Genomic DNA, 451,710 nt, shown 5'->3' on the forward strand with positions numbered 1-451,710 from the left:
GGAGTGTCCGTAAGGCAACCAAGGCTTGAAGGGACCATCTTTCAGAGCCGTGTAGGTCTTCCAAGCCGCGCCAAGGGCCGTTTCGAGAGCCGCGGACTTCTCTTTTTCGCGCACCTGGCTCTGCTCGGTGAGGCCATCGCGCTGCGCGCGCCAACTCTCAAGCTCTTGCTCGAGGCTTTCGGCGGCTTCCAATGCTGACGACTCAGGATCGCCAATGGTGAAGATGCCTGGAACATCACTGCGGTTGCGGAAATGGGTCTCAATAAAGCGCTCGTTGTAGACCAAATACTCATATCTAGCGTCGGCAGGGTAAGTGGTCACCGAACAGCCGGAGATGGGCTCCTGGCCTGACGAACAACTTTGGACAACCTGCCCAATGGCCGACTTGCCGGCACCATTGAGGCCATAGAAGAATGCAACGCGCTTGTCCGGTGCGAAATCGATCGCTGTGACGACACTTGGATCAAAGCTTCTAAAATTCTGGATGGCGATCTTTCTGATCATTGCTCTCTCTCAAAGAGGTCGGCCGTTCCCTAGGCCTAGACTGCGACCACCGACGGCCACAGCATACGCATCATACCGCCGCCGGACCTTGCGATTGAGTGGCTCGCTGACAGATCCAGATTGCAGGCAATCAATATTTGTTAATGAACCATTCATGCGGGCGTGGGCCGATACATAGCGCGGTGGTCGTTGCTCTGCGGGCCAGGTTAGACGCCTGATTGTGCCAATGTCGCATATGGGTATTGGGGCAATGCAAGAGCGCACTGATGGAATTTTCGATTCTCGAAATTCCGTGCGCTGCCTGCCGGCAGTGCGGAGGCCGCTGGCCTCCTCGTGTCTCGCTCCGCGAGTCACAATGCGACGCGAAACCCTGTGATTTCGCGCACGAAATCGCCGGTGCCGTGAAGGCCTAGACGAATAACGCAAATGGCCTTTTGTTGGCTTCTCCAAAAATGAATAGGAGAAGTCGTGGCAATTTATCACTCACATATGAAGTCGTTCGGAAGAGGCAAGGGCGACAGCTCGGTGGCCGCCGCAGCTTATCGGGCAGGCTTTGACCTGGTCGATGAAGCAACGGGCCTGTCGCACTCTTATTCGCGCCGGCACGGCGTTGATCACGCCCAGATGCTCGCCCCGCACGGCTCGCCGGCCTGGTGCCTGGACACGCAAAAGTTCTGGAACGCCAATGAGGCCGCTGAGACCCGCAAGAACGCCTTGGTGGCTCGTGAGGTTGAAGTCGCCCTGCCACAGAGCCTAGATCAAGCGCAACGCAAGGCATTGGCTCTGGACCTGGGGCAGCTCTTGGTCGATCGCTATAAGGTCGCCGTCTTGGTGGCGATTCACACGCCTAGTCGAAATGGGGACCAGCGCAATCATCACGTGCATCTCTTGATGTCTGCACGGCAAATCGGACCCCAAGGTTTTGGCCGACGAGCGGGAGCCGTTTTCGATGGGCGCCAAGGGGAGGGCAGCAAGGCCGTTAAGGAGCTGCGCCTGGCGATTGCAGCCACCATCAACAGGTATCTCGACATCGCTGGTATTCAAAAACGGGTTGATCCCCGAAAGTTGAAGACCCAGGCGCGAGAAGCGGCACTAAAGGGCAACTTTGAACTTGCGAGGGAGTTGACGCGCACGCCAGGCAGGCACAATGGGAAGGTCAAGACAGCCCTAGAGCGAAAGAGCCGCCTGACTTGGTCTGTCCAGGGCCTTGGCGGCAAAGATGCGGCGATGAAGCTTGTTGCCACCATCTCGGCACACCAAGCAGCACTGATAAACGATCCGGACGTGCCGGAGGGTCATAGCCACGCCGCTGCCTTGCGCGATCAAGCAAAAGCGGCCGGGCTCAGGCCGCAGCAGGCCGGGGAGGGACATCCACGTGATGTCGTTAAGCGGGTGAAGGAGCATCTTTTGGATCGCCGACCCGTCGCCGCGCGGAGCTTCGATCAATACAGCCGGCAAACCCTACATCTCAGTCGAGTGCAGCGGATCACGAGAGCATCAGGACGCGATGCCGAGGTCCTGAATGCAGAAGCCAAGCTCATTGAAGATTGGCTTGAAGCACAGCGAGAAGTTGCGCAGGACTCATTGGAGCTCCTTCGTAGCGTCCCCGGAATCCAAATTGAGCCGGAGTTCCAGCTCGCTCATGCCAGCATCTTGTGTCGGCGTGTCGATGACTACGCAGGCAAAGCGTTCACTTTTGAAGATACGGAAGTGCTTGCCCGTTCCTTGGCCAAGTATGCGCACATGATGGCGCGGCCGCATCGGGCGCGAATGGCGCTCTTGGATGCTCAAGCGAAGCTATCGGAGCATCTCGATGAGCCTAAGACGCAAGCAGCGACGCGTGCTCGTCAGCGGGTCTACCGCGCGAAGACGCATGTTTCGCCCCGAATTGCTGCCATCCAGCAGTGGCGTATTGACCAAGCCAGGAAACGCATGACTGAGGCAAAGGATGTGTTGGACAAGCACTTCATGGATCCGAGCGCGGCAACCGTCTCAAGTAGTTCACACCCGGATATCGATCCACCACCAGCCCGCGCCGACGAAGCCGGGAACTGGGAGCATAAGATGCGAGGACGGCGGCCAACGTTCTAATCGGCTTGGAAAAACACAGGCAAAAAAGATCCCCGTCGCCGGGGATCTTTGCGTCTGACTTTTATCCCGGATAAGCGGGGAACTTCTCGTCAGGGTGCTTGGACTTCCACTCTTTATAGGCGGCCGTGCCTTCCCAGGCAGCAAATGACCTCGGCGTGCGACCTCGGCCTGACCAAGTCTCTTGGGTGTGAGGCAGCCAATACTTGGCTGCGACGGCCTTCTTGGGGCCAGCACTCTTTGTTGGCTGACCGGTGCTCGCCGCGAGTGAGGACGAAATCTCAGCCCTTTGCTTGGCGTTGAAGTTCTTGGCGTATTGACTGATGAGGCTCACGATCTCCGCGTGAGCATCAGAGGTCTGCTCTTGGCGCAGCTGAGCCTCCTGTGCATCAAGTGCTTGGAGCTCGTCTTGAAGCTTCTGCTTCGCGGAAAGAATGGAATCGAGCGTCGGTTTGGTCATGCGTTGTGAGCCTTTTGAAAGGTTGCGATTGATTTGGGGACCTTAGAGGGTATCTGAGAGAGCCGATATCACGCTGAGCCTTGAGGGCGCTAAAAGCATAGCGCTCTGGCTTCACCTGCAAAGCGAGCTATAGAAGCCTTGCAAAGGCGTGTATCAGGTTCTTCAGTATCGGGGCGATTATTGCATGGCAAAGCACTAGCGCGCGGAAGCCCAGTGCCCATGCTTTGCCAGACCTGCGGGGAGCTCGGTCGCTCCGGCCGCCTCGCTTTTTTGGGGGCGGTATGTAGGATCATCGCCTCATTGGATTGGGTCTCCCGCCAATACTCAGCCTGGACGCTCAGACAGGGTGCATCTTTCAGAAGCTCAACGATTGGATGAGCTGCCGGCGATCACTATCATTGTTGGCAGGCAATCCGATGCTGTTTTCATTTGCAACGGCTTCAAGAAGCCTGTCGACTTCACAAGATAGGGTTAGCAAAGCGCTGAACTTGGCTGGGCTATCAAAGATGAGTCGCGTCCCATCCGGCACAAGCAGGAGCTTCGCGTAATCGGGATGGTGATACAGATAGTCGAGGTGGCGTTGAGTCTCTGCCAAGATGGCAAGCTCATACCAATACCCATTCCGTAGAGCGGTCATGTCAGCATGGAACATGATGCCGGCAAGATCGAAGCTCGGGAGCGCAATGTCTCGATCCGCGTCCGCTTTGATGTTCTTGATGAGTCGGATCGCTTTCTTTAGCGAGCCCATAGCCACAAGGTCACGATCCGAAACTTCCTTGATGTGCTTGAACGGATAGTTTGTCATCGTGGCATTGGCCTTCCTGTCCAAGATGATGACCCCCCGATCATGCAACGCCCCACTGCGCTGGTAATCAGCTGAGTCATACCAATGGGAAGGCACAACATCGACTGATCGGGCAAGGGAGCCGCCTGAGATCTTGATCGCTTTGCTTCCTTGTGTATCTACCGTTGCAGCCCGAAACGCGTTTTTAAGCGCCGGCTCTTCTTCCGCGCGTAGATCTTTGAGCTGCTGCAAAGAGGTCAAGGTTGTGGGGTAGTAAGCGCCCGAGGACGCACGCAGGCCGCACGGGTCGTAGCTTAGGAACTGGGCAGTGATCAGCGTTAGGAGATCCACATCGCTAACGCCGCGAATGTGTACGTTGAGTGGCACGGATCCTTGCAGGTGGAATTCGAGATTGAAGCCTGCGATACGTTTTTCTAGCTGGTTTGCCACGCGCATGGCTGTCTCAGTGCTTATGCGGGTGTAGTCCGCATCCACTTCCTGCATGGCGCCCAGCGCGTAGCGCGTATTGGGCTTGTCGGCTGCTTTGGTTTCCCAGCTTTCTTGTTTGGCGATCTTGCCGAAATAGTCAGCAAGCGCAGCACTGTCTTGCGCCAGAAGATCCAAGCGGTCGTCGCCACGGCGTCGTGATTTCAGTGCCGAAAGCCGATCGTTAACAGTCCGTGCCATTATTGCCTCCTGAGGGTGAGTGTGCCCGACGAGTGACGACCGTCACCGTTGAAATAGTCCCCCGTGCCTGTCTTCAAGTCTTTGGCAAAGATCAATTTTGCAAAGCCACGATGGGCGCTGAGCTCCGTCTGGCCAGGCTTCGGTTCATTCCGGTAGCTGTAAAGGAGCACGAATCCTTCGATGGCGTCAGACACCAGTCCAGCAACATCACTGTTGGACTTGGACAAGCCGGCATCGAGGTGGATGCGCACCTTGTCCCAATCTTGGGTGATCGTCATCGTTCCCTGCCAATCAACGGCGAGCGAGTCAGGACGTGGAAAAGGATGGCCCTCGCAGATCCAAGTGCCCGAAAGATCGGCAACCTTCAACCAACCGGCAACAATTGGCATACGCCAGATCCAGCGGCGGAAGATCAAGTAGAGGACGGCGTAGACGGTGCCCGCACCAATCAGAGAGAGGATAACGGGCGGCAGATTTGTGCTGAGCCCAAACTCCTTTGCAAGGTCGACTGCTTGAAGGAGCGCCCAGACCAAGAGCCCTGAAACGACCGAAGCCGTCCGTGCAAGATATTTCCCAATGTCCGCCCGATTGACCCCGCCCCGCACCACATACTCATGATCCATTTGAGTCCCCTGACTGTGCATAACTTCACCATATCGGGTAATTGTCGCAAGAGGTGCGACCGAGCGCGTTCTAAGCGAGGCCGATAGGCCGGGCAAGGGGAATGCGCTTTGACTGAGTGGAAGGCTCCGGATGAAGCCACGGACATCCAGCATGCTCCGCACCAAGAGCTAGGAACGGGGGACTGGCGGGCACTCTCGCGAAGGACCGACTTGGTCAGGGTAGCGCTGTCGAACGTAGAGCCCGGCGCCTGATGTAGCGGTGGTGTAGCGCCAGCCTTAAATGAGGCGTCGTTTTCTGCGCAATCTAGAGAAAAAACAAGGCTTTGCTGAGCCTACGTGCTTAATGCTTCATGAGCGGGGTGTGTTCGGCGGACTTGTCTTTGGACATGGGACTCGTGGATCAGGGGCGTCCGCTCGCGCCGGAGGGCAGCGGGGCGGAGCCGGTACAGGGTTGTCCATGGTAACTGGTCGCGGCAGGGGGGACGCTTTTGCCGGGGGCGTGGCACGTGTCGCAGGTGAACAGCTGCGGTGGCGCTTGCGACTTTCAATGGTTGTGCGGGAGGCTCGGGCGATGAGCAATTGCGAGTGAAAAGGTCGTTGCCGGCGCCAGCCTGCTGGTGCTGGGTGAATCCGCGTTATGGGTCACAGCTTTCGGAGGGATGTCCGGCGGAGGGTGGATCGCCGCAATCGGGCGGTCAAACGGAGTCATGCATGTTCCTTCGGGTGTTGCTTGCGATATTTCTGGCCTGCACCGCGGGTCTTTCCCTGGCGGCAGAGGCGGCGCCTTCGAATGACCTGCACCACCTTGCGTTGCGGGTGCTGCACGACGGGGTCCCCGCGTTCTCGCCCCGGCTGAGCGTGCGGCAGGGGCGCACGGCGACCGTCGCGCTGGAGGGCAGGCATGGGCAACGCTACAGCCTGGTGGTCGACATTGCCGAAGCGGAGGCCATCGTCGGCGAAGCGGGTGCAGACCTGCAGTGGAGCCTGTGGCAGGACGGGACGCTGCTGCAGGAGGGCGCATTGACGATCTCTCCGGCGATGGTGCAGGCGGCGGCACTGGAGGGGCGGCCGCTGGGTGTCCGCAAGCGTGGGCTGGGCGGGGGACAGGTCCACGTCCAGGTGCTGGACTATTCGGCGGAGGCGTCGCCCTCGGAAGGAGATGGCAGGGCGACTGCCTGTGCCATCGCCTCGCCAACGGCAACCGCTCGCGATAAGGGATGTTGTGCAGCGAAGTGCCAGGATGGCAGCGGACAGTCGCTCAAGTGCTGTGGTGCAAGCTCCTGCTGTGCATGTGGTACCTGTTGCCACGTTCCTTGATGGTCGTCGGCAGCAGGCGTGGCAGCCTCAGGCCTGTACCAGGGTGATGTCCGGGTGGCTGGCGAAGATCTCCATCACGATGTCGAAGTAGGTCTGCCCCTCGCCACGTTGCAGGGCGTCCAGCTGGCGGCCGATGGTTTCGGCATTGAACGTACCCGGCTGCCGCAGCTTGTCTTCCAGCCACGCGCGCGTGGCCTCCAATCCCAGTGCCTCTCGGCTGCGGTCGATGTCGCGCCAGACCAGCGTGGCGGTTTCGTGCCCGGCCAGCGCGCCATAACCGCCGTACAGCAGATCGTCCAGCCCATCGAGACTGGGCCCGAGCTGCCAGGCTTCGCCGGCCATGAATACCCGGTTGATCTCCGCATAGAGGCTGGGGATATCAACAATGGCGGTGCCATTGATCTGCAGGAATACGGTCATGCGCCGACTGTAGCGTGGGCCGGCGAAAGGCGTTGTGCTGAACGCCGTTGCTTTGCGACGTGGCGCGCGCCCACGCATACTCTGGATCTCTGCCTGCGGTGTTCTGTCCCGTAGTCCTGGGCATTTGAAAATTTCCCTATAGAAATCCTTCGGGCGGCCGATAGCCTATGCGCCACTTCGCGTCGGGCGCGGTGGCATGCCGTTGCATACCCCCGGCGAACCTCGATTCAAGCCATCGGGTTGGCCCTTCTCCTTTCCGGGAGCAGGACCGCTGACGCGTGGCATCAACACGTGGAATTGATTGTGCAAGCAAGGAAGATGTCTGTGCGCGGTGCGCGCCGCAGTGGTGGAGGGTTGGTGCTTCTGGGCATGGCCTTCAGTGTTGCTGCCCAGCAGGTGGGTGACCCGGGCGCGCAGGAGCTGCTGCGCCAGCAGGAACGAGAACGCGTGCTGCGCGAGCAGCAGGAAAGCCGGCCCGATGTACGCCTGGAGAGCAGCCAGGGTGAACAGGGGGAGCGCCTGCCGACGCAGGAGCAGCCCTGCGTGCGCATTGATCGCATCGTGCTGGACGGCGAGGGTGCCAAGGACTTCCAGTGGGCATTGGCCGCAGCCGATCCACGCGAAGATCCCGCCAGCGGCCGCTGCCTGGGCACTGAAGGCATCAACGTGGTGATGAAGCGCGTGCAGAACGCGATCATCGCGCGTGGCTATGTCACCACCCGCGTGCTGTCGGCACCGCAGGATCTGAATACCGGCACGCTGACACTGTCGGTGGTGCCCGGGCGATTCCGCGAGGCGGTGTTCACCGAGGCGGATGGGCGGCATCCGGCCATCGCCAATGCGCTGCCGATCCGCAGTGGCGGCCTGTTGAACCTGCGCGACATCGAGCAGGGGCTGGAGAACCTGCAGCGCGTGCCCACCGTCACTGCTGACATCAAGATCGCACCTGCAGACGGCGAAGGCGCCGCGCCCGGGCAGAGCGACCTGAACATCGACTGGAAACAGCGTTCGCCGGTGCGTGCCAGCCTGACCCTGGACGATGCAGGCAGCCAGGGCACCGGCAAGCTGCAGGCCAACGCCACGCTGTCGTTGGACAACCCGCTGGGCCTGAACGAGCTGTTCTACGTCAGCGCGGGGCGCGGCGTGTTCAATGGCAAAGGCAAGGACACCAACAGCTGGACCGCGCACTACGACGTGCCCTACGGCTACTGGCTGTTCGGCGCCACGGCCAGTGCCTACGAATACAGCCAGACCGTGGTGGGCGCGTACGAAAGCTATGACTACAGCGGCCGCAGCGGCAACGCCGAGGCACGCGTGGATCGCCTGCTGCTGCGCAATGCCAAGACCAAGCTGGGCATCTACGGCCGCGGCTGGCAGCGCACGTCGAAGAACTACATCGACGATACCGAGATCGAGGTGCAGCGTCGCCGTACCTCGGGCTGGGAGCTCGGCCTGACCCACAAGCAGTTCATCGGTGCGGCCACGCTTGATGCCACGCTGGCATACCGGCGCGGCACCGGCGCCTTCCATGCACTGCGCTCCCCGGAAGAGATGGCCCAGGCGTGGGATCCAAGCCTGCCGTTGGAAGGCACCTCGCGGATGAAGCTGATCACCGCTGACGCGCAGTTCAGCGTGCCGTTCCAGCTGGGCAAGCAGCGCCTGCGCTACACCGCTGCCTGGCGCGCGCAGTGGAACCGCACACCATTGTCGCCCCAGGATCGCTTTGCGATCGGCGGCCGCTACACGGTGCGTGGCTTCGATGGCGAAAGCTCGCTCAGCGGCGAGCGTGGCTGGTCGCTGCGCAACGATCTGTCGCTGGGTATCGGCGGCGGCCAGGAGTTCTACGTCGCCGCCGACTACGGCCGCATCGGCGGGCCATCGGCGCAATGGCAATCCGGCCGGGATCTGGCCGGCATGGCATTGGGCCTGCGCGGCGGCTGGCAGCAGCTTTCCTGGGACGGTTTCGTGGGCTCGGCCCTGCACAAGCCCTCCAACTTCCCGACTGACTACACCACCTTCGGCTTCAGCCTGGCGTGGCGCTACTGATCTGGCACAAGGATTCGTGAAATGAACAGCATCTATCGCCTGGTTTTCAACCGCGCGCTGCGCGTGTGGCAGGTCGCTTCGGAACTGGTGAAAGGCGGTGGCGGCCTGGTCGGCCAGCTCGCCGGCCGGCAGACGGCAGCCGTGTCGCCGCTCGGCTTCGCGCTGATGTGCGCGTTGGGATGGGTCAGCCTGGCGCCCGTGGTTGCAGCGCAATCGGTCGGCCACATCGTGTCCGATCCCAACGCGCCCGGCCGTGAGCGGCCCACCGTGGTCACCGCGCCGAACGGTGTGCCGATGGTCAACATCACCACGCCATCGGCCGGTGGTGTTTCGCGCAACCGTTACTCGCAGTTCGATGTCGGCCGCGAGGGCGTGATCCTCAACAACGCGCGTGGCCAGGTGCAGACGCAGCTGGGTGGCTGGGTGCAGGGCAATCCGTGGCTCGCCACCGGCAGCGCCCGGGTCATCCTCAACGAGGTCAACGGCCCGGCCAGCCGGCTCAATGGATACGTGGAAGTGGCCGGACAGCGCGCCGAGGTGATCATCGCCAATCCTGCCGGCATCCAGGTCAACGGTGGCGGTTTCCTCAATGCCAGCCGCGTCACGCTCACCACCGGCACGCCGGTGTTCAGCGGCAGCGGTTCGCTGGAAGGTTATCGGGTCAGTGGTGGGGCAATCGAGGTCAACGGCGATGGCCTCGATGCCAGCCGCGCCGACTACACCGACCTGATCACCCGATCGCTGAAGGTCAACGCCGGCATCTGGGCCAATCAGCTGCAGGCGACCCTCGGCAACAACGTGGTCAGTGCCGACCACAGCCAGGTCAACGCTGCGGCGGCCAGCGGTGAAGCGCCGACCTTCGCGCTGGACGTGGGCGCGCTGGGCGGCATGTTCGCCAACAAGATCTGGCTGGTCGGCAATGAACACGGCGTGGGCGTGCGCAATGCCGGCAGCATCGGTGCCCAGGCCGGCGAACTCGTGGTCACGGTGGATGGCCGGCTGGAGAACACCGGCGCGCTGCAGTCACTGCAGAACGTGCGCGTGCAGGCGAGCGGCGATCTGGCCAATGCCGGCACCATCGCTGCCACGCATGAAGCTGCGATCACCTCCGGTGGCACGCTGGACAACAGCGGCGGCAAGCTCAATGCACAGCGCCTGCAGCTGCAGGCACAGGCCCTGCGCAACCGTGGCGGTGCCATCGAGCAGACCGGCGTGCAGGCGTTGAGCCTCACCGCAGGCAGCGTGAGCAATCGCAGCGAAGGCCTGATCGGTGCGCTGGATGCGGTGGCGTCGGGCGGCTCCGGCGGTACCCCCAGTGGCACCTCGCCGGGAAGCGGCGGAACGCCAGGTACCGGTGCGCCCGGAACCGGCACGCCCGGTACGGGTACACCGGGTACACCGGGTACCGGCACTGGCGGCGGTACGCCGGTGACGCCGGCTGTTCCGTTGGCCGCCGGTGTGCTGGACATCGCTGGCACGCTCGACAACGACGGCGGCAGCATCAGCAACGGCGGTCGTATATCGCTGGTTGCGGGCAATGGCCTGGACAACAGCGGAGGCCGCCTTGGTGTGGCCTCGCTGCGCGCCACGGGCGATCTGAACAACGATGGCGGCACACTGCAGGTGCACGGTGACGCTGCGCTGCAGCTGGGCACGCTGTCCAACCAGAAGGGCGCGCTGAGTGTGGCCGGTGCGCTGCAGCTGCAGACACAGTCGCTGGACAACCGGGCAGGCGAGCTGCGCCATGCCGGCAGTGCCGAGTCGGCCTGGACAGTGCAAGGCGCGTTCAACAACGAGGGCGGCCTGCTGGCGACCAATGCCGAGCGCCTGACGCTGGGGGCAGCTCGGGTCTTCAACGCCGGTGGCCGCATCGAGCATGCCGGTAACGGCGGCCTGTTGCTGACCACGGGCGACTGGACCGGTGCCGGCGGTCGCCTGAGCACGCTCGGTCGCCTGGACTGGACGGTGGGCAATGCGGACGTGCGCAATGGCACGCTCACTGCAGCGCAGTTCCAGATCGCCGCCGGCACGCTGGACAACCGCGGTGGCAACCTGCTGTCGCTGGGCAACCAGGACAGCATGCTGCGCGCCGGTACGCTGGACAACAGTGCCGGTGGTACCGTGGCCGGCAATGGCGAGCTGACCGTCTCGGCGGGGACGCTGGACAACAGCAAGGGCCTGCTGCAGCAGGCCGGCAACGGCGCGTTGCGTGTACATGCCGATACGCTGCGTGGCAGCGAAGGCCGCCTGCTCAGCAACGGCGACCTGTCGCTGACCGGTGGCCAGCTGGATGTGAGTGGCGGCACCACCTCGGCGCAGAGCGTGCAGATCCAGGCCGACGGCCTGCGCAACGCCGGTGGCCAGATCGTGTCGCTCGGCAATTCCGAGTTGGCGCTGGATGTACGTGGCACCTTCGACAACCAAGGCGGGCAGGTGCTTGGCAACGCGGGCCTGCGCATCGATGCGGGCCGCATCGACAACCAGAAGGGCACGCTGCAGTCGGCCGGTAGCCAGGGCGCGACACTGACCGTGCGCGACGAACTGGACAACGGCGCCGGTGCGATCTCTGGCAATGGCCAGTTGCAGCTGCACGTCGGCAGCCTGCTCAACCAGGGCGGCAAGGTGCTTGCGGCGGGGAACGGCCTGTTGCAGGTGCAGGCCCGCGAAGTGCTGGACAACAGCAACGGCGGCCGCCTGGCCGGCACGGGCGACGTGCTGCTGCAGGCGGCGCGGCTGGACAACCGCAGCGGTGCAATCGAGCACGCCGGCAGCGGCACGCTGCAGATCCGTGCCGATGCGCTGCAGGGCGCGGGGGGCCGGATTCTCAGCCAGTCGGCGCTGACGCTTGGGGGGGGCGAGCTGGTACTGGGTGCCGGCAGCACCACCCAGGCCGAGCGCATCGCGATCAATGCCGAACGCCTGGACAACGCCGGCGGCAACCTCAGCGCCACCGGCAGCGATGCACTGCAGTTGCGCGTGGCACAGACCGTGGACAACAGCGGCGGCACGATCGCAGGCAACGGCGCCCTGGATGTGCGGGCCGGTGAACTGCTCAACCGCAAGGGCACGCTCAGTGCTGCCGGTGCAGCCGACAGCACGTTGCAGGTCAACGGTACGCTGGACAACCATGAAGGCACCATCGCCAGCAATGCCAACCGGCTGACCCTCACTGCCGCACAGCTGGACAATACCGCCGGTGCCATCCGCCAGGCCGGCAACCAGGGCCTGGATATCACCACGGCCCGCCTGGATGGCAGCAAGGGCACGCTGGTCTCTGCGGCTACGCTGACCCTGCGCGCGGATGAGGTAGACCATCGCGACGCAACGCTGGGGGCTGACCGCTTCGACCTCGAGGCCGGAACGCTGGACAACACCGGCGGCCGCATCATCGCAAGTGGCGAGGGTGCCAGCCGCATCCATGCCACCACGCTGGGCAATGCCGGCGGTACGCTGGCCAGCAATGGTGACCTGACGCTGCAGGCGCAGACGCTGGACAACAGCGCAGGCAAGATCCAGCACGCCGGCAGCGGCCAGTTGCAGGTGCTCGCACAGACCCTGCTGGGTGCGGGTGGCAGCGTGCTCAGCAATGGCACGTTGGTGCTGGAGGGCAAGACCCTCGATCTGTCGAAGGCGACCACCTCGGCGCGCCGCATCGACCTCACTGCCGATAGCCTGACCACGGCCGGCGGTGCGCTCACTGCAACCGGCGAAGAGGCACTGCGCCTGCGTGTGCAGGGGATGCTGGACAATCGCGGCGGGTCGCTGGCCAGTAATGGTGTGCTCGACGTTGCCGCGCAGCAGCTGATCAATGCGCAGGGCACCCTGCAGGGCGCCGGCAGCGGCCGTTCCACCCTGGCCATCGGCCAGGCACTGGACAACCAGAGCGGGCGCATCCTGCTGGGTGGCGCGGGCACGATCAATGCCGCCAGCCTCGACAACCTCGGCGGTACTGTCCATGCCGGCGGCAGCGAACTGGTGCTGGGCATCGACGGTCGTCTCGACAACGGCAGCCAGGGCCTGCTGTCCAGCACTGGTTCGATGACGCTGGACGCTGCCAGCCTCGACAACCGGCACGGCACGGTGGTGGCAGGCAAGGACCTGCTGCTGACCACGGTTGCAGGCGTGGACAACAGCGATGGCGCGATGCAGGCCGGCGAGCTGCTGCAGCTGCAGGCCACTGGCCTCGACAACCAGCGCGGCACGCTGCTGGGGGGGCGGCTGACCGTCGATACCCGCGGCCAACGGCTGGACAACAGCGCAGGTACGCTGGGTACGCAGAAGGGTGCGCTGACCGTGCACAGTGGCGCGCTGCTCAACCAGGGCGGCCGGGTGCAGTCGGCCGCCGATCTCCGCATCGATACCGCAGGGCAGACCATCGACAACCGGGACACCGCCAGCAGTGGTGGCCTGTTGGCGGCGGGCACACTGCAGCTGGACGCTGGTGCGCTGGACAACCGAGGTGGCACGCTGAACGCACAGGGCGATGCGCGGCTGGTGCTGGCCAGTGCCGACAACAGCGCCGGCGGTACGCTTGCCAGCGCGGCGGGCCTGTCGCTGCAGGCGACGACGCTGGCCAACGGCGCCGGGCGCGTGCAGGCCGGGCGCAATCTCGACCTGACCCTGAGCGGGCACCTGGACAACACTGCCGGCGCGATCGCCGCCGGCCAGTTGCTGACCCTCACCGCAGCCAGCGTCGACAACCGCAACACCCGCGGCGGAGATGGCACCCGCGGCCTGCAGGCAGGCCAGCTGCAGTTCGGAACGCAGTGGCTGGACAACAGCCAGGGACAGATCGTCACCGATGGCGGCGCGCGGTTGCAGGTCAACGGCCAGCTGCAGAACAACGGGGGTGTCATCACCACCGGCGGCAACCTCGACAGCAGTGCCGACAGTGTTGCCAACAGTGGCGGCCTGCTGCGGGCCGATGGCAGCCAGACCCTGGTGGCACGCGCGCTCAGCGAGGACGGCCAGGTACACGCCCAGCGCGACTTGAGCCTGACCCTGCAGCAGGGCCTGAGCAACCGAGGTGAATGGGTGGCCAACGGCACGCTGGCCCTGCATCTGTCCGGCGACCTGGACAACCAGGGCGTACTGCGTGGCGGCAACCTCGATCTCAACGCGCAGAACATCACCAACGCGGCCAACGGCGAGATCTCCAGCGAAGGCATAACCCATCTCAATGCACGCGGCCAGCTGACCAATCGCGGCCTGATCGACGGCAAGGTGACCCACCTCGAAGCCGACGTGCTGGACAACCTTGGCACCGGCCGCATCTATGGCGACCACGTGGCGATCTCGGCCGGCGTGCTGAAGAACCATGCCGAGGATGCCAACGGTGCCACCCGCGTCGGCACCGTGGCCGCGCGCGAGCGCCTGGACCTGGGCGTGCGCGAACTGCAGAACACCGGCAAGGGCCTGATCTACAGCGGCGGCGACGCGGCCATCGGTGGATCGCTGGGGGCTGATCGCATTGCTGCGGGCACGGCCGGCAGGATCGACAACATCGGTTCGATCATTGATGTGAGCGGCAACCTGGCGATCGATGCGGGCGTGATCAACAACATCCGTGAGAACGTGGTCATCACCCAGACCACCACGGTGAACGCGCCGGTGCGCATGGATCGTCCTGCATGGTGGCGCAACGGCAAGAACGGCACCGAGAACATCCGCAGTACCAGCCACTACATCGCCCAGGAGGTCTATTACCTCAACCCGGCCGATATCCTGGAAGATACGCCGCACATCACCCCCGACGGCTTCACCGTACACCGGGCGGTGGTGCGCCTTACCGCGCAGACCAGCGCGTACTTCTTTGGACGTGGCGGCCTGTATGCCGCGCTGGGTGAGCGTTCGCGCCTCAACCTGCAGGATGGCACCGTGGTGCTGTACTACGTAGGGCGTCAGGACAACCAGGCCAACCCGGACCAGGCCGGCAGTGGCGCCGACGATCCCTTTGCCGAGCTGACCCATCTGCACCCGGATTCGCCGGCATTCCGCTATGTCGATGACAAGCTGACCTATTCACCGGCCTATGGCACCTGCACCACCAACTGCGTGCAGCTGTGGACCTACAAGGACTATGCCCCGGATCAGCACCTGACCAATCCGCGCGGTTCCGGCGGCAACAACGTCAGCAGCAACGAGCAGTACCGCATCGCCACGCAGACGGTGACCGAGGATATTCTGGGGCCAGGCGTAGGCGCCGATGCGGTCATCCGCTCCGGTGGTGCAATGCGATTGCGTACCGATGATCTGCGCAATCACTACGGCAGCATCGCCGCCGGCGGCAATCTCGACATCGTTGGCCTGGGTGGCACCGCCAAGGTGGAGAACCTGGCTGCGACGCTGTATCGCACCCATGCTTTCAACAACGTGGGGCATACCTTCTCCGGCGACCTCGTCACCTGGAGCAACCCGGCGATCTCCGAAGTGACCGGGAAGATCGGCGGCAGCATCACCAGCGGCGGCACCCTGACCATCGACGTTGGCGATCTCAGCAACCTCAACCAGGGGCGCAACGCACCCAACGTGCAGGATGGCGCGGCAATGGCCAACCTCAACGCGCAGGGGCCGAAGACGCTGCCGGACGGCCCTGGCCATAACGGTGCGCAGGGACCGGGCCACAGCGGAGGGACGGGGGCGGAACGCGCGCTGGCGCAGGCGGCCGATGCCGCCGGCACGCAGCAGGGCGGCACGGTCGGGGGCATCGCCGGCAATGGCGCCGCATCCGGTTCGCGCGTGGTCGCCGCCGCCGGCGGCTCGCCGGACCGCATCGCGATGGGCGCGCCGGACACCCGCGCACCCACGGCCAGCCTGTTCAACGTCAACCGCAACGGTGGCAACTATCTGGTTGAAACCGATCCGCGCTTCACCGACCACAAGACGTGGCTGAGCTCGGACCACCTGCTGGGGCAGATGGGCTACTCGCCCGATACCGTGCAGAAGCGGCTGGGTGACGGCTACTACGAACAGAAGCTGGTGCGCGAGCAGATCGGCGAGCTGACCGGCCGCCGCTTCCTGGACGGCTACGCCAGCGATGAGGCGCAGTACCGCGCGCTGCTGGAAGCCGGCGCTACCGTGGCCAGCGAATGGGGCCTGCGCCCGGGCGTGGCGCTAACCGAGGCGCAGATGGCGCAGCTGACCAGTGACATTGTCTGGCTCGTCGAGCAGACCGTGACCTTGGCCGACGGCAGTACCACCACCGCACTGGTGCCGCAGGTCTACCTGCGCCTGCGTCCGGGTGACCTGGATGGGCAGGGCGCACTGCTGGCCGGTGCCAATGTCGATATCAAACTGGCCAATGGCCTGGTCAACACCGGTGACATCGCTGGCCGCAAGCTGGTGACCATCGATGCCGGCAACATCGAACACCTGGGCGGCAGCATCTCCGGCCAATACGTCGGGTTGGCGTCGGACAAGGACATCCGCATTGCCGGTGCATCCGTGACGGCGACCGATGCGCTGTCGGTGCAGGCGGCGGGCAATATCACGGTGGCCTCCACGGTGGAAACACAGCGGGGCGATGGTACCTACCAATACGAGACCAACCGCATCGATCGCGTTGCCGGCCTGTATGTGACCAACCCCAGCGGCGACGGCATGTTGTCGGTGGTGGCCGGCGGTGACATCAGCCTGCAGGCCGCGCAGATCCGCAATGCCGGCACCGATGGTCTTACCCAGTTGGCGGCAGGGGGGAATCTGGATGTCGGCGCCATTGCGCTGGACGAGCGCCGCGATGCCACCTTCGATGACCGCAACCACCAGCGCAGCAACAAGACAACGCACGCTGCCACGTCGGTACAGGGTGGTGGCGATGTAGTGCTGGCTGCTGGCAAGGACATCAACCTGGCCGCCGCGCAGATCAAGGCCGGTGGTGGACTGGCGCTGCAGGCCGGTGGTGACATCAACAGCCAGGCATTGGTGGACAGTGCGAGCCGCGACTTCGCCAATGCGGGCAAGCGCAGCTCGCTGCAGGTCAGTCAGAGTGATGAAACTGTGCGGGGCAGCACGCTGCAGGCAGGGGACAATCTGCTGCTGAGCGCTGGCCGCGACGTGAACCTGACCGCCGCACTGGTCGACAGCAGCGATGGCGCAGTCAGCGTAGTGGCTGGCCGCGACGTGAATCTGCTCTCGGCCAACGAGACGCACGACTACAGCCTGGACAGCTACGAGAAGAAAAAGAAGACGCTCTCCAGCACCACCACCACGCGCAGCGTCGACAACAGCGACAGCTATGCCATCGGCACGGCGATCCAGGGCGAGAGCATCAACATCACTGCCGGTCGCGATCTGACCGCGGTCGGTGCGGTGGTCGATGCCACTGGCAACGTGATTCTGGGAGCGGGCAACAATGTACTGATCACCGCCGTAGAGGACCATCACAGCAGTGAGTCCAGCGAGAGCAAAAAGAAATCCGGCATTACCGGAGGCTTTGGCAACGGCGTGGCGTCGGTGGGCTACAGCAGCGCGAAGAACAGCAGCACCAGCGCCGAGCAGTCCACCACCCAGGTCGGCTCGGCCATCGCCTCACGCGAAGGTAATGTGCTGATCAATGCCGGCAACCAGCTGACCATTGCCGCTTCGGACGTCGCCGCTGGCGAGAACCTGACGCTGGTGGGCAAGGACATCGCGCTGCTGGCGCGGCAGGACACCACGGACAGCCAATCCAGCCAGGCGAGCAAGTCCAGCGGCTTCTCGGTGGGCGTGACCTACGACCCGACCAAGGCCTACCGCAGCGCCCGCGACTCGACCACCGACGGCATGGCCGACAGTGGCTCGGCGATGGGGCGGATCACCCGCACCGCTGAAGGTGCGGCCTCCGGCCTGCGTGCAGCCACCACGTCGACCGTGGTGACCGCCGGCAGCCAGCGGTCCAACAGCGAGCAGAGCCATTCGACCAGTGACGCGCGTGTCAGCCAGCTGGCTGCCGGTGGCGATCTTACGCTGATTGCCAACGGAGGCTCGATCCTCAGCCAGGGCACGCAGATGTCGGCCGAGGGCAATGCCGTGCTGCTGGCCACCAAGGACATCGTGTTCGACGTTGCCCACAACACCGAGCGCAGCGACAGCAGCAGCCGGGGCAAGGGCTGGGGCCTGGCCAACGACACCAGTGGCCTGCCGTTTGGCACCAACAACTCGCAGAGCGACGGCAGCGGTAGCAGCGACACCATCACCGGCACTCAGTTGTCGGTGGGAGGTGGCGTGCGCATGGCCACCACCGAAGGCAACATCAGCCTGACCGCGGCCAACATCGCCGCCGAGAAGGACGTGAACATCCGTGCGGCCGGTGATCTGCTGGTGCGTAGCGGGCAGGACACGGTCAGCAACGCCAATACGTCGGACAGCAAGGCGATCGGCTCGGTGCAGATTTCCGATACCGAAAAGTTCTCCGGCTGGCACCGCGAGCAGCACCAGGACGACAGCGCGCAGGTGTCACAGGTGGCCAGCAGCATCGGCAGCCTGGGCGGCAACGTGAACCTGACGGCTGGCGGCAAGTACACGCAGACGGCCAGCAACGTGGTGGCCGCCAAGGACGTGAACATCACTGCCGCCGAGATCGAGCTGCTGACCGCCGATGAAAGCGGTCATTACTCGCAGAGCGACAAGGACCTGAAGATCGGCGTGTTCGCACGGGTGAAGTCGCCGCTGATCGACCTGATCAACAACGTGGACGCGGCCCGTCAGTCCGATGACCGCCTGCAGAAGATGCAGGGCATGGCCGCCGGCGCCAACGCGTATCAAGCGGCCAGTGCGATCAGGGGGCTCGCCAGCGATGGCGTGACGGGCAGCGGCGAGCTGTTCCGTGCCGAGGCCGGCATCGGCTTCAAGACGGCCAACAGCAGTGCCGATGGCAGCAGCACGGTCTCGCGCGGCTCGACCATCCAGGGCGGCGGCAACGTCAACCTGACCAGCACCACGGGCGACATCCACGTGGTGCAGGGCAACCTGAGCGCGGGCAACACGCTCAGCCTGGATTCGGCCGGCGACATCCTGCTGGAAGCGGGCAAGGCACACGTGGCAGACCGCAGCAAGAGCAGCAATGCCGGCGCCGAAGTGGGCGTTGGCGTTGTCGTGGGCGCGCAGACGGGCGTGTATGTGTATGCCGAAGCCAGCGTGGGCAGCAGCAAGTCGAACTCGGACAGCAACACCTGGCAGAACACCACGCTGACCGGCCAAAACATCTCGCTGAAGGCCGAGGGTGACACCACGTTGCGTGGCGCGACCGCCACGGCCGACCGCATCGACGTCAAGACCGGCGGCACGCTGACGATCGAATCGCTGCAGGACATTGCCGAGAGCATGTCCAGGAACAGCCAGGTGGGTGGGCGCGTGCAGGTGGCCTTCGGTAATGCGTGGAATGCCGATGGCTACGCCAGCGCAGGCAAGGCAGAGGGCAGCTACCAGGGCGTGGGCCAGCAGAGTGGCTTGTTTGCCGGCAACGGTGGCTATCGCGTGGATGCTGGACACGTGAATCTGATTGGCGGCGCGATTTCCAGCACCAACGCGGCCAACAGTGAACTGACCGCACAGACGCTGACCTTCAGCGATCTGCAGAACCAGATGGACTACTCGGCCAGCTCCGGCAGCATCAGCGGTGGTGCGGGCGGGCAGATGAAGGGTTGGGACCCGAAGGCGGGCACTACCGCCCCCCGCGGTGGCCCAGGCATGTCGATGACGGAGAACGGCAGCGACAGCAGTTCAACGCTTGCGACGCTGACCGAAGGCAACATCACCATCGGTGGCAAGCAGACCACGGCGGCGGAGCTGGGTATCAATACCGATGCCAGTGCAGCGCATCGTGCGCTGGAGGCGATGCCTGATGCCACCAAGCTGCTGGCGGACCAGCAGGCGATGGCGGGAGCGATAGGGACGGTGGTTTCCACGAGCCAGCAGATCGCCAACGACATTGGCAGTGCTGGAGCGAACAAGATCACTGACAAGTATCGGGAAGGGCTGAGCGTCGAAGAACGCCGGGTATTTGATGACCTTACTTCGGACGAGCAGTTCAATCGTCTGGTGGCGTTCGATCCCACCTATCCCGAAGCGTTGGTGACCCAGCAGAAGTGGGCCCCCGATGGCGTCTATGGCCGCGCGCTGGGTGCGGTCACCACCGCGTTGGTCGGTGGCGTGGCCGGGCAGGGCTTGGGCCAGCTGGGCTCCAATGCGTTGGCGCCGTATGCGGCGGAACTGATCGGCAAGACGTTCGACCCGAACAAGCAGAGCGCGGTCCCCAGTGAGGCCATGCAGATGCTGTCGCACGCACTGCTGGGAGCGTTGTTGGCGGAGGCCAATGGTGGCTCGGCGGGGAGTGGGGCGCTGGCGGCGGGTGGGGGTGAGCTGGCAGCGAAGTTCCTTGGCGACTATTACGCCAAACAGAATGGCGGGCAGTTGACTCCCGAGCAGGAGCAGCAGGTCAAGGCGCTGGGTCAGGCCGTGGGCGCACTTGCAGGGGGCATCGGTGGTGACGGCGTGATGGGGGCGGCGTTGGGGGCGACGATCGCGAAGAACGCCGTCGAGAACAATTACCTCAACCACGCCGAGCGCATGCAGTACCTCAACGCGATGCTTAGCTGTGCCAAGGAGGGCAAGAGCTGCGCGGAAGAGAAGCAGCTTGCCGCGCTGTCAGATGCGCGCAACAGCGCGCTGATCGCCGCATGCAAGGGGGCGTCGGACTCGCCCGCCTGCAAGGCCGAGCAGACCAAGCTGGGTGACGCGTACTGGTCGCTGTCGATGAACGAGTCCACATACATCAAGTGGATCAAGGACAACGGCGCAGAACTGGCTGCAGCCGCAATGAAGAATGGTAATAGCGGACAAATTGCCGGTGATTTGCTTACGCACACTTCTGGATTGGACGCGCGCTACAAGCTCACCTGCGCAGAAGCGGGGCGGTGCGATCCTTTCACCACCGGATTTCTCTTCCTCAACGGAAGAGGACAAGAGTCTATTGACAATGCTCTGCTGAATCTGGTGTTCAACCAAGGCGGACAGATTGCGGGCGCGGGCACCAATGTGGGCGGCTTGGTGATGGATGTTGCCAACATGAACATCTACAACAAGGTCATCAACGAAGTCAAAGGGTCAATCGCTGACTACCAGAGGGCTCAGGAAATTGGCGGTTGGGGCGTATTGAAGGAGAAGGGGGCAGGCGTCTGGTCCGGAGTTTCTGGCTACTTTGGCGACGGTTGGGACGCGGCAACCTACCAGCTTGGCTTCAATCAGAAGTGGAACCTGGCGGACGTCGCCGGCAATGGCTTCATCAAGGGCGACATGGGGCTTGATGCAGCTCTGGCGCTGGTCAGCATGGGCGATATCGCGGCGTTGAGGGCTGCTGCCAAAGCACAGAAGCTTGTGGCTGTCGAGAACAGAATTGCGAGTTCGGGGGGGGCAACTGCTAGGCCAGTGGAGGGAGCGGGAGGCAAGGCTGGTGTCGTGGATAGTCGAACCGGCGAGACTGTCGGCAAGCTGGAGCCAGGTAATCCTGAAAGCTCAAGCACCCCGCGCTTTGGCGATAGAACGTTGATTGATCAAGGGCAGCTGCCGACTTGCGGTCCGACATCGTGCGCCATGGTGCTCGATACAGCCGGGAAGACGGTGGATGTAGGAGCGATCATTTCGCAATCTAACGTCACCCAGCGGGGAACCACTATGCCAGTGCTTGCCCAGGTTCTAAGAAACAATGGACTTGGCGCGACAAGAGCAATGCGGGTTACCATCGAAGAGCTTGCAGAGGCGACTGCAAATGGCAATCCAGCAATCGTCCGGATGAGTTTGGATCGTGGCGGGCATGCAGTCGTCGTAGATGGTGTCACGATGCGGAATGGACAGTATGTAGTTGCAATTCGTGATCCCGCTATGGGTAGGCAGTACTTTACTCCGATTGATGAGTTCAAGAGAAAATTCTCTGGTGAAGCTATTTTCACTAAAAAGTAGGTGATTTCATGAGCAAGGTTATTGATTTGTTTTCCTGTGACGACAATTCGGATTTTTTCAATAAGAATGCAGTTGTCAGTGGTTACTTGGTTATTCGAGGTCGGGAGTGCTTTCTTGTAGGTGAGTCGCGGTATCCATTTCCTGATTCCCGTGTTGAAATCTATTGCCCGGGCCTGGAGGCTTCGCTTGACAGCGTTGTAGGGGGGTGGGTTGGTGGGGTGGCTTCGTATTTTGATGAAGTTACTATTCATGGAGTTGTGGGGCCGGGCACGACGTGCAGGGATGTGGCGTCCATTTCAAAGATATCTAAGATCGCTCTCATTCGTGACGAGTGTGAATACGAGATCATCCCTGACGTAGGTGTGTAACAGCCAGGAGGGTGGCCGCGTGCAGGTGGCGTTCGGCAACGCCTGAAATGCTGACGGCTATGCCAGCGCGGGCAAGGCCGAGGGCAGCTACCGGCGGCACGCTGACGATCGAATCGCTGCAGGACATTGCCGAGAGCATGTCCAGGAACAGCCAGGTGGGTGGGCGCGTGCAGGTGGCCTTCGGTAATGCGTGGAATGCCGATGGCTATGCCAGCGCAGGCAAGGCCGAGGGCAGCTACCAGGGCGTGGGCCAGCAGAGTGGCTTGTTTGCCGGCAACGGTGGCTATCACGTGGATGCTGGACACGTGAACCTGATTGGCGGCGCGATTTCCAGTACCAACGCGGCCAACAGTGAACTGACCGCACAGACGCTGACCTTCAGCGACCTGCAGAACCAGATGGACTACTCGGCCAGCTCCGGCAGCATCAGCGGTGGCGCAGGCGGGCAGATGAAGGGTTGGGACCCGAAGGCAGGCACTACCGTCCCCCGCGGTGGCCCAGGCATGTCGATGACGGAGAACGGCAGCGACAGCAGTTCAACGCTTGCGACGCTGACCGAAGGCAACATCACCATCGGTGGCAAGCAGACCACGGCGGCGGAGCTGGGTATCAATACCGATGCCAGTGCAGCGCATCGTGCGCTGGAGGCGATGCCGGATGCCAGCAAGTTACTCGCCGATCAGCAGGCGATGGCGGCTGCTGCGGGGACGGTGCTTTCAACCAGCAGACAGATTTCTGGGGACCTTGCCTCCCGCGCTCAGGCCGATGCTGCGAACGCCTATGACGGCTTTGTGGAATCACTTGAGGGACAGGATCTCGCCGACTTCCAAGCACTTGATGCGAAGGGAGAGCAGAATTACGTTCTCAGCCATAGTGCAGACTACCGCAACTTCTATAGATCCCAGCTCCAGTGGGGGATCGGCGGGGACTACAGCCGGGCCTTGGGCGCCGTCACTACGGCTCTTATAGGCGGCGCGTCCGGCCAAGGCGCCAGCCAAATCGTAGGCAATGCACTTGCCCCATACGCTGCGCAGTTGATCGGAGAAAAATTCGACGCCAGCCACGGTAGCGATCCCAATGCCGTAGCCCAGGCACTGTCACATGCGTTGCTTGGTGCAGTTCTGGCAGAGCTCAACGGCGGCTCGGCGTCAGTGGGGGCGGTGGCCGGAGCCGGTGGAGAGATCGCTGCAGGTGTGCTGATGCAGGCGTTCCCTTACGCGGACAAGGAAACGATTTCGGCGCTATCTCAGGCGGTTGGAGCGCTGGCGGGTGGCGCGGCGGGGGGCGATCTTGCACAGATCGCTCTCAACATGGGGATCAGCAAAAATGCCGTGGAAAATAATCGACTTCTAAACGTAATAGAGCTGGCCCGCATCAAGGAGTTGAGCAACGGCGACGTCGTTCGTGAAGCTGAGCTCACAGCAGCAGCGTGTGCTCTCGTCAAATGTTCAGCTGGGTTCGCGGAAGGCAGTGTTGAGAGGGCCGAGTGGGCAGCCATCGAAGCGTTGGGTTCGACCCCGGAGGCGCTGGACGATCGCCAGTGGCTGAAGGTGCAGGTACAGCCAGGCTGTCTGTATACGGCGGGCAATGGAGTAGCAACCCAGGAACAATTGTTCGACTATGCCTTTACGGATTACTTGTTCGACTGGGGCTCGAGAAATCAGGCTGGAGTACGTGCGTTCGGTGGCCTGCAGGCGGTTGGCGGAGCGGCGCAAGCGGCTGGTGGCATTGCGGTATCACCATCGTGCGCCTCGATAATTGGTTGTGTGGGCGCCGGTTTTCTGATTGCAAGCGGCTATGACAATGCGGTAGCCGGGACCAATACGTTGTTTACCGGCAAGCCCACCGCGACTTGGGGCGGTCAGGCATTCCAAGCGGCTGGAATTTCGCCAGATGTGGCAGAGCTGCTGTATGCCTTATCTCAAGTTGGCGCTGCGTCGGCAGTCTCGATCCCGAAGGCTGGACCGCGTCCCAGTACTCCTGCACCGACTGAATCTCACGCTGTTGAACCCCCTGGCAGGCAAGTTCCGGTTCCTAGAATTGATGTTACTAACGAGTTCTTGGTCAATAAATCCGGTAGGGGAACTACGCTCAGGTATGGTGACCCTGATGGTGTTGCGGGCCTGATCGTTAATGTGGATCGCTCGGGTGTACTCGGTTTCGACATCCGTTCTGCGGTCGATCATCCTTTGTATCAAGCTTCAGGGACTGATATGTTTGCTAGCGCCATGCGTCGTCTGGCTAAAGAGGGGGTGGAGGTAAACAAGGTCCGAGGCGCATGGGTGGGCGGTACTGATAGTGTTAATGCTGATGAATATTTGAGGAATGTTGCAAATGGCATGTCGAAGGAGGGTGCGACTATGAATGCGTGGACAGGCCGAATTGCGCAGAAGTATGGTTATAAAAATGTTGAAAAAATTGAAGAGGTAGGATCGGTTGCTTATGTCGCATTTGGAAAATAAACTATTTACTGGCATCCTCTCTGGTGATGCGCCGAGTCGCGTACTAAACGCCGTCCTTGTTCGTCGCCCTGATCTGGATAAGTATGATTTGGCCAATTTATTATTGGTTGAGTATGATTTGTTGGATGGCAAGATTCTCCCGTTAGTTTGGAATTGGAGGAGTGTCAGGTCAGTTAGAGGGATTGGCGACGAGGAATTTGATCGTGCTGTCATTGAGCATATGAGAATTGCCGGTTACGATATCTAATTTGTAGCGGTGATTTTGGCGAGGTGGCTATCTGGGTTGAGTTGATGTAGTTCTGCGCAATGAGGTGGGTGCTGAGGCGGATATTGGGTTTATTGCCAGTCGCACTAAAGAAGTGCAGCAAAATTATTTAGTTACAAGGCTGGAGATCTGAATGCGGGATATCCTGTGAGAGGCAGGTGGTGATGGCCCGATTGCCAGATGATTTGCGGAGTAGTTTGGTGCTGCTGCTTGCTGCGGTAGCTCCTGATGACGGTGGCAGGGGTGTTATTGAGGCGCTGCTGCAATGGATGGCAAAGTGCGGAAACGAGGTCCGCAGAGAGCCGTTCCTGAGTTATGGGTTTAATTCGATCGCGGATATGACGGGGCGTGCAAGCGAATATCCTCTTGCAGACATCAGTGAGGCGGATGTTGATCGTATATCTTCGCGAGCGTCCCGTCTGGCAAATGCGAGTGATGAAGTGATTGCTCAATTTGTTCGCGACTTGATGGAGGAGTTGATTGCAGTTGAGTTTGATCGGGTCTGCTGCCGCTGTGGCGAGACATATATGCGAGCGTACATTGGAGTGTCCAGGTCTTTGCCTGCATTCCAATGTGACACTTGCGGATATGGCGAATTCTTGGATGGATCGTCGCTGAGTGGAGAGAGTTTGAAGTTTATCAGCTTGAAAGAAATGGACGCCTATGGGCTTCATTCTTGAGCGGCGGGCTGGCCCCTTCTGCGCGCCTGGATTGAGGATTGGGAGCCGCCGGGAAAAATGAGGCTGACTCGGAGTGGCTCCTCTAAGCTGTTGAAGGCGGAGGGTGACACACCCTGCGTGGCGCGGCCGCGGCGGCTGACCGCATCAACGTCAAGACGGGCGACACGCTGACCATCGAATCGCTGCAGGACATAGCCGAGAGCATGTCCAAGAACAGCCAAGTGGGCGGCAGCGTGCAGGTGGCCTTCGGCAATGCCTGGAATGCCGACGGTTACGTCAGTGCCGGCAATGCCGAGGGCAGCTACCAGAGCGTGGTGGCGGCGCAGCCACTGCATATCCAGTTTACGGGGTTAAATAGTATGGCGATGAGCGCAATTTTGTTTCCGTACTGGGATGGTGAGGAATATGTCATCTCAAATGATGAAAAGATTGGCGATGCAGAGCCGGTTACATATGGGCAAGGGTGCGGTGTCGGAGAGATCGCAGCTTGGTTGGATGGAGATTTTGGGTTTCTTGGGGTGGGTAGTGAACAACGCGTGCGGAAGGTATTCGAATCCACAGCCCCCAATGCCGAAGAGGGTGGTTGCGTTCACTATGGAGAAGGGCATGCCGTACTACGCTTCGGAGACCTATTCTTGGTCATCTCTCGGTGGAGCAGGGGCAACTCAGCGCTTTTGACCAAGGCTCAGATTCTATCCGTTCTGGATCTCTATTATTCTTTCCGAAGCGTTAATTTGCGAAGGAAAGAACGCCCGCCCGTTCCATTTGAGTTTGAGTATGACGCGGAGGGTGAAGAGGCTGTTCGTCGGTTTGAAATCGCCGGAGGGGATGTCTCAATGCTTGATAATGATTTCTGAACTCAGCAGCGAGGGCGAAGGCGGGTATGGAGAGTGATATGGAAGTCGGCCTTGTACATGGCAGTGCCTTCGAAGTCGAGGTTCTTGTTGGTCGCAACAGGCCTCATGCGGAGTTGACCGAGGGGCCTGTCTGGAGCAGGGTAGAGTCCGGAGTCAAGTCCGTGTTTGCCAGAGGTGGTTGTGTGAGATTGCGCCTCTTGGTGCCTCCTGGTGGCTACATTCGGAAGATAAGCATGGACGCAAATCCTGGTTGCTACCGGCTGTTTGTATTCACCTCTTCAGAGGATAGGAAGTTCGAAATTCTGGAATGGTGGGAATCAGGAAATGGGGGGGCAAAGGGGGCTTGTAAAGTTTGATGACGATCTGTGGGACGCTCGAAAGGTGAGTCGTGATGTCGATGTTGCGTTAAGTTTGTTTCGAGAGTTTTATACTCAAGGGGATCTCTTCGGCGGGTTTGCTGGCTTCAGGTCATCTTGGGACCCGCAGCGATAGGTTGGGCTAGGATTGGGTGTGCTCCAAGGGAACATTTTAGTTTCTGCAGGACGTCGCCGAGAGCATGTCCAGGAACTGCCAGTGGGGTGGGCGTGTGCAGCTGGCCTTCGTGCAACGCCGATGGCTGCACCAGCGGCAGCACCGGGAAATGGGGCGATAGGATGGATTCTTAGCCGGCAAACGCTGTGGCCCTGTTGACGCAAGGGGTGTGAAGCTGAAACCGTGCATTGCGCGCCGGAAGCTTTGCCAGATGCAAGCAAGGTGCTGGACCGGCAAATGATTGCCGCTGAAGATGTGGTGATTTCTATCAATAGTCAGTGCTCCGGGATTTTTCGCCCGCGCTCAAACGCGTGCATCGAAGGGCTATGACGGCCTTGGACGAGAGGATTAGGCGCAATTGGCTGGAAAGATTGATTTCTACATGGAAGTTGAGGTGGTGGACGCCCGCTTGACCTTCTTTGGAAAGCGTCGCGTTGTGCTTGGTATCAGTAGGGAGGCCGGGATCATCAAAGGCTATGCTGTATGGATTCTGGCTTCTTTCAGATGCTCCTTTCAGATTGGTTTGGACCTCGCCTGAAGGGGATATTTGGACCTGACTCGTGCAATTGTTATGTTGGATGGGGCATCTTGATGAATCTTCTGGAGTTAAGGGTTTCCATTCTTGGTGAGTTGCGGTGAGTGATCAATTATTCGGGTCGTGGGCGGATCGGGATGATCCTGATTGGGTCGTATTTGCATATTTTGATTGGATCTATGGGGCTGGTCTGTTTGTGCAGATGCTGGAGTGTCTGACGAAACGTTGGGGCTTTGGGACCGACGATGTTGACTGCAGTTTTCCTGATTTGAACGGATTTGACGCGGACGATCACTACTGTGGCGTGCAATTTGCATATGGAATTCTGTGCGACCCCAACGTGGTGATTGTCAGTGATGAAGATTTCTCCATCTATTTGTCTATGGCATGCTCCAGGTATGTGAAAGAGAATCCTGAATCTGCTGATCAGGTGCGTTCAATGATGCTTCTCAAAGAGCATGTGTGAATTGTTTGCTAATGGATTATTCAAGTGTCCAGTAACGCGCTAAACCATCGCGGCATTGCTCGCCGCGCCTTCCGCAGCAGCTTCACCCTGGGGGCAACTATCGCCACAGCGAGTCTGGCACTCACTTCACATCCCGCGCTGGCTGCCGAATCCGGCTCCGAGGGCGTCGCCTGGGGCGCAACCCAGGCCCAGCTGAAAGAAGCACTGGGCGAGCGATTGGGTACGCGAGCCTGCCCTGAGGAACAGCAAGAAGAGCCGGAATTGAAACGATACGCCAGAGCCTGCGGCTCTTACATCGAGGATTACACCATCGACGGCATCTCCTTCGTGGCGTTCTTCGGTCTTCGCGGAATCGAGGGGCCGCTGAGCGCTGTCTATCTCGATCGCGCCGCGACGGTAACCAACGAGCAGATCAAGGCAGGTAAAGGTGCGGAATTCAGGTGCAACCGGGTGAAGAAGGTGCTGGCAGAACGGTATGGCCGGCCTGAAAGGGTAAGCGAGACGTCTGCGCGTCCGCGCGATAAACCTGCGGTGCTGCTGACCGAATGGGTGCGTGGTGATACGACGATAACCCTCACTGAGACGATTGTCTCCGAGGCCCGCGGTCAGCAGTACTACCTCAGTGTCGTCTACGCGCCGAAAACCGAAGTGCCGGAAGGTCGCTGACCTTCCTCAGCCTTTCGAACGATTATCAATGGTGTCTTGTTTTTGGATGAAGAATCAGTGCGAATGAAGATCGAGCCCACTTTCGGTAGTGCAGAGGGTGGCGCGGAGCGAGACGCAGACTCGGCCGCTGACGAGTCAAGTGAAAAGAGTGCGCTGGCGATTGTGGTTGGGGACCGGTTCTCCACCTATTGCCATTTCTGGAGGCTGGACGACGCAGCCGGCAGGGCGCCGAGACGGTGGCATTGGCCGGCGTTCCTGTTTTCATCATTGTGGTTCTTCTTCCGACGCATGCCTGTATGGGGCACGATCTGGTTCATCGTTCCGCCTTTGGCGATGACCACGTTCACTCAGATGGGTCTGCCATGGTTCGCGGTAGTCGTCTTCGTGGTCTGCCGCGTGCTTGCCGGAATTCTGGCGAATTCCCTGTACCTGTCTCATTGCCGGAGGATTGCCCGCAAGGTGCTTGCCGGGCATGGAGGCGCGCATCGGCGGCGTGCCGAACTGCAGAAGGCCGGTGGTGTCAGCTACACCGCTCTGGTGATCGCCTTGGCGGTAACGGCCTCACAGAACACCCTGATCAATCTGGCAGTTCGTTCGATGCCGAAGGCAGCGCCCAGGCAGTCTTCACTGCACCTGCCGGCGAACCGGCCGGACCCGGATCTCGAATATGCGGAGAGGGAGGTGTACCAGGAGGAGCTGGGTGCGATCGCGATGACGGCGTGGCCGGCGGGTGTCCCAACGGACAACAATGTCTGCATTGTCGAGCTACGTCTGACGCCACCGGGTACCGTGCTGGATGCCAATGTTCTGGAGCCTTGCACGCTGGACGAAGCACAGTGTGAGATGATGTTGGGCAAAATCAGGCGCACGGACTTTACGATCGAGGGGAAGATGCGGTTCTTCACCCGGCGTACCGTCATCGGCTTGCGTGGCTGATTCCCCGCCACGGGCCTGAGTTCCTCACGGTGAGATTCTGCTTGAACGCATTTATGTTAATGCGGCGTTGTTTCAATAAATGTGCTTAAAGTTTCCCCGGGTCGTGCCGCCACCGATATAGGGCCACGATCAAGGGAATTGAGATGCTCGCCTTACGCAACCTCCGTGTGGGATCCCGGCTTTCCGCCGGCTTCGGTCTGCTATTGCTGTTCATCCTGGCCATTGTCGGCCTGGTGTTGTACGGAAACCATCTGAAGTCCGCCCAGTTCGAGAAAGTGGTGGGCGTGAACATGGTCAAGATGCGGTTGTTGAACGACATGCTCGATACCAACAATGCGGTGCTGATGCATCGTCGCCTGATGGTGATCAAGCGCGGCGAGGAGTTCGACAAGGATTACCAGCGGGCGCAGGAACTGAGCCGCACCTACGACGGTATCTGGGACAAGTACGTCAAGATTCCCCGCGATGCCACCGGAGATACGCTGGTGGCGCAGATCGCGGCGGCACGCAAGGCCACCGACATCTCCACTCAACAATTGCACGAGCGGATGAAGGCCGGCGACTACGACGGTGCAGCCACCGAGCTGCTGGCCGAGCACGGTCTGGCCACGGCCTGGAATGGAGCGATTTCCAGCCTGCTGCGGCACCAGGAAACCCTGACCGAACGCAGCCGTGAGGAATACCGCGCCACGGAAGCGTGGACGGGAACCCTGTCCATCGCTTTTGGTGTGCTCAGCCTGATTCTCGGCGCACTGGCCGCGTGGGCGATCACCCGCAGCCTGACCCGCCCCTTGGCGGGCGCGGTGAAGCTGGCCGATGGCATCGCCAACGGCCGCCTGGACAACGTCATCGATGCTTCGGGCAATGACGAGGTGACCCAGTTGCTGAAGTCCATGCAACGCATGCAGGGGCAGCTGCAGGCGGTGATGGCCGCGCAGGGCGAGATGGCGCGGCAGCACGATGATGGCAGCCTGGGTTATCGCATGGACGAGAGCGCCTTCCCCGGCGACTACGGGCGCATGGTGCATGACACCAACGCGCTGGTGGGCTCGCACGTGCAGGTGCAGAACCGCTTGATCGAGGTGATGAAGCACTACGCACGCGGCGACCTGTCGGTGGACATGGATCGCCTGCCGGGCGAGAAGGCGGCGATCACCCAGGCCATGGACGAGACCAAATCGAGTCTGTCGGCCATCAACGGCGAGATCCGCAGGCTGGCCACGGCCGCGGCCGCGGGCGACTTCAGCCTGCGTGGCGACGAAACACGCTTCGAGCATGATTTCGGCGACATGGTGACCGGGCTGAACCGGTTGATGCAGACCACGGACGAGAACCTGGTGCAGGTGTCGAGCCTGCTACAGGCGATCTCGCGCGGCGATCTGACCGTACGCATGCAGGGCGACTTCCACGGCGTGTTCGCCCGCATGCGCGACGACTGCAACGCGACCGTCGAGCAGCTGACCCAGATCGTCGGCCGCATCCAGGCCAGTGCATCCAGCATCAACCTGGCAGCGGGGGAAATCGCCTCGGGCAATACCGATCTGTCGCGGCGTACCGAGCAGCAGGCGGCCAACCTGGAAGAAACGGCAGCGTCGATGGAGGAGCTGACCTCCACGGTGAAGCAGAACGCCGAACATGCGCGCCAGGCCAACCAGCTGGCGATCGGTGCACATGGGGTGGCCTCACAGGGCGGCGAGGTGGTCGGCCAGGTGGTGACCACCATGAGCGCCATCGAAGCGTCGTCGAAGAAGATCGCCGAGATCATCAGCGTGATCGATGGCATCGCTTTCCAGACCAACATCCTGGCGCTCAACGCCGCCGTGGAAGCGGCACGTGCGGGTGAGCAGGGCAGGGGCTTTGCGGTGGTGGCCAGCGAGGTGCGCACATTGGCACAGCGCTCGGCGGGTGCGGCCAAGGAGATCAAGGGCCTGATCGAGGAGTCGGTGGGCAAGGTGTCCGACGGCTCGGCGCTGGTGCGTCAGGCCGGCACGACGATGGGCGAGATTGTCGCCTCGGTGCAGCGGGTGACCGACATCATGGCGGAGATCTCTGCAGCCTCGCAGGAGCAGAGCTCGGGCATCGAGCAGGTCAACCAGACCGTGATGCAGATGGACGAGACCACCCAGCAGAACGCCGCGCTGGTGGAAGAGGCCAGCGCTGCTGCGCGGTCGATGGAAGAACAGGCAAACCTGCTGGCCGAAGCGGTGTCGGTGTTCCGCACCGGCGCTTCGGTGGCGGCGGCAGCGGTCCGTCCGATGTTGGCAGCGGTCGCTGCAAGCGTGCCGCCGGTGCGTCGCGTGACCGGGGTGCCGCTGCGGAATGCCCCGTCGCTCGCTGCCAACACGGGTGGGTGGGAAGAGTTCTAAGCCGGGTGGGAGACGGCGCCCATCGCGATGCTGGTCGCGATGGGCGCATTTTTGTTTCCTGAACCGATGATGGCCGTTGAGCGCCTGGAGACGTGGATTTCACCTTCAGTTGCCACGTGCAGGCAGACACTTGCGCCATACCGGAGCACAGGAGATGGCCATGAAGACCTCGACCCGATTGATGGTGCTGGGCACCCTGCTGGCGGCCTCGTCCGTTGCTGGCGCACAGAATTACGGCCCGCGTGATGAAGGGCGCAAGTTCAACGATGGCAGCCGCGTGGTCTGCAAGAACGTGGAAGTGCAGCGCAATACCCGCGATCCCAACCGCATCACCGGTACCGCTACGGGCGCCGTGGTCGGTGGCCTGCTGGGCAACCAGGTAGGCGGCGGCAATGGCAAGAAGCTGGCGACTGTCGCCGGTGCCGTGGCAGGCGGTGCAGCTGGGCGGCAGATCCAGGGCAACCATCAGCAGAAGACCGGTGACCGTGTGGTCGAGCGCCGTTGTGAGCGCGTCTATCGCTGATCCCTCCATGCGATAACCCCTTCCACACTGCTGTACCGCGAACGCCGGCCCTGTGCCGGCGTTCTTCGTTTCCGGACCCGTTCCGTGGGGCAGGGCGCATGCCTATACTGCGCCGACCTCCAGGGATGAATCGCCAGTGAACAAGTCGAGCGCTGTAGACCGTCGGGAACCGTCCGATGTTGCTGATGCAATGCCTCGCACGACAGCCAGCTACTCCCGCGTGCGTGACCGCACCGACGAGCTGGAGCTGTTCATTTCCGGCCTGCTCGCCTTCGCACTGCTCGCCGTGCCGGGCTACCTGTTCGATGCGTGGGCGCGCAGCAGCCTGCATACCGAAGGTGTCTATTTCCAGGCGCTGTGGTTCGCCTTCAGCATCGGCGTCGGCATGTGCTACGTGCTGGCGGTGGCCTTGATCATCCACTTGGCCGTGCGCGGCTACTGGATCGGCCTGATCGGCCTGAAATCGCACTTCCCCAACGGTATCGACTGGGATCGGTTGACGATGCTGGGGCCGTTCTCACGCGCGTTCCTGCAGCAGCGCGACGGCGGCCTCGACGGCACCATTGAACGCGCGGACCGGCTTGCCACCATGCTGTTCTCGACCACGCTGTTGTGCGTGCAGACCCTGGCTGGCACGCTGGTGGTAGCCATTGTCTCGCTTGGCGTGGCGATGGCCATCGGCGCCGCCTTCGGCGATGTCGATCGCATCACGCTGGGAATCGTTGCGGTGTTGATGCTCTGTCTGCTCGGTCTGGCGATGGTGCCGATGCTGCTGGAAAAGTCGATCGCGCGGCGTCGCGCGCGGGGCCTGGACACGGCACGGCAGGAGAAGCGACTGCAGTCGGTGCTGGCTGGCCTGCAGCGGGTACCCATGCTGCGCCTGCTGCAGACCATGCAGTGGACCCTGCAGAGCAACCTGCGCGGCCGCTCGTTCACGGTGATCTATATTTCGGCGGTGATGCTGGCGATGGTGCTCGCCGCCCTGCAGGTCTATGGCTCGATGACGTTCTCGCTGTTCAACCGCTACAGCGTGCTGACCGAGGAGGCAGTGAACCACGGCATGCTGGGCGCGCACTACGAATCGCTGCGCTCGGCGCACGACCAGTTGCTGCCTTATCCGATGATTCCGGCCGATACCATCAGTGCATCGCGGTTGCGCCTGTTCATTCCCCATCGCCCGCAGCGTGACAACCCGGTGGCGCGACAGCGCTGCGCCGGTGGTGCACGCAACGAAGCGCAGGGCGCACTGGCCGCGACAGCAGCGGTGAACTGCATGGCCACGCTGTGGACGGTGCAGCTCGACGGCGGCAAGGTCGACCTGCACGATTTCGTGCCGATGGAACGCCGCGACCTGGACATGCGCGGGCTGGTGGGCTATCTCCCGATGGCGGACCTGAAGCCGGGCCGGCATGACCTGCGACTGGTCTGGAACGTGGACGGCGGCGAACGCGGCCCCAGCCGTCGTCGCGAATACAGCATCCCGTTCTGGTACGCGCCAGACCCGTAAAAGGGGACGGAGGGCATTAAGTCGATTTCTCCCTCTCCGTGCCAGCTACGACTTAATCCCCTTCGTCCCGTTTGGGCTGTGCAGACGCCAGAGGGCGAGGCCGCCGTACAGCGCCAGCAGCACGGCCAGGGTGATCAGTTCGTGGCTGACCTCGGCCAGGCTGGCGTCCATCTGGTTAAGGCGCACCATCAGGTTGATGCCGGAGGTGGTCGGCAGCAGTTGCGCCAGCCACACCAGCGGGCGCGGGGTCATCACCGCCGGCCACGACAGGCTGGCCAGGAAGAACAGCGGGATCGAGGTAGCGATGATGTACTGGAAGGCGCGTTCGCGCGTGCGGAAGAAGCTGCCGACGAACAGGCCGAACGCCACCGTGACAGCGATGAACAGGGTGCCGCCGAGCAGCTGGCCGAGCGGGTTGCCGCCACGCGGATAGTCCTGCACCCAGGCGGTGAAGCCGGCGTACCAGAACAGCCCGAACAGCCCGATCAGGCCGAAACCGAGGGCCATGCCGGTCAGGGTAGGCAGGTCGAACTGCAGGCGCCGGCCCAGCACCAGCCGGCGGCCACCGAGCAGCACGCCGATGCCCATCAGCAGCGTCTGGTGCACGATCAGTTCGGCCACGCCGGGGACGATCGCGCTGCCATAGCCTTCCTGCGTGTTGAACAAGGGTCGTTGCACGAGGGTGACCGGTGGTGCCTGTGGCGCGCCCATGAACGCGGCCTGGGTGACAGCCGCTTCACGGCCGAACGCTCCCAGCGCATCGGCCACGCTGCCCAGTACCCAGCTGGCTCGGCCAAGATAGGCGCCGTTGCCGAGCAGCACCAGTTTGGCCGGATGCCCGCGCAGGATGTCGCGTTCCAGGTTGGCCGGGATCAGCACGATACCTTCGGCATGGCCGGCCTCCAGCTGTGCGCGCGCTTCCTGCAGGTCGGCCGGTTGCCCGACCACATGGGCCACGCGCAGCGAATCGAGCTTGCGCAGCAGCTCGCGGCTGGTCGCGCTGTGGTCTTCATCGACCACCAGCACGGGCAGGTTGCCGGCCACCTGATGGCGATAGGCGGCGGGGTAGAAGAACGAGTACAGAATCACCGCGCCGACCATCACCACGATCGCGTAGCGATCGCAGAGCACGGCCAACAGGGTCTGTCGCAGGCTGTGCCAGATCCGGCTCATGCGCCTGCCCCGGCCGGTTGCGCGGCCTGCGGCGTGCGCGCGAACGCCAGCAGGCGCCAGCCGCCGATGCCGCCAGCAACCGCGATCATCAGCAGCAGCGTGGCCAGCGGCCATAGCGATACCGCCAACGGCGAGCCGATGAACTGCTGCTGGGTCTGCAGCTTGATGTAGGCGCTGAGCGGCAGCAGCAGGTGCCAGACGCGGGTGAACAACGGTGCGTCGATCACCGGGAACGTGGCGCTGGAGAACGCCAGCGCGGTGCCGATGCTCAAGCCCACCGCGGACAGGGCGGTGCCCATGTCGCGGGTAACGCCAACGAAGAACAGGGCATAGGCCGCGGTGGCCAGGTAGAACAGCGGCTGTGCGAGCAGCAGCAGAAGCACGCTGCCAGCGATGCCGTCGCCACGCAGCCAGGCCAGGTAGGCCGCGCCCAGCGCGCCGTACAACGAGAACAGCAGCACGTAGGGCAGCACCTTGCCGGCAATGGCCGACCATGGTGCATGGCCCAGCCAGGCGGGCAGGGTACCGTCGCGGATCTCACGGCCGAGGCTGCCGGCCACGGCCAGCGCCAGTACCAGCGACAGTACCGCCGGGAAGATCAGTGGCAGCAGGAACAGCTCGTAGCTGCGCGCCGGATTGAACAGGATGTCCGACTGCACCGCGATGGGGGCGGCACGCAGCTTGCCCGGCCCGACCTGCAGGCCGATGCGTTCGCGCAGCAACCGCGCGTTCCACGCAGAGACCGCGTCGCCGATATCCCGCGCGGCGGACTGGCCGGTGGTCATGTAGGTGGCGTTGTAATAGGAAAACACCGTGCCCTGCCGGCCGCGAAGCGCCTGGCGGGTCACATCGCGCGGCACCAGCACCACCGCGAACACCTCCAGCCGACGCAGCTGCGCGCGCGCCTCATCCATATCGACCGGTTGGCTTGCGATGCGCACGCCGGGGCTGGCGTCGAGCATGCGCAGCAGCAGGCGGCTGTCGCTGCTGTGGTCAAGGTCGACCACGGCAATCGGCACATCGCGCATCACCGATGCGGAGAACATCCAGGCCATCACCACCAGCATCAACAGTGGCAGCACGGTGACCAGCGCCAGGTCCGCACGGCTGCTGCGCAACCGGCGCAGTTCGCGCTGCCATGAGCTGCCGAAGCTGCTGCGGCTGGTGTTCAGTGCTGCGGCCATGCGAACAGCACGCTCATGCCGGGGCGGAAGCCCTCGATGCGGCGTACCGGGCGCACCCGCACTTCGAAGCTGCGCACGTCATAGCCCGATGACTGGCGGGTCGTGCGCCAGGTGGCGTAGTCGCCTGCGGGATTGATGAAGTAGACCTCGAACTCACCGTCCTTGCCGAGTGCCGGCACGCTGCCCTGCAGCTTGCTGCCGACCTTCAGGCCCTGCATCTGCGATTCGCGCAGGTTCATCGACACCCACATGCGGTCGATGTCGACCAGGGTGAACACCGGGTAGCCGGCTGGTACCAGTTCGCCCGGGTCGGCCATGCGCTTGTTGATCTCGCCGGCCACCGGCGCGCGGCCTTCCACTTCAACGCGCGCGGCGTTGACCTCCGCCACCGCGCCCTGGGCCTGCTGCACCTGGCCCTGCGCGGCACGCTTGTCCTGTTCGCGCGCGCCGATCAACGCCATGTCGTACTGGGCGCGTGCGGCGCGGGCCAGTTCGCGCGAGCTGGTGGCCTGGGCCGCCGCTTCATCGCGCTTCTGCCGGGTCATCACCCCTTCGTTGAACAGGTTCTGCACGCGCCGGTAGGTGGCATCGGCAAGGGTCGCACCGGCCTCGGCGCGCTTCCAGTTGGCTTCGGCTGCGCGGATGTCTTCGCTGCGTGCGCCTTCGGCAGCCTTGTCGGCCACCGCCTGCGCCGCAGCCAGTGCGCCATGTGCCTGCTGTTCCTTGGCTGCTACTTCGGGGCTGTCGAGCAGGAACAGCACCTGCCCGGCCTGCACGCGATCGCCCTCGCGGACCTTCAGTTCGGCCACGCGCGCGGTGATCTTGGCCGACACGTTGAGGGTGTCGGCGTCGGCCATGCCCTGGATCTGGTCGGCGGGGCTGCGCCAGGCCAGCCACAGGCCCAGCACCACCGCCACCAGCAGCACCACCAGCAGAATCGGCCCCAGCCGGCGCTTGCCCGGGGGCGTCGTTGCTTCGTCGTGCAACACATCACTCATGATCAATTACCTCGTCTGCACGCCGCCGATGGTCTTCGAAGCGGTCCATCTGTCCACTCACCTCAAGCAACTGCGCCAAGGCGATATCGTATTGGTAGGCGGCCTGCGCACGTTCGACGCGGGCACCGCCAAGACCGAGCCGTGCGTCGATCACGTCCAGCGAGGTGGCCTGGCCTTCGCGGAAGGCCAGCTCCTGCAGGCGCAGGTTCTCGTCGGCCTGGGCGATGCTGCTGTCCAGCAGCACGAACTGCTGGCGTGCGGTTTCCAGCTCGTTCCAGGCCTTGCGCACACCCAGCGCGACCTGGTTCTCGGCCTCGCGCAGGCCGGCCTCGGCCTGTTCCTGCTGCGCGCGTGCCGCACTGATCTGTGCCGGCCGTGAGTTCGGCGACAGGAACGTGTACTTCAGGCCGATGCCGAACGCCCAGTCCGGATCGGTCAGCATTTCGTCGCGGCGCCGGAAGTCGTACTGGCCGAACAGGAATACCGTTGGCTTCAGCTTGGCCTGCTGCACGCGCACGCCCTGTTCGGCCTGCGCCACGATCGCCCGCAGGCGGGCGATCTGCGGCTGCCGTGCCTGCGCGGTGCGCTCGAAGCTGGCGACCGGTTCCAGCGGCGCGCGCTGCACGAACAGCGGCGACAGCGGCTGCACATCGCCGCCACTGCGCAACAGCGTGGCCAGCGCAGCCTTCAGCGTGGCCAGATCATTGAGCGTCTTCTGATACTCGCGCTCGGCCTTGTCGCGGGCGACGGTGGCCTGCAGGCGCTGCGCACGCGTGGCGAAGCCTTCGCGTTCCAGCTTCTCCGCATCGGACAGGTGGCGGTTCAAACCATCGCGCACGTCGCGGCGCACGACCACTGCCTGTTCGGCCAAGCGCTGACCGAAGTAGGCCTGGGCCAGTTGCACGGTCAGCGACTGCCGCTGCGCTTCGCGCTCGGCGCTGGCCTGTTCGCTGGCCGCGCCGGCAGCACGCTGCGCGGCCGGGATCAGGCCGCCGGTGTACAGCGGCAGCACCGCAGTGACCACCGGCCGTGTGCGCCAGTCGCGCTCGGTGAACGACAGCGGTGAGTCGATGCCAAAGGCTTCGGCCACCGGCGCCAGCGAGCCCAGCGGCAGGGTCAGTGTCTTCTGGAACTGCAGCCGCCGCACTTCGCCGGTGATCTCCGGCAGGCGCAGCAGGCGGGTGGCCTCGTGCAGGTCTTCCTTGTTGCGCACGCCGGCATCAGCAGCGGCCAGCGCGTCGGAGACCTGCTCCAGACGCTGCCGCGCCTGTTCCCATTCCAGTGCAGGAGGCGCGCTGGTCTGTGCCGCTGCAGCCAGCGGCAGGCTGGCCAGCAAGGCCAGGCCGGCAGCGCCGAGCGCGCGATGCATCCTTGTCCGTGGGCAGCTCAGGCGCATGCCGTTCCTGTAGTGAAGAAGTGGGCAAACGGTAGTGGTCCGCGCGTGAAGCCGGGGTCTGCGGTGGTCTGGATCATGCTCTTTTCAACGTAGGGTATTGCCCGCGGCGGTACGCAGCGCGTGGGTGATGTGTTGCAACGTGCTCGAACGCACGGCGGCATGCTGCCAGAACAAGGGTACGTCGAGCCAGCGACGCGGTTCCAGCACCACTATCTGTCCGGCCTCTGCCGCTGGCGTGACCAGGGCCTCCGGTGCCAGGCACCAGCCCAGCCCACGCGCGGCAGCATCGACGAAGCCGGTGGAGGAGGGCAGGTAGTGTACGGGCGGTTGCATTCGCGCGCGGGTGAGCCTGCGCAGGAAACGCCATTGCAGTTCATCCTTGCGGTTGAATACGATCATCGGCGCCGAGGCCAATGCTTCGGCCTGCATGCCCGCGCTGAAGTGGCGGCGCGCAAATGCCGGTGAGGCGATGGCGCGGTAGCGCATCGCGCCCAGCGGATGCACGTTGCAACCCTTCAGCGGCCTGCGTTCGGCGGTGACCGCGCCAAGCACGCTGCCAGTGCGCAGCAGTTCCAGGGTGTGGTCCTGGTCGTCCATGCGCAGGTCGAACAGGTAGCCGTGGCGCTGGTGCAGCTCGGCGATGGCGGCGACGAACCAGGTGTCCAGCGAATCGTCGTTGACCGCCAGCGGAATCGGCGTACGGGTGGCATCGCTGCCGCGTTCCGGCAGCAGTTCGGCAAGCGCTTCGGCCTGCAGTGCCTGCATCGGCCGCACCCGCCGCAGCAGCACTTCGCCGGCAGCGGTAGGCCGGCACGGGGACTGGCGCACCACCAGCACTTGGCCCAGCCGGTCCTCAAGCGCCTTGATCCGTTGCGACAACGCCGACGGGCTGATCGACAGGCGGCGTGCGGCGGCCTCGAAGCTGCCTTCTTCGAGCACGGCGGTGAAGGCGCTCAACTGCGGATGTACCAGGTCCACGCGGTGCCTCTTCAGTTTTTCTGCACAGGATAAAGAAAAACCAGCTGGCCTTAACGAGCCCGTTGGTCGCATCCTGCGCCTCTTTTTAAGGTGGAGAGCGTCGGATGTGGATTGCTGCGGCCCTGGCCGGTCTGTTTGCAGGTGCTGGCCTGATCATCGCCATCGGCGCGCAGAACGCCTTCGTGCTGCGCCAGGGGCTGCAGCGCCGCTACGTGGGCATGGTGGTACTGGCCTGCATGGGCGCGGACATCGCGCTGATCCTGGCCGGCGTTGGCGGCATGGGGGCGCTGGTGCTGCAGTGGCCGTTGCTGTTGCAGGTGCTGCGCTTCGGCGGGGCCGCCTTCCTGCTGTGCTATGGACTGCAGGCTGGGCTGCGCGCGTGGCGCGGTGGCAGCGCGCTGGCCGCGGCCGATGCCAGTGGTGGCAGCCGGCGGCAGGTGCTGCTGGCCTGCCTGGCGTTCACCCTGCTCAACCCGCACGTGTACCTGGATACGATGGTGCTGCTGGGCAGCCTGTCCACGCGCTATCCGGGTGACCTGCGTTGGGTGTTCGCAGCGGGCGCCTGCGTGGCCAGCGTGCTCTGGTTCTGCGGGCTGGGGTTCGGCGCACGGTTGCTGCAGCCGGTGTTCCGCAACGCGGCAGCATGGCGGTTGCTGGATGCAGGCGTGGCGGCCTTCATGCTGTGCCTTGCGCTGCTGTTGCTGCTGCGCCCGCTCTAGGCCGCATCCACCACGCACAACGGGGTTTCACCAGGGCGCAGGGTCAGCACGCGCACGCCGCTGCCGGTCACGGCCACGGTGTGCTCGAACTGCGCCGACAGCTTGCCGTCACGGGTATACACCGGCCATTCGTCGGGCTGCTGGCGGATGGCAGGCTTGCCCTGATTGAGCATCGGCTCGATGGTGAACACCATGCCTTCCTGCAGCTCCATGCCGGTGCCGGCATGGCCGTAATGCAGGATCTGCGGTTCCTCGTGCATCTCCTGGCCGATACCGTGGCCGCAGTACTCCTTGACCACGCTGTAGCCGTGGCTGCGGGCGTGGCGGGCAATGGCGTGGCCGATATCGCCCAGGCGCGCGCCGGGCCGCACGGCGGCGATGCCTTTCCACATGGCCTGGTAGGTCACCTGCACCAGCTTGCGCGCGGCGTAGTCGGCATCACCCACAACATACGTGGTGCTGGAATCGGCAATGTAGCCGTTCTTCTCCAGCGTGATGTCGAGGTTGACGATCTGGCCACTACGCAGCACGTCATCGGCCGACGGCATGCCGTGGCAGATGACGTTGTCGATCGAGGCATTGAGCACGTACGGGAACCCGTACTGCCCCTTGCTGGCGGGCCGTGCCTGCAGCTCGTCGACGATCATCCGCTCGACGATGTCGTTGATCTCCAGCGTGCTGCGGCCCTGCAGGGGCAGGGCGTCGAGCATGGCGAAGACCTGCGCCAGCAGTCGTCCGGACTCGGCCAGGCGGTCGATCTCGTCGGGGCGCTTGATCATGGCCATCGGCTCAGGCCCGCCCGGGGGCAAGCAGCTGCGGCTGCACACCGGCGGCGCGCAGTTCACTGGCGACGACGTCCTGGAAGCTCAGGGTCGGGTTCATCTCGCACAGCATGCCGACCCGGATCCAGAACGTGGCCTGGGCGTTGATCGAGCGGTTGGAGACGGTGCAGGCACGGCGCAGCTGGTCGTGCAGGGTGTCATCGATGTTGACGATGCCCATGGGCGTTCTCGATTGGGAATATATGAAGCGTATACGAAGCGTATATTCCCGTTCAAGCGCGTGGCATTCAGCCAGCGTCGGTGGCGAAGCGCAGGCGGTTGCCGTCCGGGTCGACGATCAGCATCTCGCGGCTTCCCCAGTCGGTATCGTGTGGCGGCTGCTCGATGGGTACTCCCGCAGCGCTGAACGCGCGGTGCAGGCCATCGACGTCGGTGACGATGAAATACACCGCACCGCCCACCTCGCAGTCGCCGGTGTGTTCGGTCAGGAAGATCGTCTGGCCTTCGCGGGTGAGCTGGGCGAACAGCGGGAAGCCGGGTTCGAAGCGGTGCTCCCAGTCGACGATGAAGCCCAGGCCCTGCACGTAGAAGGGCAGGCTGGTATCGGCATGGCGCATGCGCAGCTGCGGGATGACGGTCTGGGGCATGGCGGCGGCTCCGGGGGCAGACGTCCAGTGTAGTGCCGGCCGCTGGCCGGCGTCCTCGTGAGCCCGGGAACAATGAGGTTGCCGGCCAACGGCCGGCACTACCCCCGCTCAGCAGGCCATCGGAACGGCGGCCATCGCCGCCAACAGTTCGCGGTTCACCTGCTGGTGCTGCTGCTGCCATGCCGGAAGATCATCGGCGCTGACGTCGGGTTGCCCATCCAGCGATGACAACCAACGCTTGAAACGGCTCTGGTAGTTGGCAAGTGACACCTCGCCGGTGATGTCGCTGCCCACCAGTCCACCGGTGCGCAGGGCCTCGATCACCATCAGTGCGTGTTCAAGCTGGAAGCGGCCCTGGTCCCAGTTGCTGCGCGCAACATCTTCAGCGAACACGTCCTTGTCGATCGACAGGTAGGTCGGTTGAGGGGCCTGCGCCTGTTCGGCGGCGAACGCGGCGACCAGGGCCTCGGGATGGTCGAAGCGGCGGAAGGCAGCTGCCATGCCCACGCGGCTGGCCCAGCCCACATCCACATCCATGCACCAGTAGGTCAGCCGCCGCCCCAGCAGCGGCCGCCAGTGGTTTTCCCACGCATGGCCCAGGCCGATATCGGCGGAGGTGATGCCCAGCACATGCACATGCGATACCTGCGGCAATGCGGCGGCAGCATTGACCCAGGAACCGCAGTGCATGCCGAAGGGAAAGCGCATGTTGTCCGGATGGTTGTCCAGCACCACCAGCTGGAACGGGGCACGCGTGTGCAGGTGCTGCAGCAGCGGCAGGCTGAGATGGTGGAAGTCGCCGCTGCCGAGCATGACCGTGCCGAGCTGTGCCGGCAGCGGTCGAAGAACTTCACCGGCAAAGCGTGACAGCGTGGCGTTGCGGCAGGCAAAGCGCAGCGGGTCATGCCAGTGCTGCAGCGCAAGCGTGCGTGCCTGTGGCAATGGCAGTACGCCACCATCGAGGTCGAGGATCAGCGGCGGACGCAGTTGCATCGGTCAGCCTCCTCCATCCGGCTCAGCCTGCAGGTGCGGGGCCAGCCTGCGCAGGACGGCGCGCAGCAGCGGCGAACGCGCATGCACCGCGTGTACGGAGGAGGTGAAGCGGGCACCCAGTTCGGCCTTGATGCGTGAATCGGTCCAGCCGGCAACGTAGTGGCTGAGGCCGTGCTGCAACGCGTATTCCAGGTTGTGCATCCAGCTGACCGAGTACAGGTTGTGGTCGCGCGACTGCGGATAGGACAGGCCGATGTACTTGTCCACCAGCTTGCCGGCATGCACGTAGCACAGGTTCCAGCCGATCAGCTCGCCGTTGTGGCGGTAAAGGAACAAGCGCCCCTGTCCCTGCGTGTCTGCCAGCAGGTGCTGGAAGAAGGGTAGCTCGAGCCGGTCGAAATGCACGGCGCTCTGTGCATACACCTGCAGGTACAGCGCATGCAGTTCGGCCTGCAGCCGCGGTTCGGCAAGGGCAGGGTCACCGGTGGCGATGCAGTCGATCTGCAGGTTGCTGCGTGAGCGCAGCTTGCGCCGGATGTTCTTGCGACGCGCTGCGGACAGGCGAGCCAGATAGGCGTCGATGCAATCGAAATCGATCGCCACCCATGCCAGCGGCATGCCTTCCAGCGGGATGAAACCGCGTGCTTCCAGCGCCTGCAGGAAGGCGTGGCTGTGTGCGTTGGCGGCATCGTCCAGCAAGGGCGAATTGATCGCCAGATCCTTGACCACCAGCAGCCGGCTGTCACCGACGCCATGGCGCAGCACGTCGTCGGCCAGTGCAGCCGCCGACACATGCGCCGGCAGCGGTGTGTACTCGGTGCTGGTGGCACCGATGAACCGCGTCTGCCAGGTCAGCCACGGCCGCCACAGGCGCGACAGCGGCAGCCCCAGCAGGCGCGAGCGCAGTGCATCGTCCAGGGTTGTGGTCAGATCCAATGGCGCACGGAAACTGGGCAGGCCGCTGGGCAGGCGGCTGGCATCGAACCCCAGGGGAGGGTGGGCCAGGAAGCCCTCCAGCAGCGCGGCCGGTTCCAGCGCGGTGCTGGATACACGCGGGATCATGTCCATGCGGGGCACGGGAACCGGCAGCGCATTCCCGCTCAGCCCTTGGCCTTGGTCAGCAGCTGGTCCAGCAGGGTGATCGCCAGGTCGATCTCTTCGTAGCTGATGTTCAACGAGGGCGCGAAGGTGATCACGTTCTTGTACCAGCCACCCACATCGAGCACGAGGCCCATGCGCTTGCCGTCGTGCAGCAGGTCGCCGGCCAGGCCGATGTCGACCATGCGATCCAGCAGTTCACGGTTCGGGGTGAAGCCATCGGCGGCGCAGATTTCCGCACGCAGTGCCAGGCCGAGGCCATCGACATCGCCGATTTCCGGATGGCGCTTCTGCAGGCCGCGCAGGCCGTCGAGGAAGTAGGCCCCCTTCTCCGGCACGGTGCGCTCGTAGTCCATCTCCTTGCCCAGCTTCAGCACTTCCAGGCCCAGGCGCGTGCCCAGCGGATTGGAGTTGAAGGTGGAGTGGGTGGAGCCCGGCGGGAACACGGTCGGGTTGATCAGCTCTTCGCGCGCCCACAGGCCCGACAACGGGTTGAGGCCATTGGTCAGCGCCTTGCCGAACACCAGCACGTCCGGGGTGACATCGAAGTGTTCGATGGCCCACAGCTTGCCGGTGCGCCAGAAGCCCATCTGGATCTCGTCGACGACCATCAGGATGCCGTACTTGTCCAGCACGCGCTTGAGGCCCTTGAAGAAGTTGCGCGGCGGAATGACGTAGCCGCCGGTGCCCTGGATCGGCTCGACGTAGAACGCGGCGTACTCGGCCTGGCCGACCTTGGGGTCCCACACGCCGTTGTACTCGCTTTCGAACAGGCGCTCGAACTGGTGCACGCAGTGGTCGGAGTACTCGTCCGGGGTCATGCCCTTCGGGCGACGGAACGGATACGGGAACGGGATGAACATCGCGCGTTCGCCGAAATGGCCGTAGCGGCGGCGGTAGCGGTAGCTGGAGGTGATCGACGAGGCGCCGAGGGTGCGGCCGTGGTAGCCGCCTTCGAAGGCGAACATCAGGCTCTTGCCGTTGCGCGCGTTGCGGACGATCTTCAGCGAATCCTCCACCGCCTGCGCACCACCGACGTTGAAGTGCACGCGGCCATCGAGGCCGAACTTCTCGTGCATGTCCACCGCGATGGTCTTGGCCAGCTGCACGCGCGTGGGGTGCAGATACTGGCTGGCGACCTGCGGCAGGGTGTCGATCTGGTCCTTCAGCGCATTGTTCAGGCGCTGGTTGGCGTAACCGAAGTTGCAGGCCGAGTACCACATCTGCAGATCGAGATAGGGGGTTCCGGCGGCATCGAACATGTAGCTGCCTTCGCAGCGCTGGAAGATCTTCGGCGGATCAACGTAGTGCACGGTGTCGCCGAAGGAGCTGTAGCGGGCTTCGTCTGCCAGCAGCTGTGCATCGGTGATGGCGGCATCGGCGTTCTTGTCAAAAATATTCATCGGTTCGGTTCCGGAGAGGGCATTCAAAGGAAGCAACGGGCGGAGCGATCAGGCGGTGGCGAGCAGCCGCGGAAGCGAGGGCTGAAGCAGGCTGCCGTCGAGCAGGCGCGGCAGCAGCGCAGTAGCGTCGTGGAAGGTGTCGATGGCGGCGTGGGGAATGCCGGCGTCGGTGCAATGGGCAATCAGGCGGCGCTTGGCGAACACGAAATCGGCGTGTTCGGACACGCAGAAATCCGAGGCGCCGTCACCGATCATCAGCACGCGGGGAGCTTCGTCAGCACGCGCTTGCGCCGCGCAGGTGCACTTGCAGGTGCCGCTGCGGCAGCCTTCGGCCTGGTACGGAGATTCAAGCTGCCAATGGCCGTCAGACCAGCGCAGGTGGTTGGCCACCACAGGCAGCGGCGGCAGGCCGTGGTTGGCGAGGATGCGATGGATTGCATAGTCCAGGCCGTCGCTGACGATGCGCAGTGGCAGGCCCAACGCCTGCGCGCGTTTGACGAAAGCGGCGAAGCCCGGATCGATCCGTACCTGGTCCAGGTGTGCATCGAGGGTGGCCGGATCAAGCTTCAGCAGGCGGACCTGGCCCTGCATGCATTCACGCGAACCGATCTCGCCCGAGCGCCACTGGTCTTCCAGCTGCTGCCAACCGGGCTGGCCGAAGTTTTCCAGCAGTGAATCGATGACGTCCTCGAGGCTGATGGTGCCATCGAAGTCACACAGGATGCTCCATTGCATGGGCAGCTCCGTCGATGAAGAGAGGCCTTGGCACGATGCCGGCGACGGGGCCAATGTAGGCAGGCCGTCTTTCTCGTTCCTTTCCACCTGAAAGCCCGAACGGAGGCACTCGGGAAGCGTTCAGCCAGTGAGCGCGAAGCAGGCTTTGCTCGCCTTCAGCCTCTACTGGCCAGCCAGTACCTTCACGATCTCGCAGCTGTCTTCGTGGGTCAGCCAGGGGCTGTTGCCCACGGTCAGGGAGCGGGCGGCGAAGTCGCGGGCATTGGGTACGTCCGCGTCTGCGACGACGCCTCGCAGATAGGCATAGTCCGGCAGGGCGTGGATGAACATGCGGCTGACACCCAGGCCGCGCTGCCACAGCGATGAAAGCGCTTTGTCACGCGCACGTTCGCTGGGCAGCAGCAGCATCAGCATCGGCCAGGTGCCAAGAGTGCCAGGCATCCCGTCCACCACTTCAACGGCAGGCAGCGATTCCAGCTGCACGCGCAACTGCAGCGCGCGCAGGCGGGCGGCCTGCAGGAAGGCGGGCAGGCGCTGTGCAGCGTGTGCCCCGACGTTCTGCCGCCAGCGGCTGACGCGATGCTGCGGAATAGCCAACGGAAACACATCACCCACCGCAGCTTCCAGATCGCCACGGCGCAGGGCACGCCGCAGCGGATTTCCATACACCAGCGACAGCAGGGAAGGGCGGTAGCAGGCCGCCAGGCCCAGCAGCTGCAGGCTGCGGGTCAGCTCCCAGCGGGGGTTGAAGGGCGTGTGTCCTGCGGCCTGCTCGATCAATGCCGCACGCAGTTCTTCATCACGTGTCAGCAGCAGGCCGCCCTCATGCAGGCTCAGGCCTTTGCCGGCGGCCAGGCTGAAGAAGCCGATGTCGCCGCGCAGGCCGACGCTGTTGCCGGCCACGCGTGCACCCAGTGCCTGTGCAGCGTCCTCGATCACCCACGCACCGACGCGGTGCGCAATGGCACATGCGCGATCAACATCAGCGATGCGCCCGCCCAGATGCGTGGGAATGATCGCCAGCGTGCGTGCATCGGCTGCGGCGTGCAGCGCGATCGGGTCGAAATCGAAATGGTCGCGGCGGGTATCGCACAGGTGTATGCGCAGGCCGAGGCTGTGCACGGCAATCGGTACCAGCGGACAGGTATAGGCCGGCAGGATCACCGTATCGCGCTGCGGCGCGCGCCTGCGCAGGGTGCGCAGGGCGATCAGCAGGGCATGGGTACCCGAGCAGGTCAGCTGCAGCGGCGGCGTGCCCAGCTGCACGGCCAGAATCGTGCACAGGTCGCCGCCGCCGGGAAGGAAATCGCTGGCCTGCAGGGGCAGCCCAGCGGTGGGAGGCAACTCGCGCGACAGCAGGCTCACGGGGCTGCTTCGGTAACAGCATGCGGATCATCCGCCTCGGCGCGGCCCAGGCAGATGATGCCGGCCACGATCAGCACCGCACCGATCAGGTGATGCAGCGTCAACGGTTCGTGCAGCAGCCACGCCGACAGCAGCAGCACGCTGATCACTTCCAGGTGCGAGGCCGCGAACGCAGGGCCGATCGGCGCGTGCCGCAGCAGGCTCATCCAAGTGAAGAACGCGCCGACGTAACCGAGCATCGCGCCGTATACCCAAGGCTGTGACAGCACGCGCAGCAGCCATGCGCTGTTGGCCTCGACCGGCAGCGCGGCGTCGCCGGCATACTTGAAGCACAGCTGGGCCAGGGTGTCGAAGGCCATCAGCAGCGGGAAGCCGACCAGGTACAGCCGCCTCATGTTCCGGCTCCGACCACGGCAACGCCGGCGCTGACCAGCAGCATGCCGGTCACCCGCAACGGCGTCAGCCGCTCGCGGAACAGGATGCGGCCGGCCACCATCAGCGCGACGATGTTGATCGAGCCGAGCAGCACGCCCTGCGACAACGGCACCAGCGACAGGAAGGCGATCCAGGCGACGAATTCAAGCACGTAGCAGGCGATGCCCAGCCACAGCCAGGGACGGCCGAACATGTGTTTCCAGCGCTGCAGGCCTTCGCCATCCTGCGGGTCGCTGGCGGCAGCCTTGAAGGCCAACTGGCCGCCGGTATCGAGCACCACGTTGACCAGCCACAGCAGCGTCGCAAGCGATCCCATCTCAGGCGACCGCCTGCAGCACGCCCGCACGTTCGCCGATGTCGCTGAAGAAGCGCGCGCTGCGGCGGATCACCTCGCGCCGTTCGCGATCGATGGTGATCATGTGGTAGCTGTCTTCCAGTACAACCAGTTCGGTCGGTCCGCTGACGCGCGAGATCACCAGTTCGGCATTGCCCATGCTGGCCACGTCGTCCTCGCGGGCATGCATCACCAGGCATGGTGCCGTGACCTGATGCAGGTGACGGCGCGTCCAGGCGCTCAGTGCACGCATTTCGGCCAAGGCATGCCACGGGTTGCCTGGCAGGCCGGCAGCGGCACTGTCACCAGAGAGCATGGCGGCGCTGACCTGCGCACGCAGGCGCTCGTCGCGCAGGCCGTACGGCGGCTCTTCCATGAACATGCGGTCGCGGCCGATGCCCAGGCGCTTGAACCACGGCAGCAGGAACGAGAAGCGTGCGACCGCCGGAATGTTCCAGCCGTCGTAGCGGAAGGTGGCGCCGTACACCCCCACGCCGGAGACCCAGTCCGGACGCCGCGCGGCCAGCGCCAGCGCCAGTACCGCCCCCATCGACAGGCCGCCGACGAACAGCTGGTCGACCTTGCCACGCAGGTCCGCCGCCGCGTCTTCCACGCCCTGGTACCACTGTTCCCAGCGGGTCTGCAGCAGGTCTTCGACGCTGCCGCAGTGACCCGGCAGCTGCACGCCATGCACGCTGAAGCCCGCGTTGTTCAGCCCTTTGCCCAGCATGCGCATTTCGGCGGGCGTGCCGGTCAGGCCATGGATCAGCAGGACACCCTGCGGGCCACCGGGAAGAAAGAACTCATGGGATGCAGGCACCAGTCGGCTCCAGCGCGGCAGTCGGGAAGGTCAGCATCGCAAGCGCGATTTTCGGCAACCTTTCAACGGTTCGTCTGGATCAAGGGCCCTTCAGCAACGGTATGGTGATGGACACCTTCAGGCCACCGCCGGGACGGTTGAGGTAGCCCAGGCGTCCGCCCAGGTGCTCGACGGCCTCATGGGCGATGGCCAGGCCCAGGCCGGTGCCGCTGGCTGCAGTGCCGGGCGCACGGAAGAAGCGCTCCCCCAGCCGCGACATCACGTCCTCGGGCACGCCCGGGCCATTGTCTTCGACGTACAGCTCGACATCGTTGTCGTCCAGGGCCTGCACGCCGACGGTGACGGTCGCATCCGCGCCGGCGTAGCGCAGGGCGTTGTCGATAAGATTGTCCAGCGCCTCGTGCAGCAGTGCGCCGTTGCCCAGTATCCGCACCGGCTGCTGCGGACCCAGGTAGCCCAGGTCGATGCCATCGCGGATCGCTTCGGGCACGCGCATGCCCACCCATTGCGGCACCAGCTCGGACACATCCAGCGCCTCCACCGTCTCCGGCACGGTCTGTGCCCGGCTCAACGCCAGCAGCTGGGTGCTGACGCGAGCGGTGCGCTGGTTGAGCCGGCGGATGTTCTGCAGCGCTTCGCGCACGGTCTCTGGATCGCCGTGCGCCAGTGCCTGGTCCACGTGCAGTGCCATGCCCGCCAACGGCGAGCGCAACTGGTGGGCGGCGTCGGCAATGAAGCGGTTCTGCAGCGTGATCATTTCCGCCTGCCGCGCGAACAGGCCATCGATGGTGCTGATCAGGGGCTGGATTTCCTCGGGCACGTCCGCGTCGGAAATCGGTGCCAGCTCGCCGCGGCGCTGGGCCAGGCGCGAGGTCAGCGGGGTCAGGATACGCAGGCCGTGGGTGACGCCGAACCAGACCAGCGCGGCCATTCCCAGCGCCAGCATGGCCATCAGCGGAATGACGATCATCAGGATTTCGCGCGCACGCTGGCGACGGTCGGCCATGCTTTCGGCCACGGTCACTGCCAGCTGGTCCTGCGGATCGTTCATCGCCTGGGTGCAGACCGTCGACATGCGCACCTGCTGGCCGTTCAACTCACCTTCGTACAGCGCCGGGTGCGTGCCGCTGCAGTCCTGCGAGGGCGCATAGGCGCTGAAATCTGCGTTGCCGGCGATGGTGCCCAAGCGGCTGCTGTCGACGTTGAAGTAGCGATGACCGTCGGGGTCGTACTCGATCAGAAAACGTGCCTGCGGAGACAGGTCGCTGCTGACCGGCATCGTGCTGAGCATCTGTGCGAACGACACGGTGTCATCGGTCAGGTTGCGGTCGTGGATGCGGTTGGAGTAGTCCAGCGCCACGTAGTAGGCCAGCAGCGTGTTGAAGGTCAGCAGGCCCAGCATCGGCAACGCCAGGAAGGCGAGCAGGCGCCGGCGCAGGCTGGGCGGTCCGCTGATCACGCGCTGGCGTCTTCCAGCATGTAGCCCAGCCCGCGCACCGTGCGGATGCCCATGCCACCCGGCTGCAGCTTGCGGCGCAGACGGTGCAGGGCGATGTCCAGGCCGTTGTCGGTCAGGTCCTGGCCCCAGTCGCACAAGGCCTCCACCAGCTGCGCGCGCGAGACGATGCGCTCGGCACGCACCGCCAGGGCGGACAGCAGGCCGAATTCGCGCGCGGTCAGTTCCAGCGTCTGCTCGTCTATCCACACACGGTGACCGGTCAGGTCCAGGCGCAGGCGGCCGATGCGCAGGTCGGGGTTGCCGTTGCTGGTGACCCGGCGCAGCTGTGCGCGCACGCGTGCTTCGAATTCGTCCAGCGCGAAGGGCTTGACCAGGTAGTCGTCGGCTCCCAGGTCGAGCACGCGCACGCGCTCGGCCAGGCCATCGCGTGCGGTGACCACCAGCACGGCCAGGCCATCGCCGCGCTGGCGCAACCGCTGCAGCACATCGCGGCCGTCCAGCTGGGGCAGGCCCAGGTCCAGCACCAGCAGCGCGTACTGGGTGGAGTTCAGGGCTGCATCGGCATGCGCGCCGTTGTCCACGTGGTCGACCACGTGGCCCTGCCGGCGCATCGAGGCGCACAGGCCAGAGGCGATGTCCGGGTCGTCTTCTGCGATGAGTACGCGCATGCGCGGGGCTCCTGGGGGCGGATGGGCCGCCCGCTGGACAGGGCGGGCCTCTCGGCTGCCGAGGGTAGCGGCAAACGGGGTGGAGGTGGCAGGCGTGAGGGGGCCAGGCGCACCCGGCGCTGGCCCTTCGTTCAGTCCTGCAGGCCAGGCTGGCCCTTGGCCAGCGGCACCCGCGATCCGTCCAGCAGGCCGCGGCTGAGCTTGCCGTCCTCGATGAACAGCAGTTCGCCGTTCTCGCCATTCTTGATGCTGCTGTCGATGGCAATCACGCGGCCGTCGTGGAAGCTGCTGACGTGTGGCATCGAGGTGTGGCCGACCACGATGCGCTTGAGCTGGAGACGGTCGAGCACCGCCTGTACGCCCTGGCTGTCCAGGCGCCCGTCGAAGTAGCCGCGGTACCAGATCGGGCTGGTCTTGCCGTCGTACAACGGTGCGGTGGCGGGGTCTGCCTTCACCTCGGCCTTGGGAATGCCCAGCGAGGCCTGGTAGGCGGCATTGGTGTGGGCCGGGTCCAATGCCATCTGCACCGCTTCGGGCGAGATGCCGCCATGCAGGAACAGGGTATCGCCGATCTGCAGCAGCACCGGCCGCGTGCGCAGCCACTGGCCGATCACCGAGTCGGCACCATACAGCTGCGGATAGCTGCGACCGAGCAGCTGCGCGCTGCGCAGGTATTTCGGATTGACGTAACGCAGGTCGTCGTACAGCACCATGGTCTCGTGGTTGCCGAGCACGAAATGCACCGCGCCACCGGCGGCCGCCGCCTGCTGCTGCAGGCCATACAGCAGCCAGAACGCTTCGGTCACCTGCGGGCCGCGATCGAACACGTCGCCGGCGATCACCAGCGTATCCGTGCCCAGTGCCCAGCGGTCCTGCGTGTCGATCACCCGGTTGGCGCGCAGCAGGCGGACCAGCAGCGCGTACTGGCCGTGGATGTCGGACACGGCGACGATGCGCGGCACGGCCGGCAGTACCGATGCCGACGGCGCGTTCGGCGGAAGCACATGCACCGCATGCGGGTAGCCGCAGCGCGCGGCAACCTCAGTGTCATCGGTGCCGGCCTGCACGCTGTGGGTTTCCACCTGGTCCTGGCAGATCCACTGCGCTTTCAGCTGCGCGCCCTCACGGAACAGATAAGGGCCGTCGCTGTCCACGTGCTCTGCAGGTGCTGCCACGTCGCGGGCAGAGGCCGGTGGTGCGGCCAGCAGCAGGACCAGTGGCAGCAGGATCGACAGGGTTCGGGCGTGGTTCGGCATCGGCGGCATCCAGCGGCAGGAGACGAGCGATGCTAACCGCCCACGGACGCCACCGGTGTGCGCGAACGGGCGGATCAGGCCCGGCCGCCTTCCCCCTTGAGCTTGCGCACGCGGGTATCGGCGGCGCGCACGGGCTGGCCGTCACGGCCATGGGGTTGCATGTAGGGCAGTGGCCGGCGGCTGCTGGATTCGATCAGTTGCGAGTGCGCTTCGCCAGCAGCGAAGCAATGCCGTTCTCCCCATTGGCGCAGGGCCACCAGCAGCGGAAACAGGTCCTGGCCGGCCGCGGTCAGCACATAGTCGTGGTAGGCGCTGCCATCGGCGGCGGGCTGCTGCACCAGCAGCCCCGCCTCGACCAGGCGCCGCAGGCGGTCGCTGAGGATGTTGCGCGCCGCGCCCAGGCTGCGCTGGAAATCGCCAAAGCGACTGACGCCATCGAAGGCATCGCGGATGACCAGCAATGCCCAGCGGTCGCCGAGCAGATCGGCGCTGCGGGCCACGGGGCAGGGGCTGTTGGCGTACATGGCGGACTCCCTCGATTGTGGTTGCAGTTTAAAACCAGTGGCGCTACCGTGCACCTGGTTTCAAAATGCAACCACACTGATGATGCCTTCGCTGTCCCGCCCCGTGCTGGGCCTACTCGCCATTGCTGCCGGTGCCAGCGTGGCCAATGTCTATTTCGCGCAGCCGCTGCTGGAGCGCCTGGCCCACGATTTCGCCCTGGATGCCGCCGTGGCCGGTGCAGTGCTGGCTGCCACCCAGGCCGGCAGCGTGCTGGCCCTGCTCGGGCTGCTGCCGTTGGCCGACCGTGGCGACCGCCGTCGACTGCTGCGGGTGCAACTGCTGGCGCTGGTGGTGGCGCTGCTATGGCTGGCCGCCGCCCGCAGTACCGCGTGGTTGCTGTCGGGCATGCTGCTGGCGGGTCTGCTGGGTACCGCGCTCACCCAGGGACTGATCGCCTACGCCGCCAACCTCGCTGCACCGGGGCAACGCGGGCGGGTGGTCGGCATGGTCCAGGGCGGCGTGTTCATCGGCCTGCTGTCGGCACGCGTGGTCTCAGGTGCGGTAGCCGCCGTAGCGGGATGGCGCGCGGTGTACCTGCTGTCGGCATTGCTGATAGCGGCGCTGGCACTGCTGCTGTGGCGGCGCCTGCCGCACGTGCCGGTGCCCGCAATGCCGCCGTCGTGGCGCAACCTGCTGCGTTCGATGGCCGATATGCTGCGGCAGGATCGCGCGCTGCGCGAACGGGGGCCGCTGGCATTGTTCCTGTTTGCCGGTCTCAACGTGTTCTGGGCCGCGGTGCCACTGCCGTTGTCGGCGCCGCCGTTGAACTGGTCGACCGCCGCCATCGGCGCGCTGGGCCTGGCCGGCATCATCGGCGCACTACTGGCAGCGCGGGTCGGGCATTGGATGGATCGTGGCCTTGCCCACCGGGTGAGCCTGGGGGCACTGCTGCTGATGCTGGTCGCCTGGGTGCCGTTGCTGGGCCTGCCGTACTCGCTGGCCCTGTTGCTGCTGGGCGTAGTGGTGCTGGATCTGGGCGGGCAGGCGTTGCATGTGTCCAACCAGGCCCTGCTGCTGCGTGCACCGGCCGAACAGCATGGACGCCTGGTGGCGCTGTACATGCTGTTCTATGCCGTGGGCAGCGGTGTGGGGGCTGCGGCAGGCACCTGGACGCAGGCGCGCCATGGGTGGCCGGCGGTGTGCGCGCTGGGCGCGGGCATCGCGCTGCTCGCACTGACGTGGTGGGCGACGTGGCGCATACCGCGCAAGGACGCTGCGTAGCGTCGAGACCGTCCGACGCCACGTCACGCGCGCTGCAGGCTCAACGTTGCAGCGCGCGTCGTCCCGGAGCTTCCGGCAGTGCGTCGTCGGCCACCACCACCCGGTTGCGGCCCTGTCGCTTGGCGGCATACATCGCCGCGTCGGCGCGCGCCATCAGCCGCTCGTAATCGGGATGCCCATCGTGTCCGGCCACGCCGATGCTCGCGGTCAGCGCCAGCGTCTGTCCGTTGGGCAGGGGTATCGGCGACTGTGCGATCTGTCGGCGCAGGCTTTCGGCGATCACCTCCGCCTGTGACTCGCTTGCCGCCACCAGCACCACCACGAACTCCTCGCCGCCGTAGCGGAACAGGTAGTCGCTGCCTCGGGTCTGCTGGCCGAGCAGGGCTGCGACGTGCTGCAGCGCGCGGTCGCCGGCGTCATGACCGTGGCCATCGTTGATCGCCTTGAAATGGTCCAGGTCCAGCAGCAACAACGAGAACGGCGTGTGGTTGCGCGTGGACAACTCGATCTCACGGCGCAGCACGGTCGGCAGGAAGCGCCGGTTGAGCAGGTTGGTCAACGCATCGCTGCCCGCATCCAGTTCACCGATGCGTTCGAACAGCAGGGTCATCAGGTTGCGGATGGTGGCCAGGTCTTCGCGGATCATCGGCAGGGCGGTCAGCCGCCGTGCCGGATCTTCATCGGTGGCGCGCTGCAGGCGGCTGTCGATGCGTGCCATCAGCTGGCCCACCTGCTGCGTCTCGCTGCTTTCGCCGAAGCTGGGAATGCCCTTGTGGGTGAACCAGAGGCCGAATTCCGAGCTCGCCAGACTGGCGTTGTCGGCACCGGTCGCATGGCCGGCGAGGGTGTACAGCAGGCTGTTTTCCCAATCCAGCAGCAGGGCGCGCTGGCGCTCGCGCTCGGTGCTGACGTTCTGCACCAGCGAGAACAGCCGGTACGCCGCATCGGTGCGCGAAGAGCGCTCACGGGCGTGCGTATAGGCCAGCGTCATGCCTTCCATGGCGATGTCCATGATCGCGCTGAGGCAATCGATGGCGGCGAAGGCGGTGTCGTTGTCAGCGGCATCGGCGCGCAGGCGGATGAACAGCTCGTGCTTGAGTACGCGCGCACCGCGGGCCACCAGGTCCACCGGAATACCGACCCGTGCGTGCACATCGCCGATCACGCGTTGTGCGGCGACGGTAGCGGCAATGCCATCCGCATCGGTGGTCAGCAGCTGGGCCAGCCAACGCTGCATCGCCGGTTGCAGGCGCTGCTTGACCTGTTCGTGGGACAGGAAGCGGCGCGCACGCGTGTCCTGCAGCAGCACTTCGTAGAAGCGCTGCGCCAGCGTCGGCGGTGCATCGGCGGCCACGGCATGCAGCAGCGCGGCGGCGGCGGGGCCGGCCAGCAGCAGACACTGCTGCCAGGCCTGAGCCAGCGGTTGGCTGGCTTCGTCCAGTTGGGGTGTATCCACGTCGATCTCTAACGGCGCACAACAGACCACGGTATCGGCCGCAGCTGTCGACGGTTGATGGCAGGGAAGCCGGCCAGTTTAAGCGCCATGCAGGCCGAAAAACGCGGATGAAGCACATGCCGGCCGATGCCGCAATGCGTTGACGCATTTGAGAATCACTCGCATTTATGAAAAAATGACGGCAGGAACCGACCTGCAGGCATCCCGCAGTGATCGTTCCGCCTCCCCCGTCGCCGCCTCGTGCCCTATGCCAGAGGCTTCCGTTGCCCTGCCAGAAGGTTCAGAACATGCCTGCAAACACTCTTTCACCGCGCCCGCTGGCGCTCGCCGTCGCTGCACTGCTGGCCACCGCTGCCGTCACCGCCCATGCGGAAACCGATGCCACCGATATCGACACCGTGCATGTCACTGCCTCGCAGATCGCGCGGCAGGCGCTGGGCACCTCCACCATCACCGCCGAGGACATCGCCAAGCGGCCGCCGGTCAACGACATCGCCGAACTGCTGCGGACGATGCCCGGCGTCAATCTGACCGGCAACAGTGCATCGGGCCAGTACGGCAACAACCGGCAGATCGATCTGCGCGGCATGGGGCCGGAAAACACCCTGATCCTGATCGACGGCAAGCGCGTGGGTGCGCGCGACGCGGTGCGCATGGGCCGCAGTGGCGAGCGCAACACGCGCGGCGATACCAACTGGGTGCCGGCGGAAATGATCGAACGCATCGAAGTGCTGCGTGGCCCGGCAGCGGCGCGCTATGGCTCGGGTGCCTCCGGTGGCGTGGTCAACATCATCACCAAGCGCCCGACCGGCGACCTGACCGGTGCGGTCGACCTGTACGGACTGGTGCCCGAACACAGTGCCGAGGGCGGCAGCGAGCGCCTCGGCCTGCAGCTGAGCGGGCCGATGACCGACACGCTGTCGTTCCGGTTGTACGGCAACCTCAACAAGACCGATGCCGATTCGCTGGATCTCAACCGCGACTTCGCCACCGGTGCCAATGCGGTACCGCCGGCGGGCCGCGAAGGCGTCAAGAACCGCGACGTCAACGCGCTGCTGCGTTGGGACGTGACCGCCAACCAGGTGGTCGAGTTCGAGGCCGGTACCAGCCGCCAGGGCAACATCTATGCCGGCGATCGTGCGGTCAGTACCACTGGTACCTCCACCGGTGTCGACCTGGCCGCGCTGGCCGAGCAGCAGGCCGAGACCAACCGCATGTATCGCACCACCGGCGCGATCACCCATCGCGGACGCTGGGGCGATGTCAGCTCGCGGCTGACGGCAGCGGTGGAAGGGGTCAACAATTCGCGCATCAACGAAGGCCTGGCCGGCGGCCCGGAAGGCAGCTTCAATGGCGCCGACTGGTCGACCTCGCGCCTGCGCAACTACCAGCTGGACGGCGAGGTCAGCTTCCCGACCACTCTCGGCGGTGCCGAGAACGTGTGGACGCTGGGCTTCGAGTACCTCGACAGCCGACTGACCGATCCCTATTCGATGAGCCAGTCCAGCAGCAGCGGTGGCGGCATTCCGGGTCTTTCGGCCGATCGTGCACGCGGCAAGTCCGATGCACAGACCACCGCCGTCTACGTGGAAGACAACATCTACCTCGGTGAGCGCTGGATCGTGACCCCGGGCCTGCGTTTCGACCATCACAGCCAGTTCGGCAACAACACCAGTCCGAGCCTCAACGCGCAGTTCCGGCTCAACAGTGACTGGGTGGTCAAGGGCGGCATCGCACGCGCGTTCAAGGCGCCGAACCTGTACCAGTCCAACCCGGACTATCTGTATTACACCCGTGGCAACGGCTGCCCGAACGCGTTGCCGAGCCTGGGCGCCGGCTGCTACATGCAGGGCAATGCGGATCTCAAGGCAGAGACCAGCCTGAACAAGGAACTGGGCGTGGAGTGGGCACCGCAGAGCGGCTGGCAGGCCTCGTTGACCTATTTCCACAATGACTACAAGGACAAGATCCAGGCCGGTTACACCCAGATCGGCCTGACGGCCGACCGCAAGGGCCGCATCTTCCGCTGGGAGAACGCACCCAAGGCCATCGTGCAGGGGCTCGAGGGCAACCTGGTGATCCCGCTGCTGGGCGAGCAGGGCGACCGCCTGAAGTGGAGCAACAACTTCACCTACATGGTGGAGAACGAAAACAAGAGCACCGGCCAGCCGCTGTCGGTGATTCCCAAGTACACCGTCAACACCATGCTGGACTGGCAGGCCACCGAGCAGCTGTCGCTGCTGCTGACCGGCACCTTCTACGGCAAGCAGGAACCGGCCACGGCCAACATCAACAACGATCCGCGCTGCACCGCCAACTGCGATGCGTCCACCGTGCTGCAGACCCGCGGCGCGTACAACGTCTGGGGCGTGAGCGCGCGCTACAAGGTGACCGACACGGTCAGCGTGGGCTTCGGCGTCAACAACCTGGCCGACAAGCGCCTGTTCCGCGAGGCCAACAGCAGTGACGCCGGTGCGGCGACCTACAACGAACCCGGCCGCGCGTACTGGGCCAGTCTGCGTTTCGGCTTCTGATCATCAGGCGGTGGTGCCGGCCGTCGGCCGGCACCCTCCCGCTTCGCGCCAGCCGTGCATGCCTGCAATGTTATAAACACCGTGATAGTTTCCCGACACCCGCCGGCGTAGCCTGACTCCCATCGCTAAGGAGCTGTTGCCATGGGTCACGACCACGATCACCTGCCATCCGAGATCCGCCACGAGAAACCCTTGTGGTGGGCGCTCGGCCTGACCTCCACCTTCCTTGTCGTGGAGGTGGTCGGTGCGTTCTGGACCAACAGTCTGGCACTGCTGTCCGATGCCGCGCACATGGCTACCGACACCCTGGCGCTGATGATCGCGCTGGTGGCCGTGCGGCTGAGCCGGCGCCCGCCGGACGCGCGCCGCACCTACGGTTATGCACGTCTTGAAGCACTGGGCGCGATGATCAACGGCGCAATGCTGTTCGTGGTTGCCGGCTACATCCTGTGGGAAGCCATCGGTCGCTTCCGCCAACCGCAGGAGATCGCCTCCACCGGCATGCTGGTGATTGCAGCGGTCGGCCTGGTGATCAACATGATCTCCATGCGCCTGCTGCAGGCCGGCAGCGGCGAGAGCCTCAACGTGAAGGGCGCCTACCTGGAAGTGTGGGCCGACATGCTCGGCTCGGTGGCGGTGATCGCCGGCGCGCTGTTGATCCAATGGACCGGCTGGAAGCCGATCGACCCGATCCTGGCCGTTCTGATCGGTTTGTGGGTGCTGCCGCGCACGTATGTGCTGATGCGCGAGGCCATCAACGTGCTGCTGGAAGGCGTGCCCAAGGGCATGGACGTGGCCAGGGTCCGCGACCGCCTGTCCGACCACGACGCAGTGCTGGACGTGCATGACCTGCACGTATGGGCGCTGGCGTCCAGCACGCCGGCACTGACCGCGCACATCGTGATGCGCGAAGGCGACGACGCCGACCGCCTGCGGCGCGAACTCGGTGATCGCCTGCACGATGATTTCGGTATCGAACACGTGACCCTGCAGATCGAAGCCGACCACTGCGGCGAAGCCTGTGGCCAGCCGTCGGCGACGAAGGACGACGATCACGCCGGGCACGATCATGCAGCTGCCGATGCGCAGGGCCATCGCGGTCACGTGCATCGCTGAAGCGGGTGTGGCGGCCGGTGCCCGGCGCTACCTCTGTTCGTCGCGCCGCGAGGCCAGCCGATCCGCCAGCCGGGTCGGCTCGGGCAGGCGATAGCCGCGCAGCGTGCGCTGCACCCAGGCCAGCGCGGTATCGGCACTGACCCGATGCCCGCCGGCGACGAACAGCGGCTTGCAGCGCAGCTTGCTGCGCAACACCCAGCCGAGCTGCTCGCCGCCGTCCAGCAACGGCGTGTGCGCGCCGGCCTCAGGGTCGGGCTCCATGAAGCGGCCCACCAGCTTCGATTTGGCCACGCCGATGCTCGGTAGGTCGGTCACCACGCCCAGGTGTGCGGCAATGCCCAGCCGGCGCGGATGGCTGATGCCATGGCCATCGACGAACACCAGGTCCGGTGCGCGCGGCAGCAACGCCAACGCAGCCAGCAGCGCCGGCAGTTCGCGGAAGCTGAGCAGGCCCGGGATATAGGGCATCACGGTGGGGATGCGGGCGATTTCCTGCGCCACCGGCTGCAGGGTGTCCGCGTCGAGCAACACGGCCGCAGCGCGGGTGATCGCGCCGTCTTCCTCGAAGCCGACATCCAGCCCGGCCAGCCAGCGCACGGTAGCGGGCAGCCGGTCCTGCCGCTGCACGCGGGTCGCCAGCTGCTTCTGCTGTTCGCGGGCGGCGCTGACGTTGCCTTCCCAGCGCCCGGGGTCGATCAGTGTATTCATCGGCCACAGGATGACATCCACACCGCCACGGCGCGGTGAGCGGGCGCCGGGGCTACAATGGCCGCCTGCCTTTCCTCGCGTTGGAGACCCTGCAGTGACCCGTAAACTCGTACTGTTGCGCCATGGCCAGAGCCAGTGGAACCTGGACAACCGCTTCACCGGCTGGGTCGATGTCGACCTGACCGAGCAGGGGCGCCGGGAAGCGGCTGCCGCCGGCCGCCTGATGCGCGAGGAAGGCCTGCAGTTCGACGTCGCCCACACCTCCGTGCTCAAGCGCGCCATCCACACCCTGCAGGGTGCGTTGGCCGAGCTGGAGCAGGACTGGCTGCCGGTGAACAAGTCCTGGCGCCTCAACGAGCGCCACTACGGTGGCCTGCAGGGCCTGGACAAGGCCGAGACCGCCGCCAAGCATGGCGAGGACCAGGTCAAGGTGTGGCGCCGTTCGTACGACATCCCGCCGCCGGCGATGGACCTGGAAGATCCGGGCCACCCGATCCACGACCGCCGCTATGCCGGGCTGGATCGCAACGCGCTGCCGGGCACCGAATCGCTGGCCACGACGCTCGACCGCGTGCTGCCGTACTGGCACGACGCCATCGCGCCGCAGTTGAAGGATGGCAAGACCGTGCTGGTCACCGCCCACGGCAACTCGCTGCGCGCGCTGTACAAGTACCTCAACAACGTCTCGCGCGAGGAAATCCTCGAGCTGAACATCCCGACCGGCATTCCGCTGCTGTTCGAGTTGAACGACGACCTCACCGTGAAGTCGTTCCGTTACCTGGGTGATCCGGAAGCGGCGCGCAAGGCCGCCGAAGCCGTGGCCAACCAGGGCAAGGCGCGGTAGATACCCACCGTTGGTGGGTATTCCCCTGCTGGGTGTGTGCGGACCAACGGTCCGCACCTACCCGGTTGCGACCACGGGCGTTCCCCTGTGACCTTTGGCCGGTCCCCACCATCGCCGCAGCGGCTACGCTGGACGATTCGCCGTTGGAGACACGCCATGAATGTCCGCAATCTGGTCCCGCTGGGCCTGACCATCGCCATCGCCGCTTCGCTCGCCGCCTGTGGCAAGAACGAGACCGCGCCCGCTGCCGACGCCGCCAAGCCGGCGTTCGACCAGTCGCAGATCAAGACCGCGCTGATCAGCCTCAACAGCGCCGATCTGGATCCGTCCATCGCCGCGTGTACCGACCTCAACGGCTTCGTCAACAGCAAGTGGCTGAAGGCCAACCCGGTGCCGGGCGACCAGACCACCTGGGGCAGCTTCGAAATCCTGCGCGAGCGCTCGCTGGAAGTGCAGCACGCGCTGGTGCAGCAGGCCGCCGCCAGCCAGGCCAAGGCCGGCTCGGTGGAAGCCAAGATCGGTGACATCTGGAAGACCGGCAACGACGAAGCGAAGATCGAGGCCGCCGGCCTGGCGCCACTGCAGCCGACGCTGGACAAGATCGGCGCGCTGAACGACACCACCGCGATCACCCAGTACCTGCGCGACAGCCAGGCGCAGGGCCAGGGCGTGCTGTTCTCGCTGTTCGCCAATGCCGATTACAAGGATTCGGCCAACGTCATCGCTTACGTCGGCCAGGGCGGCCTGGGCCTGCCGGAGAAGGGCTACTACTTCGACGACGCGCAGGCCAAGATCCGCGACGCCTACGTGGCCTACATCGCGCAGGTGCTGACGCTGTCCGGCGTGGACGCGGCGCAGGCTGCCGAACAGGCCAAGGCGGTGATGGCGTTCGAGACCCGCCTGGCCAAGGCCTCGATGTCGCGCATCGAAATGCGTGACCCGGCCAAGCGCTACAACCCGCTCAGCGCCGCCGACGCGGACAAGCTGACCCCGAACTTCAGCTGGACCGCGCTGTTTGACACCCTGAAGGTGCCGGCCGCGCAGAAGTTCTCGCTGGCCCAGCCGGGCTTCTTCAGCGAAATGGACAAGATGCTGGCCGACGTGCCGGCCGCCACCTGGCAGTCCTACCTGCGCTTCCACACCATCGACGACGCCTCGCCGTACCTGAGCAGCCAGTTCGAGAAGGCCAACTTCGAGTTCTACGGCAAGACCCTGCGCGGCCAGCAGGAAATGCAGCCGCGCTGGAAGCGCGTGCTGGAGTCGGTGAACGGCGGCATGGGCGAAGCCCTCGGCCAGCTGTACGTGGACGCGGTGTTCCCGGCCGAATCGAAGGAGGCCATGCAGCACCTGGTGCAGAACCTGTCGGTGGCGCTGAAGGCGCGCCTGGAGCAGCTGCCGTGGATGGGCGAGGAAACCAGGAAGAAGGCACTGGAAAAGTGGGCCAGCTTCACCCCGAAGATCGGTTACCCGGACAAGTGGCGTGAGTGGACGGGCCTGCAGACCAACGGTGACAGCTACCTGGGCAACATGCAGGCAGCGCGTGCGTTCAACTACCGCTACATGCTGGACAAGGTCGGCAAGCCGGTGGACAAGACCGAGTGGGGCATGACCCCGCAGACCGTCAATGCCTATTACAACGCCACCAAGAACGAGATCGTGTTCCCGGCGGCGATCCTGCAGGCACCCTTCTTCGATGCCAAGGCCGATCCGGCGCTGAACTACGGTGGCATCGGTGCGGTCATCGGCCACGAGATGATGCACGGCTACGACGACTCGGGCAGCCAGTTCGCCGCCAACGGCAACTTCGACAACTGGTGGACCGACAGCGACCGCAAGGCCTTCACCGAACGCACCGACCAGCTGGTCGCACAGTTCGACGGCTATGAATCGGTGCCGGGCGTGTTCGTGAAGGGCAAGCTGACCCTGGGCGAGAACATCGGTGATCTGGGTGGCCTGACCGTGGCCTACGATGCCCTGCAGATGGCGCTGAAGGAGAACCCGAAGGCGAACGTCGAGGTGGACGGTCACAGCCAGGACCAGCGCTTCTTCATGAACTGGGCCACCGTGTGGCGTCGCAACTTCACCGACGGTGAGCTGCGCGTGCGCCTGAACACCGATCCGCATGCACCGGCGAACTTCCGTGCCAACGGCGCGCCGTCGAACATGCCGTCCTATGCCGCCGCGTTCCAGTGCAAGGCCGGCGATGCGATGGTGCGTGCGGACGACAAGCGCGTGGTGATCTGGTAAGCGGTCGCCGGTAACGCGTGAAGCAGAAGGCCCGGCGAATGCCGGGCCTTCTCGTTGCAGTCGGCTAGAACAGGCGGCAGATCAGCCCGGGCATTTCAGGTACTGAGACAATGTGGCCTGCCATGCGCTGGCCGGGTCGAAGCCTGGCACCAGGCCACCGCCCTTGCCGGTGAAATTGGACATGCCATGGGCCAGCATGTAGGTCGGGGTGTACGAGGGCGGCCCCATGCGCTTGCTGAAGGTGCAGATGCCAGCGACGTAGGCTGGCGCCTTGTCGGGGCTCAGCTGCGCCTTCAATGCGCTGTCGAAGCGACCGAGATTCTCCTCGCCCATGGCCGAACCGGCCATCGCCTTGAGCGCGTTGTAGGCACCGTGTCCCGTCTCGTCTGCGACGCGCTGGCGATCGAAATGGGCGAACACGCCGGCGATGTTGTAGAGATCGATGGCGTCCTGCATGCGTCCATCCTGCACGCAGCGGGGCAGGGCATTCATCAGGGTGGCAGGTGAGGTGCCAGCGGTGACCTGGTTGCGCGACAGGCATGCGGCGGCTGGCGCGGTGCCATCCTGCTGGGCCTGCGCGAATGGCGCCAGGGCCAACAGCAACAGGCCCAGCGGTGCGGCGATACGGGTGTTTCCTTTCATGGGTGATGCTCCTCGTAAGCAGGGCCGTCTGCGGCCGACCCTCAGCTTGCGGGGATCGCCGCGGCTGCGCAAGCGAGGTGCCGTCCAGCCGGTGAAGGCTCAGGCCAGCGCCGGCTCGTTCCTGAGCATGCCGTGGAAACGCTGCAGCACGTAGGGATCGATCAGGCCACCGGCCTGCTCATCGAGGATCCGCAGCACCGTCTCGTGCTCCATCGCCGCGCGGTAAGGGCGCACGCTGGTCATTGCATCGTAGGCATCGGCAATGGTGACGATGCGGGCGCCGAGCGGAATGGCCTCGCCGTGCAGGCCGTCGGGATAGCCGCTGCCATCGAACGCTTCATGATGGGCACGGATCAGTCGCGCGACCGGCGCGGCATCACTGCGGCCGGTGGCCAGGAAAATGTGCTCGCCGCGCACCGGGTGCTCGCGCATGATCGCGCGCTCTTCGTCGCTGTGCCGGCGCGGGCTCAGCAGTACCTCGTCGGGGATGCCGATCTTGCCGATGTCGTGGAAGCGTGCGGCCAGGCCGACCTGCGCACAGGCGTCCTCATCCAGGTCGCAGTGCAGGGCAAGGTGCTGCGCAAGAAGGCCCACGCGGTCACAGTGGTGGCGGGTATAGGCATCACGCATCTGCAGCGACATCGACAGGGCGTCGATCAGGCAGGCCTGCGCGTGCAGGAGGTCGGGAGGTCTGGGCTGGGGCATCGGAACTGGCGGCGCGGCGAAGCTGCGCAGAAAACGGAAAGGCCCGCGAGAGCGGGCCGGGGCGGCGCATAGGGTACCCGCATCGGTGTCACGCGGGGGGCATCGACGGTCCCGCGTGGGGCTGTGCGTTCAGTCGCATGCAGCATTTGGCCCCGGCGGCATCGCAACCGGGGCTGCGCGGATCAGCCGGTGGTCTGCAGGTGGATGCGATGGGCTTTGGCGAAGGCATCCTGCGCGTCGCTCAGGGTCTGCATGTCTCCGTCCATTCTGGTCACGGCCTCGTCCAGCGTCTGCAGCAGCGGGGTGACCTGTTCTTCGCTGTAGCCATCGGGCAGGGCGGCCAGCTGTTCCATCACGGCGAACATGTGTTCGGTGCTCTTCAGGGAATCGAGCAGGTTCTGGTGCAGTGCGTCGGCGTCCTTGCCATGGGTGAACTGCTGGACGAAGACCAGCCGGTCGGCGATTTCCTTGTGCGCGTTCTTCAGGCCGAAGCGATGCTGCTGCATGCTCTTGCCGTCCTGCAGCGACGCATGGAAGGACTCGCCGTTCGGGCCGTTGGTCCATTGCTCGACCATGCTGACCGTGCCGTTCCAGCTGGCGACATTCTCATGCAGGTAATCGCGGTTGCTCATGCCGCTGTGGCAGGCCGCAAGCAGGCCCAGGCTGGTGGCGAGCAGAAGGGGGGCGAAACGATTCACGGCAACACTCCTTGTCGCGGGCGCAGGAAACGGAAAGGGTGCCGGTCTGCCGCCCGCGGCGGACCGGCACCCTGCAGATCGATCAGCGCAGGGCCAGGGTCAACAGCAGTGCCCGCGCGGCATTGAAGCGGTCTTCGGGCAGCGGCAGCGGATGCTTGACGCGCAGCTTGTCCGGACCGTCCATGGCATAGAGGTTCGGTTGTTTCTGGATCAGCTGGATCACCGCCATCGGATCGATGTTCGGCTTGGATTCGAACACGATGCGGCCACCGTTCTCGCCCAGGTCCAGCTTGCGGATGCCCAGCGAGCTGGCCTGCAGCTTCAGCTCGGCAATGGCGAACAGGTTCTTGGCCGCATCCGGCAGCAGGCCGAAGCGGTCGATCATCTCCACCTGCAGTTCGCGCAGCGCATCGCTGTCGCGCGCGCTGGAAATGCGCTTGTACAGCGTCAGGCGGGTGTGCACGTCCGGCAGGTAGTCGTCCGGAATCAGCGCCGGCACGTGCAGCTCGACCTCGGCGCCCCGCGCTTCTTCGCCGGCATCGATGTCGGGCAGATGGCCCTGCTTGATGCTGCGCACTGCGCGTTCCAGCAGTTCGGTGTACAGGCTGAAGCCGACTTCGGCCATCTGCCCGCTCTGGTCCTCGCCCAGCAGTTCGCCGGCGCCGCGGATTTCCAGATCGTGGGTGGCCAGGGTGAAGCCGGCACCCAGTTCGTCCATCGAGGCGATCGCTTCCAGGCGCTTTTCCGCATCCGGCGTGATCGAGCGACGGTCGGGCACGACCAGGTAGGCATAGGCGCGGTGGTGCGATCGACCGACGCGGCCACGCAGCTGGTGCAGCTGGGCCAGGCCGAAGCGGTCGGCACGGTTGATGATGATGGTGTTGGCGTTGGGGATGTCGATGCCCGATTCGATGATCGTGGTCGACAGCAGCACGTTGAAGCGCTGCTTCTGGAAGTCCAGCATCACCTTTTCCAGCTCGCGCTCGGGCATCTGCCCATGGGCGATGCCGATGCGCGCTTCGGGCACCAGCTCGGACAGCTCGCGCTGCATGCGGCCGATGCTCTCCACGTCGTTGTGCAGGAAATACAGCTGGCCACCGCGTGCCAGCTCGCGCTGGAAGGCCTCGCGCAGCAGCGCGTTGTCCCACTGGGTGATGAAGGTCTGCACCGCCAGCCGGTTCGGCGGCGGGGTGGCGATGATCGACAGGTCGCGCAGGCCGGCCATGGCCATGTTCAGCGTACGCGGAATCGGCGTAGCGGTCAGGGTCAGCAGGTGCACGTTGGCGCGCAGTGCCTTCAGCGCCTCCTTCTGGCGCACGCCGAAGCGCTGCTCCTCGTCGACGACGACCATGCCCAGGTCCTTGAACTTCACGTCCGGCTGCAGCAGGCGATGGGTACCGACGATGACGTCGATGGTGCCGGCGGCGACCTTTTCCAGCTCGGCCTTGATCTCCTTGGTGCTCTTGAAGCGCGACAGCACCTCGACCTTCATCGGATAGTCGGCGAAGCGGTCGCGGAAATTGCGGTAATGCTGTTCGGCCAGCAGCGTGGTCGGCACCAGCACCGCCACCTGCTTGCCAGCGCTGGCGGCAGCGAACGCGGCACGCACGGCAACTTCGGTCTTGCCGAAGCCCACGTCGCCACAGACCACGCGGTCCATCGGCTGGCTGCTGGCCAGGTCACGCAGGGTGGCGTCGATGGCGGCCAGCTGGTCCGGTGTTTCCTCGAACGGGAAACCGGCGGCGAACGGCTCGTACATCGCGCGGTCCACCTGCAGTGCCAGTCCGGCACGCGCCTGGCGGCGGGCCTGGATCTCCAGCAGTTCGGCGGCCACATCGCGCACCTTCTCGGCGGCCTTGCGCTTGGCCTTGCTCCACTGCTCGCCTCCCAGCGAATGCAGTGGCGCGGTTTCGGCGGACGCGCCGGAATAGCGGCTGATCAGGTGCAGCTGTGCGACCGGCACGTACAGGCGGTCGCCCTTGGCGTACTCGATTTCGAGGAACTCGCCGGGCATGCCGCCGACGTCCATCGCGATCAGTCCGCGGTAGCGGCCGACGCCATGGTCCTCGTGCACGATCGGCGCGCCTTCGGTCAGCTCGCCCAGATCGCGGATGATTGCTTCCGGCTCTCGTCCGGCGCGGCGCGTGCGACGGGTGCTGCCGGCGCGCTCGGGGAACAGCTGGCGTTCGGTCAGCACCGCGATGTGCGGCACATCCAGGGCGAAGCCGTCTTCCAGCGGCGCCACGGCAATGGCGAAGCGTTCGTCGCTGGCCAGGAAGGACAGCAGATCGGCCACCACCGGTGGCTTCAGCTCGGCGGCCTGCAGCACTTCCAGCAGGGCCTCGCGACGGCCCGGCGAATCGGCGGCGATCAGCACCCGGCCAGGGTAATGGCCAAGGAAGGATTTCAGCGCGTCACCGGCCGGTGCTTCACGCGCGGCCACCGGCAGCGGCGGCAACGACTGGTCGCCCAGCGCATGCGCCTCGGCGATGCGGGCGTGATCGGCAGCCCATACTTCGATGCGCGGTGCGTCGTTCAAACGCTCGCGCAGCAGGTCCGGCGACAGGTACAGCGCCGACGGTGGCAGCAGCGGCCGTTCAACGTCATGGCGGCGTTGCTCGTAGCGCTCGCCGGTCTGCGTCCAGAACGTCTCTGCCGCTTCAGCGGCGCCCACGCAGACGACCGGCAGGCTGCCGGCAGGCAGGTAGTCGAACAGGGTGGCGGTGCGCTCGAAGAACAGCGGCAGGTAGTACTCGATGCCGGCCGGGGCCAGGCCCGATTTCAGGTCCTGGTACAGCGAGCTGCGTCGGGTATCGACGTCGAAGCGCTCGCGCAGGGTCGCCAGCACCCGGGCGATGCTGGCGTCGTCCATCGGTACTTCGCGGCCGGGCAGCATGTGCACCGCCTCGACCTTGTCCAGCGAGCGCTGGCTTTCCGGATCGAACGCACGGATCGAATCGATGTCCTCGTCCAGCAGTTCCACCCGCAGCGGCTCATCGGCGCCCATCGGGTAGACGTCAAGCAGGCCGCCACGCACGGCGAAATCACCCGGGTCCATCACCTGCGGCACGTTGCGGTAGCCGGCGCTTTCCAGGCGACGCTTCTCCGCTTCCAGGTCCAGGCGCTGGCCGACTTCAAGATTGAAGCTGCCGCCGATGACATAGCTGCGGGGAGCCAGCTGCTGCAGCAGGGTCTGCACCGGCACCACCACCAGGCCGCGCTTCAGCGTGGGCAGGCGGTGCAGGGCCGACAGGCGCTGCGAAATGATGTCCGGGTGCGGGCTGAAGCGATCGTAGGGCAGCGTCTCCCAGTCCGGGAACGCCACCACCGGCAGGCTCGGGTCGCCTCCCAGCAGGGTATGCAGATCCGCTTCGATCTGGTTGGCACCGTGGTTGTCACGGGCGACCACCAGCAGCGGTGCGTCATGCGTGCGCGCTGCCTGGGCCAGATACCAGGCCAGGGCAGTGGGCGAGGCGGGGGCGCGCCACCAGGCGCGAAGCTGGCCGGCACGTGGCAGCGGCGGGGCGGGGTATTGAGTACGCGACATGAACCGCGGATTTTAGCAGAAGCCCCTGCCAGGCCCATGATCGTTACGTGACCGGGGTAGCGCCGGGCCATGCCCGGCGAGCGCAGCGGTCGGATCAACATCGCCGGGCAGGGCCCGGCGCTGCCGTCAGTTGTCCAGTTCCAGCACCATCCGCACCAGGCCTTCGGCCCCGTTCGGATGGGGGACCGGCTTGAAGCCCAGCGAGGCGGCCAGCTGCTTCATCGGCTCGTTCTCGGCGGCGACATCGCCATACAGGCGGTCCAGGTACTTGCCGCGGCCCCATTTCACCAGCTTGCGCATCAGCTGGCGGCCCAGGCCCTGGCCGATCAGGAAGCGGCTGATCAGGATCGCGTACTCGGCTTCCCGGGTACCGGGGATGATCGAGGCACGGGCCACCGCGCCGACCACGGCCTCACCGGCCGGCAGCGACTCGGCGGCGACCAGGGTGATCTCGGTCTTCGGGTTGGGATGGGTCAGGCGCTGGGTGGTTTCCGGTGACAGCTCGGTCACCGATTGCAGGAAACGGTCGCGGATTTCTTCCGGCCCGAACAGGCTGAAGGCGGCCTGCAGCGGCGCGCCATCTTCGGGGCGGATGGGGCGGATCAGCAGCTCGTGGCCGCTGGGAGCCTTGAAGATCTCATGCCAGGGCGGCATGCGGTTGCGAGTGGCCATACCGGGTGATTCCTTGGTGGTCCATCGATTGTGTCATCACCGGGGCTGCATTCCGTGAACGAAAGGCTCACGGTCGTACAGCCTCGTGAAGGCCCCTATTCGGCCGTCTTCAGCCAGTCCAGGCGGGTGCTGGCACCGGGCTCGCCCAGATGCTGGCGCAGGGCCGGCAGGGCCGGGCCGACCACGCGGTCGAACTGCCAGGGGGCATTGAGCACCAGCATGCCGCTGCCGTTGAGGCGCAGCGGGGAGTCGTCCGGGCGGACCAGGAACTCGATGGTCATCGCCGACTTCACCGGCAGTGCGGTGGCCTTGCGCAGGAAATGCAGGATGGTGCGGCGCTGCTTGATCGGGAACCAGACCGCACAGGTGGCCTGCGGCCAGCGCGCCAAGGTCTCGGCCAGCGCGGCAAGGATCGCCTGGTACTCGGCGTCCTGGGCTTCGTAGGGCGGGTCGATCAGGACCAGACCGCGGCCGATCTTGGCACCGTTGGACTTGGGCGGCAGCAGCGAGCGCAGCAGCGCATAGCCGTCACCGGGGTGCACGCCGACGCGGCTGTCATGGGCGAACAGGGTCTTCAGCGAAGCGGCCTCATCCTCCTGCAGCTCGCACACCGCCATGCGGTCCTGCGGGCGCATGGCCTGCGCGCTGAGCAGCGGCGAGCCGGGGTAGGCGATCATCGCGCCGACCGGATTGTCGGCCTGCACCGCCTTGAGGTAGCGCTCGACCACCTCGGGCAGCTTGGGCTGGGCCATCAGCCGCATGACCCCGGATTCGACTTCCAGGGTCTTGCGGCTTTCTTCGCTGGCCAGCAGGTAACGGCCGGCACCGCCGTGGGTGTCGAGCACGAAGAACGGGCTGTCCTTGCGCTTGAAGCTGTCGATCAGGGCCAGCTGCACGATGTGCTTGAGGACATCGGCGTGGTTGCCGGCGTGGAAGGCGTGGCGATAGTTCATGGGCGGCAGTGTACGGGGCAAGGGCCGCAGCGGCTATGCTGCGCGCCATGACAGCCCCTGTTACCCATGTCCTGGTGGTCGAAGACGAAGCGGCCATCGCCGAAACCGTGCTCTATGCGCTGCGCAGCGAAGGCTACGCTGCCAGCCATTGCCTGCTGGGCGGGCAGGCGCTGCAGCAGCTGCAGGCCGGCGATATCGACCTGGTGGTGCTGGATGTCGGCCTGCCGGACCTCAGTGGTTTCGAGGTCTGCCGCCGGCTGCGGGCCCTGACGGGGCCGGTGGCGCAGGTGCCGGTGATCTTCCTGACCGCCCGCAACGACGAACTCGACCGCGTACTGGGCCTGGAGCTGGGGGCGGACGACTACATGGCCAAGCCGTTCTCGCCGCGCGAGCTGGTGGCGCGGGTGCGTGCCCGGCTGCGGCGTGCCACGCCCGCTGCGGTGGCGCCGTCCGTCGAGAGCGGCTGGCAGGAACACGGTGCCTTCGCCATCGATCGCGATGGCCGCCGCATCCGCTTCCAGGGCCATGCGCTGGACCTGACCCGCTACGAATATGCGTTGCTGGAGGCGCTGCTGCAGCGCCCCGGCGCGATCCTCAGCCGTGCCCAGTTGATGGACCGTGGCTGGGACAGCGCCGCCGACAGCGCCGACCGCACCGTCGACACCCACGTCAAGACGCTGCGCGCCAAGCTGCGTGCGGCCGGCGCCAGCGGTGAGCCGATCCGCACCCATCGCGGCCTCGGCTACGCCCTGGAGGTCTGACGCGTGCGTCTGGTCCTGAAACTGTTCCTGGGCTTCTTCCTGATCGTTGGCATCGCCGCGTTCTTCGTGATGCGCGTGTTCGTCAACGAAGTGAAGCCGGGCGTGCGCCAGGCGATGGAATCGACCCTGGTGGATGCGGCCAACGTGCTGGCGGAAATGGCCGCCGCCGACGTCAAGGCCGGCACCATCCGCAACGGCACCTTCACCCGCAACCTGGCCAAGGCCCGGCAGCGCGACCTGAAGGCGATGGTCTGGCGCTTCCCCAAGCGTGCGCTGGACTACCGGGTGACGATCACCGACGCCAAGGGCATCGTGATCTACGATTCGCTGGGCCGCGACGTGGGCCGCGACAATTCGCGCTGGAACGATGTCTACCGCACCCTGCGCGGCGAATACGGTGCGCGCTCCAGCCCGGAAACGCCGGGCGATGACAGCAACACGGTGATGCACGTAGCCGCGCCGGTGTACGACCCGGCTGATGGCAGCACGCTGATCGGCGTGCTCAGCCTGGCCCAGCCCAACCGCAGCATCGATCCGTTCATCGCCGCCAGCCAGCGCGCCATCATCGAGCGCGGTGCGTGGCTGATCGGTCTGTCGGCGCTGGTGGGCGTGCTGGTGACGATGTGGCTGACCAACGGCCTGGGCCAGCTCAGCCGCTATGCGCGCGCGGTCAGCGCCGGTGAACCGGTGCCGCCGCCGAAGCGGCGCAGCGACGAGATCGGCGATCTTGGCCAGGCGCTGGAGACCATGCGGCGAAAGCTGGAAGGCAAGGCGTACGTCGAGCAGTACGTGCAATCGCTGACCCACGAGATGAAAAGCCCGTTGGCGGCGATCCGCGGTGCCGCCGAACTGCTGCAGGAGCCGATGGCCGACGCCGACCGTGCGCATTTCGCACGCAGCATCGTCGACCAGCAGGAACGGCTCACAGAAACCATCGACAAGCTGCTGGCGCTGGCCGAGGTCGAGCAGCACGGCTGGTTGCAGACCCGTGATCCGATCGCCTTGCCGGTGCTGCTGCAGGAAGCCGCGGCGGCGGCGCAGGTGCGCGCGCAGGCCGCAGGTGTCCAGCTGCATATCGAGCAGGTCCCCGACCTGCGCGTGCAGGGCGATGGCTATCTGCTGCGGCAAGCGCTGCACAACCTGATCGACAACGCCATTGCGTTCTCGCCGCCCGGGGCACAGGTGCAACTGGATGCCCAACTGGACGGGCAGGGCGTACGCCTGCAGGTTGCCGACCGTGGCGCGGGCATTCCCGACTACGCACGCGAGCGCGTGTTCGAGCGCTTCTATTCGCTGGCCCGACCCGGCACCGGCCGCCGCAGTTCCGGCCTCGGCCTGCCCTTCGTGCAGGAAGTGGTGCGCCTGCATGACGGCCGCGCCAGCCTGCAGCCGCGCGAAGGCGGCGGCACCGTGGCCAGCCTGTGGCTGCCGCTGGCGATACCGGGCCAACGTCTGCGGCGCTGACTTCACACCCGCTTCAAATTCGCCACAAACCCTGCTCACCGCAGCCGTCCATCCTGCAGTCCTCTCCAACGAGGACGGACGATGAAATCCCTGAAGATGCTGCTGCGGTTCGCCATTGTCGGCGGCCTGATCCTGCTGCTGCTGATCCCGCTGTTCCTGATCCGCAGCGTCATCACCGAGCGCAGCGCCTATCGCGAAGAGGCCTACTCGCGGGTGGCCGAAAGCCGTGCCGGTACCCAGCGCGTGGTCGGGCCGGTGCGCGTGGTGCCGTGGTCCAAGCGCGAGCAGGTGGAAGTGGTCGATGCGCAGGGCAACAAGAAGACCGAGCTGCAGACCACCCAGGGTTACTGGTTGCAGCCGCCGGCCACCCTGCAGATCAGTGGCGAGCTGCTGCCCAGCCAGCGCTCGGTCGGCTTGTTCAAGGTGCCGGTGTACAGCTGGAATGGCCAGCTCAAGGCGACCTTCAGCGAGGACGACTACCCGGAGCACGATGGCATGACCTATGGCGAGGCCTACATCGCGCTGGGCGTGTCCGATGCACGTGGCCTGGTTGGTACGCCGAACCTGCGGGTTGATGGACAGCAGGTCAAGCTGCTGCCGGGCGTGGCCGGCGCATCCGCACTGGGACGTGGGCTGCATGCACCGATCACGGGCATCGCCCGCACCGGAGGCACCCTGGCGGCCAGCAGCGTGGAACTGGAACTGCAGCTCGATGGCAGCCGCTCGCTGTCGGTGGTGCCGGTGGGCGATGACAACCAGATCGCGCTGCGGTCAAGCTGGCCGCACCCGTCGTTTGCCGGTGCGTTCCTGCCGAACGAGCGGCGTGTGGATGCACAGGGCTTCGATGCACGCTGGGCAGTGTCCTCGCTGGCATCGGACGCACAGCAGCGACTGCGCGAGGGCGATGACCTGGATGCGCAGGCGGTGCAGGTTTCGCTGGTCGACCCGGTCGATACCTATACCCAGGCCGACCGCGCGTCCAAGTACGGCGTGCTGTTCGTGGTGCTGACGTTCGTTGGTTTCATCCTGTTCGAACTGATCAAGTCGCTGCGCATCCATCCGCTGCAGTACCTGATGGTCGGCCTGGCGCTGGCGATCTTCTTCCTGCTGCTGATCAGCCTGTCCGAGCACATCGCCTTCTGGCAGGCCTACCTGGTTTCCGCGCTGGCCTGCATCAGCCTGCAGGCGGTGTACCTGGCCAATGTGCTGGGTCACTGGAAGCGGGGCCTGGGCTTCGCCGCGATGCTGACGGTGCTGTACGGCGCGCTGTATGGGCTGCTGGTCTCGGAAAACAATGCACTGCTGATGGGCTCGCTGCTGCTGTTCGTGATCCTCGCGCTGGCGATGTGGGTGACCCGTCGGGTTGACTGGTACGCCCTGGCCGAGCAGAAGTAAGGAGCACGCCATGGGCTGGCGCCAAGGATTGCAGCAACGGGCACGACAGGGCATTCCCGCGCTGTTGGAGGTGGATGCACTGCTGCAGGCCCATGGGGTACTGGCGGCCTTGCCGGGGGCACGGATCGCGCCCGGCCTGGTCCGCTTCCAGCTGGCCGCCATTACCTGCGAAGGATTGCAGCGGCGCGGGCTGGACTGGTTGCGGGAGGCGCGGCACGGACGCGGCGCGCTCGCCGGCAAGGTGCCCCGTTACCGGCCATGGAAGGCCGGGGCCGCGGCATTGTCGGAGATCGGCATCGACGGGTTGCCGGCAGACTGGCCGGAACATGCGGCGGTGTTTGGTTGCAGCAGCATCGACCAGCGGCACTGGCTGCTGCTGTTGCCCGAACGCGCGCAGCTGTGGCTGGGGTGGAAGGGGTGACAGCGGAAGGCCCATCCACGCGTGGCGTGGTTCTAAGGGGCCTCTGGTGGGTGCGGACCTTGGTCCGCACCGCTCTTCGGTGGGAAGGCGCCATCCACGCATGGCGTGGATCTAGCAGATGCCCATGACCGATGGGACGGGGGCCGGGCGCCCCGGCTGGCTAGACTCGAGCGGATGATGATCAAGCCGAAGGGCAGGGGTGCGGCGTGTTGACGTGGAGCGGGCTGAAGTGGGGCGTGCTGGCAGTAGCGCTGGCGATGGGTGGCAATGCGGTGGCGCAGCAGCGCGAGCCGGTGGACCTGGACATGGTCGGCAAGATCCGCCAGCAGGCGTTCCACAAGTCGCAGGTGATGGATACCTTCAGCTACCTCACAGAACGCATCGGGCCGCGCCTGACCAATTCGCCGGCGATGGGGCGTGCCAACGCCTGGACCCGCGGCAAGTTCAGCGAATGGAAGCTGGACAATGTCCATGACGAAGCCTTCGACGAATTCGGCCGTGGCTGGGAATTCACCTCGGCCAGCGTGGAGATGCTGGGCGATCGCGTGCAGCCACTGCATGCGCTGCCCAAGGCGTGGACGCCGGGCACCAATGGCCCGGTCGAGGGCGACCTGGTGCAGGTGGACATCAAGAAGCCCGAGGACATCGAGAAATATCGCGGCAAGCTGCGTGGAAAGATCCTGCTGCTGGGCGAGGCACGCGAATACAAGCGCGGCACCGACGCCGATTCGCACCGGCACGACGCCACCTCGCTGGAAGGCCTGCAGGAATTCACCCTGCCCAAGGACAAGGACGTGGCCGCCGACCGCGCCAAGCGGGTGAAGGAATACCAGGAGAAGCAGGCGCTGGCGGCGAAGGTCAACGCATTCTTCGTTGAAGAAGGCGCGCTGGCCTCGATCAGCATCAGCAGCTGGGACAACGGCATCATCCGCGTGGCCGGTGGCGGCTCGCGCAAGGCCGGTGAAGCGGTCGGCATTCCCGAACTGGCGATGATCGCCGAGCACTTCAATCCGCTGGTACGCGCGCTGGAAGCCAAGCAGAGCGTGCGCCTGCGCGTGGATGTGGCTGCACGCTTCACCGACGAGGCCGACCAGCCCGGCTACAACACCCTGGCCGAGATCCGTGGCAGCAGCAGGCCGGACGAGGTGGTGATGATCGGCGCGCACCTGGATTCCTGGCACAGCGGCACCGGCGCGGCCGACAACGCCGCCGGCGTGGCGGTGATGATGGAGGCCATGCGCATCCTCAAGGCCAGCGGCGCCAAGCCCAAGCGCACCATCCGGGTTGCGCTGTGGAGTGGCGAGGAACAGGGACTGATCGGTTCGCAGGCGTACGTGGCCAAGCACTTCGGTCGATTCCCCGAGCCCACCGACCCGGCGCAGAAGGCGCTGCCGGCCTCGCTGCGTGAACCGACCGGTGCCCTGCAGAAGACCCGCGACTACGGCAAGTTCCAGGTCTACTTCAACATGGACAACGGCTCGGGCCGCTTCCGTGGCATCTACGCACAGGAAAACCTGGCGGCGATGCCGATCTTCGAAGCCTGGCTCGCCCCGTTCCATGACGTGGGTGCAACCACCGTGGCCACCCGCAACACCGGCAGCACCGACCACATCAGCTTCGACCGCATCGGCCTGCCGGGCTTCCAGTTCATCCAGGACAAGCTGGACTATTTCAGCAACGTCCACCACAGCCACCTGGACACCTGGGACCACGCCGAACCGGAAGACCTGAAGCAGGCCGCGGCCATCGTTGCCTCCTTCGCCTACCACGCTGCCATGCGCGAGCAGCCGTTCCCGCGCAAGCCCGAGCCCTGAAAAAGGCACGGAGGGGATCAAGTCGTGTTTCCCCTCCATTGCCCGAGCGTCTCCGCAGATGCGGCAATAGCGACTTGATCCCCTCCGTCCCCTTTTTCCGCAGGGGGCGGAGGGCTGGTAAAATCGGGGGATACCCGTTCCTCGAGCCCTCCATGACCTGCCGCACCCGCTTCGCCCCCAGTCCCACCGGCTACCTGCATATCGGTGGCGCCCGCACCGCGCTGTACTGCTGGCTGGAGGCCCGCCATCGTGGCGGCGAGTTCGTGCTGCGCATCGAGGACACCGACCGTGAACGCAGCACCCAGGGCGCGATCGATGCGATCCTGGAGGCGATGGAGTGGCTGGGCCTGGACTACGACGAAGGCCCGTTCTACCAGACAGAGCGCGTCGCCCGGTACAAGGAAGTGGCCGAGCAGCTGATCGCCGACGGCAAGGCGTACTACGCCTACGAAACCCGCGAAGAGCTGGACGCCATGCGCGAGGCCGCGATGGCCAGGCAGGAAAAGCCGCGCTACAACGGCGCTGCCCGCGAGCAGGGCCTGCCGTACAGGGACGACCCGAACCGCGTCATCCGCTTCAAGAACCCGCTTGAAGGCACGGTGGTGTTCGATGATCTGATCAAGGGCCGCATCGAGATCGCCAACAGCGAGCTGGATGACATGGTCATCTTCCGTCCGGACGGCTACCCCACCTACAACTTCGCGGTGGTGGTGGACGACTGGGACATGAAGATCTCCGAAGTCATCCGTGGCGACGACCACATCAACAACACCCCGCGCCAGATCAACCTGTACGAAGGCATCGGCGCACCGGTGCCGAAGTTCGGCCACATGCCGATGATCCTGGACGAGCAGGGCGCCAAGCTGTCCAAGCGCACCGGCGCGGCCGACGTGATGCAGTACAAGGACGCCGGCTACCTGCCTGATGCACTGCTGAGCTATCTGGCTCGTCTGGGCTGGTCGCACGGTGACCAGGAACTGTTCAGCCGCCAGGAACTGATCGACCTGTTCGATGTGAAGGACTGCAATTCCAAGGCCTCGCGCCTGGACATGGCCAAGCTGGGCTGGGTCAACCAGCACTTCCTGAAGACCGAGGAGCCGGCCGCGATCGTGCCGCACCTGGTCTACCAGCTGCAGAAGCTGGGCCTGGATGTGGCCGCTGGCCCGGCGCCGGTGGACGTGGTGATCGCCCTCCGCGAGCGCGTGCAGACCCTGAAGGAAATGGCCGAGAAGGCCGTGGTCTGGTACCAGCCGCTGAACGAATACGATGAAGCGGCCGTGGCCAAGCACTTCAAGGCCGGTGCGGAACTGCCGCTGGGCAAGGCCCGCGAGCTGCTGGCGGCCCTGCCGGAGTGGACCGCCGAGGCCGTTGGCGTGGCCCTGCACGATGCAGCCGCCGCGCTGGAAATGGGCATGGGCAAGGTCGCCCAGCCGCTGCGCGTGGCCATCACCGGCACCCAGGTCAGCCCTGACATTTCCCATACCGTGTACCTGGCCGGCCGCGAGCAGGCCTTGAAACGCATCGATGTGGCCATCACCAAGGTAGCAACGGCCTGAGCCCTGCGGCCCACGCCCGAACTGGAGAACGCGCATGTCCGCCAAAACCGCCTGTACGGCCCCGCACCACCATGTCCACGACGCTTCGGATTTCGTGGCGGTGGTCGAGCGTGTCTCGCGCGAGCGCGGGCTGCGCCTTACCCCCATCCGCGCCAACGTGCTCAAGCTGATCGCCGAGGCCGGCAAGCCGGTCAAGGCCTACGAGCTGCTGGAGTGGGTGCGCAACGGCAAGGGTGTGGGCGCTGACGCCCCGCCCACCGTGTACCGCGCGCTCGACTTCCTCATGGCCAATGGCTTCGTGCACAAGCTGGAATCGGTCAATGCCTTCGTGGCCTGCCACCACCCCAGCAGTGCGGCCCATTCGGTGCCGTTCCTGATCTGCAACAGCTGCCACAGCGCGGTGGAACTGGAAGACCGCGAGATCGTGACCCAGCTCGAAAAGCGGGCCAAGGAGCTCGGCTTCCAACCGCAGGCACAGACATTGGAAGTACACGGACTCTGCGCCCGCTGCGCAGGCTGATGCGAGGGTAGTGCCGGCCACTGGCCGGCTTCCTCGGGATTGGGGTCAGATCCCTTTGCCAGTGGCAAAGGGATCTGACCCCATTTCATAACAATGCAGCCGAGCATGGAGCATGGCTCGACTCCACCGGGCCGGCGCCCTAGTCCATCGGCTTGGTCGCGGTATCCACCCGCACGATCACCGACATGCCCGGCCGCAACCGCGCCGCCAGTTCCTGGTCCCCGTTGATCGAGATACGCACCGGCAGCCGCTGCACCACCTTGGTGAAATTGCCGCTGGCATTGTCCGGGCGCAGCACGCTGAACTCCGATCCGGTGGCCGGCGCGATCTGCTCCACCCGTCCGCGCAGCACCTGGCCCTGGAACGCATCCACCGAGAACGAGGCGGGCTGCCCGATCTTCATCTGCCAGGTCTGGCCTTCCTTGTAGTTGGCCACCACCCACAATGCGTCGGGCACCAGGAACAGCAGCTGCGAACCGGCCGCCACGTACTGCCCCACGCGCACGCTGGCCTCGCTGATCTGCCCATCGCGCGGCGCATGGATCACCGTATTGGCCAGGTCGATGCGGGCCAGCTCAAGCTGTGCCTGCGCGCTTTCCACCTGCGCTTCCAGGCTCTTGCGCGAGACCTGGGTCGAGACCAGGGTTTCTTCGGCGATGCGGATCTGCGCCTGCGACTGCTGCACGCTGGCCTGCGCCGAGGCCTGGCTGGTGCGGAACTTGTCGCGGTCGTTGATGGACACCAGCTGCTGCGCCGCCAGTTCCTCGTAGCGCTTGGCCTCGTTGCGGGAGCGCTGCAGCTCGGCCTGGCCGGCCGACAGCGTGGCCCGCGCCGCAGCAATCTGCGCGCGGTTCTGCGCCTGCGACTGGTCCGAATTGGCCAGGGCCGCGCGCGCGCTGTCCAACGTGGCCTGCGCCTGCGCCACCCGCTGCGCGTAGATGCGGTCGTCGATGCGCAGCAGCGGCTCGCCCTGCTTCACGTGCTGGAAGTCCTTCACCAGCACGTCGGTCACATAGCCGTTCACCTGCGGCGCCATCACCGTGATCTGACCGCGCACGTAGGCGTTGTCGGTCACCATCACGGTGCTGGTGAACGGCCACAGGTGCCAGGCGCGCAGGATCAGCGCGATGCCCAGCAGGGCCACCACCACCATCACCACCACGCTGCGCGAACTCGGCTTGAGGTACTTCGGCGCGGCGGCGGGCGCGGCAGGCGTCGCCGCCGGTGCCGCATCGGTGGGCGGCGGCGGGGTGACGTTCTCGGCAGCGTCGGTGTCGTCTGGACGGGGCGGGACGGGAGGCATGACGGTGGACTCAGCGCGGTGCCGCGGTCGCAGCCGCAGCGGGGGAGGAAGGATGGCGCTTGCGCCATTGTTTGCGTACGGCGGTACGCAGCGACAGCAGCAGCAACCAGCACAGGAAACCGATTGCCAGCCAACCGCTCAGGGTGAACACATCGTTGAAGCCTCGCACGTTGGCTTCGCGGCGGGTGGTCTGCGCCAGCTGCGCGCTGCCCTGGGCACTGCGCAGCACCGGGTCGGTGATCTGCGCTGCGTACAGCTGCTGCTGGATGCGCAGGCGCTGTGCCACCACCGGGTCGGCTGGATCGAGCTGGCTGGTCAGCGCGCTGGAATACAGCTGCTCGCGATGCAGCTGGAACGTTCCCAGTACGGCCGAGCCGGCCAGTCCGCCCAGCGTCTGCGTGATCGACAATGTCACCAGGAAGGTGATCATGTGGTCCACGCCTTGTTTCAACGCGGCGGAAATGCCGAGCATGATCAACGGGCCCATGAACATGCCGGCGCCCACCGACGCCAGGAACTGGCTGATGTAGAAGTCGTGCGGGCGATCCAGGCTGGTGCGGTGCTGGTCGAAGAACGCGGCGGCACCCAGCAGCAGGATCGCCATCAGCAGCTGCGCAATCAGGCGCTTCGGGCCGAAGGTCAGTGACGCACCGGCGATGCCGGTGACCACGCCGGCCAGGATCACCACGAACAGCGGCCGCATCTGGTCCGGTCCCATGCCCAGCGTGCGCATCAGGTTGACCACGCCGTAGGACTGTTCAGTGGTCAGGAAGCGGATCAGGAAGGCGCCGACGATGAAGTGCATCACCGGCAGGGTCGACAGCCAACGGATCTGCAGCAGCGGGTTGCGCCGGTAGTGTTCGATGATCAGTGCGGTGGTGGTCAGCACGATGGAGGCGATCAGCGCCCAGCCCAGCCACGGCGTGTTCAACCACCAGCGCGTGTAGCCCTGGGCCAGCACCACCACCAGCAGGGCGACGGCAGGCGCGAGCAGGGCAAAGGTGAGGAAATCCAGCGGTTCGAAGGCCTTGACCTGGATGCCCGGCGGCAGCTTCAGCACGACCACGGCGGCAAACGCGCACAGCGCCAGCCCTGCTTCGAACGAATACAGCTGGTGCCATTGGCCGGTATCGACCAGGCCGGGCGAGACGATCCAGGCAATCGGCACCGCCAGCTGCGACAGGCCGACGCCGATCACCAGCAGGTTGCCGGTGAATCGCCGTGGCAGCGCCTGCAGCATGTACAGCGTCCCCAGCGTCGAGCAGGCCGCGCCGGCGAAACCGCTGGCGGCGCGGGTCAGCATGGTGGTCTCGAAACTGCCGACGAACAGGTGCAGCACCGCCAGCGCCGCGTACAGCCCCAGGCCGATCTCGGCAAACAGGCGGATGCCGTATTGCTGGCGGAACTTGAAGGCCAGCAGGTTGGCGGTCACGTTGACCATGGCGTAGGCAGCCACCAGCCAGCTGCCCTGGGTGGGGGTGAGCGCAAGCTGCCCCTGCAGGAAGGGCAGGTTGGCCGTTACCAGCGCGTTGCCAAGGCCGCCGGTGATGGCCACCAGCAGCGACACCAGTGCATAGGCTGCACGCCGATAAGGCGGGTGCCAGGGCATCGATGCCGAACCGGGCATGGTCGGCTTCTCGTGCTCCTCCCAATCCGGAACCGGCTTGAGGTACGGCTGCACCATCAGCGTTCCCCGCTGGCTGCTCCCTGGAGTCCCCCGCGCAGCAGCTGCAGGGCACGCCCGGCCAGCTGGGCGCGCTCATCGCGGGTCTTGCCGCGCAGGGCCGCCCCCAGCATGCCCGAGATCAGTGAAATATCCGTCTTCTCCAGGTCGGGCCGGCACAGGCCAGCGGCCTTGGCGCGGGCGATGGGGGCTTCCAGCAGGTCGCGCACGGTCTCGCGTGCGGTGCGCATGGCTGGCACGTCCGAATCGACCGCGCGCCAGTAATCGGCCAGTGCCGGCGAATCAACGATGCGCTGGGCCATGCCTTCGAACACCTCGAACAGGGCGTCGTCGCGGTCGCCAAGCTGCTCGACCTGGCGGCGGATGCGGTCGACCGTGCGCTGCAGCAGCGCCTGGATCAGCGCGGTGCGGTCAGGGAAATTCCGATACAGGGTGGCGCGGCCGACTTCGGCACGCTCGACCACCAGGTCCAGCGGCGCGGTGACGCCGTGTTGGCCGAACACATGGTCGGCAGCATCGAGGATGAGGGCTCGGCGGGCAGCGGCATCGGCACGTTGGGTGGTCATGGCTTCATTTTCGGACACAAATGTCCGGATGGCGAGAGACAGATGGCGACGGGATTGTCCGCTTGTTGTCGTACGCACATCTTTGTGACGGATGCGTGATGGTCCCTGCCGGAACGAAGACCGAAGTTCGAATGCTCCCTCAGGATGCAGTAGATCCACGCCATGCGTGGATGAAAAGCTGGCGCAGAAGGGATCTGGCTAGTGGCTGACTGATCCGCTTATCGAGTTTTCTTCCTGCTCTTGATGAAAGCGATGAACTCCTTCTTATGGCCCTCGAAGACACGACGACCGTATTTCCTGTACTGCGGCTCGAACAGTGTGTAGGCCGCATCCAGATTGCCGGACTCGAACTGGATGGTGGCTGCGAGTTCGTCCATGTATTCCTCCGATGCCTCGCCTTGCCCGTAAATGGCTCTGGCTACTTTCAGCCATTCCTCGGCCTTCTCAAACTGGGCGGTATCGCGATAGAACACCGCTATTCCGCGAGAGGCGCTCTGGCTGTAGTCATACGAAGATTTCGGCATCGGGATCATCTCCCAGCTTTCCAGAAAGTGATGCTCCGCCTCCGCAATATCACCCGTCAACCACGCGGTCCTTCCGCGCTGGGCTGCGGCGAGGAAACGCGCCTCCAGATCGGCGTCAAGGCTCAAGCCCACGTTGAAATCCTCCTTCAGTTCGTTTGCTAAATCGAATTCTGAAAGAGTTTAGCCAAGGGGCAGGAAGTGATGCCGTGGCGACATGTCGATTTCACAAATGCAGGTCACATACGACAAAAGAGGGGGCCATCCGGCCCCCTCCAGCTTCATTGCGATGATGTGTATCAATCAGAAGAACGCGCGGATCCCGAAGGCGACACCACGACCCGGCAGCGGCGAGTAATCCTTCAGCAGCGAGGTATGCGGACGCACTTCGCGGTTGGTCAGGTTGCTGCCATCCAGGAACAACTCGTAGCTGTTGCTGTCGCTGCGGTCCCAGCGGTAGGCCAGGTGCGCATCGACCAGGGTGTAGCCGTTGCTCGGCTCCTCGTTCTGCGCAACGTCCTTCTGCCGGCTGTAACGCACCGCGCCCACCGAGGCACGCCAGCCATCCTTCGCCCAGCGCAGGTCGGCGCCGACACGGGCCGGGGCGATGCGCGGCAGGTAACCGGTGTTGGCCAGTTCCACGCTGTAGTTGTGGTTGTGGTCACCGTGCGGCACGGCGATGTCCAGGGTGCGGCTGCCGTTGCCGTCCAGCTTGGCCTGCACGTAGTCGCCGAACACGCGCAGGTCCCAATCACCGGCGCCGCCTTCGAACAGGTGCACCAGCGCTTCGGCTTCGGCGCCCTTGAACACCGCGTCCTGCTGGGTCCAGGTGCGCACCGGCAGGCTCTCGGTGATGCCGGTGTCGGCCAGGTAGATGAAGTCCTTGAACCTGGTCTGGTAGATCGCGGCAGAGAAGTCCAGGCGCTCGCTGTGGGTGTGGATGCCCAGTTCAATGCGTTGGCCGCGCTCGGTCTTCAGGTTGGCATCACCGATTTCCAGCGAACGGGTGGCGATGTGCGCACCGGCGGCGTACAGCTCCTCATTGGTCGGTGCACGCTCGGAGCTGTCCACGCCGATGCGCAGGTCGACCGCGTCGTTGAGCTTCCAGATACCGGCGGCCGACAGGTTGGTGGCGTCGAACTTGCGGCGGCGGTAGTCGCCGGTCGGGTCCAGCTTGACCTGGTCGTGGCGACCGCCCAGTTCAAGCTTGAACGGGCCGAACTGCTTTTCCTGCAGAACGAACAGGCCGATGTTCTTGGTTCCGGTATCGGGCACGAACGCTTCTTCGCCCTTGGCGCCGAAATCGCTGTTGCCGAACTGCAGGCCGAAGGCGCCGTCCCAGCCGCCGATCTGCTGCTGCACCGCTTCCAGGCGGCCTTCGATGCCGCGGTTGGTGAAGCGGGTGGACGGCGTGCCAGCTTCCAGCTCCACGTGTTCGTAGTCGGTGTAGGCCACGCGCGCGTTGACGTTCTTCAGGAACGATACCGGGTTGTAGATGCCGGCCTTGGTCTCGAAACGGTTCTGCACCATGTCGATGCGCACGTCGTGCTCTTCACCTTCCTCCTCCTCGCCATGGTCGTGGTCGTGACCATGGTCGTGGCCATCGCCGTCGGCATGCACGTGGGCGCCGTTGGGGATGCCGTAGTTGGTGCGGTAGGTGCTGGCCGAGGCGCCGAAGTAGCCGCCTTCGCCCAGCCAGGTGGCGCCGACGCCACCGGCGCGGGTACGGATGGAACTGTTGTCCAGGCGGCCGCGACGCGGCTCTTCGCCTTCCTCGCCCGCGTGGTCGTGGTCATCGTGGTGGTCTTCCAGGCCGTCGATCACCGCGTAGCCGGGAATGCGGAAATCATCGCCATTGCGCACCAGACCATCCACGTGCAGCACGACATTGCCGCTCACGCCGTCCAGGCGGAACATGCCGCTGCGTTCGTCGTTGACCGAATTGCCACGCAGCTCGGCACGGCCGCTGAGCGGACGATCCGGCAGTTCGCGCGCAATGCGCCCATCGACCACGTTCACCGCACCGCCGATCGCGCCGCTGCCGAACAGCAGGGTAGCCGGGCCTTTCAGTACTTCGATCTGGTCGGCCAGGAACGGCTCGATGCTGGTGGCATGGTCGGCGCTGACGGTGGAGGCGTCCATGTTGCCCATGCCGTTGGACAGCACGGCCACGCGCGGACCTTCCTGGCCACGGATGATCGGGCGGCCGACGCCGGGGCCGAAGAAGGTGCTCTGCACGCCGGGCAGCTTGGCGACGGTGTCACCGAGGGTGCCGGCCTTCTGCTCATCCAGGCGCTCACCGGCCAGCACTTCGACCGGGCGCGCCAGCGATTCGGCATCACCCTGCAGCGGCGATGCCGTGACCTGTACCGAGGACAGCTCGGTCAGGTGGCGGTCACGATGCGAATCATCGTCGGAGGCCGCAAAGGCGACGGAGGGCAGCAGCGCAGCAAGCGCCAGGGCCAGGGAATGCGGCTTGAGGCGAGGGTGACGGGAGGGCATGGGCGGTCCTTTGTTACATTGTATCAATCGGGTGGCGCACGAATCCCGTCGGCGGGACAGGGGGAGGGGAACCGTGCGGGTCGGGAAACGATGTTATATTATTCCATAACGATTCGCCGCCCTGCTGGAAGTCATGCCCTTGCCCTCACGCCTGCGCCACCTGCTCGATCGCTTCGGCGCCACCGGTTCGATGCTGTGCGCGGTGCACTGCGCGGTCATTCCGCTGCTGCTGGCCGCTGCCCCCTCGCTTGGCCTGTCCTTCTGGCTCAGCGATGGCGTGGAGAAGGCGCTGGTGGTGTTCGTGACCCTGCTGGGCTTGTTCAGCCTGGTCTGGGGCTATCGGCGGCACGGTGCGCTGCGTGCGCTGGCGTTCCTGATTCCCGGCCTGGTCGCGTTGTGGGCCGGCGTGCTGTACGACCCGCTGCACCACAACGCGGTGCCGCATGCGGTGGTGATGACCTTGGGCGGCTTGCTGGTCGGCATCGCACACCTGGTCAACCTGCGCCTGAACCACGGCCACGTGCATGACGCCAGCTGCGCGCACTAGGCGCTCCGTGGTAGGCTTTCTGATCGTGCGCGGGGGCGCCCAGCAAGGCGGCCCCGCCGAACCCGTGTCAGTACGGGGTAACCAGATTTCACATTTGAGGAGTTGAAGACATGGGTAAGGGTGACCGCAAGACCGCCAAGGGCAAGCGCTACAACGCCAGCTACGGCAACGCCCGTTCGCACACCGCGAGCAAGGTCGCCGTAGGCGCCGCCGCCCCGGTTGCCAAGAAGACCGTGGCCAAGGCTCCGGCGAAGAAGGCTGTGGCCAAGAAGGCAGTGGCCAAGGCCGGCTGATCCGCCGACCGACCGCTCCAAAGAAAAACGCGGCGCTCGGCGCCGCGTTTTTTTTTGGCCATGGCCAAGGCATGGCGCCGCGATCAGCGCAGGGTTTTCTGCAGCGTCTGCGCGTTGCCATCGTTGGCCGCTTCCGGCACCTGCAGCAGGTGTGCCAGCAGCGGGTAGACGTCGACATTGTCGAAACCGTCGATCACCAGGCCTTGCCGGAATGAAGGGCCACGGGCGACGAACACCGCGCGCATCGACGGCAACGCGTTGTCGTAGCCATGTGAGCCGCGATCGGCGTGCTCGCGCTTGGCGATCTTCTCGCGCGTCAGCGCGTCCCAGCCTTCATCCATCTGGCAGACGATGGCTGGCACGCGCGGATGGGTGCCGTAATGCCAGCGGGCCGGAAGGTTCTCCTTCTTCCAGCATTCGTAGTGTGCGTGGCGACCGAGCAGGGCACGCTCGGCCTCTGCTTCGCGTCCCACCACCGGCGCGAAGCCGACCGACTGGCCTGCGCTGACGTTGCGCGCGATGGCAGGGTCAACCATCGATTCGAGGGCGATCACCTGGCCCTCCGGCACCGACGCCATGCCGTGATCGGAGACCACGATCACGTTGGTGCTGTCGGCCAGGCCGTGCTGCTGCAGGCCATCGAGCACCTGGCCGATGACCTGGTCGGCATGCACGATGGCCTCGGTGTACTGCCTGGATTCGGGGCCAAAGTTGTGGCCGGCCTTGTCCACGTGCTCCATGTACAGCGTGGTCAGGCGCGGCGCATCGGCATCGGTCTGCGACAGCCAGTCGAGCACCGTCTGCGCACGCTGCTCCAGCGGTTCCTTGGCATCATAAATGCGCCACTGGCTGGGCCGTGTGCCCTGGATCTCGGCTTCGCTGCCCGGCCATGAGGTGGTGGCGGTGCGCACACCGACCTTCTCGGCACCGACCCAGATCGGTTCGCCGCCCCACCATCCGCTGGTGGTCACCGCAGCGCGGTCGTGCAGCGCGAAGCGACCGAGCGCGGCATCGTCCATGCTGTTGTTGATGATGCCGTGGTGGTCCGGACGCAGGCCGGTGACCAGTGTGTAGTGGTTGGGGAAGGTGAGCGAGGGATAGGAGGGCGTCATCCAGCGCGCACGCACACCACCGTCGATGATCCGCTGAAGGTTCGGGGTTAGGCCGCGATCCAACGCATCGGCGCGCAGGCCGTCGATGGAGATCAGCAGCAGCTTCGGCGGGCTGGCGGGCGGCGTATTCGCCTCCGCAGCAGGTGCAGCGATGGTTGTCGAAGGCGAAGGCGTGGTGGTGCATGCGGCCAGGGGCAGCAGCAGCGCCAGCGTGCAGGTCAGGCGTACGGAAGTCATCCGGCCATGATAATCCGCAGCAATGACGTACCCAAGACACGCCATCGCGCCTGTGGCGCGCTGGCGTGTCCACGCATTTCACCTTATCCCCGCGCCTTTGAACAACAAGGGGGGCTCTTCTCAAGACAGATTACGGATGCTTCCATCCACGCATGGCGTGGATCTACCGGAACGAATCAAGCCGTCACCGGGAACCTGTCGAAGGCGGGGCGGTGTCGGATTGCGGGGTGTCCGCGGCATGGATGCCGCGGCCAAGCCTACAAGGACGTACTTGCGGCGACCCCGCAATCCGACACCGCCCCGACCACCCACGGATAGCCCGCTTTGGACGTTGATGTTGACGTTGACGTTGCTCTGGCTTGTAGCGGGTGCAGGGCGCAGCCCTGCCTCCAACCCTCATGCAAACAGCGGTGCCTGTCGCTGCTCCAGCCGCAACAACGCTGCCTTGGTTTCCAGGCCACCACCGAAGCCGGTCAACGTACCGTTGCTGCCGATCACGCGATGGCACGGCAGCACGATCGGCAACGGATTGCGGCCATTGGCCGCGCCGACCGCACGGGTCGCCGTCGGCTGACCCAGCTGCTGCGCCAGCTGCAGGTAGCTCCAGGTCTGGCCGAAGGGAATCAACGCCAGCGCGTGCCAGACGCGCAGTTGGAACGGCGTGCCATGCGGTGCCAGCGCCAGGTCGAAACCGCTGCGCTCACCGTGCAGGTACTGCAGCAACTGTTCGCGCGCCTCCGGCAATGCGCCGGGCGCGTAATGCCAGTGCTCGCGGCCGCGCGCAGGATGGCGGTTTTCCGGGAACAGAACGTGGGCCAGGCCATTCTCATCCCCGGCGATGGTCAGTTCACCAATCGGTGTATCGAAGCGATCGAACAAGAGGTTCATGAGGGTTCTCCAACGAAAGTGCCGGACAGGTGCCACAGATGCAGCACGGCATAGGCGCGCCATGGGCGCCATGATTGCGAACGGGCCTCGGTGGCGCGTTCGCTGAGGCGCTGGCCCTGCGCGTGGCCCAGCACCTGCTGCAGCACCAGGTCACCGGCGGGGAAGGCATCAGGCTGGCCGAGCCCGCGCAGGGCAATGTACTGCGCCGTCCACGGGCCGATGCCGGGCAGGGCCACGCAGCGGGCGACGAATTCCTCCAGTGCCTGCCCCGGCCCGAAGTCCAGCTGGCCGCTGGCGCAGGCTGCGGCGAGGGCGCGCACGGTGGCGGCGCGGCTGCGTGGCAGGCCGATCGATTCCAGCGGCGCGTCGGCCAGTACGTCCGGCGCTGGAAACTGACGGTCGAATTCGGACGGCATGCCGGGCAGGTGCGCACCGTAGGCATCGACCAGCCGGCGCGCGAACGTGGTGGCCGCGGCCACGCTGACCTGCTGGCCCAGTACCGCGCGCACGCCCACCTCGAAGCCGTCCCATCCGCCTGGCACGCGCAGGCCGGGGCGCTCGGCGATGCCGCGCGCCAACAGCGGTTCATCGCCCAGCGCTGCGTGCACCTGCTGCAGGTCGGCGTCCAGGTCGAACACACGGCGCACGCGGCGCACGATGTCCGGAATCAGGCGTGGGTCGACCGCGCCCAGTTGCAGGCGCAGCTCGGGCCGCTTCGGGTCGGCGGTGACGCGCAGCAGGGCGGGGCGCTCGGCTGTGCCCAGCACGCGCTGGTAACTGTCTTCACCGATCAGCTCGATGCCGGGCAGGCTGCGCTTGCGCAGGAAGGCCAGCATGCGGGGGAAATCCAGCGGCGGTCGATAGCCCAGGCGCAGCACCAGCCCGCCATCGTCGGCGGCCAGGGGGTGGTGTTGGCGGCGCAGTTCGGTAGGCGCCATGCCGCAGCCCTGCAGGAATGCCGTATTGAAGCGGCGCAGGCTGTTGTAACCAGCGGCCAGTGCCACGTCGGTCACCGGCAGCGTGGTTTCGGTCAGCAGCTGCTTGGCCAGCAGCAGGCGATGGGTCGCGTGGATCTGCCCTGGCGTTGCGCCCAGCCGTTCGACGAACAGGCGTTGCAGCTGGCGTGCGCTGAGGCCGATCTTTCCCGCCAGCTCGGCCACCGGCTGGTCCTGCAGGAAGCCAGCATGGATCAGCGCCAGGGCACGCTGCACGGCCTGTCCGGCCAGCGCCTGTTGTGCCAGCGGGGCCAGCTCGGGGCGACAGCGCAGGCAGGGGCGATAGCCGGCGGACGCAGCGGCCGCTGCCGTGGGGAAATAGGTGATGTTGCGCGGCTTCGGTGGTGGCGCCGGGCACACCGGCCGGCAGTAGATGCCGGTGCTGCGCACGGCGGTGAAGAACACGCCGTCGAAGCGTGCATCACGGGCCAGGCGGGCGCGATCGCAGGCGGCAGTATCGAGGGCGAGTGCGGTATCCATGGCGCCAGTCTAGGCGCCTGCGGGCGGTAGTACTCGCCATATTCGGACATGGATGCTGGAGGGGCTTGGCCGGGCTGCGCCCGGCACCCGCGGAGGCCTTCAAGCCAGGGCAGCAGCAAGGGCAACAGCAACAGCAACGTCAAAAGCAACGTCGAAAGCTGGCTTTCCGTCAGTTGGCGGGGTGGGTCCGGTTGCGGGGGACGCTGCAAGTACGTCCCTGTAAGCTCGGTCGCGCCATCCATGGCGCTCACGCCCCCGCAACCGGACCCACCCCGCCTTCGACAGACTTCCGCGAACTGTCGAGATGGCATGGCCTGCTCTTGGTGGATGTCGACCTTGGTCGACATGGTGGATCCACGCAATGTTGTGTGGGATGTCGGATGTCGCTGGGACGGGAAATGACAGGGTCGGAGGGTCAGAACAGGTTCAGTGGCGGGCGCTGAATGCGCGTCGTGGACGGGTAGACTGTGGTTCTTGCCTGTCTGAATCCGGTTGCCCGATGTCCGCCAAACTCCGCTGGTTGCCCCTGTTATTCCTGGCCCTGGCGGGCTGTAGCCAGTTGGAGAACCCCGGCAACGTCACCGCTGCCGACAAGGCCACGCGGGCCCCGGCCAGTGATGGTGAAAACATGGTGTCGATCAATGCCGCCGATGCGCCGCCACCACCGGCACAGGCGCGCAGCCGGGCTGATCGGCCCTGGCCGCAGGCGCAGCTGGAAAACGGCAAGGCCTGGGTCAGCTGCACCACCGATTACGCCGGCGACGGCGGCGATGGCATTGAACTGGAAGGCCTGCAGCGCGAACAGCTGAAGCAGGCGCTGGCGCCGTGCGCCGAGCGTGGCCTGCTGCGCGTGCGCTACAACGGCAAGATCAACCCCGGGTTTGCCGAGATGATGTGGCGGCTGGCCGTGGTCGCCGACGAGCTGCAGATCCACAAGCGCATCCTGGATCTGGATTCCAGCGGTGGCCAGGTGGAATCGGCCATCGTTGCCGGCGACAGCATCGGCGAATCCGGCTGGACCATCTGGGTGCGCGAGGGCTCGATCTGCCACAGCGCCTGCGTGTTCGTGCTGGCTGCCGGCGACAACCGGCTGTTGACCGGCAAGGTCGGCATCCACCGCATGATGCGCATCAGTTCCAAGGCCACTTCGCGCGCGGAACTCAACCGCGAGCTGCACGAGGTCTATGACAACGTGAAGGATTATCTGCAGCGCAATGGCGTGGCGGTGGGTGTGGCCGACCTGATGATGACCGTGCCCAACCGCAGCCTGCGCCTGCTGACGGCCGAAGAGCTTCGCCAGTACGGCCTGGACGGGACCAACGCCGTGCAGGACGACCTGGAACGGATCAAGCAGATGCGTACCTGCGGCGACGACTTCGTGCAGCGCAAGGATGCGTTCCTGGTGGCGTTCGACCAGCAGTGCAAGCGCGACGGAGCCGACATGGAATCGATCAACAGCTGTGGCCAGTCGCTGAAGCAGCGCTTCGGCTTCCCCGACCCGGTGTGCCCGGAGGAAAGCCCGCTGTCGGAGATCGACGTGGCTACGCTACCCCCGGCACCGCCGGAGCAGCCGCCGGTGGCCGAGCAGCTGCCCGCGGCATCGGCGGCACCGGCGGCGCAGGCCGAGGCGGGCGCGGTGGAAGGCAGCGTCCAGGCGCGCTGACGGCCCACTCACTGCGCTGGCGTAGACTGCGGTTCTTTCCATCGAACCGGCGGTGTCCATGAAGCGCGTGCTCCTGCTGCTGTCCTTGTTGCCCCTGGCTGCACTGGCGCAAACGCCGGCGCCGGCCACGCCCGCACCGGCCCCGGCTCGCCCCGCGCCGAGCGCACCGACGGCCGCGAAGCCGGCCACTGCTGCCGCGCCGGCGTTGAGCCCGGCCCAGCAGGCGCAGGTGCAGAAACAGGACGCGGAAATGGGCAGTGCCGCATTGAAGGCCGCGCAACTGGTCGACGCCAATCGGGCCGGTGAGCTGTGGGACGGCGCCTCGGCGGTTGCCCGCCGCGCAGTGCCCAAGGCGGCCTTCGTCAGCCAGCTTGCCGCAGACCGCACGCGTCTTGGCGCGCTGGCCGGGCGTGGCCAGCCGACCATCACCCGCGTGAAATACGCTGCAGGTGCTGCCGTGCCCGAGGGCCTGTACATCAACGTCAGCTTCCCGACCCGTTTCGCCAACAGCGCGCAGCCGGTACGCGAGCTGGTGTCGTTCCGCTTCGACGAAGACCAGACCTGGCGCCTGGCCGGCTACAGCCTGCGCGCATCCAGCCCCTGACGGAGATCGACGATGGCCACCGAACTGACGATGCTGGCGTGGGCGATGCTGCTGGGTTTCGTCTACATCTTTGCCGCCTCCACCGTGGTCACCCGCGAGCGCGGGATGAAATGGAATGCCTCCGCACGTGACGACTCGTCCAAGCCGCTGAGTCCACTGGCTGGACGACTGCAGCGGGCGCAATCCAACTTCTTCGAGACCTTCCCGTTCTTCGCCGCCGCTGCGATTGCGGTGGTGCTGGCCGGGCGTGGCAGCGACACCACCGCGCTGGCGGCGCAGGTCTACTTCTGGGCACGCGTTGTCTACCTGCCGCTGTACGCAGCCGGCGTGCCCTATGTGCGCAGCCTGGTCTGGCTGGTGTCGATCGTGGCGATCCTGGCGATGGTGTTCGCGCTGCTGTGACGCGCAGCTGATCCAGATCAAGGCCGGTCAGGCACGCAGCGCTATGCTGGCCGCGACTGGATCAACGGCAGGAGGCGCGCATGCGCAGGATGGACGTGGTGGTGGTCGGCGCCGGACCGGCCGGGCTGTGCTTTGCGCGCGCGCTGGCCAGCACTGGCCTGCAGGTGGGGCTGGTCGAGGCACAGCCGCGCCAGGCCCTGGCAGAGGCGGCCTTCGACGGCCGCGAAATCGCCCTGACCCATGCCTCGCGGCAAAGCCTGGAACAGCTTGGCCTGTGGCAGCGCCTGCCCGAAGCCGAGGTTGCCGAACTGCGCGACGCGCGGGTACTGAACGGAGGTTCGCCCTTCGCGCTGACCTTCGCCAGCAGCCAAGTCGATGGCCAGCCGCTGGGCTGGCTGGTGCCCAACCATCTGATCCGCCGCGCGGCCTGGCAGGCGGTGCAGGGCCAGGCCGGGCTGGAATTGTTTGATGGCCGCAAGGTGCAGGCGGTACGCGCCGACAGCCAGGGCCACGTGGTGCGTCTGGACGATGGCAGCGAGCTGCATGCGCGGCTGCTGGTATGTGCCGACAGTCGCTTCTCCGGCACCCGCCGCATGCTCGGCATCGGTGCGCAGATGCGTGACTTCGGCAAATCGATGCTGGTCTGCAGGATGCAGGTCGAGCGCGATCACCACCACACGGCGTGGGAGTGGTTCGGCTATGGCCGCACGATGGCGCTGCTGCCGCTCAACGAAGGCCAGGCATCGGCGGTGATCACCCTGCCGCCGCGGCAGATCGAAGCGCTGCTGGCGATGGATGAGATCGCGTTCGGGGAGGCCATCAGCGGCTTCTTCGAACACCGCCTGGGACGCATGCAGCCGGTGGCCACGCCACAGGCCTATCCCTTGGTCGGGGTGTATGCGCACCGCTTTGTCGGCGAACGTTCGGCACTGATCGGTGATGCCGCAGTGGGCATGCACCCGGTCACCGCACACGGTTTCAACCTGGGCCTGGCCAGCGCGCAGCGGCTGGCGCAGGGCATCGCCGAGCAGCAGCGGCGTGGAGCGGACATCGCCGCGGCCGGCATGCTGGGCCGCTACCAGCGGGGGCATCGGCTGGCGGCGCGGCCGCTGTATGAAGCGACCAATGCGATTGCCAGCCTGTATACCGACGACCGCCGTCCGGCGCGCCTGTTGCGGGCGGCCGGGTTGCGGGTGGCGCAGGGGGTGGCACCGTTCCGGCAGTTGATTGCCGCCCACCTGACCCAGCGCGTGGCCTGACGGCCAAGCGGTGACTTACGCGGCGGCCAGGACGCGGATCTGGCTGTCGTTGAACTCGACCACCTGGCCTGCGCGGATCTTGCAGGCCTTGCGCAGCTCGACCTCGCCATCGACCAGCACCAGGCCTTCGCTGATGACCATCTTGGCTTCGCCGCCGCTGGTGACCAGGTCGGCCAGCTTCAGCAACTGCTTGAGTTCGACGTAATCGCCGTCGAGATCGAATTCGAGGATCTGCATGGAGCGGGTTTCCTGGGGCAGGCGCTGCAGGACAGGGCCCGCGGCGGTAAAATGGGCGCCTATTGTGCGCCACGGCGGGCCGTAACGGCATGCCGTTGGCTTCCTGTACACCTTGTTCAGGCACAGTGCGGTATCATTCCGCTCTGAGCGAGTAAAACCTCAGCTCCAACCGAGCAGCGCCAGGGCACGCGATAAGAAGGGCGCCCAAAGCGCGGAATCCCCCTTTTTTTTCGCCTGCCATGCTCGTGGCAGTGCCTTCGGAGTTCCCCATGTCCCAAGAAACCCAAGCGCAGCTGCAGTTCGCGCAGCTCGGCCTGTCCGATTCTGTCATGCAGGCTGTCACTGCCATCGGCTACGAAACGCCGTCGCCGATCCAGGCTGCCACCATCCCGGCGATGCTGGAAGGCCGCGACGTGCTGGGCCAGGCCCAGACCGGTACCGGCAAGACCGCGGCCTTCGCGCTGCCGGTGCTGTCCAACATCGACCTGCAGCAGATCAAGCCGCAGGCCCTGGTGCTGGCCCCGACCCGCGAGCTGGCCATCCAGGTTGCCGAGGCGTTCCAGTCCTATTCCTCCAAGATCCCCGGTTTCCGCGTGCTGCCGGTGTACGGCGGCCAGCCGTACGGCCAGCAGCTGACGGCCCTGCGCCGCGGCGTGCACATCGTGGTCGGTACCCCCGGCCGCGTCATCGACCATCTGAACCGCAGCACGCTGGACCTGTCCGAGCTGAAGACGCTGGTGCTGGACGAAGCCGATGAAATGCTGCGCATGGGCTTCATCGACGACGTCGAAGCGGTGCTGAAGAAGCTGCCGGAGAAGCGCCAGGTGGCGCTGTTCTCGGCCACCATGCCGCCGGCCATCCGTCGTATCGCGCAGACCTACCTGAAGGACCCGGTCGAAGTCACCATCGCGACCAAGACCACCACCTCGGCCAACATCCGCCAGCGCTACTGGTGGGTGAGCGGCATGCACAAGCTGGACGCGCTGACCCGCATCCTCGAAGTCGAGCCGTTCGACGCGATGATCGTCTTCGCGCGCACCAAGGCCGGCACCGAAGAACTGGCCAGCAAGCTGCAGGCCCGTGGCCTGGCCGCTGCCGCCATCAACGGTGACATGCAGCAGGCCCAGCGTGAGCGCACCATCGCCATGCTGAAGGAAGGCAAGCTGGACATCCTGGTCGCCACCGACGTGGCCGCTCGTGGACTGGACGTGGAACGCATCAGCCACGTGCTGAACTACGACATCCCGTACGACACCGAAAGCTACGTTCACCGCATCGGCCGTACCGGCCGCGCCGGCCGCAGCGGTGAAGCAATCCTGTTCGCCACCCCGCGCGAAAAGGGCATGCTGCGCCAGATCGAGCGTGCGACCCGCCAGCCGATCGAAGAAATGCAGCTGCCGAGCGTGGAAGCGGTCAACGACAACCGCATCAACAAGTTCACCTCGCGCATCACCGAGACGCTGGGCCAGGGCGGCCTGGACTTCTACCGCCAGCTGCTGGAGCGTTTCGAGTCCGAACAGAACGTGCCGGCCATCGAAGTGGCCGCCGCACTGGCGAAGATGATGCAGGGCGATACCCCGTTCCTGCTGCAGCCGCCGGTGCGTGCACCGCGCGAAGAACGTGCGCCGCGCGAGCGTTTCGAGCGCACCGAGCGCCCGGAACGTGGCGACCGCAACGAGCGCGGCCCGCGCTTCGAGCGTGGCCCGCGTCGTGACGATGCCGAGGGTGGCTTCGAGCAGCGCCCGCGCCGTGACGTGCCGCCGCGCGGTGCACCGGAGCAGGGCATGGAGACCTACCGCATTTCGGTCGGCCACCAGCATGGCGTGAAGCCGGCCAACATCGTCGGCGCCATCGCCAATGAAGCCGGCCTGGAAAGCCGCTTCATCGGTCGTATCGACATCCACGACGACTTCTCGCTGCTGGATCTGCCGGCACAGATGCCGTCGGACGTGCTGACCCACCTGCAGAAGGTCTGGGTGTCCGGCCAGCAGCTGCAGATGCGCCCGTTGGCCGCCGGTGAAGAGGTCAATCCGGCGCCGCGTCCGTTCAAGCCGCGCTTCGACAAGCGTGGTCCGGGTGGTCCGGGTGGCCCGGGAGCTCCGCGCCGCAGCGGTCCGGGTGGCCCCGGCGGCGACCGCGACAGCCGTCCGCCGCGTCGTGATGGCTTCAACAAGCCACGTGGCCCGCGCAGCTTCTAAGCCGCGCTGAAGTAGACGAACAACGCCAGCCTCCGGGCTGGCGTTGTTGTTTGCATGGCGCCAGGGCGGCCCGGCCGCCGCTGCCGATCACCGGCCGGGTCCGGTTTCGCATGGCCCACACATCTGCGGTTCTAGGCTGGCGCGGTTCCGTAGGAGATTGTCACCGCAGCACATTCGGGGGATCCAGGATGGGTAGAAGTGGCATGGACCAACAGCGTCGACGGGTACCGATGACCCGCGGGCTGGGACTGCGATTTGCGCTGTTGACGGGCATGGCGATCGGCTTGGTCGCGCTGTCGGCTGTGATCCAGGAGCTGCAGGCGGCATCGACCGCATGGATCGCAGGGCAGGGCTACTGGTCGCGGGGGCAGCAGGACGCCACCGCAGCGCTCAGCCGTTACCTGGCGCGTGGCCATCTGCAGGATCTGCAGGATGCCCAACGGGCACTGCAGGTTCCGTTGGGTGACCTGCAGGCCCGCAAGGCGCTGGAGCAACCCGAACCGGACGAGGCGACAGCCCGCGCCGGTTTTCTGCGTGGGGGCAATGCCCGCGCCGACATTCCGCGGCTGATCTTCTCGTTCCGCCATGCGCGCAACGTCGGAGCCTTCCGCGAAGCCACCTGGTTGTGGCGGCAGACCGACGCAAACCTGCTGGCCATGCAGTCGCTGGCGGAGGAACTGCAACGGCGCCATGGCTCCGGACCGCTGGACGAGGCGACCGTGGATGACTACCTGCATCGGCTGCGTGGCATCGACCACCAGCTGCGCGGGCAGGCGCAGGCGTTCTCGCAGGCACTGCTGCGCATGGCCCGCGCGGTGCGCATCGCGACCCTGGCCGTGGGCGGCCTGTCGGTCCTGCTGATCAGCCTGATGGCGGTGGCCCTGGCGCGGCGGGTGGGCAAGGACCTGACCGAGCATGAGAGCCGCTTCCGGGCTGCCTTCTACCAAGCCAACGTCGGCATGCTCAAGCTGGATGCCGGCGGCCGGGTGGTGGAGGCCAACCAGGCGATGGCCGACATTCTCGACCATCGTCGGGACGTGCTGCTGCAGATGTCGCTGGCCGAGCTGCTGATGGAGGGCGAGCTGGTGATCGATGAGAGTGGCCACATCGACTGGGAGCGCCAGCTGCGACCGGGCGAGCTGCGCTTCCGGCGCCGCGATGGCAGCCTGGTGTGGGGGCGCTGGAGTGGTACCGGCGTGCGCACCGCCAGCGGCCGCCTGTCGGTGTTCGCCATCGTCGAGGATGTCAGCCAGAACCATGCCCTGGCACGTGAGATAGAGCACCACGCCAGCCATGACCCCCTGACCGGGCTGATCAATCGTCGGGAGATCGAGCGCCTGCTGGAAAAATCGCTGCTGCAGGTCCGCTCCGACGGTGGGACCCATGCCCTGGGCTACATCAACCTGGACCACTTCAAGCTGGTCAACGACAGCTTCGGCCACGCGGCCGGCGACCAGATGCTGCGCAGTTTCGCCGAGTACCTGGTCGGCGCGGTGCGCGATGGCGACTGGGTCGGCCGCCTGGGGGCGGACGAGTTCGCGGTGTTCCTTGCCCGCGCCAACCAGGATGAAGCCAAGCGCGTGCTGCAGCGGCTGATCCGCAACCTGGGCCAGGCCACGTTCCCGGTCAGCGAGGGCAGCCCCCAGTTGAGCTGCAGTGTCGGCGTGGTCGAAGTGACAGCCGAGGCGCCGGACGTGAACTGGTTGATGAGCGCGGCCGACAGCGCGTGCTATGCGGCCAAGCAGGCCGGTCGCAACCGCGTGCATTGCTTCAACGAAAACCGGCTGGCGCTGGAGGAGCGACGGCTGGAGGCCGAACGCCTGCAGGGCGTCAGTCGCGCCATGGCCGAGAACCGGATGCTGTTGTATGCGCAGCGCATCGCCAAGGTCGGCGATCCGTCCTACCTGCACTACGAGGTGCTGGTGCGCATGCGTGACAGTGAAGGCGTACTGCACCTGCCGGGCCAGTTCATGCCTGCGGTGGAGCGCTACGGCATGGCGGTGGTGCTGGACCGGCACGTGCTCGGCCTGCTGTTCCGCCACTTGCAGGTGTGCCCGGCGCACGTACGGCAGCTGGGCCTGTGCAACGTCAATGTATCGGCCCAGTCGATCGCCGAGCCGGGATTCCTTGCCTTCGTCTGTGACCTGCTGGAGCGCAACCGCGCGCTGGCGTCCAAGCTCTGTTTCGAGATCACCGAAACCGCGGCCATCGGTAACCTGAGCCAGGCGCGTGCCTTCATCGACGCGGTCAAGGCGCGCGGCTGCCGGGTGGCGCTGGACGATTTCGGCTCGGGCCTGTCCTCGTTCGGTTATCTGCGGCAGCTGTCGGCGGACATGCTGAAGATCGATGGGGCATTCGTACGCGACATGGACACCGATCCGGTCAGCCGTGCCAGCGTGCGCGCGATCAGCGAGCTGGGCCGCGAACTGCAGATGGAGGTGGTGGCCGAGTGGGTGGAGACCACCGAAATTGCCGAGGCGCTGGCCGGGATGGGCGTGCAGGGGCTGCAGGGTTATGCCATCGAACGGCCGCAGCCGCTGGAACGGCTGACCCTGGCTGACCTGCGACCGATGCGGTTGGCCGGTACGCAGGGGCCATCGGCTGTCGGCTGAAGGTGCTGCGGTCGGGCGACGCCCGGCACCCGTGTAGTGCCGGCCGCTGGCCGGCAACCTCAACGGCAACAGCATCAGCTGCATTCCGTGGGATGGCGGGGTGGGTCCGGTTGCGGGGGACGCCGCAAGTACGTCCCTGTAGGCTCGGTCGCGCCATCCATGGCGCTCACGCCCCCGCAACCGGACCCACCCCGCCTTCGACAGATTCCGGCTGCTGTTGGTGGGTGTCGACCTTGGTCGACACGTAGATCCACGCCATGCGTGGATGACATCCAATCCATTCATTGATTTCGAAACGGTATGAACATCCATCCACGCACGGCGTGGATCTACCAGATGGCGGGACACTGTCAGGGGTGGGGCGGTATGGGCAGGCAGGACCGTTGGCGCCATGGGCCCGAGGCATGCCCTCGGGCGGGTTGGGCAGGACGCCCAACCCCGGTCTTGCCGTGTGCGCAGGACGGCGCACACGAGCAAGGCGCCATCGAGCCCCCATGGATGGGTTTACGGCGTGTCCTGCCTGCCCATACCGCCCCGCCCACCTCGGTAGCCGCTTTCGCTGTTGCTTCGGCTCGGGCCTCTGCGGGTGCCGGGCGGCAGCCCGGGCCAATACCCCCGCCACTTTGGTCTACACATCGGTGGTGCATTCCGCTGCGATAATGCCGCCAGGGGCGACGCGCAATGGGCGCGGACGTAAGCAGGAACAGGACGTGGCGTGGGCGGCAGGCAGGTGCGTTTGGAAACAGGGGCGGTGCTTGTCCTGCTGCTGGTGTGGTTGGCGTTGCCGTGGCTGGGCCACGCGCGCAGCGTCGACGCTGGCCGCGATTACCTTCTGGTCGGCACCGCGACAGCCGAACCTACGCCACATCGCGCGTGCACGCCGGAGATGCTGGCCGGGCCGCGCCAGCAGACACGGGTGAATGCCCCGCCAGAAGGCTGGTCCGGCGAGCCGCAGGCGCTGGATGTCTTCAACATCTTTGCCGGCGAAGTGCGGCTGCAGCACGGTGATCGTGAGATCTGCGGCAACATGCAGGATGCGCGCACCCGCGATTCGCGCTTTCGTGCGGGCATCGGCATGGTGGCGGTACCCGCTGCCGGCAGCCACGAACCCTTCCTGGTCTCCTGGCAGACGCCGCTGAAGGCGCGCTGGGTTCCCACATTGCAGCTGGGTGCGCCCAGCCCGGTGCAGCAGAACGACACTGCCCGGCTGCTGGTGCGCGCCGCATGCATCGCCGTGGCAATCGCGCTGGCGCTGTCGGCGCTGATGGCCTACCTGACCACCCGCGACCGCAGCTTCCTGATGTATATCGGTGCCACCCTGGTGCTGGTGCTGTGGCAGTCGATCCTTGGCGGCCTCAGCGGCTATCCCGAGCCCTGGCTGCGCGTCGGCGGGCGCGGTGACTGGTGGCTGCTGGCGCTGACGGCAGCGACCCAGGCCCTGGTGTTGCCGGCGCTGTGGCGCCTGAACGGCGGTGACCGCGTGCTGCCACGTTCGCGCGCGGGCCAGCAACTGGTGTTGTGGTCCCTGCTCACGCTGGCGGCACTGGTGCCGTGGTTGCAGCGCGATGGACTGGTCGTGGTCGCACAGGTCCTGCAGTGGAGCTTCATTGCCGGCTGCGCGCTGTCGTTGGCGATGGGCATCTGGGCCCGGTTGCGCGGCGATGTCTGGTCGCTGGCCGGACTGGCCGCACTGGCGCCGATGCTGGTGCTGATCGTGGCCGACGCCGCCAGCGCGCATTGGTTGATGGAATACCGGGTGGAGGCCCTGCAGCTGGCGGTCACCTGGCTGCTGATGATGGCGGCCTATGCGCTCAACCTGCGCCTGGGCCGGCTGCGCCAGCAGCGCGATGAAATGCGCCAGCTCGCCGAGACCGACATGCTGACCGGCCTGCCCAACCGCCGTGCCGGCCTGCAGCAGCTGGCCCAGCATCTGCAGGGCGGCGAGCGTGAGAGGGGGCCGCTGGTGATCGGCTTCCTCGATATCGATCTGTTCAAGGACATCAATGATCGCCATGGCCACGAGATCGGCGACCAGGTGCTGGTGGCCGTGGCCCGCGCGCTTCGCGCCGCTGTCCGCAGCGAGGACCAGGTGGTGCGGATGGGGGGCGAGGAGTTCCTGCTGCTGTTGCCGGGCATGCCGCGTGAGGTTGCGGCCACCCGCCTGGAACGCCTGCGCCAGCGCATCACCGAGACCTGCCGGGACCTGCAGGTGCCCGCTCTGGAGGTGACCGCGAGCATCGGCATGGCACAGTGGCGACCGGCCGAAGATGACCTGGCCGCGCTGCTGCGGCGCGCCGACCACGCCATGTACGTAGCCAAGCGCAGTGGCCGCAACCGGGTGTTCGATGGCGAAACCGAAGATCCGTTGACCACGGCATGAGGCGGGAAGGGCGGTGATGCCGGATAATGGGGCGATGACCAGCCGACTCAACAAATACATCGCCGACACCGGCTTCTGCTCCCGACGCGAGGCCGATCGCCTGATCGCCGCCCGCCGGGTCACCGTCAATGGCCATGCCGCCGGCACCGGCGCGGTGGTCGGCGAGGATGACAAGGTGCTGGTCGACGGCCAGCCCCTGCGCGTGCGCACTGCCCGCAAGCCGGGCGCCCGCCGCCACGTGTACATCGTGCTGAACAAGCCGGTGGGCGTGACCTGCACCACCGAAAGCACGGTGAAGGGCAACATCGTCGACTTCGTCGGCCATGAACAGCGCATCTTCCCGATCGGCCGCCTGGACAAGGAGTCCGAAGGCCTGATCCTGATGACCAGCAACGGCGACATCGTCAACCAGATCCTGCGCGCCGAGAACGGCCACCAGAAGGAATACCTGGTGGCAGTGAACAAGCCGGTCACCGACGAATTCCTGCGCGCGATGGCCCGTGGCGTGCGCATCCATGACCAGATGACGCTGCCGTGCAAGACCTCGCGGATCGCCAAGTTCGGTTTCCGCATCATCCTGCAGCAGGGCCTGAACCGGCAGATCCGGCTGATGGCGGCCGAGTTCGGCTACCGCGTGACCCAGCTGCGCCGCGTACGTATCGACAACGTCAAGATCGGTGCACTGAAGCCGGGCCAGTGGCGCAACCTGACCGAGCAGGAGCTTCACGGCCTGTTGCCGCAGCAGCAGGACTGGTAAGCAACGGCCGGTAGTGCCGGCCGCTGGCCGGCAACTGCACGGTGCTGGCAATGAACATCAGGGAGCCGACCAACGGCCGGCACTACCGGAATGCAGATTGGCCGCCCGCATCCGCTAGACTTTGCGGCGCCCTGCCGGAACGTGACGCTGCATGATCAAGCCCGACAAGCCCGCCAACGAAGCGCTGCGCCTGGAGGCGCTGTACCGCTACCGGATCCTCGATTCCGAGCGCGAACGCTCGTTCGATGACCTGGTGGCCATCGCCAAGGCGGTGTGTGGCACGACCATGGCGGCCGTGACCCTGATCGACGTCGAGCGCCAGTGGTTCAAGTCGATGCAGGGCATCGCCGCGACCGAGAACCTGCGCAGCGAGTCGATGTGTGGCCACGCGATCCTGCAGCCGCAGGAAATCATGGTGGTTGAGGATGCATTGCAGGACGTCCGCTTCCACGACAATCCGGTGGTGACCGGCGACCCGCATGTGCGCTTCTATGCCGGTGCGCCGTTGATCAGCAGCGACGGCCTGCCGCTGGGAACCCTGTGCGTGTTCGACGCGCGGCCGCAGCAGCTGGCGACCGACAAGGCCGAAGCGCTGGCCGCGCTGTCGCGGCAGGTGATGGTGGTGATGGAGCTGCGCCGTTTCGCCCTGGATATCCAGCGGCACATGCTTGAGCGCAACGATTACGAACGCCTGCTGTCGGAGTATCACGATGTGCTGCTGGCCCAGAATGCCGATCTGGCCGAACAGAGCCGTACCGACGCCCTGACCGGCCTACCCAACCGGCGGGCACTGGCAGCAGCGCTGGACGAGGCGGTGATTGCCGTCGATGGCCGCGACCGGCAGACCTGCGTGGCCCTGCTGGACATCGATCATTTCAAGCACATCAATGATTTCCAGGGCCACGCGACCGGCGACCGGGTGCTGGCCGAACTGGGGGCGCTGCTGCGCTCGCACTTCGCCGGTGGAGGTCTGGCCGCGCGCTATGGCGGCGAGGAATTCGTGGCACTGATGCCGGACGCTGACCTGCGTACCGCCGAACTGCAATGCGAGTTCCTGCGGGTAGCCGTGTCCAACCTGCCGCTGGGCTTCCCGGTGACCATCAGCATCGGTGTGGCACAGCACCAGCCCGGTGAAACGTCTGACCAGACCCTGGCCCGTGCCGATGCCGCGCTGTACCGGGCCAAGGGCGCCGGCCGCAACCGGGTGGAAGTGGCGCCCTGACCGCCCGCGCGGCTGCGGTGGATCCACGCGATGCGTGGATGGCCCGGGCCTTTGCGTGCAGTCGCAGCCATTGCGATACCCGTACGGCACCCTCAACGTCTCACCGCAAGGACGTCGACCATGCTGCAGACCCTGGCCATCGCCAATTACCGATCGCTGCATGCGCTGGTGCTGCCGATGCAGCGGCTCAACGTGGTCACCGGCGACAACGGCAGTGGCAAATCCAGCCTGTACCGCGCGCTGCGCCTGCTGGCGGAAACCGCGCAGGGCGGTGTTGCAGCGGTACTGGCGCGGGAGGGTGGATTGGGCTCGGCGCTGTGGGCCGGTCCGGAAAAGATCGACCGCCGCGTGCTGGCCGGGGAGATCCCGCTGCAGGGCGGGCCGCGCCAGGAATCGGTGGGGCTCAAGCTGGGCTTCGCCACCGATGAATTCGGCTACGCCATCGACCTCGGATATCCGCCACCGAGCCGATCAGCTTTCGCGCTGGACCCGCAGATCAAGGCTGAAGCGATCTGGGCAGGGCCGTTCCTGCGCAGCGCCAATCTGCTGGTCGACCGCCGCGGTGCGCTGGTGCGGCAGCGGCACGCACGCGGCTGGGACCTGGTGGACGACCGTCTTTCGCTGTTCGACAGCCTGTTCACCCAAGTGGGCGATCCACAGCGCATGCCGGAAGCCATCACCTTGCGCGAGTACATCCGCCGTTGGCGCTTCTACGACCACTTCCGCAGCGATGCCGATGCACCGGCGCGACAGCCGGCGATGGCGACCCGTACCCCGGTGCTGCACCACGACGGCCGCGACCTCGCCGCCGCCTGGGTGACGATCCTGGAAATCGGCGATCCGCAGGCGCTGGCACGGACGATCGAGGATGCATTTCCGGGAGCGACGGTCAGCTTCGAGGAACTGGATGGCCGACTCGCGCTGCGCTTCCACCAGCCCGGTCTGCTGCGGCCATTGTCGATGGCCGAATTGTCCGACGGCACGCTGCGGTTCCTGTTGCTGGCCGCGGCCCTGCACACGCCACGGCCGCCGCCGCTGCTGGTGCTCAACGAGCCGGAGACCAGCCTGCATCCGGACCTGCTGCCGGCGCTTGCACGGTTGATCATCGCCGCCAGTGCACGCAGCCAGGTCTGGGTGGTATCGCACGCCACGCGCTTGATTGCCGCGCTGGAACAGGCACCGCAGTGCCATTCAATGCACCTGCACAAGGAACACGGGCGTACGCTGCTGAGCGGGCAGGGCCTGCTGGATGCACCGGCCTGGCATTGGCCGCAGCGCTGAGACGGGTGCCGGGAAGATCCACGCAATGCGCGGACGCGCTCAATCGGCGATGTTGCGCGCTTCGGATGTTCCGAGGATTTCCGGATGCTGCACGCGCTTGCGGCGGTTGAGCAGCGGATGCAGGAACACGGCACCGACGATGATCGCCACGCCCAGGTAGAACCACGGGGTGACTTCATGCTGCTCGCGCAGCAGCACCACGGCCAGCAACACGGCGTAGACCGGTTCCAGGTTGGTGACCAGCTGCACGGTGTAGGCGCTGAGGTGGCGCAGCGCGACCAGGGCCAGGGCGAACGGCAGCAGCGTGCAGACACCGGCCAGCACCAGCAGCAGGATGCCGTCGTGCAGGTCGGGAACGATCCACAACGGGCTGGCCAGCGCTGGCAGCAGGTACGGCATCAGCGGTGCCAGCAGGGTCAGGGTGAGCGTGCCCGCGCCCAGCTCCAGCGCGGTCACCGTCAGCGGATCGGCATGGCTGACCATGCGCTTGTTGAGCGAGCCGAACACTGCCACCAGCAGGGCCGAGAGCGCGCCGATCAACACGCCCAGGCGCATGCCGTCGGGCACGCCGCCCACCACCAGCGCCACACCGGGCAGCACGGCCAGGCCGAAGGCCAGTTCGCGCAGCTGGAAGGGACGCTTGGCCACCCAGGGCTCGATGATCGAGGTGAACACCGGTGCCAGGGCGATGCAGGTGGCGGCAACCGAGGCATTGGCCAGCTTCACCGCGCCGTAGAAGGTCAGCCAATGCAGGGCCACCAGCGCGCCGATACCGGCATAGCCGGCGACCAGCCGCAGCGGCAACGTGCGCAACCCGCGCCAGACCCGCGGCAGCAACGCCAGCATCGCCACCACCAGCAGCATCCGCCACCACACCAGCGGCAGCGCCGGCAGGGTGATCAACTTGCCGAGGATGGCGGTGACGCCCCACAGCAGGACACAGAAGTGGATCTGCCAAAGCGCTTTGCGGGTGTCGGGTGTGCTCATCGACGTATTGTGAGGCAAGCCGCATCGGCGGGCGATGCCTGTGGCATGCTCGCGGCGTTGCCACGAGGGAGCCGTGCATGCCTGCTGCCCGTTTTCTTCTGCTGCGCGGCTGGGTGCTGTTGACCGCGCTGGTCGCGGCAGCATCGCTGCTGCTGCAGTTTGCCCTGCTGATGCGCGGCATCGGCGCCAGCCTGGGACCCGGCGTGGCGAGCCTGCGCTTCTTCAGCTACTTCACCATCCTCAGCAATCTGGCCGTGTGCCTGGGCTGCCTCTGGCTCTGCAGCGGCCGCGCACTGCGACCTACGGTAGCCGCCACCCTGGCACTGTGCATCGGCGTCACCGGCCTGATCTATCTGCTGGCGCTGCAGGGGCTGTGGCAGCCAACTGGCCTGCAATGGTGGGCCGATGCCGGCTTGCACTACGTGGTGCCGCTGCTGTATCTGGCCGGTTGGGCGGGGCTGCTGCCACATGGTGGCCTGCGCTGGCGTGCGTTGGGTGTGGTGCTGCTGGTGCCGCTGGCCTACCTGGGCTGGGCGATGCTCACGGCCTCGTGGCTGGGCAGCGCACCGTATCCGTTCCTGGAAGTACAGCGGATCGGTTCGCGTGCATTCGGCCTCAGCGTGCTGCGCGTCGGCGGGGTGTTCGTGCTGGGCTGGACACTGCTGTGGGCAGTGGACCGCTGGCGCCGTCGATGACCCGCTGCAGTGCCATCGCCGCCGCCGGATTGCGCACCTTGCCGGCGCCGATGCACAGCAGGTAGACCTCGCGCGGCGCGGCCGGGGACGGTGCGGCCAGGCAGGGCAGGTCGTCCACCGCCTCACCCCGGGCCCAGCACCGCGCGCGCGTGGCCCAGCGCTGCTGCATCGGCTGGGGAAGACCTTCGGCCAGTCGGGCCTGGCTGCGTTTGATCCGTGCATAGACGAAGCCCGCGGTGATGTCGCCATGCAGTGGCGATTCGTCGCTGTCTTCGATCACCAGGGCCACGCCATGCCGGCGCGCCGCTTCCACCAGTTCCGGCCCATGGACGCTGGCGTTGCGCACCTCCAACGCATGCTGCAACCCCGTGCCATCCAGCTGCCTGGGCAGCTGTGCCATGAAGGCATCCAGTGCCGCGGCATCGGCCGGGTGCTGCGGGTCGAACTGCCAGAGCAACGGGCCCAGCCGGTCGCCCAGCGCGACGGCCGCCTGCAGGAACGCGCTGGCCGCCTCGATCGTGGACGACAGGTCGCGACGCTGCACCAGATGACGCGGGGCCTTCATCGAGAACCGGAAACCTTCCGGCGTCTGCGCTGCCCACTGCGCGCACTGGGCCGCTGTCGGGGTGCGGTAGAAGGTGCCGTTGATCTCGATGCAGCGCAACGCACGACTGGCATAGGCCAGCTCTTCGCGCTGGATCAGCCCTGGCGGATAGAAGGCGCCACCACGCCATTGCGGGAACACCCAGCCGCCGATACCGCAGCGGACCGGCGCCGCAGACGCTTGCCGTGCCGTCATTGCGTGTGTTCCGCCCGCCACGGATCGTAACTGCCGAACCACCACAGGTAGCCTTCCGGGTCGGCGCAGGCATAGCCACGTCCACCGTAGGCCTGGTCGGCAATGTCGATGACGATGCGCGCACCGGCAGCCGTGGCCCGGGCATAGTGGGCGTCGACATCGGTGACGATCACGCAGGGACTCTGGGTCTGCCGGCCGCCGACTTCATCGGGCATCACCGCCAGCTTGGCCCATTCGCCGCTGTTGCTGGCAGATCCGAGCATGATCATGCCCTGGCCGAATACCAGCTGCGCGTGATGCACCGTATCGCCGTCGGCATAAACGGCCTGCGCGTGGAAACCGAACGCGCGCTGCAGCCAGTCGATGGCCGCCAGCGCATCGCGGTAACGCAGGCACGGAATGATGGTGGAGCCGTTGCTGCTCTGGCCGTTCGCACCCATGACACCCCTCCTATGGCACAGGGCAGGCTGCACCCGTGGCCGTTACCATCGCGCGAAACCCCGGTGACGGCCTGCACATGGCCGCTACCCCTGTTCGGAGATGGTGCTGGATGAAAACCTGGATCGGAGGAGCCGTGCTGCTTGCGTGCACGACCATGGCCAATGCGGCGACCCCGCAGCAGCTGCAGGACCTGGATGCGACCGTGGAGCGCGTGCGCGCGCAGTTCGACGTGCCCGGTATCGCCGTGGCCGTGGTCAAGGACGGGCAGGTGGTGCTGGAACGCGGCTGGGGCGTGCGTGAGCTGGGCAAGCCGGCGCCGGTCGAGGCCGATACCCTGTTCGCCATCGCCTCCAACACCAAGGCCTTCACTGCCACCTCGCTGAACCTGCTGGCCGAGGACGGCAAGCTGAAGATGGACGACAAGGTGATCGACCACCTGCCATCGTTCCGCATGTCCGATCCGTTCGTGACCGGGCAGATGACGATCCGAGACCTGCTTTCCCACCGCAGTGGCCTGAGCCTGGGCGCAGGCGACCTGCTGTTCTGGCCGACCACCTCCTACAGCAATGCCGAAGTCGTACAGCGCCTCGGCCAGGTGCCGCTGAAGGGCGGTTTCCGCGAGCGCTATGCCTACGACAACATCCTGTATGCAGTCGCCCAGCAGGTGATCGAGCACGTCTCGGGCATGAGCTACCAGCAGTTCCTGCAGACACGCATCTTCGACAAGGTCGGCATGGCCGGCACGCGCTACAACGCCGATCACCTCAAGGCCGGCGACAATGCTGCGGTCGGCCACGCCAAGTACGATTTCAAGGACCTGCGCACCGTTGCACCGTTGACCTGGTCGAACAATGCCGGTGCCGGTGGCATCTATTCCAGTGCCCACGACATGGCGCGCTGGATGCAGGTGCAGCTGGCCGAAGGCAAGCTGGCCGATGGCACTGCGCTGTTCACCGCCAAGAGCCAGCAGCAGATGTGGCAGATGATCACGCCGCAGACGATCCCGGCGCCGAGCGTGCCGGAGCTGGCACCGGCGCGGGCCAACTTCGCCGGCTATGGCGAGGGCTGGAGCCTGAGCGACTATCGCGGGCAGAAGCTGGTCTGGCACACCGGTGGCTGGCCGGGCATGGTTTCGCGGCTGACCCTGGTGCCGGGCGAGAAGCTGGGCGTGGTGGTGCTGACCAACCAGGAAGTGGGTGCGGCCTTCAATGCGATCACGCTGAGCGTGCTCGATGCCTACCTTGGCGGTGAAAAGCACGACTGGGTGGATGCCTATGCCAAGGGCGTGGCCAAGGGCCAGGACAAGGCCGACGAATCGTGGGCCAAGCACCAGGCCGAGCGTGACAAGGGCAGCAGGCCGTCGTTGCCGCTGGCCGGGTATGCGGCCACCTACCGCGACCGCTGGTATGGCGACATGGTGGTGACGGCGGAAGGCAAGGGCCTGCGCCTGCGCTTTGCGAAGACCGCACAGCTGAGCGGCCGCCTGGAGCACTGGCAGCACGACACCTTCATCGTGCGCTGGGACGACCGCTCGCTCAATGCCGATGCGTTCGTCAATTTCAGCCTGGACCCGGACGGAAAAGTGCGCGAGGTGCGCATGCAGCCGATCTCGGACCTGACCGATTTCAGCTTTGATTTCCAGGACCTGCTGTTCACGCCGGTGAAATGACGCCGCCGGGCGCGGCGCTACCGTTTGGCCGAGCGGACGGGTAGCGCCGGACCACGTCCGGCGAGCGCGTAGCGCGGTTGCAGGCGATCCGCCGGGCATGGCCCGGCGCTACCCGGAACCGGTGGTGATCGTCGGCCGGCGTACACACGCGGCGTGGGATACTCCGCCGGCTATCGATGGCGAGGGAATGCGATGTTCCGTTGGTTTGAATCCCTGATTCCGGTGTTTCCGCCCATTGACGGGCGCATGCCGCCGCGCACCGTGGTGCCGTTCTACCTGCACTACCTGCGGCCGGTGTGGCCGGTGCTGCTGGCCACCCTGGTCGCCGGCCTGCTGCTGGCGCTGGTGGAAGTGGCGATGTTCGATTTCCTCGGTCGCATCGTCGACATGGTTGCCGAGCAGCCCGGCGCGGACTTCTTCCAGCGCCATGCCGATACCCTCGGCTGGATGCTGTTCATCACCGTCATCGCGCGCCCGATCCTGGTCGGCCTGCACAACCTGCTGGTCAACCAGGCCATCGTGCCGGGGCTGAGCAATCGATCGCGCTGGCTGATGCACAACTACGTGGTGCGGCAGAGCCTGAGCTTCTTCCAGAACGACTTCGCCGGCAGCATGGCCAACCGGGTGATGCAGACCGGTACCTCGCTGCGCGAGTCGGCGGTGCAGATGGTCGATTCGCTGTGGTACATCGTGGTCTATACCGGCACCGCGCTGTACCTGTTCGCGCAGGCCGACTGGCGGTTGATGGTGCCGCTGATCCTGTGGCTGCTGGCCTACGTGGTGATCATGATCTACTTCGTGCCGCGCGCGAAGGAACGGGCCTGGATCGCCTCGGAGGCGCGCTCCAAGGCGATGGGACGCATCGTCGATGGCTACACCAACATTCCCACGCTGAAGCTGTTCGCCCATGGCGGCCGCGAGCAGGCCTACGTTGCCGATTCGATCCAGGAGCTGGCGGTCAAGCACCGCGCGCAGACCCGGATCACCACCGGCATGGACCTGACCATCGCCATCGTCAATGGTTTCCTCATCGCCGGCACCTGTGGCCTGGCACTGTGGCTGTGGAACGGCGGACACATCACCGTCGGCGCGATCACCCTGGCAACCGGCCTGGTGATCCGCATCCACAACATGTCCGGCTGGATCATGTGGACCATCAACGGCATCTTCGAAGACATCGGTACCGTGCAGGATGGCATCACCACCATCGCCCAGCCGCTGACCGTGCAGGACCGCGAGGATGCGGTGCCGCTGCAGGTGACTCGTGGCGGTGTGCACTTCCAGGATGTCCATTTCCACTACGGCAAGAAGGGCGGCGTGATCGCCGGCCTGGACCTGGTGGTGAAGCCGGGCGAGAAGATCGGACTGGTCGGCCCCTCCGGTGCCGGCAAGTCGACGCTGGTGAACGTACTGCTGCGGCTGTACGACCTGGAAAGCGGGCGCATCCTGATCGATGATCAGGACATCGCCTACGTCACCCAGGAAAGCCTGCGCCAGCAGATCGGCGTGGTCACCCAGGACACCTCGCTGCTGCACCGTTCGATTCGCGACAACCTGCTGTACGGCCGTCCCGATGCGACCGACGCGCAGCTGCGCGCGGCCGTGGCCAAGGCGCGCGCGGAGGCCTTCATCGACACGCTGGTCGACGGGGAAGGGCGTCGTGGCTACGACGCACACGTCGGCGAGCGCGGGGTGAAGCTGTCCGGTGGCCAGCGCCAGCGCATCGCCATTGCCCGTGTGCTGCTGAAGGACGCCCCGATCCTGGTGCTGGACGAGGCGACCTCGGCACTGGACTCGGAAGTGGAAGCGGCCATCCAGGACAACCTGGACGAGCTGATGGGCGGCAAGACGGTGATCGCGATCGCCCATCGCCTGTCGACCATCGCGCGCATGGACCGGCTGGTGGTGATGGACCAGGGCCGCATCGTCGAGACCGGTAGCCATGCCGAGCTGATCGAGGCCGGTGGACTGTACGCGCGGTTGTGGGCACGGCAGACCGGTGGTTTTGTAGCCGCGGAGCAATGACCAACACCGCACGGTGGATGCGCAACAGTAGATCCACGCCATGCGTGGATGCTGTGCCACACGGATAAAGAAACGGCCCGGGTTTCCCCGGGCCGTTCCCATTCAACTCACACCCGATCCCTCACTCGATCGGCTGGTCCAGCATCAGCTGGCGTGCGAAGCGCACCGGCGGTGCGCCGTAGGACAGCATCTGGTCGTGGTAGGCCTTCAGGTTGAACTTGTCACCCAGCTTGTCCTGCATCGCCTTGCGGGTGTCGAAGTGTTCCTGCGCACCGACGAAGTAGGTCGGCAGCTGAGCCGAGGTCAGCTGCGCACGCACCCACTTGCCCGAGGCTTCGCTTTCCTGCTGGAAGGCGTCGTGGGTCATCAGGTGCATCGCCTTCTCGCGATCCCAGTTGTCCACGTGCACACCCTGGTCGAGGATCGCGTTGGAAATCGTGCGCAGGTAGAACTTCAGCTGCACCAGGTGGAACAGCGGGTCGTTGTTGAGGTACCCCTGCTCCTGCATCATGCGCTCGGTGTAGACCGCCCAGCCTTCGGCGAACAGGCCCGAGCGCAGCACCGCGCGCAGGGTGGAGGGGAACTTGGCCGAATGCCAGCCTTCCAGATAGTGTCCCGGGGTGCCCTCGTGGATGCTGAGCAGGTGGATCATGCGCGAGTTGTATTCGCGCAGGAACGAATCAACCTGCTTGTCGTTCCAGTCGTCCGGAATCGGCGAAACCGCGTAGAAGGTCTTCAGGTTCTTGTCCAGCGGGCCCGGCGAATCGCAATAGGCCACGGCCACGCCACGCTGGAATTCCGGCATCAGGATGATGTCCACCGGCGCGTCGGGCAGGGTCATCAGGTCGTGCTCGCGGACGAACGCAGTGGACTGCTCCAGTGCGGCCTTGGCGTCGTCGACCACCTTGTCGCGCGCCGGCTTGTCAGCGTAGGCCAGCTCCAGCGCGGCCTCGATCGCCTTCTGCTGCTGTTCGTCGGTCGGCTGCGCCGGCATTTCCGGTGCGCCCGGCTTGTCCTTCAGCACGGTCTGCGCGATGCCGTACATGTCCTCGCGCACGCGCTTGAGTTCGGCGCGTGCACGCTCACCGATCTCCTGCCGCGACAGCGAGGAATTCAGCGCGAACTTGAGCTTCTGGTCGTACTTTTCCGCACCGATGCGGAAGTCGCCCTTGGCGTTCGGCACCAGGGTCTTGTCCAGCCAGGTCTGCTGTTCGTCCACGGCCTTCTTCAGGCCGTTGATGGCGGCCTGCAGGCGCTGCTGGTCGGCCTGCGGCAGCTCGCCGATGTGCGGGGTGATGAAGGTATCGACGATGCTGAGGATGCCCTTGTTCTGCTTGGCCACCGTCTCGGCATGGATCTTCGGCACGCGTGCCGGATCCAGGTTTTCGCGGGCCTGGGCGAAGATCGCCGGCAGTTTCTCCATGCGCGCGGTGGCGGCCTTCAGGCGCTCGGGCAACGGCGCGAACTCGCGTGCCATCAGGCCGTAGATCGCGCTGCCGGCAACGCCGTTGTACAGCTGCGGATCCCACTTGCCGGACTGCATGACCTCGGCATTCCAGATTTCCGACTGCAGCTGGTTGCGCAGGATCGCTGCATCCACCTGGTTTTCGCGGCCCAGCTTGGCCACCTCGATCTTGTCCAGCTCGCCCAGCAGGCCCTTGTAGGCGTCCACGGTCTTCTGCTGGCCAGCCGCGCTCAGGTCGTCGATCTCGCTGTCATAGCGGTGGTCGCCGATCTGGGTGGCGCTGACCGGGGACAGCTGCATCCAGGTATCCAGGGCACGCTTGGACAGGTCGGCGAAGGCGGCGTCGACCGCCGCATCTCCGGCCTGTTGGCTGGCGGCCGGGGTGGAACCGTTGGTCGGGGCATCGGCCGGCTGGCAACCGGCGAGGGCGGCGACGAGGGCGAGGGCAAGAAGATGCGGGCGCATCGGCATTCCTGTACGGGGTCAATCCTCGAGCATAGGCCCCCGGGGCTGCTTTGTCCCCGTGCCATAGGATTACCATGGGCGCATACAAGGACTCTCCAGCGGAGCGCGGGACATGGAATACCAGGGAAGCTGCCATTGCGGCAGGATCGCATTCACCGTGCAGGCCGACGCCCCCATCAAGGACGTCATCGACTGCAACTGCTCGATGTGCCGCCGCCGCGGCAGCCTGCTCTGGTTCGCCCCGCGCGAGGCGTTCCAGCTGGGCACCGATATCGCCGACGTGGCGACCTACCAGTTCAACACCCATAACATCGATCACCATCACTGCCGCGAGTGCGGCACCGCGCCGTACAGCGAGGCGGTGGATCCGCGCAGCGGCCTGCCGATGGTGGCGATCAACGTGCGCTGCCTGCCACAGGTGGAGCTGGGTGGGCTGTCGATCACCGCGTTCGACGGAGCCTCGCGATGACGGCGGGGCGCGCGTGGACGCGCGTGATGATCGTGCCGGCATTGCTGCTGGCGCTGGCGGCCTGTGCCAAGAACGGTGAGCGAGCGCAGGAGGCCGGCGCAGTCGCTGCCGATGCCGATGCCGCTGTCGCTTCGCCGGAAGGCGCTTTCCTGGCCTACGAGCACGATGTGCAGGTGCAGCTGGAAGCAGCGCAGATCGCCCCGCGCATCCAGCAGGTCGCACAGGCGTGCCAGAACGCGAAGTTCGGTGAGTGCGCGGTGCTGCAGGTGGATCAGCGCAGTGGCGAACAGCCCAGTGGCGAAGTCAAGGTACGCATCGCGCCGAAGGGCGTGGAATCGCTGATCGGCCTGGCCGGCGAGGGCGGCAAGCTGCAGGCGCGCAACACGCGTGCCGAGGACCTGGCCCAGCAGGTGGCCGACACCGCGCTGACCAAGGCTCGGCTGGAGAAGGAGCACGCGCGGCTGCTGTCCTACCAGGACCGCGGCGATCTGAAGATCGAGGATCTGATGGCGATCACCACGCGCCTGTCGGAGATCGAGGCGGGGGTGGAGCAGGCCACCAAGGATGCCGCCCAGCAGCGCAGGCGCATCGATACCCAGCTGGTGACGATGCATTTCGACACCACCTCGGGCCAGCGCAGCCGCAGCGAGATCGGCGAAGCGTTGAGCGAGTCGGGCAGCATCCTCAGCACCAGCGTGGCATTCCTGATCCGTGCTGCGGCGGCATTGCTGCCGGTGGGTCTGGTGGCGCTGGTGATGGCCTGGATCGTCCGTGCGCTGATCCGTCGCCGACGCCGCAAGCCCTGATCGAACCGCGCCGCGTATTCGCCGGGCATGGCCCGGCGCTACTGGCACAGACGGCGCATGGCCGGCGTTACCGTGGTGCCTCGAGCATCGGGTAGCGCCGGGCCATGCCCGGCGGACGCTCAGCCTTCGTCGGTCTCGTATTCGACGAACACATCCAGTTCCAGCGCCAGTTCCTGCACCGCATCGCGTACTTTCTGCGCGGTGCTCTCGTTGCCTACTTCCACTTCCAGTTCGTGGGTGCCCGGGCCGATGTCGTCGGACAGGCCGGCCGAGCTGGAATCATCGTCATCCATGTGCGGCATCAGGTCGTCGGTCTCTTCGACGTGTTCGATGCCTTCCAGGCCGAGCAGCAGGTCGCTGATCGCGCGGGCATCATCTTCGGTTCCGGTAATTCTCAGTCGCAGCAGGGCCATGGCGGAAGCACGTTGTGGGGTTCGCCTGCAGCCTAGCCAGCGCTGGGCAAAGATCGGGTGAGGGCGCAGTCAGCCGGGTGTGCTCGGGCGGCCCAGCAGGCTGTCCGGCAACGCCGGCACCGGCGTGCGCTCATCCGCTGCCTGGCCCAGCAGCCAGTCGATGAACAGTCGTGCGGCGGGGCTGGGCGGCCGCCCTTCGGCATGCACCACGTAATAAGCATAGCGTGCCTTCAGTGCAGGGCCAGGCAGGCGTACCAGCTCATAGCGCTGCAGGTACGGCTGGGCGACGTGGGTGCGCGCCAGCACCGCGCCCATGCCGTACACCGCCGCGCGCATCGCATCGGTACTGTCGGCAAAGGTGTGCATTGCCGGCAGCGGTGACGGCGGACGCACGCCGGCATGGCGGAACCAATCGCGCCAGCCTTGTGGTGACAGATCGCTCAGCAGCGGCAGCTCGGCGATGCGTGCCGGGTCCTGCAGTGCTTCGACTCCCGGCAGCGCCGGGGACGCGACGGGAAACAGGTTGTCGTCCATCAGGTGCTGCGCGTGCAGTCCGGGCCATTGGCCCAGTCCGTAGCGGATGCCGACCTCCGGGCCGTTCTCGTCGTAACGGTCCAGGCCACTGCCGGTGTGCAGCTCGATGCGGATGTGTGGATGGGCCTGGGTGAAACGCGGTAGCCGTGGCAGCAGCCAGCAGTACGACAGCGAGCGCAGCGTCGCGATCCGCAGCGGCACGCTGTCCGCGTCCGGCTGCAGATGGTGGGCGACGGCAGCGACATCGGTGAACGCCGCGCTGGCGGCGTCGGCCAACTGCCGGCCTTCGGCGGTCAGGCGTACCCCGCGTGCATGGCGCAGGAACAGGCGCGTGGCCAGCACCTCTTCCAGGCGTCGCACATGGTGGCTGACCGCGCTGGCGGTCAGATGCAGTTCCTGCGCGGCCTGGGCGAAGTTCTGATGGCGCGCAGCGACCGCGAAAACGGCCAGGGCGGGAAGCAGGGAAGGGCGTAGCAGCATGTCCAGCCTCAAACCATATTTGTGGCTGGCAGCGATACTACGCGCTTGTGCAGCGGGCGTCTGCGGCTGATCCTGTGTGGCCGGAACAGCGCCACGATGACGAACGGACAGAGCACATGAATGCGATACCCCAAGCGACCGAGCGTGATTGGCGCACACCGCTGGAATTGACCCTGCTCGGCGCGATCTGGGGCTGCTCGTTCCTGTTCATGCGGGTGGCGGTGCCTTCATTCGGGCCGTTCGCCCTGGTCGAGGTACGGCTGGTGCTGGGCGCACTGGTGTTGCTGCCGTTCCTGTGGCGCGCACGCGCGCAGTTCCCACCGCGCCGCTGGTTGTGGTTGGCGCCGATCGGCCTGGTCAATTCGGCGTTGCCGTTCGTGCTGTTCGCGTACGCCGCAGAGCGTGCGCCGGCTGCGATCGGTGCGATCTGCAATGCGATGACGGTGCTGTTTGCCGCACTGATCGCCTTCCTGTTCTTCGGCGAGAAGATCGGGGTGCGCCGTGCCGGCGCGCTGCTGGTGGGTTTTGCCGGCGTGGTGGTGCTGGCCACGGCCAAGATCTCGGGGCTGAGCATCGGCACGGCCGTACTTGCCGGTGCCGCCGCCTCGCTGCTGTACGGCTTGGGCGTGAACCTGGTGAAGCGGCACATGACCGGTCTGCCCTCGGCTGCGGCCGCCGCTGCCACGTTGTCGTGCGCCTCATTGTGGTTGTTGCCGATGGCGCTCACGCATCTGCCGCAGGGTCCGATTCCGGGCAAGGCATGGGGCGCGGCGATCGCGCTGGGCGTGGTCTGCACCGGATTCGCCTTCCTGATGTTCTATCGCCTGATCGGCCGCATCGGCCCGTCGCGCGCGTCAACGGTGACCTACCTGGTTCCGCTGTTCGGCGCTGCGTTCGCCTGGCTGTTCCTGGGCGAGCCGGTGACGCTGCAGATGCTGATTGCGGGTGCGTTGATTCTCGGTAGCGTGGCGGTGAGTCAGAAGGGCTGAGGGCGCCGACGCAGCGTCGTCCGACACACTGGTAGTGCCGGGCGCTGCCCGGCAGCCTTTTCCCGCGCCTGCGGGGAGGCGTCACTTTCTTTGCTCGTGCAAAGAAAGTAACCAAAGAAACACGCCGCCAGGTCGCGAGCCGGTGCTGCGCACCGGTGCCCTGCGCTCCTCGGCCCGTCGAGGGGCGGCGCGCAGAAGTCAGCCGACTAACAGTCGGCTCTACAGGACATCGGCGCCTCTTTGCCCTCGCCGGACCTGCGGTGCTCGGCTCGCTCAAGGCGGACTGGAAGGTCAAGACCAACAGCAAGAGCATCCACGCATGGCGTGGATCTACTGGGTGCAGCTGCGGCCTTTGATCTGGGTCCGCCTTGAGCGAGCCGAGCATCGCAGGGGACCGACGTGCGAAGCACGGCGGCTCGCGACCGGCGGAGCGTTTCTTTTGGTTACTTTTCTTTGCGTACAAAGAAAAGTAACGCCCATGAACAATGAAGCACCTTCAGCACGCGTCACGCGAGGAAAGCATCACCGCACCGGCACCGGAATATTGCACAGGTCGATATGCCCGGCCGGGCGCTTGTAGAAATCATCCACGCGGTTGCGCCGCGCTTCGACGGTATCGGCGAAGGTCTTCGAGTCGGTGCGCAGCACCTGGATCGGCGTGCGCTCAGCCGCGGGTATGTCGCTGACGCGACGGATCGACACGATCGGTGTGCGCAGCTTCGGGTCGGCGTAGAAGCCCATCGGTGCCGGTCCGCGCGGGATCGCGCTGAGCAGTTCCATGCCCTTCAGCACGCGGCCGACCAGGGTGATGTTGCGGTCCAGCTGGCGCGGCGATTGGCCAGTCACCACGTAGAGTTCTGCACCGATGCTGCTGTCTTCCTCGTTGCTGCGGCCCGCACCCAGCATGCCGTAGCAGTGCGCCAGCCAGGCCTTGCCGGCCTGCGGGTCCTGGCCGACCGGGAAGCCGTCGACGAAGCCGGTCTGTGCTGCCCATCCATCGCGGTCGGGTAGCACGCTCACCTTCAGGCCGGCGCTGGCACGCTCGAACTCGGCCGGCAGCTTGCGCTGCGCGCTGCCGAACGGCTTGGCCTTGGCGGCATCGTCGGCGTCGGCATCGCCGAACTGCACCACGAAGTTGTCCTGCGAACGGTAGATGCTGGTGCCGTCCCAGAAGTGTTCGTGGGCGAAGGTCTGGATGTTGGCGACATGGCGCGGGGCGAACTGCGGCGCCAGCTCGATGATCACCCGCCCGGCCGGCAGATCCATGTACAGCAGGTTGGCCGGGTCCGGCGTGCGCCAGTCGCTGGCCGCGGAGGCATCGAGGATCTGCTGCGGGCTGCGGTAGGGCGTGGCTGCGCTGGCCATTGCGGGCAGCAGGCAGGCCAGGGCAAGGGCGGTCAGGGCAAGGCGTCGACGGTGCGGCATGGGATCCCCGGAACATGAACGAGGTCTCGATTCTGCGCGAGAGTGCGTGCCTGCGCCACGGTCGCGTGCTGGCCGTGTCCATGTACGTGCGGCACGATGGTCATTCTCCTTAATGGAAGCAGATGATGTTGATACCGCATCCGGAGGCCCCCGAAGCAGCACTGAGCGCCAGAATCGACCAGATCCTGAAGGCGTTCGTCGATGAAGGGGGGAATCGTGTGCATTGGTTGCAGACGTTGTCGCCACGTGGGCTGTTCGATCTTGATGAGCGTCGGCGCAGTTGGTGGGCTGCCAACGATGATGGCCTGCTCGCCTGCCTGAAAGCCTGTGCAGCGGCGCCGGTTACTGTGCAGACGGCGGCACTGTTCCTTGCGGGCTCGGATGGCAATGGCCGCACACGTGAGGCCGCGTTGCAGATGATGCGCTCGGTGCCCAGCCATTTGACGTTGTCCTGTGCCTTGCTCCGCTGCAATGACTGGGTGGCCGAAGTGCGTGCGGCGGCGCAGGATTGCGTGATGTCCCTGCTCGGGCAGTGCGCGGTGCAGCACGTACTGGCGGCCTGGCCGGTCGCCGTGCGCCTGCGCCATTCCCAGCGCGTTGACCGGGCGTGGCTCGAGGGCACCCTGTTCGCCTGGTTGTCATCGCCCTCCAGCCGCATAGTGCTTGAAGGACTGCTGGGCCATCCCGACGCACGCACCCGGCTGATGGCCTACGCCGTCGCCCTGCACAGTCATCCGGATCGGGCAGCGTTGCGCGTGCGCGCGATTCTGGACAGTGATCCCCACATCTCGCACCTGGCACTTGCCGATCTTCTGCACCACGGTGAGCCTGCGGATGTCGAGGCGAAGTGCGCGCTGGCATTGTCCGCGCCTGCGAGCGGGGTACGTAGTGCCGCGTTGCGTGCGCTGGTCGAGCGCGAGGTGGCCGGCTTGGATGCGCACATCGAAACCGCGGCATTCGACCGTTCGAGAGGCGTGCGCCGGTTGGCGATGTGGCTGCTCCAGCAGCGGCAGGCCACGCCGGCCATCGCGTTGTGGCGAGACGAGCTCAAGCACCGTCGACGCGCGCGATGGCGCGAAGCATTGGAAGCGCTGGCCGATCACGCCGAGGCAGAGGATATGCCTGCATTGCGCGCCTTGTTGCCCCAGGTATCGGCGCGCCATCAGCGCAACTGCCTGCGCGGCTGGGTGCGGGCCGAGGGCGGTGCCCGTCTGGCATTGCTGCGCGAGGCACTGGAAAAGCCGGGGCGGACCGTGAATGCGTTGCTGGCCAGCGCCACCGTGCTATGGGCGGCAGAGCTGGACCCGCCGCGCCTGCTCGCCTTCTGCCACGACGGTCCTTCGCCGGTGGCACAGGCTGGCCTGCTCGGGCAGCTGACCCGGCTGCCCTTGTGGCAACACCTCGACCTGCTGCTGGATGCGGTACCGCAGCGCGAGGATGAACGTGCCTGGCACCTGCGGCTCGTGCATGGCTGGCTTCGGGTGAGCGGGCAGTACTCGCCGCTCGGGGCCGCCCGTCGGCAGGCGCTGCTCAGCCGGCTTGAAGAGGGCAGGCACGCTTTGCCGCAGAACGTTGCGGCCCAAGTGCGGGCGGCCGTCCATCATGCCTGAAGGCCCCTTTCCGCACGGCAGGATGACTAACGACACATTCGCTATACCGAACTTCGCACTACTGTGGACTTCAACGTAGTGGAGTGCCGGTCATGTCCGAGGACGATGTCCACCTGAAGAAGTTCCAGAAGGAGCTCAGCGCCGGCACCGTGTCGCTGGCCCTGCTCGCAGTGCTGGCCCGCGCCGGTGAGCCGCTGTACGGCTACCTGATCGCCAAGGAGCTGGAACGGGTGGGCGAGGGCGTGCTCAGTGGCAAGCAGAGCGCGCTGTACCCGGTGCTGCGCAACCTGGAGGGCGCCGGCCTGCTGGAGAGCCATGTGGAGCCGTCCAGCAGCGGGCCGCCGCGCCGCTACTACCGCATCAACGCGCGTGGCCGGGAGGTGCTGCAGCAATGGCGCCAGGCCTGGCGCGACACCCGTGATTCCGTCGATTCCGTGTTGGAGGGGGTACCGCAATGAACGACCTGGACCTGGCAGGCAACCGTCTGCCCAGCACCATCCCGCAGTACCTGGCGCAGCTGCGTGCCGCGCTGGACGGTGCCGATCCGGCGATGGTGCAGGACGCCCTGTACGACGCCGAGGAATACCTGCGCTCTGAGCTGGCGGCGCAACCCGGCCGCAGCGAAGCCGAGGTCATCGCCGATGTCGCCGGCAGCTACGGTGCACCGGACGAGGTGGCGGAGATCTATCGCGAAACCGAGCTCACGGTGAACCGCGCGCTGCGCACGCCGCGGGCTGACACGGGCCCGGTGCTGCGTGCAGCGGCCGAGGCCAGCGGTGCTGCACCGGCGGCACAGCCCGCAGCGCCCGTGCAACGCTCGCTGCTGGCGCGTTTCTTCGGCGTAGTGACGGACCCGCACACCTACGGCGCGCTGTTCTACATGCTGTTGTCGCTGGCCACCGGCATCTTCTTCTTCACCTGGGTGGTCACCGGTCTGTCGCTGTCGCTGGGCCTGCTGATCCTGATCATCGGCGTCCCGCTGACGGTGCTGTTCTTCGGCTCCGTGCGTGGACTGGCGTTGCTGGAAGGGCGGCTGGTGGAAGCGCTGCTGGGCGAGCGCATGCCGCGCCGGCCGCAGTACACCGACCGCAGCCGCAGCTGGCTGCAGCGTATCGGCGACATGTTCACCGATGGCCGCACCTGGCTGACCCTGCTGTACTTCGTGCTGATGCTGCCGCTGGGCATCATCTACTTCACCATCGCGGTGACCCTGCTGTCGCTGTCGCTGGGCTTGATCTGGGCACCGGTGGCGGCGATCTTCAGCGGCGACATCCCCGGCATCTACATCAACGACGTGAACGTGCTGCCGATGGCAGCCTCGCCGCTGGTGGCGATCGTGGTAGCAGCGATGGGTGTGTTGCTGCTGCTGCTGACGATGCACCTGGCACGCGGCATCGGCAAGCTGCACGGCATGCTGGCCAAGAACCTGCTGGTGCGCTTGTAAGGCAGCGATCTGTTCTCTGGTGGGTGCCGACCTCGGTCGGCACTTCGCCATGGTAGGTGCCAACCTTGGTTGGCACGAACCATCAGGTGTCAGTGCGCTTGAAAGAGCGCCAACCAAGGTTGGCATCTACCAAAAGCGCCAACCAAGGTTGGCATCCACCAGGGGCGTGCTACCCCGCCTTGCGGCGCAGCGGGGTGACGTTGCTCTTCTTCTTCGTGGCCTTCGCTGCCGGGGCTTCGGCATGCGCGGCGAAGAAGTCACGCACCTTCGGGTACACCACCTCGCGCCAGCGGCGGCCGCTGAAGATGCCGTAATGGCCTGCACCATCCACGATGAAGTGTTCACGGCGTTCGGCCGGTATACCGCTGCACAGTGCCTGCGCCGCTTCGGTCTGGCCGAGGCCGGCGATATCGTCCAGCTCGCCTTCGATGCTCAGCAGCGCGGTATCGCGGATTGCCGACGGGTCGACCTTTTCGCCGTTGACCACCCACTCGCCACGCGGCAGCAGGAAGTCCTGGAACACCACGGAGATGGTGTCCAGGTAGTACTTGGCCGGCATGTCCAGCACCGCGTTGTACTCGTCGTAGAAGCGACGGTGCGCGTCGGCATCTTCCAGGTCGCCCTTCACCAGGTCGGTGTAGAAATCCCAGTGCGAGCTGAAGTGGCGGCTGGGATTCATCGACAGGAAGCCGGCGTGCTGCAGGAAACCGGGATACACGCGGCGGCCGGCACCGGGATAGCTGGCCGGTACGGTGTGGATGACGTTGTTCTCGAACCACGACAACGGGTTCTGCGTGGCCAGGTTGTTGACCGCGGTCGGGCTGCAGCGCGCGTCGATCGGGCCACCCATCATCACCAGCGTGCGCGGCGTCGGTTCGCCGCGGCTGGCCATCAATGAAACCGCGGCCAGCACCGGTACGGTCGGCTGGCAGACACTCACCACGTGCAGGCGCTCCACGCCAAGATGGCGGATGAACTCCTGGATGTAGGCGATGTAGTCGTCCAGCCCGAACTCACCCTCGCTGCCGGGCACCATGCGCGCGTCCACCCAGTCGGTCACGTACACGCGGTGGTCGCGCAGCAGCGTGCGCACGGTATCGCGCAGCAGCGTGGCGTGATGGCCCGACAACGGCGCCACCACCAGCACGAACGGCTGGTTGAGCATGGTGTGCAGCTGGTCGGCTTCATTGCTGTGGCGCTTGAAGCGCAGCAGCTTGCAGAACGGCTTGCTGAGTTCCTCGTGCACCACGATCGGCACGCGCTCGCCCTCGACCTCGATTTCGTTGATGCCCCATTCGGGCTTCTCGTAATCCTTGCCGATGCGATGGAACAGCTCATTGACCGCCGCCAGACGATCAGCGCCGGGCATCTGCGACCACCAGTGCCCCTGGTTGGCGAAGAACTTGGCGTTGGCCTGGGCCTGGTGCACCCAGGGGGCGAGCAGGTTGCGGGTCAGTTCGTGCAGTTGATAGAGCATGCCGACCGAATATGTATGGTCTTATGTTGCCGCGCAGCATAGCGCATCCGACTGTCCCGGACGTTAAGCAGACTCACTGCCCGTATTCAGCGGGCCGCCTGTTCCAGCGCAGTCGCTTCAGTGGCCAGCGCTGGCCCCAGCCAGAGGTGGGAGCCGACTGCCTGCAGGCCTTGCCGGGTCAGCTCGCGCCGGTACCAACGGGCCGGGCGCGACTGGAAGCCGTCATGGTCGCCCTCGAATTCATCTTCGGCGGCAAAGGTCTCCAGGAAGGCCACCCCTGCGGTCAGTTCGGCCAGCCCGGCCAGGCCCGCGCGCAGTTCGCGGTTGGGCACGTAATGCATCACGTCCGAACAGACCAGCAGGTCGACCGGGGCGCAGGGGCGCAGCCAAGCGAAATCGCCGAAGCTGGCCAGGTGCAGGTTGCGGGTCCGGCCGTAGCGGCGCACAGCGTACTCGCTGCTGTCGAAACCGAGGTATTCGACCTTCGGACGCAGTTTCAGCAGCGGTGCGCGCCACGCACCTTCGCCGCAGCCGATATCCAGCACGCTGCGGATCGGTCGTTCCAGGTAGTACTCGGCCGTCGCCACGGCGAGGGCGACCTTGCGCGCCAGGCGCGCGCTGCCGCCGATGTCGGCGTGCCGGTACCAGCGCTGGAAGTAGGCGGCGTCGTAGGTCTTGTCCATGGCGGTCCGGTGCAGTCGTGAAATCGGCGCCTATCGTACGGCGTTGCAGCACGTCATGCGTCGATGTGTCGCGGCGGTTGCACGTGAGGTGGCCTCGTCAGCGCATGCGAGAATGGCGGACATCCACGCCAGCCGCCGGAGCGAGCGCATGCAGAGCTATTACTGGGTCAAGACCTTCCACATCGTGTTCGTGGTGGCATGGATGGCCACGGTGTTCTACCTGCCGCGCATCCTGGTGAACCTGTCCGAGACCGCGGGGCAGCCGGCGGTGGTCGAGCGCCTGCAGCTGATGGGCATGCGCCTGTATCGCTTCGGCCATTCGATGTTCGGCCTGGCGTTCGTGCTCGGCCTGGTGCTGTGGCTGGGCTACAAGGTGATTCCGGATTTCCCGACCATGGTCGCCCCGGGTGGCGCGGGATGGCTGCACGCCAAGCTGGGCCTGGTGGTGGTGCTGCTGGCGTACTTCATCTGGATCGGGCGGCTGCTGAAAGGCGTGGCCAAGGGCAGGGCGCTGCCGTCGTCGCGCGCGCTGCGCTGGATCAACGAGATCCCGCTGCTGGCCTTCATCCCGATCGTCTGGCTGGTGCTGGCCAAGCCGTTCTGAGATCTGGAGCTCTCGAACATGTCACTTTCTTGCTCGTGCAAGAAAGTAACCAAAGAACACGTCGCCAGGTCGCGAGCCGGTGCTACGCACCGGTGCCCTGTGCTTCTCGGTGAATCAGGGGACGGCGCCGAACTCGCTGCGCTCAGACATCGGCGCCTCTACGCCCCTGATTCCCCTGCGATGCTCGGCTCGCTAAAAGGCGGACCCAACGTCAAACGCCACACCTGCACCCAGTAGATCCACGCCATGCGTGGATGCTTTTCGCTCTGCTTTCCCAATCCGCCTTCAAGCGAGCCGAGCACCGGAGGTCCGGCAAGGGCGTAGAGGCGCGGATGTTTGAGCGTAGCGAGTTCCGCGCCGTCCCTTGGCGGACTGAGGAGCGCAGGGAACCGGTGTGCAGAGCACACCGGCTCGCGGCTGGCGGAGCGTTTCTTTTGGTTACTTTTCTTTTCGCGAAAAGAAAAGTAACGCCTCGAGCAGAGGCTCAGGCCGCTTCGTAAGTACCGTAGCTGCGCAGGCGCTTGTAGCGCTGGTCCAGCAGCTCTTCGGTGGACAGCGCATCCAGCGCGTCCAGCTCGTTCAGCAGCACGGCCTTCAGTCGCTTGGCCATCTGCGTCGGGTTGCGATGGGCGCCGCCGGTCGGCTCGCGCACGACCTTGTCGACCAGGCCCAAGCCCTTCAGGCGCGGCGCGGTCAGGCCCAGCTGCTCGGCAGCATCCTTGGCCTTGCCGGCATCCTTCCACAGGATCGAAGCACAGCCTTCCGGGGTGATGGTCGAGTACACCGCGTATTCCAGCATCACGGTACGGTCGCCCACGCCCAGCGCCAGTGCGCCGCCCGAGCCGCCTTCACCGATCACGGTGCAGATGATCGGCACCTTCAGTTCGGCCATTTCGATCAGGTTGCGCGCGATCGCTTCGGACTGGCCGCGCGACTCGGCATCGATGCCCGGCCAGGCGCCGGCGGTGTCGATCAGGGTCAGCACCGGCAGGCCGAAACGCTCGGCCATCTTCATCAGGCGCAGCGCCTTGCGGTAGCCCTCGGGCTTGGGCATGCCGAAGTTGCGCTTGATCTTTTCCTTGGTGTCGCGGCCCTTCTGGTGGCCGATGACCATCACCGAGCGGCCATTGATGCGGGCCAGGCCGCCCATGATCGCCTTGTCGTCGGCGAAGGCACGGTCGCCGGCCAGTTCCTGGAACTCATCGCAGATGATGCGGATGTAGTCGGCGGTGTACGGGCGCGACGGATGGCGGGCCAGCTGCAGCACCTGCCACGAGGTCAGGTTGCGGAAGATCTGTGCGGTGCGCACGCGCAGCTTGTCCTGCAGCGCATGCACTTCGGCCTCGACATTGACCGCCGGCCCGGCACTGGCGTTGCGCAGTTCCTGGATCTTGGCTTCCAGGTCGGCGATGGGTTGCTCGAAGTCGAGGTAGTTCGGATTCATCGGAAGCCGTCGTGTAAAGAAGAGGGGAATTCTAGCCGAATGCGCAGGAACGGCCCGTACGCCTTCGTCTGGAAGCCGACGGTAGCGCAGTGGGGGCCGGCGGCGCCAGTCGGTCCGCCGGCCGCCGGTTCAGGGCAGGACCAGCGCGCTGCGGGCCATTTCGGTACTGCGGATCGTCACGAAGTCGTTGTAGGCCTGGTTGGCCGCCACCGGCAGCTTCGCGCCGAGCGTCATGGTGGCCTGGGTGAAGGCCATCTGCGCCCGGAAGTCTTCCTTGCGCAGGGCCTTCTGCTCGCTGGCCGTGGTGGCCTTCAGCCAGCGGGCATAGATGTCGCGCACCGGACCGGCATGGGCCTCGAAGGCCGGGTCCAGCGCGGGCAGCGCCGGCGCCGGTTCCAGCGTGTAGGCCGGGGCCACGTAGCCGGCGGGCTGCTCGCGCTTGTAGGCACCGGGTTCGCCCATGCTGGCCTCGATGTAGGTGATGAATTCCGGCGCGGTGAAGATCTTGGTGCTGATCCGGCCGCCGGTCGAGTCCACGTGCGCAACCACCTGCTCCTCGGGGAACGGCTCGCGCACGCCGAAGTTCCAGGTCTTGTCGATGAACAGGCCGTGGTGCTTTTCGAACGGCCCCTTGAACTCGACGCCGCCCAGCTCGATGCCCAGGCCGCTGACGCCGAAGTTCTTCAGCTTGTCCTCGCCGGTCACATAGATCTCGCGCGCCGTCACGTACTCGCTGAGGCTGGGATTGATCAGGCCGCCGCGGCCGTCGGCGTAGACGATGAAGCGCACATCGCCCAGGCGGTCGGTATGCAGGTGATGCTCACCGGCAGCCAGGCTGATCGGTCGCGACGCGTGCGCGGCCACCGGCAGGTCCTTGCCATCGATGCTGATCGCCAGCGGCGCATCGGTCGGGTTGTCGATCTCGAAATCGACCTTGGAGGAACAGCCGGCCAGCGCGAGCGCGGCCATCATCGGCAACAGCAGGTTCTTCATTACGGGCAATCGTCCTTGACGTATGCAGTGGGAAAGCGGAAACGGGGTGGGGCCAGCCTCAGCTGGCCCATGGCGGGCTGTAGCGCACCTTCAGCGTGCGCACTGCCGGTTCGGCGCGCAGCGCCTCCATCAGCTTGGAATCGACGCGCACCGCGCTCTGCCCGGAAACATCGAGCATGCCGGCGATGCCGCCATCGGGGCCCTTCAGCAGCAGGTCCAGGCGCAGGGGCGTGCGGCCGGGGCGATGGCGGTCGAGCAGGGCGTCGATGCGCTCCCACACCGGCCGCTGATGGCGCAGGTCCAGCCGCAGCGACAGGCGCGTGGCGTAGTTCGCACAGACCTCGTCGAAGTCCCAGCACTGGCGGATGCGCAGTGCGAAGCCGCCATTGAATTCGTCTTCGCGCAGGCCGCCCTTGACCACCAGGATACGGTCCTTGGTCATCAGGTGGCCGAACTCGGCCATGGCATCGGAGAACGCGCTGCATTCGACGCGGCCACGGCCATCTTCCAATTGGATGAAGATCTGGCTCTCGCCCTTGCGGCGCACGCCGACCACCTGGCCGGCAAGCACGGTCTGTACTTCCGGACGCCAGCGCTTCTCGCCGCCACCACTGTTGCTGTTGGCGCTCCAGATCTTTTCCACCGAGCCGAGGTCGGTACCGACCAGATCGCGCACGTCATCGCGCCACGGGTCGAACGGGTGGCCGCTGAGGTAGAAGCCCAGCGTGTCGCGCTCGCCGTTGAGGCGCTGCAGCAACGGCCATTCGTCGGTTTCCTGCAGCTCCAGGTGGATGGCCTGTACGCCCGGCTCGGGGCCGCCGAACAGCGAGTTCTGGCCGGACGCACGCTCGCGCGCCATCTGTTCGGTGGCCTTGATCACTTCCGGCAGCTGCAGCATCAGCGAGGCACGGTTGTGGCCCAACTCATCCAGCGCACCGCAGTTGATCATTGCTTCCAGCGTGCGCCGGTTGAGCTTGGCCGAACCGATGCGGGTGCAGAAATCGAGCAGATCGGTGTAGTCGCCGCCGCGAAGGCGTTCCTCCACCACCGCTTCGCAGGCACCCTGGCCGACGCCCTTGATCGCCCCCAGGCCGTACTGGATCGTGTCCGGCGTGGACGCTTCAAACATGAAGGCGGACTGGTTCACCTTCGGCGGCAGCACGGTCAGGCCGAGGTTGCGTACCTCGTCCAGGAAGCCGACCACCTTTTCGGTGTTGTCCATGTCCGAAGACAGCGTCGCGGCCATGAACTCGGCCGGGTAATGGCGCTTGAGCCAGGCCGTCTGGTAACTCACCAGCGCGTAGGCGGCGGCGTGCGACTTGTTGAAGCCGTAGCCGGCGAACTTCTCCATCAGGTCGAAGATCGCATCGGCCTTGGCTTCGCCGACGCCGTCCTTGGCCGCACCTTCGCGGAAGATCTCGCGGTGCTTGGCCATTTCCGCCGGCACCTTCTTGCCCATCGCACGGCGCAGCAGGTCGGCGCCGCCCAGCGAGTAGCCGCCGACGATCTGCGCCATCTGCATCACCTGCTCCTGGTACACCATGATGCCGTAGGTGTCGCGCAGGATGCGCTCGGTGCGCGGATCGGGATACTCCACGTCTTCGCGCCCGTGCTTGCGGTCGACGAAGGAGGGAATCAGGTCCATCGGGCCGGGTCGGTACAGCGACACCAGCGCGATCAGGTCTTCGAAACGGTCGGGCTTGGCGTCCTTCAGCAGGCGGCGCATGCCCGAGGATTCGAACTGGAACACCGCGCCGGTATTGCCCGAGGCGAAGATGTCCTTGTAGGTGGGCGCATCGTCCAGCGGCAGCTGGGTGATGTCCACCGGCGGAATGCCGGCGCGCTCGTGGCGCTTGTTGATCGCCTTCACCGCCCAGTCGATGATCGTCAGCGTGCGCAGGCCGAGGAAGTCGAACTTCACCAGGCCGACTTCTTCAACGTCGTTCTTGTCGAACTGGGTGACCGGATTCTTGCCGCGGCCATCTTCATCGTGTTCGGCGAACAGCGGGCAGAACTCGCTCAACGGCTCGGGCGCGATCACCACGCCACCGGCGTGCTTGCCGGCGTTGCGGGTCAGGTCCTCCAGCTGCCGTGCCAGGTCGATCAGGTCGCGGACGTCGTCCTCGCTCTGGTAGCGCTGGATCAGCTCGGGCGAAGCCATCTCGCTGTCCTTGCCCTCACCCATCGCATCCTTGAGCGAGATGCCGAGGATGTTCGGGATCAGCTTGGCTACGCCGTCGACCAGGCCGTAGGGGAAGCCGAGCACGCGGCCGGAGTCGCGCACCACCGCCTTGGCCGCCATCGTGCCGTAGGTGATGATCTGGCTGACCCGCTCGCGGCCATATTTGCGCGCAACGTAGTCGATGACCTCGTCGCGGCGGTCCATGCAGAAGTCGATGTCGAAGTCGGGCATCGACACGCGTTCGGGGTTGAGGAAGCGCTCGAACAGCAGGTTGTACGGCAGCGGGTCCAGATCGGTGATCTGCAGTGCCCACGCCACCAGCGAACCCGCACCCGAACCACGGCCCGGGCCGATCGGAATGCCCTGCGCCTTGCCCCACTGGATGAAGTCGGCCACGATCAGGAAGTAGCCGGGGAAGCCCATCTTGATGATGGTGTCCAGCTCGAACTCGAGGCGGTCGCTGTAATCCTGCGCGGTCATGCCGGGCGCGATGGGATTCTTCTCCAGGCGCGCCGCCAGGCCCTTGCGCGACTCGCTGCGGATCCAGCTGTCCAGCGTCTCCTCGTCGGGCACCGGATAGTCGGGCAGGAAGTAGGTGCCCAGGCGCATCTCGATGTTGCAGCGCTCGGCCAGCGCCAGCGTGTTGTCGATCGCATCGGGGATGTCGGCGAACAGCGCGCACATCTCTTCGGCCGACTTCAGATACTGCTGATCGCTGTACTCGCGTGGGCGCTTGGGGTCATCCAGCACGCGGCCGGTGGAGATGCACACGCGGGCTTCGTGCGCGCTGAAATCGGACGGTGACAGGAAGCGTACGTCGTTGCTGGCGATCACCGGCAGGCCACGCTGGCCGGCGGCCATCAGCGCGAACTGGTTGAAGCTCTCTTCGCCATCGCGGCCGGTGCGGGTCAGCTCCAGGTGCAGGCCGTCGCCGAACACGCGCTGCCAGTCGGCCAGCTGCTGCTCGGCCAGATCGTGCTTGCCATCCAGGGCCAGGCGCCCGGCCAGACTGTCACGGCCGGCCAGGGCGAACAGGTTGGCGTTGCCGGCCTTCAGCCAGTCCGGATGCACCGCCACGCCGCCCTCGGGGCGATGGCCTTCCATCCATGCCCGGGTCAGCAGACGCGACAGGCTCAGGTAGCCCTCGCGGTCGCGGCACAGCAGGGTCATCCGCCACGGGTCCTGGCCTTCTTCGGCGATCATCACGTCGGCGCCGGCGATGGGCTTGATGCCCACGCCTTCGGCGGCCTTGTAGAACTTGACCAGGGCGAACAGGTTGTTGAGGTCGGTCACCGCCAGCGCAGGCAGGCCGAGTTCGACCGAGCGCGACAGCAGGTTGGCCTGCTTGGCCTTCTTCGGGTCAGCCTGGTCCGGCTTGGCCGGCACGCGGATGGTGGAGTCCGCCAGCGAGAACTCGGTGTGGACGTGGAGATGTACGAAGCGGGAGTTGGACATGCCGGACCAGGTTGGAGCGCGCAGGCCCCGGGTGCAGACGCGGGAATCGTCGCCGGGGTCGGGAAGCGCTGGAGTGCCCGGTCAGGGTAGCGAGGGCAGGGGGTTGCGACAAGGACTTGACGGTGCGCGATATCGCCAATGCCGCCGGGCATGGCACGGTGCTACCGGGGGCGTTCATGTTGCCGTGGTAGCGCCGGGCCATGCCCGGCGAACGTTCAGGCGATCGCGATGGCGGCCGCCACAGCCGGCGGCGCCTCCAGGCACTCGCGCACCGGGGCGAAGCTGCGCCGGTGCTCCGCGCACGGGCCGTGTTCACGCAGGGCGGCCAGATGCGCCGGGGTGCCGTAGCCCTTGTGCTGGTCGAAGCCGTACTGCGGGTGGCATGCGTGCAGGTCCAGCATGTAGCGGTCGCGCGAGACCTTGGCCAGGATCGAGGCCGCCATGATCGCGCGGTCGATGCCATCGCCGCCGACCAGCGCCTGCGCCGGCAGTACCAGCCCCTTGGGTACCACGTTGCCGTCGATGCGGGCGAAGCCGGCCACGTGGGCTACCGCCGCGACCACATCGCGCATGCCCTGCAGCGTGGCTTGATAGATGTTCAGGCGATCGATGGCTTCCACGTCCACCAGCACCACGTGCCAGGCCAGGGCGCGGTCGAGGATGCGGTCATGCAGCTGCTCGCGGCGGGCTGCGGTCAGCTGCTTGGAATCATCCAGGCCGTTCAGTCGTGGCCGCTGTGGATCGAACACCACTGCTGCCACCGCGACGGGGCCGGCCAGCGGTCCGCGTCCGGCTTCGTCGACACCGGCGATGCGGTGGCCGGGGTCGATCACCGCGGCACCATCGAACAGCGCCAGGCTGGCGGCTGCGGCGTGGCGGCGGCTCATGCCTTTTCCTGGCCGCGCACCAGCAGCTCGCCAACGGCATCGGCTGCGCGCGCCGATGCATTGCGGCGCAGGCGTTCATGCAGGCGCGCGTAGGTGCCCTGCAGGTCGGCGATCCGCTGCGGATGGTCGAACCACTGCTGGATGGCGGCGGCCAGTTTTTCCGGCGTGCAGTCGTGCTGCATCAGCTCTGGCGCCAGGTCCTGGCCGGCCAGGATGTTGGGCAGGGCGAAGCGGTCGACCTTGATCAACCCCAGCGCCTTCACCAGGCGGTACGTCAGTTCGTTGACCCGGTAGCCGACCACCATCGGGCGCTTCACCAGCATCGCCTCCAGGGTGGCGGTACCGGAGGCCAGCACCACCACGTCGGCGGCGATCATCGCGTTGCGTGCCTGGCCGTCCAGTACATGCGAATAGGCCACCGGCAGCGCCGAGCGTGACAGCTGCTCTTCGATCAGCCGCCGGCAGGCCGCATTGGCCGCCGGCACCACCACGTGCAGGCCGGGAATGCGCTCGGATACCTGCCAGGCGGCCTCGAAGAAGGCTTCGCCGAGCTTGGATATCTCGCCCAGGCGGCTGCCGGGAAGCACGGCCAGCACCTTGGCCGAGGCGGGCAGGCCGAGCTCGATCCGGGCCGCTTCCCGGTCGACGTGCAGCGGGATGTCATCGGCCATCGGATGGCCGACGAAGCGCGCGTCGATGCCGTGTTTGGCGTAGATCGGCGGTTCCATCGGGAACAGGCACAGCACCAGGTCGGCGCTGCTGCCGATCTTCTCGGCACGCTTCTCGCGCCATGCCCACACCGAAGGGCTGACGTAGTGCACGGTGCGCACGCCACGCTGTTTCAGCCAGCGTTCGATACCCAGATTGAAGTCCGGAGCGTCGATGCCGATGAACACATCCGGTTGCCACTCCAGCGCACGCTGGCGGAAGGCCGAGCGCAGCTTGAGCAGCCGCGGCAGATGGCGCAGGACTTCGGTCAGGCCCATTACCGCCAGTTCGCTGGCATCGTGCCAGGTCTGGCAGCCGGCGCTGCGCATGGCATCGCCGCCGATGCCGGCGAATTCGGCATGCGGGAAGCGGGCCTTCAGTTCGCGCACCAGGCCTGCGCCGAGCAGGTCGCCGGAGGCTTCACCGGCGACCAGGGCGATCCGCAACGGGCGCTCGCTGAGCACCCGGTGTGCAGGCACGCTACCGGCCATCGAGGCCAGCGAAATCACCTCGGCGCCGGCCGGCGCCTGGCCGGTCGTGCTGCTCATCGCAGCAGGTGCCTCTCGGTGTGCTCGATGAAGTCCAGCATCGACTTGACGTCGTCACTGTCGCGCGCCTGCTCGGCCAGCTGTGCCTTGGCTTCGGCCAGCGGCAGGCCCGCCACGTACAGCGTGCGGTAGGCACGCTTGATGGCGGTGATGCGCTCGGGATCGAAGCCGCGACGCTTCAGGCCCTCGCTGTTGATGCCGCGCGGGCGGCCCAGCGAGTCGGTGCCGACCATGGTGAACGGCGGGACGTCGCCATTGGTCAGCGCGCCCATGCCGAGGAAGGCATGTGCACCGATGCGGCAGAACTGGTGCGCACCAGCGAAGCCGCTGATGATCACGTAGTCACCCACGGTCACGTGCCCGGCCAGGGTGGTGTTGTTGGAGAACACGCAGAAGTTGCCGACGTGGCAATCGTGGGCCACGTGCGTGTAGGCCAGCATCCAGTTGTCATCGCCGATGGTGGTGATGCCACCGCCGCCGCCAGTGCCACGGTTGAGGGTGACGAACTCGCGGAACACGTTGCGGTCGCCGATCACCAGTTCGGTGCGTTCACCGCCGTACTTCTTGTCCTGCGGTTCGCCGCCGACCGCGACATGGCCGATGAAACGGTTGTCGCGGCCGATCCGGGTCGGGCCATGGATGCTGCAGTGCGGACCGACCTCGGTGCCGGCACCGATCTCGACGTCCGGCCCGATGATCGTGAACGCGCCCACGCGGACATCGTCGGCCAGGCGCGCCGACGGATCGATCACGGCAGTGGGGTGGATCAGGGGGGCGTTGTCGCTCATCTCGGACCTCCAGCCAGCGTCATTCACGGGTGCCGGCGCACAGCACCTCGGCGCAGGCGACGACTTCGCCGTCGACCTTGGCCACACAGTCGTACACGGCCATGTTGCGGATCACGCGCTTGATCTCCACGTGCATCTCCAGCACGTCACCGGGCACCACCTGCTTGGTGAAGCGGGCCTTGTCGACCTTGACCATGTAGAACAGCTTGGACTGCGCATCGCGGCCCAGCGTCAACTGGGTCAGCACGCCACCGGCCTGGGCCATGGCTTCGATGATCAGTACGCCGGGCATGATCGGCTGGCCCGGGAAGTGGCCCTGGAAGAACGGCTCGTTGATGCTGACGTTCTTGGTCGCGACGATCGTGCGCTTCTCGTAGTCGATCGACACCACCTTGTCCACCAGCAGGAACGGGTAGCGGTGCGGAAGCAGCGTCTGGATCTGCGCCATGTCCGGCAGGGTCTGGGTGTGGCTCATTCTTTCTCCTTGCTCACAGACAGGATGCGACGGGCCAGTGCATCGAGCTGCTTGAAGCGCGCGGCATTCTTGCGCCACGTGCGGTTGTCGGTCAGGGGCGTGCCGGAGGAATACTCGCCCGGCTCGGTGATGGAGTTGCGGACCACCGATTTGCCGGTGATCACGACCTTGTCGCAGATTTCAAGATGACCGACGACGCCAACGGCGCCGCCGAGCAGGCAGTAACGGCCGATCTTGGCGCTGCCGGCAATGCCGGTGCAGCCTGCGATGGCCGAGTGGGCGCCGATCTGCACGTTGTGTGCGATCTGCACCAGGTTGTCCAGGCGGACGTCCTCGGCCAGCACGGTGTCTTCCAGCGCGCCCCGGTCGACACAGGTGTTGGCGCCGATCTCGCAGTCGTCGCCGATGCGCACGCCGCCAAGCTGCGGCACCTTGATCCATTTGCCAGCGTCCATGGCCAGGCCGAAGCCATCGGCGCCCAGCACGGCGCCGGGATGGATGCGCACGCGCTTGCCCAGCTTGACGCGGGTGACCAGGGTGACGCGGGCGATCAGTTCACAGCCGCTGTCGAGGGTGCAGTCTTCGCCGATGATGCTGCCGGCGCCGATGATGCAGTTCTCGCCGATGACGCTGCGTGCGCCGATGGTGACGAACGGACCGACGTGGGCGCTGGCGGCGACCTGCGCCTGCGGGTCGATCACTGCGCTGGGATGGATGCCCGGCGGGCGGGTCGGGGCGATGTCGAACAGCGCGCCGATCTTGGCAAAGGTGGTGTAGGGGTCCTTGGCAACCAGCGCGGTGCCGGGAGCCGCGTCGGCATCCTCGGCGCGCAGCACCACAATGCCGGCCTGGCTGTCGGCCAGCTGGGCGCGGTAGCGCGGATTGGCAAGGAAGGTCAGCTGGCCGGCACCGGCATGGGCGAGGGTGGCCACGCCATGGATGGCGGTGCCTGGGTCGCCATGGACCTGCAGGCCGAACTGATCGGCGAGTTGCTGGGCGGTGTAGGTAGGAGTATTCACGGCGGGAGTTTAACGTGTGACGCCATTGCGGTCATGCGGGAGCAAAAGCCGGCGCCTGGCTGATCCGTGGGGCGATGGCGCAGGGGGCTGCCCAGGACACGCCGTAAACCCATCCCTGGGGGCTCGATGGCGCCATCCATGGCGCCAACGGTCCTGGTCAGCCCCCTGCGCCATAGCCGGATAGTCTTCCGCGCGCGAGCGGATCCAACGTCCACAGTCGGCTGCAGCACCGAGCCATACTCGGCTCACCGGGCGTCAGCGTGAGCTTCAATAACGAAAACGCCGGGCAATGCCCGGCGATTCAAGACCCGTCTGGTGGAGAGCCCCCCTTTGTTAAGGGGGGCGCGCCAACGGCGCGGGGGATAGGGAGCAGGATAGGCCCCGCGGTTTGCATCGCAAACCGTGGGAACGTTTGGGGGCCAGTTAGAACTGGCCACCAAACGTAAATTGCAGACGTTCGATCTCGTCGCCGTCCTTCTTCTTCAGCGGGAACGCATAGCTGATCGAGATCGGGCCGACCGGGGCGCGCCACAGCAGGGCTACACCAGTGGAGACGCGCAGCTCGTTGGCCTTGAAGTTGTCGGTGCCGTTGTAGACGTTGCCGAAGTCGACGAAGGCCGACACACGGGCCGACGGGCTGTCGAACAGGCGCGGGAAGTAGGCTTCGACCGAACCGACGGTCTTCAGCGAACCACCCAGCGGCTGGCCGTTCGGGTAGCCGTTGGTGACTTCGCGCGGGCCGAGCGTGTTGTCCTCGAAGCCACGAACCGAGTTGGTACCACCGGCGTAGAAGTTCTCGTAGAACGGCAGGCCCGACGCGGTCACCGAGCGCAGGTTGCCATCCTTGTCCGGCACCATCGCGGTCTTGTCATTGCCATAGCTGTCGCCGTAGCCAACTTCCGCGCGGGTGTTGATGACCAGCGAGGGGATGATCGGCCAGTACTTGCTGATCTGGTAGTTCAGCTTGTAGTACTCGACGGTCGAGCCGGGCAGCGTGGTTTCCAGGCCCACGCGCTGGTAGGTACCGCGGGTCGGCATGAAGTAGTCGTTGCGCGAGTCGCGGGCCCAGCCCAGCTCAGTGCGCCAGGAGTGGAACGTGCGGCGCCCGATCACATTGATGTAGTCGATGATGGACTGCGGGGTCGAGCCCGCGTACGTGGTGATCTGGTTGCTGTCGATGCCGAACATCAGCGAGACGGTGTCGGTCTCGGTGATCGGCACGCCGAATACCACCTGCGCCGAACCGTTGGTGCTGTTGTACTGCGCGGTGTTGAAGTCGGAGTAGTCCAGTTCGCGCCAGGACAGGTTGTAACCCAGCGAGACGCCGTCATCGGTGAAGTACGGGTTGGTGTAGCTGAAGCCGTAGCGCTGCAGGTAGCTGCTGCGCGAAGCTTCGACCGACACGCGGTTGCCGCCGCCCAGGAAGTTGTTCTGCGACAGCTGCACCGAGGTGGTCATGCCGTAGGACTGCGAATAGCCCAGGCCGAACACGAAGCTGCCCGAGGTGGTTTCCTTGACGTTGTAGACGACGTCGACCTGGTCGTTGCTGCCGCTGACGGGCGGGGTTTCCACTTCCACCGCCTCGAAGTAACCCAGGCGCTGCAGGCGGATCTTGGAACGGTCGATCGCGGCCTGCGAGTACCAGCTGTTCTCGAACTGGCGCATTTCGCGGCGCATCACCTCATCGGAGGTGCGGGTATTGCCCTTGAAGATGATGCGGCGGACGGTCACGCGCGGGCCGGGCACGACCTGCATGTTGACCGCCACGGTCTGCTCGGCGCGGTTGGTGGTCGGAATCGGGTTCACCTTGGCGAAGGCATAACCGATGTTGGACAGCGAGTTGGTGATCGAGTCGGAGCTGAATTCCAGCAGGGCACGCGAGAACGTGTCGCCGGACTTCTGCACGACCATGCGCTCGACGTCTTCCTGCGGCAGGATCGTATCGCCGCTGACCTTGATCTCGGAGATCTTGTACTGGTCGCCTTCGGTCACGCCGGCGGTGATGAACATGTCGCGCTTGTCGGGGCTGATCGACACCTGCGTCGAGTCGATGCTGAAGTCGACATAGCCGCGGTCCAGGTACCAGGAGTTGAGCTTTTCCAGGTCGCCGGACAGCTTTTCCTTGGAGTACTGGTCGTCACGGCGGTACCACGACGCCCAGTTGTGCTCCTTGGACTCCCAGTACTCCAGGATGTCCTTGCTGTCGTACTTCTCGGTGCCGACGATGTTGACGTGGCGGATCTTGGCCGCCTTGCCTTCCTTGATCGCGATGGCGATGTCGACGCGATTACGGTCCAGCGGGCTCACGGTCGGGGTGATGTCGACGGTGTATTTGCCACGATCGTTGTACTGGCGGCGAAGTTCCTGGGTCACGCGATCCAGGCTCAGGCGATCGAAGGTGCCGCCTTCGGTCAGGCCGATGTCGGACAGGCCCTTGAGCAGCTGGTCGGACTTGATGTCCTTGTTGCCGGTGACGGTCAGCTTGTTGATCGCCGGACGTTCCTTGACGGTCACCACCAGGATGCTGCCCTGGCGATCCAGCTGCACGTCTTCGAAGAAGCCGGTCTTGTACAGGGCGCGGATGGTCTCGCCGACCTTGCTGTCGGTGACGGTCTCGCCACGCTCGACCGGCAGGTAGGTGAACACCGTACCGGAGCTGATGCGCTGCAGGCCGTCGACGCGGATGTCGCTGACAGTGAAGGGCTCGGCTGCCTGGGCCAGGGCGGGAGCGCCGGTGACGGCGGCGAGGGCGAGGGCCAGCAGGCGGCGATTGGGGAGTCGCGTCATGTCACGTCCGGTAGGAAGGTCGATTTCATTGGTAAGGGATGCCGACGCTGTAGACGGCAAAAACATGGAAAAGTTCATCGCGGGACCAGGCCGAGGATGTCGTTGTAGAACGCCAATCCCATCAGCCCGGCCAGCAACGCCAGGCCGATGTATTGGCCGGCGGCGACGGCACGCTCGCTCAGCGGGCTGCCCTTGACCAACTCGATAAGGTAATACAGCAGGTGGCCGCCGTCCAAGATGGGGATCGGCAGCAGGTTGATGATGCACAGGCTCAGCGACAGCAGGGCGAGGAACTGGATGAACCAGTCCACGCCGCGTTTGGCCGAAATATTGGCGACCCGGGCAATGGTGACCGGGCCGGAAACGTTCTGCAGCGAGGCTTTGCCGGTCACGATCCGGCCCATCATGGCCAATGAATCGGCGGCCATCCTGCCGGTTTCGCGCACCGCGACCGTGACCGACTGCAGCGGGCCGAACTTGAGCAGGGTGTCGTAGGCGGGGCTGTAGCTCTGGGCAAAGCCGGCGCCGATCTGCCAGATGGGCTGGCCCTTGCCGTCCTTGCCCTGGCGCGGGGTGATCTCCAGCGCCAGGCGCTCGCCACCACGCAGCACCTCGATCATCGCCGGGCCACCGCGGCGGCCGAGGCTGCCCACTTCGCTGATGGCCTGCTCGACGCTGTCGATGCGCTGGCCGTCGATCGCCACGATCAGATCGCCGGCCTGCAGGTGACCCTCTGCAGCCGAACCCTTCACGATGTTGTCCACCAGCGGCGGCTGCAGCCACGCACGCCAGTACACGCCGGCCAGGATCGGAACCCGGCGTTCATCGAAACCGGCCGGCAGCTGCGACAGCGGCAGGGTGCGCGAGCGCAGCTGGTCTGCGGGGTCGAGCACCTGCAGGGTCACATCGCGACGGTCCATCGCCGCCGCGGTCAGGGCCATGCTGGCCTCACCCAGGGTGATCACATCGCGGCCGTCCACGCGCAGCAGGCGGTCACCACTGCCGAGCCCGGCCGTGGCGGCCATGCCGGTAGCGCGGCCGACGGTTGCCGAATAGTCCTGCTTGCCGATCACGAACATCGCCCACAGCAGCAGGATGCACAGCAGCAGGTTGGCGATCGGGCCGGCCGCGACGATGGCGATGCGCTGCCACACGGTCTTGTGGTTGAAGGCCTGGCCGCGCTCGTGCGGATGGACCTCGACTTCGCGTTCGTCGAGGAATTTCACATAGCCGCCCAGCGGGATGGCGGCTATGGCGAACTCGGTGCCATGGCGGTCGCGGCGCGACCACAGCGGACGGCCGAAGCCCACCGAGAAGCGCAGCACCTTGACCCCGCACAGGCGCCCGACCCAGTAGTGCCCGAATTCGTGGAAGGTGACCAGCAGCCCAAGGCTGACGATCATCCACCAGACCGATCCGATGAAGTCAGTCATGCAGGTTCACATTGGCGGACACGGGCGGCGGCGTCATACGGGATGGGTGCGCTGTTCAGGTGGCGGCGATGGCGTTCAGGGTCAGCTGGCGGGCCCGCTGGTCGGCGGACAACAGAACCTCAAGTGTATCGGCTGGTTCGGTCGGCAGTGTTGAAAGAGCGTTAGCAACCAGCGTCGGAATGGTCAGGAAGCCTATGCGGCCCTGAAGAAACGCTGAAACAGCCTCTTCGTTGGCGGCGTTCAGCACCGCCGGGGCGGTGCCACCTGCGCGCATCGCTTGCCACGCCAAGGCCAGGCAGGGGAAGGCGTCGGTGTCGGGGGCCTCGAAATCCAGCCGGCCCTGGGCGAGCAGGTCCAGCCCGGACACGCCCGATTCGATCCGTTGCGGCCAGCCCAGGCCTACGGCCAGGGTGGTGCGCATGTCCGGCAGGCCCATCTGCGCCAGCGTGGAGCCGTCAACGAACTCCACCAGTGAATGCACCAGGCTCTGCGGGTGTACCAGCACCTCGATGCGTTCGCCGGGGATGCCGAACAGGTGGTGGGCCTCGATGACCTCCAGGCCTTTGTTCATCAACGTCGCCGAATCGACCGAGATCTTCGGCCCCATCGACCACTTCGGATGCGCCACGGCTTGGGCCGGGGTGACCTGCTGCAGTTCGGCGCGGCTGCGCCCGCGGAATGGGCCACCCGAGGCGGTCAGCAGGATGCGGCGCACGCCGGCACCGTCGAGGCTGGCATCCCGTGAACGCAGGCACTGGAAGATCGCACTGTGCTCGCTGTCGATCGGGATGATCTCGGCGCCGGCACGTTCGGCGGTACGGGTCAGCAGTTCGCCGGCCAGTACCAGCGATTCCTTGTTGGCCAGCAGGATGCGTTTGCCGGCCGCGGCGGCGGCCAGGGTCGAGGACAGGCCGGCGGCGCCGACGATCGCGGCAACCACGGTGTCGCAGGCGTCGCTGGCCGCCAGCTGGTCCAGCGCGGCATGGCCGGCATGGGCCTGGGTGGCCAGGCCGGCTTCGCGCAGGCCGTCGCGCAGTTCGGCATACAGGGTTTCATCGGCGATCACCGCATGCGCGGGCCGGTGCTGCCGGCACAGGGCCAGCAGCGCCTGTACCTGGCGGCCGGCGGCAAGCACGGTGGCCTGGTACCGCAGCGGATGGCGGGCGATCACGTCAAGCGTGGAGGCACCAATCGAGCCGGTGGCGCCGAATACGGCGACCCGGCGCAGGTCTGCAGCAGCTTCCATGGTCAGAACCCGAAAATTTCCTTGCCCAGTGCGAACACCGGGATGGCCGCCAGCACGCCGTCGACGCGGTCGAGCACGCCGCCGTGGCCGGGGATCAGGTGGCCTGAATCCTTGGCGCCGGCATGGCGCTTGATCAGGCTTTCGAACAGGTCGCCCAGTACCGAGGCGAATACGGCCACCACCGAGGTAACCAGCAGGCCGGGCAGGTGCGCGGCATCGATGCCGGCCAGCCAGCCCAGGCCGACGGCCACCGCAACGCCGGCGATCAGCCCGCCGACGAGGCCTTCCCAGGTCTTGTTCGGGCTGATCCGCGGTGCCAGCTTGTGCTTGCCGAAGTGACGGCCAGCGAAGTAGGCGCCCGAATCAGCGGCCCAGACCAGTGCCAGTGCGGCCAGCAGCCACAGGTGGCCCTGATGGCCGGGCGGGTCGCCGCCGGCATGGATCAGTACCAGTGCAGCCCACGCCGGCACGATGGCCAGGGTGCCGGCCAGCAGCTTGAGGATGCGCGCCGGACTGCCAGGCTGCGCGCCGAAGTTGAAGAAGCGCAGCCACACCAGCGCGCCCAGCCACCACGCCACGCCCACCAGGGTCGCGATCTGGAACAGCACCAGGGTGCCGGCATCGGCCCACACCAGCAGCACCATCAGCACCAGGTTGAGAACCAGCAGCACGGTGCGGGCGAGGGTGTCTTCGACGTCGGCCAGCTTCAGCCATTCCCACAGGCCGATCAGCAGCACGGCAGCGGCGGCGGCGGCCAGCCATTGCGTGGGCAGCAACAGGATCGCCGCAATGGCGACCGGCGCCATGATCAGCGCGGCGAGGACTCGGGTCTTGGTCATGGGCTGGACGTCTCGGTGGCCAGGGCGGCGATCTGGGCGCTGGTCAGGCCGAAGCGGCGCTCACGGCTGGCGTAGGCATCCAGCGCCAGCTGCAGCTGCGCGGCATCGAAATCCGGCCACAGCGCTTCGGTGAACCACAGCTCGGTATACGCCAGCTGCCACAGCAGGAAATTGCTGATGCGGGTATCGCCGCCGGTGCGGATGAACAGGTCCGGTGGCGGCAGGTCGGCCAGGGCCACCTGTCGCCCCAGCAGGGATTCGTCGATCTGCTCGGGAAGCAGGCGGCCGGCTGCAACTTCAACAGCCAGTGCGCGTGCGGCACGGGCGATGTCCTGACGGCCACCATAGCTGGCGGCGATCGACAGGGTCAGGGCGCGGTTGTCAGCGGTGCGCTGTTCGGCCAGCTGCATGCGGCTGACCAGGGCAGCACCGAAGCGCTCGCGTTCGCCGATGAAGCGCACGCGCACGCCGCGCCGATGCAGCTCGTCCACTTCGCGGTCGAGCGCGCCGAGGAACAGCTTCATCAACGCATCGACTTCTTCCTGCGGCCGGCCCCAGTTCTCGCTGGAGAACGCGAACAGGGTCAGCGCCGGAATGCCCAGTTCCAGGCAGCGCTCGATGGTGCGGTTTACCGCGCGCGCGCCGGCTCGATGGCCGATCACGCGGGGGCGACGGCGCTGCTGTGCCCAACGCCCGTTGCCATCCATGATGATGGCGACGTGGCGCGGGAGGGCGGACGGCAGGGGAGGCGGGACTGAAGGCATCGACTTCAGACCGACATCAGTTCCTTTTCCTTGTCGGCGACGACCTTGTCGATATCCTTGATGTTGGCATCGGTCAACTTCTGGATATCGTCTTCGCCGCGCTTCTTGTCGTCTTCGCTGATCGCCTTGTCCTTAAGCAGCTTGGCGATTTCCTTGTTCGCATCCTGGCGGATGTTGCGCACGGCGATCTTGGCGCCTTCGCCTTCCTTCTGTACCTGCTTGGCCAGTTCCTTGCGGCGCTCTTCGGTCGGCGGCGGCAGGTTGACGCGGATCGAGGTGCCGATGGTGTTCGGGGTCAGCTCGATGTTGTACAGGCCCTTTTCGATCTCCTTGATCATGCTCTTGTCGAAGGGCGTGACCAGCAGGGAGTGGGCGTCGGCGTTGGAGACGGACGCTACCTGGTTCAGCGGCGTGCTGGCGTTGCCGTAAGCATTGACCGTGACACGGTCCAGCAGGGCCGGCGTTGCGCGGCCGGTGCGGATCGAAGTGAGGGTGTGCTTAAGAGCGTCGATGCTCTTGGCCATGCGCGTCTGCGCGTTGTTCTTGATGTCGTTGAGCATCGCCAGGGTCCTGGATGTAACTGGAATCGGGCGATTATAGGCGAATACGGGACGCCGCCGGGCCTGAATCGGCCCGGAGGTCGCCTTGCGCTCAGCCTCAGGCCGGATCGCGGCCCTGGACGAGGGTGCCGATGTTCTCGCCGTGCAGGATCTTCAGCAGCTCGCCCGGCTGGCCCATGTCGAACACGCGCATCGGCAGGTCGCTGTCACGGGCCAGGGCGAAGGCGGCGGTATCCATCACTTCCAGGCCACGGCGGATCACTTCGTCGTAGCTCAGGCTGTCGAAGCGGACAGCGTCGCTGTACTTGTTCGGATCCTTGTCGTACACGCCATCGACCTTGGTTGCCTTCAGCAGCAGGTCGGCGCCGATCTCGATCGCGCGCAGGGCGGCGCCCGAGTCGGTGGTGAAGAACGGGCTGCCGACGCCAGCGGCGAAGATCACCAGGCGGCCCTTTTCCAGGTGGCGGATGGCGCGGCGGCGGATGTAGTCCTCGCACACGTCGTTGATCTTGATCGCGCTCATCACGCGGGCCTTTGCGCCCACTTTCTCCAGCGCATCCTGCATGGCCAGCGCGTTGATGACCGTGGCCAGCATGCCCATCTGGTCGCCGGTGACGCGGTCCATGCCGCCAGCGGCCAGGCCAGCACCGCGGAAGATGTTGCCACCACCGATGACCAGGGCGACTTCGGCGCCGGCCTGCTGGGCCTCGACGACTTCACGGGCCAGGCGGTTGATGATCTTGGGGTCGATGCCGTAGTCCTCATCTCCCATCAGCGCCTCCCCGGAAAGTTTCAACAGGATGCGGCGATAGGCGAGCTTGGACATAGGGACCTCGGGTGCGTGGAAATCGCGGGCGATTCTACGCGCAAGCGGCGCGCGGCCAAAGCGTTTTGTGCACTGCGGCGCAAAATACCGGTGTGCCCCGTGCATCCGGGGCGCACCATTCAGCCCAGCTCGGCGCCAGCGGTGGCAGACAGTTCATCATGCCCCAGTTCGCCGGGAGAGCGTGCGATGACCCGGTTGCGACCCAGGTTCTTGGAGCGGTAGAGCACGTCATCGGCGGCGCGCAGCAGGTCCTGCACGCCGGCAAAGCGCTCGTAGCCGCCCTGGGTGGCCACGCCGGCCGAGAAGGTGATGAACAGCGGGCCACCTTCCAGTTCCGCCATCGGGGTGGCGACGATGTTCGCCAGTACCCGGCGGATCACGTCCAGGGCCACCGATTCACTGGTATTGGGCAGCAGCGCGACGAACTCCTCGCCGCCGAAGCGGGCCACGGTGTCGCTGTTGCGCAGCTGCCCCTGCAGCTTGCCGGCAAAGGCGCGCAGCACCTCGTCGCCGGTCAGGTGGCCGTGCGCATCGTTGATCTTCTTGAAATCGTCCAGGTCGATGAAGGCCACCGACAACGGCCAGCCATGGCGGCCGGCGCGCAGGAATTCCTGTTCCAGCACGGCTTCGAGCTGGCGGCGGTTGAGGACGCCGGTCAACGCGTCGCGATGGGCCTGGTCGGCCAGGCGCTTGGCGCGGGCCTCGAATTCATCGGCGCGACGGCGGGCCTGGTCGGCATCCTGCAGTTCGCGCAGGTTGCGCAGGGTGGCCAGTTCCTGGGCGTGGTCGATCAGTTCACGCACGCGTGCCGGCGAGTTCAGGCCGTTTTCGAACAGGCTGGCGATGTCCGGCAGCGCTTCGCTGATCCGCGCCAGCACCTGGTCGAAGCGGGCGCTGTCCATCTGCAGGCGGTCGTGGACCTGCTGCAGGGCGCGTTCGCGTGCGCCATCGGCGTCTTCATCCAGCCAGATGTCGGCGACCGCGCCAGACAGCTGTACGCAGGCCTGGAACGGATTTTCGGCGGTGCCTTCGTCTTCGCTGTGGCGGATGCTGTCCACCAGGTAGCGCGGCAGGCCCCACTCCTCGGCCACCCATGCACCGACGTCGGCGTGGCTGCAGCCGAGTTCCTGGCGCTCGCGCGCGATCAGGTCGGGATTGTCGCGCGCTTCGCGCAGCAAGGGCAGGTAGCGTTCGGATTCGGCCTGGGCCAGGCACAGCACGCCCATGTCCTGCAGCAGTCCGGCCAGCATCAGCTCCTCCAGCCTGCGCAGGCCGCGCGCTTGGCCGAGCTGGCTGGCCGCCAGCGCGCTGAGGATGCTGCGCTTCCAGGCGCGTTGGCGCAGATCGTGGTCGGCGCCGCCTTTGCCGGTCAGGCCCTGGGTGACAGTGAAGCCCAGGGCGAGGCTGATCGTAGCGTTGAGCCCGAGCATGGTCAGCGCCTGGCCGAGGTTCTCGATCCGGCGCCGGCTGGCATACAGCGGTGAATTGGCGATACGCAGCATGCGCGCACTCAGCGCCATGTCGATGGCGATGATGTCCGCAGCGGTTGCGATGTCCGCCTCCGGGTCCTGGGCCAGTTCGATGATGCGCAGGGCAATACCGGGCGGCGAGGGGAGGTTGCGGCAAAGCGCCAGTGCAGCTGTCAGCTCGGGAGGCATGTCGGGTCGTTCAATTCCATTAGGACAAGAATACCTAGGAATGCATCACAGTCTGCGAATTTCGTTCCTGTTATGTGACTGCAGGTTCCCTTTGCCGAGTATCGGCTTGATTCGCTTGCAACGCAAAGGTGTCGGTGTGCGTACCAACGGTGCGCACCCACAGATTCGGCCACCCACAGGTGAAGGGCGCCCGCAGGCCCACCGGCATAAAAAAAGAGCCGCGGTTTCCCGCGGCTCCTTCTGGTTTCATTACAGCCGTGAGGCTGGAATCAGACCTGCATCGCCTTGGCAACTTCGGCGGCGTAGTCTTCCACCACCTTCTCGATGCCTTCGCCAACGACCAGCAGCTGGAAGCCAGCCACGTCGGCGCCGGCGGCCTTGACCACCTGCTCGACGGTCTTGTCGCCGTCCAGAACGTAGCTCTGGCCGTACAGGGTCACTTCGCTGACGATCTTGTTGATCTTGCCGCTGATGATCTTTTCCAGGATGTCGGCCGGCTTGGACTTGTCCTTCTCGGACATCTTGGCCAGTTCGATTTCCTTTTCCTTTTCCACGAACTCGGCCGGCACATCGGCAGCCTTGTTGTGCGGCGGCTTCAGCGCGGCCACGTGCATGGCCAGGCCGCGAGCCAGTTCGGCGTCGCCGCCGATCAGGTCGACCAGCACGCCGACCTTGCCGTTGGTGTGGACGTAGGAACCGACGTTGCCAGTGGTGTCCAGCTTGACCAGGCGACGGATCTGGATGTTCTCACCCAGGGTCTGCACGGCGGTCGCGCGGGTTTCTTCGACGGTCTGGCCGGTCGGCAGGGTGGCCGACTTCAGGGCTTCCACGTCGGCGGCGCCCGATGCCAGTGCAGCGGCAGCGACGGAATCGACGAAGTTCTTGAAGTTGATGTCGTTGGCGACGAAGTCGGTTTCCGAGTTGATCTCGACCAGCACGGCCTTGCCGCCGTCCTGGGCCAGGCCCAGACGACCTTCGGCGGCCACGCGGTCAGCCTTCTTGTCGGCCTTGGCAGCGCCGGACTTGCGCAGCGCTTCAGCAGCGGCGTCGATGTTGCCGCCGGCCTCGGTGAGCGCCTTCTTGCATTCCATCATGCCGGCGCCAGTGCGCTCGCGCAGTTCCTTGACCAGGGAAGCAGTGATTTCCACGGGATTACCTCACGAAAGAAAGGGGTTGGGCCGGCATGGTGGCCGGCCCGTGTGACAGTTTCCTGTCGTCGCGCCATCGGCAGCGGACAGGAAAGGTGGGCGCGTGGCGCCCACCGGGGCCTGGATCAGGCCTGGGCTTCGCCCTTGTCGGCAGCAGCCTTCTTGGCCGGAGCGCGGCGAGCCGGCTTGCCTTCTTCGGCCGGAGCGTCGGCGAACTCTTCTTCACGGACGGTGGCAGCGTGCGGTGCAGCAGCCTTGCCTTCCAGCACGGCGTCAGCAGCGGCGCGTGCGTACAGCTGCACGGCACGGATGGCGTCGTCGTTGCCCGGGATCGCGTAATCCACCAGCTCCGGGTTGTAGTTGGTATCGACGACGGCGATCACCGGGATGCCGAGCTTCTTGGCTTCCTTGATGGCGATGTCTTCGTGGCCGATATCGATGACGAAGATCGCGTCCGGCAGACGGTTCATGTCCTTGATGCCGCCCAGTGAGGCTTCCAGCTTGTCGCGCTCGCGACGCAGGCCCAGCACTTCGTGCTTGACCAGCTTCTCGAAGGTGCCGTCGGATTCACCGGCTTCCAGTTCCTTCAGGCGGGCAACCGACTGCTTGACGGTACGGAAGTTGGTCAGGGTGCCGCCCAGCCAACGCTGGTTCATGAACGGCATGCCGCAACGCTCGGCTTCTTCGCGGATCGACTCACGCGCGCTGCGCTTGGTGCCCAGGAACAGGATGGTGCCGCGCTTCTGGGCAACCGACGAGATGAAGTTCATCGCGTCGTTGAACAGCGGGACGGTCTTTTCCAGGTTGATGATGTGGATCTTGCCGCGGGCGCCGAAGATGTACGGAGCCATTTTCGGGTTCCAGTAGCGGGTCTGGTGGCCGAAGTGGACGCCGGCTTCCAGCATCTGACGCATGGTGACCTGGGGCATTGCAGAACTCCTGATGGGGAACCGGCGATTCCGCCCGCGGGATAGGTATGCGGGACGCGTGGAAGCACTGAAGGTTCCGGGGTTGGGCTTCCCTGTTGCCTCCGTGGCCGAACTCCTTGCGGAGCACCCCGGCACGGATGGGGGCAGCAGGTGTGGATTCACCGGTGACGTCCGGTGTGGACGGTGTCCCGCGCACGGGGCGGCAGGACATCCGGGCAATTATAGCCCGCTTGGCTGGCTCGCTGCAATTGCGGGTGCCCGCGCCGCCAGGATGACCTCCGTTCCGTCCTGCAGGCGGGCATGGAACCTGCCGCCTGCATAGCCATCGGCGCGCGGCGGCAGCTGCCATTGGCGCTGGCGCGCCGCCAGTACGTAGCCGGCAAGACCGGGCAACAGCAGGCTGCGCTGGCCGCCAGCCGTCTCATAGGCAAGGTCGCTCAAGCGCGCGTGCCGGGTGCCACTGTTTAACAGTCTCAGCATGAATTGCGACCCGTTGACCGCCAGCTCTGCCTGCAGGCAGGGGGACGCTGGGCCGACCGGTTCGCTGCGGAACAGGGGCAGTGAATAGCGCGGCATGGCCGGTTCTGCCGGTGCCAGGATGATACGGAATGCCTGTTCAGCGGCCACAGGCGCGGACGACGCCGGCAGCAACCACACGCGCTGGCGGGCGCCGGCCGGCAGGTCCAGCAGGGTCGGACTGGCCAGCACCTGCCCGCTGCGCTGCAGGTGTTCGGCGCCCGGTTGCTGGTCCCACGCCCAGATCTGCACCTGGCCGCGCCAATGCCCGGGGCCAGGATTGTGCAGCCACAGCTCGGTCCGCCCCTGCGCAGCCGGCAGGTGCAGCGTGGTCGGCATCAGGTCCAGCGCCTGCAAGGGCATGGGCAGCAGTGCCATCAACAGGGGCAGCAGCCGGCGCATCAGTAGTAAGTGGTGGGCGGTTCGGGCAGCGAATGCCCCTGTTCGTCCTGCGCTGGCGGGGCCAGTTCACGGACCTGGGGCGGCAGGTGACCGCCGTCGCTGTGCTGCTGTGGCACCGGGCAACGTGGGCCGCCCTCCGTGCCGACGCAGCCTTCAACCACGGTCAGGCGGATCTGCATTGGGACGGGCGCCGGGTCGGCCCACGCTGTCGTGCTGGCGATGGACATCACTCCGATCAGTACTGCCCGAACCACCTGCGATCCACCGTGTTGTCGACTTGATGCGCGGTATCGGCCGACAGGGGGAATTCTGTAGAGCGGGCTCCCATCAGTAGGTGATCGTCACCTGCACCAGGTCGTTGTAGGTGCCCGCCGGAGGCTGTCCGGCAACGGGAGGCACACGCCCGAATATGTTCAGTGTCTGCGCGCTGCCAGTGCCGACGCCGCTGAAGGTGTCCACGGTGAGCGTATTGCCCCAGCGCTGGCTGCGCGCAGCGTCCCGGTACAGCTCGTAGGTCAGGTAATAGCTGTTGCCGCCGATGGTGGTGCGCATGCGCCGGGTGGTGGTAAGGGCCGGGTTGTTCTGACCGTTGTTCAGGCCGACCTGGTAGGCGGTGCGCTTGAGGCAGGTCAGGGTGAGGGTGGCGGTCTGGTCGATGTTGGCGGGAATGCCGCCGGTGACGTTGCCGAAATTCATGGTGGTGGTGAGGTAGCTGCCGCATTGCGGCAGCACGGTGGCAGTGGCATTGAAGGTGAAGGCATTGCTGGCGGTGTTGGTGCCGGTAGCGCCGCCATTGCAGGTGGCCGGTACGGTGGCGGTGCCCAGCAGCACCTCGTTCCAGGCCCAGGTGAGCACCACGTTGGCCCCGGTGAAGGTGCTGCTGTAGTTGCCGGAGGCCAGCACCTGGTTGGCCGGGATCTGTGCGAACAACTGCGTGGTACGGCTGCCGGAGCCGCCGATCAGCGGCACGTTGTAGGTCATCGTCAGCTCCTGTGCGGGAGGTGTGCCGCGGGGTGCCAGGCCGGTGACTTCGCTGTAGTTGGCGACGTTGTAGATCTGGAAATTGAGCGGATCACTGCTGCCGTTGACCATTGTCCGCCACGGCGAAGTACTGGTGCCGCCGGTGCCATTGCCCAGGCCGATGCAGACGCGGATGCCGGTGGTGGCGATCAGGCTGAGTGCGGCGGTGGAGCAGTTCACGGTGATGTTCAAGGTGCCGGGGGTGGCGCCTGCCGCACCGCTGCTGACGTTGCCGAAGGGCAGCAGCGCGTCGGCGGTGGCGGTGCAGGTCGCGGCCGCGCGTGTCGGTGCACTGGCGATCAGGCCGGCCAGAAGCAGCAGGCCGAGCAGCAGCATCCTCATGGCGCAACCTCCGGCACGCATTGCAGCGGGGCCGGGCGCGCGCTGGCCCCGACGGCGACCACCTGCGGTGCCGGCACGCGGACCCGGCACTGGCCACCGCTGCTGGTGATGTACAGCACGCTGCCGGGTGCAACGTCCTCCAGGTACAGCAGGCCGTCGTAGCCGACGGTGGCCTGGCGGCCATCGGGCAGCTGCACTTCGCTGCCCACCTCCAGCGGTTGCCCCCGCATGTCCTGCAGGATCAGCCGCAATGACGCGCGCGAACGCAGGTTGAAGGTCAGGCCGGTGCCGGCGCGCTGGCGGGGTGTCACCCAGTCCTCGATGCGATCAGCGCGCATGTCCGCCGGCAGGTCCAGGGTGTCGATGGAGACGCGGTTGCGCTGCCAGGACAGCAGCGGGCTGATCAGCAGCAGGCCACGCTCGTCGGTGGCACCGATCAGGCGGTTCTCAAGCCGCACCGGCACACCGCCAACGCCATTCGTGCTGACCACGGCGAAGGCATCGGCGACTTCGCGGGCGGCGAAGGTGTGCCCGGCCATCCACACCAGGCTGCCGCTGGCGCTGCCATAGGCGTAGTTGAGGCCCGCCTGGCGGGAGGCACCGAAGGCGTAGCGGCCGACATCGTTGAGGATGCCGACTTCGGCCAGGCCGCCGCTGCCGCCGTCGCCGTGGCGGACCTGCGCGCGCCAACCGATACCGCCTGCGCTGCCGTCGCCCGGGACCGGCTGGGTGACATCGGCGACCCAGCTCTGGCGGTCGCCATTGCGCTGGCTGGACAGGCTGGCCTGGCGGTTGTTGCCCAGGCTTGCGGTCAGCGACAGGTAGACGCTGCGGTCATCACTGTCGTCCAGGTTCTGGTTGACCGACAGGTAGGCCGACCAGCGCGGGCTCCAGCTGCGTGACCAGAACAGGCTGGCATAACGGTTGTCATCGCCATCGGGGTAGCGCAGGCGAAGGTAACTGGCGCTGAGGGTGCCCAGGCGCAACAGGTCCAGGCCGACCGTGGCCTGCTCGCTGATGCTGGGCGGCAGGTTGGCCTGCAGCGCGCCCAGGTCGCGGTAGTCGCCGTGGCTGCGCACGCTGCGCAGGTTGAAATTGAAGCGCCGGTTGTTCCAGCTGTACCCCAGCGCCCACTGTCCGCCCTGCAGGCCCTGGTAGCGGCTGTGGGCATAGGCGGCATTGAGCACGCCGGCGCCGCCCAGCAGCCACCACCCACCCACGCCGGCCTGGGCCAGGCCGCCGCCGCCCTCGGCATGTGCTTCGCCGGTGAATGTGTCGCTGACGCCGCCGCGCCAGCTGGCGCTTGCCACGGTACGGTCGTCGTAGGCGAAGGAGCGTTCGCCGAACTGCTCGCGCAGCTGGCCGACGCCGAGCGACCAGTCCGACAGACCCTTGGCCAGCAGCTGCTGGGTGCCGTAGAAGCTGAAATCCAGGGTCTGCATGCGGCCGAAGGCATCGGTAACCACCACTTGCGCGCTGCCGGTACCGCTGATGCCCGGCTGCGCCGCCAGCTGGAACGGCCCGACCGGTACCTGGCCGCTGTATTGGCGCAGGCCATCGACATACAGCTCGACCGTCGATGGCACCGCCGCCTGGCCGAGGAAGGCCGGGGTGGGGGTGAGGACGCGATACGGCTGCAGCCCGTAATTGCGCCCGATCTGCAGGCCGCCCAGGCGTACCGGCCGGCTCCAGTCGACAAAGCCGCTGTAGAAGTCGCCAACCTCCAGGGTCAGCGCCTTGTCCGGGAAATCCAGTGTCCAGCGCGTATCAAGGCGTACGCTTTCGCTGCGCCAGTGGCGGTCTCCGGTCTGGTAGCGACGGCTGACGGCGGTGTTCTCGAAGGTACCGGTACCGATGCCGAACACTCGCAGTTCAGAGCTCAGGGTAAGGTTGCCGAGGCTGTCGACACGGCTGCCGTACAGGTCGTAATTGAGCAGGACGCCGGGCGAGGCGCTGCCGCGGGAAGCGCGGACCTGCGGGCGGCTGAGCACGGTCGTGGGCAGGGTCAACTGGTCCAGCGGCACGTCCAGCGCGAGGGTCTGCAGGTGCGCGTCATAGCGCACCACCGCACCGCTGATCTGGTCGAGGTACACCGGGGCATCGCCGCTGGCGTTGAAGCCAAGCTGGCGCAGGATTTCGGGGCTGGCCTGCAGGCGGCCACGGTTGTCGGTGAAGGGCAGCAGGCCGCGCGGCGTGCTGTTGAGGGTCACGTCCAGGTACAGCGTCTGGTTGGCCGTGAGTGGGGTTGGTGGCGGCAGCAGGGCATCGGCGGAGACCCCGGAGACATCGGCTGCATGAGCCGCCGGGGACAGGGCCGCACCGAGCGCTGCGCTCATCAGCGCCTCAGCGAGCCGGTGGTGGCGGCAGCGACGTCTGTTCCGACTCGCCATTGAGCTTGGCCGTGATCTGGTCGTTGTCGCGGTCGATCGCCGTGCGCTCCAGCGGCCAGCGCATGACCTGGCCGGGCAGCACATAGCCCAGCAGGCCGGGATGGACGATGCGCGGCCGCTCCGGGCTGCCCAGGGCGAGGTCGGCGATCTGCGCATAGCTGTTGCCGGTATTGCCTACTTCCACGCCGTTGCGACCGTCGTCCAGCCGGACCAGGCGGGCGTGCAGCTGCGGTGCCAGCCGGCTGCCAGCGCCGGGTTGCACGAATACCGGGATGGAATAGCGCAGCACGAACTGCATGCCTTCGATGCGCGTGGCCAGATCGGGCACCTCGTCGACGATCAACCGGTAGTACTGCTGCGCAGCTGGTGCGTCGGCCACGGCGCGCATGACCCGTACCAGCTGCTGCTGGCCGGCGGCCAACTCCTGCATCGGTGGCGTGGCCAGCAGGTCTTCGGTGGGCAGCAGCTGTTCGTTGCCGTCCTGCTGCACCCAACGGAATACCCGGACCTGCAGCTTCACCGGCGAGGTGCCGCTGTTGGTCAACCACAGTTCGCCGGCGCGCTGGCGTGCCTCCAGCTGCAGGCTGGTGGGCGCGACCTGCAGGCTGGTCGCCGAGGCCGCGGAGACCCAAAGAAGCAGGCTGAGAACGAGCAGCGCCACGCCGGTGGCGCGCCACGGGCGGGATCCGGCCATGCGGGCGTGCTCCATCAATAGGTGATCGTGGCGGTAACGGTATCCAGGTAGTTGCCGGTCGCAGCGTTGGCCGTGCTCAGGTTGAGGATCTGGCCGTAGACGATGTAGGGCACCGCCAGGCCGGTGCCGATACCGGCCTGGGTGTTGGTGCCCGTGGTGGCGCCCCACACCAGGGTATGCGCGGCATCCTGGTAGAGCTGGTAGCCCACGTAGTTGTTGGCCGTCACTGCTGCGTTGGTGTTCTTCATCCGCCGCGTGGTGACGTCATTGGCCGTACCGGCATTGGCACCGGCGTTGAGCGAGATGGTGTACGGGGTCAGCGCCGAACACTGTGCGGTTACGGTGCCCTGGCCCAGGGTCGGGGTGGCGGTGGTGGAGGCGGCGGTACCGAAGTCGACGTTGGTGGCGGCGGCCGCAGTGATGGTGCAGGCCTTGGTGACCACCAGGGTGACGTTGAACGTAGTGGTGTCGGCGGCGGCGGCCGGGCCAGCCACCAGCAGGGCCAAGGCCCAAGCCCAAGGGGAACGAACGGTGGATCGCATGGACAACCTCCCTGACCCGAAGGTCCGTTGAACAGCGCGAAGTCGGCACGTTCGGCGCCGATTTGACGACAGTGGGGCCAGCGTAGGCACCGCAAGTGTCTGTATTCCGTGAGAAACAGGCGATCGAAAGGGTGTGGCCCATCACGCTTTCACGTTCCTTGCCGGATCCGTGCATGCCCCGGATCGCCAGTTGGGTGGCGTTCGTTCAGATTGCGGCCGGATCGGCGATAATGGGAGCCATGAGCGTGAATATCAAAACCCCGCAGGAAATCGAGATGATGCGCATCGCCGGCCGCCTGGCCAGCGAAGTGCTCGACATCGTCACCCCCCACGTCAAGCCCGGTGTCACGACCGAGGAACTGGACCGCATCTGCCACGACCACATCGTGAACGTGCAGGGCGCCATTCCGGCCAACGTCGGCTACCGCGGCTTCCCCAAGACCGTGTGCACCTCGGTCAACAATGTCATCTGCCACGGCATTCCCAGCGAAGGGAAGGTCCTCAAGGATGGCGACATCATCAATATCGACGTCACCGTCATCAAGGACGGCTGGCATGGCGACACCAGCCGCATGTACTTCGTCGGCACCCCGTCGGTGATGGCCAAGCGCCTGGTCGACGCCACCTATGAAGCGATGTGGCGCGGCATCCGCGCGGTGCGTCCGGGCGCAACCCTGGGCGACGTCGGCCATGCGATCCAGAGCTACGCCGAAGGCGAGCGTTTCAGCGTGGTGCGCGAGTACTGCGGCCACGGCATCGGCAAGGTCTACCACGATGAGCCGCAGGTGGTGCATTACGGCCGTCCGGGCCAGGGCCTGGTGCTGCAGCCGGGCATGACCTTCACCATCGAGCCGATGATCAACGAGGGCACCCGCTACAACAAGGTGCTGCCCGATGGCTGGACCGTGGTGACCAAGGACCGCAAGCTGTCGGCACAGTGGGAGCACATGATCGCCGTCACCGAGACCGGCGTGGACGTGCTGACCCTGTCGCCGGGCGAGTCGCAGGTCTCCTGACGATGCTGCCGGCGAGTTCGCTGCTGGACACGCCGGCCGCGTCGCTCAACGACCCGGACTGGGCTGCTGCCGCGCGCGACGCGCTGCAGCAGGCCGATACGCGCCTGTACCGCCGCTTCGACCAGGGCGACAACATCGAGCGCCTGCTGGCATTGCGCGCGCGCGCGGCCGATCACCTGATCCGCCATGCGTGGCAGCGCTGCCTGCCGGCCGACAGTGGCCTGTCGCTGTTTGCGGTCGGTGGCTATGGGCGCGGTGAACTGTTCCCGCGCTCGGACATCGACCTGCTGGTGTTCGGCGATCCGCAGGCGCAGCTGGCCCATGAGGAAGCGCTCGCTCGCCTGTTCGCGCTGCTGTGGGATTGCGGCCTGGCGGTCAGCCACGCGGTGCGTTCGGGCGGGCAGTGCAGCGAGGCTGCGGCCGACCAGACCGTGCTGACGGCGTTGATCGAAGCGCGCCCGCTGATGGCCGATGAGGCGGCGCGGCGTGCGCTGCGTGCGGCAGTGGATGACCGCGAGCTGTGGACGCCGCGTGCGTTCTTCCTGGCCAAGCTGGAAGAACTGCGCAACCGCCACCAGCGTTTCGGCGACACCGCCGACAACCTGGAGCCGGACCTGAAGGATGGCCCCGGCGGCCTGCGCGATCTCAACACGCTGGGCTGGATGGCGCTGCGTGCGTTTGGCGTGCGCGATCTGGAAGCGCTGGTCGGCCTGGGCCACCTGGGCGCTGACGAGGCCGCGGCGCTGAAGCGCGAACGTGCGGTGCTGGCGCGACTGCGCTTCGGCCTGCACCTGGTGGCGCGACGCCCGGAAGAGCGCCTGCGCTTCGATTACCAGAAGACCCTGGCCGCGCGCCTGGGCTTTGAAGACGACGCCGAGAGCCTGGGCGTCGAGAAGATGATGCAGGGCTTCTACCGCGCCGCTTCGGTGGTGCGGCGGATCAGTGATCGTCTGCTGCAGCGTTTCGAGGAACAGTTCGATGGCGAGGCACAGCCTGAGCCGCTGACCGTGGGGTTCGCGCTGCGCCGTGGCTACCTGGCGGCCAACGATGCCGACTGGCCGAATGCTGACATCGGCCAGGTCTTCGCGTTGTTCGCCAGTTGGGCGAACAATCCGCAGATCCGTGGCCTGCATTCGTTGACTGCGCGCGCGCTGGCCGAATCGCTGCCGTTGCTGCCTGCCTATGACCAGGCAGACCCTGATGCGCGCGAACAGTTCATGGCCCTGCTGCGTGGCCAGCGCCCGGTCGACACGCTTTCGCGCATGGCGCGGCTGGGCGTGCTCGGGCAGTGGATTCCCGCATTCGCCCAGGTCAGCGGGCGCATGCAGTTCGACCTGTTCCATGTCTACACCGTCGACCAGCACACGCTGATGGTCCTGCGCAACATGGGGCTGTTCGCCAGCAGTCGCGCCGATGAACGTTTCTCCATCGCCCACGAAGTCTGGCCGCGCCTGCGCAAGCCCGAACTGCTGCTGCTGGCCGGCCTGTTCCACGACATCGCCAAGGGGCGCGGCGGCGATCATTCCGAACTGGGCGCGGTCGATGCACGGGCGTTCTGCCACGCGCAGGGGCTGAGTGGTTCGGATACCGAACTGGTGGCCTGGCTGGTCGAACAGCACCTGCGGATGTCGGTGACCGCGCAGAAGCAGGACATCGCCGATGCGGACGTGATCCATCGCTTCGCGACCCTGGTCGGCAGCCGCGACCGCCTGGATTACCTCTATCTGCTGACCTGCGCCGACATCGCCGGCACCAGCCCGAAGTTGTGGAACGCGTGGAAGGACCGGCTGCTGGCCGATCTGTATTTCGCTACCCGCCGCGCGCTGCGCGAGGGCCTGGAGCATCCGGTGCCGGCCGCCGAGCGCGTGGCCGAAGCGCGCGACAGCGTGCGTGCGCTGGTGCGAGAGCAGGGATACGACGATGCCACCATCGACCGCCAGTTCGCGGTGATGCCTGACGAAGGTTTCATCCGCCTGCGCCCGGAACAGCTGGCCTGGCAGGCTGCCGCACTGGTGCCGATCAAGCAGGGCCAGACGCTGGTGAAGGTACGCCGGATCAGCGTTGACGACCCGGCGCTGGAAGTGTTCGTGCACTCGCCGGACCGTGATGGCCTGTTTGCCGCGATCGTGATGACCCTGGACCGCAAGGGTTACGGCATCCACCGCGCACGCGTGCTGGATGGTCCGTCCGAGACGATTTTCGATAATTTTGAAGTCAGCCCGGCCGATACGTTTGCCGATGGCAGCAGCGCCAACCTGGAAGCTGCACTGCGCGAGGCGCTCAGTGGCGACCTTGCGCGGCTGCGTCCCTCGCGCCGGGTGGTGCCACGCCAGCTGCGCCACTTCCGTTTCGCCCCACGCATCGAGTTCCGCGATGAACCCGGCGCGACCCGCTTTGCCCTGGTCGCGCCCGACCGCCCCGGCCTGCTGGCCGACGTGGCGTTCGTGCTGCGCAACCAGGGACTGCGCGTGCAGGACGCGCGCATTGCCACATTCGGCGAACGCGCCGAAGACACCTTCGTGATCAGTGACGAACACGACCTCCCCCTGACTGAATCCGCCCGGCAGCAGCTGCATGACGCAATGCTGGCCTGCCTGGACCCTGATCGAAACGCCGGAGACCCCGCCTGATGGCCACCAAGCCTGCAAAGAAGACTGCCGCGACTGCCAAGAGCGCTGCGGCCAGAAAGACTACTGCCGCTGCCCCGGCTGCGAAGAAAGCGGCACAACAGCCGAAGGCGGGCCAGACCGCAGCGGTGAAGAAGGCCGCCGTGCCGAAACAGGCTGCAGCGAAGAAGGCGCCGGCAAAGAAGGTCCCGGCCAAGACCGCTGAAGCTGCGCGCGCCGAGAACATCGCACGCAAGTCGCTGCGCAAGCCGGCCGGGCCGGGCGTGGAAGAACTGAAGTTCGGCATCGAAAGCGCCTTCGAGCGCCGCGCCACGCTGACCCTGCACGAACTGGAAGGCTCGACCCGGCCGCTGGTCAACCGCGTGATCGATGGCCTGGAAAGCGGCGAGTTCCGCGTCGCCGAACCCGATGGCCATGGTGGCTGGAAGGTCAACGAATGGCTGAAGAAGGCGGTGCTGCTGTATTTCCGCGTCAACGACATGGCCGTGGTCGATGCACGCCCGGCACCGTTCTGGGACAAGGTCGAATCGCGCTTTGCCGGCTATGACGAGGCGAAGTTCCGCCGTGGCGGCGTGCGCGTGGTGCCGGGTGCGATCGCCCGTCGCGGCACGTATTTCGGCAAGGACGTGGTGCTGATGCCGAGCTTCACCAACATCGGTGCCTACGTCGGCGAAGGCACCATGGTCGACACCTGGGCCACCGTCGGTTCCTGCGCGCAGATCGGCCAGCACTGCCACCTGTCCGGTGGTGCCGGCATCGGTGGCGTGCTCGAGCCGCTGCAGGCCAGCCCGACCATCATCGAAGACCATTGCTTCATCGGCGCGCGTTCGGAAGTGGTGGAAGGCGTGGTCGTCGGCCATCACAGCGTGATCGGCATGGGCGTGTTCCTCAGCCAGAGCACCCGCATCTACAACCGCGCCACCGGCGAAATCAGCTACGGCTACATTCCCCCGTACAGCGTGGTGGTGTCCGGCTCGCTGCCGAGCAAGGACGGTACCCACTCGCTGTACTGCGCGGTGATCGTCAAGCAGGTCGATGCCCGCACCCGCAGCAAGACCAGCGTCAACGACCTGCTGCGCGGCCTGGCCGACTGACGGGGCCGCACGCATGAGCACCACCGTCTACGGTCTGAAGAACTGCGATACCTGCAAGAAGGCGACCAAGTGGCTGGACCGCTTCGGCGTGCCGTACACCTTCGTCGACTACCGCGACAACAAACCCAGCCCGGAAACGCTGCTGGAATGGGCCGCCCAGCTGGGTGGCCTGGCGGCGATGGTCAACCGGTCCTCCACCACCTGGCGGCAGCTGCCGGACAACCGCAAGGCCGCCGATTCGGAGGCGGAATGGAAGCTGCTGCTGCGCGAGTACCCGCAGTTGATCAAGCGGCCGCTGGTGGTGACTGCCGACGGCAAGGTCAGCCAGGGTTTCAGCGACAACGGTTTCAAGGCGCGCTTCGGCGTGGGCGGCGCGTGAGCGCCGTCCTCGACCTGGCCTGCGATCTGATTGCACGGCCGTCGGTGACCCCGGACGATGCCGGTTGCCAGGAACTGATCGGCCAGCGTCTGCAGGCGGCCGGTTTCACCTGTGAGCACCTGCGGCTGGGCGAGGTCGACAACCTGTGGGCCACGCACGGCAGCGGCGCGCCGGTGTTGGTCTTGCTGGGCCATACCGATGTGGTGCCGCCGGGCCCGCGCGAGGCGTGGCAGAGCGATCCGTTCGCGCCACAGATCCGCGATGGCGTGCTGTACGGTCGCGGCACCGCCGACATGAAGGGCAGCGTGGCCGCGTTCGTGATCGCTGCCGAACAGTTCGTTGCGGCCCATCCGCAGCACACCGGCACGCTGGCGGTGCTGCTGACCAGCGATGAGGAAGGCGATGCGATCGATGGCGTGCGCCATGTCGCGCGGCTGTTCGCCGAGCGTGGCCAGCGCATCGACTGGTGCATCACCGGCGAGCCGTCCTCCACCGCCACGCTGGGTGACCTGCTGCGCGTGGGACGTCGCGGCAGCCTGTCGGCCAAGCTGCGCGTGCAGGGCGTGCAGGGCCACGTGGCCTACCCGGACAAGGCGCGCAATCCGATTCATCTTGCCGCGCCCATGCTGGCCGAACTGAGCGCACGGCGCTGGGACGAGGGCTATGAGAGCTTCCCGTCGACCAGCCTGCAGATCTCCAACATCCATGCCGGCACCGGTGCCAACAACGTGATTCCCGGTGAGCTGGAGGTGGATTTCAACATCCGCTACAACCCGCACTGGGATGCAGCGAAGCTGGAAGCGGACATCACCGCGCTGCTGGACCGCCATGGCCTGCAGTACACGCTGAAGTGGCACCGCAGTGGCGAGCCGTTCTACACCCCGGAAGGTACGTTGCGTGCAGCGGCGCGCGCGGTACTGGCCGAGCACACCGGTCGCGCACCGGAAGAGAGCACCGGTGGTGGCACCTCCGATGCGCGCTTCATCGCACCCCTGGGCGCGCAGTGCATCGAAGTCGGCCCGGTCAACGCCAGCATCCACCAGGTGGATGAGAACGTGCGCGTGGACGAGCTGGAAGCACTGCCGGGGCTGTACCAGCGACTGGTGGAGCGGTTGCTGGTGTGATCCGCGTCGCCGGGCATGGCCCGGCGCTACCGGGTGAGCGTGCGGATGCTGGTGTGATCCGCGTCGCCGGGCATGGCCCGGCGCTACCGGGGTGAGCGTGCGGTTGCTGGTGTGATCCGCGTCGCCGGGCATGGCCCGGCGCCACCGGGGTGAGCGTGCGGATGATCGTGGGTAGCGCCGGGCCATGCCCGGCGAGCGCAGCGGCGCGCGTTACTCCGAAAAACTGAAGAACGGCGGTTCGACCGCTTTCTTCCAGTAGCTCGGCGCCGCCATGTAGAACTGCTGTGCTTCCGCCTTGGCAAACCAGGCCGCAGCAGCGTCAGGGTTCTTCTCCACGCCCGGCGCACTGCGGCCCAGCAGCAGCCCGGCGAAGTACTGGCCGAACACATTGCCCTTCTCGCCGGCGCGCTGGTACAGCTGCAGCGCACGCGCCGGATCGCGCGGCAGTCCCACGCCCTTCTCCAGCAGCGCGCCCAGGTCTACCTGCGCTTCGGCATCGCCGCGCTCGGCGCGACGCTGGATCTGCGCAACCAGCGGATGCACGCTGTCGCCCTGCGCGGCCACCGCATCCGGCAGTCGCGACGATGAACTCGGGTAGCGCTGGTAGATCATTCCGCGCAGGTCCCAGCGCAGCGCCTGTTGCGCGTCGCCACGCTGGCGATAGGCCTTGGCGAGTTCGTAGAACGCATAGGGATTGCCGTGATAGGCCGCCGCCAGATAGGCGCGTTCGCCACGCCGCCAGGACGCGCGCAGCACCGGCGCAGGATTGATGTGGGGGCTGTCGGCATACTGCAGCGTGCCGGAGATCCAGATCCGGCCCAGGGCTTTTTCCGCCTTGGTGTTGTGGAAGGTCCAGGGGGTGACCGCTGCGGCACGCTCGTAATAGGCGATGGCGCGCGGATCGTTGAAGCGCTCGAAGGTTTCCGCGGTATCAAAGGCCCCCTCGAAGCTGCCGTCGGTTCCGCGTTGTTCCAAGCTCTGCTGCTGAGCCGGCGGAAGGGGCGAGGGTGGGGGCAGGGTCTGGCAGGCGGCCAGGCCCAGGCAGATCAGCGCGGCCAGAGCCGCGTTACGTCCGTTGCGGTGTTGCATTTCCATTGCACGTTTCACGGCGGGCCATTATGCGCTCTGCGGAGTGGTTGCCAACGCAACGGTTGCGCCGTGCCGGAAAGCGGGGTAGGGTCGGTGCCATGTCGATCCGCCTGGCCACCGCCGTCAACAACACCAACCGCAATAATCTGCGTGCGAATAATCGTGCGCGGCCGATGCGGGACTGCGCCCTGGGTAGATAGACAGCAACATACGCCCGGACACCAGAAAACCCGCATCGGCCGATGCGGGTTTTTTTGTGCCCGGGCGCAGCCCCACCCGGGCCTGGATGGCCGGTCGAACACCTTCCCCCCGTGTACTTCCCCACAACAGGAGTTCCACCCATGTGTTCGATCTTCGGTATTTTCGGCCTGCAGGCCGGTGACGATCTTCCTTCCCTGCGCCGCCATGCGCTGGAGCTGTCGCAGCGCCAGCGTCATCGTGGCCCGGACTGGAGCGGTGTGTACCTGGACGAGGGCGCGCTGCTGGTGCACGAGCGCCTGGCCATCGTCGATCCGGCAGGCGGCTCGCAGCCGCTGCTGTCCGAAGACGGGCAGCTGGCGCTGGCGGTCAACGGCGAGATCTACAACCACCAGCAGCTCAAGGCCGGACTTGCCCAGGCCTATGCCTTCCAGACCGGCTCGGACTGCGAGGTGATCAACGCGCTGTACCGCCAGGGCGGGTCGCCGGCGCAGTGGCTGGAGCAGCTCAACGGCATCTTCGCTTTCGCTTTGTGGGATCGCAGTGCGGGTCGTGTGCTGGTCGCGCGCGACCCGGTCGGCGTGGTGCCGCTGTACTGGGGCCATGATGCGCAGGGGCGGTTGCGCGTCGCCTCTGAAATGAAGGCGTTGGTCGATACCTGCGCCGACGTCGCCCAGTTCCCGCCCGGCCATTACTACGACAGCGCCAGCGGTGAGCTGGTGCGCTACTACCAGCAGCCGTGGCGCGAGTACGACGACGTGCAGGGCCGCTCGGCCGATCTCGCCGAGCTGCGCCAGGCCTTCGAACATGCGGTCGAACGCCAGTTGATGAGTGACGTGCCGTACGGCGTGCTGCTGTCGGGCGGGCTGGATTCGTCGCTGGTTGCCGCCGTGGCAGCACGTTATGCGCGTCGTCGCATCGAAGATGGCGGGCAGAGCGAAGCGTGGTGGCCGCGCCTGCATTCGTTCGCCATCGGCCTGAAGGGCTCGCCGGATCTGGCCGCTGCTGCGGTGGCCGCCGAAGCACTGGGCACGGTCCACCACGGCTTCGAATACACCTTCGAAGAAGGCCTGGACGTGCTGCCGGAGGTGATCCGCCATATTGAAACCTACGACGTCACCACCATCCGCGCCTCCACGCCGATGTTCCTGCTGGCGCGCCGGATCAAGGCGATGGGGGTGAAGATGGTGCTGTCCGGCGAAGGCAGCGACGAGATCTTCGGCGGCTATCTGTACTTCCACAAGGCGCCGGACGCGCGCGAATTCCACCAGGAACTGGTGCGCAAGCTCGACGCCCTGCACAACTACGATTGCCTGCGCGCCAACAAGTCGATGATGGCCTGGGGCGTGGAGCCGCGCGTGCCGTTCCTGGACCGCGAGTTCCTCGACGTGGCGATGCGATTCGATGCCGCGCACAAGATGGTCGGCGCCGGTTTTGGTGGTCGCCGCATCGAGAAGGCGGTACTGCGCGAAGCCTTCCAGGGCTACCTGCCGGACAGCATCCTGTGGCGGCAGAAAGAGCAGTTCAGCGATGGCGTCGGCTATGGCTGGATCGATGGCCTGAAGGCGCACGCCGAAGCACAGGTCAGCGACCGCGTGTTGGCTGCGGCCGACAAGCGCTTCCCGCACAACCCGCCGCAGACCAAGGAGGCGTACTACTACCGTCACCTGTTCGAGCAGTTCTTCCCCAGCCATGCGGCGGCTGAAACCGTGCCGGGCGGCAAGTCGATCGCCTGTTCCTCGCCGGCAGCGATCGCCTGGGATGCCAGCTTCGCCGCCGCCGCCGACCCGTCGGGCCGCGCCATCGCCGGCGTGCACGAGCAGGCGTTGGCCTGATCGGCCGCGCCGAGCGGCAGCCACACGGGGAGCGCCGGGCCATGCCCGGCGAGCCCTGCAGCGCATGGGCGGCGAGGGACGTATCATCAGCCCCCTGCACATTGGGGAATGTTCATGGACGTACAGACCGGAGGTCCCGTGAGGCCGACGAAGTGGGCTTGGCGCTACCTGGTGTGGGCCGGCGTGCCGCTGCTGGTCGGCCTGCTGCTGGCCCGCTATGCGGGCCCCGGGCTACCGACGGTGGCCAGCAAGGCCGAAGACGTGGTCGGCAGTGACTGGGCACATCACCTGGCCTCGCCGCTCGGCCTGTTCCTGCTGCAGCTGCTGGTGCTGCTGCTGGTCGCCAAGGGCGCCGGCGCGCTGTTGAAGCGTTTCGGCCAGCCGGCCGTGATCGGCGAAATGGCCGCCGGCCTGATGATGGGGCCGCTGTTGCTGGGCAGCCTGCTGCCGCAGGTGCACGGTGCACTGTTCCCGGCCGCTTCGCTCGGGCCGCTGGGCATGCTCAGCCAGCTGGGTGTGCTGATGTTCCTGCTGGTAGCCGGCGCCGAGCTTGATCTGGGCGCGCTGCGTGGGCGTCGTCGCTTCGCGTTTACCGTCAGCCACGCAGGCATCGCGGTGCCGTTCGTGCTTGGTGTGGTCCTGGCCATCTGGCTGTATCCGCAGCATGGACCGCAGGGCGTGAGCTTCACCGCGTTCGCGCTGTTCGTCGGCATTTCGATGAGCATCACCGCTTTCCCGGTACTGCTGCGCATCCTCGCTGATCGCGGCATCACCCACACCCCGCTGGGGCAGACCGCCATCGCCTGCGCGGCGCTGGGCGATGCGACCGCATGGTGCCTGCTGGCGCTGATCGTGGCGGCAGCGCAGGCCACCGGCTGGTTGCCGGCCAGCCTCAACCTGCTGTGCGTGGTGGCGTTCATCGCGCTGATGCTGGGACTGGTGAAGCCGTGGTTCGCCCGCCAGACCATCGCGCCGGGTCGCGAAGGGCGCTGGCTGCTGGGCATCCTGCTGCTGTCGCTGGCCAGTGCGCTGGTCACCGAAGTGCTCGGCATCCATGCGCTGTTCGGCGCCTTCGCTGCAGGCGTGGCGGTGTCGTCCAACGCGCAGCTGCGGCACCTGCTGGTGGCCAGGGTCGAACCGTTCGCGGTGACGCTGCTGCTGCCGCTGTTCTTCGCCATGACCGGCCTGCGCATGCGCGCCGACGCGTTGCACAGCAGCGACATTCTGCTGTGCGTGGTGGTGATCGCCGTGGCCACGGTGGGCAAGCTGCTGGGCACCTGGAGCGCGGCGCGCAGTACCGGCATGGCCTCGCGCGAAGCGTGGCGACTGGGTGCACTGATGAATACCCGCGGGTTGATGGAGCTGATCGTGCTCAACCTCGGCTACGAGCTGGGCCTGCTGGGCGACCGCCTGTTTGCGGTGCTGGTGATCATGGCACTGGTGACGACCGCGATGACCGGGCCGCTGTTGAACCTGATCGAGCGCCGCCACCTCCGTTAATGGGGTCGTTAATGGGGTCAGATCCCTTTTCCACAGGAAAAGGGATCTGACCCCGGGCATCATGCCGTGGCCGGCCAGCGCTATCGCGCCGGTAGCAGTGTCAACGTGTGCTGCGCCTTGCCGGGCAGGAACGGGGTGGGACGGCCGTGCACCCAGTCCTCATGTCCGGCGCCCCAGTACGGCGACAGCGGATGGCCGCTCTGCCCACCCGGCATGTGCACGATGCCATCGGCCTCGTGTCCGGGCGAGACCACCATGCGCTGCGAGGCGCCGAACGCCGGCGTCTGTACACGCGGCATGTCACGGTCGCCGGGCAGGGGATCGGCCGGCATGCACAACCAGCGGCTGGCGAAGGCGGGCAGGGCGCGCGCGACCGGATGGCAGATCGCTGCGGTATTGCGCTCGCCCCAGCTGCGGTGCGCCAGCGGCCCCTGCGCGGACAGCTCCGCTTCGGTACGGCGCGCCGCATCGGCCAGCAGCGCATCCCAGTTCGTGTACGCGGGCGGCAGCAGGTTGGCCGGGCGCTGCTGCAGCATCGGCCAGGCCACGCCTTCCAGCTGCGCCAGTCGCGGTGCCAGGAAATCCTCGCCCAGCGGTGCCCGGGCCGGTGCCAGCAGCGCATCGGTCAACGTGTCGAGTACCTGTGTGCGGAACTCGCGCACCACCCGGTAGCTGACCGAATCGATCGCGGCGCGTCCGTCCCAATGGCTGCTGGCCGTGCTCAACCGCTTCAGTGCCGGATCGTCGCTGTGCTCGACCACCTGGTGCAGCAGCACCCACCAGCGCTGCAGGAACACCGCGCGGTCGTCGAGCTGGATCGCCAGCAGGTCGTGCTCGTCGAAATGCTCCTGCGTGGCCAGCAGGTCGCGGATCTGCCGTCCGCGCGCGCCGAGGTCGTAGCCGCCATTGCCGACCGTGGCCAGCGTCGCCTCGTCCACCACGCGGCTGTTGGCCGTCCACAGCCGATGCGAGGCGGGGTCGACCAGGCTCGGCGCGGCGTCGCTGCGGATCGGCCACGGCGCGCAGCCCGGGTTGCGGTGATTGTCATTGAAGCCCAGCGGTGTACAGCCCGGGCCACGGTCAGGCCGCGCGCCGATCAGGCGCCACGCGATACGCCCGCTGCGGTCGCCGATCACCAGATTCTGCGCGGGAATGCCGGCATGGTCGGCAATCTGCAGGGCCTGGTCCAGGTCGGCGGCCCGTGCCATGTCGGCGAAGTCCATGCGCACCGCGCCCGGCAACTGCGCGACCCAGCGCAGGGCGTCGCCGCTGCCATCGGCGTGGGTGTGCAGGATCGGTCCCCACGCGGTTTCGCGTACCGGGAAACGCACGTCGGCACCGCCGGCAACGACGATCCGTTCCTCGTGCACGGTCACTGCAGCGTCCCCTGGCTCGGTGCGGAAGTCGGCAGTGTCGATGTAGCTGTTGGTGAAGCCCCAGGCCACGTGGCCGTTGCTGCCGACAATCACCGCCGGCACGCCCGGCAGCGAGAATCCGCTGACGTCGACCTGGCCACCCGCGGCCTGTGGATCGGGGTAGCGCAGGCGCACACGGAACCACAGGCTGGGAGCGCGCAGGCCCAGGTGCATGTCGTCGGCGACGATCGCACGGCCATCGGCGGTCAGCGCGCCGGCCACGGCGAAATTGTTGCTGCCGACCGCGTCGGCATCCTCGGCAGCCGCGCCGGTCGCGGCCTTCAGCGTGCGCAGGTCCAGCTGGCTGGCATCAGGCAGGGGGGCGTTGCCACGGGCAGCGCCGGCCAGCGGCGCATCCCACTCGCTGCCGTCGTGCGCCAGCAGCGCATACAGTGCCGGTGGCACCACCGCGCGGATGCGCTCCAGGGCGAGTTCGGACTGGTTGCTGGGGTCCTGCAGGTCGGCGTACATGGCCAGGCCTGCCAGCACGCTGTCGCTGGCCCGCCAGGGTTGGGGCGCCTGCCGCAGCAGCAGATAGGCCCATGGCCGCACCGCCAGGCTGCCCAGGCCCTGGTTGACCCCGTCCACATAGGCGCGCACGGCCGCAGGGTCGCTGCCCAGTGCGTCCTGCAGATGGGCCTCGGTACGCGCGCGCAGGCGGTGTACGCGCATGCGCTTGTCGGCTTCGATCGCCTTCGCCCCGAACAACGCGGACAGTTCACCCGCGGCACTGCGCCGCATCAGGTCCATTTCGAAATAACGTTCCTGCGCGTGAACACGGCCGAGCGCCAGCAGGGCATCAGCCTTGTTGCCGGCGGTGATGGTGACCACCCCCAGCGCATCGCGCTCCACGGTGACCTTGGTGGCCAGCCCGGGCAACGGGCGCTCGCCGTCCAGTTCGGCCAGGCTGCCGCGCAGCAGCAACCACAGGACCAGCACCGCGAGCAGCACGATTGCCACCAGCACACCCAGAATCCACCGCCACGTACGACGCATTGCAGGTCCTTTCCGAGCAGGTCGGCCGATTGTAGCCGCAGGCGCAACTGCGACTGATTCCGATTAGATCACCGTATTTCCAGATGGGGCACCATGGGCGCCATCGATTCACAGGAGCTCCCCCCATGAAAGGCAACCCGGACGTCATCGCCTGCCTGAAGGAACTGCTGCGCGGCGAACTCGCCGCCCGCGACCAGTACTTCATCCACTCCCGCCGCTACGAGGACCAGGGCCTGTTCGCGCTGTACGAACGCCTGAACCACGAGATGGAGGAAGAGACCCAGCATGCCGACGCGCTGCTGCGCCGGATCCTGTTCCTGGGCGGCGACCCGGACATGCGCCCGCATGCCACCGAGCCCGGCAAGACCGTGGAGGAGATGCTGCGCAAGGACCTGGACACCGAATACGCGGTGCGCAACAACCTCGCCGCCGGCATGAAGCTGTGCGAGGAGAAGGGCGACTACGTGAGCCGCGACATGCTGCTGGCGCAGTTGAAGGACACCGAGGAAGACCACGCCTGGTGGCTGGAGCAGCAGCTGGGCCTGATCAAGCGCATCGGCCTGGAGCTGTACCAGCTGAGCAAGATCGACGGCAGCGGCGCCCCGGCGCACTGACCCCGATTGTCGTAGCGCCGGGTCATGCCCGGCTCTACCAGGAGCGCAAAGCAACGTCGCCCGCCAGCACCGGAGCACCGCCAGCCAGCCTTCGCCCGCCAGCTGCTCCACCGCCCGCCAGCCGACAAACAAAGAAGCCGGGGAATGCCCCGGCTTTTTTGTGTCTGATGCTCCGATCCCGGTAGCGCCGGGCCATGCCCGGCGGGTTCCCGGTTGCCGGGCAAGGCGTGTCAACCAAGGTTGACACCTACCGTCACTCGACCGACAACCCTTCCACCTTCTGCCAGCCACGCGGCAGCAGATGGCCACGGGTGGCGCGAGCGCCCAGATAGGCGTCGAGTTCGTTGAACTTCAAGCCCATGGTGCGCTGGCCACTGCGGACCTGCAGGGTCTGGCCCGGGCTGATTGCCACGATGGCGACCACCCGTTCGGTGGCGAGCTTGGCCTTGGGGATCTCGATGATCTTGTTGCCCTTGCCCTTGTCCAGTTCCGGCAGGTCGTTGGCGGCGATCGCCAGCAGGTTGCCCGAACTGGTCACCGCGACGATACGGTCGGTAGCGACGTTGGCCACCACCGATGGGGTCAGTACCGACGAGCCCGCCGACAGGTTCAGCATCGCCTTGCCGGCCTTGTTGCGACCGATCAGGTTCTCGAAACGGGTGACGAAACCATAGCCGTGGGTCGAGGCCAGCACGAAGCGGGTATCCGGTTCGGCGCTGGCCAGGGTCACGAAGCTGGTGCCTGCGGCCGGCGAGAAGCGGCCGGTCAGCGGCTCACCGTTGCCGCGTGCCGAGGGCAGGGTATGCACCGGCGTGGAGTAGGCGCGGCCTTCGCTGTCCAGGAACGCGACCTGCTGGGTGCTGCGCGCACGCACTGCACCCTGCAGCGCATCGCCATCGCGGTAGGACAGGGTCGAGGCATCGATGTCGTGGCCCTTGGCGGCGCGGATCCAGCCCTTCTCGGACATCACCACCGTCATCGGCTCGCTCGGTACCAGCTCGGTCTCGTCGATGGCCTGCGCGGCCTGGCGCTGCACCAGCGGCGAGCGGCGCTCGTCGCCGAACTTCTTCGCATCGGCCTGCAGCTCGTCGCGGATCAGCTTCTTCAGCTTGGCCTTGCTGTCGAGGATGGCGATGATCTTGTCGCGCTCCTTGGCCAGTTCGTCCTGCTCGCCGCGGATCTTCATTTCTTCCAGGCGGGCCAGCTGCTTCAGCTTGGTTTCCAGGATGTACTCGGCCTGGTCTTCGGACAGGCCGAAGCGTGCGATCAGCGCCGCCTTCGGTTCGTCCTCGGTACGGATGATGTGGATCACCTCGTCCAGGTTGAGGAACGCCACCAGCAGGCCTTCCAACAGGTGCAGGCGACGCTCGACCTTCTGCAGGCGGTGCTGCAGGCGGCGGGTGACGGTGCTGCTGCGGAATGCCAGCCATTCGCTGAGCAGCGTCTTCAGGTTCTTCACCTGCGGACGGCCGTCCAGCCCGATCACGTTGAGGTTGACGCGGTAGCTGCGCTCCATGTCGGTGGTGGCGAACAGGTGCCCCATCAACTGCTCGGCGTCGACGCGGTTCGAGCGCGGCACCAGTACCACGCGCACCGGGTTGGCATGGTCGGACTCATCGCGGATGTCTTCCAGCCACGGCAGCTTCTTGGCGCGCATCTGTGCGGCGATCTGCTCGATCACCTTCGACGGCGACACCTGGAACGGCAACGCGGTGACCACCACGTTGTGCGCTTCCTTGATGTAGGTGGCACGCGCACGCACGCTGCCGTTGCCGGTCTCGTACATGTTCCGCAGATCGTTGGCCGGGGTGATGATCTCGGCGTTGGACGGATAATCCGGACCCTTCACGTGCTCGCACAGGTCGCGCACGCTGGCATCCGGATCGTCCAGCAGGTGCAGCAGCGCGCTGACGATCTCGTTGAGGTTGTGCGGCGGCACATCGGTGGCCATGCCCACGGCGATGCCGGTGGTGCCGTTCAGCAGCAGATGCGGCAGGCGTGCCGGCATCCAGGTCGGTTCCTGCAGGGTGCCGTCGAAGTTCGGTGCCCAGTCGGTGGTGCCCTGGCCCAGTTCGCCCAGCAGTACTTCGGCGATCGGGGTCAGCTTGGATTCGGTGTAACGCATCGCCGCGAACGACTTCGGATCGTCGCTGGAACCGAAGTTGCCCTGGCCTTCGATCAGCGGATAACGGTACGAGAACGGCTGTGCCATCAGCACCAGCGCTTCGTAGCACGCGCTGTCGCCATGCGGGTGGTATTTACCGATGACGTCACCGACGGTGCGCGCGGACTTCTTCGGCTTGGACGCGGCATTCAGGCCCAGCTCGCTCATCGAATAGATGATGCGGCGCTGCACGGGCTTCAGGCCGTCGCCAATGAACGGCAGGGCGCGATCCAGGACCACGTACATCGAGTAGTCGAGGTAGGCGCGTTCGGCGTACTCGCGCAGCGGCAGTTGTTCGAAACCGTGGAACACGGGGCGGGCAAGATCGGTCATGCGGCGTTGTTACCTATGTCGGGAGGCGGTGACGGCGGTCGCCGCTCTCAATCCAGTGATTATCCGGATGCGGCGGGGGATGCCAAGCCGCGTGCAGGGTCAAGGCCCGGTTCCAGGCCGTGGCCGGCCCGTGCCAGGTAGCGTCCGGGCGGTAGCCCGAAGTGTCGCCGGAACACGGTGACGAAGGCGCTGGCGCTGCTGAAGCCCAGTGCGTGGGCGATATCGGCCACGCTGCGGCCCTCGCTGAGCTGCCGCAGCGCCTCGGCCAACCGCGCCTGCTGGCGCCATTGCGCGAAGCTGAGGGTGGTCTCGTCGCGGAAATGGCGGGTCAGGCTGCGCGGCGACAGGCCGGCCCAATGCGCCCACTGCGCCAGGCCGCGCTCGTCGGCCGGGTCGGCCAGCAGCTGCGAGGCGATCTTCAGCAGGCGCCGGTCGCGCGGCATCGGCAGGTGCATGCGCTGGCGCGGCGCGGCGCGTATCTCGTCCAGCAGCACGTTGATGATGTGCTGCCGTTCGCTGGTGCTTTCGTAGTCCTGCGGCCAGTCACAGATGCGTTCGGCCACTGCCTGCGCCAACCGCGAGATGCCCAGCACGCACGGGTCGGCGGGCAGTTCGGCGCACAGCGGTGCGGCCAGCACCATGCCCCAGCCGCGCAGGGGGCCATCGATGTGGACCGTATGCGGCTCGGCCGGCGGCATCCAGCCCGCCGAACCTGGCGCCAGCGACCAGGTGCCATGGGAGGTGCGGGTGGTCAGCAGGCCGCGTTCGACGCAGATCAGCTGCGCGCGGACGTGGTGATGCCAGTCCACTTCGCGGGCCAGCCCCTGCGGGCTGTCGAAGCGGAAGGCGATGACCGGTGGGCCGTCATTGCGCTCGAACCAGTCCAGTGCTTCTTCGCGCAGCAGGGTGGCAGGGCCGGGTTCGCCCGCCTTCACGTGGGTCGGGGGTGGCTTGAATGTGACATTCATTGGCTGGATTGTACTACCGGGCCAGTTGGGAGCGCCATTAAGGTGGCGCCTTCACCTGATCCAGCCCACTGCTGCAACACAGCATTTGATGCCAGATCGAATATTTCCATTGAGAAATATTTTTTTTGGAAGAGAATGCTCCCCCATGATCTGTCCTGCAACCACTCCCCCCAGCTTCGGCCTGCTGCTGCGCCAGGTGCGCGACGGCCTGGTCCGCCAGCTCGACGCGTCCATGGCCGAAGAAGACCTCGGCATCGGCTTCACCCACTACATCGGGCTGAAGGTGCTCTCGAACATGGCGCCGTGCACGGCCAACGAGCTGGCCCAGGCCATCGACCAGGTGCCCAGCGCGGTCACCCGCCTGCTGGACAAGCTGGAAGCGCTCGGTTGCGTGCGCCGTGAGCCGCATACGCAGGACCGGCGTGCACTGCAGATCGTATTGACCGATGAAGGCCGCGCGCTGTGGGCGCGGTTGAAGCTGCGCGGCGACGCGGTGATGGATTACGCCCTGCGCGATCTGTCCGCCGACGAACGCACGCAGCTGCTGTCCCTCCTGACCCGAATCCGCGATTCCCTGACAACCCCATGAACCCGATCCCGCATCCCACTCTCCGCCGCTCCGGGCGCGCGCTGCTGGTTTCAGCGCTGGCCCTGGCCTTGGCCGCCTGCGCAAGCAGCCGTGGCCTTGACCCGCAGGGCCACGTGCTCGACGTGGACAGCCTGCACAGCGAACGTACCCTGGCCGACAGCGACCTGAGCGCAGCCGGTTTTCCTGCCCAGGACTGGTGGAAGGCACTGGGCGATGCGCAACTGGATGCGCTGATCGCCGAAGGCCTGGCCGGCCATCCGAGCCTGGACGCCGCCGACGCGCGCCTGCGCCAGGCACAGTCGCAGGTCGGCACCGCGCGCGCCGATCGCCTGCCCAGCCTCTCCGTGTCCGGTGGCTACACCGGCCTGCGCCTGCCCGAATCGATGGCTGGCGATGAAATCGGCGGCCACTACGCTGGCAGCAGCCAGATCGCGTTCGACTTCAGCTACGGCATCGACCTGTGGGGCGGCAAGCGCGCCGCCTGGGAGGCTGCCGTGGATGGCGCCCACGCCGCCACCGTCGAGGCCCAGGCCGCGCGCCTGAACCTGTCCACCGGCATCGCCCAGGCCTATACCGACCTGGCCTACGCCTGGCAGCTCAACGACGTGGCCGAAGAAGAACTGGCGCGCTCGCAGAAGTCGCTGCAGCTGACCCGGCAGCGTCGTAGTGCCGGCATCGACAGCGACCTGCAGGTGCGCCAGGCCGAAGCCCGCGTGCCGGCCGCACAGCAGCAGTTGCTGGCGGCGCAGCAGCGCATCGATGCCGGGCGCACGGCGCTGGCCGCGCTGGTCGGCAAGGGCCCGGACCGCGGCCTGTCGATCGAACGCCCGCGGGCCATGAACCCGCTGGCCCTGCAGCTGCCGGGCGTGGTGCCCAGTGAACTGCTCGGCCGTCGCCCCGACATCGTCGCCGCGCGCTGGCGGGTGGAAGCGGCCGACAAGCAGATCAAGGTCGCCAAGACCCGGTTCTACCCGAGCCTCAACCTGACCGCGCTGGCCGGCGTGGTCGCACCGAATGTCGGCGACCTGCTGCAGAGCAGTTCCAGTTTCGCCTACATCGGCCCGGCGCTGAGCCTGCCGATCTTCGAAGGCGGCAAGCTGCGGGCCAACCTGGCCAACACCGATGCGCAGTACGACCTGGCCGTGGCGAACTACAACCAGGCGGTGCTCGATGCACTGCGCGACGTGGCCGACCAGGTCAACGCGGTGCGCTCACTGGCGCAGCAGGCGCAGTCGCAGCAGCAGGCGGTGGATACCGCACGCGCTGCGTTCGACCTGGCCCAGCAGCGCTATCGCGCTGGCATCGGCAGCTACCTGGACGTGTTGACCGCGCAGTCCACCCTGCTGCAGTCGCAGCAGCAGCTGGCCGGCCTGCAGTCGCAGCAGCTGCAGACCTCGGTGCGCCTGAGCAAGGCGCTCGGCGGTGGTTTCCAGCCCAGTGACGCTGATGCCGCACCGCTTGCTTCCCATTCCGATTCCTCGCATTCCTGAAGACGCCTGCCATGAGCCAGACCCAAGACACTGCGGCCCCCGCCGCCCCCAACCGCCGCGGCAAGCTGTTGCGCGGCCTGTTCGTGATCGTCGTGCTGCTGCTGGCGGCACTGGCGCTGTGGTACTTCATGTTCGGCCGTTGGTTCGAAGAGACCGACGACGCCTACGTGCAGGGCAACCAGGTGCAGATCACCCCGCTGGTGGCCGGTACCGTGGTCGCCATCAACGCCGATGACGGCATGCGCGTGGAGCGCGGCCAGCTGCTGGTGCAGCTGGACCCGGCCGATACCTCGGTGGCCCTGCAGCAGGCCGAAGCCAACCTGGCCAAGACCGTGCGCCAGACCCGCGGCCTGTACCGCAGCGTCGAAGGTGCGCAGGCGGACTTGAACGCACGCCAGGTGACCCTGAAGCGCGTGCGCGACGACTTCGCACGCCGCAAGGGCCTGGCCGCCACCGGCGCCATCTCCAACGAAGAACTGGCCCACGCCCGCGATGAGCTGGCAGCTGCCGAAGCGGCCGTGGCCGGTTCGCGCGAGACCGTCGAGCGCAACCGCGCACTGGTTGATGACACCGTGATCGCCACCCAGCCGGATGTGCAGGCTGCCGCCGCGCAGCTGCGCCAGGCCTTCCTCAACAATGCACGTTCGGGCATCGTCGCGCCGGTCACCGGCTATGTCGCCCGTCGTTCGGTGCAGGTCGGCCAGCGCGTGCAGCCGGGCAATGCGCTGATGGCGGTGGTGCCGACCGAGCAGATGTGGGTCGAAGCCAACTTCAAGGAAACCCAGCTGCGGCACATGCGCCTGGGCCAGGAAGTGGAGCTGAAGTCGGACCTGTATGCCGGCGACGTCAAGTACAAGGGCCGCATCGACAGCCTGGGCCTGGGCACCGGCTCGGCGTTCTCGCTGCTGCCGGCGCAGAATGCCAGCGGCAACTGGATCAAGATCGTGCAGCGCGTGCCGGTGCGCATCGCCATCGATGCCAAGCAGCTGGCGGAACACCCGCTGCGCATCGGCCTGTCGATGAAGGCCGAGGTGAGCCTGCGCGACCAGAAGGGCGAAGTGCTGCCGAGCGCAGCCGCCAAGGGCACGGTGTTCGACACCGACGTGTATGCCAAGCAGCTGCACGATGCCGATGAGGTGATCCACACGATCATCCAGGGCAACCTGCCGCAGCAGTCCAAGGCGAGCTGAGGTCGGCCATGTCCGCACAAGCTCCAGCTGCGCCCGGCTCTCCGGGCGCACCGGCGGCGCCGGGTGCGGCCGCTGGATTCCTGCCACCCAGTGTGGCCCTGTGCACCGTGGGCCTGGCGATGGCCTCGTTCATGCAGGTGCTCGACACCACCATCGCCAACGTCTCGCTGCCGACCATCGCCGGTAATCTTGGCGCCAGTTCGCAGCAGGCGACGTGGGTCATCACCTCGTTCGCGGTCAGCACCGCGATCGCGCTGCCGCTGACCGGCTGGCTCAGCCGTCGCTTCGGCGAGCGCAAGCTGTTCGTGTGGGCCACGCTGGCCTTCGTGATCACCTCGCTGCTGTGCGGCCTGGCCCAGAGCATGGGCATGCTGGTGCTGTCGCGTGCGCTGCAGGGCTTCGTCGCCGGCCCGATGTACCCGATCACCCAGTCGCTGCTGGTCTCGATCTATCCACGGGAGAAACGCGGGCAGGCGCTGGCGCTGTTGGCGATGATCACCGTGGTGGCGCCGATCTGCGGGCCGATCCTCGGTGGCTGGATCACCGACAACTACAGCTGGGAATGGATCTTCCTGATCAACGTGCCGCTGGGCATCTTCGCTGCGCTGGTGGTGGGCAACCAGTTGAAGGGTCGCCCGGAGCACGTCGAGAAGCCGAAGATGGACTACGTCGGCCTGGTCACCCTGGTGATCGGCGTGGGCGCATTGCAGCTGGTACTCGACCTGGGCAACGACGAAGACTGGTTCTCGTCGATGAAGATCGTGGTACTGGCCTGCGTTGCCGTGGTGGCGCTGACCGTGTTCCTGATCTGGGAGCTGACCGACAAGGACCCGATCGTCGACCTGAAGCTGTTCCGGCACCGCAACTTCCGTGCCGGTACGCTGGCGATGGTGGTGGCCTACGCGGCGTTCTTCAGCGTGGCCCTGCTGATTCCGCAGTGGCTGCAGCGCGACATGGGCTACACCGCGATCTGGGCCGGTCTGGCAACAGCCCCGATCGGTGTACTGCCGGTGATCATGACCCCGTTCGTGGGCAAGTACGCATCGCGTTTCGACATGCGCATGCTGGCCACCATCGCGTTCGTGGTGCTGTCGATGACCAGCTTCCTGCGTTCGGGTTTCAACCTGCAGGTGGACTTCCATCATGTGGCCGGCGTGCAGCTGATCATGGGCATCGGCGTGGCGCTGTTCTTCATGCCGGTGCTGCAGATCCTGCTGTCGGACCTGGATGGTCGTGAGATCGCGGCCGGTTCGGGCCTGGCCACGTTCCTGCGTACGCTGGGCGGCAGCTTCGCGGCGTCGCTGACCACCTGGCTGTGGGCACGTCGCACGCAGGTGCATCACGCGGACCTGACCGAACACATTTCGGCCTATCAGCCGGGCATGCAGGACCAGGTGGCGGCGATGGGGCAGGGCGACCTGCAACATGGCGCGGCGGTGCTGAACAACATGATCAACCACCAGGCATCGCAGATGGGCTTCAACGACATCTTCTTCCTGCTGGGCTGGATCTTCCTGGCGATCATCTCGTTCCTGTGGCTGGCCAAGCCGCCCTTCGGTGCGGGCGCGGGTGCCGCCGCCGGTGGCGGGCACTGATCGATCGCTGTTGCTGAAAAACAAAACCCCGCCGGAAGGCGGGGTTTTTGTTTGCAGCGCATCCACGCATGCATGCGAATTCCAGTAGATCCACGCCATGCGTGGATGGACGCGCGTGATCCCGGCAAACGCTGGACATGAAAAAACCCGCTTGCGCGGGTTTGATCATTGTCTGAGTCATGGTGCCCAGGAGAGGACTCGAACCTCCACGAAGTTGCCCCCGCTAGCACCTGAAGCTAGTGCGTCTACCAATTCCGCCACCTGGGCGACTCAGGAGGAGAATTTTGCAGGAAGGCTGGATATGTGTCAACACCATTTCACACATTTTTTTCTGCACCGGCTTCCGCGTCCACATCCAGATGCAGCAGCAGGCTGCGCATCGGTGGCGAGAGCGATTTCCAGTCGGCGAACGCGGCGCACAGCCGGCGTTGTGCCCATGCGTTGCCGAGTGCAACGGCGACGATGCCGGTGGCCCGCCGATGTTGCCGCGCGATCGTGCGCGGCGCGATGCCCACGCCGATGCCATGGCCCACCATCGTGCACAGGCCTTCAAAGGTCTTCATGCGGATGCGCACGTCGAGCGTGCGTCCGGCCTCTGCCGCCAGCTCTTCGATATAGGTCTGCAGCGCATTGCCGTCGGCCAGGGCAACGAAGGTCTCGCCCAGCACATCGCTGAAGTCGAGCGAGCGCCGCGCGGCGAAGCGGTGGCCGGCCGGCAGCAGCGTCATCAGCGGGTCTTCGGCAACGACATGGCGGTGCAGACCATCGGCGGGAACGGCATCACTGATGATGCCGGCCTCTGCCTGGCCGGCGCGGATCGCGCGCACGACTTCATTGCTGGTGCGTTCGTGCAGTTCCACGCGCAGGCGAGGGCGCTCTGCCAGCCATGGGGCCAGCCGCGCGGGCAGGTAGTTGGTCAATGCCGCGGTGTTGGCGTACAGGTGCAGCGTGCCGCGCGCACCGTGGGCGAACGCCTGCAGTTCGCCGCGCAGCTGCGCCTGCTGCTGCAGGATCAATCGCGCGTGATGGGCCAGTGCGGCACCCGCTTCGGTGAGGCTGATGCCGCGCGGGTGACGGGTCAGCAGCGCGGTGCCAGCGTCGGTTTCGATGGCGCGCAGGCGTTCGCTGGCCGATCCCAGTGCCAGATTCGCCTCCACCGCGCCGGCGGTGATGCTGCCGGCTTCGGCCACCGCCAGGAACAGGCGCAGATCGGCAATGTCCAGGCGCATGTCGTTTGCTCCGCTCGGCCCTGCCTTCGGCTGGTCCGAAGGCGCAGGCGGGAAGACCGCATTGTGCGCGCCTGCGGCGCCGGCTCCAATGGCGGCATGAACGAGACGACATACTTCTATGGGTTGCTGGTGGTGGTGTTCGTGCTGGCCGGGGTGGTCAAGGGCGTGACCGGCATGGGCCTGCCGACGGTGGCGATGGGACTGCTGGGCGGCGCGTTGTCGCCGGTGGCGGCGGCCTCGATGCTGTTCATTCCCACCTTCGTCACCAATGCCTGGCAGTTGCTGTCCGGGCCATCACTGGGCCGCACCCTGCGGCGGCTGTGGCCGATGATGCTGGCCGTGGTGGTGGTGACGCTGGGCTCGGCCGCGCTGCTGGTACGGGTGGATCGTGATGCCTCGCGCGCCGCGTTGGGCGTGGCGCTGGTGGTGTATGCGCTGTACGCACTGGTGGCGCCGGTGTTCCGCGTACCGCAGCGGCGCGAGCGCTGGCTGGGGCCGCTGGTCGGGGCGGTGTCCGGCGTGGTCACCGGCGCCACCGGCGTGTTCGTCATGCCAGCGGTGCCGTACCTGCAGTCGCTGGGCTTGCAGCGCGAGGAGCTGGTGCAGGCACTGGGCCTGGCGTTCACCGTCTCGACGATCTCGCTGACCACCGGGCTGGTGCTCAACGGGGCGTTTGGCGTGCAGCAGCTGGGGTTGAGCGCGCTGGCAGTGCTGCCGGCGCTGCTGGGCATGTGGCTGGGGCAGGTGATCCGCCAGCGCATCAGTGCGCGCGTGTTCCGTGCCTGCTTCCTCGGCTTCCTGCTGTTGCTGGGCCTGGAGCTGATGCTGCGTTCGTGGTGGTGATGCCGACCGGACGCCAGACAAGAAAAAACCCGCTTTCGCGGGTGTTTTTCATTCTCGACATGGTGCCCAGGAGAGGACTCGAACCTCCACGAAGTTGCCCCCGCTAGCACCTGAAGCTAGTGCGTCTACCAATTCCGCCACCTGGGCGTCGAGGAGGAGAATTATGGGGTGCCGTGACGGAGGTGTCAACACCCTTTGCGGATCCGTGGTCGGGTCCTGTTTCGCATGCGAAACAGGCTCTGCCCCATGGGTCTCGCGCTGGGGTCAGAGCCCTTTCCCGTGGAAAGGGATCCGACCCCACTGCCGGTGCGGCAGCCGGATTACAGGCAAAAAAAATCCTCGCCGAAGCGAGGAGTTTTTTCGTTGGTGCCCAGAAGAGGACTCGAACCTCCACGGTTTTACCCGCTAGTACCTGAAACTAGTGCGTCTACCAATTCCGCCATCTGGGCGTTCCAGAGGCGCAATTGTGAAGATGAACCCGGGGCCTGTCAACGATTTCCTGAAAATTCTTAATGGGGGTTCTTCAACGTGTTTGCTGACCCGTTCTGCACGCCCACAGCGGCTACCATGGAGGGCGATGACTACCAAAAAACCAAGCAAGGGCGGGAGCAAGTCCCGCAGTGAAGCCCCCAACAAGGGCACCAAGCAGGGCACTGCCCGCAACAACAAGCCGGGCAAGCCGTTGCCGGGCTGGCTCCCCGCACTGGCCGAAGGCGGTGCACCGCCTCCAGGACGTGGCCGCCGCAACGCCGAGCCGCCGGGCCCGGCAATGGGTCGCAAGCTGCCACCGGCGGGCAAGGTGATCGATGATCCCTACGCTTCCCGCGAAGCGGAAAAGTACGAACAACCCATTGCCAGCCGCGAGGCCATCCTGGCCCTGCTGGAACGCTGCGAAGGGCCGCAGACGGCTGAGGAACTCGGCGCGCGCCTGGGCCTGACCGCACCGGACCGTGCCGAAGCGCTGTCGCGCCGGCTTGGCGCCATGGTCCGCGACGGCCAGCTGGTGCAGAACCGCCGCGGCGGCTTCGCGCCCATCCAGACGTTGAACCTGGTCACCGGCGTGGTGATCGCCAATCCGGAAGGGTTCGGCTTCCTGCGCCCGGTCGAGGGCGGTGACGATCTGTTCCTGCCGCCCTATGAAATGCGCAAGGTGATGCACGGCGACAAGGTGCTGGCACGTGTCACCGGCATTGACCACCGCGGCCGTCGCGAAGGCAGCATCGCCCGCGTTCTCGAGCGCGGCATGACGCGCCTGATCGGCCGCTTCAGCGTCGAGATGGGCATCAACTACGTGGTGCCCGATGACAAGCGCATCCAGCGCAACGTGCAGGTGCCGCCGGACCAGACCGGCGGCGCGAACGATGGCCAGCTGGTCGTCTGCGAACTGACCCAGGCACCGGACAGCCGCCGTCCGCCGATCGGTCGCATCATCGCCGTGCTCGGCGACAAGCTGACTGCCTCGCTGGTGGTGGAAACCGCGATCCACGGCCACGAGCTGCCGTTCGAGTTCCCGCAGGAGGTGCTGGACGAAGCCGCGTCGGTACCGCTGGTGGTCGAGCCGGCGATGATCGGCGGCCGCGTCGACCTGCGCAGCACGCCGCTGGTGACCATCGATGGCGAGGACGCCAAGGACTTCGACGACGCGGTGTACTGCGAGCCCAACGCCGATGGCTTCCGCCTGGTGGTGGCCATTGCCGATGTCTCCAACTATGTCCGTCCCGGCACGCCGCTGGACGATGAAGCACAGAAGCGCGCCACCTCGGTGTACTTCCCGGGCTTCGTGGTGCCGATGCTGCCGGAAACGCTGTCCAACGGTATCTGCTCGCTGATGCCGAAGGTCGACCGCATGTGCTTCGTCTGCGACATGCAGATCGACCGCGAGGGCCAGGTGACCGGCTCGCGCTTCTACGAAGCGGTGATGAATTCGCATGCGCGCCTGACCTACACCCAGGTGTGGCAGGCGGTGGGCGAGGACGATGCCGGTGCGAAGGCCTTCATCGGCGACCTGCTGCCGCAGGTGCAGCGCCTGCACCAGCTGTACAAGGTGCTGTCCAAGGCGCGCAGCAAGCGTGGCGCGATCGAGTTTGAAAGCAGCGAAGTCCGCTTCGTGCTCGACAACCGCGGTGAAGTCACCCAGGCCGGCATGCTGGTGCGCAACGATGCGCACAAGCTGATCGAGGAATGCATGATCGCGGCCAACGTGGAGGCGGCCAAGTACCTGCTGTCGCGCCACGTGCCCGCGCCTTACCGCGTGCACGAGAAGCCGCCGGAGACCAAGTACGCCGATCTGCTGGAATTCCTCAAGGAGTTCAAGCTGAGCCTGCCGCCGTGGTCGAAGGTGCGCCCAGGTGATTACACCAAGCTGCTGAAGAAGATCCGCGACCGTCCCGATGCCACGCTGCTGGAATCGGTGCTGCTGCGCAGCCAGAGCCTGGCCGTGTACAGCCCGGACAACAACGGCCATTTCGGCTTGGCGCTGGAAGCGTACGCGCACTTCACCTCGCCGATCCGTCGTTACCCGGATCTGCTGGTGCACCGTGCGATCAAGCATGCGCTGTCGGGCAAGCCGCTGGACAAGTTCACCTACACCGCCCGCGAGATGGCAGCACTGGCACTGCAGTGTTCCGAGCGTGAGCGTCGCGCCGATGAGGCCGAACGCGAAGTGGATGAGCGTTACCGCGCGGCGTGGATGGAAAAACACGTCGGTGGCCAGTTCGACGGCGTGATCAGCGGCGTGACCAGCTTCGGCCTGTTCGTGGAGTTGGCCGACTCGAAGGTTCAGGGCCTGGTGCACGTGACCCAGTTGCCGCAGGACTATTACAAGTTCGACGCGACCCGCAAGACGCTGACCGGCGAGCGCCGCGGCAGCAGTTACCGGCTGGGTGACCAGGTGCGCATCCTGGTGCTGAAGGCCAGCATGGAAGAGCGCAAGATCGACTTCCGCCTGGTCGAGCACAAGGGCGAGGAAGAGGAAGCAGGCCCGGCCCCGCTGCCCGAGCGCGGCAAGCCAGCCAAGCGCGCGAAGAAGAAGTACTGAAAGGTGTGCCGACCAACGGTCGGCACCCACCTCACCCGGTAGGTGCCAACCGTTGGTTGGCACGACGTTTCGGAGGAAAGCGGCAATGCAGGGCCAACCCGAGTACAGCGGCGGCTGCCAGTGCGGCGCGATCCGCTTCCAGGCGCGGGGCGAGCTGACCGACAGCTCGATCTGCCACTGCCGGATGTGCCAGAAGGCCTTCGGCGCCTACTACGCGCCGCTGGTGTCGGTGCGCGGTGTGCAGTTCAGCTGGACCCGTGGCCAACCGCGCTATTTCCAGTCGTCCAACGTAGTGCGGCGCGGCTTCTGCGCCGACTGCGGCACGCCGTTGACCTATGAAGCCCCCGATGGCGTGGCGGTGGCCGCCGGTGCGTTCGACCAGCCTGAACGACTGCCGCCGACCCTTCAGTACGGCGTCGAGCGCAAGCTGCCCTTCGTCGATGGGCTGGGCCGGCTGCCGGCACGCCGTACGGAACAGGACATGGCCGCGCTGGAATTCCTGGCCACGGTCGTTTCCCACCAGCATCCCGACCACGACACCCCGCACTGGCCGCCGCGCACGCGCGGGTAGCGCCGGGCCTTGCCCGGCGGGGGCGACGGACAACGGTCGCCGGGCATGGCCCGGCGCTGCCGGCCAGCCGCCGCAGCGCCGCGTCCGCCGATGCTCTACCATAGCCACCCCCTTTCCGGTCCTGCCCGCATGAGCAAGAACAGCCAGTGGATCGTCGGCGTCAACGCCGTCGCCTCCTCCATCGAGAACGACGCCGAGAACGTCCGCGAAGTGCTGGTCGAGGCCGGTGCGAAGAACCCGCGCCTGGTCGAAATCGAGGAAAACGCCCGCCGCAAGGGCATCGACGTGCGCAAGGTCAACAGCCAGGCGCTGGACGGCGTGGGCGGTTCGGTGCGCCACCAGGGCGTGGCTGCACGCTATGCCGCCGCCCGCACCTACAACGAGAACGAGCTGGAAGGCCTGGTCACGGCTGCGGAAGGCAAGGCCCTGCTGCTGGTGCTGGACGAGGTGCAGGACCCGCACAATCTCGGCGCCTGCCTGCGTTCGGCCGCCGCTGCCGGCGCTACCGCCGTGATCATTCCCAAGGACAAGTCGGCCACGGTCAACGCCACCGTGCGCAAGACCTCGGCCGGCGCTGCCGACCTTATTCCGGTGGTGGCGGTGACCAACCTGTCGCGCTGCCTGAAGGACCTGCAGAAGCAGGGCGTGTGGATCTACGGCCTGGCCGGTGAGGCGACTGCGTCGCTGTACCAGCTGGACCTGAAGGGCAACATCGCCCTGGTGCTGGGCGGCGAAGCCGACGGCCTGCGCCGACTGACCCGCGAAAACTGCGATGGCCTGGTCAAGATTCCGATGCCGGGCGAGATCGAGAGCCTGAACGTCTCGGTTGCTGCCGGCGTCAGCCTGTTCGAGGCCGTGCGCCAGCGCGGTTGATCGACAGCTGCGGAGACCCGATCGGGGTCAGATCCCTTTCCCACGGGAAAGGGATCTGACCCTTTTTTCTGATCCGCCGTGTCGACCAAGGGCGACACCTACCGGGCAGGCGGTAGTCGCCAACCTTGGTTGGCGCTCCGGATGCCTTACCCCGCGCTGCCTCCCAGCGCCTTGAACAGCGTCACGTCGTTGTTCAACTGGCTCTGCCGCACCCGTGCCAGTGACAGTTCCGCGTCGCGCCGGGTCTGCTGTGCTTCCAGCCAGGTGCGCAGATCGGTGGCGCCCACGCGATAGCGCACTTCCTGCGCACGTTCCACTTCCACCGCTTCATCGTAGGACGCCTGCGACGCGGTTACCTGGCGCAGCAGCTGCTCGCGTGCGGACAAGGCGTTGTCCACCTCCGACAGCGCGGTGTACAGCGTCTTGCGGAAGTTGGTGGCGGCGATCTGGTAGTTGGTGCCGGCCACGTCCGTATCCAGCTGCGCGCGCTGCAGGTTGAGGAAGGGCAGCGACAGCCCAGCCCCCAGCGTCGCCACCGGATTGCGCAGCACATCGCCCAGCGAGGTGGCGCTGGAACCCAGGCTGCCGGTAAGACTCAGTGTCGGGTAGTACTGGGTGGCGGTCACCCGGATCGTCTTCAGGCTGTTGCGCAGCCGCAGTTCGGCCGCGCGCAGGTCGGGCCGGCGGCCGAGCAGGTCGGCGGGCAGGCCTTCGGCAATGCTCGGGCTCTGCGCCTCCAGCAGGTTCTGCGGTTCGTCGTGCTGCGGCCACGGCGTGCCATCCAGCAGCACGGTCAGCGCGTTGCGCACCTCCACCCGCTGTTGTTCCAGCGCGCTCTGCGCCGAACGCTGCGACTGCAGGTTCTGCAGTGCCTGGCGTACTTCCAGGCGCGAAACCGCACCGGCATCGAAGCGCGCCTGTACCAGTTCGTGCGTGCGCTGCAGCCGCTCAAGGTTGGCCTGGCCGGTGGCGATGGACTGGTTGAGGTAGGCCAGTGCCCAGTACTGGTTGATGACATCGCCGATCACCAGCAGGGCGGTGTTCTGCCGGTCTTCTTCGCTGGCGTTGGCCTCCCAGCGGGCGATGTCGCGCTGGCTGCGCAGGCGGCCCCACAGATCGATTTCCCACCCCAGCGACACGCCGGTGGAATAGCTGCGGCGCCAGTCGTCGGCCTGGTCGGTGGCGCGGCTGCCGCTGCCGCTCACGCCGGACGACGAAGGCTGCGGCCACAGCGCGTTGCTGGCCAGCCCGGCCTGCAGGCGTGCACGCTGCACCGCCAGCCCGGCCGCACCGAGGTCGCTGTTGGCGGCAAGCGCCTGCGCGACGAGGCGGTCGAGGCGCTCGTCGCCGAAGCCGGTCCACCAGTTGTCCTGGCGGACGTCACGGGCCGGGGTGTCCAGGCCGCTGCGCGGGTCGTCGGCCGGTGCGTTGAGGGTCGCATCGCCACGACCATAGTTGGCGGCAACGCTGGGGTCTTCGACCGGATAGCGGCCCACGGAAGCGCATGCGGAGAGTGCAAGCAGCACGGCGCCGGACAGCAGCAGGCGCGAGGGAGCGGGGAAGGGCAGTCGGGTCATCATCTTCATTCGCGGGCCAGGGCCTCCACCGGGTCGAGCTGGGCGGCACTGCGTGCCGGCAGGAAGCCGAACGCCACGCCGATCAGGGTCGAGCAGGCGAAGGCGGCAATGATGGAAGCGGTGGAGAACAGCACCTGGAAATCGCTGGCGAACCGGCCGATCAACACGCCCATCAGCAGTGCCAGGCCGATGCCGAGCAATCCGCCGAGCAGGCACACCAGCACCGCTTCGATCAGGAACTGCTGGCGGATGTCGCTCTGCCGCGCCCCCACCGCCATGCGCACGCCGATCTCGCGGGTACGCTCGGTCACCGAGACCAGCATGATGTTCATCACGCCGATGCCACCGACCAGCAGCGCGATGGCGGCGATGGCGCCGATCAGCAGGGTCATCGTGCGCGTGGTCTGTTCGATGGTGTCGCGGATCTCGGCGCTGTTGCTGAGGAAGAAGTCCTCGGTGCCGTGGCGCATGGTCAGCAGCCGGGTGATCGCTTCCTGCGCCGCATCCATCGGCGTTTCATCGTTCACCCGCACGGTGATGCTGGAAACGTGGCTCTGCCCGAGCATGCGCGACATCACCGTGGTGTAGGGCACGAACACGCTCAGGCTGGTGCTGCCGCCGAAACCGAAGCTCTGCTTCTTGGCCACGCCGACCACGCGCACCGGCACGTTGCCAAGCAGGATCACCTGGCCGATCGGGTCGCTGTCGGGGAAGAACTGGGTCCGGGTGTTCTCATCGATCACCGCCACCTGGCCCAGCCCCTTCACCGCGTCGGTGTCGAAGAAGCTGCCGCTGAGCAGGCTCACGCCCTTCACCCGGAAGTACTGCTCGCCGACGCCGCTGATCTGCGCGGTGGCCGACTGGTTGCGGTAGCGCGCGGTGACCGAACTGGACACGCTGGGGGTGGCGCTGTCGACGTAGCTCTGCCGTGACAGGGCATCGGCATCGCTGGCCTTGAGGGTCTGCACCCGCGCCGAGCGCATGTCGCCGAAGCCGCGACCGGGGTAGACGTCGATGGTGTTGGTACCCAGCGCGCTGATGTTCTGCAGGATCTGCTGCTGCGAACCGTTGCCCAGTGCCACCACCGAGACCACCGAAGCGATGCCGATGATGATGCCGAGCATGGTCAGGAAGGTACGCAGGCGATGGGCGTTCATCGCCAGCAGGGCCATCCGGAACGCTTCGGTGAAGCGGTCGCGGGCGGCCTGCCAGCTGCTGCCATGGGCCACGCCGGTGCTCGGCTCGCGTTGCGCACGGTAGCTGGGCGCGGCCGGATTGGCACGGTCGGCGATGATCTCGCCGTCGCGGATCTCGATGATGCGCTGTGCGTGCTCGGCCACGCTCATGTCGTGGGTGACGATGATGATGGTGTGGCCTTCGGCATGCAGTTCGCCGAGGATGGCCATCACCTCTTCGCCGGATTTCGTGTCCAGGGCGCCGGTCGGTTCGTCGGCCAGGATCACCTCGCCACCGTTCATCAACGCGCGCGCGATCGACACGCGCTGCTGCTGGCCACCGGACAGCTGCCCGGGTTTGTGGTGCATGCGGTCGGCCAGGCCCAGCCGTTGCAGCAGCTGCTCGGCACGGGCTGTGCGCACCGGGCCGGGGCTGCCGGCATACACCGCCGGCACGGCCACATTGCCGCGTGCGTCGAGATCACCCAGCAGGTGGTAGCGCTGGAAGATGAAACCGAAGTGCTCGCGGCGCAGCTCGGCCAGCTCGTCGGGCGCCATTTTCCCGGTCTCGCGGCCCGCCACCTGGTAGCTGCCACGGGTCGGGCGGTCCAGGCAGCCGAGGATGTTCATCAACGTGGACTTGCCCGATCCGGACTGGCCGACGATCGCCACCATCTCGCCGGCATGGATGTCCAGGTTGACGTCGCGCAGCACGGCGATGACATCCTCGCCGGCCGGGAATTCGCGTCGCAGGTCGCGCAGGCGCAGCAGTGGCGCCGTCATGCTCATCGGCGCCCCATGCCCGGGCCGCCGACCCGCATCTGCATGCCGCCACGGTTGCCGCCGCCAGCGGCTGCCGCAGCGCCGCCTTCGCCGACCACCACGCGCTCGCCTTCCTTCAGGCCGGACAGGACCTCGACGTTGGCGCCGTTGTTGATGCCGACCTTGATCTTGCGCGGCTGCGGCTGGCCCTTGTCATCGACCACCCGCACGATGCGCTCGCCATCGCGCGACTTCGGTCCCAGTGCCACGGCCGGCACCATCAGCACGCCCTTGGCCTGCTTGAGCAGCACCGATACCTGTGCGGTCATGTCGATGCGCAGGGTGCCATCGGGGTTTTCGACGTCGAACAACGCGTTGTAGTAAACCGCGCTGCTGGAGCTGGAACTGGACGAGCTGCTGGAACTGGACGAGCTTTCGTTGGCGATCGACGCCGGTGCCGGATTGATCTGCCGCAGCGTGGCGTGGTACTTGCGGTCCGGGTCACCCAGCGTGGTGAAGTACACCGGCATGCCAGCCTTGATCTTGACCACGTCGGCCTCGGACACCTCGGCATTGACAGTCACTACGTCCAGCCGTGCCAGCATCACGATGGTCGGCGCGGTCTGGTTGGCGTTCACCGTGCGGCCTTCCTCGGCCACCACCGCCACCACGGTGCCGTCCATCGGCGCGACAATGCGGGTATAGGCCAGGTTGGCACGGGCAGTGCCCAGTTCGGTTTCGCGGCCCTTGATCTGCGCCTCGTAGGACTGCAGCTGCGCACGCGCAGTCTTCAGCTGGGCCTCGGCGGCGTCGTATTCCTGACGCGAGGTGGCTTCGGCAGCCAGCATCTGCTGCTGGCGTGCGAACTCCAGTTCGGCCTGGCGCAGGGTGGCCTGCTGCACTGCGCGCTGCGCGGTCACCTGGTCCAGCGAGGCCTGCGCGTTGAGCACCTGGTTCTGCTGGGTGGTGGCGTCGATCTCGGCGATCAGGTCGCCTTCCTTCACCGTATCGCCCAGCTGCACCTTCAGCGACTTGATCTGGCCGGAGGCCTGCGCGCCGACGCTGACCAGCTTGTAGGCGTCGATCACGCCGGTGGCTTCCACCGTCTGCTCGATGTCGCCGCGGCTGACCGGGGTGGTCGCCAGCGCCGGTGCGGCAGGCTTGCGCAGCAGCCACCAGGCGGATACAGCGGCGATCAGGACAATCAGGGCGATCAACATCAGGCGACCCTTGCGGGTCGCGGGCAACAGGCGGGAGATCACGTGGCGGCTTCACTCTGGGGGCCGCAGTGGCGGCGTTGGTGGGCATTGTGAAGATCGAGCGACGCTGTGCTCAATCCTCGGGGTGTGTCTCTATGTAACACTGTCTGCGAGACTGCGTATCGGCAGGTATCCCGCACTGCGGGGGATACAGTGGTACGCATTGGCCTGGATGCGGTTCAGCTGCCGACACGGGATGATTCGCGACATGGAGACTGAAAACCCGATGCACCGTTTGCTGATCGTCGATGACGACAACGATATCCGCACCCTGCTGGCCGAGCAGCTCGGCCGTGCTGGCTACCAGGTCAGCACCGCCGCCGATGGCACCAGCATGCGCCAGCTGCTGGAACGCGAACACGTGGACCTGATCGTGCTCGACCTCAACTTGCCGCGCGAGGATGGCCTGACCCTGTGCCGCGACCTTCGCGCGCGCTCGAACACGCCGGTGATCATGCTCACCGCGCGCGCCGAGCCGATCGACCGCGTACTCGGCCTGGAAATGGGCGCCGACGACTACCTGGCCAAGCCGTTCGAGCCGCGTGAACTGCTGGCGCGCATCCGCAACGTGCTGCGACGTACCGAAGCGCTGCCGGCCAACCTGGAACCGCTGGCGGTGCGCCGTGCGCGTTTCTCACGCTGGATCTTCGACCTGGAGCATCGCCACCTGGTCGATCCGGACGGGCGCGTGGTGGTGCTGTCCGGCGCCGAATTCCGCCTGCTGCGGGTGTTCATCGCCCATGCCAACAAGGTGCTCTCGCGCGAGCAGCTGGTGGCCCTCAGCAGCGGCCGCAACTACGAAGCGCAGGACCGGGCGATCGACCTGCAGGTCAGCCGGCTGCGCAACAAGCTGGCCGATGATGGTGGCCCCGATGGCCTGATCAAGACCGTGCGCAACGAAGGCTACGTGCTGGCCTCGGCCGTCAACCTGGAATAAGCCGCGATGAAGCGCCTGCGCCACTTCCTGTCCTCGATGGTCGGACGGCTGTTCGTGATCCTGCTGCTGGGCATGAGCGTGGCCGCGATCGGCGCGACCATGCTGGCCAGTTCCAAGCGGCAGCAGGAATTCGAGCGGCAGAACCTGAACCGCATCGCCGACCGCCTGCAGGGCTACATCAACCTGCTCGACGGCAACCCGGAGCTGCGCGAGCGGCTGCTGGAGATCGGTGGCCCCAGCGTGCGGGCACTGCAGCCCGGCGCGCGCATCGGGCGGGCCGACAAGGCGCTGATGGAAGTACTGGAAGACCGCCCGGGCCCGGTGTCGCGGGCGCATGTGCACTTCGCCTCGTTCCGTTCGTGCATTCCCAAGCTGCAGGACCTGCTGCCGCCACCGCCGCCGGGCCACCGCAAGCCGCCACACGAACGCGATCCCACCTTCATCCCGCCCAAGTGCCGGGCGGTGGACGTGGTGCTCAACGACGGCACGTTGCTGAAGCTCGCCCTGGATTCGCCGGCGATCGCGCACAACGGCATCCTCGCCGTGGACCCGCTGTTCCTGACCCTGCTGGTACTGGCCATTGCCGTGCTGGCCTACGTGGTTGCACGCATGGCCAGTGCGCCGCTGCAGGAGCTGGCGGCCGCCGCCGAGGACCTGGGCGATGACCTGCAGCGGGCACCTTTACCGCTGCGCGGGCCGCGTGAGGTGCAGCGCGCCGCCGAAGCCTTCAATGCCATGCAGCATCGGCTGCAGCGCCACCTGGCCGAACGTACGCAGATGCTGGCGGCGATCACCCACGACCTGCAGACGCCGCTGACCCGGCTGCGCCTGCGCCTGGAAAACGTGACCGACGAGACCCTGCGCGAGCGCCTGATCGGCGACCTGGCTGCGATGCAGGCACTGGTACGCGAGGGCCTTGAACTTGCCCGAAGTGCGGAGAGTGCCGAACAGCGCGCCGCGCTGGACCTGGATTCGCTGCTGGAGAGCATCGTCGAGGACACCGCCGAGGACGGCGCCGACGTCGTCTTTGAAGGCCGCAGCGGCGCGGTGCTGATGCTGCGCCCGCTGGCGATGCATCGCCTGTTCTCCAACCTGGTGGACAACGCGGTGATGTATGCGCAACGCGCCCGGGTACGTGTCGAGCGCGGCGAGGGCACGATCACGGTGGTCATCGCCGATGATGGCCCCGGGCTGGCCGATGACCAGCTGGAAGCGGTGTTCGACCCGTTCGTGCGGGTGGAGACATCCCGTTCGCGCGAGACCGGCGGTGCCGGCCTGGGCCTGACCATCGCCCGCGCGCTGGCCGAGAAGGACGGGGGGCGCCTGTGGTTGCGCAACCGCCCCGAAGGTGGGCTGGAAGCGGTGGTGCAGTGGTCGACCAGCGCCGAGGCGCGCTAGCGGCATCGATCCCGGACCCGGCCCGGTTGCGCCGGGCGGCCCGGGCGCGGTGACGCCGGTGACAGGGTTTGCCCTATCATCTGCGTACTTCCCCATTCTTCGTCCGATGAGCCTGCCTGTTCCTGCCGGCATGCCGCCCTGCGCGGTGCGGCTGTCCCTGTTCGCGTCTGCTGCCGCCACCGGCATCCGCAGCTGGCCGCCGCCGCTGCGCTGATGGGCGGACAGGGGGCGGGCAGGCGCCGGGCGGGGCGCCACGCGGAGAACATCGGTCGCCTGCTGCGGGTGGGTGTGCTGTGGCTGTTGCTGGCGATTGCCACGCCACTGGCCGCGCAGAGTGGCGCGCCGCCGTTGCGCGACTACGCCATCGACGTGTGGACCTCGCGCAATGGTCTGCCGCACAACTCGCTGCGCGACATCGCGCAGACCCCGGAAGGCCACCTGTGGTTCGCCACCTGGGAAGGCCTGGTGCGCTACAACGGCCTGGATTTCACCGTGTTCGACCGCAGCACCCGGCCGGGGCTGCGCGACAACGGCATCGGCGCGCTGCTGGTCGACCCGCAGGGCGGTCTGTGGATCAGCGATTCGCGCGGCAATGTCAGCCACCGCGGCAGCGACGGCCAGTGGCGGGTCTGGGAACATCAACCGGATACGCCGCAGGTGCTGATCCAGTCCATGCAGATGGACAGCCAAGGGCGCCTGTGGCTGTTGTACGAGGGCAAGGGCATTGGCTATCTGACCCCGGACAAGGGCATCGTCTACCAGCGCCCGCCGCCGGACCTGCCGTTGGCGATGAGTTTCACCAAGATGGCGGTCGACGCGCAGGACCGGGTCTGGATCGGCACCCTCGACGGCCTGGTGCTGCGCGACACCGCCGGCGTACTGCAGCGCGCGCCAGCAGCGTGGGGCGTGGACAAGGGCCTGTCGTGGCCCTATCGCGCACCCGATGGCACGCTGTGGATCGTCGCGGGCGAGCGCCTGTACCGGGTGGAGGATGATCGCCTGGTGCTGGTGCACCGGCTGCCTGGCCAGCTGCATTTGACCGCCATGCTGCAGGACCGCCATGGCGACCTGTGGCTGGGCACCGAGAACCAAGGGCTGCTGCGCATCTCGGCACATGGCCTGGAGCGCCTGCCGGCGGGTCTGAACCTGCCCGGCGGGCGCGTGGTCAGCCTGCGCGAAGACGCCGAGGGCAGCATCTGGGTGGGTGCCAATGGCGGCCTGTACCGCCTGCGCGAAACCCTGTTCAGCAGTTACACCGAACGCGATGGCCTCAGCGGCGACTACGTGCGCACGGTGCTCGAAGACCGGGACCGCCACCTGTGGGTGGGCAGCGCCAGCGGCCTGGACCTGCAGACCGCCGACGGTCGATTCCGTGCGATACCGCTGCACAACCGCGGTGGCAAGGCGCCTTCGGTGCTGAGCCTGGCGCAGGATGCCGGCGGCGATCTGTGGGTGGGCACCTTCGGCGACGGCATCTACCGCTTGCACGCCGATGGACGGCTTCGCCACAACTACGCGGCGGCCGATGGCCTGCCTGGCGGCAACATCCGTGCGATCAGCATCGCGCCTGACGGCGTGGTCTGGGCGGGGACGCAGAAGGGCGTGGTCCGCATCGAGGGTGACCAGGTAACCGTGCCCACCGTTGCTGGCATGCCGGGAGGCCTGACCACCGCGCTGGAACACGATCACCAGGGAAATCTGTGGATCGGCACCATTGAAGGCGTCCGCGTGCTGCGCGGTGACCGGGTGCAGTCGATCGACCTGGCGCCGCTGGGCGGGGGGCGCAGCGTGTTCGGCTTCCACCAGATCGGCGATGCGATGTGGATCAGCAGTGACCGTGGGCTGTACCGCTGGCAGGCGGGGACGCTGGCACGGGTGGGCCTGGAGCAGGGCATGCCGGTGGACGCGGTGTTCCAGCTGGTGCCCGACCGACTGGGCAACGTGTGGATCAGCAGCAACCGCGGAGTACTGCGCACCGACATGGCCACGCTCAACGCCGTGGCCGACGGACGCGCGCCGCGGGTCACGGTGGAGCGTTACAACGAAATCGATGGCATGGCCAATGCGCAGGCCAACGGCAGCTCCGGTCCCTCGGCGATCCTGCGCCAGGACGGCACGTTCTGGGTGGTGACCGCCGGCGGCTTGAGCACGGTCGATCCGCAGCGGCTGCAGCGTTTCCGTGAACGTCCCGCACCGCCTGCGGCAATCGAGAACGTACAGGTCGACGGTGCGCCGGTGCACTGGGAAGGCCCCGAGCGCAACCTGATTCCCGGTGGGCGACGGCTTGCGGTGAGCTACGTGGGCCTGAGCTACCTGATGTCCGACCGCATCCGCTACCGCACACGGCTGGAGGGGCTGGACAACGGCTGGGTGGAACGTGGCCCGCAGCGCAGCGTGGAATTCGTCGGCCTGCCGCCGGGTGATTACACGCTGCACGTGGCCGCCGCGCACCCGGGTGGCAGTTGGGGGCATCAGGAAGCGGTGTGGAGCTTTACTGTCGAGCCGTTCTGGTGGCAGCGGCACAGCGTGCAGGCGCTGATCGGGCTTGTGCTGCTGTCCGCGCTGGTGGCGCTGTACCGCTTCCTGCTGCAGCAGTACAAGGCCAGCAACCTGCGCCTGGCACGGCGCGTGGACGAGGCCACCTTCGACCTGCAGGCGCAGACCGTGCACCTGCAGGCGCTGAACCAGGAGAAGACCGAGCTGGCCGAGCGCCTGGCGCGGCAGGCCGAGGCGTTCGAACGGCAGGCCCGCGAAGACGCGCTGACCCGGCTGGCCAACCGTCGTGGCTTCGACGAGGCGCTGGCCCGCGACTTCGCCCGCGCCCAGCGCAGCGGCCATCCGCTGTGCCTGGTGGTGCTGGACATCGACCACTTCAAGGACGTCAACGACCAGCACAGCCACAGCATCGGTGATGCGGTACTGGTGGAAGTGGCCCAGGTGATCGCCGCCGCCAGCCGCGATTCGGATCTGCCGGCACGCACCGGCGGCGAAGAATTCGCGCTGCTGCTCAATGACACCCGGCTGGAGGAGGCGGCGCAGCTGTGCGCGCGCCTGCGTGGCCTGTTCCATGACCACCCGGACTGGGCCGGCATCCCCGGCCTGCGGGTGACCTTCAGCGCCGGCCTGGTGGAACTGGACGGCGACGACCGCACCCCGGCACTGCTGTACCAGCGCGCCGACCGCGCGTTGTACCGTGCGAAGAGTGACGGCCGGGATCGCACGAGCATCGGTTGATCCACTGCAAAGCATCCACGCATGGCGTGGATCTACTGGCATTGCCGTACCAATCGGCGTGCCGACCAACGGTCGGCACCCACCAAAAAGGTGACTCACCACAGCCCTAGCCGGCAGGACCCATCGAGCGCAGCGACCCGCTGTTGCTCCCGCTTTTCTGATCTTTCCGTGGCGCCCGGGAAACTGTCCGTGGCCGGGCGGGTGGGCTGCGCAGGGGCGTGAGCCGCATGGATGCGGCGACCGAGCTTACAGGGATGTACTTGCAGCGTCCCCTGCGCAGTCCACCCGCCCGGCCTGCCCAGGAATCGCTGTCAGCCCGCCACGAGGGGCTCCGCCGTTGGCTGCTTCACCGCGGCCAGGCGTTGGCGATCGTGCAGAACAACCGCGCCGTCTGCTCGGTGTCATACACCGCGCTGTGCGCCTCGTTGGCGTCCCAGCCCAGCCCGGCCGCCGTGGCTGCGCGTGCCAGCACCGTCTGGCCATAGGCAATGCCCGCCAAGGTGACCGTGTCGAACACGCTGAAGGGGTGGAACGGGTTGCGCTTGTGCCCGGTACGGGCCACTGCGGCGTTGACGAAGCCGAGATCGAAATGCGCGTTGTGGCCGACCAGGATCGCGCGCTGGCAGCCGTACTTCTTCATCGCTGCACGCACCGGAGTGAAGACGTGGTCCAACGCCGCCTTCTCTTCCTTGGCCAGCCGGAACGGGTGGTCGAGGATGATGCCGGTCACTTCCAGCGACTTCGGGTCGATCTCCAGCCCCTCGGCCGGCACCACATGGGCGCTGGCGGTCTGGCCAGGGTAGAGCAGGCCGTTCTCGTCCATCTCGATCGGCACGGCGGCGATTTCCAGCAGCGCGTTGCGCTGGCTGTCGAAGCCGCCGGTTTCAACATCCACCACCACCGGCAGGAAGCCGCGGAAGCGTTGTGACATCGCGCGCTGCGCCTGGGGTACGTCGGAAACAGGGAGGGCGGCAGGTGCGGAAGTGGGGTCGGTCATGTACGGATTCTAGCAGAGCGACCCTGAGCGCCCGGGATCCCGGTAGGTGCCAGCCTTGGTTGGCACCCTGCGCGCCGACCAAGGTCGGCATCTACCGGACCGCGCGACGTGCGCCGACCCTGAGCGCCCGGGATCCAGGTAGGTGCCAACCTTGGTTGGCACCCTGCGCGCCGACCAAGGACGGCGTCTACCGGAGCGCAGGCCGCGCCGTGGGGCCCGACGGACACCACCGCGCCAGCACCGCATCCACGCTCAGGCGCCCAGCACCGGTGAACAGCAGCGGCAACAGCATCGCCATGAACAGCAGCGGCAGTTTGAAGTTGCCAAAGCCCTGATCGCTGATCGCATAGCCCATCGCCAGATCGCCCAGCGAGCTCCATTCGGCCGGCCAGTGCACCGCGTACGTTGCCACAGCCGTCAGCACCAGCAGGCTGGCGGCGGCAACGCGAGTGCCGAAGCCCAACAGCAGGCACGCTGCGCCCACCAGTTCGAACCAGGTGGCCAATTGCCAGTTCAGCGCAGCGGGCAGCTGGTCGAACGGAAACGGGAAAGCATCCTGCAGATCGGCGAACCAGTTCTGCCCGTGCAGCTTCTCGCGCCCGGATTCGAAGAATTCCCAGGCAAGCAGCAGGCGCAGGCCAAGCGGGGCCAACCACGGGGCGAAACGGTCCAGCTGGCCGCGTGCGGCGGCCAGGGTCGGGGTCTTCATCGGTGTATCTCCTGGAAGGGGCGTCAGGGTGAAGCGGGGAGCGGACCGATCACGCCAGCACGCAGGAACTGCTGCAGCAGGTGCGCGCCAGGGGCGGCCAATGTCCCAGGATCGAGGTGGTGCAGGGCGGCCAGTTGCTGCAGCTGTTGTTGGCCGGTGGTGCCGGGGGACTCGCCGATCAGGGTCAGCAGATGCACTGCGAGGCTGGTCAGGGTGGCAAATCGCACCGCGCCATCAGCGTCGCGCCGCACCAGCAGGCCGGTGGGCTCTGCCGGTGGTTGCGACGGTGCATCTTCGCTACCCAGCTGATGCACCGGCCAGCGGTACAGCAGCGGCCAGGCCAGCGGTGAGCGGCGCAGCGGCACCTGCAGCGGATCGATGTTGCCCGGTTCCGGCAGCGGATCGGCCTGCAGCTGGTACAGCGCGGTCTCCACCCACTCGTAGTGGGCCAGTTCGGCAAGCGCCGGATGCGGCAGCTCCGGCTGCACCTGCAGCCACTGCACGAACTCGGCAGCCAGTTCGGTGAACAACGGAGTGTGGCAATGGTGGCTGGCGAAATAGTGGCGCACCAGTGCACTCCAGTCCGGTTCGCCCAGCAGGCGCACGCAGACCGGGAAGCCATTGCTCAACAATCCCAGCAGATTATTGAACAGCAGGCGTTCGTACACGGCCACCCGACGTGGGTCCATGCCGGGCGGCGCCGGTACCTGCGCCGGGTCGCGCAGGTGCGCGGTGAACGCGTGCTGCTGCGCACGCAGGCGTTCGGGGGCGTCAGCCATGGGCGGCTTCGGCATGCGCGGCCTGCAGGCGGTGGATGGTCTGCAGTTCGCCCCGCAGCTCGGCGTAGGGCGGGAAATTGAAGTCGCGTTCGAGCAGGGTAGGGCGTGGGCCGATGCGGGCGTAGGTGCGTGCCAGCAGGTCCCATACCGGGTCGATCACCGGGCTGCCGTGGGTGTCGATCTTCAGGTCCGGCGCCTCGTCCAGGTGCCCGGCCACGTGCAGGCAGACGATGCGTTGTGCGGGCAGGCCGGCGATGAAGGCATCGGCGTCGTAGCCGTGGTTGCAGGCATTGACGTAGACGTTGTTGACGTCCAGCAGCAGGTCGCAGTCGGCCTCGGCCAGCACGGCAGTGGTGAAGGCCAGTTCGTCCATCGTCGGGTCCGGCGCCAGGTAGTACGACACGTTTTCCACGGCGATGCGGCGGCCGAGAATGTCCTGCACCCGCGCGATGCGGGCAGCGGTGTGGCGTACCGCTTCATCGGTGAATGGAATCGGCAGCAGGTCGTAGAGGTGGCCCTCGTCGCTGCAGTAGCTCAGGTGTTCGCTGTACAGCGGCACTTGATGCTGGTGCAGAAACGCACCCACCTGCGCCAGCAGCTGGGTATCCAGGGGCGCACTGCCGCCCAACGACAACGACAGGCCGTGGCAGCTCAGCGGATGGCGCGCCGCCAGTTCGGCCAACGCGTCTCCCGCGGGACCACCGACACCGATCCAGTTCTCCGGCGCGCATTCGAGGAAATCGAAATCGCCGGCCGGTGCACCGCGCAGGTCCTGCAGCAGGGCACGGCGCAGGCCCAGGCCCACGGCCGCCGCAGGAAGCGGCGACCGCGGGTGGACGACGCCGGCGCGGACGTCAGTGCTTGCCACCGCACTTGCCTTCGCCGCACTTGCCTTCGGCCGACTTCTTGTCACCGCCGGTCTTGGCCTTGGTGTCCGCACCGGCCGCTGCCTTGCCCTTGTCGCCGCCGCACTTGCCTTCAGCACTCTTGCCGTCGGCGCCACACTTGCCTTCGGCATGCTTGGCCGCATCGGCGGATTTTGCATCGGTCGCCTTCGCGTCGGTGGCCTTGGCCGCCTGGCCGGCCACCAGGTAGCCCTGGGCGAGGTCGGTCATGCTCAGGGCCGAGGCGGAGGCGGTCATGCCGAGGCCTGCGGCCAGGGCGGTGGCGGTCAGCAGGGACAGCGTCTTGTTGGAGGTGCTCATCGGTCGTGCTCCTGGGTGGTGGGCGGGTGCCCGTGGTGAAGCGATGGTGCAGCGATCCTACTCAACGAATCCTCGCCGGGAATTCAAATTTTCGTGAGAAGTATTGCAGCGCCAACAAAAAGGCCGCTGTCACGAGGACAGCGGCCACCCTGGAGTCGAATCCGGTGTTGCAGTGCAGTATCAGATATCGCCCGCGCTGGAGGTCTCGTCGCGCTTCTGGCGCGGCGGCAGCGGCTGTTCGCCGTGCACCAGGAACCACACGTTCTCGGCGATGTTGGTGGCATGGTCGCCCACGCGCTCCAGGTTCTTGGCCATGAACAGCAGGTGGGTGCACGGGGTGATGTTGCGCGGGTCTTCCATCATGTAGGTCAGCAGCTCGCGGAACAGCGCGGTGTACTGCGCATCCAGGCGGGCGTCGTCCTCGCGCAGTTCCAGCGCGGCATCGGCGTCGTTGTCGCGGTAGGCGGCGATGGCGCGGCGGACCTGCTGTGCGGCCAGGCGGCCGAGGGCGCGCAGGCCCTGGATCTGCGGCAGCGGCGGCACCTTGCCCAGCGCGATCGAGCGCTTGGCGACGTTGGCCGCGTAGTCGCCGATGCGTTCGATATCGGCCGGAATGCGCAGGCCGGCGAGGATCTCGCGCAGGTCGCGGGCCATCGGGCCACGCAGCGCCAGGCGCATCACGTCGTGGCTGATCTGCTGTTCCAGCGAATCGATCGCTTCGTCGTTGGCGATGATGCGATGGGCGGCGTTCTCATCGCGCTTTTCGATGACGTCCATCGACGCCTCCAGCTGGGCGACGGCCATCTCGCCCATGCGCACGATCTCGGCCACCAGGCGCTGCTGCTCTTCGTCGTAGCTTTTGACGATGTGGTCGTTGGGAAGGTTCATGTTCTGCAATCCAGGTAGAGCCAGGCAGGCCTGGCTGGGACAGGTGACGAAGCGTCAGCGCCGATCAGCCGAACCGGCCGGTGATGTAATCCTCGGTCTGCTGCTTGGACGGCTGCGAGAAGATCACTTCGGTGCGGTCGTGTTCGATCAGGTCGCCCAGGTACATGAAGGCGGTGTAATCGGACACGCGCGCGGCCTGCTGCATGTTGTGGGTGACGATCACGATGGTGTACTCGTGCTTGAGCTCTTCCACCAGCTGCTCGATGCGGCTGGTGGAAATCGGGTCCAGCGCCGAGGTCGGCTCGTCCAGCAGCAGCACCGACGGGCGCAGTGCCACCGCACGGGCGATGCACAGACGCTGCTGCTGGCCACCGGACAGACCCAGCGCGCTCTGGTTGAGCTTGTCCTTCACTTCGTCCCACAGCGCGCCCTGGCGCAGCGCGTGCTCGACACGGTCGGCCATGTCCGCCTTGGACAGCTTCTCGTGGTGGCGGATGCCGTAGGCCACGTTCTCGAAGATGGTCATCGGGAACGGCACCGGCTTCTGGAACACCATGCCGACCTTGCTGCGCAGGCGGTTCATCGGGTACTTCGGCGACAGGATGTTCTCGCCGTCGAGGATCACCTCACCGCGCGCTTCCAGCTTCGGATACAGCGCGTAGATGCGGTTGAAGATGCGCAGCAGGGTCGACTTGCCGCAACCGGAGGGACCGATCAGCGCGGTCACGCGCTTTTCCGGGATCTCCAGGTTGATGCCCTTCAGGGCGTGGAACTTGTCGTAGTAGAAGTCCAGTCCACGCGCGGCGAGCTTGACCGGGGCCGGAGCGTGCAGGTTCTCGTGCGAGGCCGGCACGACGATGCGCTGCATCGGCACGGCGTTGGAAAGGTCGTTCATGGCGGTATCCACGGAAAGGTCAGTCATGGGAGATACGGTTGCGCAGCAGGATGCCGCGCGCAGAGAGGCTGACCAGCAGCACGAACACGGTCAGCACCAGCGCGCCGGCCCAGGCCAGCACCTGCCAGGATTCGTACGGGCTGCCGGCGAACTGGTTCATCACCACCGGCACCGAGGCCATCGGCTGGAACACGTTGCTGTTCCAGTACTGGTTGCCGAAGGCGGTGAACAGCAGCGGTGCGGTCTCGCCGGAAATGCGGGCCAGCGCCAGCAGGATGCCGGTGATGATGCCGGCCGAGGCACTGCGGTACAGCACCTGCACAATCACCTTCCACTGCGGAATGCCCAGCGAAAGCGCGGCTTCGCGCATCTGCGAAGGCACCAGGCGCAGCATCTCGTCGGTGGTACGCACCACCACCGGCAGCACGATGAAGGCCAGCGACAGTGCACCGGCGAAGGCGGAGAAGCTGCCGCCGGTCTGCATCACGTACAGGGTGTAGACGAACAGGCCCAGCACGATGGACGGGGCCGACAGCAGGATGTCGTTGACGAAGCGGACCACGGTGCCGGCCTTGCGGGCGTTGCCGTACTCGGCCAGCCAGGTGCCGGCCAGCACACCCAGCGGGGTGCCGATGCCGATTGCCAGCGCACACATCACCGCACTGCCGAAGAAGGCGTTGGCCAGGCCGCCTTCCTGCATCGGCGGCGGTGTCATCTTGGTGAACAGATCCAGGTTGATGCCGGCCAGGCCCTTGGAGGCCAGGGTGAACAGGATCCAGCCGAGGAAGAACAGGCCGAACAGCGCGGTGGCGCAGGACATCGCGATGGCGATGACATTGCCGATGCGGCGGCGCAGGTACAGGGAGTCAGCGGTGCTGGACATCAGTTGCCCTCCTTGCGGGACAGGCGCATCAGCATCAGGCGGGCGATGGCGAGCACCACGAAGGTGACGATGAAGAGGACGAAGCCGAGCAGCAGCAACGCCGAGCGGTAGGTTTCAGTGGCTTCGCCGAAGTCGTTGGCGATCAGTGCGGCGATGGTGGTGCCCGGTTCCAGCAGCGACGGCGACAGGCGCACGCTGTTGCCGATCACGAAGGCCACCGCCATCGTCTCGCCCAGTGCGCGGCCGAGGCCGAGGAACACGCCACCGATCACCGCCGAGCGGGTGTAGGGCAGCACGATGTCCCAGCTCACTTCCCACTTGGTGGAGCCCAGCGCGTAGGCCGATTCCTTCAGGCGGGTCGGCACGGTCAGGAACACTTCGCGCATCACCGAGGAGATGAACGGGATGACCATGATCGCCAGCACGAAGCCGGCGGTGAGCATGCCGATGCCCAGCGGCGGGCCCTGGAACACCGGGCCGATGATCGGCCATTCGCCCAGGGTTTCGTTGAGGAACGGGGTGACGTACTCGGTCATCACCGGCACCAGCACGAACAGGCCCCACATGCCGTAGATGATCGAGGGAATGCCCGCCAGCAGTTCGATGGCGGTGCCGACCGGACCACGCAGCCAGCGCGGTGCCACTTCGGTGAGGAAGAAGGCGATGCCGAAGCTGACCGGTACGGCGATGACCATCGCGATCAGCGCGGTGACCAGGGTGCCGTAGATCGGGGCGAGGGCGCCGAACTTGTTTTCGACCGGATTCCAGTCGGAGGAGAAGAAGAAGCTCAGGCCCTGCACCTGCAGGGCATGGCGACCGCCCCACAGCATCGACAGTGCGGCGCAGGCCAGCGCGATCAGGACGAAGATGACGGTGCCGACCAGCACCCATCGGAACAGTTTGTCGTTGCGGGCATCACGCGTGTCACGCGTGGACGGGGCGGCTACAGGCTGGGCGATGGCATTCATGGGGACGGCAGGGCCAGGAAGGGGCGGGGCAGCACGATGTGCAGGAGACGGTGCCCGCACGTGGCGGGCACCGTCGGGTCCATCACTTCAGTTCGGTCGCCCAGTAGGCTTCGATCTGCTTGACCAGCTCGGCCGGCAGCGGCACGTAGTGCAGTTCGTTGGCCTGGGTCTGGCCGCTTTCGAAGGCCCATTTGAAGAAGGCCAGCGCATCCTGGTTGCGCTTGGCATCCTTCGGCTTCTTCTGCATCAGCATGAAGTTGGTGGCGGTGATCGGCCACGCCTGCTCGCCCGGGGCGTTGGTGATGACCAGGTTGAAGTCCTTGGCGCTGGCCCAGTCGGCGCTGGCGGCAGCGGCGGCGAAGGTTTCAGCGTTCGGCTGCACCCAGGTGCCGGCCGCGTTCTGCAGCGAGGTGTACGGCATCGCGTTCTGCAGGGCATAGGCCAGTTCGACGTAGCCGATCGAGCCCTTGATCTGCTTCACGTAGGAAGCAACGCCTTCATTGCCCTTGCCACCCACGCCGTCCGGCCACTGCACCGAGGTGCCTTCGCCGACCTTGCTCTTCCACTCCGGGCTGACCTTGGACAGGTAGTTGGAGAAGTTGAAGGTGGTGCCCGAACCATCCGAACGGTGGACGATGGTGATCTTGCCGTCCGGCAGGGTCACGCCCGGGTTGGCGGCGACGATGGCCGGGTCGTTCCAGGTCTTGACCTTGCCCAGGAAGATGTCGGCGAGCAGGGCGCCACTGAGGCGCAGCTTGCCGGCTTCCAGGCCGTCGATGTTGACCACCGGCACCACGCCGCCGATGGCCGACGGGAACTGGGCCAGGCCGGCCTGGGCCAGCTCGTCGCTGCTCAGCGGCTTGTCGGACGAACCGAAATCAACGGTGCCGGCCTTGATCTGGGCGATGCCACCACCGGAACCGATCGACTGGTAGTTGATCTTCGCGCCGGTGGCGGTGTTGTAGTCGGCCGACCACTTGGACACCAGCGGGAAGATGAAGGAGGCGCCGGCACCGGAGACCTCAGCGGTCACCTTGTCGCCGGCAGCGGCCGGAGCAGCGGCGCCGTCAGCGGCTGGCTGCTGTGCGGCCTGCTTGTCGCCACCGCAGGCAGACAGGCCCAGGGCGATGGCCAGGGAAAGGGCGGCAAGGCTGGCCGAGTGCAGTTTCATGGTCACTCCATAGCGGGGTAGAGCCGACGGTGTCGGCGGATGCGGCTATGAAATGATGTTTTTGTTACAGCCGTATGACGTCCATGACAGAGGTGTCCTGGATCACGTTCTGGCAAGGGTTTCGCGGGATTCACGGTTGGCTGCCGGGTCGGCTGACGACGCCAACTGCGCTTCTGCGCGGTCCCCAGCGTGGCGGAGGGCCGGGCAACCGTTGCCCCCGCTCCTTGCCTCCCATGACCCCACCGCGCCCCCGATGAACCATCAGGCGGCGTTGGGCCGAGCCTGCAAGGAGGTACTTGCGGCGTGTCCTGCGCAGCCCGGCCCATCGCCGCTATGCCACATTCGAGGAGGCGCAGCGCCTTTCATGACCAACCGCAACAGACAACCCTGCAAAAAAGAAGAGCGCCGGGCCCCGAAGGATCCAGCGCCCGGTGGGGCCGGCGGGGGAGAGAGGACCCGCCGGCCCCGTTCCTGCGGGGGAACGCCTTGCAACGAACTCAATACTTCAGGTTCTGCGTCCAGTAGGTCTCGATCTGGCGCACCAGCGCGTCCGGCAGCGGCACGTAGTCCAGCTGCTTGGCCTGCGCATCGCCATTCTTGTAGACCCAGCGGAAGAACTCCTGCGTGGCCTTGGCGCCCGCTACGTTCTTCGGCTGCTTGCGCACCAGGATGAAGTTGGTGGCGGTGATCGGCCATGCATCAGCGCCCGGGGCGTTGGTCATCACCAGGTAGAAGTCACGGGCGTTGGCCCAGTCGGCGCTGGCCGCAGCGGCCGAGAACGAGGCATCCGACGGCTGCACGATCTTGCCGGCCGCGTTCTTCATCGCCGCGTAGGACATCTTGTTCTGCAGCGCGTAGGACAGTTCGACATAGCCGATGCCGCCCTTGATCTGCTTCACGTAGGCAGCAACGCCTTCGTTGCCCTTGCCGCCGATGCCGGCCGGCCACTGTACCGAAGTGCCTTCACCGACCTTGCTCTTCCACTCCGGGCTGACCTTGGACAGGTAGTTGACGAAGTTGAAGGTGGTGCCCGAGCCGTCCGAACGATGAACGATCGTGATCTTGCCGCTGGGCAGGGTCAGGCCACTGTTGAGGGCGGCGATGGCCGGGTCGTTCCAGGTGGTGATCTTGCCCAGGAAGATGTTGGCCAAGGTCGGGCCGTCAAGCTTCAGCGCGCCGGGGGCGACGCCAGCAACATTGATCACCGGCACCACGCCACCGATCACCGACGGGAACTGGGCCAGGCCGGCGGCAGCCAGCTCTTCCGGCTTCAGCGGCGCGTCGGATGAACCGAAGTCCACGGTCGCTGCCTTGATCTGGGCGATACCACCGCCGGAACCGATCGACTGGTAGTTGACCTTCTTGCCGGTGGCGGTGCTGTAGTCGGCCGACCACTTGGACATCACCGGGTAGATGAACGAGGCGCCCGCGCCGGTGACATCGGCGGCGTTGGCGGCGAACACGGACGACGCGGCCAGAATGGCGACGGCGGCGCGCGACTTGAAGGCGTGGATCACGGGAGAGACTCCTGGGGTGGTCGAGGGGCGGCTGCCCGACGTTTCGGTGCACATTCCATAACGGTTCCATGACACGCCCGCGTCTGTCATATGACGCGAACGTGACAGCCGTCATGGCGGTGCCCAAGCCCGCCCTTCAGAGCCCGCGCAGCGCCTCCGGAACGGCATAGCGACCGTCGCGGGGCTGCAGTGTCCAGCGCTGTACGGGTGCCGTCGTGTCGGTGGCATGGCAGTCGTCACCGGCGGCGACGCTGATCGTATCGGTGCGTTTTTCGCGCACCACGATCGGCGCCAGGCCAGCGGCATTGGCACTGCCCATCTCCAGCGTGCGCTCGAAGCGGCTGAACTCGCCGGCGCAACGCGTATCCCATTCGCCGCGACTGCCACTGACGGCCAGCGGGGCAAGCACCCGGCGCAACTGCCGGCCCTCGCGTACGAACAACTGCAGTTCGGTCTGCGCGAACGGGTTGGGGCCTGAGCTGCCGCTGTAGTCCATGCGCACGCCGAACGCGCGGGTGGCGGGGTCCAACTGCCAGCGTGCCGTGTCCAGGCGAAGTCCGGTAAAGCGCAGCGCATCACTGCTGACCGCGTCGGCCACGCGGGTCCAGGCCAGCGGCTGGCCACTGGCGGTATCGACCAGCAACAGGTCCAGGTCGCCACCGCGCACGTCTTCCGAGGCAGGGGCGGTCCATTGCGCGACGGCCAGCAGGGTCGTGCCGGGCTGTGCGGGCCACGCGCGGCAGGCCGTGCTGTCCGCATCGGTGAAACGTGCCGTGACCGACAGGGCGCCGGCCGGCAACTGCCGATACGCGGCCTCGCGCACGGCATCCGCATCGTCACAGGCGAACGCAGTGGCGGGCAGGGCAGCGAGCAGGACACCGCCAAGCAGGCGGCGCAGGCGGAGCGAAGAAGGCATCCCGAAGGTCCTTGTCGACAGGGCAGGGCATCATCGCGCGGCCACCGCCTGCCCACAACGACGAAGGCACGGCCTGGGCCGTGCCTTCGTTCGAACGCGTGCTTCCGGTATTACCAGAAGAACTGCGCGCGGGCTTCCAGGATGTTCGGATCGTCGTTGACGAAGCCGCGGGCGGTCGAGCTGTACTTCTTGCTGTCGACCATCACGTAGTTGAGCATCAGCTTGAAGTTCGAGCGCCAGTACCAGTTCGCGCCGACGGTCCAGATGTCCATCTTGCCGCCGAGCACGCCATCGACGATCGGCGGACGGCCGGCCACCGGATTGGCGGCGAGGTTGCCGTCGTTCAGATCCATGTGGTCATAGCGCACGCCCAGCTGCCACTGGCCGCCGGCCGGGTTGTTCGGCAGGCCGGTACCCGGAGTGCCACCCTTGTAGCTCCAGCTTTCGCCGGTGACATTCCACACGCCGCTGACGTAGTAGCCGTCGGTGGTGTAGTTGTCATGGGCGTAACGCTTGGCCTTGCTGGTGTAGTACTCGGCCTGCGCCTTGAACGGGCCCTGGAAGTACATCGCTTCGGCGCCGATGGTGCTGACGCGGTCGGTGTCGGTCATGTTGCCGCCATCGACCAGGCGCGCGGTGGCCAGGTCGGCGTTCGGGCGGGCACGGACGCGCAGGGTGTCTGCGTCGGTGTCGTAGTCGACGTAGCTCAGGCCGAAGTGCAGGACCTGGCCCTTCTCGTTGATCGGGGCCCAGGTGCCACGTGCGCCGTAGCCGCTGCCGTGGGCCAGGTTGCGGGTCAGTTCGCGGCCGAAGGCGCTGGCGGTGACCGACCAGTTGTCCTGGCCGTAGCTGTAGGCACCGCCCAGGCGACGGGCGACAGCGTAGGTGTTGGTGACCGCAGCCTTGGAGATGAAGTCGTTGTTCTTGGTGCTGGACAGTTCTTCCAGGCTGTTGGGCTGCTTGAACTGGCCGACCTGGATGAAGTGGTTGGCGTTGCCCAGCAGCTTGTACTTCACGTTGGTGTCGAGGAACTTGTCGGCCTTGGCGTCGTAGCCCACGACCCATTCCACGTTGCCCGGGCCCTTGCCCTTCAGCACCAGCTCGGCGCGACGCAGTTCGAATTCGCTGTTCTTGCCGTTGCCGGCGTCACCGCCGTTGAGGTCCACGACGTCATTGTCGTACCAGTTGCCGTCGGCCTGGACCAGGCCTTCGAAGGTGATTTCCGAACCGCCGATCACATCGATGGCGACTTCGGCGTGGGCGGCCGGCACGTACAGCGCAGCAGCCACGGCGATCGTCAGGAGCTGGTGATGCAGTTTCATGGAGAGGAGCCTTGCAGGCAGGTGGGAAGATGCGCGCAGGCTAAAACGTGAAGATTGCGTAAATGTGACAGTTCGCGCACGGCGGCGATCCGCCGCAGGCCCCGTCACGGCTGGGCCTGCCATTGAAACCGGTTACGTATGACGCGCGGATTGCGCCCCGGTTGCAGTAGATCCACGCCATGCGTGGATGGCGCCGTCACTCCGCGGGGGTCTTGTCCTTGAACCGGCACAGGTCGGCAATCACGCAGCCCGGGCAATCCGGTTTGCGCGCTTTGCACACGTACCGGCCGTGCAGGATCAGCCAGTGGTGCGCGTCGAGCAGGAACTCGGCGGGAATCGCTTTGACCAGTCGATCTTCGACTTCGCGCACGTTCTTTCCGGGCGCAAGTCCAGTGCGGTTGGCGACACGGAAGATGTGCGTGTCCACCGCCATCACCGGTTCGCCGAAGGCGGTGTTGAGCACCACGTTGGCGGTCTTGCGGCCGACACCGGGCAGGGCTTCCAGTGCGTCGCGATCGCGTGGCACTTCGCCACCGTGCTTCTCAAGAAGCAGCGCGCAGGTGGCGATCACGTTCTTCGCCTTGGCGTTGAACAGACCGATGGTGGCGATGTACTTCTTCAGTCCCTCTTCGCCCAGCGCGAGGATCTTCGCCGGCGTGTTGGCAACCGGGAACAGGCGTCGGGTGGCCTTGTTGACGCCGACGTCGGTGGCCTGTGCAGACAGCGCGACCGCCACCAGCAGTTCGAACGGCGAGCTGTATTCCAGCTCGGTCTTCGGATGCGGGTTGAGCTCGCGCAGGCGGGTGAACATTTCCACCACGTCGGCACGCGGCATCGTACCGCCGCGGCGCGCAGGTGCGCGCGCGGTCTTCTTCGCGGTCGCCATTACTGCTCCTTGCCGGCGGCGCGGGCCTTGGCCCGGGCGAGGATGGCGGCCGCGGCGGCAGGCAGGGCGGGTTTGACGTCCGGTGCCGGCGCGGGCGTCCGGCGCGCATCACGCTCGGCCTCGCGGCGGGCCAGGCGCACGGCGCGTGCGCGGAAGCGTTCGCGCGCCGCCCATGCACGCTGCAGTTGCAACTGCATCTGGCACAGGCGGTCGGGCAGGTCCGGATGATCGGGCAGCAGCCGCTCATCGCCAGGCCGCACCACGTAGTCCATCAGTCCAGCCTGCAGCGCACCATCGGGATCGTCTGCCTGGACCCGGGCGAACAGCAGCACGGGGTTGGGTCGGGATGCCATGGCGTCAGCGGTTCTGGAAGGCGGGGGGGCGGCGCTGCAGGAAGGCGCTGGTGCCTTCGCGCATGTCCTCGGTGGCGAACAGCAGGCCGAACTGCGCACTTTCGTATTCCAGGCCGGCTTCCAGGCTGCATTCGCCGCCCACGTGCACCGCGTCGAGCAGGCCACGCAGCGCCAGCGGCGCCGACTGTGCCAGCTGCCGGGCCAGGGCCTGCACGCGGGCGTCGAGCTCGGTGGCGGGCACCACTTCGTTGACGATGCCCAGGGCCAGCGCGCGTGCGGAGTCGATCGGGGTGCCCAGCAGGCACAGTTCCAGCGTGGCCGCACGGCCACACAGGCGCAGCAGGCGCTGGCTGCCGCCGAAGCCGGGAATCAGGCCGAGGTTGATCTCCGGCTGGCCGACTTTGGCCGAATCGGCGGCGATGCGCAGATGGCAGGCCATGGCCAGTTCCAGCCCGCCGCCCAGCGCAAATCCGTTCACCCGGGCGATCACCGGCTTGGGCATGCGTTCGATGCGGCGCATCAGGGCCTGGCCGAGCAGGGAGAAATCACGTCCCTGAACCGCGCTCAAGGTGTTCATTTCCGCGATGTCGGCCCCGGCCACGAACGCCTTGGGGCCAGCCCCGGTCAGCACCACCACCCGTACCGCCGGGTCGGCGGCGGCGTCGCCAAACGCCTCGGCCAGGGCCTGCAGGGTGGCGGCATTGAGGGCGTTGAGCTTGTCCGGGCGTTGCACGGTAATGGTGCGGACGGCGCCATCATCGCTGACGTCGACCGGGTGGGGAGCGGGGGCCTCGACCACGGGAAACTCCTGGAACGTTAAAAAAAAGTGAGATTGAACTCTGTAAACGCAGACAGGTCATAGCCTGCGTGGTGAGTAGCGGTTACACGTTGTGGCCGTTATCCTAACCCGTCGCCTCAGGGCGGCGCAGAACGTCCCTGAGTTACCACCCCTGGAGAACTGTTTGATGAAGTTGCGTTCTATCGCGGTCGCCGTCGCGGCCCTGGCCCTGACGGGCAATGCCTTCGCCCAGGACATCGCGTCCGAGAAGGGCAAGCTGAGCTACTACTTCGGTTACGACTACGGCAACAATCTGGCGGAGCTGACCGGTCGCGGTGAGCAGCTGGACATCAACTCGGTGGTGAAGGGCCTGCAGGACGCCTACGCCAAGAAGCAGCCGGCCATTACCGCCGAGCAGCTGAAGCCGGCCGTTGAAGCGTTCCAGAAGCGCGAGCAGGGCCGTGCCCAGGCCGCCAAGGCCGAGTACGAAAAGGCTGCTGCCGAAAACAAGACCAAGAGCGATCAGTTCATGGCGCAGAACAAGGCAAAGGCGGGCGTGCAGACCCTGCCGAGCGGCGTTCAGTACCGTGTGATCGAAGCCGGCAAGGGTGCCAAGCCGACCCAGGCCAGCACCGTGCAGCTGGAAGTGGCCGGTCCGTTCCCGTACGGCCAGCGCCCGACCGAAGCCCGTCCGGCTCAGCAGATTCCGTCGATCAAGGTCAGCGAAGTCGAAATGAAGGCCATGCGTGAGACCCTGCTGCAGATGCCGGCAGGCTCGAAGTGGGAAGTCTCGCTGCCGCCGGATCAGGCCTACGGCGCCGACCCGCGCACCCCGTTCCCGCCGAACGTGGCTGTGCAGTTCGAGATCAAGCTGATCAGCGTCAAGTAAGAAGAAACAGCGTCAACATCAACGCGCCGGTGAACCCACCGGCGCGTTTTTGTTTCTGCACCACGCTGCAGCCGTGCGGGGCCCATCCCAAATTCAGCCCATTCGCGCTACTGTTGACCGGTGCAAATAATGGAAGAAACGGCGCGTGCTGTCGCAAGCCCCTGCATCAACGTCTGCAAGCTGGATCGCAACCGGCTCTGCGCCGGGTGCGGGCGGCATATCGACGAAATCGCACGGTGGTCGTCGATGAGCGACAGTGAACGCAGCCACATCCTGCAGCGTGTGCTGCCCCTGCGCCAACAGCTGCAGCAGTCGCTGCGAGGGTCGTTGGCCGATCATGAGCGGCTGCTGCGCGCGCTGCATCCGCTGGCCGAACCGCCGGCAGGTGACGGCTGGAACCGCAGTGAACTGGATGACTTGCTGCCTCCGGGCCCACCGGTCGAGGCGGCGGTGCTGGCTGGCATCGTGCCGCGCGCCAACGGTGCGCAGGTGATCCTGACCCGGCGTACCGAAACCCTGCGGCAACATGGTGGCCAGGTTGGCTTCCCCGGCGGCCGTACCGAGCCCGATGATCGCGATGCGCTGGCTGCCGCATTGCGCGAAAGCCAGGAAGAAATCGCGTTGGCGCCGACACAGGTGCAGGCACTGGGATATCTCGATCCGTTCGTGACCATCACCGGCTATCGCGTGACCCCGGTGGTGGCAGTGATCGATCCGGATTTCGTGGCGGTCCCGCAGCCCAGCGAAGTGGCCGAGGTGTTCGAAGTGCCGCTGGACTATCTGATGGCCGCCGACAACCTGCGCCAGGTAGAAATCAACCATCGTGGCCGCGTCCGCCATGTCCTTGAATATGGCTGGCCCGGCCAGCGCATCTGGGGCGCCACCGCGGCCATCCTGTACAACCTGCGTCGCCGCCTGGAGCAAGTGCAATGAAGCCGATCGACCCGCCGTGGACCACCCTTGTCGATGTTGCGACCCTGGCTGCGGCCTTGGGCGATGGGGTACGCGTGGTCGATGCCCGCGCGACCGCCAGTACCGTGCGCGTGGTCGACGCGCGTGCATCGCTGGCCGACCCGCAGGCGGGCAACGGACTCTACGCGCAGGGACACATTCCCGGCGCAGTGCATGCCGATCTCAACCGCGACCTGTCCGATCTGACGCGGGTGGGCCATGGCCGCCACCCGTTGCCCGACAGCGATGCGTTCGCCGCACGAGTGGGGCAATGGGGCATCGGCACCGACACGCAGGTGGTGGTGTATGACGGCAGCGATGGCAGCATGGCCGCCGCGCGCCTGTGGTGGCTGCTGCGCCTGATCGGGCATGCGAACGTGGCCGTACTCGACGGCGGCATCGCCGCCTGGCAGGCCGCCGGCCAGCCGCTGGCGACCGGCAGCAGCGAGGTCACCGCGTTGCCCGCGTATCCGGGGCGCTTCGATGGCAGCCAGGTTGCCAGCGCGGACGAGATCGAATCACGCCTCAAGCATGCACCGGGCTGGCTGGTCGATGCCCGCGCGGGCGAGCGGTTCCGCGGTGAGGTGGAGCCGCTGGACCCGGTCGCCGGCCATGTGCCGGGCGCGGTCAATCGCCCGTTTGCGTTGAACGTGCTGGACGGCCGCCTGCGCGATGCACAGGAACTGCGTGCCGAGCTGCAGGGCGTGATCGGCAACCAGGACCCGCAACGCGTGGTGCTGATGTGCGGCTCGGGCGTGACCGCCTGCCACCTGCTGCTGGCGATGGAAAGCGCGGGCCTGTCCGGCGCACGCATCTACGCGGACTCATGGAGTGGCTGGGTCAGCGACAGCAGCCGCCCGGTCGCCACCGGCGCCTGAGCAAAGCGGGTTGGTCGATTTGACGTTCATCCACGCATGGCGTGGATCTACGTGTCGACCAGGGTCGACACCTACCAACAGCCGCGGGACCCACCCCGCCATCCCGCGGATACCCAGCGTTTGCTGTTGCTTCGGCTGTTGCCTCTGCGGGTGCAGGGCGCAGCCCTGCCCATCATCCCAACCCCTGCAACGGCACCTTCGCCAGCACCCGCGCCCACGGGAACAACGGGCCCGGATCACGCTTGCGCGCCACGGTCACCGCCGGGTCGTCACTGGCCGGCACCTGCTCCAGGTCCAACTGGTCATGTCCGGCAATCCGCCGCAGCGACGGGTAACGAGCCACCAGTGCCTGCAGCAGCTGTTCCAGCGCCAGCAGCTGCGCTTCGGTGTACGGCTCGTCCATCGCCTGGTGGCGGCTGTCGAGCCAGTGCGGGTAGCGCCCCGAATTGACCAGTTCGATGCCCACGGTATCGGCATTCATGCCGCGCACGTGGTGGGCGATGCGCTCCGGCGCCACGTACTGCACCACGCTGCCGTCGCGGTCGATGTAGAAATGCCCGCTGTTGCCTGCGCCGCTGTCGTACAGCACGCGCTCGCCGTACTCCCGGGCGGTCGCCAGGTCGGGCAGTTCGGTGCAGTGGATCACCACCATCGTCAGGCTGGATGGATCGCGCAGTGGCAGGCGGTCGTGGTAGGGCAACGGCTGCAGCTGCAGGCCGGGCAGGAGCGGTTTGGGCATGCGGCGATGCTAGCATTGCCGGATGAAACTGCCTTCCCTTCTGCTGTCGATCCGCTCCGTGGGAGCGCACGCATGAGCCGCGGTCACTGCATCCTGTCCCACGGCTTCGAGAGCGGCCCGGAGGCGACCAAGGTCACCGCGCTGGCCGAAGTCGCCGAGCGACTGGGCTGGACCCATGAGCGCCCCGATTACACCGACCTGGACGCGATGAGCCAGGTCAGCCGCGTTGGCGATGTGCGCACCCGCCTGCAACGCCTGATCGAGCGCACGGCCGCTGCCGCTGCGCAGGGGCCGGTGGTGCTGGCCGGCTCCAGCCTGGGCGCCTACATCTCTGCCATCGCCTCGCTGCAGGTGCCGGTGGCCGGCCTGTTCCTGATGGTGCCGCCCACCACCATGGGCCCGATGCCGGCGCTGGATGCCGCGCCGGTGCCGACCACGGTGGTGCAGGCCTGGCATGACGAGGTGGTGCCGGCCGCCGGAGTCATCGCCTGGGCGCAGGCGCGCTCGGCGCAGCTGCTGCTGGTGGACGATGGCCATCGCCTGGAGCACCACGTGGAAGCCTCTGCGCAGGCCTTCGAGCGCCTGCTGCGGCAGCTGTGAAGCCCGGGCGCACGGCGCGCCCGCCCGCTTTGACTACAATGGCAGCCCCGCCGCCCCCGGCGCGGGCCTGCCGGCCGTGTCCACGGCCCTCCCTTCCGAATGGCCCGGCCCCCTGCCGTGCCTGACCACCTGCGAACCGATCTCGTGAAATTTTTTGTCTCCTGCGCCAAGGGCCTGGAATACCTGCTTGCCGATGAGCTGTCGGCCCTGGGCCTGGAAAAGGCCACCGCCACCATCGCCGGCGTCAACGCCGATGGCGAACTGGAGCAGGCGCTGCGGATCGTGATGTGGTCGCGGCTGGCCAGCCGCGTGCTGTGGCCGATCGACGAATTCGAATGCCCGGACGAGCAGGCGCTGTACGACGGCGTGCGTGCGCTGCCGTGGCACGAACACATCAAGCCGGAGATGACCCTGGCGGTGGACGCGCATGTGTCCGGCGACAAGATCACCCATGCCCGTTTCGCCGCGCAGCGGATCAAGGACGCCATCGTCGACCGCATGCGTGACGAAGGGCTGGAGCGCCCTTCGGTCAACACCGACCTGCCGGACGTGCGCGTCAACCTGTCGCTGCGCAAGGGCCGCGCCTCGCTGTCGATCGACCTCGGCGGCGGCCCGCTGCATCGCCGCGGCTGGCGCGGTGCGGCGCATGACGCGCCGTTGAAGGAAAACCTGGCTGCCGCGCTGCTGATGCGCGCGCAGTGGCCGCGCCTGCACGCTGCCGGTGGCGGCCTGCTGGACCCGATGTGCGGCAGCGGCACCCTGCTGATCGAAGGCGCGCTGATGGCGGCCGATGTCGCCCCCGGCCTGATGCGCCATGGCAGCCTGCCGCCGAGCCGCTGGCTGGGCTTCGACAAGGCCGCCTGGAAAACCATCCAGAGCGAAGCGCGTGATCGCGAAGCGGCCGGCCTTGCCGCGCTGAAGCCGGTCATCCACGGCAGCGACATCGACCCGGTGGCGATCCAGGCCGCGCGCGAGAACGCCGAAGTTGCCGGCGTCGCCCATGCCATCCGCTTCACCCGCGCCGATGTGGCTGAGCTCCCCACCCCGGAGCAGGAGATCGGCGCGGTGGTCTGCAACCCGCCGTATGACGAGCGCCTGGCCGCCGATCCGGCGCTGTACCGCAAGCTGGGCAATGCCCTGCAGAAGGCCGTGCCGCAGTGGCGCGCCAGCCTGCTGTGCGGCAATGACGAACTGGCCTTCGCCACCGGCCTGCGTGCGGGCAAGAAGTACCAGATGTTCAATGGTGCGCTGGAATGCGCACTGATCGTCTGCGATCCGATCGCGGTGCCGGGCCGTGACCCGGCACAGGTGCGCGAGCTGAGCGAAGGCGCGCAGATGGTGGCCAACCGCCTGCGCAAGAACCTGAAGAAGTTCAAGAGCTGGCGCGCGCGCGAAGGCATCACCTGTTTCCGCGCCTACGATGCCGATCTGCCGGAATACGCAGCGGCCATCGACGTGTACGAGGAAGATGGCGGCCAGCGCCGCACGTTCCTGCATGTGCAGGAATACGCTGCACCCGCTGCGATTCCCGAGAACGACGTGCGCCGCCGCCGCAATGAACTGCTGGCCGCTGCGCGCGAGGTGTTCGGTGTGCCGCCGGAACAGGTATCGATGAAATCGCGTGAACGTGGCAAGGGCGGCAGCAAGTACGGCCGTTTCGAGCAGCGCGAGGAGTTCCTCGTGGTGCGCGAGAACAACGCGCTGCTGCAGGTGAACCTGTTCGACTATCTCGATACCGGTCTGTTCCTCGACCATCGCCCGCTGCGCCGGCTGATGGCCGAGCAGGCGCGCGGCAAGCGCTTCCTCAACCTGTTCTGCTACACCGGCGTGGCCAGCGTGCAGGCGGCGGTGGCCGGTGCGGCCAGCACCACCAGCGTCGACCTGTCGGCCACCTACCTGCAGTGGTGCTACGACAACCTGGCCCTGAACGGGCAGGGCGGCAATCAGCACCTGCTGGTGCAGGCCGATGCGATGGCCTGGCTGGAAGGCGATCGCGGCCAGTACGACGTGATCTTCTGCGACCCGCCGACGTTCTCCAACTCGGCCCGCGCCGAGGACTTCGACGTACAGCGCGAGCAGGTGAAGATGCTGCGTGCGGCCGTCGCGCGACTGGCGCCGGGTGGCGTGCTGTACTTCTCCAACAACTTCCGCCGCTTCAAGCTGGAAGAGAACGCCATCGCTGAATTCGCCCAGTGCCGCGAGATCAGCGCCAGCACCATCGGCCCGGATTTCGAGCGCAACGCGCGCATCCATCGTGCGTGGGAGCTGAAGCGCCTGGCGTGACGCGTCGCCGGGCATGGCCCGGCGCTACCCACGTGCGCGCAGAACGGTAGCGCCGGGCCATGCCCGGCGAGCGTGGGTCCGGTAGATCCACGCCATGCGTGGATGCGGTCCACCTCACGGGTTACAACAGCGCCACCACCAGCCCGATCACCGGCAACGCGATCGCCAGCGGCGCGATCCATTTCGGCCGGTACGGGTACAGCGCGAACGCCAGCACGATTCCACCCAGGGTGAGCGCGCCTAGCCACAGCACCGGGCCCATCGCCCAGCCGTGGTCGACCACGCACAGTGCGAAAGCCACCGTCAGCAGTACCCAGCCCAGCACCCGCCATTGCGTGCGCCGTGCCGGTGATGCCGCGGATTTGCCGTGCAGTTCCTGCTGGTGCTTTTCCATCGCCAGCGACAGCGCGGTGAACGCCGTGAACGACAACCCCAGTACCAGCAGCATCATGCGCTGGCCTCCGCTTCCACTGCATCGGCCGGTGCCCTCGTCGCTGCAGCGGCCGCCGCGCGTTTCTTCTTCTCGGCGGCAGTCAGCGGCGGCGTCCAGCGCTGCATGCGCCAGCCGCACAGGGCCAGCATGACGCCGAAGGCGATCATCGACAGGTCGAAACCGGCCAATGCCCAGTCACCGTTGAACAAGGTGACGCCCAGGTGCGCGTGGGTGGTCAGCGCGTTCACTACCGGAATCAGCGCGAACGCGGCCGCGCCGATGTACAGCTGCCACGCCCACATCATCCGCTTGGGCCAGATGAAGGCTGCCAGCAGCGAGGCGCCCCACGCGTAGAAGAACACGTTCGCTTCGGCGTTGGAGCGCTCGGCCAGGCCCAGCGGCAGCAGCCGGTTGCCCCAGAAATAGGCGGCAAAGGCGATCGGCAGACCGGCCACGGCGCCGATGTTCAGTGCATCGACCAGGCGCAGGCCGAAGCCGGTGCGACCGCTCTTGGCATGCTTCGGCCGCTCCTTCACCGCCCACAGCACCACGCCGCTGGCCACCATCAGGCAGCCGGTCAGGCCGGACAGGAAGAACAACGCGCGCAGGCCCCAATCGGCAAAGCGGGCCAGGTGCAGGCCATACAGCACGCCACGGGTGGCGGTGGCGCCACCGGAAGGCGGCGTTTCCTGCAGCAGCGCGCCAGTGACCATGTCATAGCGCAGCGCCGGGGTATCGATGGACAGGCGTTTGCCATCGCGCTGGCGGATGTCGATCACCGCATTGGCGGCACCGGGATTGGCAACGCTGAAACCGGCGACCTCGGTGCCGTGCCAATGCGTGCGGGCACTGTCCAGCAGCTGCCGCAGCGGCAGGGGGGCTGCCTTGCCTTCGGCGGGCGCGGTGACCTCGGGCAGGCCACCAAAGGCCTCCGCGTAGAACGCATCCTGGTCGGTGCCGTAGGCCACGTTCACTCCCCACGGCAGGTACATGATCATCAACGTGACGATGCCGGTGTAGGTGATCATCGCGTGGTAAGGCAGGGCCATCACCGCGCTGACGTTGTGGAAGTCCAGCCAGGAACGCAGGCCCTTGTCCTTCCGGAAGGTGAAGAAGTCCTTGAAGATCTTCTTGTGGGTGATCACGCCGGTGATGATGGCCACCAGCATGAACATCGCGCAGAAGCCCACCAGGTAGCGCGCCCACAACACGGGAATGTAGTGCAGGTCGAAATGCAGGCGGTAGAAGAAGTCGCCGCCACGGGTCTCGCGGGCCTTCAGCTCGGTGCCGGTGTTCGGGTCCAGGGTGGCATCACCGAAGGCGCCGCGTCGGCCCTTGCTGGGGTCGGCCAGCTCGGCCGGCAACCGCCAGAACATCTGCATGGCCGGATTGCGTGGCTGCGGCAGGGTGACGAACCAGCTCTCGGCCTGCGGTGCGTTGGCCAGCAGGTAGTCGGCCGCGCGCTGCGCCGCTTCGTCGGTGCTGACCGTGCTGCGCGGCAGCTCCGGGCGCATCCAGCGGCTGATTTCCTCGCGGTAGTAGCTGGCGGTGCCGGCCATGAAGATCAGCAGCAGCAGCCAGCCGACCAGCAGTCCGGTCCAGGTATGCAGCCAGGCCATGGATTGGCGGAATCCATTCTTCATGCCCACGCTCCCAGCAGGCGCGAAATGCCGGCCAACAGCAGGGTGGGGGCGAGAATGCCGACCCAGGCACGCAGCGCACTGCGTGTGGCGAACGCCCACAGCGCGGCGCAGGCGGCGACCAGGATCGCCAGCAACATGCCGGTCAGCACGGCCTGGCCGCGCGCGCCCGGCAGCGCCAGCGCACAGAACACCGTGGTCATCGAGGCAAGCGCGTAGCCGCCGAAGATGGCGGCAAGGGATCGGGACAGCACGCCCCATCGCGGGTTGGCGAAGAAGGTGCTGAGGCGGGGGCTGGCGGTTGCGGGCGAGCGGTCCACGGCGGTCCTGCAGGTTGAATGAAGAGAAGGCCGGCGCACCGAGGCGCGCCGGGGTTGGCCATCCGTGGCCGGGTGCCGGTCGCAGAACCGGCACCATCCATCAGGTCATCAGAGTTTCCAGCGCAGCGTCACGCTGACGTTGCGGGGTTCGCCCCAGTACACGCCCTGGTAGAAGCCGACGTTGTTGTAGTACTTCTTGTCCAGCAGGTTGCTGATGTTGAGCTGGGCGCTGAAGTTCTCGTTGAAGCGGTAGCCACCGGCCAGGTTCAGCAGGTAGAACGCGTCCTGGGTGATGCGCGCACTTTCGGTGCGGCCGGTGGTCAGGTAGTCGGCCGTCGGCTTGGTGCTGTTGTTCCAGATGCGGCTCTGCCAGGTCACGCCACCGCCCAGCCAGAAGCGGCCTTCGATGCCGCCCGGCCGCCAGCTGGTGTTGAGGCGGAAGGTTTCCTGCGGGGTGGTGGTCCGTTGCAGCACACCCGCGGCGTTGCGGATCCGGGTACGGGCGAAACCGGCCGAGATATTCCACTGCTCGCCGATGCTGCCCTGGGTTTCCAGTTCCCAACCCTTCACCTTGTTGCCCTTGCCGGTCGAGCGATAGGCCTGGCCGCCATCGGGCAGCGAGTTCAGCGGCACTGAATCATCGATCTCGGCCACGTTGTCCTGCTTGCCTTCAAACACGGCGGCCGAGGCGTTCAGCAGGCCACCGAAGAATTCAGCCTTGACGCCAGCCTCGTACATGTCGCCGACCACCGGCTCAAGGTAGTTGCCGTTGCGGTCGCGGTAGTTCTGCGGCTTGAAGATGTCGGTGTAGCTGACATAACCGCTGAACATCGAATTGAAGTCGTAGACGAGGCCGGCGTACGGGGTCAGCGTGTCGTCGGGCTTGTAGCCGGTGCGGGTGGTGCGGTTGCGGTTGCCGTTGGTGTCGTAGCCGTAGCCCCACTGGCGGGTTTCCCAGCTGCCATAGCGGGCGCCGACCACGGCCAGCAGCGGGTCGGCCAGGCGCAGGCGCGCGGCGATGTAGGCGGCGCGCTGGCGCAGCTCGTTTTCCGAGGAAAGACGGCCGTAGCGTGTCACCGGCAGGACCGGCACCTTGCCGGTCCAGTTGCGCCAGTCGGGAACCTGCATGTAGCCCGGTGCGCTGGTGTCGAAGCTGGTCGCTTCGGATTCGCCCTTGCGCACGGACTGGCCCAGCCCGAACACCAGTTCATGCTCGCGGCCGAACAGCTGGAACGGGCCGCCGACGTTGACGTCGAACACGTCCATCGTGCTGTGTTCGTTGAAGTGCGAGACGTAGGCGGTGACGCCGGTGCCGTCCGCGCGCGGGTAGCCGGCTGCGCCGTACCAGACGCTGCCATCGGTATCACGCACGGCATGGCTGACGTTGCCCTTCAGCGACCAGCCGCTGCCCAGCTGCTGTTCGAGGCGGGCGAAGGTGGTCTTTTCAATGATCGGCCATTCGCTCCACGACGCCGACAGATTGGTCGAGCGCGGCAGGTTGGCCGGGTTGCCGTCAGCACCCCAGTAAGGCACCACGCCCCAGGTCACGCCCGTGGTGTGCGGTGACTGGTATTCATAGCCCAGCTCGAACAGGGTGCTGTCGGTCAGGTCGGCCTGGACGATGCCGTAGAACACGTCCTTGTCGAGCTTGTAGACATCGCGGAACGAATCGCTCTGCTGCTTGGCCGCGACCACGCGTGCGCGGATGCGCCCGTCCCACGCCACGGGACCGCCCAGATCGGCTTCCAGGCGCTGGTTGCCCCAGCGCCCCACGGTCAGGTTGCTGCTCATCTGGAAGGTGTCGGTGGGGCGCTTGCGCACCATGCTGATGGTGCCGGACGGATCACCGGCACCCGTGGTCAGGCCGGTGGCGCCGCGGATCACTTCGATGCGTTCGTAGATGACGTTGTCGGTGTTGGTCTTGATCGACCCACCGAAGGTGTTGAGCATCCCGTCGATCTGGAAGTTCTCGATCGTGTAGCCACGCGAAACATAGCTGATGCGCTCGCTGTCGGTGACCGACACGCTGACCCCGGTGACCTGGCCCATCACGTCGGACAACGAGAACAGCCCCATGTCATCCAGCCGTTGCCGGGTGATGACGGTGACCGACTGCGGCGTCTCGCGCAGCGACAGATCCAGCTTGGTCGCGCTGCGGGTGTTCTTCACCGTGTAGCCGTTTGCGATCTCGCCGTCAGCGGTCACCTTCACCGTGTCCAGCGTGCGCGCATCGGCAGCGAGCGGTGCATCGGCGTGGGCCAGCGGAGCGATCATCACAGCGGTCAGGGCCAGGGCCAGCAGGGTTGGGCGGGGAGTAATCAGGGGAGAAGCCATCGGTGCGATTCCATGCAGGACAAAAAACAGGCGATGGCAAACGCACCCATGGCGGCCATGCGCTCCGCGCACGTCACCCAGCGTGATTCCCATCGACGGCGCGCCACCTGCGGCAGGCAGGCGACCCAGTGGTCGGGGGATGTACACGGGCGAAGGGGCGGGTGGGCGCGTGCTTCCGTGCCCCGCTTGGCTAAGCGTACAACCGATCAGTAAATGATAGGCATTCGCATTTCGTTAAGCAAGTGTGACAGCCCCATTCGTCCCCGAACATGTGGATCCAGGCAGATCGAGGGAAACGGTCGAAGGCGGGGCGCTGTGGGTTTGCGGGGTGTGAGCCGCATGGATGCGGCGACCAAGCCCCCAGGGATGGGTTCACGGCGGCCCCGCAAACCCACAGCGCCCTGCCATCCCGCAGGAAACCAGCTGTGGCTGTTGCTCTGGCTCCGGCCTCTGCGGGTGCCGGGCGCAGCCCGGCCGGGAACCCCCCTCAGAACCGGAACAGCACCGTAGCCGCATGCAGCAGCAGCCCGATCAGCCCACCCACCAGGGTGCCGTTGAAGCGGATGAACTGCAGGTCGCGGCCCACGCTCAGTTCCAGCTGCTCGACCAGATGACGTTCGTCCCAGCTCTTCACCGTCTGCGCGATATGGGTGGTGACGCCCTCGCGCAGGCGCCCGGTGAGCCGCTGCGCGCCTTCCAGCAGGTGCTGGTTCAATGCCTCGCGCAACGCCGGGTCCGATTGCAGGCTGTCACCCAGCGAAGCCAGGCTGCGCTGCAGATGACCGACCAGTGCCGAATCCTCGCGCTGCAGATCGCCGCGCAGGCTGGCATGGATGCGCGACCACAGGCCCTGCACGTAGTCCTGCAGGGCAGGGTGGTCGATCATTTCCTGCTTGAGCTGCTCGATGCGCTCGGCCAGTGCCGGGTCTTCGCGCAGGCGCTGCACGTAGTTGCCCAGCCATTGTTCGTAGTCCTGGCGCAGCGGGTGCTGCGGCTCGGCCAGCACCTGCTGCAGCTCCTCAAGCACCGCGCGCGCCAGGCGTTCGGCAAGGCTGTCGCCGATCTCATCGATCGGCTTGACCCAGTTCACCGTGCTCGACAGCGTCGGCCATTCGCGCTGGATGTAGCGCACGATCAGCTGCGAGGCGCGTTCCTTCACTTCCGGCTGCTCCAGCCAACGCCCCAGCCGTTGCAGGCCTTCGTCCAGCACCCGCTGGTGGCGGCCATCGGCGGTCAGCAGGCCCAGCAGTTCGCCGGCGGTGGCCGCGGCGTTCCACTGCCGCAGCTGCTGCACCACGAAGCTGTGCAGCTGCCGCCGCACCGCAGCTTCATCGAAGAAGTCCAGCGCCTGCAGCGCCCAGCCACGGGCCATGTCGGCCAGCATCCGTGAACGCGCGGGATCGGCCAGCCAGCTGCCGAGGCGGCTGGCTGGATCGAATACCTGCAGCTTGGCCAGCAGCACCGTCGGTTCCAGGAACTGGTCACGCACGAACAGGGCCAGGCTGTCGCCGATGCGTTCCTTGCTACGCGGAATGATCGCCGTATGCGGAATCGGCAGGCCCATCGGCCGCCGGAACAGGGCAACCACCGCGAACCAATCGGCGAGCGCGCCAACCGCGGCGGCCTCGCAGAAGGCCGAGACCCAAGCCCAGATGCCACGCTCGCCCTGCCAGTGGCTGACCGCGAAACCGGCCAGCATCAGCAGCAGCAGGCCAAGGGCGAGGGTTTTCAGGCGCCGCAGCTGGGCGCGGCGCGGATCGATGGCAGACGTCATGCCCGAAGTCTACCCGCAGGCCGGTGAGTACCCGGTAGTGCCGGCCGCTGGCCGGCAACCCATGGACGTTGGAAGCACCTTGCAGCTGCCGGCCAGCGGCCGGCACTACCGGGGGATGCTCAGAGCGTTTCCAGCTGCCTGCGCAGATGGGCCAGCTGTGCGCGCAGGGTGTCGTTCTCGCGGGTCAGGGCAACCACGCGGCGGCGCAGCGCCGGGGCATCCTCGCCAAGCTGCTCCAGTGCGGCCAGCACCTCGGCATCGCGGCTGGCGATCTCATCCTCGTTGGCCTCTTCGAAGTCCATTTCCGCCGACTCCGGTTCAGGCTTCGGCGCACGCGGCTTGCGCTTGGACTCACGCACGCGCTTTGCAGCCTGCTTCAGTTCATCCTTGCCACCGGCAGCCGCCGCGCGCTGCTCTTCTTCCGGCAGGTCGGCCACGGCGGCGGCGGCGCTGATCGAGATCATGCCGGCCTTCACCGCTTCCACCACCTCGGCCGCAGCCTGGGCGTGGATGCGCTCGATCATGCCCACCTGGCTGGTGCTCAGCTTGGCTTCGCGGGCCAGTTCGGCGCGGCTGATCTTCGGCGCCGGTTCCCACGGCGGGCTGTCTTCGCCGGCCTCGTCGGCAGGCTCGGCGGTGCCGTCGCTTTCGCGCTGCAGCTGCGCCTGTTCGACCTGCTTGCGCGCGGACAGGATGTCGCGCTTGCGCAGGGCCAGCACGCCGCGCTGGAAATCGGAAACGCTGCGCCGGCCCAGGTGCTGCTCGATCATCCACAGGTGCACGTCTTCCATGCTCTGGAAGCGGGTGTTCTGCACGGTGTTGAACGGTAGTCCATGCTTCTGGCAGATGCCGAAGCGGTTGTGTCCATCCACCAGTACGTCGCCCCACAGTACCAGCGCATCACGGCAGCCTTCGGCGAGGATGCTGCGCTCCAGCGCCTCGTGTTCGTCGGCGGTGAGCGGGTCGATGTAGGCCTTGAGTTCTTCTTTGACGACGATGTTCATGGGCACGGCAACAGGCAGGAGCGGAACCGCCCATTGTACCTGCTCGCCAGCACCGCCCTGGCCTCAGGCGGTGGCCCGGATCATCTCGCCCAGGGTGCCGGTGATCTGGTCGATCTGTGCCTTGTCCACGATCAGCGGCGGTGACAACGCGATGATGTCGCCGGTGCAGCGCACCAGCAGGCGCCCGTCGTGGAAGCAGCGGCGGAACACCTCGTAGCCACGGCTGCCGGGGGCATCCTTGCGCGGTGCCAGCTCCACCGCACCGACCAGGCCGAAGTTGCGGATGTCGATCACGTTCGGCAACCCCTGCAGGGCGTGCAGGCGCTCCTGCCAGTACTCGCCCAGCTCGATGGCGCGCTCGAACAGCCGTTCCTCGGCGTAAATATCCAGCGTGGCCAATGCCGCCGCACAGGCCAAGGGGTGGCCCGAATAGGTATAGCCATGGAACAGCTCGATGGCCTGTGGTGGACCCTGCATGAAGCTGGCATGCACGCTGTCGCCGACCAGCACGCCTCCCAGCGGCACCGCGCCGTTGCTGGCGCCCTTGGCGAAGGTCAACAGGTCCGGGATGACCCCGAAACGCTGCGCGGCGAACGCCATGCCAACCCGGCCGAAGCCGGTGATGACCTCATCGAACACCAGCAGGATGCCGTGCTGGTCGCAGATCTCGCGCAGTCGTTGCAGATAGCCCGGCGCCGGCAGGATCACCCCGGCCGAGCCGGCGATGGGTTCAACGAACACCGCGGCAATGGTGGACGGATCGTGCAGGGCGATCAGCCGTTCCAGATCGTCGGCCAGCTCGGCGCCCTGGCGTGGCAGGCCCTTGCTGAACGCATTGCGTGACAGGTCCAGGGTATGCCGCAGGTAGTCCACGCCGCCGAGCTGCAGTCCGAACTGGCGGCGGTTGTTGGGCAGCCCGCCCAGTGCCATGCCGCCGAAGCCGACCCCGTGGTAGGCCTTCTCGCGGCTGATGAAGCGCGTGCGCTGTCCCTCGCCGCGCAGGCGGTGGTGGGCCAGCACGATCTTCATCGCTGAATCCACTGCCTCCGAACCCGAGCTGGTGAAGAACACGTGGTTCAACCCGGCCGGGGCCAGTGCCGCCAGCCGCTGCGCGAGGGCGAAGGCCGGCGGCGAACCCATCTGGAAGGCCGGCGAGTAATCGAGGGTGGCGGCCTGCTCGGCGATCGCGTCGACGATGCGTCGGCGGGCGTGCCCTGCATTGCAGCACCACAGGCCAGCGGTGCCATCGAGGATGGCGCGCCCATCCACGTCCTCGTAGTGCATGCCCTCGGCACGTACCAGCATGCGCGGCGCGCCCTTGTACTGGCGGTTGGCAGTGAACGGCATCCAGTACGCGTCCAGTGAATCGGGGCGCTGGGTGGCCAGGTCGTGCAGGTCGCTTGCAGGGGTTTTCATGCCGGCTCCGTCGGGTCCGATGGTTGCGACTCTAGCGCAGCCGCGTCACGGTTCTGTCGGCAGGCATGGCCCGGCGCTACCGTTCGGGCCTCGACCTTGTGGCAGCGCCGGGCCATGCCCGGCGAGCGCGCAGCGCGGTCGATCACGGTGGGGTCGCGGCCGCGCCGGTATAAACGAGGATCGTTGATTGCTGGAGCGACCCATGGCCGACTTCCCCGACCGCAGCCACTGGCAGGCCCTGCGCAGCCGCGTGGCGATTCCTGCGCAAGCGTTCATCGATGGCCGCTACGTGGATGCCGCCAGCGGCGCGCGCTTTGATTGCATCAGCCCGATCAACGGGCGCGTACTGGGTGCGGTGGCCGACTGTGATGCGCAGGACGTCGAGCGTGCGGTGGCCTCGGCGCGCCGCACGTTCGAGGCAGGCCACTGGTCGCAGGCCAGCCCCGCCCATCGCAAGCGCGTGCTGCTGGCGCTGGCCGCGCTGGTGGAGACGCACGCCGATGAGCTGGCCCTGCTGGAAACGCTGGACATGGGCAAGCCGATCCGCGATGCGCGTCGCATCGATCTTCCCGGCGTGGTGCGCTGCCTGACCTGGACCGCTGAAGCGGTGGACAAGCTGTACGGTGAAATCGCCCCCACCGGTCCGCACGAGCTGGGCCTGGTCACGCGCGAGGCCGCAGGCGTGGTGGCGGCCATCGTGCCGTGGAATTTTCCGCTGCTGATGGCGTGCTGGAAGATCGCGCCGGCATTGGCGATGGGAAATTCAGTAGTGCTGAAACCCTCCGAGCGCTCGCCACTGAGTGCGTTGCGGCTGGCCGCACTGGCGGCCGAAGCGGGATTGCCGGACGGCGTGCTCAACGTGCTGCCCGGTCACGGCTCACGCGTGGGCGAGCCGCTGGCCCTGCACATGGACGTGGATGTGCTGGCCTTCACCGGCTCCACCGCTACCGGCGCCAGGCTGCTCGAATACGCGGGGCGCTCCAACCTCAAGCGGGTCTGGCTGGAATGCGGTGGCAAGAGCCCGCACGTGGTGTTCGCCGATGCGCCGGACCTGGATGCGGCCGCCAAGGGCGTGGCGCAGGGCATCTTCTTCAACCAGGGCGAAGTCTGCACCGCCGGTTCGCGGTTGCTGGTGCAGCGTTCGATCCGCGATGACTTCGTGCACCAGGTGATCGCCTACGGCCAACGCATGCAGCCCCGCCATCCACTGGAGGCCGATGCACCGATGGGCGCGCTGGTCGATGCCGCGCACGTCGACAAGGTACTGGCCGACATCGCCCGGGCCGAAGCCGATGGCGCGCGCCTGCTGCTGGGCGGCCAGCGTGCCGAGGTGGAGGCGGGTGGTTGCTATGTGCAGCCGACGGTGTTCGACCAGGTACGCCCGGAACAGGCATTGGCCCGCGAGGAAGTGTTCGGTCCGGTGCTGGCCGTGCTCGGCTTCGATGACGAAGCCGAGGCTGTGCGCTTGGCCAACGACAGTCGCTATGGACTGGCCGCCGGCCTGTGGACGCGGGATCTTGGACGCGCCCATCGCGTAGCCCGCCAACTGCGCGCGGGCAGCGTGTGGGTGAACGGCTGGGACGGCGGTGACATGACGGCACCGTTCGGTGGCTACAAGCAGTCCGGCAACGGTCGCGACAAGTCGCTGCACGCCTTCGACAAGTACAGCGAGATCAAGGCCACCTGGATCCAGCTGTAGACCGCGCTACCGGCAGCTTGCACTGACCTGCAGCACCGCCTCGCGCAGCAACTGCCGGTCCACTTCCTCCACTGCGTTCTGGAAGTAGTGCATGTCCTGCTGGCCCAGCGTGCACGGGTCAACCATGTAGCCCGGTGGCCAGGTGCCGAGCATCTGGGCAACACCCTGCAGGATCTGCTCGGGCGTCATTTGCCGGTGGATCCGGAAAGGTGGGCGACGGGGCGCGAACGCCGCATGCACCTCACGGCGGCCGATCAGCTTTGCGGCCACACCCTCGGCAGTGATGCCATCGCCACCATCGATGCTGCCAGCCGGCAGCCTCAGATTCAGTGGTTGGTTGCGCGCAGCCGCGCTGCGTTGCCGATCGACATGCGCTGAGCGCTGCTTGGCCTGCGCAGTAGGAAGCGCGGGGGCGTGCGGAACCTGGTGCGGCGCAGCCGCCGGCCGTGATGCATCGACAACCAGACGGCTCATCGGCGGCGCTTCCGGCGGCAGCCAACGCAGGCTGATCCGCGAATTGTCGTGTGCGATCAAGGCGATGCGCCCCGCATGCAACAGCCACCACAGCATCAGCAGATGCACCAGCAGCACCACCAGCCATGCAGCCAGGCGAGGCAGCAGCGGGGAATCGGAGCACGACTGCGGGGCGGCAGAACCCATCGGTGAAGCATCCATGCAGGGACCGGTGGTGCAGCGTAGCGGCCCCCGGGAAAGAATTCGTTGGCGTCGGTGTCGCCTGAAACCATTGCCCCGGCGGGGCGGCCAAGCGTGGCAGAATCGGTCGATCCGCCGTTACCCGCCTTGCCGATGTCGACGATCACCGCTGCCGCGCCACCCGTGAATTCTCCCCGCCGTGTCCTGCTGGCCAGCCTGATCGGCACCACCATCGAGTTCTTCGACTTCTACATCTACGCCACCGCCGCGGTGCTGGTGTTCCCGCACCTGTTCTTCCCGGAAAGCAGCGACCAGGCCGCCTTGCTGCAGTCCCTGGCCACCTTCGCGGTGGCGTTCATCGCACGCCCGGTGGGCTCGGCGGTGTTTGGTCACTTCGGGGACCGTATCGGCCGCAAGGCCACCCTGGTGGCCGCGCTGCTGACCATGGGCCTGTCCACGGTCGCCATCGGCCTGCTGCCCACCCATGCGCAGATCGGCCTGTGGGCGCCGGCACTGCTGGCGCTGTGCCGCTTCGGCCAAGGCCTGGGCCTGGGCGGCGAATGGGGTGGGGCGGTGCTGCTGGCCACCGAGAATGCGCCGCCGGGCAAGCGCGCCTGGTACGGCATGTTCCCGCAGCTGGGTGCACCGATCGGCTTCCTGCTGTCAGCCGGCATCTTTCTGCTGCTCGGTCGCTTTCTGGGCCAGGACGATTTCCTGCAATGGGGCTGGCGCATTCCGTTCGTTGCCAGCGCGCTGCTGGTCGGCCTTGGCCTGTGGGTGCGGCTGAACATCCACGAGACACCGGATTTCAAGCGCGCGCTGGAGCGCAAGGCGCCGGTGCGCCTGCCGATGTGGACGGTGCTGCGCGACCATCCGCTGCCGATGCTGCTGGGCACGCTGGGTGCATTCGCCACCTTCGTGCTGTTCTACCTGATGACGGTGTTCAGCCTCGGCCATGGCACCGCCGTGCTCGGCTACAGCCGCGAGCAGTTCCTGCTGATGCAGATGGTGGCGATGCTGTTCTTCGCCGCCGGCATCCCGCTGTCGGCGCGCTACGGTGATCGCTGGGGAACGCGCCGCACGATGGCCATCGCCAGCCTGCTGATCATCGGCTTCGGTGTGCTGTTCGCGCCGTTGTTCCAGGCCGGCAGCCCGTGGCTGGTACTGACGTTCCTGTGCCTGGGCCTGTTCCTGATGGGGCTGACCTACGGCCCGTGCGGCACGTTCCTGGCCGAAATCTATCCGGTGGAAGTGCGCTACACCGGTGCCTCGCTGTCGTTCAACCTGGCCGGCATTCTGGGCGCAGCCCCGGCGCCGTACCTGGCGACCTGGCTGGCCGAGCGTTATGGGCTGGTCGCGGTCGGCTACTACCTGTGCCTGACCGCAGTGATCACTCTGTGCGCGCTGCTCGCCCTGCAGCGCCGCCAGCGCTGATCAGCCGAAGAAGCGCTTGAGCGTGCGGCCCAGCCAGCCGCCGCTCTGGTGCTCGCGGGCAAACTGGTTCAGGTGCTGCTTGACCTGTTCGGCATAGGCCTGGTCGTCGCCGCGGATGTGGTTGAACAGCCAGCGCGAGAGCATGGTGCGCAACTCGTCACTGATGTCCTCACCGGCCTGGAAGCGCATGCGGTATTCCGATACCCGTTTGATGAAGACCTCATGCACACGCTTGTGCGCGGCACAGAACGGGTAGCCTGCCTCCTCCATCAGCTCTTCTTCGAATGCGAAGTGCGACATGGTGTAGTCCACCACCTCGTCGATCACTTCGCCCACCGCTGCCCGCTGCAGGCTGGTCTGCGCCACGTGCAGGTGGTTGAGCATTTCGATGATGCGGCGGTGTTGCTGATCGATCACATCGATGCCGATGTTCAGATCGTCCTGCCAGACCAGTAGTGCCATCCCCGGCTCCCCTTCATGCTGATGTCGGGGCCGACTGTAGAGGCGCCGCCCACGGGGGGCGTTGATCTGGATCAAGGCATGCCAGTCAGGACAGCGCAGCCTCGCGCGGGCGCAGCGGGCTGGCCACCGTGGTGCAGCTGACCCGGTTGCGGCCTCCGGCCTTGGCCAGGTACAGCTGGCGATCGGCCTCGGAAATCAGCCGGTGCAGCGCATCACGCTGCGGCCGCAGGCAGCACAGGCCGATGCTGACCGTCATGCGCAGCGTGGCACTGCCGATGTCCACTTCCAGCGCGGCGATGCGCTGGCGCAGCTCCTCGAAATAGAGCAGGGCTTCGTCCTGTTCCATGTCCGGCACCAGCAGGCAGAACTCCTCGCCGCCGAAGCGCGCGATCAGGTCCTGGCTTCGCGCGTGGTCGCCGACAGCACGGGCTACCGCACGCAGCGCATCGTCACCCGCTTCGTGGCCGTGGGTGTCGTTGATGTGCTTGAAATGGTCGATGTCGATCATCGCCACCGCCACGCACTGGCCATGCAGCTGCAGTTGCGGCAGCTGGCGCTGGCTCTGTTCCAGGAAGCAGCGGCGGTTGGGCAGGCCGGTGAGGAAATCGCGGGTGGCGAGGTCCTGCAGCGTGCCGATCAGTTCCAGCTGGTCCACATTCTGCGAGACACGGCAGAAGAACTCTTCACGCGAGAAGGGTTTGCGCAGGAAGTCATTGGCGCCGTTCTTCAGGAAGCGCGGAATCAGCGACGCGTCGGTATTGCCGGAAATGCCGATCACCGCCACCTTGTCGCGCGAGCGCAGGGTACGCAGGCGGCGGGTGAACTCCACGCCCTGCATGCCCGGCATTTCCTGGTCGACCACGGCCAGGCGGATCGCCGGGTGCGCCTCGATCGCTGCCAGGCCTTCGCTGCCATCGGCCGCCTCGTACACCTCATGACCGTACATGCGCAGCAGGGCGGCGGCATAGCCGCGTGCGGACGGCGAGTCGTCCACCACCAGCGCGGCGATGCGCCGGTTGCGTTCCAGGCGCTGCACCAGCCAGACCAGATAGTCGATGCTGCCCGGAGTGTTCTTCAGCACGTAATCGATGATCTGCTGCTGCAGCACGCGCTTGCGCAGGTCCTCGTCGTACACACCGCTGACCACCACGGTCGGCAGGTTGCGCTTGAGGAAGAACTCGACCACCGCGTCGCGGTCGCCATCGGCCAGCACCAGCCCGGTCAGCACCAGGAACCAGCCGCCTTCTTCACTGAGCAGGCGATCGGCTTCGGCCAGCGAGCTGGCCACCACCACCGGCAGCTCCAGGCGCTGTTCGATGGCTTCGCGCAGCATGCCGGTGAAGGCACGGGAATTTTCCACCAGCAGGATGCGCTGCGGCAGCGGATCGGCCAGGTCGCCATCGACAGCGGCCTGCGGCAGGACGGGCATGATGCGGTGGCTCACGTGGGAGGGCTCGGCACCGATAGCGGCGGTTTCAGGTGCAACTTTAGCCGCGCAGGATAACCGGCACGCAGCGGGTGTGTCAGGCCGACGTTGGAATCTGCGGCTGCACACTGGAAATCGAGTCGTATACCGCAAGGCGGAGCCGATTGCTGCGGCAATGTACCGCGCCACCGTAGGCCTGAATCCGTCCGCTCAGGCGCTCGACGGCCTGGTGGGTCGTGTCAGTGGACAGCGCACAGCCACGGTCCAGCAGTGCGACGACCGCGACGATGCCACGGCGGCTACCGGCCGTGCCACACCGGGTCCGTACACAGATCTGGCCCGCCTCCAGTTCCAGCAGCAGCGAGACCGCCTCGATCAGGGTGCGGTAGATCACCAATTGCAGGTCCACATTCAGGATGAACGGGTTTCCGGTCAACCTGGGTCGATTGACCCGGTGGGTATTGCTCCAGATCCCGTACGCGCCACCGCCTTGCAACGCGACATACAGCCCGACCTGTTCCAGTCCAGTGGGGTAGACCAGGCTGGCTTGTTCCCGGAACAGTCGTGAATGCACGGACGATGCATGGTGCAGGCTGTTTGCAACCGCGTGGTGACCCTGGGACTTCAGCCAGCTGACCATCTCGCTGAGCGAACTGTCCATGCCCTCACTCAGATGCTTGAGACGGATGGCCCGCTCGCGTAGCTCACGCTCGCTGGTCTGGTGGGAGCTGCGTGTCAGGCGCAACGTGGTTTCCTCTGCCAAGCCTCGGGACCGGGCGCGTTGATGGTGATAGCTGATGCTGGATCCCAGCGCGAGCAGAGCGACACTCATCACCGCCATGTTCTGTTGGGTAGCGAACGTGCCCAGGTCGAAGGAGGAGGGGAGGCCAGTGCTGGGCGTCGCGGCATGAAGCGGCAGGTTCAACAGCGGAATTGCAATGGCTGCACCACGCCAACCATGCATGAAGGTCAGGGCGATGGCGGGCAGGGCCGCTATCAGTACAAGGTGTGTGCGGGCGACATGGGCGCTGCTGCCTGTCAGCTGCATACCCAAGCCCAGTATCAGCATCAACAGGATCGCCACAGCGGTGGGCGCGACAAGGCGGGTGCGCCAGCTGGGATCTGCGTGCCGCAGGCCCCACAGGAAGGCCAGCGGGACCAGGGTGATGATGGTGGCAAAGTGGCCAAAGATTGCCCGATCGACCGCGTCCAGCAGGTTGCTGGGCGGCGGATTCGTCCAGAGGGCATACGAAATGCCCAGATTAAGACCCGGGACGAACAGCGCTGTGCAGAACGACAACGACAGCAGCCAGAGGCCGGTGGCGGCCTCGGATGGTGTTCTCATCCGATGCAGATAGATCACCAGCATCGCCATCGGCATCAGCAGGGTCGATGCCAGGATGACCCAGTCCAAGCCGTAGGTATCGATCATGGGAAGGCGCAGCTTGGCGAAGTAGATGTACTCGCCGAGCAACAGATAGGGCCACAGGCGCATCGGGACGATCAGCAGCGCAGCCGCCCGGATACCTGCTGGCAGGAAGAACTGGTCCAGCGAGAACTGGCGCGAGACGAGGCAGCTGGCAGCGTAGACGGCGGCCAGCGCAAGTCCGACCGGTCGAATGCGGAAGCTCACCTCGAAGGCATTCTTCAAACGGTCCAGAAAAGCCTCCCTTGCCATCGCTAAGCTACCGCCGACCCGGTAATGAACACTATCCATGGATGAGTGCAGACGCAATCGGCACCATGTTTTCCCGCCAAGGAAATAGGGCCGGCGGGCGTCGGGTGCACATATGGGACTAAATCGTCCGGATTATTCAGCCCTCACTGTGTTGGGGCTGGAAGACGTTACTATCGCTGCGAAGTTGTTTGCTCTCACCCCGACCAGGAGGTCATTGTGCGATCCATGATTGTTGGTGTGGTAACCAGTGCAGCAGTGTTTGTCGCAGCTCCAGCATTCGCGAGTGATAGAGGAGGCGGTGACTACCACGGAAAACCCTTGGCAAGTGCCGCAGTTTCGACGGAGGGCCTTGGTGAGACCCATCCCGCCGCTGCAGACATCAGCGCCGATCCCGCGTTGCAGGTGTACGCTTTCCAGCGCGATGGCGTGGTCTATCTGCAGGTCAACGATCTGGCCGGGCAGGTAAAGGTGATCATCGGCAACGCCGGTGATGCCTACTTCGCATTGCCCGCAGGCAAGTCTGCGGCGCGTGTTTCGCTTCCCGGTCAGCGACTCACTGTTCCGGGTGCGGCACGGCGTTTCGAGGTATATCGTGCGCAGGATGTGGTGCTGGTGCGGTACGCGAGCAGCGATGGCGACATCTGGTCCATTGAAGCACCGTAGTACTCGGCTTCAAGATGCTGGACGTGCAGGCGGCTGAAGCCGCTTGCACGTTTTAGCCTCAAAACCGATGGCGGTACATGCATGCTCCGGAATCAGAAGCCGGCGGGGCCTGTCAATCACGCCTTCGCGCGTGAGGCATCCGCTTCGAATCCCGAAATGCTGTTTCTTCCATTTGACGTGAAAACTTCCAGAGGGGCGGCCGTGCCCGTTTCCTTCATTGCCAGCATGATGCGATTCCGGGTGCATTTCAGTGCGCCCCCGTAGGCCAGCGTTCTCCCGGCCAAACGTTCCATGGCTGCGGCGACAGTTGCGTCGGAGAGGTGTCGCTGTTGATCCAGCAAGGAAACCGTCATCAGGATTCCACGATGCGAACCGATACGTCCGCAGCGTGCCCGCACGTGGATCTGCCCTGCTTCACCCTGGATCAGCAATGACACCGCGTCGATCACCGTGCGGTAGGCGGCTAGTTGCAGGCCGACGCTGAGTTGGCAGGGGTCGCCAAGCAGCGCCGGATTGGCGACACGGGCCGTCTTCTCCCACGCTTCGCGGACGCCTCCTGCCCTCAATGCAACATAGAGCCCGAGGTGCTCCAGAGCCGTCGGATAGATCATGCTTGTCTGCTCGCGCAGCTGGCGCGAATGGATCGACGCCACATGCACAAGACTCTCCGCAATCGAAAGATGGCCCTGAGCGGAAAGCCAGTTGATCACCTCGTCAAGCGCGTGATCAATGCCATCACCCAGCCTCCTTAGATGCAACGCACGTTCGCGAAGGTCAAGCTCACTGGCGACATGTGAGCTCCGCGCGAGTCTTATGGCATTTCTCTCCCCGATCTCCCTGAGTCGATAACGCCGATAGTAGTGGGTGATCCGGGAGCCAAGTATGAGCAGCGCTGCGCCGGTGACGGCCATGATCTGCTGGGTAGCGAATGACGCAGGGTCGAACGACTCCGGGTGAGTGGCGGGTGTGGTCAGACCGATGATCATGTTCAGGGTCGGCACGCCGATGGCGGCGCCCCGCCATCCATACACGCATGTCAGAAGGACCGCAGGAAGTGCCATGAGAAGTTGCAGAGACACTTTCGTCGTCACTGCATCAGCTGGCACATCCGCAGCTGACAGGCCGAGCACGACCATCAGTGCGAGGGCCCCCGCCATCTGCGCGACGTCACGCTTCCGCACCTGTACTTCGGCCTTCCCTCGAGACCAGAGCAGCACAAGTGGCGCGAACGTCAGGATACCGATGAAGTCACCCACCACCAGGCGGACGATGCCGGTCAATAGGGGGAAATCGGGTGGTGTCGGCCAGAGGAAATTTGCAAGAAGCAGGTTGATCAGCGTGACGGATATTGCGGCGAATGCGGCAACCGATATGAGCCAGGCATTCTTTACTGCCGAGATCACGTTGCGGTGAAGATGGACGATCGTCATGACGACCGGCATCTGGAATGCCGAGCCAAGAATGACCCACGTCAATCCGTACCGATCGATCATCGGCACGCGCATCTGCGCGAAGTAGGCATACTCGCCCAGCAGGAGATAAGGCCAAAGCCGAGGTGGGCAGAGCAGTACCGCAGCAACGCGTACGCCGGCGGGAAGATAGAACTGATCAAGCGAGAGCTGCCGTGTGGCCCAGCAGGCAATCGCGTACAGCACAGCCAAGGCAAGTCCTGCCGGATGGATGCGCAACTTCAGCTGCAGGCCTTCATTCCACCAGTTCAATCGCACTACCCCTTCACAGTACGTTCCCTGTCAGCATCCATTCGCCGCGGGACCCGGTTCTTAGCGACGGTATCGACACGCGTTCGATTATGCAATCGCCTCAGCGCTCGGCCCGGCAAGTGAGAAAGTCATCACAGGAATACCGGCGGCGACGAGTTTCACAGTTTTCGGCGGGCGGTAGATTCAGCTCGCTTCCTGATCAGCTCACCACAACGCATCCCGCAGCTTGTACCAGGACATGGCCGCCACCAGCAGCGGCATGCGCAGCAGGCGTCCGCCGGGGAAGGGGGCATGGCGCAGGCGCTGGAACACGTCCAGCCGCTCGCTCTGGCCAACGATGGCTTCGGCGATCACTTCACCGGCCAGCCCGGCCGCTGCCACGCCGTGGCCGGAGAAGCCCTGCGCGAAGTACACATTCCCATCCAGCCGGCCCCAGTGCGGGGCACGGTTGCGGGTGATGTCCACATAACCGCCCCAGACCTGCTGCAGCGGGATGTCGGCCAGTTGCGGGAACACCTCGTGCATGCGCCGCTGCATCACCCGGTGCAGGCCCGGCGGCGGCAGCGCGGAATAGCTGGCGCGGCCACCGAACAGCAGGCGGTGGTCATGGCTGAGCCGGAAATAGTCCAGCGCCCAGGCCGTATCGGAGACCGCCATGTTGTTGCCGATCAGGGCACGGGCGCGCTCGGCCCCCAGCGGTGCGCTGGCGCCGATATACGTACCGACCGGCATGATGCGCCGCTCGAGCTCAGGCACCAGCCCCTGCAGCAGGGCGTTGCCGGCCACCACCAGCTGCGGAGCGCGCACGCTGCCGTGGTCGGTATGCAGCACCGCATGTGCGCCGCGTTGAATGCGCGTCACCGGCGATTGTTCGTGGATGACCACCCCGGCTGCGCGCGCGGCATCGGCCAGCCCGCGGGCGTAGGCCAGCGGATGCAGGTGGGCGCTGAGCGGGTCGAACATCGCCGCGCGGTAGCGCGGACTGTCCAGTTGCCCACGCAGGGTATCGCGCTCCCACCACTGCATCGGGTAATCGTAATGTCGCTGCAGGTGTTCGCAGTTGGCGCGCAGGTCGCGCTCGTGGCGTGCGCGGATGGCAACGCTGGCGTGGCCCTCCACCCAATGGCACTCGATGCCATGCTGGTCGATGCGCGCGCGCATCGCCTGTACCGCCTCGCGCGACCAGTCGAACAGGCGGCGCGCATCCTCGTGGCCGAGCTGGCGTTCCAGCTCGTCCACTTCGCAGCCGTAGCCAACCAGCGCCTGGCCACCATTGCGGCCCGAGGCTCCCCAGCCGATCCGCTGCGCTTCCAGCACCACCACCCGCTGGCCGCGCAGGGCCAGTTCCAGTGCTGCGGTGAGGCCGGTATAGCCGGCGCCCAGTATCGCCACATCGGCATGCAGTTCACCGCGCAACGGCGGCAATGCGGGCGGTTCGGGCAGGCTGCTGGCGTACCAGCTGGGCGGGAAGGCGGCGCTCACCGGCGGCCTCGCAGAAGCGGGAAAGGGCGTCGGAGCGGAGGAGGACGGTCGGGCTTCACGCCGATAGTTTGGCCCAAGCCGGGCGCCCGTGGTGTGAGGGCAGCGGCTTGCCGATGCCGATGCCGGGCGCGTACCTTGATGCCACGCCAAGGAGTTTCCCCATGCGCCGCCTGCCCTGGGTGGGCCTGCCCACCGACAGCACCGTGCTCGGCCATCATCGTTTCGCGGTGGCCGGGGAAAAATATGTGCGTGCGTTGGTTGACGCTGCGCAGGCAACACCGCTGGTGCTGCCGAGTGTGCAGCCGCCGCTGCCGGCGCGCGATTGGCTGCAGGGCCTGGATGGCCTGCTGCTGACCGGCGCGGTCAGCAACATCGAGCCGCAGCATTACGAAGGGGGGCGCACCTGGAACGGCAACCGGCATGACCCGGCGCGCGACGCCACTGCGTTCGCGCTGCTGCGCGAGGCGCTGGCGATGGATCTACCCGTGCTGGCGATCTGCCGCGGATTCCAGGAATTGAATGTGGCGCTCGGTGGCACGCTGCATCCGCAGGTGCATGCGGTGCCTGGCCTGGCAGACCATCGCGAAGATCCACAGGCGCCGGTGGAGGTGCAGTATGGGCCGGCCCACGCGATCACCCTGGCCGATGGGGGGTGGCTGGCGCAGTGGTGTGCCGCCGATCGGGTGCAGGTCAATTCCGTGCACGGGCAGGGCATCGCGCAGGTGGCCGACGGCCTGCAGATCGAGGCCTGGGCCGATGATGGCCTGGTTGAAGCAGCACGCAGCCCGCGCCATCGATTCGTGCTCGGCGTACAGTGGCACCCGGAGTGGTGTGTCATGCAGACGCCGTTCTATCACGCTATTTTCCGTGCGTTCGGCCAAGCTTGCCGGCAGCACCAACAGAATCGACTGGAATCCCCATGAGTTCCCGAACGCGCCCGCGCAAGACGGCCACGCCCCCGCCCCCGCAGGAAAGCAGCCTGCTGCGCTGGCTGAAGGAGCGGCGCATCACCGAGGTCGAATGCCTGGTTCCGGACATCACCGGCAATGCGCGCGGCAAGATCATCCCGGCCGACAAGTTTTCGCACGATTACGGCACGCGCCTGCCCGAAGGCATCTTCGCGACCACCGTCACCGGCGAATTTCCGGACGATTACTACGACCTGACCTCGCCGTCGGACTCGGACATGATCCTGCGCCCCGACCCGGACACCGTGCGCATGGTGCCGTGGGCGACCGACCCGACCGCGCAGGTCATCCATGACTGCTACACCAAGAACGGCGAGCCACACGAACTGGCCCCGCGCAACGTGCTGCGCCGGGTGCTGGATGCCTATACCGAGCTCGGCCTGCGGCCGGTGGTCGCGCCCGAGCTGGAATTCTTCCTGGTGCAGAAGAACACCGATCCGGATTTTCCGCTGCTGCCACCGGCGGGTCGCTCCGGCCGCCCGGAAACGGCGCGGCAGTCGTACTCGATCGACGCGGTCAATGAGTTCGATCCGATCCTCGACCTGATGTACGACTACTGCGATGCGATGAAGCTGGACGTGGATACGCTGATCCACGAATCCGGCGCGGCGCAGCTGGAGGTCAACTTCACCCACGCCAATGCGATGGATCTGGCCGACCAGGTGTTCCTGTTCAAGCGCACCATGCGCGAATCGGCGATGCGCCATGGGGTGTATGCCACCTTCCTGGCCAAGCCGATGGAGAACGAACCGGGCAGTGCGATGCACATCCACCAGAGCCTGCTGCGCATCAGCGATGGCCAGAACGTGTTCACCGGCGAGCACGGTGGTGAGGATTTCAGTCCGCTGTTCGCCCATTACCTGGCCGGCCTGCAGAAATATGTGCCGATGGCCATGGCGTTCTTTGCGCCGAACGTGAATTCCTACCGGCGCCTGGTGTTCGGTGAGGTCTCGCCTAGCAACGTGCACTGGGGCTTCGACAACCGCACCTGCGGCCTGCGGGTGCCGCTGGATACGCCGGAGAACATGCGGGTGGAAAGCCGCTTTGCCGGCTCCGACGCCAACCCTTACCTGGCGATGGCCGCGACCCTGGCCTGCGGGCTGCTCGGCATCCGTGAGCGCCTGGCGCCGGATGCGCCGGTGACCGGCAGCGCCAAGGAACTGGGCTACGACCTGCCGCGTTCGCTGGGTGAAGCGCTGGACGGGCTGGAGCAGTGCAGCGAGCTGCAGGCGCTGCTCGGCGAGCGCTTCTGCCGCGCCTACACCTCGGTCAAGCGCAAGGAATACGAGACCTTCTTCCGCGTGATCAGTTCGTGGGAGCGCGAGTTCCTGCTGCTGAACGTGTGAAGGCCGCGAATAGAAAAATCCCTCGCCGGGGGGTAGGCTGGCACCCGTCGCCGGCCCGGCCGGCCCCCCTTTCCGCATTCTGGAGCACCCGATGAAGCTGCGTATCCTCACGCTCGGCCTGGCCTCCGCCATGCTTTCCGCCTGTGGCGGCGGCAACGGCGGCGGACAGGACAGCCAGGTCCTGAACGTCTACAACTACAGCGACTACATCGCCGAAGACACCATCTCCAACTTCGAGAAGCAGAGCGGGATCAAGGTCACCTACGATGTGTTCGACAGTGACGAGATGGTCGAGACCAAGCTGCTGGCCGGCAACAGCGGCTACGACGTGGTGGTGCCGACGCTGAACTTCTTCGGCCGGCAGATCCAGGCCGGCGTGTTCCTGCCGCTGGACAAGTCGAAGATCCCGAACCTGGCCAATCTCGACCCGGCGGTGATGAAGCGCATCGCCACCCAGGATCCGGGCAACCAGTACGGTGTGCCGTACATGATCGGCACCACCGGCATCGGCTACAACGTGGACATGCTGAAGGAGCGTTTCGGTGGCAGCGCCGACATCGCCAACAGCTGGGACCTGGTGTTCAAGCCGGAAAACATCAGCAAGATGAAGGACTGCGGCGTGACCATCCTGGACACGCCGGCGGACATGATTCCGATCGCGCTGCACTACCTGGGCCTGGACCCGCACAGCGGCGATCCGGCCGACCTGCAGAAGGCGGCGGACCTGCTGAAGTCGATCCGCCCGTACGTGCAGAACTTCCACTCCTCGCAGTACGTGGGCTCGCTGGCCAACGGCGGCACCTGCCTGGTGGTGGGCTGGTCGGGTGACATCATCCAGGCCCGCGACCGTGCGGCCGAGGCCAGCAATGGCGTGCACGTGGCCTATTCGATCCCGAAGGAAGGCGCGCCGCAGTGGTTCGACATGCTGGCCATCCCGAAGGATGCCAAGCATCCGGAAGCGGCCTACGCGTTCATCAACTATCTGCTGGAACCGAAGGTGGCCGCGGCCAACACCAACTTCATCCACTACGGCAACCCGGTGCCGACCGCGACCCCGCTGGTGGACGAGGCGATCCGCACCGACCCGACCATCTATCCGCCGGCCGACGTGGCCGCGAAGATGTTCACCTATTCGATCAACACGCCGGAGACCGACAAGCTCTACACCCGGCTGTGGACCGAGGTGAAGACCGGCAGGTAAGCGGTCCTGCCCGCTGGAAGAAAGTGGTAGCGCCGGGCCATGCCCGGCGGATGGCCTCAGCCCTTCCCGGAAGCTGCACCACCGGCCCGGCCAAGGTGCCACAGGATGGCAGGCAACAGGTCGCGCGCATCGCGACCGCCGTTGCACAGGAATGATGAGCTCATCCGCTGCAGGTTGTGCATGCCGATGAAGAACAGACCAGGCTGCGGGGAGACACCGAACTCGCCGAGCGGGTAGCCGTGTTCGTCCAGCACGCCGTCCACATGCAGCCACGGCCATTCGGCGACGAAGCCCGTGGCGAGGACAACCGAGCGTATGCCGGCAGCGTTCAGATCCAGTTCGCGCGGCGAGGCGTCCGGCTCCCAGTGCAGGTAGACCTCTTCGGGAATGTAGCGGGCATCATCAGTGCGCGGTTCGGGCCGCGTGTCGTAGTACCCGCTTGCCAGTGAATCGAGATAGGCGTACTCGGCCCGAGTCGCCTCGACCGCCGTGCGCAGCTGTGGGCGGACATCGGCGAAGCGGGCGATGTCCGCGTCGAAGCCCTGCAGGCGGCCCAGCAGTGTGATGCCCTCGCGATGCATCGACAGCAGGCTGATCGAGCTGCCCAGGCCTGCGCGTCCCTTGCCGGAAATCAGCGGGAACTCTGCGGTCCGGGCCTTGCGCAGCGCGTCCGGCTCCCCAGCGAGCACCCCGGCCGATTCACTCACATGCTGGTGGATGCGTCCGGCCATGTCCCACCAGGTCATCGAATCCTTGCCGCGCAGCCGGCGCGTATGCGAATGGCGCTCGGCCAGCGACCAATACACGGTGCGGCCGCTGGCGCGGAGGTCCTGGGCGATCTGCGCGCCGGACTGGCCGCCGCCGATGACCAGCACCGCGCCGTCGGGAAGCTGCCGGCAATTGCGGTAGTTGCTGGAGTGCAGTACCGCCAGCGCCGGCCCGGGCGCAAAGGGAACGCGGGGCATCCGGGGACGGCCGTATTCACCGGTGGCCACCACCACCGCAGCGGCCTGGATCGGTCCGCGGCTGGATTCGATGGCGTAGCCGCCCGCCTTGGGCGTGACACGCAGGACCGCGCAGCCTTCTTGGATCGGCAGTGACCTTTCGCTGGCGTAGTCGCGGAGCCGCTGGATCACTTCCGGTGCGGCCATGAAGCCCTCCGGGTCGTCGCCCGCATAGGCGTGGCCATGCAGGGCAATCGTCGCGTTGGCGGTGTTGGTCTGGAAGGAATCCCAGCGCCGCCGCCAGCTGGCGCCCACGGTTTCCGCCTCCAGTACGCGATGCGCGACGCCGGCCTCCTGCAGGACCGCGCTGAGTGACAGCCCGGCCTGGCCGGCGCCGATGATGGCCACCTCCAGCCGATCAGCTGACGAGGGCTGGGGGGCGGGTGGGGCGAAGACAGAAGTGTCTGCGGATGTCACGCGTGTTCGTCCATGGTCGGCCTCGATCCTGGGGATTGCGACGGGGTAGTGGCGGGCGATCAAGGCTCCCGGTTCTGAAAAACGTTGCAGATTCGGCGCGGCACCCGCAGGCCAAGGCGGAAACACCAGGCAACGGCCACGCAGGGGGGCGCGTGTTGCGCCTGGAGTGCGCCATTTGCGGGCCAAACCCGACACCGGTCCGGTACTCCAGGACGGCCAGCGGCGCCTTCCCGCCCGCCGTCGTCATATCCCCATCGGCCCCCGGCCGGTAGAATGGCGGCCGCTGTCCACCGCCCGCTCCCGGAGCCCCCATGCCCGTTGAAGCCCAGCCGGAAGCCGCCGTCGTCGAAGCGACCGGTGTGCCCGGCTATCTCTCCATTCGTGATCTGCGCAAGGAATTCGATGGCTTCGTCGCCGTCGACGACGTCAACCTGGACGTCCGCAAGGGCGAGATATTCGCGCTGCTCGGTGGCTCCGGCAGTGGCAAGTCGACCCTGCTGCGCTGCCTGGGCGGCTTCGAGACACCCACCAAGGGCAGCATCACCGTCGATGGCCAGCGGATGGATGCGCTGCCGCCGTACCAGCGGCCGGTCAACATGATGTTCCAGTCCTATGCGCTGTTCCCGCACATGACCGTGGAGCAGAACATCGCCTTCGGCCTGAAGCAGGACGGACTCGGCCGCGAGGCCATCGCCAAGCGCGTGGGCGAGATGCTCGACCTGGTGCAGATGGGCCATCTTGGCAAGCGCAAGCCGCACCAGCTGTCCGGCGGCCAGCAGCAGCGCGTGGCGCTGGCGCGGTCGCTGGCCAAGGGGCCCAAGCTGCTGCTGCTGGACGAACCGATGGGCGCGCTGGACAAGAAGCTGCGCTCGCAGATGCAACTGGAGCTGGTCAGCATCATCGAGTCGTCGGGCGTGACCTGCGTGATGGTCACCCACGACCAGGAAGAGGCGATGACCATGGCCACCCGCATCGCGGTGATGGACGCCGGCTGGATCCAGCAGGTCGGCAAGCCCGACGAGGTCTACGAGCAGCCGGCCAACCGCTTCGTTGCCGAGTTCATCGGTTCGGTCAACCTGTTCGACGGGGTGATCGACGAGGACCTGCCCGAATACGTGACCGTGCGTTCGCCGCTGTTCCCGGCGCCGGTCTACATCGCCCACGGCATCACCTGCTACGAAGGGCAGCCGGTCGCGTTCGCGCTGCGCCCGGAGAAGGTGATGATCGGCAAGGACGAGCCGGAAGGGCACACCAACAAGGCGCAGGGCGTGATCGAGGACATTGCCTACTTCGGCAGCCATTCGGTCTACCACGTGCGCCTGCCCAGCGGCGCCAAGGTGCTGGCCAACTTCGCCAACTCGCAGCGCTGGGCCAGCGATGGCCTGACCTGGGGTGACGAGGTGTGGGTGCACTGGCGCGACAACGACGGCGTGGTGCTGACCTCATGAGCGCCGCCGGCCTGAAGCGCTGGCTGCCGGGGCTGCGTGCCACGGTGATCGGCATTCCGTACCTGTGGCTGCTGCTGTTCTTCGCCGTGCCGTTCCTGATCGTGCTGATGATCAGTTTCTCGCACAGCCGGGTCGGCTCGCCGCCGTACACCTGGCTGCTGCAGTACGTCGATGGCGGGCTCTCGCTCAAGCTCAACCTCGAGAACTACCTGGCGCTGTTCCGCGATTCGATCTATGCGCAGGCGTTCCTGAGCTCGATCAAGATTGCCGCGATCTCGACCTTCCTCACCCTGCTGATCGGCTATCCGATGGCCTACGCCATCGCCCGCCTGTCGCCGGCCGCGCGCAACGTGGCGATGATGCTGGTGGTGCTGCCGTCCTGGACCTCGTTCCTGATCCGCGTCTACGCATGGAAAGCGATCCTGGACCGCAACGGCCTGCTCGACCAGTTCCTGCAGTACACCGGCCTGCAGTCGCTGATGACCTCGATGGGCCTGCCGAAACTGCAGCTGATCGACACCCCGACCGCGGCCTACATCGGCATCGTGTACTGCTATCTGCCGTTCATGGTGCTGCCGCTGTACGCCAACCTGGTCAAGCATGACCACCGACTGCTGGAAGCAGCCTACGACCTCGGCGCCAAGCCGTGGCAGGCGTTCCTGCGCATCACCCTGCCGCTGTCGAAGGCGGGCATCATCGCTGGCTGCATGCTGGTGATGATCCCGGCGATCGGCGAATTCGTGATCCCGGAAATGCTGGGTGGCTCGGAAACCCTGATGGTCGGTCGCCAGCTGTGGAACGAGTTCTTCAACAACCGCAACTGGCCGGGCGCCTCGGCGATGGCAGTGGCGATGATCCTGTTGCTGCTGGTGCCGATCCTGCTGTTCAACCGATCCCAGCAGCGGTTGCTGGAAGGGAAGCAGGCATGAGCCCGCGTTCTGCCAAGGGCCTGGGCCTGGGCGTGCTGCTGCTCGGCTTCGCTTTCCTGTACCTGCCGATCCTGCTGTTGATGTTCTATTCGTTCAACAGCTCGCGGCTGGCCATGGTCTGGGCCGGGTTCTCCACCCGTGCCTACAGCGACCTGTTTGCCGACCGCGCGCTGATGGATGCGATGTGGACCAGCCTGGTGGTCGCGTTCTGGACCGCCTGTACCGCCACCGTGCTCGGCACGCTGGCGGCGATGGTGATGACCCGCTTCAAGCGTTTCCGCGGCAAGCCGTTCTTCGGTGCGCTGGTGACCGCGCCGCTGGTGATGCCGGACGTGATCCTCGGTTTCTCGCTGATGGCGCTGCTGGCCTCGATGGGCGCGATACCGGGCTTCCCGGCGCGTGGCCTGGCCACCATCTGGATCGCCCACGTCACCTTCACCCTGTGCTTCGTCACCGTGGTGGTGTCCTCGCGCCTGCAGGAGATGGACCTGTCGCTGGAAGAAGCGGCGATGGATCTCGGCGCGAGCCGGCTGACCGTGTTCACCCGCATCACCCTGCCGATCATCGCCCCGGCGCTGGTGGCCGGTTGGCTGCTGGCGTTCACCTTGTCGCTGGATGACGTGGTGGTGGCCAGCTTCGTTGCCACGCCGGGCTCGACCACGCTGCCGATGAAGGTGTTCGCCTCGGTACGCATGGGCATCAGCCCGAAGATCAATGCGCTGGCCACGCTGCTGGTGTCTGCAGTATCCATTGCTGCGGTGATCGGCTGGTACATCAATGCGCGTGCGGAGAAGCGACGCCAGCGCGACCTGCAGCTGGCCCGCCAGGACAACGGCTGAGCCGGCAACATCCGGCTCACGGCGGCCGGCGCACAATGGGGGTCTACCTGATGGAGACCCCCCATGACCGTCGAGATCATCAACCCGGCCACCGGCCAGGTGACCTACCGCCATGAGCTGATGGATGCCGCTGCCATCGAGCAGCGCCTGCAGGCCGCAGCCGAGGCGTTCCCACGCTGGGCCGAGCGCTCGCTGCAGGATCGCGGGGCGATCCTCAAGCAGATTGCCGGCCAGCTGCGTGCGCGCCGCGATGACCTGCAGCAGGCCATGACCAGCGAGATGGGCAAGCTGAAGGCCGAGGCCCTGGCCGAAGTGGAAAAGTGCGCGACCACCTGTGAGTTCTATGCCGACCATGCCGCCGACTATCTGAAGCCGCAGCTGATCGATACCGAGGCCCAGCGCAGTTACGTGCGCTATGAACCGATCGGCTGCGTGTTCGCGGTGATGCCGTGGAATTTCCCGATCTGGCAGGTGTTCCGCTTCCTGGCCCCGGCGTTCATGGCCGGCAACGTGGCGCTGCTCAAGCACGCCAGCAACGTGCCGCAGTGCGCCGACCTGATCCTGGCGGTGTGCCGCGATGGCGGCCTGCCGGACGGTGTGTTCGACGTGCTGCACATCGACAACGACCAGGCTGCCGACGTACTGCGCGATGCACGGGTGAAGGCAGTCACCCTGACCGGCAGCGAGCGGGCAGGGCGCTCCATCGCGTCCAACGCTGGCAGCCAGTTGAAGAAGTCGGTGATGGAGCTGGGCGGCAGCGACGCCTTCGTGGTGCTCGATGATGCCGACCTGGACAAGGCGGTTGCCGCCGCGGTGAAGTCGCGCTTCGACAACAGTGGCCAGACCTGCATTGCCGCCAAGCGCTTCATTGTGGTTGAAGCGGTGGCCGATGAATTCACCCGGCGCTTCGTCGAAGCCGCAGGCGAGCGTCAGTACGGCGACCCGAACGAGCGCGGCACCACACTGGCGCCGATGGCCCGTGCCGACCTGCGCGACGAACTGCACAAGCAGGTGCAGGCCAGCGTCGCCAAAGGCGCGCGGGTGCTGATCGGCGGCGAACCGATTGCCGGTTCGCACGCGGGTTACCCGGCCAGCGTGCTCGACCAGGTAGGGCCGGGCATGCCCGCCTATGACGAAGAACTGTTCGGGCCGGTCGCTGCGGTCATCCGGGTCAAGGATGAAGCCGAAGCGCTGCGTGTGGCCAACGACACCCGCTTCGGCCTCGGCGGCAGCGTGTGGACGCGTGACCCGGTGCGTGGCGAGTCCTTCGCCCAGCGCATGGAATGCGGCGCGGCCTTCGTCAACGCCATCGTCAAGAGCGATGCGCGGTTGCCGTTCGGCGGCAGCAAGGAATCAGGTTTTGGCCGTGAACTGGCCGACCACGGCATCCATGAGTTCATGAACATCAAGACCATCTACGTGGCTTGATGATCACCCAATGCGCCACGACAGGTACGCCAGGTGTCGACCGTCGTGGCCTACCGGTCCGGTGGGTATCGACGGTTGGTGGCCTACCGGTTCGGTGGGTATCGACCGTTGGTCGATACGCCCTACAGCCACTTCACCCGCTTGAACAGCCGGTACAGGCCAACGCAGATGCCACCGACAGCGACGATCATCAGCGGATAGGCCCACGGCTGGTTCAATTCCGGCATGTGGCTGAAATTCATGCCATACCAGCTGGTGATCAGCGTCGGTGCGGCCAGCAGCGCGGCCCAGGCACCCAGCCGCTTCACCGTCTCACCCTGCGCCAGCGTCACCAGTGACAGGTTCACGCTCAGGGCCGTGCCCAGCATTTCGCGCAGCGTGTCGATGACATCGCTGATGCGTACCGCATGGTCGTGCACGTCGCGGATATACAGCTTCACTTCGTCCGGGAACAGCTCGCCCTGGTACCGACGCAGCTGTGCCAGTACATCCTGCAGTGGCGCCACCGCCATCCGCATCTTGTTCAACTCGCGCTTGAGCTCATACAGGCGCACCACCGTGCTGCGCTTGTAGCTGTCGGCAAAGATGTCCTTCTCCAGCAGTTCCAGGGTGTCGCGGAAGCGGTTGGTGATGGGCAGGTAATTGTCGACCACGAAGTCGGCCACGGCGTACAGGCAGTACGAGGGGCCCATTTTCAGCAGCTGTGGTTCGCGCTCCACGCGCGCGCGCACCGGTGCGTACGAGAGCGAGGCGCCATGGCGAACGGTCACCAGGAACCGTGGGCCGAGGAAGGCGTGGGTCTCGCCGTACTGGATGCGCTCGTCAACCATCTGCGCGGTGGTCACCACCACGAACAACGAGTTGCCGTAGGCCTCCACCTTGGGGCGCTGGTGCGCGTTGCGCGCATCTTCGACGGCCAGGTCGTGCAGGCAGAATTCTTCCTGCAGCTTCAGCAGCACGTCTTCGTTCGGATCGTACAGGCCGACCCAGACGAAACCATTGTTGCTGGCGATGACATCGCTGATGGCATCCAGGCTGATGTCGTGGCGTTTGCCGTCGTCATCGTAGTGGACGCAGTTGATGACGCAGGTGGGATTGGCTGCGGCGGAGGCGGCAGCAGGGGCGGGCAGTGGGGCGGGCAATGACATGCCCGCCATCGTGCGTCAGTGCTGCGTTTCCGACAAGTGAGGACGGCGCCCCAGCACCCAGGCCAGCGCCGCGTGGACCGGCAGCAGCAGCACGATCCACTGCACGTTGTACTGCGCCTGCAGGCTCAGCCAGTGCAGCACCAGCGCAGCCACCGCCTGCACCGCTACCAGCCACAGCACGATCCTGAACATGCGGCCGGGCACGCGCCGCCGCAGCAGGCTGATCGCCCCCGGCAACAGCAGCACGCACAGCGGCGACAGCAGCAGCAGGTTGCGGTTGGCCCAGGCAGCGTAGTGCGTGCTGAAACCCCACAGGAACACCAGCAGGCCACCGGCGATGGTGCACAGCAGCCATAGCGGCAAGGCCAGGCCGGCCAGCAGGCGCGTACGCCTGCGCAGCGCCAGCACGCCCACCGCAATCACCAGGCCACACAGCAGCCACGGCCACCAGTGGCGCGCGAATTCCTTCGGTTCGGGATCGATGCGGTGCGGCAGCAGTTCCTGCTCGGACTGCACCAGCGGGCGGCCGTCGCTGTTGCGGGCCTGCCGCAGGGCATCGGCCAGGCGCATCGGCACGAAGGCTTCCTGCCAGCGCGACAGCGGCTGGTCGGCAAACGGGCCCAGGCCGATATCGAAGCCCAGCCACATCCACGGGGCCGGGGACGCCAGCCGTACCGACTCGCTGCGATAGGTGTTGCCACGCGAACGGCCCGACAGCTGTGAATGCAGCCCGCCGCCCAGTGCCTTGTCCAGCGTGTCGCGCACCATCGTCGCGCAGTTGGCGGTGTAGTAATCGTAGTGGTAGCGCGCGTTTTCCGGCTTGGCCCGTTCGGCCAGGTCGGCGGCCAGCGAGCGTGCCTGGTCAGGGGTGATATCCAGCCACTGCACGCTGGCACCGCGGCCGGTCTCGTCGTAGTACGACAGGTCCTGCTGCAGTGGCAGCGCCACCAGGTAATACATCATGTCGCCACGCACGAAGCGGCCGATGAAATCCTGTTCGGACGGATCGAAGTAGCCGAAGTTGTACGAGATCGTCTCGCCGCTCACCGGGTCCAGCACGACGATGGCATCGTGGCCGAAGCGCTCGAAGAACACGGTGCCGGGCTGCATGGTGACCACACCGACGCGCGGGGCAGGGGCATCACTGGCCGTCGAAACGGCCGGTGGCGCCGCCTGCGCGAACGCGGTCAGTGGCAGGGTCGTGGCCAGCACGCAAAGTGCCAGCCACACCGTCAGGATCAGGCCACGGTGCTTCAAGCGTCGTCCTGCGCGTCCGGTGCCAGCACCGTTACATGGAAGGCCTGGACCCGGCGCGCATCGGCGCGGGCTACGCGGAACATGAAACGGTCCAGCGCCAGTTCGTCACCGACTTCCGGCAGATGGCCCACCGCTTCGGTCACCAGGCCACCGATGGTGTCGTAGTCCTCATCGGAGAAGGTGGCACCGAAGCGCTCGTTGAAATCGCCGATCGGCGTCAGTGCATCCACGACGTACTGGCCATCGGCCTGGATGGCGATCTGCGCCGAGAAGTCCTCGGCTTCGTCGTGCTCGTCGTCGATCTCGCCGACGATCTGCTCCAGCACGTCCTCGATGGTGACCAGGCCGGCGACACCGCCGTACTCGTCCACCACGATCGCCATGTGGTTGCGCGACAGGCGGAATTCCTTCAGCAGCACGTTGAGCTTCTTCGCTTCCGGAATCAGCACCGCCGGGCGCAGCAGTTCACGCACGTTGCCCGGACCGTTGTCGGCAACCACGCCGCGCAGCAGGTCCTTGGCCAGCAACACGCCAAGGATGTCGTCCTTGTTCTCGCCATGCACCGGAAAGCGCGAATGGCCGGACTCGACCACCTGCTTCATCAGCTCCAGGAAGGGCGCCTCGACCGGCAGCGAGACCATCTGCGAACGCGAGATCATCACGTCGCCCACGGTCAGCTCGGCCACCGAAATGGCACCTTCCATCATCTTCAGGGTATCTGCGGCGATCAACCCTTCTTCCTGCGCGGTGTGCAGGACAGCGACCAGCTCGTCGCGGGTGTGGGGTTCGCCGGAAAAAGCAGACGTCAGGCGTTCAAGCCAGCCGCGCTTCTTTTCACTGTGCTCCACGGAGGAGCTACTACTGTCGTCTTCTGACATCTCTGGAAAAAAGGCACCCGGCAGGCCGGGCGATGACCCAAGTCTAGCAGGATGTGGGGGCCTGTCAGTGACCGTCGGCCGCCGGGGCGGTGGCGGCCGGGCCCTCTTCCTCGGCCGGCAGGTCCAGGCTGTAGGTGCAGCCGGCCAGGGTCCTGCCCGGGTGACTGGCGACGGTGGATACGCTGAGGATGATCGACTCGATCTGCGCCTCCCCGGTCTTCGGGTCGGTCACATCGCGGCTGACCAGCTCGCGCCCGGCCATGAACTTGCCGTCCTGGTCGTAGCCGATCTCCAGGGCCAGCTGCTTGGCCAGCGGCCGCGGATCGGCCTGGTCGAGCACGGCCATGATGCTGGCGCCGGCCACGGCCACACGCTCGGTCTGCTGGCCGAACACGGTGATCGGGCTGGCCAGGCGGTACTCGCTCATGAACTGGTTGCCCTGCGGCAGCGGCTGCAGGCCATGCGCCACGGCCTTCAGCGGATCGGCCAGCAGCGGTGCCAGCGCGGCGTGCTCGGCCACGCCCTGGCGGCATTCGATCAGCGCAGGCAGGTCCAGTGGCGCGGCGGAAGCGGTTGGGGCGACGACCAGCAACATGGGCAGGAGACGCAGCGGTGACATGGCGGGAGCACCCCGTCGGCAGGATGGAAGCGGTGCATGGTAACGACGATGCAGGCGGGCGGCGAGCAGGGAGCGTGGGTCAGGGTGGGTAGCGTTGACTGGAGGCGGGCTGCCAGCGGACCCTGACCGGGAAGCCCAATTGCGCTTCCAGGTGATCACGAACGGTGGTCACCGTTGCCCGGGACTCATGGCCCTCTTCCACATCCAGCACCAGCTCGCCGGTTCTGACGTCCAACGCCAGAGCGTCCAGGTGCGGGATCTGACTGCGGATCCAGGGGTGTTGCGCCCGCATGCGGCGCTGCATCTCCGCCTCCGTCAGCGCAGCGCCGGTGCGGAAGTGCACGTACTGCGGGCCATCTGCGCCGCCATGTACCTCATCTGCTACCGGTTCATCACCGGTCAGTCGCACCACGACATGCCAGCCCGGATCGTTGTCCACCCAGATACCCGCCAGCCGCGCCGCGTGCCTGGCTTCCAGGCGCTCGATCAGCGCCCGTTGCTGGGCGGTGGCGACGGTGTTGCGGGTGTCCTGCTCGCTGCTGCCGAAAAAAGCGCGCAGCTCGGCGACCTTGGCACTGATGTCGGCCTCACTGTCACTGGCGGGAAACGGTGAGGGCCGGTCAGGATCGGGCATCAGGCCTGCCCCGGACTGCAGCAGGGTGGAGAGCAATAGTGCGGACATCAAGGTCATTGGTGCTCCCGAGGCAGCATCACCCGTTGCAAAGGGCGGTGTCAGCCCTGCGGTGTCCGGTGCAGCAGCGCCCGCACACGTCGTACCGAACGATTGGCCACAGTGCGCAACGCCATCGCCGGCAGGGTCAGCATCGCCGAGAGCAGTGCCACGTGGACCAGTTGCATCACCGCGCGGACCGCAACCGGCAGTGCACCCGGTTCCAGCAGCCACTCCGGCAGATTCGTGCTCGCCAGGTGGATGGTGCTCATGTACACCACAGCGAGCAGGAACAGCGCCCACAGCTGCGCACGCGTTGCGTAAAAGAACGGCAGGCTTCCGCTTGCGCGCCCGAGGCGCTGCTGCAGGACCACGCGCCAGCTCACCGGTGCGGAGAGCGCGCCGATCAGGATCAGCACCATCGCGGTCATCCAGATCGCCGACGTACTGCTCACCGGCCCATTGCCGCTGAGCAGGTGCGGCCCGACCACACCCACGGCTACGCCTGCCAGCAGGCTGGTGGGCGACAACAGGGCCAGCGTGCCCAGCAGCCAGTGCCGGCCGTCGGGGTGGTTGGCGCTGACGCGGCGCACCACGTTGGCGGTCACGACCAGCAGCAGGGAGAAGATCGCACCTCCGGCCAGCAGCGGCCCCATGTCGCCCATCATCATCCATGTCTCCGGGAAGGTTGCAGGCGCAGGATAGCGCTGTCCCCGGCTCAGCGCTCGCCCGCGTACGGGTCGTCGATGCCGAGCTCGGCCAGGATTTCGCGCTCCAGCTGTTCCATCGCCTCGGCTTCCTTGTCGTCCTCGTGGTCCCAGCCAAGCAGGTGCAGCACGCCGTGCACGGTCAGGTGCGCGTAGTGGGCGTTGAGCACTTTGCCCTGCTCCCCGGCTTCACGCGCCACCACCGGTGCGCAGATCACCAGGTCGCCCAGCAGCGGGAACTTGACGCCCTTGGGCAGGCCTTCCGGCACGTCGGCCGGGAAGCTCAGCACGTTGGTGGCGTAGTCCTTGCCCCGGTAGTGCCGGTTCAACGACTGGCCTTCCTTGCTGTCGACCACGCGGATGGCCAGGTCGGCCTCGCGGATGCGGCCCTTCAGCGCAGCCGCCACCCACTTGCGGAAGCTGACGGCCGAGGGCAGCCCGGCACGGGGCAGGGCGTAGTTGACGGCGACATCCAGTCGTACGGGACCACGGGTCATGGAGTCGCTCCAGGTTGGATCTCATGCAGGTCGCGGCGGTCGTAGGCACTGACGATGCGCGCCACCAGCGGGTGGCGGACCACGTCGCGGGCTTCGAAGAAGGTGAAGCTGACGCCCTCCACGTCGCGCAGCACGTCGATCGCATCGCGCAGGCCGGACTTCACGTGCTTGGGCAGGTCGGTCTGGGTCAGGTCGCCGGTGACCACGGCGGTGGAACCGAAGCCCAGGCGGGTCAGGAACATCTTCATCTGTTCGATGGTGGTGTTCTGCGCTTCGTCCAGGATCACGAACGCATCGTTGAGCGTGCGGCCGCGCATGTAGGCCAGCGGCGCGATCTCGATGACGTTCTTTTCCAGCAGCTTGAGCACCTTTTCCACGCCCAGCATTTCATACAGGGCGTCGTACAGTGGGCGCAGGTACGGGTCGACCTTCTGGCTCAGGTCGCCGGGCAGGAAGCCCAGCTTCTCGCCGGCCTCGACCGCCGGACGCACCAGGATCAGGCGCTGTACGCGTGATTCGTTCAGTGCTTCCACCGCGCTGGCCACGGCCAGGAAGGTCTTGCCGGTACCGGCCGGGCCGATGCCGAAGTTGATGTCGTGGCTGACGATCTGGTGCAGGTAGCGGCTCTGGTTGGAACCCCGCCCGCGCACGGTTCCGCGCTTGACCTTGATCGCCACGTCCTGCGCTTCATAGGAGCGGTCGGCGATCTGTTCGATGTTGGCCGCGTTCAGCCGCAGGTGAATGGCGTGGTTGTCGAAGGTGGTCTCGGCGGCTTCTTCGTACAGCGCCTCGATCAGTTTCTGCGCCTCGGCGCTGGCCTCGGCCGGGCCGCTGATGCGGAACACGAAGCCGCGGTTGGCGATTTCCACGCCAAGCTTCAGTTCGATCTGGCGAAGGTGGCCGTCGAACGGGCCGCACAGGTTGGCCAGCTGCGCGTTGTCTTCCGGCGACAGGGTGAAGTCTCGATGCTCGATGCTTTTCATTGCTTGGGGTGGGGCGGGGTCGCCGTCCACCGCGATGGAGTCAGGGACGACAAGGGTAACGCGCAAGCCGGCATGACGACAGTTCTCCACACCGGGTGTGGACCGGCGCCGAAGAAACCTGTGGATAGACCTTCGCAGGGCTTGTGCCACAAGGAAGATGATGCCGTGGTGAAAATTGTGCCAGTGCCTGCAGGGTTTTCCACATGCGGTGTGGACGGTGTTGCCACGAACCTGTGGATAGGTGGCAGCGAGCCTTGCGGCAGTGGCCTTGGCAGCGACTGATCAATTATTGGCCAGCGCTGATCTGGATCATTGCGGGTGCACAGGGGGCATGGCACCGTGGCGCCATCGCAGGAGGTGGCGCATGGCCGTGGGCACGTGGGTGCGCAGGATGGGGTTGCTGGGCAGCTGCCTGCTGGCGGGGTGCGGCGAAGCACCACCAGCAGCACTGGGTACGCTTGAATGGGACCGGATCAGCGTGCCCGCACCGGCGGCTGAAGTGATCAGTACCGTTGACGTGCGCGAGGGGCAGGCGGTCAAGGCGGGCGCGCTGCTGATGCGCCTGGACCCTGTCCGTGGCGCAGCCCAGCTCGACGCCGCACAGGCCGAAACGGCCCGCGCGCAGGCACAGCTCGAGGAACTGCAGGTGGGCCCGCGTGCGGAGCAGATCGCCCAGGCGCAGGCACAGCTCACCGCGCTGCGCGCGCAGGCGGCGGAAGCCACCGCTTACTACCGCCGGGTGCAACCGCTGGCCCGTCAGCGGTTGGTGGCTGCCGCTGATCTGGACCGGGCCCGCGCGGCCGCCGACAACGCCGTGGCCAGCGTGCGTGCTGCCGAACAGGCGTGGCTGCAGCTGCAGCGCGGCAACCGTCGTGAGGACATCGCCCAGGGCCAGGCCGCCTCCAGGGCGACACAGGCACAGGAGGTCGTGCAGGCCGTCAACCTGCAGAAGCTGCAGCTGCGCGCGCCGCGCGATGGCGTGGTCGATGCGTTGCCCTACAGGCAAGGCGACCAGGCACCGATCGGTGCACCGTTGGTGGTGATGCTGGTGGGCGAACGGCCGTATGCACGCGTGTACCTGCCGCAGCCGTTGCGCCTGCAGGTGAAGGTCGGGCAGGCCGCGCTGGTGCAGCTGGACGGCGCCAACACCGTACTGAAAGGGCATGTGCGGTCGATCCGCAGCGAACCTTCCTTTACCCCCTATTACGCGTTGACTGGTGATGACGTCTCGCGGTTGAGCTACCTGGCCGAGATCGAGATCGACGACAGTGCCGACATGCAGGCGCTGCCCGCCGGGCTGCCGGTGCAGGTGCGCTTCTGAACCCGGTCGATGACATCGCCGTGCGTGCGCGGGGCCTGAGCCGCCGTTTCGGCGACCTGCTGGCGGTGGACAACGTCGATCTGCAGGTGCCGCGTGGGCAGGTATACGGTTTCCTCGGCCCGAACGGCTCGGGCAAATCGACCACCATCCGCATGCTGTGCGGGCTGCTTGAGCCGAGCGCGGGCGAGATCGACGTGCTGGGCCTGGCGATCCCGGCGCAGGCCGAGGCGTTGCGCCGCCGCATCGGCTACATGACCCAGCGTTTTTCGTTGTACGAAGACCTGTCGGTGCGGGAGAACCTGGAATTCCTTGCCGCCATCCAGGATCTGCCACGCGCGCAGGCGCGGCAACGGGTCGATGCGCTGCTGCTGCAGTATCGCCTGCAGGACCGCCAGGTGCAGTTGGCCGGCACCCTCAGTGGTGGGCAGAAGCAGCGGCTGGCGCTGGCCGGTGCGGTGATCCATGCGCCGGAACTGCTGTTCCTGGATGAGCCGACCAGTGCGGTCGATCCCGAGTCGCGTCGCGACTTCTGGGAGGCGCTGTTCGAACTCGCCGATGCCGGCACCACGGTGCTGGTGTCCACCCACTACATGGACGAGGCCGAACGCTGCCACCGGCTGGCGATCCTTGATCGCGGTGCCCTGGTAGCCGATGGCACGCCGGCCGAACTGTGCGCGCAGCTGCAGGGTCGCACCCTGGCCGTCACCACCGCGCAACCCCGGCAGGCCAGCCGCGCGCTGGCGGCGCTGCCGGGCGTGCTCAGCGTGGCGCAGATCGGCACCGAGCTGCGTGTGCTGTGCAGTGAGGGCGCGGCCGATACCGCCGTGCTGGCGCAGGCCCTTGCCACCGCCGATCCGCAGGCCAGCATCGAACCGGTGGCGCCCAACCTGGAAGACGTCTTCGTTTCCGCTACCCGTGGCCGCGGCCGGGAGCCGGCGGCATGAGCCTGCGACGGCTGTGGGCGATCATGCTCAAGGAGCTGCGCCAGCTGCGCCGCGACCGGATCACCCTGGCGATGATCATCGGCATCCCGGTGATGCAGCTGCTGCTGTTCGGCTATGCGATCAACCTCAACCTGCGGCACCTGGATGCCGGCATCGCCGACCAGGCCAACAGTGCGGCTTCTCGCGCGCTGGTGCAGGACATGGTCGCCACCGGTGTGATCGCCCCGCGCGCACAGGCCTATACGCCCGACCAGCTGATGGAGGCGTTGCGACGGGGCCGGATCAGCGTGGGTATCGTGATTCCCGCCGATTTCGAACGACGCCGCTACGAAGGCCGCGAAGCGGTGCAGGTACTGGTCGATGGCAGCGACACGGTGGTGCAGAGTGCGGCGATCCAGTTGGCGCAGGTACCGCTGGACACGCGGCCGACCAGCAACACACGGCCGCTGCGCGAGGGCAGCATCGCCGGCGGGCCGGTGAGTGTCATCAGCTTCTATAACCCGCAACGACGGTCAGCGGTGAACATCGTGCCCGGCCTGATCGGAGTGATCCTGACCATGACCCTGGTGATGTTCACTGCAGTGGCGGTGGTACGCGAGCGCGAACGCGGCAACATGGAGCTGCTGATCGCCACGCCGGTATCGCGCAGCGAACTGATGGTCGGCAAGGTATTGCCATACGCAGCGATCGGTCTGCTGCAGACCACCCTGGTGCTGCTGCTGGGCACGTGGTTGTTCGAGGTCCCGATCCGCGGCAGCCTGCTGGATGTCTATCTTGCCGCCGTGCTGCTGGTGCTGGCCAACCTGGCGCTGGGCCTGTTGATTTCAACCCGGGCGCGTTCGCAGTTCCAGGCCATGCAGATGACCCTGTTCCTGTTCCTGCCCTCCATCCTGCTGTCGGGCTTCATGTTCCCGTTCGCCGGCATGCCCCGGCCGGTGCAGTGGCTGGCTGAAGTATTGCCGCTGACCCATTTCCTGCGCCTGGTACGCGGCATCATGCTGCGCGGGGCTTCGCTGTGGGAGCTGTGGCCGGACGCGCTGGCGCTGCTGGTGTTCATCGTGGCGATGATGACCCTGGCCATCCTGCGCTTCCGCAAACGCCTGGATTGAAGCACGCCGACCAACGGTCGGCATCCACCCCGGTAGGTGCCGACCGCTGGCCGGCATCAATTGCGGTGGGTGCCGACCGTTGGTCGGCACGCCTCAATCCCTCGGTGGGTGCCGACCGTTGGTCGGCACACCTTATTCCCTCGGTGGGTGCCGACCGTTGGTCGGCACTCCTCAATTCCTCGGTGGGTGCCGACCGTTGGTCGGCACGCCTCAATTCCTCGGTGGGTGCCGACCGTTGGTCGGCACACCTTATTCCGTCACCACGCGCCCGCGCAGCGAGTTGGTCATCGCTTCCGTGATCACCACGTCCACGAACTGGCCGATCAGGCGCGGGTGCGCCGGGAAGTTCACCGAACGCATGTTCTCGGTCTTGCCGGTCAGCTCGTTGGGGTTCTTGCGCGAGGGGCCTTCCACCAGCACGGTCTGTACGCTGCCGACCATCTTTTCGGAGATCTGCGCGGCATGCGCGTTGATCCGTTCCTGCAGCCGCGACAGGCGCGCATGCTTTTCCGCGTCGCTGATCGTGTCTTCCAGATCTGCAGCCGGCGTGCCCGGGCGACGCGAATAGATGAAGGAAAAGCTGTGGTCGAAGCCGATATCCTCGATCAGCTTCATGGTCTTCTCGAAATCAGCATCCGTCTCGCCAGGAAAACCGACGATGAAGTCCGAACTGATCGAGATATCGGGGCGCACTGCACGCAGCTTGCGGATCTTCGACTTGAATTCCAGTGCGGTATAACCGCGCTTCATCGCTGACAGCACGCGGTCGCTGCCTGCCTGCACCGGCAGGTGCAGGAAGTTGGCCAGCTGCGGCACGTCGCGGAACGCGTCGATCAACGAATCGCTGAACTCCAGCGGATGCGAGGTGGTGAAGCGGATGCGACCGATGCCGTCGATCTCGGCGATGGTGCGGATCAGCAGGCCCAGGTCGGCGAGCTCGCCGTCACCATAGGGGCCACGGTAGGCGTTGACGTTCTGGCCGAGCAGGTTGATCTCGCGCACGCCCTGTGTCGCAAGCTGTGCCACTTCCACCACCACGTCTTCGAACGGGCGGCTGACTTCGGTGCCACGCGTGTAGGGCACCACGCAGAACGAACAGTACTTGGAGCAGCCTTCCATGATCGACACGAACGCCGATGCGCCATCAGCACGCGGTTCGGGCATGCGATCGAACTTCTCGATTTCCGGGAAGCTGATGTCCACCTGCGGGCGCTGCTGCTCGCGACGGGCGCGGATCAGTTCCGGCAGGCGGTGCAGTGTCTGCGGGCCGAACACCAGGTCGACGAACGGCGCACGCTTGATGATCGCCTCGCCTTCCTGCGACGCCACGCAACCGCCTACGCCGATGATGACCTCGCGGCCCTGGTTCTTCAGGCTCTTCCAGATGCCCAGCTGGCTGAACACCTTCTCCTGCGCCTTTTCGCGGATCGAGCAGGTATTGACCAGGATGACGTCGGCGTCTTCCGGGCGATCGGTCAGTTCCAGGCCATCGCTGGCGGCGAGCACGTCGGCCATCTTGGCCGAGTCGTACTCGTTCATCTGGCAACCGTGGGTCTTGATGTACAGCTTGCCCTTCACCTGGTCGGGCTTGCGCGGACCAGAGGGCAGGGCAACGAGCGGAGTGCCGCCCTGGGCGGCGGGCGGAAAGACGTCTGGCGTCCCGGTCATGGCGCTTAATCCATTCGGGTGGCGGGAAAGGGGGCGATTCTACCCGCATCCCAGGGCGTGCGCCCGGCGCAACGCCGGCGGCGCCGCGCTGGGCGCTCGCGGGGCATGGCCCCGCGCTACCTGCATCCCGTCCCGTTCTGTAGCGCCGGGCCCGTGCCCGGCGAGTGCTCTTACGCCGCGATCAGCTCCGCATCGATCTGCCGCGAACGATCAAACGCGGTCATCGCGCTCATCCTTTCGATGTAGGCGGCCGTCGCCGGTGCTGGCTGCACCAGGCCGAACGCACTGGTCCATGCCAGCGCATTGCCCCACAGCACGTCGGCCGCACTCATCACCTCGCCCAGCAGGTACGGTCCCTGCGCCAGCTGCGCTTCGATCACCTGCAGCACCGTATCGGCATCGTTGTAGGGCGACATCGCATGCGGCGGCGGATCGCGGCGCATCGCCCGGTCGATCATCGCCGGCTCGAAACAGGCGCCATAGAAGGCCATCCAGCGCAGGTAAGGGCCGCGCAGGGCGTCGCCGATCGGCGGTGCCAGCCCGGCTTCCGGGTACAGGTCGGCCAGGTACAGGTAGATCGCCACCTGCTCGGTCACCAAGGCGCCGTTGTGGACGATGGCCGGCACCTTGCCCATCGGGTTGATAGCCAGATAGGCCGGGGCCAGGTTGGCACCGGCCTTCAGGTCCAGCACCTGCATGCGGTAGTCGGCGCCCAGCGCTTCGAGCAGGGCGACAGCGCCGCTCGAGCGTGAACGGGCGGCGTGGTAGAGGGTGATCTGGCGTGACGTCATGGCATTGCTCCCTGCAGGTGGTGGTGAAGTGGGGCCCATGCTGGGGCACAATTGCGGACGACTTCTGTCCGCGATCCGTCATGCGCCATACCGCCCATCGCCTGCTTCGCCTGATTTCCCTGCTGCAGGCCCGCCGTCACTGGTCCGGCGCCGAGCTGGCCGAGCGCATGGGCGTGGACCGGCGCAGCATCCGTCGCGATGTCGAGCGCCTGCGTGAGCTGGGGTATCCGGTACAGGCCTCGGCCGGTGTAGGTGGCGGCTACCGGCTGGGCGCCGGTGCGCCGGTGCTGCCGATGCTGCTGGATGAGGAGGAGGCCACCACACTGGCGATTGCCCTGCGCGCGGCGTCGGCCACGGTGTCCGGCATCGACGACACCGCACGCGGCCTGCTGTCCAAGCTCGACCCGCTGGTGCCCGCGCGTCGCCGCCAGCAGGCCGGCGAAGTACATGCCGCCACCGCAACCCTGTCCGACCTGCCGTCCACCGACGCGCGCCTGCTCGGGCGACTGGCCCAGCATTGCCGGCAGGCCGCGCGGCTGGCCTTCGAATACCGCAGCGCGCAGGACGCGGTGACGCAACGCGAAGTCGAGGCCCAGCACCTGGTCAACTACGGACGGCGCTGGTATCTGCTGGCCTGGGACCTGGGGCGGCAGGAGTGGCGCACGCTGCGCGTGGACCGGATGGGCGCAGTGCGTTCGCTGCCAGAGCCTGGCCTGCATCGGCGCACTCCGGCGCCACCGGATGTGATGGTGCGGCAGGCGGTCAGCCAGGCGCCGTTCGCGCTGCAGGCCGTCCTGCGCCTGGCCGGCAGCGAGGCGGAGCTGACCGGGCGCATTCCGCCCTGGTGCGGTGTGCTGGAGGCCGACGGGCCAGAACATTGCCTGTTGCGGATGGGCGCGGAGAGCCGCGGCATGATGCTGGCGCAGATCCTCAGCCTGGATCGCCTGCCGGTGGCGGTGTGGACCACGCCGGCCGAGCTGCGCGAGGAGCTGGCCCAGCGCCTGGCCGGGCTTGGCCAGGTCCTGGCCGTGCCCGCCGTCACGGTCTGAGCCGGCGCCCTTGGCAAGCCGCAGCGAAGCTGGGACACTCGCGGCCATGAAGGGGAGACTGGGGATAACGGCGATCATCATCGCTGCGCTGACCGCTGCGCCGGCCAGCGCCGGTACCCTGTACAAGTGCCTCGGCGCCGACGGTGTCACCAGCTATGTCAGCAAGCGGGTGGCCGGTGCCCAATGCAGCACCATCAGCTACACCCGCAGCGCGGGCAGGGCAGCGCGCGCTCCCGTTGCCACGCCGGCGCCGGCGCCGCTACCAGCACCTGCGGCACCTGCTGCAGTGGTGGCCAGCGCCGAGCGTAATCCGGTCGCGGTCGCCGCCGCTGCGGCCAGTCCCGCTGTCGCAGCGATCCCGGCACCCGCAACGACCTCTACGCCGGCCAGTCCACGCGGCGGCAGGATGGTCAGCGGACAGGTCTATTCGTACATGCAGGACGGGGTGCGCCACTACACCAGCGCACGCCCGACCCAGGTCGCCAACCTCGGCCCGGTGCGGACCATCCGCTACAGTTTCATGGAGCGCTGTTACGCCTGTGGGGTCAATCCGCGCGTCGATTTCGGCAGCGTGCGCCTGAACACCACGGCCTTCCAGAGCGAGATCACCGCGGCCGCACGCGAATTCGGGGTGGAAGAGGCCGTGGTACGCGCGATCATCCATGCCGAGTCGGCCTACAACCCGACCGCACTCAGCCGTGCTGGCGCCCAGGGCCTGATGCAGCTGATGCCGCCCACCGCCGCGCGCTTCGGCGTCAGCGATTCCTACGACGCGGGGCAGAACATCCGTGGCGGTGTGCAGTATCTGGCGTGGCTGTTGAAGCGTTTCAATGGAGACCTGACCCTGGCCGCTGCCGGCTACAACGCGGGCGAGGGCGCGGTCGATCGCCATCGCGGCGTGCCGCCCTACAGCGAGACCCAGTATTACGTGCGCCGGGTCGGCCAGCTGGCCGAGCGCTATCGCACGGTGCTGAGCAAGCAGTAGGTGCCGATCGTTGGTCGGCCCACCGTTAACAGGTAGGTGCCGACTGTCAGTCGGCCCACCTTTGAACAGGTAGTGCCGGCCGCTGGCCGGCAACCCCGCAAACTATGTTGTTGCAATGCGTTGTGTGGCGCGCAACGGTTCCGCTACACTCGACCGAGATTCAATGCGGCTCTGGCCCCCACCGGAACCGCTGGCAGCCTTAAAGCTACCTAATCAATATCGGAGTGCCGGATGGCCAACGATGGGGTACACGATCCAGTCAACACCGGACGTCGGCGTTTTCTTACTGCCACCACAGCCGTGGTGGGCGCCGTCGGCGTCGGATTCACCGCAGTTCCTTTCATCAAATCCTGGAACCCCAGTGCCCGCGCCAAGCTTGCCGGCGCACCGGTGGTGGCCGACATCAGCGCCCTGCAGGAAGGCCAACGCCTGATCGTGGAATGGCGTGGCCAGCCGATCTGGATCGTCAAACGGTCCAAGGCGATCCTTGACGCGCTGCATGGGCTGGATGGCCGCTTGAAGGACCCCGAGTCCGGCGAGAAGGACCAGCAGCCGGAGTACGTGCTCAAGCAGAACCCGGAGCTGCGCTCGATCAAGCCCGAGATCTCGGTGCTGGTCGGTCTCTGCACGCACCTGGGCTGTTCGCCGGAAATGGTGGGTGAAATCCGCCCCGAGCCCTACGACCCCCAATGGAAGGGCGGCTATTTCTGCCCCTGCCACAAGTCGCGCTTCGACATGTCCGGCCGCGTCTTCAAGGACGTGCCCGCACCCATCAACCTGAAGGTGCCCGCGCACCACTACCAGGACGACAACACCATCATCATCGGTGTCGATCCGCAGGGGGCTGCCTGATGTCCAACATCCTCAGCCGTACCGCCACCGGCGTGGCCGACTGGGTCAATGCCCGCGCGCCGGGGTTGATGCCGATCTACCGCAAGCACGTCAGCGAGTACTACGCGCCGAAGAACTTCAACATCTGGTACTACTTCGGCTCGCTGGCGCTGCTGGTGCTGGTCAACCAGATCGTCACCGGCATCTTCCTGACAATGCACTACAAGACGAATGCCGCCGAAGCATTCGCCTCCATCGAATACATCATGCGTGACGTGGAGTGGGGCTGGCTGATCCGCTACATGCACTCCACCGGTGCCTCGCTGTTCTTCATCGTGGTCTACCTGCACATGTTCCGCGGGCTGCTGTATGGCAGCTACCAGAAGCCACGCGAACTGGTGTGGATCCTGGGCATGCTGATCTACCTGGTGTTGATGGCCGAAGCCTTCATGGGTTACGTGCTGCCGTGGGGCCAGATGTCGTTCTGGGGCGCCAAGGTGATCATCTCGCTGTTCGGCGCCATTCCGGTGATCGGCAACGGCCTGACCGAATGGATCATGGGCGATTACCTGCCCAGCGACGCCACGCTCAACCGGTTCTTCGCACTGCACGTGATCGCGCTGCCGCTGGTCCTGCTGCTGCTGGTGGTGCTGCACCTGGGCGCGCTGCATGAAGTGGGATCGAACAATCCCGATGGCGTGGAGATCAAGAAGGGCCCGAAGGGCAACCGCTGGTCGCCGAACGCGCCGACCGACGGCATCCCGTTCCATCCCTACTACACACTCAAGGACGGCGTCGGTGCGGGCTTCCTGCTGATCATCGCGGCCTTCATCATCTTCTTCGCACCGGCCTTCGGTGGCCTGTTCCTGGAACACGACAACTTCACCGAAGCCAATCGCCTGGTCACCCCCGAGCACATCAAGCCGGTCTGGTACTACACGCCGTACTACGCGATGTTGCGGGTGGTGCCGAACAAACTGGGTGGCGTGATCGTGATGTTCTCGGCCATCGCCATCCTGTTCCTGGTGCCCTGGCTGGACCGGGCCAAGGTCAAGTCCTACCGCTACCGCGGCTGGCTGTCGCGCGGCCTGCTGGGCATGTTCGTGGTGTGCTTTGCGTGGCTGATGGTGATCGGTTCCGGTCCTGGTACCGATGCACACGAGACCTATGTCGGGCGGGTGCTGACCTTCCTGTACTTCGCCTTCTTCATCACCATGCCGATATGGACAAGGCTGGACAAGACCAAGCCGGTACCGGAAAGGGTGACCACGCATGACTGAGCGCTGGATGGTCCGGCTGGCCCTGGCGGCCGCCCTGATGCTGGGCAGTACCCTGGCCATGGCCGCCGAGGGCGGCACCAAGCTCCTGCAGGCCGGTAACGACCTGGGTGACCGGGCGTCGCTGCAGCGCGGCGCCCAGTTGTACATGAACTACTGCAGTGGCTGTCATGCACTGAAGTACCTGCGCTATTCGCGGATGGGCGAGGACCTGGGGCTGAGCGAGGAAGAGGTGATGAACAACCTCAACTTCACCGGCTCGGCGATCGGCGATCCGGTGCCGGTGGCGATGCCCAAGGAGCAGGCCGAAAAGTGGTTCGGCAAGATGCCGCCGGACCTGAGCCTGATTTCCCGGGTGCGCGGCAGCGACTGGATCTACACCTACCTGAAGTCGTTCTACCTGGACAGCAGCCGCCCGCTGGGCTGGAACAATGCGCTGTTTGCCAACGCATCCATGCCCAATCCGTTGTGGGAGATGCAGGGCCTGCAGCATGCGGTACATGGCAAGGCCGAAGCAGCGGGCATGGACCCGCCGGTGACGGGCCTGCGCATCGAGCGCCCGGGTTCGGTCGATGCGGCGCAGTACGACCAGGCCGTGCGCGACATCACCAACTTCCTTGAATACGCCGGCGAGCCGGCCGCGCTGAAGCGGCAGCAGCTCGGTGTCTGGGTGATCCTGTTCCTGGCCCTGCTGACCTTCCTGGTGTACCTGTTGAAGAAGGAATACTGGAAGGACGTGCACTGATCCAGGGCCGGCCATCGCAACGGGCCTATTGGCTTTTGTGATGGTCGGTTGCACACTCGGGGAGGAGTCGACCGTCAGCACGGTGCTGGCGGCGCCGATACGGCAGGCGGTCTCCTGTCGTAGGAGAGCCTTTGATGGCGGCGAGCGTACGCATGCGCAATACACTGACGCTGTTTTCCTCGAACGACGATGTACTGTGCCACCGTGTGCGCCTGGTGTTGGCGGCCAAGGGCGTGAGTTTCGACTTCGTACCGGTGGATCCACAGAACCCGCCGGAAGATCTGATCGATCTCAATCCGTACCACTCGGTGCCGACCCTGGTCGAGCGCGAGCTGGTGCTGTATGCCGCGTCGGTGGTCAGCGAGTATCTGGACGAGCGCTATCCGCATCCGCCGCTGATGCCGGTCGACCCGCTGTCGCGCGCGCGCATCCGCCTGGCCATGCTGCGTATCGAACACGACTGGGTGCCGCAGGTGCAGGCGATCCAGCTGGGCAACAAGACCCAGGCCGAGGCAGGGCGCAAGCGGCTGAAGGAACTGTTGACGGCCTCGCTGCCGTTGTTCAAGGCCAGCAAGTTCTTCCTCAACCCGGAAATGAGCCTGGCCGACTGCGCGATGGCGCCGATCATCTGGCGCCTGCAGTCGCTGGATGTGCCGTTGCCGAAGGACGGCAAGGCGATCGAGGACTATGGCAACCGGATCTTCCGCCACCCCGGGTTCGTCCGCAGCCTGACCGATCAGGAAAAGAAACTGCGCGATCTGCCGGGCTGATCCGCCATCCGCTTTCCCGTCTGCACGCCGACCGGCGTGCAGGCGATCCGCCCCGGCCGGGGCGTCGGGCGCTACACTTCACGCATGACCGAAGACTTCTTCCACATGACCAGCCACCGACCGTACCTGTTGCGGGCCCTGGTGGAATGGATCAATGACAACCAGCTGACGCCGCACATCCTGGTCGACGCCGGCGTTCCCGGCGTGCAGGTTCCGCCTTCAGCCATCAAGGATGGCCGGGTGGTGCTCAACATCGCCGAACGCGCGGTGGTACGGCTGGTGATCGACAACGAGTCGGTGAGCTTCTCGGCGCGCTTCTCCGGCACCAGCTATCCGGTGCAGGTGCCGATCAGCGCTGTGCTGGCGGTATATGCCCGCGAAACCGGGCAGGGCATGGCCCTGCCGGATGACATTCCCGGTGGCGAGCCGGCGCCGGCCAGTGATGAGCTGCTGCACGACGATGAGCAGACGCCGCCGGACGACACGCCGCCCGCTGGTCCGCCGCCGAAAGGCCGTCCGACGCTGCGCGTGGTCAAGTAATGGTGGGGCCGACCGTTGGTCGGCACACCTTCAGCCCCTACACATCCTCGGCCTCTTCGTTGTCCGCACGGATCTGGCTGATCCGTGCCGCGCCCGGGCCGGTAAATGAAACCAGCTGGTCGCCGCGCAGCACCATGCGGCCGACATGGCGGTCGATGCCGTCGTAGGAATACTCGAACTTGAAGGTGCGTTCGAAGCCGAGCCGTCCGTCTTCCCCGCGCGACAGGCGCAGGCCCGTGGCGTGCACCGCCTGGTCCAGCCACTGCACATCAGCGGCACGGCAGGCGTTGCGGCCCAGCTCGATCGCACGTTCGGCGGCCGAACGCGCTGCGTTCCAGAAGAAGTAGACGATACCGCCGGCAATGAGCAGGAACAGCAGGGTGGGCATGGCATCAGCCGTCAGGTGTCGATCCGCCAAAGATGGCGACGAATGGCGAACGGATCAAGCGGCATCTGCTCAGCGATTGTTGCCAGGCTCCGTTGTCGGCTGCAGCGGCACCGGTGTCGGCGCAGCGGGTATCGCCGGCGGAAGCGGTGCGACCCGCGGCGCAGTGGCATTCAACTGCAGCAGCGCGGCCCAATCCTGCCGGTTGAAGCTGCATTCGTCCTCACGGCCCGGTGTGCAGGTCGGGTCGATGCCGGTTGTGTCGCGCTCGCGCGGCGGCGGCAGCTTGATCGTGCCGGTGCGATCCAGTTGCAGCAGGCGCATCGCCACGGTGTTCATGACATTGCCGCCCACCAGGTAGAGCGTCTGGTCGCCACCGAGGTTGGCTGCCACCACCACTTCGCAATGCGATTTCCAATGGCCGACCGAGCCGTTGCCCAGGGCCTGCACCAATCCGCTGTAACTGAGCGTGCTGCTGCGGTCGCGCAGGAAGCACAGCAGATCGCCCGGCGCAGGCTTGGCGGTGGCCGGGTCCACCAGGCGGTAGGGCACGCCGGAAGGGCCTGCCTGGTAGGCGGCGCGGATGTAGTCGATATGGCGTGGGGAAGTACTGAAGCCGGGTACGCCGGCACGCACCATCACCCAGGAAATGAAGGCCGCCGACCACGGATTGTCGATCAGGAAGGCGCGGCAATCGCTGTCGGTGTAACGCGTGCCCAGCGGCGCCAGGCAGCTGCTGGCGCCGGGCTGGCTGCCCAGCGCGTTGAGCGTGCCGCTTTCGCGCCAGTAGCCGGTGACCCGTTGCCAGGCGATCAGGCCGTTGTCGGCCAGATGATCGCCTTCGGCCTCGGTGACACTGAGGCTGGCGGCGCGGCCGTCACGGTCGATGAAGGGGCGATACCAGAGCCGATGTTCGTTGCAGGCGGTGTTGCGGATGGCGACCGCCAATGGGCTCAGGCCGAAACGCGGTGGGACATCGCAGGCTTCGACAGCGGCGGCCGAGAAAGGCGTCGCGGCCAGCAGCAGGCAGGCAGGCAAGAGCATCCGGCGCATGCGCGGCTCCTGTGGGGGATGGCCGCAGCGTCGCAGCGCCGTTGTGAACGCCGGGTGTGAGAACGGTAGTGCCGGCCGCTGGCCGGCAACATCACGATCCGCGAATCCACCCTCAACCCGGTGGCGGACCCAGTTTCAACGACAGGTCGATTGCCTGCACGTGTTTGGTCAGGCCGCCGATGGAAATGCAGTCCACGCCATCTTCGGCGATCGAGCGCAGGCCGCCGAGGCCGACGCTGCCGGACACCTCCAGTGGAATGCGGCCTTCGGTGATGCGCACCGCTTCGCGCCGCAGTTCCGGGCTGAAGTCGTCCAGGAGGATGCGTTCACAGCCGGCTTCCAGCGCCTGCCGCAGCTGTTCCAGGTCCTCGACCTCGACCACCAACGGCAGCTGTGGCCATTGCTGGCGGGCGGCCGACACAGCGGCAGCCAGTGAACCGGCCGCGCGGATGTGGTTCTCCTTCAGCATCACCGTGTCGTACAGGCCGAAGCGGTGGTTGTCGCCACCCCCGCACCGCACCGCGTATTTCTGCGCCAGGCGCAGGCCGGGCAGGGTCTTGCGGGTATCAAGGATGCGCGTGCCTGTACCTTCCACCGCAGCCACGTAGCGGGCCGTGGTGGTGGCAGTGCCGGACAGGGTCTGCAGGAAATTCAGCGAAGTGCGTTCGGCGCTGACCAGGCTGCGGCTGCGCCCATGCAGCAGGGCCAGCACGGTGCCGGCGCTGACGCTGTCGCCTTCGGCCACCCGCCACTCGATCTGTACGTCCGCATCGAGTGCGCGATGGGTGGCATCGAACCACGCACGGCCCGCGATCACCGCATCCTGCTTGCACAGCAGGTAGGCGCTGTCGGGCTGATCGGGCAGCAGGGCGGCGGTGACGTCACCGCTGCCCAGGTCCTCGGCCAACGCGCGGGCGACATCGGCCGCGACGACGGCTGGATCCGGCGTCGGCAGCGCGCTCATGCGGCCGGGAAGTCGGCGATCTGTGCGGTCGGGATGGCTTCTTCGGCCAGCAGCACCGGGATGCCGTCGTCGACGCGGAACACCTGCTTGCGGTCGCGGGTGACCAGGGCTTCGCGCAGCGGCTGCGTCAGCGGGTTGCCATCGGCGCGGTTGACGGAACCGGTGGCGATCGCCCGGTTGAGGGCTTCCAGGCCCTTGCCATCCAGCAGGGACAGGGGCTGGCGGGTGTCGGGCGATACCAGCAGGTCGAGCAGCTTGCGATCCATGGTTCTTCGTCTTGCGTGGAAGATGGCTAGAATACGTCTTTAAGGCAGGTGACGGCCAATGACCCCCAACCCGATCGCGCCGCTTGTCGGCATCGTCATGGGTTCCCGCTCCGACTGGGAAACCATGCAGCACGCCGCCCAGAAGCTTGAAGCTCTGGGTGTTCCGTTCGAAGTGAAGGTGGTGTCCGCGCATCGGACGCCGGATGTGTTGTTCAGTTATGCCGAGCAGGCCGGTTCGCGCGGGCTGCGCGCGATCATCGCCGGCGCCGGCGGTGCCGCGCATCTGCCGGGCATGATCGCGGCCAAGACCGCGGTGCCGGTGCTGGGCGTGCCGGTGCAGTCCAAGGCCCTCAACGGCATGGATTCGCTGCTGTCGATCGTGCAGATGCCGGCCGGCATCCCGGTCGCCACCTTCGCCATCGGCAATGCCGGTGCGTCCAATGCCGCACTGTTTGCCGCCGCGATGCTGGCCAGCGACCAGCCGGCCATCGGCCAGGCGCTGGACAGCTTCCGCGCGCGCCAGACCGAAGACGTGATGGCCCACGACGATCCGCGCCAATGAGCCTGACCGTCGGCATCCTCGGCGGCGGCCAGCTCGCCCGCATGATGGTCCTGGCCGGTGCGCCGCTGGGACTGCGCTTCGAACTGTATGATCCGGCGGCCGACGCCTGCAGTGGCCCGCTGGCACCGCTCACCGTGGGTGCCTTCGATGATCGCCAGGCACTGGCGGACTTCGCCGCCAAAGTCGATGTGATCACCTTCGATTTCGAGAACGTGCCGGCAGACAGCGCGCAATGGCTGGCCGACCGTGTGCCGGTCTACCCGCCGCCGTCGGCGCTGGCGGTGGCCCAGGACCGGTTGAGCGAGAAGACCCTGTTCCAGCAGCTGGGCATTCCGCTGCCGGCCTTCGCCGATATCCGCAGCCGCGACGAGCTGGCTGCCAGGGCCGCCGAATTCGGCCTGCCGTGCATCCTCAAGACCCGCCGCCTGGGCTACGACGGCAAGGGTCAGTTCCGCCTGCGCAGCGAAGCGGACATCGATGCGGCATGGCAGGCTCTGGGCGCGCAGGTCGAGCGCACCGGCCTGATCCTCGAGGGCTTTGTCGCCTTCCAGCGCGAAGTCAGCGTGGTTGCCGTGCGCGGCCGCGATGGCAGCTTCCAGGCCTGGCCGGTCACCGGCAACTGGCATGTCGACGGCGTGCTGTCGGCCAGCGTCGCACCGGCGGTGCTGTCCGCTGCCGAGCACGAAGCAGCGATCGGCTATGCCCGCCGTGTTGCCGAACACCTGCAGTACGTGGGTGTGTTCGCGCTGGAACTGTTCTGCCGCGACGGTGAACTGCTGGCCAACGAGATGGCACCGCGCGTGCACAATTCCGGGCACTGGACCATCGAAGGCAGCGAAACCTCCCAGTTCGAGAACCACCTGCGTGCGGTGCTCGGCCTGCCGCTGGGCAGTACCCGCATGCTCGGCCATGCCTGCATGCTGAACTGGCTGGGGGCAATGCCCGACCCGACGCCGGTGCTGCAGCAGGCCAGTGGCCATTGGCACGATTACGGCAAGGAATCGCGTGACGGCCGCAAGGTGGGTCACGCCACCCTGCGTGATGATGATGCCGATGCACTGGCCGATGCGCTGGAGCAGGTAGGCCTGGAGCTCGACCGCCAGGCCCAGGTGGCCCCCGCGGTACACGCGCTGCGTAACGGCTGACCAAGGTGATGCCGGCCGTCGGCCGGCAGGCGCCGCTGAACCCGGTAGTGCCGGCCGCTGGCCGGCGACGCCCAGCAAGGTGGGCATCTACCAGAGCAACGCCCACCAAGGTGGGCATCTACCAGAGCGGGGCCGACCAGGATGGGCATTCACCACGGCCAGGCGTGATGCCGGTAGCGCCGGGCCATGCCCGGCGGATACGGATGCCCGTCGGTCTCAGCGCAGCTGGCTCTCGGCGAATTCCCAGTTCACCAGTTGCCAGAATGCTTCCAGATAGCGTGCACGATCATTCTGGTAGTCGGTGTAGTACGCGTGCTCCCAGACATCGCAGCAGAGCAGCGGCGTGCTGTCGCCGGTCAGCGGCGTACCCGCATTGCGGGTGGCCTGCAGGCCGAGCTGCCCGCCGGGGTGCTGCACCAGCCACACCCAGCCGGAGCCGAACAGGCCAAGCGCGGTTCGATTGAACTCTTCGCGCAGGCGCTGGCCGTCGCCGAACTGGCGCTTGACCAGTTCGCCCAGGCGGCCCTGCGGCTCGCCACCGCCGCGCGGGCGCAGGCACTGCCAGTAGAAGCCGTGGTTCCACGCCTGGGCGGCGGCATCGAACAGCGCGCCCTGGGCGTGGCGGACAATGTCCTCCAGTGTGGCTTCTTCCCATTCGGTGCCGACAATGGCGGCATTGACCGCCTCGATGTAGGCGCGATGGTGGCGACCGTGATGCAGTTCCACGGTCTGTGCCGACAGGTGCGGCTGCAGGGACGAGGGCAGGTAGGGCAGGGCGGGCAGTTCGACGGGCATGGACAGGTTCGTGGCCAGGGGGCGGCGGCAGCCGGTACCATCGGCTTACAATGGCGGCTACCGTGGGCAGTCTAGCCGACCATCGCGGTTGGTTCGTCCGGCGAAGCAAGGAGTGAGGTGTGGCGGTAATGCAGCAAATCCAGGCCGAGGTGGATCGTTACCCGCTCGTGCTGTTCATGAAGGGCACCCCGCAGTACCCCATGTGCGGCTATTCCAGCCGCGCCGTGCAGGCGCTGATGGCCGCAGGCGCCGTCGCACTGCGCACGGTCAATGTGCTGGAAGAGCCGGAGATCCGCGCCAATCTGCCGCGCTTCTCCAATCTGCCCACCTTCCCGCAGCTGTTCATCAACGGCGAGTTGATCGGCGGCTGTGACATCGTCATGGAACTGTTCGAAGCCGGCGAGCTCAAGCGCATCGTCGAAGAGGCTGCGCAGGGATGAGCGCCTGGCCATCGACGTCACCGGCAGACGGGGCGCTTGATGGCCGCCCGTTGCAGGACCGTGTGGTGCTCATTGCCGGTGCGGGCGGCGGGCTCGGCAGCGCTGCCGCTGTTGCTGCCGCTGAGGCGGGGGCGACCGTGGTCCTGCTGGGGCGCAAGCCACGAAGGCTGGACCGGGTCTACGCCCAAGTGCAGGCGGTTGGGCCGGAGCCCCTGTTGTACCCGTTGGACCTGGAAGGTGCCGGTCCCGACGACTATGCCGAACTGGCCCAGGCGGTGGCGCAGGAGCTGGGGCGCCTTGATGGCCTGCTGGTCTGCGCGGCCCACTTTCCCGGCCTGACCCCGTTCGAGCTGGCCGACCCGGCCAGCTTCGCCCGCGCCGTGCACGTCACCCTGACCGCTCCGGCCTGGCTGGCCCAGGCCTGCCTGCCGTTGCTGCGCCAGCGTGAAGACGCGGCGCTGGTATTCACCGTGGATGCCCCTGAGCGGGTGGGGCAGGCGTACTGGGGCGGCTACGGTGTCGCCCAGCACGGCCTGCGCGGGCTGATCGGCAGCCTGCATGACGAGCTGGCCCGCAGCCCGGTGCGGGTGAGTGGCCTGTATCCCGGCCCCTTGCGTACCGCCCTGCGTGCGCGGGCCTATTCGATCGACCAGGACCCGGCCGCATGCGGCCCCGAGGCCGCCGCTGCAGCGGCCGTGACCCTGTTGTCCGCCGCCGGACTTGCGTGGCGCGGGCAGGTGCTCGATGCGGGCAATCCGCCATCGACGAGTGAAGACGTTCGTAAAGCGGAATGAAGATTCCGTCACGATAGCGTTGCGATCTGGTGCCGTTTGTCGCACAACCGTCACATTGAAAGCGTAGCGTGTTAATCTAGTGTTAACCGTTGCGGCAGCTGCCGTTCACGGTAGGGAACCCCAGATAAATGTCCGAACAGCCGCCCGCAAGGCTGCTTGGATGCGCTTTTTTTCCGCCATCGCCAACTCGCATCGAGGCTACCGAACAATGACTCACCCATTCCGGATGTCCAAGCTCACCCTTGGTCTCGTGGCTGCGCTCGCCGCCGCTCCCGCCTTCGCCCAGAGCACCTCTGCCGGTGTCGGCGGCCAGGTCGTGTCCAATGCGGGCGCGCCTGTTGCTGGTGCTGAAGTCACCATCACCCACACCGAATCGGGCACCGTTTCGCGTGCGACCACCGATGCGTCGGGTCGTTACAACGCGCGCGGCCTGCGCGTGGGTGGTCCGTACACCATCACCATCACCAAGCCGGGTGAGGGCACCAAGACCGAAGAGGGCGTGTACCTCAACCTGAACCAGGTCAACACGGTCAACGCCAACCTGGCCGGCGATGTCGCCGCCACCAATCTGGATGCCGTCCAGGTCGTGGCTGCCGCAGTGGGCAGCGACCTGTTCAGCGCCTACAAGATGGGCACCGGCACCAACGTCAACCGCGAAACGCTGGAGTCGCTGCCGTCGGTGAACCGCAACATCCAGGATTACATCCGCCTCGATCCGCGCATCTCGCAGGTCAGCAAGGCCGACGGTGCGATCTCGGTCGGTGGCCAGAACACCCGTTACAACGCGATCCGCATCGACGGCATCGGTGCCGGCGATCCGTTCGGCCTGGAATCCAACAACCTGCCGACCGAGCGTCAGCCGGTGTCGATGGATGCGATCCAGGAAATCAACATCGACATCGCCAACTACGACACCACCATTGCCGGCGGTACGGGCGCGGTGATCAATGCGGTGACCAAGTCGGGTACCAACAACTTCGGCGGCACCGTGTATTACGCGTACCGCGACAAGGACATGGTCCGCAAGAACCTGGACGATGTCCGCTTCAACGGTTTTGATGACGAAAAGACCTACGGCATGACCTTCGGCGGCCCGATCGTCAAGGACAAGCTGTTCTTCTTCGCCAACTACGAAAAGATGGAGCGTTCGGCCCCGGGCGTCAGCCTGACCGATTCGCCGTACGGCAAGGGCACCATCACCGATGCCGACATCACCCGCGCGCAGCAGATCGCGACCGGTTACGGCTTCGACGCAGGTTCGCTCAACGCCCCGGCCAACAAGACCGAGGTCGAAGAGTACGCGCTGAAGATCGACTGGAACATCAACGAGAACCACCGTGCCGCGGTGCGTTACAACAAGCTCGAGCAAAATGTTGTCCGCTTCCCGCAGATCAGCAACAGCGCGGTTTCGCTGAGCACCTTCTGGTACCAGCAGCCGAAGACCTATGAATCCTGGATGGGCGAGCTGTTCAGCGACTGGTCCGAGAATTTCTCGACCGAGTTCAAGATCTCGCACAAGGAATACACCTCGGTCCGTACCACGCCGTCGAGCCTGCCGCAGATCCAGATCCGTGGTTTTGGCGCCAGCGGCAATGACTCGCTGTACTTCGGTACCGAGCAGAACTCGCACGTCAACGCGGTCGAGAGCAAGGAGCTGAGCGCCTTCGGTGCCGCCACCTGGTACGTCGGCGACCACACCGTCAAGTTCGGCTTCGACTACTCCGACAACGACCTGCTGAACTACTACGGTCGTAACGTCAACGGCGCGTATGTGTTCAACAACCTCAGCGATTTCGCTGCAGGTCGCGTCAACCAGTACGTTGTGCGTGCGCCGCGCGCCGGCGGCAGCTACGACGACATCCCGGCCAAGTACACGCTGAAGAACACCGGCCTGTTCATCCAGGACAGCTGGGCCATCAACAGCAACCTGACCGTGCAGGCCGGCGTCCGCGTCGACATGCCGGACTTCGGCACGCAGAAGCTGTACAACCCGCGCATCATGGAACTGTACGGCTACGACAACACCCAGCTGCCTGACAGCAAGCTGGTGCAGCCGCGCTTCGGCTTCAACTACACCTTCGACAGCGATCGTCCGACCCAGCTGCGCGGTGGTGTGGGCCTGTTCGGGGGCGCTGCTCCGAACGTGTGGCTGGCAGGTGCCTACCAGAACACCGGCCTGAACTACACCGAGTACACCGTTCGTAACCAGACCGGCATTTTCACCCCGAACACCAATCCGCCGTACATCCCGGCTGCGGGTGCCGGTGCTCGTCAGAACGTGGACATCGCTGCGCCTGACCTGAAGCTGCCGTCGGTGTGGAAGTCCAACATCGCCTTCGATCACGAGCTGCCGTGGTATGGCATCGTTGCGTCGGCTGAGTTCCTGTACACCAAGGTCAAGAGCGCGATCTACTTCGAGCGCCTGGACCTGTACAACGCTTCGGGCGTTGCAGCGACCCGCATCGGCCAGGATGGTCGCGAGCTGTACTGGAATCCGGCGGGCTACACGCCGTGCGCCGGCGCCAACTGCTCCATCCGTGAAGGCAGCAACGGTGCGGGCGGCAAGTTCAATCGTCCCTCTGACATGGGCGACGTGCTGCTCATGAAGAACACCGACAAGGGCAGCAGCCGCCAGTTCACCGCCGGTCTGAACAAGCCGCTGACCGAGAACTGGGGCTGGTCGCTGGCCTACACCTACACCGCCGCGAAGGAAGTCAGCCCGCTGACCAGCTCGCAGAACACCTCCAACTGGGGCAGCACCCTGATCGGTACCGCCAACGAGAACGTGGCCTATGATTCGCGCTACGCGATCAAGGACCGCGTGACCGGTTCGATCAACTGGAAGAAGGCGTTCTTCGGCAACTACAACACCACCGTGGGCCTGTTCTACGAAGGTCGTTCGGGTCGTCCGTTCAGCTACATCTACTACAACGACATGAACGGCGATGCCGCCGCCACCACTGGCGCCGGTTACTTCAACGACCTGTTCTACGTGCCGAATGGCCCGGGCGACGTCAAGTTCACCGGCGGTGCGGCGATGGAGAAGGCCTTCTTCGACTGGCTTGCCGCCAACCCGCAGCTGGAGAAGTACCGCGGCGAGATTGCTCCGGCAAACGCCTTCCGTACCAAGTGGGTCAACAGCTTCGACCTGCACATCGCCCAGGAATTCCCGGGCTTCGTGAAGGAGCACAAGGGTGAGCTGGCGCTGGACATCATGAATGTCGGCAACCTGCTCAACAAGAAGTGGGGCCGTATTGAAGATTACGGTTTCAACTCCACCTCCCGCGTGGCCAGCTACGCGGGTATCGATCCGGCAACCGGCAAGTACATCTACAACTTCACCGGCGCCACCGATACCCCGACCATCCAGGAAAACAACAACGACAAGGGCAACACCGGTGTGTCGCGCTGGTCGATGCAGCTGACCCTGAAGTACAAGTTCTGATCCGTCAGAGCCTGATGCAGTAAAGGGAGACGGCCGGGGAAACCCGGCCGTTTTCCGTTCAGGCGAAAGTCCTTGCGGGAGGTTGTGCATCGGCGTAGCATCCAGACACGTGCGCGGCGCAGATGCCGCCGAAGCGGTCCCGGAGCGGCGAACGCGGGACGCACCTATCCAACGGTCGGGCTTCCCGGCCGTTTTGCTTTTTAAGGGGGCGGCAGTACAGTCGGACACCTTAAAGGAAGCAGAAAAGTGGATATGACAACGAATGAAAAGGCAGCGCGGACGCTGCCGGTGCAGGACGCGCGGATCTACCCGCGTGGTGGCCTGGATGTGCTGTCGCGGGCCGAGGTTGCGCGCCTGCGCGACGCCTCCAGTGGTGGCATGCACGAGCTGCTGCGCCGCTGCGCGCTGGCCGTGCTGACCAGTGGCAGTGCCTCCGATGATCCGCGCGCCGCGCGCGATCTTTACCCCGATTTTGACATCCAGGTCGCACAGCAGGATCGCGGCGTGCGCATCGACCTGGCCAATGCGCCGGCGATGGCGTTCGTCGATGGCGAGATCATCCGCGGCGTGGCCGAGCTGCTGTTCGCGGTGGTCCGTGACCTGGCGTACATGGCCATCGAGATGGGCCCGGCCTACGCGGCCGAGCTGGAGTCGTCCGAGGGCATCACCAATGCGGTGTTCGGGCTGCTGCGCAACGCACGCATCCTCAACCCGGGTGACCCGAACCTGGTGGTCTGCTGGGGCGGCCACTCGATTTCGCGCGACGAGTACCTGTATACCAAGCAGGTCGGTTACGAGCTGGGCCTGCGCGGCCTGGACATCTGTACCGGCTGCGGCCCGGGCGCGATGAAGGGCCCGATGAAGGGCGCCACCATCGCCCACGCCAAGCAGCGCCGGACCGTGACGCGCTACATCGGCCTGACCGAGCCGGGCATCATCGCCGCCGAGTCGCCGAACCCGATCGTCAACCACCTGGTGATCATGCCGGACATCGAGAAGCGCCTTGAGGCCTTCGTCCGCATCGGCCACGGCATCATCGTGTTCGCCGGTGGCGTGGGTACCGCCGAAGAGATCCTGTACCTGCTCGGCATCCTGCTGCGCGAGGAGAACAAGGACCTGCCGTTCCCGCTGATCCTGACCGGCCCGACCGTCGCTGCGCCGTACTTCGAGCAGATCGACCGTTTCATCCGCCTGACCCTGGGCGACGCCGCGGCCGAGCGCTACGAAATCGTCATCGGCGACCCGGTGGCGGTGGCCAAGAAGATGTCGGCCGGCATCAAGCGCGTGCGTGAGCATCGCCTGGCGCAGAAGGATTCGTTCTTCTTCAACTGGTCCATCGAGATTCCGTGGGAATACCAGCAGCCGTTCGTGCCGACCCACGAGGCGATGGCGGCGCTGGACCTGCACCACGGGCGTGCGCCGCATGCGCTGGCAGCCGACCTGCGCCGGGCCTTCTCGGGCATCGTCGCCGGCAACGTGAAGGAAGACGGCATGCGCCGCATCGAGGAGTTCGGGCCGTTCCAGATCCATGGCGACCCCGACATGATGCAGGCCCTGGACGCGCTGCTGCGTGCCTTCGTCGAGCAGCGCCGGATGAAGATCTCCGGCGAATACCAGCCCTGCTACCAGGTGCTGGCGTAAGCGAGGCGAGGGTGGCTGGACGGCGCGGCGGGGACCGCGCCGGACCGGTGGGGGAGGGCGGGATGTCAAGGCTTTGACGCCCGTCGCCCGGATCTGACCGTTCATCCTGCCGCCGCTTGCCGGCGGCAGGCCGGTGCGCCATCGTGGCCACCAACACGCTGGGGAGCGTCCAATGTCTTTGCGCCGGTCCAATGGCTTCACGCTGGTCGAGTTGGTAGTCACCATTGCCGTGCTGGCAATTCTGGTGACCACGGCATTTCCTGCCTTCCAGGGCCTGATCCGTTCCAACCGGGTCGCCGCTGGTCACAACGAACTGATCGGACTGGTCAACCTGGCGCGAAGCGACGCGGTGCGCAACAACCAGGGCGGTGGTGTCTGTGGCAGCAGCAACGGAACCAGCTGCGATGGCAACTGGTCGGCTGGCATGCTGGCTTTCAGTGACGCTTCCAGCAACAGTGCGACCTCGGGTAACGGCCAGTTCGACACGGGTGAGACCGTCCTGCGCTTCACCCAGGTCAGCCCCGGCATGGTCGCGACCGGCCCACAGGCATTGATCGCCTTCGACGCCCGTGGCCGCCGCCGCGCCGCCGGAGACCAGGCCATCACCCTGCGGCCGGAGAAATGCGGCAAGGACCCATTGATGAGCACGGTCACCATCAACGCCTCCGGCCAGGCCAGCAGCAGCAAGGGACCCTGCCCATGAAGAACCGCTCTCCGTTCAATGCCCGGCGCCACCATGGTGGCTTCAGCCTGCTGGAAGTGCTGATCGCGATGGTCGTGCTGGCCTTCGGTCTGTTGGGCTTCGCCCTGCTGCAGACCATGAACGTGCGCTACGTGCAGAGCTCCAACTACCGCACCCAAGCGACCAACCTGGCGTACGACCTGACCGAGCAGATGCGCAGCAACCGCTACCAGGCCGCGTGGTACTCCACTGCAACCTTCTCCGCGGGCAGCAGGAGTGCCACCGGCGTCTGCGCCCGGCCGGTCGCTGCGGTCACCATCGCGCAGAACGTGGCCGCCTGGCAGTGCAAGGTGGTCAAGGCGCTGGGCGACAACGCCGCCGCTACGGTCACCGTCAACAACGGTGTGGCCACCGTGGCGATCACCTGGGCCGATGAGCGCTGGAACGCCAAGAGCCCGGATACGCCGACCACCTTCGCCCTGCAGACACAGCTATGACCCTTCCGCAGTCCCCACGGTTCCGGCAGGCCGGCCTGTCGCTGATCGAGTTGATGGTGTCCATGGTCATCGGCCTGTTGCTGATGCTGGGCGTCATCCAGATCTTCATTGCCTCGCAGGCCGCGTCGCGGCTGTCCGAAGGCGTGGCGCGCGCGCAGGAGAATGGTCGCTTCGCACTCGACTTCCTCGAGCGGGACATCCGCATGGCGGGCCACACCGGCTGCGTCAACGACCAGGCGCACATGACGCTGGGGCTGGGGGAGCCGCACTACAACCTCGGCGCCGCCACCGGCAGCGGCAGTCCGTTGGACTTCAGTGTGGCGGTGCAGGGGTACGAAGCACCCAATACCGGGCCGACGGCGACGCTGGCGGTGGGCAAGGGCAGCGTGCCCACTGGGCTGCCAGGGGCGATCGCCAGCCTCAATCCGGCACCGATGCCAGGCAGCGACATCCTGGTGCTGCGTTTTCTCGCCCCGGAAGGCGTGCCGGTACTCGGCGTGGCCGGCTCGAAACTGACTGTGGACGCGACCCGTTGGCAGCGCCTTACCGGCGGCGGCGTGGCGTCACCGACGCTGTTCGGCGTGGCCAACTGCGAGTCGGTTGACTTCTTCGGCGGCACCACCAGCGCCGGTACCATCACCGCGTCCGGCGTGGATCTGTCGCGCTATGCGCCGCAGCCGGAGCCTACGGTGGTCTATCGCGCTGAATCGTTGGTCTACTACATCGGCAATGGCGCCAGCGGTCCCGGTCTGCGCCGTGCACGGGCCAATTCGGCCGGCGCCTACGCCATCAACGAAGAGCTGGTGGAAGGCATCGAGAACATGCAGGTACTGTTCGGCCTGGATACCACCACCAACATCTCCACCTCGACGCCGCCGGTGGGCAACATCACCACCCTCAATACGGCCTCGGCAGTTACCACTCAGGCCAACGCGACCGGTGCCAATCAATGGCGACGGGTTGGCCAGGTACAGGTAGGGCTGATCGCCCGAAGCCCGTCTTCGGCATCGGCGTCCAAGCCGAAGGACGCCGCCGCCAAGCTGGGTGTGCTGGGGATGACCTACGACCAGGATGGTGTCACCGATGGGCGCTACCGCACTTCCTATGAAGTGAGCATCGCCTTGCGCAATCGACTGTTCGGAAACTGACCATGCGCCCTATCCCGACCGTGCGTCGCCCAGGCCGCCGCCCGCCACAGTTGCCGCAGCAGCAGCGTGGCGTGGTGCTGTACGTGGCACTGATCATGCTCCTGCTGCTTGCTCTGATCGGCATCGCCGGCATGCAGGTGGCGGGCATGCAGGAAAAGATGGCCTCCAACTATCGCGCCGCCAACCGATCCTTCCAGAACTCCGAGGCGGTGGTCCGCAACGCCGAGCGCGCAGCCGAAGCGATCCTCGACCGCAAGGACCTGCCGTCGGGCAGCCTCATCAGCTCGAGCTCGATCAGCTACGACTGTGAAGATCAGTTCGACGCGATCGCTTGGGCGCAGAAGCAGACGGTTGCCTCGGTGCCCAGCGTCAACGTGCGTCGCATCGACAAGTGTGGTGGCCCCGGTGGAAATGCCATCGACGAAGGACTACCGGACGATCAGGCGACCGGCACCTACCAGATCACGGCCTTCGCCGCCGACGATCCGGCCAACCCGACCTCGTCGTCGGTGGTCGATACCATTTTCAAGCTCTGAGGACGCGGCGATGGCTACGCGTAGAACCCAATGGATGGCTGCCGGATCGGCGGTCGTGGTCGCCGGTCTGGCGGTGGTCGCCTACAACCTGACTGCCGCGCAGGCACAGGGCGTGCTGGCCCAGGCGCCGCTCAACAACCAGGTGCAGACGCCACCGGCTTTCATCATGGCGGTGGACGATTCCGGCTCGATGACCTTCCAGACCCAGTTCCCGGGCCAGGACGGCGAAGGTTGCTGGGACAGCAACCGGCAGAGCTTCTTCGACCGCAACGGCAACATCAACACCTCTGGCAGCTGCGATTATTTCTATGTCCTGCCGGGCGCCAGGATCAACAACTACTACGGTATCCCGCCGCTTGATTCGCTGGGTTTTGCGCGCTCTTCTTCGTACAACCCGACCTATTTCAATCCCGCGGTGAACTACGGGCCATGGGTTGATGGTACCGGCGCACCGTACCCGAACGCAGCATTGGATGCGACGAAAATCGATCCCCGCAATACCGACACCGTGGCACTGGCGGGTAACTACTACACTACGGCCGCCAGTAACAGTTTCCGAATGCAGAACGGCATGGTGATTCCCGCCAATACGCCGTTCCGCTATGGCAACAGCAACTACAACCTCAACTACGATTACACCTGGAACAATGGTGCGGCAACGGTCTACATGCAGTATTGGCCTGCTACGTTCTTCACCCCCTGGACTTCCGACAGCGATCCCTATCCGCAGCTGGACGGCGCGGCCAATGCGTACTCAGGGGTTGATCGCACAAAGGTGAACAACGCTTGCGGCAGCGGCTGCGCGCTGTGGAAATACACGATCAAGCCGGGCAACACCGCAGCACTGCAGAATTTTGCGAACTGGTACTCGTACTATGGAAACCGCAACCGCGCGATGATCGCTGGCATGACGCGCTCCTTGGCCGACGTCAATAATCTCCGCGTGGGTTACTTCCGTATCAATCAGTACAGCAGTTACAACAGTGGCACCGACAACAACAAGCGCCTAGCCATGCGTGACATGGCGGTGCCCAACGACAAAGCGGCGCTGTACACGGATATGATCGCGCTTACCGCCAGTGGTGGTACGCCCAACCGTTTCGCCGTCGATGCGGCGGCCCTGCAGTTCACCCGCATCGATTCGGCTGCGCCGGTTCAGCTGGCCTGCCAGAAGAACGCTGTGATGCTGTTCACCGACGGCTTCAGCAACCAGGGCGGACCCAGCACCGCCGGCAACGCCGATGGCGCCATGGGCACTCCGTTCAGTGATGGCAACTTCAACACCATGGCCGACATTGTCAGCCAGTATTACAACGACCGATCTGGTCAACCGCCGTTGCGCGCGGACCTGCTGGCGGGCCAGGTGCCGGTGGTAAATGCGTGCAAGGCCGGCAACCCGGACAAGCGACTGGACTGCCAGACCAATCTGCACCTGAATTTCTACGGGGTTACCCTCGGCGCGCGTGGCAACCTGTTCAATCCCGACCTGAAACAGGACGCCTACACCGACGCCTCCGTGTACAACAACTGGCCGGCCCGTCAGGACGATGACCGCAGCACCGTCGATGATATCTGGCACGCCGCGGTCAATACCCGTGGCGAGTACATCAATGCGCGGACGCCGGAGGAAATCACCACCGCGATGCGTCGTGTCCTGTCAGCGGTGACCAGCGGTGCCTCGCCGTCCGGCGGCGTGGGCTCCAGTGGTGCGCGCATTGGTGCCGGCTCGATCTCGGTGGCTCCCAGCTATGAGATCGCCAATGAAGGTACCGACTGGTTCAGCCGCCTGACGGCCAGCACGCTGTCGGTCGACCAGAAGACGCGCGCCGTGATCTCCACGCCGATATGGGAGGCCAGCGCACAGCTGCCGGCGCCCACGTCGCGCTCTGTGTATTTCACCAAGAACGGCGCTACGAGCAAGTTCAGCGGTGCGAACGTCACTCTGGACGACCTGTGCACCAAGCCCGCCACGCTGTATCCGGGTATGTCCCGTTGCAACAAGGCCGAGCTGGAGAAGCTGGGTGCCAACGCCGCTTCGGCGGTGAACTATCTGCTGGGCGACACCAGCGGCGAAAAGCGCAGCGGTGGCGCACTGCGCGATCGCACCACGCGGCTGGGTGACATCGTGACCTCCAGCCCGGTGGTCAGCGCGCCGATCGACGACTACGGCTACCGGCGCTTCAGCGGCGACCTGGGTAGCAGCTACGGCCTGTATCTGGATGGCAAGGCCAAGTCGGCCAAGTACATGGTCTACGTGGGTGCCAACGATGGCATGCTGCATGCTTTCAATGGTGGCATCAACGCCAAAGGCGAGGTGCTAGGCGGTGGTGGTAGTGAGGACTTCGCTTATATCCCGGCCACCGCGTTGGGGCACATGGGCAACCTGCTGTTCCCCTACAACTCGACCGATCTGAACGATCAGAAATTCGACCATCGCTACTACGTCGATGGCCAGATCGCGGTGGGCGACAGCTACTACGGCCGCAACTGGCATACCACCCTGGTCGGCGCAGCCGGCGCAGGTGGACGCAGCGTTTTCGCGCTCGACGTGACGGCGGGAACCACTTTTGGTGCCGGCAGCAAGTTGTGGGAAATCAGTGATCTGGACAACAGCCTGCCGGAAGCTGTGCGCAAGAACATCGGTCACGTGCTGGGCAAGCCGGTCATCGTGCCGGTGCTGGAGAACGGCGCGCCGGTGTGGAAGGCGATCTTCGGCAATGGCTTCAACAGTGCCAACCAGAAGGCGGTGCTGTTCATGGTCGACATCGGCACCGGTACGCCGCGGGTGACCATGATCGAAGCGGTGGAAGCGGCGGCCCCGGCGGGCAACAATGGGCTGGGCAGTATCGTGGTGGTTGACCGCTGGGGCGGCAGCAAGCAGAACGAACGTCGTCGTGATGGTTATTCCGATACCGTCTACGGCACCGACCAGAAGGGCGCAGTCTGGAAGTTCGATCTGCGCGATACCTCCAGCAGCCTGACCACGCCGCTGTTCACTACGCGCTCCTACACCGAAGGTGGTCGCACCCTGCGCCAGCCGATCACCGGTGGCATCACCGCAGGCAATGGTGCCACCGGCGGCGTGATGCTGTACTTCGGCAGTGGCAGCTTCTCCTTCGTCGGTGATCCGACCGATACTTCCTTGCAGAGCCTGTATGCAGTCAATGACACGGTGAACGGTCCGGTCACCGGTACGCTGACCCGCGCCAGCCTGACATCAGGTGCGGTCAGTACCACCGGTGATCAGCGCATGCTGTCGCAGGGGGCTCCACCCAGCAATGCGCGCGGCTGGTACATCGACCTGCCGGCCGGCGAACGCTTCGTCGGCAACCCGACCCTCTCCAATGGCATCGTCTACATGCCGACCTATGTGCCGATGGTGGGAAGCACAGGCTGCGCTTCATCGGGCAACAACTGGTTGTTCGGCCTGCAGGCATTGACCGGCAGCGGTGCGCTGGGCCGTGCGACGATCAATTCACCCGATGGTGTGCAGGTGGCATCCGGTACGGCGGCGCTGAAAATCAATTCGACCGGCGCCAGCGGCGGTGTGGTGCGTGACATCAAGGCCGGTGCGTTGTCGCGTGACACGCCACCGAACATGGTGCCGGGCACGCCGGGGGGAGAAAATCCACCCGCGCCGCCAACCCCGGCCTGCGTGCAGCCAATCAACAAGGGCGATGAAACGCTCTACGTTCCCTATCCGTGCGGCCGCCAATCGTGGAGACAGATCCAGTGAGCAAGCCCTCTTTTTCCCCTCGCTCGCTGCGCTCGGCTGCCCAAGGCTTCACGCTGATCGAACTGATGATCGTGGTCATCGTCGTCGGTATCCTGGCCGCTGTGGCCTATCCCAACTACTCCGAGCACGTGCGCAAGTCGCGCCGTGCAGCAGCAAAGGCGGAAATGGTGGAGTATGCGCAGCGCGCCGAGCGTCACCACACGCTGAACAACAGCTACGCCTCGTTCACCTTCAGTGAAACCAACAGCACCAAGATAAATTCGCCCCGTGAGGGTGGGGCCACGATGTATGCGGTAACCATCGTGCCGACCGCCACGGCCTACACCATTACGGCAGTGCCGCAGGGCAACCAGGCCAAGGACAAGTGCGGCACGCTGACCCTCAACCAGGCGGGCGTGAAGACCCCGGCCAACTCCGGTAGCCTGACCTGCTGGTGAGTGGTTTCAACGGAGGCTTGCATCGTCGCGGATGAGCATCTAGAATGCGCCTCCCCGCCCGAATAGCTCAGCCGGTTAGAGCACTTGACTGTTAATCAGGGGGTCGTTGGTTCGAGTCCAACTTCGGGCGCCAGATCCTGCAGAAGCCGCGAGAAATCGCGGCTTCTGCTTTTCTGCGTCAGCGCCGCCTCAGCTCAGAATGGGCAAGGGGCCCGGTTTCGTTGGCGGGCCGAGCGGGTACGGCCGACGTTGTTGACGATCACCGCGCTGTGCAGCTCCGCTCCCACGCAGATGCTTACCGTCAGTGTGTTGCCGCCACTACGCCCGTCGCCTTGGAATCGCAGGTACTTGCGGCCTTCAGTGCTGTCGACGCGTATCCGCGGAGATCTCGTTCCGCCCATGAACTGACGCGGGCTTGCCTCTTCGGCCGCGTTGGGTGATCGGTCCGCCTGGATCAACCAGCCGCGGGCCCAGTCGGCATCACAGCCGGTTCCATCGATGCTTGGACATACGGTGACCGCGCGGCGATGGGTGATGGCCATGGCGCGGGCGGTGTTGAACACCGATACCAGCCGCATGCGGGTGGTGTCCGCTCGGCTGCGTTCCAAAGGCTGTACCAGCGCAGGCAATGCCACGGCGACGAGTATTGCCAGCAACGCCACGGCGGCGGCGAGCTCGACAAGGGTGAGGCCCGGAAGATGCCTGTGGCAGGGGGGCGGGAAAGGCATGGGATGCGCTCCAGTGGGGGAGGTCCCAACCTGCGCCTTGATACCCAGTTGCAACCATCAGCCTGACCCCCACCTTTGAGGGGGGCTTCCCCTCAGCCGACCGTCACCGGACGCCCCCTATACTTACCTTCCCCGAGACCTGGCAACACCATGAGCGACAGTTTTCAACTTGTCTCGCCGTATTCGCCGGCGGGAGACCAGCCCGATGCCATCGCCAAGCTGACCAGCAATTTCGAGGCCGGCGTCGCCAAGCAGACCCTGCTGGGCGTCACCGGCTCGGGCAAGACCTACACCATCGCCAACGTCATCCAGCAGGTGCAGAAGCCGACGCTGATCATGGCGCCGAACAAGACCCTGGCAGCGCAGCTGTACGGTGAGTTCAAGGCGTTCTTCCCGCACAACGCGGTGGAGTACTTCGTCAGCTATTACGATTACTACCAGCCGGAAGCCTACGTGCCGTCGTCGGACACCTTCATCGAGAAGGACAGTTCGATCAACGAGCACATCGAACAGATGCGGCTGGCGGCGACCAAGACCCTGCTGTCACGGCCGGATGCGATCGTGGTGGCGACCGTGTCGGCCATCTACGGCCTGGGTGCGCCGGAAGACTACCTGTCGCTGCGCCTGATCCTGTCCAAGGGCGAGCGCATCGACCAGCGCGACCTGATCAATCACCTGACCCAGCTGCAGTACACGCGCAACGAATACGAGCTGCAGCGCGGTACCTTCCGCGTGCGCGGTGAAGTGATCGACGTGTTCCCGGCGGAGTCGGACAGTGAGGCCCTGCGCATCGAACTGTTCGATGGCGAGGTGGAAAAGATCACGATGTTCGATCCGCTCACCGGCGAGACCATGCGCAACCTCATGCGCTTCACCGTGTATCCGAAGACCCACTACGCGACTACGCGTGAACGGGTGCTGGCGGCGGTGGAAACCATCAAGGTCGAGCTGAAGGAGCGGTTGGAGCAGCTGTACGCGCAGAACAAGCTGGTCGAGGCGCAGCGCCTGGCCCAGCGCACCCAGTTCGACCTCGAAATGATGGCCGAAGTCGGTTTCTGCAACGGCATCGAGAACTACTCGCGGCATTTGACCGGCAAGAACGCGGGCGAGCCGCCGCCGACCCTGTTCGATTACCTGCCGGCTGATGCGCTGCTGGTGATCGACGAATCGCACGTGACCATTCCGCAGATCGGTGCCATGTTCAAGGGTGACCGGTCGCGCAAGGAAACCCTGGTCGAGTTCGGCTTCCGCCTGCCGTCAGCGCTGGACAACCGTCCGCTGCGCTTCGAGGAGTGGGAGGCGCGCTGCCCGCGCAGCATCTATGTGTCGGCGACACCGGGTCCGTATGAATTCCGCGAGGCCGGAGAGGACATGGCCGAGCTGGTCGTGCGCCCGACCGGGCTGATCGACCCCGTGGTGGAGATCCGCCCGGTCGGCACCCAGGTCGATGACCTGATGAGCGAGGCCAACGAGCGGATCAAGGCCGGTGACCGCGTGCTGGTCACCACCCTGACCAAGCGCATGGCCGAAAACCTCACCGAGTACCTGACCGAGCACGGCATCCGCGTGCGCTACCTGCACTCGGACATCGATACCGTTGAACGCGTGGAGATCATCCGTGACCTGCGTCTGGGCAAGTTCGATGTGCTGGTCGGCATCAACCTGCTGCGCGAGGGGCTGGACATGCCCGAGGTCTCGCTGGTGGCGATCCTGGATGCGGACAAGGAGGGCTTCCTGCGCTCGACCGGCTCGTTGATCCAGACCATCGGCCGTGCGGCGCGCAACGTGCGTGGCAAGGCCATCCTGTACGCGGACAAGATCACCCGTTCGATGCAGGCAGCGATCGATGAGACCGACCGCCGCCGCACCAAGCAGGTCGAGTACAACCTGGAGCACGGCATCACTCCGCGCTCCGTGGCGCGGCCGATCGTCGACGTGCTGGAGGGCGCACGCTCGGACGCCGCCGAGAAGGAGTCCCGCAAGGGCAAGGGCAAAGGCCGTTCCGGGGTGGCAGAGGACACGATCGACTACCGTTCGCTCAGTCCGGCGCAGCTGGCCGCTCGCCTCAAGGCCCTGGAGCAGCGGATGTACCAGCATGCCAAGGACCTGGAATTCGAGGATGCCGCCCGGGTGCGCGACCAGATCAGGCAGCTGAAGGAAGCCAGCCTGGGCTGAACGCGGTAATGCGGCTTTTCTTCACAAAAGTATTGCGCTTGCCGGTCGTCGTCCGTAATATACGCGGCCTGCACCGACGCAATCGCGGCGCTGCAGAAGCAACAAACGGGCGGTTAGCTCAGCGGTAGAGCACTACCTTGACATGGTAGGGGTCACAGGTTCGAACCCTGTACCGCCCACCACGAAGTCCCCCAGGGGGCTGTCGTGAGCATGAAAAGCCCGGCCCTGGCGCCGGGTTTTTACGTAGAAGCAGCAGCCTGCGGGCTGCACGGAATATTTGGGCGGTTAGCTCAGCGGTAGAGCACTACCTTGACATGGTAGGGGTCACAGGTTCGAACCCTGTACCGCCCACCACCGGTTCCCGGCATGGCCGGAGCAGCGGTGGAAACGATGAAAGCCGGCTCTGGGCCGGTTTTTTTGTGCCTGCGATCCGCGCTCGTTCCAGCCTGGCCGGCTGCTGCCAGCGTCAACCGCGTTGCTCGACACTGGCGCTGCGCTGCAGCTGCCAATGACCATTCACGCGCTGCCACAGTTGCAGCATTCCCCGGGCGTGCGATTGCCCGCGCTGTATACCGTCGGCATCAAAGTGCACGCGAGCGTGGGCCACCTGCAGTACGCGATCCGCACTCAGGCGCAGGATCTGCACGCTCTGGCTGTCCGTCTGGCCGTACGTGGCAGGCGCGCGGACGGCACGTTGGGCATCGGCCTGCAGGATCTGCATCCGCAGCGAATCGCTTCCGGTACCGCCGTCGCGGTTGCACAGACCGGCCATCAACAGCAGCAGGGCAAGCATCGGCATGGCACGGTGCTCCGGAGAAGGGAGCCCAGCGTTGCACTGCGGCCTGCGCTGTGAAACCGGTATCCGACGAAGACCGCAAAAGTGCGCGCCAACCAGAGCCAGCAAGGATGAATCCGTGCCCGGCCGGGGCGGCGGCAGAACACGATAATGAAAAAGGGCCGGGCCACCCGTGAAGGCAGTCCGGCCCGTTTGCCCGTAAGTGACCCCGTTGGCCGGGAAGCCTGGGCTCAGGTCACGACGTGGCTGGAACCATCAGGCGGGCTCAGAGCGGATCGCAGCACAGGCGAGGGCCGGACCAATGCCCTGAGCCGCCATACGGACAGCCCGGGGTGAATTCACAGCCCGGTGCGAACCCGGCCTTGGCCGGAGTGGCGAAGGCCTGCGCGGCACCGAATGACATGGCGGCCACCACGACGAGGCCGGCAATGGACGAGAACAGCTTCTTCTTTCCGATCATCTGTATCTCCTTTGCAGCGCTTCGAGGCGGGTTACATGGGGTCGCAGCAGACCAGCAGGCCGTGGGAGCCTGCGTTGCCATAGGGGCAGCTCGGATGTTCCTTGCAGCCCGGCGCGAAGCCGGTCTTCACCGGAGTGGCGAAGGCCTGCGCGGCACCGAATGACATGGCGGCCACGACAACGATGCCGGCAATGGACGAGAACAGCTTCTTCTTTCCGATCATGTGTATCTCCTTGGAATGGCGATGGAACATGAAGTCACCGCGTGCGGGGCGGTGTCGAAGCGGGATCAGTTGGCGACGCAGCAGATGCGCGTGCCGCCGGCGCGGCCATTGCCGCCGAACATGCATCCGGGGGTATCCACGCAACCCGGTGCAAAGCCGGTCTTCACCGGTGTGGCGAAGGCCTGTGCGGCCCCGAATGACATTGCAGCAACGATGACGATACCGGCGACGGACGAGAACAGCGTTTTCTTCCCGATCATGTGTATCTCCTTCAGTTGGTGTGGCTTCCCGGATTCATTGCGTTGGCGACGGCCTGCACCGTCCCGGTGTCGAGCTGGCCGACATGCTTGTAGGCGATGCTGCCATCTGCGGCCAGCACCATCAGCATCGGTGTCAGCGTGGCGCGGTAGCGCTTGGAGACTTCGCCCTGATCGTCGACGGCGATCGGAAACGCCAGCGCGTGCTTGCCTGCGTAGTCGGCAAGCTGGTCGTACGGTGGCAGGCCCACGCCCACCAGCTCGGCACTGCCTCGCGCAGCCGCGATCTGCTGCAGTTGTGGCACCGAGGCCAGGCAGTAACGGCAGGCGGTAGAGAAGAAGTAGAGGATCTGCGGCACGCCGCGCGCGCCACCGATATCGACATGGGTCTGCTGCGTCGTCCGCAGGGTCAATAGTTCAGGCCGGGTGCCGTTGGCAAGACCATGCGCGTCCAGCTGCGTCTGCTGCAGCTGCGCCGCCATCTGTTCGTTGACCTGCCGCAACTGGCGGTTCTGCCAGGAGAGCATGATGACCAGTGCGGCCAGCAGCAGGGCGACTACGGGAAACAGTGCACGCTTGAGCATCGATCATCCTTGAACGCCGCGTTGCATCGACCATACCGGAAACAGCAACAGGAATGTCAAGCTTTTGTATCATCGGTGACGCAGTTCCCAAACCTCAGGACGCCACCATGAGTGACCATGCTCCCGTTTCCCGGCCTAACCCGATCATCGAACTGCTGTTCGGCGGCAACATGCTGGAAGGCACCTTCAAGGCCGTGATCTGGGTCGCACTGCTGTCTGCGGTGCTGGCCTGGACGACCTTCCGCTGACGGGACGCTCAGGCCGCAGTGAAGGCCTGGCGCAGGCTGCGCAGCGTCGCCTGGCGATATTCGGCCGCACACGGCTCGCCCATTTCCAGCTCCTGCAGGCGCAGGCCGACCAGGGTCATCGACAGTGCGTATCCGCGCGCAGCATCGGCAGCGCGTGACAGGCCAAGTGCACGTCGGGTCAACGCGTCCACATGATCCATGTCCGGCAGCAGGCCCAGGTAGGCGCGCTCGGCGCTGTCCAGATCCGGCGCGCGCAGGATCGCGTTGGCATCGGCGGTGGGGGTGACAGCGGCCATGCGGGATCCTTGTTGTCCGTGGGGCGGATGCAGGTTCGGTCAGAACGCGCGCATCAGCGAGATGAAAGCGGAGGTCTGGCTGCTGCGCCGTGCCATCGGGCTGTCTTCGACGGCATCACCGAACCACTGGTTGGCGACGACGCCAGTTGCGCGCCATTTCGTACCCAGGGGCGTGCTGACCGCGATCTGCAGGCTCGGCGAGGTGGCACTGCCGGGCTTGTAGGCCGCCAGCCCGGAGCGCAGTGCTTCCTCGTCGCTGATGCCGTAGTAGTAGTCGAGCAGGCGGGCGCTGGAATGCACCACGCCCACGCGCGGCACCCAGGTGAAGCGGCCGGCCTGGATCGGATAGCTGTAATGCAGGCTGGATTCAACGCCGCCGCCGTGTCCGCTCACCTCGCGCTTCACGCTGGCCGCCACCGCGCCCCAGTCGGCGCTGTAGTCGGCATTGATGCCAACCATCGCCGACATCTGCCGGCTGTGCAGGCGGCGCAGCTGCGGATCGTTCACGTCGTCGGTCTTGAAGCGCAACGTGTAGGGCGTCGCCACCGCCGACAGGCGCAGGCCGTCGGCCTTGTAGAGGTTCATGCCAAGCGAACCGGGGCTGGCAAAGAATCGCTTGCCCTGCCAGGACAGCGCCGGCAGCACCAGCGGCTTGTCGTCATAGTGCGCGTAGGCGCCAGTGGTCGCGCCGAAGGTGATGCCGGCCTGTACCCCCGGAGCCTGTTCCTGCGCGGTGGCCAGCAGCGGCGTGGAGAGAGCGACGGTGCACAGCAGGGGGCGCAGCAGGGCGGGGGACAGTGAGGTCATCGAAGTAGTGCGTTGCAGGGATGGCGATGCATGCTGCGCGCGCAACATTGTCGGAACATTGCGCAGGCGCAATCTGCTGGCATCGCCGCCAGCTGCACGCCGAAGGCACTATGATCGGCACCGTTTCCGGTTGCCGAGCCCCCGATGCGCATTCTCCTGGTCGAAGATGACCCCGATCTCTCGCGAGCCCTGCAGTCCGGGCTTGAGCGCCAGGGTGTGGTCGCCGACGTGGTCGGCAGCCTGGCCGAGGCTGCGCTCGCCCTGCGTGAGCCGGTGCATCAGCTGATGCTGCTCGATCGGCAGCTGCCCGATGGTGATGGCGTGGGCTTCGTGGCGACTGCCCGTGCGCTGCGGCCGAACCTGGCGGTGATCATGCTCACTGCCAAGGGTGGGCTGTCGGACAAGGTGGAGGGGCTGGATGTCGGTGCCGATGACTACCTGGTCAAGCCGGTGGCGATCGAAGAGCTGATGGCGCGCATCCGCGCCGTCTCGCGTCGACCGTCGGCGATGGTGACCCCCCGGTTGCGGCTGGGCCGGCTGGAGTTCGATTTCGAATCGCTGCAGGCGCAGGTGGATGGCCAGCCAGTCGCACTGCCGCGGCGGCAGGTGCTGGTGCTGCAGGCGCTGGCGATGCGGCAGGGGCGCACGGTCACCCGCAGTGCGCTGGAAGCGGCGGTGTACGGATTCGATGATGAGATCCAGTCCAATGCGCTCGATGCGCACATTTCAAAGCTGCGCAAGGCGCTGCAGCAGGCCGGGGCAGGCGTGGAGATCCACGTGATCCGCGGCGTCGGCTACCTGCTGGCGGAGGCCTGAGATGGCACGACCGATCCGTTCGATCACCCTTGGACTGGCGTGGCGGCTGTTCCTGGCGCAGGCCTTCACGGTGTTGTTCGCCGTCGTCGCGCTGATCCTGACCTGGGGCGACAAGGACACCTGGGGCATGGACATGTTCATGGCCGAGAGCGCAGCCAATGCGGTGCACAGCGAAGGCGGCCGTCTGGTGCTGGACGAAGCACGCTGGCAGAAGCTCGATGCGCGTGCCGGTGGCAACCTGTGGTTCGCGGCGGTGGACGATCGCGGTGCATGGCTGCAGCGCGGCACGCTGCCTGCCATCCACGCGCCGCTGCTGGCCCGCCTGCCGACACTGGGTGCCACCGAGCTGGGATCGCTGGTACCGCCGTACCTGGATGTGGCGCGGGTGATGATCCGCAACGAAGACGGCCGCCGCATCACGGTGATGGTGGGCGGGGCGCCGAAGGGCGGCCTGCTGGATGGCGCATTGATGGTGCTGCGGCTGATCGGCCTGTGGTTCTTCCTGCCGTTGATCGTGGTCACGCTGCTGGTGATGCCGACGGTGATCCATCGCGCCATGCGTGGCGTGCGCCGGTCCGCGCAGCAGGCCAAGGAGCTGGATATCGGCCAGCCCGGTGCGCGCCTGGACGCGCAGCTGGTATCGACCGAGGTCGCGCCTCTGGTCGAAGCGTTCAACGATGCGATCGACAAGGTGCAGCAGGGCTACGCAGCACGCGATAAATTCCTGGCCGACGCCGCACATGAGCTGCGGGTACCGATTGCGGTGGTACAGGCGCGCTTGTCGCAGTTGCCGCAGGGGGAGCTCAAATCGCAGCTGCTGACCGATGTCGCCCGTCTCGGCAACGTCGCCGAGCACCTGCTCGACCTGCAGCGCCTGGACCGGAACGTCGCAGCCTTGCAGCGCCTGGACCTGGCGCATGTCGTGCGCGAAGCGGCCGCCGACCTTGCGCCTCTGGTCGTTGGTGCCGGCTACGGCTTTGAAGTGGATGCGCCGGAGACGCCTGTATGGATCCATGGCGATGGCCTCGCCCTGGGGCGGGTGATCGCCAACCTGGTGCACAACGCCATCGTCCATGGCGGCGGGCGCGGCACCATCTGCGTGCGTCTGGACCGGCAGGGCCTGCTTGAAGTCAGCGACCAGGGCGCCGGCGTGCCGGTCGGTGACCGCGAGGCGATCTTCGAGCCGTTCCACCGCCTGCGTGCTGCTGGCAGTGGCAGCGGCCTCGGCCTGCATCTGGTCAAGGAGATCGTGCAGCACCACGGCGGCACGGTGAGCGTGGGCGAGGCCGTTGGGGGTGGGGCGAGCTTCCGGGTCAACTTCCACCGCGGCAGCGTGCGTCGCTAGCCGGGCGCTGACAACGCCACACGGTGTTGCCTGATGGCTGGGTGAGGCCGCGCCTCGGCACGCTGTGTCGATGGCAGCCGATCGGACCTTGTCGCCCTTGTTTGGCCCCGCGTGCGCTGCCGCTCTGGTTGCCGGTGCGTTGGTCTGCGTGCTGCTGCCGGTGTTGCCACCGCTGTGGGCTTCTGTTGCGGCGACCGTCGTGGCCGCGTTGGGCTGGGTGTTGCGCTGGCGCGGACGCGCGGCGGCTGCGTTGTTGTTCGGCTTGGCCTGGACTTGCTGCCACGGGTATTGGGCAATGCAGACGCAGCTGCCGGCCGGTTCTGCTGCGCAGGATGTGCTCGTCCGGGGGCAGGTCATCGATCTGCCGAAGGAAACGCCTGCACACACCCGCTTCGAATTCCGGGTGGATGCGTCCGATGCGATGCCGACGCTGCGTGGAAAGCGGCTGCAGGTGCTCTGGCACGCGCCCCGGGGTGGGCCGACCGACGCCGGGGTTGATCAGAGACGTCGCCTTCACGCCGGGGCGGATTGGCAGTTGTCGCTGCGCGTGCGACCACCACGTTCACGCATCAATCCGGGGGGCTTCGATGGCGAGCGGCATGCGCTGCTGCGTGGGCTGGCAGGGAACGCCAGCGTGCGCGACTCGAGTTCCACGCGACAGCTGCGCCCTGCGCATGGTCTACCTGCGTGGCGCGAGCGCACCAGTGCCGCCATTGCCAGGCAGATCGCACACCCGTCGGCGCGGTTCATCCAGGCCTTGGCACTGGGCGATACGCGTGGCCTGTCCGACGTCGATTGGGCACAGTTGCGCGCGCTGGGCCTGACCCATCTGATCGCCATCTCCGGCTTCCATGTCGGCCTGGTCGCGGGCTTCGCCGCATTGCTGTGTTCTGCGCTCTGGCGATCCTGGCCGGGGCTTGCCCGGTTCTGGCCACGACCGCAGGCGGCGGCCTGTGCGGCGGCGGTGGCAGCAGCCGGCTATGCCGTTGTTGCAGGCAGCGAGCTGCCGACCGTGCGTACCGCGCTGATGATCGCGGTGCTGGCCCTGGCGCGCGTCGCCCGCCGTCCGGTGACGGTCGCGCAGGGGCTGGCGCTGGCCGCGCTGGCGATGCTGCTGCCGGCACCGCTGTCGGTGCTGTCTGCGGGCTTCTGGCTCAGTTTCGGTGGGGTGCTGTGGTTGCTGTGGTGCCTGCCGCACGGGCGGCCGAAGGGGTTCGCCGCGATGCTGCGTGGCGCTCTGGCAGGGCAGGGGGTGGCCAGCGTCGCTCTGCTGCCGCTGGCGGTGGCACTGTTCGGTGGCAGCGCACGGCTGGGGCCGCTGGTGAACCTGCCGATCATTCCGCTGTGGAGCCTGCTGGTGGTGCCTCTGGCTCTGCTGGGAACCGCTCTGGAGGCCCTGCGCACCGGGGCAGGGCAGTGGCCTTGGCGCACGGCTGCCTGGGTGTTCGAGGCCAGTTGGCAGCTGCTGCAACCCTTGGCCGAGCACCCACAGGCGATGTGGTGGCTGGCGCAGGCGCCGGCCTGGGCGTTGCCGGCGGCCTTGCTGGGGGTGTTCTGGTGGCTGTTGCCACGCGGTGCCGGGGCCGGGCTTGCCGGTTCTCTGCTGTGCCTGCCGTTGCTGTGGCCGGCACGGTCGGGGCCGCAGCAGGGTGAGCTGGAACTGGTGGTGCACGATGTCGGCCAGGGCGCGGCGGTGCTGCTGCGGACCGCCCAGCACGCACTCTGGTATGACGTCGGCCCGCCAGCCGGCAGCGAGGGCGAGGAGCGGATGCTGCTGCCGACGTTGCGGGCGTTGGGACAGGAGCCACCGGCACGGGTGATGATCAGTCACGACCATCTGGACCACAGCGGCAACCTCGCCGCGCTGCGCCGGCAACTGCCGGGACTGGATGTACTGGCTCCACCGGGCAGTGCGATTGCGACGGCCGGCAGCTGCCAACAGGGCCTGCGCTGGCAATGGGACGGGGTCGATTTCCACGTGCTGCATCCGCCCGCCGCGTTCCCTGCCGTTGGCGGGAAGGGCGCCGACAACGAAGCCAGTTGCGTGCTGCGGGTTGCTGGCGCGCACGGGGTAGTGCTGCTGCCCGGTGACATCGGCCGGCAAGGCGAACAGGCGCTGCTGGCGGGCGCTGCCGATATGCTGCGTGCGGACGTGGTGCTGGTGCCCCATCACGGCAGCGGAGGCAGTTCCACGCCGGACTGGGTGAAGGCGGTGGCGCCGCGGCTGGCGCTGGTCTCGGCCGGGCACCGGAACCACTTTGGCCACCCGAAACGTGACGTGGTGCGGCGCTGGCAGGCGGCGGGCGCCGAAGTGCTGTCCACCGCCGAGTCCGGCGCGATCCGCGTATGGCTTGGCGCACAAGGCCTGCAGCTGCGTGAACAGCGTATCCACGCCGCCCGGTGGTGGGATGCCGCTGGGCGAGCGCGGTCGGCTGCTATCCTATCGCCGATCGAACAAGCGGCCGCTGGGCCGGAGGGTTGAAACGTGTGGGAACTGGTCAAGGCCGGTGGCTGGCCGATGGTGCCGCTGCTGCTGTTGGGCGTACTGGCTTTGGCGATCGTCCTGGAGCGTTTCTGGTCCTTGCGGCGTAACGAGGTGCTGCCGCCTGGCCTGGGCCAGGAGGTGCGCAACTGGGCCGCGCGCGGCAAGCTGGACCCGGCGCACCTGCAGACCCTGCGTGCCAATTCACCGTTGGGTGCCCTGCTGGCCGCCGCGCTGGAAGCGCGCAACCGCCCGCGCGACCAGATCCGCGAGCGCATCGAGGACACCGGTCGCCATCTGGTGCACCGCATGGAGCGTTTCCTCAACGCGCTGGGCACCATCGCCTCGGCCGGCCCGTTGCTGGGCCTGCTGGGCACCGTGGTCGGCATGATCCAGATGTTCCTGGGCATCCTCGACCACGGCGTGGGTGATGTGAACCAGCTTGCCGGCGGTATCGGCAAGGCACTGGTGTGCACCGCCACCGGCATGATCGTGGCGATCCCGGCGCTGATGTTCCACCGCTTCTTCAAGGGCCGCATCCACGGCTACGTGGTGGAGATGGAGCAGGAAGCCAGCGCGCTGCTGGATACGCTGGACGGTCGCCCCGGGGTGATGACCCCGGCCCCCGCTGCGCGCGCGTCTTCCGCCGCTACGGCAAAGGCCTGATCGATGCGTATCGGCAACGACCGGTCCCAGGATGAGCCGCATATCGACCTGGTGCCGCTGATCGACGTCATCCTGGTGCTGATCATCTTCTTCGTGGTCACCACCACCTTCGACGCGCGATCGACCCTGCAGGTGCAGCTGCCGACCGCCAGCCAGCAGCAGACCAACGAGCCGCCGCGCTCGCTGAGCGTGCTGATCAACGCTGACGGCCGCTACTTCGTCAACGATCAGGAAGTGCTGCGCAGCGACGTCGAGTCGGTCAAGCAGACCATTGCGGCCGTCGCCGGCAGCGACCGCGAACAGACCGTGCTGCTGCGTGCCGACGCGCGCACTCCCTACCAGGCCGTGGTCACCGCGCAGGACGCGCTGGGCCAGCTCGGCTTCCGTCGTATCGCCATTGCAACAGCGCCAGAGGTGCGTCCATGAGTTCCCATCACGCGCCAGTGTGGCCGATCTACAAACGTCTGCTGGGCTATACCCGCACCTACTGGGTGTTCATGATCGGCGCGGTCATCGCGATGGTGGTCGAAGCTCTGGCCGGCTATCACTTCACCAAGCTGATGGAGCCGCTGGTCAACCGCGGGTTCGTCAACCCCGAGCCGCGCATGGCGGTGATCCTGCCGCTGACCATTCTCGGCCTGTTCCTGATGCGCAGCGTGGCCACCTGGGTCAGCGACTACACGCTGGCCAAGACCGGCCGCAGCGTGGTCCGCGACCTGCGTGAACAGGTGCTGCAGAAGTACCTGCACCTGCCGTCCTCGCATTTCGATGCCGAGGCGACGCCGGTGATGGTCAGCCGCCTGAACTTCGACACCGAACAGGTCACCCAGGCCAGTGCCGACGCGCTGAAGACCGTGGTGGCCGATACCCTGACCATCATCGCCATGCTGGCGGTGATGCTGCAGATGAGCGTCAAGGTGACCCTGGCGATGCTGGTGGTGGTGCCGCTGATCGGCGTGATCGTGTCCTACGTGGGCAAGCGCTACCGGCGCATCAGCCGCGGCATCCAGGACGGCATGGGCACCATGGCGCAGACTGCCGAGCAGTCGCTGGCTGCGCAGCAGGAAGTGAAGGTGCATGGCACCCAGCAGCACGAGATCTCGCGCTACTCGCGCCTGGCCAACCGCATGCTGGCGCTGAACATGAAGGTGGAAGTGACCCGCGCGGCGGCCTCCAGCGTGGTCCAGTTCCTGGCGGCGCTGGCGCTGGCAGTCATCGTCTGGGTGTCCACCCGCGAGGCACTGGCCGGCAAGCTCAATGCGGGCCAGTTCATGGGCCTGATGACGTCGATGATGGCCATCATTCCGTCGCTGCGGCGGCTGACCAGCGTGCAGACTTCGATCTCGCGCGGTGTGGCTGCGGCCGAGCGCCTGTTCGGCATCATCGACATGCCGGTCGAGCGCGACGAGGGCAAGCACGCGGTGCAGCGCGTACGCGGCGAACTGGCCTTCGAGCACGTCATGCTGCGTTACCGTGAAGACAGTGGCATCGCCCTGGACGACATCAGCTTCGTTGCCAGGCCGGGCACGGTCACCGCCATCGTCGGTCGTTCCGGCAGCGGCAAGACCAGCCTGATCCGGCTGGTGCCGCGCTTCTACGAACCCAACGGTGGCCGCATCCTGCTCGACGGCGTTGCCCTGGATGAGTATCCGTTGGCCGATCTGCGCCGGCAGGTGGCCATCGTCGGCCAGAAGGTCATGCTGTTCGACGACACCATCGCGGCCAACATCGCCTACGGCATGGATGCCACCGACGAGCAGATCCGTGCAGCTGCCGAGGCGGCCAATGCCTGGGAGTTCATCGCACGCATGCCGCAGCAGTTGCAGACGCCGGTAGGCGAGAATGGCGCGCTGCTGTCCGGCGGCCAGCGCCAGCGCCTGGCGATCGCCCGCGCGATCCTGCGCGATGCACCGATCCTGATCCTGGACGAGGCCACCGCGGCGCTGGACAACGAATCCGAGCGCCTGGTGCAGGATGCGCTGCAGCGCTTGATGCCCGAGCGCACCACGCTGGTGATCGCGCATCGCCTGTCGACCATCGAGCATGCCGACCAGGTGCTGGTGATGGACCATGGCCGCATCGTTGAACGCGGCACCCACCAGGAGCTGCTGTCGATGGGCGGCCTGTACCAGCACCTGCACAACATGCAGTTCCGCGAAAGGCAGGACTGATGGCGGGCAAAGGTACCCAGACCCCGCCGTACTGGTACGACGGCAGCCCGGCTCCGTGGCCGATGCGACTGCTGGCGCCGCTGTATGCCGGCGTCACCGCGCTGCGCCGGCGCCTGTACCGGCGTGGCTGGCGCAAGCGCCATGCGCTGGCGGTGCCGGTCATCGTGGTCGGCAACATCACCGCCGGCGGCACCGGCAAGACGCCGCTGACCATCGCCCTGGTCGAGCGCCTGCGGGCCGCGGGCTGGAAGCCCGGTGTCGCCAGCCGTGGCTACGGTCGTGAGCAAGCGGACAAGGCACGTTGGGTGGAAGCCGATACGCCGACCGCCCTGGGGGGCGACGAGCCGGTGCTGATCGCCTGGAAAACCGGCGTGCCGGTACGCGTGGACAGTGACCGCGTGGCAGCGGGCAAGGCGTTGATCGCCGCCGGCTGCGATGTGATCGTCTGCGATGACGGCCTGCAGCACTACCGGCTGGCGCGCGACATCGAGATCGAGGTGGTTGATGCCCAGCGCCGCTATGGCAATGGCCGGATGATTCCCGCCGGCCCGCTACGCGAGCCGGTCAGCCGCGCAGCGGAATGCGATTTCCGGGTGGTCAACCTGGGCCAGGCAGATGGAGCGACGGCTGCCCAGGCCTGTGGCTTCGGCCAATGGCCGATGGCCCTGCACATCGACAGTGCACAGCCGCTGGCCGGCGGGCGCGCACGTCCCCTTTCGTACTTCGCGGGCCAGCGCGTGCATGCCGTGGCCGGCATCGCCCATCCGCAACGCTTCTTCGACATGCTGCGCGCGCGTGCGATCGGCGTGGTGCCGCACGCCTTCGCCGACCATCATGCCTACCAGCCGCAGGATCTGTCCTTTGGCAGCCAGTTGCCGGTGCTGATGACCGAAAAGGATGCCGTGAAGTGCCGCGCGTTCGCCAATGACTGGCAGTACGCGGTGCCGCTGCGTGCCGAGATGCCTGCTGCTTTCTGGATCGCGTTGACCGATCGCCTGGACAAGCTGCGACCGAACTGAGGGGCCGTGCGGCGCTTGCAAATGCACGCCGCCGGCCGCATTCCTGCTGTATCGCGCCTGCCGAGTACCGCCCGCATGACCGACTTCGTTGTTGCCATCCCGGCCCGCTATGCCGCTTCGCGGCTGCCGGGCAAGCCGCTGCGCCTGCTGGGCGGAGAACCCATGGTGCTGCATGTGGCGCGCCGCGCGCTGCAGGCCGGCGCAGGTGAGGTATGGGTCGCGACCGACGACCAGCGCATTGCCGACGCATTGTCCGGCCTGGCGGAAGTGAAAGTGGCGATGACCGCTGCCTCGCATGCCTCGGGTACCGATCGCCTGGCCGAGTGCGCGCGCATTGCGGGCTGGTCCGATGACACCGTGGTGGTCAACCTGCAGGGCGATGAACCGTTCGCGCCGGCTGCCGGCATCCGCGCCGTGGCCGAGGCACTGGTGGCGGGCAGCGCACCGATGTCGACCCTGGCCACGCCGGTCGAGGATGCCCACACGTTGTTCGACCCCAACGTGGTCAAGCTGGTGCGCAACGTGCGCAACGAGGCCCTGTACTTCAGCCGTGCGCCCATCGCCTGGCATCGCGATGGCTTCGCCCGCAGCCGCGACACCCTGCCCGAAGGCCATCAGTGGCTGCGCCACATCGGCATCTATGGCTACCGTGCCGGTTTCCTGCAGCAGTTCGCCTCGATGCGGCCGGGCACGCTGGAACAGGTGGAATCGCTGGAGCAGTTGCGCGTGCTGGAAGCGGGCTACCCAATTGCCGTGGCGATCTCGCCCGAACCCTTCCCGCCGGGCATCGACACCCCTGAAGACCTGCAGCGCGCCGAAACACTGCTGCAGGCGATGGCCGCGCGATGAGGCTGCTGGTCGTCTGCCTCGGCAACATCTGCCGCTCGCCGATGGCCGAAGGCGCGCTGCGTGCCCGCCTGGATGCCTCGGCGCTGGCTGGGCGGGTACAGGTCGATTCGGCCGGTACCGGCGACTGGCACGTGGGCCAGCCACCCGACCGGCGTGCCATTGCATGCGCGGCCGGACACGGGGTGGACCTTGGCGGCCTGCGCGCGCGGCAGTTGCAGCGGCAGGACTTCGACGCTTTCGACTGGATCCTGTGCGCCGACGAGGCCAACCTGCGTGACGCCGCACGCCTCGCCACTGCCACCCAGCGCGAGCGCCTGGCGCTGTACCTGCCGTGGTCGGGCGGACAGGGCGAACGTGCGATTCCCGATCCCTATACCGGTGGCAGCGATCATTTCGAACAGGTCTGGTCGCTGGTCGACGCTGCTGCCGAACGCACCGTGGCACGCCTGTTGCATCACGCCGACTCCGGCATAATCGGGTCATGAACATCCAGCCCGTCCCGGACCTGCCCGAGTTCGCCGCCTGGCTCAATGCCGCGCCCTGCACCCTGACCGAACTGCGTGGCCGGCCGGTCGCGCTGTTGTTCGTCAACGCGGCTTCCGCATGGAGCGCGCAACGGCTGGCCGAGTTCAGCCAGTGGCTGTCACGCCACCCCGGCAAGCTGCAACCTCTGGTGCTGCAGGTGCCGCGCTTCGACTTCGAGCGTGATGCCACGGCTGCGCTGAAACTGCTGCGCCGCCAGGGCCTGACCATGCCGGTGCTGCTTGATGCCGATTGGGATGGCTGGCGCCGCTTCGGCGTCAGCGCCTGGCCGACCATGGTGCTGCTGGACGCGCAGGGTCGCGAACAGCAGCGCTTGATCGGCCAGGGCGTGCCCGGCGAGCTGGAGCGGGCCCTGAATGCCCTCTGCGAGGGTGCGCCGTCGGCCCCTTCGCGTGGCGGCAGCGAGCTGCACCCCGAACCCCGCCAGGCGCTGCGATTCCCGATGGGTCTGGCGGTGAACCAGGAACGGTTGTACATCGCCGACAGCGGCCACCACCGCATCCTGGAATGCAGTCATGGCGGCCGCGTGCTGCGTCAGTTCGGCTTGGGTACCGCCGACTTCATGGACGGCAACCTCGCCGAAGCCGCTTTCCACCGGCCGCAGGCGCTGGCCTTGGAGCGCGAGTCGCTGTACGTGGCGGACACCGGCAACCATGCCGTGCGCCGCATCAACCTGCTGACCGGCCTGGTCGACACCCTGTGTGGCAACGGCCGTCCGGGCGCCCCCGTGGAAGGGCCGGTGACGCAGCCACGGCAGGTGGCGCTGGATCATCCGGTTGGCCTGGCCATCGCCGAAAACCAGCTGCACGTCGCCATGGCCGGCGACAACCGCATCTGGAGCTACCACCTCGGCCAGCGCAGCCTGCAGTGGCGCGCCGGCAGCGGCGCCATCGACGAGCGCGATGGCAGTGGCCATCTGGCCGCGTTCGCCCAGCCCACCGCCGTGGCCGTGGTCCAGCAGGTGCTGTACGTGGCCGATGCGCTGGGCTCTTCGATCCGTTCATTGCAGTTGCGCGGTGACCTGGTGCAGACCCTGGTCGGGCAGGGCACCTGGCGTTTCGGCGAGGACGATGGCCCGCGTGCGCAGGCCAGCCTGCAGTTCCCGCAGGCGATCGCATTGAGCCCGGATGCCCCGTTGTTGTGGATCGCCGATACCGGCAATGGCCGCCTGCGCACGTTGCGCCTGGGCGGCGGCGAACTGACCACCCAGCCCTTGCCGCGGCGCCTGCATGGCCCGGCAGGCCTGGCCGTCGGTGCCGGCGCGGTGTGGATCGCCGAAACCGATTCCCACACCGTACTGCGCCTGGACCCTGACAGCGGCGTGCTCAGCGAAGTGCCGATCAGCGAATGACCGTTGTTCCTGTCCCGACCTTCGATGGCAAGGCATTCGCGGCCCAGCTGAGTACCGCCCCGGGCGTGTACCGCATGTACGCGGCCGACGACACGCTGTTGTACGTCGGCAAGGCCCGCGCGCTGCGCAACCGCGTGGGCAGCTATTTCAACGGCAGTCCGAAGAACGCGCGCATCATGTCGATGCTCTCGCAGATCGTGCGCATGGACGTGACCGTAACGCGCTCGGAAGCCGAAGCGCTGCTGCTGGAAAACCAGCTGATCAAGTCGCTGTCGCCGCGCTACAACGTGTCCCTGCGCGACGACAAGACCTATCCGCATGTGCTGCTGACCCGCGAAGACTGGCCGCGCATCGCCCTGCATCGTGGTCCACGTGCCATTCCCGGGCGCTATTTCGGGCCGTATCCCGGCGTCACCGCGGTGCGCGAGACGCTGAACCTGATGCACAAGCTGTTCAAGCTGCGCAGCTGCGAGGACAGCGTGTTCCGTAACCGCTCGCGGCCCTGCCTGCAGTATCAGATCGGACGCTGCAGCGCGCCGTGCGTGGAACTGGTGCCAGCAGCGGACTACGCCGAGTCGGTGCGCCGCGCGGCGATGTTCCTGGAAGGCAAGAGCGATGAGCTGACCCGGGAGCTCGGCGAGCAGATGCAGGCGGCCAGCGAAGCGCTGGAATTCGAGCAGGCCGCGCGACTGCGCGATCTGATTACTTCATTGCGCAGCATGCAGACCCGCCAGTACGTGGACGGCCGCGCGGCCGACCTCGACGTACTGGCGGTGGCCATGCAGGGCTCGCAGGCCTGCGTGATGCTGCTGGCCTTCCGTGATGGCCGCAACCTGGGCACCCGCCCGTTCTTTCCCCGCACCAACGGCGAGGAAAGCCCGGATGAAGTGCTGGCGGCCTTTGTCTCGCAGTACTACATCGAATTCGAGCCGCCGCGCGAGATCCTGCTTGACCGCGAAATTCCCGATGCCGATCTGATCGGTTCTGCGCTGTCGGCCTCGGCCGAGCGCAAGGTGCAGTTGAAATGGAACGTCCGCGGCGAGCGCGCCGGCTACCTGGAACTGGCCAGCCGCAACGCACAGTTGACCCTGGCCACCGAGATCAACAGCCGCACCGCGCAGCACGCGCGCAGCGAAGCGCTGCGGGTGATGCTGGGGCTGGCCGAACCGGTAAAGCGGGTGGAGTGCTTCGACATCAGCCACACCATGGGCGAAGCCACCGTGGCCTCCTGTGTGGTGTTCGATGCTGCCGGCCCGGTGCGCGCGCAGTATCGCCGTTTCAACATCAGTGGCATCGAGCCGGGCGATGATTACGCCGCGATGCGCCAGGCGATCGACCGCCGCTTCCGCCGCGCGGTGGAGGAGCAGGGCGTGCTGCCGGATGTGCTGCTGATCGACGGTGGCGCCGGCCAGCTGGCACAGGCCCAGGCGGCGCTGGCTGATCTGGGCGTGGAAGACGTGCTGCTGGTCGGCGTGGCCAAAGGCGTGGAACGCCGTGCCGGCCACGAAGCGCTGGTGATGCCCGATGGCCGCGAACTGCGCCCGGGTGCGGCCGATCCCGCTCTGCAGTTCATCCAGCAGGTGCGCGATGAAGCACACCGCTTCGCCATCACTGGCCATCGCGGGCGCCGGCAGAAGGCCCGGATGACCAGCAAACTGGAAGACATCCCCGGCATCGGGCCGCGACGGCGCGCCAGCCTGCTGAAGCATTTTGGCGGTCTGGTCGGCCTGAAAGCAGCCGGAGAAGCGGAAATTGCCAAGGTCGAAGGCATCAATGACGCCCTCGCAGCGCGCATCTACGCTAACCTGCACGGGTTGGCCGCGCCGGATCCGGCCGAGTAGAGAGAGAATAAAGCCGCATGACGTTGACCCTGCCCACCTGGCTGACCCTGTTGCGGATCGTGATGATCCCGGTGCTGGTGCTGGTGTTCTACCTGCCCTACACCTGGACCAACTTCGCATCGGCGGCGATCTTCGGCCTGGCCGCGATCACCGACTGGCTCGATGGCTGGATCGCGCGCCGTTACGGCCTGGAGTCGGCGTTCGGCGCCTTCCTCGACCCGGTGGCGGACAAGCTGATGGTGGCGGTGGCCCTGTTCCTCATCGTGCAGGGTCATCCGACCCCGTGGATGGCGTTCTGGGCGGCGGTGATCGTCGGCCGCGAGATCGCGGTGTCGGCGCTGCGCGAGTGGATGGCCGAACTCGGCCAGCGTGCCAAGGTGCGGGTGGCGATGATCGGCAAGGTCAAGACCACCGCGCAGATGGTCGCGCTGCTGTGCCTGCTGTATTCGGTGGCGCCGAACGTTCCGGTCGACGACATCTGGATGGGCCCGCCGGTATTCCATATCGGTGACTGGACCCTGGCCATTGCCGCGGTGCTGACCCTGTGGTCGGGCCTGCAGTACCTGCACGCCGCCTGGCCCAGCCTGCGTGACGACGAGCGCGCCGCGCGCGAGCGTTCGCGGCAGAAGAAGCTGGGCAACTGAGCACCGGGGTCGGATCCCTTTCCGCAGGAAAGGGCTCTGACCCCATCGCTGCCATCATCCACGCATGGCGTGGATCTACTGGGCATGCGTGCACTGTGTGGGGCTTCGCGTGATCCCTCATCCACGCATGGCGTGGATCGCCTGGAATGTGTCCTGCGGTAGATCCACGCCATGCGTGGATGACGCATTTCATGACCTCTCGAACTGCCTGAAAAAAAGGCCTTGACGCGTTGCGCAGAACAGGTAGAATTTCGCCTCCCAAGCGGGAATAGCTCAGTTGGTAGAGCGCAACCTTGCCAAGGTTGAGGTCGCGAGTTCGAGTCTCGTTTCCCGCTCCAGATTCAAGAAATGCGCTCCCGAAAGGGAGCGTTTTTCGTTTGGCCGGAGCGGCTTCATCCCCACTTCACCGCCACTCCATCGCCTCACCATGTGCCGATCCGACGCTGTGCTCCCGGATCCAGCAAGGCGAAGCAGCAATGCCATGTTTTTCCCCTGCCAACGACTACGACGTGGTCATCGTCGGCGCCAGCTTTGGTGGTGCCGCCTGCGCACTTGCCGCCGCTCAGTACGGCCTGCGCGTCTGCGTGCTCGAGCGCAAGGCCGACCCTGGCGAACGCCTGCACACCACCGGTATCGTGGTGAAGGAGGCGATGGAACAGACCTGGCTGGGGCGCATGCCCGATCATCTCGTGCAACGCGTCGCACGCGTGCGCCTGTATGCGCCGAACCTGCACAACGTGCTGCTGACCGCGCCGGGTTACTACTTCCTCACCACCGATACGCCGAACCTGATGCGCTGGCTGGCCAGCGAACTGCGTGCCAGTGGCGTGGACCTGCGGCTGCAGCAGTCGTTCACCGACGCCTGCCGCGACGGCGACGCGTGGCAGGTTGAAGGGGTGGGGCGCACGGCCTATCTGGTCGGCGCTGATGGCGCACGATCACGTGTTGCCCAGCGTACCGGCCTGGGCCAGGTGCGCGACAATCTGTATGGCGTCGAGCGCGAGTTTGCCGGCGTGCAGCTGCCGCAAGGCGATGCCTTGCACTGCTTTGTCAGCCGCCGGTTCGCACCCGGCTACATCGGCTGGGCCGCGCAGAATCCCACCGGCGTGCAGGTGGGATTGGCGCTGCGGCATGATCCCGCACATGCACGCGCGCCGGATATCGAGGGATTCCTTGAACACGTGCGCGACGTTGTGGGACTTCCGCACTCGGCCCAGGTTGCCGGCACCCGCGCGGGCCTGGTGCCCTGCGGGTTGCCGGATGGCCCGATCACTGCGCCGGGCGTGATCCTGACCGGTGATGCGGCAGGTGTCGTCTCGCCGCTGTCGGCCGGCGGCATCCACTCGTCATGGCGGCATGGCTGGGCGGTCGGTGATGCGATCGGGTTGCACCGGCGCGGCAAGGGGCCGGCCGCAGAGCAGGTGGCGCGTCAGGCCGCCCCCACCTTTCACCGCAAGCGCATGCTGCGCTGGGCAATGGACCACCTGCAGCGGGACTGGCCGGTCAATGCGCTGCTGCGTACCAGCCCGATGCGCCGGCTGGCCGAGCAGATCTACTTCCATCGGCGGGGCGTGCGGATGTGATCCTGAAGCTGAACGCTGCTTCATGAGGGGGCAGCAGAATCCTGTTGACGCCGTGCAGCAATCCCGACACAATAGCGCTCCTTCGACGAAGGTCGAACGGAATCTGCGGGAATAGCTCAGTTGGTAGAGCGCAACCTTGCCAAGGTTGAGGTCGCGAGTTCGAGTCTCGTTTCCCGCTCCAGATTCAGAAAAGCGCTCCCGCAAGGGGGCGTTTTTCGTTTGCGCACCGGCAAGGGATTGCGATTGCGATTGCGCTAGCGCGGGCTGCCTCGGCCCGCACCGCACCAGGTTCGCACGTCCGCACGATCGAAGCCGGCGCAGGCGTTCTTGCGCGTGATGTACAGATACGGGGCGTCGGCCTGGTAGGTGAAGTGGTAGTAATAGCTCCGGTCCTGGCCGTACAACCAGTAGTTCGACGAGCCCTCGTTGATCACGTAGGGCTCGAAGGAAAAGATCGACGACTGCGCGGGAATGAAGTTGCTGCGGTCCATCAGCAGCATGGCCGCGTTCGACGCCAACGAAGTGGTCAGGCAGATCGCCGTCGTACCCACGATGAGCACGGTCGCGAAGATGCCGAGCGTGCGGCGAAGGGCGGATTTCAAGCGTATGGCCTGCCGGTGGAAGCGTTCAGGACAATGTGCCGCAGCGCCCGCGGACAGTCCAGCGTTCAGCTTGGCGGCGCCGATGAAAGGCTGTGGAAAGGCCGAGGGTTCGCAATGCATGCACCGCACACGCGCTGTAACGCACCTCCGACCGATTCTCCATGTCCACTCCACAATCGCGGCGTAGCCTCCTCGGCTTCTCTCTCCACGAAGGCGGGCGGGTGGCCAGTCGCATCACTTTCCCGGCAGCGTTCGCGCAACGGAATGCCGTCGTCCCACGCATCGTCCTGGGTACCTGGGCGCTGCTGACCAGCATGATGCTGGTGGGCTGCATGTCGGTGCCGGTTCCCGATCTGCCTGATCGCGTGCCAGCAGTCTGGAGTCAGACCGCGGCAGGGCAGGGCGTAGCGGTCGATGCGCGGCAGTGGTGGAAGGTGCTGGCCGATGCGCGCTTGAACGCGCTGGTGGACGAGGCCGTCGCCGGCAATCTGGACCTGCGCCAGGCCACCCTGCGGTTGCAGGCGGTACGCCTGGTGTCGGGCACCTCCGATGCGCGCTTCCGTCCGGAAATCTCCGCCAGTGCCAAGCAGGTGCAGGACGCCGCCGCAGTCGACACGTACTTCCACGCCGGCGTTGAAGCGATCTGGGATCTTGGCCTGTTTGGCGCAGCGGAGAGTGCCCGTCTGAGCGCGCAGGCGGCCAACGGAAATGCCGAAGCACTGCGCGATGCGGCGCAGGTGGCGGTCATCGCTGATGTGGTGCGCAGCTACCTGGATCTTTCCGTCGCGCAGGCGCAGGTGGATCTGCTGGGCAGGCAGCAGGCCGTTGACGCACGTGGCGAGCAACTGGGCCTGGTACGGCAGCGCCTGCATCTGGACGAGCCCGGTGAACTGGATCGCCTGCGCGCGCGGCGGGCGGCCACGCGCGCGGCCATTGCGCAGGCGAATGAAAACGCGGGCAACGCCTCGCGCGCGTTGGCACTGCTGCTGGGTCGCGATGGTCCGGATCCGGCCTGGAATGCCTACCGCACGCCACCGCAGTTGAGCGCCTTCACCCTGCAGCAGGTACCCGCCGATCTGCTGCGCCATCGCCCGCAGATCCTGCTGGCCGAGGCCGATGTGCTGCAGGCTGCCGCCGAAAAGGGCAGTGCACGCGCGTCGATGTTCCCGAAACTGAGCCTGGGCGGTTCCATCCTGTACGCCTACAACCTGACCCAGAACGCTCGCTCCAACTCTGATTCCAGCCCATCGATCGGTCCCTACATCGATATCCCTCTGTGGGATTGGGGCCAACGTCGCGCGCGCTATCAATCCGACGACAAGCAGCTGGATGCAGCCTTGCTGGGATATCGCAAGGCAGTGCTGCAGGGCGTGGCGGAAGTGGAGGGTGCACTGGGCAGCCTTGCCCGCCAGGACAGCAGCATCCAGTCGCTGCAGGTGGCCGACGAAGCAGCCCGGCAGCAGGTCGTACGACAGGCCCGGCAGGTGCAGCTTGGTCTTTCCAGTGAGTTCGACGGGTTGGAAACCCAGCGTGCCGCGCTGTCCGCGAAGGCCGACCTGATCGGCGCGCAGGGTGCTCGCGTACTTGCATTCGCATCGCTCTATCGGGCAGTGGGCGGTGCTCCCTTGCCAGCCGAGCCTGAAGGCGACGCGCAATGATCGCGCTTGCCCGCAAGACCCTGGTTTACGAGTGGCGCCGTTTCCTGCCGGTAGTGCTCGCCATGTGTTTCGCCGGCGTGCTGCTGATCGTGCAGGCGGCGCTGGTGCTGGGCATCTTCGGCACCGCCGCGATCTACGTGAAGGCGTCCAGCGCCGATGTCTGGGCGGGCTTTGCCGGCACGCAGAGCGTGAACTACGGTCATGCGATCAGTGCGGATGTAGAGAATCGCCTGCGGATGGACCCGGATGTCACCCGCGTCGAACCCTACGAGTGGGTCGATGGCGAGTGGCGCTCCAGCGCACAGGGTGCCGGCAACGTGTCGGTGTATCTGTCCGGCATCTCCACGGCAGGCGACGCGATGATGTTCTCGCGCATCCTGTCGCCCGATCTGCGTGCCCGGTTGCGCGAACCCGGTGCGGTGATCGTCGACAGCGCGGACCTGGATACGCTGGGCGTCGATCTGCACCGCAACCGCGCGTGGATCAATGGCAAGGCCGTGCGTGTGGTTGCCGCGCAACCCGGCCTGCGTGGCCTTGGCGGCGTCAACGTGCTGGCGTCTTTGGATACCGCGCGTGCCATCGCCGGAACCGATCCGCATGAAGGCAGCACCTATTTCGTGGCGGGCACGCGCTCACCGGAGCTGGCCGCGCGCGTGCGCGATCGCCTCAGTGCATCGACGGGCCGCGCCACACCCGTCGAGTTCTGGACAGCGCCGGAGTTCGCCAGTCGTTCGCAGCAGTACTGGCTGTTCGATACCGGCGCCGGCATCGCAGTGCTGTTCATGGCGGTCATCGTCTGCTTCGTCGGCGCGGTGATCACCAACCAGTCGTTTGCCGCGGTGGTGGCCGGGTCGGTACGCGAGTACGCCACCCTCAATGCGCTCGGCGCAGGCCGCTACGCGCTGGCCCGTGTGGTGTTCGAACAGGCCGTGCTGATCGGTGGTGTCGGCATGCTGCTGGCCGCAGCCTTCAGCGCGGTGGTGCTGATGGCCGCGCAGACCCAGCGCGTACCGGTACAGCTCACGCCGACGGTGGTTCTTGGCTGCGTGGCGCTGGTCGCGGTGATGGCCATGCTGTCGAGCATCATGGCGGTGCGCAGCGTCGTCCGTTCCGATCCATCGCTGCTGTTGCGTTGAGGGGCCACCGATGACGAATGCTCCCATCGCGATCCCGACCCTGCGTGCCGACGCACTCGAAAAGGGCTTCGTGTCCGGCGATGTGCATGTGCCCGTGCTGCGTGGCCTGTCGCTGGACATCTATCCCGGCGAATTGACCCTGGTATCGGGCCCCTCCGGCTGCGGCAAGAGCACGCTGCTGTCGCTGATGTCCGGGCTCTCAACGCCTGATGGCGGTCGCGTGCATGCGCTTGGCCAGGACGTCAGCCACATGACCCGCAGCGAGGTGGAGCGCTTCCGTCTGCACCACGTCGGTTTCGTGTTCCAGGGCTTCAACCTGTTCCCGGCGCTGACGGCGCTGGAGCAGGTGCAGCTGCCATTGGGCTATCGCGGCATGCGCAACCGCGACAGCGAGCCGTTGGCGCGGCAGGCGCTGGACGAAGTCGGCCTCTCGCACCGCAGCCACATGCGCCCGGCACAGCTGTCCGGCGGCGAGAAGCAGCGCGTAGCCGTCGCCCGTGCGTTCGCCAAGTCACCCACGCTGATCTTCGCCGATGAGCCCACCAGCGCACTGGACGCCGAGAACGGCCAGCGCGTGATCGACATCCTGCACCGCTATGCACGCGCGCATCAGGCCACGGTGTTGTGTGTAAGCCACGATCCACGCCTGATCCGCCATGCGGATCGGGTGATCGCCATGGAAGACGGCACGGTCCGCGATGACCGCCGCCAGAACAAAACCGTAGAGCCCAGCCCATGACCAGAATGCCGCCGTTGTTCTCCCTCAGCTTCTCCTTGGGCGCGGCATTGCTGCTGGGTGCCTGCAGCAAGGATGCACCCGTACCCGCGCAGCCGACCGCTGCCACGGCCGCCAGCGCGGACAACGTCGCCGTCGCGCGCGGCATCATCGATGTGGAAGGCGGGCTGATTGCACTGGTACCAGCGATGGATGGTTCGGTCAGCACCGCGCCGGTGAAGGAAGGAGCGGTGGTGCGCAAGGGCGATGTCCTGCTCACCCTGGATGGCGCACTGCTTGAACAGGAGGTGGGCATGGCCAATGCCGATCTCGCGCTGGCCACCGATCGGCTGAAGGGCAGCCAGGCGCAGCTGCGCGAACTGGAGCGCAACGCCACCCGCCTGGCCACCGGCGCCAGTGAAGGCGTGTCGTCCAGCCAGCAGGCCGACGCAGCCAGGCAGCAGCTGGCCGGCGTCCGCGCCGATGTGGATGTGGCCGGAGCGCAGGTCGACATGGCCCAGCACAAGCTGGAGCACGCCAGGCTCAAGCTGCGACAGATGTCGCTGACCGTACCGGATGCCGGCACCGTGGTCGGCCAGGTGCCGGGCGTGGGTGCGTTCGTGCAGGCCGGCAAGCCGGCGATGTCACTGTTGCCGGCGCGACCGTTGCAGGTGCGTGCCGAGCTGAGTGCGGCCTACGCCGATGCCGTGCAGGTTGGCATGCGTGCGACGGTGGTGATCGATAGCGATGGCGCAGAGGGCAAGCCACTGCCGGTGGCACGCGTGGTCCGCATCAGCCCGGTGTTCGCGCAGGCACGATTGCCCGAGGACGCAGGGCGCGGCGTCGCCAAGGTGGTGGAGTGCGTGCTGGAATTCGATAGCGCCGCCAAGGCGCGCGTCGGCCAGCATGTGCGGGTGGAGTTCCACAGGTAGGGGCGTGCTTCGCTAGGGATGTGCGCGTCGGGTCTGTTTCCCGGTCAGCGCCCGCCACGCACTGGCCAGCGACACCACGCACAGCGCCAGCAGCACAGCCAGGTCGAGCAGCAGCAGGCACAGCAGATGCATGCCCTGCACCGGTGCCTGGTGCAGGGCAGCGGCCAGCCACGGGAACGACCAGGCCAGCAGCAGCACCAGGGCGATCAGCAGTCGCAGCCACGGGCGCCCTGGTTTCCAGGGGCGCACGATCAGCACGGTGACCACCAGTTCCGCTCCGGCCAGTACAGCGAACTGGATGACCGCGCCGGTGGGGTAGGGCAGGGTTGCGCCTTCGAAGTGGCGCAGCATCCAGTAGTCCGGGGTGAAGCCCGCATTGATCAGTGCAGCAATCACCGCAAGCCAGGCCAGGGCGACAAGGCTCCAGCACAGGCGGGCTAAACGGGGTCTCGTGGGCGGGTTCATCGGTGCTGCGGACTGTTGACGGCGTGAAGGAATTTGGACACAATAGCGCTCCTTCGACGCAGGTCGGAGAATCTGCGGGAATAGCTCAGTTGGTAGAGCGCAACCTTGCCAAGGTTGAGGTCGCGAGTTCGAGTCTCGTTTCCCGCTCCAGATTGCACAGGGCCCCGGTTGGGGCCTTGTTTTTCTCCCGCCACGGCAAGGCGGGGCACGTTGAGCCACAAGGCTCTTCGCGCAGTCAGAAAAGTGAAAACTGTTGTGAAATGGCTGGTGTGTGTCCCGGGCTTCCGGTACCATGACGGCTTATGCGGGAATAGCTCAGTTGGTAGAGCGCAACCTTGCCAAGGTTGAGGTCGCGAGTTCGAGTCTCGTTTCCCGCTCCATGTTTCGACAGGCCCCATCGCGGGGTTTTGTCATGTCAGGGGCGTCGTTCCTGATCGCAGTACGTTGGCCTCATGGCAGAGTGGCTATGCACCGGATTGCAAATCCGTTTACAGCGGTTCGATTCCGCTTGAGGCCTCCAATTGAAAAGCCCTGACTCCGGTCAGGGCTTTTTTCTTTGTGCGGACCCCTGGCGCCAGCAGGGGTACCAAACTGCACATGCGACCCGGCGGGACCGGCTGCTAACGTCGCCGCACTTCTCTTCAGCGGTGGTGACTGCAGTGCGGAACCTGGCCATCCAGCAGGCGGTGTACGTTCCCCTCGGCGCCATGCTGGCGCTGATCGCTTTTGCATTCACCGTGCCCGGCTACCACCCGCTCTCCCAGCATCTCAGCGAGCTGGGCCTGATGCCGGGGCTGCCAGCCAAGGCGGTGCAGGTCGGCGCGGTGGTCAGTGGCTCGGCCATCATCGTCTTCAGCCTTGCATTGCTCGCGCAAGGTCGCCGTTTCGCGCTCACGGTGCTCACCTCCATCCTGTTCGGGGTGTCCATGGTCAGCAATGGCGTCTTCACCACGGGCAGCCCGCTGCATGGCCTCTATGGCATCGGCATCTTCTCGATCCTGACCCCGCTGCTGTTCCTGGCCGAGCTGGGCCCTGCTGCGTCGACGCGGATGGCCTGGATTGCGCGTGCCATCTCGCTGCTGGGGATGGCCTATCTGTGGCTGATGCTTTCCGGATTCGACCCGGAGCCCTATCGCGGCCTCACCCAGCGCATCGCGCTGCTGCCGGCGTTCGGCTGGTACACCTTCGCCGCGCTGGAGCTGAGTCGATCCCGGCGCTGATTGGCCTGGCGCGGTGGCATTTGCCCGCAGGTACGATCAGTCGTAGCGTATGGCCAAACGGGGCCGCAGGGCCCGGGACAGGAGGTCTGGCATGAACATGAAATCTGGCATCGTCCTGGCATTGCTGCTGGTCGCGCCGCTGGCATCGGCACAGGTCTACAAGTGCAAGGGTGCGTCCGGTGAAACCACCTATTCACAGCATCCGTGCGGTGCCGGCGCAGAACCGATGAAGCTGCGCTCCAACCGCGCCGCAGCGGAATCGGCTGGCGAGCTTGCCAACCGCACCGCAGTCTATCGCACTGCCGAATTGAATGACGCCGGCATTGTCGAGCGCAACTGCCTGCAGAGCGAGCAGTCGCGCATCTACGGCCCGCTGGAATCGCGCAGTCAGGCGGTCAATCAGCAGGTGGCCGATCTGAACCGGCAGCTGGCTGCAGCGAGCAGCAATCTCGCCGGCGCCACCAGCGAATCCGGCATCCGTGCGCAGATTTCCAGTCTGCAGCAGTCGTTGAGTTCTGAACGGACCTCGGCCGACAGCCAGATGACGACAGCCCGCGAGCGCTGCTCGACTGCGCGTCGCGACCGCGAAAAGGAGGTTCGCGAGAAGTACTCCAACGCGCCAGCGTCTTCTCCCTGATGCAGCTGTCATGCAGTCAGCGGCAAAGGATCGTCAGCGCGGAAATTGCGCGCCACCGGCGTGGTGGTGCCCACATAGTGGCGGAACAGGTAGATCAACGGTGCCCAGCGCTGCACGTCGATGTGCTGGGTTCCGGCAACGGTGATCGCCTCGTGCGCATGCACCCGGCAGATCCGTCCTTCGATGATCATGAAGCCCTGATCCTGCGTTCCGCTGGGCCGGTGCGAGGCGAGCAGCGTGACCTCCACCTGCAGCGGGCATTCGGCAATCGCCGGCGGTGCCACCTGCACCGAATCGACGCGGCTGAAGCCGCCCAGTGCGAACTTGTCAGGCACATGCACGTACCCCATGGCACGCTTCGATTCCGGCACCGGGGTGCGGGCGGTGGCGCGGGCGATGGCTTCAACCTGCGCCGCCTGCGTGGCATCTGCGAAGTTCAGTACGCATTCGCCGCGTGCCAGAAGGTTGCTGCAGCCTTGGCCCTGTTCGCCGATACCGAGCACCACGCGGTCGCCCAGCGCCCAGAATGATGAAAGCGGACTGATGTTCGCACTGCCGTCTTCATTCAACGTGGTCATCAGCACCACCGGTGTTCCCGGGTAGAGCACGGAGGGGGTGATGCAGCGGCGCTGGAAGTCTTCCGGTGGCATGCCTGAGCTCGTGGGGTGCGGGCGATGACTGTGCCCTGTGCAGGGGCGCGCATGCTTCGATCCGGGTCGAACGATGCGCGGAAAGCGGCATGCCACAATGCGGCCATGGTCCAGACTTCCCGCTCCTTCATCCATGTCGGCACGCTGGTCGGTGACCACGCACGCGCGGCCATGCTGTTGACGTTGATGGATGGCCGGGCGCACACGGCGTCCGAGCTGGCCGGCGTGGCTGGCATCTCGCCGCAGACGGCAAGCAGTCATCTACGGCGGTTGCTCGACGGCGGCATCCTGGCCGTGGAGGTGCAGGGACGCCACCGCTATCACCGGATTGCCTCGACCGAGGTCGCCGACATGCTGGAAGGCATCCTGCGTTTCAGCGATCAACGGCCACCGCTTTCTCCACGAGCGGTACGAGTTGATGCCGGCTTCCGCCGGGCGCGCACCTGCTACCGGCACCTGGCGGGTGAATACGCCGTCGCCATCTGCGACCACCTGCTGACCATCGGGGCGATCTCCACGGCTGCAGACCATTGGCAGATGACGTCCCATGGCGCCGCCATCCTGCGCGCGGTGGGTCAGCCGCTGGAAGCGTTGATCGCGCGATCGCCACAGGTGACGCCCGCGCGATACTGCCGCGGCTGCCTGGACTGCACCGAGCGGCGCCCTCACATGGCCGGCATGGTGGGTGAAGCACTGCTGGAGAGTTTCCTGCAGAACCACTGGCTGCGTCGCCTCGCGGGGCGGCGCGACCTGCAGGTCACCCCTGCGGGGCAAGAGGCATTCCGCAGGCTGTTCGACGTACGCGCCTGAAGCCCGCCGCGCGCCGCCGGCAGTCTCAGCCGGCCACGACATTGCGACGGGGTATGGTCGGAGTCCTGGTCTTCGGGAGCAGCAATGGCAGGCAAGGACATGAGGGGCCGCATGCACGATGCGGCTAGTCGGCAATGAGCAGGTCAACCGCAGATGTGCGCTGGCTTACTTTCCGGCTGAAGAACGGGCAGTCCATCGGCCCCGATCAACTGAAGGATGGCTGGGTCGTCGCCTCGGAGAGCCGTCATTGTGATGTGCGCCGGGAGAGTATCGAGGGCGCTGGCGTGGTCTATGCCCTGTACGGCCCGCCGGATCTTCCGTCTCCGCGCCGCGCCGAACTGCGCATGCGCGACTTCCTCATGCGCTCCGGCTACACCTTCACCATGGGTACGCTCGGCCACTGATGCGGTCGGCTGCTCAGAAGGGAGCCGCGGCTGCCTTCAACGCCTCGACCACCTGTGAATCCGCAAAGCCGCAGTGGCCTTCGCCCACCGCAGGCAGTACGCGCGGCAATGGCGTGGCGCCAGCGTGCTCGGCCAGCTGCGGATACACCGCCTGCATGCGCGGCACGATGCTCGGGTCGTTGTTGTTGAACTGGATCACCAGCGGTCGCTTGAGCGCGCCGGTCAACGCCAGCTTTTCGCGCACGTATCGCTGTGCCGGCGCAGCAGGTGCCAGCCGCTGCACGCCCGCGTTGAACGCCTTGTCGTCACCGAATCCGCGGTAGACGGTCGTAACGTTGCCGACCGGCATGCCGCCGGCGCGCGTGGCCAGTTCGTGCAGGATCATCGCGTGCAGGCTGATCGTGCCCGGCAATGCCTCCACGCTTACCTGCAGCCGTGCAGCCAGTTGCGCAGCCACGGCCGGCCGGGTCTGAAGCGCGACGGCGATGCCTTGATAGAGCTCCATCTGCGGCAGTGCCGCAGCTTCTGCCGATGCCAGGCCCTGCCGGGGCAGTCCCTTGGGCTCGGGGTAGAAATAGTCGAACGCCACCAGGGTGGTCAGCAGGTCGTTGGCCAGTTGTTCGCCGGGCAGGTTGGCGCCGCACAGCGACACGCCACCAGCGTAGTGCCGTGGCAGGCGTTCGAGGGTGGCGATGGCCACCGCACCGCCCATCGAAAAGCCGAGAATCCAGGTGCGACGCACGTCCTTCAATTCGGACACGGCGTGCGCGCGCAGGCGTTCCATGTCCACGATCGCATCTGCCACTGCCCAGCCCTGGCTGGCATAGGCGCTCTGCGCCACGGCATAGCCCGCTGCAAGCAGGCTGGCGGTGCTGTCGTTGGCCGGCATCGGTGATGGCTGCGGCACGCCGACCGGTTCATAGCCATGCGCCAGCATCACCAGTTCGCCGTTCCAGCCGGCGGGCACGTCCAGGCGCCAGCGCGCGCCCTGCAGCTCACCGCTGGAGGTGCGTGACGGGGCGGGCGGCGCGGCGGCCTGCGACACGTGCGGAAGCAGCAGGACCAGTGCCAGGACCAGCCGGTGGAAGGTTCGCATCATGGTCTTTGCCCTGGCCGGTGCGGTCTGCGCGGAAGGTGCCGCCTGTATAGCGCTGCCCCTGCACGGTGGCTAGCCCCTGACGCAATGCAATCGAATTCGATACGATCTGCCGTATCTGCTCCCTTCCATTTGATTTGGGGTCCCGCCATGGTCGATCGCCTCGCCATCCTGCTCGAACGCTTCGCGGTCACCGCCTCGGTGTTCCATGCCGGCGCGCTGTGCGGCATCAACAGCCTGGAGGCCGAAGGCGACGCCGGCCAGCTGCACCTGGTGCGGCGCGGTCCGTTGCAGGTCAGTCATGGCACGCAGACGGTGCAGGTCGACGTTCCCAGCCTGCTGCTGTATCCGCGCCCGCTGCCGCATCGCTTCCACACCGATGCCCAGCACGGCGCGGACATGGCCTGCGCCAACCTCCATTTCGAGGGCGGCAGGCTCAACCCGATCAGTGCCGCGCTGCCCGATTTCATCTGCCTGCCGTTGGCCGAACTGTATGGCGGCCATGCCGCCCTGGAGCTGTTGTTCGAGGAGGCATTCGAGCAGCGCTGCGGTCGCACGGTGATGGTCAACCGCCTGTTCGAGGTGGTGATGATCCAAGTGCTGCGGCAGTTGATGGAGGGGGGCGAGATGCGCGGCGGCCTGTTCGCCGGGCTTGGCCATCCACGGCTGCGGTTGGCGCTGGTGGCCATGCACGAGGCACCCGCCCAGGCCTGGACACTGGAAGATCTGGCCGACGTTGCAGGCATGTCGCGCAGCGTGTTCGCCGCCAGTTTCCGCGACGCCATGGGAACCACGCCCGGGCAGTATCTGCAGGGCTGGCGGGTAGGCCTGGCGCAGCAGGCGTTGCGGCAGGGGCGACCGTTGAAACGGATCGCCGACGAGGTTGGCTATGGCAGCGAGGCCGCGTTGTCGCGGGCGTTCAAGGCGCACACCGGGCAATCGCCACGGCAGTGGCGCGGACAGGCGCGCGCTGCTGCCGGCTGACTGTTACCCCAGCGCGAGCCGGGTCAGCTTCATGCCGGCGAACAGCCCGGCCAAGCCCAGGGCTACCGAGCCGCCGGCGTACAGTGCGGCCAGGCCATGCTGGCCCCGCTGCAGCAGCAGGCCGGTTTCCAGCGAGAAGGTGGAGAACGTGGTGTAGCCACCAAGAATGCCGGTGGCCAGCAGCAGGCGCAGTTGCGGCGAAGCGCCGTTGCGCAGCGCAAACGCCTCCACCACCACGCCCATCAGCACGGCGCCGCTGATGTTGACCAGGAACGTCGACCAGGGCCAGGTGCTGCCGGCGGCCACGCGGGCGCCGATCAGATTGCAGGCATGGCGCAGGCAGGCGCCGACACCGCCGCCCAGGAATACCAGCACATAGTTGTTGAACGTCTGCATTGCTTGCCTCGAGTGCGTGTTCGCAGGTTCGACGGCGGACGCAATGGCGGGCACGGCCTGCCATCGACGAACGCCGGGTTCGTCTCAGCAGGAGCCATCAGCCATCTCAGGCGGTTATCGGGGGAGCCCCATCCCCATCGACGGCCATGCTACCAGCCCGCGATGGGTCAGGGCAGGGCAGTCATCACCACGCGTGCGACCTTGCCGCGGCTGACGCCCTCCATCAGCAGGTCATGGGCCATCAACCCCAGCGTGGCCTCGCGACGGTAGCCCACCTCAAGTCCGCGCTCGTCAAGGATGTGGGCGACCAGCTCATAGGCCGCTTGCCAGACATCCAGATGGGCTTCGCTGGGCATGTGCATGTAGGCCGTGCCGCGCTCGCCGACTCCCCGTCCCAGCGGGCCAAAGAGCAGCTCGCGTGGGTCCAGCTTCACCGCATCGGCAATGCGGAACAGCTGTTCGGCTTTCACGTGGTTGGCCTTGACGTGGTCGTTGAGCCAGTTGCTGACCGTTGCCGTCGTCGTTTCGGCGGCACGCGCCAGGTCGGCAGGGCGTGCATGCCCGGCGTCCTTCATGGCGACCGCGAGTCGTTGTCCAAGAGTATTCATCTATGCAAGCCAGCTTAACGCGTGGAAGCGAAAGAGGCCTTGGCGCAAGAATAAGTTTGATGATGAAAGGGATCGAAAATGGACGAATTCTGGAGCAAGCGGCAGGTCCGCACGCGGCTGGGCTTTTCCACCGACGCAGAGCTCGCCAGGTTGTTTGGAATCAGCAGATCCGCTGTCTCGCAATGGCCCAGAGGCTTTCCCATCCCGCCGCTCAGGCGCTACATCCTGCAGCAGCGATACCCTGCGTTGTTCCCGATGGATGACGACTCGCACGACGAAACCGCATGAGATGCGTCGATGGTTGTCGCAGACAAGCCGCCAAGATCGATTTGCTAAGTATGCTTAGCAACATAGATAGAATCGATCGACGTGTCCCCAGCGATGGTCCGATCTGTGATGGATACCTTGGTTCGCCGGCTGGCTTTGTCGACATCGGCACGGACGTTTCTGATCCCGGTCGCTACGGCCTTTCATGAACGATTAATAATTTCAATCGCGAAAGTCGCGGCCTGTAATTGACGTGTCGTGAAATCTATGACTAATTGGCATCAACCGGCTGTGAAGGCCGGGAGTCTTTCAGTAGCTCGCAAGTGAATCGGTCGACCGTCAACGATGCAGAACAAGTCCAACGGAGGTCGTATGGAATACGGCATGCATGGCTTGGCTGAACGGGTACGCCGCGAACTGGAAGCCAGTTATCACAAACACGGATGCGGCCCGGCGTTCTGGGATACCTACCAGCAGGTGCTTGATCGTCTGGTTCCGCAGGGGACCGGGCGAACCGATGTCACCAATGAAATGGCGCTGATCATCGAACAACTGGGCATCGTCCGCCGCGCCCAGCTGGTACCGCCGCGCCCGGGCGATCCGGGCTGATTCAGAGCAGGCGCCAAGCGCCGCACACCAGCAGCACCAGCAGCAACGAAGCCAGGGCCGTGGTGCGGGGGCGCCACCACCGGCGCGGCTGGCCTGCCATCACCTGTGGGCTGCAGTAGCGCACCAGGCTTGGGCCGAAACCGGCCTGATGCTGCTGCTGCGTGCACGCTTCCAAGCAGGCACCGCAGGCCAGGCAGTCGGCCTGTGGGCCATGGCGGATGTCCAGCTGCATCGGGCACGCGCGCACGCAGGCCATGCAATCGAGGCAGTCGCCCAGCCGATCCGCGCTGAAGGTGGGCATCGGTCCGGCCAGCAGCGGATGCGCGGCACGGAAGACATAGTCCTGCGCGGTGGTGGGGTCGAGCAGGCCGCGACCGCGGCCGAGCACGCCGCCCAATGCCGGCGGGCGGGCGCCGCGCGGCTCGCCGCGGCGTGGGTCATACAACATGCGCGGGGTGTGCGGGTCGGTCAGCAACGGCTGCATGCGCGCGAACGGACAAAGTGATCGGCACACCTGCTCGCGCAGGAACCCGGCATTGCCCCACGTGGCGCCGGCATAGAACAGCACCCAGAAGGTCTCCCAGCCACTCCATGCGCCATCGAACGCGCCGGTGACCAGTTCGCGGATCGGGCTGAACAGCCCGACGAACGTGATCCCGGTCCACAGCGACAGCAGCAACCAGGCCAGCTGGGTGGCCGGCCGCGCCAGCTTCGCCGGCAGCACGCGGGCCAATGCCTGCGCGATCCCGTCGAACGCTCGTGTCCATAGCGTCTGCGGGCAGGCATGTCCGCACCACACGCGACCAGCCAAGTGGGTGAGCAGGGCCAGACCCACCGCCATCACCGCCAGCAGCCCCAGCAACACACCGATGTCATCCGGCCACAGGGTCCAGGCGAACAGGTCGAAGCGGCGCGCGTTGAGGTCCAGCAGCAGGGCCTGGCGTCCATCCCACTGCAGCCACGGCAGCGCATGGAACAGGACCAGCAACGCAAGGCCCAGGGTGCGGCGCCAACGCCATGCGCGCAGGGGCGAGGATGCGGTGATGCTCATCCCAGCGGCAGCTCCTCATCCTCTTCGTCCGGCATCGGCCGCAGCAGGTAGCCGGTCACCGCGCTGGAAAGTGCGGTGACCGCCCAGAACATGAAGAAGCCTGCGGTGTAGCCCAGCTCACGGCTGATGGCCGTACCCGGGAAGCTGATCGCCTGCAGCCGCAGTGGATCGACGAAGGCGAAGAACACCACGCAGGCCAGGCCGGCGGCGATGAAGCTGGGCCACAGGACTGCACCCCAATGCTGGATACGCCGCTGGCGGCTGGAAGTCGGTGTGTTCATGCGGGTTCGGGTTGAAGAAGAGGGCGGCGCGTATACTTCGCCGTGGTTGGCGCAGCATCCGCAGGGCATGCTTCCTGCAAGCGTGCCAGCCTAGGTGCGCCGCAGTGCGCTGACATTGATCTGGATCAACAGCGGTGGTGACGGCATGCGGCACACTGCCGATCCGCACTTGGTGCCCTGATGAACGCAACGCCCACGACTGCCCTTCCCATTGCTTCGCCAGAGTTGTGCAGCGAGGAGGAAGTGACCCGGTTGGTCCATGATTTCTATGCGCGCGTGCGTGAAGAGGAGCGTCTGGGGCCGGTATTCGAAGGGCATGTGCGCGACTGGCCGGAACACCTGGCCCAGCTCGTCGATTTCTGGTCGGCGATGCTGCGCGGGACCCGCAGGTTCAAGGGCTCGCCGATGTCCAAGCACATGGCCATCGATCTGGAAAAGGATCTGTTCGACCGCTGGCTGGTGCTGTTCCACATCACCACGGCCGAATGCAACAACCCGCCCATGCAGGCGCTGGCCGACGATGTGGCCGCCCGCATCGCCGACACCTTCTGGCGCCGCTACCAGATGCTGCGCTGGCCGCAGGTCATGCTGCCGGTGCTGGGCGTGTCCACCAAGGATTGATCTGGGTCAAGGCGCACCGGCAGGCTTAGGGCGATGCTGGCGCCATGGACACGTTCTCTCCCGCTGCCGGTGGCCTGGCCTGGACCTTCGATCCCGATCTGCTGCGACGGCATGACCGTCCCGGCCCGCGCTACACCTCCTATCCCACCGCGCCGCACTTCCATGACGGCTTCGATGCACCCGCGCTGCGCCAGGCGATCGCCGACAGCAACCCGTTGGCGCGCGCGTTGTCGTTGTACGTCCACGTGCCATTCTGCTCCAGCCCCTGCTTCTACTGTGGCTGCAACCGGGTGATCACCCGCGACCGCGGGCGTGGCCACAGTTACGTGTCACGCGTGCTGGCCGAGGCGGACCTGCTGGCACCGCAGTTCGCCGATGGTCGTGAAGTGATCCAGCTGCACCTCGGCGGTGGTACGCCGAATTTCCTCGATGCCGATGCGATGACCTCACTCGTCGAGGGCCTGCGCCGCCGCTTCGATTTCAGCGGTTCGTCGCAGCGTGATTTTTCCATCGAACTGGACCCGCGTTTCATCGACACCAGCGATGTGGCGATGCTGGCCCGGCTGGGCTTCAACCGCGCCAGCCTGGGCGTGCAGGATTTCGACCCGCAGGTGCAGGAATCGATCAACCGCGTGCAGGGCGTACGGCAGACGCTGGATATCCTGCGTGCGTGCCGCGACAGCGGCATGCGTTCGGTCAACGTCGATCTGATCTACGGCCTGCCAGGGCAGAGTCTGCAGGGCTTCGGCCGCACCCTGGAACTGGTGCTGGCGCTGCGTCCGGATCGACTGGCGGTGTATGGCTATGCGCATCTTCCGCACCTGTTCCGCGCGCAGCGGCAGATCGACGAAAGCCGGATGCCTTCGCCGGAAGACAAGCTGGCGCTGCTGGGCCTGGCGGTGGAGCGCCTGTCCGCAGCCGGCTACCAGTACATCGGCATGGACCACTTCGCATTGCCGGAAGAAGATCTGTCCCGTGCCCAGCGCGCCGGCCAGCTGCATCGCAACTTCATGGGCTACACCACCCACGCAGACACCGATCTGCTCGGCCTTGGCGTAAGTGCGATCAGTCACATCGGTGCCACCTACAGCCAGAATCCGCGTGACCTGCCGTCGTGGGAGAGCGCGGTGGACCAGGGACAGCTGCCGGTCTGGCGCGGCGTCGCACTCAGTGCCGACGACCAGCTGCGCGCCGAGCTGATCCAGCAGTTGATGTGCCAGGGTGAGGTGGATGGAATGTCACTGGCCCAGCGCCACGGCATTGATTTCGAGACCTACTTCGCCGAAGACCTGCAGGCCGTGCAGCGCCTGCAGCAGGATGGCCTGGCCGAGTACCGCGATGGCGTGGTGCGTGCCAGCGAGCCCGGGCGGCCGTTGCTGCGCCTGCTGGCGATGTGCTTCGATCCCTATCTGCGCGCTGCGCAGGAGCAGCCGCGTTACTCGCGGGCCATCTGAGCGCGGGTCTCAGCGCTTGCCGACGCCGCGTTCGGGGTGGCGAGCGGCCATGCCACCACTGGAGGTGGTGCTCCAGTTGCCGCTCAGATCGCGCACGCTGGTGGTGTAGGAGCCGTCGCTGTACTCGGTGCGCCACCTGCCGCTCAGGTCACGCTTGCTGACCGAGTAGCTGCCGTCACTGTACTGGGTGCGGATGTTGCCGCTCAGGTCAGTGCTGCTGTTGGAGTAGCTGCCATCGCTGTGGGTGGTGCGCTTGCGGCCACTCAGATCGGTGGTGGTGGTCGAACGGCTGCCGTTTGCGCCAAGGCCGAAGCAGGAGCGGGCGCCGCTACTGCGTGATGGCCATGACCGTCGAATGCTCCTGGGCGCCGCTGCTGGCCGTGTCAGCGGAAATGGCACCGTCCTGCCCGTCGAAAAGTGGGCCGTCGATCCTATCCCGTTCCGAAACCAGGGTGATGGTCTCGCGGTCAGCCACCGCCGCCGTCATGGTGGGCTCGCCGGATGAGTACCGCTGGATCGATCGCGCGCTTTCGGACCTCTACCGGCAGAACATGGTACGCGCTCTGGTGGTGCTCGAGGAGTTCACCGGCAGAGGCAGCCAGGCTAAGCGGGCGGAGGCGGTCGCAAAGAAGCTCGGGGGGAGCGTTCACCAAGTGGCAGTACCGGAAGGAACTGGACAAGGGGATGGCGTTTATGGAGGCAAGGCGCATATGAGAAATCTGATGCTGGCCCAGGCCGCCCGTGATGCTGTGTACCTGTGCACCGCCTGTGGCAAGGACGGAATTGTGCGCATCAGCGTGACTCGAAACCCCGAGGTCAGCATCCGCCGCAGACGCAATGTGGTTGCCGCGCAGTGGGCGTGGGTCGGGAGCGAATCAAGGGCGAAGCTGCTGGTGCGTCGGCTCCGCCGTGAGTGGGATGCGCGCTACGTTGTAGGGGAGGGCTACCGCTTCGACTACGCCGTCGGGGTTGCTGAGTTCCGGGAAGGGCTCAACCTGGCCTTTCGTGAAGTAGTGCAGGCCACCGGTCAGTGGGAGAAGCATGGGCCTGAGTCATTGCTGGTGCGAGGAGGACTAGCCGCGGCCGACACCAGGCGCCGCGCACTTAACCTGTGATAATCAGGCGACCACATGCAAGGAGCAGGCGGCGATGGCTGGATTCCGCACGATCATCATGTTCACCACATGGGCAATCGCGTTTGCCTGGGGCATCGGCTGGCTGTCGTGGCCATGGCTGACCGTTTGCTTTCTGCTGGGATGGGCGAGGGGTGTTCTGTTCGCCGGTGAACGCATCCCCGACGGCGACTTTCAGAATTTGTCGGATGGGGAATTCCGAGGGTCTTCCCGGTTAGTTTGGGCCAGTACCCTGCTGACCATCCTTCCCATCGCTATATGGGGCGGCATTGGCAAGCTGTTGGCCTGGGCCATTGCGTGATGCTCTTTGTAACCGCTTCCTATGGGGGAGGCGGTTTCGCTAGGCAATTGATTTCAATGCACTGCTGAAAACTATGCAGCCTCAGCGAAGGGCCGGTTGGTACTTGCTGTTGGCCACGCCATTAAGGATCGCAGTCGCGGTCTTGGCGAACGCGTCTTCCACCGTGCGGGCAATGTTGTCTGGCAGACCCGCCTCGACCAAGCGCGAGGGGATCTGGCCCCGGCCGATCTCGAAATTAGTCCGGAGTATCTCTTGCATTTCCGCTGGCTCGTTCTTGCGGGGGCTGCCGATCAGGGCGAACAGCGCACGCTCCCGGGCAATGTCGCGACCGATGGATCGAGCGATTCTGGATTGATCTTCCATGTTCAAGCGAGGTTCTCCGCTGTTGGGTGAACTGACATCGTATCGCCGGGATGATGCAAATAGAGCTTGACCGTTGGCAATGGGCAGGTATGGCTCTAGCCAAGGTGGGGAGAGTCCCATCCAAGCGGCTCGCCAATCGGTGGGTCGTTCGCGTGTGGGGTATGTTCGGCTGGGTAATGCGCACTCAGACGTTGGAATGAGGTCCATGCGGGCACGGGTTTGGCGGTAGGAAAATCCCTACATGGCTACGTGGGTGGTTCCTGTAATCTTCACGAATCTCAGTAATTGAGAATCAGGGGGAATACAATGACTCGTCGCAAAGCTCCAAAGAACCTCAGTCTGTATCGGGCGGTCTACGTCCCGAACGCTAGAACCCTTCAGCAGTACTTGAATGCAGCATGCGAGGCTATTGCCTCGTTGGATCAACGTGAGGTCGCCCATCCGTCATTGGGGACATTGCGGATCAACCATCACATGATGGAAAGGGATGGCCTGTTCGTCCATCTGATAGCAAAGGTGACAGGGGAGTCAGCGTCCACGGTGACGGAAGTGCGAGGAGCTCGCAACGACAACGAGGCATTGCTTCCACCTCCAGCGAACCGTTCATTTAAGAATGCGGATCTGTTCGCCTTGATCAGAGGGAATCATCTGACCATATGTACAGATGGTGTGCGAGTTCCTGCCTTTGAGTATTACCTGAAGAGCTTCCTTCCGCAGGCTGGGCAGTCGAACAACTCCGTGATGTTCGAGATAAAGAACGTACAGAACGCGGGTGCTGTGGCGATTCTGCAGCGCGGCGGAGTTAAAGAAATTAAGCTCACGGGTACTCTATTCAACGCGACTGTCGAGAGACTGCAGGATGGGGTGGGCCCACTTCATTCGCTGTCAGGCGTTGTAAAGAACCTCAAAGATCAGTTGGCATCGGTCTTTGAAAAGGATGACAGCGACGATTTGGCTGAACACGCTGATCAGCTTCAGGTTGAAGTTGTTGTTAAGGCGCGTGGTGGGTCAAGAGCAGAGGAAGTTGTTCTGCAGAAGATGGAGAGCGTCGGAATTGAGCTTCTCGATGACCTAGACAACGATGTCGGCTATCAGATAAAGACGAACAACAACAAGACAATCACACCTGGTGAGATGGTCATTCACTATCCTGTTGTCCTAGAGCGTGGCGAATCTTCCAACTCGCTGTATCGGGGCGATGTCTTCGACAAGCTAGTTGAAGCAATGGCTAAGTTTGAACGCGAAGGTGACTTGGAACTTTGAGGGTTGCAATGGGCAAGATCGATAAAGATCGCTTGAGATTCGGCGGACTGTCGCTTGTCCTTAGCGGCCTCGTCGCGTGGAAGTTTCAGCCGCTAATCCATGGGAACACGGATGCGTTGAACACAATCGTCACCGTGTTTTCGATTCTTGCCGGCTTCTTGGTCGCCGTCATCACAATAGTTGGTGACGGGGTGCTCTTGGGTCGGGCAAGCTGGCGACGCGATGAGCAAGCCATATCCGGAGTGAGAAGGCGTCTGACGCGCCACAAATTGATGTTCCAGATCTATCTGGTAGTTCTGGCATTGGTGTTTGCCATTCAGCTGCACGGGAAGAGTACTGATTGGATGCCGTGGTGCGAACGGCTAATGCTCTTCTTGGCGAGCTTTGCTTTCTTGGCATCCTTGACCCTGCCTGGTCAGATATTCCAAGAGCGGATAAAGAAGCTTGAATCGCAGCGTGGGCCCCTGCCTCAGAGGCTTCAAGAGGCGTTGAAGGGTGAGTCGAAGCCGTCAGAGAAGGAGTGATTCCTATACTTTGGCGATAGGCAAACTTCGTCCCAAGTTCATGACGTAATCAAGGTGAAGCTCTCGGTATCAACCGGGAGCTTTTCTTTTTTGGAGACGCCATGGCGCAGATCACTCCCCAACAGGCTGGCGGCGTGAACGTCGTGGCCTTTCTCGACATGCTGGCGTGGTCCGAGAGGACCGACAACGGCAAGCAGCCGACCAGAGACCATGGCTATGACGTGATCGTCGGTGGCCAACTGTTCAAGGGCTACACCGATCACCCGCGTGTCCAGGTGGATCTACCCAAGCTGGGTATCCAGTCAACCGCCGCCGGCCGCGACCAGCTGCTGCGCCACTATTACGACGCCTACCGGAAGACGCTGGACCTGAGAGACTTCTCGCCCCTGAGCCAGGACCTGATCGCACTCCAGCAGATCCGTGAGCGCTGTGCACTGCCGCTGATTCAAGCGGGAAGGATCGCGGAGGCCATCAAGCAAGTCAGCAACAGCTGGGCAAGCCTGCCCGGTGCGGGCTACGGCCAGCACGAGCACAAGCTGGCCGACCTGCTAGCGGCGTACCGCAAGGCCGGCGGGACGGTGGCGCCATGAACGGGGTTGGACGTGGCCTGGCAAGCCATCGGCACGGCCGTCGGCGGCCTGATGGTCGGCGCCGATGGTGTAGCGCTGTGGTGGCGCAAGCAGTTCGTAGAGACCGCCGGAGAAGGGGCCGAGGTCAACGTGATCCAGCTGATGCGCGAGTAAGTGACCCGGCTGGGCGAACGGGTTGGGCGGATGGAAGCAAGGGAGCTGCGCTTGATCCGCCATATCTACCGACTCGAAGGACTGATGCGTGCGGCTGGCATTGAGCCGCCGCCGTTTGACCCGGATAGCGACACGATCGGGCGGGAGGTTCCGAATGAGCCGCATCGCCATCGTTGTTGTCGGCATCGGCCTCTGGTCTGCGGCCATGTTCGGAGCTGGATGGACTTGGAGTGGTGACCGAGCAGAGGGGAGTGAAGCCAACCAGCGCGCAGCCGGGGCCGTGGCCGTGGTCGACCAGGTGAACCATGCCCGGGCCGCCGAACACCGCCAGGCCGACAGCCTGGCCACCATCGGAGCGAAGCATGAAGAAGACCGCGCTGCGGCCGAGGCCGTCCCTGCCGCTGTTGTGGCTGATCTGCGCAATGGCAATCTCCGGTTGCGCCGGCAGTGGGCTGCGTGTGAAACCAGGCGCGTGTCCGAGTCCGCAGCCAGCACCGCCGAACGTGATGCGCTCGCCGAACTACGAGCAAAGGGTCAGGGAGATCTTGTTCGAGTCGGCCGAGATGCAGACGACCAGCTCAGAGCGTGCCAATCCGTGATACTTCTCAATTCGGCACATTGACAGCTCTTTCCCGTGCACCTAAAACGGGCTGACTGCTGATGGAGTCTCCATGAAGGAAGAAGTTGACGTTATTGAAATTGAGTGGCACCCAAAGCTACTTGTGAGGGTCACAGGAGTGGACTGGGACTACTCAGTGGATGAGATTCCCGAGCCATGCAGACAGAGGGCGGCGTTCTATTGCATATATGGCGCGCACCCCGTCTATGGCGGAGACGTGCTGCTTTACATCGGCGAAACAAAGTCGTCCCCTGGCAAGATGAGGGATGTGGCAAAGCGAATCGCAGAGCATCTCGCTGGTAGATTCCAGAACCTCACAAACCTCAGCTTCACGTTAGGAGTCGCAGATGAAGACTTAGGCGCTGAGAGGGTTAGGGCGGTTGAGTCAGTTCTGATCTCGGCTCACAAGCCTGCGCTCAACCGCCAGAGTATCGATTCGGCGATCCCCTCCGCTGCAAACTTGCTGATCCGGAACTACGGATTCATCAGGTCACTGATGACAGAGCTTTCTGGTGCTTATTGGTGCGACTAAGGTGCACCTTAGATTGGATTTCATGGCCCTGGTAAATCAGGGCCTTTTTGTGGGTGGACCTTCAATGCAACGTGGGAAGAACGGTGGCCATCTGGCGCTGGGTCGGCTGAAGACCGGCGAGATGAACAAGACAGAGCCGTCTCCGCCAACAGGCCATTGTCGAGCCCAAACGCCGCTATCAGGTCAGCCTCCTCGGTGGGCGACACGCGCCGTGCCCGGCCCTTGGGCTGCTGGGGCCAGCGCACATCTGACATCGGGTTCTGCTTGATCCACTTCCATTCCCGGCGCGCAGTCTCAAACACGGACCGCATCAGGTTCATTTCGCGAGCAACCGTCCCAGGCTTGACCTGCTTAAGCCTTCCATCTCGCCAAGCGATGATGTCCGGACTGTCGATTGCCGCGATACGTCGGTCCAAGAGTGGCAGAGATCTTTCCCAGGCGGCGATGCGGACCGACTCCCACCGTTCGCCAGCTCGCTTAGGCGCCTCTTCCTTCACGTAGCGGCGCATGGCCTCGCGTAGCGATTGTCGGGGAGCTTCCCGCCACGCAACTCGGCCTCGCGCTCGAGGGCCCACTTCGCAGCTTCCTGCTTTGTGTGTTTGGTGGTGGAGTCGCGAACGCCTGCCACAAACACCTGCACGCGCCACTTGTTCCTTGATCGTTGGATGCTGGCCATGGCCGCATCATATGGGGGAATTTTGGGGAGAGTAGCCGGGCAAGTCCGGGTGAATCGGGCTTGGCGCGGATTCTCGTGGCAGTCTAAGTGGCTGATTTTGTGCCGATTCGTGGTGAATCGTTGCGAGCACGTAGGCTCCCCAAAACATGCGGTGGTGCCCGGAGCCGGAATCGAACCGGCATGGGGTTGCCCCCGGCGGATTTTAAGTCCGATGCGTCTACCAGTTTCGCCATCCGGGCCTGCAGCGCGCGCCGATTGTAACGGAATCGCCGCCGCTGCCGCCGGCTAACGCGGCTTTTACGCAACCGGGCGCGGCGCTGGGTACAGTCCGCCAACGTTCCCGGGAATGGCGATATGCGTGCACGTGGCAGGCGATGGATCGGATGCAGTGCCGTGCTGGGGCTGATGCTGGCGATCGGCCCGGTCGCCGCGCAGCAGGGGCCTGCGCCCACCGGGGCGGTGGTGGACATGGCGACGGTGCAGGTGACCGGCGAACAACCCGGCCCCGGCCTCTGGAAGGTCACCGCTCCACAGGGGAATGTGTTGTGGATCCTGGGCACGGTCTCGCCGTTGCCGAGCGGTGTGCAATGGCGCTCCGACGAAGTCGAGCGGACCATTGCCAGCGTCGACCATGTGCTGGGCGATCCGGGTTTCGCCCTCGATGCGAAGATCGGTGTGTTCAAGGGCCTGACCCTGCTGCCACTGGCATTGAAGACCGCGCGCGATCCGCAGGGGCGCACGCTTGACCAGATCCTGCCGCCGGCAACGCACGCGCGCTGGCTCGGCCTGAAACAGACCTACCTGGGCAATGACCGTGGCGTGGAAAAGGACCGTCCGCTGGTGGCCTCCGGCCGCTTGTACCAGGCCTTCCTCAAGCGCAACGGCCTGCGCGATGGCAAGCAGGTCAAGGAAGCACTCGGGCGCGCGTACAAGGCGCACGATCTGAAGCCGGAAGACGTGCAGGTCAAGCTGAAGGTCGACGACATCCGTGGCACGTTGAAGGAGCTACAGGCCACCGAAGTCGATGACCGCGCGTGTTTCGAACGCACGCTCGACACGGTGGAATTCCAGGCACCGGTGCTGCGCGAGCGCGCCAACGCCTGGGCGCTGGGGGATGTCGCGGCACTGCGCCGGCTGTCGGGTTCGGCGATGGCCCAGACCTGCCGCGAACTGCTGCAGGATTCGGCCTTCGTGCGTCGGCGCGGCTGGAGCGATATGCCGCAGCAGGTACGCACGCGCTGGCTGCAGGGCGTGGATGCCGCGCTGAGCCGTCATCCAGGCACCTTCGCGACGGTGCCGGTCAGCCTGCTGCTGGGCGAGGGCTATCTGGATGCGCTGGTGCAACGCGGTTATCAGGTCGAGTCGCCGCCGGAATAGCCAACGCTTGAAGTCCTCGTGCTTCCTGTCATATTCCTCTGCACTCAGGAGGGGAGTGATGGACATGCCGTTGCATGCGTACGCTTATGTCAGCACGGCCAGGGAGGGACTGGACGTGCCCGAGCTCGATGCATTGCTGGCCGATGCGACCGCGTTCAACCGCATGGCCGGGGTGACCGGGGCGTTGATGTTCGATGGCAGCCGTTTCCTGCAGTACATCGAAGGCCCACGGGATGGGCTGGCTTCGGTGCACGCGCGGATCGGCAACGCGCGTCGCCACGGCAGCATCATCCAGCTTGCCGCAGGCCCGATCCCGAGCCGCTGGTTCCCGCGCTGGACGATGGCCAACCGGCACGTGGATGCGGCGACGCTGGGCAGCATCGTGGCGGCCCCGTGGCATGGTTTCAGTCTGGGGCAGGAGCCCCCGGATCATGGCTTCTGCCTGTTGTTGCGGGCCTGGACGGGGCGGCACGGCGAACTCGAGCCGGCTGCCGTCAGCCTCGGATCCTGATCCGGGCGTGGTCTGGCGCCGCTGCCGCGGTTAACCTTGTCGGCACGTTTGCCTGCTCCCGGATCCTCGCATGACCCAGTGGACACCATCGCCGCCTGTTGGACGCCGCGCATGAGTGCGCCGATCGGCGCAGCACAGAGCCCGTCCCCGGCCATCATCGGCCTGGGATATGTCGGGCTGCCGTTGGCAGTGGCGTTCGGCCACCAGCTGCCCACCCTGGGGTACGACATCGACGCTGCGCGCATCGCTGAACTGGCCGGTGGGCAGGACCATACGCTGGAAATGGAGCCGGACGAACTGGCCAGCGCGTCGCTGCTGCGTTACAGCAGCGATCCGGCGCAGCTCGACGCCTGCAACGTCTACATCGTCACCGTGCCCACGCCGATCGATGCCTACGAGCAGCCTGATCTGGAGCCTTTGCGCTCGGCGACGCGACTGATCGCCAGCCATCTGCGCGCCGGCGATCTGGTGATCTACGAATCCACCGTCTACCCGGGTACCACCGAAGAAGTCTGCGTGCCGCTGCTGGAACAGGGCTCGGGGCTGCGCTTCAACGAGGATTTCTACTGCGGCTACAGTCCCGAGCGGGTCAGCCCGGGTGACCGCCAGCGGCGCCTGGCCGACATCCGCAAGATCACCTCCGGTTCAACGCCGGACGTGGCTGCGGTGGTCGATGGCCTGTACCAGCGGATCATCACCGCCGGTACGTTCCCGGTGCCGTCGATGCGGGTCGCCGAAGCGGCCAAGGTGGTGGAGAACATCCAGCGCGACGTCAACATCGCGCTGGTCAACGAGTTGGCCCTGATCTTCGATCGCCTCGGCATCGACACCCAGGATGTGCTCGACGCCGCAGGCAGCAAATGGAACTTCCTGCCGTTCCGGCCGGGGCTGGTGGGAGGCCACTGCATCGGCGTGGACCCGTACTACCTGCTGCACAAGTCCGAAAGCATGGGCTACCACCCCGACCTCATCCACACCGCCCGGCAGGTCAACAACCGGGTGGGCGAGCATGTGGCCAAACGCGTGCTGGCGATGCTCGCCGAGCGTGGCCGCATGCCAGCGCACTCGCGCATCCTGGTGCTGGGCGTGACCTTCAAGGAGGACTGCCCGGACCTGCGCAACAGCCGCGCGCTGGAACTGGCCCAGCGGCTGGCCGGCAGCGGCGCGCAGGTGGACGTCAGCGATCCGTGGGTGGGGCCAGCTGCCATGGCGGACGAGGGCGTGAACTGGCTGGCCGAGCCGGTGCCCGGCAGCTACGACGCGGTGGTGCTGGCGGTGGCGCATGAGAGCTTCAAGGCGATGGACGATGCCCATATCCGCAGCCTGTTGGCGCCCGGTGGGCTGGTCTATGACGTGAAGTCCGCCTGGCCGCGCAGCGTGGTCGACGATCGCCTGTAGGTGCATGCGCGGTAGACTCGGGGCAGTTGCAACCGAGGAACGCCATGCACCGGTATATCGTCTACCTGCTCGCCATCCTGATGTTTCCGATCTGCCTGTGGCTGGCCACGATCTGGCCGGCCTGGTACTGGGGCGTCGGCATTACAGCTGCGATGGTGGCGCTGGGGACCTGGGACCTGCTGCAGAAGCGCAGCACCCTGCGCCGCAACTATCCGGTGATGGCGCACTTCCGTTATGGCCTGGAATCGATCGGCCCGGAGATCCGCCAGTACTTCGTGCAGAGCGATCTGGAGGATGTGCCGTTCTCGCGGCAGCAGCGCGCGCTGATCTACCAGCGCGCCAAGAACCAGATGGACACGGTGCCCTTCGGTACCCTGCGCAGCACATATGCGGTGGACTACGAATGGATCAACCATTCGCTGGCGCCGACCACCATCGCCAAGCATGATTTCCGCGTGCTGATCGGTCCGAACTGTGCCAAGCCCTATTCGGCCAGCGTGTTCAACATCTCGGCGATGAGTTTCGGTTCGCTGTCGGCCAATGCGATCCGCGCATTGAACGAAGGCGCACGCCTGGGGGGGTTCTACCACGATACCGGCGAAGGCTCGATTTCGCCGTATCACCGTGAGATGGGCGGTGACCTGGTCTGGGAGATCGGCTCGGGCTACTTCGGGTGCCGTGACGAAAAGGGCGGCTTCAGCGAGGAACGCTTCGTTGCCAATGCCAACCACGATCAGGTGAAGATGATCGAGATCAAGCTGTCGCAGGGCGCCAAGCCCGGCCATGGCGGGGTGCTGCCGGCGCCGAAGGTGACCGCCGAGATCTCGGTGACGCGTGGCGTGCCGATGGGCGTGGACTGCGTGTCGCCATCGCGCCATTCGGCGTTCTCCACGCCGGTTGAACTGCTGCAGTTCGTGGCCCGCCTGCGTGAACTGTCCGGTGGCAAGCCGGTTGGTTTCAAGCTGGCCATCGGCCACCCGTGGGAATGGTTCGGCATTGCCAAGGCGATGCACGAGACCGGTCTGCTGCCTGATTTCATCGTCGTCGATGGCGCCGAAGGCGGTACCGGCGCGGCACCGGCCGAATTCGTCGATCACGTGGGGGTGCCGATGCACGAAGCGTTGCTGCTGGTGCACAACACCCTGGTCGGCCTGGACCTGCGCGAGCACATCCGTATCGGCGCTGCCGGCAAGATCACCAGCGCGTTCGATATCGCCCGCACCATTGCGATGGGCGCCGACTGGTGCAATGCAGGGCGCGGTTTCATGTTCGCGCTGGGCTGCATCCAGTCGCTCAGCTGCCATACCGACAAGTGCCCGACCGGCATCGCGACCCAGGATCCGGCACGCTGGAAGCATCTGGATGCACCGGACAAGGCCACGCGCGTGTACAGCTTCCACGAGCACACCCTGCACGCGCTGAAGGAGTTGCTGTGCGCGGCGGGCTTGAACGATCCGGCCGAGCTCGGGCCGGAACACATTCTGCGGCGGGTGTCGCCGGTCGAGATCCGTTCGCTGGCCTCGCTGTATCGCTACCTGGAACCGGGCGAGCTGCTGCACAAGGTGCCCGACCACGCGGTGTTCCATTCGTTCTGGGCGGACGCACGCAGCGATTCGTTCCAGCCGCCACCGAAGATCCAGGCGCTGCGGGCCAGCAAGTCGCGATGACCCCGCGTTGCAGGACCGAGCCCATGCTCGACTGCACGAAAACCATCCATGCAAGGAGGCTGCATGCAGTTCAGGACGGGTACCGACGATGATGTGGGCACGCTGTGGGCCCTGCGAACGCGCTGCGTACGTGAGCTGTGCAGCAGCCACTATCCGCCGGAGGTGATTGCACCCTGGTCGGCATCGCCGCCGCCGGTGCAGTATTCGCGGCTGCTGGGGCAGGGCGGCTGCGTCGTAGCCGAGGATGACCGGGGCAATGTGCTGGGGTTCGGTGTGTTCGATGCCGAGGGCAACGAGATCGATGCGCTGTTCGTCGATCCGGATCGGGGCGGGCAGGGTATCGGCCAGGCGCTGATGCAGCGGTTGCTGGCCCTGGCCGACCCGACGCGGGAGGTGGTGCTGTCGGCCTCGCTCAACGCCGTGCCGTTCTACCAGCGGCAGGGCTTCGTCGCCGAGCGCGAGGAACTGTATCCGCATCCCAGTGGCGTGGCATTGGCGTCGGTGAAGATGCGCCGGCCGGGGTGAAATTTCCGGCGCTATCGCGCGTTGATCAATGCGTGGCCAACCACGCGGTCACGCCCTCTGCCGCACGCAGTCCGCTGGCATAGCACGCCGTCAACAGGTAGCCGCCGGTCGGTGCTTCCCAGTCCAGCATCTCTCCGGCGCAGAACACGCCGGGCAAGGCACGCAGCATCAGGCCCTCGTCCAGCGCGTCCAGGCGCACGCCGCCGGCCGTGCTGATCACCTCGGCCATCGGCCGCGGGCGCAGCAGGCGCAGTGGCAGGCGCTTCAACGTGGCGATCACCGCGGCCAGATCGTTGCCAGCATCCTTGCCCAGTGTTTCGAACACCAGTGCGGTCTTCACTGCGTCCAGTCCAGCCTGGCGACGCAGGTGCTCGCCGAAGCTTCGCCCCTTGCGCGGTTGCGAAAGGTCGGCCAGCAGCCGTGCCTCGTCGCGGCCCGGAACCAGGTCCAGCCACAGCGTGGCGTGGCCGTCGCGGTTGAGGGTTTCGCGCAGATCGGCCGACAGGGCGTAGATCAGGCTGCCTTCGATACCGTACTCGCTGGCCACGCACTCCCCTTGCAGGGTGTGCGGCTCACCGTCGAGGCCATGCCAATGTGCGACGACCGGCTTCAGTGGTGCGCCAGCATGGCGTTGCGCGAAGAACGGCGTCCATGCAACGTCGAATCCGCAGTTGGCCGATTGCAGCGGCGCGATATCCACGGCGCGGGCCTGCAACGCCGGAACCCAGGCACCGTCACTGCCCAGCTGTGGCCAGCTTCCGCCGCCCAGTGCCAGTACGGTCGCATCGGCGCGCACCTCCAGTTCGCCGTTGTCGGTGGCAAAACGCAGTGCGCCGTCGTCGCTCCAGCCCAGCCAGCGATGGTTGACGTGCAGGCGCACGCCCTGTTCCTTCAGCCGGCGGACCCAGCCGCGCAGCAACGGTGCCGCCTTGCGGTCGACCGGGAACACCCGGCCGGAACTGCCGACGTAGGTTTCCACGCCGAAGCCAGCGGCCCAGTCGCGCAGCGCCTGCGCGTCGAAACCATCCAGCCAGCGGCCGACGCGGGTGGCCTGCTCGCGGTAGCGGCTGTCGAACAGTGGACGTGGGTCGGAATGGGTGAGGTTGAGCCCACCCTTGCCGGCGATCAGGAATTTGCGGCCCGGCGAGCCCTTGGCCTCGTACAGATCGACATCCAGGCCTGCCGCGCGCAGCCGCTCGGCGGCAAACAACCCGGCCGGGCCGCCGCCGATGACGGCGATGCGGCGCGGCGGGCGGACGTCACTGTTGGACATTGAGCAGCTCGACGTCGAACACCAGCGACGAACCTGCCGGAATCGGGCCGACCTGGCGGTCGCCATAGCCGAATTCCGGCGGAATCATCAGCGTGCGCTTGCCGCCGACCTTCATGCCGGCGACGCCTTCATCCCAACCGCGGATGACCTGGCCTGCGCCCAGTGTGAAGGTGAACGGCTCGCCGCGCTCGACCGAACTGTCGAAGGTCTTGCCGTGCTTGTTGTCGGCGCGCTCGTCGTAGATCCAGCCGGTGTAATGCACGCTGACCTTCTGGCCCGGCACGGCCTCGGCACCGCTGCCCGGCTGGGTGTCGATGCGCTCGAACGTGGCAATGGTGCCTCCCGGCGGCGGGCCGGACGGCTCCGACGAGCAACCAACGGCGGCGAGGGACAGCAGCAGGGGAAGCAGCAGGCGGCGCATCAGGCGTCTCCAGGGGCGATGAGTCGAGGGCGGCAAGGTTAGCGCATCGGCGCCGGGTATCATGGTGGCATGGCAAAACTCCTGCTCAATCTGCGCAATGTCGGCAACGACGAATATGCCGATGTCTGCACGCTGCTGGACCAGCACGGCATCGCCTGGTACCGCACCGAACCCAGTCCGTGGGGCATCTCCAATGGTGGCCTGTGGCTGCGCGAGGATGCCGACCAGCCGCGTGCCAAGGCGCTGATGGCCGACTACCAGGCGGCCCGTGGCGTGCGGGTCCGTGCCGAGCGCGAACAGGCCCTGCGCGACGGCACTGCCGAGACCTTTGGCAGCCTGTTGCGCCGCCGCCCTGTGTTCGTGGTGCTGGTGCTGCTGGGCATGGCGGTGGCGGCGGCACTGGTGCTGCTGCCGTTCATGCTGCTGCGGGGGTAGGGGGTTCGGCCGGGTTGCACCCGGCACCCGCAGAGGCAACGGCAACAGCAACAGCGGGCGTTCCGTCGTGGGCGGGGCGGTGTGGGCAGGCGGGGGACGGCAAAAGCTGCTCCTGCGTGCCTCGTAGAGCGCCATCCATGGCGCTCTGCGCCCCCGCCTGCCCACACCGCCCCGCCTCTGACAGTTTCCCGTGATCTGCTGGGTCGACCCCTCTGCTGCGCAACGGGCTCCGCCCCGTGAATCTGTCGACGGGGCCGGGAGGCGCTAAAATGGCGGGATGATCGCCAATACCGCTGCCTATCATTTCGCCGTCATCGACGTCCCCCAGGCCCTGTGCGACCAGCTGCAGGCGCGTGCCGAGGCGTCCGGCCTGCAGGGGACGATCCTGGTGGCGGGCGAGGGGCTGAACCTGTTCCTGGCGGGTGCGCCGTCCGCGATCGATGGCTTCTACGCGGAACTGCGTGCTGATGCGCGCTTCGCCGATATGCGGGTCAAGACCAGCTTCAGCGAGCACCAGCCGTTCGCGCGGCTGAAGGCCAAGGTCAAGGACGAGATCATCAGCTTCCGTCGTGACGATGGCCAACCGCTGGACTACCCGCGCGCGCCGGCCATCGATCCTGCCACCGTGCAGCGTTGGCTGCGGCAGGGGCATGATGATGCTGGCAAGCGCGTGGTGATGCTCGATACGCGCAACCTGCAGGAGATCCAGTACGGCACCTTCAAGGATGCGCTGGTACTGCCCATCCACAAGTTCACCGATCTGCCCGAGGCGCTGGCGCCCCATCGTGAAGCGCTGAAGGACAGCACCGTGGTCAGTTTCTGCACCGGTGGCATCCGCTGCGAGAAGGCAGCGCTGTGGATGCTCAACGACGGCATGGACAACGTGCTGCAGCTCGATGGCGGCATCCTCGGTTACTTCGAGGAAGTGGGCGGTGAGGGCTACGAAGGTCGTTGTTTTGTGTTCGACGAACGGGTGGCGCTGGATGCCGAACTGAAGCCGTTGGTGGACGAGCCGTTGCCCGAGCCACGCCCCAGCGCGTTCTGACCCTTCCACATTGGCCTGCGGGCCTGAACCGGCCAGGCAGGAATCAGCGTCCCGCCACCGGCACTGGCCGTGGGGGCAGGGCGACCCCATCAAACGGGGATCTTGTGACGGAAAACCGCCTGATGATCCCGTTGTCGATTCTCGACCTGGCCCCGGTCTGCGAGGGCAGCGATACCACTGCCGCCTTTGCCAACATGCTTGAGCTCGCCCAGCATGCCGATGCGCTGGGCTACCGCCGCTACTGGCTTGCCGAACACCACAACATGCCTGGCATCGCCAGTGCCGCCACGGCGGTGCTGATCGGCCATGTGGCCGGTGGCACCCAACGCATCCGCGTCGGCGCCGGCGGCATCATGCTGCCCAACCATGCGCCGCTGCAGGTGGCAGAGCAGTTCGGCACCCTGGCCTCGCTGTACCCCGATCGCATCGACCTGGGCCTGGGCCGCGCGCCGGGTACCGACCAGCCGACCGCCCGCGCCCTGCGCCGCTATTTCGACAGCGCCGACCAGTTTCCGCAGGACGTACGCGAACTGCTGCATTACTTCGAACCGGTGCAACCCGGCCAGGCGGTGCAGGCCGTACCCGGCGGCGGCCTGCGGGTGCCGACCTGGATCCTCGGTTCCAGCCTGTTCGGCGCACGCATGGCCGCCTCGATGGGCCTGCCGTATGCATTCGCCTCGCACTTCGCCCCCGATTCCATGGATGAAGCGCTTGCGGTGTATCGCCGCGAATTCCGCCCTTCGGCCACGCTCAAGCAGCCGCACGCGATGCTGGCGTTGAACGTGGTGGCCAGTGACAGCGAGGCCGAATCGCGGCGGTTGTTCACCAGCCAGCAGCAGAGCTTCGTCAACCTGCGTCGCGGCCGTCCGGGCAAGATTCCGGCGCCGATCGATGACATCGAAGCGTTCTGGGAACCCCACGAGAAGCTGGGCGTGGAGCGGGCGCTGGCGTGCACCGTGCTGGGTGATCCGCAGCAGGTCGCCGATGGCATTGCGGCGTTCGTCGAACGCCATCAGCCCGACGAACTGATGCTTACCGCCAACCTGTACGACCACCGCGCGCGTCTTCGCTCGTTCGAGCTGGCAATGCACGCCTGGCACGCCCGCCACGCGGGCTGAACAATTGCGTCACGGCAATTTGCGGTGCGGACGCGTCTGATGGGGACTCCCACTTCCGGAGTCCCCCATGGACGAATCGCGTACCGAGCACATTGCCCAGCTGGCTGAACTGATCAAGGACGTGGAGGTGGCGATGTTCACCACCCGTGGTGTCGATGGACGCCTCTACAGCCGTCCGCTCGGCACCCAGCAGGTCGCCTTCGATGGCGACCTGTGGTTCGCCACTGCGGCCGACAGCCCGAAGGTGGCCGAGATCGCGCTCGACCCGCGGGTCAACGTGGCCTATGCCTCGCCATCGAAGAATACGTATGTGTCGGTAGCCGGCGTGGCACGGATCATCGACGACCGCGCGAAGGTCGAAGAGCTGTGGTCGCCGGCGATGAAGCTGTTCTTCCCGGGCGGCCCGGATGACCCGAGCCTGCGCTTGATCCACGTGCGTGCAGAGACCGCCGAGTACTGGGACGGACCGGGCACGCTGCTCGGCTCGGCGTTGAGTTTCGTGTTGTCGGCGGTGCAGGATGAGCCGGCACGGTTGGGCGACAACGGATTCATCGATCTGCGTTGATTGCAGTAACCCGCCGGGCATGTCCCGGCGCTACCGGGCGGGGCTCAGGGTAGCGCCGGGCCATGCCCGGCGAGCGCAGCGGCAGGCGCTCAGAACCAGCGCTGGAACAGGTCGACGGTGTAGCCCACCAGCTGCCCGGAACTGAAGCCGAAGAAAGCGATCGCCACCAGCGCAGCCACCCAGTTGAACAACATCAGCGCGCCGTCGCGTTCAAGCAGGGCCAGCGCGAACAGCAGCAACTGGAAGCCGAACAGATAGTTGGTGAACGGAATCGGCAACGACAGCAGCAGGCCCAGCAGCACCAGCAGCAGGCCGCTGAAGGCGTGGGCGGGGGCCGGGGTCAGCAGTTGCGGCATGCGCGGCTTGAGCATGCGGTCGAGGCGGCGCAGGGCACCATCGATGCGATCCAGGAACCGGTGCATGGTGCCGCGCTTCGGCCCGCGACGGGCAATGAAGCCGGGCAGCCAGGGCCGGCGCATGCAGAACAGCATCTGCAGGCCGATCAGGATCACCAACGGACCGCTGACTGCGCCGCCCAGCCCCGGGATGGGGATGAAGGCCGGCAGGATGGCGACGAACAGGAATACACCAAAGGCACTCTGCTGCAGATCCTGCAGGATCTGCCCCAGCTTCATGTGCTGGGCCGGGTCACCGAAGGCGAACATCGCCAGCAGGGTCCGGATGCCCTCGTTGCGGTACTCCGGCGATGCAGCGCCGGGGCCGGCGTCAGGCGGTGAGCTCATCGGCCTGCTCGTCGGACAGGGTGCGAAGCAGCAGTTTGTCCACGCGCGCACCGTCCAGATCGACCACCTCGAAGCGCCAGCCGGCCCAGTCGAAGTACTCGCCCGCGTGCGGGATGCGGCCGAAGAAGTGGATGCACATGCCGGCCAGGGTGTAGTAATCGCCATCCTCGGCGTCGGGCAGGTCGTTGCTGCCGATCAGCTCGCGCAGGTCCTCGATCGGCAGTGAGCCGTCCACCAGCAGCGAGCCGTCCTCACGGGTCACCACCAGCGCGTCCTCGTCGGCATTTTCCGTTGCCTGCAGGCGGCCGACCACCGCGCCCATCAAATCGCTGATGGTTACCAGGCCCTGGATCTCGCCGTACTCGTCCACCACCAGCGCCATCGACTGCTGTTCTTCGCGGAAGATCTCCAGCAGCTTCATCGCATGGGTGGATTCGGAGACGTACAGTGGTTCGCGCAACGTCTGGAACAGCGCGTTGTCGCCGCGTGCCATCCGCGTGGCCAGCGATTTCAGCTCAAGCACGCCGACCACGTCCATGTCGTTGTCGCGGTACACCGGGTACCGCGAGAACTCGTGCTCGGCCATGATCTCCAGGTTCTTGTCCAGGCCACCCAGCGTATCCAGCCAGGCGATCCGGTTGCGCGGGGTCATCAGGCTGTCGGCGGTACGGTCGCCCAGGCGCATCACGCGGTTCATCATGTCGCGCTCGTGGCTGTCGATCACGCCGGCCTCGTGGCTCTCGGCCACCAGCATGCGGATCTCCTCTTCGGTCACCGACGCGACCTCGTCCTTGCCCAGGCCGAACAGGCGCAGCACCAGCTGGGTGGTCTTGGACAGCAGCCAGACGAAGGGGAAGGCCAGCTTGGCCAGCCAGCTCATCGGCAGCGCCACCAGGCCGGCGATGTCCTCCGAGCGGGTCAAGGCCAGGCGCTTGGGCACCAGTTCGCCGAAGATCAGCGTGATGAAGGTGATGAAGGTGACCGCAAGGGCCTTGCCGATGCCGCCGGCGTAGGCGAAGCCCGGCATCAGCCCCTGGATCCAGCCGCCGATGGCTTCACCCAGTGCCTCGCCGCCGAGGAAGCCGGTCAGCACACCGATCACGGTGATGCCGATCTGGACGGTGGACAGGAAGGCTTCCGGCTTCTCCGACAGCTCCAGGGCCTTGGCCGCGCGCTTGGAGGTGCCGGCCAGCTGCTTCAGCCGGCTCTTGCGCGAGGTCATGACCGACATCTCGGACATGGCAAAGAAGCCGTTCAGCAGAACAAGCGCGAAAACAATCAGGATCATTTCAAACACGGGCATCGTCCCCGGTTGGTGGCAGGGAGGGCGGGTGCTTGCGATGGCGGCAGGCGCTCAGGAACGGGGTCCGGCGCGGCGCTGGGGGATAAGGGTCGTCGTCCATAAGGTGCGCCCGAAGGCGCGCTGGCATCTTAGCAAAGGGCCGTGGCTGGGTGGCAAATGCCTGTTCAGTTTTGGGCGTCCCGACCCCCGGAAAGGGGCAGGGATACCCGTGATGGTCATCTAGCCGTCATAATTCGCACTGGTGCCGTCCTTCCCGCGACGGCTGACAGGTTTCTCAATGTTCTCTCTGCAGACCATTTTCGGTTCCGGCAAACAGTTCTACACCCTGCTCGATGAGGCTGCCGTCGCGGCTTCCGATGCCGCCAAGGCACTGCATTCGATGCTGCGCGACGCCGATCGCCAGCCCGCCCTGGATGCCTTCAAGCTGGCCCGTCTGCGCGAACGCGCGGCTTCGGACAAGATCAGCCAGGCGCTGGTGGACAGCTTCATGACCCCGATCGAGCGCGAAGACATCGAAGCGCTGGGCTCGGCCCTGTACAAGATTCCCAAGCAGATCGAGAAGTTCGCCGATCGCTATTCGCTGGCCACCACCCACCTGGAACACATCGACTTCGCGCCGCGCGCGGCGATGCTGGAGCAGGCCGCTGGCGTAGTGGTGGAGATGGTCGCCGACCTGCGCCACATGAACCTGGACCGGATGACCGCGCTCAACGAGCGCCTGCGCTCGCTGGAAAACGAGGCCGACCGTCTGATGCTCGAGCTGTACCGCGACATCTACTCCGGTCGCTTGGACAACCTGCAGATGTTCCTGCTCAAGGAATTCTTCGAGATCCTGGAAAAGGCCATCGACCGCTGCCGCGAGGCCGGTGTGGTGGCGTACCAGATCGTGTTGAAGAACAGCTGACGGGCCGGTACCGATGCTCACCCTAGTCCTGGTGGTGATCCTGGCCGCGCTCGTCTTCGAGTTCATCAACGGCTTCCACGATACCGCCAACTCCATCGCTACCGTGGTGGCAACCAAAGTACTGTCGCCCGGTTGGGCGGTGATGCTTGCCGCCTTCATGAACCTCATCGGTGCCCTGACCGGCACCGCGGTCGCACTGACCATCGCGTCGGGCCTGCTCAACACCAACGTGGTCGACGTGACCCCGCAGGTGATCCTGTGCGCGCTGCTCGGCGGCATCATCTGGAACCTGATCACCTGGTGGAAGGGCCTGCCGTCCTCGTCCTCGCACGCGTTGATCGGTGGCCTGTGCGGCGCCGGCCTGGCTGCGGCCCACAACAACTGGGACGCGCTGATCTGGTCCGAACGGCTCGGCAGCTGGGCGCAGAACAAGGGCCTGCTGTGGAAGGTGTTCGTGCCGATGATCACCTCGCCGATCGCCGGCTTCCTGCTCGGCATCGCAGTGATGGTGCTGTTGTGGGCACTGATCGCAGGCCTGGCCAAGATCGGCGGCGCGATCGGCCGGCTGGCACGTCCGCGCATCGTCAATGCGTTCTTCGGCAAGGCACAGATCGCTTCGGCGGCCTACATGGGCTTTGCCCATGGCCACAACGATGCGCAGAAGACCATGGGCATCATCGCGATGACCCTGATCGGTGCCGAGGCGACCGGCGCGTTGAACGACCTGCCGTCGTGGCTGGCCTTCATGCATCCGGACGCGCACGCCGGCGACGGCATCGCCATGTGGATCGTGCTGACCTGTGCGGTGGTGATGGCCGCCGGTACCGCCTCGGGCGGCTGGAAGATCATCAAGACCCTGGGCCACAAGATGGTCAAGCTGCACCCGATCCACGGCTTCGCTGCGGAAACCAGCTCGGCCACCGTGCTGACCCTGGCGGCGCACTTCGGCATGCCGGTATCGACCACCCACAGCATCTCCACCGCGATCATGGGCGTAGGCTTCGCCAAGAACCCGCGTTCGCTGCGCCTGGGCGTGATCGAACGCATCGTCTGGGCCTGGATCCTGACCATCCCGGCGGCAGGCGGCTGCGCCTACCTGATCCTGAAGCTGTTCGAGCTGCTCGGCTGGACCTGATGCCAGGAGCCTTGGGATCAGAGCCCTTTCCCTGCAGGAAAAGGATCTGACCCCGGAAAACAAAAAGCCCGCCGGATTCCGGCGGGCTTTTTCATTTCATGAAGCATCCGGTTTCCGTTATCCACGCATGGCGTGGATCTACAGTGTCGACCAAGGTCGACACCTACCAACAGCAGCAGGAAGTCGACACCCACCAACAGCAGCCGGAACCCGTCGAAGGCGGGGTGGGTCCGGTTGCGGGGGTGTCCGCGGCATGGATGCCGCGGCCAAGCCCCCAAGGGTGAGGGCGCTTTGCTTGCGAAGCACTGCTTCGCAAGCGCCCGAACGCACAGCCGCCAGCGGCTGGGCCGGTCTGGGGGTTTACGGCGTCCCCCGCAACCGGCCCCCCCCGCCAACCCACGGAAAGCCCGCTTTTGACGTTGCCGTTGCCGTTGCCGTCGATTCTGCGGGTGCCGGGCCGCAGGCCCGGCCGACAACCCCTCAATTGCGCTGGAACAACGCCTGCACATCCCTGCGGAACGCCGCCTGGCTGTCAGCCCGGCTGTAGAACATGTGCCCGCCCGGATAGCTGCGCACCTGCACGCGGTCCGGGTTGCTGCCCATCGCCGGCATCTGGTCCACGGTCAGGATCGAGCCCATGAACGGGCAGGACAGGTCATTCCAGCCGTGCACGATCAGCACCTGCAGATGCGGGTCGATCGCCACGGCCTGGCGCAGCTGGGTCACCGCGCCCTCGCGCAGGTCACCATTGCGATCCCACAGACGGTTCACGTCGTAGTTCAGTGCCTGGTAGCGCGCATCCACCTTCCAGCCGACCTCGCGGGTGACGAAGTCGACCATCGCGGTGGTGGTCGGGGCGATGATGCTGTCCAGCAGCGGATCGTTGGCGCGCTGCTCCGGATCGTTCGGGAACGGATCGAACGCAGTGACGTTGGAGTCGTAGCGGCTGCCCAGCGTGCCCTTGTCGCGGAACACTTCGCGCAGGTAGGCCTGGGTTTCCAGGCGACCGCCGGCGCGGCGCACGAACTGCGGGTCCAGGCCGGTCAACTCGGCCACCCGGCGCAGCATCGCCTCGGTCGCCTGCGGATCGCTGCGGCCCTTCATCAACGCGGTGGCGTAGTCGCCGCGGGTGTACTCGACCACCTCGCGCATCGCCGCGTCGGTCAGCTTGCCCTGGCGTTCCAGGTGCGCGGCAGCGATCGACGGCAGGGTCTGCATCCACGCCATCGGCGAGACATCGGCGTTGTCTTCCAGGGTCGGGCTCAGGTAAGGCGACACCAGCACCAGGCCGTTCATCGCCACGCCCAGGCGCGTCTGCAGGAAGTGGGTGATGCGCGGGCCGCGATAGCCGCCATAGCTCTCGCCGGTCAGGTACTTGCGCGAGGCCATGCGCTGGTTGCGCAGCAGCCAGTCGTAGATCGTGCGCGAGAGGTACTCGACATCGGCACTGGGCGTATACAGCTGTTTCTTCGCTTCCTCATCGCCGATGCGGGCGCGGCTGAAGCCGGTACCGACCGGATCGATGAACACCAGGTCGGTGAAGTCCAGCCAGGTGCCGGGATTGTCGTGCAGCTTCGCCGGCGCCGATGCGCTGTCGCCTTCCGAACCGAAGGTCACCACCTTCGGGCCGATGGCGCCCAGGTTGAGGTACACAGAAGATGCGCCGGGGCCGCCATTGAGCGCGAAGGTCACCGGCCGGTCCTTGCCCGGCATCGTGTAGGCGGTGAACACCACATCGGCGATCACCTTGCCCTTCGCATCGCGTACCGGCAGGGTGCCGACGGTGGCGGTGTAGTCGAGGGTGCGCCCAGCCAGGCGCATGCTCTGGCGAGCCGACGCATCGGCCGGCAGGGGAGTGGCTTCGGTCTTTTCTTCTTTCGTTTCGGAGGCGCCGTCAGCAGCAGGCGCGGCCAGCACGCAGGCGGGGGCGATCAGCAGGCCGACGCAGAGCGCGGCAGAGTGCAGCAGAAACTTCATGGCACCGGAACGGCAGCGGAAGGGACCCCGATGCTAGGGCGGGGTGCCGCGCACCGTATGTGTCCAAAGGCATGGGCCGGCTTTGTGGCCTGATCCGGTCAAGCGACGGTGGCTGAGCGCACCGCGTCGTCGGCCAGCAGTCCGTACACGGCCGAGTCGGCCAGTTCACCCTGGATACGCCAACGCTGCCGCAGCAGGCCTTCGCGGTGGAAGCCCAGGCGTTCGAGCACGTGTGCCGAGGCGTGGTTGCGTGGATCGATCTCCGCTTCCACCCGGTGCAGTTGCAGGGTGTTGAACAGATAGGCCAGCACCTGCTGCAGCGCTTCATGCATGTAGCCGTGGCCCTGCCTGCCAGGTGCCAGCAGATAGCCGATTTCCGCGCGCGCCGCATCCCGATCCAGGGCAAACACCACGCATATGCCCAGCAGGGGGCCGTCCACCGATTCGCGCAGGGCCAGCTTCAACTGCGTACCGGTGGCCTGTGCAGCCAGGTCGTCGTCGATCTGCGCGCGTGCTTCGGCCGGACGCGTCCACGCCGGGTGGTTCCACCAGTGCATCACGTCCGGGTCGGACTGCAGGGCGAACAGGGCCGCGGCGTCATCGCGGCGAATGGGGCTCAGCACCAGGCGCGCGCTGTGCAGCGGCAGCCCGGGGAACAGCAGTGAGTTGGCGGGCAATGGGGTCGTCCACGCGGATGAACGCGCATTATGGACCCGCAGGGTTTGCCGATGGCGGCCGATCCAACGGCCCGGTAGTGCCGGCCGCTGGCCGGCAACCCAGGTATCCCGCTGGTTCACGAAAAGCAGCCGGTCAGCGGCCGGCACTACCGGGAATCAGACTTCCAGCGAAGCCAGATCGCCCTTGCTCTCCAGCCAGCCCTTGCGGTCAGACGCGCGCTTCTTGGCCAGCAGCATGTCCATCAGTGAATGGGTCTGCTCGCCATCGTCAATGGTCAACTGCACCAGGCGACGGGTGTCCGGATGGATGGTGGATTCACGCAGCTGCGGCGGATTCATCTCGCCCAAGCCCTTGAAGCGGGTCACGTTGATCGCGCCCTTGATCTTCTCGCGTTCGATCTTGTCCAGCATCGAGCGCTTTTCTTCCTCATCCAGGGCGTAGAACACCTGCTTGCCCACGTCGATGCGGAACAGCGGCGGCATCGCCACGAACACGTGGCCGGCATCGACCAGCGCCGGGAAGTGCTTCAGGAACAGTGCGGTCAGCAGCGTTGCGATATGCAGGCCGTCGGAGTCGGCGTCGGCCAGGATGATCACCTTGCCGTAGCGCAGGCCGCTGATGTCTTCCTTGCCCGGGTCACAGCCGATGGCCACTGCCAGGTTGTGCACTTCCTCCGAGGCCAGCACGCTGTTGGAGGACACTTCCCAGGTGTTGAGGATCTTGCCGCGCAGCGGCAGGATCGCCTGGAAATCCTTGTCGCGGGCCTGTTTGGCGCTGCCGCCTGCCGAGTCGCCCTCGACCAGGAACAGTTCGGTGCGCGACAGGTCCTGGCTGATGCAGTCGGCCAGCTTGCCGGGCAGGGCAGGGCCCTGGGTGACCTTCTTGCGGACGACCAGCTTCTCGGTCTTCAGGCGCGCACTGGCGCGCTCGATGGCGATCTGCGCGATCTTCTCGCCCAGCTCCACGTTCTGGTTCAGCAGCAGGCTGAACGCATCGTGCGCGGCGCCTTCGACAAAACCGGCTGCCTGGCGCGAGGACAGGCGTTCCTTGGTCTGGCCGCTGAACTGCGGGTCGGTCATCTTCAGTGACAGCACGAACGACACGCGGTCCCACACGTCTTCCGGGGCCAGCTTGACGCCGCGCGGCAGCAGGTTGCGGAAGTCGCAGAACTCGCGCAGCGCTTCGGTCAGGCCGGTGCGCAGGCCGTTGGCGTGGGTGCCATGTTGTGCGGTGGGAATCAGGTTGACGTAGCTTTCCTGCACCAGCTCGCCTTCCGGCAGCCAGGCCACGGCCCAGTCCACGATCTCGGTGTCTTTCTTCAGGTTGCCCACGAACAGATCAGCCGGCAGCGACTCGCGATCGCCCAGCTCCAGCTTCAGGTAATCGCGCAGGCCGTCTTCGTAGTACCAGGTGTCGACCTCGCCGGTGGCTTCGTCTGTCAGCTTGACGGTCAGGCCCGGGCACAGCACGGCCTTGGCGCGCAGCAGGTGCTTGAGCGCACGCACGGCGAACTTGGGCGTATCGAAGTACTTCGGGTCCGGCCAGAAGCGCAGGCGGGTGCCGGTGTTCTTCTTGCCGACGCTGCCGACCACTTCCAGCGGCGAGGCGCGGTCGCCGTTGCGGAAGGTGATGCGGTGTTCGGCACCTTCGCGCTTGATGTGGATTTCCACCAGGGTCGACAGCGCATTGACCACGCTGACGCCGACGCCATGCAGGCCGCCGGAGAAGGTGTAGTTGTTGTTGTTGAACTTGCCGCCGGCATGCAGGCGGGTAAGGATCAGCTCGACGCCCGGGATCTTCTCTTCCGGATGGATGTCCACCGGCATGCCGCGGCCGTCATCGCTGACCTCCACGCTGCCGTCCTTGAACAGGGTGATCTCGATCGAGCGGGCATGGCCGGCGAGGGCCTCGTCCACCGAGTTGTCGATCACTTCCTGCGCCAGGTGGTTCGGGCGCGCGGTGTCGGTATACATGCCGGGGCGGCGCTTGACCGGGTCAAGGCCGGACAGGACTTCAATATCGGCGGCGTTATAGCGGGCGTTCATCTGTCTTCGAAAGCGTGGAGCGACGGGCAAGTGTGCGGTCTGGACCGGGAATTTGCACGCCTGCGGTTCAGCCTCGTTGGCGGGGAGGGGGTAAAATGGCAACCGCTGGAACCGAACACCGGCGCCCCCCACATCCGAGCCATACCGCGAGGAGGAGTCCATGAAGAAGTTGCTGACCATTGCGATCCTGGCTGCCGCCGCTGTTGCAGTGCCGATGGTGCTGGCGCAGAACGCCGGCCAGCCTGCTCCGCAGCAGGGTGACCAGGCCGACAAGGCGCAGTCCGAAGCCGAGGCCAAGGCCAAGCGCCGCGCGCAGGCCAATGCCGAGATGAAGGCCAAGGGCCAGCCGGTGCCGCAGCAGGAAGAAGAGGAAGAGGCACGCAAGAAGAAGTAATTCTTCTGCCCCTCCGAGGCCCTTGCCACAAGGGTTTCCCCCTCGAACGCCCCGCCCAGCGGGGCGTTTCTTTTTGCCGATGGCGCCATCTGCCCCTTGGGTTGGCGGCCATCTATCTGTAAACTATGGCTTTCCGGGAGTAAGTGCGTGTCCACCATTTGCGAATGGGCTGGCACGGCCAAGCGTGGCCTCCAGCAAAGCGGGTCGCAGGTGACGGTCGAAGTGACCGGCACGGCCGCCCCGACCTCGCAGGGTGGTTCCCCGCTGGCGCATTGCGCTGGCCGGGCCCGCACCTCCCTCGCTGCTCCAGCGAACCGGAAAACCCCCTTTCTGCTCCACGCCCGCCCCCCGGGCAGGCGTGGCGCTGCCGTTTTCCATTTCCAGACAGGATGCTTGCAGCCATGACTCCCTTGATTTTCGTAACCGGCGGCGTGGTGTCCTCGCTCGGCAAAGGTATTGCCGCCGCGTCACTGGCCGCCATTCTCGAAGCGCGTGGCCTGAAGGTCACGATGATGAAGCTCGATCCGTACATCAACGTCGACCCGGGCACCATGAGCCCGTTCCAGCACGGTGAGGTGTATGTCACCGACGACGGCGCCGAAACCGATCTCGACCTGGGACACTACGAGCGCTTCGTGCGCACCCGCCTGAGCCGCAAGAACTCGGTCACCACCGGTCGCATCTATGAGGAAGTGATCCGCAAGGAGCGCCGTGGCGACTACCTGGGCGCGACCGTGCAGGTCATTCCGCACATCACCGACGAGATCCGTCGCTGCATGGACGAAGCCACCGAGGGCTTCGACGTGGCCCTGGTGGAGATCGGCGGCACCGTCGGCGACATCGAATCGCTGCCGTTCCTGGAGGCGATCCGCCAGGTGCGCACCGAGCGTGGCCCGGAAAAGGCACTGTTCATGCACCTCACCCTGGTGCCGTACATCGCTGCGGCGGGTGAGCTGAAGACCAAGCCGACCCAGCACTCGGTGAAGGAACTGCGCTCGATCGGCATCCAGCCGGACGTGCTGCTGTGCCGTTCGGAACAGCCGGTACCGGATTCGGAGCGTCGCAAGATCGCCCAGTTCACCAACGTCTCCGAGCGCGCGGTGATCAGCGTGCCCGACGTCGATGTGCTGTACCGCATTCCGATGGGCCTGCACGCACAGGGCCTGGACGAGATCGTCATCAACCAGCTGAAGCTGGCCGACAAGGCCGGCCCGGCCGACCTGTCGATGTGGGAAGACGCCGTCGATGCCACCCTGCATCCGCTGGATGCGGTGACCATCGCGGTGGTCGGCAAGTACATCGACCACCAGGACGCCTACAAGTCGGTCGGCGAAGCGCTCAAGCACGGTGGCCTGCGCCAGCGCACCAAGGTCACCCTGAAGTGGCTGGAAGCGCAGGACCTGGAAGGCAGCGACATGTCCGCGCTGGCCGATGTCGACGGCATCCTGGTGCCGGGTGGTTTCGGCGACCGTGGCTTCGAAGGCAAGGTGCTCACCTCGCAGTACGCCCGTGAGCACAAGGTGCCGTACTTCGGCATCTGCTACGGCATGCAGGCTGCGGTGGTCGACTACGCGCGCCACGTGGTGGGCCTGGAAGACGCCAACAGCACCGAGAACGATCGCCAGTCGCCGAACCCGGTGATCGGCCTGATCACCGAATGGCGCACTGCCACCGGCGACGTGGAAAAGCGTGACGACAAGAGTGACCTGGGCGGCACCATGCGCCTGGGCCTGCAGGAGCAGCGCCTGAAGCCGGGCACGCTGGCCCGCGAACTGTACGGCAAGGACGTGGTCGCCGAGCGCCACCGCCACCGTTACGAGTTCAACAACCGCTACCGCACCCAGCTGGAAGACGCCGGCCTGGTGATCGCCGGCAAGTCGATGGACGACACCCTGGTGGAAGTGGTTGAACTGCCGCGCGACCAGCATCCGTGGTTCCTGGCCTGCCAGGCGCACCCGGAATTCCTGTCCACCCCGCGTGACGGCCACCCGCTGTTCATTGGCTTCATCCGTGCCGCGCGCGAGCGCAAGGCCGGTGGCAAGCTGCTGCAGGAAGTGCGCGCCTGACTTGTCATGGGGGCCGCCGGCCCCCATCTTGCTCGCTTCAACCCCAGCGCACCGGCACTGCCGGTGTAGCGGACAACAAGGAAACGCCATGAAACTGTGTGGATTCGAGGTCGGGCTGGACCAGCCCCTGTTCCTGATCGCCGGCCCCTGCGTGATCGAGTCGATGCAGCTGCAGCTGGATACCGCCGGCAAGCTGAAGGAAGTGACCGACAGGCTCGGTGTGAACTTCATCTTCAAGTCCAGCTTCGACAAGGCCAACCGCACCTCCGGCACGGCCTTCCGTGGCCCGGGCATGGAAGAGGGCCTGAAGGTGCTGGCCGAGGTCAAGAAGCAGATCGGCGTGCCGGTGCTGACCGATGTGCACGAATACACCCCGATGGATGAAGTAGCCTCGGTGGTGGACGTGCTGCAGACCCCGGCGTTCCTGGTCCGCCAGACCGACTTCATCCGCAAGGTGTGCTCGGCCGGCAAGCCGGTCAACATCAAGAAGGGCCAGTTCCTGGCGCCGTGGGACATGAAGCCTGTCGTCGAGAAGGCCAAGGCCACCGGCAACGAGCAGATCATGGTCTGCGAGCGTGGCGCCAGTTTCGGCTACAACAACCTGGTCAGCGACATGCGTTCGCTCGCGGTGATGCGCGATACCGGCTGCCCGGTGGTGTTCGACGCCACCCATTCGGTGCAGTTGCCGGGCGGGCAGGGCACCAGTTCCGGCGGCCAGCGCGAGCATGTGCCGGTGCTGGCGCGTGCCGCTGTTGCCGTGGGCATTTCCGGCCTGTTCGCCGAAACCCATCCGGACCCGTCCAAGGCGCTGTCCGACGGCCCCAACGCGTGGCCGCTGGACCAGATGGAAGCCCTGCTCGAGACCCTGATGGAGCTCGACGCGGTGACCAAGAAGCACGGCTTCTCGCGCTTCGCGTGAGCCAGCACCCGCAGGCGGCGCTGGAGATCCAGCGTCGTCGCCGGCGCTGGCGGCAGTGGCCGTGGGGCCCGATTGCACTCGGCCTGGCATTGCTGTCGGTGTCCGGTGTATTCGCCATCGGCATGCTGTTCGGTGCCGGCATGCGCCCGTCGAGTGCCGGCGGTCCGGTAGTGAACCTGATGCCCTTCGTCATCGCCCTGGCGGTGGCCGAAGTGCTGACCATATCCGCAGGGTTTTTCGCCGCGGTGCTCGGCTGGCGCCTGAACCGGGGCAGGGTTACCGCTGCGCTGGCGATGGTCGTGCTGTCGCTGTGGGCGGGCATCCTGCTGCACGATCTTCTTTGATGAATACGATGCCTGAACCCTCGCGCAGCTGGCCGTGGGGCCTGATCGCCCTGTTGATGTCGGTGCTCGCCTGGGGCGGCTTGCTCGTGGGCGTGCTGGCCTTCGCCGCCAGCTTCCGTCCGCCGGGGGATGGCAGCAACGGCGTGCAGGCCACGCAGTACTGGATGCTGGGCGCGCTGGTCACGCTGGTGCTGTCCTTCGTGGGCAGCCTGGTGGCGATGGTGATGGCCTGGCGACGTCGGCGCGGGCCGGTGTGCGCGGCCATTGCCGGTGCCCTGCTGGTGATGCTGGTGTCGCTGCTGCTGATCGTGATCGGGTCCAGCTGGGGCTGATGCCCATCACGCCATTTGGCAAGTGAGGGGTAGCCGGGGATAATCACGCGGCATTCGCTTTTGTCGCCCCCTCTCCAAACAGGTAACCGGCCCGACCATGAGTACGATCCGCAGCATCCATGCCCGTGAAATCCTCGACAGCCGTGGCAACCCCACGCTGGAAGCCGAAGTCACCCTGGAGGACGGTTCGTTCGGTCGCGCCGCGGTTCCCTCCGGCGCATCGACCGGCACCAAGGAAGCGGTGGAGCTGCGTGACGGCGACAAGACCCGTTACCTCGGCAAGGGCGTGCGCAAGGCCGTCGACAACGTCAACGGCGCCATCGCCAACGCACTGAAGGGCTTCGAGGCTACCGACCAGGCCGGCCTGGACCGTCGCCTGATCGATCTGGATGGCACCGAGAACAAGGGCCGCCTGGGTGCCAACGCACTGCTGGGTGTTTCCATGGCCGCCGCGCACGCCGCCGCTGCCTCCAGCAAGCAGGCACTGTGGCAGTACCTGGCCGGCAAGACCGGCGCGACCCCGTCGCTGCCGGTGCCGATGATGAACATCATCAACGGCGGCGCGCACGCCGACAACAACGTCGATTTCCAGGAGTTCATGGTGCTGCCGGTCGGCTTCACCTCGTTCTCCGAAGCGCTGCGTGCCGGTACCGAAATCTTCCATTCGCTGAAGTCGGTGCTGAAGGGCCACGGCCTGAGCACGGCGGTGGGCGACGAAGGCGGCTTCGCGCCGGACTTCCGCAGCAACGTCGAAGCGCTGGACACCATCCTCGAAGCCATCGGCAAGGCCGGCTACACCGCCGGTGAAGACGTGCTGCTGGGCCTGGACGTGGCCTCCAGCGAATTCTTCGAGAACGGCAAGTACAACCTGGTCGGCGAGAACAAGCGACTGACCTCCGAGCAGTTCGTCGACTTCCTGGCTGACTGGGCCGCGCAGTACCCGATCATCACCATCGAAGACGGCCTGGCCGAGAACGACTGGGCGGGCTGGAAGCTGCTGACCGATCGCATCGGCAAGAAGGTGCAGCTGGTCGGCGACGATCTGTTCGTCACCAATCCGAAGATCTTCCAGGAAGGCATTGATTCGGGCACCGCCAACGCGATCCTGATCAAGGTCAACCAGATCGGTACCCTCAGCGAAACGCTGGAAGCGATCGCCATGGCCGACCGTGCCGGTTACGCCGCCGTGGTCTCGCACCGTTCGGGTGAAACCGAGGACACCACCATCGCCGACATTGCGGTGGCGACCACCGCCACCCAGATCAAGACCGGCTCGCTGTGCCGCAGCGATCGCGTGGCCAAGTACAACCAGCTGCTGCGCATCGAGGAAGCCCTCGGCGCCGGCGCGCGTTACGCTGGTCGTGACGCGTTCGTGTCGCTGAAGCGCTGAGCCGATGCGCGACTGGCGCTGGCTGCTGTTGTTGCTGGCCCTGCTGCTGGCATGGCTGCAGTACCGTTTCTGGTTCGGCCCGGGCAATTCGGGTGAAGTGATGATGCTCGAAGCCCAGGTCGCCAACCAGGAGCGGGACAATGACGGTCTGCAGCAGCGCAACGATGCGCTTGCTGCCGAAGTGAAGGACCTCAAGGAAGGCCAGTCCGCCATCGAAGAGCGCGCGCGCAGCGAGCTGGGCATGATCAAGCCCGGCGAGAAGTTCTATCGCGTCGTGGAAGATGCACCGACGCGCCCGGCGCAGCCTGCGCCGGTTGCGGCCCCGGCCGGTGACCATCCGGCGGACGTGCCATGAGCGCGGCGATCTGGGTGGTTGTTCCGGCCGCAGGGCGCGGCACGCGTTTTGGTGCGCCGTTGCCCAAGCAGTACCTGCAGGCGGGCGGGCAGACCCTGCTCGCCCACACCCTGGACGCACTGCTGGCGCACCCGGCCGTGGCCGGGGCGATGGTGGTGATCGGTGCGGACGATGCCGACTGGCCGGGCTGGAGCGAATGGGCCGGAAAGCCGGTGCTGACCTGCACCGGTGGCGCCACCCGCGCCGCCTCGGTGCTGGCGGGGCTGCAGGCCCTGCCGGACAGCGTGCGTGCCGATGAATTCGTGCTGGTGCATGACGCGGCGCGTCCGAACCTGTCGCAGGCCGATCTTGGCCGCCTGCTGGAAGTGGGCCGCACCGATCCGGTCGGCGCCATCCTGGCTGCGCCGGTACGCGACACGCTCAAGCGTGCTGGTGATGATGGTGGCATCGACGGCACCGAGCCACGTGAGCGCCTGTGGCGTGCACTGACGCCGCAGCTGTTCCGCCGCCACCAGTTGATCCGCGCACTGTCCGAGGCCGCTGCCGCCGGTGTCGATGTGACCGACGATGCCATGGCCATGGAGCGCCAGGGCCAGCGCCCGCTGCTGGTGGAAGGCAGCGAGGACAACTTCAAGGTCACCACGCCGGCCGATCTCGATCGTTTCGAATTCGTACTCTCCCGCCGCGCCGGCTGACCGCCCGCGCGGCCCTGCTGCAAGGGCTGCATCCATGAGCACCTCCCCGTTCCCGCCCGTCCGTATCGGCCAGGGCTACGACGTCCATGCCTTCGGTGAAGGCGACCACATCATGCTCGGTGGCATCGCGGTGCCGCACAGCTGCGGCGTGCTTGCGCACAGCGACGGCGACGTCATCCTGCACGCGTTGTGCGACGCCATGCTCGGTGCGATCGCGCTGGGCGACATCGGCCAGCACTTCCCGCCCACTGACGACCGCTGGAAGGGCGCGGACAGCAGCGAATTCGTGCGCCATTGCGATGGCCTGCTGCGCGAGCGCGGCTGGCGTGTCGGCAACACCGACATCACCGTGATCTGCGAACGGCCCAAGGTCGGCCCGCATGCGCTGGCCATGCGCGAGCGCATCGGTGAACTGTTGCAGCTGCCGTTGGATGCGGTGAGCGTCAAGGCCACCACGTCCGAGAAGCTGGGCTTCACCGGCCGTGGCGAAGGCATCGCTGCGCAGGCGGTCGTGCTGCTGGTGGCCGCATGATCCCGTTGCCGCTCGCGTTCGGTGCACCGCTGCTGCAGGCGCGCATCCGCACCACGCCGGAAGATTTCCAGGTCGATGAGCTGCCCGCTTTCGAAGCGACCGGTGAAGGCGAGCATCTGCTGCTGCATATCCGCAAGCGTGGCGCCAATACGGTGCACGTGGCCAAGGTACTGGCCAAGTGGGCAGGCCTGCCGGAAATGGCGGTCAGCTATGCCGGCATGAAGGACCGCAACGCGGTCACCACCCAGCGTTTCAGCGTACATCTGCCCAAGCGCGTCGCGCCCGATCTGGCCGAGCTGGCCAGTGACGAGATTGAGGTGATCGACTCCACCTGGCACAACCGCAAGCTGCAGCGCGGTGCGCTGGCGGGCAACCGCTTCAGGCTGGTGCTACGCGATGTGCAGGGTGACGCGGCGGCAATCGACGAGCGCCTGCAGCAGATCGCCGCGCGTGGCCTGCCGAACTGGTTCGGCGAGCAGCGCTTCGGTCGTGATGGCGGCAATGTGCCGGCCGCGTTGGCGATGTTCGGTGGCCGGCGCATGCGCAAGGACCAGCGTTCGCTGCTGTTGTCGGCGGCGCGTTCGGCCTTGTTCAACCGCGTGCTCGCTGCACGCGTGGAGCAGGGCAGCTGGGACCAGCCGCTGCAGGGCGAAGTGTGGATGCTTGATGGCAGCCGCAGTGTGTTCGGCCCCGAGCCCTACAGCGACGTGCTGGCCGAGCGCCTGGCACGTTTCGACATCCACCCCAGTGCTCCGTTGTGGGGCGAGGGTGAGCTGCGCAGCAGCGACGCCGCCCGTGAGCTGGAACTGGCAGCGCTGGATGATGACGAATCAAAGGCGCTGCGCGCCGGCCTGGAAGAGGCGCGGCTGAAGCAGGAGCGGCGCGCGCTGCGGCTGCGTCCAGCGCTGCTGCAGCACCAGTGGCTGGCCGCTGACGTACTGGAGTTGTCCTTCGCGCTGCCGCCAGGCTGCTATGCCACCGCGGTCCTGCACGAGCTCGGCCCGGTCGAAGACGCGTCGCAGGCCTGACGGAAATGGTGGCGGAGGCGAAGAGCATCCACGCATGGCGTGGATCCACTTTCCTCCGCCCGCCACAGTAGATCCACGCCATGCGTGGACGGGCCGTCAGTAGATCCACGCCACGCGTGGATGGGCCGTCAGTAGATCCACGCCATGCGTGGACGGGCCGTCAGTAGATCCACGCCATGCGTGGACGGGCCGTCAGTAGATCCACGCCAAGCGTGGATGAATCCCACCGGCAGAACGTCAGCGCCGCGCCAGCAGCACCAGCATGGCGCCGGTCCCGCCTTGCCCGGTCGGGGCGGAATGGAACGCCAGCACGTCGTTGCGCAGGCGCAGCAGGCGGTCCACCAGGTTCTTCAGCACCGGCGCACTGCCATCGGACTGCAGGCCCTTGCCGTGGATGATGCGCACGCAGCCGTACTCGTGGGCGTGCGCCTCCAGCAGGAACTGGCGAAGCATCATCTCGGCCTGCGCGGCGGTGGCGCCGTGCAGGTCCAGTTCGTCCTGCACCGAGTACTGTCCGCGCTTCAAGCGCTGGAACAGGCGTGGCGGCAGGTTGTCGCGCCGGTAGCTGGCAACGTCGCCCGCTTCCAGCGGGGCGTTGTCGCGCAGCAGCCGGGCGAACTCACCGGCGGCTTCTGCGTCGTCGCGCTCGGCCATGCGCGCACGCGGCCTGGGCCGCGGCGCAGCAGGCGCGGGCTCCACTTCCTTGCGCAGCGGCGTCACTTCGCCGATGGCTGCCCGGAACAATGCAGCCGGATCTTCGTCTTCAGGGTGCGACATGCGCACAGGGTAAACCGCCTGCGCGGGTCTGCCTATGACCGTTCGATGTCGGCCGTGACCGCAGACAGGGTAGGACCCAGCGCCCGCTTGCGGCACAATAGTCGGCGCACTTGCGGAGCTGCCGCCTCCCTGGAGGAGACGGGCCGGCTTCGCCCACGTTGCAAGGTGACGGGATCGAATTCTTGGAAAATCAAGCGGTTAAATCGAAGATGCGCATCCTGGTCAGCAATGATGACGGTGTCGACGCGGCGGGCATCCGGATGCTTGCATCCGTGCTGCGCGAGGCCGGGCACGAAGTCACGGTGGTCGCACCCGACCGCGATCGCTCCGGCGCCAGCAATTCGCTGACCCTGGATCTGCCGATCCGGCTCAAGCGCATCGACCACTACACCGTGTCGGTGGCCGGCACGCCCACCGACTGCGTGCACCTTGCGCTGACCGGCCTGCTCGAATTCGAGCCTGACATTGTCGTGTCCGGTATCAACAATGCCGCCAACCTCGGCGACGACGTGATCTATTCCGGCACCGTCTCGGCGGCGATGGAAGGTCGTTTCCTCGGCCTGCCTGCAGTGGCGGTGTCACTGGTGACCCGTAACCACGACCCCAGGCATTTCGAGACGGCGGCGCGTGCTGCGGTGGAGATCGTTGCCCGCCTCAAGGCCGATCCGCTGCCTGCCGACACCATCCTCAACGTCAATGTGCCGGACCTGCCGTGGAGCGAGGTCAAGGGCTTCGAAGTCACCCGCCTGGGCAACCGTCATCGCGCCGAGGGCTGCATCGCGCAGAAAGACCCGCGCGGCAACGAGGTGTACTGGATCGGTCCGGCCGGCCGCGAGCAGGACTCCGGCCCGGGCACCGATTTCCATGCGGTGCGCACCGGCCACATTTCGATCACCCCGATCCAGGTTGACCTGACCCGCTACCAGGCACTGGAAAAGGTCGCCAGCTGGGTCGGCGGCCTCAGCGCCGCGCTGGACCGGCCGGCATGAGCCCACGCCTGCGCCTGCAGCCGGAAGCAGTCGGCATCGGCATGACATCGCAGCGCGTGCGCGACCGCCTGGTCGACCGCCTGCGCGAAGCCGGCATCGTCGACGAGTCGACGCTGAACGCGATCCGGGTGGTGCCGCGCCATCTGTTCATCGATGAGGCCCTGGCCTCGCGCGCGTATGAAGACACCGCGCTGCCGATCGGCCACGGCCAGACCATTTCCCAGCCGTGGGTGGTGGCGCGGATGACCGAGGCCGTGCTGCAGGTGGCGCCGAAGAAGGTGCTCGAAGTGGGTACCGGCTCCGGCTATCAGGCCGCCGTGCTTGGTGCGCTGGGGCTGGAGGTCTATACCGTCGAGCGCATCGGTGACCTGCTGCGGCAGGCGCGCAAGCGGTTCCGCGCGCTGGGCATGAACATCCGCACCAAGCACGACGACGGCCGCGTGGGCTGGGCCGAGCATGGCCCGTTCGACGCCATCGTGGTTACCGCCGCCGCACCGGCACTGGTCGATGCGCTGGTTGAGCAGCTGGCTGCAGGTGGCCGTCTGGTCGCCCCGGTCGGTGGCGCCGGCGCACAGTCGCTGGTGCAGCTCGACCGCAAGGACGACGGCAGCATCGAACAACGCGTGCTGGCGCCGGTCACCTTCGTGCCGCTGCTGTCTGGCATGCTCGATTGAATCCACGGAGCAGGGTTGCATGAAGATTTTCGGGCCGCTGTACGAGCGGGCAATGAAGTGGGCTGCGCATGAGCGCGCGCCGACTTATCTGATGGTGCTGAGCTTTTTCGAAGCCATCATCTTCCCGGTGATGCCGGAAGTGATGCTGGCGCCGATGTGCGTGGCCCAGCCCAAGCGCGGCTGGTGGTTCGCCACCCTCAGCCTGGCTGGCTCGATGGTCGGCGCGCTGATCGGCTACGCGCTGGGCCACTATGCATTCGAAGCGGTCAAGCCGGTGTTCGAGGCGCTGGGCATGCTGCCGGCGATCGAGCAGGGCATTGCTACCGTGCAGGCCAAGATGGTGGAGTCGCCTTGGGCGGTGTTCACTTTCCTGGTGCTGGGCGGCTTCATGCCGATTCCGATGAAGGTCTTCACGTGGGCATCGGGTATCGTCGGCGTGCCGATGCCGCAGTACCTGTTGAGCATGTTGATCGGTCGTGGCAAGCGCGTTTTCGTGCTGGCTGCGGTCATCCGTATCGGTGGTGCGCGCGCCGAAGCAGCGCTGCGCCGATGGATTGAACCGCTGGGCTGGATCGCCACCGCGTTGGTGGTGGTGCTGATCGCCTGGCTTGTATGGAGGTCGAAGTTCGCATGAGTGCAGATCGTCTGAGCAAGGGAGTGCGCATCGGCGCGCTGGCGTTGCTGGTATCCACCCTGGCCGCCTGTGGCACCGCCACCGTGGTCCGGCCCAGTGGCGGCGGCAGTGGCGTCAGCACGCCGAAGACGTCGGTGCCCAAGCCGGGGCAGACGGTGGTCGTGCGCAAGGGCGACACCATCTATGCGCTGGCCCGCATCCACGACATCACGCCGGCCGACCTGATCGCCTGGAACAACCTGGACAACCCGTCGACCATTTACCCGGGGCAGGTGATCCGCCTGTATCCGGCCGGTTCCGGTGGCGGTCGTGCGCCGACCACCGTGGTCACCGCGCCGCGTCCGGCTGGCAGCACGTCTGGCGGCAGTACCGCGCCGACGCCGGGTCCGGCCGGTCCGGTCAAGAGCAACATCGCCTGGCGCTGGCCGGCCGATGGCGCAGTCGTGGGCCGCTACGTGGCCGGCGACGCAACCAAGCAGGGCGTGGACATCGCCGGCACCAGCGGCGCGCCGGTGAAGGCCACGGCCAATGGCGTGGTGGTGTATTCCGGCGCCGGCCTGGTCGGCTATGGCGAGCTGATCATCATCAAGCACAGCGACCAGTGGCTGTCGGCCTATGGCCACAACCGCAAGCGCCTGGTCAATGAAGGGCAGAGCGTGAAGGCCGGCGAGCAGATCGCCGAGATGGGCCGTACCGGCGCCAACCGGGACATGCTGCACTTCGAGATCCGCTACAACGGCAAGCCGGTCGACCCGCAGCAATATCTGCCGGCGAAGTAACCGGCCGCTCTTTCTCCGGGCGGATCCCCGGCCCGGCGCAGCGCGCCGGGCGTTCGCCAAGGGCGCGTCCCATGGGCCGCAAGCGCCCTCGGCTCACCCGCTACAACGGCAAGCCGGTCGACCCGCAGCAGTATCTGCCGGCGCGCTAGCGCGGGCAGATACGGGTAGCGCCGGGCCATGCCCGGCGGCTGTACGCCGCAATGCAGCACTGCCCGAGCATGGGCTCGGACGCTTACATATGCGCAACGTGTGTTTCAGGTGGCGCCGGGCCATGCCCGGCGACCTCGGGCCTCAGCCTTCCAGGATGAAGGCGGCCGCCACCTTGCGGCCTTCGCCGGCAAGGATGTTGAAGGTGCGTGCGGCAGCCGGATTGTTCATCACTTCCAGTCCGATGCCGCGCGACAGGCAGGCGGCCATGACAACCGCCGGCGGGAACGCCTGGCGCTCTCCGGTGCCGAGCAGTATCAACGCCGGCTTCAGTGCCAGGATCGGCTCCAGGTCAGCCACCTGCAGCGCCGCGACATCGGTCACCGGCCACTGTTCAACCAGCTGGTCCGGGGTCAGGAAGAAGCTGTTGCCCAGAACGCGATCATTCACCCGTGCCGAGCGACCGTCAGCGGCGCGCAGGCTGTAGGCGTAGTCGGGCAGTTCGTGGTTCAGCTGCATGGCAGGGTCCGATCAGCCGCGCGGCAGCACGATCTGGCGGTGTTCCTTGCTCGGGCGATACAGCACGGCCACATGGCCGATACGCTGCACCAGCGCACTGTCGGTGGCCTGCACGATCTCGCCGATCATCACGTCGCGGGCGTCACGGTCTTCGGCGGCAACCTTCACCTTGACCAGTTCGTGGCGTTCCAGCACTTCGTTCAGCTCGGTCAGGAAGGCCGGAGTGACGCCCTTGCCGCCGGTCTGCAGCAGGGCCTTCAGGTCGTGGGCTTGGCCGCGCAGGAAACGGGTCTGGGAAGGGGTCAAGGCAGTGGGCATGCAGAAAACACGGTTGAATGGGACGATCAGGGTATCATGGCGACCCCATCAGCCCCTATTTCCAATGGCTACCCGCAGCAAAAGCAGCCAGCGCTGGCTCAAGGAACACTTCTCCGATCCCTTCGTAAAGAAGGCCCAGGCCGAAGGCATGCGCTCCCGTGCGGCCTACAAGCTTGAAGAACTGCTCGAACGTGACCGCCTGCTGAAGCCGCACATGGTGGTGGTCGACCTCGGCGCGGCCCCAGGTGGTTGGTCTCAGCAGGTGCGGAGACAGATCGGCGATACCGGCCGCGTGCTGGCCCTGGACATCCTGGACATGCCGCCGCTGGCCGGCGTGGAGTTCCTTCACGGTGACTTCAGGGAAGAAACCGTCCTATCGCAGTTTGAAGCCATGCTCGGGGATCAGCCGGTAGACCTTGTGCTGTCGGACATGGCCCCCAATAAGAGTGGTGTGGACGCGGTCGACCAGCCGCGGATGATGCACCTGGCGGAGCTGGCCATGGATTTTGCCGACAACCACCTCAAGACTGGTGGGGCGTTCCTGATCAAGCTGTTCCAGGGCGAAGGCTTTGACGACTACGTGCGCGACATGCGCCGCCGGTACGACAAGGTCTCCATCCGCAAGCCGGAAGCCTCGCGCAAGCGCTCTCCCGAGGTGTATGCCTTGGGTCAGGGAAAACGCGCCCACATGAAGTAAGCTCGACCCCGTAAGTTCGACCCCAACGCAACGCCAGCACTAAGAGGAACACCGGAGCCAATGAGGATGAACGACTTGACCAAGAACCTCCTGCTATGGGTGGTCGTCGCCGTCGTGCTGATGGTGGTCTTCCAGAGCTTCTCGCCCAAGACCTCGGGGGCCGGGGCGCAGGGCGCTTCGTACTCGCAGTTCCTGGACCAGGTGGACACCGGCAACGTGCAGAAGGTCGCCTTCGGCGGCGATACGCGCGGCGGTACCAGCCAGATCACCTACACCACCCGTGGTGGACAGTCGTCCACCATCACCGCGCCGTTCGATCGCGACCTGATCAACGTGCTGCGCACCAAGAACGTCGAGATCGTGCAGGAAGAGCCGTCCAGCGGCATCTCCCTCGGCGCGATCCTGATGAATTTCCTGCCGGTCATCCTGATCATCGGCTTCTGGCTGTTCATCATGCGGCAGATGCAGGGCGGTGGCGGCGGTGCCAAGGGCGCAATGTCCTTCGGCAAGTCGCGCGCCAAGCTGCAGGGCGAAGACCAGATCAAGGTCACCTTCGCCGACGTTGCCGGTTGCGACGAGGCCAAGGAAGAAGTCGGCGAACTGGTCGATTTCCTGCGTGACCCGTCCAAGTTCACCAAGCTCGGCGGCAAGATCCCGCGCGGCGTGCTGATGGTCGGCCCTCCGGGTACCGGCAAGACGCTGCTGGCCAAGGCCATCGCCGGTGAAGCCAAGGTGCCGTTCTTCTCGATCTCCGGCTCGGACTTCGTGGAAATGTTCGTCGGCGTCGGCGCCAGCCGAGTGCGCGACATGTTCGAGCAGGCCAAGAAGCACGCGCCGTGCATCATCTTCATCGATGAAATCGACGCCGTCGGTCGCCACCGTGGTGCCGGCTTGGGCGGCGGTCATGACGAGCGCGAGCAGACCCTGAACCAGCTGCTGGTCGAGATGGACGGTTTCGAAGGCGGCGAAGGCGTGATCGTGATCGCCGCCACCAACCGTCCGGACGTGCTGGACCCGGCGCTGCTGCGTCCGGGCCGCTTCGACCGCCAGGTGGTGGTCGGTCTGCCGGACGTGAAGGGCCGCGAGCACATCCTCAAGGTGCACATGCGCAAGCTGCCGCTGGCCGACGATGTCGTGCCGATGGTGATCGCGCGTGGTACGCCGGGCTTCTCCGGCGCCGACCTCGCCAACCTCTGCAACGAGGCCGCCCTGTTCGCCGCCCGTGGCAACGAGAAGGAGGTCCGCATGGACCACTTTGATCGTGCCCGCGACAAGATCCTGATGGGTGCCGAGCGCCGCTCGATGGCCATGAGCGAGGAGGAGAAGACCCTCACCGCCTACCATGAAGCCGGCCATGCCATCGTTGGCCGCCTGGTGCCGGAACATGACCCGGTCTACAAGGTCACGATCATTCCGCGCGGCCGTGCGCTGGGCGTGACCATGTACCTGCCGGAAGGCGACAAGTACTCGATGAACCGCGTGGCGATCCAGTCGCAGCTGTGCTCGCTGTACGGTGGCCGCGTGGCGGAAGAACTGATCTTCGGTACCGACAAGGTCACCACCGGCGCTTCCAATGACATCGAGCGTGCCACCAAGATGGCCCGCAACATGGTCACCAAGTGGGGCCTGTCCGAGCAGCTCGGCCCGATCGCCTATGGCGAAGAGGACGATGAGGTGTTCCTGGGCCGTTCGGTGACCCAGCACAAGAGCGTGTCCAACGACACTGCCCGTCGCATCGACGAGGAAGTGCGCAACATCCTCGACAAGGCGTACGCCCGCACCACCGAGCTGCTGACCGAGAACATCGACAAGCTGCATACGATGTCGCAGCTGCTGCTGCAGTACGAAACCATCGATGCGCCGCAGATCGACGCGATCATGGAAGGTCGTGATCCGCCGCCGCCGATGGGCTGGAACAAGTCCAACAAGGATGGCGGCAACAACGACAAGGGCGGCGATGCCCGTCCGTTGCCCCCGATCGCCGGTCCGGCCGAATCGATCTGACGGCCTGCCGTACGCAATGCAAGACGAGGCCGGGGCAACCCGGCCTTGTTGTTTCCGGGCCCCGGCCCATCCGATCCTGACAGTCCGCTGGAGTCCGCATGTCCGCCCCCAAGCCTGAACCGATTTCCCACACCGCCGAGATGGTGATCGCCACCGTAGTCGGCGTCGCTGTCGGCCTGACCGTGGACAATCTGCTGCTGGGCTGTGGCGTGGGTATCGCGGTGGGTATCCTGCTGAGCATCATCAAGACGCTGTACGTGGACCGGAAGCGTCGCCGGCAGCGGTGAGGTTTGCCGGCGGGGCGGCGCCCTGCACCCGCCGAAGCGGTAGTGCCGGCCGCTGGCCGGCAACCTCAACAGCAAAAGCAACTGCGGCATTCTGTGGGATGGCGGGGTGGGTCCGGTTGCGGGGGGCGCTGCAAGTACGTCCATGTAAGCTCGGTCGCCGCATCCATGCGGCTCACGCCCCCGCAATCGGACCCACCCCGCCTTCGACAGTTTCCCGGTGGCCGGTAGATCCACGCCATGCGTGGATGAATCTCCATCGGAATCGAATATCTCGACAATTGAACGAAGAGCATCCACGCACGGCGTGGATCTACGTGTCGACCAAGGTCGACACCTACCAACAGCAGCCCAGCAGCAGCAGGAAATTGTCGGAGGCGGGTCGGTGTCGGATTGCAGGGTGTCCGCGGCATGGATGCCGCGGCCAAGCCTACACGGACGTACTTGCGGCGTCCCCGCAATCCGACACCGTCCCGCCATCCCACGGATAGCCCGCTGTTGCCGCTGTTGCTGTTGTTGAGCTTGCCGGCCAGCGGCCGGCACTACCGCTTCGGCGGGTGCAGGGCGCAGCCCTGCCGCCTTAAACTAACCTTCGTTGCCCGCAGGATCTGCCATGTTCGACATCTCGCCCCAGCTCGATTGCGCCGGCCGCATCCTGCGCCTCGACCGTGCCCGGGTCATGGGTATCGTCAACGTCACCCCGGATTCGTTCTCCGATGGTGGTGCCCATGACACCACCGAGGCGGCGGTCGCGCATGGCCTGAAGCTGGTGGAGGAGGGCGCCGACCTGCTCGACATCGGCGGCGAATCGACCCGTCCGGGCGCGGCGCCGGTGTCGATCGACGAGGAACTGCGTCGCGTCGTGCCGGTCATCGAGCAGCTGGCAGCGCGCACGACGGTGCCGATCAGCATCGATACCTTCAAGCCGGAGGTGATGCGTGCCGCGGTTGCTGCAGGCGCCGGGATGATCAACGACATCTTCGGCCTGCGCCAGGACGGTGCGCTGCAGGCGGCGGCGGACGCAGGCGTGCCGGTGGTGCTGATGCACATGCAAGGCGAACCAGGTCACATGCAGGCCGACCCGCAGTACGACGATGTGGTCGCCGAGGTCCATGGCTTCCTGGTGCAGCGGCTGTTCGCCGCGGAGATGGCCGGCATCGCCAAGAAGAATCTGGTGATCGACCTCGGCTTCGGCTTCGGCAAGACCACGGCCCACAACATGACGCTGCTGGCCCGCTCGGAGCGTTTCCTTGAACTGGGCGTGCCGATGCTGGCCGGGCTGTCGCGCAAGCGCAGCCTGGGCGAGCTGACCGGTCGTCAGTCGCCGGCAGAGCGTGTCGCTGCGTCGGTGGCCGCACACCTGATCGCCGTGCAGCGCGGCGCCCGTATCGTGCGCGTGCACGATGTGGCAGCGACGGTCGATGCATTGAAGGTCTGGCAGGCGGTCGAGGCGGTACCTGCCGTGCGGGTGGACGCCAAGCCGACCCTCCGCTGGCCGGACGAAGACTGATGGCAGTGGATCAGCGGCCGCTGGCGATCGCCGTGATGGGGCCGACCGCCAGCGGCAAGACCGCGACCGCGATCGCGCTGGCGCAGCAGCTGGACGGTGAAATCGTCAGCGTTGATTCGGCGCTGGTCTATCGCGGACTGGATATCGGGTCGGCCAAGCCCGATGCGGCCGAGCGCGCGCAGGCACCGCACCACCTGCTGGACCTGCGCGATCCCTGGCAGACTTATTCCGCCGCCGAGTTCGCCGCCGACGCCGCCCGCGTGGTGGCCGACATCGTCGCCCGTGGCAAGACTCCGATCCTGGCCGGCGGCACGGGCCTGTACTTCCGGGCGCTGTTGCAGGGTCTGTCGCCGATGCCGGAGGCCGACCCGGCGATGCGTGCCGTGCTGAGCGCCGAGGCCGCCGAGCGAGGCTGGGCGGCGCTGCACGCCGAACTGGCCGCCGTTGACCCCGCCGCCGCAGCACGCATCCATGCCACCGACCCGCAACGCATCCAGCGGGCGCTGGAGGTCTACCGGCTGACCGGCACGCCGATCAGTGAATGGCAGCGCCGCCCCGGGGTGGCCCCGTTGCCTGTGCGCACGTTGAAGCTGATTCTGGCGCCGCGCGACCGCGCCGTCCTGCACCAGCGCATCGAGGCCCGCTTTGACGCCATGCTCGCGCAGGGCTTCCTCGACGAAGTGCGCGCCCTGCGTGCATTGCCGGAAATGCGGGCGGTGGCCGCACCGCTGGACCTGCCCGCCGTCCGCGCGGTGGGGTATCGCCAGGCCTGGGAGTACCTGGACGGGGACGGGGACGCGGCCCGCTTCCGGGACAAGTCCATTTTCGCCACCCGGCAACTGGCCAAGCGCCAGCTTACCTGGCTGCGCGGCGAGCTTGATGCGCGCTGGTTCGACCCCCATGTGGATGGGGAGCGCCTCGCAGGCGCGGTGTCGACCTTCGTTGCACGCTGAACCGACGCTGGCCGTGTACCATCATGGGCCGGCAAGCGGCTCGGGGGCCGCGGCAACCGCCGGCTACCAATAAGAACAATAATCAGGAGTGTGCAATGTCCAAGGGGCAATCGCTGCAGGATCCTTTCTTGAATGCACTGCGGCGCGAGCGCGTGCCGGTTTCGGTGTACCTGGTCAACGGCATCAAGCTGCAGGGCACGATCGAATCGTTCGATCAGTTCGTGGTCCTGCTGCGCAACACCGTCAGCCAGATGGTCTACAAGCACGCCATTTCCACCGTGGTGCCGGCGCGCAACGTCAAGGTCGGCCCGGGTGGTGGGTACGTGCAATCAGGTGAGGATGGTCAGGCGGGTGATGAAGCAGACGAATGATGTTGGAGCGGTGAATGTTTGACCGCTCGAAAAAGGGCGAACACGCCCTGTTGATCCAGCCGCATTTCGGCAAGCTGGAAGACGATGTGCTGGAAGAATTCGGTGATCTGGCCCGCTCGGCCGGGGCCAGCATCGCGGTGACCATCACCGCGCGGCTGGATCGCCCCAACCCGTCGACCCTGATCGGCAGCGGCAAGCTGGATGAGATCAAGGCCGCCGCCGAAGCCACCGGCGCAGACCTGATCCTGGTCAACCACGCGTTGAGCCCGGGCCAGGAGCGCAATCTGGAGCGTTTCCTCGAGCGCCGGGTGATCGACCGTACCGGTCTGATCCTGGACATCTTTGCCCAGCGTGCGCGCAGCCATGAAGGCAAACTGCAGGTCGAGCTGGCCCAGCTGCGCCATATGTCGACACGGCTGGTGCGCGGCTGGACCCATCTGGAGCGCCAGCGTGGTGGTTCGATCGGCCTGCGAGGCCCGGGTGAAACCCAGCTGGAAACCGATCGTCGCCTGCTGCAGAAGCGGGTTGAACAGCTGCAGAAGCGGCTGGAAAAAGTCGAAGTACAGCGCACCCAGATGCGTCGTGCGCGTGTGCGCAGCGAACTGCCGCGCGTCGCCCTGGTGGGCTACACCAATGCCGGCAAATCGACCTTGTTCAATGCGATGACCGGCGCCGAGGCCTATGCGGCCGACCAGTTGTTCGCCACCCTGGATCCGACCGTACGCCGGATCGCCGTGCCCGGTGGCAACGTCGTGCTGGCCGATACGGTTGGTTTCGTACGCGACCTGCCGCATGACCTGGTGGCGGCCTTCCGCTCGACCCTGTCTGAAGCGCGGGAAGCGGATTTCCTGCTGCACCTTGTCGATGCCGCCGATCCGCACCGCGAGGAGCGCATCGCCCAGGTCGACGAAGTGCTGACCGCCGTCGGTGCCGGCGACCTTCCGCAGTTGCTGGTGTTCAACAAGATCGACCGCATCGAGGGTGCCGACGTGCGCCACGACGGCCAGGACGGCGTGCCGGATGAATCGCGGCGTGAGCGGGTGTGGATTTCCGCACGCGACGGGCAGGGCATCGAGCTGTTGCAGGCCGTACTCGGCAAGCGGTTGGGTCTGCAGCACGTCACCGGCGAGTTGCGCCTGCCACCCAGTGCCGGCCGCCTTCGCGCTCGCCTGCACCAATTGGAAGTGGTGCGCAGTGAAGAGGCTGATGAAGAAGGCTGGCTGTTGCAGGTCGATCTTCCCATCGCCGAGGCCGAGAAGCTGGCGGCCAGCGCCGATGGCGAGCCGATCCGGGCCCTGCTGCCGGAGAAGCTGCCCGAATGGTGAGGCAGTGCCGGCCGTTGGCCGGCATGTCCTGCGGCCGCGACACCACCCTGCCATCTGCGGTACAACGTGCAGGTTCTTCACTTTTCAGCTACCCCGATGGCCTTCCCGACCGACGCCGAACTCAATGCCCAGGCCGCTGCGCTGGGCCAGCGCCTGCAACAGGCTTCGCTGCAGCTGGTGACTGCTGAAAGCTGCAGCGGCGGCTGGATCGCCAAGTGCATGACCGACATCGCCGGTTCCTCGGCGTTCTTCGACTGCGGCATGGTGGTCTACAGCTACGAAGCCAAGCAGCGCCTGCTCGGCGTGCGCGCGCAGACGCTGGAGCAATTCGGTGCGGTCAGCCGCGAAGCCGTGCTGGAGATGGTCTCCGGGGCGCTGGTCAATTCCGGTGCCGGCATCGCGGTGGCGGTGACCGGTATCGCAGGGCCGGGCGGTGGCAGCCCGGACAAGCCGGTCGGCAGTGTCTGGATCGGCTGGAAGCGCCGTGGTGGCTATGCCCGGGCCGAACTGTTCCAGTTCGATGGTGACCGTGAAGCCATCCGCCGGCAGACCGTAGCGGCGGCATTGCACGGCATCGACGCCCAGCTGTGACATGCTGCTCCGGCAATCAACCGGAGTAGGCAACGATGTGGGAGACGCTGGGCACCGTCCGTGACCTTGGCCGGCTGCAGGAAATTGCCGCCGTCCTGATCCGCTACGGCTTCGGCGACGTCGTGCGGCGCATCGGCCTGGCCACGGTACTGGAACGTGCCGGCCGCCTGCTGCACTGGAACGAGGAGCGGCAGGAAATGCTGCGGATGACCGCGCCGGTACGCGTGCGCAGCGCCCTGCAGGATCTCGGGCCGACGTTCGTGAAGCTGGGCCAGGTGCTCGCCACCCGCGTCGACCTGCTGCCGCCGGACTGGATCGCCGAACTCTCCGAGTTGCAGAACGCCGTCCCGGCATTGCCCTACGAGAAGATCCGCGAACAGCTCGAGGCCGACCTCGGTGCGTCTCCGTCGCAGGTGTTTGCCTTCCTTGATGAAACCCCGATGGCCGCAGCTTCGTTGGCCCAGGCCCATCGGGCGCGGTTGCGTGATGGCCGCGAAGTGGTGCTGAAGGTGCGTCGCCCTGGTATCCGTGACGTGGTTGAAGCCGATCTGCGTTTGCTGGCACGGCTGGCCGAAATCGTTGAGGCACGGCTGCCGGATCTGCGCCGCTACCGGCCCGCCGAGGTGGTGCAGCAGTTCACCGTGTCGCTGCGCCGCGAGCTGGATTTTGCCGCGGAGTGCCGCAACGCCGAGCGCATCGCGCGCAACTTCGAGGGCCGTGACGACATCCTGATTCCGGCGGTGCACTGGCAATGGACCTGCGAAAGCCTGAATGTCCAGGATTTCGTCGACGGCATTGCCGGACGTGATCTGGCCGGTGTCGATGCGGCCGGCATCGACCGCCGTGAACTGGCCCGGCGTGGCGCCGACATCGTATTGAAGATGGTGCTGGAGGACGGCAGTTTCCATGCCGATCCGCACCCGGGCAACATCATCTACCTGCGCGACGGCCGCATCGGCGTGATCGATTTCGGCATGGTCGGCGCGTTGTCGGAGGTGCGTCGCTTCCAGGTCGCGCAGCTGCTGCATGGTCTGGTCGAACAGGATCCGCAGGGCGTGGCCGATGTGTTGCTGGACTGGGCCGGTGGCGTGGAAGTGGACGAGAACCGGTTGCAGCACGACATCAGCCTGTTCGTCGACCAGTACCGCGGCGTGCCGCTGAAGGACCTGCGCATCGGCCAGATGCTGGGCGACATCACCCAGCTGCTGCGCAGCTACAACCTGACCCTGCCGGCAGACTTGGCGCTGATGATCAAGGCCTTCCTGACGCTGGAGGGCATGGGCCGCCAGCTCGACCCGGATTTCGACATGGCCAGCGCCGCGCGCCCGTTCCTGGAGCGGGTGGTACTGCAGCGCTATGCGCCGCGGGCGCTGTTCAAGCGTGGCCGACGCAGCCTGCTCGGCATGATCGACTTCGCCGGTGATTTGCCGCGGGACCTGCGCAAGCTGGTCCAGGCGGCGCGCCGTGGCCGGCTGCAGCTGAAGGTCGAGACCAACGCGCTGCAGGGCTTCGGCGACCAGGTCAACCGCGCCGCGAACCGGCTGGTGATGGGGATCGTCACGGCAGCCTTGATCATCGGTTCCTCGATCGTGATGCACAGCGTAGGAGGCGTTTCCAGCCGTTGGCTGCTGGCGCTGGGCGTGTGCGGTTTCATCGGCGCAGGGTTCTGCGGGGTGTGGATCCTGTTCTCGATCTGGAGAAGCGGCAAGCACACGTAGTGTGCTTGCCGCGGGTCGGCTGCTTTTGCCTTTGCCGCCCCCAACCAGCCACGCCGCATTGCCGGTAGCGCCGGGCCATGGCCGGCGGCTTTCGCTCCTGCCGGAACCGCCCTCGGCACTTGCAGTCCTGGATGTTAGTAGTAATACTACTAACCATGGACCTGACCGACACCCAGCAGGCGATCCTGCAGTTGATCGCCGAGCGTATCGAGAGCGAAGGCGCACCCCCTTCGCAGACTGAAATCGCGCGTGCCTTCGGCTTCAAGGGCGTACGCGCAGCGCAGTATCACCTGGAGGCGCTGGAGCAGGCCGGGGCGATCCGTCGCGTGCCGGGCCAGGCCCGCGGCATCCGTCTGGTGCAGGCACCGCCGGTGGAGAAGCTCGCCGAGCCGGGCCTGCCCGACAGCGTCCTGCGTCTGCCGATCCTGGGTCGGGTTGCTGCGGGTCTGCCGATCGGCGCCGACATCGGCTCGGATGATTTCGTGGTGCTGGACCGGGTGTTCTTCTCGCCGGCACCGGACTACCTGCTGAAAGTGCAGGGCGATTCGATGATCGACGAAGGCATCTTCGATGGCGACCTGATCGGTGTGCACCGCACCCGCGATGCCCATTCCGGGCAGATCGTGGTGGCCCGCATCGATGACGAGATCACCGTCAAGCTGCTGAAGATCGCCAAGGATCGCATCCGCCTGCTGCCGCGCAATCCCGATTACAAGCCGATTGATGTGCTTCCGGACCAGGATTTCTCGATCGAGGGCCTGTACTGCGGGCTGCTGCGACCAAACCGTTGACGATTCATCCTGCAATTCCCGCGGTCTTTTGTGGCGATTCTCTGGTTCTGCTGAGGTTGGTACGGATGTCCGATAATTTTTTTCCGAACGCCGGGCAGAATCTCAGCCTGTGCGATACGCCAGCCTTAAAGTGAACCCATGGCCAAGAAGACTTCCAAAGACAGCACCTCCAACGACGTGACCTCTGCAAGGACCAATCCGATGGACGAGAACAAGAAGCGCGCCCTCGCTGCAGCTCTGGGCCAGATCGAAAAGCAGTTCGGCAAGGGCTCGGTGATGCGCATGGGCGACCGCGTGGTCGAGCCCGTCGAGGCGATCCCGACCGGTTCTCTGATGCTGGATATCGCATTGGGCATTGGTGGCCTGCCCAAGGGCCGCGTGGTGGAAATCTACGGTCCGGAATCCTCCGGCAAGACCACGTTGACCCTGCAGGCCATCGCCGAGTGCCAGAAGCTGGGTGGCACCGCCGCCTTCATCGATGCCGAGCACGCGCTGGACCCGATCTACGCAGGCAAGCTGGGCGTCAATGTCGACGATCTGCTGCTGTCGCAGCCAGATACCGGTGAGCAGGCGCTTGAAATCGCCGACATGCTGGTGCGCTCCGGTTCGGTGGACATCCTGGTGGTCGACTCGGTCGCCGCGTTGACCCCCAAGGCTGAAATCGAAGGTGAGATGGGCGACCAGTTGCCGGGTCTGCAGGCGCGTCTGATGAGCCAGGCGCTGCGCAAGCTGACCGGCAACATCAAGCGCTCGAACACCCTGGTGGTGTTCATCAACCAGCTGCGCATGAAGATCGGCGTGATGATGCCGGGCCAGAGCCCGGAAGTGACCACCGGCGGCAACGCGCTGAAGTTCTATGCCTCGGTGCGCCTGGACATCCGCCGTATCGGCGCGATCAAGAAGGGCGACGAGATCATCGGCAACCAGACCAAGATCAAGGTCGTCAAGAACAAGCTGGCGCCCCCGTTCAAGCAGGTCATCACCGAGATCCTGTACGGCGAAGGCATCAGCCGCGAAGGCGAGCTGATCGATATGGGTGTCGAAGCCAAGCTGGTCGAGAAGGCCGGTGCCTGGTACAGCTACGGGGAAGAGCGCATCGGCCAGGGCAAGGACAACGCCCGTGGCTATCTGCGCGACAACCCGCAGGTTGCCGCCAAGCTTGAGGCTGAGCTGCGCGAGAAGTTCCAGCCGACCGAAGCCGTCCGTGAGGAAGGCGAAGACGAAGGCGACGACGAGTAAAGGCTTGCTGTGGGGCAGGGCGGCGCCGTCAGTGACGTCGCCCTGTCCTGCAGATTCGGTTTCCCCGACGGGGGACGCGCCAGGGACGGCGCATTTGATTGAAGGCGAGAATGAACGATTCCGACGCCCCGGCACCCGGCCGTAAGCGCCGCGTACGCGAACAGACGCCTGTCCAGCGCGCCTTGGGCCTGCTGGTCCGTCGTGAGCACTCGCGCAAGGAGCTGACCCGCAAGCTGACGTCCCGGGGCATCGAGGACGAGGCTGCGCAGGCGGCGGTCGACAAGCTGACCGAGGCAGGTTGGCAGGACGACACCCGGTTTGCCGAGAATCTGGTGCGCATGCGCGCCAATACGGGTTATGGCCCCATCCATGTACGTGCCGAGCTGGGAACCCACGGGCTGGACAGCGAGCAGATCACTGCTGCGATGGATACCTTCGAGGGCGACTGGACGGAGAATGCCCGGGATCTGGTCCGTCGCCGCTTTGGTGAGGCCGGTCCGCAGGACCTCGCGCAGCGCCGCAAGGCCGCCGATCTGCTGGCCCGCCGGGGCTTCGATGGCGACAGCATCCGCCGCGCGACCCGCTACGATCCGGACGACTGAGACTGATGGCGCCGGGCCTGATACCCTTTGGGGTTTCGGCGGTCCGTTCGACCCTGGCCACTGCGGCCGGCGGCACGGGCCCCGGCCCGCAGACTGCCAGCCCCCATGAACGCATCCGCCAAATTCACGACATCCCAGATCCGCAGCGACTTCCTTGAATTCTTCAAGGGCAAAGGCCACACCATCGTGCCGTCGGCGCCGCTGGTGCCGGGCAACGATCCGACCCTGCTGTTCACCAACTCCGGCATGGTGCAGTTCAAGGACGTGTTCCTGGGCGCGGAAAAGCGCAGCTACGTGCGCGCGGCCGACGTCCAGCGCTGCCTGCGTGCCGGTGGCAAGCACAACGATCTCGACCAGGTGGGCTACACCGCCCGCCATCACACCTTCTTCGAAATGCTGGGCAACTGGTCCTTCGGCGATTACTTCAAGAAGGATGCGATCGCCTGGGCCTGGGAGCTGTTGACCCAGGTCTGGAAGCTGCCGGCCGAGCGCCTGCTGGTCACGGTCTACCAGACCGACGACGAGGCCTACGCACTGTGGCGCGACATGATCGGCATTCCGGAAGACCGGATCGTCCGCATCGGCGACAACAAGGGCGCGCCGTTCGCCTCGGACAACTTCTGGCAGATGGCCGATACCGGTCCCTGCGGTCCGTGCACCGAGATCTTCTACGATCACGGCGACCATATCGCCGGTGGCCCGCCGGGCTCGCCGGACGAGGACGGTGACCGTTTCATCGAGATCTGGAACCTGGTCTTCATGCAGTTCGATCGCCAGCAGGACGGCACGCTGATGCCGCTGCCGGCACCATGCGTGGACACCGGCATGGGCCTGGAACGCCTGGCCGCGATCCTGCAGCACGTGCATACCAACTACGAGATCGACCTGTTCCAGGCGCTGATCCGCAAGGCATCGGAGCTGACCGGCACCGCTGATCTGGAAAACAAGTCGCTGCGCGTGATCGCCGACCACATCCGCGCCTGTTCGTTCCTGATCGTCGATGGCGTGCTGCCGTCCAACGAAGGCCGCGGCTACGTGCTGCGCCGGATCATCCGCCGCGCACTGCGACACGGCTGGATGCTGGGCGTGCGCCAGCCGTTCTTCAGCAAGCTGGTGCCGACCCTGGTCGAGCAGATGGGCGAGGCCTACCCGGAACTGCCGGCACAGGCCGATACCGTGGTGCGTGCCCTGCAGGCAGAAGAAGAGCGTTTCGCCGAGACGCTGGACTCGGGCATGAAGATCTTCGACGACGTTGCGGCCAAGGTCAGCAATGGCGTGATCCCGGGCGTGGACGCGTTCCGCCTGTACGACACCTACGGCTTCCCGCTCGACCTGACCCAGGACATCGCCCGCGAGCGTGACCTGACCGTGGACATCGACGGCTTCAACGCCGCGATGGAGACGCAGCGCGAGACCGCGCGTGCCGCCGGCAAGTTCGGCGGTGGCGTGACGCTGTCGGCCGATCTGGTCGCCACGCTCAAGCCGACTGTCTTCCTGGGCTATGACCGCCTGCAGGCCGACGGCCTCGGCGTGGTCGCGATCCTCAAGGATGGCCGCCCGGTGGAAGCTGCCCAGGCCGGTGACGAGGTCATCGTGCTGACCAACCAGACCCCGTTCTACGCCGAGTCCGGCGGCCAGGTCGGCGACACCGGCACCTTGTCCGCTGCCGGCGTACAGCTGCAGGTGAGCGATACCCAGAAGTTCGCGGGCCAGTTCCATGGCCACGTCGGCAAGATCACCCAGGGCAGCCTGAAGATCGGTGACGTGCTGTCCGGCCAGGTCGATGGCGAGCGCCGTGGCGCCACCATCCTCAACCACTCGGCGACCCACCTGCTGCATGCTGCCCTGCGCGAAGTGCTTGGCACCCACGTGCAGCAGAAGGGCTCGCTGGTGGCGCCGGACCGCCTGCGCTTCGACTTCTCGCATTTCCAGCCGATCAGCGCCGAGGAACTGGCGATCATCGAGCGCAAGGTCAACCAGCAGGTGCGCGCCAACAACGCCGCCGAAGTGCACAACATGGGCATGCAGGAAGCGCTGGACTTCGGCGCGATGGCCCTGTTCGGCGAGAAGTACGGCGAGAACGTGCGCGTGCTGAAGATGGGCGACTACTCCACCGAGCTGTGTGGTGGCACCCACGTCAACCGGACCGGTGACATCGGTCTGTTCAAGATCACCTCCGAAGGCGGTGTCTCGGCCGGTGTGCGTCGTATCGAGGCCGTCACCGGCCAGGGCGCGCTGGACTACGTGGATGCCGAGGAGGCCCGTCTGGCCGAGGCCGCCGAGCTGCTGGGTGGCAGTGCTGTCGACGTGGTCGAAAAGATCCGTGCGCTGGGCCTGCGCCAGAAGCAGCTGGAGCGCGAGCTGGAGGCCGTGAAGGCCAAGGTAGCCGCCGGCGCCACCGCCGACCTGTCCGGCCAGGCCGTCGAGGTCGCCGGTGTGAAGGTTCTGGCTGTCCGCCTGGAAGGCTTCGACGCCAAGGCCCTGCGCGATGCCATGGACCGCCTGAAGCAGCAGCTGGGCGACGCGGTGATCGTGCTGGCCGGTGCCCAGGACGGCAAGGCGGCCTTGGTCGCGGGCGTGAACGGCAGTGCAATGGGCAAGGTCAAGGCCGGGGAACTGTTGTCCCATATCGCCGGTCAGATCGGGGGCAAGGGCGGCGGACGCCCGGACCTCGCCCAGGGTGGTGGCGAGGACGGGCCCGCCCTTGCTACCGCGCTGGCTGCGGTCGTCGAATGGGTCAGCCCCCGCCTGTGATGAATCCCTGCCGTCCCCCTCCTTGTAGGAGCGGGACGGCTGACGGTACCATTGCGAATCTTTTCCCTTTGTCGTGGGCGCGCTTCTTGACGGAGCGTCAAGCCGGTGGGGGATACCCTTCCACACGGTTCCATGGAGACTTAAAAAAATGTTGATCCTGACTCGCCGCGTCGGCGAAACCCTGATGATCGGTGACTCGGTGAGCGTCACCGTGCTTGGCGTCAAGGGTAACCAGGTGCGTATCGGCATCACTGCGCCGAAGGACGTCGCCGTGCATCGCGAAGAGATCTACCAGCGCATCCAGCGTGGTGACGAAGCCGGCAGCACCGGTGGTGAAAATTCTGCGGAATAAGGCTTTACCTTCGCGCGTGATTAACGTTATGATTCACGCCCCGCTGAGGTGCAACGCACCAGACGCGGAGAAAACCCCGGAGCGATGCCCGAGCGGCTGAAGGGGCTCCCCTGCTAAGGGAGTATAGGGTCAAAAGCTCTATCGAGGGTTCGAATCCCTCTCGCTCCGCCAGATGCAAAAGAACGCCCGCAGATCCTCGATCTGCGGGCGTTTTCTTTGTGCGTCGCGTTGACCTGCGGCCCACGATCGCGGTGCTAGGTTCGCACCATGACCGCCGAGCGGACCCCGCCGATGACCAGTGCGAAGAAGGCCACCTTCCTGCAGCGACGTCTGGCGTTTCGGTGACGGCAGGATGGCTACGCTCCGGGCCTTTGTTGTCGACCCCGGATCAGCTGCCTGATGCAGCCAGCGCCAGCCAAGGCCCGGCCAACGGGCCGCAGCTGGGTATGATCGACGCACCATGACGCCGCCTGATTCCCCGCAGGACCCGCTGCAGCGCTTCCATCCCGCGACGCAGACCTGGTTCCGTGCCGCGTTCGACGCCTCCACGCCGGTGCAGGATCAGGCCTGGTCGTCGATCGGTGCCGGGCAACATACCCTGGTCATCGCGCCAACCGGATCGGGCAAGACACTTGCCGCATTCCTGCATGCCATCGACCAGCTGTTCGCCGAGCGTGATCGGCAAGCGCGCGCAGCGCCGTTGGCCAAGCCGGTGCGGCGAACCCGCGTGCTTTACCTGTCGCCGATCAAGGCGCTGGGCAGCGACGTGCAGCGCAACCTGCAGGTGCCGCTGCAGGGCATCACCGACGAGCGCGCCCGACGCGGCGAGCCGGCGGTGCAGCTGACCGTCGCATTGCGTACCGGCGATACCTCCAGCAGTGAACGTGCAGGCCTGGTGCGGCGGCCGCCGGACATCCTGATCACTACGCCCGAGTCGCTGTACCTGATGCTGACCTCGCAGGCACGCGAGATCCTGCGCGATGTGCAGACCGTCATCCTCGATGAAATCCATGCAGTGGCCGGTAGCAAACGCGGTTCGCATCTTTCGCTGAGCCTGGAACGGCTGGATGCGCTGCTGCACGAACCGGCGCAGCGCATCGGCCTGTCGGCCACGGTGCGGCCGGTCGACGAGGTGGCGGCGTTCCTGGGCGGCGACCGCCCGGTGAGCGTGGTCCAACCCGGCTCGGCGCGGCAGCTGCAGATGCGCATCGTTGTGCCGGTGGAAGACATGTCCAGCCTGGCTACGCAGGGCACGCCCGGGGAGCGCGACGGCGGCGCGCGGATCGGCTCGATCTGGCCGCACGTGGAGGCAAGCATTCTCGACAACGTGCTGCGCCATCGCTCGACGATTGTCTTTGCCAATTCGCGTGGCGTAGCCGAAAAGCTGACCGCACGCCTGAACGAGCTGCACGCCGGACGCAGTGGCGAAGACGGCGCAATCCGTGGCGATTCGGGTAGCGGGTTGGCCTATGGCTCTTTCACCGGCAGTACGGTCAACCGGGTCTCCGCTGCGCCGGCACTGATTGCACGCGCGCATCACGGATCGGTCTCCAAGGAGCAGCGCGGCGAGATCGAGCAGGCGCTGAAATCGGGTGCACTGCGCTGCGTGGTGGCCACGTCCAGCCTGGAGCTGGGGATCGACATGGGGCTGGTCGACCTGGTGATCCAGGTGGCCGCGCCGCCGTCGGTGGCCAGCGCCCTGCAGCGCGTCGGTCGCGCCGGCCACCAGGTGGGCGGCATGTCCCGCGGTCTGGTGTATCCGCGTACGCGGCGCGACTTGATCGATGCCGCCGTGGTGGTGGACAGCATGCTGGCCGGACGCATCGAGGCCATCGCTCCGCCGCGCAACCCGCTTGATGTGCTGGCCCAGCAGACGGTGGCGGCGGTGGCGATGGAGCCGTGGCAGGCCGATGCCTGGTATGCGCGGGTACGCCGTGCCGCGCCGTACCGCTCACTCCCGCGCAGTGCCTTCGACGCCGTGCTGGACATGCTTACCGGCCGCTATCCGTCCGAGGATTTCGCCGGCTTCCGGCCGCGGCTGGTATGGAACCGGCAGAGCGGTGAGCTCAGCGCTCGCCCTGGTGCGAAGCAACTGGCAGTTACCAGCGGCGGCACCATTCCCGACCGTGGCATGTACAGCGTGGTGCTGCCTGAAGGAGAAGAGCGGGCCGGATCGCGCCGCGTCGGTGAGCTGGACGAGGAGATGGTCCACGAGTCGCGGGTGAATGATGTGATCACGCTGGGCGCGACCTCATGGCGGATCGACCAGATCACCCACGATCAGGTGGTGGTGACGCCTGCACCCGGACGTTCGGCGCGCCTGCCGTTCTGGCGTGGCGAAGGTGTCGGCCGCCCTGCCGAACTGGGACAGGCCATCGGCGCGTTTCTCGCCGCGTTGGAGGCGCACATCGACAGCAGTGACACCCCGGCGAAGGCGCTGCACGCACGCCTGCAGGCCAGTGGCCTGGACGCCAACGCGATCAGCAACATGCTCGGCCTGGTCGCCGAGCAGCGGCAGGCCACGGGCGTGCTGCCCACCGATCTGCGCCTGGTGGTGGAACGCTGCCGCGACGAGCTGGGCGACTGGCGGGTGATGCTGCATTCGCCGTATGGCCGCCGCGTGCATGATCCGTGGGCATTGGCGGTGGCAGCACGATTGCGCGAGCGCTGGGGCATCGACCCGGCCGTGGTCGCCAGCGACGATGGCATCATCGCGCGGATTCCCGACAGTACCGGGCGCGTTCCGGGGGCGGACATGTTCGTGTTCGAACCGGAACGGTTGCGCCGCACGATCACCGCGGCGGTCGGCCATTCGGCACTGTTCGCGGCGCGCTTCCGCGAGTGTGCCTCGCGCGCACTGCTGTTGCCGCGTCGCACGCCGGGGCGTCGATCGCCGCTGTGGCAGCAGCGCCTGCGCGCCGGCCAGTTGCTGGAAATCGCGCAGGCCCATGCGGAGTTCCCGATCCTGATCGAGACCGCCCGCGAGTGCCTGCAGGATGTCTACGACCTGGATGCGCTGGACGCGCTGATGCAACGCGTTCAACGCGGCCAGGTGCAGTTGCTGGACGTCGCGACCGAGGTGCCTTCGCCGTTCGCGGCCAATCTGCTGTTCGGCTATGTCGCCGAGTTCATGTATGAGGCGGACGTGCCGCTGGCCGAGCGCCGCGCCTCGGTGCTGTCACTGGACAGTGGCCTGCTCGCCGAGCTGCTGGGCCAGGTAGACCTGGGCGAACTGCTGGATGCGGGGGTGGTCGATCAGGTTGAACGTGAACTGCAGCGGTTGGAACCTGCGCGCAGGGCCCATGGCATGGAAGGCGTGTCCGACCTGCTGCGCGAGCTGGGACCGTTGCCTGCATCGGACCTGGCGCTGCGCCTGTCCGATCCGGAATTCGTGGAAGTGCACCTGGCAGCGCTGCAGGCGCAGCAGCGCGCCATCCCGGCTTCAATTGCCGGCCACACGCAGTGGGTCGCCGTGGAGGACGCCGCACGTGTGCGCGATGCGTTGGGTACGGCGCTGCCGGGCGGGCTGCCCGGGGTGTTTCTTGCAGGCATGCCCGATCCCCTCGGCGATCTGCTGGCCCGCCACGCACGTACGCATGCGCCCTTCACCAGCAGCGCGCTGGCCAAGCGGTTCGGGCTGGGTGTGGCGGTGGTCGACGGCGCGCTGGAAAGGCTGCAGGAGCAGGGGCGGGTGCTGCGTGGCAATTTCGGCGCAGCGCGGCGACAGCAGGGAAATGAGCGGGTGCATCCGTCGCCGGACGTAGTGCACGAATGGGTCAGCGAAGATGTGTTGCAGCGTCTGCGCCTGCGTTCGCTGCAGGCCGCACGTGAAGCCACCCGGCCGGTGCCACCGGCAGCCTATGTGCGCCTGCTGCTGGAGGGGCAGGGGGTGTTGCTGGAGGGCGGCGCCGGGCATGCCCGCAATGGTGCCGTTGCGGCCATGCTTGAGGGCAGCGACGGCGTTGCCCGTGTGGTCGAGCAGCTGGCGGGGTTGCCGCTGCCGGTTTCGGTCTGGGAACACCAGGTCCTGCCGGCCCGGGTGCGCGACTACGCACCGGCCCTGCTTGATGAGGTGCTGGCGACCGGCATGGTGCTGTGGGCCGGGCACGGGCGGCTGGGTGACGACGACGGCCTGGTATCGCTGCACCTGCAGGACCATGCCGCTGAAACGTTGCCGCTGCTGCCGGAAGCGGATCCGGCGCTGCGTACACCGATGCAGGACGCCATCGTGCAGGTCCTGGCCGATGGCGGTGCCTACTTCGCGCGGCAGCTGGCCACACAGGTGCAGTCACGCCTGGCCGGCAGTGCAGCGGCGGCCGAGGACTTCCAGCTGGCGCTATGGCAGCTGGCCTGGAGGGGCGAAGTGAGCAGCGACCTGTGGTCGCCGTTACGGGCCCTGGCCGGTGTACGCCAGCAGCGGGCGCGCGTTGCGTCGGCCTCGCGGCACACGCGGGGTTTCCGCTTCATGCCGATGCTGGACGCGCGGGCCACGGCGCTGGACCCGGCCATTGCCAGCGGGCCGACCCTGGCGGGGCGATGGTCGTTGCTGCCCCGCGAGCGCAGCAACGACACCGTGCGGGCGCTGGCGCTGGGCGAAAGCCTGCTTGATCGCTACCGGGTGGTGACCCGGGCGGCGGCAATGACCGAAGCGGTAACCGGTGGGTTCCCTGCACTGCAGCCTGTCTATCGAGGCATGGAAGATGCCGGGCAGGTCCTGCGCGGCCGCTTCGTGGCGGGGCTGGGCGGAGCACAGTTTGCAGAGCGCGGCACCATCGACCATCTGCGCGAGCTGTCCGAGCGTGTGCCGCGGGAGCTGTCGGTCGTCGCGCTGTCAGCGCTGGATCCGGCCAATCCCTTCGGCAGCCTGCTGCCGTGGCCGCAGCCAGTGGCCGGTGCACGTCCGCTGCGGCGTTCCGGCGCGATGGTGGTGATCGGCAACGGCCGGTTGCTGCTGTACCTGGCGCAGGGCGGGCGGCAACTGTCCAGCTGGATCGAGGGCGGGGCAGAGGATGCGGCCAATACTCTGGTTGCCGCTGCACAGGCCCTGGCGGTGGCATTGCGCCGGGGGCGGCGCCTGTCCTTCACCCTGGAACGGATCAATGATGTGCCGGTGCATCGCGGCGCGCTGGTGGACGCGCTGCGGGCCGCAGGCTTCAGCAACGAGCCGCGCGGGCTGGGATGGAACGGCTGAGCGCGGTGGAATCACCTCGATGAATGCTCACCCCGTGGGGCCTGGCCCCGGATCGGACTGCCGGACTGTGATGCAGTTCGTTACGCGCCTGCCCCGGTGGCTGCAGAGTCCGGGTAGTGTGGCCATCGTGCACGTTGCGCAGACGGTTCTTCACTCGACAGGAGACTCACATGAAGCTGTTTTCTGCTGTGCTGCTGTCCCTTCTTTCGCTGCAGGCATCGACGGCGCAGGCGGCCGACGCTCTGCCTTCGCCCCTGCTCGGCCGCTGGTCGCTGGAGATCGCCACTTCCGCTCTTCCTGAGGCGCAGCGGCCGCAACAGGTCGTGCTGGAATTCAAGGATGCCGGTGCGGGCAGGTGGAGCTCGCACGTGGATATCGTCCTGCATGACGGCAAGACCATGAAATCCGACGGTACGCTGGCGCTGGATGGCACGCCTGCGGCGCTGACCGGCAGCTACGGCGCCAACCAGGCAACGCTGAAACTGCCGGCGCCGAACACGCTGGTGATGCAGCTGGTCGATCATGGCGCGCCGGCGTCCACCCGCGTGTACACGGTGGCCGCCGATCGTTCAACGATGACCGAGACCAAGGCCTTCTTCGGCCATGACGGCACGCCGATCCTGCAGACCAACCTGTTCAAGCGGTTGCCGTAGTGATGTGATGCAGCGGCACCCACAGAAGCGTGCTCTGCGGGTGCCGTTGCTGTTCTGTCATGCTGCGGCGGGATCGCGCTTGCCGGTGTCGATGCCGTACCGGTCGATCGCCTGCTGCAGCAGGCCCCGTTCCACATGCCCGTCATCGGCCAGGGCCTTCAGTGCCGCCAGTACGATGAAGTGACGATCGACTTCGAAGAACGTGCGCAGCGATTCGCGAGTATCCGAGCGGCCAAAGCCATCGGTGCCGAGTGCGATGAAGCGCCGGTCGTTGATGAAGGGGCGGATCTGGTCGCCGACGATCTTCATGTAGTCGGTCGCCACCACCACCGGGCCGGCATGGTCCTGCAGGCACTGCTGCACGTAGGGAACGCGCGGCTCGTCGGCCGGATGCAGCAGGTTCCAGCGCTCGGCAGCCAGGCCATCACGGCGCAGTTCGGTCAGGCTGGTGGCACTCCAGACATCGCTTGCGATGGCGAAATCCTGCTGCAGCAGATCGGCGGCTGCCAGCACCTCGCGCAGGATCGAGCCACTGCCCATCAGCTGCACGCGAGGCTGTGCCGTGCTGTCGGCAGCAGCGGGACGCAGCATATGGAGCCCCTTCAGGATGCCGGCTTCGGCGCCGTCAGGCAGGGCAGGGTGCGGGTAGTTCTCGTTGAGCAGGGTGATGTAGTAGTAGATGTCTTCCTGGTCCACATACATGCGGCGTAGGCCGTCGTGGATGATCACTGCCAGTTCGAAGTTGTAGGTCGGGTCGTAGGACACGCAGCTTGGAATCACCGAGGACAGCACGTGGCTGTGGCCATCGTCGTGCTGCAGGCCTTCGCCCATCAGGGTAGTGCGGCCGGAGGTGGCGCCAAGCAGGAAGCCACGGGTGCGCGCGTCGGCCGCTGCCCAGGCCAGGTCACCGACGCGCTGCAGGCCGAACATCGAATAGAAGATGTAGAACGGAATCGTGGCCAGGCCGTGGTTGCTGTACGCGGTGCCCGCTGCGATCCACGAACAGATAGCGCCGGATTCGTTGATGCCTTCCTGCAGGATCTGGCCGTCCTTGGACTCCTTGTAATAGCTCAGCTGGCCGGCGTCCTGCGGGGTGTACAGCTGGCCCAGGAAGGAATGGATGCCGATCTGGCGGAACAGCCCTTCCATGCCGAAGGTACGCGATTCATCGGGCACGATCGGGATCACCAGCCTGCCCAGTTCGGGATCCTTGAGCAGGGTGGTGAGGATGCGTACGAAGCCCATGGTGGTGGATTGGCCACGATCACCGCTGCCCTGCAACTGCACGTTGAACGTGGACAGCGGCGGCAGCGGCAACGGATCGACCTGGGTCAGCCGTGCCGGCAGCTGGCCGCCCTGCGCCTGGCGACGCTGCGCGAAGTAGAGCGCCTCGGCGCTGCCCGGTTGCGGGCGCAGGTAGGGCATCTCTTCCAGCTGCCCGTCGCTGACCGGCAGGTCGAAGCGGTCACGGAACGCACGCACCGCGTCGGCGCTCATCTTCTTCAGCTGGTGGTTGATGTTCTGGCCTTCGCCGGCCTCGCCCATGCCGAAGCCCTTCACCGTCTTGGCCAGCACCACGCTCGGGCGACCGCTGGTGTTCACCGCCTGCTGGTAGGCGGCGAATACCTTCTGCGGATCGTGGCCGCCGCGTGCCAGTGCCCAGATCTCGTCGTCGCTCATGTCCGCCACCAGCGCCAGCAGTTCCGGGTAGCGCCCGAAGAAGTGCTCGCGCACGTAGGCGCCGCTCTGCGACTTGAAGGTCTGATAGTCACCATCCACGCACTCCATCATGCGCTGGCGCAGCAGCCCGCTGTGATCGCGTGCCAGCAGCTCGTCCCAACCGCTGCCCCAGATCACCTTGATCACGTTCCAGCCGGCGGCGCGGAAGGTGCCTTCCAGTTCCTGGATCACCTTGGCGTTGCCACGCACCGGTCCGTCCAGACGTTGCAGGTTGCAGTTGACCACGAACACCAGGTTGTCCAGGCGCTCGCGCCCGGCCAGCGAAATGGCCGCCAGCGATTCGGGCTGGTCCATTTCGCCGTCACCAAGGAAGGCCCAGACCTTGCGGCCCTGGTGCTGCTTCAGCCCCCGGTATTCCAGGTAGCGCATGTAGCGGGCTTGATAGGCCGCCGTCAGCGGGCCCAGGCCCATCGACACAGTGGGAAACTGCCAGAACCCGGGCATCAGCCGCGGGTGCGGATACGAGGACAGGCCCTCGCGTCCGGCTTCGCGGCGGAATTTGTCCATCTGCTCGGCACTGATGCGGCCTTCCACGTACGCCCGGCCGTAGATGCCCGGGGCCGAATGACCCTGGATGTAGATCATGTCGCCGTCGAAGGTTTCGGTCCGTCCACGGAAGAAGTGATCGAAGCCCACGTCATACATTACTGCTGCGGACTGGTAGGTGGCGATGTGGCCACCGACATTGGAATGCCTGCCGGCACGCAGCACCATCACCATGGCGTTCCAGCGGATCATCGCGTTCAACCGCCGCTCAATGGCCAGGTCACCCGGGTAGGCGGGCTGGCGTTCGGGGGGAATCGTGTTGGTGTAGGCGGTCCACGCGCGGGTGTGCAGGTCGCCATGCTGCTGCACATCGAGTGCATCGAGCTGGTCCAGCAGATAGTGCGCGCGGGGGCGGCCGCCGGCCTCGATCACCGCCTGCAGGGACTCGCGCCATTCGCGGGTTTCCTGCGGATCGGCGTCGAGAGGGAAGTGTGCCTGGTTCATGCTGCGTCTCCAGAGAGCGCCGGTTCTGCACCTGCACGGCACCGCCGGCAGGGCGACAGCTCTGGAGCGGAGTCGCGCCGGCAGGTCCGTGGCGCGGGGGCGGCCGTGGTGGCTGCCGAGGAGACAAGCGTAGGCGCCGTATCGGCTGACCGGTAGACGGGCGACGATTGGATCTGCGCGAACCTTCGCTTGGCCATGCGGCGTTGCAATGCGGATGTCATCGTTGGTGTGCACCCTGCTGGGTTTTCCAGCCTCGGGGTGGTTGGTCGGTTGTGAACAGCGTCAGGATCTGGGAGAAGAGCTACGCCTTGCGGCGCCGCCTGCTGCGTGGCTTCTTCCTTCGGCGTGGTTCACAGGCTGCCGATGCCGAGGACCTGGCCCAGGAGGTCTACCTGCGGCTGCTGCGCAGTACCGGAGAAGATGCCCAGGCGATCGAGAACCCCGAAGCCTATCTGTTCGCGGTGGCGGCCAACCTGGCGCGTGAACAGGCACGCTCGCGCTCCGGCCTGCCACAGATCGAGGACGTCGACCTGCTGGCCGAGGTACTGCGCAGCGAGGAGGACATCGAAGCTGATTTCGAGCGGGCGCAGCGCTGGAGCGGAATCCGCGGCGCCATCGCGCAACTGCCGCCGACAACGCGGCGGGTGATGGAGCTGCACTATCGCGATGGGCTGGATTGCCGGCAGGTGGGAGCACAGCTGGATGTGTCGGTGCACATGGTGCGCAAGCACATCGGCAAGGGACTGGATGCCTGCAGGAAGGCGCTTGGCGCCGGGAAGGATGGATGAACCGGCAGGAGCCTGCAGCGATGGATGACGAGGTGGCCGAGCAGGCCGCGCACTGGTTCCTGTGCAACCGCGAGGGTGACCTGAGCGCCGCTCAGCGCATCGAGTTCATGGCATGGATGAAGCGCTCTCCCGAACACATACGCGCGTACCTGCATGTCCTGCACGTGCACCGGCAGGTAGGCGCGGTGATGGTGGCGTACGGACAGGAGCAGGGGGACAGGGCCGCGTTGCCGGAGCTGCCGGCAACGGCGAAAGTCGTGCCGTTGTTTGCCGTACCGGTGCCCGTGCCGCGCGCCGTGGTCGCATCGCGATCACGCCGACCACTCTGGAGGCGGGTGGCTGCGGTGGCCTGCTGCCTGTTGCTGGTGGCCGGACTGGTGCCGTGGCTGATGCCTCGCGAACAGATGCTGATCGCCGGCCACGGGCAACTGCGTGAGGTGATGCTGGCTGACCGGACGCAGGTGCGCCTGAACGCAGACAGCCGTCTGCGGGTGAACATCGGCTGGTTCAGCCGTCGGGTGGAACTGCTGAGCGGCGAGGCCACGTTCGATATCGCAGCGGATCGCCGGCCGTTCGAGGTGCAGGTTGGCGATCTGCGGATCCGCGACATCGGCACCGTGTTCGATGTCTCGCGTCGTTTGCAGAGCACGCGCATCGGTGTGGTGTCCGGCGAAGTGGAGGTCTGGACCGCCGGCAGCGGGCAACGACGGCTGGCGCAGCTGCCTGCCGGGAAGGTGGTCCAGGTCGATCACCGCAGCCATGCGGTGCAGCCATTGGAAATACCGATGTCCATGCTGCTGGACTGGCAGCAGCGCCGGGTGTCGTTCCGCGATGAGCGGCTGGACGAGGTGGCGGCTGCCTTCAACCGCCACAACCAGGTACAGGTGCGGCTGACCGATGACGCGGCGCGCGCGGCGCGCCTGTCAGGCAGCCTGGAGGCGCACCGGGTCGCAGCGCTGCAGGCATTCCTGCAGCGGGACGCACGCTTCGTCATCCGCCGCGAAGCGGACACGGTGTGGGTGTCCAGCCGTTGATCGCGGTTCGGCGAAGGGTTGTCAGAAAAAATTCATCGAATCGGCGTTCTCCACCTCCGCCGATGCCGGCTCTTACTTGGGAGAAGCCGCCGTCGCATGCCGACGCGGTACCAGCAGTCCTCTCTCCTCCAAGGAACCGTGATGCGCAAGAAGCTCTATCTGTCGGTGGTACTGGCCTTGTCTCCCTGTCTGGGTGCGCATGCACAGGCGGCGTCGGCCAATGGGCTTGAGACCCGGGTCACCGCAGCGATCGCCGCGCAGCCGCTGAGCCAGGCATTGGAGCAGCTGTCACGCAGTTCGGGCGTGCAGTTCCTGTATGCCGGCGCGGGTGCTGCACCCATGGCGGGCGCGGTACCGCGAGGAGCCACCGTCAAGCAGGCGCTGGACACGCTTCTGGCCGGCACCGGCCTGCGCTACACGGTGGTGGACGGCAACGTGATCGCCATCGACGCGGCACCGGTCTCGCGGGAAAGCCGGCAGGCCGCACCGGCATCGCGCCCACCGGAAGCGGTGGTGGCCCCGACCCTGGGCACGGTCAAGGTGATCGCCGCCCATGAGGTCATCGACCAGAAGAAGACCTCGCCGGTGATCAAGGATTCGGTGATCTACGACGAGATGGACAGCTATGGCGATGAGACGCTGGCCGAGAGCCTGATGGCCGCGCCCGGCCTGAGTGCGGTGGAAGATGCGGGCGAGCCGCGTTACGTGACCGTGCGCGGCGTGCAGGCCAATCTCAACTACACGACCATCGACGGCATCGCGATCGCAAGCGTGGGCGGCAGTGGCTCCGGCGAGCGCATGAACAACCTGCAGCTGATTCCCAGCGACATCGGCACCCGCACCGACATCTACAAGAGCTTCAGCGCCGAGCAGGCACCGGATGCCATCGGTGGTGTGATCGACATCATCAGCCGCAGCGCCTTTGACCGCTCCGGCAAGTACGTGTTCGCCGACGTGGCCGGCATCCATTCCACGGCCGAGACCAATGTGGGGCGCAGCGCGGGGGGCGACCACAAGACCCTGGGTCACTTCGGCAAGAGCGCCAAAGCGGTGTTCTCCAATCAGTTCGGCGGCGATGATCAGTTCGGCATCGTCGCGGTCGCGCGCTACGAACAGCGCTCGCGCAACAGCGTCAAGCGCTGGGTGGAATCGAACTACTACTACAACGATGCCGGCAAGTACCTCACCGATGGAACCACCGGCCCCGAAGAGGCGAAAGGCTGGAACGGCCTGCGCGCGCCGGGCAACTTCAGCACCGGCACCTACACCAACTACATCACCAACTTCGGTGGCTCGGCCAAGCTGGAATGGAAGCCATCGGACGACCCGTTCTATGCCTCGCTGCTGCTGTACTCGTACCGGTTCTACGAGAACTCGACGATGAACAAGACCGATCTGTATGGCAACGCCAAGTTCCCGGTACGCAACCAGAGCGAGGACGGCGGCACCACCCAGATCAACAGCATCTACATCAAGAACCGCCACGACCGCTGGGACCGCAGCAACCGCGGTGCGATCGCCAGTTTCAACTGGGATATCGGTGACCTCTCGCGGCTGACCCTGCGTGCCGGCCACACCGAAGAGACCTTCCACAACAACCAGGTCTACTGGGGCGTGCGCGCCTACCCGAGCAACCTGTTCGTTGACTATGCCAACGACAGCCATGGTTTTCCGAACGCCGTGGGTGTTTCCGATTCCAGCCTGCTGACCAGCTCGGCGTTCAAGCTCAATCCGGCGCAGGCCTATATCTCGCCGCGCGACGCCAAGGAAAGCATCGACAACCTGCGCGCCGACTTCAGCTACAACATCGATGCCGATGCACGCGGTTTCGGTCTGGCTGCCGGTGCCGAGTATCGCCACCTGAAGATCTGGCAGGACATCGATTTCGATTACTACAAGACCAGCGCGACCTTGAATGACTATCTGTACCCGGGTTCGACCCTGCTTGGCAGCGTTCCCGGTTTCCCGTTGATCGACAACCGCAAGTGGCATGACGCGCTGTACCCGAAGCTGGGCAATAACGATGCGGCGTACCCGAATGCCGACTTCACCAGCGATTACAAGTACGTGGAAGACATTGCCAACGCCTACGTGTCGGCGCATTACGCCTGGGACCGGCTGCTGCTGATCGGCGGCCTGCGCTACGACCACACCACCTTCGATGCGTTCAGCCCGTTCAGTGAGGATGGTGGCACCACCTACACATCGGCATTCCGCAAGAGCAGTGGCGGCTACAACAACCTGCTGCCGTCGCTGAACGCCACCTTCAAGCTGAGCGAAGACCAGCGCCTGAGGTTCTCCGCCAGCCGCACGCTGGGCCGGCCGACGCCCAGCAACATCGCCCAGGCCACCAGCACCAGCTGCGGCGACGACGAGCTGGGCGGAGGCTTCTGCACCATCAAGCAGGGCAATGCCTCGCTGCAGCCGCGCCGCTCGACCAACCTCGATCTTGCCTGGGACCTGTACTTCAACGGCAACAACGGCCTGGTCTCGGTGGCGTTGTTCGACAAGGTCATCAAGGACGACATCTATACCCTGACCACGTTCGAGAACGTCGGCGACATCCGCTACCGGATCACCCAGCCGATGAACACCGATGAGTCGACGCTGCGCGGTGTCGAGTTCGCGGTAGCCAACCGCAACCTGCAGTGGGGCCGCCACCGCTTCGACATGTACCTCAATGCCACCCGCCTGGACGGGCAGACCAACTACCGCATCAGCGACGGCAGCGAGCGCCGCCTGGACCGCCTGCTGTACCAGCCGGACTGGTCGGTGAACGGCTCGGTGATCTGGCGCATGCCATGGAAGAGCTCGCAGCTGCGCGTATCCGGCACCTACCGCAGCCGGATGCTGGTCGACTTCGGCGATACCCAGTGGCTGGATTCGTACTACGACCCGTACATGACCTTCAACCTGGCCTTCAGCCACAAGGTCAGCAAGCACGTGACGCTGAAGTACGAGGCCAAGAACCTGTTCAACACCCAGCCGACCTACAGCACCGGTCCGAACGGGCGCTTCCGCACCGAGATCGATGACTACGGCCGCTTCTTCTACTTCCACATCATCTACAACTGAAGGCGACCGTCTTGGATACGATCAATCGCAGGCGTTTCCTTGCCCTGTCCGGACTTTCCGCATTGGGTGCGTGGGCGGGAACGGCCCGCGCGCTGGCCGCGCAGAACGATGTGGCAGCGCTGAATCCGCGCAACCTGCTCGCATCGCCGCGCTTTGCCAGTACGCCGTTCACTCTCGGCGTGGCGTCGGGTGATCCGTCGGCCGACGGCGTGGTGCTGTGGACGCGGCTGGCCACCGAGCCACTGGTGTTCGGTGGCGGCATGCCAACCCGGCCGATGGCGGTGGCATGGCAGCTGGCCGCCGACGAGAGCATGCGCACCGTGGTGCGGCAGGGCACCGCGCTGGCCCACCCCGAGCTTGGCCATGCGCTGCACGTGGAACTGGACGGCCTGCTGCCGGGGCGGCCGTACTGGTACCGCTTCACCGTGGGAGGCCATGCCAGTGCGATTGGCCGCACCCGCACCCTGCCTGCGGCCAACGCACGGGTCGACCGCGTGCGCTTCGCGGTGGCCGGTTGCCAGCACTACGAGGAGGGGCACTACAGTGCATGGCGGCACATTGCCGAGGAGCCGCTCGACTTCGTGTTCCATTACGGCGATTACATCTACGAGGGCGAAAGCCAGCCTGGCGTGCGCAGGATGAACGGCCAGCCGTTCACCAACCTGCGCAACCATGTTGGCCCGCAGACCTACACGCTCGACGACTATCGCCGGCGCTACGCGCAGTACAGGACCGATACGGACCTGCAGGCCGCGCACGCCGCGTCGCCGTGGTTCGTCACGTTCGATGACCATGAAGTGGACAACAACTGGGCCGGCGCCGAGGACCAGGACGGCACGCCCAGTGAATTGTTCCTGCTGCGCCGCGCACAGGCATTCCAGGCGTACTACGAGAACATGCCGCTGCGTGCTTCGTCGTTCCCGCGCGACGGCCATATGCAGATGTACCGGCGCGCGCGCTATGGCACGCTGCTGGACCTGCACCTGCTCGATACCCGCCAGTACCGCAGCAAGCAGGTGGACATCGCGCAGCGCGGGCAGGTGGAATCTCCCGAACGCAGCATTGTTGGCGCAAGGCAGGAGCAATGGCTGTTCGACGGCCTGGCCGACGCCGCGCCGCGCTGGCACACCATCGCCCACCAGGTTTCGCTGGGCAACTACCTGCGCGAGAAGGACGGCGTGGTGCAGGCCTCCGACGACCAGTGGTCCGGTTATCTGTCCAGCCGTCGCCGCCTGCTCGATCACATCCAGAAGGTGGGCTTCGGCAACGTGGTAACCGCCTGTGGCGATGCGCACCGCCACTATGCCAGCGACCTGGTGCAGGACAATGCCGATTCCGGGGTGATTTCCAGTGAGTTCCTGGCCACTTCGATCACGTCGGGCGCGGACGGGCAGGGCGTGGATGCCTATGCAGAGAACCAGTTGCGGCACAGTCCGCACCTGAAGGCGACGACGGACAAGCGTGGTTATGTGCTGTGCGACGTCACCCGTGATGCCTGGATCGGTGACATGAAGACGCTCGATACGGTCATGCAGCCGAACGGCGCGCTGCAGAGCTGGAAGCGCTATGCCGTGGAGCATGGCCGGCCGGGGTTGCAGGAGGCCTGAGCGGGATGTCCCACCCTGTGGAGCCGAGCACGCGCCCGGCTCCACAGAATCACTTTCAGCCGTGATCGAAGCGCAGCGGTTCGCTGCCCATGGCAGGGTCGCTGGTGCCAGGCCGGCCGTCTTCGGCACGTCCGGCGAGGCGTTGCTCGACGCCCTGCGAGCGCACGATCAGGTCGTACCAGCCTGCGGTTGGTGCGGGATCCCAGGCCAGTACGGTTTCCGCGCCGGCCACCAGCTGCAGTTCGCGGGTGGGCATGTGGCCGGCGTAGGCGCCGGCCTGCACCTGGACCTTCCGCGCTGAAGGCGATGGATTGCGCAGTGTCAGGCGCATCTGGCCGTCCGCGCGCTCCACGTGCGCGTGCAGCGGCGCGAGCGTGCCATCGCCGCGATAATGGCGATGGAATCCACTCGGTCCCAGCAGCCAGAGATCGTAACGACCCTGCGCATCCAGCGGCCAGCGATCCTGCAGCGGGGCACCCGGTACCACGGTGTAACGGCGCGGAACGGCGTCCAGGCGCAGGCGGTCGTAGACATGCAGCACGGCCGCGGCGCCATCGCTGGCCAGCTGCAGGGTAAGACCAGCGCCATCCACCGATGTGGCCTGTACCTGCGGCCGATAGGGTAGTGCCCGTGCAGGACGTACGCCTGGCTCCTGGCGGGCCGGATGCAGGCCATCGGGCAGCGCGGGCACGGTACGGCCGGGCAGGGCGGCGGCGCGCGCGGCGACAGCGGTGACATCGGGCAGCGCCTTGGCGAAGGGGCGGGTGTCGCGCTGGGCGAAGTCGAAGGCGTTGCTCAGATCACCGCAGACCGCACGCCGCCACGGCGAGATGTCCGGCGCGGCGACGCCGAAGCGGCGCTCGATCAGACGCAACACCGACGTGTGGTCGTACACCTGCGAGTCGACCCAGCCGCCGCGGCTCCACGGTGAAATCACATACAACGGTACGCGCGGGCCAAGCCCATAGGGGCGCCCAAGCAGCTCGGCGGCATCGTATTTCTCGTCGCCTGGTGCCGGGTGGCGGTGGTATTCGCCCTCGGTGCTGACCGCCGACGCACCGGCCCAGCCGGCACCAAGCGGGGAAGGCGGTGCCGGTGGCGGCACATGGTCGAAGAAGCCATCGTTCTCATCGAACATCAGCAGCAGGGCGGTACGGCTCCACACCTCTGGATCGGCGGTCAGTGCATCCAGCAGGCGCGCGGTATAGGCGGCGCCCTGCGCGGGGCTGGACGGACCGGGGTGCTCGCTGCCGGCTGCGTCGGCAATGATGAAACTGACCTGCGGCAGGCGGCCGCTGATCGCGTCCTCGCGCAGCTGCGCCAAGCCACGGGTACTGACGCCGCGCGCGCGCAGCTCCGGGTCATGCCCCGGGGCGCCGCGGTACGCCTGGCGGAAGGTCTCAAACCCGGCAAGCGGGTTGTCGGTGAAGTTGTCGGCCATGTCCTGGTAGATCTGCCAGGACACGCCGGCCTGCTGCAGCCGCTCGACATAGCTGGCCCAGCGGTACGAGTCCGGATGGCCGCCCAGCTCGGGGAAATTGTCGTGCGAATTGGCGATCACCGGGCCGCCTGCCTGGCCCTGGGCGTCGTTGTGGCCGGTCCACAGGAACACGCGGTTCGGGTTGGTGCCGGCCTGCATCGCGCAGTGGTAGGCATCGCACAGCGTGAACGCATCGGCCAGGGCGAACTGGAACGGCATGTCGCTGCGCTGGAAGTAGCCCATCGAATGGTTCTGCTTGGCCTTGGGCCAGTGCGCCATGCGCCCGTGGTCCCACGCCTGCTGTGCATCAGGCCAGGTGTGGGGCGTGCCTTCCACCCGCATGTAGCCGAAGTGCGCAGCGGTATCCAACGGGAAGGGGGCGATGGCGCGTTGTCCGCTGGCGTCGGGCTGCAGCCACAGGCTGCGCGGGCGGTCGCCACCGGGCAGCGGCGATGCCGGGGCAACGAAACGGTCACCGAAGCCACGCACGCCCGGCAACGTGCCGAAGTAGTGGTCGAACGAGCGGTTCTCCTGCATGAACACCACGATGTGCTGCAGGTCCTGCAGGCTGCGCGTGCGCGAAGCAGGGGCGATCGCTGCTGCCCGGGCGATGCTGGGCAGCAGCGGCGAAAGGCCGGCGGCGACGCCGGCCTGCAACAGTCGGCGTCGGCCGGTATCAGTCACAGGGTCACACTCACAGGTCCACGCGGAAGGAGATGCCGACGGTGCGCGGGGCGCCGATGAAGGCGTTGTCGCGGCCGTCCACCCCTGCAAGATAACGCTTGTCGGTCAGGTTGCTCACCACCAGGTTGGCGCCCATGCCCTTCAGGCGCGGCGACAGGCCCTGCAGGTCGAAGCCGATGTTGGCGCTGAACACGGTGGCCGAGGGCAGCTTGTTGACGTTGGCCGCATCCAGGTAGCGTTCGCCCAGGTAGCGGCCGGACAGGCCGAAGTTCCAGTTCTCACCCTGCCAGTCGGCCGACACCACCAGGATCTGCTCCGGCTGGCCGATCACCTTGGCGCCATCGACGATGCCCAGCTGCGTGTCGCGCGCGTCGTTGCCGCTGCCCAGGTACTTGGAACGGTTGTAGGTGTAGGCCGCATTGATGCGCCAGCCATTGTCCCAGCCGTAGCCGAAGGCCGCTTCCAGGCCGTTGCTCTCCACGCCGCCGAAGTTCTCGTAGACGCCATCGGTCTCGCCGAGGTAGTCGATGCCGCTGACCAGGCCGGCCGGCAGGTAGACGATGCGGTTGTCGAACTTGATGTTGTACAGGGTGACCGAGGCGGTCAGCGGCCAGCGGCTGATGCGCATGCCCAGTTCGATGTTGTCGGCGGTCTCCGGTTCGACGTTGCGGAAGCGCTGGGGATCGGTTTCACCCAGCACGCCGGATGGGATCGCGGCGAAGTTCTGCGAGTAGCCGGCGAACAGTTCCAAGCCCTCCACGCCCGGGGCCCAGGTGAAGCCGGTGGACAGCAGCGGATCGGACTTCGAGTCGGACTTCACATTCTCGGCGGCGCCGATCACGCGGCGGCGGGACTGGTCGACGAAGAACTGCTTTACGCCCAGGCGCGCGCTGAACGGGCCGAAGCGGGCCACGTCCTCGACGTAGTACATCTGCTCATCGACCTTGTACTTGTCCTCGAACTGCACCCAGTAGGGCTGGTGGTCGAAGGCGATGTCCTGGCCGACGTTGAGCAGGCGGTGCCAATCGCGGCGCACGGAACGGTCCAGCTTCTCCACCCACAGCCCGCCGCGTACGGTGTTGTCGATGGCACCAAAGGTCTGCCGCCATTCGACGTCGGCGGTCACGCCCACGCGATCGTTGTCGTAGTGGGAATGGCGGTAGGACTGCGCGCCCTGCACGTTGCCGGCGTAGCAGTTGGGGTCGTACTCGGCGCTGAAGCCGAGTCGCGGCGTGCAGCTGGCCAGGCGCTGGGCGGAACTGCCGTCGGGGTTCACGAAGTAGATCTGGCCGCGGTTGCTGCCACCGTAGACCGTCCTGCCGCCGAGGTACTCCGATTGCGGGCGACCGGCACCGTCGTCGTTGACGTCGGCCAGGTACGGCGGCAGCCAGTCACCGCGACCCTGCATGCGGTGCCCGTAGGCGGCCATCGAGGCCTTGAAACCGTTGCCGCCATCGAAGGCTGCGCGCAGGTAGCCGAACGTGTTCTCGCGCAGTGCGCGCGAACCGGAACGGTAGTTCTGGTCCAGATACGGAATGCCGGTCAGGGTGCCGACCAGTCCGTCGCGGTCGGGGTTGGTGGCGAACCCTTTCGGCGAAACGCTGGTGTACTCCGGCTCGTCGGCATCGTTGTAGGACAGGTAGCCGGTCAGGGTCCAGCGGTCCAGCTCGGTGATGAACTTGCCGGCGATGTTGTCGTTGCTGGTGTGGCCGGTGCCGTCGATCCAGTCATGCACGCGCGCCGACGATGCGCTGATCCACGCGCGGGTGTGTCCTGCAAGCAGGCCGGTGTCGTAGCGCACGTAGTACTTGCGCGCTTCATTGTCACCGGCACCCACCACCATGCGCAGTCGCTGTTCGTGCAGCGGGTCGCTGGTGAGGAAGTTCAGGGTGCCACCGAGTGCTTCGTTCGAGCGCGAGGAGATATCGGCCGTACCCTGGCTCACTTCCACCGTTTCCAGGTCGAGCGTGTCGATGTAGCGGTTGGCCAGCGAGCCGCCGCCATAACCGGAACCACCATTGGGCAGGCCATCGATGGTGGTGCCGATCTGCTGGGTGTCGCGGTTGGTGACAAAGCCGCGCATGCTGATCTGCGTGCCCCACACCGAGGAGCCGGTGGCATCGGCTTCGCTGACGACCACGCCGGGCACTTCGTTGAGCGCGCCATTGACGCTGCTCAACACGGTCTGCCGGTTCAACGTTTCCTGGCGCACCGAGGTCTTGGCATAACTGGTGGCCTGGCCGATCACCTGTACCTGGTCCAGGGTCCGCGCGTCGGCGCTTCGCGTATCGGCCACATCGCCCTGCGGTGCTTCAGCCAGGGCATTCAGTGCGGGAGCAATCAGCAGGGCAAGCAGCGAGATACGGGGAAAGCGCGCAATCGTTCGCATCGAAACCGGACCTTCAAGGGAGGAAAGTCCGGGAGTGTCGGCAGCGCCGATGACATGGCGGTGACGCGCAGATGCAGGGAGTGTGTTGTGTGACGGCCGGCAAGACCGGGGCATTGCTCAGTAGCGCGCGTCCTTCGGTTTCGGATCGCGCGGCCAGTCCTTGGCCTTGCCGGCGAAGTCCGGGCGCGGCTGGTTGATGAAGTAGCTGGCGATATCCACCGCGTCCTGGTCGGGCATCACCTGCTGGCCCAGTGGCGGTTCACGGGTCGTTGCCGGCGGCATGTTGTGCTTGACGAAGCCTGCGGCCTTGTACAGCCGCGCCATGCCGGCACCGATGTTGAAGCTGCGCTCGCCCCACAACGGCGGGAACGCGATATCGCCGCTGGCGTCGCGCCGGCCTTCGCCGTTGTCGCCGTGGCAGGCGGCGCACTGCGCGGCATACAGCGCCTGTCCACGTATCGGGTCCGGTGTCAGCGTGCTGTCGATCGGCCCTTCGCTGGGCGCGGCCACGCGCGCACCCTCCGGTACCGGGCGGCTCAGCCACGCCATGTATTCCAGCATCGCACGCATCTCCGGCGCGTCCTTGGCCAGCGGTTTGCCGTTCATCGAACGCTGCAGGCAACCGTTGATGCGCTCGGCCAGGCCGATTTCCCTGCCCGGTCGCGGCATGTAGCGCGGGTAGCTGCCGCCTCCGGTGTTCAAGTAGTGGTTGCCGAACGGTCGCTTGCCCTCGGCCATGTGGCACGAATTGCAGTTCAGATCGTTGCCGACGTTGTCCGGCAGAAGGCGTGCGGTCTCGTTGAGCAGGCGACGGCCGAACATCACCGCGTCGGCGTTGCCGAGGCTGGCGATCTCCTCGGCACTGGGCACGTGGTACTGGCCCACCACCTGGCCGTGGCTGTCGAGGATGTCCAGAGTCCTCGCGACTTCCGCGTCCAGGTCCGGGTACAGGTGCTGGTACAGCAGCGTGCCAGCACCGGCCAGCAGCACCGCAACGACCGCGCTGGCGATCAACACTGTCGAACGCTTCTTCAAACGCCTCATTGCGCCGTCTCCTGCGGGACCACATGCGCCGGCTTGTCACGCACCACCCGGCGCATGCGCGCTACGTCCAGTTCAGTGACCGCGCTGGCCTGGTTGCCCCAGCTGTTGCGGATGAAGGTGAGGATGTCGGCGAGCTGCGCATTGGGCAGCTGCTCGAAGCCCGGCATGGTGAATGCCATGCGGTCATGCGCGGTATGTGGCGTGCGCCCGCCGGTCAGGGTTACCTGCACCAGCGAGCTGGGATCATCGGCGAACACGATGGAGTTGCCCGCCAGGGCTGGGTAGACCCGTGGCATGCCGCGGCCATCTGCGCGATGGCAGGCCTGGCAGTGTTCGGCGTAGGCCAGCGAACCGGCCACCCGGTAGTCGCCGCCGCGCAGTGCGGCGGTAGTGGTGTCGGTGCCCGGCGTCCACTGCGCGCTGCGCCCTTCGCGGGCCGGCAGCTGCTTCAGGTACCGCGCCATCGCCAGCAGATCGGCGTCGGACAGGTACTGCGTGCTGTGCTCGACCACATCGGCCATGCCGCCAAAAGCCGCGGAGCGATCGGTGCGGCCGGTGCGCAGGAACTCGACGATTTCGGCTTCGCTCCAGCTGGCCAGGCCGGTCTGTTCATTGCGCAGGTTCTTCGCGTACCAGCCTTCCAGCACCGAGCCGGACAGGAACTGGCGGCTGCCATCGTCGGCCATCGCCTTTTCCTGGAAGGCCAGCCCGCGCGGGGTATGGCACGCGCCGCAATGGGCCAGGCCTTCAACCAGTTCGGCGCCGCGCTGCTGGCCGGCATCCAGGGTGGGATCAGGGCTGAAGCTGCGCGGGCGTGCGAACAGCAGCTGCCACCAGGCAAGCGGCCAGCGCATGTTTGCCGGCCACGGAATCGTGCTGTCGGCGTTGTCCTGCCGGACCGGCTGCACCGCACCCATGAAGTAGGCATACAGCGCCTTGATCTCGGCATCGCTGGCGATCACGTACGAGGCGTAGGGCATGGCCGGATACAGCGGCTGGCCGTCATGGCGGATGCCACGCCGCACCGCGCGCTCGAAATCGGCGTAGTCGTATGCGCCGATGCCGGTCTCCGTGTCCGGTGTGATGTTGGTCGAGTACAGCGTGCCCATCGGGGTCTGCATGCCAAGGCCACCGGCGAACGGCCTGCCGCCCGGTGCGGTATGGCAGGCGGCGCAGTCGGCAGCACGCGACAGGTACCGGCCCTGCTCGATCAGGGCCGGGTCGTGGATGTCGACCTCGGCCTGTTGCGGTGGGGCGAACCAGTACGGTGTACTGCGGGCGATGCCGTAAGCGGCGGCCAAGGTGGCGGCCAGGGCAATGGCGAGCTTGAACGGGGTGCGCATGCCGGCACTGTGGCCATTCGTGCGATGGCGTTCATTGATCCGGATCAATGCTTTCGCCGGTCGCGACATTGTGACAAGCTGAATCGATCCTGCGCTGTCATCAACCCGTCATCCAGCTGCGATAGATGGCGCCGGGCGTGGCCGCTAACCTGCCACGCTGTCGCACTTTTCCCTTGACTGCCCATGAAGCGCCTGCTGCTGCTTTTGCTGGCGTGCGCCGGCCTGTGGCTGGCTGCATGCTCTTCCTCGATGACGGCCTCGTCCACCTCGCTCAGCGATCGTCTGATCGCGCCCGGTGGCGTCTCGACCCTGCTTGATCAACCGCGTATCGCCGCAGCTGTGGCCGCGCTGCCGAACCGGCATGGCTTCGCCCCGGGCCGTGATGGCGTGCCGATCTTCTGGCGTGCTTTCGATGCGGGCGACTACGGTGCGCGCTACCACTACCTGCCGCAGCAGCACCAGAACGGCCTGCCGCTGGATACCGGGTTGAGCCTGTCCGTACCGCAGCCGTTCCGCGCGCAGGCGCCGCGCGGCACTGTGGTGCTGCTGCACGGCTGGATGATGAACGGTGATTCGATGCTGCCATGGTCGCTGCAGCTGGCCGAGTCGGGCTACCGCGTGATCACCCTGGACCTGCGCAACCATGGCCAGTCCGGCGCCGGTCCCTCCGGCTACGGCACCTACGAGTCGGACGATGTTGTGGATGTCATCGCCGAACTGCGCGCGCGCGGCGAAGTGACCGGCCCGCTGTACCTGTTCGGTGTTTCCTACGGCGCTGCCACCGCATTGTTCACCGCCGACAAGCTGGGCGACCAGGTCGCCGGCGTGGTGGCGATGGAATCGTTCGCCAATGCCGGGGTTGCGATCCGCACCATGATTCCGCATCTGATGGCCCTGCAGCCGGAAGGGTTGAAGGCACAGGCCATCGCTTCGTATGCACGCTGGCGCTACGGCAGCCAGGACATCAACCAGGTGGTGGCCGCCGCCAGCCGCCGCATCGACGTGGATCTGGACAAGGTGGATGTTGCCCGCGCGCTGGCCGATACCCGCGCCTGCGTGCTGCTGCTGCACGGGCAGGGCGACCAGCACATTCCGGTCAGCCAAGGCCGCGCGTTGGCGCAGGCCAATCCGCGTGCGCACTACATCGAGATGCGCGGCGAAGATCACATCACCCTGCCGCTGCGGCTGGACCTGCTGGCCGGGGTGGTCGATGACTGGATGGCGCGCGACGAGCACCATCCGAAAGCCGCGTGTCCGGCACCGCAGTTGCCGGCCCAGGCCGAATGGCTGGTGCATGGCGTCGACACACCCGCAAAAACCCCAGCACGCGGCTGAGCTTCAGGGCAGGCGGCGGGCCAGCGAACGTGCAGATGCCGCTACACCCAGCAGCATCGCTGCCACGCACAGGAAGGCAAAGCCCAGGCTGGTGGCATGGGCGAGCGCGCCGATCGCTGCGGGGCCTGCAAGAATGCCGGCATAGCCCAGCGTGGTGACTGCGGTGATCGCAATGCTCTCCGGCATCGCGCGCTGCTGGCCCGCCATCGAGAACAGGGCGGGCACGATGTTGGCGCAGCCCAGGCCCACCAGCACGTAGCCGACCAGCGCCATGGCGAAGGAGGGCACCAGCGTGGCCAGCGCGAAACCGGCCGCAGCGGTGATGCCGCCGATGACGATGGTACGGGTGCGGCCAAGGCGCTCGACGATGCCATCGCCGAACAGGCGCATCGCCGTCATCGCCAGCGTGAACACGGCAAAACCGGCGCCGGCCTGGTCGCGCGGCACGTGGCGTATTTCGGCCAGGAACACCGCGCTCCAGTCCAGCATCGAACCCTCGGCCAGGAACACCACGAAGGCGAGCACGCTGATGAACAGCACCACGCCGTGCGGCAGGGCCAGCATCGGGCCGTCATGCAGAATGCGCTGCGGGCGCCAGTGCGGTGCCGACAACAGGGCCACCAGCAGCATCGCCGCCACGGCAACCAATGACGCCAGCCACAGGGGCGTGCCGAGAACCAGCAGACCGGTCATGCAGCCGGCGCCGATGAAGCCGCCGATGCTGTAGAACGCGTGGAAGCCGGACATCATCGGCCGCCCTGCATCGCGCTCGACGGCCACCGCCTGCATGTTCATCGTGCAGTCCATCGCCCCCACACCCGCGCCGAACACGAATAGCGTTGCTCCCAGTGCCAGCGGCGTGGGGGCGAGCGTCAGCAGTGGCAGGGCGAGCAGGATCAAGGCCGTGGTCGCGATCATCAACCGGCGCGAGCCCAGGCGCGCGGTCAACGCACCGGCCAGTGGCATCGCCAGCAGCGAGCCGAGGCCAAGGCACAGCAGCAGCCCGCCCAGGCTGGCGTCGGACAACCCGGCCTTGGCCTTGGCGAAGGGCACCATCGGTGCCCAGGCAGCGGTGGCAAAGCCAGGAATGAAGAACGCAGCGCGGGTCGCGTGCTGCTGGGCGCGGGGAGAAGAGGGCGTCATGCGCGAGGAAGGCTCCAGAAGATCCTCTTCATGAAAACGTTTTCAGAAGCCATCGGCAAGTGCCATGGATGACATCGGGCGACGCATACGAATGCAGTGGTCCGGATGCGTCACCGTTGATTAACGCCATCAGTGGAGAGTAGCCCGACGGTCGGCATTCCGCCCGGCCGCCGCCGGAGATCAGCGCATGAGCACCACACCGACCATCCTCCTCGTCCATGGGTTCTGGGGCGGGGCCGCACACTGGGGCAAGGTCATCCTGGAGCTGCACCGCAAGGGCCACGACCAGGTGAAGGCGGTCGAACTGCCGCTGACCTCGCTGGTCAACGACGCCGAGCGGACGCGCAGGATGATCCGCCAGATCGATGGCCCGGTCGTACTGGTCGGGCACTCCTACGGAGGCGCGGTGATCACCGAAGCCGGCAACCAGCCGAATGTGCAGGCGCTGGTCTACATCGCCGCATTCGCGCCGGACAGTGGTGAGAGCCCCGGTGGCATCACCCAGCAACACCTGCCCGAAGCAGCACCGAACCTCGCCCCGGACAGCGATGGCTATCTGTGGCTGCGTGCCGACAAGTTCCATGAGAGCTTCTGCCAGGACCTCAGTGCCGACGAAGGCTGGGTGATGGCGGTGACCCAGAAGGCGCCGCTGGCCAGTACCTTCGGCGATGCGATCAGCGATCCCGCGTGGAAGCACAAGCCGAGCTGGTACCAGCTTTCCAGCCAGGACCGGATGATCGCGCCACAGAACCAGAAGGCCATGGCCGAACGCATGCAGCCCAAGCGCCTGCTGCAGCTGGAGGCAAGCCATGCCTCGCTGGCCTCGCATCCCTCCGAAGTGGCAGCACTGATCCTGGAGGCCGTGGCTGCCGTCGACGGCTGACTAGCGCCAGGCAGAAGTCCCTGGTCAGGCACTGGCGCCACCCCACGACAGCGGGGGCGGAGGAGAGTAAACTCCTGCGCCGGCGGCCCTTGGCCGCATTCCCCCCTTCCCCTCGAGCCGCCGCCAGAGGATCCCACCCCTTCGTGGAGGTCCCGTCGTGTCGTCTGTGCCTGTTCGTTTTTCCGTGCTGTCCCTGCGTCGCCGCCCATTGGCGAAGGCCCTTGCCAATGGTCTTCTGCTGACCACACTGGCCACTGCAGGCGCCGCCTCGGCGCAATCGGCGCCGGCTGAAGAAGAGGGCAAGACGCCCTCGCAGACGCTGCAGACCGTACAGGTCACCGCCAACCAGCTGGGCACCATCACCGAGGGCAGCGGCGCGTACACGCCGGGTACCATCGCCACCGCCACCCGCCTGGTGCTGACCCCGCGGCAGACCCCGCAGACCATCAGCGTGATCACCCGTGCGCAGATGGACGACTTCGGTCTGGATGGCATCGATGACGTGATGCGGGTGACCCCGGGCATCAGCATCGTCACCTACGACAGTGAGCGCACCGAGTACTACGCACGTGGTTTTGCCGTGCAGAACTTCCAGTACGACGGCATTCCGATGTCACGCGACTCGGCGTACTCGGCCGGCAATACGCTCAGCGATACCGCGATCTACGACCGCATCGAAGTGCTCAAGGGCGCCACCGGCCTGCTGACCGGCATGGGCGACCCCGGCGCGACCATCAACCTGGTGCGCAAGAAGCCGGGCAAGGAATTTGCTGGCAGTGCGACGCTGGGCGTCGGCCGCTGGGACGACTACCGTGCCGAAGTCGATGTCGGCGGACCGTTGACCGCCGATGGCCGCGTGCGCGGGCGCGCGGTAGGTGCCTGGCAGGACAAGCATTCCAATCTGGATTTCTACCAGCGCACCAGCAAGGTCGGCTATGCCGTGCTGGAAGCCGATCTGGGCGAACGCACGCTGCTGACAGTCGGTGGCGACGTGCTGGAGAGCGATCCCAAGGGCTCGACCTGGGGCGGTATTCCGCTGCTGGACAGCCAGGGCAATTTCAACGACATGCCGCGCTCGTTCAACAACGGCACCCACTGGAGCGGTTGGCGCCAGTACGTGCGCACCGGCTTTGCCACGCTGGAACATACGTTCGACAACGACTGGGTAGCCAAGCTGCAGCTCAACCATCAGGTCAACGGCTACGATGCGGCACTGGCCGGTGCGGCCGGTGGCAATCCCGATCCGGTCACCGGCGAAGGCGTCTCGTTGTGGCTGGGCAAGTACGTCGGCAAGACGGTCAGCAACGCGGCCGACTTCTATCTGAGCGGCAATTTCGGCCTGTTCGGTCGCCAGCATGAACTGGTGGTCGGCGGCAGTGCCTCGCGCAAGCGCTGGACCAACACCGGCTATTCGCCGCAGCCCGGGTACCCGACCGCCGTTGCCGACTACAACAGCTGGAAGGGTGACATCCCGGAACCGGAATGGCAGCGCGGTTATGGCAACAATGAGGTGACCCGCGAGAACGGCCTGTACGTGGTCGGTCGCTTCGACGTGGCCGACCCGTTGAAGGTGATCGTCGGCAGCCGCCTGGCCAGCTACCGTTCGCCGCAGACGCGCGAGACCGGCGTGTTCGTGCCTTATGCCGGCGTGGTCTACGACCTTGGCCAGCACTATTCGGTGTATGCCAGCTACAGCACCATCTTCAAGCCGCACAGCGAACGCGATGAACAGGGCAAGGCACTGGATCCGCTGGAAGGCCGCAGCTATGAAATGGGCCTGAAGGCGGAGTTCCTCGACGGCCGCTTCAATGCCAGCGCGGCACTGTTCCAGCTCGACCAGGACAATTTCGCCCAGCCTACAGGCGGCAAAACGCCCAACGGAGAAGACGCCTATCGCGCACTGATGGGCGTACGCACCAAGGGCTACGAACTGGAGATGTCCGGGCAGTTGGCCGAGGGCTGGCAGGTGCAGGGTGGCTTTGCGCACAAGATCGCCCGCCAGGCCGGCAGCAAGGTGACCACGCTGGAGCCGGAAAACCAGTTCAGCCTGCACACCAGCTACCGCCTGCGCGGCGACTGGCAGGGCCTGACTGTCGGTGGCGGTGCGCGCTGGCAGGACTCCACGTTCGGCGACATCACCAACCCGGCCAGTGGCACGTCGGTGGTTCATCGCACCCAGCCGTACTGGCTGCTGGATGCCATGGCCCGGTACCAGTTCAACGATCGCCTGTCGGCCACGGTCAACGTCAACAACCTGCTGGACAAGCGCTATTACACGATCTTCAGCTGGTACAGCACCTACACCTGGGGCGAGCCGCGCAACGTGCGGCTGGCAGTGACGTACAAGTTCTGATCGCGTTGCAACAGGACATGCCCGCGATGCCGGATGGCATCGCGGGCATGCTGGTTACAGCTTCAGGTCGAACACCAGCACTTCGGCGTCGTTGCCGTTTTCCAGGGTCAGCTGTGCCTCGTCGCTGACCTGCAGTGCGTCACCCGCTTCCAGGGTGATGCCGTTGACCTGCAGCTGGCCACGCGCCACCTGCACATACGCGCCGCGGCCGGCAGCCAGGGCGTGGTGCAGCTTCTGCTCGCCATCGAGGATGGTGGCGAAGATGCGCGCATCCTGATGGATGTGCAGCGAACCATCGGCGCCATCCGGCGAGGCGATCAGGCGCAGCTGGCCGCGCTTGCTCTCCGGCGTGAAGTGGGTCTCCTCATACGACGGCGCGATGTTCTCGGCCTCCGGGAAGATCCAGATCTGCAGGAAATGCACCGGATCGCTGGCCGAATGATTGAACTCGCTGTGGCTGACGCCGCTGCCTGCGCTCATGCGCTGCACGTCGCCGTAGCGCAGCACCGAACCGGTGCCCATCGAGTCCTTGTGTTCCAGCGCGCCGCCCAGCACGTAGGAGACGATCTCCATGTTGCTGTGGCTGTGGGTGCCGAAACCCTGGCCGCCGATCACCTTGTCTTCGTTGATGACCCGCAGCGGGCCGAAGCTCACATAGCGGGGGTCGTAGTAGCTGGCGAACGAGAAGGTATGGCGCGAGGACAGCCAGCCATGCTCGGCCAGGCCACGGGTAGCGCTCTTGCGGATCTGCAGCATGATGGAATCTCCTTGTTCGATGGTTTCGATGGTTTCGATGGGGCGGGGTGGGCGGGTAGCCGCTGTGTTTCCCCGTTGAAGAGAAGTATCCGCTTGCACCTTGGGTTTGAAAAACGGATAGTTTTGACAGCCATCATCGAAAATTTCGAATGCTCAAGCTCAGCCTCGATGCCCTGCAGATCCTGGACGCGATCGACCGCCGAGGCTCCTTTGCCGGCGCCGGCAAGGCCCTGCACAAGGTGCCTTCGACCATTTCCTACACCGTGGCCAAGCTGGAAGAGGATCTGGGGGTGCAGCTGTTCGACCGGATCGGCCCGCGGGCAGAGCCGACCGAGGCCGGGCGCGCGCTGCTGGAGGAGGGCAGGCACCTGCTGCGTGCGGCCCGGGAGCTCGAGCTGCGGGTGCGGCGGGTGGCCTCGGGCTGGGAGGCGGAATTGACCCTGGCGGTGGATTCGGTGTTTCCGACCTGGCTGCTGGGGCCGGATATCGCCGCGTTCCGCGAGGTGGCGGCGCCCACTCGGCTGCGCCTGTTTGGCGAAGCACTGTCCGGTACCTGGGAAGCGCTGCTGGACCGGCGCGCCGACCTGTTGGTCGCGGCTCCCGGTGAGGGTCCCAGTGGCGGGGGCTACGTGGTCGAGCCGCTGGGCAGCGTTGATTTTGTGTTTGCGGTGGCGCCCGGGCATCCGCTGGCGTCCGTACCGGGTGTGCTGGGCCGCGAGCAGTTGGCGCCGTATTGCGCGATCGCCGTGTCCGACTCGGCGCGGCGGCTGCTGCCACGAACGGTGGGGCTGTTGATGGGCCAGGAGACGTTGACCGTGCCGGACATGGCCAGCAAGTTGAAGCTGCAGTGCCAGGGGCTGGGATTCGGCTTCCTGCCCGAGCCCTGCGCGCGCGCGGCGGTGGCGCGCGGCCAGCTGGTGATCCGCGAGGTCGAGGAGCACAAGCCGGAAGAGACCTTCTGGCTAGCCTGGCGCACCGGTGAAGATGGCGCGGCCCTGCGCTGGTGGCGCGAGCGCCTGCGGCGGCCGGAACTGCTGGCGCAATGGTGGCAGGCGATGGCAGAGGGGTAGGGTTCGGCAGGGCTGCGCCCTGCACCTGCAGTAGTGCCGGCCGCTGGCCGGCAACCTCAACAGCAGCAGCAGCAGCAACAGCAACAGCAACAGCAACAGCAACAGCAACAGCAACAGCAACAGCAACAGCTGGCATTCTGTGGGGAGGCGGGGTGGGTCCGGTTGCGGGAGACGCCGTAAACCCGTCCATGGGGGCTTGGCCGCGGCATCCATGCCGCGGACACTCCCGCAACCGGACCCACCCCGCCTTCGACAGATTTTCGCGATCTGCCGGAATGGCATGGGGTCAGATCCGTTTTCCTGCGGAAAACGGATCTGACCCCGAGTTGAAATCGAATATTTCGAAATAGGAAGGAAGAGCATCCACGCATGGCGTGGATCTACTGCAGATCGCGGTGATCTGTCAGGGGCGGGGCGGTATGGGTAGGCAGGACCGTTGGCGCCATGGATGGCGCCATCGAGCCCCCATGGATGGGTTTACGGCGTGTCCTGCCTATCCATACCGCCCCGCCATCCCACGGAATGCCAGCTGTTGCTGTTGCTGTTGCTGTTGCTTGCGCAGTGGCTTCTGCAGGTGCAGGGCGCAGCCCTGCCAAAAAACACACATAAAAAAACAGCAGGCCGAGGCCTGCTGTTTCGGTGTAATGGTGCGCCCGGAGAGATTCGAACTCCCGACCGCCTGGTTCGTAGCCAGGTACTCTATCCAACTGAGCTACGGGCGCCAATTACATAAACTTGTTGTGTTGATCGTGTGTGGTGCGCCCGGAGAGATTCGAACTCCCGACCGCCTGGTTCGTAGCCAGGTACTCTATCCAACTGAGCTACGGGCGCGCGGTACACAATCAAATTTTACTGCACTTCCAGCGGCGGATGCTGAAGGTCTGTCGAGTGGTGCGCCCGGAGAGATTCGAACTCCCGACCGCCTGGTTCGTAGCCAGGTACTCTATCCAACTGAGCTACGGGCGCCCTGCGACAGGAGCGGAATTATGCGGATGTCGGCGCGAGTCGTCAACGCTTTTGTGAAAATTTTCACCCAACTGAATGAAAAACGCCTCTGCGACAGCCTCCGGGTGTTTCATCCACGCGAAGTGATCGGCCTGCGTACCCAGCTCCTGCGCAGAAAGCACCCGTAATTCCGAGGCGACATTCGGCAGTTTCGCCAGCAGCGCCTGCATTGATCCGCTCGGCGCCAGCCAATCGTCTTCCATCAGCACCGCCTGCGCACTGCCGTGCACGCGCGCCATCTGCGCATCCAGGTCCTCGTCCATGGCTGCGGCGGCGTAGTGATTGCTCAGCCCTACGCGTGCCCAGTCGGCGATCAGTCCGCGTGCTTCGGTGCCGCCGAAACCGAGCCGGCGCCCGTGCAGCACGCCCTGGCGCCGCGCGATCCACGGCAGGAAGCGATAGAACAGTGGCAGCAGCCAACCGCGTGGTGGCGGGAACGTGCGCCAGAACGGTGTGCCGCTGGCGGCCAGCCACAATCGATCGAACGCCTGTGGCCGTCGTCCGGCGTGCACGCAGGCCAGCTGCCCGCCCAAGCTGTGGCCACCGATGATCCATGGCAGTACCTCCTGCGCGTCATCGGCATCGGCGAGCAGGGCCTGGCTGGCCGGCAGATCGTGGTCGAGAATCTGCCGGTAGCCCCAATCCTGGCTGCGCGACGGGCGCAGCGAACTGCTGCCATTGCCACGCCATTCGTGCAGGTAGACCGCCACGCCCCTGGCTGCAAGTGCCTGCGCCAGTGGTACGTAGTGGCGCGCGGCCACGCCCAGCGCCGGCAGCCACAACAGCCGTGCCAGCGGCTGTGCGGGCACGCAGGCGATCACGTCGAAACGGTGGCCATCGCCGCTGTTCACGGTGAGCGCGCGTGGCGAATCGCTCATGCGTGGGGCGCCGCGCCGAAGTGGTCCAGTACCAGCACCTCGCTGCGGCCGGGCGCATAGCCCTGCTGCAATCCGCGCGCTACGTAGTCGATGCCGGCTTCGCAGGCATTGGCCAGGCTCAGCCCGTTGCAGAGCTGCGCGGCGATGGCCGAGGCCAGCGTGCAGCCGGTGCCATGCGCATCCAGTGGCAGGCGGGCATGGATGAATTCTTCGCTGCTGACGCCGTCGAAGTAGCGGTCGACCACGCGGTTGCCTTCGTGCAGGTGCCCCCCCTTCAACAGCACTGCACCGGCGCCCAGATCAAGGAGCGAGGCGGCGGCCCGCTCTGCATCGTTGCCATTGGCGATGCTGCGGCCGACCAGCAGCTCCGCTTCGGGTGCATTGGGGGTGACCAGGGTGGCCAGTGGCAGCAGCCGTTGACGCATTGCCTGCAGCGCGCTGTCCTCCAGCAGGCGCGCACCGCTGGTGGCCACCATCACCGGGTCGAGCACCACGTGCGGTGGTCGATGGCGTTCCAGTGCATCGGCCACCGCGTGGATCACCTCGGCGTTGGCCAGCATGCCCAGCTTCACCGCGTGGATGTCGAAGTCGTCGAAGCAGGCTTCGATCTGCGCGCGCAGGAAGTCGATCGGTGGCACGTGCACGGCGCGGACGCCGCGGGTGTTCTGCGCGGTCAGTGCGGCAATCACCGACAGCCCATGCACGCGATGCGCGGCGAAGGCCTTCAGGTCGGCCTGGATGCCGGCGCCGCCGCCGGAGTCGGAGCCAGCGATGGTCAGGGCGGAAACAGGGGTGGTCGGGCTCATGCAGCGATTGTGCCGTGCTGCCTTGCCAGGGGGTAGTGCCGGCCGGGCTGCGCCCGGCACCGGCACAAGCAACAGCAACACCTGGAGCAACGGCGGCATGTGGAGGGATGCGGGGCGGTGTGGGCCTGCAGGACACGCCGTAGACCCGTCCGTGGGGGCTCGATGGCGCCATCCATGGCGCCAACGGTCCTGCATCCCCACACCGCCCCGCATCTGACGGCTTCCTGCGCAGTAGATCCACGCCATGCGTGGATATCGCGGAAAAGATCGGATGGACAACGTAGATCCACGCAATGCGTGGATGACGCCATGCTCAACGCCGCCAGCGCGCCCACTGCTGGTAGGACACATAGCCCAGCCCGGTCAGGCCGGTCAGCAGGGCAGGGGCCAGCAGGGCGTCGTATTGCCAGCGCACGAACAGCCAGGCGCCGATCACGCCGCCAGCAAGGAAGCCGCTGATGATCAGGCCGCTCAGGGTCAGGCGTCGTACCTGCAGCGGCAGTCCGCGCAGCAGGTGGCCGAGGCCGATGCCGAGATCGGTGAACATGCCGCTGAGATGAGTGGTGCGTACGACGGCACCACTGAAGGTGGTGGCCATCGCATTCTGCAGTCCGCAGGCCATCGCGGCCGCCAATGCGCCCCATATCTGATGCTGCTTGAACAGCGGAATGGCCGCCAGCAGCAACAGCGATTCCAATGCCAGCGCCACGCCGTAGCGCCGGCCGAGCTGCAGTGCGCTGTCCTGGATCAGCAGTCCGCTGACCATCGCGCCCAGCGAAAACGCGATCAGCAGCCCCCACAAATGGCCGACCGCGCGCCAGTCACCTTGCGCCAGTGCCATGCCAAGCTGGCTGGTGCTGCCGGTCATGTGGCTGACCGCCTGGTGTTCAAAACCGAGGAAGCCAACCACATTGACCATGCCGGCCACGCACGACAGGGCGACCGCGCCGATCCAGACCCAGGTGGGCAGGCGGATTCCCATGGCAGGCCCCTCAGGGCCCGCCGAAGCCGCCGTTGAACTGCAGCTCGCTGAAGGTCCCGCTGGCCGGGTCGAAGACCGCGCCCCAGAACTGCGCGCCGCCATCGCAGACCCGCACCGCTTCGCGGGCGGGCCGGAGGCTGTTGTTTTCAGGCAGATGGAACGCGTTGATGTAGATCACCTGCTTTCCGTCCAGCTCGATGCCGACGTACTGGCGATCGAAATCCAGCACGTGCGGCACCTGGGCTTCCAGCGATGCCAGCTTCGCTTCCAGCTGGTCCACCTGCTGCCGGCTCGGTGCCCAGTAGCCGCTGACCCGCCCGGCCTCGCGGCCGGGGCTGGGGCGCGAGCAGGTGTCGAGCACCTGCGCGGCGATGATCGGGCGGGTGACCACCCAGGACTGGCCACTGCGTTCTGTGGTCGGCACGCTGGCCGGTCCCTGCGTGGTCGCGCAGGCACCGAGCAGCGTGGCAATGGCGACCGCCAGCGATGGCAGCAGCAGACGGGTGCAGCGGTTCACAACACCTCCGAGGCGTAATCGGCCAGCCGCGAGCGTTCACCGCGACGCAGCGTGATGTGCGCGCTGTGCGGCCAGTTCTTGAAGCGGTCCACGGCGTACGTCAGGCCCGACGTGGTTTCGGTCAGGTACGGGGTGTCGATCTGTTCGACGTTGCCCAGGCAGACGATCTTGGTTCCGGGACCGGCACGGGTGATCAGCGTCTTCATCTGCTTGGGGGTCAGGTTCTGCGCCTCGTCCAGGATCAGGTAACGCGACAGGAACGTACGGCCGCGCATGAAGTTCATCGAGCGGATCTTGATGCGGCTGGCGAGCAGGTCGTTGGTGGCCTGGCGGCCCCAGGTGCCGCCTTCCTGGTTGTGCGTCAGCACTTCCAGGTTGTCGGTCAGCGCGCCCATCCACGGCGTCATCTTCTCTTCCTCGGTACCGGGCAGGAAGCCGATGTCCTCGCCGACGCTGACCGTGGCGCGGGTCATGATGATCTCGCGGTAGCGCTGCTGGTCCATCGTCTGCGCCAGGCCGGCGGCCAGTGCCAGCAGGGTCTTGCCGGTGCCGGCGGTACCGAGCAGGGTGACGAAGTCGATCTCCGGATCCATCAGTGCGTTGAGTGCGAAGTTCTGCTCGCGGTTGCGCGCGCTGATGCCCCACACGGCATGGCTGCCGTGGCGGAAGTCATCGACCAGCGACAACACCACCTTGCCATCGCCGACGATCCTGCTGACGCGCAGCTCGACTTCGTCTTCGCCCGGCAGGTACACGTACTGGTTCGGGTACCACTCTTCGCCGTCCTGGGCGAGGATTTCGTAGTGCGTGCGGCCCTTGTCGCTCCAGCTGCGCAGATCCTCGCCGTGGCGCTTCCAGAAGTCTTCCGGCAGCTCGGTGGCGCCGGTGTAGAGCAGGCTGAAATCGTCCAGCGCGCGGTCGTTCTCGTAGTCTTCCGAGACGATGCCGGCGATGGCCGCCTTGATGCGCAGGTTGATGTCCTTGGAGACGAACACCACCGGGATCTCCGGTGTTTCTTCCTTCAGCGCCAGGATCGCGCCGAGGATGGCGTTGTCCGGGATGACCTTGCCAAAGCTCTTGCCCGCGTCGAAATGGCTGGTCTGGAAGCGCAGCAGGCCCACGCTCTGCTTGCCGCGCAGCTGCAGGCCCTGCGGCCGCTGCAGCGGAATGCCCTCGGCCAGGTTGTCCAGGCCCGAAGCCTGCACCAGTTCGTTGAGGAAGCGGCTGACCTGGCGGGCATTGCGGCTCGCTTCGGTCGTGCCCTTCTTGCCGTTGTCCAGCTCCTCGATCACCTGCATGGGCAGGTAGACATCGTGCTCCTCGAATTTGAACAGCGCGGTGGGATCGTGCATCAGCACGTTGGTATCCAGCACGTAGATGCGCTTGCCTCGGGTCATCATCGGTTCCTGGTTACGGACAGGGAAAAACCACCACGGCCTGCTGCAGGGCAGGGTGGTGGCGGACAAAGTGGGCGATGGGACTCACTTGGACTGATTGGCCTTCAGTTCGGCGAGGACGGCGTCGGCATGGCCGGCGACCTTGACCTTGCGCCATGACTGCACGATGCGGCTGTCGGGGGAAATCAGGAAGGTGCTGCGCTCGATGCCACGTACCTGCTTGCCGTACATGTTCTTCATCTTGATCACGTCGAAGGCGCTGCACAGCGCTTCGTCGGCATCACTGACCAGCGGGAACGCGAAGCCCTGCTTGGCACAGAAGTTGTCGTGGGATTTCACCGAGTCGCGGGAGACGCCAAGCACGACCGCGCCCGCCTTCTGGAAGTCGGGCAGCAGTGCGTTGAAGTCGATGCCCTCGGTGGTGCAGCCCGGGGTGCTGTCCTTGGGGTAGAAGTACAGCACCAGCCACTGGCCGGCGTAATCGCCGAGGGTGGCCTGGGCGCCGCCGGACAGCGCCAGCGGCAGGGAAAGGGTGGTGCTGTCCAGGGTATCGCCGTTGTTCATGAGGTCCTTCTGTCGAGCCTGGGTTCTTTCTACGACAATTGCATGAAACGCCACGCGCCCGTGAGGAGCGCGCGAAGAATCAGGGTTTCAATCAGAACTTCATCGGGTCCATGATCGCGTCCAGGTTCAAGTGGTCGCAGAACTCGAGGAAATCATCGCGCAGGGCGGCGATATGCATGTTGGCCGGTACGCCGATGGTGACCTGTGCGCTGAACATTTCCGCACCGGTCTGCATGGCGCGGTAGCGCGTGCTCTGCAGGGTCTCGATGGTGATGCCCTGGCGGTCGAAGAAATCGGCCAGCTGGAACAGGATGCCCGGCTTGTCGGCGGCGATCACCTCGACGATGTACGGCAGCAGGTTGGACTGCGCCTGCTTGGCTTCGGTGCGATACCACACCAGCTTCAGGCCTTCCTCGCGCTCGAGCCGGGTCAGCATCGCTTCCAGCTTGGCGACCGAATCCCAGGAGCCGGTGGCCAGCGCGGTCACCGAGACATCGCGGCCCACGGTGGCCAGGCGTGCATCCACCAGATTGCACCCGCTGTCGGCGATGCGGCGGGTGACGGACAACAGGGGGGACTCCGGATGCGTCGTATAGGCGTTGATCAGGAGGTGGTTTTCGCTCGGCGCTGGGCGCGGGGTGGTGTCGGTCAAGGCGATTCCGGGTAATGCATGCGTTAGTCTGAATGCCCGCCAGAGGCGGGGATCCACCGGTGTCCAGCATACTTGCCCGTGCTTTCGCGCCGCAAGTAACATTCAGAACGCCCGCGCCCTTCCGTGGCGGACGTTTTCCCTCCCCAGCCAAGAGCAACACGTCCTTGTCCCTTTCCGGCCTCATCACCGCGCTGGCGACCCCCTTCCGGGCCGACGGCGCACTCGACCCCGACGGTTGGCAGCGCCTGCTGCACCTGCAGCTGGAGGGCGGCGTCCAAGGCGTTGTCGTTGCCGGCTCCACCGGCGAGGCAGCCACCCTGTCCGATGCGGAGTACGACCAGCTGCTGGCCAGCGCGGTCGAACGCATCGCCGGCCGCGTTCCGGTCCTGGCCGGTACCGGCCTGTCCGGCACCGCCAAGACCATCGAACAGACCCGCCGTGCTGCCGCGCTTGGCGCCACCCACGCGCTGGTGGTCACCCCGCCGTACGTGCGGCCGACCCAGGCTGGCCTGATCGCGCATTACCGCGCGGTCGCCGACCAGGCCGGAGTGCCGGTGGTGCTGTACAACGTGCCCGGCCGCACCGGCTGCGACATGCTGCCGGAGACCGTGGCCGAGCTCGCCAGCCATCCGAACATCGTCGGCATCAAGGAAGCGGTGGGCGACACCGGCCGCGTGCGGGCACTGCTGGACCTGCGCAGCCCGACCTTTGCTGTGCTGACCGGCGATGACGGCACGGCCGCACGTTCGATCCAGGCCGGCATGGACGGTCTGATCTCGGTCGGTTCCAACGTGCTGCCCGGCGCCTATCGCCGGATGTGCGACCTGGCCGCTGCCCGCGACCACGAAGCCGTTGAATCCTGGGACGCTCGCCTGCAGCCGTTCCATGACTTCTGCGGTGTCGAATCCAACCCGATTCCGGTCAAGGCGCTGTTGCGTCGGATCGGCATCGGTCACGATCTGCGCCTGCCGCTGCTGCCGCTTTCGGCCGCACACGCGCCTGCCGCCGACCATCTCGCCGGCGATATCGCCGCCCTCGAAGCCCTTTCCAGCCACTGACCTTCCGTCTTGGTCTGATCCAGGAGATTCACATGCGCCAATCCGTTTCCGCCGTCCGCGTGCTGTCCTTCGCGCTCCTTGCCGTGGCCACCGCAGCCGGCACCACCGGTTGCTTCAAGCGTGGCGTCAAGGGCGACTACGCTCTGGCCCCGGAAGTGCGTCCGCTGGAAGTGCCGCCGGACCTGAACCTGCCGGCAGGCGCCGGCAACAACCAGGTACCGACCCTGAGCTCGGCGACCAAGCCGGCCACCCCGGCCGCCGCCACCCCCGCCGTCAGCGCCACCGGTTTCACCATTGCCGGCAGCAAGGATGAAGCCTTCGCCAAGGTCGGTACCGCGCTGGAAGGCGTGGAAGGCCTGACCATCGCCACGCGCGCGCAGCTGCTGGGTTCGTACGACGTGGCCTATGAAGGCAGCAACTTCCTGGTCCGTGTGGTCGCCGTCGACGCTGGTGCCTACATCTCCGCGGTCGACCCGCGTGGCCTGCCGGCCACCGCCGAAGCCCCGGTGAAGCTGATTGCCGCGCTGAAGGCCAAGCTGGCCCCGTGATGGCCGGTTGGGCGGGTGCGGACCCTGCGGGTTCGCACCTGCCGTGGTAGAGGCCGACCCTGGTCGGCGCCTTTGTGCCAACCAAGGTTGGCAGCTACCAGGGCCAGGGCCAGAACGGAAAAGGGCGCCCTGGGCGCCCTTTTCATTGCCTGCGGGTTCGCACCTGCCGTGGTAGAGGCCGACCTTGGTCGGCGCTTTTGTGCCAACCAAGGTTGGCAGCTACCAGGGCCAGAACAGGAAAGGGCGCCCTGGGCGCCCTTTTCATTGCCTGCGGGTTCGCACCTGCCGTGGTAGAGGCCGGCCCTGGTCGGCGCCTTTGTGCCAAGCAAGGTTGGCAGCTACCAGGGTCAGGGCCAGAACGGAAAAGGGCGCCCTGGGCGCCCTTTTCATTGCCTGCTGGTTGGTACCCGTCGTGGTAGGGACCGACCTTGGTCGGCGCCTTTGCGCCAACCAAGGTTGGCAGCTACCACGGCCATGGTGCCTGCGCCTCAGCGCTCCAGCAGCTTCAGCTTGTCCGGCTTGCCATCCCACTCACCGGCGTCGGCCGGCGGGTCCTTGCGCACGGTCAGCACCGGCCATTCCTTCGCCAGTTCTGCATTGAGGGCGACGAAACCTTCCTGGCCGGCGGGAACATCGTCTTCCGGGAAGATCGCGTTGACCGGGCACTCGGGTTCGCAGAGGGTGCAGTCAATGCACTCGTCCGGGTCGATCACCAGGAAGTTCGGGCCTTCGTGGAAGCAATCCACGGGACACACTTCCACGCAATCGGTGTGTTTGCACTTGATGCAGTTTTCGGTGACGACAAATGGCATGGGTAGAGGGCGAATCGCTTTCTGAACCTGCCAATTCTAGAACAGGTTGGCCCCCGGTGTCGGTTGCCGTGTGAAAGTGGGGCGGATGGGCGGCCCGGAGGCCCATTTGGCGGCGTGCCCGCCCTGTGCGACGCTGCCAGGGCCGCCGGCCCGCTTCGGTCGGCCCCCTTCCTTGCAGGATCCTTCATGTCGCCAGTCCAGCCCGGTGCCGCCTCCAACGGCGGTGAGAACACTGCCTTCATCGTCCTGATCAGTTGCGCCGCCACCCTCGGCGGGTTCCTGTTCGGCTTCGATAGTGGCGTCATCAATGGCACCGTCGATGGCCTGCGCCAGGCCTTCAACTCCAGCGAGGCCGCGCTCGGCTTCGAGGTCGCCTCGATGCTGCTGGGGTGCGCGATCGGCGCGTTCGTGGCCGGTTGGCTTGGCGATCGGCTGGGACGTCGCGGCGTGCTGATCGTGGCGGCCGTGATGTTCCTGGTGTCGGCGCTGGGCGCCGGCGCTGCACATGCCTCCTGGTTGTTCGTCTGCGCACGCGTGCTCGGCGGGTTCGCTGTCGGTGCGGCCAGCGTGATGTCGCCGGCCTACATCGCCGAAGTCGCCTCTGCGCGCTATCGCGGCCGGCTGGCGACCGTGCAGCAGATGGCGATCATCTGCGGCCTGTTCGCAGCGTTCCTCAGCAACTATCTGCTGGCCCGGGCGGCGGGTGCGTCGACCGAGCCGCTCTGGCTGGGGCAGGAAGCCTGGCGCTGGATGTTCTGGATGCAGGCACTGCCGTCGCTGCTGTTCCTGCTGTTGTTGCTGGTGATCCCGGAAAGCCCGCGCTTCCTGGTGATGAAGGGCCGGCAGGCGCAGGCGAGGGCGGTGCTTGGCCGGTTGTACGGCGAACGTGCCGCGGTGAACAAGCAGGCCGAGATCGAAGCCAGCCTGGCCCAGGACCAGCACAAGCCGCGATTCGGCGACCTGGTCAACAAGGCCACCGGCAAGCTGCGCCCCATCGTCTGGGTCGGCATCGGCCTGGCGATGTTCCAGCAGCTGGTCGGCATCAATGTGGTGTTCTATTACGGCGCGGTGCTGTGGCAGGCGGTGGGTTTCTCGGAAAGCGATGCGCTGCTGATCAACGTCCTGTCCGGTGCGCTGAGCATCGGCGCCTGCCTGCTGACGGTGGTGCTGATCGATCGCATCGGCCGCAAGCCGCTGCTGTGGGTCGGTTCGGTCGGCATGTCGGTGGCCCTGGTGCTGATGGTGGTGGCCTTCGCCAGCGGCAGCCTGGCCGAGGGGCGCCTGCAGCTGTCCGACGGCATGGGCCGGTTGGCGCTGGTAGCGGCCAACGTCTATGTGGTGTTCTTCAACATGTCGTGGGGCCCGGTGATGTGGGTGATGCTGGGCGAGATGTTCCCGAACCAGATCCGCGGCCCGGCGTTGGCCGTGGCCGGTGCGGCGCAGTGGACCTCGAATTTCGCGATCACCGTGACCTTCCCGATGCTGCTGGCCGGCATCGGCCTGGCCGGTGCGTACGGCATCTACACCGTGGCCGCGATCCTCTCGATCATCTTCGTCGTCCGCTACGTGCGCGAGACCAAGGGCAAAGAGCTGGAGCAGATGGAAGGCTGATGGCTTGGCCTGAGTTTCAGCGCCTCCCTGTTCCGAGGGGAGGCGGCAGGCCAGCCGCTCCAGGACACGCCGTATACCCATCCATGGGGGCTCGATGGCGCCATCCATGGCGCCAACGGTCCTGGAGCGGCTGGCCTGCCGCCTCTCGACAGATCGCGGGTGGCGGACACACGCAAGCGCGTCCGGGCTGATCTGCTGCGGAGGAGCGAGGCTGTTCTTGATCTTGCCGCCGGCGCGGGAATTGTCAGGAGGGGGCGGGCCACCCTGTCCTGGACCGTTGGCGCCATGGATGGCGCCATCGAGCACCATGGATGGGCTTTTGCGTGTCCAGGACAGGGTGGCCCGCTCCCTCCCTCGCAGGAACAAGGAGGCGCTCAAGCGACCAGTCCCGTCGGCGACACGATTCCGGAATACAGAAAAGCCCGCACAAGGCGGGCTTTTTCGGTTCCTGCTGCGGCGACTGGTGCTCCCTAGGGGACTCGAACCCCTGTTTTAGCCTTGAGAGGGCCACGTCCTAACCACTAGACGAAGGGAGCAGTGTGTCGCTGCCGGTGCAGGAGCGCTAGTATATGCACCTCGATGCCATTGGGCAATCCCGAAACTTCAACCGGAAGCGCCAACATCATTTCCTCTGCTACATCACCGTTCAGCCTGCGCGTCATCCCGCGCGACCAGCACACGATCTCCCGCAAGGACATCAGCCCGAACGCTTTGCGCGTGCTTTATCGACTGCGCGATGCCGGCTTCGGCGCCTACCTTGTCGGCGGCGCGGTGCGCGATCTGCTGGTCAATGGCCAACCCAAGGATTTCGACGTGGCCACCGATGCCACGCCCGAACAGGTCAAGCAGTTGTTCCGCAACTGCCGCCTGATCGGCCGCCGTTTCCGCCTGGCCCATGTTGTGTTCGGCCGCGAGATCATCGAAGTCGCCACCTTCCGTGCCAACATCGATGACGGCAGCGGCGACCGCGAGATGGAAAACGGCATGCTCGTGCGCGACAACGTGTACGGCAGCATCGAAGACGACGCCATCCGCCGCGACTTCACCTGCAATGCCCTGTATTACGCCATCGAGGACTTCTCGGTGCGTGACTACACCGGCGGCTTCGAAGACGTGCAGGCACGCCTGATGAAGCTCATCGGCGACCCGGTGCAGCGTTACCAGGAAGACCCGGTGCGCATGCTGCGTGCGGTCCGCCTGGCGGCCAAGCTCGGCTTCCAGATCGAAGAGGGCACTGCCGCACCAATCCCGCAGCTGGCCGGCCTGCTCAACGAGGCCGCACCGGCGCGCCTGTTCGAGGAAGTCCTGAAGCTGTTCCTGTCCGGGCATGGCGTTGCCAGCTTCGAAGGACTGGAACGCTACGGCCTGTTCGACGTGCTGTTCCCGGAAAGCGCCAAGGCGCTGAAGTCGAACCGCACCGGCGCGCTGCGTCGCATGCTGGTCGAGGGCCTGGCCAACACCGATGCACGCGTGGCCAATGACGAGCCCGTGTCGCCGGCGTTCCTGTTCGCGCTGTTGCTGTGGCCGGCTTACTGCCGCGCACAGGCAACGCTGCTCAAGCAGGGCGTCGCACCGGAAGAGGCACAGCGTCGTGCCGCCGACCGTGTCACCGTGCAGCAGCTGAGCACCATTGCATTGCCGCGCCGTTTCTCGCTGCCGATGCAGGAGATCTGGCTGCTGCAGGCGCGCTTCAGTTCGCGCCAGCGCAAGCGCGTGATGCGCACGCTCAGCCACCCCCGTTTCCGTGCCGCCTTCGATTTCCTGGCCCTGCGCCAGGTGGCATCGGCAGAGCACGAAGCCGACGTCGCGTTCTGGCGCGAAGCGCAGGCGCAGTCCGGGCATGAGCTGGATTCGTCGCTGGATTCCCTGCACAGCGATGCCGGCGATGAGGAGGGTGGAGCGCCGCGCAAGCGTCGTCGTCGCCGTCGTCGTCCCGATGGCGCAGCTGCCGGTGCTGCCGAGTAATCCATGACCGGTGCCTGGATCGGGCTGGGCGCCAATCTTGGCGACGCAGCCAACACCGTCCGCGCGGCCATTGCCGCGCTGGACGAGCTGCCCGGAACCCGGCTGACGCAGGCCTCGCGGTTGTACGCGACGCCGGCATGGGGCAACGAGGACCAGCCACCGTTCGTCAACGCAGTGGCCTCGGTCGACACCGATCTGCCCGCCGTAGAGCTGCTGCAGGCCATGCTCGCGCTGGAGCAGCGCTTCGGCCGCGTACGTGATCCCGCCGTGCACTGGGGGCCGCGTGCGCTGGATCTGGACCTGCTGCTGTTCGGCGAGCTGGTGCTGGACCTGCCCGAGCTGAAGGTGCCGCATCCCTACCTGCACGAGCGTGCGTTCGTGTTGGTGCCATTGGCCGAAATCGCCGCCGATCTGGCCATTCCCGGCCACGGTCGCGTACGGGATGCAGTGATGCGGGTGGATGCCTGCGGGATCGCGCCGTTAGGGTGATAATGCCCGGGTTATCTCCCCCGGTTATCAGCACATGAGCACCCACGCAGACAGCAAGCCCTGGACCGTTCCCGCCCTGGCCGAGGCCAAGCGCAATGGCCAGAAGCTGGTCATGTTGACCGCCTACGACGCAGGCTTTGCCCGCACCTTCGATGCCAATGGCGTCGACCTGATCCTGATCGGCGATTCGCTGGGCATGGTCGTGCAGGGGCACGATTCGACCCTGCCGGTGACCGTCGCCGACATGGTCTATCACACGCGCGCAGTCGCCCGCGTGCTGCAGCGTGCGCTGCTGATCGCCGACCTGCCGTTCGGCGCCGATGCCACCCCGGAACGCGCGCTGGATGCTTCGCTGCAGCTGCTGCAGGCGGGTGCGGAGATGGTCAAGATCGAAGGCGCCGGCTTCAAGGTCGACATCATCCGCTACCTGGTCGAGCGCGAGATCCCGGTGTGTTCGCACCTGGGCCTGACCCCGCAGTCGGTGCTGCGCCTGGGTGGCTTCAAGATCCAGGGCCGTGGCGATGCCGCGCGCCAGCTGGTGGACGATGCCAAGGCCGTGGCTGAAGCCGGTGCCAGCATCATGGTGCTCGAATGCGTACCGACCCCGGTTGCCGCCGCCGTCACCGCCGCGGTGCCGGTGCCGACCATCGGTATCGGTGCCGGTCCGCAGTGCGACGGCCAGGTGCTGGTGCTGCACGATTTCCTCGGCCTGGACAGCGGCCACCGTCGCCCGAAGTTCGTCAAGGACTTCCTGGCTGAAGGCGGTTCGGTGGCCGGCGCCACCCGTGCCTACGCCGATGCCGTGCGCGATGGCAGCTTCCCCGACGAAGAACACGCGTACGCCCAATGATCCAGACCTTCAACGAACTCGGTGCGCTGCGCGCGCAGATCGCGCAGTGGAAGGGCGAGGGCCTGCGCGTGGCGCTGGTGCCGACCATGGGCAACCTGCATGGCGGGCACCACGCGCTGGTCACCCTGGCAAAGCAGTACGCCGACAAGGTGGTGGCCAGCATCTTCGTCAACCCGACACAGTTCGGGCCGAACGAGGATTTCAGTCGCTATCCGCGCACCCCCGAAGCCGATGTGGCCGGGCTGGAGCAGGTGGGCTGCGATGCGGTGTGGCTGCCCAGCGTCGAAGCGATGTACCCGCTGGGCGTGGACAAGACCACGCAGATGCATGCGCCTGGCGTCAGCGAGGTGCTGGAAGGCGCCAGCCGCCCGGGCCATTTCGATGGCGTGTGCACGGTGGTGGCGCGGCTGTTCCTGCAGGTACAGCCGGATGTGGCCGTGTTCGGCCGCAAGGACTACCAGCAGCTGGCGGTCATCAAGCAGATGGTGGCCGAGCTGTCGTTCCCGATCCAGATCGTCGGTGCCGAGATCGTGCGCGATGAGGATGGCCTGGCCAAGAGCTCGCGCAACCAATACCTCAGCGCCGAGCAGCGCCCCTTGGCGACCACCCTTCACCGCACCCTGCTGGGCATGCGCGAAGGCTATGTGGCCGGGCACGCGCGTGAACGCATCGAGGCCGACGCCGTCGCTGCGCTGCAGGCAGCGGGCTTCCAGGTGGATTACGCGGTACTGCGCACTCCGGAGCTGGCCGAGCCGAGTTTCGATGGCGGCGGCCGCGTGGCCCTGATCGCCGCGCGCCTGGGCACCACCCGGTTGATCGACAACCTGGAGTTCTGAACCGCCCCGCGCGGTTGTGCAGGGCGCCCGCAGCGGGCGCCCGTGTTCGCCGGACAAGGATGACCTGCCGATATGACCTCGTTTCCAGCCAGCCCCGGCCGCCGCGCCGTGGCGGCGATCCTGGCGGTGTTCGCCGCCGCGCTGCTGCCTTCGCTGGTGATCGGTGGCCTGATTGCCGGTCTCAGTCTCGGCCAGGAAGTGGCCACGGCCGCGCTGGCGGCCGCATTGATGTTCGTGCTGGCCTTCGCCCACGCCGTGGCGGTGCTGCTGCCGATGGGCCTGATCCTGCTGTCTTCCGGCCGCCTGCGCTGGGTCTGGTTCGCGCTGGTCGGGGCAGAGCTGGGCGCGCTGGCCATGGCCACCTGTGCCTGGCCCGACGGCTCTGGCGGCGCTCTGATGAGCCCGCTGTCCTCTGCGGGCAACTTCGACTGGGCCAGCTATGCCTTCTCGGTACTGGTGGCGGCCGGATTCGGCCTGATGGCCGGACTGGCGTTCCATGCCGTGTTCCGGGCCGTGCTGGCCGGTGCCGCGGCGCCATCGCCGGGCGCGCAGCAGCGCACCGGCTGAACGGTCTTCAGCATCCTGCGGCCGCTACCTGACGGTTGCCGCGTGGGTGCTAGAATCCGCTCTTTCCTTTGCCGTTGCAGCGCCCCCATGCACCTGTCCCTGCTCAAGACCAAGATCCACCGCGCCACCGTCACCCATTCCGAGCTGAACTACGAAGGCTCCATCGCCATCGATGACAACCTGCTGGCTGCCACCGGCATCCGTGAGTTCGAGCAGGTGCACATCTGGGACGTGACCAACGGTGCGCGCTTCTCGACCTATGCGATCCGCGCCGAAGCCGGCAGCGGCGTCGTCTCGCTCAATGGTGGCGCCGCGCGCCACGTGCAGGTCGGTGACATCATCATCATTGCCGCCTTCGCCAGCATGACCGAGCAGGAAGCCGACAGCTTCAAGCCGAAGCTGGTGTACGTGGATGGCAACAACCAGATTTCCCACACCAACGACACGATCCCGACCCAGGCCGCATGACAACGAACAACGGATTCGACTCGCTGCATTCCCACGCCCAGCGCCTGAAGGGCGCAAGCATTCCCGGCCTGCTCGCCGCCGAACCCGGCCGTGTACAGGACCTGGCGCTGCGGGTCGGTCCGTTGTATGTCAACTTCGCCCGGCAGAAATACGATGCCGCAGCGTTGCAGGCGCTGTTGGCGCTGGCTGCCGAACGTGATGTCGGCGGCGCCATCACGCGCCTGTTCCGTGGCGAGCAGGTCAACCTGACCGAAGGCCGCGCTGCGCTGCATACCGCGTTGCGCGGTGATGTAGTCGATGCGCCGGTGGCGGCCGAGGCCTATGCCACCGCGCGCGGCATCCGCCAGCGCATGGGCGTGCTGGTGCGCGCGCTGGAAGACAGCGGCGTGACCGATGTGGTCAGCGTCGGCATTGGCGGTTCCGATCTCGGCCCGCGACTGGTCGCCGATGCGCTGCGACCGGTCACAGGCGCACGCCTGCGCGTGCATTTCGTGTCGAACGTGGACGGCGCCGCCATGCAGCGCACGCTGGCCACGCTGGATCCGGCGAAGACCGCCGGCATCCTCATTTCCAAGACCTTTGGTACCCAGGAAACCCTGCTCAACGGCCAGATCCTGCATGACTGGCTGGGCGGCAGCGACCGTCTGTACGCGGTCAGCGCCAATCCGGAACGCGCCGCCAAGGCCTTCGCCATTGCCGCCGATCGTGTGCTGCCGATGTGGGACTGGGTGGGCGGCCGCTATTCGCTGTGGTCGGCCGTCGGTTTCCCGATCGCACTGGCCATCGGCTTCGAGCGCTTCGAGCAGCTGCTGGAAGGTGCCGCGCAGATGGATGCGCATGCACTGGACGCGCCGTTGGAGCGCAACCTGCCGGTGCTGCACGGCCTGACCGACATCTGGAACCGCAATCTGCTGGGCCACGCCACGCATGCGGTGATGACCTACGACCAGCGCCTGGCGCTGCTGCCGGCCTATCTGCAGCAGCTGGTGATGGAAAGCCTGGGCAAGCGCGTGCAGCGCGATGGCCAGCCGGTCACCACCGACACCGTGCCGGTGTGGTGGGGCGGTGCGGGCACCGATGTGCAGCACAGCTTCTTCCAGGCGCTGCACCAGGGCACCAGCATCATCCCGGCCGATTTCATCGGCTGCGTGCACAACGATGATCCGTATACGGTCAACCACCAGGCGCTGATGGCCAACCTGCTGGCGCAGACCGAAGCACTGGCCAACGGCCAGGGCAGCGACGATCCGCACCGCGATTACCCGGGCGGCCGCCCGAGCACGATGATCCTGCTCGACGCGCTCACCCCGCAGGCGCTGGGCGCCTTGATCGCGATGTACGAGCACGCGGTGTACGTGCAGTCGGTGATCTGGAACATCAACGCTTTCGACCAGTTCGGTGTCGAACTGGGCAAGCAGCTGGCCAGTGGCCTGCTGCCGGCCCTGCAGGGCGAGGATGTCCAGATCAATGATCCGCTGACCCGTGAGCTGCTGGCTCAGCTGAAGGGCTGAGCGCGGCGCGCCGGATGCGTGCGTCGATGCACTGGCGCGACCTCGTTCGACGAAGGCAGCCCGGGGTGTGGGCGGGTCTGCACCTGACCGTGCAGGCCCCCGTGCGCCCTGCGCTTCTGGTTTCGGTCTGCCCGCCGGACCGGATACGGGTGGGTACCGAGGAACGCCCCATGTTGTGGGCGAGGGTGGAGCCCGACTATTTCGGTGTGGACCTGCTTCGCAGCGCCTCCCGGGCCTCGCCGGCGACCATTCCACCGATCACGGCTGCCGAGGTGCGGGCGTTGCATTCGGATGATCCGGTGCGGACTGCCGCAGCGTGGGCACGTCATTTCGCACAGGCCCTTACCCGTTCGGATCGATCTCCGCTGGCCCAGGGCGAATGGCTGCTGCAGCCGACGCTGCATGGCCTGGAGCGTGCGCGGATGCCGCTCACGCTCGCGTCAGATGCGCTGGCCCGACCGGCGGTGGATATCTTGGACTGGTCGAGCGTGACGCACGGCGAATGCCTGCCTCCCGTCCTGCTGCGGGCACCGTCTCTGGCCACGGCTGGGCGGGTCAAGGCCTGGGCCAGGCAGGCCCGGGCAGGATCACTGCCACCGGTGCTGCTGATGTGGGTCAGTGGCCTGCAGGCACACGTGGTGCTGGACGGACACGACCGGCTGCAGGCAGCCGTGCAGGAGGGCGCAGATGTGCCGGCGCTGGTTCTGCTGCGTCATGGCGAGCGGTGCGTGGATGAGCAGGGCCTGGCGCGCGCTGACATCATCGTCGAGCGGTCTGGCGGCGCGGACATGACAGTCGAGGCCCGCAACCGGCTGCTGCTCGATCTGTATAGCCCTGCGCGCGACGTCCTGCCCAGTCGGGCTGATCTGATGCGTGGTGGGGTGGATCAATGGGTTGCAGAAGTGGACGCCGAGGCCAGGCAGGGCGAGGATGTCCAGATCAATGATCCGCTGACCCGTGAGCTGCTGGCGCAGCTGAAGGGCTGACGCGGGCGGGGAATGCCGCCGGGCATGGCCCGGCGCTACCCTTCGTCATGCCGGTAGCGCCGGGCCATGCCCGGCGAATACGACGACGCATCACCGGCTCGGATCGCGTTCCGGGCTCGGCCGCTTGGCCAGCTTGCGCTGCAGCGAACGCCGGTGCATGCCGAGCAGCCGCGCGGCCGCCGACACATTGCCGCCGGTTTCATGCATCGCCTGCTGGATGTGTTCCCACTGCAGGCGGCTGATCGGGGTCATCGCATCGGGCACTTCCATCTCGCCGTCATCGGCCGGGCCATCGTCTTCCTCGCCCAGCGCACGCAGGATCATCGGCACCGTCGATGGTTTCGGCAGGTAGTCGTCGGCGCCCAGCTTGATCGCCTCCACTGCGGTGGCGATGCTGGCATAGCCGGTCACCAGCAGGATCCGCATATCCGCGCGCAGCGCGCGCAACGGCTGTATCAGGGCCAGGCCGGAATCGCTGCCCAGCTTCAGATCGATCAGCGCGAACGCCGGCGGATGCTGGCGGGCCAGTGCCAGCGCGCTGGCGGCATCCTGTGCGGTCTGCGTCTCCAGCCCTTTGCGGGCCAGGCTGCGCTGCAGGGTGCGCAGGTAGAGTTCGTCGTCGTCGACCAGCAGGCCAAGGGTGGAAGCAGTCATGGTCATTCCTCGCGGGGGGCCAACGGCAGGCGGAAGCCGACGCGGCTACCGGCCCCTTGGGCCGGGCGCATCCACATCTCGCCGTCCAGGCGTTCGATGGTGGCATGGGACAGGGCAAGACCGACGCCCATGCCTTCACTCTTGCTGCTGCCGAACAGCTTGCCCGGCAGCACGGCGGCGCGGGCGTTGAAGCCATGGCCGTAGTCGCGCACTTCGCCGATCAGGTCGTCGCCTTCGATGCGCAGGCTGAGATCGACGCGCGGTCGGCCGGCCTGCTCGCCGGCATCGGCCGCGTTGTTCAGCAGCACCATCAGCAGGTGGCCGACGCCCGGGTCCAGCGGCAGGCGCAGCGGTGCGTCGTCGTTGCGATGCAGGTCGATGGTCGGGCGCACCAGCCGCCATTGCTCCAGCACCTGCTGGGCCGTGGAGTGGGCGCGCCCGGGGCCGTCATTGGAGGCCGGCGCGGCCAGGGCCAGCACGCGCTCCCGGCACTGCACCAGCAGTTCGCGCAGGGTTTCCATGTCCTCGCGCACTTCCGGTTCTTCGCTGCGTTCGGCCACGTCGTCGGCGAGCAGGGTCATCGTCGCCAGCGGCGTGTTCAGTTCGTGCGCCACCGAGGCTGCATGCGTGGCCAGGGCGACGATGCCCTCGTTGCGCGCGAAGCGTTCGCGCAGTGCCGACAGTTCCAGCTCGCGCTCGCGCAGCGCGATCGCCAGCCGGGTAGAGAAGATCAGTACGACCGCAGCGGACAGCAGGAAGGTGGCGATCACGCCCCAGCGATTGAGGTCCAGTGCGTTGAAATAGCCCGCCGGCAGCGGTTGCCCGAACAGTCCGCTGGCGGCGTAGCCCAGCAGGCAGGCGCTGGCCACGGCCAGTGCCCAGCGCAGGGGCAGGGCGAAGGCCGCCAGGGCGATCAGGATCAGGAACAGCGAGCCGAACGGATTGGCGATGCCACCGCTCCAGCTGACCATCCAGGTGAGGATGATCACGTCCACCAGGATGTGGCCGAAGGCGGTCAGCGGTGCGGTATCGGCCGGCTCCGGGCGCAGCTGCGTATACAGGTTGAATACGGCGAGCACGGCCACGCCCGACCACAGCGGCAGTTGCGGCAAGGGCAGTCCCAGCACCCAGGTCGCAACCAGGATGGTGGCCGCCTGGCCAGCCACGGCCAACCAGCGCAGGCTGCACAGGGTTCGGAGAAACGGGGCGTCGGGACCGGTCATTCGCGCCCATCGTATGCGTTCGCGGGGGCGGCTGCCTGCGACAATCGGCCGCAGCCGGACTGTCGCCTGAATGCGACACACCCGGAAGGTCGGGGCGGGCGTTAGAATGCCCGCATGCATGACGCCGTCACCCGCCCTACAGCCCCCTCCGATGCCACTTCCTGGCCCCGTCGCCTGACCCAAGCGGTCCAGATCGGTGGAGTCACCGTGGGCGGTGGCAAGCCGGTCGTGGTGCAGTCGATGACCAATACCGACACGTCCGATGTGGCGTCCAGCGTCAAGCAGGTCGCTGAGCTCTGGCGTGCCGGCTCGGAAATGGTGCGCCTGACCGTCAACACGGTCGAAGCGGCCGCGGCGATCCCGCGCATCGTCGACAAGCTGGCGATGATGGGCATCGACGTGCCGCTGATCGGCGACTTCCACTACAACGGCCACCAGCTGCTGACGGCCGAGCCGGCCTGCGCCGAAGCACTGGCCAAGTACCGCATCAACCCGGGCAACGTAGGCTTCGGCAAGAAGAAGGACCTGCAGTTCGCGCAGCTGATCGAGTTCGCCATCCGCTACAACAAGCCGGTGCGCATCGGCGCCAACTGGGGCTCGCTGGACCAGGCCCTGGCGGCGAAGCTGATGGACGAGAACAACCATCGCGAACAGCCCTGGGACGCCGGCCGCGTGCTGCGCGAGGCGCTGATCCGTTCGGCGCTGGATTCGGCCGAGCAGGCCGTGGACATCGGCCTGCCGCGCGATCGCATCATCCTGTCGGCCAAGGTCAGCGGCGTGCAGGAGCTGATCGCGGTCTACCGCGACCTGGCCCAGCGTTCGGACTTCGCCCTGCATCTGGGCCTGACCGAAGCCGGTATCGGCAGCAAGGGCATCGTCGCCTCGGCGGCGGCGCTCAGCGTGCTGCTGCAGGAAGGCATCGGCGACACCATCCGCATTTCGCTGACGCCCGAACCGGGCCAGTCGCGCACGCAGGAAGTGATCGTCGCCCAGGAACTGCTGCAGACCACCGGCCAGCGCGCCTTCACTCCGCTGGTCACGGCGTGTCCGGGCTGCGGCCGTACCACCTCCGAATTCTTCCAGGAGCTGGCCAAGGTGGTGCAGAACCACGTGCGCGAAAAGATGCCGCTGTGGAAGATCCAGCACCCGGGTGCGGAGAACATGACCCTGGCGGTGATGGGCTGCGTGGTCAACGGGCCGGGTGAGTCGCGGCATGCCAACATCGGCATCTCGCTGCCGGGCACCGGTGAAGCACCGTCGGCACCGGTGTTCGTCGATGGCGAGAAGAAGGTGACCCTGCGTGGCGAGAACATCGCCCAGGAATTCGTCGCCCTGATCGATGATTACGTTGAACGCACCTATGTCCGAAGCGCCGGGTAAGCCGACGATCCTCGCTGCACCGGAGCCCGCCTCCGGCTTCCGCCACTGGATGGCGCGCAATGCCTGGCGGCTGCTGCTGCTGTTTGCCGGCGTGCTGCTGCCGCTGGCCGGATTCGTCGCCCTGGCCGACGAGGTGCACGAGTTCGAATCCTTCCATTTCGATGCGCCGCTGCTGTGGCAGATGCACGGCCTGCATTCGCCGTGGCTGGACCATGTGTTCGTGCTGCTGTCGAAGCTGGGCTACGAGTGGTTCCTGATCCCGGCCGATGTGCTGATTGTCGGTGCACTGGCCTGGCACCGGCGTTGGCGTGAAGCGACCTTCGTGGCCGTGAGCTTCGTAGGGTCGGCGCTGCTCAACATGGGCAGCAAGCACTTCTTCCAGCGCGACCGGCCCAGCCTGTGGGAATCGATCGCGCCGGAATCCACGTTCAGTTTCCCCAGTGGCCACGCGATGGGCTCGATGACCCTGGCGGTCACCCTGGTGCTGCTGGCCTGGAATACCCGCTGGCGCTGGCCGGTGCTGCTGCTGGCGCCGTCGTTCAGCCTGCTGGTAAGCGTTTCCCGGGTCTATCTGGGGGTGCATTACCCCTCGGACATCCTCGCCGGGTGGTGTGCAGCGCTGGTTTGGGTGGTAGGGTGCTATCTGGTCATGTTCAGCCGCCGTCATCCATGGCGACGGCACGGTTCGCCGCCAGCGACGGCCAGCGAAGCGATCACGCAAGGGGAGTGACGTGGATGCCCTCCCAAGGGCGTCTACCTGAGGGACGGGTTGTTTCGTTGTAACGGGTTCTGCAGGGCAAGGGGCACGATCAGTGCGTGAAGAATGTGATGCGCAAGGCAGAACGCCGGAATTGCGCAACATCCGCGCTTGCAGTGGTCAGGTGCTCCTGCCTAGGTTGACCCGTATTGGCCGCATTCGAAGAGGTACGTGAATGACGATTCGAGTCTACCTGGTGGATGACCATGCGTTGGTCCGCACCGGGATGAAAATGATACTGTCGAGTGAAACCGACATTGAAGTGGTGGGCGAGGCCGAAACGGGCGAAGACGCGCTGCCCGCGATCCGCCAGCTGCAACCGGACGTGGTGCTGTGTGATCTGCACCTGCCCGGCGTGAGCGGGATGGAAGTAACCGAGCGCATCGTTCGTGGCCACCGCAGCACGCGGGTGGTGATCGTGTCGGTGCTGGAAGACGGTCCGCTGCCCAAGCGCCTGCTCGAGGCCGGCGCCGCCGGTTACATCGGCAAGGGCTGCGATGCGCAGGAACTGCTGCGTGCGGTGCGCGACGTGGCCGCCGGACGACGTTACCTGGGCACGAGCATCGCGCAGAACCTGGCGTTGTCCACCGTGGAAGGCAACGGCTCGCCGTTCGACAACCTGTCGCCGCGTGAGCTGGAAGTGGCATTGCTGCTGACCCAGGGCCTGCGCCAGGAAGATATCGCCCGTCGTCTGAGCCTGAGCGCGAAGACGGTCAACACGCACAAGGCGCGGTTGTTCGAGAAGATGGGAATCCACGACAACATCGCGTTGGCGCGGATGGCCAGCCAGTACGGGCTGGTGGATCCGGCACGGCCGCTGTAAGGATTTCAGCCATCGGCTGAGCCCCTCGCGGTGGTGCGGCGGAGTTCGTGGGGTTGGCCCTGCGGAGGGATCGCGCAGGGGACGCCGTGAATCCATCCCTGGAGGCTCGGGCGCGCCATCCATGGCGCTTACGCCCCTGCGCGATCCCTCCGCAGGGCCACGGACAGGTTCCGTGCGCTGCCACCGCGGAATGAAGAAGGGAACGGAAGGAGCGGGTCGCGCGCTTTGCGCGCTTGGGGGCGGATCCCTTTCCCGGCGGGAAAGGGCTCTCACCCCGCAGTGCGTCAGTGACCGCGTACGCGCTTGACGATCTTCGCGGCCTGCGCGGCGCTTTCGCGCACCTTGTCCCACTGGCCGGCGTCGATCCAGTTGCCCGGCACCATCCACGAGCCACCGATGCAGACCACGTTCTTCTGCTCCAGGTACTCGGCGGCGGTGTTCTCGGTGATGCCACCGGTCGGGCACAGCTTGAGGTCGGCGATCGGGCCGGCTACGCCCTTGATCATCGCCAGGCCGCCCACGGCGGTGGCCGGGAACAGCTTGCACACGCGGAAACCGCGCGCGTAGAGCGCCAGCAGTTCGGTCGGCGTCGCCGCACCCGGTACCACCGGCAGCGGTGCCGCAGCCAACGCATCGGCCAGCACCGGCGGCGTGCCCGGGGTCACCAGGAAATCGGCGCCCGCATCGATCGACTGCTGCATCTGCTCCACCGTCAGCACCGTACCGGCGCCGACCACCACATCCGGCAGCTCACGCTTGAGCATCGCCAGCGCTTCCATCGCCACCGGCGTACGCAGCGTCAGCTCGATCGCCGGCAATCCGCCTTCCAGCAGCGCCGCGCTGACCGCACGTGCCTGGTCCAGCGTATGAATCGTCACCACCGGCAGGATGCCGGCCGCATGCAACAGCTCCGCCGCCCGCACCTGATGTTGTTCGATACCCATAGCTCTGCTTCTGCCTTTGCTTTCGCTCTAGTTGTGCTTTCAATGATCACTTCGCGGCGTATCGGCGCCGGAAACTGTGATGCGGCGGAGGGCAGGGCGTCGCCACGACCGTTCGCGCCATGGATGGCGCGATCGAGCCTACAGGGATGTATTTACGGCGTGTCCTGGCGACGGCCTGCCCTTCGCCGCCCCCTGGAAACCAACCGCCGCCACATACCCGCAACGCGCTTCAATCCCTCAGGCGTCCTTCGCCTCATGCGGCGCCGCCGCCGCCGCAGCATCGTGCCCCAGCTCATACTCCGCGTCGTAGTCCCACGGCCCACCGTCAGCCGCCGCCGGACCGCACGAAATCGAGATCGCGCCCTGATCGGCCGGACCCACCACGCGCCGGTTGATCGCGAACAGGTTGCGGCCCAGGTCATTGGCGGCCGGCGCCGTATTCGGCGCATGTGTACGCGCGGCCCATTCGGCTGCGTCCACCAGCACTTCAAGCGTGCCAGCCTCACCATCCAGGCGGATGATGTCGCCCTCGCGCACCTTGCCCAGCGGACCACCGCGTGCAGCTTCCGGCGTCACGTGGATGGCGGCGGGAATCTTGCCCGACGCACCGGACAGGCGACCATCGGTGACCAGCGCCACGCGCCGGCCCTGGTTCTGCAGCAGGCCCAGTAGCGGCGCCAGCGAATGCAGTTCCGGCATGCCGTTCGCGCGCGGACCCTGGTAACGCACCACCGCCACGAAATGCTCGGGCAGCAGGCCGCCGGCGTGCAGCTTGTTCAGCACCTGCGGCGCATCAACCACCACGGCCGGCGCTTCGATGGTGCGGTACTGCGGCTTCACTGCCGACAGTTTGATCAGCGACTTGCCGAGGTTGCCGCGCAGCAGGCGCAGGCCGCCCTGGCTCTCGAACGGGTTGTCGACACCGCGCACCACTTCTTCATCGGCGCTGCGTTCCAGGCCCGGCAGGTACACCAGCTTGCCATCGCGCAGCTGCGGCTCGCGCGCGTAGTCGGCCATGCCGCCACGGGCAACGCTGACCAGATCGCCATGCATCAGGCCGGCCTTGATCAGTTCACCGAACACGAACGCCGGGCCACCCGCTGCAGCGAAGCGGTTCACGTCGGCCTCGCCGTTCGGATAGACGCGCGCCAGCAGCGGGATCAGCTGCGACAGCTCGTCAAAGTCGTCCCAGGTCAGCACGATGCCGGCCGCACGTGCCACCGCGATCCAGTGGATGGTGTGGTTGGTCGAGCCGCCGGTGGCCATCAGCGCGATGATCGCGTTGATGATCGCGCGCTCGTCGATGATCCGGCCCAGCGGACGGAAGTCGTCGCCCAGCGCGGTGATGTCCAGTGCGCGCTCGGTGGCCTCACGGGTCAGCGTATCGCGCAGCGCCGTGTCCGGATTGACGAACGATGCGCCCGGCAGCTGCACGCCCATCGCTTCCAGCAGCACCTGGTTGGAATTGGCGGTGCCGTAGAAGGTGCAGGTGCCCGCGCCGTGGTAGGACGCCGATTCGGCTTCCAGCAGTTCTTCGCGAGTGGCTTCGCCGGCGGCGTAGCGCTCGCGCACTTCGGCCTTCTGCTTGTTGGGAATGCCCGGCGTCATCGGGCCTGCCGGCACGAACACCGCCGGAAGGTGGCCGAAGGCGAGGGCGCCGATCAGCAGGCCCGGCACGATCTTGTCGCACACACCGAGGTACACGGTGGTATCGAACATGTCGTGGCTGAGCCCGATCGCGGTGGCCTGGGCAATGACATCGCGCGAGAACAGCGACAGCTCCATGCCGCCGCGGCCCTGGGTGACGCCGTCGCACATCGCCGGCACAGCGCCGGCGACCTGTGCCGTCGCGCCCAGTTCGCGGGCCACCGCACGGATCTGTTCGGGATAGGTCTCGAACGGCTGGTGCGCCGACAGCATGTCGTTGTAGGCGGTGATGATGCCCAGGTTGGCCGTCACGCCGCCGCGCAGGCGGCTCTTGTCGGTGCCGCCACAGGCGGCGAAACCGTGGGCGAGGTTGCCGCAGCTGAGGCGGCTGCGGAACGGGCCATCGCGCAGGGAGGCGTCGATCGCTGCCAGATAGGCGGCGCGCGAAGCGGCGCTGCGGCGGATGACGCGCTCAGTGATGGCTTGCAGTTGCGGATGGAGGCTCATTGGCTACCGGCGTTCGAGGTGGCGAGAGGCAAGCGGCAGCAGGGCGCCGCCGCCGACATCAATCAGCCCAGTGGACGCGCAGGCGCGCGCCTTCGAGGTTGATCGCGTTGAGGATCGGATACTGCTGCGGGTCGTTGCTGTCCAATGCCTGGCGCAGCACCTGCAGCTTCTGCTTGCCGCGCAGCAGCAGCAGGCGCTGGCGGCACTGGCCGAGGCCGCGCGGGGTCAGGGTGATGCGCAGCGGCCACTGGTTGGCACCGGGGCATCCGGTGGCATCCAGCGCGGCGTACGGCAGGGTGCTTTCCAGCGCGCGGGTCAGGTCCTTCGAGCCCGGGAACAGCGAGGCGGTATGGCCGTCGTTGCCCATGCCCAGTGCGACCAGGCTTGGCGCCTGGCTGTGCTGGGCCTGCAGGTTGGCGGTATACACGCATTCGGGCAGCGGCTTGCCGATCCGCACCAGCGGATCGAAGTGCGCACCTTCGGCACGCGTGAGCAGGTTCTCGCGCACCAGCCACGCATTGCTGTCGCGATCCTGCGGCGACAACCAGCGCTCGTCGGCCAGGCTCACTTCAACGCGGTCCCAATGCACGTCCAGCTCGGCCAGCGCCTGGTATACCGGGGCCGGCGTAGTACCGCCGGACAGCAGGATGCGTGCGCGGCCCAGTTCGGTGATGTCGTGGTTGATCGCCTGCGCCATTTCGGCTGCAACCGCTTCGATCCAGCCATCGGCATCGCCATGGTTGATGAAGTCGATACGGTCGTCCTGGAAGATGGGGGTCATGCGGCAACTCCTGGTGCGTCACGTTCGGCGTCGGCAGCATAGGCAGCGGCGCCCAGCAGTCCGGCGTGGGGATGCATCACGGCCAGCGACGGCACCCGCGCCATGATCGAAGAGAACCGGCCCTTGTGTTCGAAGCGCTGGCGGAAACCGGAGTGCTGCAATGAATCGAGCATCTTCGGAGTCAGCCCACCGGTCAGGAACACACCATCCCAGGCGCCCTGGGTCAGCACCAGATCACCGGCAATGGCGCCGAACACCGCGCAGAACACATCCACGGTACGCATCGCCTGTGGATCGCCGTGCAGGGCGCGGGCGGTCACGTCCACCGGTTGCAGTTGGCCCGGGTCGATACCCGCCATCTCGCAGATTGCGCGATGGATGTTGACCAGGCCGGGGCCGCAGATCAGCCGCTCGTTGGAGACGCGCCCGAACTGCTCGGACAGGATCTCCAGGATGCGGATCTCTTCAGGCGTTCCCGGCGGGAAGCTGACATGGCCGCCCTCGGTTTCCAGCGGGTAACAGCGGCCGTGGCGAAGGATCAGGCCGCCGACGCCGAGGCCGGTACCTGGGCCGATCACTGCGTAGTTGCGCGGCTGACCCGGCTTGCCCGGAACCCAGGCGGCACCGCCGACCTGGACCACGTCATCGGGATGCAGCAGCGAAATCGCCATCGCCTGCGCGGCGAAGTCGTTGATCAGGTGCAGTTCGTTGAAACCAAGCATCGCGGCCGTGCGGCTGCGCGAGATCACCCACGGATGGTTGGTGATGCGGGCTTCGTCACCATCGACACGACCGGCGACTGCGAACACGCCACGGCTTGCGGTGGCGCCGATCTGCTCCAGATGGTGGCGCGCGGCATCACCCAGCGACGGGAACTCCGCCACGGCGTACTCGCGGATGCTCTCTTTCAGCAGCGGGGCGTCCTGCGAGATGTCGGCAAGGGCGAAGCGGGCATTGGTACCACCGATGTCGGCGACCAGCACGGGCTGCGAGCTGGCACTCATTCCGACGCTCCGCTATCTGGCGCATCCACGCCCTGCGGCAGGAAGTCGACCGCGTTGGCCGGGCCCCACTGGCCGGCAGGGTAGGGTTCCAGCGGCAGGTTGGCCGCCTTCCAGGCATCGGCAACGCTGTCGATCCAGGCCCAGGCGGCACGCACTTCGTCATCGCGCACGAACAGGGTGTGGTTGCCGTTGAAGGCGTCCAGGAACAGGCGCTCGTAGGCGATACGGCGATGCAGGCCGGTCGGCACCGACAGCTCCAGCTCCAGCGGCTGCAGTTCCAGCGCGCCCCATTCCGGCCCGGCCAGGCTGCTCATCAGGCCCAGTTCGATGTTCTCCTGCGGCTGCAGCTGGAACACCAGGCGGTTCGGTGCGGCCTGCGCACGCTGCGGACGCTCGAACAACCAATGCGTGACCGGCTTGAGTGTCACCACCACGCGGGTGGTGCGCTCGGGCAGGCGCTTGCCGGTGACCAGGTGGAACGGCACGCCGCTCCAGCGCCAGTTGTCGATGTGCGCGGTGACACCGGCGAAGGTCTCCACGTCGCTGCCTTCCGGCGGCTGGTAGGCCTGTGCGGGCTGGCCGTTGATGCTGCCGGCGGTATAGCGGCCGCGCACGCTGTCACGCGCGGCGTGCTTGGCATCCAGCGGGCGCAGTGCGCGCAGCACCTTGACCTTCTCATCGCGGATGCGGTCGGCTTCCAGCGACGCCGGCGGCTCCATCGCCACCATGCACAGCAGCTGCAGGATGTGGCTCTGCACCATGTCGCGCAGGGCGCCTGAGCGCGCGTAGTAGGCATCGCGGCCATCCACGCCTTCGCTTTCGGCGACCAGGATGTGCACCGATTCGATGTAATTGCGGTTCCACACCGCTTCCAGCAGCGTGTTGCCGAAGCGCAGCGCGATCAGGTTCTGTACCGCTGCCTTGCCCAGGTAGTGATCGAGGCGGAACACGCGGTCTTCGTCGATCCACTGGCCGATGGTGGTGATGATCTCCTCGGCGCTTTCGCTGTCGCTGCCGATCGGCTTCTCCAGCATCAGGCGCGCGGGTGCGGCCAGCGCGCCGCCCTTGGCCAGGCCCTCGCAGGTGGAGATGTACAGGCCCGGGGGGATCGCCAGGTAGCTCACGCAGCGGCGGTCGACCAGGTCGGACACGGCAGCGGCGACCGAGTCGACGTCGCGCAGGTCCACCGAGCGGTAGTCGATGCGGCGCAGCAGGGAGGCGATGTCCTCCTGGCTGGCCATCGGCATCGCCTGCTGCAGGCGCGGGCGCAGGATGTCATGGAAGGCTTCGGTGTCGTGGCCCGACAGGGCCAGCGCACGAATGCGGAAATCCTCCGGCAGCAGGCCGTCGCCGAGCAGGCGCAGCAGCGAAGGGAACAGGTAGCGCTGGGCCAGATCACCTGTGGCACCAAACAGGAAGAGTGTGTCGTGCATCGCTCGAGTTTCAGATCCGGGTGACATCGTTGTCAATCGCTTCATGGCTGGGTTCGGGGGACATCCGCGCAACTGCCTGTCCGAGGCTCATCTGGATCGGTTTTCCGGCTTGCCGGAGCACCGTTCCAATCGAAACCACTACAGCGGCAACCCTTCGTTCGGTCGACGATGCAGGTCGGCGCGCACCGACTGTCGGATAGTGCCACGTGAAAACGTTTACATGGCAGAATGGGCAACTGTATTCGATTGCAGTGGTCGCCGTCATGCGGCAACCGCGCAATCATCACTGCCATCGGGAGGGCCGAGGCAGTCCCAAAAGACAGCCCGGCGTCGGGCGGACTGGATGAGTGAAATGGCAAAAGTGCAGTTGCAGGGTGTGCGCAAGGTCTACGACAACGGCCAGGTTGCAGTGAAGGACGCCACCTTCGAAGTCGCCGACGGCGAGTTGATGGTGCTGGTCGGTCCGTCGGGGTGTGGCAAGTCGACCCTGTTGCGGATGGTGGCCGGGCTGGAAGAGATCAGCGGCGGCACGTTGACCATCGGTGATCGCGTGGTCAACGACGTGGCGCCGAAGGATCGCGACATCGCGATGGTGTTCCAGAGTTACGCGCTGTATCCGCACATGACCGTGGCCGAGAACCTGGCCTTTGGCCTGAAGCTGCGCGGGCACGACAAGGCGACCATCGACAAGCGCATCAGCGAAGCCGCGCAGACGCTGGGGCTGACCGACATGATGGACAAGTTGCCCAAGGCGATGTCCGGTGGCCAGCGCCAGCGCGTTGCATTGGGCCGTGCGCTGGTGCGTGAGCCGGCGGTGTTCCTGTTGGACGAGCCGCTGTCCAACCTGGATGCCAAGCTGCGCCACAGCGTGCGCACCGAGATCGCGCAGCTGCACCGCAAGCTGGGCACCACCATGATCTACGTGACCCACGATCAGGTCGAGGCGATGACCCTGGGCCAGCGCATCGTGGTGCTGAAGGACGGCATCATCCAGCAGATCGATACGCCGATGGCGCTGTACGACCGCCCGGCCAACCTGTTCGTGGCCGGCTTCCTCGGCAGCCCGGCGATGAACGTGCTGCGCGGCACGCTGCAGGGCGACGCCGGTGGCGTGACCGTGGTCGATGGCCAGTGGCGTGCTCCGCTGGGGCAGGCGACGATCGATCCGGCGTGGCTGCAGAAGCCGATCGCCGTGGGCGTGCGTCCCGAGCACCTGCAGCCGGCAGGTAGCGAAGACACGCATGCGTTCACCGCGCGCATCGAAGGCATCGAGCCAGTCGGCAACGAGATCTTCGTCAACATGAGCAGCGGCCAGCACGCGCTGACCATGCGCGTGGCGCCGCAGTCGCTGCCGGGCGTGGGCGAGGACATCCGGGTGGCGATCCACCCGCAGGGCCTGCATTTCTTCAACCCGGAAACCGGCGAGCGCCTGTAACCGGTAGTGCCGGCCGCTGGCCGGCAACCTCAACCCGGCGTGGTTGCCGACCAGTGGCCGGCACTACCTTCCTTCGCCGAAGGCGTGCGGACCAACGGTCCGCACCCACCGTGATCCCCAGTAGATCCACGCCATGCGTGGATGACATGCGTGGATGAAATGCCGGATCGGCGGTTCAGCGCGCCAGGCCGTCCAGCAGCGGCATCCGCTGCGCGACCGCGTTGCCCACCTGCAGTTCGCTGTCGCCGGTCTCCAGCGGCAGCACAGCCAGTGCCAGATCGCCGGCCACGCTGGCCAGGGTGCCGAGCGCGACCCCGTCCTGCTGCACGCCATCGCCTGCCTGCGCAGGTGCAGCGGTATGCAGCAGCTGCACCGCGCGCTTGGCCTTGCCGAGGAAATGGGTGCGCGCGACGATTTCCTGGCCGGGGTAGCAGCCCTTCTTCACGCTGTAGCCATTGAGGCGGTCCAGGCCCAGCTGCTGCGGGGTCCACACCTCGCGCTGGCTCTCTGCCAAGCGTGGCAGGCCAAAGCGCAGGTCGGCCTGGCGCCAGGCCAGGGCGAAGGCGGCATCTTCGGCTTCGTCGCTGGCCGGGAAGGCCTCGACCGGGCCGATGCGCAAAGTACGGGGAAGTGCGTCGCTGCCCAGATCCAGCTCCCAACCCTGACTGCCGACCAGCGCGATGGCGGCGCCAGCGGCGGCTTCCGGCGCAGTAAAGGCACCGGCCACGGCAAGGTCTGCATGCACCTGCAGTTTCACTTTGCGGCGGAACACGAAGCGCTGCAGTTGCGACGCAATCGCATCGGCATCGCCGTCGGCGAGCAGCAGAAGCACATGGTCATCGGCCAGCCGCAGCAGCTGGAACACCGCCAGGGTGCGGCCCTTGGCGCTCAGCCACGCGCTCCACTGCCAGTGCAGCAGGGGCAGGGCGGTCACGTCGCTGCTGAACTGGGCATGGGCAAAAGCCACTGCATCCACGCCCTGCAGGCTCAGCAATTGATGGCCGGGCAGGCGCGGATATGCGACGAAAGCAGGGGGAAGGTTGTCAGGCACGTGAACGAGGTCTAAAATTTGTGCGTTGCGAGACCCATCATGATAGGCCAAACAACCCCCACTCCCGACGCCGAAGCTGAAGCCCCGCTGGTTCCCCCGGTCCCTGTGCCCGTGGAACAACCAGAGGTGGAAGAGGAATTCGGTGGCCGCGGCGGACTTGATCCGGTGCGGTATGGCGATTGGGAAAAAAACGGACGCTGCATCGATTTTTGATCAGCATTGAGCCAACGCGGCCTTATGCCGCCCAGCCGAGACAACGAGCCCAGCGAATGGCGACCAGACAACGTCCCCTTTCTCCGCACCTTCAGGTGTATCGCTGGCAGATTCAGATGGCCACCTCGATCCTGCATCGAGCCACTGGCGTCTTTCTGTCTGTTGGTGCCCTCATCATCGCCGGAGGCCTGTTGGCTCTGATGATGGGGCCCGAATCCTGGAACTGCTTCACCGGCCATGCCGGGGCCTGGTATGGCCGCGTGTTCCTGTTCGCGTGGACATGGTCGTTCGCCTATCACCTGTGCAATGGCATCCGCCATATCGTGCAGGACTTCGCGATCGGATTCCGCATTGCCACCTTCATCCGCAGCAGCTGGATGTCGGTGATCGGCAGCCTGCTGATCACCCTGGCGGTGTGGGCCTATGTGCTGTTCGGAGGTGCCGCATGAGCAAGTTCCGTACCCCGTTGAAGGGCGTGCGCGGTCTCGGTTCGGCCAAGACCGGCACCGAGCACTTCGTGCATCAGCGGCTGACCGCCGCCGCGCTGGTGGTGCTGGGCATCTGGTTCCTGGTGTTCGTGCTGGGCCTGCTGGGCTCGGATTACGTGACCGCCACCGCCGCGATCGCCAAGCCGTGGAACGCCGTTCCGCTGATCGGCCTGCTGATCGCCATGTTCTGGCATGCCCAGCTCGGCCTGCAGGTCGTGCTGGAGGACTACATCCACGAATCGCTGCTGGCCCTGGTGCTGCAGACCGCGGTGAAGTTCGTTGCCGTGCTCGGCATGATCGTCAGTGTGTTTGCGGTGGGCCGCATCGCCCTCGGCGTTGCCTGAGCCCAGGCGCCAAGACAGGAATCCAGACTAGATGTCCGCTTACAAGATTACCGAACACAAGTACGACATGGTCGTGGTGGGCGCCGGCGGCGCCGGCCTGCGCGCCACGTTCGGCCTGGCCGCCAAGGGCCTGCAGACCGTGTGCCTGACCAAGGTCTTCCCGACCCGTTCGCACACCGTTGCTGCCCAGGGCGGTATCTCCGCCGCGCTCGGCAACATGGGCGAGGACGACTGGCGTTACCACTTCTTCGACACCATCAAGGGGTCGGACTGGCTGGGCGACCAGGACGCCATCGAGTACATGTGCCGTGAAGCGATTCCGGCGATCATCGAGCTCGAGCACTACGGCGTGCCGTTCAGCCGCACCGCCGAAGGCAAGATCTACCAGCGTCCGTTCGGTGGCATGACCACCCAGTACGGCGAAGGCCCGGCGGCGCAGCGTACCTGCGCGGCGGCCGACCGTACCGGCCACGCGATGCTGCACACGCTGTACCAGCAGTCGCTGAAGCACGACGCACGCTTCATGATCGAGTACTTCGCACTCGACCTGATCTTCGATGACGAAGGTGCCTGCCGTGGTGTGCTGGCGCTGGACATGTCCGACGGCACGCTGCACCTGTTCCGCGCCCAGGGCGTGGTGCTGGCCACCGGCGGCTACGGCCGCGCCTACTTCAGCGCCACCTCGGCGCACACCTGCACCGGCGACGGTGGCGGCCTGGCCATGCGCGCCGGCATCGCCATGCAGGACATGGAGTTCGTGCAGTTCCATCCGACCGGCATCTACGGCGCCGGCTGCCTGATCACCGAGGGTGTCCGCGGTGAAGGCGGCATCCTGCGCAACAGCAGCGGCGAGCGCTTCATGGAGCGTTACGCACCGCACTACAAGGACCTGGCTTCGCGCGACGTGGTCAGCCGTTCGATGACCATCGAGATCCGCGAAGGCCGTGGCGTGGGCGAGCACAAGGACCACATCCTGCTCGACCTGACCCACCTCGGCCCGGGCGTGATCGACGACAAGCTGCCGGGCATCGCCGAGAGCGCGCGCATCTTCGCCGGCGTCGACGTGCACAAGCAGCCGATCCCGGTGATTCCGACCGTGCACTACAACATGGGCGGCATCCCGACCAACTACCACGGTGAAGTGGTGCGCAAGGACGGCGAGAACCCCGATGCGGTCGTGCCGGGCCTGTACGCCATCGGCGAAGCGGCCTGCGTTTCGGTGCACGGTGCCAACCGCCTGGGTTCGAATTCGCTGCTGGACCTGGTGGTGTTCGGGCGTGCGGTGGCCAACCGTTGCGCGGCGACGATCACCCCGGGCGCGGCGCACAAGACCCTGCCGGCCGACGCCTGCGACAAGGCGCTGGGCCTGCTGGACAAGCTGCGTCACGCCAACGGCGATACCCCGACTTCGGTCATCCGCGATCGCATGCAGCGCACCATGCAGGCCGACGCGGCGGTCTTCCGTACCAGCCAGACGCTGAAGGAAGGCTGCGAGAAGATGGACAAGATCTTCGATTCGTTCCAGGACGTGAAGGTCTCCGACCGTTCGCTGGTCTGGAACTCGGACCTGATCGAGACCTACGAGCTGAACAACCTGCTGCTGAATGCAGTGGCGACGATCAACTCGGCCGAGCAGCGCAAGGAAAGCCGCGGCGCGCACGCGCACGAGGACTTCCCGGACCGCGACGACGTCAATTGGCAGAAGCACACCCTGGTCAGCGTGGACGAGAAGGGCAAGTGCAGCTTCGACTACCGTCCGGTGCACATGTACACGTTGACTGATGACGTGTCCGTGGTGCCGCCGAAGCCGCGCGTGTACTGATCCGACCCCGCCTAACATGCAATCCGCGCCCTCGGGCGCGGGCCGCCTGAGCCAACGAGAGCAGCCATGGCCGAGTTTTCACTCCCCAAGAATTCCAAGATCACGAAGGGCAAGCACTTCCCCGCCAAGACCGGCGGCAAGAACGTGCGCACCTTCAAGATCTACCGCTGGAGTCCGGACGACGACAGCAATCCGCGCACCGACACCTATGACGTCGATCTGGACGCCTGCGGCCCGATGGTCCTGGACGCGCTGATCAAGATCAAGAACGAGATCGACCCGACCCTGACCTTCCGCCGCTCGTGCCGCGAAGGCATCTGTGGTTCGTGCGCGATGAACATCGACGGCACCAACACCCTGGCCTGCACCCGAGCCATCTCGGACTGCGGCAAGAAGGAAGTGCCGATCTACCCGCTGCCGCACATGAACGTGGTCAAGGATCTGGTTCCGGACCTGACCCACTTCTACGCGCAGTACGCCTCGATCAAGCCGTGGATCCGCACCCAGACCCCGGCACCGCCGGACCGTGAGCGCCTGCAGTCGCCGGAAGACCGCAAGAAGCTCGATGGCCTGTACGAGTGCATCCTGTGCGCGTGCTGCTCGACCAGCTGCCCGAGCTACTGGTGGAACGGCGAGCGTTACCTGGGCCCGGCGATCCTGCTGCAGGCCTACCGCTGGATCATCGATTCGCGCGACGAGGACACCGGTGCGCGCCTGGACGATCTGGAAGATCCGTTCAAGCTGTACCGCTGCCACACCATCATGAACTGCGCCCGGACCTGTCCGAAGGGCCTGAACCCGGCCCTGGCGATCGCCGAGATCAAGAAGCTGATGATGGAACGCCGCGCCTGATACGGTGCCGGGTAGTTGCATGACCCCAGCAGAGCCACGCCATGCGTGGCTTTGCTGTATCTGGAGAGACACGATGGAAGAAGATGTTCTGCTGAAGAAGCTGCGCTGGCGTTGCCGGCGCGGCATGCGCGAACTGGACCAGTTGTTCGGTCGCTACCTGGACCGCGAATGGAGCAGTGCACCGACCGAAGAGCGCGAGGTTTTCCTGTTCCTGCTCGATTGCGAGGACGATAAGTTGTGGCGTTGGTTCATGGGCTACGAGGCCTGTCCACATGCGCACGCCGTCCCCCTCATGCACAAGATCCTCGCCCTCAAGCCTTGAGTGGCGCCCGTCGCGGCTGCAGGCCGGCGCCCAGCTGGCGGTACTGCTGGCCGCGCCGTGGCTGCTGCATGCTTCGGATCTGCCATCCGCGCATCTGCTTCCGGCGTTGATCGGGGTCTGGGCGCTTGGCCTGGCTGAGCTGGCCTGGCGCCTGCGGCGGCGCCCTGTCGTGCTGCAGCTGCCGCCCCTGCCAGAGCTGCTGCGGCTGGACGGCGGCGATATTGCCGAGCCGCGGCTGGTGGTGCGCGGGCCCTGGCTGCTGCTGCACTGGCGCGAGGGCTGGCGTCGCAGGCGCCTGTTGTTCTGGCCGGACGTGCTTGATCGCGCACAACGACGTGAACTGCGACTGGCCGTGGCCGCACGAAGCGTTTCCCGTCGGCCCCGGTCGGTGGCACCATAGGCTGAATCGACTGGCGTGCCTGCATGTTCAAACCCATTCCCGTGGCCATTGGCCTGCGCTATCTGCGCGCCAAGCGCCGCAACGGCTTCATCTCCTTCATTTCGATGGCATCGATCCTGGGCATCGCGCTCGGGGTGACGGTGCTGATCACCACATTGGCGGTCATGAGCGGTTTCCAGAAGGAAATCCGCAGCCGCCTGCTGCAGATGACCGCACACACCACCATCAGCCGCGACGGCGAACCGATGCCGGACTGGATGCGCGTGGTCGATGTGGCCAACAAGGATCCGCGCGTGGCCGGTGCTGCGCCGTATATCGAGATCCAGTCGATGATCAGCGGCCCGCGCGTGCAGGGTGCGATCATCCAGGGCATCGACCCGGCACTGGAACCGAAGGTGTCGGTGATCGACAAGAAGGTCACCAAGGGCAGCTACGGCAGCCTGACCCCGGGCAGCTTCAACCTGTTGCTGGGCAAGGAACTGGCCGTCTGGCTGGGCGTGGACGTCGGTGACCAGGTGCTGGTGACCTTCGCGGAAGTGCAGGGCACGCCAGCGGGCGCGGTGCCGCGGATGAAGCGCTTCACCGTCAGCGGAATCTTCGAGGCCGGTTACAACGAGGTCGATCGCGGTGTGGGTTTTGCCAACATGAAAGACCTGGAGCGCGTACTGCGTTCCGATGGCGCCACCGGCGTGCGCCTGAAACTGCATGACATGGACCGCTCGCTGGAGGTGGGCGTGGACCTGGCGCAGAACCTCGGCGGTGCCTATCGGGTCAGCGACTGGACCCAGCAGAACGCCAACCTGTACCACTCGCTGCGCATGGAAAAAGTGGTGATGGGCATCCTGCTCTCGCTGATCATCGCCATGGGCGCGTTCAACCTGGTGTCCTCGCAGGTGATGCTGGTGACCGACAAGCAGGCCGACATCGCGATCCTGCGCACCCTCGGCCTGACCCCGGGCGGGGTGATGCAGGTGTTCATGGTGCAGGGCTCGCTGATCGGCATCTTCGGCACCCTTGCCGGCCTGATCGGCGGCATCACCCTGACCTTGAACCTGGAACGCATCCTCGGCGCCATCGAGTCGGTGTTCAACGTCAAGCTGCTGCCGGAGGATGTGTACTACATCACCGGCCTGCCGACCGACATGCAGACCAGCGACATCGTGGTGATCACCCTGGTCGCGCTGCTGATGAGCTTCCTGGCCACTCTCTATCCCGCCTGGCGGGCAGCACGCACCCAGCCGGCGGAGGCCCTGCGCTATGAATAAGGTCTTCAACCGCGGCGATGAAGTGATCCGTGCCGAAGGGCTGGGCAAGACCTACGCCGAAGGGCGCATGCAGACACCGGTGTTCGACGGGCTGGACCTGACGGTGACTGCAGGTGAGACGGTTGCGATCATCGGTGCCTCCGGTGCCGGCAAGAGCACGCTGCTGCACCTGCTGGGCGGGCTGGATACGCCCACCGCTGGCGAGGTCTATGTCACCGGCCAGCGCATGTCGGCGCTGTCGGACACCTCGCGCGGCCTGCTGCGCAACCAGGCGCTGGGTTTCGTCTATCAGTTCCACCACCTGCTGCCGGAATTCACCGCGCTGGAAAACGTGATGATGCCGGTGATGCTGGCCGGTACCGCGGTGGCCGAGGCCAGCACGCGTGCGACTGCGCTGCTGGAATCGGTCGGCCTCGGCCATCGCCTGGACCACAAGCCCGGCGAACTGTCCGGTGGCGAACGCCAGCGTGCTGCGGTGGCGCGCGCGTTGGTCAATCACCCGGCCTGCGTGCTGGGCGACGAGCCGACCGGAAACCTGGATGACCGCACGGCTGCGACTGTGTTCGAGCTGATGCTGGAGCTCAACCGTGCGCGGCATACCAGCCTGGTGCTGGTGACCCATGACCGCTCGCTGGCACGGCGTCTGGACCGGGTGCTGGAGCTGCGCGAAGGGCGCCTGCACGCGCTGGCCCACGCCGACGTCTGAGCGGCCGGCCAAGCGCCAACCAAGGTTGGCGACTACCGGATTCGATGCAGGGCCTGGTCGGCTGGGGGCCGCCGACCAACGGCTGAACCAGGCTGCCGGCCGTTGCGCCGGCACCACCCCGGCGGGTGCATGATCGGCACAGTTCCCCCGTGGAGATGGCCATGAAGACCCCACTGTTGATCGCCGGGCTGTGCCTGGCCCTGGCTGGCTGTGCCACCACCGGCCGCCTGGGCAGTGCCGAGAAGCTGGAGCTGTATCGTGCCCACGCCGGCGCACCGCAGAAGGACATGCAGTTCTTCGGCAGCCTCAATGGCTGGACCGAGCTGGGCGACAGTGCGCTGGCGGTCTGGACGCGTCCGAGCGAGGCCTACCTGCTGGAATTGAATGGTCCCTGCCAGGATCTGCCGTATGCGACCGCCATCGGCCTGACCAGCCGGATGAACCGCGTCTCGGCGCCGTTCGACAAGGTGCTGGTACGTGACCCGACCGCTGGCCCGCGCATGCCGTGCTTCATCAAGACCATACGCAAGCTCGACGTGAAGGCGCTACGCGCCTCCGAGCAGGAGCTGCGCCAGGCGCAGGTGCAGGAGCGCGAGGAATCCGCGAAGTAGGGCGGTAGCGCCGGGCCATGCCCGGCGGATGGCTGGACGCCGGGCATGGCCCGGCGCTACCGGCAGGTCAGGCTTCCGGGGTGAACCCGGCGGGCTTCTCCGCGTCCTTCTCGAACAGGAACTTCACCAGCTCCGTCTCCAGGAAGGCGCGATGCTCCGGCTTTCGCGGGGAAAGGCGGTTCTCGTTGATCAGCATGGTCTGGTGTGCCAGCCATGCGGTCCACGCCGGCTTGCCGATGTGGTTGAACACACGCTGGCCCAGTTCGCCCGGGTAAGGCACGAAGTCCAGGCCCTCGGCATCGCGTTGTTCGTACTGGCAGAAGACGGTTCGGGGCATGGCACTCACTCGTGGTTGCGGGATTTTGCGGAAGTTCGCTTCGGGCTCTTGATGGGCGCGCCCTCAAGCAGTTTGCGGATGGGGGCAGGCAAGCCCAGTGCAGGCAGTTCGGCGGCGCCAACCCAGCGCAGCGTGGGTTCTTCCACGCGCAGGCCGCGCACCTGCCGTGACAATACCTGCAGGTGCAGTTTGTAGTGGCTGAAGGTGTGCTGCAGCACTGGCAGTTCCTCGGCATCTTCCAGCGAACCATCGACGTGGACGTCGAACCAGTCCTGCAGCTCGCTGCCCGCATCGGCCTGGGGAAGCGTCCACAACTGTGCCCAGATGCCGGTGTCCGGCCGCTTCTGCAGCAGTACGCGCTGCTGCTTGTCGCGCAACAGCAGGGCCACCGCCTCGCGTTCGGGCAGCGTCTTGCTTGGCTTTGCGGTTGGCAGCTCGGCGGTGCGGCCTTCGCGACGTGCCACGCAATCGGCCTGCAGCGGACAGATCACGCAGGCCGGTCTGGACCGGCTGCAGACCGTGGCACCGAGGTCCATCTGCGCCTGGGTGTAGTCGGCCATGCGTCCAGCCGGCACCTGGGCGACCTGCGCTTCGGCGATGGCCCACAGCTGCTTTTCGATGGCGGGCAGGCCAGGGAAGCCTTCGACGCCGTGATAGCGGCTGAGCACGCGCTTGACGTTGCCATCGAGGATCGCGAACGGGTCGTTCCAGGCCTGGCTGAGGATCGCGCCGGCGGTGCTGCGGCCGATGCCGGGCAGATCGTGCAGGGCATCGAAATCACGCGGCAGGTCGCCGCCGTGCTCGACGACGCAGCGCTTGGCGGCGGCGTGCAGATTGCGTGCACGGGCGTAGTAGCCCAGGCCGGCCCACTGCGCCATCACCGCGTCGTTGCTGGCGGCGGCAAGGTCGGGCAGGGTGGGGAAGTGCTGCAGGAAACGGTGGAAGTACGGAATGACCGTGGCCACCTGAGTCTGCTGCAGCATGATCTCCGACAACCACACCCGGTACGGGCTGCGCGGATGCTGCCAGGGCAGGTCGTGGCGGCCGTGGCCGTCGAACCAGTGCAGCAGGCGGGCAACGAAGCCGTGCTCAGGGGCGGACGTGGCGCTGGCGTTCGGCTGGCGGGGCATCGGTACTCCAGGGGGCAGCCACCCATGGGGTGGCTCTACTACGGCAGCGGCCGGTCACCCATGGGGTGGCTCCACCGGGCTGCAGTAGAGCCACGCCATGCGTGGATGCGGGCGCGTCAGGCAGTGCCCAATGCTTCGGGCAACAGGGCGTCGACGAAGGCTTCCGGATCGAACACGCGCAGGTCCTCCGGGCGCTCGCCGATGCCAGCGAAACGGATCGGAATGCCGAACTCGCGGGCCAGCGCGAACACCACGCCGCCCTTGGCGGTACCGTCCAGCTTGGTCACCACCAGGCCGGTTACCTTGACCGCGGCATTGAACTGGCGCAGCTGCGAAAGCGCGTTCTGGCCGGTGGTGCCGTCGATCACCATCAGCACTTCGTGCGGCGCGTTCTCGTCGATCTTGCCGAGCACGCGGCGGATCTTGCCCAGCTCGTTCATCAGCCCGGACTGGGTGTGCAGGCGGCCTGCGGTATCGGCGATCAGCACCGAGGTGCCGCGGGCCTTGCCGGCCTGCAGCGCATCGTAGGCCACCGAGGCGGCATCAGCGTTCTGCCCCTGCGCGACCACGGCCACGCCGTTGCGCTCGCCCCAGATCTGCAGCTGGGCGACGGCGGCGGCGCGGAAGGTATCACCAGCGGCCAGCATCAGGCTGTGGCCCTCGTCCTTGAAACGCTTGGCCAGCTTGCCGATGGTGGTGGTCTTGCCGACGCCGTTGACGCCCACGGTCAGCACCACGAAGGGCTTGGCGTTGCGGTCGATGATCAGCGGCTTGGATACCGGCTGCAGGATCGCGATCAGGTCCGCGCGCAGTGCCGCCAGCAGGGCATTGGCATCGATGAACTCGCGCGCCTTCATGCGCTTGCGCAGGTCGGCGATCAGGTCGGTGGTGGCGGCAACGCCAACGTCGGCGGTCAGCAGCGCGGTCTCGATCTCGTCCAGCAGGTCGTCATCGAGCTTGGGGTTGCGCGAGAACAGGCCGCCGAAACTGCGGGCGAACGCACTGTTGCGCAGGCGCTCGCGCCAGCCGGGCTTGCCCGCCGCAGCAGCCGGGGCATCGACCAGTACCGGCAGGTCGGCGGCGGGGGCGGCTGGTTCCTGCGCCGGGATGACCGGGGCCAGCGGGGCGAGCACCGCGGCGGCGGCGGCCGCTTCGGCTTCGAAGTTCTCCGGCGCCAGCACGCGGGCGGGCGCGGCTTCGGGGATGGTTTCCTGCGCCGTCTGCAGTGGTGCTTGCGGGGCCGGCGCGGTTGACGTTGCGGGCGCAACGACCTCGGGCGTGGCAGCTGGCACAGGCGCTTCCACCATCGGCGGGGCTACCGGTGCGGCCGGGGCCTGCTCGGGTGGCGCGGCCGACGGGAATGCCGCCGCCAGCTCTTCAGCCGAGTAGTGCTGGGTCTTGGGCGCGTCCGGTGTGGCGGCGTTCTGGGGCTTCTTGCGGCGGAAAAAACTGAGCATTGGCAAAAGGCGCTGAAATCAGAGGGATATGCTACCACCCGGGCCTGTATGGCCGGCGTGGACTCAAGGTCGCAGCTACGCGGCCGTTAACCGGTCCGGAGGGCTGCGTTGGGTGGCCTGGGAGACCGCCGATGAACGATGTGACAGGTGTTGCGCTCAGCGGGATGCGTGCGGCCCAGCAGGGCGTGCAGGTGGCCGCGCACAATGTGGCCAACCTGGCGACCCCGGATGCGCCACGACTGCAGCTGCAGCGCGATGCCGCAGCGCAGGGCGGGGTGGACACCCGCGTGACGTCCCATGGCGACACCGATCCGACCGCACCGCTGGGCGATCTGTTGGCTGCCAAGGCCGAGGTGGTGGCCTTCGCTGCCAATGCCGCGCTGATCCGCCGCGAGGACCAGATGCTGGGCTCGCTGCTGGATCGGCAGGCCTGATCCGACCGCATCTGGGACGGGTCTGATCCGACCGGCTCCGGGACGGGCTTGATCCGACCGGCTCTGGTGCGTGCCTGATCCGACCGGCTCTGGTAGGTGCCAACCTTGGTTGGCACGCTTTTGCAGTCAAGCCATGCTCGGCAGCTTTTCAAGCGCCAACCAAGGTTGGCATCTACCAGGCCAACAACAGCGCCAACCAAGGTTGGCATCTACCAGGCCAACAGCAGCGCCAACCAAGGTTGGCACCCACCAAGCCGGGCGACCCCGGCATCGGTCAGGCCGACAGCTCCAGCAGCAGCTTGTTCAGACGGGCCACATAGGCACCCGGGTCCTTCAGGCTGTCGCCGGCGGCCAGTGCGGCCTGGTCGAACAGCACCCGGCCCAGGTCGTCGAAACGTGCGCCATCGGCTTCGGCATCCAGCTTGGCGATCAGCGGATGACCCGGGTTGATCTCCAGTACCGGCTTGCTGTCGGGCACCTTCCGGCCGCTGGCTTCCAGGATCTGGCGCATCTGCAGGCCCAGGTCCTGTTCGCCGATGGCCAGCACCGCCGGCGAATCGGTCAGGCGGTGCGACACGCGCACTTCGGCCACGTCATCGCCGAGCACGTTCTTCAGGCGCTCGACCAGGCCCTGCTTGTCCTTGGCTGCGGCTTCCTGCTCCTGCTTGTCCGCTTCGCTCTCCAGCGCGCCCAGGTCGAGGTCGCCGCGGGCGATGTCGACGAAGCCCTTGCCGTCGAAATCGGTCAGGTACCCCATCAGCCACTCGTCGATGCGATCGGTCAGCAGCAGGACTTCGATGCCCTTCTTGCGGAACACTTCCAGGTGCGGGCTGTTGCGCACCTGGCTGTAGCTCTCGCCGGTCAGGTAATAGATCTTGTCCTGGCCTTCGGCCATGCGGCCGATGTAGTCGGCCAACGAGACGGTCTGCGCATCGGCCTCGCCACGGGTGGAAGCGAAGCGCAGCAGGCCGGCGACCTTCTCACGGTTGTTGTAGTCCTCGGCCGGGCCTTCCTTCAGCACCTGGCCGAATTCCCTCCAGAACGTGGCGTACTGCTCGGGCTTGTCGCTGGACAGCTTCTCCAGCATGTCCAGCGAACGCTTGGTCAGCGCGGCCTTCATCGAATCAATGACCGGGCCGGACTGCAGGATCTCGCGCGAGACATTCAGCGACAGGTCGTTGGAATCGACCACGCCCTTGATGAAGCGCAGGTACAGCGGCAGGAACTGCTCGGCCTGGTCCATCACGAACACGCGCTGCACGTACAGCTTCAGGCCCTTGGGCGCATCGCGGTGGTACAGGTCGAACGGCGCGCGGCCCGGCACGTACAGCAGCGAGGTGTACTCCAGCTTGCCTTCGACCTTGTTGTGGCTCCACGCCAGCGGGTCGCTGTGGTCGTGGGCGACGTGCTTGTAGAACTCGGTGTACTCCGCATCGCTGATCTCGGTGCGCGGGCGGGTCCACAGCGCGCTGGCGCGGTTGACGGTTTCCCATTCGATCGCGGCGCCTTCTTCGCCGCCTTCCTTGGGCATCTGGATCGGCAGGCCGATGTGGTCGGAGTACTTCTTGAGGATGCTGCGCAGGCGCCAGCCGTCGGCGAAGTCGTGCTCGCCGTCCTTCAGGTGCAGGACGATGCGGGTGCCGCGCTCGGCCTTGTCGATGGTGGCGACATCGAAATCGCCTTCGCCACGCGAGGTCCAGCGCACGCCTTCATTGGCGGCCAGGCCTGCGCGGCGCGAAGTGACTTCCACTTCGTCGGCGACGATGAAGGCGCTGTAGAAGCCGACGCCGAACTGGCCGATCAGCTGCGAGTCCTTCTTCTGGTCGCCGGACAGCTGGCGCAGGAAGTCGCCGGTGCCGGACTTGGCGATGGTGCCGAGGTGGGTGATGGCATCGGCGCGGCTCATGCCGATCCCGTTGTCTTCGATGGTGATGGTGTGGGCGGCCGGATCGAAGCTGACGCGCACGCGCAGCTCGCTGTCGCCTTCCAGCAGCTCAGGCTGGGTCAGGGCTTCGAAGCGCAGCTTGTCGGCGGCGTCGGCGGCATTGGAGACCAGCTCGCGGAGGAAGATCTCCTTGTTGGAGTACAGCGAGTGGATCATCAGCTGCAGCAGCTGCTTGACTTCGGTCTGGAAGCCAAGGGTTTCGGTCTGGGTCGTCTCGGTCATCGGGTAGGGCTCCATGTGCGGTGCCGCGCAAGCGCGTGCGGCCTCGCCAAGGGGTAGGGGTGATTGTCCCGAAATCAAGGGGTTGGTCGGCCGGGCTGCGCCCGGCACCCGCCGAGGCCAAAGCAACAGCAACAGCAACAGCAACAGCGGGCATTCCGTGGGATGGCGGGGCACTGTGGGTTTGCGGGGACGCCGTAAACCCGTCCATGGGGGCTTGGTCGCGGCATCCATGCCGCTCACACCCCGCAAACCCACAGTGCCCCGCCTTCGACAGATCGTCGCGATCTGCAGTAGATCCACGCCATGCGTGGATGAAATCTCTCAGATATCGAAATCCCCCAAGAGCCGTTTGACAGATCGCAGGAAACTGTCGAAGGCGGGGTGGGTCCGGTTGAGGGGGCGTGAGCCGCATGGATGCGGCGACCGAGCTTACATGGACGTACTTGCAGCGTCCCCCTCAACGGGACCCACCCCGCCAACCCACAGGAAACCAGCTTTTGACGTTGCTTCGGCCTCTGCGGGTGCCGGGCGCAGCCCGTCCGAACTACAATCCCGCTCATGCTGAAATTCTCGAATGAACCTCGCCAGGGGCGCCTGTGAGCGGCCGCGGTGGCAACGAAGGCCAGGTGCGCATCATCGGTGGGCGCTGGCGCAATACCCGACTGCCGGTTCCGACCCTGCCGGGCCTGCGGCCCAGCAGCGACCGCGTGCGTGAGACCCTGTTCAACTGGTTGATGCCCAAGCTGGGCGGGGCGCGCGTGCTGGACCTGTTCGCCGGCAGCGGCGCGCTGGGGCTGGAGGCGGTCTCCCGGGGGGCCGCGCATGCCACCCTGGTCGAGCGCGACCCGCAGCTCGCGCGCAACCTGTCGGCGGCCGTGGCCAGACTGCAGGCGGGTGACGTCGTGACGGTCGCCCAGGCCGATGCGCTGCGCTGGCTGCAGGCCGCGCCGGCACAGCAGGCGGATCTGGTGTTCATCGACCCGCCGTTCGCCGATGGCCTGTGGCAGGACGTGCTGGCCCAGCTGCCGCGGCACCTGGCCGCCGATGCCTGGCTGTACCTGGAATCGCCGGCCAGCCACGTGCCGGTGCTGCCCCCGGAATGGCTGCTGCACCGCGATGGCGGCACCCGCGAGGTGCGCTTTGCCCTGTACCGCCGCGCCGCTGCTACACTTTGACCTCATCTGAACATCTGCTACCGCCCATGACCGTGGCCAACCGCCGCATCGCCGTCTATCCCGGCACGTTCGACCCCATCACCAATGGTCATATCGACCTGGTGAGCCGGGCCGCGCCGCTGTTTGAAAAGGTCGTGGTGGGCGTGGCGCAGAGCCCCTCGAAGGGACCGGCCCTGCCGCTGGAACAGCGCGTGCAGCTGGCGCGTGGCGCCCTGGGCCACCACAGCAACGTCGAGGTCATCGGCTTCGATACGCTGCTGGCCCATTTTGTACGTTCGGTGCAGGGCGGTGTGCTGCTGCGCGGGCTGCGCGCGGTGTCCGACTTCGAGTACGAATTCCAGATGGCGAGCATGAACCGCCACCTGATTCCGGAGGTCGAGACCCTGTTCCTGACCCCCGCCGAGCAGCACAGCTTCATCTCGTCCTCGCTGGTCCGCGAGATCGCACGCCTGGGTGGCGATGTGTCCGGCTTCGTGCCGGCCGCCGTGCTCGAGGCGCTGCGCAAGGTCCGCGAAGCGAAGTCGGCCCAGTCGTAAGCCCTGGCCAGCAGTAGATCCTTTAGCACCACGCATTCCATTACGCACACCAACACGCAACATTCCGGGAGGAAACCCATGAACAACACCATGCGCGCGATGCTGATCGCTTCGTTTGCCCTGGCTTTCACCGCCTGCAAGAAGGAAGAAGCCGCTCCGGTCGACGAAGCCAAGCAGGCGCTGGTCGCGCCGGCCAAGGAAGACGACGCAGGCTGGAAGAAGTACCTGCAGGAAGTGGCCATCCAGAACATGGGCAACATCACCAACAGCCCGTTCCTGTACTACCTGTCGCCGGAATCGGATCCGGACTTCCAGGCCAAGTACGAGCGCCAGACCGAAAGCGCGACCCAGGCCGTGGCCCGTGGCGTGCAGCCGGGCAACATGCTGGCCTTCGGTTCGTCGGCCTCGGGCAAGATGGCTGACATGATCCAGACCGTGTTCAAGGATGTCTCGCCGGATTCGATGAAGGGCGTGCGCGTCGTCTTCATCGGCCAGTCCGCCGACAACGCCCGCGTGCAGGCCGTGGTCCAGCCGACCGGGGCCGAGTACATTTTCGTCGAAGCCAAGTAAGACCGAGCCGAGGCGGTCGTGCTTCGGCACGGCCCGGGCGGCGCCCTGCGATGGGCGCCGCTGATGACCTGACCGGCCCGCGCGCCCGCGCAGGCCGGTCCTTGTCCCAAGGCGCGGGCGTGGAGTATCGCCATGTCGCTGAAAATCAATGAGCTCTGCGTCAACTGCGACGTATGCGAGCCGGCCTGCCCGAACCAGGCCATCACGATGGGTGAAACCATCTACGTGATCGACCCCGCCCGCTGTACCGAGTGCGTGGGCCATTTCGACGAACCGCAGTGCGTGGTCGTCTGCCCGGTCGAATGCATCGACCCCGATCCGGACATCGTCGAAACCGAAATCGAGCTGCTGGCCAAGTTGCGCCAACTGCAGCACGATCATCCCGAACTCTATGCGGAGCCCCCATCCGAATGAAGTCGTTCGCCCGCCCCCTGTTGCTGCTCGGCCTGCTGCTGAGTTCCGTCGCCTGGGCTGATGCCCCGGTCCGTGCCGAGCGCCCCGATGGCGCGGCCATCGCCAGCGGTCACGCCCTGGCCACCCAGGCCGGTGTCGACATCCTGGCCCAGGGCGGCAACGCCTTCGACGCGGCGGTGGCGGTGTCTTCGACCCTGGCAGTGGTCGAGCCGATCAGCTCCGGCCTCGGTGGCGGCGGCTTTTTCCTGCTGCATGATGCGGCCACCGGCAAGGACGTGATGCTGGACGCGCGCGAGACCGCGCCGGCCGCGGCCACGCCGCAGGCCTTCCTCGACAAGAAGGGTGACCTGGACCGCGACCGCTCGGTCAACGGCCCGTGGTCGGCCGGCATTCCGGGCCTGCCGGCGGCGCTGGTCGAACTGTCGGCCAAGCACGGCAAGCTGCCGCTGTCAGCGTCGTTGCAGCCGGCGATCCGCATCGCGCGTGAAGGCTTCCCGGTGTACGACCGCATGGCCAAGGGCTATGCCTCGCGCCGTGAAGTGATGGAGCGTTATCCCGGTACGCGCGAGGTCTACCTGCGCAATGGCAAGCCGATCGCCACCGGTGACCTGTTCAAGCAGCCGGAACTGGCGCAGACCCTGGAGCGCCTGGCGGCCGGTGGCTTCGACGGCTTCTACAAGGGCCAGACCGGCAAGCTGCTGCTGGCCGGCGTGAAGCAGGCGGGCGGCAAGTGGACCGCCGAAGAGCTGGCCGGCTACCGCGTCAAGCAGCGCGCGCCGATCGTCTTCAACTACAACGGCTGGAAGATCACCACCGCACCGCCGCCGTCCTCCGGTGGCATCGCCCTGGCCAGCATGCTGCAGATCCTGGAAGGCTGGGACATCAAGCAGATGGATGCCGCGCACCGCACCCATCTGGTGGTCGAGTCGATGCGTCGTGCCTACCGTGACCGCACCTTCTTCCTCGGCGATCCGGATTTCGTGCAGATCCCGCAGAAGGTGCTGGCCAGCAAGGATTACGCGCAGGGCCTGCGCGCAACCATCCACCCGGAAAAGGCGACCCCCAGCGACCTGCTGTCGGGCAACCCGACGCCGCTGGAGGATGACGAGACCACCCATTTCTCGATCATCGACCGTGATGGCAACCGTGTCGGTGCCACCCAGACCGTCAACCTGCTGTACGGCTCCGGCCTGATTCCGAAGGGCACCGGCGTGCTGCTGAACAACGAGATGGACGACTTCGCGCTGAAGCCGGGAACGCCCAATGCCTTTGGCGTGATGGGCTACGCGGCCAACGCGCCGAAGCCGGGCAAGCGCATGCTCAGCTCGATGACGCCCACCTTCATGGAAAACGACGACAAGGTGATCGTGCTGGGCACGCCCGGCGGCAGCCGCATCATCACCATGGTGCTGCTGGGTATCCTGGGCTACGACGCTGGCCTGGATGCGCAGCAGGTCGCCGCGCTGCCGCGCTACCACCACCAGTGGCTGCCGGACCTGATCGAGGCGGAAAGCAATGCTTTCGACGCTGGCACCATCAAGCAGCTGCAGGCGATGGGCCACAAGATCGACCTGCCGGGCGAGGTCGCTGCCGGCGGCCGCGGCTCCAGCCACGTGTGGGGCAACCTGCAGACGGTGGAGTGGGACCGCAAGGCCAACAAACTGTTTGGCGGCAGTGACCCGCGCAACCCGGTCGGCAGTGCCCAGATTGTGCCGGCTCCCTGATCCGGCGGCAGCGCCGGGCCATGCCCGGCGGACGCAAACCTGAGAACCCCGCCCGCAACGGCGGGGTTTTTCATTTTCCCACTAGCGATTATTTAACGAGCGGCCACCGATAATTGCGTCATGAAACTATGGTCGATCCGCGGTAATACCCAACGCCTGGATGGCGGTGCAATGTTCGGCAACGCGCCGCGCGCGTTGTGGGAAAAGTGGGCAGCACCGGATGAGCTCAACCGCATCGAGCTGGCCTGTCGTGCGTTGTTGGCGAGCCCGCTGGAAGGCAAGACGGTGCTGTTCGAAACCGGCATCGGTGCGTTCTTCGAGCCGCGCATGCGCGAGCGCTATGGCGTGCAGGAAAGCCAGCATGTGCTGATCGATTCGCTGCGCGAAGCCGGCTTCGAGCACGAAGACATCGACGTGGTGGTGCTCAGCCATCTGCACTTCGACCACGCCGGCGGCCTGTTGGCCGCGTGGCACGAAGGCCGTGAACCGGAACTGCTGTTCCCCAATGCGACGTACGTGGTCGGTGCGCAGCATTGGCAGCGCGCGCTGCAGCCGCACCCGCGCGATCGCGCCAGCTTCATTCCAGAACTGCCGGGCCTGCTGCAGGCCAGTGGCCGCCTGGAAGTGGTGGACGGCGAGTATTCGAAGGTGCTCGGCCACAGCGTGCGTTTCAGTTACAGCGACGGGCACACGCCGGGGCTGATGCTGGCCGAGATCGTCGGGCAGGCACGCGCAGGCGAGGGGGCGCACGGCGGCGTGGTGTTCTGCGCCGATCTGATTCCGGGTCGCTCGTGGGTGCACGTGCCGATCACCATGGGGTACGACCGCAACGCCGAGCTGCTGATCGACGAGAAGCGACAGTTCCTGGAAGACAAGCTGGCGCGCAACGTGCATCTGTTCTTCACCCATGATCCGCAGGTGGCGCTGGCGCAGGTCGGGCGGGATGAGAAGGGACGTTTCGTGACGCTGCATGAGCAGGGCGAACTGAAGGCGCGCGCGCTGGGGTGAGGTTTGCCGGCAGGGCTGCGCCCTGCACCTGCCGAATCAACGGCAACAGCAACAGCGGGCTATCCGTGGGTGGCGGGGCGGTGTCGGATGGCGGGGACGCCGCAAGTACGTCCTTGTAGGCTTGGCAGCCGCATCCATGCGGCTGACACCCCGCAATCCGACACCGCCCCGCCTTCGACAGTTTTCCGGTGACGGATGGGACACCCGGTGGATCTTTCGGGGTCCGATCCCGTTGCTGCGCAATGGGCTCTGACCCCATTCGACGGACAGGTTCCAAGTGACGGTCAGTAGATCCACGCCATGCGTGGATGGGGCCTTTCTTCGCTGTTTTTACGAAGCCTTGAGGCAGCTGCTCATGAAGGTCTTGCGGGCGTCGCCGGCGAGCTTTTGGGTGGCGGCGTTTGCGTTGCACTTCTTCATGCGCTCCTGCGGCGTGGCAGGGGTTGCCGGTGCGGCTGCGTGCGAGCTCAGGCATGCGCTCTGCGCGGACTTGTAGGCGTCGCCTTTCAGCCCTTTGTTCTTTGCCGAACAGTCGGCCATGCGCTGCTGCTGTGGGGTGGCTGCGTTGGCGGAAATCGGGAGGCCGACCAGCAGGGCGGCGGCGAGCAGCAAAGAGGCTTTCATGGTGGCTCCAGGGCAGGGCGGGTGCGCGGAGCATTCGCCCGTTGCCGCAAAGCCGGCGTGAAGGTGCCTGGAGCAGGTGGAGCACTTCCTTTCGAAAGCGCTCCGACCCGGTCGATCTCAGCCCACGCGGGTACCGAAGATGCGGTCGCCGGCATCACCCAGACCCGGCAGGATGTAGCCCTTGTCGTTGAGCTGCGCATCGATCGCGGCGGTGTAGATCTCCACGTCCGGGTGCACGGCTTTCACCGCTTCGATGCCCTCAGGTGCGGCAACCAGGAAGATGCCCTTGATCCGGCGAGCGCCGGCGCGCTTGAGCATGTCGATGGTGGCGATCAGGGTGCCGCCGGTGGCCAGCATCGGGTCGAGGATCAGCGCGTCGCGCTCTTCCAGGCGGCCGGTCAGGCGCTCGAAGTAAGGCACCGGCTGCAGGGTTTCCTCATCGCGCTGCAGGCCGACTACGCTGACACGGGCGGCCGGGATCAGCGACAGCACGCCGCTGAGCATGCCCAGGCCGGCGCGCAGGATCGGCACCACGGTGATCTTGGCGCCGGCGATGCGCTGCACGGTGACCGGGCCGGACCAGCCCGGCAGGGTGTGCGGCTCGGTTTCCAGGTCGGCGGTGGCCTCGTAGGCCAGCAGCGTGCCCAGTTCGTTGGCCAGTTCGCGGAAATCCTTGGTGCTGAGAGCGGCGTTGCGCAT

409 protein-coding genes, 17 tRNA genes and 1 riboswitch (2 of these 427 only partly in view) are annotated in these 451,710 nt (G+C 66.2%); of the genes, 232 read left to right on the top strand and 194 right to left on the bottom strand.

Annotated features, from left to right (window positions below; all coding sequences use genetic code 11):
• Nucleotides 1–504 carry the 5' portion of an AAA family ATPase gene (locus CLM74_RS06680; protein WP_099539975.1) on the bottom strand. 384 nt of this gene lie to the left of the window's left edge, so the window shows 504 of its 888 coding nt (coding positions 1–504); the start codon lies at nt 502–504; its stop codon lies off the left edge, out of view.
• A gap of 468 nt (nt 505–972) precedes the next feature.
• Here CLM74_RS06680 and CLM74_RS06685 point away from each other — a divergent pair, with 468 nt between their 5' ends.
• Nucleotides 973–2,595, top strand: a complete 1,623-nt coding sequence (locus CLM74_RS06685; protein ID WP_234003440.1) for a MobA/MobL family protein — start codon at nt 973–975, stop codon at nt 2,593–2,595.
• Between the two features lie 61 nt (nt 2,596–2,656).
• Here CLM74_RS06685 and CLM74_RS06690 read toward each other — a convergent pair whose 3' ends face one another.
• From CLM74_RS06690 to CLM74_RS06700, 3 genes are all read right to left on the bottom strand, one after another.
• Nucleotides 2,657–3,052 carry an H-NS family nucleoid-associated regulatory protein gene (locus CLM74_RS06690; RefSeq protein WP_105163727.1) on the bottom strand — a complete coding sequence of 132 codons (396 nt, stop codon included), beginning with the start codon at nt 3,050–3,052 and terminating at the stop codon, nt 2,657–2,659.
• A gap of 355 nt (nt 3,053–3,407) precedes the next feature.
• On the bottom strand, nt 3,408–4,523 hold the full coding sequence (locus tag CLM74_RS06695) for a hypothetical protein (protein WP_099539969.1): 1,116 nt from the start codon (nt 4,521–4,523) through the stop codon (nt 3,408–3,410).
• Complete coding sequence (locus tag CLM74_RS06700) at nt 4,523–5,146, bottom strand: hypothetical protein (protein ID WP_099540052.1); 624 nt, start codon at nt 5,144–5,146, stop codon at nt 4,523–4,525. Before CLM74_RS06700 ends, CLM74_RS06695 begins: the two co-directional genes overlap by 1 nt.
• A 711-nt stretch (nt 5,147–5,857) precedes the next feature.
• Here CLM74_RS06700 and CLM74_RS06705 point away from each other — a divergent pair.
• On the top strand, nt 5,858–6,463 hold the full coding sequence (locus CLM74_RS06705) for a hypothetical protein (protein WP_105163728.1): 606 nt from the start codon (nt 5,858–5,860) through the stop codon (nt 6,461–6,463).
• Between the two features lie 27 nt (nt 6,464–6,490).
• Here CLM74_RS06705 and CLM74_RS06710 read toward each other — a convergent pair whose 3' ends face one another.
• Nucleotides 6,491–6,883 (bottom strand): barstar family protein, encoded by a 393-nt coding sequence (locus CLM74_RS06710; RefSeq protein ID WP_088100470.1) that lies wholly within the window; start codon nt 6,881–6,883, stop codon nt 6,491–6,493.
• A 369-nt stretch (nt 6,884–7,252) separates the two neighbouring features.
• Between CLM74_RS06710 and CLM74_RS06715 the strand changes: the two genes are divergently transcribed.
• The 13 genes from CLM74_RS06715 to CLM74_RS06765 all read left to right on the top strand — a co-directional run bounded on the left by CLM74_RS06715 (nt 7,253) and on the right by CLM74_RS06765 (nt 34,024).
• The gene (locus tag CLM74_RS06715) at nt 7,253–8,929 is read left to right on the top strand and encodes a ShlB/FhaC/HecB family hemolysin secretion/activation protein (RefSeq protein WP_234003465.1); all 1,677 of its coding nucleotides are present in this window, start codon (nt 7,253–7,255) and stop codon (nt 8,927–8,929) included.
• A 21-nt stretch (nt 8,930–8,950) separates the two neighbouring features.
• Nucleotides 8,951–21,862 carry a hemagglutinin repeat-containing protein gene (locus tag CLM74_RS06720; protein WP_105163730.1) on the top strand — a complete coding sequence of 4,304 codons (12,912 nt, stop codon included), beginning with the start codon at nt 8,951–8,953 and terminating at the stop codon, nt 21,860–21,862.
• Between the two features lie 8 nt (nt 21,863–21,870).
• Nucleotides 21,871–22,230 (top strand): hypothetical protein, encoded by a 360-nt coding sequence (locus CLM74_RS21485; RefSeq protein WP_134832191.1) that lies wholly within the window; start codon nt 21,871–21,873, stop codon nt 22,228–22,230.
• 137 nt (nt 22,231–22,367) lie between these two features.
• Nucleotides 22,368–24,692: a VENN motif pre-toxin domain-containing protein gene (locus CLM74_RS21645; protein WP_234003441.1), complete on the top strand. Its 2,325-nt coding sequence runs from the start codon at nt 22,368–22,370 to the stop codon at nt 24,690–24,692.
• The gene (locus CLM74_RS06730) at nt 24,673–24,939 is read left to right on the top strand and encodes a hypothetical protein (protein ID WP_105163731.1); all 267 of its coding nucleotides are present in this window, start codon (nt 24,673–24,675) and stop codon (nt 24,937–24,939) included. The genes CLM74_RS21645 and CLM74_RS06730 overlap by 20 nt, the downstream gene beginning before the upstream one ends.
• Nucleotides 24,940–25,157: 218 nt before the next feature.
• Nucleotides 25,158–25,637, top strand: a complete 480-nt coding sequence (locus tag CLM74_RS21490) for a hypothetical protein (protein WP_158684119.1) — start codon at nt 25,158–25,160, stop codon at nt 25,635–25,637.
• Between the two features lie 203 nt (nt 25,638–25,840).
• Nucleotides 25,841–26,494, top strand: a complete 654-nt coding sequence (locus CLM74_RS06735) for a hypothetical protein (protein WP_105163732.1) — start codon at nt 25,841–25,843, stop codon at nt 26,492–26,494.
• A gap of 1,166 nt (nt 26,495–27,660) precedes the next feature.
• The gene (cdiI, locus tag CLM74_RS06740; protein ID WP_105163733.1) at nt 27,661–28,026 is read left to right on the top strand and encodes a ribonuclease toxin immunity protein CdiI; all 366 of its coding nucleotides are present in this window, start codon (nt 27,661–27,663) and stop codon (nt 28,024–28,026) included.
• A 24-nt stretch (nt 28,027–28,050) separates the two neighbouring features.
• A complete protein-coding gene (locus CLM74_RS06745; protein WP_105163734.1) occupies nt 28,051–28,692 on the top strand; it encodes a hypothetical protein in 642 nt (213 codons plus the stop codon).
• 63 nt (nt 28,693–28,755) lie between these two features.
• On the top strand, nt 28,756–29,628 hold the full coding sequence (locus CLM74_RS06750) for a DUF2628 domain-containing protein (protein WP_234003442.1): 873 nt from the start codon (nt 28,756–28,758) through the stop codon (nt 29,626–29,628).
• 143 nt (nt 29,629–29,771) lie between these two features.
• Nucleotides 29,772–31,994 (top strand): methyl-accepting chemotaxis protein, encoded by a 2,223-nt coding sequence (locus CLM74_RS06755; RefSeq protein ID WP_105163736.1) that lies wholly within the window; start codon nt 29,772–29,774, stop codon nt 31,992–31,994.
• Nucleotides 31,995–32,148: 154 nt separating this feature from the next.
• A complete protein-coding gene (locus CLM74_RS06760; RefSeq protein WP_025873797.1) occupies nt 32,149–32,517 on the top strand; it encodes a glycine zipper 2TM domain-containing protein in 369 nt (122 codons plus the stop codon).
• Nucleotides 32,518–32,707: 190 nt separating this feature from the next.
• The gene (locus CLM74_RS06765) at nt 32,708–34,024 is read left to right on the top strand and encodes a hypothetical protein (RefSeq protein ID WP_193601116.1); all 1,317 of its coding nucleotides are present in this window, start codon (nt 32,708–32,710) and stop codon (nt 34,022–34,024) included.
• 45 nt (nt 34,025–34,069) lie between these two features.
• Here the strand turns inward: CLM74_RS06765 and CLM74_RS06770 are convergent, their stop codons facing one another.
• The 5 genes from CLM74_RS06770 to CLM74_RS06790 all read right to left on the bottom strand — a co-directional run bounded on the left by CLM74_RS06770 (nt 34,070) and on the right by CLM74_RS06790 (nt 39,753).
• Entirely contained in the window at nt 34,070–35,197 is a 1,128-nt protein-coding gene (locus tag CLM74_RS06770) for an ABC transporter permease (RefSeq protein WP_105163737.1), read from the bottom strand.
• On the bottom strand, nt 35,194–36,381 hold the full coding sequence (locus tag CLM74_RS06775; RefSeq protein ID WP_059063526.1) for an ABC transporter permease: 1,188 nt from the start codon (nt 36,379–36,381) through the stop codon (nt 35,194–35,196). Before CLM74_RS06775 ends, CLM74_RS06770 begins: the two co-directional genes overlap by 4 nt.
• Nucleotides 36,366–37,379 carry an efflux RND transporter periplasmic adaptor subunit gene (locus tag CLM74_RS06780; protein ID WP_105163738.1) on the bottom strand — a complete coding sequence of 338 codons (1,014 nt, stop codon included), beginning with the start codon at nt 37,377–37,379 and terminating at the stop codon, nt 36,366–36,368. Before CLM74_RS06780 ends, CLM74_RS06775 begins: the two co-directional genes overlap by 16 nt.
• Nucleotides 37,372–38,748 (bottom strand): TolC family protein, encoded by a 1,377-nt coding sequence (locus tag CLM74_RS06785; RefSeq protein WP_181950189.1) that lies wholly within the window; start codon nt 38,746–38,748, stop codon nt 37,372–37,374. The genes CLM74_RS06780 and CLM74_RS06785 overlap by 8 nt, the downstream gene beginning before the upstream one ends.
• Before the next feature lie 111 nt (nt 38,749–38,859).
• Nucleotides 38,860–39,753 carry a LysR family transcriptional regulator ArgP gene (locus CLM74_RS06790; RefSeq protein ID WP_099783311.1) on the bottom strand — a complete coding sequence of 298 codons (894 nt, stop codon included), beginning with the start codon at nt 39,751–39,753 and terminating at the stop codon, nt 38,860–38,862.
• Between the two features lie 104 nt (nt 39,754–39,857).
• Here CLM74_RS06790 and CLM74_RS06795 point away from each other — a divergent pair, with 104 nt between their 5' ends.
• A complete protein-coding gene (locus CLM74_RS06795) occupies nt 39,858–40,472 on the top strand; it encodes a LysE/ArgO family amino acid transporter (protein WP_025873790.1) in 615 nt (204 codons plus the stop codon).
• Here the strand turns inward: CLM74_RS06795 and map (CLM74_RS06800) are convergent.
• From map (CLM74_RS06800) to CLM74_RS06870, 15 genes are all read right to left on the bottom strand, one after another.
• The gene (gene map / locus CLM74_RS06800) at nt 40,469–41,251 is read right to left on the bottom strand and encodes a type I methionyl aminopeptidase (RefSeq protein ID WP_105164955.1); all 783 of its coding nucleotides are present in this window, start codon (nt 41,249–41,251) and stop codon (nt 40,469–40,471) included. The two genes, CLM74_RS06795 and map (CLM74_RS06800), sit on opposite strands and share 4 nt — an antisense overlap.
• Before the next feature lie 10 nt (nt 41,252–41,261).
• Nucleotides 41,262–41,474, bottom strand: a complete 213-nt coding sequence (locus CLM74_RS06805; RefSeq protein WP_025873788.1) for a ParD-like family protein — start codon at nt 41,472–41,474, stop codon at nt 41,262–41,264.
• A 67-nt stretch (nt 41,475–41,541) separates the two neighbouring features.
• A complete protein-coding gene (locus CLM74_RS06810) occupies nt 41,542–41,901 on the bottom strand; it encodes a VOC family protein (protein WP_025873787.1) in 360 nt (119 codons plus the stop codon).
• A 108-nt stretch (nt 41,902–42,009) separates the two neighbouring features.
• Nucleotides 42,010–42,894, bottom strand: a complete 885-nt coding sequence (locus CLM74_RS06815) for an arginase family protein (protein ID WP_105163739.1) — start codon at nt 42,892–42,894, stop codon at nt 42,010–42,012.
• A 3-nt stretch (nt 42,895–42,897) separates the two neighbouring features.
• Nucleotides 42,898–43,962, bottom strand: coding sequence for a GNAT family N-acetyltransferase (locus CLM74_RS06820; protein ID WP_105163740.1), 1,065 nt, complete (start codon nt 43,960–43,962; stop codon nt 42,898–42,900).
• A 32-nt stretch (nt 43,963–43,994) separates the two neighbouring features.
• The gene (locus CLM74_RS06825) at nt 43,995–45,395 is read right to left on the bottom strand and encodes an aminotransferase class III-fold pyridoxal phosphate-dependent enzyme (protein ID WP_032976023.1); all 1,401 of its coding nucleotides are present in this window, start codon (nt 45,393–45,395) and stop codon (nt 43,995–43,997) included.
• 48 nt (nt 45,396–45,443) lie between these two features.
• The gene (locus CLM74_RS06830) at nt 45,444–46,130 is read right to left on the bottom strand and encodes an MtnX-like HAD-IB family phosphatase (protein WP_025873783.1); all 687 of its coding nucleotides are present in this window, start codon (nt 46,128–46,130) and stop codon (nt 45,444–45,446) included.
• Between the two features lie 162 nt (nt 46,131–46,292).
• Complete coding sequence (locus CLM74_RS06835; protein ID WP_105163741.1) at nt 46,293–47,495, bottom strand: DegT/DnrJ/EryC1/StrS family aminotransferase; 1,203 nt, start codon at nt 47,493–47,495, stop codon at nt 46,293–46,295.
• Complete coding sequence (locus CLM74_RS06840) at nt 47,492–47,890, bottom strand: DMT family transporter (RefSeq protein ID WP_025873781.1); 399 nt, start codon at nt 47,888–47,890, stop codon at nt 47,492–47,494. The genes CLM74_RS06835 and CLM74_RS06840 overlap by 4 nt, the downstream gene beginning before the upstream one ends.
• Nucleotides 47,887–48,246: an EamA family transporter gene (locus CLM74_RS06845; protein ID WP_025873780.1), complete on the bottom strand. Its 360-nt coding sequence runs from the start codon at nt 48,244–48,246 to the stop codon at nt 47,887–47,889. The genes CLM74_RS06840 and CLM74_RS06845 overlap by 4 nt, the downstream gene beginning before the upstream one ends.
• 1 nt (nt 48,247) lies before the next feature.
• Nucleotides 48,248–49,084 carry an alpha/beta fold hydrolase gene (locus CLM74_RS06850; protein ID WP_033830676.1) on the bottom strand — a complete coding sequence of 279 codons (837 nt, stop codon included), beginning with the start codon at nt 49,082–49,084 and terminating at the stop codon, nt 48,248–48,250.
• A gap of 79 nt (nt 49,085–49,163) precedes the next feature.
• On the bottom strand, nt 49,164–50,543 hold the full coding sequence (locus CLM74_RS06855; protein ID WP_025873778.1) for a sensor histidine kinase: 1,380 nt from the start codon (nt 50,541–50,543) through the stop codon (nt 49,164–49,166).
• Complete coding sequence (locus CLM74_RS06860) at nt 50,540–51,211, bottom strand: response regulator (RefSeq protein WP_025873777.1); 672 nt, start codon at nt 51,209–51,211, stop codon at nt 50,540–50,542. The genes CLM74_RS06855 and CLM74_RS06860 overlap by 4 nt, the downstream gene beginning before the upstream one ends.
• A gap of 131 nt (nt 51,212–51,342) precedes the next feature.
• On the bottom strand, nt 51,343–52,467 hold the full coding sequence (locus CLM74_RS06865) for a metallophosphoesterase (protein WP_105163742.1): 1,125 nt from the start codon (nt 52,465–52,467) through the stop codon (nt 51,343–51,345).
• 74 nt (nt 52,468–52,541) lie between these two features.
• Nucleotides 52,542–52,991 (bottom strand): helix-turn-helix domain-containing protein, encoded by a 450-nt coding sequence (locus CLM74_RS06870; protein WP_105163743.1) that lies wholly within the window; start codon nt 52,989–52,991, stop codon nt 52,542–52,544.
• Nucleotides 52,992–53,070: 79 nt separating this feature from the next.
• Between CLM74_RS06870 and CLM74_RS06875 the strand changes: the two genes are divergently transcribed.
• Nucleotides 53,071–54,252: an MFS transporter gene (locus tag CLM74_RS06875; RefSeq protein ID WP_105163744.1), complete on the top strand. Its 1,182-nt coding sequence runs from the start codon at nt 53,071–53,073 to the stop codon at nt 54,250–54,252.
• Nucleotides 54,253–54,292: 40 nt separating this feature from the next.
• Here the strand turns inward: CLM74_RS06875 and CLM74_RS06880 are convergent, their stop codons facing one another.
• Nucleotides 54,293–55,708, bottom strand: a complete 1,416-nt coding sequence (locus CLM74_RS06880) for a GGDEF domain-containing protein (protein ID WP_105163745.1) — start codon at nt 55,706–55,708, stop codon at nt 54,293–54,295.
• Between the two features lie 287 nt (nt 55,709–55,995).
• On the opposite strand from CLM74_RS06880, the gene CLM74_RS06885 reads away from it, so the two are divergent.
• Nucleotides 55,996–58,242 carry a TonB-dependent siderophore receptor gene (locus CLM74_RS06885; RefSeq protein ID WP_099842166.1) on the top strand — a complete coding sequence of 749 codons (2,247 nt, stop codon included), beginning with the start codon at nt 55,996–55,998 and terminating at the stop codon, nt 58,240–58,242.
• Nucleotides 58,243–58,383: 141 nt separating this feature from the next.
• Nucleotides 58,384–59,358 carry a cation diffusion facilitator family transporter gene (locus CLM74_RS06890; RefSeq protein WP_105163746.1) on the top strand — a complete coding sequence of 325 codons (975 nt, stop codon included), beginning with the start codon at nt 58,384–58,386 and terminating at the stop codon, nt 59,356–59,358.
• Nucleotides 59,359–59,385: 27 nt separating this feature from the next.
• On the opposite strand, the gene nfi is transcribed toward CLM74_RS06890, so the two are convergent.
• Nucleotides 59,386–60,066: a deoxyribonuclease V gene (nfi, locus tag CLM74_RS06895; RefSeq protein WP_105164956.1), complete on the bottom strand. Its 681-nt coding sequence runs from the start codon at nt 60,064–60,066 to the stop codon at nt 59,386–59,388.
• A 94-nt stretch (nt 60,067–60,160) separates the two neighbouring features.
• Between nfi and gpmA the strand changes: the two genes are divergently transcribed.
• Both gpmA and CLM74_RS06905 read left to right on the top strand, forming a co-directional pair.
• Entirely contained in the window at nt 60,161–60,910 is a 750-nt protein-coding gene (gene gpmA, locus CLM74_RS06900; RefSeq protein WP_025873769.1) for a 2,3-diphosphoglycerate-dependent phosphoglycerate mutase, read from the top strand.
• 156 nt (nt 60,911–61,066) lie between these two features.
• Nucleotides 61,067–63,157 carry a M13 family metallopeptidase gene (locus CLM74_RS06905; protein ID WP_105163747.1) on the top strand — a complete coding sequence of 697 codons (2,091 nt, stop codon included), beginning with the start codon at nt 61,067–61,069 and terminating at the stop codon, nt 63,155–63,157.
• An 81-nt stretch (nt 63,158–63,238) separates the two neighbouring features.
• Here the strand turns inward: CLM74_RS06905 and CLM74_RS06910 are convergent, their stop codons facing one another.
• The 6 genes from CLM74_RS06910 to rlmJ all read right to left on the bottom strand — a co-directional run bounded on the left by CLM74_RS06910 (nt 63,239) and on the right by rlmJ (nt 70,374).
• A complete protein-coding gene (locus tag CLM74_RS06910) occupies nt 63,239–63,799 on the bottom strand; it encodes a hypothetical protein (RefSeq protein ID WP_025873767.1) in 561 nt (186 codons plus the stop codon).
• 99 nt (nt 63,800–63,898) lie between these two features.
• The gene (locus tag CLM74_RS06915) at nt 63,899–64,504 is read right to left on the bottom strand and encodes an HD domain-containing phosphohydrolase (RefSeq protein WP_025873766.1); all 606 of its coding nucleotides are present in this window, start codon (nt 64,502–64,504) and stop codon (nt 63,899–63,901) included.
• A gap of 182 nt (nt 64,505–64,686) precedes the next feature.
• Nucleotides 64,687–65,202: a hypothetical protein gene (locus tag CLM74_RS06920; RefSeq protein ID WP_105163748.1), complete on the bottom strand. Its 516-nt coding sequence runs from the start codon at nt 65,200–65,202 to the stop codon at nt 64,687–64,689.
• 82 nt (nt 65,203–65,284) lie between these two features.
• Nucleotides 65,285–68,749, bottom strand: a complete 3,465-nt coding sequence (gene mfd, locus CLM74_RS06925) for a transcription-repair coupling factor (protein WP_105163749.1) — start codon at nt 68,747–68,749, stop codon at nt 65,285–65,287.
• Between the two features lie 126 nt (nt 68,750–68,875).
• Nucleotides 68,876–69,421: a GNAT family N-acetyltransferase gene (locus tag CLM74_RS06930; RefSeq protein ID WP_025879325.1), complete on the bottom strand. Its 546-nt coding sequence runs from the start codon at nt 69,419–69,421 to the stop codon at nt 68,876–68,878.
• Between the two features lie 95 nt (nt 69,422–69,516).
• Nucleotides 69,517–70,374, bottom strand: coding sequence for a 23S rRNA (adenine(2030)-N(6))-methyltransferase RlmJ (gene rlmJ, locus CLM74_RS06935; RefSeq protein ID WP_025879326.1), 858 nt, complete (start codon nt 70,372–70,374; stop codon nt 69,517–69,519).
• A gap of 35 nt (nt 70,375–70,409) precedes the next feature.
• Between rlmJ and creB the strand changes: the two genes are divergently transcribed.
• The 7 genes from creB (at nt 70,410) to CLM74_RS06970 (ending at nt 78,305) form a co-directional block, all read left to right on the top strand.
• The gene (creB, locus tag CLM74_RS06940) at nt 70,410–71,135 is read left to right on the top strand and encodes a two-component system response regulator CreB (RefSeq protein ID WP_081794553.1); all 726 of its coding nucleotides are present in this window, start codon (nt 70,410–70,412) and stop codon (nt 71,133–71,135) included.
• 3 nt (nt 71,136–71,138) lie between these two features.
• On the top strand, nt 71,139–72,599 hold the full coding sequence (gene creC / locus CLM74_RS06945; protein ID WP_025879328.1) for a two-component system sensor histidine kinase CreC: 1,461 nt from the start codon (nt 71,139–71,141) through the stop codon (nt 72,597–72,599).
• A gap of 81 nt (nt 72,600–72,680) precedes the next feature.
• On the top strand, nt 72,681–73,994 hold the full coding sequence (gene creD / locus CLM74_RS06950) for a cell envelope integrity protein CreD (protein ID WP_105163750.1): 1,314 nt from the start codon (nt 72,681–72,683) through the stop codon (nt 73,992–73,994).
• 10 nt (nt 73,995–74,004) lie between these two features.
• Nucleotides 74,005–74,415: a hypothetical protein gene (locus tag CLM74_RS06955; RefSeq protein WP_099783339.1), complete on the top strand. Its 411-nt coding sequence runs from the start codon at nt 74,005–74,007 to the stop codon at nt 74,413–74,415.
• A 257-nt stretch (nt 74,416–74,672) separates the two neighbouring features.
• A complete protein-coding gene (locus CLM74_RS06960; protein WP_105163751.1) occupies nt 74,673–76,229 on the top strand; it encodes a M20/M25/M40 family metallo-hydrolase in 1,557 nt (518 codons plus the stop codon).
• Between the two features lie 152 nt (nt 76,230–76,381).
• Complete coding sequence (gene gltX, locus CLM74_RS06965) at nt 76,382–77,785, top strand: glutamate--tRNA ligase (RefSeq protein ID WP_033830686.1); 1,404 nt, start codon at nt 76,382–76,384, stop codon at nt 77,783–77,785.
• Between the two features lie 34 nt (nt 77,786–77,819).
• The gene (locus CLM74_RS06970) at nt 77,820–78,305 is read left to right on the top strand and encodes a Fur family transcriptional regulator (protein ID WP_025879333.1); all 486 of its coding nucleotides are present in this window, start codon (nt 77,820–77,822) and stop codon (nt 78,303–78,305) included.
• Nucleotides 78,306–78,444: 139 nt separating this feature from the next.
• On the opposite strand, the gene CLM74_RS06975 is transcribed toward CLM74_RS06970, so the two are convergent.
• The 5 genes from CLM74_RS06975 to CLM74_RS06995 all read right to left on the bottom strand — a co-directional run bounded on the left by CLM74_RS06975 (nt 78,445) and on the right by CLM74_RS06995 (nt 84,881).
• The gene (locus tag CLM74_RS06975; protein ID WP_032976052.1) at nt 78,445–79,608 is read right to left on the bottom strand and encodes an HlyD family secretion protein; all 1,164 of its coding nucleotides are present in this window, start codon (nt 79,606–79,608) and stop codon (nt 78,445–78,447) included.
• Nucleotides 79,609–79,618: 10 nt separating this feature from the next.
• Nucleotides 79,619–81,292 (bottom strand): MFS transporter, encoded by a 1,674-nt coding sequence (locus tag CLM74_RS06980; RefSeq protein WP_025879335.1) that lies wholly within the window; start codon nt 81,290–81,292, stop codon nt 79,619–79,621.
• Nucleotides 81,292–81,858: a TetR/AcrR family transcriptional regulator gene (locus CLM74_RS06985; protein ID WP_025879336.1), complete on the bottom strand. Its 567-nt coding sequence runs from the start codon at nt 81,856–81,858 to the stop codon at nt 81,292–81,294. Before CLM74_RS06985 ends, CLM74_RS06980 begins: the two co-directional genes overlap by 1 nt.
• A gap of 218 nt (nt 81,859–82,076) precedes the next feature.
• Nucleotides 82,077–82,508 (bottom strand): hypothetical protein, encoded by a 432-nt coding sequence (locus CLM74_RS06990; RefSeq protein WP_157804341.1) that lies wholly within the window; start codon nt 82,506–82,508, stop codon nt 82,077–82,079.
• A gap of 174 nt (nt 82,509–82,682) precedes the next feature.
• Nucleotides 82,683–84,881 carry a TonB-dependent receptor gene (locus tag CLM74_RS06995; protein WP_025879337.1) on the bottom strand — a complete coding sequence of 733 codons (2,199 nt, stop codon included), beginning with the start codon at nt 84,879–84,881 and terminating at the stop codon, nt 82,683–82,685.
• A 133-nt stretch (nt 84,882–85,014) separates the two neighbouring features.
• On the opposite strand from CLM74_RS06995, the gene CLM74_RS07000 reads away from it, so the two are divergent.
• Nucleotides 85,015–85,428: a MerC domain-containing protein gene (locus CLM74_RS07000; protein WP_025879338.1), complete on the top strand. Its 414-nt coding sequence runs from the start codon at nt 85,015–85,017 to the stop codon at nt 85,426–85,428.
• 110 nt (nt 85,429–85,538) lie between these two features.
• Nucleotides 85,539–85,721 carry a 30S ribosomal protein THX gene (locus tag CLM74_RS07005; protein ID WP_025879339.1) on the top strand — a complete coding sequence of 61 codons (183 nt, stop codon included), beginning with the start codon at nt 85,539–85,541 and terminating at the stop codon, nt 85,719–85,721.
• A gap of 83 nt (nt 85,722–85,804) precedes the next feature.
• Here the strand turns inward: CLM74_RS07005 and CLM74_RS07010 are convergent, their stop codons facing one another.
• The 3 genes from CLM74_RS07010 to CLM74_RS07020 form a co-directional block, all read right to left on the bottom strand.
• Entirely contained in the window at nt 85,805–87,070 is a 1,266-nt protein-coding gene (locus CLM74_RS07010) for an ectonucleotide pyrophosphatase/phosphodiesterase (RefSeq protein WP_105163752.1), read from the bottom strand.
• A 396-nt stretch (nt 87,071–87,466) separates the two neighbouring features.
• Nucleotides 87,467–87,958, bottom strand: coding sequence for a methylated-DNA--[protein]-cysteine S-methyltransferase (locus CLM74_RS07015; RefSeq protein ID WP_025877732.1), 492 nt, complete (start codon nt 87,956–87,958; stop codon nt 87,467–87,469).
• Nucleotides 87,955–89,433: a DNA-3-methyladenine glycosylase 2 gene (locus CLM74_RS07020; RefSeq protein ID WP_105163753.1), complete on the bottom strand. Its 1,479-nt coding sequence runs from the start codon at nt 89,431–89,433 to the stop codon at nt 87,955–87,957. Before CLM74_RS07020 ends, CLM74_RS07015 begins: the two co-directional genes overlap by 4 nt.
• A 499-nt stretch (nt 89,434–89,932) precedes the next feature.
• Here CLM74_RS07020 and CLM74_RS07025 point away from each other — a divergent pair, with 499 nt between their 5' ends.
• From CLM74_RS07025 to ubiM, 4 genes are all read left to right on the top strand, one after another.
• Nucleotides 89,933–91,096: a hypothetical protein gene (locus CLM74_RS07025; protein WP_032975753.1), complete on the top strand. Its 1,164-nt coding sequence runs from the start codon at nt 89,933–89,935 to the stop codon at nt 91,094–91,096.
• 58 nt (nt 91,097–91,154) lie between these two features.
• Nucleotides 91,155–91,700, top strand: coding sequence for a DUF4019 domain-containing protein (locus tag CLM74_RS07030; protein WP_032975755.1), 546 nt, complete (start codon nt 91,155–91,157; stop codon nt 91,698–91,700).
• A 12-nt stretch (nt 91,701–91,712) separates the two neighbouring features.
• A complete protein-coding gene (locus tag CLM74_RS07035) occupies nt 91,713–92,102 on the top strand; it encodes an MAPEG family protein (protein WP_025877726.1) in 390 nt (129 codons plus the stop codon).
• A gap of 80 nt (nt 92,103–92,182) precedes the next feature.
• Entirely contained in the window at nt 92,183–93,361 is a 1,179-nt protein-coding gene (ubiM, locus tag CLM74_RS07040; RefSeq protein WP_105163754.1) for a 5-demethoxyubiquinol-8 5-hydroxylase UbiM, read from the top strand.
• A gap of 15 nt (nt 93,362–93,376) precedes the next feature.
• Here ubiM and CLM74_RS07045 read toward each other — a convergent pair whose 3' ends face one another.
• Entirely contained in the window at nt 93,377–93,598 is a 222-nt protein-coding gene (locus CLM74_RS07045; RefSeq protein ID WP_025877723.1) for an RNA-binding S4 domain-containing protein, read from the bottom strand.
• A gap of 269 nt (nt 93,599–93,867) precedes the next feature.
• Here CLM74_RS07045 and CLM74_RS07050 point away from each other — a divergent pair, with 269 nt between their 5' ends.
• The 6 genes from CLM74_RS07050 (at nt 93,868) to CLM74_RS07075 (ending at nt 104,048) form a co-directional block, all read left to right on the top strand.
• Nucleotides 93,868–95,796 carry a DEAD/DEAH box helicase gene (locus CLM74_RS07050; RefSeq protein WP_025877722.1) on the top strand — a complete coding sequence of 643 codons (1,929 nt, stop codon included), beginning with the start codon at nt 93,868–93,870 and terminating at the stop codon, nt 95,794–95,796.
• 188 nt (nt 95,797–95,984) lie between these two features.
• Nucleotides 95,985–98,408 carry an EAL domain-containing protein gene (locus CLM74_RS07055; RefSeq protein ID WP_025877721.1) on the top strand — a complete coding sequence of 808 codons (2,424 nt, stop codon included), beginning with the start codon at nt 95,985–95,987 and terminating at the stop codon, nt 98,406–98,408.
• Between the two features lie 715 nt (nt 98,409–99,123).
• The gene (locus CLM74_RS07060) at nt 99,124–100,788 is read left to right on the top strand and encodes a diguanylate cyclase (RefSeq protein WP_059063561.1); all 1,665 of its coding nucleotides are present in this window, start codon (nt 99,124–99,126) and stop codon (nt 100,786–100,788) included.
• A gap of 34 nt (nt 100,789–100,822) precedes the next feature.
• Entirely contained in the window at nt 100,823–101,545 is a 723-nt protein-coding gene (locus CLM74_RS07065) for a pseudouridine synthase (RefSeq protein WP_105163755.1), read from the top strand.
• Nucleotides 101,546–101,696: 151 nt separating this feature from the next.
• Nucleotides 101,697–102,767: a sensor domain-containing diguanylate cyclase gene (locus CLM74_RS07070; RefSeq protein ID WP_059063565.1), complete on the top strand. Its 1,071-nt coding sequence runs from the start codon at nt 101,697–101,699 to the stop codon at nt 102,765–102,767.
• A 120-nt stretch (nt 102,768–102,887) separates the two neighbouring features.
• Entirely contained in the window at nt 102,888–104,048 is a 1,161-nt protein-coding gene (locus CLM74_RS07075) for an AAA family ATPase (protein WP_025877713.1), read from the top strand.
• Nucleotides 104,049–104,087: 39 nt separating this feature from the next.
• Here CLM74_RS07075 and CLM74_RS07080 read toward each other — a convergent pair whose 3' ends face one another.
• A complete protein-coding gene (locus CLM74_RS07080; RefSeq protein WP_025877711.1) occupies nt 104,088–105,035 on the bottom strand; it encodes a DMT family transporter in 948 nt (315 codons plus the stop codon).
• Nucleotides 105,036–105,112: 77 nt separating this feature from the next.
• Here CLM74_RS07080 and CLM74_RS07085 point away from each other — a divergent pair, with 77 nt between their 5' ends.
• The gene (locus CLM74_RS07085; protein WP_033830700.1) at nt 105,113–105,730 is read left to right on the top strand and encodes a Pr6Pr family membrane protein; all 618 of its coding nucleotides are present in this window, start codon (nt 105,113–105,115) and stop codon (nt 105,728–105,730) included.
• On the opposite strand, the gene CLM74_RS07090 is transcribed toward CLM74_RS07085, so the two are convergent.
• Nucleotides 105,651–106,529, bottom strand: a complete 879-nt coding sequence (locus tag CLM74_RS07090; RefSeq protein WP_105163756.1) for a DUF72 domain-containing protein — start codon at nt 106,527–106,529, stop codon at nt 105,651–105,653. The genes CLM74_RS07085 and CLM74_RS07090 overlap by 80 nt on opposite strands.
• Nucleotides 106,526–106,969 (bottom strand): VOC family protein, encoded by a 444-nt coding sequence (locus CLM74_RS07095; RefSeq protein ID WP_059063572.1) that lies wholly within the window; start codon nt 106,967–106,969, stop codon nt 106,526–106,528. Before CLM74_RS07095 ends, CLM74_RS07090 begins: the two co-directional genes overlap by 4 nt.
• Before the next feature lie 110 nt (nt 106,970–107,079).
• Here CLM74_RS07095 and CLM74_RS07100 point away from each other — a divergent pair, with 110 nt between their 5' ends.
• Together CLM74_RS07100 and smrA are read left to right on the top strand one after the other, a co-directional pair.
• Nucleotides 107,080–108,639, top strand: a complete 1,560-nt coding sequence (locus CLM74_RS07100; protein WP_105163757.1) for a serine hydrolase — start codon at nt 107,080–107,082, stop codon at nt 108,637–108,639.
• Nucleotides 108,640–108,831: 192 nt separating this feature from the next.
• Entirely contained in the window at nt 108,832–110,664 is a 1,833-nt protein-coding gene (gene smrA, locus CLM74_RS07105) for a multidrug efflux ABC transporter SmrA (RefSeq protein ID WP_025877703.1), read from the top strand.
• Nucleotides 110,665–110,785: 121 nt separating this feature from the next.
• On the opposite strand, the gene CLM74_RS07110 is transcribed toward smrA, so the two are convergent.
• The gene (locus CLM74_RS07110) at nt 110,786–112,594 is read right to left on the bottom strand and encodes a DUF885 domain-containing protein (protein ID WP_100436018.1); all 1,809 of its coding nucleotides are present in this window, start codon (nt 112,592–112,594) and stop codon (nt 110,786–110,788) included.
• Between the two features lie 112 nt (nt 112,595–112,706).
• Here CLM74_RS07110 and CLM74_RS07115 point away from each other — a divergent pair, with 112 nt between their 5' ends.
• Both CLM74_RS07115 and CLM74_RS07120 read left to right on the top strand, forming a co-directional pair.
• Nucleotides 112,707–113,063 (top strand): GFA family protein, encoded by a 357-nt coding sequence (locus tag CLM74_RS07115; RefSeq protein ID WP_025877700.1) that lies wholly within the window; start codon nt 112,707–112,709, stop codon nt 113,061–113,063.
• Nucleotides 113,060–113,869 (top strand): DUF4349 domain-containing protein, encoded by an 810-nt coding sequence (locus tag CLM74_RS07120; protein WP_105163758.1) that lies wholly within the window; start codon nt 113,060–113,062, stop codon nt 113,867–113,869. Before CLM74_RS07115 ends, CLM74_RS07120 begins: the two co-directional genes overlap by 4 nt.
• 119 nt (nt 113,870–113,988) lie before the next feature.
• Here the strand turns inward: CLM74_RS07120 and CLM74_RS07125 are convergent, their stop codons facing one another.
• Both CLM74_RS07125 and CLM74_RS07130 read right to left on the bottom strand, forming a co-directional pair.
• On the bottom strand, nt 113,989–114,282 hold the full coding sequence (locus tag CLM74_RS07125) for a hypothetical protein (RefSeq protein WP_025877698.1): 294 nt from the start codon (nt 114,280–114,282) through the stop codon (nt 113,989–113,991).
• 69 nt (nt 114,283–114,351) lie between these two features.
• On the bottom strand, nt 114,352–115,296 hold the full coding sequence (locus tag CLM74_RS07130) for a LysR substrate-binding domain-containing protein (protein ID WP_025877697.1): 945 nt from the start codon (nt 115,294–115,296) through the stop codon (nt 114,352–114,354).
• Nucleotides 115,297–115,412: 116 nt separating this feature from the next.
• Here CLM74_RS07130 and CLM74_RS07135 point away from each other — a divergent pair, with 116 nt between their 5' ends.
• On the top strand, nt 115,413–116,285 hold the full coding sequence (locus CLM74_RS07135) for a DMT family transporter (RefSeq protein ID WP_025877696.1): 873 nt from the start codon (nt 115,413–115,415) through the stop codon (nt 116,283–116,285).
• Nucleotides 116,286–116,807: 522 nt separating this feature from the next.
• Here the strand turns inward: CLM74_RS07135 and CLM74_RS07140 are convergent.
• Nucleotides 116,808–117,710, bottom strand: a complete 903-nt coding sequence (locus tag CLM74_RS07140) for a peptidylprolyl isomerase (RefSeq protein ID WP_033830705.1) — start codon at nt 117,708–117,710, stop codon at nt 116,808–116,810.
• Nucleotides 117,711–118,120: 410 nt separating this feature from the next.
• On the opposite strand from CLM74_RS07140, the gene CLM74_RS07145 reads away from it, so the two are divergent.
• The 3 genes from CLM74_RS07145 to CLM74_RS07155 all read left to right on the top strand — a co-directional run bounded on the left by CLM74_RS07145 (nt 118,121) and on the right by CLM74_RS07155 (nt 120,764).
• Nucleotides 118,121–119,320: a hypothetical protein gene (locus CLM74_RS07145; RefSeq protein ID WP_158684120.1), complete on the top strand. Its 1,200-nt coding sequence runs from the start codon at nt 118,121–118,123 to the stop codon at nt 119,318–119,320.
• Nucleotides 119,321–119,412: 92 nt separating this feature from the next.
• Nucleotides 119,413–119,778, top strand: coding sequence for a PadR family transcriptional regulator (locus tag CLM74_RS07150; RefSeq protein ID WP_032975774.1), 366 nt, complete (start codon nt 119,413–119,415; stop codon nt 119,776–119,778).
• Nucleotides 119,775–120,764: a sensor domain-containing protein gene (locus tag CLM74_RS07155; protein ID WP_105163759.1), complete on the top strand. Its 990-nt coding sequence runs from the start codon at nt 119,775–119,777 to the stop codon at nt 120,762–120,764. Before CLM74_RS07150 ends, CLM74_RS07155 begins: the two co-directional genes overlap by 4 nt.
• A 169-nt stretch (nt 120,765–120,933) precedes the next feature.
• Here CLM74_RS07155 and phaZ read toward each other — a convergent pair whose 3' ends face one another.
• Nucleotides 120,934–122,241 (bottom strand): polyhydroxyalkanoate depolymerase, encoded by a 1,308-nt coding sequence (gene phaZ, locus CLM74_RS07160; RefSeq protein ID WP_025877691.1) that lies wholly within the window; start codon nt 122,239–122,241, stop codon nt 120,934–120,936.
• An 86-nt stretch (nt 122,242–122,327) separates the two neighbouring features.
• Nucleotides 122,328–122,924 (bottom strand): class I SAM-dependent methyltransferase, encoded by a 597-nt coding sequence (locus CLM74_RS07165; protein ID WP_105163760.1) that lies wholly within the window; start codon nt 122,922–122,924, stop codon nt 122,328–122,330.
• Nucleotides 122,925–123,072: 148 nt separating this feature from the next.
• On the opposite strand from CLM74_RS07165, the gene CLM74_RS07170 reads away from it, so the two are divergent.
• On the top strand, nt 123,073–123,528 hold the full coding sequence (locus CLM74_RS07170; RefSeq protein WP_025877688.1) for a CopD family protein: 456 nt from the start codon (nt 123,073–123,075) through the stop codon (nt 123,526–123,528).
• A gap of 484 nt (nt 123,529–124,012) precedes the next feature.
• On the opposite strand, the gene CLM74_RS07175 is transcribed toward CLM74_RS07170, so the two are convergent.
• The 24 genes from CLM74_RS07175 to CLM74_RS07290 form a co-directional block, all read right to left on the bottom strand.
• Nucleotides 124,013–124,972, bottom strand: a complete 960-nt coding sequence (locus CLM74_RS07175) for an acetyl-CoA carboxylase carboxyltransferase subunit alpha (RefSeq protein ID WP_025877686.1) — start codon at nt 124,970–124,972, stop codon at nt 124,013–124,015.
• 129 nt (nt 124,973–125,101) lie between these two features.
• Nucleotides 125,102–125,965 carry a hypothetical protein gene (locus CLM74_RS07180; protein ID WP_105163761.1) on the bottom strand — a complete coding sequence of 288 codons (864 nt, stop codon included), beginning with the start codon at nt 125,963–125,965 and terminating at the stop codon, nt 125,102–125,104.
• Between the two features lie 58 nt (nt 125,966–126,023).
• Entirely contained in the window at nt 126,024–129,602 is a 3,579-nt protein-coding gene (gene dnaE, locus CLM74_RS07185; protein ID WP_105163762.1) for a DNA polymerase III subunit alpha, read from the bottom strand.
• Between the two features lie 215 nt (nt 129,603–129,817).
• Nucleotides 129,818–130,489 (bottom strand): ribonuclease HII, encoded by a 672-nt coding sequence (locus tag CLM74_RS07190; protein ID WP_105163763.1) that lies wholly within the window; start codon nt 130,487–130,489, stop codon nt 129,818–129,820.
• A complete protein-coding gene (gene lpxB / locus CLM74_RS07195) occupies nt 130,486–131,688 on the bottom strand; it encodes a lipid-A-disaccharide synthase (protein WP_223482669.1) in 1,203 nt (400 codons plus the stop codon). The genes CLM74_RS07190 and lpxB overlap by 4 nt, the downstream gene beginning before the upstream one ends.
• A gap of 53 nt (nt 131,689–131,741) precedes the next feature.
• Nucleotides 131,742–132,533, bottom strand: a complete 792-nt coding sequence (gene lpxA / locus CLM74_RS07200) for an acyl-ACP--UDP-N-acetylglucosamine O-acyltransferase (RefSeq protein ID WP_025877677.1) — start codon at nt 132,531–132,533, stop codon at nt 131,742–131,744.
• Between the two features lie 19 nt (nt 132,534–132,552).
• On the bottom strand, nt 132,553–133,008 hold the full coding sequence (fabZ, locus tag CLM74_RS07205; protein WP_025877675.1) for a 3-hydroxyacyl-ACP dehydratase FabZ: 456 nt from the start codon (nt 133,006–133,008) through the stop codon (nt 132,553–132,555).
• Nucleotides 133,005–134,027: a UDP-3-O-(3-hydroxymyristoyl)glucosamine N-acyltransferase gene (lpxD, locus tag CLM74_RS07210; RefSeq protein WP_025877673.1), complete on the bottom strand. Its 1,023-nt coding sequence runs from the start codon at nt 134,025–134,027 to the stop codon at nt 133,005–133,007. Before lpxD ends, fabZ begins: the two co-directional genes overlap by 4 nt.
• A gap of 423 nt (nt 134,028–134,450) precedes the next feature.
• Nucleotides 134,451–136,814, bottom strand: a complete 2,364-nt coding sequence (gene bamA, locus CLM74_RS07215) for an outer membrane protein assembly factor BamA (RefSeq protein ID WP_025877671.1) — start codon at nt 136,812–136,814, stop codon at nt 134,451–134,453.
• A 74-nt stretch (nt 136,815–136,888) separates the two neighbouring features.
• Entirely contained in the window at nt 136,889–138,247 is a 1,359-nt protein-coding gene (gene rseP, locus CLM74_RS07220) for an RIP metalloprotease RseP (protein ID WP_100436021.1), read from the bottom strand.
• 55 nt (nt 138,248–138,302) lie between these two features.
• The gene (locus CLM74_RS07225; RefSeq protein WP_033830714.1) at nt 138,303–139,493 is read right to left on the bottom strand and encodes a 1-deoxy-D-xylulose-5-phosphate reductoisomerase; all 1,191 of its coding nucleotides are present in this window, start codon (nt 139,491–139,493) and stop codon (nt 138,303–138,305) included.
• A gap of 2 nt (nt 139,494–139,495) precedes the next feature.
• Nucleotides 139,496–140,332, bottom strand: coding sequence for a phosphatidate cytidylyltransferase (locus CLM74_RS07230; protein ID WP_025877667.1), 837 nt, complete (start codon nt 140,330–140,332; stop codon nt 139,496–139,498).
• Nucleotides 140,329–141,096, bottom strand: a complete 768-nt coding sequence (uppS, locus tag CLM74_RS07235; RefSeq protein WP_025877665.1) for a polyprenyl diphosphate synthase — start codon at nt 141,094–141,096, stop codon at nt 140,329–140,331. Before uppS ends, CLM74_RS07230 begins: the two co-directional genes overlap by 4 nt.
• A 5-nt stretch (nt 141,097–141,101) precedes the next feature.
• Nucleotides 141,102–141,656, bottom strand: a complete 555-nt coding sequence (gene frr / locus CLM74_RS07240) for a ribosome recycling factor (RefSeq protein WP_025877664.1) — start codon at nt 141,654–141,656, stop codon at nt 141,102–141,104.
• A gap of 97 nt (nt 141,657–141,753) precedes the next feature.
• Complete coding sequence (gene pyrH, locus CLM74_RS07245; protein ID WP_025877663.1) at nt 141,754–142,482, bottom strand: UMP kinase; 729 nt, start codon at nt 142,480–142,482, stop codon at nt 141,754–141,756.
• A gap of 119 nt (nt 142,483–142,601) precedes the next feature.
• Nucleotides 142,602–144,140, bottom strand: coding sequence for a GGDEF domain-containing protein (locus CLM74_RS07250; protein ID WP_025877660.1), 1,539 nt, complete (start codon nt 144,138–144,140; stop codon nt 142,602–142,604).
• 269 nt (nt 144,141–144,409) lie between these two features.
• Complete coding sequence (tsf, locus tag CLM74_RS07255) at nt 144,410–145,288, bottom strand: translation elongation factor Ts (RefSeq protein ID WP_032975792.1); 879 nt, start codon at nt 145,286–145,288, stop codon at nt 144,410–144,412.
• Between the two features lie 125 nt (nt 145,289–145,413).
• The gene (rpsB, locus tag CLM74_RS07260) at nt 145,414–146,217 is read right to left on the bottom strand and encodes a 30S ribosomal protein S2 (RefSeq protein ID WP_025877657.1); all 804 of its coding nucleotides are present in this window, start codon (nt 146,215–146,217) and stop codon (nt 145,414–145,416) included.
• A 219-nt stretch (nt 146,218–146,436) separates the two neighbouring features.
• A complete protein-coding gene (locus CLM74_RS07265; RefSeq protein WP_105163765.1) occupies nt 146,437–147,135 on the bottom strand; it encodes a fimbria/pilus periplasmic chaperone in 699 nt (232 codons plus the stop codon).
• On the bottom strand, nt 147,135–147,314 hold the full coding sequence (locus CLM74_RS07270; protein ID WP_223482177.1) for a hypothetical protein: 180 nt from the start codon (nt 147,312–147,314) through the stop codon (nt 147,135–147,137). Before CLM74_RS07270 ends, CLM74_RS07265 begins: the two co-directional genes overlap by 1 nt.
• Before the next feature lie 148 nt (nt 147,315–147,462).
• Complete coding sequence (locus tag CLM74_RS07275; RefSeq protein ID WP_025877653.1) at nt 147,463–148,497, bottom strand: spore coat U domain-containing protein; 1,035 nt, start codon at nt 148,495–148,497, stop codon at nt 147,463–147,465.
• Nucleotides 148,494–150,833, bottom strand: a complete 2,340-nt coding sequence (locus CLM74_RS07280; RefSeq protein ID WP_105163766.1) for a fimbria/pilus outer membrane usher protein — start codon at nt 150,831–150,833, stop codon at nt 148,494–148,496. The genes CLM74_RS07275 and CLM74_RS07280 overlap by 4 nt, the downstream gene beginning before the upstream one ends.
• Nucleotides 150,834–150,840: 7 nt before the next feature.
• Nucleotides 150,841–151,596 carry a molecular chaperone gene (locus CLM74_RS07285; RefSeq protein ID WP_105163767.1) on the bottom strand — a complete coding sequence of 252 codons (756 nt, stop codon included), beginning with the start codon at nt 151,594–151,596 and terminating at the stop codon, nt 150,841–150,843.
• Nucleotides 151,596–152,123 (bottom strand): spore coat U domain-containing protein, encoded by a 528-nt coding sequence (locus CLM74_RS07290; RefSeq protein WP_025877648.1) that lies wholly within the window; start codon nt 152,121–152,123, stop codon nt 151,596–151,598. The genes CLM74_RS07285 and CLM74_RS07290 overlap by 1 nt, the downstream gene beginning before the upstream one ends.
• A 173-nt stretch (nt 152,124–152,296) precedes the next feature.
• Between CLM74_RS07290 and map (CLM74_RS07295) the strand changes: the two genes are divergently transcribed.
• Genes map (CLM74_RS07295) through dapE form a run of 5 tightly spaced genes read left to right on the top strand, consistent with a single transcriptional unit; the run spans nt 152,297 to nt 158,363 of the window.
• Nucleotides 152,297–153,139, top strand: coding sequence for a type I methionyl aminopeptidase (gene map, locus CLM74_RS07295; RefSeq protein WP_080277585.1), 843 nt, complete (start codon nt 152,297–152,299; stop codon nt 153,137–153,139).
• A gap of 2 nt (nt 153,140–153,141) precedes the next feature.
• Nucleotides 153,142–155,769 (top strand): [protein-PII] uridylyltransferase, encoded by a 2,628-nt coding sequence (locus tag CLM74_RS07300; RefSeq protein WP_059063599.1) that lies wholly within the window; start codon nt 153,142–153,144, stop codon nt 155,767–155,769.
• Nucleotides 155,769–156,860, top strand: coding sequence for a 2,3,4,5-tetrahydropyridine-2,6-dicarboxylate N-succinyltransferase (gene dapD, locus CLM74_RS07305; protein ID WP_025877642.1), 1,092 nt, complete (start codon nt 155,769–155,771; stop codon nt 156,858–156,860). The genes CLM74_RS07300 and dapD overlap by 1 nt, the downstream gene beginning before the upstream one ends.
• Before the next feature lie 13 nt (nt 156,861–156,873).
• Complete coding sequence (locus CLM74_RS07310; protein ID WP_025877641.1) at nt 156,874–157,239, top strand: arsenate reductase; 366 nt, start codon at nt 156,874–156,876, stop codon at nt 157,237–157,239.
• Nucleotides 157,236–158,363 (top strand): succinyl-diaminopimelate desuccinylase, encoded by a 1,128-nt coding sequence (gene dapE / locus CLM74_RS07315; protein ID WP_099783398.1) that lies wholly within the window; start codon nt 157,236–157,238, stop codon nt 158,361–158,363. Before CLM74_RS07310 ends, dapE begins: the two co-directional genes overlap by 4 nt.
• Before the next feature lie 210 nt (nt 158,364–158,573).
• Here the strand turns inward: dapE and CLM74_RS07320 are convergent, their stop codons facing one another.
• Nucleotides 158,574–159,452, bottom strand: a complete 879-nt coding sequence (locus tag CLM74_RS07320; protein WP_032975819.1) for an SEL1-like repeat protein — start codon at nt 159,450–159,452, stop codon at nt 158,574–158,576.
• A 341-nt stretch (nt 159,453–159,793) separates the two neighbouring features.
• Here CLM74_RS07320 and asnB point away from each other — a divergent pair, with 341 nt between their 5' ends.
• Both asnB and CLM74_RS07330 read left to right on the top strand, forming a co-directional pair.
• Entirely contained in the window at nt 159,794–161,485 is a 1,692-nt protein-coding gene (gene asnB, locus CLM74_RS07325) for an asparagine synthase B (protein WP_080149328.1), read from the top strand.
• Between the two features lie 108 nt (nt 161,486–161,593).
• The gene (locus tag CLM74_RS07330) at nt 161,594–162,985 is read left to right on the top strand and encodes a cation:proton antiporter (RefSeq protein WP_105163768.1); all 1,392 of its coding nucleotides are present in this window, start codon (nt 161,594–161,596) and stop codon (nt 162,983–162,985) included.
• A gap of 80 nt (nt 162,986–163,065) precedes the next feature.
• On the opposite strand, the gene CLM74_RS07335 is transcribed toward CLM74_RS07330, so the two are convergent.
• Nucleotides 163,066–165,396, bottom strand: a complete 2,331-nt coding sequence (locus CLM74_RS07335) for a penicillin acylase family protein (RefSeq protein ID WP_105163769.1) — start codon at nt 165,394–165,396, stop codon at nt 163,066–163,068.
• A gap of 125 nt (nt 165,397–165,521) precedes the next feature.
• Here CLM74_RS07335 and bfr point away from each other — a divergent pair, with 125 nt between their 5' ends.
• The gene (bfr, locus tag CLM74_RS07340; RefSeq protein WP_025877631.1) at nt 165,522–166,010 is read left to right on the top strand and encodes a bacterioferritin; all 489 of its coding nucleotides are present in this window, start codon (nt 165,522–165,524) and stop codon (nt 166,008–166,010) included.
• Nucleotides 166,011–166,263: 253 nt separating this feature from the next.
• Here the strand turns inward: bfr and parC are convergent, their stop codons facing one another.
• Nucleotides 166,264–168,507, bottom strand: a complete 2,244-nt coding sequence (parC, locus tag CLM74_RS07345) for a DNA topoisomerase IV subunit A (protein ID WP_025877629.1) — start codon at nt 168,505–168,507, stop codon at nt 166,264–166,266.
• 59 nt (nt 168,508–168,566) lie between these two features.
• Nucleotides 168,567–169,475 (bottom strand): helix-turn-helix transcriptional regulator, encoded by a 909-nt coding sequence (locus CLM74_RS07350; RefSeq protein WP_059063613.1) that lies wholly within the window; start codon nt 169,473–169,475, stop codon nt 168,567–168,569.
• A 145-nt stretch (nt 169,476–169,620) separates the two neighbouring features.
• On the opposite strand from CLM74_RS07350, the gene emrR reads away from it, so the two are divergent.
• From emrR to emrB, 4 genes are read left to right on the top strand one after another with little or no spacing between them, the layout of a single operon-like run.
• The gene (emrR, locus tag CLM74_RS07355; RefSeq protein WP_105163770.1) at nt 169,621–170,064 is read left to right on the top strand and encodes a multidrug efflux system transcriptional regulator EmrR; all 444 of its coding nucleotides are present in this window, start codon (nt 169,621–169,623) and stop codon (nt 170,062–170,064) included.
• Nucleotides 170,061–171,554 (top strand): multidrug efflux transporter outer membrane subunit EmrC, encoded by a 1,494-nt coding sequence (gene emrC / locus CLM74_RS07360; protein WP_032975811.1) that lies wholly within the window; start codon nt 170,061–170,063, stop codon nt 171,552–171,554. Before emrR ends, emrC begins: the two co-directional genes overlap by 4 nt.
• 11 nt (nt 171,555–171,565) lie before the next feature.
• On the top strand, nt 171,566–172,744 hold the full coding sequence (gene emrA, locus CLM74_RS07365) for a multidrug efflux MFS transporter periplasmic adaptor subunit EmrA (RefSeq protein ID WP_025877623.1): 1,179 nt from the start codon (nt 171,566–171,568) through the stop codon (nt 172,742–172,744).
• Nucleotides 172,745–172,752: 8 nt separating this feature from the next.
• The gene (emrB, locus tag CLM74_RS07370; protein ID WP_025877622.1) at nt 172,753–174,339 is read left to right on the top strand and encodes a multidrug efflux MFS transporter permease subunit EmrB; all 1,587 of its coding nucleotides are present in this window, start codon (nt 172,753–172,755) and stop codon (nt 174,337–174,339) included.
• A 180-nt stretch (nt 174,340–174,519) separates the two neighbouring features.
• Here emrB and CLM74_RS07375 read toward each other — a convergent pair.
• Together CLM74_RS07375 and CLM74_RS07380 are read right to left on the bottom strand one after the other, a co-directional pair.
• A tRNA-Leu gene (locus tag CLM74_RS07375) sits at nt 174,520–174,606 on the bottom strand.
• A gap of 50 nt (nt 174,607–174,656) precedes the next feature.
• Nucleotides 174,657–175,568, bottom strand: a complete 912-nt coding sequence (locus CLM74_RS07380) for a LysR substrate-binding domain-containing protein (RefSeq protein ID WP_105163771.1) — start codon at nt 175,566–175,568, stop codon at nt 174,657–174,659.
• A 96-nt stretch (nt 175,569–175,664) separates the two neighbouring features.
• Between CLM74_RS07380 and CLM74_RS07385 the strand changes: the two genes are divergently transcribed.
• Nucleotides 175,665–176,411, top strand: a complete 747-nt coding sequence (locus CLM74_RS07385) for a sulfite exporter TauE/SafE family protein (RefSeq protein WP_025877620.1) — start codon at nt 175,665–175,667, stop codon at nt 176,409–176,411.
• Between the two features lie 60 nt (nt 176,412–176,471).
• Here CLM74_RS07385 and CLM74_RS07390 read toward each other — a convergent pair.
• Together CLM74_RS07390 and CLM74_RS07395 are read right to left on the bottom strand one after the other, a co-directional pair.
• Nucleotides 176,472–176,558: transfer RNA gene (locus tag CLM74_RS07390), tRNA-Leu, on the bottom strand.
• Nucleotides 176,559–176,775: 217 nt separating this feature from the next.
• Nucleotides 176,776–176,860: transfer RNA gene (locus tag CLM74_RS07395), tRNA-Leu, on the bottom strand.
• A 128-nt stretch (nt 176,861–176,988) separates the two neighbouring features.
• On the opposite strand from CLM74_RS07395, the gene rnr reads away from it, so the two are divergent.
• The 3 genes from rnr to rlmB all read left to right on the top strand — a co-directional run bounded on the left by rnr (nt 176,989) and on the right by rlmB (nt 180,892).
• Nucleotides 176,989–179,448, top strand: a complete 2,460-nt coding sequence (rnr, locus tag CLM74_RS07400) for a ribonuclease R (protein WP_105163772.1) — start codon at nt 176,989–176,991, stop codon at nt 179,446–179,448.
• Nucleotides 179,449–179,533: 85 nt separating this feature from the next.
• The gene (locus tag CLM74_RS07405; protein WP_025875409.1) at nt 179,534–180,019 is read left to right on the top strand and encodes a GFA family protein; all 486 of its coding nucleotides are present in this window, start codon (nt 179,534–179,536) and stop codon (nt 180,017–180,019) included.
• A 129-nt stretch (nt 180,020–180,148) separates the two neighbouring features.
• Nucleotides 180,149–180,892 (top strand): 23S rRNA (guanosine(2251)-2'-O)-methyltransferase RlmB, encoded by a 744-nt coding sequence (gene rlmB, locus CLM74_RS07410; RefSeq protein ID WP_025875407.1) that lies wholly within the window; start codon nt 180,149–180,151, stop codon nt 180,890–180,892.
• A gap of 146 nt (nt 180,893–181,038) precedes the next feature.
• On the opposite strand, the gene CLM74_RS07415 is transcribed toward rlmB, so the two are convergent.
• From CLM74_RS07415 to CLM74_RS07425, 3 genes are read right to left on the bottom strand one after another with little or no spacing between them, the layout of a single operon-like run.
• On the bottom strand, nt 181,039–182,478 hold the full coding sequence (locus CLM74_RS07415; RefSeq protein WP_105163773.1) for an efflux transporter outer membrane subunit: 1,440 nt from the start codon (nt 182,476–182,478) through the stop codon (nt 181,039–181,041).
• Complete coding sequence (locus CLM74_RS07420; protein WP_025875403.1) at nt 182,475–184,433, bottom strand: MacB family efflux pump subunit; 1,959 nt, start codon at nt 184,431–184,433, stop codon at nt 182,475–182,477. Before CLM74_RS07420 ends, CLM74_RS07415 begins: the two co-directional genes overlap by 4 nt.
• Entirely contained in the window at nt 184,430–185,668 is a 1,239-nt protein-coding gene (locus tag CLM74_RS07425; RefSeq protein WP_025875401.1) for an efflux RND transporter periplasmic adaptor subunit, read from the bottom strand. The genes CLM74_RS07420 and CLM74_RS07425 overlap by 4 nt, the downstream gene beginning before the upstream one ends.
• A gap of 205 nt (nt 185,669–185,873) precedes the next feature.
• Here CLM74_RS07425 and CLM74_RS07430 point away from each other — a divergent pair, with 205 nt between their 5' ends.
• The 3 genes from CLM74_RS07430 (at nt 185,874) to CLM74_RS07440 (ending at nt 191,234) form a co-directional block, all read left to right on the top strand.
• A complete protein-coding gene (locus CLM74_RS07430) occupies nt 185,874–186,602 on the top strand; it encodes a response regulator (RefSeq protein ID WP_025875399.1) in 729 nt (242 codons plus the stop codon).
• A gap of 6 nt (nt 186,603–186,608) precedes the next feature.
• A complete protein-coding gene (locus CLM74_RS07435) occupies nt 186,609–188,000 on the top strand; it encodes an ATP-binding protein (protein WP_025875397.1) in 1,392 nt (463 codons plus the stop codon).
• Between the two features lie 213 nt (nt 188,001–188,213).
• A complete protein-coding gene (locus tag CLM74_RS07440) occupies nt 188,214–191,234 on the top strand; it encodes a ligand-binding sensor domain-containing diguanylate cyclase (RefSeq protein ID WP_105163774.1) in 3,021 nt (1,006 codons plus the stop codon).
• A gap of 346 nt (nt 191,235–191,580) precedes the next feature.
• Here CLM74_RS07440 and rnt read toward each other — a convergent pair whose 3' ends face one another.
• From rnt to CLM74_RS07520, 16 genes are all read right to left on the bottom strand, one after another.
• Complete coding sequence (gene rnt / locus CLM74_RS07445; protein WP_032951815.1) at nt 191,581–192,165, bottom strand: ribonuclease T; 585 nt, start codon at nt 192,163–192,165, stop codon at nt 191,581–191,583.
• A 253-nt stretch (nt 192,166–192,418) separates the two neighbouring features.
• A complete protein-coding gene (locus CLM74_RS07450) occupies nt 192,419–192,940 on the bottom strand; it encodes a DoxX family protein (RefSeq protein ID WP_105163775.1) in 522 nt (173 codons plus the stop codon).
• A 23-nt stretch (nt 192,941–192,963) separates the two neighbouring features.
• A complete protein-coding gene (locus tag CLM74_RS07455; protein ID WP_105164957.1) occupies nt 192,964–193,719 on the bottom strand; it encodes a putative DNA-binding domain-containing protein in 756 nt (251 codons plus the stop codon).
• On the bottom strand, nt 193,712–194,587 hold the full coding sequence (locus tag CLM74_RS07460) for a DUF692 domain-containing protein (protein WP_105163776.1): 876 nt from the start codon (nt 194,585–194,587) through the stop codon (nt 193,712–193,714). Before CLM74_RS07460 ends, CLM74_RS07455 begins: the two co-directional genes overlap by 8 nt.
• Nucleotides 194,574–194,924 carry a hypothetical protein gene (locus tag CLM74_RS07465; protein ID WP_025875386.1) on the bottom strand — a complete coding sequence of 117 codons (351 nt, stop codon included), beginning with the start codon at nt 194,922–194,924 and terminating at the stop codon, nt 194,574–194,576. Before CLM74_RS07465 ends, CLM74_RS07460 begins: the two co-directional genes overlap by 14 nt.
• A gap of 180 nt (nt 194,925–195,104) precedes the next feature.
• Nucleotides 195,105–195,812: a phosphate signaling complex protein PhoU gene (gene phoU, locus CLM74_RS07470; RefSeq protein ID WP_025875384.1), complete on the bottom strand. Its 708-nt coding sequence runs from the start codon at nt 195,810–195,812 to the stop codon at nt 195,105–195,107.
• A 64-nt stretch (nt 195,813–195,876) separates the two neighbouring features.
• Nucleotides 195,877–196,707, bottom strand: a complete 831-nt coding sequence (gene pstB / locus CLM74_RS07475) for a phosphate ABC transporter ATP-binding protein PstB (RefSeq protein WP_025875381.1) — start codon at nt 196,705–196,707, stop codon at nt 195,877–195,879.
• Between the two features lie 19 nt (nt 196,708–196,726).
• Nucleotides 196,727–197,590 (bottom strand): phosphate ABC transporter permease PstA, encoded by an 864-nt coding sequence (gene pstA, locus CLM74_RS07480; protein ID WP_032951813.1) that lies wholly within the window; start codon nt 197,588–197,590, stop codon nt 196,727–196,729.
• Complete coding sequence (pstC, locus tag CLM74_RS07485) at nt 197,590–198,558, bottom strand: phosphate ABC transporter permease subunit PstC (RefSeq protein WP_033830733.1); 969 nt, start codon at nt 198,556–198,558, stop codon at nt 197,590–197,592. The genes pstA and pstC overlap by 1 nt, the downstream gene beginning before the upstream one ends.
• Before the next feature lie 82 nt (nt 198,559–198,640).
• Nucleotides 198,641–199,729 (bottom strand): phosphate ABC transporter substrate-binding protein PstS, encoded by a 1,089-nt coding sequence (gene pstS / locus CLM74_RS07490; protein WP_025875376.1) that lies wholly within the window; start codon nt 199,727–199,729, stop codon nt 198,641–198,643.
• A gap of 497 nt (nt 199,730–200,226) precedes the next feature.
• The gene (gene pstS / locus CLM74_RS07495) at nt 200,227–201,246 is read right to left on the bottom strand and encodes a phosphate ABC transporter substrate-binding protein PstS (RefSeq protein WP_025875374.1); all 1,020 of its coding nucleotides are present in this window, start codon (nt 201,244–201,246) and stop codon (nt 200,227–200,229) included.
• Between the two features lie 136 nt (nt 201,247–201,382).
• On the bottom strand, nt 201,383–202,162 hold the full coding sequence (locus CLM74_RS07500; protein WP_059063630.1) for a hypothetical protein: 780 nt from the start codon (nt 202,160–202,162) through the stop codon (nt 201,383–201,385).
• A gap of 110 nt (nt 202,163–202,272) precedes the next feature.
• On the bottom strand, nt 202,273–203,484 hold the full coding sequence (locus CLM74_RS07505; RefSeq protein WP_025875370.1) for an OprO/OprP family phosphate-selective porin: 1,212 nt from the start codon (nt 203,482–203,484) through the stop codon (nt 202,273–202,275).
• Between the two features lie 196 nt (nt 203,485–203,680).
• Nucleotides 203,681–204,370: an endonuclease III gene (gene nth / locus CLM74_RS07510; protein WP_025875369.1), complete on the bottom strand. Its 690-nt coding sequence runs from the start codon at nt 204,368–204,370 to the stop codon at nt 203,681–203,683.
• Nucleotides 204,370–204,723, bottom strand: coding sequence for a hypothetical protein (locus CLM74_RS07515; protein ID WP_033830735.1), 354 nt, complete (start codon nt 204,721–204,723; stop codon nt 204,370–204,372). Before CLM74_RS07515 ends, nth begins: the two co-directional genes overlap by 1 nt.
• Nucleotides 204,724–204,727: 4 nt before the next feature.
• Entirely contained in the window at nt 204,728–205,522 is a 795-nt protein-coding gene (locus tag CLM74_RS07520) for an enoyl-CoA hydratase-related protein (RefSeq protein ID WP_105163777.1), read from the bottom strand.
• A 166-nt stretch (nt 205,523–205,688) separates the two neighbouring features.
• On the opposite strand from CLM74_RS07520, the gene CLM74_RS07525 reads away from it, so the two are divergent.
• The 3 genes from CLM74_RS07525 to CLM74_RS07535 all read left to right on the top strand — a co-directional run bounded on the left by CLM74_RS07525 (nt 205,689) and on the right by CLM74_RS07535 (nt 208,219).
• Entirely contained in the window at nt 205,689–206,390 is a 702-nt protein-coding gene (locus tag CLM74_RS07525) for an FKBP-type peptidyl-prolyl cis-trans isomerase N-terminal domain-containing protein (RefSeq protein ID WP_025875366.1), read from the top strand.
• A 129-nt stretch (nt 206,391–206,519) separates the two neighbouring features.
• On the top strand, nt 206,520–207,323 hold the full coding sequence (locus CLM74_RS07530; RefSeq protein WP_025875365.1) for a CoA pyrophosphatase: 804 nt from the start codon (nt 206,520–206,522) through the stop codon (nt 207,321–207,323).
• Nucleotides 207,320–208,219, top strand: coding sequence for a sulfurtransferase (locus CLM74_RS07535; RefSeq protein WP_105163778.1), 900 nt, complete (start codon nt 207,320–207,322; stop codon nt 208,217–208,219). Before CLM74_RS07530 ends, CLM74_RS07535 begins: the two co-directional genes overlap by 4 nt.
• A 172-nt stretch (nt 208,220–208,391) precedes the next feature.
• Here CLM74_RS07535 and CLM74_RS07540 read toward each other — a convergent pair whose 3' ends face one another.
• Nucleotides 208,392–208,958 (bottom strand): N-acetylmuramoyl-L-alanine amidase, encoded by a 567-nt coding sequence (locus CLM74_RS07540; RefSeq protein ID WP_059063635.1) that lies wholly within the window; start codon nt 208,956–208,958, stop codon nt 208,392–208,394.
• A gap of 72 nt (nt 208,959–209,030) precedes the next feature.
• Between CLM74_RS07540 and CLM74_RS07545 the strand changes: the two genes are divergently transcribed.
• A complete protein-coding gene (locus tag CLM74_RS07545) occupies nt 209,031–209,558 on the top strand; it encodes an alpha/beta hydrolase (protein WP_025875362.1) in 528 nt (175 codons plus the stop codon).
• 144 nt (nt 209,559–209,702) lie between these two features.
• Nucleotides 209,703–211,841, top strand: coding sequence for a bifunctional 23S rRNA (guanine(2069)-N(7))-methyltransferase RlmK/23S rRNA (guanine(2445)-N(2))-methyltransferase RlmL (gene rlmKL / locus CLM74_RS07550; protein ID WP_105164958.1), 2,139 nt, complete (start codon nt 209,703–209,705; stop codon nt 211,839–211,841).
• A gap of 121 nt (nt 211,842–211,962) precedes the next feature.
• Here the strand turns inward: rlmKL and CLM74_RS07555 are convergent, their stop codons facing one another.
• The 7 genes from CLM74_RS07555 to CLM74_RS07585 form a co-directional block, all read right to left on the bottom strand.
• Nucleotides 211,963–212,292, bottom strand: coding sequence for a DUF3325 domain-containing protein (locus CLM74_RS07555; RefSeq protein ID WP_032975662.1), 330 nt, complete (start codon nt 212,290–212,292; stop codon nt 211,963–211,965).
• Nucleotides 212,289–213,917: a PepSY-associated TM helix domain-containing protein gene (locus CLM74_RS07560; protein ID WP_105163779.1), complete on the bottom strand. Its 1,629-nt coding sequence runs from the start codon at nt 213,915–213,917 to the stop codon at nt 212,289–212,291. Before CLM74_RS07560 ends, CLM74_RS07555 begins: the two co-directional genes overlap by 4 nt.
• The gene (locus CLM74_RS07565) at nt 213,914–214,234 is read right to left on the bottom strand and encodes a DUF3649 domain-containing protein (RefSeq protein ID WP_032975664.1); all 321 of its coding nucleotides are present in this window, start codon (nt 214,232–214,234) and stop codon (nt 213,914–213,916) included. The genes CLM74_RS07560 and CLM74_RS07565 overlap by 4 nt, the downstream gene beginning before the upstream one ends.
• 108 nt (nt 214,235–214,342) lie before the next feature.
• A complete protein-coding gene (locus CLM74_RS07570; protein WP_099842209.1) occupies nt 214,343–216,568 on the bottom strand; it encodes a TonB-dependent siderophore receptor in 2,226 nt (741 codons plus the stop codon).
• 487 nt (nt 216,569–217,055) lie between these two features.
• Nucleotides 217,056–218,342 (bottom strand): DUF445 family protein, encoded by a 1,287-nt coding sequence (locus CLM74_RS07575; RefSeq protein ID WP_025875354.1) that lies wholly within the window; start codon nt 218,340–218,342, stop codon nt 217,056–217,058.
• A 119-nt stretch (nt 218,343–218,461) separates the two neighbouring features.
• On the bottom strand, nt 218,462–219,346 hold the full coding sequence (locus tag CLM74_RS07580; protein WP_025875352.1) for a hypothetical protein: 885 nt from the start codon (nt 219,344–219,346) through the stop codon (nt 218,462–218,464).
• Between the two features lie 63 nt (nt 219,347–219,409).
• Nucleotides 219,410–220,762 carry an aspartate aminotransferase family protein gene (locus tag CLM74_RS07585; protein WP_105163780.1) on the bottom strand — a complete coding sequence of 451 codons (1,353 nt, stop codon included), beginning with the start codon at nt 220,760–220,762 and terminating at the stop codon, nt 219,410–219,412.
• A 202-nt stretch (nt 220,763–220,964) separates the two neighbouring features.
• Here CLM74_RS07585 and CLM74_RS07590 point away from each other — a divergent pair, with 202 nt between their 5' ends.
• Nucleotides 220,965–222,461, top strand: coding sequence for an aldehyde dehydrogenase (locus CLM74_RS07590; RefSeq protein ID WP_105163781.1), 1,497 nt, complete (start codon nt 220,965–220,967; stop codon nt 222,459–222,461).
• Nucleotides 222,462–222,467: 6 nt separating this feature from the next.
• Here CLM74_RS07590 and CLM74_RS07595 read toward each other — a convergent pair whose 3' ends face one another.
• Nucleotides 222,468–223,121 carry a hypothetical protein gene (locus CLM74_RS07595; RefSeq protein ID WP_229655671.1) on the bottom strand — a complete coding sequence of 218 codons (654 nt, stop codon included), beginning with the start codon at nt 223,119–223,121 and terminating at the stop codon, nt 222,468–222,470.
• A 147-nt stretch (nt 223,122–223,268) separates the two neighbouring features.
• Here CLM74_RS07595 and CLM74_RS07600 point away from each other — a divergent pair, with 147 nt between their 5' ends.
• On the top strand, nt 223,269–224,549 hold the full coding sequence (locus tag CLM74_RS07600; protein ID WP_025875343.1) for an MFS transporter: 1,281 nt from the start codon (nt 223,269–223,271) through the stop codon (nt 224,547–224,549).
• Here CLM74_RS07600 and CLM74_RS07605 read toward each other — a convergent pair whose 3' ends face one another.
• From CLM74_RS07605 to CLM74_RS07615, 3 genes are all read right to left on the bottom strand, one after another.
• Complete coding sequence (locus CLM74_RS07605; RefSeq protein WP_025875341.1) at nt 224,550–225,011, bottom strand: bacteriohemerythrin; 462 nt, start codon at nt 225,009–225,011, stop codon at nt 224,550–224,552.
• An 85-nt stretch (nt 225,012–225,096) separates the two neighbouring features.
• Nucleotides 225,097–226,440, bottom strand: coding sequence for a diguanylate cyclase (locus CLM74_RS07610; protein ID WP_059063890.1), 1,344 nt, complete (start codon nt 226,438–226,440; stop codon nt 225,097–225,099).
• A 94-nt stretch (nt 226,441–226,534) separates the two neighbouring features.
• Nucleotides 226,535–228,097 (bottom strand): hypothetical protein, encoded by a 1,563-nt coding sequence (locus CLM74_RS07615; protein WP_105164959.1) that lies wholly within the window; start codon nt 228,095–228,097, stop codon nt 226,535–226,537.
• A 243-nt stretch (nt 228,098–228,340) separates the two neighbouring features.
• On the opposite strand from CLM74_RS07615, the gene CLM74_RS07620 reads away from it, so the two are divergent.
• A complete protein-coding gene (locus CLM74_RS07620; protein WP_105163782.1) occupies nt 228,341–228,778 on the top strand; it encodes a hypothetical protein in 438 nt (145 codons plus the stop codon).
• Nucleotides 228,779–228,894: 116 nt separating this feature from the next.
• Here CLM74_RS07620 and CLM74_RS07625 read toward each other — a convergent pair whose 3' ends face one another.
• Both CLM74_RS07625 and CLM74_RS07630 read right to left on the bottom strand, forming a co-directional pair.
• Entirely contained in the window at nt 228,895–230,505 is a 1,611-nt protein-coding gene (locus CLM74_RS07625) for an MASE1 domain-containing protein (protein ID WP_099842215.1), read from the bottom strand.
• 198 nt (nt 230,506–230,703) lie between these two features.
• Nucleotides 230,704–231,942, bottom strand: a complete 1,239-nt coding sequence (locus CLM74_RS07630) for an FAD-binding oxidoreductase (protein ID WP_234003466.1) — start codon at nt 231,940–231,942, stop codon at nt 230,704–230,706.
• A gap of 200 nt (nt 231,943–232,142) precedes the next feature.
• Between CLM74_RS07630 and CLM74_RS07635 the strand changes: the two genes are divergently transcribed.
• From CLM74_RS07635 to CLM74_RS07645, 3 genes are all read left to right on the top strand, one after another.
• Nucleotides 232,143–232,904, top strand: coding sequence for a gamma-glutamyl-gamma-aminobutyrate hydrolase family protein (locus CLM74_RS07635; protein WP_105163784.1), 762 nt, complete (start codon nt 232,143–232,145; stop codon nt 232,902–232,904).
• Complete coding sequence (locus CLM74_RS07640) at nt 232,901–234,295, top strand: glutamine synthetase family protein (protein WP_025875326.1); 1,395 nt, start codon at nt 232,901–232,903, stop codon at nt 234,293–234,295. Before CLM74_RS07635 ends, CLM74_RS07640 begins: the two co-directional genes overlap by 4 nt.
• Nucleotides 234,296–234,386: 91 nt before the next feature.
• Entirely contained in the window at nt 234,387–235,496 is a 1,110-nt protein-coding gene (locus CLM74_RS07645) for a polyamine ABC transporter substrate-binding protein (RefSeq protein ID WP_105163785.1), read from the top strand.
• A gap of 56 nt (nt 235,497–235,552) precedes the next feature.
• Here CLM74_RS07645 and CLM74_RS07650 read toward each other — a convergent pair whose 3' ends face one another.
• The gene (locus tag CLM74_RS07650) at nt 235,553–236,953 is read right to left on the bottom strand and encodes an NAD(P)/FAD-dependent oxidoreductase (RefSeq protein WP_105164960.1); all 1,401 of its coding nucleotides are present in this window, start codon (nt 236,951–236,953) and stop codon (nt 235,553–235,555) included.
• Nucleotides 236,954–237,228: 275 nt separating this feature from the next.
• Here CLM74_RS07650 and potA point away from each other — a divergent pair, with 275 nt between their 5' ends.
• From potA to CLM74_RS07670, 4 genes are all read left to right on the top strand, one after another.
• Nucleotides 237,229–238,365, top strand: a complete 1,137-nt coding sequence (gene potA / locus CLM74_RS07655) for a polyamine ABC transporter ATP-binding protein (RefSeq protein ID WP_059063668.1) — start codon at nt 237,229–237,231, stop codon at nt 238,363–238,365.
• The gene (locus tag CLM74_RS07660; protein ID WP_025875318.1) at nt 238,362–239,294 is read left to right on the top strand and encodes an ABC transporter permease subunit; all 933 of its coding nucleotides are present in this window, start codon (nt 238,362–238,364) and stop codon (nt 239,292–239,294) included. The genes potA and CLM74_RS07660 overlap by 4 nt, the downstream gene beginning before the upstream one ends.
• Entirely contained in the window at nt 239,291–240,133 is an 843-nt protein-coding gene (locus tag CLM74_RS07665) for an ABC transporter permease subunit (protein WP_025875316.1), read from the top strand. Before CLM74_RS07660 ends, CLM74_RS07665 begins: the two co-directional genes overlap by 4 nt.
• A gap of 63 nt (nt 240,134–240,196) precedes the next feature.
• Nucleotides 240,197–241,561, top strand: a complete 1,365-nt coding sequence (locus CLM74_RS07670) for an NAD-dependent succinate-semialdehyde dehydrogenase (RefSeq protein ID WP_032975683.1) — start codon at nt 240,197–240,199, stop codon at nt 241,559–241,561.
• 122 nt (nt 241,562–241,683) lie between these two features.
• Here CLM74_RS07670 and CLM74_RS07675 read toward each other — a convergent pair whose 3' ends face one another.
• The 8 genes from CLM74_RS07675 to CLM74_RS07710 all read right to left on the bottom strand — a co-directional run bounded on the left by CLM74_RS07675 (nt 241,684) and on the right by CLM74_RS07710 (nt 248,320).
• Nucleotides 241,684–242,718, bottom strand: coding sequence for a magnesium and cobalt transport protein CorA (locus CLM74_RS07675; RefSeq protein WP_051501564.1), 1,035 nt, complete (start codon nt 242,716–242,718; stop codon nt 241,684–241,686).
• Nucleotides 242,719–242,724: 6 nt separating this feature from the next.
• Entirely contained in the window at nt 242,725–243,966 is a 1,242-nt protein-coding gene (locus CLM74_RS07680; RefSeq protein WP_105163786.1) for a DUF4105 domain-containing protein, read from the bottom strand.
• On the bottom strand, nt 243,963–244,844 hold the full coding sequence (locus tag CLM74_RS07685; RefSeq protein ID WP_033830752.1) for a transporter associated domain-containing protein: 882 nt from the start codon (nt 244,842–244,844) through the stop codon (nt 243,963–243,965). Before CLM74_RS07685 ends, CLM74_RS07680 begins: the two co-directional genes overlap by 4 nt.
• Nucleotides 244,845–244,908: 64 nt before the next feature.
• Nucleotides 244,909–245,463, bottom strand: coding sequence for a hypothetical protein (locus CLM74_RS07690; protein WP_105163787.1), 555 nt, complete (start codon nt 245,461–245,463; stop codon nt 244,909–244,911).
• A gap of 79 nt (nt 245,464–245,542) precedes the next feature.
• The gene (locus CLM74_RS07695) at nt 245,543–246,154 is read right to left on the bottom strand and encodes a hypothetical protein (RefSeq protein ID WP_088100388.1); all 612 of its coding nucleotides are present in this window, start codon (nt 246,152–246,154) and stop codon (nt 245,543–245,545) included.
• A gap of 41 nt (nt 246,155–246,195) precedes the next feature.
• Nucleotides 246,196–246,804 carry a hypothetical protein gene (locus CLM74_RS07700; protein ID WP_105163788.1) on the bottom strand — a complete coding sequence of 203 codons (609 nt, stop codon included), beginning with the start codon at nt 246,802–246,804 and terminating at the stop codon, nt 246,196–246,198.
• A 47-nt stretch (nt 246,805–246,851) separates the two neighbouring features.
• Nucleotides 246,852–247,337, bottom strand: coding sequence for an rRNA maturation RNase YbeY (gene ybeY / locus CLM74_RS07705; protein WP_105163789.1), 486 nt, complete (start codon nt 247,335–247,337; stop codon nt 246,852–246,854).
• On the bottom strand, nt 247,334–248,320 hold the full coding sequence (locus tag CLM74_RS07710) for a PhoH family protein (RefSeq protein WP_025875300.1): 987 nt from the start codon (nt 248,318–248,320) through the stop codon (nt 247,334–247,336). Before CLM74_RS07710 ends, ybeY begins: the two co-directional genes overlap by 4 nt.
• Nucleotides 248,321–248,684: 364 nt before the next feature.
• Here CLM74_RS07710 and CLM74_RS07715 point away from each other — a divergent pair, with 364 nt between their 5' ends.
• From CLM74_RS07715 to CLM74_RS07725, 3 genes are read left to right on the top strand one after another with little or no spacing between them, the layout of a single operon-like run.
• Nucleotides 248,685–249,641, top strand: a complete 957-nt coding sequence (locus CLM74_RS07715) for an HlyD family efflux transporter periplasmic adaptor subunit (protein WP_105163790.1) — start codon at nt 248,685–248,687, stop codon at nt 249,639–249,641.
• Between the two features lie 20 nt (nt 249,642–249,661).
• Nucleotides 249,662–250,585 carry an ABC transporter ATP-binding protein gene (locus CLM74_RS07720; RefSeq protein ID WP_025875296.1) on the top strand — a complete coding sequence of 308 codons (924 nt, stop codon included), beginning with the start codon at nt 249,662–249,664 and terminating at the stop codon, nt 250,583–250,585.
• Nucleotides 250,582–251,694, top strand: coding sequence for an ABC transporter permease (locus CLM74_RS07725; protein ID WP_105163791.1), 1,113 nt, complete (start codon nt 250,582–250,584; stop codon nt 251,692–251,694). The genes CLM74_RS07720 and CLM74_RS07725 overlap by 4 nt, the downstream gene beginning before the upstream one ends.
• 249 nt (nt 251,695–251,943) lie before the next feature.
• Here CLM74_RS07725 and miaB read toward each other — a convergent pair whose 3' ends face one another.
• Together miaB and CLM74_RS07735 are read right to left on the bottom strand one after the other, a co-directional pair.
• Nucleotides 251,944–253,362 carry a tRNA (N6-isopentenyl adenosine(37)-C2)-methylthiotransferase MiaB gene (miaB, locus tag CLM74_RS07730; protein ID WP_105163792.1) on the bottom strand — a complete coding sequence of 473 codons (1,419 nt, stop codon included), beginning with the start codon at nt 253,360–253,362 and terminating at the stop codon, nt 251,944–251,946.
• Between the two features lie 170 nt (nt 253,363–253,532).
• A complete protein-coding gene (locus CLM74_RS07735; protein ID WP_105163793.1) occupies nt 253,533–254,153 on the bottom strand; it encodes a glutathione S-transferase family protein in 621 nt (206 codons plus the stop codon).
• Between the two features lie 80 nt (nt 254,154–254,233).
• On the opposite strand from CLM74_RS07735, the gene CLM74_RS07740 reads away from it, so the two are divergent.
• The 7 genes from CLM74_RS07740 (at nt 254,234) to CLM74_RS07770 (ending at nt 260,350) form a co-directional block, all read left to right on the top strand.
• Nucleotides 254,234–255,202, top strand: a complete 969-nt coding sequence (locus CLM74_RS07740) for a WYL domain-containing protein (protein ID WP_105163794.1) — start codon at nt 254,234–254,236, stop codon at nt 255,200–255,202.
• A gap of 46 nt (nt 255,203–255,248) precedes the next feature.
• Entirely contained in the window at nt 255,249–256,187 is a 939-nt protein-coding gene (locus CLM74_RS07745; protein WP_105163795.1) for a lytic transglycosylase domain-containing protein, read from the top strand.
• 231 nt (nt 256,188–256,418) lie between these two features.
• On the top strand, nt 256,419–257,039 hold the full coding sequence (gene petA / locus CLM74_RS07750) for a ubiquinol-cytochrome c reductase iron-sulfur subunit (protein ID WP_025875286.1): 621 nt from the start codon (nt 256,419–256,421) through the stop codon (nt 257,037–257,039).
• The gene (locus CLM74_RS07755) at nt 257,039–258,298 is read left to right on the top strand and encodes a cytochrome bc complex cytochrome b subunit (protein ID WP_025875284.1); all 1,260 of its coding nucleotides are present in this window, start codon (nt 257,039–257,041) and stop codon (nt 258,296–258,298) included. Before petA ends, CLM74_RS07755 begins: the two co-directional genes overlap by 1 nt.
• A complete protein-coding gene (locus CLM74_RS07760) occupies nt 258,291–259,040 on the top strand; it encodes a cytochrome c1 (RefSeq protein WP_105163796.1) in 750 nt (249 codons plus the stop codon). Before CLM74_RS07755 ends, CLM74_RS07760 begins: the two co-directional genes overlap by 8 nt.
• A gap of 134 nt (nt 259,041–259,174) precedes the next feature.
• Nucleotides 259,175–259,810, top strand: a complete 636-nt coding sequence (locus CLM74_RS07765) for a glutathione S-transferase N-terminal domain-containing protein (RefSeq protein WP_025875280.1) — start codon at nt 259,175–259,177, stop codon at nt 259,808–259,810.
• An 84-nt stretch (nt 259,811–259,894) separates the two neighbouring features.
• Entirely contained in the window at nt 259,895–260,350 is a 456-nt protein-coding gene (locus CLM74_RS07770; protein WP_025875278.1) for a ClpXP protease specificity-enhancing factor, read from the top strand.
• A 37-nt stretch (nt 260,351–260,387) separates the two neighbouring features.
• Here the strand turns inward: CLM74_RS07770 and CLM74_RS07775 are convergent, their stop codons facing one another.
• The 4 genes from CLM74_RS07775 to CLM74_RS07790 form a co-directional block, all read right to left on the bottom strand.
• Entirely contained in the window at nt 260,388–260,738 is a 351-nt protein-coding gene (locus tag CLM74_RS07775; protein ID WP_025875275.1) for a DUF3301 domain-containing protein, read from the bottom strand.
• Nucleotides 260,739–260,807: 69 nt separating this feature from the next.
• A complete protein-coding gene (locus tag CLM74_RS07780; RefSeq protein ID WP_105163797.1) occupies nt 260,808–261,788 on the bottom strand; it encodes a DUF2272 domain-containing protein in 981 nt (326 codons plus the stop codon).
• A 112-nt stretch (nt 261,789–261,900) separates the two neighbouring features.
• A complete protein-coding gene (gene nadC / locus CLM74_RS07785; protein ID WP_032975701.1) occupies nt 261,901–262,752 on the bottom strand; it encodes a carboxylating nicotinate-nucleotide diphosphorylase in 852 nt (283 codons plus the stop codon).
• Entirely contained in the window at nt 262,749–263,018 is a 270-nt protein-coding gene (locus tag CLM74_RS07790; RefSeq protein ID WP_105163798.1) for a Trm112 family protein, read from the bottom strand. The genes nadC and CLM74_RS07790 overlap by 4 nt, the downstream gene beginning before the upstream one ends.
• A 58-nt stretch (nt 263,019–263,076) precedes the next feature.
• Between CLM74_RS07790 and purE the strand changes: the two genes are divergently transcribed.
• Together purE and CLM74_RS07800 are read left to right on the top strand one after the other, a co-directional pair.
• Nucleotides 263,077–263,580 (top strand): 5-(carboxyamino)imidazole ribonucleotide mutase, encoded by a 504-nt coding sequence (gene purE / locus CLM74_RS07795; RefSeq protein ID WP_025875268.1) that lies wholly within the window; start codon nt 263,077–263,079, stop codon nt 263,578–263,580.
• Nucleotides 263,577–264,725 carry a 5-(carboxyamino)imidazole ribonucleotide synthase gene (locus CLM74_RS07800; protein WP_032975702.1) on the top strand — a complete coding sequence of 383 codons (1,149 nt, stop codon included), beginning with the start codon at nt 263,577–263,579 and terminating at the stop codon, nt 264,723–264,725. The genes purE and CLM74_RS07800 overlap by 4 nt, the downstream gene beginning before the upstream one ends.
• A gap of 216 nt (nt 264,726–264,941) precedes the next feature.
• On the opposite strand, the gene CLM74_RS07805 is transcribed toward CLM74_RS07800, so the two are convergent.
• Nucleotides 264,942–265,520 carry a superoxide dismutase gene (locus CLM74_RS07805; protein WP_032975704.1) on the bottom strand — a complete coding sequence of 193 codons (579 nt, stop codon included), beginning with the start codon at nt 265,518–265,520 and terminating at the stop codon, nt 264,942–264,944.
• 119 nt (nt 265,521–265,639) lie between these two features.
• Between CLM74_RS07805 and grxD the strand changes: the two genes are divergently transcribed.
• From grxD to CLM74_RS07860, 11 genes are all read left to right on the top strand, one after another.
• Nucleotides 265,640–265,960 (top strand): Grx4 family monothiol glutaredoxin, encoded by a 321-nt coding sequence (gene grxD, locus CLM74_RS07810; RefSeq protein ID WP_025875264.1) that lies wholly within the window; start codon nt 265,640–265,642, stop codon nt 265,958–265,960.
• A complete protein-coding gene (locus CLM74_RS07815; RefSeq protein ID WP_025875262.1) occupies nt 265,957–266,754 on the top strand; it encodes an SDR family NAD(P)-dependent oxidoreductase in 798 nt (265 codons plus the stop codon). Before grxD ends, CLM74_RS07815 begins: the two co-directional genes overlap by 4 nt.
• A gap of 208 nt (nt 266,755–266,962) precedes the next feature.
• Nucleotides 266,963–270,199, top strand: coding sequence for a TonB-dependent receptor (locus CLM74_RS07820; RefSeq protein WP_033830765.1), 3,237 nt, complete (start codon nt 266,963–266,965; stop codon nt 270,197–270,199).
• A gap of 252 nt (nt 270,200–270,451) precedes the next feature.
• Nucleotides 270,452–271,840, top strand: a complete 1,389-nt coding sequence (gene ppnN, locus CLM74_RS07825) for a nucleotide 5'-monophosphate nucleosidase PpnN (protein ID WP_025875258.1) — start codon at nt 270,452–270,454, stop codon at nt 271,838–271,840.
• Nucleotides 271,841–272,012: 172 nt separating this feature from the next.
• On the top strand, nt 272,013–272,543 hold the full coding sequence (locus CLM74_RS07830; RefSeq protein ID WP_105163799.1) for a GspH/FimT family pseudopilin: 531 nt from the start codon (nt 272,013–272,015) through the stop codon (nt 272,541–272,543).
• The gene (pilV, locus tag CLM74_RS07835) at nt 272,540–273,019 is read left to right on the top strand and encodes a type IV pilus modification protein PilV (RefSeq protein ID WP_105163800.1); all 480 of its coding nucleotides are present in this window, start codon (nt 272,540–272,542) and stop codon (nt 273,017–273,019) included. Before CLM74_RS07830 ends, pilV begins: the two co-directional genes overlap by 4 nt.
• A complete protein-coding gene (locus CLM74_RS07840; protein WP_105163801.1) occupies nt 273,016–274,167 on the top strand; it encodes a PilW family protein in 1,152 nt (383 codons plus the stop codon). The genes pilV and CLM74_RS07840 overlap by 4 nt, the downstream gene beginning before the upstream one ends.
• A gap of 2 nt (nt 274,168–274,169) precedes the next feature.
• Nucleotides 274,170–274,703, top strand: coding sequence for a PilX N-terminal domain-containing pilus assembly protein (locus CLM74_RS07845; RefSeq protein ID WP_105163802.1), 534 nt, complete (start codon nt 274,170–274,172; stop codon nt 274,701–274,703).
• A gap of 10 nt (nt 274,704–274,713) precedes the next feature.
• Nucleotides 274,714–278,439, top strand: a complete 3,726-nt coding sequence (locus tag CLM74_RS07850) for a PilC/PilY family type IV pilus protein (protein WP_105163803.1) — start codon at nt 274,714–274,716, stop codon at nt 278,437–278,439.
• Between the two features lie 65 nt (nt 278,440–278,504).
• Nucleotides 278,505–278,876: a type IV pilin protein gene (locus CLM74_RS07855; RefSeq protein WP_105164961.1), complete on the top strand. Its 372-nt coding sequence runs from the start codon at nt 278,505–278,507 to the stop codon at nt 278,874–278,876.
• A 56-nt stretch (nt 278,877–278,932) separates the two neighbouring features.
• Nucleotides 278,933–279,009: transfer RNA gene (locus tag CLM74_RS07860), tRNA-Asn, on the top strand.
• 61 nt (nt 279,010–279,070) lie between these two features.
• On the opposite strand, the gene CLM74_RS07865 is transcribed toward CLM74_RS07860, so the two are convergent.
• Nucleotides 279,071–279,604 carry a GspH/FimT family protein gene (locus CLM74_RS07865; protein WP_105163804.1) on the bottom strand — a complete coding sequence of 178 codons (534 nt, stop codon included), beginning with the start codon at nt 279,602–279,604 and terminating at the stop codon, nt 279,071–279,073.
• Nucleotides 279,605–279,754: 150 nt separating this feature from the next.
• Between CLM74_RS07865 and uvrB the strand changes: the two genes are divergently transcribed.
• The 3 genes from uvrB (at nt 279,755) to CLM74_RS07880 (ending at nt 282,133) form a co-directional block, all read left to right on the top strand.
• A complete protein-coding gene (uvrB, locus tag CLM74_RS07870) occupies nt 279,755–281,779 on the top strand; it encodes an excinuclease ABC subunit UvrB (protein WP_025875241.1) in 2,025 nt (674 codons plus the stop codon).
• 107 nt (nt 281,780–281,886) lie between these two features.
• A tRNA-Val gene (locus CLM74_RS07875) sits at nt 281,887–281,961 on the top strand.
• A gap of 97 nt (nt 281,962–282,058) precedes the next feature.
• Nucleotides 282,059–282,133: transfer RNA gene (locus CLM74_RS07880), tRNA-Val, on the top strand.
• A gap of 112 nt (nt 282,134–282,245) precedes the next feature.
• Here CLM74_RS07880 and CLM74_RS07885 read toward each other — a convergent pair.
• From CLM74_RS07885 to CLM74_RS07905, 5 genes are all read right to left on the bottom strand, one after another.
• On the bottom strand, nt 282,246–282,578 hold the full coding sequence (locus CLM74_RS07885; protein WP_105163805.1) for a hypothetical protein: 333 nt from the start codon (nt 282,576–282,578) through the stop codon (nt 282,246–282,248).
• Nucleotides 282,579–282,840: 262 nt separating this feature from the next.
• Nucleotides 282,841–283,035, bottom strand: coding sequence for a hypothetical protein (locus CLM74_RS07890; protein ID WP_032975716.1), 195 nt, complete (start codon nt 283,033–283,035; stop codon nt 282,841–282,843).
• Nucleotides 283,036–283,066: 31 nt separating this feature from the next.
• Complete coding sequence (locus CLM74_RS07895; RefSeq protein WP_032975717.1) at nt 283,067–283,258, bottom strand: hypothetical protein; 192 nt, start codon at nt 283,256–283,258, stop codon at nt 283,067–283,069.
• Nucleotides 283,259–283,323: 65 nt separating this feature from the next.
• Nucleotides 283,324–283,518: a hypothetical protein gene (locus CLM74_RS07900; RefSeq protein WP_025875233.1), complete on the bottom strand. Its 195-nt coding sequence runs from the start codon at nt 283,516–283,518 to the stop codon at nt 283,324–283,326.
• An 11-nt stretch (nt 283,519–283,529) separates the two neighbouring features.
• Entirely contained in the window at nt 283,530–284,099 is a 570-nt protein-coding gene (locus CLM74_RS07905) for a TlpA disulfide reductase family protein (RefSeq protein WP_105163806.1), read from the bottom strand.
• Between the two features lie 107 nt (nt 284,100–284,206).
• Here CLM74_RS07905 and CLM74_RS21650 point away from each other — a divergent pair, with 107 nt between their 5' ends.
• Nucleotides 284,207–284,347, top strand: coding sequence for a hypothetical protein (locus CLM74_RS21650; protein WP_162887621.1), 141 nt, complete (start codon nt 284,207–284,209; stop codon nt 284,345–284,347).
• An 8-nt stretch (nt 284,348–284,355) separates the two neighbouring features.
• Here the strand turns inward: CLM74_RS21650 and CLM74_RS07910 are convergent, their stop codons facing one another.
• Nucleotides 284,356–284,643 (bottom strand): hypothetical protein, encoded by a 288-nt coding sequence (locus tag CLM74_RS07910; protein WP_025875229.1) that lies wholly within the window; start codon nt 284,641–284,643, stop codon nt 284,356–284,358.
• A 39-nt stretch (nt 284,644–284,682) separates the two neighbouring features.
• The gene (locus CLM74_RS07915) at nt 284,683–285,450 is read right to left on the bottom strand and encodes a MipA/OmpV family protein (protein WP_025875227.1); all 768 of its coding nucleotides are present in this window, start codon (nt 285,448–285,450) and stop codon (nt 284,683–284,685) included.
• Between the two features lie 144 nt (nt 285,451–285,594).
• On the opposite strand from CLM74_RS07915, the gene CLM74_RS07920 reads away from it, so the two are divergent.
• The 15 genes from CLM74_RS07920 (at nt 285,595) to CLM74_RS07990 (ending at nt 300,941) form a co-directional block, all read left to right on the top strand.
• Complete coding sequence (locus CLM74_RS07920; protein WP_025875225.1) at nt 285,595–286,266, top strand: response regulator transcription factor; 672 nt, start codon at nt 285,595–285,597, stop codon at nt 286,264–286,266.
• Nucleotide 286,267: 1 nt separating this feature from the next.
• Nucleotides 286,268–287,611, top strand: a complete 1,344-nt coding sequence (locus tag CLM74_RS07925) for a HAMP domain-containing sensor histidine kinase (protein ID WP_032975720.1) — start codon at nt 286,268–286,270, stop codon at nt 287,609–287,611.
• 70 nt (nt 287,612–287,681) lie between these two features.
• A complete protein-coding gene (locus tag CLM74_RS07930; protein WP_105163807.1) occupies nt 287,682–290,093 on the top strand; it encodes a DNA internalization-related competence protein ComEC/Rec2 in 2,412 nt (803 codons plus the stop codon).
• 3 nt (nt 290,094–290,096) lie between these two features.
• Nucleotides 290,097–290,759, top strand: coding sequence for a MotA/TolQ/ExbB proton channel family protein (locus CLM74_RS07935; RefSeq protein WP_025875219.1), 663 nt, complete (start codon nt 290,097–290,099; stop codon nt 290,757–290,759).
• Nucleotides 290,760–290,762: 3 nt separating this feature from the next.
• Nucleotides 290,763–291,185 (top strand): biopolymer transporter ExbD, encoded by a 423-nt coding sequence (locus CLM74_RS07940; RefSeq protein WP_025875217.1) that lies wholly within the window; start codon nt 290,763–290,765, stop codon nt 291,183–291,185.
• Nucleotides 291,182–292,930: a lipid A export permease/ATP-binding protein MsbA gene (gene msbA / locus CLM74_RS07945; protein WP_025875215.1), complete on the top strand. Its 1,749-nt coding sequence runs from the start codon at nt 291,182–291,184 to the stop codon at nt 292,928–292,930. Before CLM74_RS07940 ends, msbA begins: the two co-directional genes overlap by 4 nt.
• Nucleotides 292,930–293,949 (top strand): tetraacyldisaccharide 4'-kinase, encoded by a 1,020-nt coding sequence (gene lpxK, locus CLM74_RS07950; RefSeq protein WP_105163808.1) that lies wholly within the window; start codon nt 292,930–292,932, stop codon nt 293,947–293,949. Before msbA ends, lpxK begins: the two co-directional genes overlap by 1 nt.
• Nucleotides 293,950–294,024: 75 nt before the next feature.
• Nucleotides 294,025–294,798, top strand: a complete 774-nt coding sequence (gene kdsB, locus CLM74_RS07955; RefSeq protein ID WP_025875212.1) for a 3-deoxy-manno-octulosonate cytidylyltransferase — start codon at nt 294,025–294,027, stop codon at nt 294,796–294,798.
• A complete protein-coding gene (locus tag CLM74_RS07960; protein ID WP_025875211.1) occupies nt 294,795–295,283 on the top strand; it encodes a low molecular weight protein-tyrosine-phosphatase in 489 nt (162 codons plus the stop codon). The genes kdsB and CLM74_RS07960 overlap by 4 nt, the downstream gene beginning before the upstream one ends.
• Nucleotides 295,280–296,692, top strand: a complete 1,413-nt coding sequence (locus tag CLM74_RS07965; protein ID WP_105163809.1) for a hypothetical protein — start codon at nt 295,280–295,282, stop codon at nt 296,690–296,692. The genes CLM74_RS07960 and CLM74_RS07965 overlap by 4 nt, the downstream gene beginning before the upstream one ends.
• On the top strand, nt 296,689–298,533 hold the full coding sequence (uvrC, locus tag CLM74_RS07970) for an excinuclease ABC subunit UvrC (RefSeq protein WP_059063713.1): 1,845 nt from the start codon (nt 296,689–296,691) through the stop codon (nt 298,531–298,533). The genes CLM74_RS07965 and uvrC overlap by 4 nt, the downstream gene beginning before the upstream one ends.
• Before the next feature lie 17 nt (nt 298,534–298,550).
• Nucleotides 298,551–299,177 (top strand): CDP-diacylglycerol--glycerol-3-phosphate 3-phosphatidyltransferase, encoded by a 627-nt coding sequence (gene pgsA / locus CLM74_RS07975; RefSeq protein WP_025875200.1) that lies wholly within the window; start codon nt 298,551–298,553, stop codon nt 299,175–299,177.
• A 262-nt stretch (nt 299,178–299,439) separates the two neighbouring features.
• Nucleotides 299,440–299,515 (top strand) — tRNA-Gly (locus CLM74_RS07980).
• 138 nt (nt 299,516–299,653) lie between these two features.
• The gene (locus CLM74_RS07985) at nt 299,654–300,760 is read left to right on the top strand and encodes an NAD(P)/FAD-dependent oxidoreductase (protein WP_105163810.1); all 1,107 of its coding nucleotides are present in this window, start codon (nt 299,654–299,656) and stop codon (nt 300,758–300,760) included.
• 105 nt (nt 300,761–300,865) lie between these two features.
• Nucleotides 300,866–300,941, top strand: a tRNA-Gly gene (locus CLM74_RS07990).
• Between the two features lie 73 nt (nt 300,942–301,014).
• Here CLM74_RS07990 and CLM74_RS07995 read toward each other — a convergent pair.
• A complete protein-coding gene (locus tag CLM74_RS07995; protein ID WP_234003444.1) occupies nt 301,015–301,362 on the bottom strand; it encodes a hypothetical protein in 348 nt (115 codons plus the stop codon).
• A gap of 314 nt (nt 301,363–301,676) precedes the next feature.
• Between CLM74_RS07995 and CLM74_RS08000 the strand changes: the two genes are divergently transcribed.
• From CLM74_RS08000 to CLM74_RS08015, 4 genes are read left to right on the top strand one after another with little or no spacing between them, the layout of a single operon-like run.
• Complete coding sequence (locus tag CLM74_RS08000; protein WP_234003467.1) at nt 301,677–303,020, top strand: TolC family protein; 1,344 nt, start codon at nt 301,677–301,679, stop codon at nt 303,018–303,020.
• Nucleotides 303,017–304,156 carry an ABC transporter permease gene (locus tag CLM74_RS08005; RefSeq protein ID WP_059063718.1) on the top strand — a complete coding sequence of 380 codons (1,140 nt, stop codon included), beginning with the start codon at nt 303,017–303,019 and terminating at the stop codon, nt 304,154–304,156. Before CLM74_RS08000 ends, CLM74_RS08005 begins: the two co-directional genes overlap by 4 nt.
• 10 nt (nt 304,157–304,166) lie before the next feature.
• On the top strand, nt 304,167–304,895 hold the full coding sequence (locus CLM74_RS08010) for an ABC transporter ATP-binding protein (RefSeq protein ID WP_049464392.1): 729 nt from the start codon (nt 304,167–304,169) through the stop codon (nt 304,893–304,895).
• A complete protein-coding gene (locus CLM74_RS08015; RefSeq protein WP_105163811.1) occupies nt 304,892–305,803 on the top strand; it encodes an HlyD family efflux transporter periplasmic adaptor subunit in 912 nt (303 codons plus the stop codon). The genes CLM74_RS08010 and CLM74_RS08015 overlap by 4 nt, the downstream gene beginning before the upstream one ends.
• A 12-nt stretch (nt 305,804–305,815) precedes the next feature.
• Here the strand turns inward: CLM74_RS08015 and CLM74_RS08020 are convergent, their stop codons facing one another.
• The gene (locus CLM74_RS08020; protein ID WP_134832272.1) at nt 305,816–306,268 is read right to left on the bottom strand and encodes a hypothetical protein; all 453 of its coding nucleotides are present in this window, start codon (nt 306,266–306,268) and stop codon (nt 305,816–305,818) included.
• A 74-nt stretch (nt 306,269–306,342) separates the two neighbouring features.
• On the opposite strand from CLM74_RS08020, the gene CLM74_RS08025 reads away from it, so the two are divergent.
• From CLM74_RS08025 to CLM74_RS08045, 5 genes are all read left to right on the top strand, one after another.
• Nucleotides 306,343–306,418 (top strand) — tRNA-Gly (locus tag CLM74_RS08025).
• Between the two features lie 154 nt (nt 306,419–306,572).
• Nucleotides 306,573–306,648: transfer RNA gene (locus tag CLM74_RS08030), tRNA-Gly, on the top strand.
• Nucleotides 306,649–306,714: 66 nt separating this feature from the next.
• Nucleotides 306,715–306,788: transfer RNA gene (locus CLM74_RS08035), tRNA-Cys, on the top strand.
• A 139-nt stretch (nt 306,789–306,927) separates the two neighbouring features.
• Nucleotides 306,928–307,488: a DUF998 domain-containing protein gene (locus CLM74_RS08040; protein ID WP_158684121.1), complete on the top strand. Its 561-nt coding sequence runs from the start codon at nt 306,928–306,930 to the stop codon at nt 307,486–307,488.
• 91 nt (nt 307,489–307,579) lie between these two features.
• A complete protein-coding gene (locus CLM74_RS08045) occupies nt 307,580–308,125 on the top strand; it encodes a DUF4124 domain-containing protein (protein ID WP_227417078.1) in 546 nt (181 codons plus the stop codon).
• 8 nt (nt 308,126–308,133) lie between these two features.
• On the opposite strand, the gene CLM74_RS08050 is transcribed toward CLM74_RS08045, so the two are convergent.
• A complete protein-coding gene (locus CLM74_RS08050; RefSeq protein WP_234003445.1) occupies nt 308,134–308,775 on the bottom strand; it encodes a flavin reductase in 642 nt (213 codons plus the stop codon).
• A 105-nt stretch (nt 308,776–308,880) separates the two neighbouring features.
• Here CLM74_RS08050 and CLM74_RS08055 point away from each other — a divergent pair, with 105 nt between their 5' ends.
• Together CLM74_RS08055 and CLM74_RS08060 are read left to right on the top strand one after the other, a co-directional pair.
• Nucleotides 308,881–309,585 (top strand): winged helix-turn-helix domain-containing protein, encoded by a 705-nt coding sequence (locus CLM74_RS08055; RefSeq protein WP_105163813.1) that lies wholly within the window; start codon nt 308,881–308,883, stop codon nt 309,583–309,585.
• A 134-nt stretch (nt 309,586–309,719) separates the two neighbouring features.
• Nucleotides 309,720–309,989 (top strand): hypothetical protein, encoded by a 270-nt coding sequence (locus CLM74_RS08060; RefSeq protein ID WP_025875177.1) that lies wholly within the window; start codon nt 309,720–309,722, stop codon nt 309,987–309,989.
• 13 nt (nt 309,990–310,002) lie between these two features.
• On the opposite strand, the gene CLM74_RS08065 is transcribed toward CLM74_RS08060, so the two are convergent.
• The gene (locus CLM74_RS08065) at nt 310,003–311,085 is read right to left on the bottom strand and encodes a hypothetical protein (RefSeq protein ID WP_105164966.1); all 1,083 of its coding nucleotides are present in this window, start codon (nt 311,083–311,085) and stop codon (nt 310,003–310,005) included.
• A gap of 150 nt (nt 311,086–311,235) precedes the next feature.
• Here CLM74_RS08065 and CLM74_RS08070 point away from each other — a divergent pair, with 150 nt between their 5' ends.
• Nucleotides 311,236–312,069, top strand: coding sequence for an AraC family transcriptional regulator (locus CLM74_RS08070; protein ID WP_105163814.1), 834 nt, complete (start codon nt 311,236–311,238; stop codon nt 312,067–312,069).
• 3 nt (nt 312,070–312,072) lie between these two features.
• Here the strand turns inward: CLM74_RS08070 and crcB are convergent, their stop codons facing one another.
• Nucleotides 312,073–312,465, bottom strand: coding sequence for a fluoride efflux transporter CrcB (gene crcB, locus CLM74_RS08075; RefSeq protein WP_025875171.1), 393 nt, complete (start codon nt 312,463–312,465; stop codon nt 312,073–312,075).
• 81 nt (nt 312,466–312,546) lie between these two features.
• Nucleotides 312,547–312,610, bottom strand: a riboswitch (Fluoride riboswitch).
• 22 nt (nt 312,611–312,632) lie between these two features.
• The gene (locus CLM74_RS08080; RefSeq protein WP_223485056.1) at nt 312,633–313,073 is read right to left on the bottom strand and encodes a helix-turn-helix domain-containing protein; all 441 of its coding nucleotides are present in this window, start codon (nt 313,071–313,073) and stop codon (nt 312,633–312,635) included.
• A gap of 78 nt (nt 313,074–313,151) precedes the next feature.
• On the opposite strand from CLM74_RS08080, the gene CLM74_RS08085 reads away from it, so the two are divergent.
• Entirely contained in the window at nt 313,152–313,361 is a 210-nt protein-coding gene (locus CLM74_RS08085; RefSeq protein ID WP_025875167.1) for a transcriptional regulator, read from the top strand.
• Nucleotides 313,362–313,712: 351 nt separating this feature from the next.
• The gene (locus CLM74_RS08090) at nt 313,713–313,949 is read left to right on the top strand and encodes a hypothetical protein (RefSeq protein WP_025875165.1); all 237 of its coding nucleotides are present in this window, start codon (nt 313,713–313,715) and stop codon (nt 313,947–313,949) included.
• Nucleotide 313,950: 1 nt separating this feature from the next.
• Here CLM74_RS08090 and CLM74_RS08095 read toward each other — a convergent pair whose 3' ends face one another.
• On the bottom strand, nt 313,951–315,000 hold the full coding sequence (locus tag CLM74_RS08095) for a 4Fe-4S dicluster domain-containing protein (RefSeq protein WP_105163815.1): 1,050 nt from the start codon (nt 314,998–315,000) through the stop codon (nt 313,951–313,953).
• Entirely contained in the window at nt 314,997–315,281 is a 285-nt protein-coding gene (locus CLM74_RS08100) for a hypothetical protein (RefSeq protein WP_105163816.1), read from the bottom strand. Before CLM74_RS08100 ends, CLM74_RS08095 begins: the two co-directional genes overlap by 4 nt.
• Before the next feature lie 180 nt (nt 315,282–315,461).
• Between CLM74_RS08100 and CLM74_RS08105 the strand changes: the two genes are divergently transcribed.
• On the top strand, nt 315,462–315,902 hold the full coding sequence (locus CLM74_RS08105; protein ID WP_080149223.1) for a group III truncated hemoglobin: 441 nt from the start codon (nt 315,462–315,464) through the stop codon (nt 315,900–315,902).
• 44 nt (nt 315,903–315,946) lie between these two features.
• A complete protein-coding gene (gene hemN, locus CLM74_RS08110) occupies nt 315,947–317,356 on the top strand; it encodes an oxygen-independent coproporphyrinogen III oxidase (protein WP_105163817.1) in 1,410 nt (469 codons plus the stop codon).
• A 9-nt stretch (nt 317,357–317,365) separates the two neighbouring features.
• Here hemN and CLM74_RS08115 read toward each other — a convergent pair whose 3' ends face one another.
• Nucleotides 317,366–317,755 carry a hypothetical protein gene (locus CLM74_RS08115; RefSeq protein ID WP_105163818.1) on the bottom strand — a complete coding sequence of 130 codons (390 nt, stop codon included), beginning with the start codon at nt 317,753–317,755 and terminating at the stop codon, nt 317,366–317,368.
• A 56-nt stretch (nt 317,756–317,811) separates the two neighbouring features.
• On the opposite strand from CLM74_RS08115, the gene CLM74_RS08120 reads away from it, so the two are divergent.
• Complete coding sequence (locus CLM74_RS08120; protein WP_105163819.1) at nt 317,812–318,471, top strand: hypothetical protein; 660 nt, start codon at nt 317,812–317,814, stop codon at nt 318,469–318,471.
• Nucleotides 318,472–318,505: 34 nt separating this feature from the next.
• Nucleotides 318,506–318,790 (top strand): hypothetical protein, encoded by a 285-nt coding sequence (locus CLM74_RS08125; RefSeq protein WP_105163820.1) that lies wholly within the window; start codon nt 318,506–318,508, stop codon nt 318,788–318,790.
• 81 nt (nt 318,791–318,871) lie between these two features.
• Here the strand turns inward: CLM74_RS08125 and CLM74_RS08130 are convergent, their stop codons facing one another.
• Nucleotides 318,872–319,159: a hypothetical protein gene (locus tag CLM74_RS08130; protein ID WP_158684122.1), complete on the bottom strand. Its 288-nt coding sequence runs from the start codon at nt 319,157–319,159 to the stop codon at nt 318,872–318,874.
• Between the two features lie 300 nt (nt 319,160–319,459).
• Between CLM74_RS08130 and CLM74_RS21495 the strand changes: the two genes are divergently transcribed.
• The 6 genes from CLM74_RS21495 to CLM74_RS08160 all read left to right on the top strand — a co-directional run bounded on the left by CLM74_RS21495 (nt 319,460) and on the right by CLM74_RS08160 (nt 322,834).
• The gene (locus CLM74_RS21495; protein WP_158684123.1) at nt 319,460–320,416 is read left to right on the top strand and encodes a hypothetical protein; all 957 of its coding nucleotides are present in this window, start codon (nt 319,460–319,462) and stop codon (nt 320,414–320,416) included.
• 8 nt (nt 320,417–320,424) lie between these two features.
• Nucleotides 320,425–320,940, top strand: coding sequence for a hypothetical protein (locus tag CLM74_RS08140; RefSeq protein WP_105163823.1), 516 nt, complete (start codon nt 320,425–320,427; stop codon nt 320,938–320,940).
• A gap of 101 nt (nt 320,941–321,041) precedes the next feature.
• Nucleotides 321,042–321,530, top strand: coding sequence for a glycoside hydrolase family 104 protein (locus CLM74_RS08145; RefSeq protein ID WP_105163824.1), 489 nt, complete (start codon nt 321,042–321,044; stop codon nt 321,528–321,530).
• A 12-nt stretch (nt 321,531–321,542) separates the two neighbouring features.
• Nucleotides 321,543–321,683: a hypothetical protein gene (locus tag CLM74_RS21715; RefSeq protein ID WP_234003446.1), complete on the top strand. Its 141-nt coding sequence runs from the start codon at nt 321,543–321,545 to the stop codon at nt 321,681–321,683.
• 154 nt (nt 321,684–321,837) lie between these two features.
• Nucleotides 321,838–322,305, top strand: coding sequence for a lysis system i-spanin subunit Rz (locus CLM74_RS08155; protein ID WP_105163825.1), 468 nt, complete (start codon nt 321,838–321,840; stop codon nt 322,303–322,305).
• Between the two features lie 49 nt (nt 322,306–322,354).
• Complete coding sequence (locus CLM74_RS08160) at nt 322,355–322,834, top strand: hypothetical protein (protein WP_105163826.1); 480 nt, start codon at nt 322,355–322,357, stop codon at nt 322,832–322,834.
• Nucleotides 322,835–323,662: 828 nt separating this feature from the next.
• Here the strand turns inward: CLM74_RS08160 and CLM74_RS08165 are convergent.
• A tRNA-Leu gene (locus tag CLM74_RS08165) sits at nt 323,663–323,749 on the bottom strand.
• Between the two features lie 154 nt (nt 323,750–323,903).
• Here CLM74_RS08165 and CLM74_RS08170 point away from each other — a divergent pair.
• The 5 genes from CLM74_RS08170 (at nt 323,904) to CLM74_RS08190 (ending at nt 328,988) form a co-directional block, all read left to right on the top strand.
• Nucleotides 323,904–324,887 carry a TraB/GumN family protein gene (locus tag CLM74_RS08170; protein ID WP_025878877.1) on the top strand — a complete coding sequence of 328 codons (984 nt, stop codon included), beginning with the start codon at nt 323,904–323,906 and terminating at the stop codon, nt 324,885–324,887.
• Nucleotides 324,888–324,945: 58 nt separating this feature from the next.
• Nucleotides 324,946–325,398: a BLUF domain-containing protein gene (locus CLM74_RS08175; RefSeq protein WP_234003447.1), complete on the top strand. Its 453-nt coding sequence runs from the start codon at nt 324,946–324,948 to the stop codon at nt 325,396–325,398.
• A gap of 111 nt (nt 325,399–325,509) precedes the next feature.
• Nucleotides 325,510–326,796, top strand: a complete 1,287-nt coding sequence (locus tag CLM74_RS08180) for a nucleotide sugar dehydrogenase (protein ID WP_105163827.1) — start codon at nt 325,510–325,512, stop codon at nt 326,794–326,796.
• Between the two features lie 44 nt (nt 326,797–326,840).
• A complete protein-coding gene (locus tag CLM74_RS08185) occupies nt 326,841–328,463 on the top strand; it encodes an FMN-binding glutamate synthase family protein (protein ID WP_025878880.1) in 1,623 nt (540 codons plus the stop codon).
• Nucleotides 328,464–328,526: 63 nt separating this feature from the next.
• Entirely contained in the window at nt 328,527–328,988 is a 462-nt protein-coding gene (locus tag CLM74_RS08190; RefSeq protein ID WP_033830792.1) for a GNAT family N-acetyltransferase, read from the top strand.
• Nucleotides 328,989–329,013: 25 nt separating this feature from the next.
• On the opposite strand, the gene CLM74_RS08195 is transcribed toward CLM74_RS08190, so the two are convergent.
• Together CLM74_RS08195 and CLM74_RS08200 are read right to left on the bottom strand one after the other, a co-directional pair.
• A complete protein-coding gene (locus tag CLM74_RS08195) occupies nt 329,014–330,261 on the bottom strand; it encodes a TIGR03862 family flavoprotein (protein ID WP_105163828.1) in 1,248 nt (415 codons plus the stop codon).
• Nucleotides 330,248–330,682, bottom strand: coding sequence for an FKBP-type peptidyl-prolyl cis-trans isomerase (locus CLM74_RS08200; RefSeq protein ID WP_025878883.1), 435 nt, complete (start codon nt 330,680–330,682; stop codon nt 330,248–330,250). Before CLM74_RS08200 ends, CLM74_RS08195 begins: the two co-directional genes overlap by 14 nt.
• Before the next feature lie 69 nt (nt 330,683–330,751).
• Between CLM74_RS08200 and CLM74_RS08205 the strand changes: the two genes are divergently transcribed.
• From CLM74_RS08205 to CLM74_RS08220, 4 genes are all read left to right on the top strand, one after another.
• Nucleotides 330,752–331,117: a DUF6164 family protein gene (locus CLM74_RS08205; protein ID WP_032976499.1), complete on the top strand. Its 366-nt coding sequence runs from the start codon at nt 330,752–330,754 to the stop codon at nt 331,115–331,117.
• Nucleotides 331,118–331,394: 277 nt separating this feature from the next.
• Nucleotides 331,395–332,162: a sulfurtransferase gene (locus CLM74_RS08210; RefSeq protein ID WP_105163829.1), complete on the top strand. Its 768-nt coding sequence runs from the start codon at nt 331,395–331,397 to the stop codon at nt 332,160–332,162.
• A gap of 122 nt (nt 332,163–332,284) precedes the next feature.
• The gene (locus CLM74_RS08215; RefSeq protein ID WP_032976501.1) at nt 332,285–333,280 is read left to right on the top strand and encodes an LLM class flavin-dependent oxidoreductase; all 996 of its coding nucleotides are present in this window, start codon (nt 332,285–332,287) and stop codon (nt 333,278–333,280) included.
• A 67-nt stretch (nt 333,281–333,347) separates the two neighbouring features.
• On the top strand, nt 333,348–333,845 hold the full coding sequence (locus tag CLM74_RS08220; RefSeq protein ID WP_025878887.1) for a pyridoxamine 5'-phosphate oxidase family protein: 498 nt from the start codon (nt 333,348–333,350) through the stop codon (nt 333,843–333,845).
• An 89-nt stretch (nt 333,846–333,934) separates the two neighbouring features.
• On the opposite strand, the gene CLM74_RS08225 is transcribed toward CLM74_RS08220, so the two are convergent.
• Nucleotides 333,935–334,588 carry an exopolysaccharide biosynthesis protein gene (locus CLM74_RS08225; RefSeq protein WP_025878888.1) on the bottom strand — a complete coding sequence of 218 codons (654 nt, stop codon included), beginning with the start codon at nt 334,586–334,588 and terminating at the stop codon, nt 333,935–333,937.
• Nucleotides 334,572–335,876 carry a hemolysin family protein gene (locus CLM74_RS08230; protein WP_032952108.1) on the bottom strand — a complete coding sequence of 435 codons (1,305 nt, stop codon included), beginning with the start codon at nt 335,874–335,876 and terminating at the stop codon, nt 334,572–334,574. Before CLM74_RS08230 ends, CLM74_RS08225 begins: the two co-directional genes overlap by 17 nt.
• A gap of 292 nt (nt 335,877–336,168) precedes the next feature.
• Here CLM74_RS08230 and CLM74_RS08235 point away from each other — a divergent pair, with 292 nt between their 5' ends.
• Complete coding sequence (locus CLM74_RS08235; protein WP_025878890.1) at nt 336,169–336,795, top strand: DUF47 family protein; 627 nt, start codon at nt 336,169–336,171, stop codon at nt 336,793–336,795.
• Between the two features lie 13 nt (nt 336,796–336,808).
• Nucleotides 336,809–337,930, top strand: a complete 1,122-nt coding sequence (locus CLM74_RS08240; protein WP_025878891.1) for an inorganic phosphate transporter — start codon at nt 336,809–336,811, stop codon at nt 337,928–337,930.
• A gap of 480 nt (nt 337,931–338,410) precedes the next feature.
• Here the strand turns inward: CLM74_RS08240 and CLM74_RS08245 are convergent, their stop codons facing one another.
• The 3 genes from CLM74_RS08245 to parE all read right to left on the bottom strand — a co-directional run bounded on the left by CLM74_RS08245 (nt 338,411) and on the right by parE (nt 342,630).
• On the bottom strand, nt 338,411–339,907 hold the full coding sequence (locus CLM74_RS08245; RefSeq protein ID WP_105163830.1) for a S10 family peptidase: 1,497 nt from the start codon (nt 339,905–339,907) through the stop codon (nt 338,411–338,413).
• A gap of 98 nt (nt 339,908–340,005) precedes the next feature.
• On the bottom strand, nt 340,006–340,584 hold the full coding sequence (locus CLM74_RS08250; protein WP_059063745.1) for a GNAT family protein: 579 nt from the start codon (nt 340,582–340,584) through the stop codon (nt 340,006–340,008).
• Nucleotides 340,585–340,740: 156 nt separating this feature from the next.
• Complete coding sequence (gene parE, locus CLM74_RS08255) at nt 340,741–342,630, bottom strand: DNA topoisomerase IV subunit B (RefSeq protein WP_105163831.1); 1,890 nt, start codon at nt 342,628–342,630, stop codon at nt 340,741–340,743.
• A gap of 160 nt (nt 342,631–342,790) precedes the next feature.
• Here parE and CLM74_RS08260 point away from each other — a divergent pair, with 160 nt between their 5' ends.
• The 10 genes from CLM74_RS08260 (at nt 342,791) to truD (ending at nt 350,685) form a co-directional block, all read left to right on the top strand.
• Nucleotides 342,791–343,024, top strand: coding sequence for a hypothetical protein (locus CLM74_RS08260; protein ID WP_025878895.1), 234 nt, complete (start codon nt 342,791–342,793; stop codon nt 343,022–343,024).
• A gap of 401 nt (nt 343,025–343,425) precedes the next feature.
• A complete protein-coding gene (locus tag CLM74_RS08265) occupies nt 343,426–345,090 on the top strand; it encodes a CTP synthase (RefSeq protein WP_025878896.1) in 1,665 nt (554 codons plus the stop codon).
• An 88-nt stretch (nt 345,091–345,178) separates the two neighbouring features.
• On the top strand, nt 345,179–346,009 hold the full coding sequence (gene kdsA / locus CLM74_RS08270) for a 3-deoxy-8-phosphooctulonate synthase (protein WP_012510652.1): 831 nt from the start codon (nt 345,179–345,181) through the stop codon (nt 346,007–346,009).
• A complete protein-coding gene (locus CLM74_RS08275) occupies nt 346,006–346,353 on the top strand; it encodes a hypothetical protein (protein WP_080149201.1) in 348 nt (115 codons plus the stop codon). Before kdsA ends, CLM74_RS08275 begins: the two co-directional genes overlap by 4 nt.
• Nucleotides 346,353–346,685 carry a hypothetical protein gene (locus CLM74_RS08280; RefSeq protein ID WP_105163832.1) on the top strand — a complete coding sequence of 111 codons (333 nt, stop codon included), beginning with the start codon at nt 346,353–346,355 and terminating at the stop codon, nt 346,683–346,685. The genes CLM74_RS08275 and CLM74_RS08280 overlap by 1 nt, the downstream gene beginning before the upstream one ends.
• 97 nt (nt 346,686–346,782) lie before the next feature.
• The gene (eno, locus tag CLM74_RS08285; RefSeq protein WP_032976506.1) at nt 346,783–348,075 is read left to right on the top strand and encodes a phosphopyruvate hydratase; all 1,293 of its coding nucleotides are present in this window, start codon (nt 346,783–346,785) and stop codon (nt 348,073–348,075) included.
• Between the two features lie 4 nt (nt 348,076–348,079).
• Nucleotides 348,080–348,430, top strand: coding sequence for a cell division protein FtsB (gene ftsB, locus CLM74_RS08290; RefSeq protein WP_025878900.1), 351 nt, complete (start codon nt 348,080–348,082; stop codon nt 348,428–348,430).
• The gene (gene ispD / locus CLM74_RS08295) at nt 348,427–349,125 is read left to right on the top strand and encodes a 2-C-methyl-D-erythritol 4-phosphate cytidylyltransferase (protein WP_032976507.1); all 699 of its coding nucleotides are present in this window, start codon (nt 348,427–348,429) and stop codon (nt 349,123–349,125) included. The genes ftsB and ispD overlap by 4 nt, the downstream gene beginning before the upstream one ends.
• Before the next feature lie 34 nt (nt 349,126–349,159).
• Entirely contained in the window at nt 349,160–349,657 is a 498-nt protein-coding gene (gene ispF, locus CLM74_RS08300) for a 2-C-methyl-D-erythritol 2,4-cyclodiphosphate synthase (RefSeq protein WP_025878902.1), read from the top strand.
• Nucleotides 349,654–350,685, top strand: coding sequence for a tRNA pseudouridine(13) synthase TruD (gene truD / locus CLM74_RS08305; RefSeq protein ID WP_032976508.1), 1,032 nt, complete (start codon nt 349,654–349,656; stop codon nt 350,683–350,685). Before ispF ends, truD begins: the two co-directional genes overlap by 4 nt.
• 237 nt (nt 350,686–350,922) lie before the next feature.
• Here the strand turns inward: truD and CLM74_RS08310 are convergent, their stop codons facing one another.
• Nucleotides 350,923–351,462, bottom strand: coding sequence for a Smr/MutS family protein (locus tag CLM74_RS08310; protein ID WP_032976509.1), 540 nt, complete (start codon nt 351,460–351,462; stop codon nt 350,923–350,925).
• 209 nt (nt 351,463–351,671) lie between these two features.
• Here CLM74_RS08310 and surE point away from each other — a divergent pair, with 209 nt between their 5' ends.
• The 4 genes from surE to CLM74_RS08330 are packed head-to-tail and all read left to right on the top strand — an operon-like array spanning nt 351,672 to nt 354,538.
• Nucleotides 351,672–352,451 (top strand): 5'/3'-nucleotidase SurE, encoded by a 780-nt coding sequence (surE, locus tag CLM74_RS08315; RefSeq protein WP_033830802.1) that lies wholly within the window; start codon nt 351,672–351,674, stop codon nt 352,449–352,451.
• Nucleotides 352,448–353,125, top strand: a complete 678-nt coding sequence (locus CLM74_RS08320) for a protein-L-isoaspartate(D-aspartate) O-methyltransferase (RefSeq protein ID WP_025878906.1) — start codon at nt 352,448–352,450, stop codon at nt 353,123–353,125. Before surE ends, CLM74_RS08320 begins: the two co-directional genes overlap by 4 nt.
• Before the next feature lie 19 nt (nt 353,126–353,144).
• On the top strand, nt 353,145–353,759 hold the full coding sequence (locus tag CLM74_RS08325; RefSeq protein ID WP_025878907.1) for a DedA family protein: 615 nt from the start codon (nt 353,145–353,147) through the stop codon (nt 353,757–353,759).
• Nucleotides 353,756–354,538 carry a peptidoglycan DD-metalloendopeptidase family protein gene (locus CLM74_RS08330; RefSeq protein ID WP_105163833.1) on the top strand — a complete coding sequence of 261 codons (783 nt, stop codon included), beginning with the start codon at nt 353,756–353,758 and terminating at the stop codon, nt 354,536–354,538. The genes CLM74_RS08325 and CLM74_RS08330 overlap by 4 nt, the downstream gene beginning before the upstream one ends.
• Nucleotides 354,539–354,829: 291 nt before the next feature.
• Here CLM74_RS08330 and CLM74_RS08335 read toward each other — a convergent pair whose 3' ends face one another.
• Together CLM74_RS08335 and yhbY are read right to left on the bottom strand one after the other, a co-directional pair.
• Complete coding sequence (locus CLM74_RS08335; RefSeq protein ID WP_032976512.1) at nt 354,830–355,204, bottom strand: Mth938-like domain-containing protein; 375 nt, start codon at nt 355,202–355,204, stop codon at nt 354,830–354,832.
• A gap of 12 nt (nt 355,205–355,216) precedes the next feature.
• Nucleotides 355,217–355,522 carry a ribosome assembly RNA-binding protein YhbY gene (gene yhbY / locus CLM74_RS08340; protein ID WP_025878910.1) on the bottom strand — a complete coding sequence of 102 codons (306 nt, stop codon included), beginning with the start codon at nt 355,520–355,522 and terminating at the stop codon, nt 355,217–355,219.
• A gap of 64 nt (nt 355,523–355,586) precedes the next feature.
• Here yhbY and rlmE point away from each other — a divergent pair, with 64 nt between their 5' ends.
• From rlmE to CLM74_RS08430, 17 genes are all read left to right on the top strand, one after another.
• Entirely contained in the window at nt 355,587–356,219 is a 633-nt protein-coding gene (gene rlmE, locus CLM74_RS08345; protein ID WP_025878911.1) for a 23S rRNA (uridine(2552)-2'-O)-methyltransferase RlmE, read from the top strand.
• A 66-nt stretch (nt 356,220–356,285) separates the two neighbouring features.
• Nucleotides 356,286–358,223, top strand: a complete 1,938-nt coding sequence (ftsH, locus tag CLM74_RS08350; RefSeq protein ID WP_025878912.1) for an ATP-dependent zinc metalloprotease FtsH — start codon at nt 356,286–356,288, stop codon at nt 358,221–358,223.
• Nucleotides 358,224–358,321: 98 nt separating this feature from the next.
• Nucleotides 358,322–358,510 (top strand): hypothetical protein, encoded by a 189-nt coding sequence (locus tag CLM74_RS08355; RefSeq protein ID WP_025878913.1) that lies wholly within the window; start codon nt 358,322–358,324, stop codon nt 358,508–358,510.
• 610 nt (nt 358,511–359,120) lie between these two features.
• The gene (gene folP, locus CLM74_RS08365; protein ID WP_105163835.1) at nt 359,121–360,017 is read left to right on the top strand and encodes a dihydropteroate synthase; all 897 of its coding nucleotides are present in this window, start codon (nt 359,121–359,123) and stop codon (nt 360,015–360,017) included.
• The gene (miaA, locus tag CLM74_RS08370; protein WP_105163836.1) at nt 360,017–360,970 is read left to right on the top strand and encodes a tRNA (adenosine(37)-N6)-dimethylallyltransferase MiaA; all 954 of its coding nucleotides are present in this window, start codon (nt 360,017–360,019) and stop codon (nt 360,968–360,970) included. Before folP ends, miaA begins: the two co-directional genes overlap by 1 nt.
• Before the next feature lie 95 nt (nt 360,971–361,065).
• Nucleotides 361,066–361,341 (top strand): RNA chaperone Hfq, encoded by a 276-nt coding sequence (gene hfq, locus CLM74_RS08375; RefSeq protein ID WP_025878916.1) that lies wholly within the window; start codon nt 361,066–361,068, stop codon nt 361,339–361,341.
• Between the two features lie 14 nt (nt 361,342–361,355).
• Complete coding sequence (gene hflX / locus CLM74_RS08380) at nt 361,356–362,666, top strand: ribosome rescue GTPase HflX (protein ID WP_025878917.1); 1,311 nt, start codon at nt 361,356–361,358, stop codon at nt 362,664–362,666.
• A 96-nt stretch (nt 362,667–362,762) separates the two neighbouring features.
• Entirely contained in the window at nt 362,763–363,257 is a 495-nt protein-coding gene (locus tag CLM74_RS08385) for a nicotinamide-nucleotide amidohydrolase family protein (protein ID WP_025878918.1), read from the top strand.
• A 35-nt stretch (nt 363,258–363,292) separates the two neighbouring features.
• Nucleotides 363,293–364,975 (top strand): 2-polyprenylphenol 6-hydroxylase, encoded by a 1,683-nt coding sequence (ubiB, locus tag CLM74_RS08390; RefSeq protein WP_025878919.1) that lies wholly within the window; start codon nt 363,293–363,295, stop codon nt 364,973–364,975.
• Between the two features lie 155 nt (nt 364,976–365,130).
• Nucleotides 365,131–365,766: a transcriptional repressor LexA gene (gene lexA, locus CLM74_RS08395; RefSeq protein WP_025878920.1), complete on the top strand. Its 636-nt coding sequence runs from the start codon at nt 365,131–365,133 to the stop codon at nt 365,764–365,766.
• Nucleotides 365,767–365,967: 201 nt separating this feature from the next.
• A complete protein-coding gene (gene recA / locus CLM74_RS08400) occupies nt 365,968–367,005 on the top strand; it encodes a recombinase RecA (protein WP_025878921.1) in 1,038 nt (345 codons plus the stop codon).
• A gap of 110 nt (nt 367,006–367,115) precedes the next feature.
• Entirely contained in the window at nt 367,116–367,607 is a 492-nt protein-coding gene (gene recX, locus CLM74_RS08405) for a recombination regulator RecX (RefSeq protein ID WP_025878922.1), read from the top strand.
• Between the two features lie 105 nt (nt 367,608–367,712).
• The gene (gene alaS, locus CLM74_RS08410) at nt 367,713–370,361 is read left to right on the top strand and encodes an alanine--tRNA ligase (RefSeq protein WP_105163837.1); all 2,649 of its coding nucleotides are present in this window, start codon (nt 367,713–367,715) and stop codon (nt 370,359–370,361) included.
• 148 nt (nt 370,362–370,509) lie between these two features.
• On the top strand, nt 370,510–370,713 hold the full coding sequence (gene csrA / locus CLM74_RS08415) for a carbon storage regulator CsrA (RefSeq protein WP_025878924.1): 204 nt from the start codon (nt 370,510–370,512) through the stop codon (nt 370,711–370,713).
• Between the two features lie 78 nt (nt 370,714–370,791).
• A tRNA-Ser gene (locus CLM74_RS08420) sits at nt 370,792–370,884 on the top strand.
• A 289-nt stretch (nt 370,885–371,173) separates the two neighbouring features.
• Nucleotides 371,174–375,904, top strand: a complete 4,731-nt coding sequence (locus CLM74_RS08425; RefSeq protein WP_105163838.1) for an ATP-dependent helicase — start codon at nt 371,174–371,176, stop codon at nt 375,902–375,904.
• A gap of 170 nt (nt 375,905–376,074) precedes the next feature.
• Complete coding sequence (locus CLM74_RS08430) at nt 376,075–376,557, top strand: LuxR family transcriptional regulator (RefSeq protein WP_099842256.1); 483 nt, start codon at nt 376,075–376,077, stop codon at nt 376,555–376,557.
• A 57-nt stretch (nt 376,558–376,614) separates the two neighbouring features.
• Here CLM74_RS08430 and aceE read toward each other — a convergent pair whose 3' ends face one another.
• Entirely contained in the window at nt 376,615–379,287 is a 2,673-nt protein-coding gene (aceE, locus tag CLM74_RS08435) for a pyruvate dehydrogenase (acetyl-transferring), homodimeric type (RefSeq protein ID WP_105163839.1), read from the bottom strand.
• A 272-nt stretch (nt 379,288–379,559) separates the two neighbouring features.
• On the opposite strand from aceE, the gene CLM74_RS08440 reads away from it, so the two are divergent.
• The 4 genes from CLM74_RS08440 (at nt 379,560) to CLM74_RS08455 (ending at nt 385,791) form a co-directional block, all read left to right on the top strand.
• On the top strand, nt 379,560–380,075 hold the full coding sequence (locus CLM74_RS08440) for a sigma-70 family RNA polymerase sigma factor (protein ID WP_025878928.1): 516 nt from the start codon (nt 379,560–379,562) through the stop codon (nt 380,073–380,075).
• The gene (locus tag CLM74_RS08445; protein ID WP_105163840.1) at nt 380,072–381,109 is read left to right on the top strand and encodes a FecR domain-containing protein; all 1,038 of its coding nucleotides are present in this window, start codon (nt 380,072–380,074) and stop codon (nt 381,107–381,109) included. Before CLM74_RS08440 ends, CLM74_RS08445 begins: the two co-directional genes overlap by 4 nt.
• Before the next feature lie 141 nt (nt 381,110–381,250).
• Nucleotides 381,251–384,184: a TonB-dependent receptor gene (locus CLM74_RS08450; protein WP_105163841.1), complete on the top strand. Its 2,934-nt coding sequence runs from the start codon at nt 381,251–381,253 to the stop codon at nt 384,182–384,184.
• An 11-nt stretch (nt 384,185–384,195) separates the two neighbouring features.
• Nucleotides 384,196–385,791, top strand: coding sequence for an alkaline phosphatase D family protein (locus CLM74_RS08455; protein ID WP_105163842.1), 1,596 nt, complete (start codon nt 384,196–384,198; stop codon nt 385,789–385,791).
• Between the two features lie 55 nt (nt 385,792–385,846).
• Here CLM74_RS08455 and CLM74_RS08460 read toward each other — a convergent pair whose 3' ends face one another.
• From CLM74_RS08460 to CLM74_RS08475, 4 genes are all read right to left on the bottom strand, one after another.
• Nucleotides 385,847–387,955 (bottom strand): phospholipase C, phosphocholine-specific, encoded by a 2,109-nt coding sequence (locus CLM74_RS08460; protein WP_105163843.1) that lies wholly within the window; start codon nt 387,953–387,955, stop codon nt 385,847–385,849.
• A 10-nt stretch (nt 387,956–387,965) separates the two neighbouring features.
• Nucleotides 387,966–390,344, bottom strand: coding sequence for a TonB-dependent receptor (locus CLM74_RS08465; RefSeq protein ID WP_105163844.1), 2,379 nt, complete (start codon nt 390,342–390,344; stop codon nt 387,966–387,968).
• Between the two features lie 117 nt (nt 390,345–390,461).
• Nucleotides 390,462–391,388 carry a c-type cytochrome gene (locus tag CLM74_RS08470; RefSeq protein ID WP_105163845.1) on the bottom strand — a complete coding sequence of 309 codons (927 nt, stop codon included), beginning with the start codon at nt 391,386–391,388 and terminating at the stop codon, nt 390,462–390,464.
• Entirely contained in the window at nt 391,385–392,731 is a 1,347-nt protein-coding gene (locus tag CLM74_RS08475) for a cytochrome c (protein WP_032976535.1), read from the bottom strand. Before CLM74_RS08475 ends, CLM74_RS08470 begins: the two co-directional genes overlap by 4 nt.
• Before the next feature lie 183 nt (nt 392,732–392,914).
• On the opposite strand from CLM74_RS08475, the gene CLM74_RS08480 reads away from it, so the two are divergent.
• On the top strand, nt 392,915–394,066 hold the full coding sequence (locus CLM74_RS08480; RefSeq protein WP_105163846.1) for an alpha/beta fold hydrolase: 1,152 nt from the start codon (nt 392,915–392,917) through the stop codon (nt 394,064–394,066).
• 3 nt (nt 394,067–394,069) lie between these two features.
• Here CLM74_RS08480 and CLM74_RS08485 read toward each other — a convergent pair whose 3' ends face one another.
• Nucleotides 394,070–395,209, bottom strand: coding sequence for an MFS transporter (locus CLM74_RS08485; protein ID WP_032976527.1), 1,140 nt, complete (start codon nt 395,207–395,209; stop codon nt 394,070–394,072).
• A 187-nt stretch (nt 395,210–395,396) separates the two neighbouring features.
• Here CLM74_RS08485 and CLM74_RS08490 point away from each other — a divergent pair, with 187 nt between their 5' ends.
• Both CLM74_RS08490 and CLM74_RS08495 read left to right on the top strand, forming a co-directional pair.
• Nucleotides 395,397–396,092 carry an alpha/beta hydrolase gene (locus CLM74_RS08490; protein ID WP_033830819.1) on the top strand — a complete coding sequence of 232 codons (696 nt, stop codon included), beginning with the start codon at nt 395,397–395,399 and terminating at the stop codon, nt 396,090–396,092.
• A gap of 157 nt (nt 396,093–396,249) precedes the next feature.
• On the top strand, nt 396,250–398,445 hold the full coding sequence (locus tag CLM74_RS08495) for a TonB-dependent siderophore receptor (RefSeq protein ID WP_099842264.1): 2,196 nt from the start codon (nt 396,250–396,252) through the stop codon (nt 398,443–398,445).
• Between the two features lie 54 nt (nt 398,446–398,499).
• On the opposite strand, the gene CLM74_RS08500 is transcribed toward CLM74_RS08495, so the two are convergent.
• A complete protein-coding gene (locus CLM74_RS08500) occupies nt 398,500–399,201 on the bottom strand; it encodes a pirin family protein (protein WP_025878940.1) in 702 nt (233 codons plus the stop codon).
• A gap of 149 nt (nt 399,202–399,350) precedes the next feature.
• Here CLM74_RS08500 and CLM74_RS08505 point away from each other — a divergent pair, with 149 nt between their 5' ends.
• Nucleotides 399,351–400,271, top strand: a complete 921-nt coding sequence (locus CLM74_RS08505) for a LysR family transcriptional regulator (protein WP_025878941.1) — start codon at nt 399,351–399,353, stop codon at nt 400,269–400,271.
• 645 nt (nt 400,272–400,916) lie between these two features.
• On the opposite strand, the gene CLM74_RS08510 is transcribed toward CLM74_RS08505, so the two are convergent.
• From CLM74_RS08510 to CLM74_RS08555, 10 genes are all read right to left on the bottom strand, one after another.
• Nucleotides 400,917–400,993 (bottom strand) — tRNA-Arg (locus tag CLM74_RS08510).
• 32 nt (nt 400,994–401,025) lie between these two features.
• Nucleotides 401,026–401,102, bottom strand: a tRNA-Arg gene (locus CLM74_RS08515).
• A gap of 58 nt (nt 401,103–401,160) precedes the next feature.
• Nucleotides 401,161–401,237, bottom strand: a tRNA-Arg gene (locus tag CLM74_RS08520).
• Complete coding sequence (locus CLM74_RS08525; protein ID WP_105163847.1) at nt 401,228–402,154, bottom strand: alpha/beta fold hydrolase; 927 nt, start codon at nt 402,152–402,154, stop codon at nt 401,228–401,230. The genes CLM74_RS08520 and CLM74_RS08525 overlap by 10 nt, the downstream gene beginning before the upstream one ends.
• Nucleotides 402,151–402,960: a bifunctional hydroxymethylpyrimidine kinase/phosphomethylpyrimidine kinase gene (gene thiD, locus CLM74_RS08530; protein ID WP_025879449.1), complete on the bottom strand. Its 810-nt coding sequence runs from the start codon at nt 402,958–402,960 to the stop codon at nt 402,151–402,153. The genes CLM74_RS08525 and thiD overlap by 4 nt, the downstream gene beginning before the upstream one ends.
• A 313-nt stretch (nt 402,961–403,273) precedes the next feature.
• Nucleotides 403,274–403,942, bottom strand: a complete 669-nt coding sequence (locus tag CLM74_RS08535; RefSeq protein WP_059063786.1) for a YoaK family protein — start codon at nt 403,940–403,942, stop codon at nt 403,274–403,276.
• Nucleotides 403,943–403,952: 10 nt separating this feature from the next.
• On the bottom strand, nt 403,953–404,459 hold the full coding sequence (locus CLM74_RS08540) for a hypothetical protein (RefSeq protein WP_099783589.1): 507 nt from the start codon (nt 404,457–404,459) through the stop codon (nt 403,953–403,955).
• A complete protein-coding gene (locus tag CLM74_RS08545; RefSeq protein ID WP_025879446.1) occupies nt 404,456–405,856 on the bottom strand; it encodes a PhoH family protein in 1,401 nt (466 codons plus the stop codon). The genes CLM74_RS08540 and CLM74_RS08545 overlap by 4 nt, the downstream gene beginning before the upstream one ends.
• Nucleotides 405,857–405,940: 84 nt before the next feature.
• Nucleotides 405,941–406,420 (bottom strand): peroxiredoxin, encoded by a 480-nt coding sequence (locus tag CLM74_RS08550; RefSeq protein WP_025879445.1) that lies wholly within the window; start codon nt 406,418–406,420, stop codon nt 405,941–405,943.
• Nucleotides 406,421–406,511: 91 nt separating this feature from the next.
• A complete protein-coding gene (locus CLM74_RS08555; protein ID WP_025879444.1) occupies nt 406,512–407,072 on the bottom strand; it encodes a glycine cleavage system protein R in 561 nt (186 codons plus the stop codon).
• Between the two features lie 164 nt (nt 407,073–407,236).
• Here CLM74_RS08555 and dapA point away from each other — a divergent pair, with 164 nt between their 5' ends.
• Nucleotides 407,237–408,130 (top strand): 4-hydroxy-tetrahydrodipicolinate synthase, encoded by an 894-nt coding sequence (gene dapA, locus CLM74_RS08560; protein ID WP_025879443.1) that lies wholly within the window; start codon nt 407,237–407,239, stop codon nt 408,128–408,130.
• 32 nt (nt 408,131–408,162) lie between these two features.
• Complete coding sequence (locus CLM74_RS08565; protein WP_105163848.1) at nt 408,163–408,678, top strand: hypothetical protein; 516 nt, start codon at nt 408,163–408,165, stop codon at nt 408,676–408,678.
• Nucleotides 408,679–409,166: 488 nt separating this feature from the next.
• Here CLM74_RS08565 and fdxA read toward each other — a convergent pair whose 3' ends face one another.
• The gene (gene fdxA, locus CLM74_RS08570) at nt 409,167–409,490 is read right to left on the bottom strand and encodes a ferredoxin FdxA (RefSeq protein ID WP_005409054.1); all 324 of its coding nucleotides are present in this window, start codon (nt 409,488–409,490) and stop codon (nt 409,167–409,169) included.
• Between the two features lie 186 nt (nt 409,491–409,676).
• Here fdxA and CLM74_RS08575 point away from each other — a divergent pair, with 186 nt between their 5' ends.
• Nucleotides 409,677–411,101, top strand: coding sequence for a sugar porter family MFS transporter (locus tag CLM74_RS08575; protein ID WP_105163849.1), 1,425 nt, complete (start codon nt 409,677–409,679; stop codon nt 411,099–411,101).
• A gap of 461 nt (nt 411,102–411,562) precedes the next feature.
• Here CLM74_RS08575 and CLM74_RS08580 read toward each other — a convergent pair.
• Nucleotides 411,563–411,637 (bottom strand) — tRNA-Glu (locus tag CLM74_RS08580).
• A 49-nt stretch (nt 411,638–411,686) separates the two neighbouring features.
• Here CLM74_RS08580 and pcnB point away from each other — a divergent pair.
• The 8 genes from pcnB to CLM74_RS08620 all read left to right on the top strand — a co-directional run bounded on the left by pcnB (nt 411,687) and on the right by CLM74_RS08620 (nt 418,773).
• The gene (gene pcnB, locus CLM74_RS08585; protein ID WP_033830828.1) at nt 411,687–413,066 is read left to right on the top strand and encodes a polynucleotide adenylyltransferase PcnB; all 1,380 of its coding nucleotides are present in this window, start codon (nt 411,687–411,689) and stop codon (nt 413,064–413,066) included.
• A 3-nt stretch (nt 413,067–413,069) separates the two neighbouring features.
• Nucleotides 413,070–413,555, top strand: a complete 486-nt coding sequence (gene folK / locus CLM74_RS08590) for a 2-amino-4-hydroxy-6-hydroxymethyldihydropteridine diphosphokinase (protein WP_099783595.1) — start codon at nt 413,070–413,072, stop codon at nt 413,553–413,555.
• 34 nt (nt 413,556–413,589) lie between these two features.
• Nucleotides 413,590–414,405: a 3-methyl-2-oxobutanoate hydroxymethyltransferase gene (gene panB, locus CLM74_RS08595; RefSeq protein ID WP_025878796.1), complete on the top strand. Its 816-nt coding sequence runs from the start codon at nt 413,590–413,592 to the stop codon at nt 414,403–414,405.
• On the top strand, nt 414,402–415,241 hold the full coding sequence (gene panC / locus CLM74_RS08600; RefSeq protein ID WP_032977891.1) for a pantoate--beta-alanine ligase: 840 nt from the start codon (nt 414,402–414,404) through the stop codon (nt 415,239–415,241). Before panB ends, panC begins: the two co-directional genes overlap by 4 nt.
• 72 nt (nt 415,242–415,313) lie before the next feature.
• Nucleotides 415,314–415,808, top strand: a complete 495-nt coding sequence (locus tag CLM74_RS08605) for a hypothetical protein (protein WP_105163850.1) — start codon at nt 415,314–415,316, stop codon at nt 415,806–415,808.
• Nucleotides 415,809–415,895: 87 nt separating this feature from the next.
• A complete protein-coding gene (gene panD, locus CLM74_RS08610; RefSeq protein WP_004153087.1) occupies nt 415,896–416,276 on the top strand; it encodes an aspartate 1-decarboxylase in 381 nt (126 codons plus the stop codon).
• On the top strand, nt 416,273–417,787 hold the full coding sequence (pgi, locus tag CLM74_RS08615) for a glucose-6-phosphate isomerase (RefSeq protein ID WP_088101380.1): 1,515 nt from the start codon (nt 416,273–416,275) through the stop codon (nt 417,785–417,787). Before panD ends, pgi begins: the two co-directional genes overlap by 4 nt.
• 26 nt (nt 417,788–417,813) lie before the next feature.
• The gene (locus CLM74_RS08620; RefSeq protein ID WP_158684124.1) at nt 417,814–418,773 is read left to right on the top strand and encodes a hypothetical protein; all 960 of its coding nucleotides are present in this window, start codon (nt 417,814–417,816) and stop codon (nt 418,771–418,773) included.
• Nucleotides 418,774–418,863: 90 nt separating this feature from the next.
• Here the strand turns inward: CLM74_RS08620 and CLM74_RS08625 are convergent, their stop codons facing one another.
• Both CLM74_RS08625 and CLM74_RS08630 read right to left on the bottom strand, forming a co-directional pair.
• On the bottom strand, nt 418,864–419,433 hold the full coding sequence (locus tag CLM74_RS08625; RefSeq protein ID WP_032952096.1) for a response regulator transcription factor: 570 nt from the start codon (nt 419,431–419,433) through the stop codon (nt 418,864–418,866).
• Nucleotides 419,430–420,650 carry an ATP-binding protein gene (locus CLM74_RS08630; protein ID WP_032952097.1) on the bottom strand — a complete coding sequence of 407 codons (1,221 nt, stop codon included), beginning with the start codon at nt 420,648–420,650 and terminating at the stop codon, nt 419,430–419,432. The genes CLM74_RS08625 and CLM74_RS08630 overlap by 4 nt, the downstream gene beginning before the upstream one ends.
• Nucleotides 420,651–420,764: 114 nt before the next feature.
• On the opposite strand from CLM74_RS08630, the gene ispG reads away from it, so the two are divergent.
• The 3 genes from ispG to CLM74_RS08645 all read left to right on the top strand — a co-directional run bounded on the left by ispG (nt 420,765) and on the right by CLM74_RS08645 (nt 423,610).
• The gene (gene ispG / locus CLM74_RS08635; RefSeq protein ID WP_088101382.1) at nt 420,765–422,030 is read left to right on the top strand and encodes a flavodoxin-dependent (E)-4-hydroxy-3-methylbut-2-enyl-diphosphate synthase; all 1,266 of its coding nucleotides are present in this window, start codon (nt 420,765–420,767) and stop codon (nt 422,028–422,030) included.
• Entirely contained in the window at nt 422,011–422,760 is a 750-nt protein-coding gene (locus CLM74_RS08640) for a phosphatase PAP2 family protein (RefSeq protein ID WP_025878803.1), read from the top strand. Before ispG ends, CLM74_RS08640 begins: the two co-directional genes overlap by 20 nt.
• 202 nt (nt 422,761–422,962) lie before the next feature.
• Nucleotides 422,963–423,610, top strand: coding sequence for a response regulator (locus CLM74_RS08645; RefSeq protein WP_025878804.1), 648 nt, complete (start codon nt 422,963–422,965; stop codon nt 423,608–423,610).
• A 284-nt stretch (nt 423,611–423,894) separates the two neighbouring features.
• On the opposite strand, the gene CLM74_RS08650 is transcribed toward CLM74_RS08645, so the two are convergent.
• The 5 genes from CLM74_RS08650 to zwf all read right to left on the bottom strand — a co-directional run bounded on the left by CLM74_RS08650 (nt 423,895) and on the right by zwf (nt 429,926).
• Entirely contained in the window at nt 423,895–424,554 is a 660-nt protein-coding gene (locus CLM74_RS08650) for a bifunctional 4-hydroxy-2-oxoglutarate aldolase/2-dehydro-3-deoxy-phosphogluconate aldolase (protein WP_032977879.1), read from the bottom strand.
• A gap of 237 nt (nt 424,555–424,791) precedes the next feature.
• Nucleotides 424,792–426,708 carry a phosphogluconate dehydratase gene (edd, locus tag CLM74_RS08655; RefSeq protein ID WP_105163852.1) on the bottom strand — a complete coding sequence of 639 codons (1,917 nt, stop codon included), beginning with the start codon at nt 426,706–426,708 and terminating at the stop codon, nt 424,792–424,794.
• A gap of 58 nt (nt 426,709–426,766) precedes the next feature.
• Entirely contained in the window at nt 426,767–427,489 is a 723-nt protein-coding gene (gene pgl / locus CLM74_RS08660; protein WP_032977874.1) for a 6-phosphogluconolactonase, read from the bottom strand.
• Nucleotides 427,486–428,493 (bottom strand): glucokinase, encoded by a 1,008-nt coding sequence (gene glk / locus CLM74_RS08665; protein ID WP_105163853.1) that lies wholly within the window; start codon nt 428,491–428,493, stop codon nt 427,486–427,488. The genes pgl and glk overlap by 4 nt, the downstream gene beginning before the upstream one ends.
• Complete coding sequence (gene zwf / locus CLM74_RS08670) at nt 428,490–429,926, bottom strand: glucose-6-phosphate dehydrogenase (protein ID WP_025878809.1); 1,437 nt, start codon at nt 429,924–429,926, stop codon at nt 428,490–428,492. Before zwf ends, glk begins: the two co-directional genes overlap by 4 nt.
• Before the next feature lie 352 nt (nt 429,927–430,278).
• On the opposite strand from zwf, the gene ugpC reads away from it, so the two are divergent.
• On the top strand, nt 430,279–431,361 hold the full coding sequence (gene ugpC / locus CLM74_RS08675; RefSeq protein ID WP_025878810.1) for a sn-glycerol-3-phosphate ABC transporter ATP-binding protein UgpC: 1,083 nt from the start codon (nt 430,279–430,281) through the stop codon (nt 431,359–431,361).
• A gap of 175 nt (nt 431,362–431,536) precedes the next feature.
• On the opposite strand, the gene CLM74_RS08680 is transcribed toward ugpC, so the two are convergent.
• Nucleotides 431,537–432,412 (bottom strand): folate-binding protein YgfZ, encoded by an 876-nt coding sequence (locus CLM74_RS08680; protein ID WP_105163854.1) that lies wholly within the window; start codon nt 432,410–432,412, stop codon nt 431,537–431,539.
• Between the two features lie 39 nt (nt 432,413–432,451).
• Here CLM74_RS08680 and CLM74_RS08685 point away from each other — a divergent pair, with 39 nt between their 5' ends.
• The 10 genes from CLM74_RS08685 (at nt 432,452) to CLM74_RS08730 (ending at nt 439,435) form a co-directional block, all read left to right on the top strand.
• Nucleotides 432,452–432,625 carry a DUF1674 domain-containing protein gene (locus tag CLM74_RS08685; RefSeq protein WP_080149151.1) on the top strand — a complete coding sequence of 58 codons (174 nt, stop codon included), beginning with the start codon at nt 432,452–432,454 and terminating at the stop codon, nt 432,623–432,625.
• 56 nt (nt 432,626–432,681) lie between these two features.
• Nucleotides 432,682–433,074, top strand: a complete 393-nt coding sequence (gene sdhC / locus CLM74_RS08690; protein ID WP_025878812.1) for a succinate dehydrogenase, cytochrome b556 subunit — start codon at nt 432,682–432,684, stop codon at nt 433,072–433,074.
• Nucleotides 433,071–433,457 carry a succinate dehydrogenase, hydrophobic membrane anchor protein gene (gene sdhD, locus CLM74_RS08695; RefSeq protein WP_025878813.1) on the top strand — a complete coding sequence of 129 codons (387 nt, stop codon included), beginning with the start codon at nt 433,071–433,073 and terminating at the stop codon, nt 433,455–433,457. Before sdhC ends, sdhD begins: the two co-directional genes overlap by 4 nt.
• A gap of 31 nt (nt 433,458–433,488) precedes the next feature.
• Nucleotides 433,489–435,279 (top strand): succinate dehydrogenase flavoprotein subunit, encoded by a 1,791-nt coding sequence (gene sdhA, locus CLM74_RS08700; protein WP_025878814.1) that lies wholly within the window; start codon nt 433,489–433,491, stop codon nt 435,277–435,279.
• A gap of 66 nt (nt 435,280–435,345) precedes the next feature.
• Nucleotides 435,346–436,131, top strand: a complete 786-nt coding sequence (locus CLM74_RS08705) for a succinate dehydrogenase iron-sulfur subunit (protein ID WP_025878815.1) — start codon at nt 435,346–435,348, stop codon at nt 436,129–436,131.
• A 73-nt stretch (nt 436,132–436,204) separates the two neighbouring features.
• Nucleotides 436,205–436,453: a succinate dehydrogenase assembly factor 2 gene (locus CLM74_RS08710; protein ID WP_089240366.1), complete on the top strand. Its 249-nt coding sequence runs from the start codon at nt 436,205–436,207 to the stop codon at nt 436,451–436,453.
• Nucleotides 436,404–436,853, top strand: a complete 450-nt coding sequence (locus tag CLM74_RS08715) for a hypothetical protein (RefSeq protein ID WP_105163855.1) — start codon at nt 436,404–436,406, stop codon at nt 436,851–436,853. The genes CLM74_RS08710 and CLM74_RS08715 overlap by 50 nt, the downstream gene beginning before the upstream one ends.
• A gap of 23 nt (nt 436,854–436,876) precedes the next feature.
• A complete protein-coding gene (locus CLM74_RS08720; RefSeq protein WP_025878818.1) occupies nt 436,877–438,118 on the top strand; it encodes a lipoprotein-releasing ABC transporter permease subunit in 1,242 nt (413 codons plus the stop codon).
• Nucleotides 438,111–438,824 (top strand): lipoprotein-releasing ABC transporter ATP-binding protein LolD, encoded by a 714-nt coding sequence (gene lolD / locus CLM74_RS08725; protein WP_032977862.1) that lies wholly within the window; start codon nt 438,111–438,113, stop codon nt 438,822–438,824. Before CLM74_RS08720 ends, lolD begins: the two co-directional genes overlap by 8 nt.
• Nucleotides 438,825–438,985: 161 nt before the next feature.
• Nucleotides 438,986–439,435: a DUF6491 family protein gene (locus CLM74_RS08730; protein ID WP_105164967.1), complete on the top strand. Its 450-nt coding sequence runs from the start codon at nt 438,986–438,988 to the stop codon at nt 439,433–439,435.
• A gap of 67 nt (nt 439,436–439,502) precedes the next feature.
• Here CLM74_RS08730 and CLM74_RS08735 read toward each other — a convergent pair whose 3' ends face one another.
• From CLM74_RS08735 to ftsY, 3 genes are all read right to left on the bottom strand, one after another.
• On the bottom strand, nt 439,503–439,772 hold the full coding sequence (locus tag CLM74_RS08735; RefSeq protein WP_025878821.1) for an oxidative damage protection protein: 270 nt from the start codon (nt 439,770–439,772) through the stop codon (nt 439,503–439,505).
• Between the two features lie 5 nt (nt 439,773–439,777).
• Nucleotides 439,778–440,902 carry an A/G-specific adenine glycosylase gene (gene mutY, locus CLM74_RS08740; RefSeq protein ID WP_105163856.1) on the bottom strand — a complete coding sequence of 375 codons (1,125 nt, stop codon included), beginning with the start codon at nt 440,900–440,902 and terminating at the stop codon, nt 439,778–439,780.
• Between the two features lie 116 nt (nt 440,903–441,018).
• Entirely contained in the window at nt 441,019–442,359 is a 1,341-nt protein-coding gene (gene ftsY / locus CLM74_RS08745) for a signal recognition particle-docking protein FtsY (RefSeq protein ID WP_105163857.1), read from the bottom strand.
• Between the two features lie 131 nt (nt 442,360–442,490).
• Between ftsY and CLM74_RS08750 the strand changes: the two genes are divergently transcribed.
• The gene (locus CLM74_RS08750; RefSeq protein WP_025878824.1) at nt 442,491–442,793 is read left to right on the top strand and encodes a hypothetical protein; all 303 of its coding nucleotides are present in this window, start codon (nt 442,491–442,493) and stop codon (nt 442,791–442,793) included.
• Nucleotides 442,794–443,067: 274 nt separating this feature from the next.
• On the opposite strand, the gene htpG is transcribed toward CLM74_RS08750, so the two are convergent.
• Nucleotides 443,068–444,960 (bottom strand): molecular chaperone HtpG, encoded by a 1,893-nt coding sequence (gene htpG, locus CLM74_RS08755; protein WP_105163858.1) that lies wholly within the window; start codon nt 444,958–444,960, stop codon nt 443,068–443,070.
• A gap of 596 nt (nt 444,961–445,556) precedes the next feature.
• Here htpG and rsmD point away from each other — a divergent pair.
• From rsmD to CLM74_RS08795, 6 genes are all read left to right on the top strand, one after another.
• Nucleotides 445,557–446,135 (top strand): 16S rRNA (guanine(966)-N(2))-methyltransferase RsmD, encoded by a 579-nt coding sequence (rsmD, locus tag CLM74_RS08770; protein ID WP_033830840.1) that lies wholly within the window; start codon nt 445,557–445,559, stop codon nt 446,133–446,135.
• A gap of 26 nt (nt 446,136–446,161) precedes the next feature.
• On the top strand, nt 446,162–446,671 hold the full coding sequence (gene coaD / locus CLM74_RS08775; protein ID WP_008267036.1) for a pantetheine-phosphate adenylyltransferase: 510 nt from the start codon (nt 446,162–446,164) through the stop codon (nt 446,669–446,671).
• A 78-nt stretch (nt 446,672–446,749) separates the two neighbouring features.
• Entirely contained in the window at nt 446,750–447,241 is a 492-nt protein-coding gene (locus CLM74_RS08780) for a hypothetical protein (RefSeq protein WP_025878827.1), read from the top strand.
• Nucleotides 447,242–447,373: 132 nt separating this feature from the next.
• Complete coding sequence (locus CLM74_RS08785) at nt 447,374–447,655, top strand: YfhL family 4Fe-4S dicluster ferredoxin (protein ID WP_025878828.1); 282 nt, start codon at nt 447,374–447,376, stop codon at nt 447,653–447,655.
• A complete protein-coding gene (ggt, locus tag CLM74_RS08790) occupies nt 447,652–449,379 on the top strand; it encodes a gamma-glutamyltransferase (protein WP_059063811.1) in 1,728 nt (575 codons plus the stop codon). Before CLM74_RS08785 ends, ggt begins: the two co-directional genes overlap by 4 nt.
• A gap of 120 nt (nt 449,380–449,499) precedes the next feature.
• Complete coding sequence (locus tag CLM74_RS08795) at nt 449,500–450,387, top strand: MBL fold metallo-hydrolase (RefSeq protein ID WP_025878830.1); 888 nt, start codon at nt 449,500–449,502, stop codon at nt 450,385–450,387.
• Nucleotides 450,388–450,717: 330 nt separating this feature from the next.
• Here CLM74_RS08795 and CLM74_RS08800 read toward each other — a convergent pair whose 3' ends face one another.
• Together CLM74_RS08800 and upp are read right to left on the bottom strand one after the other, a co-directional pair.
• Nucleotides 450,718–451,011, bottom strand: a complete 294-nt coding sequence (locus CLM74_RS08800; protein ID WP_105163860.1) for a PsiF family protein — start codon at nt 451,009–451,011, stop codon at nt 450,718–450,720.
• Nucleotides 451,012–451,128: 117 nt separating this feature from the next.
• On the bottom strand, nt 451,129–451,710 hold the 3' portion of the coding sequence (gene upp / locus CLM74_RS08805) for a uracil phosphoribosyltransferase (protein ID WP_025878832.1). It continues 51 nt past the right edge of the window; only the last 582 of its 633 coding nucleotides appear in the window; the start codon falls outside the window, past its right edge; its stop codon occupies nt 451,129–451,131.

Origin of the sequence: Stenotrophomonas sp. MYb57 (assembly GCF_002966815.1) — a bacterium.
GTDB lineage: Bacteria > Pseudomonadota > Gammaproteobacteria > Xanthomonadales > Xanthomonadaceae > Stenotrophomonas > Stenotrophomonas indicatrix.

What these genes read in the sequence shown, in the direction of transcription:
- lpxB (WP_223482669.1), bottom strand. Translation starts at nt 131,688, where the DNA reads ATGGCCGGTAGCGTGCCTGCACACCGGGTGCTCAGCGAGCGCCCGTTG.
- CLM74_RS06910 (WP_025873767.1), bottom strand. Translation starts at nt 63,799, where the DNA reads ATGAAAGGAAACACCCGTATCGCCGCACCGCTGGGCCTGTTGCTGTTG.
- CLM74_RS08085 (WP_025875167.1), top strand. Translation starts at nt 313,152, where the DNA reads ATGGACGAATTCTGGAGCAAGCGGCAGGTCCGCACGCGGCTGGGCTTT.
- rlmJ (WP_025879326.1), bottom strand. Translation starts at nt 70,374, where the DNA reads ATGAACTATCGCCACGCCTTCCACGCCGGCAACCACGCCGATGTCCTC.
- CLM74_RS07710 (WP_025875300.1), bottom strand. Translation starts at nt 248,320, where the DNA reads ATGAAAAGCATCGAGCATCGAGACTTCACCCTGTCGCCGGAAGACAAC.
- CLM74_RS07280 (WP_105163766.1), bottom strand. Translation starts at nt 150,833, where the DNA reads ATGAGCGCAGCGCTCGGTGCGGCCCTGTCCCCGGCGGCTCATGCAGCC.
- truD (WP_032976508.1), top strand. Translation starts at nt 349,654, where the DNA reads ATGATCCCGTTGCCGCTCGCGTTCGGTGCACCGCTGCTGCAGGCGCGC.
- CLM74_RS08780 (WP_025878827.1), top strand. Translation starts at nt 446,750, where the DNA reads ATGAACAACACCATGCGCGCGATGCTGATCGCTTCGTTTGCCCTGGCT.
- CLM74_RS07745 (WP_105163795.1), top strand. Translation starts at nt 255,249, where the DNA reads ATGAAGGGGAGACTGGGGATAACGGCGATCATCATCGCTGCGCTGACC.
- CLM74_RS06820 (WP_105163740.1), bottom strand. Translation starts at nt 43,962, where the DNA reads ATGGACATGATCCCGCGTGTATCCAGCACCGCGCTGGAACCGGCCGCG.
- CLM74_RS08260 (WP_025878895.1), top strand. Translation starts at nt 342,791, where the DNA reads ATGAAGAAGTTGCTGACCATTGCGATCCTGGCTGCCGCCGCTGTTGCA.
- CLM74_RS08730 (WP_105164967.1), top strand. Translation starts at nt 438,986, where the DNA reads ATGAAGACCCCACTGTTGATCGCCGGGCTGTGCCTGGCCCTGGCTGGC.
- CLM74_RS07270 (WP_223482177.1), bottom strand. Translation starts at nt 147,314, where the DNA reads ATGCAGATCCGCCTGACCGTGGTTGAAGGCTGCGTCGGCACGGAGGGC.
- CLM74_RS08140 (WP_105163823.1), top strand. Translation starts at nt 320,425, where the DNA reads ATGGGCAAGATCGATAAAGATCGCTTGAGATTCGGCGGACTGTCGCTT.
- pstS (WP_025875376.1), bottom strand. Translation starts at nt 199,729, where the DNA reads ATGAAACTGCACTCGGCCAGCCTTGCCGCCCTTTCCCTGGCCATCGCC.
- CLM74_RS07725 (WP_105163791.1), top strand. Translation starts at nt 250,582, where the DNA reads ATGAGCCTGCGACGGCTGTGGGCGATCATGCTCAAGGAGCTGCGCCAG.
- CLM74_RS07415 (WP_105163773.1), bottom strand. Translation starts at nt 182,478, where the DNA reads ATGAAGATGATGACCCGACTGCCCTTCCCCGCTCCCTCGCGCCTGCTG.
- CLM74_RS08620 (WP_158684124.1), top strand. Translation starts at nt 417,814, where the DNA reads ATGCACTGGCGCGACCTCGTTCGACGAAGGCAGCCCGGGGTGTGGGCG.
- CLM74_RS08205 (WP_032976499.1), top strand. Translation starts at nt 330,752, where the DNA reads ATGGCAAAACTCCTGCTCAATCTGCGCAATGTCGGCAACGACGAATAT.
- CLM74_RS08800 (WP_105163860.1), bottom strand. Translation starts at nt 451,011, where the DNA reads ATGAAAGCCTCTTTGCTGCTCGCCGCCGCCCTGCTGGTCGGCCTCCCG.
- ggt (WP_059063811.1), top strand. Translation starts at nt 447,652, where the DNA reads ATGAAGTCGTTCGCCCGCCCCCTGTTGCTGCTCGGCCTGCTGCTGAGT.
- CLM74_RS07855 (WP_105164961.1), top strand. Translation starts at nt 278,505, where the DNA reads ATGATCGTGGTCATCGTCGTCGGTATCCTGGCCGCTGTGGCCTATCCC.
- CLM74_RS08180 (WP_105163827.1), top strand. Translation starts at nt 325,510, where the DNA reads ATGAGTGCGCCGATCGGCGCAGCACAGAGCCCGTCCCCGGCCATCATC.
- uppS (WP_025877665.1), bottom strand. Translation starts at nt 141,096, where the DNA reads ATGCCTTCAGTCCCGCCTCCCCTGCCGTCCGCCCTCCCGCGCCACGTC.
- CLM74_RS21485 (WP_134832191.1), top strand. Translation starts at nt 21,871, where the DNA reads ATGAGCAAGGTTATTGATTTGTTTTCCTGTGACGACAATTCGGATTTT.
- CLM74_RS06985 (WP_025879336.1), bottom strand. Translation starts at nt 81,858, where the DNA reads ATGACCACCCAACGTGCCGATGCCGCTGCCCGCCGAGCCCTCATCCTC.
- CLM74_RS07905 (WP_105163806.1), bottom strand. Translation starts at nt 284,099, where the DNA reads ATGCTCAAGCGTGCACTGTTTCCCGTAGTCGCCCTGCTGCTGGCCGCA.
- CLM74_RS07525 (WP_025875366.1), top strand. Translation starts at nt 205,689, where the DNA reads ATGAAGTTGCGTTCTATCGCGGTCGCCGTCGCGGCCCTGGCCCTGACG.
- CLM74_RS08550 (WP_025879445.1), bottom strand. Translation starts at nt 406,420, where the DNA reads ATGAACAACGGCGATACCCTGGACAGCACCACCCTTTCCCTGCCGCTG.
- CLM74_RS07005 (WP_025879339.1), top strand. Translation starts at nt 85,539, where the DNA reads ATGGGTAAGGGTGACCGCAAGACCGCCAAGGGCAAGCGCTACAACGCC.
- CLM74_RS08095 (WP_105163815.1), bottom strand. Translation starts at nt 315,000, where the DNA reads ATGAGCATCACCGCATCCTCGCCCCTGCGCGCATGGCGTTGGCGCCGC.
- CLM74_RS07665 (WP_025875316.1), top strand. Translation starts at nt 239,291, where the DNA reads ATGAGCCCGCGTTCTGCCAAGGGCCTGGGCCTGGGCGTGCTGCTGCTC.
- lpxK (WP_105163808.1), top strand. Translation starts at nt 292,930, where the DNA reads ATGGCGGGCAAAGGTACCCAGACCCCGCCGTACTGGTACGACGGCAGC.
- CLM74_RS07135 (WP_025877696.1), top strand. Translation starts at nt 115,413, where the DNA reads ATGAATGCGATACCCCAAGCGACCGAGCGTGATTGGCGCACACCGCTG.
- CLM74_RS08500 (WP_025878940.1), bottom strand. Translation starts at nt 399,201, where the DNA reads ATGCTGCAGATCCGCAAGAGCGCTACCCGTGGCCTGGCCGAGCATGGC.
- coaD (WP_008267036.1), top strand. Translation starts at nt 446,162, where the DNA reads ATGACCGTGGCCAACCGCCGCATCGCCGTCTATCCCGGCACGTTCGAC.
- CLM74_RS06980 (WP_025879335.1), bottom strand. Translation starts at nt 81,292, where the DNA reads ATGGTGCAGCCGTACCTCAAGCCGGTTCCGGATTGGGAGGAGCACGAG.
- CLM74_RS08605 (WP_105163850.1), top strand. Translation starts at nt 415,314, where the DNA reads ATGACCTCGTTTCCAGCCAGCCCCGGCCGCCGCGCCGTGGCGGCGATC.
- folP (WP_105163835.1), top strand. Translation starts at nt 359,121, where the DNA reads ATGTTCGACATCTCGCCCCAGCTCGATTGCGCCGGCCGCATCCTGCGC.
- CLM74_RS08575 (WP_105163849.1), top strand. Translation starts at nt 409,677, where the DNA reads ATGTCGCCAGTCCAGCCCGGTGCCGCCTCCAACGGCGGTGAGAACACT.
- CLM74_RS08650 (WP_032977879.1), bottom strand. Translation starts at nt 424,554, where the DNA reads ATGGGTATCGAACAACATCAGGTGCGGGCGGCGGAGCTGTTGCATGCG.
- CLM74_RS07920 (WP_025875225.1), top strand. Translation starts at nt 285,595, where the DNA reads ATGCGCATTCTCCTGGTCGAAGATGACCCCGATCTCTCGCGAGCCCTG.
- fabZ (WP_025877675.1), bottom strand. Translation starts at nt 133,008, where the DNA reads ATGAGCCACACCCAGACCCTGCCGGACATGGCGCAGATCCAGACGCTG.
- ppnN (WP_025875258.1), top strand. Translation starts at nt 270,452, where the DNA reads ATGACAACGAATGAAAAGGCAGCGCGGACGCTGCCGGTGCAGGACGCG.
- CLM74_RS07225 (WP_033830714.1), bottom strand. Translation starts at nt 139,493, where the DNA reads ATGGAAGCTGCTGCAGACCTGCGCCGGGTCGCCGTATTCGGCGCCACC.
- msbA (WP_025875215.1), top strand. Translation starts at nt 291,182, where the DNA reads ATGAGTTCCCATCACGCGCCAGTGTGGCCGATCTACAAACGTCTGCTG.
- CLM74_RS07065 (WP_105163755.1), top strand. Translation starts at nt 100,823, where the DNA reads ATGACCAGCCGACTCAACAAATACATCGCCGACACCGGCTTCTGCTCC.
- uvrC (WP_059063713.1), top strand. Translation starts at nt 296,689, where the DNA reads ATGACCGTTGTTCCTGTCCCGACCTTCGATGGCAAGGCATTCGCGGCC.
- htpG (WP_105163858.1), bottom strand. Translation starts at nt 444,960, where the DNA reads ATGACCGAGACGACCCAGACCGAAACCCTTGGCTTCCAGACCGAAGTC.
- CLM74_RS07020 (WP_105163753.1), bottom strand. Translation starts at nt 89,433, where the DNA reads ATGGATACCGCACTCGCCCTCGATACTGCCGCCTGCGATCGCGCCCGC.
- CLM74_RS06695 (WP_099539969.1), bottom strand. Translation starts at nt 4,523, where the DNA reads ATGGCACGGACTGTTAACGATCGGCTTTCGGCACTGAAATCACGACGC.
- CLM74_RS07385 (WP_025877620.1), top strand. Translation starts at nt 175,665, where the DNA reads ATGAACGAGACGACATACTTCTATGGGTTGCTGGTGGTGGTGTTCGTG.
- CLM74_RS08710 (WP_089240366.1), top strand. Translation starts at nt 436,205, where the DNA reads ATGGAAGAAGATGTTCTGCTGAAGAAGCTGCGCTGGCGTTGCCGGCGC.
- CLM74_RS07605 (WP_025875341.1), bottom strand. Translation starts at nt 225,011, where the DNA reads ATGGCACTACTGGTCTGGCAGGACGATCTGAACATCGGCATCGATGTG.
- hflX (WP_025878917.1), top strand. Translation starts at nt 361,356, where the DNA reads ATGTTTGACCGCTCGAAAAAGGGCGAACACGCCCTGTTGATCCAGCCG.
- CLM74_RS06795 (WP_025873790.1), top strand. Translation starts at nt 39,858, where the DNA reads ATGTGGATTGCTGCGGCCCTGGCCGGTCTGTTTGCAGGTGCTGGCCTG.
- nfi (WP_105164956.1), bottom strand. Translation starts at nt 60,066, where the DNA reads ATGAATACACTGATCGACCCCGGGCGCTGGGAAGGCAACGTCAGCGCC.
- CLM74_RS07580 (WP_025875352.1), bottom strand. Translation starts at nt 219,346, where the DNA reads ATGAACATCGTCGTCAAAGAAGAACTCAAGGCCTACATCGACCCGCTC.
- petA (WP_025875286.1), top strand. Translation starts at nt 256,419, where the DNA reads ATGGCCAACGATGGGGTACACGATCCAGTCAACACCGGACGTCGGCGT.
- CLM74_RS06890 (WP_105163746.1), top strand. Translation starts at nt 58,384, where the DNA reads ATGGGTCACGACCACGATCACCTGCCATCCGAGATCCGCCACGAGAAA.
- CLM74_RS07025 (WP_032975753.1), top strand. Translation starts at nt 89,933, where the DNA reads ATGTCCGCCAAACTCCGCTGGTTGCCCCTGTTATTCCTGGCCCTGGCG.
- rlmE (WP_025878911.1), top strand. Translation starts at nt 355,587, where the DNA reads ATGGCTACCCGCAGCAAAAGCAGCCAGCGCTGGCTCAAGGAACACTTC.
- CLM74_RS06825 (WP_032976023.1), bottom strand. Translation starts at nt 45,395, where the DNA reads ATGAATATTTTTGACAAGAACGCCGATGCCGCCATCACCGATGCACAG.
- CLM74_RS07285 (WP_105163767.1), bottom strand. Translation starts at nt 151,596, where the DNA reads ATGGAGCACGCCCGCATGGCCGGATCCCGCCCGTGGCGCGCCACCGGC.
- map (WP_080277585.1), top strand. Translation starts at nt 152,297, where the DNA reads ATGCCCCGGATCGCCAGTTGGGTGGCGTTCGTTCAGATTGCGGCCGGA.
- CLM74_RS07000 (WP_025879338.1), top strand. Translation starts at nt 85,015, where the DNA reads ATGCCCTTGCCCTCACGCCTGCGCCACCTGCTCGATCGCTTCGGCGCC.
- CLM74_RS06770 (WP_105163737.1), bottom strand. Translation starts at nt 35,197, where the DNA reads ATGAGCCGGATCTGGCACAGCCTGCGACAGACCCTGTTGGCCGTGCTC.
- pstA (WP_032951813.1), bottom strand. Translation starts at nt 197,590, where the DNA reads ATGTCCAGCACCGCTGACTCCCTGTACCTGCGCCGCCGCATCGGCAAT.
- CLM74_RS07250 (WP_025877660.1), bottom strand. Translation starts at nt 144,140, where the DNA reads ATGCCTCCCGAGCTGACAGCTGCACTGGCGCTTTGCCGCAACCTCCCC.
- CLM74_RS07075 (WP_025877713.1), top strand. Translation starts at nt 102,888, where the DNA reads ATGCTGCAGACCCTGGCCATCGCCAATTACCGATCGCTGCATGCGCTG.
- CLM74_RS08485 (WP_032976527.1), bottom strand. Translation starts at nt 395,209, where the DNA reads ATGACGCCCTCTTCTCCCCGCGCCCAGCAGCACGCGACCCGCGCTGCG.
- recX (WP_025878922.1), top strand. Translation starts at nt 367,116, where the DNA reads ATGAACGATTCCGACGCCCCGGCACCCGGCCGTAAGCGCCGCGTACGC.
- pstB (WP_025875381.1), bottom strand. Translation starts at nt 196,707, where the DNA reads ATGAACGACCTTTCCAACGCCGTGCCGATGCAGCGCATCGTCGTGCCG.
- panD (WP_004153087.1), top strand. Translation starts at nt 415,896, where the DNA reads ATGCACCTGTCCCTGCTCAAGACCAAGATCCACCGCGCCACCGTCACC.
- CLM74_RS07335 (WP_105163769.1), bottom strand. Translation starts at nt 165,396, where the DNA reads ATGCGTCGTACGTGGCGGTGGATTCTGGGTGTGCTGGTGGCAATCGTG.
- CLM74_RS07775 (WP_025875275.1), bottom strand. Translation starts at nt 260,738, where the DNA reads ATGCCCACCCTGCTGTTCCTGCTCATTGCCGGCGGTATCGTCTACTTC.
- CLM74_RS06930 (WP_025879325.1), bottom strand. Translation starts at nt 69,421, where the DNA reads ATGGCCACTCGCAACCGCATGCCGCCCTGGCATGAGATCTTCAAGGCT.
- CLM74_RS08220 (WP_025878887.1), top strand. Translation starts at nt 333,348, where the DNA reads ATGGACGAATCGCGTACCGAGCACATTGCCCAGCTGGCTGAACTGATC.
- nth (WP_025875369.1), bottom strand. Translation starts at nt 204,370, where the DNA reads ATGGCGACCGCGAAGAAGACCGCGCGCGCACCTGCGCGCCGCGGCGGT.
- CLM74_RS08195 (WP_105163828.1), bottom strand. Translation starts at nt 330,261, where the DNA reads ATGTCCAACAGTGACGTCCGCCCGCCGCGCCGCATCGCCGTCATCGGC.
- CLM74_RS07885 (WP_105163805.1), bottom strand. Translation starts at nt 282,578, where the DNA reads ATGCCGATGCTTGCCCTGCTGCTGTTGATGGCCGGTCTGTGCAACCGC.
- CLM74_RS08120 (WP_105163819.1), top strand. Translation starts at nt 317,812, where the DNA reads ATGGTCTCGCGGTCAGCCACCGCCGCCGTCATGGTGGGCTCGCCGGAT.
- CLM74_RS06960 (WP_105163751.1), top strand. Translation starts at nt 74,673, where the DNA reads ATGGGTGGCAATGCGGTGGCGCAGCAGCGCGAGCCGGTGGACCTGGAC.
- CLM74_RS06815 (WP_105163739.1), bottom strand. Translation starts at nt 42,894, where the DNA reads ATGCAACTGCGTCCGCCGCTGATCCTCGACCTCGATGGTGGCGTACTG.
- bamA (WP_025877671.1), bottom strand. Translation starts at nt 136,814, where the DNA reads ATGACGCGACTCCCCAATCGCCGCCTGCTGGCCCTCGCCCTCGCCGCC.
- pgl (WP_032977874.1), bottom strand. Translation starts at nt 427,489, where the DNA reads ATGACCCCCATCTTCCAGGACGACCGTATCGACTTCATCAACCATGGC.
- CLM74_RS07030 (WP_032975755.1), top strand. Translation starts at nt 91,155, where the DNA reads ATGAAGCGCGTGCTCCTGCTGCTGTCCTTGTTGCCCCTGGCTGCACTG.
- CLM74_RS08100 (WP_105163816.1), bottom strand. Translation starts at nt 315,281, where the DNA reads ATGAACACACCGACTTCCAGCCGCCAGCGGCGTATCCAGCATTGGGGT.
- CLM74_RS07050 (WP_025877722.1), top strand. Translation starts at nt 93,868, where the DNA reads ATGTCCCAAGAAACCCAAGCGCAGCTGCAGTTCGCGCAGCTCGGCCTG.
- CLM74_RS07575 (WP_025875354.1), bottom strand. Translation starts at nt 218,342, where the DNA reads ATGACGTCTGCCATCGATCCGCGCCGCGCCCAGCTGCGGCGCCTGAAA.
- recA (WP_025878921.1), top strand. Translation starts at nt 365,968, where the DNA reads ATGGACGAGAACAAGAAGCGCGCCCTCGCTGCAGCTCTGGGCCAGATC.
- CLM74_RS08215 (WP_032976501.1), top strand. Translation starts at nt 332,285, where the DNA reads ATGATCCCGTTGTCGATTCTCGACCTGGCCCCGGTCTGCGAGGGCAGC.
- alaS (WP_105163837.1), top strand. Translation starts at nt 367,713, where the DNA reads ATGAACGCATCCGCCAAATTCACGACATCCCAGATCCGCAGCGACTTC.
- CLM74_RS06970 (WP_025879333.1), top strand. Translation starts at nt 77,820, where the DNA reads ATGTCCGCCAAAACCGCCTGTACGGCCCCGCACCACCATGTCCACGAC.
- CLM74_RS08070 (WP_105163814.1), top strand. Translation starts at nt 311,236, where the DNA reads ATGGTCGATCGCCTCGCCATCCTGCTCGAACGCTTCGCGGTCACCGCC.
- ubiM (WP_105163754.1), top strand. Translation starts at nt 92,183, where the DNA reads ATGCGCAGGATGGACGTGGTGGTGGTCGGCGCCGGACCGGCCGGGCTG.
- CLM74_RS08175 (WP_234003447.1), top strand. Translation starts at nt 324,946, where the DNA reads ATGGACATGCCGTTGCATGCGTACGCTTATGTCAGCACGGCCAGGGAG.
- CLM74_RS07505 (WP_025875370.1), bottom strand. Translation starts at nt 203,484, where the DNA reads ATGAAACTGCATCACCAGCTCCTGACGATCGCCGTGGCTGCTGCGCTG.
- sdhD (WP_025878813.1), top strand. Translation starts at nt 433,071, where the DNA reads ATGAGCAAGTTCCGTACCCCGTTGAAGGGCGTGCGCGGTCTCGGTTCG.
- CLM74_RS06735 (WP_105163732.1), top strand. Translation starts at nt 25,841, where the DNA reads ATGTCCAAGAACAGCCAAGTGGGCGGCAGCGTGCAGGTGGCCTTCGGC.
- CLM74_RS07290 (WP_025877648.1), bottom strand. Translation starts at nt 152,123, where the DNA reads ATGCGATCCACCGTTCGTTCCCCTTGGGCTTGGGCCTTGGCCCTGCTG.
- CLM74_RS07435 (WP_025875397.1), top strand. Translation starts at nt 186,609, where the DNA reads ATGAAGCGCCTGCGCCACTTCCTGTCCTCGATGGTCGGACGGCTGTTC.
- crcB (WP_025875171.1), bottom strand. Translation starts at nt 312,465, where the DNA reads ATGCAGACGTTCAACAACTATGTGCTGGTATTCCTGGGCGGCGGTGTC.
- CLM74_RS07610 (WP_059063890.1), bottom strand. Translation starts at nt 226,440, where the DNA reads ATGCCCGTCCTGCCGCAGGCCGCTGTCGATGGCGACCTGGCCGATCCG.
- hemN (WP_105163817.1), top strand. Translation starts at nt 315,947, where the DNA reads ATGGACACGTTCTCTCCCGCTGCCGGTGGCCTGGCCTGGACCTTCGAT.
- CLM74_RS06955 (WP_099783339.1), top strand. Translation starts at nt 74,005, where the DNA reads ATGGGCTGGCGCCAAGGATTGCAGCAACGGGCACGACAGGGCATTCCC.
- CLM74_RS07080 (WP_025877711.1), bottom strand. Translation starts at nt 105,035, where the DNA reads ATGAGCACACCCGACACCCGCAAAGCGCTTTGGCAGATCCACTTCTGT.
- CLM74_RS08490 (WP_033830819.1), top strand. Translation starts at nt 395,397, where the DNA reads ATGAGCACCACACCGACCATCCTCCTCGTCCATGGGTTCTGGGGCGGG.
- CLM74_RS07175 (WP_025877686.1), bottom strand. Translation starts at nt 124,972, where the DNA reads ATGAATCCGAACTACCTCGACTTCGAGCAACCCATCGCCGACCTGGAA.
- CLM74_RS07740 (WP_105163794.1), top strand. Translation starts at nt 254,234, where the DNA reads ATGCGCCATACCGCCCATCGCCTGCTTCGCCTGATTTCCCTGCTGCAG.
- CLM74_RS07120 (WP_105163758.1), top strand. Translation starts at nt 113,060, where the DNA reads ATGACGGCGGGGCGCGCGTGGACGCGCGTGATGATCGTGCCGGCATTG.
- miaA (WP_105163836.1), top strand. Translation starts at nt 360,017, where the DNA reads ATGGCAGTGGATCAGCGGCCGCTGGCGATCGCCGTGATGGGGCCGACC.
- CLM74_RS07915 (WP_025875227.1), bottom strand. Translation starts at nt 285,450, where the DNA reads ATGACCTCACTGTCCCCCGCCCTGCTGCGCCCCCTGCTGTGCACCGTC.
- CLM74_RS07595 (WP_229655671.1), bottom strand. Translation starts at nt 223,121, where the DNA reads ATGGGTTCTGCCGCCCCGCAGTCGTGCTCCGATTCCCCGCTGCTGCCT.
- CLM74_RS07675 (WP_051501564.1), bottom strand. Translation starts at nt 242,718, where the DNA reads ATGGCGGGCATGTCATTGCCCGCCCCACTGCCCGCCCCTGCTGCCGCC.
- CLM74_RS07585 (WP_105163780.1), bottom strand. Translation starts at nt 220,762, where the DNA reads ATGAAAACCCCTGCAAGCGACCTGCACGACCTGGCCACCCAGCGCCCC.
- pilV (WP_105163800.1), top strand. Translation starts at nt 272,540, where the DNA reads ATGAAGAACCGCTCTCCGTTCAATGCCCGGCGCCACCATGGTGGCTTC.
- mutY (WP_105163856.1), bottom strand. Translation starts at nt 440,902, where the DNA reads ATGCCCCGCCAGCCGAACGCCAGCGCCACGTCCGCCCCTGAGCACGGC.
- CLM74_RS08465 (WP_105163844.1), bottom strand. Translation starts at nt 390,344, where the DNA reads ATGCGAACGATTGCGCGCTTTCCCCGTATCTCGCTGCTTGCCCTGCTG.
- CLM74_RS07110 (WP_100436018.1), bottom strand. Translation starts at nt 112,594, where the DNA reads ATGCGCCCGCATCTTCTTGCCCTCGCCCTCGTCGCCGCCCTCGCCGGT.
- rlmB (WP_025875407.1), top strand. Translation starts at nt 180,149, where the DNA reads ATGAGCAAGAACAGCCAGTGGATCGTCGGCGTCAACGCCGTCGCCTCC.
- nadC (WP_032975701.1), bottom strand. Translation starts at nt 262,752, where the DNA reads ATGAGCGCGCTGCCGACGCCGGATCCAGCCGTCGTCGCGGCCGATGTC.
- CLM74_RS08545 (WP_025879446.1), bottom strand. Translation starts at nt 405,856, where the DNA reads ATGACCCGAGGCAAGCGCATCTACGTGCTGGATACCAACGTGCTGATG.
- CLM74_RS07640 (WP_025875326.1), top strand. Translation starts at nt 232,901, where the DNA reads ATGAGTTCCCGAACGCGCCCGCGCAAGACGGCCACGCCCCCGCCCCCG.
- miaB (WP_105163792.1), bottom strand. Translation starts at nt 253,362, where the DNA reads ATGACCGGGACGCCAGACGTCTTTCCGCCCGCCGCCCAGGGCGGCACT.
- CLM74_RS07350 (WP_059063613.1), bottom strand. Translation starts at nt 169,475, where the DNA reads ATGAATGTCACATTCAAGCCACCCCCGACCCACGTGAAGGCGGGCGAA.
- CLM74_RS07530 (WP_025875365.1), top strand. Translation starts at nt 206,520, where the DNA reads ATGGAAGAAACGGCGCGTGCTGTCGCAAGCCCCTGCATCAACGTCTGC.
- CLM74_RS08145 (WP_105163824.1), top strand. Translation starts at nt 321,042, where the DNA reads ATGGCGCAGATCACTCCCCAACAGGCTGGCGGCGTGAACGTCGTGGCC.
- CLM74_RS07560 (WP_105163779.1), bottom strand. Translation starts at nt 213,917, where the DNA reads ATGAAGAATGGATTCCGCCAATCCATGGCCTGGCTGCATACCTGGACC.
- CLM74_RS08735 (WP_025878821.1), bottom strand. Translation starts at nt 439,772, where the DNA reads ATGCCCCGAACCGTCTTCTGCCAGTACGAACAACGCGATGCCGAGGGC.
- CLM74_RS07440 (WP_105163774.1), top strand. Translation starts at nt 188,214, where the DNA reads ATGGGCGGACAGGGGGCGGGCAGGCGCCGGGCGGGGCGCCACGCGGAG.
- CLM74_RS08005 (WP_059063718.1), top strand. Translation starts at nt 303,017, where the DNA reads ATGATCGCGCTTGCCCGCAAGACCCTGGTTTACGAGTGGCGCCGTTTC.
- CLM74_RS07095 (WP_059063572.1), bottom strand. Translation starts at nt 106,969, where the DNA reads ATGGGTGCGAACGGCCAGAGCAGCAACGGCTCCACCATCATTCCGTGC.
- rnr (WP_105163772.1), top strand. Translation starts at nt 176,989, where the DNA reads ATGACTACCAAAAAACCAAGCAAGGGCGGGAGCAAGTCCCGCAGTGAA.
- aceE (WP_105163839.1), bottom strand. Translation starts at nt 379,287, where the DNA reads ATGAACCAGGCACACTTCCCTCTCGACGCCGATCCGCAGGAAACCCGC.
- CLM74_RS06905 (WP_105163747.1), top strand. Translation starts at nt 61,067, where the DNA reads ATGAATGTCCGCAATCTGGTCCCGCTGGGCCTGACCATCGCCATCGCC.
- CLM74_RS06750 (WP_234003442.1), top strand. Translation starts at nt 28,756, where the DNA reads ATGAAGATCGAGCCCACTTTCGGTAGTGCAGAGGGTGGCGCGGAGCGA.
- CLM74_RS07430 (WP_025875399.1), top strand. Translation starts at nt 185,874, where the DNA reads ATGGAGACTGAAAACCCGATGCACCGTTTGCTGATCGTCGATGACGAC.
- yhbY (WP_025878910.1), bottom strand. Translation starts at nt 355,522, where the DNA reads ATGCCCACTGCCTTGACCCCTTCCCAGACCCGTTTCCTGCGCGGCCAA.
- CLM74_RS06785 (WP_181950189.1), bottom strand. Translation starts at nt 38,748, where the DNA reads ATGCATCGCGCGCTCGGCGCTGCCGGCCTGGCCTTGCTGGCCAGCCTG.
- CLM74_RS07155 (WP_105163759.1), top strand. Translation starts at nt 119,775, where the DNA reads ATGAACGACCTGGACCTGGCAGGCAACCGTCTGCCCAGCACCATCCCG.
- CLM74_RS06720 (WP_105163730.1), top strand. Translation starts at nt 8,951, where the DNA reads ATGAACAGCATCTATCGCCTGGTTTTCAACCGCGCGCTGCGCGTGTGG.
- CLM74_RS08685 (WP_080149151.1), top strand. Translation starts at nt 432,452, where the DNA reads ATGATAGGCCAAACAACCCCCACTCCCGACGCCGAAGCTGAAGCCCCG.
- CLM74_RS07500 (WP_059063630.1), bottom strand. Translation starts at nt 202,162, where the DNA reads ATGCCTTCTTCGCTCCGCCTGCGCCGCCTGCTTGGCGGTGTCCTGCTC.
- CLM74_RS08640 (WP_025878803.1), top strand. Translation starts at nt 422,011, where the DNA reads ATGTCCGAAGCGCCGGGTAAGCCGACGATCCTCGCTGCACCGGAGCCC.
- CLM74_RS07830 (WP_105163799.1), top strand. Translation starts at nt 272,013, where the DNA reads ATGTCTTTGCGCCGGTCCAATGGCTTCACGCTGGTCGAGTTGGTAGTC.
- ybeY (WP_105163789.1), bottom strand. Translation starts at nt 247,337, where the DNA reads ATGACCCGTGGTCCCGTACGACTGGATGTCGCCGTCAACTACGCCCTG.
- CLM74_RS08330 (WP_105163833.1), top strand. Translation starts at nt 353,756, where the DNA reads ATGAGTGCAGATCGTCTGAGCAAGGGAGTGCGCATCGGCGCGCTGGCG.
- CLM74_RS07055 (WP_025877721.1), top strand. Translation starts at nt 95,985, where the DNA reads ATGGGTAGAAGTGGCATGGACCAACAGCGTCGACGGGTACCGATGACC.
- CLM74_RS07125 (WP_025877698.1), bottom strand. Translation starts at nt 114,282, where the DNA reads ATGGCCCTGCTGCGACTGAGAATTACCGGAACCGAAGATGATGCCCGC.
- CLM74_RS07310 (WP_025877641.1), top strand. Translation starts at nt 156,874, where the DNA reads ATGAGCACCACCGTCTACGGTCTGAAGAACTGCGATACCTGCAAGAAG.
- CLM74_RS08715 (WP_105163855.1), top strand. Translation starts at nt 436,404, where the DNA reads ATGCGCACGCCGTCCCCCTCATGCACAAGATCCTCGCCCTCAAGCCTT.
- CLM74_RS07380 (WP_105163771.1), bottom strand. Translation starts at nt 175,568, where the DNA reads ATGCGCCTGGACATTGCCGATCTGCGCCTGTTCCTGGCGGTGGCCGAA.
- CLM74_RS07660 (WP_025875318.1), top strand. Translation starts at nt 238,362, where the DNA reads ATGAGCGCCGCCGGCCTGAAGCGCTGGCTGCCGGGGCTGCGTGCCACG.
- CLM74_RS07150 (WP_032975774.1), top strand. Translation starts at nt 119,413, where the DNA reads ATGTCCGAGGACGATGTCCACCTGAAGAAGTTCCAGAAGGAGCTCAGC.
- CLM74_RS07895 (WP_032975717.1), bottom strand. Translation starts at nt 283,258, where the DNA reads ATGATCGGAAAGAAGAAGCTGTTCTCGTCCATTGCCGGCATCGTTGTC.
- CLM74_RS07735 (WP_105163793.1), bottom strand. Translation starts at nt 254,153, where the DNA reads ATGACGTCACGCCAGATCACCCTCTACCACGCCGCCCGTTCACGCTCG.
- CLM74_RS07600 (WP_025875343.1), top strand. Translation starts at nt 223,269, where the DNA reads ATGTCGACGATCACCGCTGCCGCGCCACCCGTGAATTCTCCCCGCCGT.
- uvrB (WP_025875241.1), top strand. Translation starts at nt 279,755, where the DNA reads ATGAGCGACAGTTTTCAACTTGTCTCGCCGTATTCGCCGGCGGGAGAC.
- CLM74_RS08060 (WP_025875177.1), top strand. Translation starts at nt 309,720, where the DNA reads ATGAGCAGGTCAACCGCAGATGTGCGCTGGCTTACTTTCCGGCTGAAG.
- CLM74_RS07275 (WP_025877653.1), bottom strand. Translation starts at nt 148,497, where the DNA reads ATGAGGATGCTGCTGCTCGGCCTGCTGCTTCTGGCCGGCCTGATCGCC.
- rnt (WP_032951815.1), bottom strand. Translation starts at nt 192,165, where the DNA reads ATGTCACAACGCTTCCGCGGCTTCCTGCCGGTGGTGGTGGATGTTGAA.
- CLM74_RS08265 (WP_025878896.1), top strand. Translation starts at nt 343,426, where the DNA reads ATGACTCCCTTGATTTTCGTAACCGGCGGCGTGGTGTCCTCGCTCGGC.
- CLM74_RS08280 (WP_105163832.1), top strand. Translation starts at nt 346,353, where the DNA reads ATGAATACGATGCCTGAACCCTCGCGCAGCTGGCCGTGGGGCCTGATC.
- thiD (WP_025879449.1), bottom strand. Translation starts at nt 402,960, where the DNA reads ATGAGCCCGACCACCCCTGTTTCCGCCCTGACCATCGCTGGCTCCGAC.
- CLM74_RS07695 (WP_088100388.1), bottom strand. Translation starts at nt 246,154, where the DNA reads ATGACCTTGATGTCCGCACTATTGCTCTCCACCCTGCTGCAGTCCGGG.
- ftsB (WP_025878900.1), top strand. Translation starts at nt 348,080, where the DNA reads ATGCGCGACTGGCGCTGGCTGCTGTTGTTGCTGGCCCTGCTGCTGGCA.
- CLM74_RS06845 (WP_025873780.1), bottom strand. Translation starts at nt 48,246, where the DNA reads ATGGGATCGCTTGCGACGCTGCTGTGGCTGGTCAACGTGGTGCTCGAT.
- kdsA (WP_012510652.1), top strand. Translation starts at nt 345,179, where the DNA reads ATGAAACTGTGTGGATTCGAGGTCGGGCTGGACCAGCCCCTGTTCCTG.
- CLM74_RS06805 (WP_025873788.1), bottom strand. Translation starts at nt 41,474, where the DNA reads ATGGGCATCGTCAACATCGATGACACCCTGCACGACCAGCTGCGCCGT.
- ftsH (WP_025878912.1), top strand. Translation starts at nt 356,286, where the DNA reads ATGAACGACTTGACCAAGAACCTCCTGCTATGGGTGGTCGTCGCCGTC.
- CLM74_RS07420 (WP_025875403.1), bottom strand. Translation starts at nt 184,433, where the DNA reads ATGAGCATGACGGCGCCACTGCTGCGCCTGCGCGACCTGCGACGCGAA.
- CLM74_RS06885 (WP_099842166.1), top strand. Translation starts at nt 55,996, where the DNA reads ATGCCTGCAAACACTCTTTCACCGCGCCCGCTGGCGCTCGCCGTCGCT.
- CLM74_RS07780 (WP_105163797.1), bottom strand. Translation starts at nt 261,788, where the DNA reads ATGCGCCGGATGCTCTTGCCTGCCTGCCTGCTGCTGGCCGCGACGCCT.
- CLM74_RS07230 (WP_025877667.1), bottom strand. Translation starts at nt 140,332, where the DNA reads ATGACCAAGACCCGAGTCCTCGCCGCGCTGATCATGGCGCCGGTCGCC.
- emrR (WP_105163770.1), top strand. Translation starts at nt 169,621, where the DNA reads ATGATCTGTCCTGCAACCACTCCCCCCAGCTTCGGCCTGCTGCTGCGC.
- CLM74_RS06875 (WP_105163744.1), top strand. Translation starts at nt 53,071, where the DNA reads ATGATGCCTTCGCTGTCCCGCCCCGTGCTGGGCCTACTCGCCATTGCT.
- CLM74_RS07700 (WP_105163788.1), bottom strand. Translation starts at nt 246,804, where the DNA reads ATGATGATGGGCGACATGGGGCCGCTGCTGGCCGGAGGTGCGATCTTC.
- CLM74_RS06780 (WP_105163738.1), bottom strand. Translation starts at nt 37,379, where the DNA reads ATGAGTGATGTGTTGCACGACGAAGCAACGACGCCCCCGGGCAAGCGC.
- CLM74_RS07900 (WP_025875233.1), bottom strand. Translation starts at nt 283,518, where the DNA reads ATGATCGGGAAGAAAACGCTGTTCTCGTCCGTCGCCGGTATCGTCATC.
- CLM74_RS07765 (WP_025875280.1), top strand. Translation starts at nt 259,175, where the DNA reads ATGGCGGCGAGCGTACGCATGCGCAATACACTGACGCTGTTTTCCTCG.
- CLM74_RS07555 (WP_032975662.1), bottom strand. Translation starts at nt 212,292, where the DNA reads ATGATGCTGCTGGTACTGGGGTTGTCGTTCACGGCGTTCACCGCGCTG.
- CLM74_RS08445 (WP_105163840.1), top strand. Translation starts at nt 380,072, where the DNA reads ATGAACCGGCAGGAGCCTGCAGCGATGGATGACGAGGTGGCCGAGCAG.
- CLM74_RS07715 (WP_105163790.1), top strand. Translation starts at nt 248,685, where the DNA reads ATGGCCGTGGGCACGTGGGTGCGCAGGATGGGGTTGCTGGGCAGCTGC.
- CLM74_RS07770 (WP_025875278.1), top strand. Translation starts at nt 259,895, where the DNA reads ATGACCGAAGACTTCTTCCACATGACCAGCCACCGACCGTACCTGTTG.
- CLM74_RS07330 (WP_105163768.1), top strand. Translation starts at nt 161,594, where the DNA reads ATGTTCATGGACGTACAGACCGGAGGTCCCGTGAGGCCGACGAAGTGG.
- CLM74_RS21645 (WP_234003441.1), top strand. Translation starts at nt 22,368, where the DNA reads ATGTCCAGGAACAGCCAGGTGGGTGGGCGCGTGCAGGTGGCCTTCGGT.
- CLM74_RS08015 (WP_105163811.1), top strand. Translation starts at nt 304,892, where the DNA reads ATGACCAGAATGCCGCCGTTGTTCTCCCTCAGCTTCTCCTTGGGCGCG.
- dnaE (WP_105163762.1), bottom strand. Translation starts at nt 129,602, where the DNA reads ATGTCCAACTCCCGCTTCGTACATCTCCACGTCCACACCGAGTTCTCG.
- CLM74_RS08325 (WP_025878907.1), top strand. Translation starts at nt 353,145, where the DNA reads ATGAAGATTTTCGGGCCGCTGTACGAGCGGGCAATGAAGTGGGCTGCG.
- folK (WP_099783595.1), top strand. Translation starts at nt 413,070, where the DNA reads ATGACCGGTGCCTGGATCGGGCTGGGCGCCAATCTTGGCGACGCAGCC.
- CLM74_RS08470 (WP_105163845.1), bottom strand. Translation starts at nt 391,388, where the DNA reads ATGAGGCGTTTGAAGAAGCGTTCGACAGTGTTGATCGCCAGCGCGGTC.
- CLM74_RS08430 (WP_099842256.1), top strand. Translation starts at nt 376,075, where the DNA reads ATGAAGCTGTTTTCTGCTGTGCTGCTGTCCCTTCTTTCGCTGCAGGCA.
- ubiB (WP_025878919.1), top strand. Translation starts at nt 363,293, where the DNA reads ATGTGGGAGACGCTGGGCACCGTCCGTGACCTTGGCCGGCTGCAGGAA.
- phoU (WP_025875384.1), bottom strand. Translation starts at nt 195,812, where the DNA reads ATGAACCTTCCCAACGACCACATCGTCAAAAGCTACGACGAAGAGCAG.
- pgsA (WP_025875200.1), top strand. Translation starts at nt 298,551, where the DNA reads ATGACGTTGACCCTGCCCACCTGGCTGACCCTGTTGCGGATCGTGATG.
- bfr (WP_025877631.1), top strand. Translation starts at nt 165,522, where the DNA reads ATGAAAGGCAACCCGGACGTCATCGCCTGCCTGAAGGAACTGCTGCGC.
- CLM74_RS07925 (WP_032975720.1), top strand. Translation starts at nt 286,268, where the DNA reads ATGGCACGACCGATCCGTTCGATCACCCTTGGACTGGCGTGGCGGCTG.
- CLM74_RS08065 (WP_105164966.1), bottom strand. Translation starts at nt 311,085, where the DNA reads ATGCGAACCTTCCACCGGCTGGTCCTGGCACTGGTCCTGCTGCTTCCG.
- CLM74_RS07570 (WP_099842209.1), bottom strand. Translation starts at nt 216,568, where the DNA reads ATGGCTTCTCCCCTGATTACTCCCCGCCCAACCCTGCTGGCCCTGGCC.
- CLM74_RS07540 (WP_059063635.1), bottom strand. Translation starts at nt 208,958, where the DNA reads ATGCCCAAACCGCTCCTGCCCGGCCTGCAGCTGCAGCCGTTGCCCTAC.
- surE (WP_033830802.1), top strand. Translation starts at nt 351,672, where the DNA reads ATGCGCATCCTGGTCAGCAATGATGACGGTGTCGACGCGGCGGGCATC.
- CLM74_RS08235 (WP_025878890.1), top strand. Translation starts at nt 336,169, where the DNA reads ATGTTCTCTCTGCAGACCATTTTCGGTTCCGGCAAACAGTTCTACACC.
- CLM74_RS07465 (WP_025875386.1), bottom strand. Translation starts at nt 194,924, where the DNA reads ATGAGCACCTCCAACAAGACGCTGTCCCTGCTGACCGCCACCGCCCTG.
- CLM74_RS06700 (WP_099540052.1), bottom strand. Translation starts at nt 5,146, where the DNA reads ATGGATCATGAGTATGTGGTGCGGGGCGGGGTCAATCGGGCGGACATT.
- glk (WP_105163853.1), bottom strand. Translation starts at nt 428,493, where the DNA reads ATGAGTGCCAGCTCGCAGCCCGTGCTGGTCGCCGACATCGGTGGTACC.
- CLM74_RS07865 (WP_105163804.1), bottom strand. Translation starts at nt 279,604, where the DNA reads ATGCCTTTCCCGCCCCCCTGCCACAGGCATCTTCCGGGCCTCACCCTT.
- CLM74_RS06975 (WP_032976052.1), bottom strand. Translation starts at nt 79,608, where the DNA reads ATGCCTCCCGTCCCGCCCCGTCCAGACGACACCGACGCTGCCGAGAAC.
- creB (WP_081794553.1), top strand. Translation starts at nt 70,410, where the DNA reads ATGCTGCGCGCCATGACAGCCCCTGTTACCCATGTCCTGGTGGTCGAA.
- CLM74_RS06775 (WP_059063526.1), bottom strand. Translation starts at nt 36,381, where the DNA reads ATGGCCGCAGCACTGAACACCAGCCGCAGCAGCTTCGGCAGCTCATGG.
- CLM74_RS06765 (WP_193601116.1), top strand. Translation starts at nt 32,708, where the DNA reads ATGCCTCGCACGACAGCCAGCTACTCCCGCGTGCGTGACCGCACCGAC.
- CLM74_RS06915 (WP_025873766.1), bottom strand. Translation starts at nt 64,504, where the DNA reads ATGCCCCAGCCCAGACCTCCCGACCTCCTGCACGCGCAGGCCTGCCTG.
- CLM74_RS08245 (WP_105163830.1), bottom strand. Translation starts at nt 339,907, where the DNA reads ATGAAGTTTCTGCTGCACTCTGCCGCGCTCTGCGTCGGCCTGCTGATC.
- parC (WP_025877629.1), bottom strand. Translation starts at nt 168,507, where the DNA reads ATGACCGATCTTGCCCGCCCCGTGTTCCACGGTTTCGAACAACTGCCG.
- kdsB (WP_025875212.1), top strand. Translation starts at nt 294,025, where the DNA reads ATGACCGACTTCGTTGTTGCCATCCCGGCCCGCTATGCCGCTTCGCGG.
- CLM74_RS08450 (WP_105163841.1), top strand. Translation starts at nt 381,251, where the DNA reads ATGCGCAAGAAGCTCTATCTGTCGGTGGTACTGGCCTTGTCTCCCTGT.
- CLM74_RS08630 (WP_032952097.1), bottom strand. Translation starts at nt 420,650, where the DNA reads ATGACCGGTCCCGACGCCCCGTTTCTCCGAACCCTGTGCAGCCTGCGC.
- lexA (WP_025878920.1), top strand. Translation starts at nt 365,131, where the DNA reads ATGGACCTGACCGACACCCAGCAGGCGATCCTGCAGTTGATCGCCGAG.
- CLM74_RS08200 (WP_025878883.1), bottom strand. Translation starts at nt 330,682, where the DNA reads ATGCGCCGCCTGCTGCTTCCCCTGCTGCTGTCCCTCGCCGCCGTTGGT.
- ispD (WP_032976507.1), top strand. Translation starts at nt 348,427, where the DNA reads ATGAGCGCGGCGATCTGGGTGGTTGTTCCGGCCGCAGGGCGCGGCACG.
- phaZ (WP_025877691.1), bottom strand. Translation starts at nt 122,241, where the DNA reads ATGCTCTATCAACTGCACGAACTGACCCGCAACCTGCTCGCCCCCTGG.
- edd (WP_105163852.1), bottom strand. Translation starts at nt 426,708, where the DNA reads ATGAGCCTCCATCCGCAACTGCAAGCCATCACTGAGCGCGTCATCCGC.
- CLM74_RS07130 (WP_025877697.1), bottom strand. Translation starts at nt 115,296, where the DNA reads ATGCTGCTACGCCCTTCCCTGCTTCCCGCCCTGGCCGTTTTCGCGGTC.
- CLM74_RS07070 (WP_059063565.1), top strand. Translation starts at nt 101,697, where the DNA reads ATGATCAAGCCCGACAAGCCCGCCAACGAAGCGCTGCGCCTGGAGGCG.
- CLM74_RS07010 (WP_105163752.1), bottom strand. Translation starts at nt 87,070, where the DNA reads ATGACTTCCGTACGCCTGACCTGCACGCTGGCGCTGCTGCTGCCCCTG.
- CLM74_RS07985 (WP_105163810.1), top strand. Translation starts at nt 299,654, where the DNA reads ATGCCATGTTTTTCCCCTGCCAACGACTACGACGTGGTCATCGTCGGC.
- CLM74_RS06705 (WP_105163728.1), top strand. Translation starts at nt 5,858, where the DNA reads ATGTTCCTTCGGGTGTTGCTTGCGATATTTCTGGCCTGCACCGCGGGT.
- CLM74_RS07940 (WP_025875217.1), top strand. Translation starts at nt 290,763, where the DNA reads ATGCGTATCGGCAACGACCGGTCCCAGGATGAGCCGCATATCGACCTG.
- CLM74_RS07085 (WP_033830700.1), top strand. Translation starts at nt 105,113, where the DNA reads ATGCCTGCTGCCCGTTTTCTTCTGCTGCGCGGCTGGGTGCTGTTGACC.
- CLM74_RS06870 (WP_105163743.1), bottom strand. Translation starts at nt 52,991, where the DNA reads ATGTACGCCAACAGCCCCTGCCCCGTGGCCCGCAGCGCCGATCTGCTC.
- panB (WP_025878796.1), top strand. Translation starts at nt 413,590, where the DNA reads ATGAGCACCCACGCAGACAGCAAGCCCTGGACCGTTCCCGCCCTGGCC.
- CLM74_RS07800 (WP_032975702.1), top strand. Translation starts at nt 263,577, where the DNA reads ATGAGCCTGACCGTCGGCATCCTCGGCGGCGGCCAGCTCGCCCGCATG.
- lolD (WP_032977862.1), top strand. Translation starts at nt 438,111, where the DNA reads ATGAATAAGGTCTTCAACCGCGGCGATGAAGTGATCCGTGCCGAAGGG.
- CLM74_RS08355 (WP_025878913.1), top strand. Translation starts at nt 358,322, where the DNA reads ATGTCCGCCCCCAAGCCTGAACCGATTTCCCACACCGCCGAGATGGTG.
- rpsB (WP_025877657.1), bottom strand. Translation starts at nt 146,217, where the DNA reads ATGCCCCAGGTCACCATGCGTCAGATGCTGGAAGCCGGCGTCCACTTC.
- hfq (WP_025878916.1), top strand. Translation starts at nt 361,066, where the DNA reads ATGTCCAAGGGGCAATCGCTGCAGGATCCTTTCTTGAATGCACTGCGG.
- CLM74_RS08705 (WP_025878815.1), top strand. Translation starts at nt 435,346, where the DNA reads ATGGCCGAGTTTTCACTCCCCAAGAATTCCAAGATCACGAAGGGCAAG.
- pyrH (WP_025877663.1), bottom strand. Translation starts at nt 142,482, where the DNA reads ATGTCCAAGCTCGCCTATCGCCGCATCCTGTTGAAACTTTCCGGGGAG.
- CLM74_RS07805 (WP_032975704.1), bottom strand. Translation starts at nt 265,520, where the DNA reads ATGCCCGTCGAACTGCCCGCCCTGCCCTACCTGCCCTCGTCCCTGCAG.
- sdhA (WP_025878814.1), top strand. Translation starts at nt 433,489, where the DNA reads ATGTCCGCTTACAAGATTACCGAACACAAGTACGACATGGTCGTGGTG.
- CLM74_RS07035 (WP_025877726.1), top strand. Translation starts at nt 91,713, where the DNA reads ATGGCCACCGAACTGACGATGCTGGCGTGGGCGATGCTGCTGGGTTTC.
- sdhC (WP_025878812.1), top strand. Translation starts at nt 432,682, where the DNA reads ATGGCGACCAGACAACGTCCCCTTTCTCCGCACCTTCAGGTGTATCGC.
- CLM74_RS08090 (WP_025875165.1), top strand. Translation starts at nt 313,713, where the DNA reads ATGGAATACGGCATGCATGGCTTGGCTGAACGGGTACGCCGCGAACTG.
- CLM74_RS07515 (WP_033830735.1), bottom strand. Translation starts at nt 204,723, where the DNA reads ATGGCATCCCGACCCAACCCCGTGCTGCTGTTCGCCCGGGTCCAGGCA.
- CLM74_RS08505 (WP_025878941.1), top strand. Translation starts at nt 399,351, where the DNA reads ATGCTCAAGCTCAGCCTCGATGCCCTGCAGATCCTGGACGCGATCGAC.
- CLM74_RS07960 (WP_025875211.1), top strand. Translation starts at nt 294,795, where the DNA reads ATGAGGCTGCTGGTCGTCTGCCTCGGCAACATCTGCCGCTCGCCGATG.
- CLM74_RS08160 (WP_105163826.1), top strand. Translation starts at nt 322,355, where the DNA reads ATGAAGGAAGAAGTTGACGTTATTGAAATTGAGTGGCACCCAAAGCTA.
- zwf (WP_025878809.1), bottom strand. Translation starts at nt 429,926, where the DNA reads ATGCACGACACACTCTTCCTGTTTGGTGCCACAGGTGATCTGGCCCAG.
- CLM74_RS07620 (WP_105163782.1), top strand. Translation starts at nt 228,341, where the DNA reads ATGATTGTTGGTGTGGTAACCAGTGCAGCAGTGTTTGTCGCAGCTCCA.
- ugpC (WP_025878810.1), top strand. Translation starts at nt 430,279, where the DNA reads ATGGCAAAAGTGCAGTTGCAGGGTGTGCGCAAGGTCTACGACAACGGC.
- CLM74_RS06755 (WP_105163736.1), top strand. Translation starts at nt 29,772, where the DNA reads ATGCTCGCCTTACGCAACCTCCGTGTGGGATCCCGGCTTTCCGCCGGC.
- CLM74_RS08480 (WP_105163846.1), top strand. Translation starts at nt 392,915, where the DNA reads ATGAAGCGCCTGCTGCTGCTTTTGCTGGCGTGCGCCGGCCTGTGGCTG.
- ispG (WP_088101382.1), top strand. Translation starts at nt 420,765, where the DNA reads ATGCATGACGCCGTCACCCGCCCTACAGCCCCCTCCGATGCCACTTCC.
- CLM74_RS08080 (WP_223485056.1), bottom strand. Translation starts at nt 313,073, where the DNA reads ATGAATACTCTTGGACAACGACTCGCGGTCGCCATGAAGGACGCCGGG.
- CLM74_RS08105 (WP_080149223.1), top strand. Translation starts at nt 315,462, where the DNA reads ATGAACGCAACGCCCACGACTGCCCTTCCCATTGCTTCGCCAGAGTTG.
- CLM74_RS08190 (WP_033830792.1), top strand. Translation starts at nt 328,527, where the DNA reads ATGCAGTTCAGGACGGGTACCGACGATGATGTGGGCACGCTGTGGGCC.
- CLM74_RS08230 (WP_032952108.1), bottom strand. Translation starts at nt 335,876, where the DNA reads ATGATCCTGATTGTTTTCGCGCTTGTTCTGCTGAACGGCTTCTTTGCC.
- CLM74_RS08185 (WP_025878880.1), top strand. Translation starts at nt 326,841, where the DNA reads ATGCACCGGTATATCGTCTACCTGCTCGCCATCCTGATGTTTCCGATC.
- CLM74_RS08320 (WP_025878906.1), top strand. Translation starts at nt 352,448, where the DNA reads ATGAGCCCACGCCTGCGCCTGCAGCCGGAAGCAGTCGGCATCGGCATG.
- gltX (WP_033830686.1), top strand. Translation starts at nt 76,382, where the DNA reads ATGACCTGCCGCACCCGCTTCGCCCCCAGTCCCACCGGCTACCTGCAT.
- CLM74_RS07320 (WP_032975819.1), bottom strand. Translation starts at nt 159,452, where the DNA reads ATGCAACACCGCAACGGACGTAACGCGGCTCTGGCCGCGCTGATCTGC.
- lpxA (WP_025877677.1), bottom strand. Translation starts at nt 132,533, where the DNA reads ATGAGCGACAACGCCCCCCTGATCCACCCCACTGCCGTGATCGATCCG.
- pstC (WP_033830733.1), bottom strand. Translation starts at nt 198,558, where the DNA reads ATGAATGCCATCGCCCAGCCTGTAGCCGCCCCGTCCACGCGTGACACG.
- CLM74_RS07685 (WP_033830752.1), bottom strand. Translation starts at nt 244,844, where the DNA reads ATGTCAGAAGACGACAGTAGTAGCTCCTCCGTGGAGCACAGTGAAAAG.
- CLM74_RS07100 (WP_105163757.1), top strand. Translation starts at nt 107,080, where the DNA reads ATGAAAACCTGGATCGGAGGAGCCGTGCTGCTTGCGTGCACGACCATG.
- ftsY (WP_105163857.1), bottom strand. Translation starts at nt 442,359, where the DNA reads ATGCTCAGTTTTTTCCGCCGCAAGAAGCCCCAGAACGCCGCCACACCG.
- CLM74_RS07965 (WP_105163809.1), top strand. Translation starts at nt 295,280, where the DNA reads ATGAACATCCAGCCCGTCCCGGACCTGCCCGAGTTCGCCGCCTGGCTC.
- asnB (WP_080149328.1), top strand. Translation starts at nt 159,794, where the DNA reads ATGTGTTCGATCTTCGGTATTTTCGGCCTGCAGGCCGGTGACGATCTT.
- CLM74_RS07815 (WP_025875262.1), top strand. Translation starts at nt 265,957, where the DNA reads ATGAGCGCCTGGCCATCGACGTCACCGGCAGACGGGGCGCTTGATGGC.
- map (WP_105164955.1), bottom strand. Translation starts at nt 41,251, where the DNA reads ATGATCAAGCGCCCCGACGAGATCGACCGCCTGGCCGAGTCCGGACGA.
- CLM74_RS08310 (WP_032976509.1), bottom strand. Translation starts at nt 351,462, where the DNA reads ATGTCGCACCCTGAAGACGAAGATCCGGCTGCATTGTTCCGGGCAGCC.
- potA (WP_059063668.1), top strand. Translation starts at nt 237,229, where the DNA reads ATGCCCGTTGAAGCCCAGCCGGAAGCCGCCGTCGTCGAAGCGACCGGT.
- CLM74_RS07645 (WP_105163785.1), top strand. Translation starts at nt 234,387, where the DNA reads ATGAAGCTGCGTATCCTCACGCTCGGCCTGGCCTCCGCCATGCTTTCC.
- emrC (WP_032975811.1), top strand. Translation starts at nt 170,061, where the DNA reads ATGAACCCGATCCCGCATCCCACTCTCCGCCGCTCCGGGCGCGCGCTG.
- CLM74_RS08645 (WP_025878804.1), top strand. Translation starts at nt 422,963, where the DNA reads ATGACGATTCGAGTCTACCTGGTGGATGACCATGCGTTGGTCCGCACC.
- csrA (WP_025878924.1), top strand. Translation starts at nt 370,510, where the DNA reads ATGTTGATCCTGACTCGCCGCGTCGGCGAAACCCTGATGATCGGTGAC.
- CLM74_RS07890 (WP_032975716.1), bottom strand. Translation starts at nt 283,035, where the DNA reads ATGATCGGAAAGAAGAAGCTGTTCTCGTCCATTGCCGGCCTCGTCGTG.
- CLM74_RS07670 (WP_032975683.1), top strand. Translation starts at nt 240,197, where the DNA reads ATGACCGTCGAGATCATCAACCCGGCCACCGGCCAGGTGACCTACCGC.
- CLM74_RS07690 (WP_105163787.1), bottom strand. Translation starts at nt 245,463, where the DNA reads ATGTCACCGCTGCGTCTCCTGCCCATGTTGCTGGTCGTCGCCCCAACC.
- CLM74_RS07755 (WP_025875284.1), top strand. Translation starts at nt 257,039, where the DNA reads ATGTCCAACATCCTCAGCCGTACCGCCACCGGCGTGGCCGACTGGGTC.
- CLM74_RS07405 (WP_025875409.1), top strand. Translation starts at nt 179,534, where the DNA reads ATGCAGGGCCAACCCGAGTACAGCGGCGGCTGCCAGTGCGGCGCGATC.
- CLM74_RS06760 (WP_025873797.1), top strand. Translation starts at nt 32,149, where the DNA reads ATGGCCATGAAGACCTCGACCCGATTGATGGTGCTGGGCACCCTGCTG.
- CLM74_RS06730 (WP_105163731.1), top strand. Translation starts at nt 24,673, where the DNA reads ATGTCGCATTTGGAAAATAAACTATTTACTGGCATCCTCTCTGGTGAT.
- CLM74_RS08240 (WP_025878891.1), top strand. Translation starts at nt 336,809, where the DNA reads ATGCTCACCCTAGTCCTGGTGGTGATCCTGGCCGCGCTCGTCTTCGAG.
- CLM74_RS08475 (WP_032976535.1), bottom strand. Translation starts at nt 392,731, where the DNA reads ATGCGCACCCCGTTCAAGCTCGCCATTGCCCTGGCCGCCACCTTGGCC.
- CLM74_RS08210 (WP_105163829.1), top strand. Translation starts at nt 331,395, where the DNA reads ATGATCGCCAATACCGCTGCCTATCATTTCGCCGTCATCGACGTCCCC.
- CLM74_RS08385 (WP_025878918.1), top strand. Translation starts at nt 362,763, where the DNA reads ATGGCCTTCCCGACCGACGCCGAACTCAATGCCCAGGCCGCTGCGCTG.
- CLM74_RS08425 (WP_105163838.1), top strand. Translation starts at nt 371,174, where the DNA reads ATGACGCCGCCTGATTCCCCGCAGGACCCGCTGCAGCGCTTCCATCCC.
- CLM74_RS07140 (WP_033830705.1), bottom strand. Translation starts at nt 117,710, where the DNA reads ATGCCGCACCGTCGACGCCTTGCCCTGACCGCCCTTGCCCTGGCCTGC.
- ispF (WP_025878902.1), top strand. Translation starts at nt 349,160, where the DNA reads ATGAGCACCTCCCCGTTCCCGCCCGTCCGTATCGGCCAGGGCTACGAC.
- CLM74_RS06860 (WP_025873777.1), bottom strand. Translation starts at nt 51,211, where the DNA reads ATGCGCGTACTCATCGCAGAAGACGACCCGGACATCGCCTCTGGCCTG.
- CLM74_RS07850 (WP_105163803.1), top strand. Translation starts at nt 274,714, where the DNA reads ATGGCTACGCGTAGAACCCAATGGATGGCTGCCGGATCGGCGGTCGTG.
- panC (WP_032977891.1), top strand. Translation starts at nt 414,402, where the DNA reads ATGATCCAGACCTTCAACGAACTCGGTGCGCTGCGCGCGCAGATCGCG.
- CLM74_RS08225 (WP_025878888.1), bottom strand. Translation starts at nt 334,588, where the DNA reads ATGAGCTCACCGCCTGACGCCGGCCCCGGCGCTGCATCGCCGGAGTAC.
- fdxA (WP_005409054.1), bottom strand. Translation starts at nt 409,490, where the DNA reads ATGCCATTTGTCGTCACCGAAAACTGCATCAAGTGCAAACACACCGAT.
- CLM74_RS21650 (WP_162887621.1), top strand. Translation starts at nt 284,207, where the DNA reads ATGAGTGACCATGCTCCCGTTTCCCGGCCTAACCCGATCATCGAACTG.
- parE (WP_105163831.1), bottom strand. Translation starts at nt 342,630, where the DNA reads ATGAACGCCCGCTATAACGCCGCCGATATTGAAGTCCTGTCCGGCCTT.
- CLM74_RS07450 (WP_105163775.1), bottom strand. Translation starts at nt 192,940, where the DNA reads ATGAAGACCCCGACCCTGGCCGCCGCACGCGGCCAGCTGGACCGTTTC.
- CLM74_RS08335 (WP_032976512.1), bottom strand. Translation starts at nt 355,204, where the DNA reads ATGCAGCTGAACCACGAACTGCCCGACTACGCCTACAGCCTGCGCGCC.
- smrA (WP_025877703.1), top strand. Translation starts at nt 108,832, where the DNA reads ATGTTCCGTTGGTTTGAATCCCTGATTCCGGTGTTTCCGCCCATTGAC.
- CLM74_RS07170 (WP_025877688.1), top strand. Translation starts at nt 123,073, where the DNA reads ATGCAGAGCTATTACTGGGTCAAGACCTTCCACATCGTGTTCGTGGTG.
- CLM74_RS08785 (WP_025878828.1), top strand. Translation starts at nt 447,374, where the DNA reads ATGTCGCTGAAAATCAATGAGCTCTGCGTCAACTGCGACGTATGCGAG.
- dapD (WP_025877642.1), top strand. Translation starts at nt 155,769, where the DNA reads ATGGCCACCAAGCCTGCAAAGAAGACTGCCGCGACTGCCAAGAGCGCT.
- CLM74_RS07635 (WP_105163784.1), top strand. Translation starts at nt 232,143, where the DNA reads ATGCGCCGCCTGCCCTGGGTGGGCCTGCCCACCGACAGCACCGTGCTC.
- CLM74_RS07090 (WP_105163756.1), bottom strand. Translation starts at nt 106,529, where the DNA reads ATGACGGCACGGCAAGCGTCTGCGGCGCCGGTCCGCTGCGGTATCGGC.
- CLM74_RS06830 (WP_025873783.1), bottom strand. Translation starts at nt 46,130, where the DNA reads ATGCAATGGAGCATCCTGTGTGACTTCGATGGCACCATCAGCCTCGAG.
- CLM74_RS21495 (WP_158684123.1), top strand. Translation starts at nt 319,460, where the DNA reads ATGACTCGTCGCAAAGCTCCAAAGAACCTCAGTCTGTATCGGGCGGTC.
- CLM74_RS08050 (WP_234003445.1), bottom strand. Translation starts at nt 308,775, where the DNA reads ATGCCACCGGAAGACTTCCAGCGCCGCTGCATCACCCCCTCCGTGCTC.
- CLM74_RS07840 (WP_105163801.1), top strand. Translation starts at nt 273,016, where the DNA reads ATGACCCTTCCGCAGTCCCCACGGTTCCGGCAGGCCGGCCTGTCGCTG.
- CLM74_RS08055 (WP_105163813.1), top strand. Translation starts at nt 308,881, where the DNA reads ATGGTCCAGACTTCCCGCTCCTTCATCCATGTCGGCACGCTGGTCGGT.
- CLM74_RS07180 (WP_105163761.1), bottom strand. Translation starts at nt 125,965, where the DNA reads ATGAAGAACCTGCTGTTGCCGATGATGGCCGCGCTCGCGCTGGCCGGC.
- CLM74_RS08000 (WP_234003467.1), top strand. Translation starts at nt 301,677, where the DNA reads ATGATGCTGGTGGGCTGCATGTCGGTGCCGGTTCCCGATCTGCCTGAT.
- eno (WP_032976506.1), top strand. Translation starts at nt 346,783, where the DNA reads ATGAGTACGATCCGCAGCATCCATGCCCGTGAAATCCTCGACAGCCGT.
- CLM74_RS06865 (WP_105163742.1), bottom strand. Translation starts at nt 52,467, where the DNA reads ATGCCGAACCACGCCCGAACCCTGTCGATCCTGCTGCCACTGGTCCTG.
- CLM74_RS08045 (WP_227417078.1), top strand. Translation starts at nt 307,580, where the DNA reads ATGAACATGAAATCTGGCATCGTCCTGGCATTGCTGCTGGTCGCGCCG.
- CLM74_RS07455 (WP_105164957.1), bottom strand. Translation starts at nt 193,719, where the DNA reads ATGGCTGACGCCCCCGAACGCCTGCGTGCGCAGCAGCACGCGTTCACC.
- CLM74_RS07820 (WP_033830765.1), top strand. Translation starts at nt 266,963, where the DNA reads ATGACTCACCCATTCCGGATGTCCAAGCTCACCCTTGGTCTCGTGGCT.
- emrB (WP_025877622.1), top strand. Translation starts at nt 172,753, where the DNA reads ATGTCCGCACAAGCTCCAGCTGCGCCCGGCTCTCCGGGCGCACCGGCG.
- CLM74_RS08125 (WP_105163820.1), top strand. Translation starts at nt 318,506, where the DNA reads ATGGCTGGATTCCGCACGATCATCATGTTCACCACATGGGCAATCGCG.
- CLM74_RS06840 (WP_025873781.1), bottom strand. Translation starts at nt 47,890, where the DNA reads ATGAGGCGGCTGTACCTGGTCGGCTTCCCGCTGCTGATGGCCTTCGAC.
- purE (WP_025875268.1), top strand. Translation starts at nt 263,077, where the DNA reads ATGACCCCCAACCCGATCGCGCCGCTTGTCGGCATCGTCATGGGTTCC.
- CLM74_RS07590 (WP_105163781.1), top strand. Translation starts at nt 220,965, where the DNA reads ATGGCCGACTTCCCCGACCGCAGCCACTGGCAGGCCCTGCGCAGCCGC.
- CLM74_RS07015 (WP_025877732.1), bottom strand. Translation starts at nt 87,958, where the DNA reads ATGAACCTCTTGTTCGATCGCTTCGATACACCGATTGGTGAACTGACC.
- CLM74_RS08155 (WP_105163825.1), top strand. Translation starts at nt 321,838, where the DNA reads ATGAGCCGCATCGCCATCGTTGTTGTCGGCATCGGCCTCTGGTCTGCG.
- emrA (WP_025877623.1), top strand. Translation starts at nt 171,566, where the DNA reads ATGAGCCAGACCCAAGACACTGCGGCCCCCGCCGCCCCCAACCGCCGC.
- rseP (WP_100436021.1), bottom strand. Translation starts at nt 138,247, where the DNA reads ATGACTGACTTCATCGGATCGGTCTGGTGGATGATCGTCAGCCTTGGG.
- CLM74_RS08535 (WP_059063786.1), bottom strand. Translation starts at nt 403,942, where the DNA reads ATGGGAATCCGCCTGCCCACCTGGGTCTGGATCGGCGCGGTCGCCCTG.
- CLM74_RS07535 (WP_105163778.1), top strand. Translation starts at nt 207,320, where the DNA reads ATGAAGCCGATCGACCCGCCGTGGACCACCCTTGTCGATGTTGCGACC.
- CLM74_RS07845 (WP_105163802.1), top strand. Translation starts at nt 274,170, where the DNA reads ATGCGCCCTATCCCGACCGTGCGTCGCCCAGGCCGCCGCCCGCCACAG.
- CLM74_RS07190 (WP_105163763.1), bottom strand. Translation starts at nt 130,489, where the DNA reads ATGAGCCGCCGCCACGCCGCAGCCGCCAGCCTGGCGCTGTTCGATGGT.
- CLM74_RS08525 (WP_105163847.1), bottom strand. Translation starts at nt 402,154, where the DNA reads ATGAGCGATTCGCCACGCGCGCTCACCGTGAACAGCGGCGATGGCCAC.
- CLM74_RS08625 (WP_032952096.1), bottom strand. Translation starts at nt 419,433, where the DNA reads ATGACCATGACTGCTTCCACCCTTGGCCTGCTGGTCGACGACGACGAA.
- CLM74_RS08565 (WP_105163848.1), top strand. Translation starts at nt 408,163, where the DNA reads ATGCGCCAATCCGTTTCCGCCGTCCGCGTGCTGTCCTTCGCGCTCCTT.
- pgi (WP_088101380.1), top strand. Translation starts at nt 416,273, where the DNA reads ATGACAACGAACAACGGATTCGACTCGCTGCATTCCCACGCCCAGCGC.
- CLM74_RS06715 (WP_234003465.1), top strand. Translation starts at nt 7,253, where the DNA reads ATGGCCTTCAGTGTTGCTGCCCAGCAGGTGGGTGACCCGGGCGCGCAG.
- CLM74_RS07790 (WP_105163798.1), bottom strand. Translation starts at nt 263,018, where the DNA reads ATGGATCGCAAGCTGCTCGACCTGCTGGTATCGCCCGACACCCGCCAG.
- mfd (WP_105163749.1), bottom strand. Translation starts at nt 68,749, where the DNA reads ATGTCGCGTACTCAATACCCCGCCCCGCCGCTGCCACGTGCCGGCCAG.
- CLM74_RS07910 (WP_025875229.1), bottom strand. Translation starts at nt 284,643, where the DNA reads ATGGCCGCTGTCACCCCCACCGCCGATGCCAACGCGATCCTGCGCGCG.
- CLM74_RS07265 (WP_105163765.1), bottom strand. Translation starts at nt 147,135, where the DNA reads ATGCGCCGGCTGCTGCCCCTGTTGATGGCACTGCTGCCCATGCCCTTG.
- CLM74_RS08795 (WP_025878830.1), top strand. Translation starts at nt 449,500, where the DNA reads ATGAAACTATGGTCGATCCGCGGTAATACCCAACGCCTGGATGGCGGT.
- CLM74_RS06995 (WP_025879337.1), bottom strand. Translation starts at nt 84,881, where the DNA reads ATGCCCTCCCGTCACCCTCGCCTCAAGCCGCATTCCCTGGCCCTGGCG.
- CLM74_RS07760 (WP_105163796.1), top strand. Translation starts at nt 258,291, where the DNA reads ATGACTGAGCGCTGGATGGTCCGGCTGGCCCTGGCGGCCGCCCTGATG.
- CLM74_RS07545 (WP_025875362.1), top strand. Translation starts at nt 209,031, where the DNA reads ATGAGCCGCGGTCACTGCATCCTGTCCCACGGCTTCGAGAGCGGCCCG.
- CLM74_RS08750 (WP_025878824.1), top strand. Translation starts at nt 442,491, where the DNA reads ATGAACGATGTGACAGGTGTTGCGCTCAGCGGGATGCGTGCGGCCCAG.
- CLM74_RS06710 (WP_088100470.1), bottom strand. Translation starts at nt 6,883, where the DNA reads ATGACCGTATTCCTGCAGATCAATGGCACCGCCATTGTTGATATCCCC.
- creD (WP_105163750.1), top strand. Translation starts at nt 72,681, where the DNA reads ATGAAATCCCTGAAGATGCTGCTGCGGTTCGCCATTGTCGGCGGCCTG.
- CLM74_RS08010 (WP_049464392.1), top strand. Translation starts at nt 304,167, where the DNA reads ATGACGAATGCTCCCATCGCGATCCCGACCCTGCGTGCCGACGCACTC.
- CLM74_RS07045 (WP_025877723.1), bottom strand. Translation starts at nt 93,598, where the DNA reads ATGCAGATCCTCGAATTCGATCTCGACGGCGATTACGTCGAACTCAAG.
- CLM74_RS07115 (WP_025877700.1), top strand. Translation starts at nt 112,707, where the DNA reads ATGGAATACCAGGGAAGCTGCCATTGCGGCAGGATCGCATTCACCGTG.
- CLM74_RS06810 (WP_025873787.1), bottom strand. Translation starts at nt 41,901, where the DNA reads ATGCCCCAGACCGTCATCCCGCAGCTGCGCATGCGCCATGCCGATACC.
- CLM74_RS07300 (WP_059063599.1), top strand. Translation starts at nt 153,142, where the DNA reads ATGCTGCCGGCGAGTTCGCTGCTGGACACGCCGGCCGCGTCGCTCAAC.
- CLM74_RS07930 (WP_105163807.1), top strand. Translation starts at nt 287,682, where the DNA reads ATGGCAGCCGATCGGACCTTGTCGCCCTTGTTTGGCCCCGCGTGCGCT.
- CLM74_RS06690 (WP_105163727.1), bottom strand. Translation starts at nt 3,052, where the DNA reads ATGACCAAACCGACGCTCGATTCCATTCTTTCCGCGAAGCAGAAGCTT.
- CLM74_RS07165 (WP_105163760.1), bottom strand. Translation starts at nt 122,924, where the DNA reads ATGGACAAGACCTACGACGCCGCCTACTTCCAGCGCTGGTACCGGCAC.
- CLM74_RS08720 (WP_025878818.1), top strand. Translation starts at nt 436,877, where the DNA reads ATGTTCAAACCCATTCCCGTGGCCATTGGCCTGCGCTATCTGCGCGCC.
- frr (WP_025877664.1), bottom strand. Translation starts at nt 141,656, where the DNA reads ATGCTCAACGACATCAAGAACAACGCGCAGACGCGCATGGCCAAGAGC.
- CLM74_RS08020 (WP_134832272.1), bottom strand. Translation starts at nt 306,268, where the DNA reads ATGAACCCGCCCACGAGACCCCGTTTAGCCCGCCTGTGCTGGAGCCTT.